Origin of the sequence: Vibrio albus (assembly GCF_003144035.1) — a bacterium.
GTDB classification, from domain to species: Bacteria; Pseudomonadota; Gammaproteobacteria; order Enterobacterales; family Vibrionaceae; genus Vibrio; species Vibrio albus.
In genome coordinates this window covers 461,374-804,205 of record NZ_QFWT01000001.1, presented here as the reverse complement: position 1 = coordinate 804,205, position 342,832 = coordinate 461,374, and the positions used below count along the sequence as shown (strand labels likewise).

General features: G+C 47.0%; 305 protein-coding genes, 19 tRNA genes, 2 pseudogenes and 1 other annotated feature (1 of these 327 cut by a window edge). Of the genes and pseudogenes, 224 read left to right on the top strand and 102 right to left on the bottom strand.

All coding sequences use genetic code 11. From position 1 onward, the window contains the following. The first annotated feature begins 443 nt into the window (after window positions 1-443). Window positions 444-3,146, top strand: a complete 2,703-nt coding sequence (locus DI392_RS03610; RefSeq protein ID WP_109318513.1) for a glycoside hydrolase family 2 protein — start codon at window positions 444-446, stop codon at window positions 3,144-3,146. A gap of 167 nt (window positions 3,147-3,313) precedes the next feature. On the opposite strand, the gene DI392_RS03605 is transcribed toward DI392_RS03610, so the two are convergent. Both DI392_RS03605 and DI392_RS03600 read right to left on the bottom strand, forming a co-directional pair. Next, the gene (locus tag DI392_RS03605) at window positions 3,314-4,642 is read right to left on the bottom strand and encodes a cation:proton antiporter (RefSeq protein ID WP_109318512.1); all 1,329 of its coding nucleotides are present in this window, start codon (window positions 4,640-4,642) and stop codon (window positions 3,314-3,316) included. Between the two features lie 231 nt (window positions 4,643-4,873). Next, entirely contained in the window at window positions 4,874-5,107 is a 234-nt protein-coding gene (locus DI392_RS03600) for a hypothetical protein (RefSeq protein ID WP_109318511.1), read from the bottom strand. A gap of 318 nt (window positions 5,108-5,425) precedes the next feature. Here DI392_RS03600 and trhP point away from each other — a divergent pair, with 318 nt between their 5' ends. Both trhP and DI392_RS03590 read left to right on the top strand, forming a co-directional pair. Continuing rightward, entirely contained in the window at window positions 5,426-6,808 is a 1,383-nt protein-coding gene (gene trhP / locus DI392_RS03595) for a prephenate-dependent tRNA uridine(34) hydroxylase TrhP (RefSeq protein ID WP_109318510.1), read from the top strand. A gap of 2 nt (window positions 6,809-6,810) precedes the next feature. Beyond that, window positions 6,811-7,065: a YfhL family 4Fe-4S dicluster ferredoxin gene (locus tag DI392_RS03590; protein ID WP_109318509.1), complete on the top strand. Its 255-nt coding sequence runs from the start codon at window positions 6,811-6,813 to the stop codon at window positions 7,063-7,065. Between the two features lie 62 nt (window positions 7,066-7,127). On the opposite strand, the gene rdgC is transcribed toward DI392_RS03590, so the two are convergent. Continuing rightward, window positions 7,128-8,036: a recombination-associated protein RdgC gene (gene rdgC, locus DI392_RS03585; protein WP_109318508.1), complete on the bottom strand. Its 909-nt coding sequence runs from the start codon at window positions 8,034-8,036 to the stop codon at window positions 7,128-7,130. A 238-nt stretch (window positions 8,037-8,274) separates the two neighbouring features. Here rdgC and phoB point away from each other — a divergent pair, with 238 nt between their 5' ends. From phoB to DI392_RS03520, 12 genes are all read left to right on the top strand, one after another. Next, a complete protein-coding gene (gene phoB / locus DI392_RS03575) occupies window positions 8,275-8,964 on the top strand; it encodes a phosphate regulon transcriptional regulator PhoB (protein WP_109318506.1) in 690 nt (229 codons plus the stop codon). Between the two features lie 23 nt (window positions 8,965-8,987). Continuing rightward, window positions 8,988-10,286: a phosphate regulon sensor histidine kinase PhoR gene (phoR, locus tag DI392_RS03570; protein WP_109318505.1), complete on the top strand. Its 1,299-nt coding sequence runs from the start codon at window positions 8,988-8,990 to the stop codon at window positions 10,284-10,286. A gap of 64 nt (window positions 10,287-10,350) precedes the next feature. Further along, entirely contained in the window at window positions 10,351-11,268 is a 918-nt protein-coding gene (locus DI392_RS03565; RefSeq protein ID WP_245883931.1) for a PstS family phosphate ABC transporter substrate-binding protein, read from the top strand. 105 nt (window positions 11,269-11,373) lie between these two features. After that, window positions 11,374-12,492: a dual-specificity RNA methyltransferase RlmN gene (gene rlmN, locus DI392_RS03560; RefSeq protein ID WP_109318503.1), complete on the top strand. Its 1,119-nt coding sequence runs from the start codon at window positions 11,374-11,376 to the stop codon at window positions 12,490-12,492. Window positions 12,493-12,555: 63 nt separating this feature from the next. After that, window positions 12,556-13,311 carry a type IV pilus biogenesis/stability protein PilW gene (gene pilW / locus DI392_RS03555; RefSeq protein WP_109318502.1) on the top strand — a complete coding sequence of 252 codons (756 nt, stop codon included), beginning with the start codon at window positions 12,556-12,558 and terminating at the stop codon, window positions 13,309-13,311. Then, window positions 13,301-14,260: a cytoskeleton protein RodZ gene (gene rodZ / locus DI392_RS03550; RefSeq protein ID WP_109318501.1), complete on the top strand. Its 960-nt coding sequence runs from the start codon at window positions 13,301-13,303 to the stop codon at window positions 14,258-14,260. The genes pilW and rodZ overlap by 11 nt, the downstream gene beginning before the upstream one ends. A gap of 9 nt (window positions 14,261-14,269) precedes the next feature. Continuing rightward, window positions 14,270-15,391, top strand: coding sequence for a flavodoxin-dependent (E)-4-hydroxy-3-methylbut-2-enyl-diphosphate synthase (gene ispG / locus DI392_RS03545; RefSeq protein ID WP_109318500.1), 1,122 nt, complete (start codon window positions 14,270-14,272; stop codon window positions 15,389-15,391). A gap of 48 nt (window positions 15,392-15,439) precedes the next feature. Further along, a complete protein-coding gene (hisS, locus tag DI392_RS03540) occupies window positions 15,440-16,708 on the top strand; it encodes a histidine--tRNA ligase (RefSeq protein WP_109318499.1) in 1,269 nt (422 codons plus the stop codon). Window positions 16,709-16,719: 11 nt separating this feature from the next. Further along, window positions 16,720-17,334, top strand: coding sequence for a YfgM family protein (locus DI392_RS03535; protein WP_109318498.1), 615 nt, complete (start codon window positions 16,720-16,722; stop codon window positions 17,332-17,334). Window positions 17,335-17,347: 13 nt separating this feature from the next. Beyond that, window positions 17,348-18,505 (top strand): outer membrane protein assembly factor BamB, encoded by a 1,158-nt coding sequence (gene bamB / locus DI392_RS03530; protein WP_109318555.1) that lies wholly within the window; start codon window positions 17,348-17,350, stop codon window positions 18,503-18,505. 215 nt (window positions 18,506-18,720) lie between these two features. Next, window positions 18,721-20,211 (top strand): ribosome biogenesis GTPase Der, encoded by a 1,491-nt coding sequence (der, locus tag DI392_RS03525; protein ID WP_109318497.1) that lies wholly within the window; start codon window positions 18,721-18,723, stop codon window positions 20,209-20,211. A gap of 469 nt (window positions 20,212-20,680) precedes the next feature. Next, window positions 20,681-20,908: a zinc ribbon domain-containing protein gene (locus DI392_RS03520; RefSeq protein ID WP_109318496.1), complete on the top strand. Its 228-nt coding sequence runs from the start codon at window positions 20,681-20,683 to the stop codon at window positions 20,906-20,908. A gap of 12 nt (window positions 20,909-20,920) precedes the next feature. Here DI392_RS03520 and btuF read toward each other — a convergent pair whose 3' ends face one another. From btuF to gltB, 5 genes are all read right to left on the bottom strand, one after another. Further along, window positions 20,921-21,739, bottom strand: a complete 819-nt coding sequence (gene btuF / locus DI392_RS03515; RefSeq protein WP_109318495.1) for a vitamin B12 ABC transporter substrate-binding protein BtuF — start codon at window positions 21,737-21,739, stop codon at window positions 20,921-20,923. Window position 21,740: 1 nt separating this feature from the next. After that, complete coding sequence (locus DI392_RS03510; RefSeq protein ID WP_109318494.1) at window positions 21,741-22,712, bottom strand: cobalamin biosynthesis family protein; 972 nt, start codon at window positions 22,710-22,712, stop codon at window positions 21,741-21,743. Window positions 22,713-22,721: 9 nt separating this feature from the next. Further along, window positions 22,722-23,417 (bottom strand): 5'-methylthioadenosine/S-adenosylhomocysteine nucleosidase, encoded by a 696-nt coding sequence (gene mtnN / locus DI392_RS03505; protein ID WP_109318493.1) that lies wholly within the window; start codon window positions 23,415-23,417, stop codon window positions 22,722-22,724. A 214-nt stretch (window positions 23,418-23,631) separates the two neighbouring features. Then, window positions 23,632-25,101, bottom strand: a complete 1,470-nt coding sequence (locus DI392_RS03500; protein ID WP_109318492.1) for a glutamate synthase subunit beta — start codon at window positions 25,099-25,101, stop codon at window positions 23,632-23,634. Beyond that, on the bottom strand, window positions 25,094-29,644 hold the full coding sequence (gene gltB, locus DI392_RS03495) for a glutamate synthase large subunit (RefSeq protein ID WP_109318491.1): 4,551 nt from the start codon (window positions 29,642-29,644) through the stop codon (window positions 25,094-25,096). Before gltB ends, DI392_RS03500 begins: the two co-directional genes overlap by 8 nt. 569 nt (window positions 29,645-30,213) lie before the next feature. On the opposite strand from gltB, the gene mnmL reads away from it, so the two are divergent. The 3 genes from mnmL (at window position 30,214) to arcB (ending at window position 35,370) form a co-directional block, all read left to right on the top strand. After that, window positions 30,214-31,170, top strand: a complete 957-nt coding sequence (gene mnmL, locus DI392_RS03490) for a tRNA modification radical SAM protein MnmL/YtqA (RefSeq protein ID WP_109318490.1) — start codon at window positions 30,214-30,216, stop codon at window positions 31,168-31,170. Between the two features lie 111 nt (window positions 31,171-31,281). Next, entirely contained in the window at window positions 31,282-33,018 is a 1,737-nt protein-coding gene (locus DI392_RS03485; protein WP_109318489.1) for a sensor domain-containing diguanylate cyclase, read from the top strand. Between the two features lie 3 nt (window positions 33,019-33,021). Further along, window positions 33,022-35,370: an aerobic respiration two-component sensor histidine kinase ArcB gene (arcB, locus tag DI392_RS03480; RefSeq protein ID WP_109318488.1), complete on the top strand. Its 2,349-nt coding sequence runs from the start codon at window positions 33,022-33,024 to the stop codon at window positions 35,368-35,370. 71 nt (window positions 35,371-35,441) lie between these two features. Here arcB and arcA read toward each other — a convergent pair whose 3' ends face one another. Beyond that, window positions 35,442-36,158 (bottom strand): two-component system response regulator ArcA, encoded by a 717-nt coding sequence (gene arcA / locus DI392_RS03475; protein WP_109318487.1) that lies wholly within the window; start codon window positions 36,156-36,158, stop codon window positions 35,442-35,444. Between the two features lie 288 nt (window positions 36,159-36,446). On the opposite strand from arcA, the gene DI392_RS03470 reads away from it, so the two are divergent. Both DI392_RS03470 and DI392_RS03465 read left to right on the top strand, forming a co-directional pair. Next, window positions 36,447-36,854, top strand: coding sequence for a DUF3293 domain-containing protein (locus DI392_RS03470; RefSeq protein ID WP_109318486.1), 408 nt, complete (start codon window positions 36,447-36,449; stop codon window positions 36,852-36,854). A gap of 103 nt (window positions 36,855-36,957) precedes the next feature. Further along, window positions 36,958-37,455, top strand: a complete 498-nt coding sequence (locus DI392_RS03465; protein WP_109318485.1) for a putative 4-hydroxy-4-methyl-2-oxoglutarate aldolase — start codon at window positions 36,958-36,960, stop codon at window positions 37,453-37,455. A gap of 14 nt (window positions 37,456-37,469) precedes the next feature. Here the strand turns inward: DI392_RS03465 and DI392_RS03460 are convergent, their stop codons facing one another. Then, a complete protein-coding gene (locus DI392_RS03460) occupies window positions 37,470-37,946 on the bottom strand; it encodes a ribonuclease regulator (protein ID WP_109318484.1) in 477 nt (158 codons plus the stop codon). 387 nt (window positions 37,947-38,333) lie between these two features. Next, window positions 38,334-38,450, top strand: a sequence feature (Thr leader region). Between the two features lie 27 nt (window positions 38,451-38,477). Here DI392_RS03460 and thrA point away from each other — a divergent pair. Genes thrA through thrC form a run of 3 tightly spaced genes read left to right on the top strand, consistent with a single transcriptional unit; the run spans window position 38,478 to window position 43,182 of the window. Then, entirely contained in the window at window positions 38,478-40,937 is a 2,460-nt protein-coding gene (gene thrA, locus DI392_RS03455) for a bifunctional aspartate kinase/homoserine dehydrogenase I (protein WP_109318483.1), read from the top strand. Between the two features lie 5 nt (window positions 40,938-40,942). Next, window positions 40,943-41,902, top strand: a complete 960-nt coding sequence (gene thrB, locus DI392_RS03450) for a homoserine kinase (protein ID WP_109318482.1) — start codon at window positions 40,943-40,945, stop codon at window positions 41,900-41,902. Continuing rightward, window positions 41,899-43,182 carry a threonine synthase gene (gene thrC, locus DI392_RS03445; protein ID WP_109318481.1) on the top strand — a complete coding sequence of 428 codons (1,284 nt, stop codon included), beginning with the start codon at window positions 41,899-41,901 and terminating at the stop codon, window positions 43,180-43,182. The genes thrB and thrC overlap by 4 nt, the downstream gene beginning before the upstream one ends. Window positions 43,183-43,494: 312 nt before the next feature. On the opposite strand, the gene nfo is transcribed toward thrC, so the two are convergent. Further along, window positions 43,495-44,364, bottom strand: a complete 870-nt coding sequence (gene nfo / locus DI392_RS03440) for a deoxyribonuclease IV (protein ID WP_109318480.1) — start codon at window positions 44,362-44,364, stop codon at window positions 43,495-43,497. A 277-nt stretch (window positions 44,365-44,641) separates the two neighbouring features. On the opposite strand from nfo, the gene grcA reads away from it, so the two are divergent. From grcA to DI392_RS03425, 3 genes are all read left to right on the top strand, one after another. After that, window positions 44,642-45,019: an autonomous glycyl radical cofactor GrcA gene (gene grcA, locus DI392_RS03435; protein WP_109318479.1), complete on the top strand. Its 378-nt coding sequence runs from the start codon at window positions 44,642-44,644 to the stop codon at window positions 45,017-45,019. Window positions 45,020-45,172: 153 nt separating this feature from the next. Then, complete coding sequence (gene ung, locus DI392_RS03430; RefSeq protein WP_109318478.1) at window positions 45,173-45,853, top strand: uracil-DNA glycosylase; 681 nt, start codon at window positions 45,173-45,175, stop codon at window positions 45,851-45,853. A 222-nt stretch (window positions 45,854-46,075) separates the two neighbouring features. Continuing rightward, window positions 46,076-46,630 carry a hemerythrin domain-containing protein gene (locus tag DI392_RS03425; protein WP_109318477.1) on the top strand — a complete coding sequence of 185 codons (555 nt, stop codon included), beginning with the start codon at window positions 46,076-46,078 and terminating at the stop codon, window positions 46,628-46,630. A 75-nt stretch (window positions 46,631-46,705) separates the two neighbouring features. Here the strand turns inward: DI392_RS03425 and DI392_RS03420 are convergent, their stop codons facing one another. Beyond that, on the bottom strand, window positions 46,706-46,891 hold the full coding sequence (locus DI392_RS03420; protein WP_109318476.1) for a DUF3545 family protein: 186 nt from the start codon (window positions 46,889-46,891) through the stop codon (window positions 46,706-46,708). A gap of 465 nt (window positions 46,892-47,356) precedes the next feature. On the opposite strand from DI392_RS03420, the gene DI392_RS03415 reads away from it, so the two are divergent. Next, a complete protein-coding gene (locus DI392_RS03415; protein WP_109318475.1) occupies window positions 47,357-48,784 on the top strand; it encodes an alanine/glycine:cation symporter family protein in 1,428 nt (475 codons plus the stop codon). Between the two features lie 114 nt (window positions 48,785-48,898). After that, window positions 48,899-49,672 (top strand): peroxide stress protein YaaA, encoded by a 774-nt coding sequence (gene yaaA / locus DI392_RS03410; protein WP_109318474.1) that lies wholly within the window; start codon window positions 48,899-48,901, stop codon window positions 49,670-49,672. A gap of 19 nt (window positions 49,673-49,691) precedes the next feature. Here yaaA and mutH read toward each other — a convergent pair whose 3' ends face one another. Continuing rightward, window positions 49,692-50,357, bottom strand: a complete 666-nt coding sequence (mutH, locus tag DI392_RS03405; RefSeq protein WP_109318473.1) for a DNA mismatch repair endonuclease MutH — start codon at window positions 50,355-50,357, stop codon at window positions 49,692-49,694. 4 nt (window positions 50,358-50,361) lie between these two features. Then, complete coding sequence (gene hemL, locus DI392_RS03400) at window positions 50,362-51,651, bottom strand: glutamate-1-semialdehyde 2,1-aminomutase (RefSeq protein WP_109318472.1); 1,290 nt, start codon at window positions 51,649-51,651, stop codon at window positions 50,362-50,364. 276 nt (window positions 51,652-51,927) lie between these two features. Between hemL and erpA the strand changes: the two genes are divergently transcribed. From erpA to ispH, 4 genes are all read left to right on the top strand, one after another. Next, window positions 51,928-52,269, top strand: coding sequence for an iron-sulfur cluster insertion protein ErpA (erpA, locus tag DI392_RS03395; RefSeq protein WP_109318471.1), 342 nt, complete (start codon window positions 51,928-51,930; stop codon window positions 52,267-52,269). A gap of 194 nt (window positions 52,270-52,463) precedes the next feature. Next, window positions 52,464-53,630, top strand: a complete 1,167-nt coding sequence (locus DI392_RS03390) for an efflux RND transporter periplasmic adaptor subunit (protein ID WP_109318470.1) — start codon at window positions 52,464-52,466, stop codon at window positions 53,628-53,630. A gap of 12 nt (window positions 53,631-53,642) precedes the next feature. Then, window positions 53,643-56,738: an efflux RND transporter permease subunit gene (locus DI392_RS03385; RefSeq protein ID WP_109318469.1), complete on the top strand. Its 3,096-nt coding sequence runs from the start codon at window positions 53,643-53,645 to the stop codon at window positions 56,736-56,738. Window positions 56,739-56,823: 85 nt separating this feature from the next. Beyond that, entirely contained in the window at window positions 56,824-57,765 is a 942-nt protein-coding gene (gene ispH, locus DI392_RS03380) for a 4-hydroxy-3-methylbut-2-enyl diphosphate reductase (protein WP_109318468.1), read from the top strand. Between the two features lie 79 nt (window positions 57,766-57,844). Here ispH and DI392_RS03375 read toward each other — a convergent pair whose 3' ends face one another. Next, a complete protein-coding gene (locus DI392_RS03375; RefSeq protein ID WP_109318554.1) occupies window positions 57,845-59,329 on the bottom strand; it encodes a carbon starvation CstA family protein in 1,485 nt (494 codons plus the stop codon). Between the two features lie 228 nt (window positions 59,330-59,557). On the opposite strand from DI392_RS03375, the gene DI392_RS03370 reads away from it, so the two are divergent. Further along, the gene (locus tag DI392_RS03370) at window positions 59,558-59,899 is read left to right on the top strand and encodes a DUF2799 domain-containing protein (protein ID WP_109318467.1); all 342 of its coding nucleotides are present in this window, start codon (window positions 59,558-59,560) and stop codon (window positions 59,897-59,899) included. Between the two features lie 18 nt (window positions 59,900-59,917). On the opposite strand, the gene murQ is transcribed toward DI392_RS03370, so the two are convergent. Further along, the gene (gene murQ / locus DI392_RS03365) at window positions 59,918-60,835 is read right to left on the bottom strand and encodes an N-acetylmuramic acid 6-phosphate etherase (RefSeq protein ID WP_109318466.1); all 918 of its coding nucleotides are present in this window, start codon (window positions 60,833-60,835) and stop codon (window positions 59,918-59,920) included. A gap of 10 nt (window positions 60,836-60,845) precedes the next feature. Beyond that, window positions 60,846-61,961, bottom strand: coding sequence for an anhydro-N-acetylmuramic acid kinase (locus tag DI392_RS03360; protein ID WP_109318465.1), 1,116 nt, complete (start codon window positions 61,959-61,961; stop codon window positions 60,846-60,848). 91 nt (window positions 61,962-62,052) lie between these two features. Here DI392_RS03360 and nagZ point away from each other — a divergent pair, with 91 nt between their 5' ends. The 4 genes and pseudogenes from nagZ (at window position 62,053) to DI392_RS03340 (ending at window position 67,204) form a co-directional block, all read left to right on the top strand. Continuing rightward, window positions 62,053-63,039: a beta-N-acetylhexosaminidase gene (gene nagZ, locus DI392_RS03355; protein ID WP_109318464.1), complete on the top strand. Its 987-nt coding sequence runs from the start codon at window positions 62,053-62,055 to the stop codon at window positions 63,037-63,039. Between the two features lie 565 nt (window positions 63,040-63,604). After that, on the top strand, window positions 63,605-65,473 hold the full coding sequence (locus tag DI392_RS03350; protein WP_109318463.1) for a sensor domain-containing protein: 1,869 nt from the start codon (window positions 63,605-63,607) through the stop codon (window positions 65,471-65,473). Between the two features lie 70 nt (window positions 65,474-65,543). Then, a pseudogene (locus DI392_RS03345) lies at window positions 65,544-66,139 on the top strand (IS5 family transposase). Window positions 66,140-66,349: 210 nt separating this feature from the next. Next, complete coding sequence (locus DI392_RS03340) at window positions 66,350-67,204, top strand: GGDEF domain-containing protein (RefSeq protein WP_109318462.1); 855 nt, start codon at window positions 66,350-66,352, stop codon at window positions 67,202-67,204. 83 nt (window positions 67,205-67,287) lie between these two features. On the opposite strand, the gene DI392_RS03335 is transcribed toward DI392_RS03340, so the two are convergent. The 6 genes and pseudogenes from DI392_RS03335 to DI392_RS03310 all read right to left on the bottom strand — a co-directional run bounded on the left by DI392_RS03335 (window position 67,288) and on the right by DI392_RS03310 (window position 72,174). Then, entirely contained in the window at window positions 67,288-67,494 is a 207-nt protein-coding gene (locus tag DI392_RS03335) for a cold-shock protein (protein ID WP_109318461.1), read from the bottom strand. Window positions 67,495-67,734: 240 nt separating this feature from the next. Next, window positions 67,735-67,875, bottom strand: coding sequence for a hypothetical protein (locus tag DI392_RS19555; protein WP_181388351.1), 141 nt, complete (start codon window positions 67,873-67,875; stop codon window positions 67,735-67,737). A 463-nt stretch (window positions 67,876-68,338) separates the two neighbouring features. Continuing rightward, window positions 68,339-68,542: pseudogene (locus tag DI392_RS03325) on the bottom strand (cold-shock protein); the annotation flags it as partial. Window positions 68,543-68,946: 404 nt separating this feature from the next. Further along, window positions 68,947-69,672: a two-component system response regulator BtsR gene (gene btsR, locus DI392_RS03320; RefSeq protein ID WP_109318459.1), complete on the bottom strand. Its 726-nt coding sequence runs from the start codon at window positions 69,670-69,672 to the stop codon at window positions 68,947-68,949. A 9-nt stretch (window positions 69,673-69,681) separates the two neighbouring features. Beyond that, window positions 69,682-71,370: a sensor histidine kinase gene (locus DI392_RS03315; RefSeq protein ID WP_109318458.1), complete on the bottom strand. Its 1,689-nt coding sequence runs from the start codon at window positions 71,368-71,370 to the stop codon at window positions 69,682-69,684. A 195-nt stretch (window positions 71,371-71,565) separates the two neighbouring features. After that, entirely contained in the window at window positions 71,566-72,174 is a 609-nt protein-coding gene (locus DI392_RS03310) for a peroxiredoxin C (protein WP_109318457.1), read from the bottom strand. 185 nt (window positions 72,175-72,359) lie between these two features. On the opposite strand from DI392_RS03310, the gene DI392_RS03305 reads away from it, so the two are divergent. Further along, complete coding sequence (locus DI392_RS03305; RefSeq protein ID WP_109318456.1) at window positions 72,360-73,265, top strand: hydrogen peroxide-inducible genes activator; 906 nt, start codon at window positions 72,360-72,362, stop codon at window positions 73,263-73,265. Between the two features lie 148 nt (window positions 73,266-73,413). Here the strand turns inward: DI392_RS03305 and DI392_RS03300 are convergent, their stop codons facing one another. Then, window positions 73,414-73,893: a CBS domain-containing protein gene (locus tag DI392_RS03300; RefSeq protein ID WP_109318455.1), complete on the bottom strand. Its 480-nt coding sequence runs from the start codon at window positions 73,891-73,893 to the stop codon at window positions 73,414-73,416. 192 nt (window positions 73,894-74,085) lie between these two features. Here DI392_RS03300 and queA point away from each other — a divergent pair, with 192 nt between their 5' ends. The 17 genes from queA (at window position 74,086) to ndk (ending at window position 89,522) form a co-directional block, all read left to right on the top strand. Then, entirely contained in the window at window positions 74,086-75,132 is a 1,047-nt protein-coding gene (gene queA / locus DI392_RS03295; RefSeq protein WP_109318454.1) for a tRNA preQ1(34) S-adenosylmethionine ribosyltransferase-isomerase QueA, read from the top strand. A 299-nt stretch (window positions 75,133-75,431) separates the two neighbouring features. Next, a complete protein-coding gene (gene tgt / locus DI392_RS03290; RefSeq protein WP_109318453.1) occupies window positions 75,432-76,562 on the top strand; it encodes a tRNA guanosine(34) transglycosylase Tgt in 1,131 nt (376 codons plus the stop codon). A gap of 109 nt (window positions 76,563-76,671) precedes the next feature. Continuing rightward, window positions 76,672-77,004 carry a preprotein translocase subunit YajC gene (yajC, locus tag DI392_RS03285; RefSeq protein WP_109318452.1) on the top strand — a complete coding sequence of 111 codons (333 nt, stop codon included), beginning with the start codon at window positions 76,672-76,674 and terminating at the stop codon, window positions 77,002-77,004. Between the two features lie 26 nt (window positions 77,005-77,030). Next, window positions 77,031-78,884, top strand: a complete 1,854-nt coding sequence (secD, locus tag DI392_RS03280; protein ID WP_109318451.1) for a protein translocase subunit SecD — start codon at window positions 77,031-77,033, stop codon at window positions 78,882-78,884. A gap of 9 nt (window positions 78,885-78,893) precedes the next feature. After that, window positions 78,894-79,841: a protein translocase subunit SecF gene (secF, locus tag DI392_RS03275; RefSeq protein ID WP_109318450.1), complete on the top strand. Its 948-nt coding sequence runs from the start codon at window positions 78,894-78,896 to the stop codon at window positions 79,839-79,841. A 369-nt stretch (window positions 79,842-80,210) separates the two neighbouring features. Then, window positions 80,211-81,014 carry an inositol-1-monophosphatase gene (gene suhB / locus DI392_RS03270; protein WP_109318449.1) on the top strand — a complete coding sequence of 268 codons (804 nt, stop codon included), beginning with the start codon at window positions 80,211-80,213 and terminating at the stop codon, window positions 81,012-81,014. 134 nt (window positions 81,015-81,148) lie between these two features. Beyond that, window positions 81,149-81,874 (top strand): tRNA (cytosine(32)/uridine(32)-2'-O)-methyltransferase TrmJ, encoded by a 726-nt coding sequence (gene trmJ / locus DI392_RS03265; RefSeq protein ID WP_109318448.1) that lies wholly within the window; start codon window positions 81,149-81,151, stop codon window positions 81,872-81,874. A gap of 101 nt (window positions 81,875-81,975) precedes the next feature. Continuing rightward, window positions 81,976-82,485 (top strand): Fe-S cluster assembly transcriptional regulator IscR, encoded by a 510-nt coding sequence (gene iscR, locus DI392_RS03260; RefSeq protein ID WP_109318447.1) that lies wholly within the window; start codon window positions 81,976-81,978, stop codon window positions 82,483-82,485. A 30-nt stretch (window positions 82,486-82,515) separates the two neighbouring features. Next, window positions 82,516-83,730, top strand: a complete 1,215-nt coding sequence (locus DI392_RS03255) for an IscS subfamily cysteine desulfurase (protein WP_109318446.1) — start codon at window positions 82,516-82,518, stop codon at window positions 83,728-83,730. Between the two features lie 33 nt (window positions 83,731-83,763). Next, window positions 83,764-84,147 (top strand): Fe-S cluster assembly scaffold IscU, encoded by a 384-nt coding sequence (gene iscU / locus DI392_RS03250; RefSeq protein WP_109318445.1) that lies wholly within the window; start codon window positions 83,764-83,766, stop codon window positions 84,145-84,147. A gap of 33 nt (window positions 84,148-84,180) precedes the next feature. Then, entirely contained in the window at window positions 84,181-84,504 is a 324-nt protein-coding gene (gene iscA / locus DI392_RS03245; protein ID WP_109318444.1) for an iron-sulfur cluster assembly protein IscA, read from the top strand. A gap of 3 nt (window positions 84,505-84,507) precedes the next feature. After that, entirely contained in the window at window positions 84,508-85,008 is a 501-nt protein-coding gene (gene hscB, locus DI392_RS03240) for a co-chaperone HscB (protein ID WP_109318443.1), read from the top strand. A gap of 75 nt (window positions 85,009-85,083) precedes the next feature. Further along, window positions 85,084-86,937: a Fe-S protein assembly chaperone HscA gene (hscA, locus tag DI392_RS03235; protein ID WP_109318442.1), complete on the top strand. Its 1,854-nt coding sequence runs from the start codon at window positions 85,084-85,086 to the stop codon at window positions 86,935-86,937. Between the two features lie 46 nt (window positions 86,938-86,983). Beyond that, on the top strand, window positions 86,984-87,322 hold the full coding sequence (gene fdx, locus DI392_RS03230; RefSeq protein WP_109318441.1) for an ISC system 2Fe-2S type ferredoxin: 339 nt from the start codon (window positions 86,984-86,986) through the stop codon (window positions 87,320-87,322). A gap of 21 nt (window positions 87,323-87,343) precedes the next feature. Further along, entirely contained in the window at window positions 87,344-87,544 is a 201-nt protein-coding gene (gene iscX, locus DI392_RS03225) for a Fe-S cluster assembly protein IscX (RefSeq protein WP_109318440.1), read from the top strand. 180 nt (window positions 87,545-87,724) lie between these two features. Beyond that, window positions 87,725-89,017: an aminopeptidase PepB gene (gene pepB, locus DI392_RS03220; RefSeq protein WP_109318439.1), complete on the top strand. Its 1,293-nt coding sequence runs from the start codon at window positions 87,725-87,727 to the stop codon at window positions 89,015-89,017. Between the two features lie 70 nt (window positions 89,018-89,087). Then, window positions 89,088-89,522 (top strand): nucleoside-diphosphate kinase, encoded by a 435-nt coding sequence (ndk, locus tag DI392_RS03215; protein WP_109318438.1) that lies wholly within the window; start codon window positions 89,088-89,090, stop codon window positions 89,520-89,522. Window positions 89,523-89,638: 116 nt separating this feature from the next. Here the strand turns inward: ndk and ppx are convergent, their stop codons facing one another. Together ppx and ppk1 are read right to left on the bottom strand one after the other, a co-directional pair. Further along, window positions 89,639-91,147: an exopolyphosphatase gene (ppx, locus tag DI392_RS03210; RefSeq protein WP_181388350.1), complete on the bottom strand. Its 1,509-nt coding sequence runs from the start codon at window positions 91,145-91,147 to the stop codon at window positions 89,639-89,641. Window positions 91,148-91,150: 3 nt separating this feature from the next. Continuing rightward, window positions 91,151-93,244: a polyphosphate kinase 1 gene (gene ppk1, locus DI392_RS03205; RefSeq protein WP_109318437.1), complete on the bottom strand. Its 2,094-nt coding sequence runs from the start codon at window positions 93,242-93,244 to the stop codon at window positions 91,151-91,153. A gap of 262 nt (window positions 93,245-93,506) precedes the next feature. Here ppk1 and DI392_RS03200 point away from each other — a divergent pair, with 262 nt between their 5' ends. From DI392_RS03200 to phoU, 4 genes are read left to right on the top strand one after another with little or no spacing between them, the layout of a single operon-like run. Continuing rightward, the gene (locus DI392_RS03200; protein ID WP_109318551.1) at window positions 93,507-95,711 is read left to right on the top strand and encodes an ABC transporter permease subunit; all 2,205 of its coding nucleotides are present in this window, start codon (window positions 93,507-93,509) and stop codon (window positions 95,709-95,711) included. Window positions 95,712-95,750: 39 nt separating this feature from the next. After that, window positions 95,751-97,397, top strand: coding sequence for a phosphate ABC transporter permease PstA (gene pstA, locus DI392_RS03195; protein WP_109318550.1), 1,647 nt, complete (start codon window positions 95,751-95,753; stop codon window positions 97,395-97,397). Between the two features lie 11 nt (window positions 97,398-97,408). Beyond that, window positions 97,409-98,227 carry a phosphate ABC transporter ATP-binding protein PstB gene (gene pstB / locus DI392_RS03190; RefSeq protein ID WP_109318436.1) on the top strand — a complete coding sequence of 273 codons (819 nt, stop codon included), beginning with the start codon at window positions 97,409-97,411 and terminating at the stop codon, window positions 98,225-98,227. Window positions 98,228-98,257: 30 nt separating this feature from the next. Further along, on the top strand, window positions 98,258-98,953 hold the full coding sequence (gene phoU / locus DI392_RS03185) for a phosphate signaling complex protein PhoU (protein ID WP_109318435.1): 696 nt from the start codon (window positions 98,258-98,260) through the stop codon (window positions 98,951-98,953). Window positions 98,954-98,979: 26 nt separating this feature from the next. Here the strand turns inward: phoU and ppk2 are convergent, their stop codons facing one another. Continuing rightward, window positions 98,980-99,756 carry a polyphosphate kinase 2 gene (ppk2, locus tag DI392_RS03180; RefSeq protein ID WP_109318434.1) on the bottom strand — a complete coding sequence of 259 codons (777 nt, stop codon included), beginning with the start codon at window positions 99,754-99,756 and terminating at the stop codon, window positions 98,980-98,982. A gap of 203 nt (window positions 99,757-99,959) precedes the next feature. On the opposite strand from ppk2, the gene DI392_RS03175 reads away from it, so the two are divergent. The 3 genes from DI392_RS03175 (at window position 99,960) to tyrS (ending at window position 103,741) form a co-directional block, all read left to right on the top strand. Continuing rightward, entirely contained in the window at window positions 99,960-101,030 is a 1,071-nt protein-coding gene (locus tag DI392_RS03175; RefSeq protein ID WP_109318433.1) for a 3-deoxy-7-phosphoheptulonate synthase, read from the top strand. 8 nt (window positions 101,031-101,038) lie between these two features. After that, window positions 101,039-102,166, top strand: a complete 1,128-nt coding sequence (gene tyrA, locus DI392_RS03170) for a bifunctional chorismate mutase/prephenate dehydrogenase (RefSeq protein ID WP_109318432.1) — start codon at window positions 101,039-101,041, stop codon at window positions 102,164-102,166. Window positions 102,167-102,553: 387 nt separating this feature from the next. Continuing rightward, window positions 102,554-103,741, top strand: coding sequence for a tyrosine--tRNA ligase (gene tyrS / locus DI392_RS03165; RefSeq protein WP_109318431.1), 1,188 nt, complete (start codon window positions 102,554-102,556; stop codon window positions 103,739-103,741). On the opposite strand, the gene dacB is transcribed toward tyrS, so the two are convergent. After that, on the bottom strand, window positions 103,742-105,166 hold the full coding sequence (dacB, locus tag DI392_RS03160; RefSeq protein ID WP_109318430.1) for a serine-type D-Ala-D-Ala carboxypeptidase: 1,425 nt from the start codon (window positions 105,164-105,166) through the stop codon (window positions 103,742-103,744). A 549-nt stretch (window positions 105,167-105,715) separates the two neighbouring features. Here dacB and DI392_RS03155 point away from each other — a divergent pair. Next, window positions 105,716-106,708: a porin gene (locus tag DI392_RS03155; protein ID WP_109318429.1), complete on the top strand. Its 993-nt coding sequence runs from the start codon at window positions 105,716-105,718 to the stop codon at window positions 106,706-106,708. A gap of 355 nt (window positions 106,709-107,063) precedes the next feature. Further along, a complete protein-coding gene (gene greA, locus DI392_RS03150; protein WP_109318428.1) occupies window positions 107,064-107,537 on the top strand; it encodes a transcription elongation factor GreA in 474 nt (157 codons plus the stop codon). Between the two features lie 87 nt (window positions 107,538-107,624). On the opposite strand, the gene yhbY is transcribed toward greA, so the two are convergent. Then, window positions 107,625-107,921, bottom strand: coding sequence for a ribosome assembly RNA-binding protein YhbY (yhbY, locus tag DI392_RS03145; RefSeq protein ID WP_109318427.1), 297 nt, complete (start codon window positions 107,919-107,921; stop codon window positions 107,625-107,627). A 109-nt stretch (window positions 107,922-108,030) separates the two neighbouring features. On the opposite strand from yhbY, the gene rlmE reads away from it, so the two are divergent. The 15 genes from rlmE (at window position 108,031) to nlpI (ending at window position 124,385) form a co-directional block, all read left to right on the top strand. After that, window positions 108,031-108,660, top strand: coding sequence for a 23S rRNA (uridine(2552)-2'-O)-methyltransferase RlmE (rlmE, locus tag DI392_RS03140; RefSeq protein ID WP_109318426.1), 630 nt, complete (start codon window positions 108,031-108,033; stop codon window positions 108,658-108,660). 136 nt (window positions 108,661-108,796) lie between these two features. Continuing rightward, on the top strand, window positions 108,797-110,740 hold the full coding sequence (gene ftsH, locus DI392_RS03135; protein WP_181388349.1) for an ATP-dependent zinc metalloprotease FtsH: 1,944 nt from the start codon (window positions 108,797-108,799) through the stop codon (window positions 110,738-110,740). A gap of 94 nt (window positions 110,741-110,834) precedes the next feature. Further along, on the top strand, window positions 110,835-111,665 hold the full coding sequence (folP, locus tag DI392_RS03130; protein WP_109318424.1) for a dihydropteroate synthase: 831 nt from the start codon (window positions 110,835-110,837) through the stop codon (window positions 111,663-111,665). 76 nt (window positions 111,666-111,741) lie between these two features. After that, on the top strand, window positions 111,742-113,082 hold the full coding sequence (gene glmM, locus DI392_RS03125) for a phosphoglucosamine mutase (RefSeq protein WP_109318549.1): 1,341 nt from the start codon (window positions 111,742-111,744) through the stop codon (window positions 113,080-113,082). 242 nt (window positions 113,083-113,324) lie between these two features. Next, the gene (secG, locus tag DI392_RS03120; RefSeq protein WP_109318423.1) at window positions 113,325-113,672 is read left to right on the top strand and encodes a preprotein translocase subunit SecG; all 348 of its coding nucleotides are present in this window, start codon (window positions 113,325-113,327) and stop codon (window positions 113,670-113,672) included. A gap of 49 nt (window positions 113,673-113,721) precedes the next feature. Further along, window positions 113,722-113,806 (top strand) — tRNA-Leu (locus DI392_RS03115). A 94-nt stretch (window positions 113,807-113,900) separates the two neighbouring features. Then, a tRNA-Met gene (locus DI392_RS03110) sits at window positions 113,901-113,977 on the top strand. Between the two features lie 279 nt (window positions 113,978-114,256). Further along, a complete protein-coding gene (rimP, locus tag DI392_RS03105; RefSeq protein ID WP_109318422.1) occupies window positions 114,257-114,712 on the top strand; it encodes a ribosome maturation factor RimP in 456 nt (151 codons plus the stop codon). Window positions 114,713-114,749: 37 nt separating this feature from the next. Beyond that, a complete protein-coding gene (gene nusA / locus DI392_RS03100) occupies window positions 114,750-116,237 on the top strand; it encodes a transcription termination factor NusA (protein WP_109318421.1) in 1,488 nt (495 codons plus the stop codon). Window positions 116,238-116,258: 21 nt separating this feature from the next. Further along, window positions 116,259-118,973, top strand: a complete 2,715-nt coding sequence (gene infB, locus DI392_RS03095; protein WP_109318420.1) for a translation initiation factor IF-2 — start codon at window positions 116,259-116,261, stop codon at window positions 118,971-118,973. 130 nt (window positions 118,974-119,103) lie between these two features. After that, window positions 119,104-119,508 (top strand): 30S ribosome-binding factor RbfA, encoded by a 405-nt coding sequence (gene rbfA / locus DI392_RS03090; protein WP_109318419.1) that lies wholly within the window; start codon window positions 119,104-119,106, stop codon window positions 119,506-119,508. Next, window positions 119,508-120,446: a tRNA pseudouridine(55) synthase TruB gene (gene truB / locus DI392_RS03085; protein WP_109318418.1), complete on the top strand. Its 939-nt coding sequence runs from the start codon at window positions 119,508-119,510 to the stop codon at window positions 120,444-120,446. The genes rbfA and truB overlap by 1 nt, the downstream gene beginning before the upstream one ends. Window positions 120,447-120,722: 276 nt before the next feature. Continuing rightward, complete coding sequence (gene rpsO, locus DI392_RS03080) at window positions 120,723-120,992, top strand: 30S ribosomal protein S15 (protein ID WP_109318417.1); 270 nt, start codon at window positions 120,723-120,725, stop codon at window positions 120,990-120,992. 274 nt (window positions 120,993-121,266) lie between these two features. Further along, complete coding sequence (gene pnp / locus DI392_RS03075) at window positions 121,267-123,393, top strand: polyribonucleotide nucleotidyltransferase (protein ID WP_109318416.1); 2,127 nt, start codon at window positions 121,267-121,269, stop codon at window positions 123,391-123,393. 95 nt (window positions 123,394-123,488) lie between these two features. Next, window positions 123,489-124,385 carry a lipoprotein NlpI gene (gene nlpI, locus DI392_RS03070; RefSeq protein WP_109318415.1) on the top strand — a complete coding sequence of 299 codons (897 nt, stop codon included), beginning with the start codon at window positions 123,489-123,491 and terminating at the stop codon, window positions 124,383-124,385. A 135-nt stretch (window positions 124,386-124,520) separates the two neighbouring features. Here nlpI and DI392_RS03065 read toward each other — a convergent pair whose 3' ends face one another. The 3 genes from DI392_RS03065 to DI392_RS03055 all read right to left on the bottom strand — a co-directional run bounded on the left by DI392_RS03065 (window position 124,521) and on the right by DI392_RS03055 (window position 128,570). Next, window positions 124,521-125,408, bottom strand: a complete 888-nt coding sequence (locus DI392_RS03065; protein ID WP_425445674.1) for a U32 family peptidase — start codon at window positions 125,406-125,408, stop codon at window positions 124,521-124,523. A gap of 22 nt (window positions 125,409-125,430) precedes the next feature. Beyond that, a complete protein-coding gene (gene ubiU, locus DI392_RS03060) occupies window positions 125,431-126,444 on the bottom strand; it encodes a ubiquinone anaerobic biosynthesis protein UbiU (protein WP_109318413.1) in 1,014 nt (337 codons plus the stop codon). A gap of 86 nt (window positions 126,445-126,530) precedes the next feature. Then, complete coding sequence (locus DI392_RS03055; protein WP_109318412.1) at window positions 126,531-128,570, bottom strand: sensor domain-containing protein; 2,040 nt, start codon at window positions 128,568-128,570, stop codon at window positions 126,531-126,533. Window positions 128,571-128,790: 220 nt separating this feature from the next. Here DI392_RS03055 and ubiT point away from each other — a divergent pair, with 220 nt between their 5' ends. The 5 genes from ubiT (at window position 128,791) to DI392_RS03030 (ending at window position 131,018) form a co-directional block, all read left to right on the top strand. Next, window positions 128,791-129,330 carry a ubiquinone anaerobic biosynthesis accessory factor UbiT gene (ubiT, locus tag DI392_RS03050; protein ID WP_109318411.1) on the top strand — a complete coding sequence of 180 codons (540 nt, stop codon included), beginning with the start codon at window positions 128,791-128,793 and terminating at the stop codon, window positions 129,328-129,330. Beyond that, window positions 129,314-129,814 carry a GNAT family N-acetyltransferase gene (locus DI392_RS03045; RefSeq protein ID WP_109318410.1) on the top strand — a complete coding sequence of 167 codons (501 nt, stop codon included), beginning with the start codon at window positions 129,314-129,316 and terminating at the stop codon, window positions 129,812-129,814. The genes ubiT and DI392_RS03045 overlap by 17 nt, the downstream gene beginning before the upstream one ends. A gap of 42 nt (window positions 129,815-129,856) precedes the next feature. Continuing rightward, on the top strand, window positions 129,857-130,288 hold the full coding sequence (locus DI392_RS03040; protein WP_109318409.1) for a DNA polymerase III subunit psi: 432 nt from the start codon (window positions 129,857-129,859) through the stop codon (window positions 130,286-130,288). After that, window positions 130,281-130,724, top strand: a complete 444-nt coding sequence (rimI, locus tag DI392_RS03035; protein WP_109318408.1) for a ribosomal protein S18-alanine N-acetyltransferase — start codon at window positions 130,281-130,283, stop codon at window positions 130,722-130,724. The genes DI392_RS03040 and rimI overlap by 8 nt, the downstream gene beginning before the upstream one ends. A gap of 102 nt (window positions 130,725-130,826) precedes the next feature. Further along, window positions 130,827-131,018, top strand: a complete 192-nt coding sequence (locus DI392_RS03030) for a ribbon-helix-helix domain-containing protein (protein WP_109318407.1) — start codon at window positions 130,827-130,829, stop codon at window positions 131,016-131,018. 139 nt (window positions 131,019-131,157) lie between these two features. Here DI392_RS03030 and DI392_RS03025 read toward each other — a convergent pair whose 3' ends face one another. Then, a complete protein-coding gene (locus DI392_RS03025; RefSeq protein ID WP_109318406.1) occupies window positions 131,158-132,789 on the bottom strand; it encodes a SulP family inorganic anion transporter in 1,632 nt (543 codons plus the stop codon). A gap of 215 nt (window positions 132,790-133,004) precedes the next feature. Here DI392_RS03025 and prfC point away from each other — a divergent pair, with 215 nt between their 5' ends. Next, a complete protein-coding gene (gene prfC / locus DI392_RS03020; RefSeq protein ID WP_109318405.1) occupies window positions 133,005-134,594 on the top strand; it encodes a peptide chain release factor 3 in 1,590 nt (529 codons plus the stop codon). Between the two features lie 83 nt (window positions 134,595-134,677). Here the strand turns inward: prfC and DI392_RS03015 are convergent, their stop codons facing one another. The 4 genes from DI392_RS03015 to DI392_RS03000 all read right to left on the bottom strand — a co-directional run bounded on the left by DI392_RS03015 (window position 134,678) and on the right by DI392_RS03000 (window position 139,421). Then, window positions 134,678-135,643 carry an ABC transporter permease gene (locus DI392_RS03015; protein WP_109318404.1) on the bottom strand — a complete coding sequence of 322 codons (966 nt, stop codon included), beginning with the start codon at window positions 135,641-135,643 and terminating at the stop codon, window positions 134,678-134,680. Window positions 135,644-135,645: 2 nt separating this feature from the next. Continuing rightward, on the bottom strand, window positions 135,646-136,758 hold the full coding sequence (locus tag DI392_RS03010; RefSeq protein ID WP_109318403.1) for an ABC transporter permease: 1,113 nt from the start codon (window positions 136,756-136,758) through the stop codon (window positions 135,646-135,648). Beyond that, entirely contained in the window at window positions 136,755-138,314 is a 1,560-nt protein-coding gene (locus tag DI392_RS03005) for an ABC transporter ATP-binding protein (protein WP_245883912.1), read from the bottom strand. The genes DI392_RS03010 and DI392_RS03005 overlap by 4 nt, the downstream gene beginning before the upstream one ends. Window positions 138,315-138,422: 108 nt before the next feature. Further along, window positions 138,423-139,421 (bottom strand): BMP family lipoprotein, encoded by a 999-nt coding sequence (locus DI392_RS03000; protein WP_245883910.1) that lies wholly within the window; start codon window positions 139,419-139,421, stop codon window positions 138,423-138,425. Window positions 139,422-139,672: 251 nt separating this feature from the next. On the opposite strand from DI392_RS03000, the gene DI392_RS02995 reads away from it, so the two are divergent. The 6 genes from DI392_RS02995 (at window position 139,673) to deoD (ending at window position 146,443) form a co-directional block, all read left to right on the top strand. Next, window positions 139,673-140,476, top strand: coding sequence for a TatD family hydrolase (locus DI392_RS02995; protein WP_245883908.1), 804 nt, complete (start codon window positions 139,673-139,675; stop codon window positions 140,474-140,476). A 193-nt stretch (window positions 140,477-140,669) separates the two neighbouring features. Then, complete coding sequence (locus tag DI392_RS02990) at window positions 140,670-141,956, top strand: NupC/NupG family nucleoside CNT transporter (RefSeq protein WP_109318401.1); 1,287 nt, start codon at window positions 140,670-140,672, stop codon at window positions 141,954-141,956. A gap of 357 nt (window positions 141,957-142,313) precedes the next feature. Continuing rightward, window positions 142,314-143,090 carry a deoxyribose-phosphate aldolase gene (gene deoC, locus DI392_RS02985; protein WP_109318400.1) on the top strand — a complete coding sequence of 259 codons (777 nt, stop codon included), beginning with the start codon at window positions 142,314-142,316 and terminating at the stop codon, window positions 143,088-143,090. A 24-nt stretch (window positions 143,091-143,114) separates the two neighbouring features. Beyond that, window positions 143,115-144,446, top strand: coding sequence for a thymidine phosphorylase (gene deoA / locus DI392_RS02980; protein WP_109318399.1), 1,332 nt, complete (start codon window positions 143,115-143,117; stop codon window positions 144,444-144,446). An 18-nt stretch (window positions 144,447-144,464) separates the two neighbouring features. Continuing rightward, the gene (deoB, locus tag DI392_RS02975) at window positions 144,465-145,688 is read left to right on the top strand and encodes a phosphopentomutase (protein WP_109318398.1); all 1,224 of its coding nucleotides are present in this window, start codon (window positions 144,465-144,467) and stop codon (window positions 145,686-145,688) included. A gap of 35 nt (window positions 145,689-145,723) precedes the next feature. Next, window positions 145,724-146,443 carry a purine-nucleoside phosphorylase gene (deoD, locus tag DI392_RS02970; RefSeq protein ID WP_109318397.1) on the top strand — a complete coding sequence of 240 codons (720 nt, stop codon included), beginning with the start codon at window positions 145,724-145,726 and terminating at the stop codon, window positions 146,441-146,443. An 89-nt stretch (window positions 146,444-146,532) separates the two neighbouring features. On the opposite strand, the gene serB is transcribed toward deoD, so the two are convergent. Further along, window positions 146,533-147,510 carry a phosphoserine phosphatase gene (gene serB, locus DI392_RS02965; RefSeq protein WP_181388348.1) on the bottom strand — a complete coding sequence of 326 codons (978 nt, stop codon included), beginning with the start codon at window positions 147,508-147,510 and terminating at the stop codon, window positions 146,533-146,535. 112 nt (window positions 147,511-147,622) lie between these two features. Here serB and DI392_RS02960 point away from each other — a divergent pair, with 112 nt between their 5' ends. Then, the gene (locus DI392_RS02960) at window positions 147,623-148,201 is read left to right on the top strand and encodes a YtjB family periplasmic protein (protein WP_109318546.1); all 579 of its coding nucleotides are present in this window, start codon (window positions 147,623-147,625) and stop codon (window positions 148,199-148,201) included. Here the strand turns inward: DI392_RS02960 and DI392_RS02955 are convergent. Then, window positions 148,194-150,554 carry a PilZ domain-containing protein gene (locus DI392_RS02955; protein ID WP_109318395.1) on the bottom strand — a complete coding sequence of 787 codons (2,361 nt, stop codon included), beginning with the start codon at window positions 150,552-150,554 and terminating at the stop codon, window positions 148,194-148,196. The two genes, DI392_RS02960 and DI392_RS02955, sit on opposite strands and share 8 nt — an antisense overlap. 173 nt (window positions 150,555-150,727) lie before the next feature. On the opposite strand from DI392_RS02955, the gene radA reads away from it, so the two are divergent. The 29 genes from radA (at window position 150,728) to DI392_RS02810 (ending at window position 179,105) form a co-directional block, all read left to right on the top strand. Beyond that, window positions 150,728-152,107 carry a DNA repair protein RadA gene (gene radA, locus DI392_RS02950; protein ID WP_109318394.1) on the top strand — a complete coding sequence of 460 codons (1,380 nt, stop codon included), beginning with the start codon at window positions 150,728-150,730 and terminating at the stop codon, window positions 152,105-152,107. Window positions 152,108-152,205: 98 nt separating this feature from the next. Then, window positions 152,206-154,293, top strand: coding sequence for an elongation factor G (gene fusA / locus DI392_RS02945; RefSeq protein ID WP_109318393.1), 2,088 nt, complete (start codon window positions 152,206-152,208; stop codon window positions 154,291-154,293). Between the two features lie 648 nt (window positions 154,294-154,941). Further along, window positions 154,942-155,148 carry a Flp family type IVb pilin gene (locus tag DI392_RS02940; protein ID WP_109318392.1) on the top strand — a complete coding sequence of 69 codons (207 nt, stop codon included), beginning with the start codon at window positions 154,942-154,944 and terminating at the stop codon, window positions 155,146-155,148. 221 nt (window positions 155,149-155,369) lie between these two features. After that, window positions 155,370-156,224: a Flp pilus assembly protein CpaB gene (cpaB, locus tag DI392_RS02935; RefSeq protein WP_109318391.1), complete on the top strand. Its 855-nt coding sequence runs from the start codon at window positions 155,370-155,372 to the stop codon at window positions 156,222-156,224. Between the two features lie 75 nt (window positions 156,225-156,299). After that, a complete protein-coding gene (locus DI392_RS02930) occupies window positions 156,300-157,646 on the top strand; it encodes a type II and III secretion system protein family protein (RefSeq protein ID WP_109318390.1) in 1,347 nt (448 codons plus the stop codon). Then, window positions 157,643-158,188, top strand: a complete 546-nt coding sequence (locus DI392_RS02925; RefSeq protein WP_109318389.1) for a hypothetical protein — start codon at window positions 157,643-157,645, stop codon at window positions 158,186-158,188. The genes DI392_RS02930 and DI392_RS02925 overlap by 4 nt, the downstream gene beginning before the upstream one ends. Window positions 158,189-158,206: 18 nt before the next feature. Beyond that, window positions 158,207-159,430, top strand: a complete 1,224-nt coding sequence (locus tag DI392_RS02920; RefSeq protein WP_109318388.1) for a CpaE/TadZ family protein — start codon at window positions 158,207-158,209, stop codon at window positions 159,428-159,430. Window positions 159,431-159,436: 6 nt separating this feature from the next. Continuing rightward, window positions 159,437-160,720, top strand: coding sequence for a TadA family conjugal transfer-associated ATPase (locus DI392_RS02915; protein ID WP_109318387.1), 1,284 nt, complete (start codon window positions 159,437-159,439; stop codon window positions 160,718-160,720). Then, window positions 160,717-161,634, top strand: coding sequence for a type II secretion system F family protein (locus DI392_RS02910; RefSeq protein ID WP_109318386.1), 918 nt, complete (start codon window positions 160,717-160,719; stop codon window positions 161,632-161,634). Before DI392_RS02915 ends, DI392_RS02910 begins: the two co-directional genes overlap by 4 nt. Beyond that, complete coding sequence (locus tag DI392_RS02905; protein ID WP_109318385.1) at window positions 161,634-162,539, top strand: type II secretion system F family protein; 906 nt, start codon at window positions 161,634-161,636, stop codon at window positions 162,537-162,539. Before DI392_RS02910 ends, DI392_RS02905 begins: the two co-directional genes overlap by 1 nt. 5 nt (window positions 162,540-162,544) lie before the next feature. Then, window positions 162,545-163,420, top strand: a complete 876-nt coding sequence (locus tag DI392_RS02900; protein ID WP_109318384.1) for a tetratricopeptide repeat protein — start codon at window positions 162,545-162,547, stop codon at window positions 163,418-163,420. Beyond that, the gene (locus DI392_RS02895; protein ID WP_109318383.1) at window positions 163,407-163,940 is read left to right on the top strand and encodes a TadE/TadG family type IV pilus assembly protein; all 534 of its coding nucleotides are present in this window, start codon (window positions 163,407-163,409) and stop codon (window positions 163,938-163,940) included. Before DI392_RS02900 ends, DI392_RS02895 begins: the two co-directional genes overlap by 14 nt. Next, a complete protein-coding gene (tadF, locus tag DI392_RS02890; protein ID WP_109318382.1) occupies window positions 163,915-164,508 on the top strand; it encodes a tight adherence pilus pseudopilin TadF in 594 nt (197 codons plus the stop codon). The genes DI392_RS02895 and tadF (DI392_RS02890) overlap by 26 nt, the downstream gene beginning before the upstream one ends. 2 nt (window positions 164,509-164,510) lie before the next feature. Next, window positions 164,511-165,977 (top strand): TadE/TadG family type IV pilus assembly protein, encoded by a 1,467-nt coding sequence (locus tag DI392_RS02885; RefSeq protein WP_109318381.1) that lies wholly within the window; start codon window positions 164,511-164,513, stop codon window positions 165,975-165,977. Next, the gene (locus DI392_RS02880; RefSeq protein ID WP_109318380.1) at window positions 165,977-166,636 is read left to right on the top strand and encodes an OmpA family protein; all 660 of its coding nucleotides are present in this window, start codon (window positions 165,977-165,979) and stop codon (window positions 166,634-166,636) included. The genes DI392_RS02885 and DI392_RS02880 overlap by 1 nt, the downstream gene beginning before the upstream one ends. 451 nt (window positions 166,637-167,087) lie before the next feature. Further along, window positions 167,088-167,300 (top strand): Flp family type IVb pilin, encoded by a 213-nt coding sequence (locus tag DI392_RS02875; protein ID WP_109318379.1) that lies wholly within the window; start codon window positions 167,088-167,090, stop codon window positions 167,298-167,300. 49 nt (window positions 167,301-167,349) lie between these two features. Then, window positions 167,350-167,772 carry an A24 family peptidase gene (locus DI392_RS02870; protein ID WP_342749700.1) on the top strand — a complete coding sequence of 141 codons (423 nt, stop codon included), beginning with the start codon at window positions 167,350-167,352 and terminating at the stop codon, window positions 167,770-167,772. 7 nt (window positions 167,773-167,779) lie between these two features. Continuing rightward, window positions 167,780-168,583 carry a Flp pilus assembly protein CpaB gene (gene cpaB, locus DI392_RS02865; RefSeq protein WP_109318377.1) on the top strand — a complete coding sequence of 268 codons (804 nt, stop codon included), beginning with the start codon at window positions 167,780-167,782 and terminating at the stop codon, window positions 168,581-168,583. Between the two features lie 19 nt (window positions 168,584-168,602). Then, window positions 168,603-169,973, top strand: coding sequence for a type II and III secretion system protein family protein (locus DI392_RS02860; protein WP_109318376.1), 1,371 nt, complete (start codon window positions 168,603-168,605; stop codon window positions 169,971-169,973). Continuing rightward, window positions 169,970-170,470, top strand: coding sequence for a hypothetical protein (locus DI392_RS02855; RefSeq protein ID WP_109318375.1), 501 nt, complete (start codon window positions 169,970-169,972; stop codon window positions 170,468-170,470). The genes DI392_RS02860 and DI392_RS02855 overlap by 4 nt, the downstream gene beginning before the upstream one ends. Beyond that, window positions 170,471-171,703, top strand: a complete 1,233-nt coding sequence (locus DI392_RS02850) for a CpaE/TadZ family protein (RefSeq protein ID WP_109318374.1) — start codon at window positions 170,471-170,473, stop codon at window positions 171,701-171,703. A gap of 93 nt (window positions 171,704-171,796) precedes the next feature. Beyond that, complete coding sequence (locus DI392_RS02845) at window positions 171,797-173,077, top strand: TadA family conjugal transfer-associated ATPase (RefSeq protein ID WP_109318373.1); 1,281 nt, start codon at window positions 171,797-171,799, stop codon at window positions 173,075-173,077. 13 nt (window positions 173,078-173,090) lie between these two features. Next, window positions 173,091-174,011 carry a type II secretion system F family protein gene (locus DI392_RS02840; RefSeq protein ID WP_109318372.1) on the top strand — a complete coding sequence of 307 codons (921 nt, stop codon included), beginning with the start codon at window positions 173,091-173,093 and terminating at the stop codon, window positions 174,009-174,011. Then, complete coding sequence (locus tag DI392_RS02835) at window positions 174,011-174,910, top strand: type II secretion system F family protein (protein WP_109318371.1); 900 nt, start codon at window positions 174,011-174,013, stop codon at window positions 174,908-174,910. The genes DI392_RS02840 and DI392_RS02835 overlap by 1 nt, the downstream gene beginning before the upstream one ends. Next, window positions 174,910-175,950: a tetratricopeptide repeat protein gene (locus DI392_RS02830; RefSeq protein WP_109318370.1), complete on the top strand. Its 1,041-nt coding sequence runs from the start codon at window positions 174,910-174,912 to the stop codon at window positions 175,948-175,950. The genes DI392_RS02835 and DI392_RS02830 overlap by 1 nt, the downstream gene beginning before the upstream one ends. Next, the gene (locus tag DI392_RS02825) at window positions 175,934-176,446 is read left to right on the top strand and encodes a TadE/TadG family type IV pilus assembly protein (RefSeq protein ID WP_109318369.1); all 513 of its coding nucleotides are present in this window, start codon (window positions 175,934-175,936) and stop codon (window positions 176,444-176,446) included. Before DI392_RS02830 ends, DI392_RS02825 begins: the two co-directional genes overlap by 17 nt. After that, complete coding sequence (gene tadF / locus DI392_RS02820) at window positions 176,415-176,969, top strand: tight adherence pilus pseudopilin TadF (RefSeq protein ID WP_109318368.1); 555 nt, start codon at window positions 176,415-176,417, stop codon at window positions 176,967-176,969. The genes DI392_RS02825 and tadF (DI392_RS02820) overlap by 32 nt, the downstream gene beginning before the upstream one ends. A 2-nt stretch (window positions 176,970-176,971) precedes the next feature. Next, window positions 176,972-178,402, top strand: coding sequence for a TadE/TadG family type IV pilus assembly protein (locus DI392_RS02815; RefSeq protein ID WP_109318367.1), 1,431 nt, complete (start codon window positions 176,972-176,974; stop codon window positions 178,400-178,402). 40 nt (window positions 178,403-178,442) lie between these two features. Continuing rightward, window positions 178,443-179,105 (top strand): OmpA family protein, encoded by a 663-nt coding sequence (locus DI392_RS02810; protein ID WP_109318366.1) that lies wholly within the window; start codon window positions 178,443-178,445, stop codon window positions 179,103-179,105. Between the two features lie 261 nt (window positions 179,106-179,366). On the opposite strand, the gene DI392_RS02805 is transcribed toward DI392_RS02810, so the two are convergent. Then, the gene (locus DI392_RS02805) at window positions 179,367-180,521 is read right to left on the bottom strand and encodes an HD-GYP domain-containing protein (RefSeq protein WP_245883906.1); all 1,155 of its coding nucleotides are present in this window, start codon (window positions 180,519-180,521) and stop codon (window positions 179,367-179,369) included. A 683-nt stretch (window positions 180,522-181,204) separates the two neighbouring features. Between DI392_RS02805 and galE the strand changes: the two genes are divergently transcribed. The 3 genes from galE to galM all read left to right on the top strand — a co-directional run bounded on the left by galE (window position 181,205) and on the right by galM (window position 184,606). Beyond that, entirely contained in the window at window positions 181,205-182,218 is a 1,014-nt protein-coding gene (gene galE / locus DI392_RS02800; protein ID WP_109318365.1) for a UDP-glucose 4-epimerase GalE, read from the top strand. Window positions 182,219-182,289: 71 nt separating this feature from the next. Further along, a complete protein-coding gene (locus DI392_RS02795) occupies window positions 182,290-183,348 on the top strand; it encodes a UDP-glucose--hexose-1-phosphate uridylyltransferase (RefSeq protein ID WP_109318364.1) in 1,059 nt (352 codons plus the stop codon). 202 nt (window positions 183,349-183,550) lie between these two features. After that, window positions 183,551-184,606 carry a galactose-1-epimerase gene (galM, locus tag DI392_RS02790; protein ID WP_109318363.1) on the top strand — a complete coding sequence of 352 codons (1,056 nt, stop codon included), beginning with the start codon at window positions 183,551-183,553 and terminating at the stop codon, window positions 184,604-184,606. A 43-nt stretch (window positions 184,607-184,649) separates the two neighbouring features. On the opposite strand, the gene DI392_RS02785 is transcribed toward galM, so the two are convergent. From DI392_RS02785 to DI392_RS02775, 3 genes are all read right to left on the bottom strand, one after another. Further along, complete coding sequence (locus DI392_RS02785; protein ID WP_109318362.1) at window positions 184,650-185,648, bottom strand: substrate-binding domain-containing protein; 999 nt, start codon at window positions 185,646-185,648, stop codon at window positions 184,650-184,652. Between the two features lie 236 nt (window positions 185,649-185,884). Then, a complete protein-coding gene (gene dapD, locus DI392_RS02780; RefSeq protein WP_109318361.1) occupies window positions 185,885-186,916 on the bottom strand; it encodes a 2,3,4,5-tetrahydropyridine-2,6-dicarboxylate N-succinyltransferase in 1,032 nt (343 codons plus the stop codon). 268 nt (window positions 186,917-187,184) lie between these two features. Beyond that, window positions 187,185-187,493: a YebG family protein gene (locus tag DI392_RS02775; protein WP_109318360.1), complete on the bottom strand. Its 309-nt coding sequence runs from the start codon at window positions 187,491-187,493 to the stop codon at window positions 187,185-187,187. A gap of 187 nt (window positions 187,494-187,680) precedes the next feature. Here DI392_RS02775 and recC point away from each other — a divergent pair, with 187 nt between their 5' ends. The 3 genes from recC (at window position 187,681) to recD (ending at window position 197,186) form a co-directional block, all read left to right on the top strand. After that, a complete protein-coding gene (recC, locus tag DI392_RS02770; protein ID WP_109318359.1) occupies window positions 187,681-191,133 on the top strand; it encodes an exodeoxyribonuclease V subunit gamma in 3,453 nt (1,150 codons plus the stop codon). Window positions 191,134-191,521: 388 nt separating this feature from the next. Then, a complete protein-coding gene (recB, locus tag DI392_RS02765) occupies window positions 191,522-195,139 on the top strand; it encodes an exodeoxyribonuclease V subunit beta (protein WP_245883905.1) in 3,618 nt (1,205 codons plus the stop codon). Further along, a complete protein-coding gene (gene recD / locus DI392_RS02760) occupies window positions 195,132-197,186 on the top strand; it encodes an exodeoxyribonuclease V subunit alpha (RefSeq protein WP_109318358.1) in 2,055 nt (684 codons plus the stop codon). Before recB ends, recD begins: the two co-directional genes overlap by 8 nt. Before the next feature lie 77 nt (window positions 197,187-197,263). On the opposite strand, the gene DI392_RS02755 is transcribed toward recD, so the two are convergent. Both DI392_RS02755 and argA read right to left on the bottom strand, forming a co-directional pair. Then, on the bottom strand, window positions 197,264-197,461 hold the full coding sequence (locus DI392_RS02755; RefSeq protein ID WP_109318357.1) for a hypothetical protein: 198 nt from the start codon (window positions 197,459-197,461) through the stop codon (window positions 197,264-197,266). 248 nt (window positions 197,462-197,709) lie between these two features. Next, the gene (argA, locus tag DI392_RS02750) at window positions 197,710-199,050 is read right to left on the bottom strand and encodes an amino-acid N-acetyltransferase (protein WP_109318356.1); all 1,341 of its coding nucleotides are present in this window, start codon (window positions 199,048-199,050) and stop codon (window positions 197,710-197,712) included. 162 nt (window positions 199,051-199,212) lie between these two features. Between argA and DI392_RS02745 the strand changes: the two genes are divergently transcribed. The 3 genes from DI392_RS02745 to tcdA all read left to right on the top strand — a co-directional run bounded on the left by DI392_RS02745 (window position 199,213) and on the right by tcdA (window position 201,849). Further along, window positions 199,213-199,644 (top strand): DUF2850 domain-containing protein, encoded by a 432-nt coding sequence (locus DI392_RS02745; protein ID WP_109318355.1) that lies wholly within the window; start codon window positions 199,213-199,215, stop codon window positions 199,642-199,644. A gap of 27 nt (window positions 199,645-199,671) precedes the next feature. Beyond that, window positions 199,672-200,829 (top strand): murein transglycosylase A, encoded by a 1,158-nt coding sequence (mltA, locus tag DI392_RS02740; protein ID WP_109318354.1) that lies wholly within the window; start codon window positions 199,672-199,674, stop codon window positions 200,827-200,829. A gap of 246 nt (window positions 200,830-201,075) precedes the next feature. Further along, complete coding sequence (gene tcdA, locus DI392_RS02735; protein ID WP_109318353.1) at window positions 201,076-201,849, top strand: tRNA cyclic N6-threonylcarbamoyladenosine(37) synthase TcdA; 774 nt, start codon at window positions 201,076-201,078, stop codon at window positions 201,847-201,849. Between the two features lie 88 nt (window positions 201,850-201,937). Here the strand turns inward: tcdA and DI392_RS02730 are convergent, their stop codons facing one another. From DI392_RS02730 to DI392_RS02705, 6 genes are all read right to left on the bottom strand, one after another. Continuing rightward, window positions 201,938-202,537 (bottom strand): DJ-1 family glyoxalase III, encoded by a 600-nt coding sequence (locus DI392_RS02730; RefSeq protein WP_109318352.1) that lies wholly within the window; start codon window positions 202,535-202,537, stop codon window positions 201,938-201,940. Continuing rightward, window positions 202,534-203,427: a 2-dehydropantoate 2-reductase gene (gene panE, locus DI392_RS02725; RefSeq protein WP_109318351.1), complete on the bottom strand. Its 894-nt coding sequence runs from the start codon at window positions 203,425-203,427 to the stop codon at window positions 202,534-202,536. The genes DI392_RS02730 and panE overlap by 4 nt, the downstream gene beginning before the upstream one ends. 1 nt (window position 203,428) lies before the next feature. After that, a complete protein-coding gene (locus tag DI392_RS02720) occupies window positions 203,429-204,778 on the bottom strand; it encodes an AmpG family muropeptide MFS transporter (RefSeq protein ID WP_109318350.1) in 1,350 nt (449 codons plus the stop codon). 35 nt (window positions 204,779-204,813) lie between these two features. Further along, entirely contained in the window at window positions 204,814-205,365 is a 552-nt protein-coding gene (locus DI392_RS02715) for a peptidylprolyl isomerase (protein WP_109318349.1), read from the bottom strand. Beyond that, window positions 205,365-205,940: a YajG family lipoprotein gene (locus tag DI392_RS02710; RefSeq protein ID WP_109318348.1), complete on the bottom strand. Its 576-nt coding sequence runs from the start codon at window positions 205,938-205,940 to the stop codon at window positions 205,365-205,367. Before DI392_RS02710 ends, DI392_RS02715 begins: the two co-directional genes overlap by 1 nt. 90 nt (window positions 205,941-206,030) lie before the next feature. Continuing rightward, window positions 206,031-207,170 carry a methyltransferase gene (locus DI392_RS02705; protein ID WP_109318347.1) on the bottom strand — a complete coding sequence of 380 codons (1,140 nt, stop codon included), beginning with the start codon at window positions 207,168-207,170 and terminating at the stop codon, window positions 206,031-206,033. Between the two features lie 347 nt (window positions 207,171-207,517). Here DI392_RS02705 and DI392_RS02700 point away from each other — a divergent pair, with 347 nt between their 5' ends. From DI392_RS02700 to DI392_RS02660, 9 genes are all read left to right on the top strand, one after another. Further along, entirely contained in the window at window positions 207,518-207,835 is a 318-nt protein-coding gene (locus DI392_RS02700) for a BolA family protein (protein ID WP_109318346.1), read from the top strand. A 401-nt stretch (window positions 207,836-208,236) separates the two neighbouring features. Beyond that, complete coding sequence (locus DI392_RS02695) at window positions 208,237-209,577, top strand: Na(+)-translocating NADH-quinone reductase subunit A (protein WP_109318345.1); 1,341 nt, start codon at window positions 208,237-208,239, stop codon at window positions 209,575-209,577. Window positions 209,578-209,580: 3 nt separating this feature from the next. After that, window positions 209,581-210,825, top strand: a complete 1,245-nt coding sequence (locus tag DI392_RS02690) for an NADH:ubiquinone reductase (Na(+)-transporting) subunit B (RefSeq protein ID WP_109318344.1) — start codon at window positions 209,581-209,583, stop codon at window positions 210,823-210,825. Then, window positions 210,812-211,579, top strand: a complete 768-nt coding sequence (locus DI392_RS02685; protein ID WP_109318343.1) for a Na(+)-translocating NADH-quinone reductase subunit C — start codon at window positions 210,812-210,814, stop codon at window positions 211,577-211,579. The genes DI392_RS02690 and DI392_RS02685 overlap by 14 nt, the downstream gene beginning before the upstream one ends. Beyond that, entirely contained in the window at window positions 211,579-212,211 is a 633-nt protein-coding gene (locus DI392_RS02680) for an NADH:ubiquinone reductase (Na(+)-transporting) subunit D (protein ID WP_109318342.1), read from the top strand. Before DI392_RS02685 ends, DI392_RS02680 begins: the two co-directional genes overlap by 1 nt. A gap of 6 nt (window positions 212,212-212,217) precedes the next feature. Next, window positions 212,218-212,814 (top strand): NADH:ubiquinone reductase (Na(+)-transporting) subunit E, encoded by a 597-nt coding sequence (nqrE, locus tag DI392_RS02675; RefSeq protein WP_109318341.1) that lies wholly within the window; start codon window positions 212,218-212,220, stop codon window positions 212,812-212,814. A gap of 35 nt (window positions 212,815-212,849) precedes the next feature. Continuing rightward, a complete protein-coding gene (nqrF, locus tag DI392_RS02670) occupies window positions 212,850-214,076 on the top strand; it encodes an NADH:ubiquinone reductase (Na(+)-transporting) subunit F (RefSeq protein WP_109318340.1) in 1,227 nt (408 codons plus the stop codon). A 168-nt stretch (window positions 214,077-214,244) separates the two neighbouring features. Next, window positions 214,245-215,225, top strand: coding sequence for an FAD:protein FMN transferase (locus DI392_RS02665; protein WP_245883925.1), 981 nt, complete (start codon window positions 214,245-214,247; stop codon window positions 215,223-215,225). A gap of 168 nt (window positions 215,226-215,393) precedes the next feature. Further along, complete coding sequence (locus DI392_RS02660; protein ID WP_109318338.1) at window positions 215,394-216,773, top strand: DNA repair protein; 1,380 nt, start codon at window positions 215,394-215,396, stop codon at window positions 216,771-216,773. A 79-nt stretch (window positions 216,774-216,852) separates the two neighbouring features. Here the strand turns inward: DI392_RS02660 and lipA are convergent, their stop codons facing one another. From lipA to leuS, 12 genes are all read right to left on the bottom strand, one after another. Next, complete coding sequence (lipA, locus tag DI392_RS02655) at window positions 216,853-217,818, bottom strand: lipoyl synthase (RefSeq protein WP_109318337.1); 966 nt, start codon at window positions 217,816-217,818, stop codon at window positions 216,853-216,855. Between the two features lie 76 nt (window positions 217,819-217,894). Beyond that, the gene (lipB, locus tag DI392_RS02650; protein ID WP_109318336.1) at window positions 217,895-218,536 is read right to left on the bottom strand and encodes a lipoyl(octanoyl) transferase LipB; all 642 of its coding nucleotides are present in this window, start codon (window positions 218,534-218,536) and stop codon (window positions 217,895-217,897) included. 165 nt (window positions 218,537-218,701) lie between these two features. Then, window positions 218,702-218,971, bottom strand: coding sequence for a DUF493 family protein YbeD (gene ybeD, locus DI392_RS02645; protein ID WP_109318335.1), 270 nt, complete (start codon window positions 218,969-218,971; stop codon window positions 218,702-218,704). Between the two features lie 202 nt (window positions 218,972-219,173). Beyond that, entirely contained in the window at window positions 219,174-220,346 is a 1,173-nt protein-coding gene (locus tag DI392_RS02640) for a serine hydrolase (protein WP_109318543.1), read from the bottom strand. A gap of 77 nt (window positions 220,347-220,423) precedes the next feature. Beyond that, window positions 220,424-221,227 (bottom strand): septal ring lytic transglycosylase RlpA family protein, encoded by an 804-nt coding sequence (locus DI392_RS02635; RefSeq protein ID WP_109318334.1) that lies wholly within the window; start codon window positions 221,225-221,227, stop codon window positions 220,424-220,426. Between the two features lie 37 nt (window positions 221,228-221,264). Further along, window positions 221,265-222,386 (bottom strand): rod shape-determining protein RodA, encoded by a 1,122-nt coding sequence (rodA, locus tag DI392_RS02630; protein WP_109318333.1) that lies wholly within the window; start codon window positions 222,384-222,386, stop codon window positions 221,265-221,267. Next, window positions 222,383-224,272 (bottom strand): penicillin-binding protein 2, encoded by a 1,890-nt coding sequence (mrdA, locus tag DI392_RS02625; protein ID WP_109318332.1) that lies wholly within the window; start codon window positions 224,270-224,272, stop codon window positions 222,383-222,385. Before mrdA ends, rodA begins: the two co-directional genes overlap by 4 nt. A 6-nt stretch (window positions 224,273-224,278) precedes the next feature. Then, window positions 224,279-224,749: a 23S rRNA (pseudouridine(1915)-N(3))-methyltransferase RlmH gene (gene rlmH, locus DI392_RS02620; RefSeq protein WP_109318331.1), complete on the bottom strand. Its 471-nt coding sequence runs from the start codon at window positions 224,747-224,749 to the stop codon at window positions 224,279-224,281. A 3-nt stretch (window positions 224,750-224,752) separates the two neighbouring features. Further along, a complete protein-coding gene (gene rsfS, locus DI392_RS02615) occupies window positions 224,753-225,070 on the bottom strand; it encodes a ribosome silencing factor (RefSeq protein WP_109318330.1) in 318 nt (105 codons plus the stop codon). A 139-nt stretch (window positions 225,071-225,209) separates the two neighbouring features. After that, window positions 225,210-226,241, bottom strand: coding sequence for a DNA polymerase III subunit delta (holA, locus tag DI392_RS02610; protein ID WP_109318329.1), 1,032 nt, complete (start codon window positions 226,239-226,241; stop codon window positions 225,210-225,212). A gap of 17 nt (window positions 226,242-226,258) precedes the next feature. After that, entirely contained in the window at window positions 226,259-226,810 is a 552-nt protein-coding gene (locus tag DI392_RS02605; RefSeq protein ID WP_109318328.1) for an LPS-assembly lipoprotein LptE, read from the bottom strand. Between the two features lie 156 nt (window positions 226,811-226,966). Continuing rightward, a complete protein-coding gene (gene leuS / locus DI392_RS02600) occupies window positions 226,967-229,540 on the bottom strand; it encodes a leucine--tRNA ligase (protein ID WP_109318327.1) in 2,574 nt (857 codons plus the stop codon). A gap of 121 nt (window positions 229,541-229,661) precedes the next feature. Between leuS and DI392_RS02595 the strand changes: the two genes are divergently transcribed. Further along, complete coding sequence (locus DI392_RS02595) at window positions 229,662-230,132, top strand: zinc ribbon-containing protein (RefSeq protein ID WP_109318326.1); 471 nt, start codon at window positions 229,662-229,664, stop codon at window positions 230,130-230,132. Window positions 230,133-230,436: 304 nt separating this feature from the next. Here DI392_RS02595 and lnt read toward each other — a convergent pair whose 3' ends face one another. Genes lnt through miaB form a run of 5 tightly spaced genes read right to left on the bottom strand, consistent with a single transcriptional unit; the run spans window position 230,437 to window position 236,009 of the window. Continuing rightward, window positions 230,437-231,939 carry an apolipoprotein N-acyltransferase gene (gene lnt, locus DI392_RS02590; protein WP_109318325.1) on the bottom strand — a complete coding sequence of 501 codons (1,503 nt, stop codon included), beginning with the start codon at window positions 231,937-231,939 and terminating at the stop codon, window positions 230,437-230,439. Between the two features lie 60 nt (window positions 231,940-231,999). After that, window positions 232,000-232,893 (bottom strand): CNNM family magnesium/cobalt transport protein CorC, encoded by an 894-nt coding sequence (corC, locus tag DI392_RS02585; protein ID WP_109318324.1) that lies wholly within the window; start codon window positions 232,891-232,893, stop codon window positions 232,000-232,002. A gap of 54 nt (window positions 232,894-232,947) precedes the next feature. Beyond that, window positions 232,948-233,436 (bottom strand): rRNA maturation RNase YbeY, encoded by a 489-nt coding sequence (ybeY, locus tag DI392_RS02580; RefSeq protein WP_109318323.1) that lies wholly within the window; start codon window positions 233,434-233,436, stop codon window positions 232,948-232,950. Next, window positions 233,436-234,527, bottom strand: coding sequence for a PhoH family protein (locus DI392_RS02575; RefSeq protein ID WP_109318322.1), 1,092 nt, complete (start codon window positions 234,525-234,527; stop codon window positions 233,436-233,438). The genes ybeY and DI392_RS02575 overlap by 1 nt, the downstream gene beginning before the upstream one ends. A 60-nt stretch (window positions 234,528-234,587) precedes the next feature. Continuing rightward, on the bottom strand, window positions 234,588-236,009 hold the full coding sequence (gene miaB / locus DI392_RS02570; protein WP_109318321.1) for a tRNA (N6-isopentenyl adenosine(37)-C2)-methylthiotransferase MiaB: 1,422 nt from the start codon (window positions 236,007-236,009) through the stop codon (window positions 234,588-234,590). Window positions 236,010-236,308: 299 nt separating this feature from the next. On the opposite strand from miaB, the gene DI392_RS02565 reads away from it, so the two are divergent. Further along, a complete protein-coding gene (locus tag DI392_RS02565) occupies window positions 236,309-237,466 on the top strand; it encodes a 2-octaprenyl-3-methyl-6-methoxy-1,4-benzoquinol hydroxylase (protein ID WP_109318320.1) in 1,158 nt (385 codons plus the stop codon). A gap of 157 nt (window positions 237,467-237,623) precedes the next feature. Here the strand turns inward: DI392_RS02565 and DI392_RS02560 are convergent. From DI392_RS02560 to lolB, 20 genes are all read right to left on the bottom strand, one after another. Next, window positions 237,624-237,708 (bottom strand) — tRNA-Leu (locus tag DI392_RS02560). A gap of 130 nt (window positions 237,709-237,838) precedes the next feature. After that, a tRNA-Gln gene (locus DI392_RS02555) sits at window positions 237,839-237,913 on the bottom strand. A gap of 30 nt (window positions 237,914-237,943) precedes the next feature. Beyond that, window positions 237,944-238,028: transfer RNA gene (locus DI392_RS02550), tRNA-Leu, on the bottom strand. A gap of 130 nt (window positions 238,029-238,158) precedes the next feature. Beyond that, window positions 238,159-238,233, bottom strand: a tRNA-Gln gene (locus DI392_RS02545). A 31-nt stretch (window positions 238,234-238,264) separates the two neighbouring features. Next, window positions 238,265-238,349, bottom strand: a tRNA-Leu gene (locus DI392_RS02540). Window positions 238,350-238,402: 53 nt separating this feature from the next. Continuing rightward, window positions 238,403-238,479: transfer RNA gene (locus tag DI392_RS02535), tRNA-Met, on the bottom strand. A 47-nt stretch (window positions 238,480-238,526) separates the two neighbouring features. Next, window positions 238,527-238,601, bottom strand: a tRNA-Gln gene (locus tag DI392_RS02530). A 30-nt stretch (window positions 238,602-238,631) separates the two neighbouring features. After that, window positions 238,632-238,718, bottom strand: a tRNA-Leu gene (locus DI392_RS02525). Between the two features lie 109 nt (window positions 238,719-238,827). Further along, window positions 238,828-238,902: transfer RNA gene (locus tag DI392_RS02520), tRNA-Gln, on the bottom strand. A 30-nt stretch (window positions 238,903-238,932) separates the two neighbouring features. Continuing rightward, window positions 238,933-239,017, bottom strand: a tRNA-Leu gene (locus tag DI392_RS02515). A gap of 33 nt (window positions 239,018-239,050) precedes the next feature. Next, window positions 239,051-239,135, bottom strand: a tRNA-Leu gene (locus tag DI392_RS02510). A gap of 58 nt (window positions 239,136-239,193) precedes the next feature. After that, window positions 239,194-239,270 (bottom strand) — tRNA-Met (locus DI392_RS02505). Between the two features lie 81 nt (window positions 239,271-239,351). Then, window positions 239,352-239,426 (bottom strand) — tRNA-Gln (locus tag DI392_RS02500). A gap of 31 nt (window positions 239,427-239,457) precedes the next feature. Further along, window positions 239,458-239,542 (bottom strand) — tRNA-Leu (locus tag DI392_RS02495). Window positions 239,543-239,591: 49 nt separating this feature from the next. Beyond that, window positions 239,592-239,668 (bottom strand) — tRNA-Met (locus tag DI392_RS02490). A 424-nt stretch (window positions 239,669-240,092) separates the two neighbouring features. After that, the gene (ychF, locus tag DI392_RS02485; RefSeq protein WP_109318319.1) at window positions 240,093-241,184 is read right to left on the bottom strand and encodes a redox-regulated ATPase YchF; all 1,092 of its coding nucleotides are present in this window, start codon (window positions 241,182-241,184) and stop codon (window positions 240,093-240,095) included. Window positions 241,185-241,195: 11 nt separating this feature from the next. Beyond that, window positions 241,196-241,786 carry an aminoacyl-tRNA hydrolase gene (pth, locus tag DI392_RS02480; RefSeq protein ID WP_109318318.1) on the bottom strand — a complete coding sequence of 197 codons (591 nt, stop codon included), beginning with the start codon at window positions 241,784-241,786 and terminating at the stop codon, window positions 241,196-241,198. A 266-nt stretch (window positions 241,787-242,052) separates the two neighbouring features. Next, window positions 242,053-243,000: a ribose-phosphate pyrophosphokinase gene (locus tag DI392_RS02475; RefSeq protein ID WP_109318317.1), complete on the bottom strand. Its 948-nt coding sequence runs from the start codon at window positions 242,998-243,000 to the stop codon at window positions 242,053-242,055. A 56-nt stretch (window positions 243,001-243,056) separates the two neighbouring features. Continuing rightward, on the bottom strand, window positions 243,057-243,929 hold the full coding sequence (gene ispE, locus DI392_RS02470; protein ID WP_109318316.1) for a 4-(cytidine 5'-diphospho)-2-C-methyl-D-erythritol kinase: 873 nt from the start codon (window positions 243,927-243,929) through the stop codon (window positions 243,057-243,059). Further along, on the bottom strand, window positions 243,926-244,564 hold the full coding sequence (gene lolB, locus DI392_RS02465) for a lipoprotein insertase outer membrane protein LolB (protein WP_109318315.1): 639 nt from the start codon (window positions 244,562-244,564) through the stop codon (window positions 243,926-243,928). The genes ispE and lolB overlap by 4 nt, the downstream gene beginning before the upstream one ends. A gap of 158 nt (window positions 244,565-244,722) precedes the next feature. On the opposite strand from lolB, the gene hemA reads away from it, so the two are divergent. From hemA to ybaK, 7 genes are all read left to right on the top strand, one after another. After that, complete coding sequence (gene hemA / locus DI392_RS02460) at window positions 244,723-245,979, top strand: glutamyl-tRNA reductase (protein ID WP_109318314.1); 1,257 nt, start codon at window positions 244,723-244,725, stop codon at window positions 245,977-245,979. Between the two features lie 18 nt (window positions 245,980-245,997). Then, window positions 245,998-247,086, top strand: coding sequence for a peptide chain release factor 1 (prfA, locus tag DI392_RS02455; protein WP_109318313.1), 1,089 nt, complete (start codon window positions 245,998-246,000; stop codon window positions 247,084-247,086). A 4-nt stretch (window positions 247,087-247,090) separates the two neighbouring features. Beyond that, on the top strand, window positions 247,091-247,951 hold the full coding sequence (gene prmC / locus DI392_RS02450; protein WP_245883903.1) for a peptide chain release factor N(5)-glutamine methyltransferase: 861 nt from the start codon (window positions 247,091-247,093) through the stop codon (window positions 247,949-247,951). 17 nt (window positions 247,952-247,968) lie between these two features. After that, window positions 247,969-248,781, top strand: coding sequence for a SirB1 family protein (locus DI392_RS02445; protein ID WP_109318312.1), 813 nt, complete (start codon window positions 247,969-247,971; stop codon window positions 248,779-248,781). Between the two features lie 17 nt (window positions 248,782-248,798). Then, on the top strand, window positions 248,799-249,650 hold the full coding sequence (gene kdsA, locus DI392_RS02440; RefSeq protein ID WP_109318311.1) for a 3-deoxy-8-phosphooctulonate synthase: 852 nt from the start codon (window positions 248,799-248,801) through the stop codon (window positions 249,648-249,650). Window positions 249,651-249,844: 194 nt separating this feature from the next. Beyond that, window positions 249,845-251,503, top strand: a complete 1,659-nt coding sequence (gene ushA / locus DI392_RS02435; protein WP_109318310.1) for a bifunctional UDP-sugar hydrolase/5'-nucleotidase UshA — start codon at window positions 249,845-249,847, stop codon at window positions 251,501-251,503. A gap of 87 nt (window positions 251,504-251,590) precedes the next feature. Beyond that, entirely contained in the window at window positions 251,591-252,064 is a 474-nt protein-coding gene (gene ybaK / locus DI392_RS02430; protein ID WP_109318309.1) for a Cys-tRNA(Pro) deacylase, read from the top strand. Here ybaK and rluF read toward each other — a convergent pair. Beyond that, window positions 252,061-253,062 carry a 23S rRNA pseudouridine(2604) synthase RluF gene (gene rluF / locus DI392_RS02425; protein ID WP_109318308.1) on the bottom strand — a complete coding sequence of 334 codons (1,002 nt, stop codon included), beginning with the start codon at window positions 253,060-253,062 and terminating at the stop codon, window positions 252,061-252,063. The genes ybaK and rluF overlap by 4 nt on opposite strands. 56 nt (window positions 253,063-253,118) lie before the next feature. Then, window positions 253,119-253,700 (bottom strand): DNA endonuclease SmrA, encoded by a 582-nt coding sequence (gene smrA / locus DI392_RS02420; protein WP_109318307.1) that lies wholly within the window; start codon window positions 253,698-253,700, stop codon window positions 253,119-253,121. Between the two features lie 509 nt (window positions 253,701-254,209). Between smrA and DI392_RS02415 the strand changes: the two genes are divergently transcribed. Then, window positions 254,210-254,286: transfer RNA gene (locus tag DI392_RS02415), tRNA-Pro, on the top strand. A gap of 176 nt (window positions 254,287-254,462) precedes the next feature. Here DI392_RS02415 and DI392_RS02410 read toward each other — a convergent pair. Then, a complete protein-coding gene (locus DI392_RS02410) occupies window positions 254,463-255,338 on the bottom strand; it encodes a TraB/GumN family protein (RefSeq protein ID WP_109318306.1) in 876 nt (291 codons plus the stop codon). A gap of 282 nt (window positions 255,339-255,620) precedes the next feature. On the opposite strand from DI392_RS02410, the gene gltX reads away from it, so the two are divergent. Continuing rightward, a complete protein-coding gene (gene gltX, locus DI392_RS02405; protein ID WP_109318305.1) occupies window positions 255,621-257,048 on the top strand; it encodes a glutamate--tRNA ligase in 1,428 nt (475 codons plus the stop codon). A gap of 64 nt (window positions 257,049-257,112) precedes the next feature. On the opposite strand, the gene DI392_RS02400 is transcribed toward gltX, so the two are convergent. Further along, a complete protein-coding gene (locus DI392_RS02400) occupies window positions 257,113-257,619 on the bottom strand; it encodes a Fe3+-citrate ABC transporter substrate-binding protein (RefSeq protein ID WP_109318304.1) in 507 nt (168 codons plus the stop codon). 224 nt (window positions 257,620-257,843) lie between these two features. Here DI392_RS02400 and DI392_RS02395 point away from each other — a divergent pair, with 224 nt between their 5' ends. Genes DI392_RS02395 through DI392_RS02365 form a run of 7 tightly spaced genes read left to right on the top strand, consistent with a single transcriptional unit; the run spans window position 257,844 to window position 264,202 of the window. After that, entirely contained in the window at window positions 257,844-258,464 is a 621-nt protein-coding gene (locus DI392_RS02395) for a thermostable hemolysin (RefSeq protein ID WP_109318303.1), read from the top strand. Next, window positions 258,461-259,957 carry an AMP-binding protein gene (locus DI392_RS02390; RefSeq protein WP_109318302.1) on the top strand — a complete coding sequence of 499 codons (1,497 nt, stop codon included), beginning with the start codon at window positions 258,461-258,463 and terminating at the stop codon, window positions 259,955-259,957. Before DI392_RS02395 ends, DI392_RS02390 begins: the two co-directional genes overlap by 4 nt. Window positions 259,958-259,967: 10 nt before the next feature. Then, on the top strand, window positions 259,968-260,651 hold the full coding sequence (locus tag DI392_RS02385; protein WP_109318301.1) for an iron-containing redox enzyme family protein: 684 nt from the start codon (window positions 259,968-259,970) through the stop codon (window positions 260,649-260,651). A 10-nt stretch (window positions 260,652-260,661) separates the two neighbouring features. Beyond that, entirely contained in the window at window positions 260,662-261,474 is an 813-nt protein-coding gene (locus DI392_RS02380; protein WP_109318300.1) for an SDR family oxidoreductase, read from the top strand. 18 nt (window positions 261,475-261,492) lie between these two features. Further along, window positions 261,493-262,128, top strand: coding sequence for a tetratricopeptide repeat protein (locus DI392_RS02375; protein WP_109318299.1), 636 nt, complete (start codon window positions 261,493-261,495; stop codon window positions 262,126-262,128). Between the two features lie 3 nt (window positions 262,129-262,131). Further along, window positions 262,132-262,788 carry a response regulator gene (locus DI392_RS02370; protein ID WP_109318298.1) on the top strand — a complete coding sequence of 219 codons (657 nt, stop codon included), beginning with the start codon at window positions 262,132-262,134 and terminating at the stop codon, window positions 262,786-262,788. Then, the gene (locus tag DI392_RS02365; RefSeq protein ID WP_483887668.1) at window positions 262,778-264,202 is read left to right on the top strand and encodes an ATP-binding protein; all 1,425 of its coding nucleotides are present in this window, start codon (window positions 262,778-262,780) and stop codon (window positions 264,200-264,202) included. The genes DI392_RS02370 and DI392_RS02365 overlap by 11 nt, the downstream gene beginning before the upstream one ends. 1 nt (window position 264,203) lies before the next feature. Here the strand turns inward: DI392_RS02365 and DI392_RS02360 are convergent, their stop codons facing one another. The 3 genes from DI392_RS02360 to DI392_RS02350 all read right to left on the bottom strand — a co-directional run bounded on the left by DI392_RS02360 (window position 264,204) and on the right by DI392_RS02350 (window position 266,193). Further along, window positions 264,204-265,088, bottom strand: a complete 885-nt coding sequence (locus DI392_RS02360) for a spermidine synthase (RefSeq protein ID WP_245883901.1) — start codon at window positions 265,086-265,088, stop codon at window positions 264,204-264,206. A 22-nt stretch (window positions 265,089-265,110) separates the two neighbouring features. Further along, window positions 265,111-265,737: a fused MFS/spermidine synthase gene (locus tag DI392_RS02355; protein WP_109318296.1), complete on the bottom strand. Its 627-nt coding sequence runs from the start codon at window positions 265,735-265,737 to the stop codon at window positions 265,111-265,113. A 120-nt stretch (window positions 265,738-265,857) separates the two neighbouring features. After that, on the bottom strand, window positions 265,858-266,193 hold the full coding sequence (locus DI392_RS02350; protein ID WP_109318295.1) for a hypothetical protein: 336 nt from the start codon (window positions 266,191-266,193) through the stop codon (window positions 265,858-265,860). Between the two features lie 477 nt (window positions 266,194-266,670). On the opposite strand from DI392_RS02350, the gene pckA reads away from it, so the two are divergent. Then, complete coding sequence (gene pckA / locus DI392_RS02345; RefSeq protein WP_109318294.1) at window positions 266,671-268,305, top strand: phosphoenolpyruvate carboxykinase (ATP); 1,635 nt, start codon at window positions 266,671-266,673, stop codon at window positions 268,303-268,305. A 69-nt stretch (window positions 268,306-268,374) separates the two neighbouring features. On the opposite strand, the gene DI392_RS02340 is transcribed toward pckA, so the two are convergent. Both DI392_RS02340 and DI392_RS02335 read right to left on the bottom strand, forming a co-directional pair. Further along, window positions 268,375-268,968 (bottom strand): hypothetical protein, encoded by a 594-nt coding sequence (locus DI392_RS02340; protein WP_109318293.1) that lies wholly within the window; start codon window positions 268,966-268,968, stop codon window positions 268,375-268,377. A 652-nt stretch (window positions 268,969-269,620) separates the two neighbouring features. Next, a tRNA-Arg gene (locus DI392_RS02335) sits at window positions 269,621-269,696 on the bottom strand. A gap of 253 nt (window positions 269,697-269,949) precedes the next feature. Between DI392_RS02335 and DI392_RS02330 the strand changes: the two genes are divergently transcribed. Continuing rightward, window positions 269,950-271,929 carry a methyl-accepting chemotaxis protein gene (locus DI392_RS02330; RefSeq protein WP_181388347.1) on the top strand — a complete coding sequence of 660 codons (1,980 nt, stop codon included), beginning with the start codon at window positions 269,950-269,952 and terminating at the stop codon, window positions 271,927-271,929. Window positions 271,930-272,044: 115 nt separating this feature from the next. Then, entirely contained in the window at window positions 272,045-273,334 is a 1,290-nt protein-coding gene (locus DI392_RS02325) for a methyl-accepting chemotaxis protein (protein ID WP_109318291.1), read from the top strand. Window positions 273,335-273,457: 123 nt separating this feature from the next. Here DI392_RS02325 and DI392_RS02320 read toward each other — a convergent pair whose 3' ends face one another. Beyond that, window positions 273,458-274,597: a flagellar assembly protein FlgT gene (locus DI392_RS02320; RefSeq protein ID WP_109318290.1), complete on the bottom strand. Its 1,140-nt coding sequence runs from the start codon at window positions 274,595-274,597 to the stop codon at window positions 273,458-273,460. Window positions 274,598-274,793: 196 nt separating this feature from the next. On the opposite strand from DI392_RS02320, the gene DI392_RS02315 reads away from it, so the two are divergent. Together DI392_RS02315 and DI392_RS02310 are read left to right on the top strand one after the other, a co-directional pair. Further along, the gene (locus DI392_RS02315; RefSeq protein WP_109318289.1) at window positions 274,794-275,429 is read left to right on the top strand and encodes a FlgO family outer membrane protein; all 636 of its coding nucleotides are present in this window, start codon (window positions 274,794-274,796) and stop codon (window positions 275,427-275,429) included. Between the two features lie 25 nt (window positions 275,430-275,454). Then, entirely contained in the window at window positions 275,455-275,889 is a 435-nt protein-coding gene (locus DI392_RS02310; protein ID WP_109318288.1) for an LPP20 family lipoprotein, read from the top strand. Window positions 275,890-275,987: 98 nt separating this feature from the next. On the opposite strand, the gene DI392_RS02305 is transcribed toward DI392_RS02310, so the two are convergent. From DI392_RS02305 to flgA, 3 genes are all read right to left on the bottom strand, one after another. Then, window positions 275,988-276,413 (bottom strand): flagella synthesis protein FlgN, encoded by a 426-nt coding sequence (locus DI392_RS02305; protein WP_109318287.1) that lies wholly within the window; start codon window positions 276,411-276,413, stop codon window positions 275,988-275,990. 64 nt (window positions 276,414-276,477) lie between these two features. Then, window positions 276,478-276,789: a flagellar biosynthesis anti-sigma factor FlgM gene (gene flgM / locus DI392_RS02300; RefSeq protein ID WP_109318286.1), complete on the bottom strand. Its 312-nt coding sequence runs from the start codon at window positions 276,787-276,789 to the stop codon at window positions 276,478-276,480. A gap of 119 nt (window positions 276,790-276,908) precedes the next feature. Beyond that, window positions 276,909-277,628: a flagellar basal body P-ring formation chaperone FlgA gene (flgA, locus tag DI392_RS02295; RefSeq protein ID WP_109318285.1), complete on the bottom strand. Its 720-nt coding sequence runs from the start codon at window positions 277,626-277,628 to the stop codon at window positions 276,909-276,911. Between the two features lie 103 nt (window positions 277,629-277,731). On the opposite strand from flgA, the gene DI392_RS02290 reads away from it, so the two are divergent. The 60 genes from DI392_RS02290 (at window position 277,732) to DI392_RS01995 (ending at window position 338,143) form a co-directional block, all read left to right on the top strand. Next, window positions 277,732-278,682 carry a chemotaxis protein CheV gene (locus DI392_RS02290; RefSeq protein ID WP_109318284.1) on the top strand — a complete coding sequence of 317 codons (951 nt, stop codon included), beginning with the start codon at window positions 277,732-277,734 and terminating at the stop codon, window positions 278,680-278,682. Further along, entirely contained in the window at window positions 278,679-279,506 is an 828-nt protein-coding gene (locus DI392_RS02285) for a protein-glutamate O-methyltransferase (RefSeq protein ID WP_109318283.1), read from the top strand. The genes DI392_RS02290 and DI392_RS02285 overlap by 4 nt, the downstream gene beginning before the upstream one ends. Before the next feature lie 356 nt (window positions 279,507-279,862). Next, the gene (flgB, locus tag DI392_RS02280) at window positions 279,863-280,258 is read left to right on the top strand and encodes a flagellar basal body rod protein FlgB (RefSeq protein ID WP_109318282.1); all 396 of its coding nucleotides are present in this window, start codon (window positions 279,863-279,865) and stop codon (window positions 280,256-280,258) included. Between the two features lie 4 nt (window positions 280,259-280,262). Continuing rightward, the gene (gene flgC, locus DI392_RS02275) at window positions 280,263-280,679 is read left to right on the top strand and encodes a flagellar basal body rod protein FlgC (protein WP_109318281.1); all 417 of its coding nucleotides are present in this window, start codon (window positions 280,263-280,265) and stop codon (window positions 280,677-280,679) included. Window positions 280,680-280,691: 12 nt separating this feature from the next. Further along, entirely contained in the window at window positions 280,692-281,399 is a 708-nt protein-coding gene (gene flgD / locus DI392_RS02270) for a flagellar hook assembly protein FlgD (RefSeq protein ID WP_109318280.1), read from the top strand. A 27-nt stretch (window positions 281,400-281,426) separates the two neighbouring features. Beyond that, window positions 281,427-282,731: a flagellar hook protein FlgE gene (gene flgE, locus DI392_RS02265; RefSeq protein ID WP_109318279.1), complete on the top strand. Its 1,305-nt coding sequence runs from the start codon at window positions 281,427-281,429 to the stop codon at window positions 282,729-282,731. Between the two features lie 263 nt (window positions 282,732-282,994). Further along, the gene (locus DI392_RS02260) at window positions 282,995-283,744 is read left to right on the top strand and encodes a flagellar basal body rod protein FlgF (RefSeq protein WP_109318278.1); all 750 of its coding nucleotides are present in this window, start codon (window positions 282,995-282,997) and stop codon (window positions 283,742-283,744) included. Between the two features lie 21 nt (window positions 283,745-283,765). Beyond that, complete coding sequence (gene flgG, locus DI392_RS02255; protein WP_109318277.1) at window positions 283,766-284,554, top strand: flagellar basal-body rod protein FlgG; 789 nt, start codon at window positions 283,766-283,768, stop codon at window positions 284,552-284,554. Window positions 284,555-284,595: 41 nt separating this feature from the next. Continuing rightward, the gene (gene flgH / locus DI392_RS02250; protein WP_109318276.1) at window positions 284,596-285,372 is read left to right on the top strand and encodes a flagellar basal body L-ring protein FlgH; all 777 of its coding nucleotides are present in this window, start codon (window positions 284,596-284,598) and stop codon (window positions 285,370-285,372) included. Window positions 285,373-285,419: 47 nt separating this feature from the next. Then, complete coding sequence (locus tag DI392_RS02245) at window positions 285,420-286,511, top strand: flagellar basal body P-ring protein FlgI (RefSeq protein ID WP_109318275.1); 1,092 nt, start codon at window positions 285,420-285,422, stop codon at window positions 286,509-286,511. Window positions 286,512-286,522: 11 nt separating this feature from the next. After that, window positions 286,523-287,461 (top strand): flagellar assembly peptidoglycan hydrolase FlgJ, encoded by a 939-nt coding sequence (gene flgJ, locus DI392_RS02240; RefSeq protein WP_109318274.1) that lies wholly within the window; start codon window positions 286,523-286,525, stop codon window positions 287,459-287,461. 400 nt (window positions 287,462-287,861) lie between these two features. After that, entirely contained in the window at window positions 287,862-289,787 is a 1,926-nt protein-coding gene (flgK, locus tag DI392_RS02235) for a flagellar hook-associated protein FlgK (RefSeq protein WP_109318273.1), read from the top strand. A gap of 11 nt (window positions 289,788-289,798) precedes the next feature. Next, window positions 289,799-291,019 carry a flagellar hook-associated protein FlgL gene (flgL, locus tag DI392_RS02230; RefSeq protein ID WP_109318272.1) on the top strand — a complete coding sequence of 407 codons (1,221 nt, stop codon included), beginning with the start codon at window positions 289,799-289,801 and terminating at the stop codon, window positions 291,017-291,019. Between the two features lie 433 nt (window positions 291,020-291,452). After that, a complete protein-coding gene (locus DI392_RS02225) occupies window positions 291,453-292,610 on the top strand; it encodes a flagellin (protein ID WP_109318271.1) in 1,158 nt (385 codons plus the stop codon). Window positions 292,611-293,208: 598 nt separating this feature from the next. Beyond that, the gene (locus DI392_RS02220; RefSeq protein WP_109318270.1) at window positions 293,209-294,342 is read left to right on the top strand and encodes a flagellin; all 1,134 of its coding nucleotides are present in this window, start codon (window positions 293,209-293,211) and stop codon (window positions 294,340-294,342) included. A 241-nt stretch (window positions 294,343-294,583) separates the two neighbouring features. Continuing rightward, entirely contained in the window at window positions 294,584-295,717 is a 1,134-nt protein-coding gene (locus tag DI392_RS02215) for a flagellin (protein ID WP_109318269.1), read from the top strand. Between the two features lie 107 nt (window positions 295,718-295,824). After that, complete coding sequence (gene flaG, locus DI392_RS02210; RefSeq protein ID WP_109318268.1) at window positions 295,825-296,271, top strand: flagellar protein FlaG; 447 nt, start codon at window positions 295,825-295,827, stop codon at window positions 296,269-296,271. An 18-nt stretch (window positions 296,272-296,289) separates the two neighbouring features. Next, window positions 296,290-298,302 (top strand): flagellar filament capping protein FliD, encoded by a 2,013-nt coding sequence (fliD, locus tag DI392_RS02205; RefSeq protein ID WP_109318267.1) that lies wholly within the window; start codon window positions 296,290-296,292, stop codon window positions 298,300-298,302. 3 nt (window positions 298,303-298,305) lie between these two features. Then, on the top strand, window positions 298,306-298,611 hold the full coding sequence (gene fliT, locus DI392_RS02200) for a flagellar protein FliT (protein ID WP_109318266.1): 306 nt from the start codon (window positions 298,306-298,308) through the stop codon (window positions 298,609-298,611). A 15-nt stretch (window positions 298,612-298,626) separates the two neighbouring features. Then, window positions 298,627-299,037, top strand: coding sequence for a flagellar export chaperone FliS (gene fliS / locus DI392_RS02195; protein WP_109318265.1), 411 nt, complete (start codon window positions 298,627-298,629; stop codon window positions 299,035-299,037). Window positions 299,038-299,265: 228 nt separating this feature from the next. Next, window positions 299,266-300,753: a sigma-54 dependent transcriptional regulator gene (locus DI392_RS02190; RefSeq protein ID WP_109318264.1), complete on the top strand. Its 1,488-nt coding sequence runs from the start codon at window positions 299,266-299,268 to the stop codon at window positions 300,751-300,753. Between the two features lie 127 nt (window positions 300,754-300,880). Next, window positions 300,881-301,921: a sensor histidine kinase gene (locus tag DI392_RS02185; protein ID WP_109318263.1), complete on the top strand. Its 1,041-nt coding sequence runs from the start codon at window positions 300,881-300,883 to the stop codon at window positions 301,919-301,921. Next, window positions 301,921-303,357, top strand: coding sequence for a sigma-54-dependent transcriptional regulator (locus tag DI392_RS02180; RefSeq protein WP_109318262.1), 1,437 nt, complete (start codon window positions 301,921-301,923; stop codon window positions 303,355-303,357). Before DI392_RS02185 ends, DI392_RS02180 begins: the two co-directional genes overlap by 1 nt. Window positions 303,358-303,443: 86 nt before the next feature. Continuing rightward, entirely contained in the window at window positions 303,444-303,755 is a 312-nt protein-coding gene (gene fliE / locus DI392_RS02175) for a flagellar hook-basal body complex protein FliE (protein WP_109318261.1), read from the top strand. A 15-nt stretch (window positions 303,756-303,770) separates the two neighbouring features. After that, window positions 303,771-305,516, top strand: a complete 1,746-nt coding sequence (fliF, locus tag DI392_RS02170; protein ID WP_109318260.1) for a flagellar basal-body MS-ring/collar protein FliF — start codon at window positions 303,771-303,773, stop codon at window positions 305,514-305,516. Beyond that, window positions 305,509-306,561: a flagellar motor switch protein FliG gene (gene fliG, locus DI392_RS02165; protein WP_109318259.1), complete on the top strand. Its 1,053-nt coding sequence runs from the start codon at window positions 305,509-305,511 to the stop codon at window positions 306,559-306,561. Before fliF ends, fliG begins: the two co-directional genes overlap by 8 nt. A gap of 37 nt (window positions 306,562-306,598) precedes the next feature. Beyond that, entirely contained in the window at window positions 306,599-307,399 is an 801-nt protein-coding gene (fliH, locus tag DI392_RS02160; protein WP_109318258.1) for a flagellar assembly protein FliH, read from the top strand. Next, window positions 307,399-308,730 (top strand): flagellar protein export ATPase FliI, encoded by a 1,332-nt coding sequence (fliI, locus tag DI392_RS02155; RefSeq protein WP_109318257.1) that lies wholly within the window; start codon window positions 307,399-307,401, stop codon window positions 308,728-308,730. The genes fliH and fliI overlap by 1 nt, the downstream gene beginning before the upstream one ends. Window positions 308,731-308,751: 21 nt before the next feature. Next, window positions 308,752-309,186 (top strand): flagellar export protein FliJ, encoded by a 435-nt coding sequence (gene fliJ, locus DI392_RS02150; protein ID WP_109318256.1) that lies wholly within the window; start codon window positions 308,752-308,754, stop codon window positions 309,184-309,186. Between the two features lie 122 nt (window positions 309,187-309,308). After that, a complete protein-coding gene (locus DI392_RS02145; protein WP_109318255.1) occupies window positions 309,309-311,300 on the top strand; it encodes a flagellar hook-length control protein FliK in 1,992 nt (663 codons plus the stop codon). A gap of 102 nt (window positions 311,301-311,402) precedes the next feature. Beyond that, the gene (gene fliL, locus DI392_RS02140; protein WP_109318254.1) at window positions 311,403-311,909 is read left to right on the top strand and encodes a flagellar basal body-associated protein FliL; all 507 of its coding nucleotides are present in this window, start codon (window positions 311,403-311,405) and stop codon (window positions 311,907-311,909) included. Window positions 311,910-311,916: 7 nt separating this feature from the next. After that, on the top strand, window positions 311,917-312,957 hold the full coding sequence (gene fliM / locus DI392_RS02135) for a flagellar motor switch protein FliM (protein ID WP_109318253.1): 1,041 nt from the start codon (window positions 311,917-311,919) through the stop codon (window positions 312,955-312,957). Window positions 312,958-312,990: 33 nt separating this feature from the next. Next, on the top strand, window positions 312,991-313,395 hold the full coding sequence (fliN, locus tag DI392_RS02130; protein ID WP_109318540.1) for a flagellar motor switch protein FliN: 405 nt from the start codon (window positions 312,991-312,993) through the stop codon (window positions 313,393-313,395). 4 nt (window positions 313,396-313,399) lie between these two features. Continuing rightward, the gene (gene fliO, locus DI392_RS02125) at window positions 313,400-313,765 is read left to right on the top strand and encodes a flagellar biosynthetic protein FliO (protein ID WP_109318252.1); all 366 of its coding nucleotides are present in this window, start codon (window positions 313,400-313,402) and stop codon (window positions 313,763-313,765) included. Then, window positions 313,752-314,627 (top strand): flagellar type III secretion system pore protein FliP, encoded by an 876-nt coding sequence (gene fliP / locus DI392_RS02120; RefSeq protein WP_109318251.1) that lies wholly within the window; start codon window positions 313,752-313,754, stop codon window positions 314,625-314,627. Before fliO ends, fliP begins: the two co-directional genes overlap by 14 nt. 56 nt (window positions 314,628-314,683) lie before the next feature. Further along, window positions 314,684-314,953, top strand: coding sequence for a flagellar biosynthesis protein FliQ (gene fliQ, locus DI392_RS02115; protein ID WP_109318250.1), 270 nt, complete (start codon window positions 314,684-314,686; stop codon window positions 314,951-314,953). 13 nt (window positions 314,954-314,966) lie between these two features. Beyond that, complete coding sequence (gene fliR / locus DI392_RS02110) at window positions 314,967-315,752, top strand: flagellar biosynthetic protein FliR (RefSeq protein WP_109318249.1); 786 nt, start codon at window positions 314,967-314,969, stop codon at window positions 315,750-315,752. A gap of 12 nt (window positions 315,753-315,764) precedes the next feature. Beyond that, entirely contained in the window at window positions 315,765-316,895 is a 1,131-nt protein-coding gene (flhB, locus tag DI392_RS02105) for a flagellar biosynthesis protein FlhB (RefSeq protein ID WP_109318248.1), read from the top strand. A 140-nt stretch (window positions 316,896-317,035) separates the two neighbouring features. Beyond that, on the top strand, window positions 317,036-319,129 hold the full coding sequence (gene flhA / locus DI392_RS02100) for a flagellar biosynthesis protein FlhA (protein WP_109318247.1): 2,094 nt from the start codon (window positions 317,036-317,038) through the stop codon (window positions 319,127-319,129). Between the two features lie 63 nt (window positions 319,130-319,192). Beyond that, entirely contained in the window at window positions 319,193-320,776 is a 1,584-nt protein-coding gene (gene flhF, locus DI392_RS02095) for a flagellar biosynthesis GTPase FlhF (RefSeq protein ID WP_109318246.1), read from the top strand. A gap of 13 nt (window positions 320,777-320,789) precedes the next feature. Next, window positions 320,790-321,677, top strand: a complete 888-nt coding sequence (locus DI392_RS02090; protein ID WP_181388345.1) for a MinD/ParA family protein — start codon at window positions 320,790-320,792, stop codon at window positions 321,675-321,677. After that, a complete protein-coding gene (locus DI392_RS02085; RefSeq protein WP_109318244.1) occupies window positions 321,670-322,404 on the top strand; it encodes an RNA polymerase sigma factor FliA in 735 nt (244 codons plus the stop codon). The genes DI392_RS02090 and DI392_RS02085 overlap by 8 nt, the downstream gene beginning before the upstream one ends. A 44-nt stretch (window positions 322,405-322,448) precedes the next feature. Then, on the top strand, window positions 322,449-322,817 hold the full coding sequence (gene cheY / locus DI392_RS02080; RefSeq protein ID WP_109318243.1) for a chemotaxis response regulator CheY: 369 nt from the start codon (window positions 322,449-322,451) through the stop codon (window positions 322,815-322,817). Window positions 322,818-322,870: 53 nt separating this feature from the next. Beyond that, window positions 322,871-323,590: a protein phosphatase CheZ gene (locus DI392_RS02075; RefSeq protein ID WP_109318242.1), complete on the top strand. Its 720-nt coding sequence runs from the start codon at window positions 322,871-322,873 to the stop codon at window positions 323,588-323,590. Window positions 323,591-323,599: 9 nt separating this feature from the next. Further along, complete coding sequence (locus DI392_RS02070; RefSeq protein ID WP_109318241.1) at window positions 323,600-325,864, top strand: chemotaxis protein CheA; 2,265 nt, start codon at window positions 323,600-323,602, stop codon at window positions 325,862-325,864. 10 nt (window positions 325,865-325,874) lie between these two features. Next, entirely contained in the window at window positions 325,875-326,978 is a 1,104-nt protein-coding gene (locus DI392_RS02065; RefSeq protein ID WP_109318240.1) for a protein-glutamate methylesterase/protein-glutamine glutaminase, read from the top strand. Between the two features lie 10 nt (window positions 326,979-326,988). Continuing rightward, window positions 326,989-327,765: a ParA family protein gene (locus tag DI392_RS02060; protein WP_109318239.1), complete on the top strand. Its 777-nt coding sequence runs from the start codon at window positions 326,989-326,991 to the stop codon at window positions 327,763-327,765. After that, entirely contained in the window at window positions 327,758-328,852 is a 1,095-nt protein-coding gene (locus DI392_RS02055) for a chemotaxis protein CheW (RefSeq protein WP_109318238.1), read from the top strand. The genes DI392_RS02060 and DI392_RS02055 overlap by 8 nt, the downstream gene beginning before the upstream one ends. A gap of 80 nt (window positions 328,853-328,932) precedes the next feature. Then, the gene (locus DI392_RS02050; protein WP_109318237.1) at window positions 328,933-329,427 is read left to right on the top strand and encodes a chemotaxis protein CheW; all 495 of its coding nucleotides are present in this window, start codon (window positions 328,933-328,935) and stop codon (window positions 329,425-329,427) included. An 8-nt stretch (window positions 329,428-329,435) separates the two neighbouring features. Beyond that, complete coding sequence (locus DI392_RS02045; protein ID WP_425445673.1) at window positions 329,436-329,945, top strand: DUF2802 domain-containing protein; 510 nt, start codon at window positions 329,436-329,438, stop codon at window positions 329,943-329,945. Between the two features lie 196 nt (window positions 329,946-330,141). Then, complete coding sequence (gene ccmA, locus DI392_RS02040; RefSeq protein WP_109318235.1) at window positions 330,142-330,762, top strand: cytochrome c biogenesis heme-transporting ATPase CcmA; 621 nt, start codon at window positions 330,142-330,144, stop codon at window positions 330,760-330,762. A gap of 1 nt (window position 330,763) precedes the next feature. Beyond that, window positions 330,764-331,432, top strand: a complete 669-nt coding sequence (ccmB, locus tag DI392_RS02035; protein WP_109318234.1) for a heme exporter protein CcmB — start codon at window positions 330,764-330,766, stop codon at window positions 331,430-331,432. Between the two features lie 119 nt (window positions 331,433-331,551). Beyond that, complete coding sequence (locus DI392_RS02030) at window positions 331,552-332,304, top strand: heme ABC transporter permease (protein ID WP_109318233.1); 753 nt, start codon at window positions 331,552-331,554, stop codon at window positions 332,302-332,304. A gap of 5 nt (window positions 332,305-332,309) precedes the next feature. Further along, a complete protein-coding gene (gene ccmD / locus DI392_RS02025; protein ID WP_109318232.1) occupies window positions 332,310-332,516 on the top strand; it encodes a heme exporter protein CcmD in 207 nt (68 codons plus the stop codon). Then, window positions 332,513-332,998, top strand: coding sequence for a cytochrome c maturation protein CcmE (gene ccmE / locus DI392_RS02020; RefSeq protein WP_109318231.1), 486 nt, complete (start codon window positions 332,513-332,515; stop codon window positions 332,996-332,998). The genes ccmD and ccmE overlap by 4 nt, the downstream gene beginning before the upstream one ends. Then, a complete protein-coding gene (locus tag DI392_RS02015) occupies window positions 332,995-334,980 on the top strand; it encodes a heme lyase CcmF/NrfE family subunit (RefSeq protein WP_109318230.1) in 1,986 nt (661 codons plus the stop codon). Before ccmE ends, DI392_RS02015 begins: the two co-directional genes overlap by 4 nt. After that, a complete protein-coding gene (locus tag DI392_RS02010) occupies window positions 334,973-335,545 on the top strand; it encodes a DsbE family thiol:disulfide interchange protein (RefSeq protein WP_109318229.1) in 573 nt (190 codons plus the stop codon). The genes DI392_RS02015 and DI392_RS02010 overlap by 8 nt, the downstream gene beginning before the upstream one ends. Beyond that, window positions 335,542-336,030: a cytochrome c-type biogenesis protein gene (locus DI392_RS02005; RefSeq protein ID WP_109318228.1), complete on the top strand. Its 489-nt coding sequence runs from the start codon at window positions 335,542-335,544 to the stop codon at window positions 336,028-336,030. The genes DI392_RS02010 and DI392_RS02005 overlap by 4 nt, the downstream gene beginning before the upstream one ends. After that, window positions 336,027-337,256, top strand: coding sequence for a c-type cytochrome biogenesis protein CcmI (ccmI, locus tag DI392_RS02000; protein ID WP_109318227.1), 1,230 nt, complete (start codon window positions 336,027-336,029; stop codon window positions 337,254-337,256). Before DI392_RS02005 ends, ccmI begins: the two co-directional genes overlap by 4 nt. A gap of 62 nt (window positions 337,257-337,318) precedes the next feature. Beyond that, entirely contained in the window at window positions 337,319-338,143 is an 825-nt protein-coding gene (locus tag DI392_RS01995; protein ID WP_109318226.1) for an MlaA family lipoprotein, read from the top strand. A gap of 37 nt (window positions 338,144-338,180) precedes the next feature. On the opposite strand, the gene mnmC is transcribed toward DI392_RS01995, so the two are convergent. Continuing rightward, window positions 338,181-340,223 (bottom strand): bifunctional tRNA (5-methylaminomethyl-2-thiouridine)(34)-methyltransferase MnmC2/FAD-dependent 5-carboxymethylaminomethyl-2-thiouridine(34) oxidoreductase MnmC1, encoded by a 2,043-nt coding sequence (mnmC, locus tag DI392_RS01990; protein ID WP_109318225.1) that lies wholly within the window; start codon window positions 340,221-340,223, stop codon window positions 338,181-338,183. A 158-nt stretch (window positions 340,224-340,381) separates the two neighbouring features. Here mnmC and fabB point away from each other — a divergent pair, with 158 nt between their 5' ends. Together fabB and DI392_RS01980 are read left to right on the top strand one after the other, a co-directional pair. After that, complete coding sequence (fabB, locus tag DI392_RS01985; protein WP_109318224.1) at window positions 340,382-341,593, top strand: beta-ketoacyl-ACP synthase I; 1,212 nt, start codon at window positions 340,382-340,384, stop codon at window positions 341,591-341,593. A 120-nt stretch (window positions 341,594-341,713) separates the two neighbouring features. Beyond that, window positions 341,714-342,832, top strand: the 5' portion of a protein-coding gene (locus DI392_RS01980; protein ID WP_109318223.1) for a 4-phosphoerythronate dehydrogenase. 12 nt of this gene lie beyond the right edge of the window; only the first 1,119 of its 1,131 coding nucleotides appear in the window; its start codon is at window positions 341,714-341,716; its stop codon lies off the right edge, out of view.

Genomic DNA, 342,832 nt, shown 5'->3' with positions numbered 1-342,832 from the left:
TGTTACGACAATATTGTCGACAAGCTGTGTAGTGCTTGGAATCGTTTTTGTGCAGACAAAAGCAGAGTCATTTCGCTCTGCTTTAGAGATTGGACTATATTGACCAGTTAATTAGTGTGATTGGTATAACATTTCATAGCTTAGCCGCACCACTTTTAGCTTAATAATGTTATTTCTATCAAAAATTGTAACAACTATCTAATGACCACAACGGTTGCTATATACATCAAACTTTTAGTCATCGAAACCATTAAAACAATTTTGATATTTTCATGATGCTCATCGAAAACTTTCAAAATAGACATAAATCGATTCACTTAAATTTATAAAATACCAGCGTTTCATCCTTTTCTTCAGCGCCTATCTAATAGTTATTTCTGTTACCACAAAATTACTTTATTAAAAGTACGTTGATTTTTAGTCTAATTCCAAGGACCCTACTAATGGCAAACTTAAATGCCCATGAACATCTAGCCTGTCAGTCTTATCTTTCTATCCCTAACAATACACAGTTAAAAGGGCACCAACCTCAGTTCTCCACCGCTGGTTTTTTCCATACAAAATCAAGCCCTAGAACACTATTCAATTTTAGTACAGGTTGGCGGTTTCAACGAGGTAAGCAGCCGCAAGGCCATAACGAATCAATAGACGACAGTGAGTGGGAAATTATAAACGCTCCACACAGTGTAGAAATACTTCCAGAAGATGCTAGCGGTTCAATCAATTACCAAGGTGAGGTTTGGTATCGTAAACATTTCGATTTGTCAGCAGAGTTTGCAAACAAACGAATCTTTCTCAACTTTGAAGCCATCCAAGGTAAATCTAAGGTCTGGATAAATGGCCAACTAATAAGAGAAAACTTTGAAGGTTTTCTTGGTATGGTTTTGGATATCACTGATTTTGTTAAAATCGGAACAACCAACGTTATATGCGTGTTGGCAGATAATAGTGATGACCCTAATTTCCCTGCTGGGAAAAATCAATCAGAGCTCGACTTCACCTATGTGGGAGGAATGTATCGCAATGTTTGGCTCTATACGACAGCAAACACTTACATTACTCATGCAAATCAAGTAAATGAAGTCTCTGGTGGAGGAGTTTTTGTTCACTTTGAAAATATCTCAGCTAATAGTGCAACAGTAAATATTCAATCTCATTTAGCGAATGCCGAAAACCAATCTAAAAACTTAACTCTCAACACCAGTCTAATTGATCATCTAGGGCAGAAAATATCTTCGACAGAAAAGAAAATGGCACTAGATGCGCGGAGCCATCAACACATTAACCAATCGTTAACCATTGAAGCACCAACACTTTGGCACCCCGACCAACCTTATCTTTACTGGTTAGAGTGTTCGCTGTTTGATCATCAAGAACAAAAAATAGATGAAGTGCGAATTAGAGTTGGTATCCGTTCTATCGAGGTACGTGGGGACCAAGGGCTATACATTAATGGGCGGGCATTTGAAGACAAACTCATCGGTGTTAATAGACACCAATACCATGCCTGTGTAGGAACAGCATTAAGTAACAATATGCATTGGCATGATGTGAAAAAGTTAAGAGATGCCGGTATGCGTGTAATACGCACGGCTCACTACCCTCAGTCTCCAGCCTTTATGGATGCCGCTGACGAACTTGGTATGCTGCTTCTAATACCATCTATAGGTTGGCAGTTCTGGAACGACTCTCCAGTATTTATATCCCAAGCAAAATTGAACATCAGACAGAAAATTCGTCGAGATCGAAATCACGCATCAGCAATGGCTTTCGAGCCAGCACTAAATGAAACACATCAACCAGAACACTTTCTGAAAGACATTTATCAAATAGTACATGAAGAATTTCCATACGGTGCTATCGTTCCACTCGACAGTTACCTCGGTGCAGAACAGTATTCAGATATGGTTTATGCTCACCCAAACCAAATGAGAAACGAGTCATTGAAATCGGACCAAATTGCTTTTGACTTATTCAAAGGTAAACCGAGTTTCACCCGCGAATGGGGAGATAATGTTGATGATTGGAACTCTCACAACTCCAGTAGTCGTGTCCATCGTAGTTGGGGAGAACAGGCGCAAATAGTTCAAGCTATGCATTATGCTTTAGGCTCTGGAGATGGAGCACACCAGTATGCTACCAGCATTAACACTTTATATAGAACACCTAGACAGCATGTGGGTGGCACACTTTGGCATGGATTCGATCATCAAAGAGGATACCATCCAGAACAGTTCTGGGGAGGGATTATGGATTCGTTTCGTCAACAGAAATATTCTTATGATATCTTCCGCTGCCAAAGGAACCCCCTAATTACTCACCCCATTGCAGAAAGTGGTTATCACATTGCAATCTTGCATGAACTGACACCAATATCTTCAGCTGATGTCATTGTTTGCTGTAATGCAGAGCAAGTACGCTTATCTTTCTGTGGCACTGAAATAGGAACAATAACGGTTAAAAACGATGAAACGGGCATCCCATATAAGCCAGCGGTGTTCAAGAATGTTTATGATTTTATGGCAATAAAAGACAAGCATAGAGCGGAACAGTTTGAACAAGCCTGCCTAATTGCAGAAGGCCTCGTCGATGGTCATGTCGTTTGCAGAGAAGTGAAATATCCCGCACGTAGACCAACTCGTATTCGCTTACGCCTGCTAGATGAAGATTCACCAATTGTTGCTGATGGTTCGCAACTCGTAACCGTAATTGCAGAGGTTACAGATGACAGTGGCAATATAAAACGCCTAGCGAGAAGCAAAGTCAAATTTGCAGTTTTCGGTGAAGCGGAACTCATTACTTCTGAAAGAGCGGATTCCAACCCAAGGACCGTTGAATGGGGAACAGCACCAGCATTAATCCGAACTTCTCTTAACGCTGGCGAGATCCGTATCCAGGCTCACCCTGCGGTAGAAGGATTAAACTCTTTAATACCTGATGAAGTCGTCATTTACTCGCAGCCTGCAACTCAGCCGCTGCTCGCCAATGAACAACGATGTTTTGAAGTAGACAAAGAAACTGTTAGTCATCTAGCGCAAAAATTTGCGGTAGAAAAACAGCATAAACTTGAAAGACACGAAGCACTCCTATTACGACTAAAAGGAGTTGAAGAACAACAAACAGAATGCGGTGAAACACCAAAGTAACGCCCATTTAATAGACATTAGCACTCGAATTAAAGCTGCAGTGATAAACATACTGCAGCTTTAATTTTATCACAGTATAAAGTGCGACAAATTAGAATTACCAAAATACAGATGTAAAAAAGCCCAGACTGTCGGGGCTTTAAGTGACTTTATGAGTTTGAGGTGGGTTACTGCTCTATGTGTTTTGACTCTGTCTGGTCTATTTCAGCTTCAGCTTCTTGCATCTTCTCTTCGGCTTGTTTAGCCCTGTTGATCATCGGAGTGATCGTAGAGCCCTGAATAAGTATAGAGAAAACGACAACAGCATAGGTCATAACCACAATGATTTCTTTTACATCAATGAGTTTGTCGGGAACCACTAAGATACCTGAAGGGATAGATAATGCCATTGCCAGTGCAAGGCCTCCCCTCAACCCTCCCCAGGTCAGAATTCTTACTGACCATGGATTATATTTCCGGTAGCGTCTGAATCCGGCATAGGCCAATAATACACTGAAATATCGACTGGCCAGGACCAGTGGGGTAGCTATCGCCATCATGATCCAGTCTTCTGAGTGGAACTCAAACAACAGCATAGACATACCAATCAGCAGGAACAGAACACCATTTAAAAATTCATCAACCAGTTCCCAGAAATGATCCAGGTGATCCTGACTTTCTTTTGAAAAGCCGACAAATCGAGTCCAGTTTCCGATCATGATTCCTGATACCACCATTGCCAGTGGTCCTGATACATGTATAACTTCTGCAAATACGTAACCCGCAGTAGGAACACCTATTGTAAGTAGGAGTTCCATTGAGTGGTCATTTGTTGCACTTATCAGGTAGTGGAACAGCAACCCCAGAGCTAGCCCATAGATGATCCCACCGATAGCCTCATGAATGAACAGCATAGTGACACTGCTGACAGTTGGGGCCTCTGTCCCGAAAGCTATCGTAAATAGAGTTACAAAAATAACCAGACCAAAGCCATCATTAAACAGCGACTCTCCTTCTATCTGAGTAGATATACGTCTGGGGGCGTTGAGCTTTTTCACTATAGCAAGTACCGCTATTGGGTCGGTTGGTGAAATAAGAGAACCGAAGAGTAAGCAGTATATAAACGAAAAGTTAATGCCTAATAACAAAGTAATGGCGTATAGCCCGATACCGATAAAAAAGGTAGAAAAGAGTGTTGCCCCTAGAGCCAGCACAGTAATCTCCCACTTTTGATCTCTCATATGCGGAAGCTTTATTCCCAACCCTCCGGCGAAGAGTAGGAAGCCTAAGATGCCTTTGAGCAGAAAATCTTCAAAGTTAATTGATGCAACTGTTTTAGTCGCGATCTCAGTGAGCTGAAACCAGTCGTTATGACCGGCAATAAGGATGAGTAGTGATAACACCATTGAACCGGCGGTAATGGCGATGGTGGTTTGCATTTTGCCAATTTTATGATTGACGAATGCAATCATCATTGCGGCTGCAGATAGGAAGCAAAGGGTATAGTAGACTGACATAAAGTTTATTAGATTGTAATAAAATGTGATAGTTTATTGTCAGTGTATCCTGATTAAATCGCAATCATTTTCATCTTGTTTCTTGAGCTATTGAGATGTAAGTAAGTAGTGCTGATAGGCAGGTGGGCCTAACCTCGCGGGTCTATAACAGCCTCTTCCTTCAATACGATTGATGATAAAGGAAGAAGCTGATGGAATGAGGGGGTATTGCTGATGGGCAGAGTAATGGCCTTAAGCTGCCGCTCTGGCAGATTTCATCCACACGTATATATCGTCTTCTGTCAGATCATCGGTGGTCCGGGATACCATAGGAAAGAGCGTCTTAGCTTCTTGTGCATTGAATACATGATCGGTAAGCACAGCCCAACCACGGATGATGCAGTTACCGCCGGATTTGTTAATACTGTCTGCTATGCGAGTTACATGAGACTCGCAGAAAGTTTCAATTTTGTAGATATTGCTCATAATATACTCACTAGCAACTCATTTTATACGATTCCCCGGAACAGGATTTAATTGGGGTGAGCTTGCCGATTTATCGACAAATATATCACTTAAATGATTTTCTGCATATACCGTACCACGGAAACCGGTTTCAAATTGAAGTTTTCACTTAAATCTGTGATATTGGTTATTCTTTGTACAGGGTGATTCTTATAGTAAAGAGAAACTGATCGCCTATAGTCTGTACACTATCCGCTATTTGACGTAAAATTCCCGCCCCTTCGATACCACCAGGTGGTATCGACCTGACTTGAAATCAGAACTACAGAGATATAAACCATGTTTAAACCCGAATTACTGTCCCCAGCCGGCAGCCTTAAGAATATGCGGTATGCTTTTGCCTATGGTGCAGATGCTGTGTATGCCGGTCAGCCTCGTTATAGCCTTCGTGTGCGTAACAATGAATTCAATCATGAAAACCTGAAAATAGGTATTGATGAAGCACATGCTCAGGGCAAGAAACTGTATGTGGTATGTAATATCCAGCCGCATAACTCTAAGCTGAAAACCTTTATCCGCGATTTAAAACCTGTTGTTGATATGGGACCTGACGCTTTGATTATGTCTGATCCCGGTCTGATCATGATGGTGCGGGAAAGTTTTCCGGATATGCCTATTCACCTGTCTGTACAGGCGAATGCGGTGAACTGGGCAACGGTAAAATTCTGGGAGTCTCAGGGCGTTGAACGGGTAATCCTTTCCCGTGAGCTGTCTCTGGAAGAGATCGAAGAAATCAGAGAAAAGTGTCCGGATACCGAGCTGGAAATTTTCGTCCACGGTGCGTTGTGCATGGCATATTCTGGCCGCTGCCTGCTTTCCGGATATATCAACAAGCGCGACCCGAATCAGGGGACCTGTACCAATGCTTGTCGCTGGGAATATAAAGTGGAAAAAGCCACGGAAGACGATGCGGGCCAGGTAGTGGAAATTCAGGAATCGGTAGAACGCCCGGAGAATACCATTGGGCTGGGTAAACCAACCGATGAAGTGGTACTGCTTTCTGAAGGACATCGTCCTGAAGATAAAATGGCGGCTTTCGAAGATGAGCATGGCACTTACATCATGAACTCTAAAGATCTGCGAGCGGTACAGCATGTTGAACGTCTGACGAAAATGGGCGTACATTCGTTGAAAATTGAAGGCCGGACTAAGTCTTTTTATTACTGTGCGCGCACAGCCCAGGTATACCGTAAGGCGATTGACGATGCTGTTGCCGGTAAGCCCTTTGATCCGAGTCTGATGAATACGCTGGAGAGCTTAGCGCACCGTGGTTATACGGAAGGGTTCCTGCGTCGTCATACTCATGATGCGTATCAGAACTATGATTACGGCTACTCAATTTCCGATACTCAGCAGTTTGTTGGTGAGTTTACCGGTAAACGTCGTGGTGAGCTGGCGGAAGTTGAAGTGAAGAATAAGTTTGTGGTTGGCGATAGTCTGGAACTAATGACCCCTCAGGGTAATATTGTCTTTACGCTTGAAGCGATGGAAAACCGCAAATCAGAATCGGTGGACGATGCCAAGGGTAATGGTCATTTTGTCTTTATTCCTGTGCCGGAAGAGCTGGATCTGGAATATGCGCTGCTGATGCGTAATTTGCAAAGCGGACAGAATACCCGTAACCCTCAGGGAACAAAGGCTGAAGCTCAGGGTAATGTCTGATTATGGCGTTGCTAATTACACAGAAATGTATTAACTGTGACATGTGTGAGCCGGAATGTCCTAATGGCGCGATTTCTATGGGTGAGAAAATCTATGAAATCGATCCGGATCTCTGTACTGAGTGTAAGGGGCACTATGATGTCCCTACCTGTCAGTCTGTCTGTCCGATCACCAACTGCGTGATTACTGATCCGCAGCGTATTGAGACAGAAGAAGAGTTGCTGGAAAAGTTTGTTATTATCCAGGGGCTGGCATAAGTGTGACTGTTACTGAAACGCGGAGCCTCAGGCTCCGCTTTTTGTTACCTGTACCTTGATTCTTAACTCTTTGGCAGTCCGCCGAGTGCCGTATATAAGTCAGGTAGTAAGGCGTTCAGTTCAGAAGACATAAGTGAAAAATCCGCATCAAAGCGTGCCGCCTGATCTTCTCGCGGGATATCTTCGTTCTGATCTTTTATATCGTCACTGAATTTTAAACGCTTAATACTGCCGTCTTCACCCAGCATAAAATCCATCCGGCCTTGCCAGTTAAGCATTAATTTCGTAACGACCTTGTCTGCTGCAATATGATTCAGGATCTCTTCGGCACCCAGTTCTTGCTTCTTACAGCGAATAATGCCGCCGTCTTCCTGTAAAGACTGAAGCTCAGCTTCATCCAGTAAGGTAAACCCGTGTGGGGCTTCACCTGTTTTTACCCACTCAGTCAGAGTGGCTTCAACGGCTTTCTCCGGGATTGCAGGTACGACCGGTAAACTGCCGATGCTTTTACGCAGTAGAGCCAATACGTCTTCTGCTTTTGTATAGCTGCTGGCATCAACCAGGATCAGGCCAGAGTCAGGCAAAATAAGCACATAGGTGTTCTGACTACGGCTAAATGCACGTGGAAGCAGATCAACAATAATGTCGTCTTTCAGAGTGTCTTTTTCCGTTTTTTTCAGAGGACGTCCTTCCTCTGCTTCCATTGCCTCAACCTTTTCATTCAGCGAGTCTTTGATTACTGTTGCAGGCAGAATTTTTTCTTCTTTTTTGGCACAAATGAGAATGCGGTTCTCCGAGACGTGAGTCAGCATATCGCCGAATTTACCCATCACATTACACCAGCCAAACTTACTTTTATCCTGACTCCCGCATGGGGTGAAGCGGAAATCATCTAACTGCTTTTCCAGCTTATCTGCATTGAATTCAATATCACGGTTAAAGCGATAAGCCAGACAGTTTTTAAACCACATAGTCATCTCTTCGTATCTTCAAATGGGAAGCGGTAATGATAGGGGATTGCAGGGGATTTGTAGAGTCCTTTGTCGGTTTCCCGGAAGTAGATAACACTTCACCAATACACCATGCGGGAAAAAGAGCAATGAATTTGTTAAGAAAGTTATATGAAAAATTGTTTGCAAAGGTCACAAAAGTGTCATACTTAGTGAAGATAATGCAGGGTGTTGATAAACAAACGAAGGTTGCTTATTTATGTCTAGAAGGATTCTGGTTGTTGAAGATGAAGCGCCGATCCGCGAAATGTTATGCTTTGTCCTTGAACAGAAAGGTTATCAGGCAGTAGAAGCAGAAGATTATGATGCTGCTTTGAATAAACTGTGCGAACCGTACCCGGATCTGATTCTGTTGGATTGGATGTTGCCAGGTGGGTCAGGTATCAACCTGATTAAACACCTGAAGCGTGAAGAGTTAACCCGTAATATTCCGGTAGTGATGTTGACTGCTCGTGGCGAAGAAGAAGACAAAGTTCGTGGTCTGGAGGTCGGGGCTGACGACTACATTACTAAGCCATTTTCTCCCAAAGAACTGGTTGCTCGCCTTAAAGCCGTGATTCGTCGTGTGACACCAACCGCTCTGGAAGATGTGATTGATGTGCAGGGGCTGAAGCTGGATCCGGTATCTCATCGAGTGACGGCGAATGATGAGCCATTGGATATGGGACCAACCGAGTTCAAAATGCTGCACTTTTTTATGACTCATCAGGAACGGGTTTATAGCCGCGAACAGCTGTTAAATAATGTTTGGGGAACGAACGTGTATGTAGAGGACAGGACTGTTGACGTGCATATCCGCCGTTTGCGTAAAGCGTTGGAGAATGCAGGGCATAATAAGCTTATTCAGACCGTCCGTGGTGCCGGCTACCGCTTTTCTACCCGTTCTTAGCGGTCAGCCTTGCGGAGAGTTTCATGATTGAAAGACTGACCTGGAAAAAGCTGGCCTGGTCGCTGGCTTTTTTTTATACCCCCTGGATTATCATCGGCTGGTTATTTGGTTATATGCCATGGCTGCTACTGGTCGCTACCTTATTGCAGTTAGGATGGCATTTGCATAATCAGATGCGTTTATCTGCCTGGCTGTGGGATGAAAAGCGACTGACACCACCTACCGGGACCGGAAACTGGGAAGGTCTGTTCAATGGTATTTACCGTCTTCAACAGCGGCAGAGAAAACGCCGCAAAGAGCTGACCAATCTTATTCGCCGTTTCCGTAATGGTGCGGAATCGCTGCCGGACGCCGTCGTCGTATTTCGCGGAGAAGGCAATATTGTCTGGTGCAACAAACTGGCTCAGTATCTCCTCGGCTTTCGCTGGCCGGATGATTCCGGACAGCCTATTACCAACCTTATACGTACGCCTGACTTTATTAAGTATCTGACCAAAAATGATTTCTCAGAGCCTTTGGAAATGCGTTCGCCCCTGAATGTAGAGCGTACACTGGAACTGCGTATTGTGCCTTATACCGAAGGTGAACACCTGATGGTGGTACGGGATGTCAGCCAGGTGAAGCAACTGGAAGGTATGAGGCGTAACTTTTTTGCCAATGTTTCTCATGAGTTGCGTACTCCAATGACGGTGCTGCAGGGCTATCTGGAAATGACAGAAGATCCGGATATGGTTATCGGGCCGATGTGGACGAAAGCGCATGGCGTGATGACCGAGCAGCTTAATCGAATGAATAGCCTGGTGAACCAGCTACTGACGCTCTCAAAAATTGAAGCCGCCCCGATGGAAGATCCGCATGAGATTGTGAATGTACCAGCGATGCTGGAGGTGCTGGAGAAAGAGGCCGCGACCTTGAGCGGGGATAAAAACCATCAGCTTTATTTCGATGTCGATCCAAAACTGAGGGTTCTGGGGGATGAAGATCAGCTAAGGAGTGCGATTTCTAATCTCGTTTATAATGCCGTTAAATATACGCCTGCTGGTGCGGAAGTTCATGTTCGGTGGTATGAAACGAAGAAAGGAGCACATCTCGACGTTGAAGACAGTGGCGAGGGGATTGAACCGCAGCACATACATAGGTTGACCGAGCGTTTCTACCGGGTGGATAAAGCTCGTTCAAGAGAAACAGGGGGAAGCGGACTTGGGCTGGCGATCGTGAAGCATGCCCTCACGCACCATGACTCGATGCTGGAGATCAGCAGTGAAGTAGGCGTCGGAAGTCAGTTCTCTTTTGTATTGCCTAAACGGTTAGTCGTAAAATAGCGGTAATTTATAACATAAAGGTCTTTATTTGTTTTCTTTCAGCAGAGCGCTTTTTCTTTCCGTTATCTTTTTGTTCAGCCCCCATTCGATTGGGCAGGTGCTGCCTGACTATCATAAAATTCCCGGACTGTCCGGTAACCTGACATCGGTCGGCTCTGATACGTTTGCCAGCTTAGTTTCTCTATGGGGGGAGGCGTTTAAGACCTACTACCCTAATGTCAATGTTCAGGTTCATGCTTCCGGATCATCAACGGCAGCCCCCGCTCTTATTGAAGGGACGGCACAATTCGGCCCTATGAGCCGTGAAATGCGGTTGAAAGAAGTGGAAGCTTTTGAGCGGGAACACGGATACCAGCCGACGGCTCTGAAAGTGGCGGTTGATGCTATTGGCATTTTTGTGCACGAAGATAATCCGGTTAAGGGGCTTAACTTCACGCAGATAGACAGTATATTTTCTGCCACTATGCGTTGTGGAGGGGATAAACCGATTCAAACCTGGGCTGAACTTGGCGTCCGGCATAAGTGGGCGAAGCGACGTATTCAGTTGTTTGGGCGTAATTCCGTCTCAGGTACTTATGGTTATTTTAAGCAGACGGCGCTATGTGGTGGTGATTTTCAGAAATACGTCAATGAACAACCGGGGTCAGCATCGGTTGTCCAGTCAGTGGCGTCATCGATCAATACCATCGGGTATTCCGGAATTGGTTACCGGATGGCCGGGGTAAAGCTGGTGCCTGTCGCGGAGACTGGTAACCGGTATGTCTGGCCGGATAAACAAAGTATTGCTGATGGCCGTTACCCATTGTCTCGCTATCTATACATCTACATTAATAAGCACCCGTCAAAACTGCTTTCCCCGATTGAAGCCGAGTTTATTCGCTTTATTTATTCAAAGCAGGGACAGGAAATTGTTGAAAAGGATGGCTATATCGGAATTTCACCGGATGTGGCAAAGCAAGAGCTACAGAAAGTAACGCTCTGACAGGCCTTGTGGGGAAAAGAGTGCAGGCCTTTTTCTCTTGTTGAGATTGCCTAAAGGCTGTACAATTCGCGCCCTTAATTATTGTTTCGTCATCGTGGGGGCATTATGACCACTAAAAAAGTTAATCTGCTTGATTTTGATCGGAAAGGACTGCGTAAATTTTTTACTGAGGAGTTGGGTGAAAAAGCGTTCCGTGCCGAACAAGTGATGAAGTGGATTTATCACTTCGGTTGTGATGACTTCGAACAGATGACCAACCTGAATAAAAAGTTACGTGAAAAGCTGCTCCGTGTTGCTGAAGTCCGTGCGCCAGAAGTGTCTGAAGCGCAGTACTCTTCTGACGGTGTTATCAAGTGGGCAATGAGAGTCGGCGATCAGGATGTTGAAACGGTCTATATACCGGAAGATGATCGTGCCACCTTATGCGTGTCTTCACAGGTAGGGTGTGCTCTGGAATGTAAATTCTGCTCTACTGCTCAGCAAGGCTTTAACCGAAACTTAAGAGTATCAGAAATCATTGGTCAGGTGTGGCGTGCCGCCAGGGAGATAGGTCTTGAAAAAGAGACCGGCCGTCGCCCTATTACGAATGTCGTCATGATGGGGATGGGGGAGCCGCTGCTGAATATGAAAAACCTGATCCCGGCACTGGAACTGATGCTGGATGATCTTGGCTTCGGTCTGTCAAAACGTCGTGTTACTGTCTCGACTTCTGGTGTGGTTTCCGGCCTGGATCAGATGACCGGGACGATTGATGTTGCGCTTGCGGTGTCTCTGCACGCACCATCGGACGAACTACGCCGCCAAATTATGCCGATCAATGACCGTTGGAACATTGAAAAACTGTTGGCATCGATTCACCGTTACATTGCCAGTTCAAATGCGAACCGCGGTAAAGTCACCATCGAGTATGTTTTGCTCGATCATGTGAATGATGATATGCAACATGCAAGACAGCTCGCAGAGTTACTCAAAGATACACCAGCAAAAATTAATTTAATTCCATTTAACCCATATCCTGGTTCACCATATAACAAGCCAAGTAATTCTCGTATCGATCGTTTTATGAAAACGCTGATGGAGTATGACCAGACGGTAACCGTACGTAAGACCCGTGGCGATGATATTGACGCCGCTTGTGGCCAGTTGGTCGGTGATGTGATTGACCGCACCAAACGTACAAAACAGAATCAGCAAGGGGAACCAATCCCGGTAGTATCTATCTGATAAATAGGGTTAGATAATTCCTGAATATATTGAGTATCCTCTGCTTTTTGAAGGATTTTCTTAATGTATAAATGGATAACCTCCGCTTTTCTTGTTAGTTTAGTCACTGCATGTGTTACAGTGGCGGAAGATAGCACGACAAGCCGTTTTGATAATATAGAAGCAGCAGAAGCACGTATACAGCTCGGATTAGGGTATCTTGATTCGGGCAATATGGCGAAAGCAAGGGAAAACCTTGAAGTTGCCGTTAAGTATGCGCCAGATTATTATCGTGCACTCAATTCCATTGCTTACTATTACCAGCAGGTTGGAGAAAACCAGCTGGCCGAGGAGGCATACAAAAAAGCGTTGGGGGAGTCTCCAAAGAACGGCGATGTTCTTAATAATTACGGGGTTTTCTTATGTGGTCTCGGTCAGTACAGCAAGGCCGATCAGTATTTTAACCGTGCTATTGAACAGCCATTTTACTATCAGATTTCAGGTAGTTATGAAAATGCAGGAATGTGTGCACTGAAAAGTGGCAATACAGATAAAGCTGCATTTTATTTTCAACGTTCTTTGGAACATGATCCAGGCCGTTTTCTCTCTTCAATGCAGCTGTCCGGGTTGGAGGTTGCAAAAGGTGAGTACAAAAAGGCCCGGGCCAGACTCCAGAAAATTCACAAAGAATACGGGTATAATGCAAACAGCCTTGATTTGGCTATTCAGCTTGAAATTAAAACGGATAATATCGGTGTAGTCGATAAGTATGTTCAGAAGCTGAAAGAACTTTACCCGAATTCAAAACAATATCAGAAATACAAAGCGGATGAGTACTGAAAAAGCAAATACAGAGCAAGAAGACGTATCAGTTCCACACATTCAGGCAGGGGACTTACTGCGTGAAGCGAGGGAAAAAGCAGGGTTTTCTCAACAGGAAGTTGCAGACAGGTTAAGACTGAAGTTATCTGTTATTCAAAACATTGATCAGAATGACTTTGAATTTGACCACGTCGCGACCTTTACCCGTGGATACTTACGCTCGTATGCGAAGCTGGTTTCTGTCGATGAACGCATTATTCTGAATGCTCTTGATGGCGTGGATGAGGCCCAGCATAAAGAACATTCCATGCAGAGCTTTTCCCGTAAAACCAAAAGAGAAAAGCATGACAGCAGAATTATGAAGCTGACTTGGGGTATTTTTGCGGTCATTATTGGTATCTCTTCTGTGTGGTGGTATCAAAATCAGCAGGATACGATAACTGAGTTTTCTGAGCAGGATGCAGCTGAAACCCAGTCAGTTGATGAAAGTCAGCCTGTGTCGGGTGACGCTCAGATAGAGTTTGAAACTGTGACCGATCAGGTTCAGGAGGCCGATCAGGCATCGTCCTCTGATGTCGTCACTGAAGAAGATTCCACTGCTTCTCAATCCACTCCGGACACGGCTGTCAATCAAGAGAGCGTGGAGGAGGATTCTGCTAATGCAGAAACGGATACAGTGGCTGACAACCAGTCAGAACTAACGGAAGAACAACCCGCAGCTGTTCGGGAAAACACCAGCCTGGTGATGAGTTTCTCTGCTGATTGCTGGATACAGGTAAAAGATGCGGCCGGAAAAACGTTAGCCGTTGGTGTAAAACAGGCGGGACAGAGCCTGACCCTTAATGGCGAAACCCCTTACAGTATTATTTTAGGTGCACCGGAAGGTGTCACCATGACATTTGCAAGTGAACCTGTCGACCTTTCTGGGTATACTTCAGGCAAAGTAGCAAGGTTTACTCTACCCTAGAAGTTAAGTATGCAACACGAATCTCCTATCAAACGTCGTCCCTCAACCAGAATTTATGTGGGGGATGTGCCTATCGGTGACGGCGCACCTATCAGTGTGCAGTCAATGACCAACACAAGAACCACCGACGTAGATGCTACCGTCGCTCAGATTCAGTCTCTGGAAAAAGTCGGGGCTGATATTGTACGGGTGTCGGTGCCAACGATGGATGCGGCCGAGGCCTTTAAGCAGATCAAACAGCAGGTCTCTGTACCTTTGGTTGCTGATATCCATTTTGACTACCGTATTGCCCTGAAAGTGGCCGAATACGGGGTCGACTGTTTACGTATAAACCCGGGTAATATCGGTAAAGAAGATCGTATCCGTGCTGTCGTGGACTGTGCCAGAGACAAAAATATCCCAATCCGTATCGGAGTGAATGGCGGATCGCTGGAAAAAGACATTCAGGAAAAGTACGGAGAACCGACAGCTGAAGCGCTGGTGGAATCGGCCATGCGGCACGTGGATATTCTGGATCGTCTGAACTTCGATCAGTTCAAGGTCAGTGTGAAAGCCTCGGATGCATTTCTGGCGATTGATTCTTACCGCTTATTGGCGAATAAAATTGATCAGCCCCTGCACTTAGGGATCACCGAAGCTGGTGGAGCCCGTGCAGGCTCTGTCAAATCGGCTATCGGACTGGGCATCCTGCTTTCAGAAGGTATCGGTGACACTTTGCGTGTCTCTCTGGCTGCCAATCCAGTGGAAGAGATTAAAGTCGGTTTCGACATACTGAAGTCTCTGCGGATCCGCTCCCGGGGCATCAACTTTATCGCCTGTCCGACCTGCTCTCGTCAGGAATTTGATGTTATTGCAACAGTGAATGCTCTGGAAGAGCGTCTGGAAGACGTACTGACACCAATGGATGTATCGCTGATCGGCTGTGTGGTGAACGGACCAGGTGAAGCTGAAGCGGCGCATCTTGGGCTTGCGGGCAGTAAAAATAAAAGCGCTTTGTATGAAGATGGTAAGCGTCTGAAAGAGCGTTTGGACAACAATGCACTGCTTGATCAGCTTGAAGCAAAGATCCGCGCTAAAGCATCGGTGATCGAGCAGTCCGGACGAATCAAGATAAATCAGATTGAAGAATAACGCTGTGGAAACAGGTTATGTACAGCATTTTGGAACGGTAAGATAACAGTGGCAAAAACAATTCAGGCAATTCGGGGCATGAACGACTGCCTCCCGACAAATACTCCCTTGTGGCAAAAACTGGAAAGTACGGTTAAACATGTGCTTAGTGCATACGGTTACAGTGAAATCCGTATGCCAATCGTGGAGATGACTCATCTGTTCAGCCGTGCTATCGGTGAAGTGACCGATGTGGTTGAGAAAGAAATGTACACCTTTGAGGATCGGAATGGTGACAGCCTGACCCTGCGTCCTGAAGGGACAGCGGGTTGTGTGCGTGCTGGTATCGAAAATGGCCTGCTGTACAACCAGGAGCAGCGTCTTTGGTACATGGGGCCGATGTTCCGCCACGAGCGTCCGCAGAAAGGGCGGTATCGTCAGTTCCATCAGGTTGGTGTCGAAGTTTTCGGCCTTAATGGTCCGGATGTTGATGCTGAGATGATCATGATGACAGCTCGCATGTGGCGTGAGTTAGGAATTGAGAAGCACGTACGCCTGGAGCTTAACTCTATTGGTTCTCTGGAAGCGCGCGCTAATTACCGGGATGCGCTGGTGGCGTATCTGGAGCAGCATGAAGACGTGCTGGACGAAGACTGCAAGCGCCGCATGTATACCAACCCGTTACGGGTACTGGATACCAAGAATCCGGAAATTCAGAAAATTCTGGTAGATGCGCCTAAACTGTCTGACTATTTGGATGAAGAATCTCAGCAACATTTTGCAGGTTTGTGTGAACTTCTTGACGCGGCAGGTATCGAATATCAGGTCAACGAACGTTTGGTTCGCGGACTGGATTACTACAACCGCACTGTATTTGAATGGATTACTGAAAGTCTGGGTGCTCAGGGGACGGTGTGTGGCGGTGGTCGCTACGATGGCCTGGTTGAGCAACTGGGTGGTAAGCCTGCGCCAGCAGTTGGTTTCGCCATGGGGCTGGAGCGTTTGGTTCTTCTGCTGGAAACGCTGAAACTGGACGAAGTACGTCGTACAGTCGATGTGTATATGGTGACAGCTGGCGAAGGCACTATGATGGCCGGAATGAAACTGGCGGAGCAATTGCGTGAAGACGTTCCGGGCCTGAGAGTAATGAGTCACTTTGGCGGCGGTAACTTTAAGAAACAGTTTAAACGTGCAGACAAAGTCGGTGCGGCGGTAGCATTAGTTCTGGGTGAAAATGAAGTGGCAGATAATACCGTGGTATTAAAAGATCTGACTGGCGGAGAGCAGACAACAATTGCTCAGTCTGAGGTCGCAGCCCAACTGAAAGAATTGATTTAAGAGGACAGAACGTGGAACTCTACGACAGCGAAGAACAACAAGTAGAAGCCATCAAAGAATGGTGGAAAGAAAACGGAAAAGCGGTCATTCTTGGTGGAGTTATTGGCCTGGGTGGTTTGTTTGGCTGGCAGTATTATCAGGACTCAGTCACTGCGGCAAAAGAAGAAGCGTCACAAGCTTATTCTCAGGCAATAGAAAAACTGACGGCTAACGGTGCTGAAGAGAGCGCCTACGTCGAAGGATTTATCTCTGAGCATAAAGATTCTGGATATGCGGTTCTGGCGGCTCTGCAACTCGCCAAAGCGCAGATCGACGCGGGACAGTTGGATGGGGCACTGAATCAGCTGAACTGGGCTAAAACGAATAGCGACGATGAGTCTTTGGCTCAACTTATCGCTTTTCGTACTGCTCGGGTTTTGGCTGAAAAGGGAGACCTGGACAGTGCTTTGTCTGAGCTTGCTGCTATTAAAGCAGAAAGCTGGGTTGGCCGTGTCGCTGAATTAAAAGGTGATCTATTGCTGCGCCAAGGGGATAAGGATGGGGCTTACAGCGCTTATTCCGAAGCTCAGCAAGCAAATGATGCCAGCAGAACGTTGCAAATGAAACTGGATGATCTGGCCAGATAAGAAGGGCGGTGGTATGAAAAAGTTACTCTGCCGGGCTTTAGCAGGTGCATTACTGATCAGTGGTATCGTTGGTTGTTCCAGTGAAGAAGACACCATAGTGATGGCTCCGTTACCGGAAGTCAAAAGTCAGTTTTCGGTTGATCGGGACTGGTCGGCATCTGTTGGTGACGGTGTTGGACACTATTTTTCCAAACTGAAGCCGGTAGCTGCCTACGACAAGGTGTTTGTTGCCAGTCGTGATGGTGAAGTAAAAGCACTTGATCCGGTGACCGGCAAGACACTTTGGTCACAAGATCTGGAAGACTCGGAATCAGCCCGTTTGTCCGGAGGTATTACTGCAGCCTATAAGAAGTTGTTTGTTGGCTCTGAAAATGGTGAAGTTATTGCGCTGGACGTTGACAGCGGAGAGCAGCTATGGCGCTCTGAAGTCGATGGCGAAGTGCTGGCTCGTCCCGTTGCTGATAACAATTTTGCTATTGTTCACACAGCCCGAGGCCGATTGATCGCGCTTAATGCGGATACCGGTGAACAGGAGTGGACAATCAGTTCCGAGGTTCCAAACCTTACTCTGCGAGGAGACAGCACACCCGTTGTCCTTTCCGGTGGTATCTTTTGGGGCACAGCAAGTGGGCGTCTTGCTGCCGCTGTCGTTAAGCAAGGTCAGTTGATCTGGCAGCAGGTCGTCGGTACCCCTAAAGGAGCGACAGAAATTGATCGTCTGGTTGATTCTGATGCGTCACCAGTGACATTGGGTGGAACCCTGTATGCGGTAGGGATCAATGGTCAACTGGTAGCCATTGATTTGCGTTCGGGCTCTCCCACCTGGAAGCGTAATTACTCATCCGCTTCTGATTTGGCAACGGACGGCACTCGGCTGTTTCTAGTTACCGATCAGGATCATTTAGCGGCTGTTGATGCACGATCCGGCACTGAGCTCTGGAGTAATGAGCAACTGGAATATCGGCTGCTTACTGCTCCGGTGATTGTCGGTGATTACTTAGTGGTTGGTGATAGCCTGGGGTATCTGCACTGGCTGGACAGAGCAACGGGTGAATTTGTTGCTCAGCAGTTTGTCAGTGACAGCGGTTTTGCTGTTGGTCCGGTCAGTCTGGACGATGGATACATCATCACGACCCGCAATGGCAGCGTAAGTAAACTGCATATAGAATAATCGCTGTTTGGCAAAGTAAAAAGTGTGATAGAATTCACGGTCGGCTCCTGACTTAGCGGTTAGGAGCCGTTTTATTGAATCTGAGTTCTGATTTTCAATTAAGCGTGTAGTTATAGGTAAATTTTAAAAATTTACCTATAACTACATAATATACCCAAGCCTCGAGAGGTCACTTGGGTATACAAATAACTATTGTAGAGATTATAGAGGTTATTATGGTTCCTGTTGTTGCTCTGGTCGGGCGTCCGAATGTTGGTAAATCCACACTATTTAATCGCCTGACACGTACCCGTGATGCTCTTGTTGCGGATTTTCCTGGTCTGACCCGGGACCGCAAATACGGTCAGGCTAAGCTGGGTGAGCATGAGTTCATCGTAATCGATACCGGTGGTATCGATGGCTCAGAAGAGGGCGTAGAAACCAGAATGGCTGAGCAGTCACTGGCAGCGATAGAAGAAGCCGATGTTGTTCTGTTCATGGTTGACGGTCGTGCCGGACTGACGGTTGCTGATGAAGCCATTGCACAGCACCTGAGAAAAATAGAAAAGCCGGCCATGCTGGTGGTCAACAAGGTTGATGGTATTGACGCGGATGCCGCCAGCGCCGAGTTCTGGCAATTGGGCATGGACAGCATGTATCAAATTGCAGCGGCACACGGTCGTGGCGTCAGCGCGCTTCTGGAACGGGCTCTGAATCCGTTTATGCAGGAACTGCTGGAACAGGAGAAAGGTGAGCTTGCCGATCTGACTGACCATGAAGATGAAGAAGAAGAGAAGCTGGATTATACCGAAGTAGAAGCGGAAGAAGAGTTTAAGCGTCTTCAGGACCAGCCTATCAAGCTGGCTATCATAGGCCGCCCTAACGTGGGTAAGTCCACGTTGACTAACCGTATTCTGGGTGAAGAAAGAGTCGTGGTTTACGATATGCCTGGTACTACCCGTGACTCTATTTATATTCCGATGGAGCGTGATGGCAGAGAATATGTTCTGATCGATACAGCCGGTGTACGTCGTCGTAAACGTATTAATGAAACGGTTGAGAAGTTTTCCGTGGTTAAAACACTGAAAGCGATTGAAGATGCGAACGTTATCTTGCTGGTGATTGATGCTCGGGAAAATATTTCTGATCAGGATCTCAGTCTGCTGGGCTTTGCCCTGAATGCCGGTCGCTCTGTTGTGCTGGCGATTAATAAATGGGATGGACTGGATTCAGAAGTAAAAGAGAATGTGAAGAAGGAGCTGGATCGTCGTCTGGGCTTTGTAGACTTTGCCCGAATCCACTTTATCTCTGCGCTGCATGGAACCGGTGTTGGTCACTTATTTGAATCGGTACAGGAAGCCTATAAATCTGCTACTACCCGTGTTGGGACATCTGTTTTGACCCGTATAATGAAAATGGCAACAGAAGATCACCAGCCACCACTGGTACGCGGACGCCGGGTAAAACTGAAGTACGCACATGCCGGTGGTTATAACCCGCCGATTGTCGTGATTCACGGTAACCTGGTGAACGAATTACCTGACTCGTATAAGCGTTATCTGATGAACTATTACCGACGTTCACTGGAAATTATGGGGACACCAATTCGTATTCAGTTCCAGAGCAGTGACAATCCATTTGAAGGGAAGAGCAGTAAGATGACTCTGTCTCAGGAGCGTAAACGTAAGCGTCTGATGAGTATGATGAAAGGGCGTAAAGGTAAGTAGCTTTCCCCTCACTGTACTGCGTAAAGGCCGGAACACTATTGTTCCGGCTTTTTTGTATTATATTAATAGCAATACTATCTCATCACTTTTTCTGCGCAATAATCTGACCATATAATTAGTAGTATTCGTATTACTTACGATGTACGGTTGTCGAATCAGCTCTTTTTCTTGCAGAACAAATACAGAAAATGCTAAAAGTGTTTGGGTTTTACAATATAAAAAGAATAATAGTCTGCTTTAAATTGAAATGCAGGATATGTAACTTATGCTTTCGGGGTGTGGTGATATAAATATTCTTAATGGGGTAGATCGCTGATCAAGTTTAAGAAAGCAGATGATCCTTAAAAGATCGCCATTGATATAAGTCGAGGTATGAATCAATCAGTTTAGAGCAGGTCTGATAGAGATCAAGGTGAAATCATAAGAAGATCGTGACAATGGCGACGTAGGATCACAACAGGAAATACTTATGGCGACACAAAACTTATGCCCTGAATGTCAGCAAGAGATGGAGTGGGAAGGCGGAGAATATATCTGTCAGTCCTGCCAGTTACATTTCAAAAAGTTCATGTACTGCCCGAAATGTAACAGTGAATTAGAAAAACTGGTTGCTTGCGGCGCTGCCAGCTATTTTTGTAACAGTTGTAATGAGCTGGTGTCCAGAAGTAAAGCCAGAGTGGAATTTCAGCGCCTGTAAGCCGGGTTCAGATTAAGGGGTCGAGTCAGAAGTTTGCAGAAAATGCTGGCATACCTCTTCAATGGCTTTTAGCGATCTGGGGGTAGGGCGGTTCAGCCAGTCTGGATTTAGTGACCAAATATACCCCTTCTTAACGGCGGGAATCATAGCTTTCCAGGGTTGCCACATGGCCTGCACGGATGTCTTGGCTACGGATGTGAAGATTACTTCTGGCTGGCGTACGATAACCTGCTCAGTGTTGATCTGAGGATAAGCTACCGGGCTGTTATGGAAAATATTTGTTCCTCCGCAGATTGAAAAAATCTCCGATGGCCAGTGGCCTTCAGTCACGGTATACATTGGCTTCTGCCCGAGTTGGTAGAAATAGGGAACAGAGCGGTTAGTGTGGTACTTCTGCTTCAGTTGCGCCAGTTGACGCCGGAAGCTAGCGGCATTGGTTTGCCCCGTCTTTTTATCAACAGCAAACTCACTCAGCTCTTCTATACGAACGGCGATCTCATCTAATGTACTGGCATCTGAATAGTAAAGGGTAAACCCCAGTTCTTTCAGCCGGTTCAGTGATTTCCCCTGCCCGCCAGATTTCCAGGCGACGATCAGGTCTGGATCAAGAGCAATAATACGTTCGATATTAATACTGTTGTAACTGCTTACACGTTCCAGCTCTCTTGCGGCCGGTGGATAATCACTGTAGTCACTGGCAGCTATCAGCTTATCACCTAAACCAGCTGCATAAAGTAGCTCTGTTGAACCGGGGGAGAGAGAGATAATTCGCTCTGCGGCCTGAGTGCCGAATGAGAAAAGAAGCAACAATAAGGGGGACCAGCTTTGCATGTTATATCCCCTGAAAGGCAAATAACATAATCACGTTCTGCAGGGCAAACCAGATAAGGATTCTGTTTTCAAGCAGCTTTTGCAGGGCCGACAGGTGCAGCGCTGAAGGCACAACCCTGCCACCTAGCTTGGCTCTGAGAGATTTATGTACGGTATCTGCTTGTTTATCCGGGTAAATCGCAGGGCCACCGATTGAAAGCTCAAGCTTGGCGGCTGAGGCTGTCAGAAGCCAGGCCGGTCCGGGAAGTGGCCAGCTTTTGGCTTGGGTATACATCTGTATAAAGTGGGCTTTCATTTGTCTGCCCGGTAATACCAACAGGCTAAACAGGCACAGTGGTACGATATCTAAAGTGGCTAAGGCTTTTACCGCAAAGTGGCCGAATGGCTTAAAATGGTGGCGGCTCGGAGACCATGCCCGGGCGAGCTCTTGAGCTAAGCGATAGATAAACGCACCAGCACCACCACCGATGGCATACCAGAATAATACACTGATAACATTCCGCCCGTAGCCCATAATGATGGTCTCTGCTCCGGCTTTCCCCAGGCCAACAACAGACAGTGTACTGGTCTGACGGTTTACCACTGGAGCAAGCAATTCTCGTGCTTGTTGTTTATTGTTATGTGCCAGGGCATGAGATAACTGAGAAGTGAGTTTTTCGTTCCCCCGCCAGTCAATGGCCAGCAGTAATAGGGCGAGTTCAAACAGTTCTGGTTGCCAGACAAGGGGTTCAAGAGCCCAGATTAAAATTAGGGCAGGTAGGATCATTAACATCCAGGCCAGAGAGCCTGAAAGGAGACTTTGTGAATAACTGGTATTGGTGTTGACTTTGTCTGCGAGAATTCGGGCAAACTCCCGCCAGAGTCTGGCTGGGTGAGCCGTAGCTGGGATCGGCAGAAGAAAGTGAAACAGCATGGCTCCCCACAGGATCAGCAGGGCACCGTTACTGTATATTTGTTCAAACAGACTGACCATCTTCTGTTTTTATTTCAGGAGATCAACCATTTTCAGCACCATCTCTGATGAGCTCTTCGCTGCCAGAGGTAAAAACTCGTCAAAGCTCATTGGTGATTCCTTATCTGCGACGTCGGAAATGGCCCGTACAACCACAAATGGAACACCAAACTGATGACAGGTCTGTGCAATTGCGGCCGCTTCCATATCTACTGCGATGACCGCAGGGAAATTGGTGCGAATGAAGGTCTTGCGCTCATCGGAGTTGATAAACTGATCGCCAGTACAGATAAGACCATGTACCGCATGCTTGCCTTCCATCTGTTCCAGTGCCTGCTCAGCTATCTGGATCAGTTTCGAATCGGCCTTAAACGTTGCGGGTTGTCCTGCCATCTGTCCAATCGCATAACCAAAGGCGGTTACATCAGCGTCGTGATGGCCCACTTCTGATGAAATGACAACATCACCCAGGTTCAGGGTGTGGTCAAAGCCACCGGCAGAACCTGTGTTAATAACTACGTCTGGCTGGAATATTTCCAGAAGCAGACTGGTACCGACAGCTGAAGAGACTTTACCGATACCTGATTTCAGCAATACAACATCAACGCCATTCAACTGCCCGGAATAAAAAGTGCACCCGCCCTTTACTTCTTCAATACAATTTGTGAGGGCTTTTCTTAGTATTGCTACTTCCAGTTCCATCGCCCCGATGATACCGATCTTCATAAACGTTTCTCTTCTGCACAATAAAATGAATAGCGCGGATTGTAGCATAAAGCACGCATAGTGCTGCTGATCTTTTTGTTAATGAAAATGGTTTAAGGTTAGTTGCGAAAGCTCTTTAATAAGGGGGAGTACGTCGGTTAATAGCTGGAGTCAGGTATAAAAAAGGCCGGCATAATCATATGCCGGCCAATATTTGGAAGGAAAATCCGGTATCTTATTTAGACAGCATCAGTGAATCGGCTATCGCTTCCAGGTTGCTGTTACCCATTAGGTAGTCATCAACTGCACGAGCACATTCGCGGCCTTCGTTGATACAACGAACAACCAGAGACTGACCGGTACGCATATCACCGGCTGCGAATACGCCAGCCTGGTTAGTCGCAAAGTTGTCAGTTGCAACATTACCACGGTCATCCAGCTTGATATCTAACTGAGCCAATACACCGGTTGGTTCCGGGTGCAGGAAGCCCATTGCCAGGAAGGCCATATCACAAGGGATAACGCGCTCACTGCCTTCAACTTCTTTGAAGCCAGGGCGTTCACCAGGCTTAGCATCTTCCCAAACGATATCAGCAATGCGCAGGCCTTCAACGTCACCTTTGTCGTTACCGATAAATTCTTTGGTTAGAATATTCCAGTGACGCTCACAGCCTTCCTCATGTGACGTAGAGGTACGCATGATCATCGGATATTGAGGCCAAGGCATATTTGCCGGGCGGTCTTTTGGCGGTACAGGCATGATCTCAACCTGAGTGATGCTTGCAGCGCCATGACGGTTAGAGGTACCCACACAGTCAGAACCGGTATCACCACCACCGATAACCACAACATGTTTGCCCTTGGCGTGGATCTCTTCTGTTTTCAGATCCATACCATTTGCGCGGCGGTTATTCTGAGCCAGGAACTGCATTGCGAAATACACGCCATTCAGCTCACGTCCTGGAACAGGAAGATCGCGAGGGACTGTAGAACCACCAGTCAGAACCACGACATCAAAATCCTGGCGCAGCTGCTGAGCGTTGATATCAACACCGATATGGGCATTCACTTCGAATTTAATGCCAGCTTCTGTCATTAAATTAACTTTGCGGTCAATTACATCCATACCCAGTTTGAAGTCTGGGATACCGAAACGCATCAGACCACCGACTTTTTCGTCACGCTCAAATACGGTGACACTATGGCCGGCACTGTTTAGCTGTTCAGCGGCAGACAGACCCGCCGGGCCTGAACCGATGACAGCAACCGTTTTACCAGTACGAACACGTGGCTTTTTCGGTTTCGCGTACCCTTCACGGTACGCGGTTTCAGCAATGGTTTTCTCAATGTTACAGATAGTGATTGGATCCTGATTGATACCCAACACACAGGCTGTTTCACATGGAGCAGGGCACACACGACCGGTCACTTCAGGGAAGTTATTGGTGCTGTTCAGGATGTTCCATGCTTCTTCCCAGCTGTCACGATACACAGCATCGTTAAACTCCGGGATAATGTTACCGATAGGGCAGCCGCTATGACAGAACGGCACACCACAGTCCATACAACGAGACGCCTGAGTATTGATTTTGTCACCAAACTCATCGTTCAGTACGAACTCTTTGTTATCTTGAATACGAACGCTCGGGTCGATCTTCTTCGGAAGCTCACGACCGTGCTCTAAAAATCCAGTAGGCTTACCCATTTACTGCCTCCAACTCTTCCGTGTTTTGTGCTTCCGCTTTACGTTTCTGCAGAACGGCTTTGTAATCGCGTGGCATGACTTTAACGATTTGGCCAAGGTTGGCTTCAAAGTCGTCCAGGAAGCTTTTCGCTACCGTACTACCGGTGTACTCAACATGTTTGTGTACCATGTCGCGAAGAAGATCTTTGTCTTCCTGCTCTAATGGATCCAGGTCGACGAGCTCAGGGTTCAGTCTCTTGTCTGCAAAGTCGCCTTCTTTATCCCAGACATAAGCGATACCACCACTCATACCGGCTGCAAAGTTACGGCCTGTCGTACCAAGGACAACAGCGATACCACCAGTCATGTATTCACAACCGTGATCACCAACGCCTTCCACGACCACTTTCGCACCAGAGTTACGAACACAGAAACGTTCGCCAGCCATACCACGAATGTAGGATTCACCAGAAGTTGCACCGTAGAAACATACGTTACCAACGACGATGTTGTTTTCAGCAACGATAGTAGATTTAGCATCCGGATACAGAATCAGAGTACCGCCTGACAGGCCTTTACCCCAGTAGTCGTTTGCATCGCCTTCTACTTCGAATTTTACGCCTTTCGTCAGGAATGCACCGAATGACTGGCCAGCAGAGCCGGTGAACGACACGTGCATTTCCTGAGGCAGGCCTTTGTCTTTATAAACCTTCGAGATTTCGTTAGACAGCATAGTACCGGCACTACGGTCGGTATTGATGATCGGCAGTTCAGCCGTAACCGCTTCGCCTTTTTCCAGAGCAGGCTGAGCGATCTTAATCAGTTTACGGTCAAGAACATCTTCCAGGCCGTGGTTCTGAGTAGTCTGGTTATACACACCATCTTCAGGACGGGCTTGTTCAATATTCAGAACCGGAGACAGATCCAGATTGCGGTATTTCCAGTGCTTAACATTTTCACGAGGTTTCAGTTTCTGTGACTGACCAACCATTTCTTCAATGGTACGGAAGCCCAGTTCAGCCATGATTTCACGCAGACCTTCCGCCATGTACTGGAAGAAAGTAACCACGTCTTCTACACGACCGTCGTAACGTCCACGCAGAGTTTTGTCTTGAGTCGCAATACCAACAGGACAGGTGTTTTTATGACACTTACGCATCATTACACAGCCTTCAACAACCAGAGCTGCGGTTGCGATACCCCATTCTTCGGCACCCAGAAGAGTGGCCACTGCCAGGTCTCGAGGTGTCTTCATCTGGCCGTCAGCCTGAACGACGATACGGTTACGCAGACCGTTTATCAGCAGTGTCTGGTGAGTTTCAGCCAGACCCAGTTCCCAAGGGAGACCGGTGTGACGAATCGATGAAATCGGAGATGCACCTGTACCACCGTCAAAACCAGCGATAAGGACAACGTCAGCTTTCGCTTTTGCTACACCAGAGGCGATAGTACCTACGCCTGCTTCGGATACCAGCTTCACGTTGACACGGCCTGCGCGGTTAGCGTTTTTCAGGTCGTAGATAAGCTGAGCCAAATCCTCGATAGAATAGATATCGTGGTGTGGCGGTGGTGAAATCAGACCAACACCCGGAGTGGAGTGACGAGTCGCACCAACGATCTCATCAACCTTGTGTCCCGGTAGCTGACCACCTTCACCTGGTTTCGCGCCCTGTGCCATCTTGATCTGAAGTTCATCAGCGTTGGTCAGGTAGTAAGAGGTTACACCGAAACGACCTGAGGCCACCTGTTTGATAGCTGAGCGTTCCCAGTCACCGTTCTCTTTCTTCTCGAAGCGAGCCGGGTTTTCACCACCTTCACCAGAGTTAGACTTCGCGCCGATACGGTTCATTGCTATCGCCAGCGTGGTATGCGCTTCGTGCGAAATGGAGCCGTAACTCATTGCGCCGGTAGCAAAGCGTTTCAGGATGTTTTCTGCTGATTCAACTTCTTCCAGAGGAATAGAACCGGCTGGGTTTTTCACAAACTCAAGCTGGCTACGTAGTGTTGCTGCGTAGTCGCCTTGTGTGTCAACCGCATTGGTGTACTTTTTGAACTGCTCGTAGTCTTTGTTACGGGTAGACTGTTGCAGCAGTGAAATGGTTTCAGGGTTAAACAGGTGTTTTTCACCACGTTGTTTCCACTGATAAACACCACCCACATCCAGCATTTGTAGCGGGATTTCACGGGTAGGGAAGCCGACACGGTGACGAATCAGCGCTTCTTTCGCAATATCGTCAATGGTCAGACCCTGAATACGGGAAACTGTACCGGTAAAGTACTTATCTACCACTGATTTGCTGATACCCAGAGCTTCAAAGATCTGTGCGCCGTGGTAAGACTGAAGCGTTGAGATACCCATTTTAGAGAAAATCTTCAGCAGGCCGCCGTTGACTGCCTTACGGTAGTTTTCGAACAGCTCCATTGAATCCGCTTCAGGATCCAGTTTTTTCTTCTTCTGCAGGTCAACAATCGTTTCAATAACCAGATATGGGTTAACCGCATTCGCACCGTAACCGACCAGTGTTGCAAAGTGATGAGTCTCACGAGCATCACCGGTTTCTACGATGATGTCACACTTAGCACGAAGACCTTTACGGATCAGGTGGTGATGTACCGCACCCACTGCCAGCATTGCTGGGATTGCAGCGTGGTTAGAGTTAACCGCGCGGTCTGTCAGAACAATGATTGAGTAACCGTCAACAACCGCATCTTCGGCATACTGGCAGACACGTTTAAGCGCACGTTGCAGCTTGCCTTCTTCTTCAGTCGCACGGAAAACGATGTCCAGTGTTTTCGCCTGCAGGTGCTCATTATCGATAGCACGCAGTTTTTCCAGCTCAGAGTTAGACAGAACCGGTGATTCCAGTTCCACTTTCTGACAGTGTTCCGGAGATTCGTTCAGCAGGTTCTGATCTTTACCCAGGTAAGTATTCAGGGACATAACCATACGCTCACGGATCGGGTCGATCGGTGGGTTGGTTACCTGTGCAAACAACTGCTTGAAGTAGTGTGACAGGTGCTGTGACTGATGAGACAGTACGGCCAGCGGCCAGTCGGCACCCATTGAACCCAGAGGTTCTTTGGCATCGTTAGCCATTGGTGCGATAATTTCATCGACTTCTTCAGAGCTGATACCGAAGGCTTGTTGACTATGCAGCAGACGTTCCGGAGTTGGCTGGTGGTGAATATTGCCAGCTTCAGGCAGTTTATTCAGGCATAGCAGGTTGTCTTTAACCCACTCTTCATATGGCTGTGCTGATGCAATACCGTCTTTGACTTCTTCATCAGAGATGATACGGCCTTCTTCCAGATCCGCAACAAAGATACGACCAGGCTGCAGACGACCACGGACTTCGATATTTTCCGGAGCAATTTCAACCACACCAGATTCTGATGCCATGACCAGGAAGTCATCTTTCGTCACTGTATAGCGAGAAGGACGCAGACCGTTACGGTCCAGAGTGGCACCTACCTGAACACCATCGGTGAAGCAGACAGAAGCCGGTCCATCCCAAGGTTCCATTACGTTTGCGTGGTACTGATAGAACGCACGACGCTTAGGATCCATGTTTTTATTTTCCTGCCATGCTTCAGGAATCATCATCATCAGCGCATGTGGCAGGCTACGGCCGGAAAGTACCAGCAGCTCCAGAGCCATATCAAAGTTTGCTGAATCAGACATGCCTTCCTGACAGATAGGCAGCAGCATATCGATTTCAGCCTGAGTAAACAGGTCTGATTCAAGAATCGCTTCACGGGCTTTCATCCAGTTCAGGTTACCGCGAACTGTATTGATTTCACCGTTGTGGGCGATATAGCGGAAAGGCTGAGCCAGACGCCATCTTGGGAATGTATTGGTAGAGAAACGAGAGTGTACCAGTGCCAGTGCAGTCACCATGGTTGGGTTCTGCAGGTCAAGGAAATACTGTGGTACCTGTTCTGTCGTCAGCTGGCCTTTATATACCAGAGTCTTGTACGACATAGAGTTGATATAAAACTCGTCTTTGATATTCGATACGCTTTCCAGGCAGACACGAACGGTATAGTTACGCAGAACGTACAGTTTACGTTCCAGTTCTTCTGGTGTGATACCTGGGCCACCAGAAATAAATACGTGTTCGAATTGCGGTTCCGTGCTAAGTGGGTCAGCACCGAGCATAGAATTATCGACTGGAAGTACACGGTAGCCAAGAACTTCTAGATCGAGGCGTTTAGCATTACGTTCCAGAATATCGCGACATTGCTGGCGTTTATATTCGTCTTTAGGGAACAGTACGACACCGACACCATACTTTTCAAAAGAAGGCAGCTTAATACCAAGCTTTACCGCCTCTTCAAGTAAAAATTCATGTGGTTTCTGCAGCAGGATACCTGCGCCGTCACCGCTACATGGGTCACAACCCTGACCACCACGGTGTTCCATGCGTGCCAGCATGTCGAGTGCCTGAGTTACAACTTCGTGAGATTTACGGTTTTTTAAGTGAGCAACAAAACCGATACCACAAGCGTCATGCTCCAGTTCTGGAGTATATAGACCTTGTGTTTTTTGCTCTCTATCTACCATAGATACATCCTTCCAATTAAACATTTGGCGTGATTTACTGAGGCGTGTAAAGTGCCTAAGGCATCACTGCCCTGTCCATTTGTAATTAGTGAATTCTAAGCGCATCTAGTGTGATGAGCCCGAGTCCATTCCGCGCTTCACAGGAACTGTGTTGCGAAGCAAGCCTATCCTTGGTGACATCCAACATTTTTTTATCACTTAATAGTGATTTATATAGGTGGGATTGGATTATCACAGATTATTCCGCGTTTAATACTGCTGACTTTTTCTTGAATTAGCAGAGCTGCGTTGAGACATCCTACATTTTTGTGCCTGTTAATGCTATTGAAACTTGACCCTGATCCTACTTTTTTAGCGATAAAGTGCATAAATAGCCGTTCAGGTCGAGGTTTAAGTGTTTGAGAATGAATATTTATTGCCTTTTTTTGCGGATTTATATGACTTTATTTTTTTATATAATTTTTCCTTCTGAGAAAAGGTTCTGTGACAGAGGTGGGTAATAGTCCTCCCTTTTTTCATTCTAATGCTAGAATAGGGCACTTTCGGTTACAGAGCAGTACGGAACGACAATGCAGTTACATGAATTAGTGAATACGCTGGGGCAGGACTTACAGAGGCGCTATGGGGAAAAGGTTCACAAACTTACCTTACATGGTGGGTTCAGTTGCCCTAACCGGGATGGTACGTTAGGCCGGGGTGGGTGCACTTTTTGCAATGTAGCCTCTTTTTCTGATGAGCAGAGCCAGACGAAAAGTATTCTGGAACAGTTGAACTCCCGGGCTGGAGAAGTGGATCGGGCGAAGAAATATCTGGCCTACTTCCAGGCTTACACCAGTACCTATGGTGAAGTTCAGTTGCTGAAGTCTATGTATGAAGAGGCTCTGACTGCGGCGGATATTGTTGGTTTATGTGTCGGAACCCGGCCAGACTGCGTTCCGCAGGCGGTGCTGGATTTATTGTCTGGTTATGTACAGCAGGGGTACGAAATCTGGCTGGAGCTTGGGCTACAAACGGCCAATGAAGACACGTTAAAGCGGATCAACCGTGGTCATGGTTTTGACGTCTATGCTGAGATCGCCCGTAAGGCTCGGGCGCTGGGTATAAAAGTATGTACTCACCTGATTTTGGGTTTACCGAAAGAGGGACGAGCAGATTACATTAATACCATGCAAAAAGTGCTAGAAGTCGGCACCGATGGAATAAAACTGCATCCTTTACATATAGTCGAGGGAAGTACTATGGCTAAAGCCTGGCGTGCCGGAAAGCTTAGTGAGCTTGAGTTTGATGAGTATGTTAGTGCTGCCAGTGAACTGATTCGAATGACCCCGCCAGAGGTGGTTTATCATCGAGTGTCTGCGGCTGCACGTAAGCCGACCTTACTAGCGCCGGAATGGTGCCAGAACCGTTGGCTGGCGATGACAGAAATAGGCAAAACGTTGGACAGAGACGGCGCACAGGGTTCCTTATATGGTCAGGCGTTCGAGTATGTGGCCCCACAGAAGCGATCTTGTGCCGTAAAAGGATAAAGAGTGATTAAGCTGTTATAGTAGCGTTCGGTTTCAGTCGTATTTAAGTGTATATGCTATAAAACTCACTCTGGCTTATATAGATAATATGGAGCAGTTAAAGATAACGGAATGGATCAGATACTAGCCTGGCTGAGTTACTTCAGAAATGAGCTCTTTGTTATTGTCGTGGCTGCGGCTGCGGTCACGTCTTGTTTTCTCTACATGAAAGGCCGGTTCCGGCACTATATCTATTACTCTCCGATACCCACTCTGGTCGTTGATTCCTCTGGCGAGCTATTGTTCGGTAATCAGTCTGCCTTACATATGCTCAGTATTCGTAAAGTCGGACTCAAGTACTTTTATCCTCATCCGTCTTGTCGGAAATATTTAGCGGAATCCCTGGCTGCCGAGCGGGGGCGGGGCATAAAAGATAAGGTGCTACGCTGGGAGTCCAGTGATACCGAGAGTATTGAGATAACCCTTTCGGGCAAGCCGTCTCCGGCGTTTAAAGTCGGAAGCTGGCTTCTCTATGTTTCGGTGCATATCGATCCGAATGATGAATATAAAAAGGAGCGTACTAAGTCGAAGATATCCAGTACGGCTTTTGATGCTTTGTCTGAACTTATTTATATAAAAGACGTAATGGGTGACATACAGGGGGCTAACCGGGCATTCAATAATTTCTGGAAAGGAAGAATTGAAGAAGGCAGTGTTGACATTGTAGGGCCGATGAAAGGGAAGGCCACTCAAAGGCGCTGGACAACCACGCCAGATGGCCACAGCTGTTTATTAGAAACGGTTCAGACCGTGTTATTGTCTGATTCCGGAGAAAGGCTGGGGGTGTTAGGAATCAGTCATGATGTCACCGACTGGTATAAAATGCAGCAGGATCTGCGTGAAGAGATGGAGAAGCGCCGGGGTACGGAAGTGGCCCTTTCTCAGAGAGACAGCATGTTACAGTCCATCATGGAATCCAGCCCTGACCCGATAGGTTTGTTTAATGAAGATTACATTTACGAAGCGTGTAATCAGCCATTTGTCGACTCACTGGGGATAGATAAAGTTGAGGATCTTGTTGGCAAAAGACTTGACGAAGTTTTGCCTGAAAATGTGACAAAGAGATTTGAAGAGACGGATCACAAGGTGCTGACGCAGGGGGAAACGCTCCGTTATATTGATAAGAAGCGCTTAAGTGACGGAAGTTACGAGTGGTATGATGTGGTTAAATCCCGCTATCGTGAGCCCAGATCGGGCACCTACGGGGTGTTGATTATGACCAGAGATGTAACAGAACGTTATTTGGTCGGGCAGAAACTGGAAGAAGCCAATCAAGAGTTAGAGCGTTTAAGTTTTCAGGATGGGCTGACTTCTCTGGCGAACCGCCGGTGTTTTGATGAACAATTGGGCACTTACTGGAAACTGCACATTCGTCTGCAGCAGCCGCTTACGATCATGCTGTGTGATATCGACTTTTTTAAAGAATTTAATGATAACTACGGGCACCAGAAAGGAGATGCGGCTCTGATCGATGTTGCCAGAGTCTTCTCTCAGGCATTGAATCGCTCTTCCGATTGTATTGCCCGGTATGGTGGTGAAGAGTTCGCATTTATTCTTCCGGATACAGACCAAAAGGGAGCTGAAGTGCTGTCACAGAAAGTACATAAAGTGATTGCAGAGTTAGCTATTCCTCACCAACATTCCCAGATAAGTAACCGGCTGACCGTGAGTATCGGCAGTGTGTCCTGTATTCCGGATAAAACCGGAACGACTGACAACATTTTAGAACAAGCTGATAAGGCTCTGTATATGGCAAAAAGGCAAGGCAGAAACCGGACATGCTTCTATGAAGAACCCCAAACGGAGTAGCGAATGAAACCCATAAAAAGCCTGGCGCAATACTACGTCGTATTACTGGTCAAACTGGGTATAGTCCGTTTTTCTATCCTGATCGCTTTAGCTTTGGTCGCGTTGGCTGTTTTTGTGCAGGTCGGGATTACCCTGGGTATCAGAGGAACGGTTGATAATATAGATATTGTCCGCTCGGTGTTTTTTGGACTTATTATCAGCCCCTGGGCGGTCTATTTTCTGTCTGTGGTGGTGGACCAATTGGAAGAGTCCCGTCAACGCTTATCTAAACTGGTATCCAAACTAAAAGACATGCGGGCCCGGGACCAGGAGCTGAACAACCAGTTACAGCAGAATATTATTAAGCTGAATCAGGAGATAGCGGAACGTCAGAGGGCAGAAGAAGCCCGTAAGACGATGATGCAGGATCTTGAAAATGAGGTTCATCAACGGGAGATGGCTCAGGTCGAGCTTGCGGAACGTACAGCCCTGTTACGTTCGTTTATTGATACTTCGCCCGACCTTATTTATTACCGCAATGCGGAGGGGCGATTTTCCGGTTGTAATACTGCCGTTGAAGCTTTGACCGGTAAACGGGAAAAGGAGCTGGTAGGGTTAACACCGTGGGATGTTTACAGCCACGAAGTCGCTAAGACGGTGGTGGAAACGGATCAGCAAGTGTTCCAACACAACGAGCCTGTTACCTATGAACAGTGGATGGAGTACCCCGACGGAAAAAAAGTCTACTTTGAGCTACGTAAGGTACCTTTTTACAGTAAAGAAGGGCGGCATTTGGGGCTGGTGGGTTTTGGCCGTGATATTACCGAACGAAAGAAATATCAGGATGCGCTGGAAAAAGCCAGCCGGGATAAAACCACGTTTATCTCCACGGTCAGTCATGAACTGAGAACCCCGTTAAACGGGATTGTCGGCTTGAGCCGAATGTTGCTGGACACACAGTTGACCGCTGAACAGCGTCAACAGTTGCAAACCATCAATGTCAGTGCAGTGACGCTGGGAAATATCTTTAACGATATTATCGATATGGATAAGTTTGACCGCCGGAAACTGGAACTGTACCCGGAAGTGGTCGATTTTGAAGACTTTATCTCTGAAATGGCCACTATCTCAGGCCTTATGATTGAACAAAAGGGGTTAGGCTTTGCTCTGGATAGGCTGACTGATTTTCCTGCTTATATTGAAGTCGATGCCACTCGTCTGCGCCAGGTGCTCTGGAACCTCATTGGTAATGCACGCAAATTTACCAAAGAAGGCAGTGTGGTGATGAGTGTTGCTGCCGAGTTCTCTGATGGCCTGGCGAATATCACATTTGAAGTGGAAGATACGGGGATAGGGATTCCTGAAGATGAACTGGACAATATTTTTTCGATGTATTATCAGGTGCAATCGGATAAAGATAACCTGCATGCTGTCGGAACCGGGATTGGCCTGTCGGTATCCAGCCAGATTGTCCATTTAATGGGCGGGGAGATCTCTGTATCCAGTGAGGAAGGTTTTGGAAGTATTTTCACTGTCAGTATTCAGGTGCCAGTGGTTCAGGCTCAGGAGGAAGAAAGTGAAGAGGCTGGCAGTCAACCAGCGTTACGAATCTTTATGGTGGAAGACATTGAACTGAATATCACTGTCGCTCAGTCGTTGCTGGAAAGCCTGGGACATAGCATAACCGTCGCCATGACCGGAGAAGAAGCGATTCAAAAGTTTGTTCCCGAACAGTATGATTTGGTGCTTCTGGATATCCAGCTTCCCGATATGACAGGCTTTGATATTGCCCGTCACTTCAGAGAAACATACAGCACATTACCTCCGCTGGTGGCATTGACAGCGAATGTGCTGAAAGAGAAAAAAGATTATACGGATAACGGAATGGATGACGTTTTAAGTAAGCCGTTATCTGTCAAAGATATTAAGCGTGTTTTTGAAAAGTGTCGTCTTATTACTCCTATTCAGAACTCCAATCAGGTTAAGTGTGAATATGAGGCCACTGAAGCGTTACCAGAAGCCTGTGCAAATTTATTGGATCTGGATATGTTGAGCTCTTACATTGAGATTGTCGGCGTTCAGCCGGTCATCGACAGTATTGATATGTTTGAGGAGATGATGCCTGATTATATCGAGATTCTCGATTCGAACCTGACAGCTCACGATCAAAAAGGGATCGTCTCTGAAGCTCATAAAATAAAAGGGGCGGCGGGGTCGATAGGTCTCAAACGAATTCAAAAGGTGGCGCAAAAGGCTCAGTCACCAGATTTGCCGGTATGGTGGGAGAATGTTGAAGACTGGGTCGAAGAGATAAAAAATGAATATGGGAAAGATATCGCTGTACTGAGAAATTGGCTTAACCAACAGAAATAAAGCCTTATTGTATATAAAAAACCATAACCTTCCCCCGAGAAAGGGGAAGGTTATGGTAGGTATTTTAGCTTTTACTCTTCAATATCACCGCAGAAACGGTAGCCTTCACCATGAATCGTAGCAATAATTTCTGGCGTATCACCAATAGACTCAAAATGCTTACGAATACGACGAATGGTCACATCGACCGTGCGGTCATGTGGTTTCAGCTCTCGGCCGGTCATTTTCTTCAGGAGTTCAGCCCGTGTCTGAATTTTTCCTGGATTCTCACAGAAGTGCAGCAGAGCACGAAACTCTGAGCGGGGAAGCTTATAGCTTTCACCCATAGGGTTAATGAGAGAACGGCTGTTGATATCCAGAATCCAGCCATTAAAACGGTATTGTTCTACGCTACGTTTTTCTTCCTGCTCAACATTCGTATTCATTGAACGGCTTAGCAGGTTCCGGGCGCGAATGGTCAGTTCCCTCGGGTTAAATGGCTTGGTGATGTAATCGTCGGCACCAATCTCAAGGCCAAGAATCTTATCCACTTCATTATCACGTCCGGTCAGGAACATTAACGCAATATTGGCCTGTTCGCGAAGTTCACGAGCCAGCAGCAACCCGTTTTTACCTGGTAGATTGATATCCATGATCACCAGGTTGATGGTATTATCAGTTAAAGCAGTATGCATTTCTTCACCATCACTGGCTTCGAAAACACGATAACCCTCTGCTTCAAAAATGCTTTTTAAAGTATTACGAGTGACTTGCTCGTCTTCTACGATAAGAATCTGCGGGGTTTGCATTGGTAGCACCTAAGTTGTAACGATAATATTAATATAATAAATTTTCGGGTAAAAATAACATACGAGTAAAATATTTACGATATTCTTCGTAACAAAAGTGAGCTACTCGCGTTGAACTCTGTATGCAGAGGTTTTCTAAGAATAATAGTAGCGCCGGATTCTATTACCTATGTGGCGTATGAACAATATACAATTGTTAATTCTTTTTTGTTTCTTGATTTATGTCAATAGCGAATGTTTCTCAATTACACCATTATTGTCACGACACCAGGGTTGTCACCGTTGCTTATGGAAATAGAACCGACATTGTGGAATGCTTATCAGGAAATCTTTTTTTTCGCTGATAAAAAGCCTAAATTCAACCAGTTCTGCATTATTACAGCCTGGAATCCACACAGTTACTTGTGTTCAGAAGAGCAAAATAAAAAGGCAAATAGTGCATTGAAAAGTGAATTACAGCCATATAAATATGAGCCTATTTTAGTTGGCGATCGCAATAAAATTTGGACAGAAGAGAGTTATGCCGTAGAGTTATCGCGGCTTGACTCGACAAAATTAGCAAAAAAATATCGACAAAACGCCATCTACTATGTTCAAAATGACCAGATATATCTAATTCCCTGTATTGATTGCGGTAGGGCTGAGACTTTAATAGGATGCTTTTCTCAGCGAGTGATTGATCTACCCCTTAAATGATAAATTAACCGAGGGAAAGCAAAGAATTATTCTGTAGTTGAAGTGAACCACATACATGTATGTGGTGAGGATTCGACTGCTGTAAAAAACTCAAGGAGGAAAAATGAACGATATACTTCCAACTATTTGTGATAAGTATGAGGACCAGGTAACACTTTTGGACTTGCCTCTACAGAACTTCGGACAGAGATTTTCATTCTTTGGTGAAGTGGTCACAGTACGCTGTTTTCAGGATACTTCTAAGGTTTTGGAAGTGTTGAAAACGCAGAATGGGAAAGGCAAAGTACTCTTTGTTGATGGTAACGGATCGTGTAAGAAAGCCCTGTTTGGTACTCAATTGGCTATCCTGGCAATAGAAAATGACTGGGAAGGCGTTATTGTTTTCGGTGCGGTCAGAGATGTTGCCGCGCTGTCAGAAATGGATCTGGGGATCAAAGCGTTGGCCCCATGTCCTTTTAGAACCGTAAGACATGATTCCGGGGAGGTTAATGTCAGCCTGACGATGAACCGTCAGACCGTGTTGCCTGGTGATTATGTATATGCGGACTGGAATGGCATTCTGATCAGTCACGAAGAGTTACAACTGTCACTAGGGGCCTAGAAACGAAAAGAGGCTTAGAAGCGAAATCCTAACCCTAATTCAATACCCTGCTGCCACTCTTCATAATCCAGAGTGGCATGCAGATGTAAGTGGTTGGATAGCTGAACCCGACTGGTTACTTCTGCCGATAGCACATTCTCTTTTTCTCCATTGTTCAGTTCTTCCCTACTTGAACGAAGCGTACTATCTACTGAAATCTTATCATTGAAGCGATAGCTGACCCCGCTTAAAAATCCTTTTTCGTTATTTTGGTAGGAATTATCCAGATGGGCACCCACATAGAGATCCACTGAATCGAACAAGGTATAGGAGTACCCGCCCTCAACCTTCCACAAGTCAAACGTTTCTGAGGTTTGATATGGGTGGGATGAAAGAAATAATTTGTGTGGAGAGGGTTTTTCAGTCGGTATAGGGAAGGCTGAAAGCTCGGCCGCAAAAGCTGTTGACAGAGAAGCACAGCAAAAAGCAAGACATGCGATAATGACTCTCATTTCTTACTCTCCTTATTGTGCCACTGAAAAGAGCGTTAAGCTCTATGATTCTTTTTGAGTTGTTACGTTGTGTTAACAATTTCTTATTGTCTCATTTAAACACATTTTTTTGCATGCGATCATGGGATCTTTACAATTGTTTAGATCAATTTGTTATTGAAGATTTCAGTTTTTTTGCGCTTTTATCTAAAAAAAACCTTATCTCTATATAAAACATAAGGTTATCGTTATAACCCTTAAAATTCAAGATGAGAACAGGTGACAAATTGAGATAATATTTTAAAAAAAAGTAAATTTTAATTGATTATGCGAGTAAAATCCGGTAATTGTAAAAGGACGCAAACACATTAATTTTTGAATGCTTTTTTAATATGACAACATCCAGCCATTTAATGATGATTACCACCATTATTATTACCGACATTACCAATGTTGGGGCAGGCTGGTAGACGAAAGAATTTTCAGAAAAAGGCCTGTATCCGAAACGATACAGGCCTTTTTTTATAAAGGTTATATGATACGGAGGAAGGGATGCGAGTTCTCAAGTTTGGTGGCTCATCGTTGGCCGATGCTGATCGCTTTTTAAGAGCGGCAGATATCATTGTCAACAATGCGCAGCAAGAAGAGGTAGCGGTTGTATTATCCGCGCCGGGAAAAACAACAAATAAACTGGTCGCGGTTATTGAAGGAGCACTAAAGAACGGGGAAGCGGAACATCAGATTCATGAACTGGAGAACTCTTTTTCTGAACTTTTTTCTGCAATCAAAGCCGTTCTGCCAAATCTGCAGAATGAAGAATTTGATCAGCAGGTCACCAGTTCTATGCATCAGTTGCGGGAATATGTTCAGGGAATGTCACTGCTTGAAATGTGCCCGGACAATGTGAATGCCCGTATCATCAGTAAAGGCGAACGTATTTCTATCCGCCTGATGAAGGCTGTCCTTGAGGCAAAGGGTCAGGCTGCTGCTCTTATTGACCCGGTTAAGTATTTAATTGCTTCCGGCGATCATCTGGAAGCCATGGTTGATGTTGAAACGTCAACAGAGAACTTCCGTACTACTCCTCTTCCGAAAGAACACGTGAATATCATGCCTGGCTTTACCGCCGGTAATAAAAAAGGTGAGCTTGTCACTCTGGGGCGTAACGGTTCCGATTACTCGGCTGCTGTACTGGCGGCATGTCTGCGGGCTGACTGCTGTGAAATCTGGACGGATGTTGATGGGGTTTATAATTGTGACCCGCGTTTGGTGAAAGATGCTCGCCTTCTTAAGTCCTTGAGCTACCAGGAAGCCATGGAATTGTCTTACTTTGGTGCTTCTGTACTGCATCCCAAAACTATCGCACCGATTGCCCGATTCCATATCCCATGCCTGATTAAAAATAGTTTTAACCCTCAGGGAGCCGGTACGCTTATCGGTCAGGATACCGGCGAAGATAAGCTGGCCGTGAAAGGTATCACCACACTGAATGACCTGACGATGGTGAATGTCTCCGGTCCGGGTATGAAGGGTATGGTTGGCATGGCAAGCCGCGTATTTGGTGCCATGTCTTCAGCCGGTGTCTCTATCGTTCTGATTACTCAGTCTTCTTCTGAATACAGTATTAGCTTCTGTATTGAACGAGCTGAATGCGCAGAAGCTGAGCGAGTGTTGAATGAAACGTTTGAGTTGGAAATGAAAGACGGGCTTCTGGAGCCAATCGAATTTATTAATGATGTTTCTATCATTACTCTGGTCGGCGATGGTATGCGTACCTCAAAAGGGGTCGCGTCGAAGTTTTTTGCCTCTCTGGCTGAAGTGAATGTGAATGTCGTCGCTATTGCTCAGGGCTCATCTGAGCGTGCGATTTCGGCGGTGATTCCAGAAGACAAAGTATCAGAAGCGATTAAAGCGTGCCATGAAACGCTGTTTAACTCTATCCATTACCTGGACCTTTTTGTTGTGGGTACCGGTGGTGTTGGTGGTGCTTTGGTTGACCAGGTGCAGAGACAACAGGATAAACTTGCAGAGAAAGGCATTATTCTGCGTATTTGCGGGTTGGCGAACAGTCAGGGTGTGCTTCTTGATGCGGAAGGTCTGCCTCTGAATAACTGGCGTGACCGAATGGCAAACGTATCGGAAGCATTCAGCCTTCCGGCTCTGCAGGCTCTGGTTCAGCGAAATCATATCATTAACCCTGTACTGGTAGATTGCACTTCCAGTCAGGCGATTGCGGATCAGTATGCCGACTTCCTGGGCGCTGGCTTCCATGTTATTACCCCGAACAAGAAAGCCAATACAGCCAGTATGGCGTATTATCATCAATTGCGAGAAGTGGCACAAAGTTCCCGTCGCCGCCTGATGTATGAAACAACAGTAGGCGCAGGCCTTCCGGTCATTGAAAACCTGCAAAACCTGATGGCAGCAGGGGATGAGCTGGAGAAATTTAACGGTATCCTTTCAGGTTCGTTGTCTTATATCTTTGGTAAGCTGGATGAGGGTATGACTCTGAGTCAGGCCACCAATATCGCTAAAGATAACGGCTTTACTGAGCCGGATCCGCGTGATGACCTGTCTGGTATGGATGTCGCCCGTAAGCTGCTGATCCTGGCGCGTGAATCAGGAATGGAGCTGGAACTGGATGATATTCAGGTAGAAAAAGCGTTGCCGCCAGGTTTCGATGATAGTGGTTCGGTGGATGACTTTATGGCCCGTCTTCCTGAAGCTGATGCATACTTCTCTGAGCTTTCAGCGAAAGCGGGTGATGAGGGCAAGGTACTGCGTTACGTGGGTGAAATTCAGGATGGTCAGTGTAAAGTTCGTATTCTGTCTGTCGATGAAAATGATCCTATGTTTAAAATTAAGGATGGTGAAAACGCACTGGCATTCTACAGCCGTTATTACCAACCTATTCCGCTGGTATTGCGTGGTTATGGTGCTGGTACTGAAGTCACCGCTGCTGGCGTATTTGCGGATGTGATGCGCGTTCTGGGCTGGAAATTAGGGGTATAACAAGAATGGATTCTGTAACTGTATATGCACCGGCTTCTATCGGTAATGTAAGCGTTGGATTTGATGTTCTTGGTGCCGCGGTTTCTCCGGTCGACGGCACTCTGCTTGGTGACCGTGTTACGGTTAAGCCGGGAAGTGAGGCTTTTTTACTGAACACCGCGGGCAGCTTTGTCTCTAAGCTACCGACCGACCCTAAAGAAAACATCGTTTACGATTGCTGGGTGGTGTTTGGGCGTGAACTGAAAAAGAAAGGTGTCGAGCTTAAGCCAGTCGAAATGACGCTGGAAAAGAACATGCCTATCGGTTCCGGCCTGGGTTCCAGTGCCTGCTCTATCGTTGCGGCTCTGGATGCGCTGAATCAGTTCCATGGTCAGCCGCTTGATGAAATGGAGCTTCTGGCCCTGATGGGGGAGATGGAAGGCAAAATTTCCGGCGGTGTGCATTATGATAATGTTGCGCCGTGCTATCTGGGCGGACTGCAACTGATGCTGGAAGAGTTGGGTATTATCAGCCAGGAAGTGCCTTGCTTTGATGACTGGTACTGGGTAATGGCTTACCCGGGCATCAAGGTGTCTACAGCGGAAGCCCGTGAGATCCTGCCGTCTCAGTATCGCCGTCAGGACATTATTGCTCATGGCCGTCACCTTGGTGGTTTTATCCATGCCTGTCACTCCGGTCAGCCTGAACTGGCAGCAAAAATGATCAAAGACGTGATCGCAGAACCATATCGTGAGAAACTACTGCCTGGGTTTGCCGATGCCCGCAGTTATGCTACATCAGCCGGAGCGCTGGCGACCGGTATCTCCGGTAGTGGTCCGACTCTGTTTAGCATTTGCAAAGAAAAAAATGTCGCTGAGCGTGTTGCTCGCTGGCTTGAACAAAATTACGTACAGAACGAAGAAGGATTCGTCCATGTTTGTCGTCTGAACAAGCAGGGTTCGAAGGTAACAGGAAGTGAGCTATGAAGCTTTACAACATAAAAGAAAACGATGAACAAGTCTCCTTTGGCCAAGCCGTTCGCCAAGGATTAGGCCGTAATCAGGGCCTGTTTTTCCCATCTGAACTGCCTAAGTTTGATGATGTGGATGCACTGCTTGCTGAGGATTTTGTGTCCCGCAGCAGTAAGATTTTATCTGCGCTGATTGGCGATGAGCTGAGTGCAGAAAAAGTGCAGGAACTGGTGGGTAACGCATTCCAGTTCCCTGCACCAATCAAACAAGTAAAAGATGGCGTTTACGCTCTGGAGCTGTTCCACGGTCCGACACTGGCGTTTAAAGACTTCGGTGGCCGCTTTATGGCTCAGTCACTGGCTGCAGTGTCTGACGGTGGCAAGATCACCATTCTGACAGCAACGTCTGGTGATACCGGTGCCGCTGTTGCTCATGCTTTCTACGGTATGGAAAACATTAACGTTGTGATCCTGTACCCAAAAGGAAAGATCAGTCCGCTACAGGAAAAATTGTTCTGTACGCTGGGTAAAAACATCCACACAGTGGCTATCAACAGTGACTTCGACGCCTGTCAGGCGTTGGTTAAGCAGTCATTCGATGATCAGGTGCTGCGTGATGAGGTTGGCCTGAACTCGGCTAACTCTATCAATATCGCCCGCCTGATGGCTCAGATCTGTTACTACTTCGAAGCAGCAGCACAGATGAGCAAAGAAGAGCGTGAGAATCTGGTCGTGTCAGTACCTAGCGGTAACTTCGGTAACCTGACGGCTGGTCTGCTGGCAAAAGCGCTTGGCCTGCCAATCAAACGCTTTATTGCTGCAACGAACGTGAATGACACGGTGCCTCGTTATCTGGAAACCGGTAAGTGGGATCCAAAACCGACTATCGCAACCACGTCTAACGCTATGGATGTGAGCCAGCCAAATAACTGGCCGCGTATCGAAGAGCTGTGCAAAATCAAAGGCTGGGGCTTAGATACTCTGGGCAAAGGCGCAGTGACTGATGAGCAGAGCGCAGAATCTGTACGTGAACTAAAAGCAGAGGGCTACCTGTGTGAACCACATGGTGCGATTGCTTACCGCGTACTGAATGAGCAGCTTCAGGAAGGTGAAACGGGTCTGTTCCTGTGTACAGCGCATCCGGCGAAATTTAAGGAAGTGGTAGACGAGATCCTGGATTCGGATATCGACATTCCTGCTCCGCTTGCAAAACATGCCGCCATGGAGCTGTTGTCTGAAGAGATGGACGCAGACTTCGAAGCTCTAAAAGCAGTATTACGCAAAGTACAGAAGTAATATAAACCTTACTATTTGTATATGAGAAGGGTGCCTGCGGGCGCTCTTTTACTTTTAGCCGGTTATATAATGCTTTTGGCTGGTTACAGCACTTACAAAGCCTTTCTGCGTTTACCCGAAGCGGGTTGGTGTCCGGAAGTGGCCTCTCCCTTGAACCTGGCGGTTTGGTACTGGTGTCCGTGGGCGGCTGGTGGCGGAATGAACAGGTCGTGGTTTCATAGTGGCATCCTCTCGAGCGTAACAAAAACAACATTTCTATTACGCTTATGGAAAAAAGATGCCAGCTATTGCTCTGAGTCGCTTTATTTCTGATTAATTATCTTCAGATAAGACTTGCTGCTCAAAATGGCGTAATGCCTGGATTTCATCAGCCCAGATTGACGGTTCGATGGTTTCTAAAATCAAAGGGATAGAATCGAACCGGCTATCCTGAGCGATATATTTGAAACAGTCCCAGCCAATTTCCCCTTGTCCCAGTGAGTGGTGCCGGTCAACCCGGCTGGCAAATTCGACCTTTGAGTCATTCAGGTGCATCGCTTTCAGGTAGTCCATACCGACAATAGTGTCAAACTCAGCGAACGTTTTGTCACATTCCAGACAAGTACGTAGATCATACCCGGCCGTGAAGGTATGGCAGGTATCTATGCATACGCCTACTCGCTCTTTATCATCGACCTGACTAATGATTTCGGCCAGATGTTCAAAGCGCCAGCCCAGATTACTGCCTTGACCCGAGGTGTTTTCAATCACAGCGACCACATCCGGAACCGCTTTATGCGCCAGATTAATAGATTCCGCAATTCGGGACAGGCACTCCTGCTCAGACATCTTTCTCAGGTGGCTGCCGGGGTGAAAGTTCAAAAGGTTGAGCCCTAATTGCTGGCAACGTTCCATTTCATCAACAAACGCTGCCCTCGATTTATCCAGCTTCTCTTGTTCCGGGGCTCCCAGGTTAATCAGATAGGAATCATGAGGAAGAATGTGTTCAGGTCCGAAGCCAAACTTGTCACAGTTGGATTTGAAGGCCCGGATACTGTCAGCCGTAAGTGGTTTTGCTGCCCACTGGCGCTGGTTTTTTGTAAACAAAGCAAAGGCATTTGCGCCTATTTCTGCAGCGCGAATGGGGGCGTTTTCTACTCCACCTGCCGCTGAGACATGTGCACCGATAAACTTGTTACTCATGAAGTTTTACTTCTCCTGTGGCACGTAAAATGTGTATTAAAATCAAAAAATTAGATTTTTTTTGAAAAAATAAAAAAAATTTTATAGTAGATAACTGTATCAAAAATCTAGGTATTTTGTTGTGCATTGATTTTGGTCAATAAAAATCCACTTTAAAAGAAAGGTTTTTAGTTGTCTTTTGACTTGTATCAATATTATTATACACACAAAGAGAAGGCCAAATGCTCAACAAACAGAATAAATAATTACCTCACACAGTGTGAATAAGGAGAAAGTTATGATTCAAGGTATTCAAATCACTAAAGCGGCAAATGATGATCTGCTGAACTCTATCTGGCTGCTGGATACTGATACAAACGAAGCTCGTTGTGTTGCTGCTGCTTCTGGCTATGAAGCAGAGCAAGTGATTCCTGCATCAGAGCTGGGTGACTATGAGTCTCGTGATGTTGCTATCGAGTCTGCACCTAAAATCGAAGGTGGTCAGCACCTGAATGTTAATGTACTGCGTCGTGAAACACTGGAAGATGCGGTAGAGCACCCAGAGAACTACCCTCAACTGACAATCCGTGTATCTGGTTACGCGGTACGCTTTAACTCACTGACTCCTGAACAGCAGCGTGATGTTATTGCCCGTACTTTTACTGATACTCTTTAATTTTCAGTCTATAAAGCTTGATGTAAAGCCTGCGGATATCGCAGGCTTTTTTGCGTCTGAAGCCAGGGTAATCTTAATGGTATCGAGCTCTCACTTTTCTCATTTTTTTAACTCAGCTAGAATAACGGCTGTTTTTACTAAGGAATAGCAATTATGAGTGAAACATTAACCTGGCATGATGTTATCGGTCAGGAAAAAGAGCAGGAATATTTTCAGCAGACGATGGCTTATGTACAGGCTGAACGTGATGCAGGAAAGACCATTTATCCGCCCGCTAAGGATGTGTTCAATGCTTTCCGTTATACGGAGCTGCAAGATGTCAGAGTCGTTATCATCGGACAAGATCCATATCATGGCCCGAATCAAGCGCACGGTTTGTGTTTTTCTGTGCTTCCAGGGGTAAAAACGCCACCTTCACTGGCCAATATGTATAAAGAGCTGGCTCAGGATATCCCAGGTTTTGACATTCCGTCTCATGGTTATCTGAAAAGCTGGGCAGAGCAGGGGGTATTGCTGCTTAATACGGTACTAACCGTGGAGCAGGGCAAGGCCCATTCTCACGCAAAAACAACAGGATGGGAGTTGTTTACGGACAGGGTTATTCAGGCGGTGAATGACCATTGCGAGGGGGTTGTTTTTCTGTTGTGGGGAGCACATGCGCAGAAAAAAGGCCGGGTCATTGACCGTAACCGCCATCATGTTTTGACGGCTCCGCATCCGTCGCCACTATCAGCACACCGTGGTTTTTTGGGCTGTAAACATTTCTCTCAGACGAATCAGCTCCTGCAACAAAAAGGCCTGCCACCGATAGACTGGCAGCCGGTGCTGGATTGATGCCAGAGTGACCCTTTTCACTCTCTGTTCGTTCTTTAGACTGCGGCGCGTTTCCTCCGTGTTTTTTAGAAGGGTATCAAGGTAATTTCAGGCGTAATTATCTATGCTTATGAGAATTACCTCGTATCAAAGTGCCTGTTAAGGCAGCACTGTAAAGTCAGTGAGTTGCACACAGTCAGTTAGGAGTATGTGCGAGATATTTATAACGGGAGAAAGGATGCGATGATAATTGAGCAGATACGACGTGAACACGGTTATATGGTTCGCTTACTGGCGATTCTGAAGAAAAAACTGACAGCGTTGCAGGACGAAAAACCAATTAATTATAGTCTGGTAAAAGAGATTGTTGATTACCTGTGTAGTTACTCAGAAAAGACTCACCACCCTAAAGAAGATATTTTATATCAGTACTACATTGAACATTATGGTGCAAAGAACCAGCTTCAGGGCAATACGATGCAAGATCTCGAAGCGGATCATGTCGCGCTGGCTAAAAGAAGTCATGAGTTTATGGATATCGTTGACATGATTCTTCAGGATGCAGTCGTCCCTCAGGATGTATTTATGGCTCAGTTAGAAAGCTTTATTAAAGCGCAGAAAACCCATCTGGATTTAGAAGAGAAAGAAATTTTACCAGTGATCAGTGACACCTTTACTACCCATGACTGGCAGGTGGTTGAAGCGAGGTGGGATCAACCGGGTGAAGACCCTGTATTTGGCGATACCATCGCAGATCAGTACAAACAGCTTGCCCAGCGTGTCCGGCAGGCCGACTGAGTAATTTACCATTCGGGTTCACCCAAACAGGCTCCGAAAGGAGCCTGTTTATGTCTGTGTGTTGGTAAAATTCACTTATAAATCAATCTCATCCAGGCTGTAATCACAGCAAATGTCTAGCTCCATCAGCTCTTTCTGTAGGCGTTGACGATCTTTGATAGCTTCAATTTCCCGCCATTTTCTTTTTACGGGTTTAGAGCGGGTAGCTCTTGCTGGTTGACTTTCCGTAGTCATGATGTCATCAAGTAGAAATCCATTCATTTTTGACCTCTCATTTTATGTTATGAACTCCTCGCGGAGCCTTTTAGTTACCATACAAAAACTGAGAATAGTTATGATCTGTTTCTCATTTGTTACTCTTAGATGAAGCTTTTATTGTGAATATTTACATCATTTCACAAAATCGCCTCACGGTTGTGTAATAAATAAACAACTCAAGCTGCCGGGCAACATCAGACATAACTTCATTCTGTGTGACTCAATATCCTTTTGTGTTCGTGTTATTAACTCGTTCATGTTATTAGCTAAGCACTTTTCGTGCCTTAATATGACGGCATTTTTCGTGCCAGGATAACAGTGACGTTAGACTGGAGCCTCCTGATGGGGTGAACACCCCTGTGTCTGGTTGATTTTTCTCCTGTACAGCTGCATTATGGCCCGTTACATATGGCTGGAATCGGTATGATACCCAGCATCAACGGGACGCTCCGAACTGGGTGAGAAAGTGTGACTGATATAATTAACTTAATGAACGACCTGCTCTGGGGATCGACACTGGTCTATCTTCTGGTCGGGGTAGGAATCTATTTTACGGTTAGCCTTAAGTTTATTCAGTTTCGCCATTTCAGGCATATCTTTACGGTGCTGAAAAATAGCCGTAAAGCCGATAAGGCCGGCGTTTCTTCTTTTCAGGCGCTGTGTACCAGCCTGGCGGCCCGTGTCGGTACCGGAAATATGGCCGGGGTTGCTGTCGCTCTGACTTCAGGAGGCCCGGGAGCCATTTTCTGGATGTGGTTGATAGCCATGCTGGGTATGGCAACGTCTTTTGCGGAAAGTACGCTCGCACAGTTATATAAAACCCGGGATGATAGCGGGAATTATCGTGGTGGACCGGCTTACTATATGGAGAAGGGGCTGGGCATGCGCTGGATGGGAGTGTTGTTTTCTGTCTCCCTGATCTGGGCTTTTGGATTGGTGTTTAACGCAGTACAAGCCAACTCCATTGCGAGTGCGATGGAAACGGCTCTCAGTATCGATCCTGTTTATACCGGGCTACTGATTATGATTCTGTCGGGGGCCGTTATTTTTGGTGGTATGCGCTCAATTGCCCGTACGGCAGAAATTATTGTGCCTTTTATGGCCGTAGCCTATCTGACGTTAGCCCTCTTCGTGGTGGCGATAAACCTGGAACAGGTACCGGCTGTGCTCTTACTGATTTTCCGTAGCGCGTTTGGTTTTCAGGAAGTGGCGGCCGGAGGTCTGGGATATGCGATTGCTCAGGCGATGCTTAATGGGGTCAGACGGGGGCTTTTTTCCAATGAAGCCGGGATGGGATCGGCTCCGAATGTTGCCGCGTCCGCCTCTCCTTACCCGCCTCATCCTGTTTCTCAAGGATATGTACAAATGCTTGGTGTGTTTACCGACACAATTGTCATATGTACGGCAACAGTCGCTATTATTTTGGTGTCTGGCGAGTATGTACCTAACAGTGATGTCACCGGTATTGAGTTGACCCAGCGTGCGCTAAGCTCTCAGGTAGGATCTTGGGGAGAGCTCTTCGTTGCTGTTGCCATCTTCTTCTTTGCCTTTACTTCCATTATTGCCAACTATTTCTATTCTGAAACGAACATGATTTTTCTTGAGCACAATCATAAAGTCGGGTTAAGTCTGTTTCGTCTGGCCTTTCTCGCTATGGTCATGTTTGGTTCGGTTACGTCTCTGCCAGTGGTTTGGTCTCTGGCTGATGTCTCTATGGGAGTCATGGCGATTGTGAATCTGATGGCGATTCTGTTGTTGTCTGGTGTTGTGGTTAAGTTGGCAAAAGATTATAACCGGCAACTGGATATGGGGAAGGTCCCGGAGTTTAATCCTGACGACTTTCCGGAGCTGAAAGCTCAGCTTGAAGAAGGTATCTGGGTTAAGGACAACGAATAACGAATAACGCTTATTATATTCTTAGGCTATTATATTAATTGGTAAAGCCATGCTGACGAGGCATGGCTTTTTCTATATGCTGGAAAAAAACAGAATCAGCTCGGGAAGAAAATTATGTTAATAGTCGTATCACCTGCGAAAACCCTGGATTATGAATCGCCTCTGGCTACGGAACAGTATTCTCAGCCTGAATTGATAGGGCATTCCGCAGAGCTGATCAAAGAGTGCCGGAAGCTGTCTCCGGCGAATATTGCGGCGCTGATGAAAGTCAGCGATAAAATTGCCGGGCTTAACGTGGCGCGTTTTGAGCAGTGGAGCGAAACGTTTACGCCGGACAACGCCCGCCAGGCTATCCTTGCCTTCAAAGGGGATGTGTATACCGGGTTGGCGGCTGACACCATGAGTGAGGATGACTTTGTGTTTTCTCAGTCTCATCTGCGTATGCTGTCTGGCCTGTATGGTTTGCTTAAACCCTTAGATCTGATGCAGCCTTATCGCCTGGAAATGGGCACTAAACTGGCCAATGGCCGGGGTGATAACCTGTATCAGTTTTGGGGAAGCATTATCACGGAGAAACTGAATCAGGCACTGGCGGATCAGGGCGATAACGTATTGATTAACCTAGCCTCAAATGAGTACTTTAAATCCGTTAAGAAGAAAGAGCTGGACGGCAGCATTATCACCCCCGTGTTTAAAGACTGCAAAAATGGTCAGTATAAAGTCATTAGTTTTTACGCCAAAAAGGCCCGCGGTATGATGGCCCGCTATATCATCGATAACCGTATCAGCAACGTGGATGAACTGACTAAATTTGATACCGCCGGGTACTATTTTGCTGAAGATGAATCGACACCGACCGAGTTGGTTTTTAAGCGGGAAGAGCAGTAGTCGGATTTGTCTAAGTAGGTCAGGCAAAATACCGTTCAAGAATCTTAGCCGTAAACTGAGTGCGCAGATAAAAGCCTCTGGGCAGGGTTTTGAACGGCTTACCTGTTGAACTGTAGGCTTCCGTCAGAGCCCGGCTGTTGGCCGCTTTGGGTCTGAGCTGAAGGGCTTCGCCATGCCGGGCAGTGATTTGTTCTACCTGCCCCAGCACAATCAGCTCCATCAATTCTTCCCAGTCGGCTCTCAGTTCAGCTTCCTCTTCTGGCGATGGTGTCCATAACAGTGGAGAGCCGACCTTTCGTTCTGCCAGCGGGATTTCTCTTTCTCCCTCAACCGGGATCCAGAGCACTTTAGACAGTTTTTGCCTGACATGACTCTGCTCCCAGGTCAGCCCATGCACACCCGTTAGCGGAGCGACACAGACAAACGTGGTTTCCAGAGGCTTACCGGTATAACTGATCGGGATGCTTTTTAGCTCGATTCCCAGCTCAACAAAATCTTGCTGAGGCTTACTGCCTGCTGTGGCTCCCAGGTGCCATTCAAGCAGTTGGCCAACCCAACCTTTGTCTCGTTTCAGGTCGGGAGGCACCGCCATCCCCGCTTCATCAGCCAGCTCCTGATAAGTCAGCCCGGCAATCTGCCAGGCTCTTTCTAACAATTTAGCTTCTGTTTTTGGGGTGGGTTTCACAGGGTTATTCCGCAGCTAAAACGGCAAAACAGCGATCGGCTGCTTCCAGCGTGGCGTCTATTTCTTTGCTGCCATGAGCCAGTGAGGTAAAGGCCGCTTCAAATGCGGAAGGAGCCAGATAGACGCCCTGTTCCAGCATCAGGTGGAAGAAGCGTTTAAAGCGTTCAGTGTCGCAGCGGGCGACCTCTTCATAGCAGGTAACCTGTTTCTGATCGGTAAAGAAGAAGCCGAACATGCCGCCAGCCTGATTCACTACCAGAGGGATACCATGTTTGTCTGCCAGGGATTTTAGTCCGTTTGCCAGTCTTTCTGTTTTTGATGCCAGGCGTTCTTCGTTACCTTCTTCAGACAGCACTTTCAGACAGGCATAACCCGCAGCCATGGCGATTGGGTTGCCGGAAAGCGTCCCTGCCTGATAAACCGGGCCGGTCGGAGCGATATATTGCATAACTTCTCTACGGCCACCAAAGGCACCAACCGGCATACCACCGCCAATGACTTTACCCAAGGTGGTCAGATCCGGTTTGACATTGTAGTAAGCCTGAGCTCCGCCAAGAGCGACTCGGAACCCCGTCATCACTTCATCCAGAATAAGCAAGGCACCTTCTTCATCACAGATGGCACGCAGCCCTTGCAGGAAACCATCCACTGGGGGAATACAGTTCATGTTTCCGGCTACCGGCTCAACGATGATGCAGGCTATTTCATCTTTATTAGCCGCAAACAGTTCACGTACAGAGTCGAGGTCATTATAGGTGGCCGTTAAGGTATATTTGGCGAAATCTTCAGGAACCCCAGGAGAGCTTGGCTGGCCGAGTGTTAATGCTCCCGAGCCGGCTTTAACCAGCAGGCTGTCGGCATGGCCGTGGTAGCAACCTTCAAACTTAATGATTTTGTCGCGTCCAGTGTAACCTCTGGCGAGACGGATGGCACTCATGGTGGCTTCCGTACCAGAGTTCACCATGCGCAGCTGTTCCATCGACGGTACTAGACTGGACACTAAATCGGCCATTTTGATTTCCATTTCTGTCGGCGCTCCGAAACTCAGCCCTTTACGTGCGGCTTCGATAACGGCATCTCGGATAACAGCGTGGTTGTGTCCCAGGATCATTGGGCCCCATGAACCAACATAATCAATGTATGCTTTGCCATCTGCATCAAAGATCAGAGCGCCGTCAGCCTGTTCAATAAAGATCGGGGAGCCGCCAACGCCATTGAAGGCGCGGACCGGAGAGTTCACTCCACCGGGAATAGTGTGCTGCGCTTGTTGATACAGTTCAGATGACTTACTCATCATAGTCTCCTTGGTTATGATCCGGATACAGGAAAGTTGCAGGCATTGTAGCGGCAGAATGGGTAAATTCACAGTCACTAACTGCCTGTTTTTCCGTGCTGGGATAAATCAAATGTCTCTTGACAGTCAATACTTGAATGAATTACTCAGGTATTAGATAATCAACTTGTCGTTAAAGTTAAATTACAGTCCGAAGCTATTCAACCTGATTAATAAGAAAGCTTAAAGCAATATATAAAGAAATAGTGGCAGACGATAATCCGGAGATGTGCCATCGTGAGTGAAGTAAACGTACCAATTGCCTTTTCAGATGCAGCTGCTAAAAGGGTAAAAACCCTGATCGCTGAAGAGGAAAACCCGAAACTGAAGCTGCGAGTCTATATTACTGGCGGAGGCTGTAGCGGCTTCCAGTATGGTTTTACCTTTGATGAAAAGGTGAATGAAGGTGATATGGTCGTGGAAAATGAAGGTGTTATCCTTGTGGTTGATCCTATGAGTCTGCAGTACCTGATTGGCGGAGTTGTGGACTATACAGAAGGCTTGGAAGGCTCCCGTTTTTTTGTGGATAATCCCAATGCGACTACAACCTGTGGTTGTGGTGCCTCTTTCAGCGTTTGATCCTCCTCCCGTTTCTGATGAAACGAAAAATATGAACTAGCTCCCTGTTTGTGATTCATATCAGTGAATAATTGAACAGCAACTGTTTATAATTGCCGCGAATTAATGATTTTTAGAGGTTTTACTCAATTTTTTGTGTAAAACTTCTTCTTGTACCTATTTCTTGCAGTTAATAACGGACAGGGATCCTTCACATGATGACCTTCAAAGGCTACTTTTCTCGACGCCCTTGGTTAATATCTCTATTACTTTTTATCGCGATTGGTTTCTGGCTCAGCCTGGGAAGTGGCGAAGCTGATGCTCCTCATCCTGGCAGCAAAGGTGCCTTTCAGGTTCCTCTTGCCAGAGTGGTTTATCAGACATTTCAGGCTCAGGAAACCGCGAAAACCGTTGAGTTGTATGGTCGCACAGCTCCGGATCGTCAGGCCCGTATAGGCGCTGAAATATCAGGAAGAGTCATTGCTCTGGACGCGGCAAAAGGCAGCAGAGTGAAAAAAGGACAGCCGATTATCAGTCTTGATCAATCAGACCTTGTTTCACAGTTGCAAAGGGCCAAAGCGTTACTTGATGTTCGGGAGAAGGAATTCAAAGCGGCGAAGTCTCTTAAGAGTAGAGGGTTGCAGGGAGAGGTGGCTTACAGTAATGCCCAGTCTAATCTGGTGGAAGCCAGAGCGGCCGTAAAACGAGCTCAACTGAATCTGAACAATACCACTATCCGGGCTCCATTCGACGGGATTCTGGATGATCAGATGGTTGAGGTCGGTAACTTTGTCGGTGTGGGCGATCCTGTCGCCAGTGTGCTTGACCTGGACAAAATTGTCATAGAAGCCGATGTCAGTGAACGACATGTTCAGAGATTGAAAGTCGGTGAGACGGCAAAGGTCCGGTTTATTGACGGGCAGTTGACCGAAGGTACGGTACGTTATGTTTCTAAGATATCTTCACCCGCTACGAATACATTCCCCATCGAAGTAGAAATTCCAAATCCGAATAATCAAATTCCTGCCGGTGTGAGTGCAGAGGTTAATCTGGAGCTTGATCTCCAACAAGCGGTTAAGATTACTCCCGCTATGCTAGCCCTTGATAAGGATGGGAATTTAGGGGTCAAGGCCTTATATCCTGTCGAACCTGCCTCAGAAAGCGATGAAGCTGACTCCCAAAGACGAGTTTATTTTATTCCTGTGCAGTTAGTTAAAGCCGAGCAGGATGGCGTCTGGTTGTCAGGACTGGGGGAGAATGCCGATATCATTACTATAGGGCAGGGGTTTGTCCGGGAAGGCGATCTGGTTCATGCAGTGAAAGCGGAGTCAGTTAAGGGACAACAGATTGGGTCAGCAAATTTATCAGCGACAGAGAAGTAAGGGGAAAAACGAATGTTTACCATTATTGATGCTGCGCTTTCCCGATCTCGGACAATGTTGACACTGTTGGTGCTTATTTTGATCGCCGGGGTAGTCACTTATGTCACTATTCCTAAAGAGTCGAGTCCGGATATTACCATTCCTATCATTTATGTCTCTGTCTCTCACCAGGGGATTTCACCGGAAGATGCGGAACGGTTGCTAGTTCGTCCGATAGAGCAGGAACTGCGTTCTATTGAAGGTGTGAAAGAGATGAGTGCTACGGCGGCGGAAGGGCATGCCTCTGTAACACTGGAGTTTAATGTTGGCGTGGATTTGGATCAAGCCATGGCCGATGTACGTGATGCTGTTGATCTGGCTGAGCCCAAATTACCGGAAAGCAGTGATGAGCCAACGGTCAATGAGGTGACACTGGCGTCTGCACAACCCGTTTTATCCGCTGTTCTGTACGGAACCGTACCTGAACGGACGATCGTACAAATTAGCCGTGAGCTGCGGGATAAGCTGGAAAGTTATAAACAGATCCTTGAGGTAGACATTGCCGGAGATCGGGAAGATATTGTTGAAATCGTGGTTGATCCTCTGCTGATGGAAAGCTACGGCCTGGATCAGGGCGATATCTATAACCTGATTGCGTTGAATAATCGGGTGGTGGCTGCCGGATTCGTTGATAACGGGCATGGCCGGTTTTCTGTCAAAGTTCCCGCGGTGTTTAATTCTCTGAAAGATGTGCTGGAATTGCCGGTCAAGATTGATGGAAAAGAAGTCGTGACTTTTGGTGATTTGGCGACGGTACGCCGCTCTTTTAGGGATCCGGAAAGTTATGCTCGTTTAGATGGTGAATCAGCGGTTGTACTGGATATTAAAAAGCGTGCTGGTGAAAATATCATCGAGACCGTCGATTTAGTCAAAGCGGTGTTTACTGAAGCTCAGAAGCGAGAAGACTGGCCGGCGAGCCTGATGGTGAAATACACCTGGGATGAGTCGGACGATGTGAAAATGATGCTCAGTGATCTGCAGAACAACATTCTGTCTGCGATTATTCTGGTGGTGATTGTGATCATTGCCATTTTAGGCGTCAGAACCGCTTTACTGGTAGGGATATCGATACCCGGCTCGTTTCTGACTGGCTTGCTGGTGCTATCGGTATTTGGTTTGACGGTCAATATCATTGTGCTGTTTTCTCTGATTATGGCCGTGGGTATGTTGGTCGATGGGGCTATTGTAGTGACAGAGTTTGCGGATCGGCGGATGCATGAAGGCATGGGGCGACGTGAAGCGTATCAGGATGCCGCCAAGCGTATGGCATGGCCCATTACCGCATCCACGGCGACGACGTTAGCTGCCTTTGCGCCGCTCTTATTCTGGCCGGGCATTACCGGTGAGTTTATGCGCTACCTGCCAATCACGCTTATCGCGACGCTGACCGCTTCTCTGGTGATGGCGTTACTGTTTGTGCCTGTGTTGGGCAGCATTATCGGCAAGCGACAATATGTCCGGCCAGAAGTCCGCCGCGAAATGGTGGAGCTGCATGACGGTGACTTTGAGAAAGCAACGGGGATGACCAAAGCTTATTATCGTACTCTGGCGGTGGCGGTGAAACATCCCTGGAAGATCCTGCTCAGTGCGATTTTACTGGCTGCTGGGGTGGGTATCGGTTACAGCAAAGCCGGGCTTGGGGCAGAGTTTTTCCCGAGTGTGGATCCGGCCTTTTTCACAATCAAAGTACGCTCCTACGGTGACCTTTCTATCCAGGAAAAAGACGCGATTATGCGGGATGTGGAGAGTGTGGTACTTGGTCATGATGAGTTTGAGAGTATCTATACCCGTACCGGAGGGGACGATGTTATCGGTCAAATTCAGATTGCCCCTGTCGACTGGCAGTACCGGCGTAAAGTGAAAGATATCATTGAAGAGCTGAAACAGACAACATCGACGTTTTCCGGGGTGGAGATTGAATATAAATTCCCTGAAGCCGGGCCTCCAAGCGATACGGATTTGGTCATAGAGCTTTCTTCGCGTAAGCCTGAACAGTTAGAAAGAGCAACAATGATGGTACGTCACTGGGCGGACCAATACGAAGCGTTTACCAATATCAGCGATTCTGCCAGTAAGCCAGGGATTGACTGGCAGATTGATATTCAACGAGATGATGCCGGGCGGTTCGGTGCTGATGCGACTCTGGTGGGGAATACGGTTCAGTTTGCGACTAATGGCCTAAAAATAGGTGATTATCTCCCGGACGATGCCACAGAAGAAGTGGATATTCTGGTGCGTTACCCTGAGGATAAACGGGATATTGGCCGCTTTGATGAACTGAGAGTCAAAACACCGGCTGGCATGGTTCCGGTCACCAATTTTGCTCAGATAAATCCGGCGAAAAAACAGCATACGATTAAGCGTATTGACGGGCACCGGGTGCTGAATGTTATGGCCGATATAAAAGAAGGGTATAATCTGGCCCTGGAGTTGCCGAAAGTCGCTCAGGCTTTACAACAGCTGGATTTGCCGGCTGGCGTTGAGTTTAAGTTGCGGGGGCAGAATGAGGATCAGGACGAGTCTTCTGCTTTCCTTGTGGTCGCTTTTGTGGTGGCTCTGGCTGTTATGGCTCTGATACTGATCACCCAGTTTAATAGCTTCTACCAGGCATTTCTGATTTTGAGTGCGGTGCTGTTTTCGACGGTAGGCGTGTTTGCCGGGCTGCTGATATTCCAGAGGCCGTTCGGTATTGTGATGTCCGGGATTGGCGTGATTGCTTTGGCGGGGATTGTCGTTAACAACAATATTGTCCTGATTGATACGTATAACCAGCTTCGTCAGAGAGGGTTGAGTAAAGAGCTCGCGATTCTGCGTACGGGTGTGCAGCGTTTGAGGCCGGTGATGCTGACAACAGTCACGACCATTCTGGGACTTTTGCCTATGGTTATGGAGATGAACATTGATCTGATTAACCGCAAGATTGAATTCGGAGCTCCGAGTACTCAGTGGTGGTCGCAGTTAGCGACAGCGGTGGCTGGCGGGCTGGCATTTGCTACCCTGCTAACACTGGTGCTTACGCCTTGTCTGCTGATGCTTGGACGGGAACCTAAACCATCGGCAGATTCTTAATATCGCCTTGCTTATTATTGAGACTATCAAGTTTGGGCAGGATGTGTAGAATAGCTCCGACATGAAGTAACAGTATGAGCAGAGCATGAAGATATTACTTGCAAACCCTCGCGGTTTTTGTGCCGGAGTTGACCGGGCGATCAGTATTGTTGAACGAGCGTTGGAGCTGTATCAGCCGCCTATCTATGTCCGGCATGAGGTAGTACATAACCGCTTTGTTGTGGAAGGCTTAAAGCGTCGTGGTGCCGTGTTTGTTGAGGAGCTTGCTGAAGTTCCGGACAATAATATTGTCATCTTCTCTGCTCACGGTGTTTCTCAGGCGGTGAGACAGGAAGCGAAAGAGCGGGATCTGACCGTGTTTGATGCGACCTGTCCGTTGGTGACTAAAGTTCATATGGAAGTTGCCAGAGCCAGCCGGAAAGATATGGAAGTGGTGCTGATAGGGCATGCCGGTCACCCGGAAGTCGAAGGAACCATGGGACAGTATGCCAGTGAAAATGGCGGAATGTATCTGGTTGAGACTCCTGAAGACGTGGAAAAACTACCGGTAAAAGACCCGTCGCATTTGCATCATGTCAGCCAGACAACGCTGTCTGTGGATGAAACCGCCGGTGTGATTGATAAGCTGCGTGAAGTCTTCCCCAAAATTCAGGGACCACGTAAAGACGATATCTGCTATGCCACGCAAAACCGGCAGGATGCAGTGCGTCAGTTGGCTCTGGAAGTGGATGTGATGATCGTGGTTGGTTCGAAGAATTCGTCGAACTCGACCCGGTTAAAAGAGTTGGCGGAGAAGCTGGGAACGCCTGCTTATCTGACGGATGCGGCTAAGGATATCGCTGCCTCATGGTTTGATAACGTGTCACTGGTGGGCGTTACGGCCGGAGCATCAGCACCGGAAGAGCTGGTGGATCAGATTATCGAGCGAATTAAATCACTTGGTGCGACTGAGGTTGAAGAGCGACAAGGGCGTGAAGAAAATATGTTCTTTGAAGTACCGAAAGAGTTGCAAATCAAAGAAGTATAAATCCCGGTTTATCGTAATATTGAAAAATCCCCGCTGGTTAACCGGCGGGGATTTTTTTTAGGTATAGAGCGGGTGTCGCTTATACAGTTTCTGGTGCAGACTTCGGTTTTTCTTCATCCGCAAGTTCAGTATCTCCTTTACCCTTGGATACTTTGACGACATAAGCGGTAATAGCCAACGCTGAGACGATGCCGATGGTGGTGGAAATCGTCATTGGCAGCCCAAAGCCAAGAGTGGCGTTGTTCATGATGAAAGCAATACAGACGGTGGTCATAAAGACAGCCGGCACAGTACAGATCCAGTGCAGCTTGTTGTGACGCAGCAGGTAAGCCGCCGCTGTCCACAGCATGATGGTGGCGGTTGACTGGTTTGCAAACCCAAAGTAACGCCAGATAATGCCAAAGTCGACCTGAGTCAGGATTGCGCCGATCACAAACAGTGGCACTGCCATCAGCAGACGCTTATTCAGCGATTTCTGTTCCATATTGAAGTACTCAGCCAGGATCAGACGGCTGGAACGAAATGCGGTGTCACCGGAGGTAATCGGCAGAATCACCACACCCAGGAATGCCAGGATACCACCGAAGGTGCCCAGAAGACCGAAAGAGGAGCTGTATACGACGTTACCCGGACCACCGTTATGTACCGCATCGGAAAGGGCGTCAACAGAGCCGAAGAAAGACAGAGCCAGTGTACACCAGATAATCGCGATAACACCTTCACCAATCATCGCACCATAGAAAACAAAGCGGCCGTTTTTCTCATTCTTCATGCAGCGAGCCATCAGAGGTGACTGAGTGGCATGGAAGCCAGAGATCGCACCACAGGCAATCGTGATAAACAGGGCCGGCCATAGCGGCATATCATTCGGGTTCAGGTTGGTGAACATATCGCTGATAGCATAGCCACCCATAATGGTGTGCTCGCTGGAAAAGCCGACAGCAGTAATAAGGCCGACAGACATAAAGATCAGCAGGGCCCCAAACAGCGGGTAAAAACGACCGATGATCTTATCGACCGGAACGATAGTCGCAATGATGTAATAGGCGAAGATAGCCACGACCATGGTTGTTTTAGATATCTCCAGACCACCCTGTTCATTGGCCAGATTCGTCAGCATGCCTGCCGGGGCTGATACAAACACCACCCCAACCAGTAGCAGCAGAATAATGGCAAAAATGTTCATAAAGTGTTTTGCACCATTACCCAGGTAACGGCCGGTAATCGTAGGCACTGAAGCCCCGTTATTACGGACAGATAGCATACCGGAGAAGTAGTCATGTACTGCACCGGCAAATACACAGCCAATAACAATCCAGAGTAGGGCGGCCGGGCCGTATAACGCCCCCATAATAGGGCCGAAGATAGGACCAACACCGGCAATGTTCAGTAGCTGAACCAGATAGACTTTCGGTGTCGACATAGGGACATAGTCCACGCCGTCGTTTTGGGCATGTGCCGGAGTCGCTAGTTTTTCGTTAATACCAAATACTTTTTCAACAAAAGTACCATAGATAAAGTATCCGCCAATTAGGGCTGCAATACTGATTAGGAACCAGGTCATAGTTATCGTCTCACGTTTATTCGTTATAGGGATTTTGTTTAGGTCAGGGTCAAGAATAAATGAGAGGATGAATAGCTTCATCAGCTTCTATAGTCAGCGGCAATATATCGGCCTGAGCGGTGAGATATTAGGATAAACGGTTTATTGTTTTTCTCCCGAACACAACGGCAGAATCAGACATTTGGTGTTAGACTCATCTTATAACTTAATGTTACTTAAGGCGTTCTTATGAAAAAGCTAGGTGCAGTATTGCTTGCTGCTATCGTGTTGAGTGGATGTAGTAAAGGGATTTCGGATCTGGCAGCAGAAAATGACTGGTATGGGATTGGTTATCAGGATGGTATTAAAGGCAGCCATGCCCGCTCGTACAGTCAGCTCAGGGAGTTGGGTCAGGCCAACCATGCAGAGTACGATCAGGGTTATATGCGAGGTGTGGCTGAGTACTGCGACCCTGACGTCGCTTATCAGATAGGATTATCCGGGCAATATTATGAAGGGGTTTGTGAAGGTACCGAGCATGCTCAAAAATTCCGTATGGAATGGCAGCGCGGCTGGAATGAATCGAGGTAGGTCACATCCCCTCTGCGCTTATTGTTCTTCGACGGCTTTGCGTAAAAAGCCCTGCTGCTTCTCTAATTGTTGCCTGGCGGTTGTCCGATCCATACCGCTCAGCAGCATTAAAATGGATAACTTGACGTTATTATTGGTCTCTTTTAGTACCTGCTCAGCCGTTTGCGCCTGACAGTCGGTTGCCTGCATAACGATACGAACGGCTCTTGCCAGCAGTTTTTTATTGGTGGCTTTTACATCCACCATCAGGTTCTGATAGCTTTTGCCTAAGCGGATCATACTGGCAGTACTTAACATGTTGAGTACCAGTTTCTGTGCGGTTCCGGATTTCAGACGAGTAGAGCCGGTCAAGGCCTCCGGGCCAACCACCGGGCTGATAGCAATACCGGCAATTTCAGCAATGGGTGAATCCGGGTTACACGAAACAGCGATTGTCGTGGCCCCGATGTCGTTCGCGTATTCCAGGCCGCCAATGACGTAAGGGGTTCTTCCGCTGGCAGCGATACCGACGACCACATCTTTGGCTGTTAAATTCAGTTTTTCCAGATCCGTTTGTCCCAGTTCCAGAGAATCCTCAGCACCCTCCTGAGCGGTAAACATCGCCTCTTTTCCCCCGGCAATCAGGCCGATGACCATTTGCTCTGAGACGCCAAAAGTCGGCGGGCACTCAGAAGCATCCAGAACCCCAAGGCGGCCACTGGTACCGGCTCCCATATAGATAAGGCGGGCATTGTTGCTGAAGGCTTCGGTTATTTTATCCACGGCTTGTGCTACTTGCGGCAGCACTTTTTCAACGGCAGCGGGCACCTGATAGTCCTGCTGGTTGAGTCTTTTTACAATCTCAAGAGAAGGGAGCAGGTCGATGTCCATCGTTTCCGGATTTCTGCCCTCAGAGATTAACTGTGAGATGGCGGATAACAGAGCATCATTGGTCATGCATTTTTCCTTATACCGGGTAGATGACACCAAGAGAAGTCGCTTTTAACGCTCCGGTTACCTCTGGAAGGTTACTGGGCAGGTTATGTATTCGTCTTTGTGCCAGCCAGGCAAAAGCGATAGCTTCCATGTAATCACCGTCTACCCCTCTTTCGGTTGTTGTAGTGACGGTCCAGTTTGGAAGGAGTTTTATTAATCTATTGATTAGTAAAGGGTTATGGATACCACCTCCACAAACGAGTAACTCAGAGTGCAGTCCTGAACGGAATTTGTCAACGTCGTCAGCAATACTCTGTGCGGAAAGTTCAGTTAGTGTCGCCTGCACATCATGAGGGAGTATGATACCGTTTTCATTATCAAGATACTGCTGCAGCCAGTGAAGGTTGAAGTACTCTCTTCCTGAGCTTTTTGGGGCCGGGCGGGAAAAGAAGGGATCCTGCAGTAAGGCATGAAGCAGCTGTGGTATGATGGTTCCTGACCGGGCAAACTGAGCATCGACGTCATAGGCTTTTCCCGTATGTTGTTCTACCCATGCATCCAGAAGGGTGTTCCCTGGTCCGGTGTCGAATCCCAGCGTTGGCTTTCCGGGCTGCATTACTGAGATATTTGCGATACCGCCGATATTTAATACCACAACAGTTGAATCCTGAGGCGGAAAAATGGTGCGGTGAAAAGCCGGTACCAGAGGTGCTCCCTGTCCGCCCAGTGCCATATCTTTACGGCGAAAATCGGCCACCGTGGTGATGCCGGTTTTAACCGCAATAATATTGGCGTCACCTAATTGCATGGTAAAAGGTATATCTCCTTCAGGTTGGTGAAACACGGTCTGACCGTGGTTACCAATAGCGGTGATATCACCGGCCTGATAGCCGGATTTATCCAGCAGTTGGTTTACCGCGTCTGCAAACAGGTGACCAAGCTGATGATCAAGCTCACCAATCGGTTTCAGACTGGTCTCCTGATTCTGGCAGATCCCTAGCAAAGTCTGCTTCAGCGCCAGCGGCATAGGATAGAAATCATGTGCCAGCATGGTGGTTGCGTGTTCATCAATGCTTACCAGTGCAGTATCAACACCATCCATACTGGTACCGGACATGACACCGATATACAGTTCCGCTTCAGCCATATTGCTTTCCCCCCAAGTTAGTCTTTCCATTGTAAAGCAAAAATAATCAGAATATCCTGCAGTTATTAAAAGGATAAGGCCGGAGAATGTAATGGGACCACTTTGGATCGATCTGGATGGGTATGAACTGACTGCGGAAGAAAAAGAGATTCTGCAACATCCTACCGTGGGGGGCGTGATTCATTTTTCCCGTAATTATTATGACAGCAAGCAGCTGATCGCTCTTAATCAGTCAATCCGAAAAGCTGCAAGAGGTCCAATACTGATCGGTGTGGATCAGGAAGGCGGCCGCGTGCAGCGTTTCCGTGAGGGCTTTTCCCGTTTGCCTTCCATGGATACCTTTGCGAGGGAACAACTGAGTGAAGAAACGGCTGAACAGACCGGCTGGCTGATGGCTGCCGAATTGGTTGCCCATGACGTTGATCTCAGCTTTGCCCCCGTTCTGGACCAAGGTTTTGACTGTAAGGCTATTGGGAACCGGGCATTTGGGGAAACGAAAGAGGATATCCTTCGATACAGCACCGCCTTTATGTGTGGCATGAAAAGCATCGGTATGGCGACAACAGGTAAGCATTTTCCGGGACATGGTGGGGTGATTGCTGATTCTCACCTTGAGACCCCTTATGATGAACGGAGCGATATTCTGGCGACCGATATGGCGGTGTTTAAGGCGCAGATTGAATCAGGCATGCTGGATGCCATGATGCCGGCTCATGTCATTTACCCTCATTATGATAAACGGCCTGCCAGTGGCTCGCCTTACTGGCTGAAAAATATATTACGTCAGAATCTTGGCTTTAGTGGGATCGTCTTTTCCGATGATCTCAACATGGAAGGTGCCACGATAATGGGCTCACCGGCAGAGCGGGCGCAACAGGCGCTGGATGCGGGCTGCGATATGTTGTTACTGTGCAATAACCGTAACGCCAGTATAGAGGTGCTGGATAACCTGCCAATCCAGGAGGTCCCTCAGGCGGCCAATTTGATGAAACAGCAGAACGTTACTTTGTCTGAGCTGAAAAATTCTCAGCTGTGGAAAAACTCACGAGAGGTGGTTGCCAGGCTGATGAACAGTTAGCACCCTCTCTTTTTTCTTTTTTCTTTTTTCTTTTTTCTTTTTTCTTTTTTCTATTTGATATGCTCTTCGCCTGGATGATCGGATGATAGTCCGGGAGGGAGTGAATTGTTCTGATTTATCGCTCAAAGAAAAGGAATGGGTGTTGGGGTATTCAACGGCTCTTGAATTATTACCAACACCAGACTGTGTTTTGGTTTTATATCTTGATCTTTATTTTTCCGTTAGTTTTTAATTTTGTTCTGCACCTAAAGGGGGCGATAGCGGATTATTTGCGTAAAGGTGGTGCGCTAATGGTGAGGGTTTAAATAAACCTTCTATTAAAAGCTTAAGAATCAAGCTGGTTAGCTTCATTCAGTGGCTGGCCTGTTTATTGCCTGTCTCCTCTCTGTTTTGTTTCTGCAATGCATTACATGCCTGAAGATTGGTCTGTTTGGATCGATATGTGTGGCATGGCCGTGTTCAGTGCTTTACCTATACCAAAAATAATTAGAACAATGATATTAGTGGCGTTATCGCCCAGATGCGGAAAGGACACGCATACTAACGAAAGAACAGAGAACACAATATGGAAATGTCGAATGATTCTAATGTCTCCTTTAAATCTAAACTCATGGACGTTGTTTGTGGAAACATAGAATTAATACCATCGCTGCAGTCATCCAGTATCCGTAACTGCACCATCACGGATATGGCATTGGATGAAAAATACTCACTCTTTTTCTCCATTGTTAATCAGAGTTCGAATGCTGTGGTTATCACTGATGATCGTAAGCGTATCGTATATGTGAATAAAAAATATGAGCAGTTAAGCGGCTATACCTATGACGAGGTGGTTGGAAAAATCCCCTGTATTCTGAAGTCGGATAAAATACCGAAAAAAAGCTATCGGGCTATGTTCCGTAAGTTGAAGGCGAAAGAGCAATGGAAAGGCGAGTTTATCAACGTTCACCGCAATGGCCGCGAATATATTGAAGAAGCCGTCATATCTCCCATCACGAATACCCGGGGTGAGATAGTCTGTTTTCTTACCGAGAAAAAAGATATCACTGCGCAAAAAGAGGCAGAAAAAAGCGTTCAGAAGTTGACACATTTCGATAGCCTTACCAGCGTACCTAACCGGGCTTATTTTTTAGAAGAAGTAGGCAGGCTGACGGATTTGCCTAGGGTGGAAGAAAATCATTTTTCTATTTTGTTCATCGATCTTAATCGATTTAAAGAACTTAACGACACCTACGGGCATCTCGCTGGCGATAAGGCATTGCAAATCATTGCTAAACGTATCGAAGAAATCATACCGCTGGGTGATTTTCTTGCGAGAATCGGTGGTGATGAATTTGTCGTTTTACATAAAAAAGCGAATAGTGAAAGTACGGCTCTATTGGCAAACAGACTCTCCCGCTTGTTCAAATTACCAATAGTGGTTGATGATAAAGAAAATTTTCTGGGGGCCAGTATCGGTTCCGCCACATGGCCTATTGACGGACTCTCTATCCGGAAGATACTTATTCGGGCTGATCTGGCTATGTATGACGGCAAATCTTTTGGTCGCAGCTATACGCCGTACACTAAGGTGTTGAGTACGAAATACAGCAGAGAATTTGAGCTGGCGAGAAAGCTTGACTTGGCTGTACAGGAAAACCAGTTGTTTCTGGTTTATCAGCCGAAAATAGACCTGAAAACGGGACAAATTAGGAGCATGGAAGCATTGATTCGGTGGGATGATCCGGAATTGGGATTAGTGAGCCCTGCTGAATTTATTCCTATCGCTGAAAAGCAAAAGAAGATGACATCTATCGGCAACTGGGTGCTAACCGAAGTCTGCCGGCAACTCAAAGTGTGGGAAGCGGAGCAAAAATCTTTTTTCGGCTGCATTGCCATTAATATTTCAGTGCAACAGATAGAGAATCAAGCCTTTTTTGAGAATATGCTTTTGATTCTTTATAAAGAAAACATCTGTCCCTCGATGATTGAGTTAGAGGTGACTGAATCACTGTTGATTAGCGACCCTGAACGCGTGATGGCGTTATTTTGTAAGCTTAGAAAGGCGGGGTTCACAATCTCTATTGATGATTTTGGTACAGGCTACTCGTCACTGGCTTATCTTAAACGGCTTAAAGCCAACACCTTAAAAATTGACAGGTCCTTTATAAACAACATAACGACGGATGTTCATGATAAAGCCATCGTCAAGTCGATTATCGAGCTGGGCCATAATTTAGGGCTGTCAGTTATCGCTGAAGGGGTTGAAACGAAAGCGCAGTTAAGCCAGCTTATGTCTCTGGGTTGTGATGTGGCACAAGGATATTATTTTTCTAAGCCATTACCTGTCGATAAAGTATTTCCTCCTGTTGATTATAAAAGCAACTTAGGCAATGACCTTCTAGAAATGGTTAATAATTTCTGCAGCCGGTCACTAGGGCGTGATCTTTCGTGATGGATTTTTGAGTGGCATGGTAAGGCGTTATAAATTTGTTTCGCCAAAAGTAAAAAAGTAACCCAGAACTATGCCGAGACTAATGCTAACTGATAAGCGGTGGGAAAAACTACTTCAAATAATGATGAGCACTGGCCGCATTTATAATAAACCTGAATATAGAATGACCGTTGAAGGTATTCTTTATCGATTGCGAACAGGTATTCCCTGGCGTGATCTACCCGTGAGTTTGGTGACTGGGGCACCGTTTATCGCCGATTCAATTTATGGTCGAAGAAAGGCTTATTAACTCATCTATTCAATAAGTTAGAAAAACTATCTGACTACGATTGGGTTTTTTCTGATGGTTCGATAGTCAAAGCTCACCAACATAGCGCAGGTGCGGCGACATCAGATAGTGAGTGCATTAGAAAGAGTCGCAGCGGTAATTCAACAAAATTCATTTGGTCGTTGATAGTGATGGTTTGCCAATCTACTTTGAATTATCCGAAGGCCAAAGAAAGTGTAGATTGGTGCCTATATAAATATCGACATTTGGTTGAAAATGCTTTTGCAAGGATAAAACACTTTCGTTCAATATCAACAAGATATGACAAGCTAGCGAGAAATTACGCCAGTATGGTATCACTGGTGCTTACTATAATGTGGCTGCCGATATATTGCTGACTGAAATATGTACAGCAAAGATCAACACACCCTAATGATTATTCTATTGTTTCTTGCTTGACTCAATTATCCTCATGTGTCTATGGTTAAGATAGACTGCTTTAATCTTTCAGATCTGTGAGAGCCGATATGCTGTGATAACGATTATGTATTTAAATATCAGGCTCCGGACAATGGGTAACCACAGCACAAGAGTATACATTATTAGTAATGAAAACTATTTTTGACATTCTTAATAAGAGGCAACCGACTTCGATTTGGTGGCTATCTATTATAGTTATTGCCATTATCTTCTGTGCGATATTCATAGTGAAGGAGTTCGCTGACCTTACACCTTTGCTTGTTATCCCTGTCTTACTCGCGAGTTGGTATGGAAGTAGCAAAACTGGCATAGGTTTAGCGATGCTAATAGCTCTTTCTATGTTAGCAATGAGCGCAGATATCGATTTTATAGGTTTCGAGTATTCTTCATCTGCTTATGATGTGGCAGTTATTTTGGTTGTGTATATATTTGTAGCGATCTTAGTCACTAACTTCAGGAAGGTACATGGAATTGAGGTTGAAGCAGCAGATTCAGATACTTTGACAGGTCTTCACAGCTCAAGGAGTTTTTACGCAGAAATAGCTAATGAGATACTCAGATCAAATAGATATGGGCATAAATTTTCACTAGCCTATATTGATGTTGATAATTTCAAGAAAATTAACGATACATTTGGGCATGATACCGGTGATAAGTTGTTGATTGAGCTATCCAAGAGTTTGGTTTCGTCTCTTCGTGCTACAGATACCATTGCAAGAATTGGTGGGGACGAGTTTGTGTGCCTATTTCCTGAAACAGAACAAGGTGAAGCAAAAAGTGCTATTTTAAAAGCAGAAAAATCTCTCAAGGAAAGAATGAACAGAAGAAAATGGGACGTAAGCTTTAGTATTGGTCTTGTCACATTTGAGTCACTACCTGAAGATGTTCGTGAAGCAGTAAAAATAGCAGATGAGCTAATGTATTCAGTGAAAAAAAATAAAAAGAATGATATTGCTTATAAAGTTTGGCATGGGAATGGTTAGAAAATAAAAATGGCAGCCCCTTATAGGCTGCCATTCTGGTAAATATTAATTAAGCTGTATCAAAGCTAAAACTTCATAGTAAATTAAATTGCTACAATATTTTCTGCGTTCGGGCCTTTTTTGCCTTGAGTTACAGTAAACTCTACTCTCTGGCCTTCGGCTAAGGTTCTGAAACCTTCACTAGCAATAGCACTAAAGTGAGCGAATACATCTGGACCAGATTCTTGCTCGATGAAGCCAAAACCTTTAGATTCGTTGAACCACTTAACGGTACCTTTAACTTTAGACATAATTATATCCTGTAATTACAATGTTAGATTGCCTTTATAGGCTTGAATAGCGTAAAACAGACTAAAACTTAAAAACTACAGAGCGAGGTGTTATGAATAAAACAACGAAATGGAGAATGTAAACAGAAGGCTTTTTCTTGCTGAGAGATACTTTATAGAATATAAAATTAAAGTCAAGTGTTGTTTGAAAAATAAACAAAACTTGTTAAGCATTAACGGCCGTATGTAAATTTAAAAACATTATATTTCAAACAGTTTTTCAAACGTTCTTTGCTCATGAATGTCTTCAATTTTCTTGCGAGTTTGGTGCTCAGTTAGTTGTTCTTTCACCTTTTGAGCAAAGTTTTTTGTTTCAGCTTTTTTCGTTATTTTTTTAGCCATGTTCATTACCATTTATATGGAAATCAATATTATTATTTGATTGATTGCGTATCAAAGACTGTTAGACTTCCAACTCTATGACCTAAGTTAGACAGAATAATTCCAGAGTTGGTTTTTTCGCAGTAATCAATGTCAATGGAATAAGAACCAGACCTGATTTTTGGTAGAATGTGTCGTCTTAAAATGTCACTGTTTAGTTGATGCATTTCTGCGAACCAACGTATATGTTCTTGTTCTAAGTTGAACTCAATTTTAATCATTCGTTACGGTTTCTCTTTAGTGACTTCTTATCACGTGCTAATTGATACCAGTGTATTTGTCGGGGTGTTCTTCTAGACATGAAGTTCCTTATGGGTAGTTGGATGTAGTTATCCTGTAATGTACTAAGTAAAGGTTAACTGAAATATAGGAAGATGTTTTTTAAAGGCACTATACATTAATAGCACCATCTCATGCTTTATAGTTACAGAGCAGAGACTTGTGTTGCTTGCGGGCCTTTCTGACCCAGTTCAACACTAAACCTCTCTCTCTGACCTTCAGCCAGCGTTTTAAATCCGTCAGAAACAATCGCGTTAAAGTGAACGAATACATCTTTACCACCATTGTCTTGAGTAATAAAACCAAAACCTTTAGTTTCGTTGAACCATTTTACTGAGTCAGTTACTTTAACCTCTAATTTTTAATAAATTTACAATAAGATTAATTTGGCTGATAACACAAGCTATTGAATGGTATATGAAGAAAAAATTTGACGCAGTTGCTTAAACGAAGGAAATCGAAAATTATCTGAGAAGAAACTTATACTAAATGTAACATTAACAACTCTTTCTTAAGAGCCAGGAGTGAGTATACGTAGTGTTTAAATAATAGCCAGATTTATTTTTAAACATTTGCTTGTGTGTATCCAAATCCGTAACGTTAAAAGGGATGCTCTAACTGAAAATGTTCAAAAACGAGCTACATGAAGCAATTATAGAACAGCTTAAGAGATAGGATAAGTTTCACCCTGGTATACATTCCCACGGGAACCGTGGGAACGAGCAGAGAGCAGACTGCGGTAAATATGTTTTATCACCCAATCCCCAGCGTCTCCTTCAGCTCCTTTAAATGCCGGCGGCTGACAGGAATGATGTGATGATTCAGGCTGATAATTTCAGCCAGGCCGTTTTCCAGCAGTTTTATCTCTTTGATTGTCTTGAGGTTCACCAGATACTGGCGATGGCAGCGGAGCAGGGCGGTTTTTTCTTCCAGCGTTTTTAGGGTTAGCTGTGTCGTCGCGGTTTGTTCTCCGGTGCGGATATGAACACCGCTGATGTCGCTGAAGGCGCATTCAACCTCCTCTGCAGGCACGAGCATGATGCGGTTATGCCCAGAGCAAGGGATTTGCTCCAGTTGGTTCGTGGTGAGGGCTGACATATCCTGCGGCTGTAACTCTTTTTTATGCTGCTTGATAAGGCGACAGACGGTTTTATTCAGTCGTTCCGGTTCGACGGGCTTGAGCAGGTAGTCAAACGCATTGTCTTCAAACGCCTGAATGGCGTATTGATCAAAAGCGGTGACAAAGACCACCATGGGCATAGTGTCGGGATCCATCATGGTCAGAAGGTCGATGCCACTTAACTGTGGCATTTGGATATCCAGAAATACCACATCAGGCTTAATAGCATTGATTTTTTTCAGCCCTTCAATGGCATTGCCTGCTTCACCGACTACCTGAATACTTCCTGTTTCATGTAATAATTCGATAAGCTCCTCGCGGGCGAGGAGTTCATCATCAATAACTAATGCTGTCAGCATAATAAGCCTTTATTGCGTTGCTTTTGTGGTGTTCTGGGATGGGATGATAAAGCTCATCCGGGTAAATTGATTCTTTTTATATTCTGTTTTTAGGGGTACGTCGTTGCCGAAATAGTTAGTCAGGCGCTTGCTCACAATCTGCATGCCCAGACCGGTATGATTGTCATCGGGTTCTTCATAGGTACCGGCATTGTCTTCAACAACAATTTCCGTTCCCCGACCAACGGCCCGACTGTAGATTTTAATGACACCACCGCTTAAGAGCTGTGAAATACCGTGTTTAATGGCATTTTCAACCAGAGGCTGGAGCGTGAAACTGGGCAGGTTTCTGTCCATTATGTTTTCATCTATGTCTACTTCGACCTCCAGCCGGTCAGCAAAGCGGGCGCGTTCTATTGTCAGGTAGGCATTCACATGTGCCAGCTCTTCTTTAAGGGGCACGGTGTCAATATTCTGCTTCAGGTTACTACGAAAGAAGTAAGACAGATGCTGGATAAGCTCCCGGGCTTTATCCGGGTCTCTGCGGATAACCGCGCTGATTGTGTTCAGGGCATTAAACAGAAAATGGGGATTTATCTGAGCGTGCAACAGCTTGATTTCCGCCTGAGACAGGAGCATTTGCTGTTGCTGATAGTTGCCATACAGTATCTGGCTGGAAAGAAGCTGGGCGATACCTTCGGCCATCGACATATTTATGGTCGAAAGCAGCTTTCTTCTGGGTTCATAGAGTTTGATACTACCCACGACCTGATCGCCGGCTCGTAGTGGAATAATGAGAACCGAGCCTAGTTTACAGCTGGATGAAATCGAGCATTGATACGGGTTTTCCTTACCATCCAGATAGATGATCCGATTGTTATTCATCGAATTCAGGGTGCACTGCGACGAAATAGGCGTGTCCGGTTTATGGTGGTCATCACCGATACCAATGAAAGCAAGGATCTTCTCCCGATCGGTAATGGCAACGGCACCTACATTAGTTTCTTCATACACAATTCGGGCTATTTTCTTCGCATTGACGGAATTAAAGCCATCACTGAGTATCCCTACAGAACGCTCCGCTATGGTCAGTGCCCGGCGGGAAAAAGTGGCGGAGTACTTTTCGAAGATGGTTTTTCTGTCCTGAAGGATGCTCATAAACAGGGTGGCTCCGACAGAATTAGAAATAATCATTGGTGCGGCAATCGCGGATACCAGCGTATAAGCCTGAGTAAACGGTTTGGCGACGACCAGTATGATCAGCATTTGTATTACTTCAGCGAACAGGGTAACGGAGAAAACGACTGCGGGGTTGAATAGTTTTTCTGTTTTATTCTGTTTGACCAGATAGCTGTGCAGCAGGCCGCCAATAATCCCCTCCGCGGTTGTTGATATCGCACAGGCTACGTCGGTGAAACCTCCGAGAGTATAGCGGTGGATGCCTCCGGTAAACCCGACGGCAAACCCTACTACAGGTCCGCCAAACAGGCCTCCCATTACTGCCCCAATGGCTCTGGTATTGGCGATGGCATCATTAATATTCAGGCCAAAGTAGGTCCCCATGATACAGAAGAGGGAGAACAGCACATAACAGGCCAGTTTATGATCTCTCCGGGAAGAGATACTGAGAAGAGGCAGGAAGACAGGGGTCTTGCTCAGCATATAAGCCAGTACTAAGTAAACACTCATTTGCTGAAGAAGAGAGAGGATAAGATCCATAGCATGTGCTCTTGTGAGTCGGTACAGTATTTATCTTATTATATGAAATACAAAAAGAAAGCCCGGATGCGAACATCCGGGCTTTGGTCTAGGGCTAACTAAATTACTTTACTAACTGATTGGCGTGCGTTTACCGCTTTATTTTTGTCCAACCATCACCTGTTGAGCGCAGGCGAGTTACTACTTGTGTCTTTATTACTTATTTAGATCGTCGGCATGTTCAGCCAGGAACGCTGCAACACCTTTTGGTGACGCGTCCATACCTGATTTACCTTCTTCCCATTGAGCAGGGCAAACTTCACCTTTTTCCTGGTGGAAGTTCAGCGCGTCAACCATACGCAGCATTTCATCGATGTTACGACCCAGAGGCAGATCGTTAACCACCTGGTGACGAACAACGCCGTCTTCATCGATAAGGAATGAACCGCGGAAAGCAACGCCTTCTTCCGGGTGCTCAACGCCATAAGCCTGGCATACAGCATGCTTAACGTCGGCAACCAGAGGATATTTAACAGGACCGATACCGCCATCATCGATAGCCGTGTTACGCCATGCGTTGTGAGTAAACTGAGAGTCGATAGACACACCGATTACTTCAACACCTTTTGCCTGAAAATCTTCAAAACGTTTATCAAAAGCAATAAGCTCAGAAGGGCATACGAATGTAAAATCTAGTGGGTAAAAGAATACAACTGCTTTTTTACCTTTTGTAAATTCCGCAAAGTTGAAACCATCTACGATTTCACCGTTACCCAGAACTGCTGGTGCAGTAAAGTCTGGGGCTTGACGACCAACCAATACCATTATTTTGCTCCTAATCGAGTTATTTATATGAGCCTTAGAAGTTTAACGCTCATCTCTGTGCTTCGTCAGAAACTATAGTACAGATACGAGGATGCAAAAAAGCGAATTAAATAGATTGCTATAATCGAAAAAAGCGATAAGGTTGAGGCATTCCGTTAAAAAGGGTGTTGATAAACCGATACGTTATGAATAAATGGCCTAGTTTAAAGCAGTTACACTATCTGATTACTCTACATGAAACCCGTCATTTTAATGAAGCAGCGAAACGTTGTTTTGTCAGTCAGTCAACACTGAGTAAAGGTATCCAAAACCTGGAAGACCTCATCGGTTGTTCGTTGTATGAGAAAAAAGACAAGCGCAGTTCGCTGGTATTTACCCCCGCCGGGGAAATGATTGTGGAGCATGGTCGGGAGTTACTGGCTAAAGGTCAGGATTTGGTTGAACTGGGCAGAGTGTGTCAGGGTGAGGTGATGGAAGGTCAGCTTAAACTGGGCTGCATTCCGACTATTGCGCCATTTTTGCTGGGCGATCTGGTGCAGGAAATCAACCAGCGTTTTCCGCAGCTCAACCTGCTGCTGAGGGAAGATACTACGGCGAACCTGTTACAGGCGTTAAAGCAGGGTGAAATGGATGTCCTTATTCTGGCTCTACCGATGGATATCGGCAGTATGCACAGTCAGATTGTGGGGCAGGATCCGTTTAAGATGATCATCAGCCGCAATCAGGCCAACAGAATTCAGGTGCCCATCAAATATGATGATTTACCGGATGAGTCTGTGTTCCTGCTGGAAAATGAACATTGTCTTACTGAGCATGCGGTTTCTGCTTGTCAACTGACCCGAACGGAAAAGATTAATCCTTTTACTGCTACCAGCCTGCATACATTGGTTCAGATGGTCGCGAACGGACTGGGTACAACGTTTATTCCTCAGATGGCAATTGATCATGGTCTGCTGGATAATCAGAACCTGATTATTGCCGATCCTCCGGGGCAGAAAGCTTACCGGGATATTGGTCTGGTATGGCGTCCGAGCTCCTCCCGCTACGAGACGTTTGAGAAGCTTTCTTCCATTGTGGCAGAGCTCTTATAGTGCCTGACTATCATTATCAGACAATGAGAAAGATTTTCCAGCTATCGCCAGAGTTTTTTCAGCTGTCGCCAAAAAAGCAGCGACGGCAGGTCGCACCGGTTTTCCGGCGCATTCCTGTATTAGTGTGGGTCAAAAATAGTCGTGTGGGTCAGAAATCGCTGAAGTCCTCATCCATCATATCTATCTCGTCTTCCATCTCATCTGGTTCTGTATTTTCTTGTAACTCGAGAAGATGGATGGCAATAGTGACAAAATCGCTGTCGGTAATGATTCCCACCAGTTTGTGATGGGCAACAACGGGTAAGCAGCCGACTTTGTGTTTCTGCATATAGTAGGCACTTTCTTTGAGCCCTGCCTGAGGTGCAACGGTCATCACATTCTTGCGCATAGCTTCATTCAGGGAAGTGGTCAGTGTATGGGAGTTTTCTTCTGATATGCCCTGCAGGCTGGATTCCTGAGCAGAAAGAACGTCCCTTTGGGTGACTACTCCTAAAAGCACTCCGTCCACATCAACAACCGGAATATGCCGGATGTCGTGTTCTTCCATCAGATGTTTTGCATCTGCCAGAGAGTTCGAGCGAAGCAGGGTGTGAGGGTTGCGAGTCATCATGTCTTCAACCTTGATCATCCTGACCTCCTTACGTGTCTGAATAACAGGGGGTATATCTAAACTATAGAATTATTCCCCCCGGATAACTGGGAGCTATACCATTTTTTTCGGCTTGAAAATTCTGATACTCGTGCTCGCATCATTGGGCTGCTTAGGTGTATACTCGCGCACTGCAAAAATTTTAGTCACAGAGTAGATAAGATCACCAGCATGCAAGTTTCCGATTTCCATTTTGAACTCCCGGACGAGCTTATTGCCCGTTATCCGAAAGCACAGCGTACCGCCAGCCGCATGTTGCAGCTGAATGGTCAGACAGGAGAAGTGACTGACCGAGTTTTTACTGATGTTCTGGATCTGGTTCAGGAAGGAGACCTGCTGGTATTCAATAACACCCGGGTAATTCCGGCGAGGATGTTTGGCAAAAAGGCGACCGGCGGGAAAATTGAAGTGCTGGTCGAGCGTATGCTGGATGATAAAACTGTGCTGGCTCACGTCAGAGCCTCAAAGGCTCCTAAACCTGGTACGGCTCTGCTTTTGGGTGAAAATGATGACTATGCCGCTGAAATGGTATCTCGTCAGGATGCACTGTTTGAGATCCGCTTTCAGGCAGACAAAACGGTTTTGGAAATTCTGGAAGAAATAGGCCATATGCCACTTCCTCCTTACATTGATCGCCCGGATGAAGATACCGATAAAGAGCGGTATCAGACTGTTTATAACGAAAAACCGGGAGCGGTAGCAGCTCCGACGGCCGGACTGCACTTTGATGATGAACTTTTGGAACAAATCCGTGCCAAAGGTGCAGAGTTTGCTTACGTCACACTGCATGTCGGAGCCGGAACCTTCCAGCCGGTTCGGGTAGACAATATCAACGATCACCATATGCACGCGGAATACGTTGAAGTATCACAAGACGTGGTTGATGCGATCAATGCAACCAAAGCACGCGGTGGCCGGGTAATTGCGGTAGGTACCACATCGGTTCGCTCCCTAGAGAGTGCCGCGCAGAGTGCCCTGAAAAATGGTACGGAACTGGTGCCTTTCTTTGATGACACCGAGATTTTTATCTATCCGGGTTATGAGTATCAGCTGATTGATTGTCTGATCACCAATTTCCACTTGCCGGAATCAACCCTGATCATGCTGGTCAGTGCATTCGCCGGATATGAGAATGTGATGGCGGCGTATGAGCACGCTGTAAAGAATGAATATCGCTTCTTTAGCTACGGCGATTCGATGTTTGTTACAAAAAAATAAAATACTAAAGAGACTAGAGACTAGAGACTAGAGACTAGAGACTAGAGACTAGAGACTAGAGAGAATACAGAACGCTTCGCTTTGAGAGTATAGAATACAGAAAACCCTCTGAATTTCTGTATTCTTAAGGGAGCTGGCGACCGTTCTGTACTCTTTTATAGTCTCTGGCATCTAGAAGCGCAGCGGTCTGGTTTCTAGTCTCTGATATATCCTGTCATCTAAACATAAACGGCGGTGAGGTAAACTCACTTGTCGGAAGATAAACCGCCAGACTGTTTCTCTGGCACACTGGAGGCTTCGTGAAATACGAACTATTTAAAAAACAAGGTAATGCCCGTCGTGGTCAGCTGACTTTCGATCGAGGTACGGTACAGACTCCTGCGTTTATGCCTGTGGGTACTTACGGTACCGTTAAAGGTATGACGCCGGAAGAAGTAAAAGACACAGGCGCGCAGATCCTGCTGGGCAATACGTTCCACCTGTGGCTGCGTCCTGGTCAGGAAATCATGAAACTGCACGGTGACCTGCACGATTTTATGAACTGGCAGGGGCCTATCCTGACTGATTCAGGTGGTTTTCAGGTATTCAGCCTGGGCGATATCCGTAAAATTACCGAAGAAGGGGTGCATTTCCGCAACCCGGTCAACGGCGACAAAATTTTTATGGATGCGGAAAAGTCGATGGAAATCCAGAACGACCTTGGTTCCGACATTGTCATGATTTTTGATGAGTGTACACCTTATCCGGCAACGCACGACGAAGCGAAGAAATCGATGGAAATGTCACTGCGCTGGGCACAACGCAGCCGTGATCACTTCAACAAGCTGGAAAACCCGAATGCACTGTTTGGTATTGTTCAGGGCGGGGTATACGAAGATCTGCGTGATGTGTCTGTGGAAGGTCTGACTAACATCGGCTTCGATGGTTATGCCGTGGGTGGCCTGGCTGTGGGCGAGCCGAAAGAAGATATGCACCGTATTCTGGAGCATACCTGCCCGCAACTTCCGGAAGATAAGCCTCGTTACCTGATGGGCGTGGGTAAACCGGAAGACCTTGTTGAGGGCGTGCGTCGTGGTATCGACATGTTTGACTGCGTGATGCCAACCCGAAATGCCCGGAACGGACACCTGTTTGTAACCGGTGGTGTGATCAAGATCCGTAATGCGAAACATAAAACGGATACAGGGCCTCTGGATCCGCACTGTGACTGTTACACTTGCAGAAATTACTCTAAGTCATACCTGCATCATCTGGATCGCTGTAATGAAATCTTAGGTGCCAGACTGAATACCATTCATAATTTGCGTTATTATCAGCGTCTGATGGAAAGTATTCGTAAGGCGATTGATGAAGATCGCTTTGACCAGTTTGTCGAAGAGTTTTATGCTCGTCGTGACCGTGAAGTACCGCCGTTAGGGAAAAGCGAATAACGATAATTGAATTTATGTGATGGGTTGCGGATTATTTCCCTTGAAAAGGAAAAAACGCAACCCATTTAGTAAGTAAGATATAACCTAATCTAATATAGAGGACTTTTTAATGGGTTTTTTCATTTCTCAAGCTCACGCCGCTGACGGTGCCACACAAGGTGGTGGTTTTGAAATGCTGATCATGCTGGCTATGTTTGCAGCCATTTTCTACTTCATGATTTACCGTCCGCAAAACAAGCGTGTAAAAGAGCACAAAGCACTGATGTCTGCCATGGCAAAAGGTGACGAAGTCCTGACCAGTGGTGGTCTGATTGGTAAGATTACTAAGATTGCCGATGACAATGATTACGTTGCAATTGCTCTTAATGACAACAACGAAGTCATCATCAAGAAAGACTATGTAACAGCTGTGCTGCCAAAAGGCACCCTGAAGTCTCTTTAATTTAAAACAGCTTAAGGATTCATGCTGTGCTAAACCGTTATCCGTTATGGAAGTACCTGATGGTGGTGTTCATCATTGCTATCAGTGCATTGTATGCGCTTCCTAATATTTACGGTGAGGATCCGGCGATTCAAATAACTGGGGCACGTGGTGCCTCAGTTGATCTGTCAACTCTGGATACCGTCACCGACGCTCTTGATAAAGAGAGTCTTTCCCGAAAATCCGTCACTCTTGAAGACGGTTCAATTCTGGTCCGATTTAATGATACCGACACACAGATAAGTGCCCGCGACATTATCAGCGAAGCGCTGGGCAGAGATGTTGTTGTTGCTCTGAACTTAGCGCCTTCAACGCCAGACTGGCTTGACTCTATTGGTGCTGCTCCTATGAAACTCGGTCTTGACCTGCGTGGTGGTGTGCACTTCCTGATGGAAGTGGATATGGACGCCGCGATGGAAAAACTGGTCGGGCAGCAGGAAGAGGCATTCCGCAGCGAATTGCGTGAAGAGAGAATCCGTTATCGTGCGATTCGTCAGAAAGATCAGGGTGTTGAAGTTCTTTTGCGTAATGCAGAACAACTGGCCGAGGCGAGAAAAGTACTGACAGCCAAACATCAGGATATGACATTTGTCGAGTCTGAGGCCGATGGCCGCTTCGCACTGGAAGCCACTTTCCTGGAAGCTCGCCTGAAAGAAATTCGCAACTATGCGGTAGAGCAGAACATCACTATCCTGCGTAACCGGGTAAACGAACTGGGTGTTGCCGAACCTCTGGTTCAGCGTCAGGGTGCCAGCCGTATCGTGGTTGAGCTTCCTGGTGTGCAGGATACCGCACGAGCGAAAGAGATTCTGGGCGCGACAGCCACACTGGAATTCCGTGAGGTTGATGATAAAGCCGATCTGGCTGCTGCTGCGAATGGACGGGTTCCTGCTGGTAGCGAACTGAAATCCGACCGTGATGGCCGCCCTGTGGTGCTGAAAAAACGCGTTATTCTTGGTGGTCAGAGCATTACTGATGCAAGCTCCAGTACGGATGAATATGGTCGCCCACAGGTGAACATTTCTCTGGACAGCGAAGGTGGCAGCAAAATGTCAGCGTTCTCGAAAAAGAACGTGGGCAAACTGATGGCAACGGTATTTGCTGAATACAAAGACAGTGGCCGCAAAACGCCGGAAGGTAAAGTTATTCTGTCTAAGCACGAAGAAGTGATTAATCAGGCGACCATTCAGACTGCATTGGGCCGTAACTTCCGGATTACTGGTATCGACTCAGTGGCTGAAGCCCATAACCTTGCTTTGCTTCTGCGTGCCGGTGCTCTGATTGCGCCGATTTCCATCGTGGAAGAGCGAACTATCGGTCCATCTATGGGGCAGCAGAATATCGATATGGGTATTCAGGCATGTATCTGGGGTATGGTTGCAGTCATGCTGTTTACGCTGGTGTACTACCGTAAGTTTGGCTTTATTGCCAATATGGCGCTGGTGGCTAACCTGGTTCTGATTATCGGTGTGATGTCGATGATTCCGGGCGCAACAATGACCTTGCCGGGTATCGCGGGTATCGTACTGACGGTCGGTATGGCCGTGGATGCGAACGTACTGATCTTCGAGCGTATCCGGGAAGAGCTTCGCGACGGACGTAATCCGCAGCAGGCGATTCATCAGGGCTATGCCAATGCATTCAGTACGATTGCCGATGCGAACATTACCACGCTGATTACAGCAATTATTCTGTTCGCTGTGGGTACCGGTGCAATCAAAGGCTTCGCCGTTACTCTGTCTATCGGTATTCTGACCTCTATGTTTACTGCTATTGTAGGTACCCGTTGTGTGGTTAACCTGCTGTACGGCGGAAAACGCGTTAACAAGCTGTCGATCTAAGGAAAAGTTATGTTTCAGATAATGAAAGCAGACAAAATGATCGACTTTATGCGTTGGTCGAAACTGGCATTTGTATTCTCGCTGGTGATGATTGCTGCCTCCATCTTTACCCTTTCAACCCAATGGCTGAACTGGGGACTGGATTTTACCGGCGGAACCCTGATTGAAGTTGGCTTTGAACAGCCGGCGAATCTGGATGATATTCGTACCTCGCTGGTAGCCAAAGGCTTTGGTGATGCGACGGTGCAGAACTTTGGGTCTGCTCGCGATGTGATGGTGCGTTTGCGCCCTCGCGAGGGGGCTTCCAGTGAGATGTTGGGTAACCAGATCCTGACCGCTCTGCAGGAAGGTACTGGTGACCATGTAGAAATGCACCGTATTGAGTTTGTGGGCCCTAATGTCGGCGATGAACTGACTGAGGCCGGTGGCCTGGCTATCCTGGCTTCGCTGATCTGTATCCTGCTGTACGTATCGGTTCGTTTCCAGTGGCGTCTTGCGGCGGGTGCGGTACTGGCACTGGCGCACGATGTGATTATCACCCTGGGCGTATTCTCTATCATGCAGATCGAAGTGGATCTGACCATCGTAGCCGCATTGCTGACCGTTGTCGGTTACTCGCTGAACGATACCATTGTGGTATTTGACCGTATCCGGGAAAACTTCCGCAAAATGCGTAAAGGAGAGCCGCCTGAGGTAATGAACAATTCCATTACCCAAACACTGAGCCGTACACTGATCACATCGGCAACGACGCTGTTTGTGGTGATCGCACTGTTCGCTCAGGGCGGGGCTATGATTCATGGTTTCGCTACGGCCTTGCTGCTGGGTATCACTGTGGGTACTTACTCTTCAATCTATGTGGCTTCGGCGCTGGCATTGAAACTGGGTATCACACGTGAACACCTGATGCCGCCACAGGTGGAAAAAGAAGGCGCTGAATTTGAGGATTATCCGTAACCTGAAAGAGGTTTATGGCTAACCTGAAATGAAACTTAAAGGGGGAAGTGCGAGCAGCACTTCTCCTTTTTGGTTTAAGGGGGATTAAACGGAAAAACCTCTTTGATCTGAATGAATATGGTTCCACAAACCGCTCAAGACATCCCTGTACGCTTAAACTTGGGCATCCATGCCCCAAGTATGTTTGTTCCACCACATCCATTCAGATGATCAAAAAGTTATGCGTGTCTGTGTTCGGTTTCTGTCTGGTTCGTTATTTGAAGAACTTTCAGAGATAAACTGAATAAAAATTACCCACTTCCATTTTCATAAAACTCTGATATACTCCGCACCGCTTTCTGTTCTTTAACATCCGTTGGGAAAAATTGTATGCATCCTATGCTTAATATTGCTATTCGCGCTGCGCGAAAAGCAGGCAATCATATTGCTAAATCACTGGAAAACGCTGAGAAAATCGAAACCTCTCAGAAAGGCTCAAACGACTTTGTTACAAACGTAGACAAAGAAGCTGAAACGCTGATTATTGATACAATCAAAAGCTCATACCCTGAGCACTGTATCGTTGCGGAAGAAAACGGCGTTATCGAAGGTAAAGATAAAGCAGTTCAATGGATCATCGACCCTCTGGATGGCACCACTAACTTTGTAAAAGGTTTCCCGCATTTTTCCGTGTCTATTGCTGTTCGCATGAACGGTAAGACAGAAGTTGCCTGTGTTTATGATCCAATGCTGAATGAACTGTTTACCGCTCAACGTGGTGGTGGTGCTCAACTGAACAATGCCCGTATCCGAGTTAATCAGGTGAAAGATCTGAGCGGCACTGTACTGGCGACAGGTTTCCCATTTAAACAAAAGCAGCATTCTGAATCTTATCTGAAGATCGTTTCTGCGCTATTCGTAGACTGTGCAGACTTCCGTCGTACCGGTTCTGCAGCTCTGGATCTGTGTTATCTGGCTGCTGGCCGTGTTGATGGCTACTTCGAGCTGGGTCTGAAGCCTTGGGACATGGCGGCTGGTGAGCTGATTGCTCGTGAAGCCGGTGCTATCCTGACTGACTTTTCCGGCGGTACCAGCTATATGGATTCCGGAAACATTGTGGGCTCAAGTGCCCGTGGTGTAAAAGCAATGCTTAAGCACATCCGTGAAAACGGTAATGATGCGATTCTGAAGTAATTGTTTTGATAAGGGGGGAAATCATTTCCCCCTTAATCCTTCCCCCTCGTTTTACTTTCACCTCTCTTATTACTTTCATCTCTCTTATTTAATGCTATCATTTCCCGGTTTTAACCAAGGGAACCCATCAGCTTATGCTTAACAATGTCAAAGTCGTTTTAGTCGGTACTTCTCACTCCGGAAATATAGGTTCAGCCGCACGGGCTATGAAAGTTATGGGGCTGACCAATCTGGTTCTGGTTGACCCTAAATGCGAAGTGGATGAGCAGACAATGGCTCTGGCTGCGGGAGCGACAGATATCGTTCAGAATGCGACGGTTGTTCATTCTCTGGAAGAGGCGGTTGCAGACTGTGGGCTGGTTGTTGGCTCCAGTGCCCGTTCTCGTACTCTGGACTGGCCTATGCTGGAATCGCGCGAGTGTGGTGTGCAGTTAGCCACTGAAAGCGAAAAGCACCCGGTAGCACTGGTCTTTGGTCGGGAGAGAACCGGTCTGACCAACGATGAATTGCAGACGTGCCAGTATCATGTCTGTATTCCTGCCAACCCTGAATATAGTTCCCTGAATCTGGCGATGGCGGTACAGACGCTGTCCTATGAGGTGCGGATGGCATTTCTTGAGCGCCAGAAGCAGGATTACAGTGAAAGTGATGAGGACTACCCTCGCCATAAAGAGCTGGAATTATTTTATCAACACCTTGAAAAAGTGATTACGGATACCCAGTTTATCTCCAGAGATAAGCCTAATTTAGTGATGAATAAGATGCGTCGACTTTTTAGTCGCGCCCGTCCGGAAAATCAGGAACTTAATATTCTTCGGGGAGTTCTCACGTCCATAGAAAAGTCAGTCAAATCAAAGTGACAAATACCTGAGTAATTTAGTCAAATAAATACTTGACTAAATTGGTCGGGTATAGATACACTTCTAGTAGGTCATTTATTTGAAGCGAAGCAGGTGTGATTATGAGACTGACATCGAAAGGAAGATATGCCGTAACCGCTATGTTGGACGTGGCACTCCATTCACAGGAGAGTCCGGTACCACTGGCTGATATTTCTGAGCGTCAGGGTATTTCCCTTTCTTACCTGGAGCAGCTTTTTTCCAAGCTTCGTAAATCAGGTTTGGTTGCGAGTGTCCGCGGGCCAGGTGGTGGATATCTGTTAGGAACAGAGGCTGACGCTATTTCCGTAGGGATGGTGATTGCCGCAGTCAATGAAACTGTCGACGCTACCCGATGTGCGGGTAAGAGTGACTGTTGTGACGGTGCCCGCTGCCTGACACATACGCTATGGCGTGATCTCAGCAGCCGTATTAGCGAGTTTCTGGATGGTATCACTCTGGGACAGCTTATGCGCGACAACGAAGTGCTGGAAATATCAGAACAACGAGAAATGGACCTTGCGATGAAGCAAGGGTTTTCCCCAAACAGCACAATCAGCACAACAACAATTAGTGCCAATGCGCGATCTTAATCGCGGTAAAGTCACACACTGGAGTAGAAGATGAAACTGCCTATTTATTTCGATTATTCAGCAACATGCCCGGTAGACAAAAGGGTTGCCGAGAAAATGGTCAACTATATGACCATGGACGGAACATTCGGTAATCCGGCATCACGCTCACACCGTTATGGCTGGCAGGCTGAGGAAGCAGTGGATACCGCTCGAGAACAGATTGCCGATTTGCTGAATGCAGATCCAAGAGAAATTATTTTTACTTCAGGCGCAACAGAATCTGATAACCTGGCGATTAAAGGTGCCGCACATTTCTACGGTAAAAAAGGTAAACATGTGATTACCTGTAAAACCGAGCACAAAGCGGTTCTGGATACCTGTCGTCAGCTTGAGCGAGAAGGTTTTGAGGTGACTTATATGGAGCCTGAAACCAATGGTCTGCTTGATCTGGAAAAATTAAAAGCCGCTATGCGTGATGACACTGTTCTGGTTTCTATCATGCATGTTAATAACGAAATCGGTGTCATTCAGGATATCAAAGCGATTGGCGAATTATGCCGTGAACGCAAGATTATCTTCCATGTCGATGCGGCTCAGTCAGCTGGTAAACTGCCGATTGATGTACAGGATATGAAAGTTGACCTGATTTCGTTGTCTGCGCATAAGATTTACGGCCCGAAAGGTATTGGTGCACTGTATGTTCGCCGTAAACCACGTATTCGTCTGGAAGCCCAGATGCACGGTGGTGGCCATGAGCGCGGATTCCGTTCAGGTACGCTGCCGACTCATCAGATTGTCGGTATGGGCGAGGCATGTCGTATTGCAAAAGAAGAGATGCAGAACGATTATGAGCATGCTTTGGCACTGCGTAACCGTATGCTGGAAGGATTAAAAGATATTGAAGCTGTGACGATCAATGGTGATCTGGAACAGCGTCTGCCACAAAACCTGAACATCAGTTTTGCGTTTGTGGAAGGTGAGTCACTGCTGATGTCTCTGAAAGATCTTGCGGTGTCTTCAGGTTCAGCCTGTACATCTGCAAGCCTTGAGCCATCGTATGTATTGCGTGCTCTTGGCCTGGATGATGAACTGGCACACAGCTCTATTCGTTTCTCTTTCGGTCGCTCAACAACGGAAGAAGAAGTGGACTATGCAGTAGAGCAAATTCACCTGGCGGTAAATAAATTACGAGAAATGTCTCCGCTTTGGGATATGTACAAAGAAGGGATTGATTTGAACACCGTTGAGTGGGCTCATCATTAATCTTCACGGAAGAGGTTTAACAGAGGTAAAGTTATGGCTTACAGTGATAAAGTAATCGATCATTATGAGAACCCACGTAACGTAGGCTCATTTGATAAAGAAGATCCAAATGTAGGCAGCGGTATGGTCGGTGCACCTGCATGTGGTGATGTAATGAAACTGCAGATTAAGGTAACACCGGAAGGTATTATCGAAGATGCTAAGTTTAAAACTTATGGTTGTGGTTCTGCGATTGCCTCTAGTTCACTGGTAACAGAGTGGGTAAAAGGTAAATCGATTGATGAAGCAGCTGCCATCAAAAATGCAGAAATTGCAGAAGAGCTTGAATTACCACCTGTGAAAATTCACTGCTCGATCCTGGCAGAAGATGCGATTAAGGCCGCTGTTTCTGACTACAAGAAAAAGCACGACCAGTAATCAAGTAAACAAAGGACAGTAGTAAGGTTAATTATGGCTATCACCATGACAGAAGCGGCATCGAGCCGGGTAAAAGCGTTTCTCGACAACAGAGGCAAAGGTATTGGTCTGCGTCTCGGAGTGAAAACCAACGGTTGTTCTGGTATGGCTTATGTCCTTGAGTTTGTTGATCAACTGAATGAAGAAGATCAGGTCTTTGAAACCAATGGTGTAAAAATAATTATTGATCCGAAAAGCCTGGTCTACCTTGACGGAACCGAACTCGACTACGCCCGTGAAGGTCTGAATGAAGGTTTCAAATTTAACAACCCTAACGTCAAAGACGAGTGTGGTTGTGGTGAAAGTTTTAACGTTTAATTCATGAACTATTTTGATATTTTCGGGCTACCAATTCAGTTTGAACTGGATGGTAGCCTTCTTGCTTCTCAATACCGAGAACTACAGCGCCGTTTCCATCCGGATAACTATGCCACATCTTCGGAGCGTGACCGTTTAATGGCGGTACAGAAAGCCGCTCAGATTAATGACGCCTACCAGATATTAAAATCTCCGCTGGACCGAGCAGAATATATGTTGAGTCTGAACGGTATCGAAATGCACGGCGAGAAACAGACTCTGCAGGATCCCATGTTTCTGATGGAGCAGATGGAACTTCGGGAAGAGCTGGAAGAGATCCGCGACGATCAGGCTCTGTTTGATTTTGAAGACAAGGTCAGCAGAATGTCCCGACAGCAGATGAATGAGCTTGAGCAGGAGCTAAACCAGTCTCAGTGGGAACTGGCTGCGGATCGGGTTCGGAAACTCAAATTTATCGAAAAATTAAAAACAGAAATTGAACAGGTAGAAGAACGGCTGTTGTAGCTTAAAGCTAAGTTCGGCAATATGCCTGAATGAAGCATTAGTATAATTGGCGAAGCTACTTGAAAAGGACGTGTAATGTTACTTCAAATCGCAGAACCGGGACAAAGTCCTGCCCCCCATCAGCAAAAACTGGCTGCAGGTATCGATTTAGGTACGACAAATTCACTGGTAGCCACAGTACGTAGCGGCGAAGCGACGCCTCTGCCGGATCATAGTGGTAAAGTGATTCTCCCTTCGGTTGTACGTTATCAGCAAGACAGAGAAAAAGTGGTGGGTGATGCAGCCCGTCAGCAGGCTCAGTTTGATCCGGCTAATACCATCATGTCGGTGAAACGCCTTATTGGCCGCTCTCTGGACGATATTCAGACGCGTTATCCTTCTTTACCTTATCAGTTTACTGCCAGCGATAATGGCCTGCCTCTGCTGAATACGAATGCCGGAGTAAAAAACCCGATTCAGGTCTCCGCTGATATTCTCACTGCTCTGAAAGAAAGAGCGGAAGAGAGCCTGGGCGGCGAACTGGAAGGTGTGGTTATCACTGTTCCGGCCTATTTTGATGATGCACAGCGTGCCGGTACCAAAGATGCGGCTAAGCTGGCCGGGCTGAAGGTACTGCGTTTGTTAAATGAACCGACAGCAGCGGCTATCGCTTATGGTCTGGATTCGGGTCAGGAAGGCATTATTGCCGTTTATGACCTTGGTGGCGGTACCTTCGATATTTCTATTCTGCGCCTGTCTAAAGGGGTCTTTGAGGTAATGGCGACCGGCGGTGACTCTGCGCTGGGCGGCGACGATTTTGATCACCTGATAGCGGATCACTTTATTGCCGAGGCCGGAATCGACACCCCTTTGACAGCCGAGCAGAATCGGGCCGTTCTTGATGCTGCGACAGCGGCCAAAATCGCATTAACGGATGCCGAGACGACAGAGGTGTCCCTTGATGGCTGGACTGGCACCTTTACCCGGGAGCAGATGGATGCGCTGATCCGTCCTCTGGTGAAGAAAACCCTGATGTCTTGCCGGCGTGCATTGAAAGACGCTCAGACGGATGCCGGTGACGTCATTGAAGTGGTGATGGTGGGGGGGTCAACCCGTACTCCACTGGTACGCGAAATGGTCGGAGAGTTCTTTGGCCGCACGCCGCTGACCCGCATTAACCCGGACGAAGTTGTTGCCATCGGTGCATCCATCCAGGCTGATATTCTGGCCGGAAACAAACCGGATTCAGATATGCTGCTGTTGGACGTCATTCCGCTGTCCCTTGGTATTGAAACCATGGGGGGACTGGTCGAGAAAATTATTCCGCGTAACACCACGATTCCGGTTGCCCGGGCTCAGGAATTTACTACCTTTAAAGATGGACAGACAGGCATGCTGGTGCATGTTCTGCAGGGTGAAAGGGAAATGGTTGACGACTGCCGCTCCCTGGCCCGCTTTTCTCTGAAAGGTATTCCGCCTATGGCCGCTGGTGCTGCTCATATTCGCGTGACTTATCAGGTGGACGCCGATGGCCTGCTTTCGGTGACAGCGATGGAAAAAAGTACCGGTGTTCAGGCGGAGATTCAGGTGAAGCCATCTTACGGGCTGAGTGATGATGAAATAGCCGGAATGCTGAAAGATTCCATGACCTATGCCCGCGAAGATATGCAGGCCAGAACGTTGGCAGAGCAGAAAGTAGAAGCTGATCGAGTTATCGAAGGTTTAATTGCTGCGCTTCAGGAAGATGGGGATAACCTGCTGAATGAACAGGAGCAGCAGGCGCTGGTCAAAGCGGTGGAAAGACTGATTGAGCTGCGCAATGGCGATGATGCCGATGCTATTGAGCAGGGAATAAAAGAAACAGACAAAGCCAGCCAGGAGTTTGCATCCCGGCGTATGGATGCATCAATCCGTACGGCCTTATCCGGCCACTCTGTCGATGAATTATAAGTCCTGCCGGATTTTTGTGTAGTCCGGGTAGGGGAGAAGTACATTTATGCCAAAGATTATTGTATTACCGAACGAAGAACTGTGTCCTGATGGGGCCGTGCTAGAGGCCAAAGAAGGTGAAACAGTTTTAGATGTAGCGCTGGCAAATGGTATTGCTATTGAGCATGCCTGTGAAAAGTCCTGCGCTTGTACTACATGTCACGTTATTGTCCGGGAAGGATTTGATTCTCTGGAAGAGAGTGATGAGCTGGAAGACGATATGCTGGATAAAGCATGGGGACTGGAGCCTGAGTCGCGTTTAAGCTGCCAGGCCAAAGTTGCGGATGAAGATCTGGTGGTCGAGATCCCTAAATACACAGTGAACCATGCTGCTGAAGAGCATTAATTGCTCAGGAGGAGTCGTGCTATGGGACTAAAATGGACAGATTCACAAGAGATTGCTATTGAACTGTGCGAGCAGTTTCCGGATACGGATCCAAAAACGGTGCGCTTTACCGACTTATACCAGTGGATTACAGAACTGGAAGAGTTTGATGATGATCCGAAACACTCTAATGAAAAAATATTAGAGGCGATAATCCTATGCTGGATGGATGAAGTGGATTAACGGGGATAGCGCTCGGAAATGAAGCGTTTCATTCTCTATAATTAGGGAGAGTTAACACTTTCCATGAAAACATAAGGGGCTTTTGCCCCTTATGTTTTGTTTGTAACACTTTCGCTCTAGTATCTTAGAATTATCACGAAAAACAAAGACAAGAACAAAAAAGTAAAACAAGGAGATATCATGTCTGAACAGATGTCAGTAATCATTTCTAATCAGCCTGCTGCACCGCAGTGGGGTGACAAAGCCATTATTTCTTTTACCGACAATGGTGCCACGATTCATGTTGAATCTGATCATGAGTTTGGGGCTATTCAGCGTGCCGCCCGCAAGCTTGATAATCAGGGAATTAAATCGGTTTCTTTGCAGGGAGAAGGCTGGAAGCTGGAAGATGTCTGGGCATTCTACCAAGGATTCCGTGGACCAAAGAATCACAATAACGTGGAATGGGCTCCTCTGGCTGAAGCCGAACAGGCTGAGCTGGAAGCCCGTATTAAAGTGTCTGACTGGGTTCGTGACATTATCAACAAACCAGCGGAAGAAGTGGCACCGCGCCAACTGGCCACCATGGCAGGTGAGTTTATTAAATCCCTGTCCCCGGATAATGTGACTTACCGTATCGTAAAAGACAAAGATCTGCTGACGGAAGGGTGGGAAGGTATTTTTGCGGTAGGCCGAGGCTCTGAGCGTACATCAGCGATGCTGCAACTGGATTATAACCCGACAGGCAACCCTGATGAGCCGGTGTATGCGTGTCTGGTCGGTAAAGGCATTACGTTTGACTCTGGTGGCTACAGCCTGAAGCCATCGAATTTTATGTCTTCCATGAAAGCCGATATGGGGGGATCCGGTACCATTACCGGTGGTTTGGGTTTGGCGATTTTACGTGGCCTGAACAAACGTGTGAAACTGATCCTATGCTGCGCTGAAAACATGGTCTCTGGGCGCGCTCTGAAGCTGGGTGATGTCATTAAGTATAAGAATGGCAAAACCGTTGAAATAATGAATACCGATGCGGAAGGGCGTCTGGTACTGGCAGACGGTCTGCTGTATGCCAGTGAGCAGGAACCTCAGTTGATCATCGACTGTGCCACACTGACTGGTGCCGCGAAGAATGCCTTGGGGAATGATTACCATGCTCTGCTGAGTTTTGATGATGCGCTCTCTCATTCTGCTTTAACGGCAGCTAATGAAGAGAAAGAAGGATTGTGGCCGCTTCCTCTGGCGGATTTCCATCGTGGCATGTTGCCTTCCAGCTTTGCTGATTTGTCTAACATCAGCAGTGGTGATTATGCTCCGGGGGCGAGCACGGCAGCGGCATTCCTGTCTTATTTTGTTAAGGATCACAAAAAAGGCTGGTTGCACTTTGACTGTTCAGGCACTTACCGTAAGACTGCTAATGATAAATGGTCAGCCGGTGCGACAGGCATGGGGATCCGTACTCTGGCTCGTCTTCTGGCTGAACAGGCCAAATAATCGCTATCCAATCCAAATAATAAATATCAGGCGGGTTGCCGCCTGATAAATCAGAACAAAAGGAAAACTTATGGCAGTAGAAAGAACGTTTTCGATCATTAAACCGGATGCGGTAAAACGTAATTTGATCGGTGAAATTTACCATCGCATAGAAAAAGCCGGATTAAGAATTGTTGCGGCAAAGATGCTGCACCTGACTGATGAACAAGCCGCCGGTTTTTATGCCGAGCACGCAGAAAAGTCGTTTTTCCCGGAACTGAAAGCCTTTATGACGTCTGGCCCGGTTATGGTTCAGGTACTTGAAGGGGAAAATGCCGTTGAACGTTATCGTGAGCTGATGGGGAAAACCAATCCGGAAGACGCTGCTTGCGGGACATTACGCGCTGATTATGCACTGAGCATGCGTTATAACTCAGTTCATGGTGCGGACAGCCCGGCATCGGCTGCTCGCGAAATTGCCTTTTTCTTCCCGGATGCAGAGATTTGTCCAAGACCGGAAGAGTAAGCTATTAATGGTTAAGCGGTATTATATTTATGATGCCTCCTCGTTCCCATGCTCCAGCATGGGAACGAGGAAATTCTAAAGGGGCGTCTAGCCCCGCTCTGTATTCTACTTATTTTTTAAAACTCCAGGCACCAGTCCGCGCGTTGCCAGAACTCCTGTTCAGTTGCCAAATCAGCCGCCAATAGTTTGTTTTCTTCCAGCCAGTCACTGTCTGCGCACTCCAACTGCCAGCAGTCTTTGTCACTAATAATCAGCGAAATCTCCGGAAGAGGCTCATCATTTCGCTGACCATTCAGTACAATCGCCAGCCTTAGTACTCTGATTAACTGAATAATATGTTTCTTTTTAAACAGGTTAAATTCCGGCATTTCCCCTAGTTTTAGCGCTTTACGCTGAAAACGGGCCAGAGTTGACACAACCAGCTGCTGTTCCTGGTTAAACCCGGGCATATTGGTGTAACGCAGAATATAAGCAGAGTGACGATGGAAGGCCTGATAGGCAATACTGAGTCCGACCTCGTGTAATAGGGCACTCCAGCCCAGCAGGTCGACTAACTCGCTGTTTTTTTCGATCTCAGACTTAGACAGTAATTGTTTAAGCAGTTTATTGGCCTGCTTGCGTACTTTATCGGCATGATTCATGTCTACACTGTGTTTTTTGGCCAGTGTTTCCGTTGTCCGCATGCGGATATCTGAGCGTTGAAAACGCTCTTCCATTTCATACAGAAGCCCCTCTCTAAGGGCTCCGTCGGAAAAGTGCAGGCTTTCAATTTTCAGTGTATTGATGATAGCGTTTAAGATAGCGACTCCAGCAGCAAAAACCGGCTTACGTTCATCTGTCAGTCCCTGCAGCTTAATGTCGTCGATATTGTCAAACTCACACAGTGTCTCAATAAGCTTATCCATTCGTTTAGCCGTAATGACTCCGTCTTCATAACCAAGACCGATAAGGACTTCCCGGATAGCTTTAATCGTGCCTGATGAACCTAAGGCCGCATCCCAGCCGCGTTTTTTATAGGCCGACGCGAGAGACTCGAGGCGTTGTTCTGCGGCGAAATTGGCGGCGGTAAAGTTTTTCTTTGATAGCTTGCCGTTAGCAAAAAAATGGTCTGTGTAACTGACACAACCCATTTGTTTACTGTTTACCAGTTCAGGCTCGAACTCCTGACCAATGATCATTTCGGTGCTTCCGCCGCCGATATCTATCACGAATTTTGTTTTTGATTCTGGTTGCGTATGAGCAACGCCAAGGTAGATAAGCCGGGCTTCTTCAATACCGGGTATCACCTCTATGGGGTAAGGGAGGATCTCGTGTGCCCGTAACATAAATTCGTGGGCATTCACCGCCTGTCGCAGGGTGTGGGTCGCCGCTATCCGGACATCTTCCACTTCGAATCCGTTTAACCGCTCAGCGAACATGGCGAGGCAGTCCAGCCCCCTCTGTATCGCTTCCTCATCCAGTATTTTCCGGTCATTAAGGCCAGATGCAAGCCGGACGCGCTGCTTGTGCCGGCTTACTATCTGCAGGTCTTCTCCGACAACTTTGGCTACCACCATATGAAAACTGTTGGAGCCCAGATCAATCGCTGCAATTTGTCGTCTTTGAAGTCCCATTTTTTCATTCATCGTCTAACTGTTTTCCTTATTTTTCTCGTTACGCTTTCTGGTCTGTTTTTCTACTTGTTTTATGTAGTCATAGATAGCGAGCTGAGAGCGAATTTTTTTCCGGTTACCCCTAGGCACATAGGAGTTTGACTGTTCTTTATCAATACGGCGAGCTTTGACGGTATCGGTAAAGTGAATCTCCATGATATCTCTGATCCGGGCTTTGAGCCTTTCACTACGGACTGGAGCGGCAACTTCAATACGATGGTCAATATTACGAGTCATCCAGTCAGCAGAGGATATATACACTTTATCATCGCCACCGTTTTCCGCAATAATTACACGCGGGTGCTCCAGGAAACGGTCCACAATACTGATAATTTCAATGTTGTCACTGACGCCTTTTATGCCGGGAACCAGAGCGCACATGCCACGAATAATCATGCGGATTTTAACACCGGCAGCACTGGCACCATAGAGCTTGCTCACCAGTCCTTTATCTACCAGGTTATTAATTTTTATGGTTAGCCCAGACTTTCTGCCTTCTTTGGCATGGCTTATTTCATTGTCGATCAGTTTATATAACTGAGTACGGGAGTTTCGTGGCGATACGATCAGGTGATTAAATTTCACCGGACGGTATGGGTTCTCGATATAGCCAAAAACATTACGCACTTCCGTGGTCAGGTCAGGGTCGGCGGTCAGCAGAGAAAAGTCAGTGTAGATACGTGCGGTTTTTTCATGGAAGTTACCGGTACCTATGTGCGCATAGCGGACAATTTCACCTTCTTCCCTGCGAGAAATCAACAGCAGTTTGGAGTGAATTTTTAAGCCCGGAGCACCAAACAGTACATGCACGCCCGCTTCAGTCAGAACCTTAGACCATTCGATATTCGCTTCTTCATCAAAGCGAGCCTGAAGTTCGACAATAACGGTCACTTCTTTACCGGCGTGAACCGCATCGATCAGCGAGTTCATTAACCGGGAGTTTTTTGCTACCCGATAGATATTGATCTTGATGCTTCTTACCTTTGGATCGAAAGAAGCCTGACGAACCAGTTCTGTAATGTGATCAAAGGTATGATATGGGTAGTTCAGCAGAATATCCTGCGCCCTGATAGCGTCAAATGCGTTGTCATAGTTGTCAAAATCAGCGCTGGTAACCGGTGGTAATGGTTTGTTTTCCAGATACTTGCGGCCTACATTCGGGAAACCGATAAAGTCTTTAAAGTTATGATAGCGTCCGCCCGGAAGCAGGCTGTCGTAGTTAGATATTTTCAGAGCGTCACACAAAAACTGCAGCATGGCTCTTGGCATCTCTTTTTCGTAGACAAAACGTACCGGCATCGCTGTCAGGCGCTGGCTTACCCCTTCTGACATTTGTTCCAACAGGCTGTGTTCAATCTCAAACCCTAAGTCATATTCTGCATCCCGGGTCATTTTCATTGCGTAGCAAGCCAGTTCGTCATACTGGAAGAAGCCGCGGAAAATATCGTCCAGACAGAAGCGGATGATATTATCCAGCAGGATGATGGTTTTTCTGCGTTTGCCTTTCTCTTCCGGCACCATAATAAAGCGGGGCAGGATATCTGTCGGTATCTCTAACAGTGCATATTTTGGGACACTATTGTTTTTCATTTCAACGGTGAGATAGGCATACTCATCTTTAAGGAATTGAAGAACATCGATTTTTTCTGTCATCAGCAAAGGCGTCAGGTGTGGCAGAACTTCTTTACGGAAGTATTTTTTGACCCAGGTCTGCTGGTGTTCTGTCAGTTGCGTTTCATTAACCAGAAAAATGCCACGTCTTGCCATTTCCAGCAGAATTTCGTTATATAGCTCATTAAACCGGGTATCCAGCCGGGCGGCTTCCGACTGCATGGCTGCCAGAAGCGTCTTCGCTTCTTCTGCTCTGCCTTGTTCTTCCTTGATCAATATACGGCGTTTTACGTCTGAGAAGCGAACTTTATAAAATTCATCCAGGTTGTTTGAGAATATCCCTAAAAAGCGGACCCGCTCTATAAGAGGAACGTTTTTATCGGCCGCCTCCTGCAACACTCGTTCATTGAAAGAAAGCCAGCTTAGTTCTTTATCAATATACAGCTTATCTGCGCTCATGTTACCTTCCGACATTGTTAAGCGATGAATACAAAATGAGAGGAACTACCAGATCTTGGCGCTAAAGGTTGAATTTAACCTTATTTTAGTAGTTTAAGTATAAGTTAGGAAAGGTAGGCTTTTATTGTTACAAAAATATTTCATTGCTCCTCCCGTAAGCTTATCTTAGTGTTATTTTCAGGATGTTAGCAAGTTGATGTAATATAAATGTCACGTAATCGACATATCATTTGTAAGTTTTGATCCGGAGACGATGGAATCTATGCCAAACACTGAGTTCTCACTAAAAGCGCGGGATAAATCTCGGTATATCAAAGACCGTATTGCGCGTTTGGCAGTGACAACTGGTGGCGTTGGTGTCCTGTTTGCTTTATTACTACTCTTTTTCTATCTCTCTTCGATTGCGTTACCCATTTTTTCGGGGGCGTCCATTCAGCCGGTGACAACTGTAGACTATTCTCACGACCAGAATACGCTTGCTTTGGGGGTGGACGATTATGGTGAAAATGGCTTTGTAATCAGCCAGTCAGGTGAGCTCTCCTATCTCAGTCTTGAACCTGATACGGCAAAAGTTTTAACCCAGACCCGCATTGTAAAGAATGCAGGTGTGTTTGCTCAGGGTAATGCGGCTCAGGGGTGGTTTGCCTTTGGTGACTCTCAAGGTGGGGTAGTCGTTGCCAGACCTCATTATACCGTGTCATATACTGACTCCGGACGGGTATCCTCGCCAGATATTGATTTCTTTAACAATGGAAACCCGGTGTTACTTGATGATAGAGCGAAGCCACTGCAGAAGCTTACGTTTGCTCTGGTTCAGGATAACCATCAAGGGGTATTTGTCGCACAAAATAGTGATGGGAAACTGACCGCTATTCTGGCCGATGAGCAGGGAAGTGGTATCCGCAAATTGTTTATGCCGGATATTTCAGAACCCGTTACCGCAATGCAGCTTTCTCCTGATGGCATGCAGCTATTTATATTATCGGGTCATTCTCTGATTGTGTCCGTCAGAAAGGATGACGGTTTTTTTGTCCGGGAAGTGGTGGATGTTTCCCGAGCCGGTAATGAAAGAAAGCCTCTCGCTTTAAACCTGCTGGCGGGGGCTCAGTCAGTGCTTATTACTCATGCCAATCATTCGGTATCCCAGTGGTTTGATGTGCTGAAAAACAGCGAACGAAAACTTACCTTTATCCGGGAGTTTGCTCTGGAACCCGGACTGAGGTTTATTCTGCCTGACATTTACCGTAAAGGATTCTACGCTTTTTACGCCGACGGAACGCTGGAAAATATCCATACAACGAATGAAAACCGGGTGTTATCTGAAAAGGTCTACCAGCATTTACCTGAACTGGCTGCAATATCAGGTAATGAGAACTACCTGATAGCGGATTACGGCACACAGCTGGCTATCCATAAAGTTGACAACCCATACCCGCAAATCTCTTTCTCGTCACTCTGGACTCAAGTGTGGTACGAAAACTATCCGGAGCCGGATTATGTCTGGCAGTCGACGTCTGCTGATAACAGCTTTGAAGCGAAATTCAGCCTGATCCCTCTGGCGTTCGGGACACTGAAAGCGGCGATGTTTGCTATGCTGATCTCTGTGCCGCTGGCCGTATGTGGTGCGATTTATACTGCCTATTTTATGTCGGCACCGATGCGAAGAGTGGTCAAACCGGTGATTGAGATAATGGAAGCGTTGCCAACCGTTATTATTGGTTTTCTGGCCGGGTTATGGCTGGCTCCGATTATTGAGCGTGCACTGCCTGGGGTGGTGGCGATGGCGGTGATTATGCCGTTGGGCTTTATTCTGGTTGCCGCGCTCTGGTCTGTCATTCCTCGCCCGCTTCTCAGGAGGCTGCCTAATGGCTGGCACAGCATTATCCTTATTCCCGTTGTGGTGGCGCTTGGGTATCTGTCGATACAAATGAGCAGTGATATAGAGCGCTGGCTATTTGGCGGAGATATCCGGCTGTTTATGGCTGAACAGGGGCTTCATTTTGATCAGCGTAATGCACTGGTCGTGGGGGTTGCAATGGGGTTTGCTGTGATACCGACTATTTTTACTATCGCAGAAGACGCTATTTTCTCGGTACCTAAACACTTAACTGATGGCTCTCTGGCCTTAGGGGCGACTCAGTGGCAAACACTGTTACATGTCGTACTGCTGACTGCCAGTCCCGGCATTTTTTCTGCCGTTATGATTGGTCTGGGACGAGCGGTGGGAGAAACCATGATTGTTCTGATGGCAACGGGTAATACACCGATACTGGACTGGAACATTTTTGAAGGGATGCGCAGTCTCTCAGCGACCATTGCGGTTGAATTGCCCGAGTCCGAAGTCGGTAATGCGCATTACCGCTTGTTGTTCCTGGCAGCACTGCTGTTGTTTATATTTACTTTTGCCGTTAACTCTCTGGCTGAGATGGTGAGGCAACGTCTGCGTGATAAGTACCGTTCTCTGTAGGGTGATTAAATTATGATGAGAGTCAGATAAGTTATGCTGATGACTGACTGGATAAAATCGGGCCGGCCATGGATATGGCTGACAGGGGGAGCGGTAAGTATCAGTCTTGTTGCTGTTCTTGGTCTGCTTTTACTTATCGGCTGGAAGGGTCTGGCTTACTTTTGGCCTGCGCCTTTATATGAATGGCAGAATATGAATGGGAAGCGTATCGTCGGGATTGTGTATCAGAAAGATGCAATCCCGGTTGAGCATCTCTTTGAGGCTGACAGTGATCTGCCGGATGAGGTTCAGGAGCAGGGAGAGGTTGATCGCCTGAATATAAAAATTGCCAACAGAGAACGGTATCCTCTTGATTTTATCACGGTACTTCAGTCTGAACTGAGTACACCTGTACAGCCGGAAGAATGGGCGGTGATAGAGCGCGTCAGAGGGGGGGACTTTTTCGGAAAACCTGTGGCCTATGAAACGGAAAGTGGCTTGTACCACTCTGATGTTGCTATGCATTTACGGCATGGAATCGATTTTGCTACTACGATACGCGATGAAATAGATCGTATTTCTGAGTCAGAGATACGTCAGCAGGGCTGGGAACTGAGTCAGCTTCTGATGGAAAAACAAAAACGTGAATACAATCACCAGTTGAATGATGCTTATCTGGATACTTTTTTCCGTAAGAAAACCGCGCTGAATGAGTTAATAGCGGAGTCAGAGGCCAAACTTGATGTTCTGCGTGAGAGACTGCAGACCGAAGCTGTGATTGTCGAAGATATGACCGGAGGGAAAACCCGACTCTCTCTCGGGGTTATTTTAGATGCCTGGTATCCGAATAATATGAGCTTTAGCCAGAAGCTTTTTCATTGGGCAGGAAAGGTAAAGCAGTTTTTAACGGACGACCCCAGAGAAGCAAACTCTGAAGGGGGCGTTTTTCCTGCCATATTCGGGACGGTATTTTTGGTCATGGTGATGTCAGTGATCGTCATGCCTTTGGGGGTAGTCGCGGCAGTCTATCTGCACGAATACGCAAAAAACGGTGCCTTTACCCGCCTGATCCGTATCGCTGTAATCAATCTAGCGGGGGTTCCATCAATCGTATATGGCGTTTTTGGGTTGGGCTTTTTTGTGTATACCCTTGGTGGCACCATCGATGAGTTGTTTTACTCGGAAAGGCTGCCTACACCAACGTTTGGGACACCTGGCTTGCTATGGTCTGCTCTGACACTGGCGCTGCTTACATTGCCTGTTGTGATCGTTGCCACTGAAGAGGGGTTAAGCCGGATCCCGAATTCTGTTCGTCATGGTTCCATGGCATTAGGGGCGACACAGTTTGAAACCTTGTGGCGAATTGTACTGCCGATGGCGAGTCCGGCGATTATTACCGGGATGATCCTGGCTGTTGCAAGGGCTGCCGGGGAAGTGGCTCCTCTGATGCTGGTGGGCGTAGCCAAACTGGCACCGAGTCTGCCGGTGGACGGGAATTACCCCTACGTTCACCTTGAGCGTAAATTTATGCATTTGGGTTATCATATTTATGATATTGGCTTTCAGTCCCCCAATATTGAAGCGGCACGGCCTTTAGTGTATGCCACGTCATTTTTGCTGGTTACCGTTATCGTCGGTTTGAATTTAACGGCGATTAAGATTCGTAATAACCTGCGTGAAAAATACCGTATTCTGGAACAGGAGTAGAGCCAAACTTTATGCTGTCTGTCAATCCGGCTCTGGGCTATGAGCCACCACTTGATGTTAATAACCTCAACGATAAAGATACTTCTATCTCAATCGAGAGGCTGAACCTGTACTATCAGCATAGCCGGGCGCTCAGCGATATTTCGATGAGAATACCTAAAGGCCAGGTGACGGCTTTTATCGGTCCGTCCGGGTGTGGTAAATCGACGTTACTACGCTGCATTAACCGGATGAATGATCTGGTGGATGGCTGTCGGATAGAAGGAGCAGTGAGGCTCCACGGTAAAGATATTTACCATCCTGATGTGGATGTGGCCACCTTGCGCCGCCGGGTAGGCATGGTGTTTCAGCGCCCAAATCCTTTTCCCAAGTCTATCTACGAAAATGTGGTTTACGGGCTGCGTTTGCAGGGGGTGAAGTCGGTAAGGGCATTAGATGATGCGGTGGAACGCTCACTCAGAGCGGCTGCTCTCTGGGATGAGGTAAAAGATCGGCTGCATGAAAATGCTTTCGGGCTTTCTGGAGGGCAGCAACAGAGGCTGGTAATTGCCCGTGCTATTGCGATAGAACCAGAGGTGTTACTTCTGGATGAGCCGACTTCGGCACTGGATCCTATTTCGACGCTGACGATTGAAGAACTGGTGAACGAATTGAAAACTAAGTACACAGTGGTGATTGTTACTCATAATATGCAACAGGCTGCCAGGGTGAGTGACCATACGGCGTTTATCCATCTGGGGCGGTTAATTGAATATAGTGATACAGATTCAATTTTTACGTCTCCACAGCAAAAACAGACAGAAGATTATATAACGGGCAGGTATGGTTAACTATCCGGCGTATAAAACAGAGGGAGAATAATGCACTTAGGCCGTCATATATCAGGACAGTTTAACGCTGAACTTGAGGCTATCCGGACCCACGTTCTTACCATGGGGGGATTGGTTGAGCAGCAGCTTTCATTTGCAATGCAGGCTCTTCACAAGCAGGATATCGAACTGGCAAAGAAAGTCGTTCGTGATGATCATAAGGTGAACGGAATGGAAGTCACCATTGATGAAGCCTGCACCCGGATTATCGCCAAACGTCAGCCTACCGCAAGAGACTTACGGCTGATTATGGCGATTATCAAGACAATCACTGATCTGGAAAGAATCGGTGATGTGGCCGCGAAAATCGCTTACATTGCGATAGAAACCCCTTCACCTAACGAGCAGAAATTTCAGGTCTCCCTTGAACCGCTATGCCGTAGGGCGATCGCTATGTTGCACCAGGTTCTGGATGCATTTGCCCGAATGGATACAGATGCGGCCGCTGAAGTCTATAAGCTGGATGATGATCTGGATGCAGAATATAAAGCAGTACTGCATCAGCTTATGCTTTATATGCAGGAAAATCCGCAGGACATCCCGAACATTCTGCAGGTCATGTGGTCGGCTCAGGCTATCGAAAGGGTCGGTGACCGTTGCCAGAATATCTGTGAGTACATTATCTATTTTGTTAAAGGGAAAGATGTTCGGCATCTGGAAAATGACGACATTGATAAATATATCTGATGACTTCTCACCAGAGACAACACGCCCTAGTATATTTCCGGAATATGTGACTGATCATCGATAGGTGAGCGAATGTAACCCTCTTTGTTGATTTCCGGAAGTTCCACTGGTGGATAGTCAATTTCTTCGTAAGGGATCAGAGACAGAAAATGGCTGATACAGTTGAGGCGAGCTTTTTTCTTGTCATCGGAGCGAACTACCCACCACGGTGATTGTTTGGTATCGGTATAGGCAAACATACGGTCTTTGGCTTCGGAATACTCCGCCCAGCGGTTACGGGATTCGAGATCCATCGGGCTGAACTTCCAGCGTTTGACGGGAGTATTAATCCGTTCAAGAAAGCGTTTTTCCTGCTCCTCATCTGACACTGAGAACCAGTATTTGATCAGAATAATGTCAGACCGGATCAGCATACGCTCAAATTCAGGGCAGGAGCGAAGGAATTCTTCGTATTCGTCATCGGAGCAGAACCCCATAACCTTTTCAACACCAGCACGGTTGTACCAGCTTCGATCGAACAGAACGATTTCGCCGGCGGAGGGAAGGTGGCAGACATAACGCTGGAAATACCACTGCGTTTTTTCTTTTTCGGTCGGGGCAGGAAGAGCCACTACCTGACATACCCTAGGATTAAGAGGTTCCGTAATACGTTTGATGGTTCCTCCCTTACCTGCTGCGTCACGCCCTTCAAAAATGACGGCGACTTTGAGTCCCTGTTTTTTTACCCATTCCTGCAGCTTTACCAGCTCGATCTGAAGTAGTTCCAGCTCTTTCTCGTAGGTGTCTTTTTTTAGTTTTCCCATCACAGGCTCCCACGTCAGTGTTCTGTTAAGTATAGAAAAGATAAAACGGGTATTGGTATTAATTGGTGTAAATATAAGTTTACATAAATGTTTTTTAATGTGTACACTTGAAACTTGAGCATATACTGGTATGGTGTGCTTAACAGTTTTTTAAAGAGTACGCTGAAGTTTTTGGGTGTAAAGAAAAATATACGGTGAGTGAGATGCATAAGAGTGAACTAAGTAACATCAATATTATTAATGAAGAAGTTTTAATTACTCCAGAGGAGCTGAAAGCCAAAATTCCTCTGAGTGAGAAAGCACGTGCATTTATCCAGAAATCTCGTCAGGAAATTGCGGATATCATCCACAAAAAAGATCACCGTATGCTGATTGTCTGTGGTCCTTGTTCCATTCACGATATTGAAGCCGCCAAAGAGTATGCCAAACGTCTGAAAGCACTGTCTGAGCAGCTTAGTGATCAACTGTACATCGTTATGCGGGTTTACTTTGAAAAGCCACGTACAACCGTTGGCTGGAAAGGGCTGATCAATGACCCGCATCTGGATGGTACTTTTGATATTGAGCATGGCCTGCATGTTGGACGTCAGTTACTGACGGAGCTGGCTGAGATGGAAATTCCTCTGGCAACCGAAGCACTTGATCCGATCAGCCCGCAGTACCTTGCTGATACATTCAGCTGGGCAGCTATCGGTGCGCGTACGACCGAATCTCAGACTCACCGTGAAATGGCCAGTGGCCTGTCTATGCCTATCGGCTTTAAAAACGGTACCGACGGCAGCCTGTCGACAGCAATCAATGCCATGCAGGCAGCTTCTGCAGGTCACCGCTTTATGGGGATCAGCCATGAAGGTAAAGTGGCGCTGCTGACGACAAAGGGTAACGAAAACGGCCATGTTATCCTGCGTGGCGGTAAGCAGACCAACTATGATTCAGTATCGGTTGCTGAATGTGAACAAGAGATGGCAAAATCGGGTCTGGACGCTGCACTGATGGTAGACTGTAGCCATGCAAACTCCCGCAAAGACTACTCTCGTCAGCCTCTTGTGGCAGAAGATGTGATTCATCAGATCCGTGAAGGTAATAAATCTATCATCGGTCTGATGATTGAAAGTCATCTGAATGAGGGCAACCAGCCATCTGATATTCCTCTGAATGAGATGAAGTATGGTGTGTCAATCACAGATGCTTGTATCAACTGGGATACCACTGAGACTCTGCTGCGTCATGCTCATAAAGAGCTGATTCCGTTTTTGCAGGATCGAATTAAGTAAGGAACCCTATGGCCGTTGAATTAAACGAATTACGTGATCAGATAGATGAAGTAGATAAGCAGATGGTGGCCTTGCTGGCTCGCCGTCTGGCTCTGGTGGAAAAAGTCGGAGAAGTAAAAAGTAAACACGGCCTGCCTATTTATGCCCCGGATCGCGAGGCGGCCATGCTCGCATCGCGCCGGGAAGAGGCGGAAAAGCAAGGTGTACCGGCTCAGCTGATAGAAGATATTCTTCGTCGCACCATGCGGGAATCTTATTCAAGTGAAAAAGATTCCGGCTTCAAATGTCTGAACCCTGAACTGCGTTCTGTTGTGATCGTTGGTGGTAAAGGGCAGTTAGGTGGTTTGTTTAAACGGATGTTTACCCTGTCAGGCTATCAGGTCAAAGTGCTCGGCAGCAAGGACTGGGACCGTGCGGATGAGATCCTCAAAGGTGCAGGCCTCGTGGTTGTCAGTGTGCCGATTCATCTGACGGAAGGTGTGATCAGAAAGCTGTCTGATTTGCCGGAAGACTGCATTCTGTGTGATCTGACGTCGATAAAGTCTAAGCCGCTACAGACGATGATGGAAACCCATGCCGGTCCGGTTGTTGGCCTGCACCCTATGTTTGGCCCGGATGTCCCTAGTCTGGCTAAACAGGTTATTGTGCATTGTGATGGTCGTGGCAGCGAGCACTATCAATGGCTGCTACAGCAGTTTGTTATCTGGGGAGCCAGTGTCTGTGCTATGGATGCCAAAGAGCATGACAAGGGGATGACGCTGATTCAGGCGCTGCGTCACTTTACCTCGTTTGCCTATGGCATGCATCTGAGCAAAGAGAACCCGGATCTGGATAAACTGTTGCAACTGAGTTCACCAATTTATCGCCTGGAACTGGCGATGATAGGGCGCTTGTTTGCTCAGGATCCGAATCTGTACGGCGATATTATCCTGTCTTCAGAGGAAAATATCGACATGATCAAGCGTTTCCATGCCCGGTTTGGTGAGGCTATTCAGATCCTGGAACAGCATAATAAAGCAGAGTTTGTGGAGAGCTTTAACAAAGTCAGTGAATGGTTTGGTGACTATTCCGCTCAGTTTATGCTGGAGAGCCAGAAGCTGCTGAAACAGGCAAATGATTCTATCCATCGAGGTTAGATCCCGGCCATTTACTCTCGTTCCCATGCTCCAGCGTGGGAATGCATATTTAATTTAGAGGTGCGATGCGTATACACGCCTCCTTGCTATTCTCGTTTCCTCGCACCTACATATCGCCCCAGTTTTTCTTATTTATTGACAAGTGCACAATCAACAATAAATACGTTGAATAAAAAGAGGCTAGTTTGCTCGAGCCAGTTATGATGACGTATGTTAGCTTTGAGTCAGGTATGCATTCCCACGCAGGAGCGAGGGAACGAGGGAATATTTTTTATATCCCAACCTTTTTCCCCTCCAAGTCTTTTACTCATTTCAAATTTCTCCCCCTTTTAGTAATATATCGCGATTATTAAAGATTTATGCCGAATTCGCGGGAGTAAACAAAGAATGGCGAGTATTGAAGCGGCACTGGCTGAAATTAAGCGCGGTGTAGAAGAGCTTATCCCTGAAGAAGAACTGATTGCAAAGCTGAAAGAGGGACGTCCTCTGCGTATTAAGCTGGGTGCGGATCCAACGGCTCCGGATATTCACCTGGGTCACACTGTTATTCTGAACAAGCTGCGTCAGTTTCAGGAACTGGGCCATGAGGTTACCTTCCTGATTGGTGACTTTACCGGTATGGTTGGTGATCCGACTGGTAAGAATACGACTCGTCCTCCTCTGACTCGCGAAGATGTACTGGCGAATGCGGAAACCTATAAACAGCAGGTTTTCAAAATCCTTGATCCGGAAAAGACCAAGATACAGTTTAACTCTGAATGGTTGTCGGAACTTGGTGCGGAAGGCATGCTGCGTCTGGCTGCGAACCAGACCGTTGCCCGAATGCTTGAACGTGACGACTTTAAGAAACGTTATGCTGGCGGTCAGCCAATCGCTATTCATGAATTTATGTATCCGTTGCTGCAGGGCTACGATTCTGTTGCAATGCATACTGACGTTGAACTGGGTGGTACGGATCAGAAGTTTAACCTGCTGATGGGCCGTGAGCTGCAAAAATCCAGTGGTCAGAAACAACAGTGTGTTCTGATGATGCCTCTTCTTGTTGGTCTGGACGGCGAGAAGAAAATGTCTAAATCAGCGAATAACTACATTGGTATCAGCGAAGCGCCGAGTGAAATGTTCGGTAAGATCATGTCTATTTCCGATGATCTGATGTGGAGCTACTACGAGTTGTTGTCTTTCCGTCCTCTGGAAGAAGTTGCCCAGTTTAAGGCGGATGTTCAGGCTGGAACAAACCCTCGTGATATTAAGATTCTGCTGGCAAAAGAAATCATCGCCCGTTTCCATTCCGAAGCGGATGCGGATGCAGCTGAACAGGAATTTATCAACCGCTTCCAGAAAGGCGCTATTCCTGATGTCATGCCCGAGTTTGAATTCGGTACCGGTATCGCTATCGGAAATCTGCTGAAAGATGCAGGTCTGGTGAACTCAACGTCTGATGCGATGCGTATGATTCGTCAGGGCGCAGCAAAGATCGACGGTGTTAAAATCGAAGATACCAAACTGATCCCTGAAGCGGGTACGGCAGTGTATCAGGTTGGTAAGCGTAAGTTTGCCCGAGTGACAGTGGCCTGATTATTTATAGCTGATAACATCGTTATAGAATGTCTGCTCAAATTGAAAAATCGGAGGGATGGTGCCAGAGGCATCATCCTTTTTTTCTGCGCCTTTTTTATCAGGGTAGTAATCAGTCACAAACTGTACAAACAAGGCCTTAGGCGTACCTGATGCATCCACACTATAACCGGCCATATTATAGCTGCCATATAAGGTACCGCTTTTGGCTGCAAGGTGTCCTTTGATAGGCGCTTTACGCATACTTCGACGGTATTTTAACGTACCGCTTTCTCCTGCTTTCGGTAGCATTGCCAATAAATGAAGTTGATTGTCATGTTTCCAGATATAGTCGAGCACGTGCATCATATCGGTTGCGGTAATCCGGTTGTTGCGTGAAAGACCGGAACCATCGGCTAATTGTGCATGGCTTAAATCAATGCCTGCTTTCGTTAACAGAATTTGTTTAATGGCTTCAGTGCCGGTGTTAAAGCTACCCGGTTGCAAATAGAAGTTAGCCCCCAAGGTTTTGGTCAGGTTATCGGCAATAAGGTTATCTGAGTGTTTTAACATCTCATCCAGTAGTGTTGGTAAAGCCTCTGAAGTGTGAGATGCGATAAGTTTTCCTTTACGTTGGTTGGTGAGCTCAATGTTGCCACTAAAACGAATGCCGTTTTTCCGTAGTAGGTTACGGATCACTGCAGCGGTATAGGCATGCGTTTCCTGAACGGCAAATTTAAGTGGCAGGGGATGCTCTCTTTTTACCAGACAGCCGGAAAGAAGGTACTCATTACTGTCAAAAGTAATCAGTTCCAGATCGCACTGTTTTGATTTTTGTCCCTGTTTTGTCACTGTTACCGCCTCGGTTTCAACCTTAATTGGCTGGTGTTCAGGGACGAAAACTCGGGTTGAGCCGTCATCTTGGGTATAGATGGAGGCCTGAACACAGTTTCTATCCAGCGTAATTGCACTGGCGGGCGCACTGTAACAGACGCCGAGAATATCCCATGGCCATCCTACCCCTCTTTCATAGCCGGTAAAGGCGCTGTTATTCAGCCAGATATCACCCTTGATTCGATTAATCCCTGCCGCTTTAATTTTTCGGACTAATGCATGTAAGTCGTCAGAAGTCAGGGTGGGGTCGCCGGAAAAATGCAGAATAAGGTCATCACCGGAAAGCTCTGCCCGGGTTGTAAAGCGGAAGCTATCGCCCAACTCCAATTTGGCGGCCAGAGCGGTCAGCAGTTTCAGGGTGCTGGCTGGCGGGAACATCTGTTCTGTGTTCAGTGAAAGTTTATTTTTACCATCTGGTGTGCGTATCGACACACTGGCGCGGCTGCCCTGAGGAAGATAGTCCAGCGCAGAATAATGGCCAGCACCCGTAGCGCAACTGGGAAGTGACACGGTGGCGATGCTGAAGGTGATAGCTAGTAAGATGATGCGCATAACGAACCCTATTATATACAGTTGCCCGGGAATTCATCACCAGCAGGCAGGCTGGTGGCAATGCGGCGCACCATAGATGATTTGTGCGAGCCAGCGAGGTGCCTTCCGGGATTAAACATAGTGTATACCCAACTCCTGGTGATAGGCGAGTTTCACCTGTGCTATTGAATAGTACGTAGTCAGTTGCCACTACCGCTTTATTATCTATGAATCCTGTTAAATATGAATGCAATATCATGGCGTGTGATGTGTGTCACGTTTTTATGGCAAAAAAAAGCAAATAAACGTAAAAAAACAATCTTAATGTAATCTTTTAATATTTTAGTTTTTAATAAAAAAATTTATATTTCAATATCTTGGTGTTTTATGTCTGATTGAAAAATATCAGTTCCGCGGATTTATTTCTTTTTACTAGGCCGCATTGTTGTCGCGCGGTTAAATCGTTGATGTGTGTACGTCAGCACGAACATCGCCTGAACGCGGTTTCGCGCTGATATCACTTATATAAGAAAGACTTAATACATAGGATTAGTAATAAGGATTAATCTGATGAACAAGAAATTTATCGCGCTGGCAGTGGCAGCACTAGTTTCAGGTGCAGCAAATGCTGCGACAGTTTACGAAAATGACACAACTACATTTGGCCTGTCAGGTGAAATGGATGCGTTTCTAAGTACTTATGATGTAGACAGTGACACTGCTGCAAATGATAAATCATATGACCCGGATATTGATCTGTGGGCTAAGGTTCAGGTCGATGCAGAACATCAACTGAATGAAGTCGTTAAAGTATTTGGTTCGTTTGAAGTAGAAAATGGCGTTGGTTTTGTTGCTGGTGATGGCGGCGATAAAAACGTGACTACGGATGATGAATATTTCGGTGCGATGTTTGGTGATAACTTTGGTATCGCTGTTGGTGAAATTGGTGATTTCGGTGACTCTCTGGACGCTATCACTATTGATAACACCAATGAAGGTAAAGGTTACATGGATGATTATGCAACCTCGTTTGAATCAGACGGTCATACTCTTGGTATGAAGTATGAGACAAATGGCCTGGTACTGATTGCTGATACCTACATGAATGAAGACGAAGATTTAGACCCGGCATACGGTGTGTCTGCTTCTTACACCGTGTCTGGCTTTAACGTTGGTGCTTCTTATCAGGATCACGGCAACCGTGATGGATTCGATAGCTCAAACACGGGTGATAATGACATTTATGGTGTAAAAGCTGGCTATGCAGCTGATAACTTTTCTATCGCAGCTCACTATGTAAATGAGCAAATTAATAGCGTAGACACTGACGTTATTGGTGTCGCTGCTGATTATACTATCGATGCTACACGCCTGTACGTATCGGGCTTTACAGCAGACCAAGATGGTGCTGATGAAGATCTGACGGCTTATACTCTGGGTGCGGACTACGCATTCTCTGATAACCTGAAAGGCTTTGTTGAATACACAGCTGAAGATAATGCAGGTTATGTCGACGGTGATGAAACCACTCTTGCTGTAGCAGGTGTGTACTTCACATTCTAAGATACTTTCTTAAGTATCCCTAAACGCCTGCACTCAATGCAGGCGTTTTCTCAGGAATTTTAAATCTGTCGTTGTCACGGGTAAGACTCCTTAAAGGATAAATATCTTGACGTAGGGCAGTATGATTCCACTCGACTATTTAAATCAAATAGTCAGCCTTTTCTTAAGCTTTCCAGGGTATAAAGTCAGTTTTGTGACAGTTAAACAGGTTTAGGGGTGACCTGAACCGGATCTTTGTTTACACTAGTCTAAATTCACTTATTTCCAATCTCCTACTCAGCCATTGTTGAGTGGGAGTTTTTTGTCCAAACAGAACTCTGAAATAAAGAGTATGTTGGCATGAGAGGTTTTAGTAATGGAAAAGATTCCAATGACTGTACGTGGCGAAAAGCAGCTACGTGAAGAGCTTGATGTACTGGTTAAACGTCGTCCACTGATCTCACAAGCGATTGCTGAAGCGCGTGAGCTTGGTGATCTTAAAGAAAACGCTGAGTACCATGCCGCTCGTGAAGAGCAGGGCATCTGTGAAGCACAGATCCGTGATATCGAATACAAGCTGTCGGTTGCTCAGGTAATTGATGTGGCGAAGATGGAAAACACCGGCAAAATTATTTTTGGTACCACCGTTACTCTGATTGACCTGGATACAGACGCAGAATCAACGTATCAGATTGTTGGTGACCATGAAGCGGATATCAAAGCCGGCCGAATTTCTGTAAGCTCTCCGATTGCCCGTGGCCTTATCGGTAAGATGGAAGGCGATGAGGTCGCTATCACTACACCTGGTGGTGAGAAAGACTACGAAGTCGATAAAGTTGAATACATCTGATCCGAAGTGTGAACAGACGGATATAAAAAAGGAGAAGGGTGACCTTCTCCTTTTCTTTTGCGGTTAATCCGAAATCTGTGCTTCCGATTATTTTCTTGGTAATTCGATTTTTCTGTCTTCAGACTGACGATAAAGAACCAACACTTTACCGATAGTCTGTACCTTTTCTGCTTCCGTTTCACGGACGATTGCATCAATAATCAGTTGCTTGGTTTCTCTGTCTTCAGAGGCAACTTTCACCTTGATTAACTCATGATGGTTAAGAGCAATCTCAATTTCCGCTAATACAGCCTCAGTCAATCCGTTTGCGCCCATCAGAACAACTGGTTTAAGGTTGTGTGCCAGGCCTTTGAGGTACTGCTTTTGTTTTGTGCTTAGGTTCATTATGCGGTCAATTTTCTTAAGTTGTGGGGTTGAAAAATGCTATTTTAACGCCATCTAATCACGAAGACTATACTTTACGTGATGAAGTGGCTTTCTAAATAGGAAGAGAATGAGTAAACAGAAACATTCAGCCAGCTCCGGGCGGTGGCTAAAAGAGCACTTTGATGATAAATACGTTAACGAAGCCAAGAAGAAAGGTTATCGTTCTCGTGCTATCTTCAAAATTGAGGAAATACAGGACAAAGATAAGCTACTGAAACCCGGTATGACGGTTGTTGACCTTGGCGCAGCGCCGGGTGGCTGGTCTCAGTACGCCGCGCAGATTGTGGGAGAGTCTGGTCAGGTAATTGCTTGTGACATTTTACCGATGGACTCAATTGCAGGGGTTAGCTTTCTGCAAGGAGACTTCCGCGAAGATGCCGTATTAGAAGCGTTACTTGAACGAATTCAACCAGATATGGTTGATGTGGTGATGTCTGATATGGCCCCTAATATGGCCGGTAATCTGGCGGTGGATCAGCCGAGAGCGATGTACCTGGTTGAACTGGCGTTAGATATGTGTCGACAGGTTCTGGCTCCTAATGGTAGTTTTGTGGTTAAAGTCTTCCAGGGCGAAGGCTTTGATCAATATATGAAAGACGTTCGAGACCTGTTTAAGGTTGTGAAAGTCAGGAAACCAGACTCCTCAAGAGCTCGATCAAGAGAGGTCTACATTGTAGCCAGTGGCTACAAAGGTTAATGCTTGCCGTGCCGGATACCTCATTTCGGACAGAATAAGTGAGCAAAGAAATTTTACACAGTGGCTACAGCTATGAAACTGTAGTACCCTACCTTTAATTACAATTAGTTATCGAGAGGCTGACACCTTGAGTGACATGGCAAAAAATTTAATTCTGTGGCTGGTAATCGCTGTCGTTCTGATGTCGGTATTCCAGAGCTTCGGGCCTGGAGAAAATAACGGCCGAACAGTTGATTACACAAGATTTGTTCAAGACGTTGGCCAGGGCCAGATAGAAGATGCGCGGTTTAATGACCGTGAGATAACCTTTACCCGTCGTGACGGTTCCCGTTATGTGACCTACATGCCGATCTACGATGAGAAGCTGCTTGACGATTTGCTGAACCAGAATGTACGCGTTCAGGGTACACCACCTGAAGAACAGAGCCTGCTGGGCACTATCTTCATCTCCTGGTTCCCGATGATCTTGCTGATTGGTGTCTGGATTTTCTTTATGCGCCAGATGCAGGGCGGGGGCGGCAAAGGCGCTATGTCCTTCGGTAAGAGTAAAGCTCGTATGATGAGCGAAGAGCAAATTAAGACGACTTTTGCGGACGTTGCCGGCTGTGATGAAGCAAAAGAAGATGTGAAAGAGCTGGTGGATTACCTGCGTGATCCGAGCCGCTTCCAGAAGCTGGGCGGTAAGATTCCGACCGGTGTGCTGATGGTCGGTCCTCCGGGTACAGGTAAGACATTGCTGGCAAAAGCGATTGCTGGTGAAGCTAAAGTGCCTTTCTTTACCATTTCCGGTTCCGACTTTGTCGAAATGTTTGTGGGTGTGGGTGCTTCCCGTGTCCGTGATATGTTTGAGCAGGCGAAGAAAGCGGCACCTTGTATCATCTTTATCGATGAAATCGATGCGGTAGGTCGCCAGCGTGGTGCTGGTGTTGGTGGTGGTCACGATGAACGTGAACAGACACTGAACCAGATGCTGGTAGAAATGGATGGCTTTGAAGGTAACGAAGGTATTATCGTTATCGCTGCAACCAACCGTCCGGATGTACTGGACCCAGCACTGTTGCGTCCTGGTCGTTTCGACCGTCAGGTTGTTGTTGGTCTGCCGGATGTGCGTGGTCGTGAACAAATCCTGAAAGTGCATATGCGTAAAGTGCCTCTGGCCGGAGATGTGGAGCCATCTCTGATTGCCCGTGGTACTCCAGGCTTCTCTGGTGCCGATCTGGCTAACCTGGTAAACGAAGCGGCACTTTTTGCTGCCCGTGGTAATAAACGCAACGTTTCCATGGTTGAGTTTGAGCTGGCGAAAGACAAAATCATGATGGGTGCGGAACGCCGCTCGATGGTGATGACGGATGACGTGAAGGCCTCGACGGCTTATCACGAAGCTGGCCACGCCATTGTTGGCCGACTGGTACCTGAGCATGATCCGGTTTATAAGGTATCTATCATTCCGCGCGGACGGGCACTAGGTGTGACTATGTACCTGCCGGAGCAAGATCGAATCAGCATGTCTCGCCAGCATCTGGAGTCTATGATTTCCAGCTTGTATGGTGGCCGTCTGGCGGAAGAGCTGATTTATGGCAGTGAAAAAGTATCTACCGGGGCATCTAATGATATCGAACGAGCGACAGATATTGCTCGTAAGATGGTGACTCAGTGGGGCTTCTCTGAAAAACTGGGCCCTCTGCTGTATGCTGAAGATGAAGGTGAAGTGTTCCTGGGTCGAAGTGTTACACAGACGAAGCATATGTCTGATGATACGGCCAAGCTTATCGATGATGAGGTTCGTCTGATCATTGACCGTAACTATGACCGCGCGAAGGAAATCCTTGAAGACAATATGGATATCATGCATGCGATGAAGGATGCACTGATGAAGTATGAAACCATCGATGCAGGTCAGATTGATGACCTTATGGAGCGCAAGGAAGAGATACGTGAACCACATGGCTGGGGCGATAATCATCAGCCACAGCCGAAAGAAGATGCTGAAAAAACAGAGAATGTTGAGAAACCAGCTCCTGCGGAAGCTAAAAAACCGGAGACTCAGGAATCCGACAAAACAGAAAAAGATCCAGAGTAATTGTCTGTTATCAGCTAAATAAAACTAACCCCCGGGTCTTGCCCCGGGGGTTTTCTCATTACATCTCTGTAGGGAAAAGAGGTGATTCAATCAAATGAAACTACAAGCCAATAATAAAGAACTCGTATTCGATCACGCTCATGTGATGGGGATACTCAATGTAACCCCCGACTCTTTCTCTGACGGGGGTAGCTATACCACAGTCGAACTGGCGGTTGCTCAGGCTAAAAAAATGATCGAAGTCGGAGTCAGTGTTATTGATATCGGTGGTGAATCAACCCGGCCTGGCGCAGCAGAAGTCACACTGGAAGAAGAATTACATCGGGTCATTCCGGCGATCAAAGCCATCCGAGAATTTTCTGATGTATGGATTTCTGTCGATACCAGTAAAGCGGAAGTGATTCGTCAGGCAGTAGAAGCCGGTGCCGATATTATCAATGATGTTCGCTCATTGACCGAACCTGGAGCTCTTGAAGCCGCGGCAGAAGCAAATGTCCCGGTTTGTCTGATGCATATGCAGGGCGAGCCTAAAACGATGCAGAACAATCCGAATTACCGGGATTTTTTGCCGGAAGTTGTTAAGTTTCTGCGTGACAGAATTGATCAGTGTGCTGCTGCGGGTATTTCGAAGAAGAATATTATCATTGATCCCGGTTTTGGATTCGGAAAGACTGTGGAACATAATTATCAGCTTCTGGCTCATATGGATTGGTTTCAGAGCTTAGGTTATCCGGTGCTGGCAGGGCTTTCCCGTAAATCAATGATTTTTAAGGTTCTTGAGAAAGAGCCAGCGGAGTGTGTCGCGGGGAGTGTGGCTTGTGCGACTATTGCCGCGATGAAAGGTGCGCAGATTATCCGGGTGCATGATTTCGCTGAGACGCTGGATGCCCTGTCCGTTGTAAGAATGCTGCAATTGAATAAATAAAAGATGCTTCGGCAAGGGTTACATTGCTTGCTGGCTCGGCTTATACCAATACAAATTAATAAAAAATTAGGAAATGATTATGTCGGAAAGACGTTATTTTGGTACTGATGGTGTCCGTGGAAAAGTAGGGCAGTTTCCAATTACCCCTGATTTCGTGCTTAAGCTTGGCTGGGCTGCTGGCCGGGTTCTGGCTCAGCAGGGAACCAAACAGGTTATTATCGGTAAAGATCCCCGAATTTCAGGGTATATGCTGGAATCCGCTCTGGAAGCCGGGCTTGCAGCCGCAGGGCTTAAAGCGACATTGACAGGGCCGATGCCGACCCCGGCGATTGCTTACCTGACTCAGACGTTTCGAGCCGAAGCCGGTATCGTGATTTCTGCATCCCACAACCCATTTTACGATAACGGTATTAAATTCTTCTCTTCGGAAGGGACTAAACTGCCGGATGAAGTCGAGTTGGCGATTGAAGCTGAGCTGGAAAAAGAACTGCAATGTGTGGATTCGGCTGAACTGGGTAAAGCGATGCGTCTTAATGATGCCGCCGGACGGTATATTGAATTCTGTAAAGGCACTTTCCCGAACAAGCTGCACCTGAGTGGTCTTAAAATTGTCGTAGATTGTGCGAATGGGGCGACTTATCACATTGCACCTGCCGTATTCAGTGAATTGGGCGCAGATGTTGTTGCTATGGGCGTTGAGCCAAACGGCATCAACATCAATGCGGAAGTTGGTGCTACCGATGTTCGTGCACTGCAAAAACGTGTTGTAGACGAACAGGCTGATCTTGGTCTGGCTTTTGACGGTGACGGCGACAGATTGATCATGGTAGACCACGAAGGGAACAAGGTAGACGGTGACCAGATTGCTTATATGATAGCGCGAGACGCATTACGTCGTGGTGAGCTTAAAGGTGGTGTCGTTGGTACCCTGATGAGTAACCTAGGTATGGAAAATGGCCTTAAAAATCTGGGGATTCCATTTGAGCGTGCTGCGGTTGGTGACCGTTATGTCATGGAAAAACTGCTGGAAAAAGGCTGGACTATTGGGGCTGAAAATTCTGGTCATATTATCTTGCTGGATAAAGTGACCACCGGAGATGCTATCGTTGCTGCTCTGCAGGTGCTTGCCTCAGTCGTTGGTTCTGGCTTATCCCTGAAAGAACTGTCTCAGGGGATGACTCTCTATCCACAGGTACTGGAGAATGTACGCTTTTCTGGTGATTCAAATCCTCTGGAAGCGGAAGAGGTGTTGTCTGCTGTTAAGGCAGTGGAAGCTAAGTTGGGCGATAAAGGCCGGGTACTGCTGCGTAAATCGGGAACGGAGCCATTGATTCGTGTTATGGTCGAAGGTGAAGACGCTGATTTAGTTAAAGTTTCTGCTTTAGAAATCGCTGAGGCGGTAAAAAGCAGCTGCTAGATAGAAAGATGCCTTCTCCTGTATTAAATCGATAAATGAGGGGGATGGTGTCTTATTTTGCCGTTTATTTGAGCATTTAAACGTCCAGCACCATTTTTTTGTAATTTTTACTTGTCAGCATTGAAGGCATTCGCTAGTATTTGCTCCGCCTCTGAAATGGGAGGTCGCTGGCTTTATCGTTGTATATCGAAGTGAATATCAACAGGTGGCGCTGGCTCGACACATTGAACATAGGTGGAAATATGACAACAGTTCTACTTGTGATTTACCTGTTGGCAGCTGCTGGTTTAATTGGCCTGGTGTTGATTCAGCAAGGTAAAGGCGCAGATATGGGAGCATCTTTTGGTGCTGGAGCTTCAAACACAGTGTTCGGTGCTTCAGGATCAGGTAACTTCCTGACAAAAATGACCGCATTATTTGCAACTGTATTTTTTATCGTTGCCCTGGTTTTTGGTAACATGGCGACGCATCAGACTGAGTCGCAGTGGGTTGACCCAAGTAAGGGTGATGTTGCTACTCAGCAAGTGACTGAGAGTGTAGACGAAGCTCCGGCTGTTGAAGAAAGCAGCAATGATGAGATTCCTCAGTAAAAGATATTAAATCTGTCTTTAAAGTGAATTTTCTAAGACAGAGAAAGATGCCGAGATGGTGAAATTGGTAGACACGCTAGCATGAGGTGCTAGTGCCGTAAGGTGTGAGGGTTCAAGTCCCTCTCTCGGCACCATTACTTGTACTCACTTGATAAAACCGTATTCACTTGTAAAAGCTGTATTCGGTTGTAAAAAATAATGTGGTCGGTATAATGCACCACAGTCGGACGCGGGGTGGAGCAGTTTGGTAGCTCGTCGGGCTCATAACCCGAAGGTCGTTGGTTCAAATCCGGCCCCCGCAACCAGTTTTTCAAGAAAGAGTTTTAGTGAGTCTGATTACAAGTATTCATAGTTAACTTGTTTATTAGTTATAAGTTGATTATGAGCTGAACTATTATTAGTAGTAACTAGTTATAGCTCAGTAGTATCAGGGTCCAGCAAGACAAAACCCCGACTTACGGGGTTTTTTGTTATCTGTACTTTAGAAAAGCAAGCTTAACTGTTTGTTTTTATTAAAGTATGGAGTGCTTGCTAGGTGTTTGAATTGGGCTTTAGGCCCTTTTTTTATTTCTGGAGTGGTTAAAATGACTGGTTTAGAAAGACAACTGACAGAATTGTTAGCATCTCCGGTTGAAGCGGCTGGTTATGAATTTGTTGGATTGGAGTTTATTCGTGCTGGTGAGCACTCTACGCTGCGTGTTTATATCGACAGCGAAAACGGTATTACTGTTGATGATTGTGCGGAAGTGAGCCATCAGGTAAGCGCGGTGCTTGACGTTGAAGATCCAATTTCGGTTGCTTATAACCTGGAAGTGTCTTCGCCAGGTCTTGAGCGACCACTGTTTAAATCTGAACATTATCAACAATTTATTGGTCACGAGGTCAGCGTTGTTCTGAAAATGGCTGTGGGTAACCGTCGTAAGTGGAAAGGAACTATCCAATCCGTTGACGGCGAAACGATCACTGTCACTGTAGACGGACAAGACGAAGAGTTTGCCCTGAGCAACATTTCCAAAGCTAACCTGATCCCTAAATTTTAGTTCTCCTAGTAGAGAAGAGCTTAAGAGGCTATATAAAATGAACAGAGAAATTTTAGCTGTTGTTGAAGCGGTTTCTAACGAGAAGGCTGTTCCTCGTGAGCGTATCTTTGAGGCGCTTGAAATTGCACTTGCGACTGCAACGAAAAAGAAACATGAGATGGAAATCGATGTTCGCGTGCAGATCGATCGCAAAACAGGTGATTTCGAGACTTTCCGTCGTTGGGAAGTTGTTGAAGAAGTAGAAAGTCCGACCAAAGAGATTTCTCTGGAAGCGGCTCAGTACGATGACGAAACGATGGAACTGGGTGGTTTCGTTGAAGATGAAATCGAATCAGTGACATTTGACCGCATCACGACTCAGACAGCTAAGCAAGTTATTGTACAAAAAGTACGTGAAGCTGAACGAGCACAAGTGGTTGAACAGTTTATCGATAACGAAGGTGAGCTGATTACTGGTGTCGTGAAGAAAGTAAATCGTGACACGATTGTACTGGATCTTGGTAACAACGCTGAAGGTGTTATTCTGCGTGATGATCAGCTTCCGCGGGAAAACTTCCGTCCGGGAGACCGTGTTCGTGGTCTGCTGTATGCGGTACGCCCTGAAGCGCGTGGTTTCCAGCTGTTTATCACCCGTTCTAAGCCAGAAATGCTGAGCGAACTGTTCCGTATTGAGGTTCCTGAAATCGGTGAAGACCTGATTGAACTGCGTGGTGCTGCTCGTGACCCGGGTTCGCGTGCGAAAATTGCAGTAAAAACCAACGATAAGCGTATCGACCCAGTGGGTGCTTGTGTGGGTATGCGCGGTGCTCGTGTTCAGGCTGTATCGGGCGAGCTTGGCGGTGAGCGTATTGATATCGTGCTGTGGGATGATAACCCGGCTCAGTTTGTTATTAACGCAATGGCTCCTGCGGACGTGGCGTCTATCATCGTTGATGAAGACACACACGCGATGGACATCGCCGTAGAAGCTGACAACCTGGCTCAGGCTATCGGTCGTAATGGTCAGAACGTTCGTCTTGCTTCTCAGCTGACAGGCTGGGAGCTGAATGTCATGACCGTTGAAGACCTGGAGAAAAAACACCAGGAAGAAAGTTCTGCGTCTATCGAGAACTTCATGAAGCATCTGGATATTGAGCAGGACTTTGCTGAGTTGTTGGTTGAAGAAGGCTTCTCAACACTTGAAGAAGTTGCTTATGTTCCTGTTAACGAATTGCTGGAAGTCGACGGCCTGAATGAAGAGATCGTTGAAGAGCTGCGTAGCCGTGCGAAAGAAGCGCTGACCACGCTGGCTCTGGCTCAGGAAGAGTCATTTGAAGGCCTGGAGCCAGCTGAAGATCTGCTGGCACTTGAAGGGCTGGAAAGAGAAATGGCATACAAGTTTGCTGCGAAAGGTGTAGTGACTTTAGAAGATTTGGCAGACCAGGGTATTGATGACTTAGAAGGTATTGATGGCCTAACAGAAGAGCGTGCGGGAGAGCTGATTATGGCTGCACGTAATATCTGTTGGTTTGGCGACGAAGAATAATTTCAGCAAGGAGGTAGCGGAATGACGCAACTTACAGTTAAAGCATTAAGTGAAGAAATTGGTACTCCGGTTGATCGCTTATTAGAACAACTTGCTGATGCAGGCATGAAAAAATCAAGTGATGACAGTGTTTCTCAAGACGAGAAACAGAAGCTTCTGACCCATCTCAAGAAAGAGCATGGTGACAATTCAGGAGAAGCATCACCAACACGTCTTACTCTGCAACGCAAAACTCGTAGCACATTAAGTGTTGCAGCGAGCGGCGGGAAAAGTAAGAATGTGCAGGTTGAAGTGCGCAAAAAACGTACATACGTAAAACGTAGCACGGTAGATGACGAAGCGAAACGTGAAGCTGAAGAAGCAGCGAAACGTGAGGCTGAAGAAGCAGTGAAACGCGAAGCTGAAGAAAAAGCTAAGCGTGAAGCTGAAGAGAAAGCTAAACGTGAGGCTGAAGAAGCAGCGAAACGTGAAGCTGAAGAAAAAGCAAAACGTGAAGCTGAAGATACAGCTAAGCGTGAGTCAAAAGAGAAGGCAAAACGCGAAAACAATGAGCGTTCTGCGGAAGATAAGACTATGCAAGAAGCAGCTAAGAAAGAGGCCGATGAGCTGAAACGTCGCCAGGAAGAAGCAGCCAAGCTGAAAGCAGAAGAAGCAGCGGCTAAATTGGCTGAAGAAGCTCGTAAGCTGGCAGAAGAGAATGAAGCTCGCTGGTCAGCGGAAGAGAAGAAAAAACCTGAAGAAGACGGTGACTATCACACGACGACCAATAAATATGCCCGTGAAGCGGAAGAAGAAGCTGATCGCCGTGCTGATACAGGTCGTCGTAAGAAGAAGAAAAAAGCGTCTTCTGATAAATCAGATAAAGAAGAAGCCGGCAACAATCGCCGTGGTGGTCGTAACCAGCGTGGTAAAGGCCGTAAAGGCAAACTGGCTAAGCCAACTTCTATGCAGCACGGTTTCGATAAAACAGCAACTGTTGCTAAACAAGATGTTGTGATTGGTGAAACAATCGTTGTCTCGGAACTTGCTAACAAAATGTCGGTGAAAGCAACCGAAGTTATCAAAGTGATGATGAAGATGGGCGCAATGGCGACCATTAACCAGGTTATTGATCAGGAAACGGCTCAGCTGGTAGCTGAAGAAATGGGCCACAAAGTGGTTCTGCGTAAAGAGAACGAGCTGGAAGAAGCGGTTCTGTCTGATCGTGACAGTGATTCTGAAGCAGTATCACGCGCTCCGGTTGTGACCATTATGGGCCACGTTGACCATGGTAAAACATCAACACTGGACTACATCCGTAAAGCGCACGTTGCTTCTGGCGAGGCCGGTGGTATTACCCAGCATATCGGTGCATACCATGTAGAAACTGACAACGGTATGATCACCTTCCTGGATACTCCGGGACACGCTGCATTTACTGCAATGCGTGCACGTGGTGCTCAGGCGACGGATATCGTGGTACTGGTTGTAGCCGCAGACGATGGCGTAATGCCACAGACTATCGAGGCGATTCAGCACGCGAAAGCGGCTGGTGTACCTCTGATTGTTGCGGTAAACAAGATCGATAAAGAAGACGCGAATCCGGATAACGTTAAGAATGAGCTGGCTCAGTACGATGTTATTCCTGAAGAGTGGGGTGGCGAGAACATGTTTGTTCACATCTCCGCAAAACAGGGTACAAACATTGATAGCCTTCTGGAAACAATCCTTCTTCAGGCTGAGGTTCTGGAATTGACTGCTGTTGCTGACGGTATGGCATCAGGTGTTGTTGTTGAATCTCGTCTGGATAAAGGTCGAGGTCCTGTCGCTACTGTATTGGTTCAGTCCGGTACACTTAACAAAGGCGATATCCTTCTTTGTGGTCAGGAATACGGTCGTGTTCGTGCGATGCGCGATGAAACTGGTAAAGAAATCACAGAAGCTGGTCCTTCTATTCCTGTTGAGATCATTGGTCTGTCCGGTGTTCCTGCATCTGGTGACGAAGCAACTGTGGTTCGTGATGAGCGTAAAGCTCGCGAAGTGGCAAACTATCGTCAGGGTAAATTCCGTGAAGTGAAACTGGCTCGTCAGCAGAAAGCAAAACTGGAGAACATGTTCTCTAACATGGCTGCTGGTGAAGTGGCTGAGCTGAACGTAGTACTGAAAGCTGACGTTCAGGGTTCTGTTGAAGCGATTACCGATTCACTTCTGAAACTGTCTACCGATGAAGTTAAAGTCAGCGTGGTTGGTTCTGGCGTTGGTGGTATCACTGAAACGGATGCGGTTCTGGCTGCGGCATCTAACGCTATCATTCTTGGCTTTAACGTACGTGCTGATGCTTCTGCACGTCGCACTATTGAAGCTGAGAACCTGGACCTGCGTTACTATTCAATCATCTATCAGCTGATTGATGAAGTAAAACAGGCTATGGGCGGTATGCTTGCTCCTGAGTTCAAGCAAGAAATCATTGGTCTGGCAGAAGTACGTGACGTGTTTAAGTCACCGAAACTGGGTGCAATCGCGGGTTGTATGGTGACTGAAGGTCTGATCAAACGTAATAATCCTATTCGTGTACTACGCGAAAACGTGGTTATCTACGAAGGTGAGCTTGAATCACTGCGTCGCTTTAAAGATGACGTTCAGGAAGTTAAGAATGGCTACGAGTGTGGTATCGGCGTTAAGAACTACAATGATGTTCGCGTGGGTGACCAGATCGAAGTCTTTGAAACGGTTGAAGTGAAACGTACACTGGACTAATCGTTCTCCCCTGCTGACTAAGGCAGGGGCACAATATTGACTAAGATTACTGTCAAGTAATTGGTCGTTAAATACGCCATGGGGGGCTGGTTTTGACCATCCCCCCATCTTTTCTAATAGAGAGAAAATAATGTCAAAAGAATTTAGCCGCACGCAACGTGTGTCTCAGCAGCTACAAAAAGAGTTGGCTGTTATCCTTCAGCGTGAAATACGTGACTCCCGAATCGGTATGGTGACCATTTCTGATGTCGAGGTTTCCCGCGACCTTGCTTACGCAAAAGTCTTTGTTACTTTCCTGTGTGTGGGTGAGCAGACGCCGGAATCCAGCCTGAATGCGCTGAAAGAGCATGAAGCGCACGTACGTATGATGCTTGGAAAACGTATCCGCCTGCGTCTGACTCCGGAAGTACGCTTTACTTACGACAACACATTAGTTGAAGGTATGCGTATGTCTAACCTGGTGAGCGAGGTTGTCAGTAATGATAAAAACCGCGCTCAGAAAGCGGGTCGTGATGTCGAAGGAGATGAAGAGTAATGGCTCGTCGTCGTAAAGGTCGTCCGGTAAATGGTATCATCCTTCTCGATAAACCTACCGGGCTCTCTTCTAATGATGCGTTGCAGAAAGTGAAACGCATCTATTTTGCAGAAAAAGCAGGTCATACCGGAGCTCTGGATCCTTTAGCGACAGGAATGCTGCCGATTTGTCTTGGTGAAGCTACCAAGTTCTCACAGTTTCTGCTCGATTCAGACAAACGTTATCGTGTTATTGCAAAGCTGGGTGAGCGTACCAACACGTCTGATTCCGATGGCGAAGTCGTCGAAGTTCGTGATGTGAAAGTAGACCGTGGACAACTGGAGCGCTGTATCGCTAAGTTCCGTGGTGAGACAGACCAGATCCCATCCATGTTTTCTGCGCTTAAGTATCAGGGTAAGCCACTGTACGAATATGCGCGCGAAGGCATTGAAGTCCCGCGTGAATCCCGGAAAATAACCGTATACAGCATTGAGCTTATCCGCTTTGAAGGTGGTGACGTTGAGATGGAAGTGCACTGCTCAAAAGGCACCTACATCCGGACTATCGTGGATGACCTTGGAGAAATGCTGGGTTGCGGAGCTCATGTGACCTATCTGCGCCGTACCGGAGTGTCTAATTACCCATATGATAAGATGGTAACTTTGGAGCAGCTGGAAGCCTTGTTGGAACAAGCTCGCGAACAGGATATCCAGCCTAAAGAACTGCTGGATCCGCTACTGCTGCCTATGGACAGTGCGGTTCAGGACCTGCCGGAAGTGAATCTGATCCCTGAACTGACGGATATGGTTCAGCATGGCCAGCCTGTACAGGTATTCGGCGCTCCTCTTGAGGGTACTGTGCGCATGACCAGTGGCGAAGAGAAACTCTTTATCGGTGTCGGTGAAATCGATGATGATGGACGGATTGCCCCGAAGCGGTTGGTCGTTTTTAGGGACTAGAGACTATACGCTGCGCTAACTAGAGACTACAGAGCGCTTAACTCTTGTTCCCATGCTGCTGCGTGGGAACACATACCTGACTTAGATCTGCATTCCCACGCTGGAGCATGGGAACGAGGGAAACGCAGCGAAGCGATCTCGTTTCTAGTGTTCCTATTATCTGTAAAGATAACTGTTGCTCTAACCTAAGCATTTACGTATAATTCGCGCTTCTCGTGTCGGCTGAATCAGAGATTGGCTGGCACAGTGTTTAACTTTATGTATTAGGAAAAGATTATGTCTCTGAATGCAGAAACTAAAGCAGCTATCGTTGCAGAATATGCACGTGGCGAAGGCGACACAGGTTCACCAGAAGTACAAGTAGCTCTACTGACTGCTTCTATCAACCACCTTCAGGGTCACTTTGCTGACCACAAACAAGACCACCACAGCCGTCGCGGTCTTCTACGTATGGTTTCACGCCGTCGTAAGCTTCTTGACTACCTGAAAGGTAAAGATCTTGGTCGTTACCAAGACCTAATCAAACGTCTGGGCCTACGTCGCTAAGATCAGTTTGTTCGAAAAAGGGGCTTTATGCCCCTTTTTTGTTATCTGAACCCGGTACTTGTTAGCAAAACAGGTACTAACTGGTTTATACTACCCATCGATTGCATTTACCTGCAGTCTTTTTTGTATGTCCTTAAGTTTTACAGTCACCGCAGTCGACCATAAAGGTCGCGGCTAATGAAAGGCACCTTTGAAAGACTCTTTTCATTAGTCGCGATTGGTAAAGCTAAGAACGTACATTCTTGTTAATCAAAAATAAAACTAAGGATATTACGTGAATCCAATCACTAAAACCTTTCAGTACGGTAACCACACCGTTACTATAGAAACCGGTGTTATGGCTCGTCAGGCAACCGCTGCTGTAATGGCGACTATGGATGACACATCCGTATTTGTTTCTGTTGTTGGTAAAAAAGAAGCCGTTGAAGGTCAGGATTTTTTCCCTCTGACGGTAAACTATCAGGAGCGTACCTACGCAGCTGGTAAAATCCCTGGCGGTTTCTTTAAGCGTGAAGGTCGTCCTTCTGAAGGCGAAACACTGACAGCTCGTCTTATCGACCGTCCAATCCGTCCTCTTTTCCCGGACGCATTTAAAAACGAAGTTCAGGTTATCGCGACAGTAGTATCTGTTAACCCAGATGTTCAGCCTGATATCGTGACTATGATCGGTACTTCTGCTGCTCTGGCTATTTCTGGTATTCCTTTCAACGGTCCTATCGGTGCGGCTCGTGTTGGTCACATCAATGGTGAGCTGGTACTGAACCCAAGCCAGACTGAACTTCAATCTTCTCGTCTTGATCTGGTTGTTGCCGGTACTGAAAGTGCGGTACTGATGGTTGAATCTGAAGCAGACAACCTGACTGAAGAAGAAATGCTGGCGGCGGTTGTGTTTGGTCACGACCAGCAGCAGACAGTTATCAGCGCCATCAACGAATTTGCAGCTGAAGTTGCGACTCCGGCATGGGACTGGGAAGCACCAGTTGAAAACTCTGCACTGAAAGCTCTGGTTGCTGAGCAGGCAGAAGCTCGCTTGACTGAAGCGTATCAGATCACTGAGAAAATGGCGCGTTACGATGCAGTCGGCACAATCAAAAACGAAGTAGTCGAAGCGATTCTTGCACAAGACGAAGAGCAGGACGAAGCGGAAATCCGTAAGGTTCTGGGTTCTCTTGAGAAGAACGTTGTTCGTGGTCGTATCATTGCGGGTAACCCTCGTATTGATGGTCGTGAAAAAGACATGGTTCGTGCTCTTGACGTACGTACTGGCGTATTGCCACGTACTCACGGTAGCGCACTGTTCACCCGTGGTGAAACTCAGGCTATGGTTACAGCGACTCTTGGTACACAACGTGACGCTCAGATCATCGATGAACTGACTGGTGAGCGTAAAGACCACTTCCTGCTGCACTACAACTTCCCTCCTTACTGTGTAGGTGAGACTGGCTTTGTTGGTTCTCCTAAGCGTCGTGAAATCGGCCACGGTAAACTGGCTAAGCGTGGTATTGCGGCAGTTATGCCTTCTGTTGAAGAGTTCCCGTACACGGTTCGTGTGGTATCTGAAATCACAGAATCTAACGGTTCATCTTCAATGGCTTCTGTATGTGGTACCTCTCTGGCTCTGATGGATGCCGGTGTACCAATCAAATCCTCTGTTGCGGGTATCGCAATGGGTCTGGTTAAAGAAGGCGATGACTTTGTTGTTCTTTCTGACATCCTTGGTGATGAAGACCACCTGGGTGATATGGACTTTAAAGTAGCGGGTACTGGTACTGGTGTTACTGCACTGCAGATGGATATCAAAATTGAAGGTATCACTAAAGAGATCATGCAGATTGCTCTGAACCAGGCAAAAGGTGCGCGTATGCATATCCTTTCTGTGATGGATGAAGCCATCTCTGGTGCTCGTGAAGAAATCTCTGAGTTTGCTCCACGTATCCACACAATGAAGATCAGCGCAGATAAGATCAAAGACGTTATCGGTAAAGGTGGTGCGGTTATCCGTCAGCTAACTGAGGAAACGGGTACCACTATCGAAATTGAAGACGATGGTACTATCAAGATTGCAGCGACTGACGGTGATCAGGCAAAAGATGCTATCAGCCGTATCGAACAAATCACAGCAGAAGTTGAAGTGGGTAAAATCTACACAGGTAAAGTAACCCGTATCGTTGATTTCGGTGCATTTGTTGCGGTACTTGGTGGTAAAGAAGGCCTGGTTCACATCTCGCAAATTGCTGATAAGCGTATCGAGAAAGTATCTGACTACCTGGAAATGGGTCAAGAAGTTCAGGTTAAGGTTCTGGAAATCGATCGTCAGAACCGTATCCGCCTGAGCATGAAAGAAGCGGTTGAAAAACCAGCGGAAGCAGAAGGTGAGACTCCAGCACCAGAAGCGGAATAAGTTATTGCTTAATCGGGCTGTTTTCTGGCCTGTCAGGTAATAAGCATGTTATAAAGGGAAGCTACGGCTTCCCTTTTTTATTAGAGATATTATTTGTGAATTGGTTTCGATTAGTAGGTTTAGGCGTACTGCTTATCCTTTCCGGATGTGCCGCGACAACTCAGGAACAGCAGAGCGGTTGGGTATATCCTCCTATGGCTGTGCCTCTTCAGCCCAGCATCCAGCATGAGGTTCAGATAGCCCGCTTGAATCAGCTGCTACTCAGAGATGATCTTCCAGATGATATCAGGGCCAAAATGTATTATGAGCGCGGAAGTTACTATGACAGCGTAGGTTTAAGGGATCTGGCCCGGCTGGATTTTAATCAGTCACTTAACCTGAACCCCGTTCAGCCCGATATTTTTAATCTGCTGGGAGTCTATTTTACGCAGGTTGGAGAGTTTGATGCTGCCTATGAGGCTTTTGATTCTACACTGGAATTAGAACCGGGTAACCAGTATGCGGAGCGTAATCGTGCTATTGCCCTTTATTATGGGGGCAGAGCCGATCTGGCTGTGGAAGAGATGACTAAACATTATCTGGATGACCCGGAGGATCCTTTCCGGGCTCTGTGGCTATATATCATAGAAAGTGAACAGGATCCTGAAGGAGCCCGAGAGCATTTGCTGGAGAGGTATCAGCAGAGAACCGAGCAGTGGGGTTGGGTACTTGTCGCTATTATGCTGAATGATGTATCGGAAGAAGTGGCATTTAAAGCCGTGTTGGATGGTACCAGAGATAACTCTGTGTTGGCTCAGCGTTTGACGGAAACGTACTTTTATCTGGCGAAGCGTTACCAGTTTGCTGGTGATTACGCGAATGCTATTGCTCTGTATAAACTGGCATTGTCGTTTAATGTTTATGACTATGTTGAACACAGATACTCATTTCTGGAGCTGGGAAGAATATTTACTGAAGTTAAGGCTCGTCGGAGTACTCAGGAGCAGGAGTAATCGCCATCTTTTTTGAACGTTATTAAATAAAAATACCAGGCTACGATTGCCTGGTATTTTTATTAATACATCAGTTTATATGAATTATCTCTTATTAATAATATGAATCAGGTGTTTTATATTGATATAAATCGGTTAGACGCCTTCTGTACTCACCTGATTCAGTCCCGGTAGCTGATGCCAGTAACCGTTACATTGATAACTCTCAAGCTGAACCGGATGCTCACCATGCTCATTTTCCCTGAATTGATCCAGAACGGTAAAGCTCTCTGTTCCTAACGGGCTAACGCGAACGACATCTACAATCCCTTTCATCGTATCGAGATCATTGATCAGGTTATAACAGTATCCGGACTGAGTCTGGATGCCATTCAGGTTGAAGACGGATTGTCCCTCCTGGCTGGCTACCTGGAGCCCTGTTGGGTAGCGGATACAGCATGTTTTACACTCATCTTTAGCTCGGTTTTCTGCTCGTGCGGTAAAGCAGCGGGCGGAGTAGGCCAGAGGAAGATAGCCATGGCTGAAGACCTCTGTCTCAAACTGACCCCGAATACCCAGTTCTTCACACTGAATAAGGACGTTGTTCAGCCAGTCTCTGGAGAGCTCTACCGGCATACACCATCGAATCATTCCCTGCTTTAAAAACAGTTTTAAGGTGTGGGCGTTATAGGCATTGATGGCAGGGCCTGCGACAAAAGGCAGCTTCTTTTCAGAAGCGAGCTGGATTGCTGACACATCATTGGCTTCAATGGCAAATTCACCGTTATCGATGTATTTTTTCATGACACTGATTTCGCTGGGTGCTTCCAGAAGTGCCATGGTGGAAAGGACAACCTGCTTGCCGCTTGACGCAAGCTCTCTGCCCAGATCAATCCAGTCTCCGGGTTTCATTTCCCGGCGCTTGGAGCAGACTGACTCGCCAAGGTAGATAATCTCGGCGTTAGCGTCTTTGGCTTGCTGATAGAAGGTTTCTACATCATTTTTTGGCCAGAAATAGAGCAGCGGGCCAAGGGCATATTTTATTTCATTACTCATAAGGGGTCTGTTACTGCCATTTTCTGTGGTAAGCACCCAGAGTGGTCTGAGTACCCTCGGAGACATTAGCCAGGGCTTGATTCCACATGTCATCAACGTGGTAGGTTTCCGGGCTGGCTTTATAGCGGTCAATAGCAGCACGCCAGGTACGTGTTACCTGCTCGACATAAGCCGGGCTTCTTTGCCTTCCCTCTATTTTTACTGATGCCACATTTGCCGCAAACAGCTCAGGCAACAGAGAGAGAGTGTTTAAACTGGTCGGTTCTTCCAGTGCATGGTAACACTTATCTTCACCATTAATTTGGGCATTAAACCGGCCTTTACATAACGTTGGATACCCAGCATTTTCACCCATACCATAGCGGTCGATAAGGATATTATTCAGGCGTGACTCCAGGCCTTGTTCGGTTTCCTGCCAGCGAACATACTTCGCCGGAGAACAGGCACCAACGGTATTGGGCGACTCTCCAGTCATATACGAAGATAGGTAGCAACGCCCTTCCGACATAATACAGAGGCTGCCGAAAGCAAACACTTCCAGCTCGACCCCTTGTGGGATATTGCGGGAAAGCTGTTTTACCTGGTGTACCGATAAGACTCTGGGTAAGACAACCCGCTTAATATTAAAGTGGTTCCGGTAATAGTCGATGGCTGCAGTATTCGTGGCAGAAGCCTGAACAGAGAGATGCAGTTCCATATCGGGATATTTTTCTGCAGCGTAGTGGAGCAGGGCGATATCCGCAATGATAAGCGCATCAACACCTAACGCTGCCGCATTATCGACAGCTTTAGTCCAGCGTTCAAACCCATCAGGATGGGCGAAAGTGTTTAGTGCAACGTGCAGTTTTCGGTTGTGGGTGTGGATATAGTCGACAGCTCGTTCAAGCTTTTTACCTGAGAAATTCAGACCGGCAAAATGGCGTGCATTGGTGTCATCCTTAAAACCAATATAGACAGCGTCAGCACCACATTCGACAGCGGTTTTTAAGGCAGGCAGGTTACCTGCCGGGCATAGCAGTTCCATGAACTAAACCTGAGTTTGTATTTTTTATGGGTAAGTGCTTAATCTTACCAGATTCTCCCCATTATTTTAGGGGAGAATTTGCTTAGCTAGTTTTTATGGCGACGGTTTTGTACCAGTAGTTCTTCTACTTCCTGTTTAGGCTGAGGCCGGTAAAAGTGGAAGCCCTGAATGGAATTACAATTCAGATTAGAAAGAAGAGTGGCCTGTTGACGGGTTTCGACCCCCTCAGCCACTACGGTCAGATCCAAGGATTTGCCAAGATTGATGATATTTTCAATGACCGTCACCTGTTTTGGCAGGGTATCGATATCCTGAATAAACGCCCGGTCAATTTTCAGCTCATCCAGAGGGAAGCGGGCTAAGTAGGAGAGGGAAGAGTACCCGGTACCAAAATCATCAATAGACAGAGCAAAACCTAATTTCTTAATACCCTGAAGCATTTGTAAGGTATGTTCACTGTCACTCATCACGGCACTTTCGGTCAGTTCGAAGGTAATACAACTGGGGTCAAGCTCGGTGGTTCGCAGCAGTTTCTCCATATAGTCGATCAGCATTGGATTCCCAAATTGCTGAGGGGAGAGGTTGATGGCTACTCGGCCAGGTAATATCCCCTGTTGTTTCCAGCGTTTTACCGTAGAAAATACTTCGCGCATCACCACTCGACCCAGATGTTCGATAAGTCCGGCTTTTTCAGCCACAGGAATAAACGCCGCCGGGCTGATATAACCCTCGATAGGGTGTTTCCATCGAACCAGCGCTTCCGCGCCATTGATGCTGAAATCTCTGGCATTGACCTTCGGCTGATACCAGACTTCCAGACCATTTTGCTGCAGTGCTTTCTGTAGCTCAATTTCCAGCCACAGACGCATGCGCGCTTCTTTATTCATCTGGTCATGGTATTTAATCAGGCGATTACGACCACGTTCTTTGGCTTCGTACATGGCGGTATCGGCATTTTGCAACAGCAGACGGGCATCGTTCCCGTCTCCCGGGTAGGCCACACTGCCAATTGAGCAGGCTAACCGCTTGCTGAAATGGTGCAGATCAAAGGGCTGATTAATGACCGAGATGATACGATCTGCCAGTGAGTCGACGGTACGCTGATGTTCTGGTTCTGGAAGAATAATACCGAACTCATCACCACCAAGATGGCCTAATATGGCATGAGCAGGCAGAAGTCTCTGCAGACGTGCCGACACATCTTTTATTACCTTATCACCAATGTGGTGTCCCAGTGAATCATTGATATTTTTAAAGTTATCAATGTCCAGATAGAGCATAATGAGTGGTGTTTCATTGCGGATGAAGTGCTCTAACCGGCGGGTAAAGCCGTAACGGTTATACAGTTTGGTCAGCGAGTCATAATGTGAGTCATGGCGAGGACTATCCGGGTCACTGCTGTATTGTTCTGCATCCTGAACGATGACTATCTGAGACTCAGCCCCGTAAATAGTTGCCGTATCCGCAGAGAGCCGGACCTTACGCTCAACGCCGCATCGGGCTCCGGTAAGACAGCTTAAAGGTGCCTCTCCCAACAAAGTTGACAGGCGGGTTTTAAACACGGTTTTGGTTTTTTCGTCAATAAACAGGCGGCTGAGCTCTTCCCCCAGTAGTTCTTCACCACTGTTAAAGCCTAGTAGACGTAAGGCGACTGGATTTGCCGAAATAATGGAGTCATTTTCAACCAGCAGTAAACCATCCGGCAGCAGTTCAGATAAGGTAGAAAACTTACCTTCAGATTCTTCCAGAGAACGGGCTAATACCTGTTTTTCTGAGGTATCCATGGCATGGAAAGCAATGAACTCGATACGCTCGCTACCGGAAGCAATAGGACTAACGCTAAAATGCAGGCTGGTATCATGCTCATACTCGTTTAGCGTGATCTCTGCTTCCAGGCTTTCCCCGTTGAAGGCTCTCTCATAGTAAGGCTTTAGACTATTGTAGAAGGTTTCTCCTAGCACCAAGGCATCATTCATGCCTTCCAGTTCGCCTTTGGAGAGACCGGCAATATCGCAATAGCGTCCATTCACGCTACAGTAGTTATGTTTGGTGTCTAGTATGGCGAAGAAAAACGGACTGTCGTCAGTCAGCTCTGAAAACCATTGTTGTAACTGTTTGCTTGGCATCAATAATCTACCGAATTTCTGCGGAGTATACGCACTGCTTCAGCATACCTCTTTACTTATGATGTTACTATAACGTTGATGCTTATCCTGATAAAGCTTCGGCTCGAGTTATTTCTATAGTTATGCCTGAATTAACATGCTTTTTTGATGCATAGCAGGAATTCTGTGGCGATATCCATTATCATGAAAAAATGATGAAATAACATAACGGATAATCAGTGTGTTAAACAAGATTCGCTCCCATCTGGTTCAGAATGCACCTCTGATTTTGAGACCTTCAGCCCAAGTTTTACCAAAATCAGTACAAACAAAGCTCTTACTGGAGGGGCTTAAACGAGTATTTCATGAGGCTCTGGATGACGGAGACTTTGAATTTCTTGAGAATAAGTGGCTAAAAGTATCGATTCGAGATTTGGATCTTTGTTGGTATATCAGTTATCAGAGTGGTGCCCTGATCACTTCCAATCACGTTGATCTCGAAGATGTCAGTTTTTCCGGAAACCTGAATGATCTGGTGCTTATTGCCGGACGCAAAGAGGATCCCGATACGTTATTTTTCCAGCGTCGCCTGAGTATTGAAGGGGACACGGAGCTTGGCCTGGAAGTGAAAAATCTGATGGACAGTATTGATCTGGATGAGTTGCCTAAGGCAATGCGCTTGCTTCTGGATTATCTGGCGGACTTTGTTTACAAAGGTATGGATACGGTTGAATCGTTCTCTGACAAAGAGAAAGGGGTGATGAATGCTTATCAGAACTGAGGCTCCGGCTGATATTCTGCCCGTGGATCGTTTATTAAAATCGACCTTTCCTACTGATGCGGAAGCCAATCTGGTTATGCGGCTAAGAGAAAACGGTCGGTTAACTCTGTCGCTGGTGGCATGCAGTGATGAAGGTGAAGTCATCGGTTATGTACTGTTTTCCCCGGTATTGATTGACGGAGAAGATATTGGCTGGCAGGGATTGGCTCCCGTCGCCGTGAAAGAGGAATGCCGTAATCAGGGAGTCGCCGCTGAATTGATCCGGGAAGGTTTTGAGTCATTGCGTGATTTTGGTTATCCGGCGTGCGTTGTGCTGGGTAATCCTGCTTATTATAGCCGTTTCGGTTTTGAGGATGCCGCTCAATACAAGATGCATTGTCGCTGGGATGTGCCAGCGGGTGCTTTTCAGGTTATCGAATTGGAAAAAGAAGTCTTTACCGGCAAGCAAGGATTAGTAGAATACTGTCCGGAGTTTTCCGCGTGATGCGGCGAAGTAAAGACAGAAGTAAATCGTTGTAAAAAATTTATGCCAAGAGAACGTGAATATTTAACAGAGATGCAGATAGACTGCTGGGAGCTTCTGCATCCGGAGCGTTTATCCGGGTATACTCAGGCTGAACCGGTAAAAACATTAGTCCTTCCGGGGGGGTGTGAGCTACTGCTGGTGAGTCCGGAACTTCCTGAAAATGAAGAAGCGGAATATTTAGTAAAGATTCTGGCCAGTATCCACTTGTCTGTGGAACAGGTGAAGCATGTTTATCCTCAGCAGCTTGATTCGGTTGATTTTACCGCCAAAACACCAAAATGGATTTGGTTTGCGGGCTGTGCCTCTATGATTGAGTCACCCTCCATTGAGCACAGTCAGCTTCAACAATTGCTCTCTCCCCCATTAACTGACATTCGCGGCAATAACCAGCATCGCCGCGCTTTATGGCAGCAAATTTGTTCCTATGCTTAATATTAACCCGTTACAAACCGAACACTTAGCCGATGTATGGCAGATTGAGCAGGCCGCTCATAGTCATCCCTGGGCTAAATCTATGATCGACAACCTCTCAAGCCGTGGCGCAATGCATTACGGTTTGTTCCGTGAAGGGCAGTTGCTTGGTTATTTTTATGCGCAGAATATTGTTGGTGAAGTCACGATCCTGAATATTGCTATTGGGCCTCAGTGGCAGGGACAGGGGTTCGGCCGTCAGTTACTGGAGCATTTAATTCAACTGACTGGGGATAATCAGGCAGACAGTATCTGGCTGGAAGTAAGGGAAAGTAATCGACGGGCTTTTAACCTTTATGAAGATTTAGGGTTTAATGAGGTGGATCGGCGTCGCGACTACTACCCGGCTAAAAACGGAAAAGAAGACGCCATTATTATGAGCTACTTGTTTTTCTGATCTTGCAAATTATAATCAGGTTATCATTCTATTATCATCGGTGAGTATTTTTCCTTGATACTTACCAGAGACGATGAGTTATAACATTTAACAGGCAGGAAAATGGAAACAAAAAGTGCACGTCTTACTGTATTGATTGATCCGAATAAGAAGCAGGCATTTGAACAGTTGTGCGCCTCTCAGGATATTACGCCATCACAGGTGGTTCGCCAGCTAATCCGGGATTATCTGGATAAACATGGTGTAGAGTACGGACAGGGTACACCAGTAAAAAACCCTCAGGTTAAGAGCTAAGAAGTAAGAAGGAAAGAATACAGAGCGCTTCGCTTCGAGAATACAGAGGCAGAAACCATTTGAATTTCTGTATTCTTCAGGACGTTTACGTCCACTCTGTAAGGGAGCTTGCGACCGTCCTGTATTCTTTCTTTGATTCTCAGCACGCATTCACCGCCGAGGCGACATTGGTAAAGTGGTTTTCAATGCCCACCATATCGATAATACCAGCCTTATACAGCTTCTTCGTTACCCGGCCATTCGCACTGGCTACCAGCACTCTAACCTGATGATTTTGCATCTCACCGATCACTTCCTCTAATGTCTGCAAGCCAGTTACATCAATAAAAGGAACAGATTTCAGATCCAGGATCAGCGTATTGGGATAATCATGAGTGCCGGCCAGTACCCGTTCAAAATTTTCTACGGCGGCAAAGAAGAAAGGTCCTTCAACGCTATAGATAAGCACATCCGAAGGAACCTCCCCAACACCTTGATTTCTCAAGTCCTGATGTAAATCTTCCCGGGATGATTTTCGGATCTCCACGCTGCTGGCCATTCTCCGAAGGAAGTGCAGGGTCGCAAGAATGACACCGATATTAACGGCCACCACCAGATCGGCAAAGACGGTCAGGAAGAAAGTGATCAGCAGAATCACAACGTCGGCCCTCGGGGCCCGTTGTACTATTTTAATAAAGTGTCTGGCTTCACTCATATTCCAGGCAACCACAAACAAAATAGCCGATAACGTCGCCAGAGGGATATGAACCGCAAGGGGGGCAAGTACCAGCAGAATCAAAATCAGAGTTAAAGAGTGAATAATCCCGGAGATAGGGCTGGTGCCGCCATTTCGGATATTGGTTGCCGTTCGGGCAATCGCACCGGTTGCGGCAAAGCCACCAAACAGAGGGGCGACGATGTTCGCCAGGCCTTGTCCAATCAATTCCTGATTGGAGTTATGCTTGGTTCCGGACATGCCGTCTGCCACGACGGCAGAGAGCAGAGATTCGATGGAGCCCAGCATCGCAATGGTAAAAGCCGGACCGATCAGTGTGATGATTTGATTCCAGTGGAATTCAGGAACACGGAATTCGGGCAGTCCTTGTGGAATGCCGCCAAACGCAGTACCAATGGTCTTTATACTCTCGAAGTGGAACAGATACTGGATAAAGGTTACCAGAACCAGAGCCACTAAAGGGCCGGGTATTTTCTTCAGGCCGGGAATCCGGTTACTGTATATAACGAGTGCCAGAGAGATGGCGGCCAGAATGGTCGTCGTCATATCCAGTTGCGGGAAAACCTGAAGCAGGTGGAAGAGCTTCTGGTGGAAGTGTTCACCGTTCACCGCGGGCAGTCCGAAAAAGTCCTTCCATTGCCCGACCCAGATGGTGACACCGATACCGGAAGTAAAGCCGATAATGACCGGATCGGGAATAAACTTGATAACCGCTCCCATCTTGGCCAGGCCAAGAAACAGCAGAATAAAACCAGCCATCAGAGTGGCGATTTGCAGGCCGACGAAACCATACTGAGCCGTAATACCGGACAGAACCACAATAAAGGCACCTGTCGGGCCCGCTATCTGTACCCGGCTGCCACCAAACAGAGAAACAAAGATGGCAGCGATAATCGAGGTGTAGATCCCTTGCTCCGGCTTTGCGCCCGATGCAATAGCAAAGGCCATGGCCAGTGGCAGTGCGACAACGCCGACAATAACACCTGAAACTAAGTTGCGTACCCAGTGCCGGGGACGCAACAACCCTGCCTGAGAGGCTTCGATTATCGCTAACATGATGATCTCGGAAGTAATATGAAATGATAATGGTATTATAATCCTGTGTTAATTGATGATCTAGGGGTAAATTGGATTGATCTTTAGGGTTATTCCCGGTTATCAGACTGCCCATAGAAATTTGAGCAAAAATTGATATAATCTCGCCTCTCAAAATTTCTCCTTGCCGCAGCATGTGTGCGTGCGGCTTTGTACAAAGTAGAAGATTTACGTTCATGTCAAATGCTCCTTTTTTAAGCGAAGTCTCCAAGCGCAGAACTTTCGCTATCATCTCTCACCCGGATGCGGGTAAGACCACTATTACTGAAAAAGTCCTTTTGTTCGGACGTGCGATTCAGACAGCCGGTACCGTAAAAGGCCGAGGCTCGGCTCAGCACGCCAAATCAGACTGGATGGAGATGGAAAAAGAGCGGGGGATTTCGGTAACGACGTCCGTTATGCAGTTCCCATACAATGACTGCCTGGTTAACCTGCTGGATACTCCGGGACACGAAGATTTCTCGGAAGATACTTACCGTACGCTGACGGCGGTGGACTCATGTTTGATGGTGATCGACGCAGCGAAAGGTGTCGAAGACCGAACCCGTAAGCTGATGGAAGTGACCCGTCTGCGTGATACGCCAATTATCACTTTCATGAACAAACTTGACCGTGACATCCGCGATCCGATGGAACTGCTGGACGAAGTAGAGAGCGAACTGAATATTGCCTGTGCGCCGGTTTCATGGCCGATTGGCTGCGGTAAAGAGTTTAAAGGTGTTTATCATATTCACCGTGACGAAGCGATTCTGTACTCTACGGGTCAGGGCCACACGATTCAGGAAGAGCGTATTGTTAAAGGACTGGACAACCCTGAACTGGATACCGCTGTTGGTGAAGAGCTGGCGGAACAACTGCGTGAAGAGCTGGAGCTGGTGCTTGGTGCCTCTCATGAGTTTGATCATGATCTGTTTATGAGTGGCGAACTGACGCCGGTTTTCTTTGGTACTGCTTTGGGTAACTTCGGTGTAGACCATATGTTGGATGGGCTGACGAAGTGGGCTCCAACACCGCTTGCCCGTAAGGCAAATGAGCGTGAAGTAGAAGCAACAGAAGAAAAATTCAGCGGTTTTGTGTTTAAGATCCAGGCGAACATGGATCCTAAGCACCGCGACCGTATCGCCTTTATGCGTATTGTATCCGGTACATACACTCAAGGCATGAAGATGAATCATGTCCGCATTGGTAAGCAGGTGAGCATTTCTGATGCGGTAACCTTTATGGCTGGTGACCGTTCACGCGCTGAAAATGCGTATGCCGGGGATATTATCGGTCTGCATAACCACGGTACTATCCAGATTGGTGATACTTTTACCCAAGGTGAAAGCCTGAAGTTTGCCGGTATTCCAAACTTTGCTCCGGAGCTGTTCCGTCGAATCCGTCTGAAAGATCCTCTGAAGCAGAAGCAACTGCTGAAAGGTCTGGTTCAGCTTTCTGAAGAAGGTGCGGTACAGGTGTTCCGTCCGCTACAGAATAATGACCTGATCGTTGGTGCGGTGGGTGTGCTGCAGTTTGATGTGGTGGTTGCCCGTCTGAAAGCCGAGTACAACGTTGAAGCGATTTATGAAAGTGTTAACGTCGCCACAGCCCGCTGGGTTGAGTGTGGCGATGATAAGAAGCTGGAAGAGTTTAAGCGTAAGAACCAGACTAACCTGGCCTTGGACGGCGGTGATAACCTGACCTATGTCGCCCCAACCATGGTTAACTTGAATCTGGCTCAGGAACGTTTCCCTGATGTGGATTTCCGCGCGACGCGTGAGCATTAATTCTGGCCTAACAACCGTAAATAAAAATGGAGCCATTCGGCTCCATTTTTTATGCTTGATAAATTTTCTTCATTATCAAAGGACTACTCACGCTCTTTGGTATACGGAACACCAATCGCTTTCGGGCCAACGGCTTTACCGATGAAACCAGCCAGCAGGAAGACGGTCAGAATATACGGTATCGCTTCGATTGCCTGAACCGGAATAGCAAAGTCCCCGATAGACACGCCTTGCAGGCGGATAGACAGCGCATCCAGGAAGCCGAACAGCAGACAGGCACCCATAGCGGTAAACGGACGCCATTTACCGAAGATCAAAGCCGCCAGAGCCATATAGCCTTTACCGGCACTCATATTCGGGATGAACTGAGCCGTCTGACCGACAGACAGGTAAACCCCGCCGATACCAACCAGTATGCCACAGATAAGCAGGCCACTATAGCGCATGCCGACAACTGAAATACCAGCAGTATCGACTGCAGACGGAGACTCGCCTACCGCACGTAAGCGCAGACCGAACCGGGTACGGAACATGATAAACCAGGCCAGTGGCACAATCATAAACGCGGCATATTCCAGGATGGAGTGACCACTGATCAGTTCTGAATAAAGCAGGCCGATGACCGGAGTATCTGCCAGAGCATCTGCGCCCGGAAGGTGGATCGGAGCAAAGCGGGCATCACCGGATAGCGCCGGAGTCTGGCCACCCTGATGGAACCAGTAACGGCCCAGAGTAATCGTCAGACCCGTTGCCAGAATATTGATCGCCATACCACTCACTACCTGATCGCCGCGGTGAGTAATTGAGGCAAAGCCATGAAGCAGTGAGAGCAGAACAGAAATCGCAATACCAGCCAGAAGACCCAGCCATGCAGAACCGGTTATGTGTGCCACCGCTGCGCCCGCAAATGCGGCAGCCAGCAGCTTTCCTTCCAGTGCAATGTTGACCACACCGGAACGTTCACTGAACATACCTGCCAACGAAGCCAGAATAAGGGGAGTCGCAACCCGGATGGTCGCATCCAGCATCAGAATAATAGTTTCAAACATGATTAAGCGGCTCCGTTATCAGGTTTCGCAAACAGTTTCAGGTAGGTACGTTCCAGAGACGGACGGAACATATGTTCCAGTGCACCAGAGAACAGGATAACCAGTCCCTGCAGTACCACGACGATATTTCGGTCAATACCATATTCAAAGCTAAGCTCAGCACCACCCTGATACAGGAAGCCGAACAACAGGCTGGCCAGTAGTACACCAACAGGGTGGTTACGACCCATCAGTGCGACAGCGATACCGGTGAAACCAAAACCCTCGACGAAGTTCAGTTTGATCTGGTGCAGCTCTCCCTGAAGTACGTTCAGGCCGAAGAAACCACTGAGCATACCGGAAACCAGCATCGTCAGAACGATAACTTTCAGATAGTTGATGCCTGCATAACCGGCCGCAGAGGCATTAGCCCCGATAGAACGGATTTCATAGCCCCAGCGAGAGTGCCAGATAAACAACCAGACAAACAGGCAGCAGAGCAGGGCAAAGAAGAAGCTCAGGTTGAGCGGACTCGAGGCCATCTCAATACCAACAGCGCCTAACATCTCATGCATTTTGGGTAGCCAGCTCTGAGCCGCAAATACCCGGCTTTCTGTTGCCATGGTTCCTTCTGGCTTCAGGATATCAACCAGCAGGTAGGCCATGAGCGATGCCGCGATAAAGTTAAACATAATGGTGGTAATTACGATGTGTGAGCCTCGTTTTGCCTGCAAATAAGCAGGAATAAACGCCCAGGCTGCACCAAACAGACCACCGGCAACGATGGCGACCGGGAATACTACATACCATGGTGCGACGTCACCCAGTGTCAGGCAGATAAGACCAACACCAAGACCACCGATGTAAGCCTGACCTTCACCACCGATATTAAAGAGTCCGGCATGGAAAGCGACAGCTACCGCAAGGCCGGTAAAAATAAAGCCGGTCGCATAATAAAGCGTATAGCCAAACCCTTCGGCATAACCAAAGGCTCCGGTCCACATCGTTTTTGCCGCCTCTACCGGACTGACGCCAATATAGACGAACAGCAGGGCTGAGACTAAAAAGGCAACCAGTACATTGATGGCAGGCAACAGAGCAACGGTTACCCAGGCAGGTACTTTTTTCTGACTCATGATACTTCTCCCTGAGTGGATTGCAGGTGTTCCGGAAGGATATTCGCCATCATCAGACCAAGCGTTTTCTCATCGGCTTGTTCTGCGCTGACTTCGCCAACGATAGCCCCGTCGAATACGACAATGATTCGGTCGGCAAGGCTCAGAATTTCATCCAGCTCTACAGAAACGAGAAGAACGGCTTTATCTTCATCGCGAGCAGTAATGATCTGTTTGTGAATATATTCGATAGCACCGATATCTATCCCACGGGTCGGCTGACCAACCAGCAGTATGTCGGGGTTTTCTTCCATTTCCCGTGCGATAACGAGCTTTTGCTGGTTACCACCGGAGAAGTTGGCCGTTTTCAGGTTGACATCGTTCGGACGTACGTCCCACTTGTCCATACTGATCTGGCACTGCTCTTCAATCGCCGCTTTATCCTGTAACAGTCCTTTGTTGTATTTCGGCAGATTGTGGTAGCCGAGGATATACGCTTCTTTCGCTTCGAACTTATTGATCAGGCCCTGCTTGTGGCGGTCTTCCGGAATATGACCTACGCCGATGTAGCGGATATGCTGAGGGTCAAGGTGCTGTTCTGCTGAAATAGTATGGCCGTTCAGTTCAATACTTCCTGAGTCAGGCTGTAGGATACCGGATAGCAAACCGAGTATCTCTGACTGACCATTACCGGATACCCCGGCGATGCCGACGATTTCTCCGGCACGCACAGAGAAGTTGATCCCTTTAACACGCTGGACACCAGCATCGTCAAAATAAGATAAGTCGTTAACCTTAACCAGTTCGCTTTTCGGTTTCGCTTTTTCTTTCTCGACTTTTAATCGGACCTTGCGCCCGACCATCAGTTCTGCCAGTTCTTCCTGATTGGTTTCAGCTGTTACAACGTGACCGACCATTTGTCCCTGACGCATCACTGATACGTTGTCGGTAATGGCCAGAACTTCCCGTAGTTTGTGGGTAATGATCATCACTGTTGTGCCCTGAGCACGCAGTTTATCCAGGATCTTAAACAGATGATCGGCTTCCTGAGGGGTCAGAACCCCGGTCGGCTCATCAAGGATAAGAATTTTCGCGTCACGATAGAGGGCTTTCAAAATCTCTACACGTTGCTGAAGGCCGACGGGAAGATCTCCGACAACCGCATCCAGCGGGACTTCCAGTCCATAATCTTTTTCGATTTGTTGCAGTTTTTTTCTGGCGGAACTCAGGCTTTCGTTGAGTTTCCAGCCACCTTCAGCACCCAGAATAATGTTTTCCAGAACGGTAAAGGTTTCAACCAACATAAAGTGCTGGTGGACCATACCGATTCCCGCTGCAATGGCTTCCTGGGAGTTGGATGGTTGGTAAGGTTGGTCATTAACCAGCATCGAGCCAACATCGGCATGGTAAAAGCCGTAAATGATGCTCATCAGCGTGGATTTTCCGGCACCATTTTCACCAATAATGCCATGAATTGTGCCAGCAGGAACTTGCAGGTCGATTGCACGGTTCGCATGCACGGCACCGAAACGTTTATCTATCTGTTTGAGTTCAATGGCAAAGTTATCTTGAGCCACGTGCATTTTTCCTGATTTTTTATGAATAGGTTTAGTGCTTTAAATATAGCAGTACGCCGCTGTAAGGATACAGCGGCGTGCGTTTAACAAGCGAAAACAGGCGTACGCTTAGTAAGTGCAGGTATTGTCTGACATATAGTCATGAACCATGATCTTACCAGCGATAATGTCAGCCTTCAGGCTTTCCACGTAAGCTTTCATTTCAGGAGTGATCAGGTCAGCGTTGTACTCATCCAGAGCCCACTCAACACCGCCTTCTTTCAGGCCAAGTACTTTGATGCCTGGTTTCCAGCTGCCTTCCATGCCTTCTTCCCAGGTTTTGTATGCTGCGACACCCACACGCTTAACCATAGAGGTCAGCATGGTACCCGGATGAAGGTGGTTTTGGTTAGCGTCAACGCCGATAGCAAATTTACCGGCATCTTTTGCTGCCTGGTAAACACCAAGGCCAGTACCGCCAGCGGCTGCGTAGATGACGTCTGCACCTTTAGAGAACTGAGATTTTGCCAGCTCAGAACCTTTTGCCGGGTCAGCAAAGGCTGCAGGAGTTGAGCCAGTCATGTTCTGTAGAACGGTTGCTTCAGAGTTTGCGTATTTTGCACCCTGCTCGTAACCACATTCAAACTTACGAATCAGCGGGATATCCATACCGCCAACGAAGCCGACAGTCCCTGTTTTAGATGCTTTAGAGGCAAGAGCACCCACCAGGAAAGAACCTTCATGTTCTTTGAATACAATAGACTGAACGTTTGGTTTATCAACCACCGAGTCAATGATGGCGAAATGGATATCAGGGAATTCAGTCGCTACTTTTTCAATGGCAGAAGCCATATTGAAACCGACCGCAACGATAGGGCTGAAACCTCGGCTTGCCAGACGACGTAACCCTTGCTCACGCTGAGCTTCATTCTGTGGTTCAAATTCACGAACCTTAACGCCTTTATCTGCTTCAAATACTTTCACACCGTTCTGAAAAACAGCTTCGTTGAACGATTTGTCGAATTTACCTGCCGTATCATAGATAACCGCTGGTTTTGGTGCTGAAAATGCAGCAAACGAAGACATGGCCATCGCCAGTGCAGTCAGTTTTAAAGTGGTTTTTTTCACGAGAGTGTCCCTATATTTGTCAAAATATACAGTTAGTGGGTATCTAACCCTGTACCTTTGTGTAATGCCGTTGTGTAAATATTATTTTAGATGTAAATCAAGTAACCTGACGATTTTATCGTTTGCTATTAAAAATGAAAAGCAGTCAGCTCACAAGCTTTAGGGCTATTTTTTGCTTTTTTAATGCTAATTGCCCTGAAATGAGCGATATTCTTACCAAATTGTAACAAATAGATAATAGGACAGATGCCTTGTTAAAAATACCGCCTCCTCTTTTTGACACTCACTGTCATCTGGATTTTGAACCATTTAAAAATGATCTCAGCGGAGAAATTGAGAAAGCCCGGACTGCCGGAGTGGAGAAAATATTTATCCCCTCTGTCGGGGAATGGAACTGGGATGAGGTCGCAAGGATCTCTGAAATTTATCCGGGTATATATTACGGGCTTGGTATGCATCCTTATTTTTTTGATCGGCACACCTATGAGCATGTTGCTTTACTGGATTCCCGGTTACAGCAACAGTGCCGTCATGGTGTGCAATCAGGCTGTGTTGCGGTAGGGGAATGCGGGCTGGATTTTGCGTTGACTGAGTATGACGAAGCAGCCCAACAGGCCCTGTTCGAACAGCATATCGGTTTAGCGAAAAAGTATTCTCTGCCTTTGGTTCTGCATTGCCGGAAGGCACATCAGCCTATGGTGAAAATGCTGAAAAAAGCTCAGTTATCCGGTGGCGGAGTGTTGCATGGTTTTTCAGGCAGTTATCAGCAGGCTAAATCTTTTATCGATCTCGGTTTTTATATTGGTGTCGGAGGAACGATCACTTATCCGAGAGCCAATAAAACCCGCAGTACGATTTCCGCTCTTCCGCTCGATTCTCTGGTTTTAGAAACGGATGCTCCGGATATGCCTCTGTATGGATATCAAGGAAGACCCAATCACCCCATGATGCTTAAAATGGTGCTAAATGAGTTAATTTTGTTGCGAAAAGAAGAGGAGCAAACGATTGCCTGTCAAATCTGGCAAAATGGGTGTAATTTGTTTGGTTTTAGTTGACTTTCTGTTAAAAAGATAATGTCTGTAAGTATTTTGTGTGATGTTTATCACTGTTTATAATGTATGTAGTATGTCGTTACTATGAAAGTGTGATGTCAGTGTTATCTAAAATATAGGCTCATGTATATAATCGCCACGCTTTTTAGCTCCAACTTCTAACACGCCAATTTTAACTTATAAGGATCCATAAACTATGAGCCTGTTTATGAGCCTAATCGGAATGCTGGTACTGCTGGGTATTGCCATTCTGCTTTCTGAAAATCGCAAAGCGATTAATTACCGCACCGTTGGTGGTGCTTTTATAATCCAATTCGTTCTCGGGGCATTTGTGTTGTATGTGCCATGGGGGAAAGATCTGTTAGGTGGTTTTTCGAACGGTGTTGCAAGCGTTATTAGTTTTGGTAACGACGGTGCGTCATTTTTGTTCGGTGGACTGATTTCTGACAAGATGTTTGAGGTCTTCGGTGGTGGTGGTTTTATCTTCGCCTTTCGTGTACTTCCAACCCTGATTTTCTTCTCTGCTTTGATTTCTGTGCTGTACTACCTGGGTGTGATGCAGTGGGTGATCAAAATTATCGGTGGTGGCCTTGAGAAAGCGCTGGGCACTTCCCGTGCTGAATCTATGTCTGCGGCGGCTAATATCTTTGTCGGTCAGACAGAAGCGCCGCTTGTTGTCCGTCCGTTCATCTCCCGTATGACACAATCAGAACTGTTTGCGGTTATGTGTGGTGGTCTGGCTTCTGTCGCTGGCGGTGTACTGGCTGGCTACGCATCGATGGGCGTTCCACTTGAATACCTGGTCGCTGCTTCTTTTATGGCTGCGCCGGGTGGCCTGCTGTTTGCCAAAATTATTATTCCGGAAGGCGATCGTTTTAAAGATGAGATTTCCGAAGAAGAAATCTCCAGGGCTGACGACAAACCTACGAACGTGATTGATGCGGCAGCAGGCGGTGCTTCTTCTGGTCTGCAACTGGCACTGAACGTTGGCGCAATGTTGATTGCATTTATCGGCCTGATAGCGCTGCTGAACGGTATTCTGGGCGGCATCGGTGGCTGGTTCGGTATGGAGAACCTGAGCCTTGAGCTGATCCTGGGCTGGCTATTTGCGCCTCTGGCTTACCTGATTGGTGTTCCATGGGAAGAAGCCACGCTGGCAGGTTCCTTTATCGGTCAGAAGACCATAGTGAATGAGTTTGTGGCTTATCTGAACTTTGTACCTTATGTCGGTGACAGCGCTCAGGTTGTGGCTGAAACCGGCCGGGTACTGTCTGAGAAGACCACGGCAATTATCTCATTTGCACTGTGTGGTTTTGCTAACCTGTCTTCTATCGCGATTCTGCTTGGTGGTCTTGGTGGTATTGCGCCTAAGCGTCGTCATGATATCGCCCGTATGGGTATTAAAGCGGTTGTCGCCGGTACGCTATCTAACCTGATGGCGGCAACTATCGCAGGTTTCTGTATTTCTCTTGCGGCTATGTAAGTTAAAAGAGAACGGTTAAGCCTGTTTAATAACACCGTAGCAACGCATTGTTACGGTGTTTTTTTAAGTTTATATTTTTCCCGGAAAATTTTTTTGAGATATAAAACGTTTGCGTTTGTCGGCGGCATTGTTGGGGACACAGGGAGTACCTATAATGCTTAGGTGTTTCGGGAAATGAAACACTTACCATAGACCAGACTGGTACTGTGCGGTGACAGGGATTGCAATTGATACATTCATTTTTCAGAGAGAATGATATCAAGTCTTCAGGGAACCAAGTCCGTTCATTTCGCCACCTAATAGCCTGGATTATTCAGGGGTAGGCAGGCTAATTGAATATATTGATCGGAGATAGAAATGAGCGATTTAAAAGCTGCAGCACTACGCGCACTTAAATTAATGGATTTAACCACGCTGAATGATGACGACACAGACAAAAAGGTAATCGCCCTTTGCCATGATGCGAAAACAGCCGCTGGCAATACGGCGGCCATCTGTATTTACCCACGCTTTATTCCTGTGGCAAAGAAAGCGCTGAAAGAACAAGGTACACCCGAGATTCGTATCGCAACGGTTACCAACTTTCCTCATGGTAATGACGATATTGATATCGCGGTTGCTGAGACGAAAGCGGCCGTGGCCTACGGCGCTGATGAAGTAGATGTGGTTTTCCCGTACCGCACTCTGATTGCCGGTGATGAGAAAACAGGTTTTGAACTGGTGAAGCAGTGTAAAGAAGCCTGTGGCGATGTTCTGCTGAAAGTGATTATCGAGACTGGTGAACTGAAAGAAGAAGCGCTGATCAAGCGTGCCTCTGAGATTTCAATTGAAGCGGGCGCTAACTTCATTAAGACCTCCACTGGTAAAGTGCCGGTGAACGCCACGCCAGAGGCCGCAAGAATCATGCTGACAGTGATCCGTGATATGGGTGTCGCTGAAAAAGTCGGCTTTAAACCAGCCGGTGGGGTACGCACGGCAGAAGATGCTGCAGAATATTTAGCGATGGCGGATGAGATTCTGGGCGCTGACTGGGCTGACAACATGCATTACCGCTTTGGCGCTTCCAGCCTGCTGACCAATCTACTGAATACATTAGAGGTAACTGACGAAACGGCCGATCCTGCCGCATACTAATTTTGCAAAGAGCAGGAGGGTCGAATGTATTTACCTCAGGAAATTATCCGCAAAAAGCGTGACGGAGAAATCCTCACCACGGATGAAGTTAACTTTTTTATCCGGGGCGTGACCGATAACAGCGTCTCTGAAGGTCAGATTGCCGCGTTTGCCATGGCGATTTTCTTTAATGAAATGACCATGCCCGAGCGGATTGCACTGACCTGTGCCATGCGCGATTCCGGAATGGTGCTTGACTGGAGCCATATGGACTTCGGCGGCCCTGTGGTGGATAAGCATTCAACCGGCGGCGTCGGGGATGTGACGTCTCTGATGCTTGGCCCGATGGTGGCGGCATGTGGTGGTTATGTACCGATGATCTCAGGGCGTGGCCTTGGGCATACCGGCGGCACGCTGGATAAACTGGAATCTATTCCCGGTTACAGTATTACCCCGGACAATAAGCGTTTTGGGCAGGTCGTTAAAGAAGCGGGTGTCGCCATTATCGGCCAGACCGGTAACCTGGCACCGGCAGACAAGCGTGTGTATGCCACCCGGGATATTACGGCAACCGTCGATAATATCTCGCTGATCACGGCCTCTATTCTGTCTAAGAAACTGGCGGCCGGGCTGGATTCTCTGGTGATGGATGTGAAAGTGGGCTCTGGCGCATTTATGCCGACCTATGCAGCGTCGGAAGAACTGGCTAGATCTATCGTTGCTGTGGCTAATGGTGCCGGTACGAAAACGACCGCTATTCTGACCGATATGAACCAGGTGCTGGCATCATCGGCCGGTAATGCGGTTGAGGTGCGGGAAGCCGTCCGTTTCCTGACGGGCGAATACCGTAATCCGCGGCTGCTGGAAGTCACCATGGCTTCCTGTGCTGAAATGCTGGTGTTGGGGCAATTGGCGAAAGACACTGACGAAGCCAGAAGCAAGCTGCAGGCGGTTCTGGATAACGGCGCGGCTGCTGAGCGGTTTGGCAAAATGGTTTCCGGGTTAGGTGGCCCGGCCGATTTTGTCGAGAACTATAATAGTTATTTAGATACCGCTGAAATCGTAAAACCAGTATATGCAACGACAAAGGGTGTTGTGTCAGCTATGGATACCAGAGCCATCGGCATGGCTGTGGTGGCAATGGGCGGCGGTCGCCGCGTAGCAACAGACAGTATCGATTATGCGGTAGGCTTTGACCGGTTTATCCGCCTTGGAGAAACAACTGACAGCAGTAAGCCGCTGGCGGTGATCCATGCGCGCAGTGAAGAGCAATGGCAGCTGGCAGCAGAGGCATTGCAGAATGCTATTCAGGTCGGAGAGCGACCGTATACAGTAACTCCGGATGTGTATTGCAGGATCAGAAGAGATGATGTGTAGCATCCGCAGGAGATAAAGATGAAAAGAGCGATTATTTTAGTGTTGGACTCGTTCGGTATCGGTGCAACCGCTGATGCCGAGAAGTTTGGTGATGTCGGTTCTGACACTCTGGGGCATATTGCTGAGCAGTGTGCAAAAGGTCTGGCTGATAACGAACAGCGTAAAGGTCCGCTTACGTTGCCAAACCTGTCTAAATTGGGTCTAGGTCTGGCGGCTGAAGAGTCAACGGGAAATTTCCCTGTCGGTCTGGATAAAGACGCTGAGATCATTGGTGCTTACGGACATGCAGCGGAACTGTCATCCGGTAAGGATACCCCGTCCGGTCACTGGGAAATTGCCGGTGTGCCGGTCCTGTTTGACTGGGGGTATTTCACCGATAAAGAAAACAGCTTCCCGCAGGAACTGTTGGATCGCATTGTCGCGCGTTCCGGTATCCCCGGTTATCTGGGTAACTGCCACTCTTCGGGCACCGTGGTGCTGGATGAACTGGGTGAAGAGCATATGAAGACCGGCAAGCCTATCTTCTATACCTCGGCTGACTCGGTATTCCAGATTGCCTGCCATGAAGAGACTTATGGCTTAGAGAACCTGATGGAGCTCTGTCAGATCGTTCGTGAAGAGCTGGAAGACTACAATATCGGCCGGGTGATAGCACGTCCGTTTGTTGGCCCGAAAGCGGGTGAGTTTGTCCGGACGGGTAACCGTCGAGATCTGTCGGTCGAGCCACCTGCTGCCACAGTGCTTCAGAAGCTGGTGGACGAAAAAGCCGGGCAGGTGGTATCTATCGGTAAAATCGCCGATATCTACGCGCACTGCGGCATCACCAAAAAGGTGAAGCAAACCGGTATTCCTGACCTGTTTGAAGCGACGATGCAGCAGATCAGCGAAGAAAAAGGTGATAACACTATCATCTTTACTAACTTTGTTGATTTTGATTCTGCCTATGGTCACCGCCGTGATGTGGCGGGTTACGCAGCTGCGCTTGAATATTTTGACCAGCGTCTGCCGGAAATTCTGGACGCGATGGAAGAGGATGATCTGCTGATTATTACGGCTGACCACGGGTGCGATCCGACTTGGCAGGGCACAGACCATACTCGTGAACACATTCCTGTGCTGGTCTATGGTCATAAGATAAAAGCGGGCTCTCTGGGACGCCGCGATACGTTCGCGGATATCGGCCAGAGTCTTGCTGAGTACTTCGGTACCTCCGATATGGAATACGGCAAAAGCTTTTTATAAAAGAAAAACTAACTGAAATGTTAAGGATTTAATCAATGGCGACTCCACATATTAATGCTGAAATGGGTGATTTTGCAGACGTTGTACTGATGCCGGGCGATCCGCTACGTGCTAAGTACATTGCTGAAACCTTTCTTGACGATGCGGTTCAGGTCTGTGATGTGCGCAGTATGTTAGGCTTCACTGGGTCTTACAAAGGCCGTAAAGTATCTGTGATGGGCCATGGTATGGGCATCCCGTCCTGTTCTATTTACACAACAGAGCTGATCAAAGACTTCGGTGTGAAGAAGATCATTCGTGTCGGCAGCTGTGGTGCAGTAAATGAAGATATCAAACTGCGTGATGTGGTGATCGGTATGGGGGCGTGTACTGACTCCAAAGTAAACCGTATCCGCTTTAAGGACCACGACTTTGCGGCTATCGCCGATTATAAGATGGTGAAAGCGGCAGAAGAAGCGGCGAAAGCGCGCGGTATTGATGTGAAAGTCGGTAACCTGTTCTCAGCTGAACTTTTCTACACGCCAGATCCGGACATGTTCGATGTCATGGATAAATACGGCATCGTGGGTGTGGAAATGGAAGCGGCCGGTATTTACGGTGTGGCAGCTGAATACGGTGCTAAGGCTCTGGCAATCTGCACCGTTTCTGACCATATCAAAACCGGTGAGCAAACCACTTCTGAAGAGCGCCAGAATACGTTCAACGAAATGATTGAAATCGCTCTGGATTCAGTGCTTCTGGGTGATAAAGAGTAAGGTACTCGTCATTCCTGTTCTCCTCGTTCCCACGCTCCTGCGTGGGAACGAGAGTAAAGACTAAAAATATTAAAGGGATAAGAAGTTGATTAAGGCTTCGCCTGCCAGCTAACTTTTCGCTGTTTTGCCAGTGCGCCGGAAAGAATACACAGTATTCCGCCCAGTCCGCTGTAACGGATAGCTGTCTGAGCCTGTTTTTCCACTTTTGGTTTGGCATGATAAGCAATACCAAGACCAGCTGTATTCATCATGACTAAGTCATTGGCACCGTCACCGACCGCAATGGTATTCGATGGTTTAACACCGAACTTCTCTGTCAGCTCCCCAAGGATCTGGGCTTTTTTCTCCGCACCGACAATTTCACCTAATACTTTCCCTGTCAGCTTGCCGTCGATAATTTCCAGCGTATTAGACTGAGCATGGTCAAGATCCAGCTCCTGTTTCAGCTTGTCAGAGAAATAAGTAAACCCGCCGGAAGCGATAGCGGTTTTCCAGCCAAACTGTTTCAGGGTATAAATCAGGGCTTCCAGATCCGGCATCATTGGCAGATTTTCCCGTACCTTGGCTATAATGCCTTCGTCCGCATCTTTCAGTGTACCGACACGCTCTCGAAGACTTTCTTCAAAATTCAGTTCACCCTGCATAGCACGTTCAGTGACAGCCGACACCTGCTCACCCACACCAGCAAGCTTGGCGATTTCATCGATGCATTCGATCTGGATAGCGGTAGAATCCATATCCATCACAATCAGTCCCGGTTGAGACAGATCAGGAATATTGTTCAGAGACGCATAATCCAGCTGAAGTGCCTGCAGAATTTTTTCATGTTCAGCTGTTAGTTCACCGGACATCAGCGCGACGTCGTACTGGCCGACTTTCCATGTGTCGACAATTGGGTTGTAGTCACCCGTAAAGAAATCGATATCATCAAAATGTGTTGGAGAAAGAGAAGTCGAGAATACGATCCAGTTTGCCTTGTTTTTATCCATTTGAGATGAAAAACGAGTTTCCGGAAGACGCTCGATAAGAGTGGTGTGTTTTTGGATATGTAGTGTTTGCTTAGTCACTGCTTCCTTGCCTGTTTGGTTAGTTAAATGTGCAATGCTGCAAAGTTACCCTATTGCAATTTGAAAAGGCAAGCATCAATATTAGCCCTAGTTTTAAAAAATGAACTTTTTTATGAAAAATTCCCCGTTTTCTTTACGTCTGTTTCTTAAAAGTATTGCCATTATCTTGCTGGTGCTGATGTTTATCTATATCGCTCAGAACAGCTACGTCATCAGTAAAGGTAATGAAAAGATCCAGTCACATCAGTTGGAGACACTGACCAAACTGCTTGCCTCTCAGGCGGCTCATTCTGCCAGTGAAATGATCATCAACGGTGATCAGGAACAGTTGCTCAGCCTGACAGACCAGTTGGCCAGTGAGCGACTGGTGTTTGATGCGACCATTTATGATTCAGAGGGAGTGAAGCTGGCGTCCAGTGAGAATGCTCAGTCTGCCCGAGAGATTCTGGGTCTGGACACCCCACTGGCGACGGCAAGCATAGGCCGTTTGCAACTGGTTGAACCGGTATTAAATGAGTCTAATCTGATTGGTTATGTGCGGATCACGTTTGAAAAAGGGATGGTCACAGCAATATCCGATCATCATTACCGTAAAAGTGACCGCTATATGTATATCATGATCGTTCTGAGCTTTATTAGTGGGGTCTTGCTGACGCTTGTCCTACGACGTCATCCCGGAAAGATCAGGTAAGTTCGAGGCGGATAAGCACTTCATCCGTGATATCTGTCAGTTCGCCGTAGCCCATAATGGCACTGAATTCTTTTTCCAGTGCTCTGGCTCTGTGAATAGCCGCAGCAGCCAGATTCTCCAGTTGTTCGCTCAGTATATGGGTAATGCCTGATGTCACCGGAACAGCCGATATCCTCAGGGCATAAAAATCCCCCATAAGCTTGGCTTTCTTGATAAACAAAATCCGCTCTTTTAGTGATTTGAAATCACTGAGTAGCCGGGTGTGGATGACATCGATCTCCTCTCCTTTTTTCACGACGGCAATATACATTTCGTGATAGGTGACTTTCGGGGTGGATATCGGCCGTAAGGGAATAGCCAGTAGTGTGTTAGTCCTGCCTTTAAACACTGGCTCAACGGACAAATTTCTCTCATGTCCGAGTTTATCCAGAACTTTCAGGTAGGACATCAGTGGGTAGTTGACTCCAACGGCGACGGGCCTCAGTAACCGGGATACCTTCGATACGTAGTATGGGGTTGATACCAGACGGTTAAGAATTGAGCCGTACATGGTGGTCAATAGTTCCACCGGAGGTAACTGCTCCTGAGATGCCTGCAGTTTTTCTTTATTGTGGGCAATCAGCCTTTTTATAAAGGAAACCGTCTGTCTGGTACTGTTATTGTCCTCAATGGCAAGTTGTATATTAAGGCCATTTGGACTGATACGGATAATGGTATAGGGAACATCGGTCAGGGGCGCTTCTTTATCGTAAAGCTGAAGCTCTTTAAAGCTGATTTTAGCGGGTGCATTGGCTTTATAAATAAGAGGAGCTTCCAGCTTTATAAATAGTCCCTTGGAAGAAAAATTGACAGTATGGCCCTGCAGAGTATTGTCACCTGCGGTGATTTCTACAGGAGACTTAAACATAAAGCGAGGTTCACTGCGACGTGATTTTGCATCGTAGTAAATGCCTCTAGGGGAACAGGTCACTTTCTTTGACTGGCGGAAACGGTTCAGAGTGCTGCTGTCGAGTGAGGGTTTTTCTGTCAGCAGATAATCCCGCCGGGATTCCGCATCCGCAATTTCCTGAAGAATACACACATGAGTCAGCATATTCTGATTGGGATCACCGATAGTGATGTCGTCCTGACTGGAAAATGCCTGCAAAAAATGTGAAATTTCCTCCGGAGATAGCTCATACACGGACAGACGAAACGCTTTCCAGCTCTCTCTCCTTGCTCCGGCATGCCAGAAAAGCTGACGTTCTTCCCGGCTTGCTTCTGGCATTAACATGGAATAATGCAGGAGTCGTTCTTTATGTTCGTGGATAAATGAGTAGAGGACATTACTGGTATTTTTTACACCAGGCTGGGCGAGCTCTGCCATTCTCTTTTCTGAAAACAGCCCCCCGAGCATGGGCTGATTTCGTTCATCATGCCAGTAATCCCAGACAGACTGATTATACTCATTAAGCAGAGCAAACTTCAGTTCGGTACCATTAAAAAACAGCGGCAGATTGGCAGTGTGTTTTATGCTGGTGTATTCAAATCCATGATTTCGGGCCTGCAGAATCAGATCCTGATTATCGTGGTAAGTTTTTTTGGCCGTTGAGGTGAGTAATGCTTCAATGGCTTTTTCAATGATATCGGTTTTCGTCAGGCGCAACACCCTGAGCCAGCGGATACTATTATTCTCATAACAGTCATCGACACCAATAATACGGTACTCTATGGGGTGGCTTAGTTCAGTCAGCTTGGTATGTTTAGCCAGTTGCACAAACTGAGCTTTCAGGGTACCGCCAAGGTTGTAATTAAAGGCTGTCGGAACCTTGAACTTTGCACCGGAACTCGATAAGTCGACACTGGTGGCATGAATGTTTTGTCCGGTTTGTAGCGTCACTTCAACCAGAGTCGCCATCTTCAGGCGCTTTTCCTGGCGTTTGAGTGTATAGCCCATCTTAATGGCTTCCACTAAAAACGGACTGTCCGCTTCCGAGTGGGTATTTCCGTTTTCCGTTTTTTCTTTTTTTCGCATTACCCGGAAGTTATTATGGGTATTAACCAGTGCTTCCCAAACCCCTTCGGTGTAACTGCCAAACTGCTTTATCTTTCTGTGATAGGAATTGATGGCAACATCATCCAGCCAGTGAGTAAACCCATCCAGATGATATTCACGACACTCTCCCTGCACCCGTCCCCGCAGATCAATCGATTTTGAACACGGAGCCATAATACGATTCAGCTCCATCTTCACCAGTACTTTTGCTGATGGGGGAGCCTCTTCCGTCAGTTGAGCCAGAACGAGTTCAAAGTCTTCTGCACCATAGACAGGAATGAGTTGTTCAACCAGAGAGAGAATGTCAGATTGCTGCATAAATTTCTGTTAAAGTGTGCACCTTAGTGTAAGTATCGGCAACAGTTGGAAAAAGTTAAGACTCAATTCTTACTGTTATTAACAAAAGTTACAATAGACCTATTTTGTATAAAGGTTTTTGAAGCCACTTAGGTATTCAGAAAATAAAACCGGTAAAAGGTGATTTAGAGCACATGGCAAAAGTAAAACGAGCATATGTTTGTAATGACTGTGGCGCAGATTTTCCCCGTTGGCAGGGGCAGTGCAATGCCTGTGGTAGCTGGAACACCATTACCGAGGTCAGGCTGGCCGCCTCTCCTCAGGCTGCACGTAATGAACGTCTGAGTGGTTATGCCGGCGCAGCGACGGAATCCGTTGTTCAGACACTGTCCGAGATTGATCTGCAGGAAGTGCCTCGTTTTACCAGTGGTTTTAAGGAGCTTGACCGGGTTCTGGGAGGGGGAGTTGTTCCGGGTGCTGCAATTCTTATCGGTGGTAGCCCTGGTGCCGGAAAATCTACTCTGCTGTTGCAAACCATGTGCTGGCTTTCATCACAGATACCGGCTCTCTATGTCACCGGGGAAGAGTCGCTTCAGCAGGTTGCACTGCGTGCCTCCCGTTTAGGGCTGCCGAAAGAGCATCTGAAAATGTTGTCAGAAACCAATGTTGATAAGATTTGTCAGGTGGCGGAAAAAGAGCAGCCCCGGATCATGGTTATTGACTCTATTCAGGTGATGCATGTAGCCGATGTGCAATCCTCTCCTGGCAGTGTCGCTCAGGTTAGGGAGTCAGCCACTGCGCTGACCCGTTATGCTAAACAGAATAATGTTGCCGTATTTATTGTCGGTCACGTAACGAAAGACGGCACACTGGCCGGGCCTAAAGTACTGGAGCATATTATTGACTGTTCGGTATTGCTGGACGGAGGCAACGACAGCCGTTTCCGGACTCTGCGTAGCAATAAAAACCGTTTCGGAGCGGTGAATGAATTAGGCGTTTTTGCGATGACAGGGCAGGGGTTGCGTGAAGTGAGTAATCCTTCTGCGATTTTCCTTTCTCGTGGGGAAGAAGAGACATCCGGCAGCTCGGTGATGGTACTCTGGGAAGGTACCCGGCCGCTGCTGGTTGAAATCCAGGCGCTGGTGGACTATTCCCAGTTGGCCAACCCGAGAAGAGTGGCTGTCGGGCTGGAACAAAACCGGCTTTCTTTGCTACTTGCGGTATTGCACAAACACGGAGGTCTGCAGATGGCAGATCAGGATGTGTTTGTTAATGTCGTCGGCGGGGTGAAGGTGACAGAAACCAGTGCGGATTTAGCATTAATTATGGCATTGCTGTCTAGCTTCAGAGACAGGGCATTACCTAAAGATGTCGTAATATTTGGCGAAGTGGGGTTGGCCGGTGAAATCCGTCCGGTCCCAAGCGGGCAGGAGCGATTAATGGAAGCCTTTAAGCACGGATTTAAAAAGGCGATTGTTCCTGCAGCCAATATGCCAAAAGGCGGCATTGACGGCATGCAGATTCACGGAGTGAAAAAGCTGTCAGAAGCGATAGAAGCGTTTGATGAGCTATAATTGTATTTTTTTATATTCACATGCACGCAAGGGTATCAGTATTTTTAGATTGTGATATACTCTGCGCGCAATTTATACCTTATTAACAGAGTAAGACAATGACTGACTTATCGAAATACAGAAACATTGGTATTTTTGCTCACGTAGACGCGGGTAAAACTACTTCTACAGAGCGTATCCTTAAGCTAACTGGTAAGATCCACCGTACTGGTGAGGTACACGACGGCGCTGCAACAACTGACTTTATGGAGCAGGAAGCAGAACGTGGTATCACCATCCAGTCAGCAGCAACCACTTGTTTCTGGAAAGATCACCGCCTAAACATCATCGATACTCCGGGACACGTTGACTTCACTGTTGAAGTTTACCGTTCTCTGAAAGTTCTTGATGGTGGTGTTGGTGTATTCTGTGGTTCTGGTGGTGTTGAACCTCAGTCAGAAACTAACTGGCGCTATGCGAACGAATCAGAAGTTGCTCGTCTGATCTTCGTAAACAAACTGGACCGTATGGGTGCAGATTTCTACCGCGTTGTAGAGCAAGTGAAAAACGTTCTGGGCGCAACTCCACTGGTTATGACTCTGCCTATCGGTATCGAAGATGAGTTCTGTGGTGTTATCGACGTACTGAGCCAGAAAGCAATGATCTGGGATGACTCAGGTCTGCCAGAAAACTACACAGTTGAAGAAATTCCTGCTGAGTATGCTGAGAAAGCGGCTGAATACCGTGAAATGCTGATCGAAACTGCTGTTGAGCAGGACGATGACCTGATGATGGCATACATGGACGGTGAAGAACCAACTATTGAACAGATCAAAGCTTGTATCCGTAAAGGTACTCGTGATCTGGCATTCTTCCCTACTTACTGTGGTTCTGCGTTTAAGAACAAAGGTATGCAGCCAATGCTTGACGCGGTTGTAGATTACCTGCCAGCACCAACAGAAGTTGATCCTCAGCCTCTGACAGACAGCGAAACTGGTGAACCAACTGGTGAAGTTGCAACTGTATCTGCAGATGAGCCACTACGTGCGCTTGCGTTTAAGATCATGGATGACCGTTTCGGTGCTCTAACCTTCATTCGTATCTACTCTGGTAAGATGAAGAAAGGTGACACCATTCTTAACTCTGCAACTGGTAAAACAGAGCGTATCGGCCGTATGGTTGAAATGCACGCGGACGAGCGTAACGAAATCGATTCAGCACAAGCGGGTGACATCATCGCTGTTGTTGGTATGAAGAACGTTCAGACTGGTCACACTCTGTGTGATCCTAAGAACGAATGTACTCTGGAACCAATGATCTTCCCAGAACCAGTAATCTCTATTGCGGTTAAGCCTAAAGATAAAGGCGGCTCTGAGAAAATGGGTATCGCGATCGGTAAAATGGTTGCAGAAGATCCATCATTCCAGGTTGAGACTGATGAAGATTCAGGTGAAACTATCCTGAAAGGTATGGGTGAACTTCACCTGGACATCAAAGTAGACATCCTGAAGCGTACTTACGGCGTTGAGCTGGAAGTAGGTCAACCTCAGGTTGCTTACCGTGAAACTATCACTCAGGCCGTTGAAGACAGCTACACGCACAAGAAGCAGTCTGGTGGTTCTGGTCAGTTCGGTAAGATCGACTACCGCATCAAGCCTGGTGAGCCTAACTCTGGCTTTACGTTCTCTTCAACGGTTGTTGGTGGTAACGTACCTAAAGAATTCTGGCCTGCAGTTGAAAAAGGCTTCGCAATGATGATGGACGAGGGTGTGCTTGCTGGCTTCCCTGTACTTGACGTTGAAGTTGAACTGTTTGACGGTGGCTTCCACGCAGTGGACTCCTCTGCAATCGCGTTCGAAATCGCAGCGAAAGGCGCATTCCGTCAGTCTATGCCTAAAGCCGGTGCGCAACTTCTTGAACCTATCATGAAGGTTGACGTATTCACTCCTGAAGATCACGTTGGTGACGTAATCGGTGACCTTAACCGTCGTCGCGGCATGATCAAAGATCAGGAAGCTGGCGTAACTGGTGTTCGCATTAAAGCAGACGTACCTCTGTCTGAAATGTTCGGCTACATCGGTCACCTGCGTACTATCACTTCTGGCCGTGGTCAGTTCTCTATGGAATTCAGCCACTACGCTGCATGTCCACAGAACGTTGCTGATGAAGTTATTGCTGAAGTGAAAGCACAGAAAGACGCTAAGTAATCACTCGCTGATTGTTACGCTTTACAAATTTTACAACAGAGCCCTACAGGTATACCTGTAGGGCTTTTTTTGTTTTTACCGCTTAATCACGACAGGATGACGATAACCCTGTCTTTCCTATATAAAAAAGGCTTAAGGCTTATCTGACTTCTTTAGTTTGTTTTTTAATTACAGCTACTTATAAAGAAAAATATTACTAGGCAAAATTGAGCTAAATGAGATATTTTTTTATATATTCTCATTTTTTGTAATAATGAAATTGTGTCTTATTTTTGAGAATTGTGTTTTTATCTTATTGATAAATAAAGGAACTTATTTATTTATTTGAGTATGATTCGAAACAAGTAAATTTAAAATTGATTATATTATAAAAACGAACTCTAATTAAATTGCTGTTTAAAAACAGCAATTCTTTATCTTTCTGTCTTCTGGTTTTTACTCATAGGTTAATAGTCTGATTTTTTAATAATAATTTTATTAATACAAACATTAACTTACGAATAGTACTAGGAATAAAGTTTGATATTGGGTTAAAAAACTTTGCTGTTAATAAAATTATAAACTAGCCTTTTGTTAAGGGCGGGTTTATTTGAATTTATTACTTAGCAAGTAAACTCATTTCCTAACTTAGATACACCGGAGTTTATTATGTCTATTTCTACTTATGTAAAGCTTCAACTTGCACTTCAGCACTTCAAACGCGACCAACGTGGTGTTACTTCTATTGAATACGCCATCATAGGTGTGGCTATCGCAGCTATTATGCTCTTGGTCTTTTCAGATACAGGTCCTTTGGCAACTGCTCTTAATGATGCTATGAACACAATATCGACTCAAATTCAGAGTGCTCAGTAGTTTCATTTTGTATGGGCATTTTTATGCCTGGGCATGCTGTTTTTTACACAAGAAAATAGAGTGGATACTCTTAAGTCGGTGGTGTTTTTTTTGTTAATTACATACTCACCGACTTATTAACTTTTACTGGTAAGTTTGAGTGTTCACCTGTTTAAAATAATATTGGTTAAAAATGTATGCTAACCAATTAATATATAAATATCTCATGGTGAGGTGAGTTTATGAACCTCAGAATATTGGTTCCGATAGCCCTTATCGCTGTAGGTGCGGGATTATATGGCTTATCCGGACGTATATTAACATCTAATACTTCCCAACCTGAAGAGCCGAAGCGTGAACTTTCTGGCCAAATTCAGGAGACTGAAGAGATGGCGACGGAGAATAGGGTTCGTATCTGGACTGCGAAACAAGATATTCTCCCCGGACAGTTTGTTACTGCCGATACCCTTCAGTCCCGGATGGTGTCTTACGATGAAGCCAGAATGCACGGGCTCGCAGAAAACGAAGAAGGGATGATCCCGGATATTAATATCAAGTTTGTGGCTGGTATGGTTGCCGGGGATAACCTGATAGCCGAACAATGGGTAACCAATGCCGATTTTGTGACGCCAAAGCAGGACCGCTATGTCGATCTGACTATTTCCGAAAACATGGTGCCTTACGGAATGAAGGTTAACCCTGACACCATTGTGGGCGGTGTCATTACCCATGGTAGCTATGTCGATATTATCGCGCTTTCTTCACAATCTCAGAACCTGGCGACAACCAATAAGATCAAAGATTTCCGAAATATCTCTATTTCACCGGTTCTGATGGCAGTCCGGGTGATCAAAGTACAGAAAACAGAGAAACCGGCGACGAAAGTCAACCCGGCGACGGTTGAAGTCAGCTTAATTCTGGAACTGACCCGTCAGCAGATCGCTAAGCTGGCGATTGCGAAGAGAATTTCCCAGCTAGAGTTCCATAAATCAATGGGGCCGAAACAGGCTGAGCTCATACAGGCCAATTCCGGGGATGTATTGCCAACGTATCGGGCGATTAAAGAGTACAGGGCGGGTAGCTCATCTGTCAGGTAGAGTGCAGGTAGTCCGGTCTGGCTGTACGGTTTTATTCTGCGAAAGACAACAGAAATACAATAAAGGTAAAGTGGTATGGATACACATGTTTCTATTCGTTCACTTCTTCTGTTACTCCGGGGACTGGTGATTGCTCTGTTGGTCTGCAGTTTCTCTGCGTCCGCAGCGCGTATTGTCAACCTCTCTGAAGGTGAAGCGAAGACCATTCAGGTTTCTACTGATATTGGTTCGGTGTTTATCTCTGAACCAGGAGTTGCGGACTATCAGGTTATTGAAAAGAACAAGGTGGTCTTCTTTGGTAAAAAGATTGGTACAACGTCTTTTCTTGTTTTCGATGAAGAAGGCAGAACGCTCATTTCAAGAACACTTATCGTGAACCGGAGTTTTGTGCAGATCCAGCAGCAAATCCAGTTACGTTTTCCCGATAGTGATGTGGAAATTTATAACCTGGGTGACCAGGCCGTACTGAGCGGGACAGTAGCAACCGAACAGATAAAAGACGATATCTACAAGCTGGTTGGTGAACTGCTGGGGAAAGAAGCGAAGATCACCACCGTGGAGTGGGACCTGGACAGCGGAAGCAGTGAAATGGACTTCATGCGAAAGTATGAGTACAAGGGGCTGGTTAACCATATTGAAGTGATCGCAACCAAGCAGGTTAACGTGAAGCTTTCTATTGCTGAAGTGACCCATTCATTTCTGGAAGAATTTGGGATTCAGCTCAGTAATGTTGGCTCGAACGGTATTTTTTCCTATCCACTGAACAATATTAATGCAGACGATATTATTTCTGTCATCACTGCGATTGGTGATGACAATGTAGGGCAGGTTCTAGCAGAACCTAACCTGTCGGTAATATCCGGTGAGACCGCGAGTTTCCTTGCCGGTGGGGAAATTCCGGTCGTCACCGTTACCAATAATGGGACAAATGTGCTGTATCGGGAATACGGTGTTCGTCTCGAAATGATGGCGAAAGTCTTGCGTGACGACAAGATTAAGCTGTCACTGATGCCGGAAGTGAGTGCGCTGGACAACACCTATACCAGTGCCAGTTTCAGTCTGCCGGCACTGAAAACCCGCCGGGCCAGAACAACAGTTGAGCTTGGTGATGGTCAGAGCTTTATTCTGGGTGGGTTATTGAATACGGAAGACAGAGAATCCCTGCAGAAGATTCCTTATATCGGTGATATTCCTATTCTTGGGGCTCTGTTCAGACACACTGAAACAGAAAGAACCAAAACAGAGCTGATTATCGTCGCGACCGTTAATCTGGTTCAGCCTATTCATCCGTCTGAAGTCCAGCTTCCAACCATGGAAAAAACACCGACACTGCGCCGTTTCTTCGCTCTGGATGGAACTTATGACAAAGCAGAAGGTATGTGGGCTCGTCAAATCCTGACCAGCGGAGGGTTTAAGCAATGAGACATTTATTTTCTTTATTGATTTTATCCGGAGTATCAGTGGTACTAAGCGGTTGCGCCGAGCATATTGCTGAACGGGAAGGGGCGGAAATCCAGGTGGTGCCGGTGACATATTCAATTGGTATTACCATCAAAAAAGATAAGCAGGACAAAGCGCGCCAGGAGCTGGATAACTATGTGCAGTCACACTGGCTGAAAGTCACGACTCAGAAAGTGAATCTGGTCTGGTATACCAAGCCGGGGAAAGCGTTAGCCGACCACTATTACCAGTACCTTCTGGAACAGGGGGTTAACAAAGATAAAGTTACCCTGAACAAAGCGATGGATACCACCGGTAAGGTGCCATTTGATATGAAGTTCCAGACCATGGTGTATCGTTCTGTGGTTGAGGTGTGTGACTACGAAAAAATCGGTAATTTCGGACAGACAAACATTGGCTGTTACACCGATAGTGCACGTTGGCAATCGATGGTTTATCCGGAAAACATGCTGAACACAGGGTATATGGGCGATTCGGAAAAGAACCAGCCGGATACTGAGTAGTCGGGGGGAGGTAAGTATATGTTTGATTTAGTCGATATCCTCAAAAAGGGTGAAAACCAGAAGGTTGAAAAGCAACAGGAAATTACTTCTGTGCTTTTTTATCAGACTGAAAAATGTCACTCCCTGGTTAAAGAGGCTTACCGTTTTGAAGGTTTGGTTCCTCCTGCTCTACTGGTGAACTCGGACGAAAATATCAGAGAACATGTCCGGAATGAACAGATTGAAATTGTCATTATCGAGCTGAACGAGAGTTCGGATATCAGCCGGGATGCAGAGCGGATCAGTCACCTGTTACCCAATGATGCTTCTGTGATTGTTATTGGTAGTGAAGATGCTATTTCTACCATTCGTAACCTGAAACAGATGGGTTTTTACTATCTGTTCTGGCCCATTACCAAGCATGAACTGATCGAATTTGTTCTGAGCGTGCATGATAACCGCCACAGTAACCGTGGACTGGGGAAAAAACGTAAAGCGAAGCAAATCAGTATTATCGGTTGTAAAGGTGGGGTCGGAACCACGTTTATCTGCTCTGAAGTGGCGTATTTGCTGTCCGAAAAGAAAAACTCGTCATGTGTGGTCGTGGATAACGATTATATGGGGGGAAACCTCGACATTATGCTGGGTATGGAGAAGTTCGAGAAGCGGCAGATAAGGGCTGGGGCATTTGCGACAACGCTGGATCCGACTTCTGCGCAAAGCATGCTGAATAAATCCAGCAAGTTGCTTTCGGTCTTGTCTCTGGCTCCCTCGGCGGGGATGGGGAATACCGATATCAAGGAATACACCAAAACGGTGGCCTCTCAGGTATCAGAAAACGTGAATTTCCTGATTGAGGATTTATCCTCGATTTCTCAGCAATGTTTTGACCACAAAGAGTTGGCGGAATTGTCTGACTGTATGATTCTGGTACTGACCCCGACGGTTTCAGCCCTCAGGGAAGCCGCCCGTATCAAGCAGCGGATGGTTGAGGATAAAGACAGCTTATCCTGCCGCCTATATATGGTGATGAACTGTATTGTTCCTGACGCTGCCGCGACAGTGACCCAGGAAGAGGTGGAGAAGTATCTGCATCAGCCTGTAGACGTTGTCATTCCTTATATCAAAAAGCTGGATGCAATGGTTCTGGATGGTAAAAGGATTTGCATGTCCGGGGGTAAGCCGGAAAAAGCGTTATACCGACTTGTTTCTCTGATTGTTGGTGAGGAAGAGAAGAAAGGCTTCCACTTATTTTCTAGGTAGGTCGTTATGAGTGAAACAAAAGAAGTCTATAAGGCGCTCAGAAGACAGATCTTTGATGCCCTTGATCCTGAGGCCATCCAGAGGCTGGATGATGACCAGCTGGGCGAACAGTTATCCAAAGCGGTCGCCATGCTGGTGGATAAAGAGTCCCTGACGGTACCGCTTGTGTTAAGGCATGAGTTTGTAAAAAGCCTGGTGGATGAACTGCATGGCCTTGGACCTATCCAGCCTTTGATGGAGGATGAGTCTGTCACCGATATCATGGTGAACGGGTGTGACAACGTATATATAGAGCGTGATGGACTGGTTGAAAAGTCAGACATTACCTTTGTGGATGAGGCCCAGGTTATCGAGATTGCCAAGCGGATAGCCGGCAGAATAGGTCGTCGGGTCGATGATTCAATGCCTCTGTGTGATGCCCGTCTGGAAGATGGTAGCCGGGTGAATATCGTTATCCCGCCGATTGCTATTGACGGTACATCCATTTCTATTCGTAAGTTTAAGAAGCAGGCAATCGATGTCCCTAAACTGATTGGCTACGGTACCATGAGTGATGAAATGGCGCAGCTATTGATGATCGCTTCCCGTTGTCGTCTGAATATTCTGATTTCCGGTGGTACAGGTTCTGGTAAAACCACCATGTTGAACGCGCTTTCTCAGTATATCTCCGAAAAAGAACGTATTGTGACTATCGAAGATGCGGCGGAACTAAGGCTGTTACAGCCCCATGTTGTTCGTCTGGAAACCCGTACAGCTGGTATTGAAAATACCGGTGCTATTAAGCAGCGTGATCTGGTGATTAACGCTCTGCGTATGCGTCCTGACCGGATTATTGTCGGGGAGTGTCGGGGTCCCGAAGCGTTTGAGATGTTACAGGCAATGAATACCGGGCACGATGGCTCTATGTCAACCCTTCACGCAAACACTCCTCGTGATGCGTTAGCGCGGGTGGAATCTATGGTGATGATGGCGACCAGTAATTTACCGCTGGAGGCGATCCGAAGGACAATTGTCAGCGCTATAGACCTCATTATTCAGGTGAGTCGCTTGCATGATGGTACTCGGAAAATCATGAGCATTACGGAAGTGGTTGGCCTGGAAGGATCCAGTGTTGTGATGGAAGAAATATTCCGGTTTAAACCCGGACAGGTCACTCCTGGAGCTGATCGTGTCGAAGGGAACTTTATTACCGCTGGTCTGATGAAACGCTCTGTTCTGGTAGAAAAAGCCCGCTTCTTTGGTCTGAGTGACCAACTTGATTCGTTGTTCCAGGCAAGGGGGTATATATGATTTATCTTCTATTGGTCGGTGTGGGTATCATTTTACTTCTGGTCGGCATTTTCAGCGGTAGGAAAAAGCATAACTATCTGGAAGCCTATAACAAGACGGTCAGAGTGTATTCTCTGGCCAATGATGATCAGGCCGTGGACTTTAGCACGCTGACAGAACGGACGTTCAGGCAGAGAGTGGAAATTAAGCTGCATAATCTCGGCAAACAGCTGGGCAAATTTCCATTGCTGAAAGCGGCTGGCTTTCTTGCGTTGTTGGTGTTTGCCGGAATGGAAATTAATGCTCGTTTTATTCGTGGTAATGAATATGTCGTCACCACGCTTATTGTTCTACTGGGTCTGCACCTGGGTCATAACTGGCTGCAAAAACGTGAACAGAAACAGTTTGAAGAAGCGTTTCCTGATGCTCTGAATATCCTGACCAGTGCGGTGTCGGCGGGTGAAAGTATTATGCACGCCATTATGTATGTCGGGAAAACACTCGATGGTGATGTAGGGGCTGAGTTTAAGGTAATGGGCGACCGACTGCAGATGGGGGATACGCCGGATGAGGTTTTTAAAAAATCCTGTTTGCGTTTCCCTTATCCCTCCTTCCATTTCTTTGTGATCACCTTGAGGGCAAATATGCACCGCGGCGGCCAGTTAAAAGAGGTGATGACACGTTTAAACCGCCTTATGTTTGATGCCAGAGCAATAGAAAAGAAAAAGTATGCACTGACGTCAGAAGCCCGGATGTCTGCAAAAATAGTGGCCTCTATTCCTTTTATCTTCTTGTTCATCATGCAGTATATCAGCGCAGAGAATTATGAGTATGTGATGTTCAACGATGCAGGCAGGCCGATCCTCTATTACATGCTGATCAGTGAATTCATTGGTATCAGTATCGTTTGGGGACTCATGAAGAGGGTACGCTGATGGACAAAATCATAGTTTGGCTTAGTCAGAGCCATATTCAACTGATACTGGCACTCTGGTTTGTTGTGGTGGGTTTGTCGAGTTTTGTCTATGTCGGTTTTGAACAGTTTCGTCGGAGCCGAAGGCTAAAACGTTTTGGTCTGAGTGAAAAGGGTCCTAAAAAAGAGTCTGATACCCAGACGACAGAAGAAGTCACAAAATACGTTACTAACTTGTTTGCCGCATCAAAACTCGACGTGTCTGATAAATTTATTGCGGCTGGCTTTTATAATCTGCGTTTTGCCCATTGGTTTTTACCCGCCAAGTATTTTCTGATGTTGCTGGGGGTCGGGGTTATCGTTGTCTTAGGGCTTAAGACAGGAATGACGACTTTATATATCGGTGCTTTAGCCCTGGTTTGGGTCGTGATTTCCATTATTTTCCCTGATGTTTATCTCGACATGCGGACTAAAGCTTTGCAGCGCCATATTTCTAACCAGTTGCCTTATTTGCTCGATTTGATGGGGGTTTGTGTTCAGACCGGGATGACCATTGAAGCGGCGATGAGTTACCTCTCTCAGGAGATGGCGGGCTTTGACCGTGACCTGGCTTATATGCTGAAGCGGACCAATGACCGGGCGCATATTGTTGGGCTGGAGCAAGCTTTGGAAGAACTGTACAAGCGTGTACCAACATCAGAAATTCGCAGTTTTGTGATGACATTGAATCAGAGCCTGCAGTATGGGTCGTCTATCTATACGGTGTTAACCACATTAGCGGTGGATATCAGGGAAGTACAGATGCTGAATCTGGAAGAACAGATCGGTTCTCTGTCAGCCAAAATGTCGGTGCCTTTGATTCTGTTTATTATGATCCCTATCGTGATTCTCATCACGGCTCCGGGGGTAATGAGAATGCTGGGGTAACGGTTATGTTCGGGAATGGGTTTTCTAACGGGTTTCGCTTGATAGGCAGGGCTGGAAGTATTCTGTTACTTGCTTTTCTGGTGGGGGCGTGTGCATCAGGTAATTCGACCATACAGGCACAAGCGGATCAGGTACGTAGTGAATCTAAAGAACAGATATTGTTAAACACGGCAAACAGAGAACAACTGATTACTTTTTATAAACAGCAGCTTAAAGAGAATTACTCGACAGAGACGAGAATTAAATTAATAGAAGCTTACCTGGAGTCAGGTGATACCGAGTCAGCCAGCTTTCACCTGACAGAAATAGAATCGGATGAGGAGCATGCGGCTAAGATTGTGTTTTTGAAAGCCCGTGTGGCTTATTTATCCGGTAACTATCTGGAGGCTTACCAATATGCACAGACCGCTTTATCTCTCAGCGCGTCTTACCCAGAAGCTGAAAACCTGATGGGGTTGATTCAGGCTGAGCGAGGTGAACTGGTTTCTGCCAGAGAGCATTTTCTGAGTGCCCGTCGTCATTATTACGATGATGCCATTATCAAGAACAACTTAGCAGTAATCGATCTAATTGAAGAGAACTATCGATCCGCAGTGCAAAGGCTTCAGCCGCTATACTTAAAGACAGGAGGCGACACACAGATTACGTCGAACCTGCTTATTGCTTATGCCAAATTGGGAGAATACAAAGCAGTAAGAGAGATTCTGAAGGAACAGGACTATAGCGAGGAGGACATCCAGCGTATTTTCCTGATACTCAGGGGGATGAGTAAAGTGAATGAGAAAGAAGAGGAGCCAAATCAGCTACCTATTAGTCAGGAAGGTTCAGCCGCCAGTATTCAGGTAAAAGTGGACAGAGGTCCGGATTATGAAGCGCATTAAATCGCATCTGGGAAAAGCATGGCAAAAAGGGGTGGCCTCTATTGAGTTTGCCCTGGGATTTTTTGCCTTTTGGTTGCTTATCGGAGCATGGGCAGAGATGAGTTATATCTCTTATATTACCGCTATTTGCGATCTGGCTATTACAGAAGCTTCCCGTTCAGCGAAGAAAACAGAGTTGGATCCTGATAATGTGGATAGTCATTACCAGAAGATATTCGAAAAAGTTATTAGTGAGGACGATTTCTGGAGTAAGTTTGTTGATGTTGACAGCCTGACAGCCAATATGACGGTGCGTTATGTCGACAACCTGAGCAGCTTAGCAGGAGTGACTGACGTATGTGTTCCACCGGGTGACAACGGTGATAACACTTGTGGTTCAGAATCAGGCAGTTCGTTAGCTATTTACCATGTCAGCTATGACTACAACAGTATATTCAGTTATTTTTCGGACAAAAATTCTGTGTTTTCTCGCGAAATCATTGTGGTACAGGAATATGAACGGTCTCAATTCGATATTTAGGCAAAAAGGTACGTTCGCGATCGAGTTCTCAATAGTGGGCTTGTTGCTTGGTGTCCTTCTGGCCTTTGCACAGGATGCGATCATTAAGATTTCAATGAAAGGAAAGCTGGATCGGTTATCTTACTCTGCTGTCAGTATTATAAAAGAACGAACTCAACTGTATTCTGGTGATACTCTCGCATCAGCCCCTGGTTCGGATGATAGTTTTGATCTGAATAACCCAATGAGTGGCGAGCATGTAACTAATATATATACCGTTGTGGAAAATTCGATGAAACGCATCACAGGGTCATTTGATGAAGCAAAATTTGGTATGCGTCTGGAGGAACAAACCTACACAGATAACACCCCTAATACTCTGGTTGTATATAATTCGGGGACATTAGTGTGCAGCGTTGGTCAGACGCTTGCCGATATAGAGGCTGACTTAAGAATTACCACTACTCTGGAAAGACATCCTCCTATTTACCGGATCACGCTTTGTTATGATACGGATAATTTGGTCGCTGATCTTCTAAGTAGTGGCTTTGAAAGAGTAAGTTCTACTTCAGTCGCGGTAGGGAGGTAGACATGAAAATAAGGACAGATTTGAAAATAGGTCGCTTCAGACAAAAAGGTCATGCCGCAATTATTTTTGTGCTAGTGGCTCCGATTATGTTTAGTCTGTTTAGTATCGCTATTGATGGTGCCAGAATGATGCAGAACGAAGCGCGTTTAGATGATGCACTGGAGATTGCGAGTTTGGCATTAGCCGCCGAAAATAATCCGAATGATTCTACTGCTGATGAATCCTCTGAAGCGTATAAGGGATGGGTGAGGAACAAGGAAATTGCGACGGCTTATATAACAGAATATATGCAGGGTATGCAAGGTACCGTCGATCCGGACATCACTAAATCTGAAGTTGCACCGGAGAATGACGACGATCCCAGATATTTTGAGTACACGGTTGAGGCGTCCACAACTCATGAAACCATCTTTAAAGACGATAATACCTTTGGTGATAGCTATGATGTGAAGTCAACAGGTGCGGCCAGAAAGTATCAGAACCAGGCGATTGATATTGTGTTTATTTCAGATTTTTCTGACACCATGAATGATGACTGGACTGGCGGCACACAGGCTAAATACTTGGATCTTAAGGATGTTATTGAAGATGTGACCGATTATGTTTCTCAGTACAACGGCCTGAAGAATCTGGATGACAGTACGGTGGGTTATGTCGGCTTTAATTCGGTGACGCAACAGTTAGCTGACCGAAGTTCAATAACTTCGGATCCTGCCGGAGGGTGTACGGATAATCCCTATATAACAGGAGATTGTACGGATAATCCATATACTGTCAGTGGGTATGATGCTGGCTGGTATGCGACTTATTACGTACCAGAACCTGGAGCCCAGGCAGATTTATGTCAATATAATCAATATATTAATAATAGTGCTTCAGATACGGTAGGCGCTATTTTTGATGTAAAAACAACCTGTGATGAGAAAACCATCTGGGCAGGAGACGGAGCATCTGGTTCGGATAAACTGTTTTTTGATGAAAATGGCGCTTATTTTTATGATATAGCGCTGACTGCTGGCGATGCGACGGCTCCTCCTGGAGACACCTCACGTTTTAATGCATTCAATAACCAGATAGCCGCGTTTTATCCAGACTGGGGGACGTCTTCTTATGAAGGGCTTATCCGGGGGGCGCAGATTGCAGCAGATGGGGATAACCCAAGACGGTTACTGATTATATTATCGGATGGAATGGATAATTATCCAGCAATAACCACCTCTCTGGTTAATGCCGGGATGTGTACCACTATAACCGATACACTGGATGCTCAGGTAACCAGTAAGAACTATCAGGTGAGTTCCAAGATTGTCTTGATTGGTTTTGATTATGATGTATCCACCAATGAGGCACTGGTTAATTGTGTTGGAACGGATAACACCTACCAGGCTCAAAATACAGGTGATATTTTAGCGATCATACTGAAGTTAATCACAGAAGAAGTCGGACACTTAATAGAGGCAGGAATATAATGAAAACAAGAAACTTACTATACGGAATTATGGTATTAGTGGCATCAACAGCCGGGTTATCTGTTTCTGCCACTGAAGAGAGTCGGGATGTTAACCGGGCACTGCAATATTATTGTGCCAATAAAGATGTTTCTTATGAAGAAAGCATTGTTATCGGTGATGCGACTCAGGTTAATCTGGCGAGCGGGCCTTTCTATCTCATCTCTTCACCAAGTGCTTATCAGGCGACGATTGATCTTGTTGCTAAGGATATTATTGGTGCTGGTGTCAGCACCGAATGTGCCGAATATCTGCTGTCTAAAGGTCAGATCCAGGGGTATAAACAGGGTGAGATTCTGGCCAGAGTCTTTTTTGATTTTGACCGCTTTAATCTGAAGCAGGATGCCAGATATATTCTTCAGTCTTTGATTGAAAAGCTGCAAACACGACCATCTAACTTAATCCTGGAAGGACATACCGATAGCATTGGTACGAAAAGTTATAATATGACTCTGGGGCTGAAGCGTTCTGAATCCGTTAAAGCGTATCTGATTGATAAAGGGATTGATCCGCAGACATTGACCACAGTGTCTAAAGGTGAAAATGAACCGGTTGCCAGTAATGCAAACAGAGAAGGACGGAGGAAAAACCGTCGGGTAGATATGGTATCAGTTGACTAAAATAAGGGGGCTTTGGCCCCTTATTTTTTGAATGACAAAAAATAACCAAAGGTCTTACAAGTAAGACTAATTTACTGCACAACAATGAGAATCATGAATAAAATCATATATTTCCTCTTTGCTAATTTTCTTTCTCCAAATCTGCACATAATAAATTTTTCTGGATTAGTGTAATAGCTCTTATTAATCAATATATTATGTGGCACGCAATTTATACTGTGATGTGGATCTCTTTTTAATTTTGTTAACCTATTTGTTAAGCATTTGTTTTGTTTTTGTTTTATTGGTGTTTGGTTTTGACCTGAAAACCGTCTAAGGCTCTGAGTCAACTTTTTTCATATGAAAAATTTATGCTAATCTCGCCATGCATTCTGACCGGTATATTTTTATCTTTGTCAGGAAAATTAAAAAATTAAATCATAATGTTAAATAATTAGATGGAGTGAACAAAATGCTTCTTTCAACTTACGTTAAGGCTAGGCTTGCACTGGAAGATTTTAAAAAGGATCAACGTGGTGTGACGGCAATTGAATACGCGATTATTGGTGTGGCGGTTGCGACGATTGTTGGTGCTGCTTTTGCCACCACTGGTGAGAATACTCTTGGTGGTGCCCTAAACAGTGCCATGGGTACAATTACTAGCAAAATTGCCAGTGCGGGTTAATTCATTTTCTGCTGTACTAGTATCATAACCTAATACAAATAAGTTTATTGTGGTGTGGCTAATTCTTTTTTCATTACTAATGCTGTTAGTTATCTATTCTGATTTACGTTACAGAATAATTTCTAACGCTTTAGTGATGGTTACATCACTGATGGTTCTGGTGTACTGCTATCAGGCGGATGTGTTAAGTCAGTGGCTGTATGCCATACCGGTATTCGGTATTGGGTTTCTTTTATGGTGGCTAGGCGTGTTTGGTGCCGGAGATGTCAAATTATTAGCAGTACTTGTTCCTGCTATCGACCCGGCCTACCACCTGTTTACTTTTCTTATGATTGCATTTAGCGGCGGTATTGTCGCAATCGCGACGCTGCTGTATGCAAAGCTGGTTACAAAAAATAACGATACAACAGTGCCTTACGGAATATCTATTGCGCTTGGTTGTTGGCTGGGGATTTTAGCCTCGCTTTCATGAGGTGGATATGAATTTAAAAGTGTTGCTGCCTGTCGCTGTCATCGCCATGGGCGCGGGTTTATATGGTCTGTCCGGAAATTTGGTTCAGAATACGGAAAAACCACAGGAAAAATTAGCAGAAGCACCTAAGCAACTGCGGATCTGGTTAACAAAAAACACATTACAGCCCGGGCAGGTAGTGACAAACCGGGATCTGGAAACCAGACTGGTATCAGAGTCTGAAGCCAATCAACATGGTTTGGTTAACGATACAAACATTGAGTTTGTGAAAGGAATGGTCGCCGGAGAAGAACTGGAACCAGGGCAATGGATCACCAACCGTGATTTTATTCATCCTGATGATCCGGCTTATGTTGAACTGACGGTTTCCCAGGGGATGGTACCTTATGCGGTTAAGGTCGAACCGGAAACCATCATCGGGGGGGTGATTACTCAGGGCAGTCTGGTGGATATTGTTGCGCTATCGTCGGTGAGCCAGAATATGGCCAGTGAAAATACGGTAAGGGGACTTCAGTCAGTGTCTCTTTCCCCTATCTTAATGGCTATAAAGGTATTACAGGTTCAGAGCTATATTCCAACAGAAGTTGAAAAAGTGACGTCAAAAGAAGTGGATACCGATGTCACCATGGTGCTGGAGTTGAGTCAGGAACAGTTAGCGAAGTTGATCATTGCTAAAAAAATTGCTCAGTTGGAAGTCCATAAGTCTCTTGGAGCAGTAGAGGCGAAGCGGCTTAGGGCAAATTCGGGGGATGTGATTCCTGGTTACCAGGCAATCAAAGAATTTCGTGCTGGTGCGACAAGTATAAAATAACAATAAACAGGGACATGGTATGGATGCACAACCTATACAAGGTCAAATACCTCAACGTGTTAGAACAACAGTGGCTCTACCTATTCTTCTTCTTTTTTCTTTGCTGTTGGCCAGTCCATGGGGATGGGCGGCAAAAATTGTCAATCTTTCCGAGGGAGACGCTCAGACCATCAGTGTCAGCGCTGATATAGGGTCTGTATTTATCTCTGATCCTTCAGTTGCGGATTATCAGGTAGTGGAAAAGCACAAAGTGGTGTTTTTCGGTAAAAAGCTGGGTAATACCTCACTGATGATTTTCGATGAAGACGGAAAGACGCTGATTTCCCGTAAGTTAATCGTCAATAAAAGTCTGGTACATATTCAACAGCAGATTCAGCTGCGTTTTCCCGATGTGGATGTGGAGATCTACAACCTTGGTGATCAGGCTGTTCTGAGTGGAACGGTGGCGACCGATCAGGAAAAAGAAGATATCTATAATCTGGTGGGTGAGCTGATGGGTAAAGACGCTGAGGTAAAGAGTGTTGAATGGGATATTGGTGAAGGCAGCCATGAAATGGACTTTATGCGTAAATATAAGTTCAAAGGTCTGGTCAACAATATCGAAGTGATCGCGACCAAACAGGTTAACGTGAAGCTTTCTATTGCTGAAGTGACTCATTCATTTATCGAAGAGCTGGGCATCGACCTTGGCAGTGCAGGCTATTCCAGCGGAATATTTGTTGATCAACTGACCCGTTTCAGTGCCGACGATATTATTTCTGTGATTACCGCTATCGGTAACGATAATGTTGGTCAGGTTCTTGCCGAACCAAATCTTTCCGTTATATCAGGCGAAACGGCCAGTTTCCTGGCGGGGGGAGAAATACCGGTTGTCACTGTGATGGATGGCGGCACCAATGTGGCTTATCGAGAGTATGGTGTGCGTCTTGAGCTGATGGCGAAAGTTTTGAGAGATGACAAGATAAAACTGTCTCTGATGCCGGAAGTGAGTGCTCTGGACAATACTTATACCAGTGGAAGCTATGATTTACCTGCCCTGAAAACCAGACGGGCAAGAACAACGGTAGAATTGGGAGATGGCCAGAGTTTCATTCTTGGGGGGCTGCTGAATACGGAAGACAGGGAATCATTACAACGTATTCCGTTTATTGGTGATGTGCCTATTCTTGGTTCGTTATTCCGCCATACCGAAACTAACCGCACAAAAACAGAACTGATTATTGTTGCCACGGTTAACTTAGTGCAGCCGGTTCATCCGTCTCAGGTTCAGTTACCAACCATGGAAAAAACGCACACATTGCAACGTTTCTTTGCTTTGGATAGCTCTTACGATAAAGCAAAAGGCATGTGGGCGAACAAGGTTCTGGCAAGCGGGGGCTTTAAACAATGAAAAAGATAATAACGGCTATTTTCATTGCTGGTCTGTTAAGTGGTTGTGCTGAGCATATTGCGGAAAGGGAAGGGGCTGAAATTCAGGTTGTACCGGTAACTTACTCTCTTGGTGTGAGTATTAAAAAAGGTAACCAGGAAAAAGCCCGTGAACAGCTAGACCAATACGCTCGAAGCCACTGGGATAAAGTGACGACTCAGATGGTTAGCCTGATCTGGTATAGCCGCGATGGTAAGAAGCTGGCGGACAATTATTACCAGTATCTGCTCGGGCAGGGGGTTGATAAATATAAACTCAGTGTGACGAAAGGCCGACACGTAACGGATGAGAAACCTTTTGACCTGAAGTTTGAAACGATGGTTAATCGTGCCGTGGTTAAGGTGTGTGATTACGAGAAAGTAGGTAATTACGGTCATAATGAAGTTGGCTGCTATTCCGACGGGGCTCGCTGGCAGTCGATGGTTAATCCGGAAAAGATGTTAAGGGGTGGTGATTAAGTGTTTGACTTAGTAGATATCCTAAAGAAAGGTGCCGATGACACTGAGGCAGAACAACAGCAGGAAATAACCTCAGTACTTTTTTTCCAGACAGAGCAGTGCCGGTCTTTGGTTAAAGAGGCGTATCGTTTCGAAGGTTTGGTGACGCCGGTTCTGTTACCAAATGGTGATGAGCAGATCAAAGAACACGTACGACATGAAAATATAGAGATTGTCATTATTGAGCTCAATGAGAGCCAGAATGTCACCGCAGATGCGGAGAGAATAGGGCACCTTTTACCAAATAATGCTTCTGTGATTGTGATCGGCAGTGAAGATGCCATTTCAACCATACGTAATCTGAAGCAGATGGGTTTTTACTATCTGTTCTGGCCTATTACCAAACATGACCTGATAGAGTTTGTTATCAGCGTACATGAAAACCGTCATCGTAATCGCGGCTTGGGCCAAAAGCGCAAAGCTAAGCAAGTGAGCATCCTGGGGTGTAAAGGCGGAACAGGCACAACATTTATCAGTGCGGAGATAGCATACCTGTTATCGGAAGATAAACGTTCCTCATGCGTACTTGTTGATCATGATTATCAGGGCGGGAACGTTGATATCATGATGGGCATGAAGCAATTTGAGAAACGGGATTTGCGTCCAGGCTCTTTCGCCTCGACTCTGGATAACACCTCCGCCCAAAGCTTGCTGACTAAGCATACTAAAATGTTATCGGTGCTTTCTCTGACCTCGGCAGGGATGGAAAACCGTGACATTAAAGAATATACCAAAGCAGTGATTGATCAGGTTGCCGTTGATGTAAACTTTATTGTTGACGATATCTCGTCGGTAGTGCGGCAGACCTTTTCTCAGGATGAAATAGTCGATATTTCCGACAGTGTCATTCTTGTCTTCCCCCCAACAGTTTCGGGGCTCAGGGAAGCGGCAAGAATAAAGCAGCAGTTAATGGAGGTAAAATCATCAGATTCACAACTACGTCTGTTGCTGGTGATGAATTACACCATGCCGCAAAGTGCAGCAACGGTCACTTTCGCCGAAGCTGAAAAGTATTTACATCAAAAAGTTGATGTAGTTATCCCTTATATAAAAAAACTAGATGCTATGATTCTGGACACTAAACGAATCAGCCAGCAAAAAGGCAAAGCATCTAAAGCGCTACATAGTTTGGCTTCCCTTATTGTTGGTGAAGATGAGCCGAAAAAAGGCTTTCGCCTTTTCTCCCGTAAATAAGTTTAGGCTTTTTTCGTGCAGATAGAGATTGCTATCTTGCGAAATAATTTACGGAAGTGAGTTGTCGTAAACCAAGCATAGGTAGCCGTAATTATGAGTGATGCAAAACAGACATACATCAAACTGAGACGTCAGATTTTTGATGCACTGGATCCTGAAGCGATTAACCGCCTGAGTTCTGAACAACTGGCACAACAGCTATCGAAAGCGGTTGATATGCTGGTAGAAAAAGAGTCTCTGCCCGTTCCCGTTCTGTTACGCAATGAGTATGTCAAAAGTCTGGTGGATGAGCTGCAGGGGCTGGGGCCTTTACAGCCATTAATGGAAGACGAGTCGATTACCGATATTATGATCAACGGGCATGAAAATGTGTTTGTTGAGCGGGGCGGCTTGGTGGAAAAGGTCAAAGTCAACTTTGTTGATGAAGCTCAGGTGCTGGAAATTGCCAAGCGTATTGCCAGTCGGGTCGGACGTAGGGTCGATGACTCCATGCCGTTGTGTGATGCGCGTCTTGCTGATGGTAGCCGCGTTAATATTGTTATTCCGCCCATTGCGATAGATGGCACTTCTATCTCAATCCGTAAATTTAAGAAGCAGTCGATTGATTTTACTAAATTAGTTGAGTTTGGTGCGATGAGTCCGGAAATGGCTCAGTTGTTAATGATCGCCTCACGCTGCCGTCTGAATATTCTGATTTCCGGTGGTACGGGCTCAGGTAAAACCACCATGCTCAATGCATTGTCGCAATTTATCTCTGATAAAGAACGTATTGTCACCATTGAGGATGCTGCGGAGCTAAGGCTGCTCCAGCCCCATGTTGTACGGCTGGAAACCCGGACTGCCGGGATTGAAAATACCGGGGCGATACACCAGCGGGAGTTGGTTATTAACTCCCTGCGTATGAGGCCTGACCGAATCATTGTTGGTGAGTGTCGGGGGAGTGAGGCATTTGAAATGCTACAGGCCATGAATACAGGTCACGATGGTTCAATGTCAACCCTGCACGCCAACACGCCCCGGGATGCACTATCCCGTGTTGAAGCTATGGTGATGATGGCGACCAGCAACCTGCCGTTGGAGGCCATTCGACGGACTATTGTCAGTGCAGTGGATCTTATCATCCAGATCAGCCGCTTACACGATGGTAGCCGTAAAGTGATGAGCATTACAGAAGTGGTGGGTCTGGAAGGATCCAGTGTGGTGATGGAAGAAATTTTCCGGTTTAAGCCGGAACTGGTACGGCCGGGGGCTGAAAAAGTAGAAGGTAACTTTATTACCGCCGGTCTGATGAAGCGTTCAGTTCTGGTGGAAAAAGCTCAGTTTTTCGGATTGGGTGACCAGCTTAATTCATTATTCCAGGCAAGAGGACAGTAACAAGGCATAGCGCATGATCATGTATATCTCTTTATTTGCAGGCGGTCTTTTATTAACCCTGATAGCTCTGTTGAGCAAAACCAAACAGCATGACTATCTGGAAGAATATAATAAAACCGTACAAGTTCACTCCATGACCGGTGATGATCAGGCGGTGAATTTCGGGACGCTAATAGAGCGTAGCCGCTGGCAAAGGTTAATGGACCGAAAAGATAATCTGGGTAAACAGATAGGCCGCTTTGCTGCGATTAAGGTTGTGCTGTTTATTGGGGTTCTTTTCTTTATCGGCCTGGAGGTTAACCAGAGATTCGTTCGTGGCAATATCTATATCGTTATGACTGTTGTGCTTCTGGCCGGATTTTACTTTGGTTATAGCTGGTTGCAGAAAAGAGAACGTAAGCGATTTGAAGAGGCCTTTCCTGATGCCCTGAATATACTGGCCAGCGCAGTGTCATCCGGTGAAAGTATCATGCATGCGATTATTTACGTTGGTAACACTCTGGATGGTGACGTTGGTGCTGAGTTTAAGTCGATGGGACAGCGTCTGCAAATGGGGGACACTGCGGATGAAGTTTTTAAACGGGCCTGTAAGCGTTTTCCTTATTCATCATTTTATTTCTTTGTCATTACCCTGAGAGCCAATATGAGCCGGGGGGGGCAGTTGAAAGATGTGATGACACGGCTTAATCGTTTGATGTTTGATGCCAGGGCTATCGATAAGAAAAAATACGCATTAACGGCTGAAGCGCGCATGTCGGCTAAAATAGTCGCCGCTATTCCATTTGTTTTTCTTATTCTGATGCAGTACATCACACCGGATAACTACGAGTTTGTGATGTTTGAGCCGGAAGGGCGACCGATTCTCTATTATGTACTGGGTAGTGAGTTTATCGGTATCAGCATTATCTGGGCTCTGATGAAAGGAGTCGAATAATGCAGAATATTCTGATGTTACTTCAGCAGGGGAATATACCGGTTCTGGTGTCTTTGTTTACCCTGCTAATCAGTTTTGCCATCTTTGTGTATGTGTTTGCAGAGCAGTATCGCCGAAAGAGGACCATAAAGCGATTTGTTGTCGGTGACGCAACGGGTGATGCTCAGACCAAACGGTTTGAAGTGGTTGGTAAGTATCTCACTGATTTATTTGCGGCTTCTGATATTGATGTGAGCGATAAACTGATCGCGGCCGGTTTATACGATACCCGTTTTGCCTACCTGCTGATGCCTGCAAAATATATTGTGATGATTGTGGGTTTAATTGTGATTGGCGTCGTCGGAATTAAGCTTGAACGCTCAATGTTGGATCTGCTGCCACTTCTGGCACTATGGCTGCTTGTGGTGATTTTATTGCCGGATATGTATCTGGCTGCCCGAAAGAAACGTCTGCAGAAGAAAATCTCTAACCATCTGCCATATTTACTGGATTTGATGGGAGTATGTGTACAGACCGGTATGACCATAGAAGCCGCGATGGGATATCTGACTCAAGAGATGGTCGGTTTTGACCGGGATTTGGCTTATATGCTTAAGCGTACTAATGAACGAGCACAAATTGTCGGGCTGGAGCGGGCGTTGGATGAGCTTTATAAGCGCGTTCCGACGACGGAAGTACGCAGTTTTGTGATGACACTGACTCAAAGTCTTCAGTATGGTTCTTCCATCTATACTGTACTGACTACTCTGGCTGTTGATATTCGTGAAGTGCAGATGCTGGGAGTGGAAGAGAAAATCGGTAAGTTATCAGCCAAGATGTCTATCCCGTTGATTCTGTTTATTATGATCCCGATAGTTATTCTGATCGCAGCACCGGGTGTGATGAGGATGATGAACTGATGCGGAAAATGGTTTTATTGTCACTGGCATTGTTAACGGGATGTGCAACGACGTCTTCAAGTCAGAAAGAACAGGTGAGTCAGTCTGCTTTTGAGTCTAAAGAAGAGATGCTGTTGAAGACCGGAAGCAGTACACAACTGATTCAGTTATATAAGAACAAGCTCAAAGAGGGGGACAGTCAGGAAATAAGGCTAAAGCTGATAGAAGCTTACCTGGCTGACAAGGATTATGAGTCGGCTGGCTTTCACTTGGATCTGCTGCAGAAGCAGCAACCAGACCCAGACAAGCCGGATGATACCTTACAGGCTAAAGTGAGTTTTTTGCAGGCAAAAGTACTGCTAGAACAGGGCCGGCCAGCCAACGCAGCCGATTTAGTCAAACAGGCCATGGCGCGTGAACAGGTGTATCCTGAGGCTGAAAACCTGATGGGGCTTATCCAGGCAGAGCTAGGCGATTTCGCCAGGGCCAGAGAGTATTTCAACCGGGCAAGGCAGCACTATTATGATGATGTGATTGTCAAAAACAACCTCGCCGTTCTCGACTTGATTGAAGAGAATTATCAGGCTGCGGTAGAAAAGTTACAGCCTTTATATCAGAAAGGGCTGGCAGATAATAAAATTACCGCTAATTTAGTTCTGGCTTATGCGAAACTGGGGAATTATTCGGCGGTAGAAGATATTCTGAAAAAACAGGATTACACCAGCGATGAAATACGGAGTGTATTTATTGGTCTTAAGGTCTCTGACAATATTATATCAGGCCGCCTTCACCAGAAAGAAAGTCCTGTCAGTCAGGTTACCGAACAGAAAACCGATCCGGTTGTATCCATTCCGGTTGTATCAATAGAGCCAAAGGACAGTTCAGAACCAGAGGAAGTACCGGAAGAAGAAAATCCGGTTTTAATCGACAGTGAAAACACACTCGCATTGATGCTGGAAGAGTATATTCAGCAAGAAGCCAGGAAAAATCCAGATCTATCGGAAAATATTGAAGAAAGTGAATTAAACGAAACCGGTGAAAGAGATGAAGCGGGCAACTAAATTTCGTCAGCGGGGTGTGGCTGCTATTGAGTTTGCTCTTGGTTTTTTTGCCTTCTGGTTAATGATGGCCGCCTGGATTGAGATGGGATATATGTCTTATGTTTCATCTGTTGGGGATTATGCAATAGCCAAAGCCTCAAGAATAGCAAAAAAGGATACCGATAATTATATATCCACCTTTAAAACAATAGTTGAAAGTAATGATTCACTATTAAGCGCTTTGGTTAATAAAAATAGCTTTAAGATCGGGGTTAGGTATCTGGACGATCTTTCTGAACTAAGAAATACAATTGATGTTTGTACAACAAACGAAGATGGGGAAATAGTTTGTGGCGCTGAAGGTGAAACCGGGGAAGATAAAGCCATAGCGATTTATCATATCGAATATGATTACAACAGTATGTTTTCCTATTTTCTAGATGATAAAACCGTCTTTTCCCGAGAAGTCATAGTGATTCAGGAATATGAAAGGAATGAATTCAATTTTAATGGCTAGGCAGAAAGGAACTTTCTCCATTGAGTTTTCATTTGTCGGACTATTTTTTGGTGTACTGCTGATGTTTAGTGCCGATCTTATTATTAAGATTTCGGTAAAAGGGAAATTAGATCGCCTTTCTTATTCTCTGGTTAATATTGCCAAAGAGCGAACCCAGTTGTACGCCAAAGAAGATTATACGCTGGAGTCTGATGATATCGATTTACTTTATGATGTGGGGAAAAATTCATTGAACAGAACCATGGGGCAGTTTGATGATAGTAAATTCTCGATGTTTGTTGAAGAGATGACCAACGACAGTGGGTATCAGCATTACGCAAGAGGGTCGGAATGTAATGTATCGAAGACTCTGAACGATTTGGAAAGTAATGATAATACAAAACTCAGTGTTGTCACCTCCTGGGGGCGTGATAGCTCTGTATACCGGGTCACCCTTTGCTATGAAACCGATAACCTGGTAGCCGGTTTACTGGGTAACGGTTTTACTACTGTCCAGTCCGGCTCGGTAATGATAGGGCGCTGATAATGGTTAATTTATTTAAAAGACAGCATGGGCATGCGGCCATTTTGTTCGTGATGATGATACCAGTACTGTTTGGGGTTTTTGTGCTGGGTACTGATGGTGCCAGAGCCATGCAGGACAGAGCCCGCTTGGATGATGCGCTGGAGGCCGCAAGTTTAGCCATTGCAGCTCATAATGATGAGAATAAGGAACCTGATGACTCTTCGGCCTCTGGAGGCGACAATGAGGAAAGCATTGTAGGGACGGGGAGTAATGTCAATAAGAGAATAGCCAAGGCATACATCGGTCAATATATGACAGATATGGACGATATCGCTGAGATCAATATAGAAAGAATGGAGTGTAATACTTCATCTGGTCCTGCGTGCTCGTACGATGGAGATAGTTCAGACCCACTGTTTTTTCAGTATACCGTAGATGCAAAAACAAAACATAGTAGCTGGTTTAGTGGTGACGTCTCTTTAGGTGACAGCTTTAATGTTGCATCTCAATCGACCGCTCGAAAGTATCAGAATGAAACGGTTGATGTGGTATTTGTTGCAGACTTTTCTGGGTCTATGAGGATTTCATGGACGATCAATACGAAGGATAAACCATGCTCATATTACTCTGACTTTGACTCTTATTTTGATGATGGTGAGTGTAAGGCTAAGAAATATAAAGGCGTACTTGGTGTGATAAAGTCAGTATTAGGAACTCTTGATAAATACAATAATAAACTATCATCTAATACTAATAATAGAAATACAGCTTCATTTGTGCCTTATAATAATTTTATGCAGAAGGAATATGATGTAGATTGTGATTATTTAAGGTATAAGTATGAAATAAGAAAAGAAAAATATTGTAGACGTCATTATTGTTCGGAAACTTCTATAGAATATACTTCAGTTGATTACCCTGAGACCATATCTGGTTTATGGGATTATACGGGAGAGTGTTATAATGAGCGTGAAGATTTTCATATGGTCATTCCTGAGGAAGAAAGTACTGATTCTTTAATAACAAGTGTATGGAATAACATATCTGATTTCTATCCTGGCGGGTATACCGCTTCCTTTCAGGGAGTAATTAAAGCTGCGCAAGTCATTAAAGCTAAACCAAATGATAAAAAATTGATAATTGTTTTATCTGATGGGGATGATTTCGGCCCAATATATGGTGGTGATGATGGAGAGTCGGAAAAAATAGCTGAGACATTATACAGTAGTCCCTATAACATGTGTGACAAAATAATAGATGGCTTAGAAGCAACTGATGAAATAGAAGCTAAAATAGCCGTAATCGGATTTGGGTATGACTATGATATCAATGATAATGTTGGGCTTACACTTTGTGCCGGAGCTGAAAATGTTTATCAGGCAGGAAGTTTCGAAGAAATCCGTACCCGTATCCTCCAATTAATAGTAGAAGAAATCGGCCATTTAAAATAAGTGCCGGTAAATTAAATAAAAACAAACAGGAATAAAATTGATGATATTAAATATAAAGGTTATTCCGGTACTTGCGTTCGTTGTTGCATCGTCACTGGCTGGGGCCGTTTATGCCGGGGAGCAGGAAAGCGGGCAAGTAAACCGTGCTCTTAATTATTACTGTGCGAAGAAAGAGGTATCGACAGAAGAGAGCGTGGTAATAGGACAGAGCACACAGGTAAACCTGAAAAGCGGTTCTTTTTATCTGGTGGAGTCTGACAGTACTTATCAGGCGACGCTGGATCTGGTGTCTCAGGAAGCCGTTCGAATGGGGGTAAGCCGTGATTGTTCGGAATATCTGCTTTCTAAAGGGCGGCTTCAGGGCTATGAACAAGGCAATGTGATTGCCAGAGTGTTTTTTGATTTTGATAAATATCACCTGAGCAAAGACTCTCGCTATATTCTGCAGTCCGTGGCCGATAAACTGAAACAAGATTCATCAGAACTGATTCTGGAAGGTCATACGGACAGCATCGGAACTAAGGCGTATAACTTTACTCTGGGGTTGAAACGCTCGGAAGCGGTGAAAGCCTACCTGGCAGAAAAAGGCGTAAGCACAGATGATATGGTGGCGGTTTCCCGTGGTGAGGGGCACCCTATCGCCAGTAATAAAACCGCTGAGGGACGCAGACAAAATCGCCGGGTCGATATGATTAGTGAGTAATACCAATACCTGTGATTAAATTATCAGAAAATTGCGCAGGAAAAATCGCTTAGAGCAAGGCAGAATTTGCAGTAACTAGTGGTTCTAATTACAAGAATTCTAACGCAGCTATGAAAGATTTTAACCAGCAAGAATGATTAGATGATTGCTGGTGTTGGTATAAGTCACTCTGCAAAGAAAAAGCTCACAAGCTGGTGTGCCAGCCAGTGAGCTTTTGTTTTCCCTAAGCCTTATTACTTGCTTTATGCCTAAGTCAGACGTTTAATGTACGTTACTGCATGGGTCATGTTCAGGGTATTTTCTAATTACCTCCCCAAGGTATTCCTGATGATTCCGCAATGCAGAGACGCAATTTTCGTCCAGTTTCCCGCTATAAACCATTTTTTCCAGCTCCAGCAGTGCAGCAGCAACCGAACAAGCTTGCTTGTAAGGCCTGTGGCTGGTTAGCGCATCAAATACGTTGGCAACGGTAATGATGCGTGCCGGAACAGGAATTTCTGAGTGAGAGAGGCCATTCGGATACCCGGAGCCATCAAGAAATTCCTGATGACAGGAAATAATACTTTTAAGCAGGTCTATACTCGGATGCTGAGGTGCACCCAGGTTTTCAATAATTCTGTCTACAATCGCCAACCCTTCTTTCACATGGCACTTCATTTTTTCTCTTTCATTTGCTTTTAGTGCATCGGGCTTCAGCAGCAGTTCATTCGGCATTGAGGCTTTACCGATATCGTGCAGTCGGGAGAATAAGTGAATGTTTTCAATCACCTCATCATCCAGTTGATAAAGCTCTGCCACTTCTTTTGAGATCAGTTTTGCATAACGGCTAATACGCTCCATATGTTCACAGGACTCTTTTTTATAGCCGGACGACAGCTCTTTAGTCAGATCCGCAGAAGCGATAATGGCGTGCAGCAGTGAATATTCGGCATTCACCAGAAAGCTGATTAAATCGCAAAATGGGATAAGTTCTTTCTGTACCAATTCTGTAAAAAGATTTTTTTTATGGGAATTGAAAAAGACAAACCCCATAAACTGTTGAAAGTTATAGATAGGCACAGTAAAAGATGATCGAAAATCATTCGCTATCAACCATCTGGAGTGCTTATTGGTAGGGGTTAATGTCGCAGGGATATTGTCAATAACCCGCGTTGTGCCTTTGTCTGCAATGTCAGACAATGTTGGACAGGATTTAAGCGGGTATTCATGATGACAAAATGACTCTACGCCGATATTACTTTCAGCATAAGTTTTTAAAAGTCCGTCATGTGGGTCATACTGAACATAAGCAATTCTGTCGACATGGGGAACTTTCGTTCTTACGCGCCGATGCAAATCTACCAATTCGTGGTGCAAAGAATCCAGCTGATTTGGATGAGAATGCATCGGGGTTGGGTTACGGGTGTATGTACGCATGCTGACCTTCCGTATCAAACTGGCACTGCGAGCCTTTTAAAACTACCAGCGCAAACTAATGCAAATATCACGAGATATACACGTCTACTCTTAAGTTTAGTACCGAAACGCTTTTTTTTACCAGTTTTCAACAATAAAAGATAAGCTGATTCAATAGGATACTAACTAGCGGAAAACATTCATAAAGTGCCGGTTTATGCTCTGTTTTAATAATAAAAAACCACCTTACCTGTATATTTTATGAACAATTATTATTAGAAGAGCCAGCCTGGTATCAAGTCAGTGACACAGGCTTGTCCATGATTAACGATTTTTCCCCTGATTTATCACCATGACTTTTTCAGTGAATAGCCATGATTTCTTTCTTTTTTGTAAACGTTATCATTATGGTGCGATGTTTTTCGATTCGAATTCGGTTGGGTATCGATAGCTTAATCCAAGATTAATCAATATAACGTACTGTGTAACAGGTTGATTTATTAGATCTCTGGAAGAGGTTTAGTTCTGTCCTGGCTTATCTTTCTTTAAATGTAATAGTTTGTGTAAACGTTACCACTATGAGAGTTTGATCACAGCATCGGCTGCCACTACACTGATAAACTTCAAATCAACATCTACAGAGAATAGTGTGAAGCTGTAGATTTATTCTTACCTGCGCAGGAAAGCGTAAAGAGAGGCAAATAGTGAAAGTGTTAGTAACTGGTGGAATGGGATATATCGGAAGTCATACTTGTGTTCAGATGATAAAAGCAAATATGGAGCCGATTATTATCGATAACCTATGCAACAGTAAGTTAATGGTGCTGGATCGTATTGAAGCTCTGACAGGGGTTCGTCCGACTTTTTATCAGGGAGATGTTCGTGACGAGGCCTTTCTGGATAAAGTGTTCAGTGAACATGATATTCAGGCCGTCATCCATTTTGCCGGATTAAAAGCCGTGGGTGAATCAGTGAGTAAGCCACTGGAATATTATGATAACAATGTGAATGGTTCTCTGGTGCTGGTTCGTGCCATGCGTAAAGCCGGAGTGAAAAGCATTGTCTTTAGTTCGTCTGCAACCGTTTATGGGGATCCGGAAGTGGTTCCTATTACCGAAAGTTCTCCGGTTGGTGCGACAACGAACCCATATGGGCGCAGTAAGTATATGGTGGAAGAGTGTTTCTCCGACTTCTACAAGGCTCAGCCTGACTGGAGTATCACTCTGCTGCGTTACTTTAACCCTGTTGGTGCTCATCCTTCAGGCACTATGGGGGAAGACCCTCAGGGCATTCCAAACAATCTGATGCCATTTATTGCTCAGGTCGCCGTTGGCCGTCGTGAAAAGTTGTCTGTGTTCGGTGACGATTATTCTACCCCTGACGGTACCGGTGTCCGTGACTATATCCACGTGATGGATCTGGCGGATGGTCATATTGCTGCATTAAATGCAGTAGGTCAGAAAGAGGGCCTGCATATCTATAACCTGGGTACAGGTAATGGTTCAAGTGTGTTGGAAATGGTTGAGGCATTTGGTGAAGCCTGCGGTAAACCCGTGTCTTACGAAATCTGCCCTCGTCGTCCTGGTGATATTGCCGAGTGTTGGGCCAGCACAGCGAAAGCTGAAAAAGATCTGGGCTGGAAGGCAACCCGGACTATTGCAGAAATGACAGCAGACACCTGGAACTGGCAGTCCAAAAACCCCGAAGGCTATAAATAACATAGATAGCAGTGACGGTTCATGAATCATTACTGCTGTTGATGTAAAGCCGTAAATATACAGAGAAGAGTATGTCAAAGATTGAATTTAACCCAGTGGATCATCCACATCGTCGTTATAACCCTCTGACTGGTCAGTGGATTCTTGTCTCTCCGCATCGGGCTAAGCGTCCGTGGAGCGGACAGGATGAAAAACCATCGGTTGCCGAGTTACCGGCTTATGATGACAAGTGTTTTCTATGTGCTGGCAATACCCGGGTGTCCGGTGATAAGAACCCAGACTATCAAGGCACTTACGTTTTTAATAATGATTTTGCTGCGTTAATGACAGACTCTCCTGATGCACCGGAATCAGATAATCCACTATTCAAAACTCAGGGTGTTCGTGGTCTGAGCCGGGTTATCTGTTTTTCTCCGGATCACAGCAAGACGCTTCCGGAGCTGCCGGTTGAGAAAATTCGCGGGGTTATTGATACCTGGAATGAGCAAATAGAAGAGCTGGGCAAAGACTATGTGTGGGTTCAGGCTTTTGAAAACAAGGGTGAGACAATGGGTTGCTCTCAGCCTCATCCACATGGCCAGATCTGGGCGAACAGTTTCCTTCCGAATGAAATTGAACGTAAAGAAAAGCACCTGAAGGAGTATTACGAACAATATGGTTCGAACCTTTTGGTGGACTACGTTGAAGCGGAACTGAAAGACGGCTCGCGTACCGTTGTGGAAACGGAACACTGGATAGCCGTTGTACCGTACTGGGCAGCCTGGCCATTTGAAACCATGTTGCTTCCAAAAGCCCATATCCGCCGTATGAATGAGCTCACTGATGCACAGCGTGATGATCTGGCGGTGGCGATCAAAAAGCTGACCAGTCGCTATGACAACCTGTTCAAGTGTTCCTTCCCATACTCCATGGGATGGCATTACGCACCTTTCTTTGAAGAAGGGACGGAAGTGGAACACTGGCAGCTACATGCTCTGTTTTATCCGCCACTATTACGCAGTGCAACCGTCCGTAAGTTTATGGTGGGGTACGAAATGTTAGCGGAGTCTCAGCGGGATCTGACCGCTGAGCAAGCCGCACAACGACTACGTGATTTAAGTGATGTTCATTATAAGGAACATACCCGGTAGATACATACCAGCATGATTTTGCGAAGAAAAAATTAAGCCTTTTTGCCCGTTTTGGCCTCCAGCCGCTGAGACGGGCATTTTTTATTGTGTATTTACTTCGAATAGATTTGAGTTGTCATAAATTCGGGATCACTGTCAAAGACTCCTGGCTCCGAATTGCTATTGTAAAAATTAATAAATCAGAATTTTTAAGGATGCAGTTATGTCGGAGACGCTTAGGGAAACAATGACGGCTGAGGATGCTTATGATGGCAGCCCGGCAAAACTCGTTACATTACATAATCTGGCCGGAATGTCCGTTACTTTTATGGATATTGGAGCAACCTGGCTGAGCTGTATTATTCCCTTAAAAGAGGAAAAGCGTGAGGTCATGCTAGGCATTTCGACCATGTCGGACTATCAAAAACTTGGTAGTTATATCGGTGCAACCATTGGCCGGTATGCCAATCGCATTCAGGCAGGAAAATTCGAAATAGAAGGGCAGGTATATCAGTTAAGCACCAATCAGGCCGGAAATACATTGCATGGTGGCGCTGAGGGATTTGATAAGCGGCGGTGGGACATAGAAGCGCAAGGTGACGATTTTGTCTGCTTCGGCTTGTTGTCTGAGGATGGCGATCAGGGTTTTCCGGGGGAAGTAAAAGCGTTCGTCACGTACCGGTTAACGGCGGATAATCGCATCGTGATCAGTTATCACGCGACGACGACGAAACCGACACCGGTCAACTTGACTAATCATGCCTATTTCAACCTGATAGCTCCAGAGTCCGGTATTTGCTGTAAAGGTCATACCCTGCAGATTAATGCAGACCAGTATCTGCCGATCACCGAAGTGGGAATTCCTCTTGGTGAGCTGGCGTCAGTAGAGGGTACGGGGTTTGATTTTCGACACCTTAAAACCATCGGGCAGGATTTGCTTAAAGATGAACAGCAGCAAAAAGTAAAAGGCTATGATCATGCTTATTTACTGAATGCGGAATGTAAAGAAGGGAAATGCGCTGCAACCGTCATCTCCCCGGACAACGAGATTACGATGAAAGTATTCACAGATAAACCGGCGCTTCAGTTATATACCGGGAACTGGTTGGGCGGCGAGACAAACCGTAGCGGGGGGAAATATATCGATTATGCGGGGGTCGCTCTGGAAACCCAGTTCCTGCCGGATTCACCCAATCACCCTGAGTGGTCACAGGAGAGCTGTATTCTGCAACCGGGTGATGAGTACCGGTTTGAGACCACGTATTTATTTGAGTATTAACGCCCTCTGACTCTGGCCTGGTGCTCCTTTCCTCAGGCCAATCTTATCGCTTTTCTACCGACATTCTTCTGACTATTGTCGGAGAAAAGCGGTTGGATTCGACTTCTGGTTTTTCCCCTTTCGCCAGCATAAGCGCCAGTGTGGTTGCTTTTTCAGCCATCAGTTCAATCGGGTAGCGAATGGTGGTGAGCTTCGGATGAACATATTTGGCCAGCATCCCGTCATCAAACCCCACCATAGACACTTGTTGCGGAACCTGAACTCCGTTTTCTTCAAATACAGAAAGGGCTCCCACTGCCATATAGTCGTTATAGGCAACCACTGCGGTAAAGTCGACAGACTTAGTCAGAAGGTTTCTTGTAGCCTGTTCACCCCCTTCGCTATCCGGTTCCCCATATTCTATGCAATTGCTGGAGGGCTCAAGACCGTTATCACGCATGGCAGCCCGGTAGCCTTCGATTCGTTCCTCTGCATCCTCAATATCGTGTGATGAAGCAATGTGGGCAATCTTCGTATGTCCGTGACGGATCAGGAATTCCGTTGCCAGATAAGAGCCCTTATGGTTATCAAGAGAAATGCAACGGTCTGCCAGTTCGGGTATATGACGGTTGATTAATACCATGCCTTTGACTTCATTGGCGTATTGGATCAGCTCCTGATCGGACAGGGCTTTTGAATGGATAATTAAGGACTCACAACGACTGTTAATCAACAGCTCGATAGCGGCTTTTTCCTGTTCTGCGTGATGGTAACCATTACACACTAACAGATGCTTACCATGAGTATGTGCGACTTTATCGGCGGCTTTCACCAGAGTACCAAAAAACGGGTCAGAAACATCACCGACCAATACGCCAACGGTCTGTGTACTTTGACTCACCAGAGCACGGGCATTGGCATTGGGACGATAGCCAAGTTTAGCCATTGCCTGCTTGACGGCCTCAATGGATACGGCACTTGCTTTCGGAGAGTTATTGATTACACGAGAAACGGTGGCCACCGACACGCCAGCTTCTTTTGCTACATCTTTTATAGTCGCCATAATGATTGGATTGTTGTTCGTCAGGCTGGCTATTATCGCTGTCTATTGTAAACAGAGCAACGAATAAGGTTTCAAAACGATAGTTATATCTATAATTTATTGTTTTTAATTAATTTGTATTAGTGTAAACGTTATACCTTTGAAGAAGGATGACTTTGATATAAAGGTTGTCGGATAAAAAAAGCCAGTGTCAGATGACACTGGCTTATAGTGTGACAAACCGTGTTAGCAACGGATTAGTTGTTGCTGTGCAGTTCGCTGTTCAGTTCTACTGCTGATTTGTTAGTCAGACATTCAATCTGACCAGTCATCGAGTTACGACGGAACAGAAGGTCTGGCTTACCAGCCAGATCACGCGCTTTTGCGTATTCTACTTCTTTACCTTCAGAGTCCAGCATGCGTACTTTTGAACCCGCAGTCACATACAGGCCAGATTCGATAGTACAACGGTCACCCAGAGGGAAGCCAAGACCAGCATTAGCACCCAGCAGGCTGTTTTCACCGATAGAGACAACAACTTTACCGCCGCCTGAAAGTGTACCCATGATAGAAGCGCCACCGCCGATATCAGAGCCGTCACCGACGACAACACCTGCAGAGATACGGCCTTCAACCATGCTCACACCAGTTGTACCCGCGTTGAAGTTGATGAAGCCTTCATGCATAACAGTCGTACCTTCACCAACGTGCGCGCCAAGACGTACACGAGAGGTATCAGCGATGCGAACTCCAGTCGGCACCACGTAATCCACCATTTTAGGGAATTTATCGACACAATCGACAGTCAGAGCGCGGCCAGCCAGACGGGCTTCGATCTGACGGTCCGCCAGTTCAGGCAGGTCGATAGGGCCTTCGTTAGTCCATGCAATGTTGTGCAGCAGACCGAAAATACCGTCCAGAACCGTACCGTGAGGTTTAACCAGGCGGTTAGAGATAAGTTGTAGTTTCAGGAAGCCTTCTGCCACTGACTGAGGTTGTTCATCGGTTTCCAGAATAACCAGTACCAGAGGTTGTTCTGAGTTAGCCGCTTTTTCAGCAAAAGAAGCGTTTGCTGCGTCTGCATTTGCAGCGAAAGCTGTTGCAAGTTCAGCACTTTGAGCCGGAGTGATCTCGATAAACTGGTTACCGCTTTCATAACCACTAACCTGAGCCAGAGCATTAACCAACGCGTCACTTGGATTCAGGACCGGGTTTGGAAAGAATGCTTCGATGATTTTGCCATCAAGGTTTTTTGTTGCGCTGCCGAATGCAAGAGAGAAGTATGCCATTGTCTGTGTATCTCCGTATTTAGTGAACAATCAGACTTATGTAGATGCCCCTGTTTCAGGAATCATACAAGATGATATCTGACTGATAGTTGTTCTCAAAAACTGTTAGGTGAATCATAAAGAGCTGCGGGAAAAGATGAAAGTGCTGAAAGTAAGAAAGTCCGCAAACCGATATGCCTTGTCTTTTTGGCGATACATTCCTTTAATAAGAAACTTTCTGATAATAAAAAACGCAACCCGTGGGCTGCGTTGTGCCAGACGGTGCCGATTAAGCGGCATCTTCCTGGCTGGATTCTTCTTCAGAGGCTTCAACCGCTTTTGGCTGTTTTGGTTTTTTCGGAGCCGGTTTACGTTTTGCTCCCAGTGCGACAAGGACATCTTCTTTATGCTGAGCAAGGTAGAGGGATAGTTCTTCCCGTTTTTCTTCTTCTTCGATCAGCTCACTGTTACTTAGCAGGGAAAACAGATCATCTGCCATATCCAGCATTTTGTCATAAGCGTCGGCTTCAGCCTTAGAGGTAAAAGTCATCTTTTCTTCTCCGTTGCGCTCTACCACGTACTTGACGATTACAGCCATGGTTATTCCTCAAACGTTATTGAAAATTACTGTGTGTTTATACAGGTTATGGCTTTTGAAGTCCAGCCTGGTTTTATAGAACTGAGAGGAGAGCAGACTCTGATACAGGTTCCGAATCTTTTCTCCATCAACAGCAGCCACTTATGCTAATCTGAGCCTTATTGCTGAACGTCTTTACAGGTGCATTTTGTTTACTGTTTACCACTCTAACCAGATCGATATTCTGAAAACCCTGCTGGTGGAGCTGATTCGCGCCCGGCCTCTGGATAACCCGTTCTGTAAAGAACAGATCCTGGTGCAAAGTCCGGGGATGTCTCAGTGGCTGAAGATGGAGCTGGCAAATGAATTGGGTGTGGCCGCCAATATAGAATTTCCGCTTCCGGCAACGTTTATCTGGAACATGTTTGTACACGTGCTGGATGAGGTACCGGAGCGAAGCGCATTTAATAAAGACGCCATGACCTGGAAGCTGGCTCAGTTGATTCCGGAACAGCTGGATAAAGTGGAATTCTCTCCGCTGAAACAGTATCTGGCTGAGGACAGGGATGGCAGTAAGCGGTATCAGTTGGCAGAAAAGATAGCCGATATCTTTGACGGCTATCTGGTCTATCGTCCGGAATGGATTGCCCGTTGGGAAGCCGGTGAGAGCGTACCTGAACTGGGGGATGAACAGCCGTGGCAGCCGATACTGTGGCAGGCACTTTACGAACATACCTTGGCTCTGGGGCAGTCTCCCTATCACCGGGCCAATTTGTATGAGCATTTTATTGATACGCTGGATCATTATGTCGGGCGTATCGCTGGTCTGCCTGACCGCCTCTTTGTGTTCGGTATTTCCTCCCTGCCACCACGTTATATGGATGCCCTGAAAGCCCTCGGGCAGCATATGGATGTTCACCTTATGTTCACCAACCCCTGCCGTTATTACTGGGGCGAAGTCAGGGATCGTAAATATCTGGCCGGGCTGTCATCCCGTTCCCGGCAGCATCTGGAATGGCAGGCGGATCATTATGAGCCGGATGGCGAAACCGGCCAACTGAAAGGGACGGTTGATGACAACCTGAGAGATGATCTGCATACCGATGTCGTTGGCAATAGTCTTCTGGCCTCAATGGGCAAACTGGGCAGGGATAATCTGTACCTGCTGTCTCAGTTGGACGCCAATGAGATTGAGGCGTTTGCCGATATAGACCGGGATAATCTGCTGCATCATATTCAGGCCGATATCCTGAATCTGGACGAGCGTCAGGACGATCAGCAACTTGAAAGCAGTACCCATAAAGCCGCTGTCGATATCGATCACTCTCTCAGCTTTCATGCCTGTCACAGTCCGATGCGGGAAGTAGAGGTATTGCACGATCAGTTACTGAGTATGTTTGATGCGGATCCTGAGCTGAAACCGCGCGATATTATTGTGATGGTGGCAGATATTAATGCCTACAGCCCGGCAATTCAGGCCGTGTTCGGTAATGCTCCGGGTGAGCGGTATATTCCTTATTCTATTTCTGACCGGACGGCTGCTCAGGAAAGCCCGGTGCTGAATGCCTTTATGAATCTGGTCAGCTTGCCTGACAGCCGTTGTGCAGCTTCAGAGTTGCTTGAGCTGCTGGAAACGCCAGAGGTAATGAGCCGGTTTGGTCTGGATGAAAGCGAGTTTGAACGTGCCGGGGTATGGATTGAAGAAGCCGGTATTCGCTGGGGGATTGACGCTCAGACTGCTCAGGATTTTGCTCTCCCTGACTATGAGCAGAATACCTGGCTGTTTGGTGTTCAGCGTATGTTGCTGGGCTATGCGATGGCCGAAACGGATGGTGAGGGAAGTGACTGTCTGTTTTCCGGTCCGGGTGGCGATATTGCACCTTATTCTGAAGTTCAGGGAATGGATGCCGAACTGGCTGGGAAACTGGCCCGTTTTGTTGAACGGATCGGTTACTACCGCCGGGTACTGGCTGTCCCTCTTTCTGCCGGAGAGTGGCGGGAGCAACTGTTTTCTATGCTGGAAGACTGTTTCAGTCCGGAGCTGGACAGTGAAGTGGTGCTGAAGTCTATCCGGGATGTGCTGAGTCAGTTACAGGACCAGTTGGAAGATGCTGCTTTTGCTGAACTTATTTCCCCTGCTGTGATGCAACAATACCTGGAGAACCGGTTGTCCGGCTCTCGGATCAGTCAGCGGTTTCTGGCCGGGCAGGTCAACTTCTGTACCCTGATGCCGATGCGTTCTATCCCGTTTAAAACCGTTTGTCTGCTGGGCATGAATGATGGTGCTTACCCACGCAGCATGCCACCTGAAGGGTTTGATCTGATCAATGGACGAACCCGTCCGGGAGACCGTTCCCGTCGGGATGACGACCGGTATCTGTTTCTGGAAGCCCTGCTGTCGGCGCAGCAGACACTGTATATTAGTTATATTGCCCGTTCGATACAGGATAACAGTGAAAAGGTGCCGTCTATTCTGGTGACCGAGTTGCTGGATTACTGCGGGCAGAACTTCTGTCTGCTGGGGGACGAAGCGCTGCCGGCCGATGATTCCGCTGACAGGCTGATCCGGGCGCTGACCAGTCAGCACCCCATGGTACCTTTCAGTCCGTCTGCGTTTTCCGGTAAACACCCCAGTTATGCTCAGGAGTGGCTGCCAGTGGTCAATAAACAGGGGCAGAAGCGCACCTCCTTTATTCAGCCGTTGGACGATATTCTGCTGGATGCGGTGTATCCGTTGGAACTGCCTCTGGCAGAGCTGCAACGATTCTGGCGCTTACCGGTGCAGTATTTCTTTAACCGGCGTCTGAAAGTCTTTTTCAGCGATATCAGCCGGGGTACCGATGACGATGAGCCCTTTGCACTGGATAATCTGCAGGGGTATCAGCTCCGGGAGCAACTGATCGCTGTGATGTTACAGGCCCGTTTAGCCGGTGAGAGTGAAGAAGACGTGACTCAGGGCTTTATCCGCCGGCAGAGAGCAAAAGGCCTCTTACCGGTCGGGGCGTTTGGTGAACTGGAGTTCGCGGAAAGCAAAGCTCAGTCATCTGCTATCGTGGACGAACTGGCTTTTATTTGCCAGTCACCTCTGCCTGATGCCGAAGTGAATATTCGTCTGGCACCATTCGGGGAAGGTAAGCCGGTTATCCTGAGTGGCTGGCTGACCAACCGTTATCAGGCTGGTTTGATCCGGTACAGAAGCGGGCGCATCCGGCCTCAGGATCTGCTTTCAGCCTGGATAGATCACCTTTGTCTGGCGGTTTCTGGTTATAACCAGAGGACCCATTTGGTGGGGTACGATAAGAAAGAAGGGGTTGAACACAGGGTATTTCCTCTGATTGATACCTCGTCGGCAGAGACCATCCTGACTGACCTGATTCGTACTTATTATGGTGGCCTGAACTCGCCTCTGGTCTTTTTCCCTCGCTCTCTGATGGCGGGTGCGGAGGCAGGCAGTAAAGGGAAAGCGTTGGATGATATCCATTTGGCCATGCAGAAACAGTTTGAAGACGGGTACAATTTCACCGGAGAAGGGGCGAACAGCTATATCGCGCGCGTCTGGCCGGAGTGGTCTGAATCACTGGCTCAGAAACTGTGGGAAAATGCCGGGTTTCTGCTCAGTGCGGTAGCGCATAGCGAAGATAATCTCGAAGCAGAAGGCTGACAGAAAGATTCTGGGAAGGCGTATGCGTTAAGTTAAACAGAAGAGAAAAAAGGTAGGGCGGCCGTCCGCAAATCGTTTTTATTTGTAGGGCGTTTGACGGTACGGCCATTTAGGGTCAGAGGGACCACTAATCTGTGGCAGCGATACTATCTGGCTCTGGTGGTGGGTTCCGTGATAAGGATCGCGAAAAAATTCTTCCATACGCTCAGCGCTTATTGATTATCTAAATATTTGTATTAGATCACATATGGAATGTCTTTAGCTTTTGTTGTTAAAACAGACGATTAGGTGGTTTTTTGTTCGATCTTGTTCAGGGTATCCACCTGAGAAGGTGACCGATAAACAAAGTCACATATAAAAAGGCTGAAGGTAATAAGGTAAAAGGTTAATGGCTGAACAACTAGACACAATGACATTCCCTCTGCATGGTGCACGGCTGATAGAGGCTTCGGCGGGAACAGGAAAGACTTTCACCATTGCCGGGCTGTACCTGCGCCTGTTGCTGGGGCACGGGAGCGAACAGAGCCGGCATCCACGGCCACTCACGGTGGATCAGATTCTGGTGGTGACCTTTACCGAAGCGGCGACGGCGGAGCTGCGTGACCGGATCCGGGCCAGAATTCATGATGCACGGGTTGCCTTTATGCGGGGACAGAGCCTTGATCCGGTTATCAAGCCCTTGCTGGAGCAGATACCAGACCATGAATGGGCGGCCCAGACTCTACTGTATGCCGAGCGTCAGATGGATGAAGCCGCGGTATATACCATTCACGGCTTTTGCCAGCGGATGCTGACCCAGAATGCCTTTGAGTCGGGTAGTCGGTTTAATCATGAATTCGTGACAGACGAAAGTAAGCTGAAAGCCCAGGTGGTAGCCGATTACTGGCGGAGAAATTTCTATCCGTTATCGGGTGAGCTGGCTGCCACCGTTCGCAGTATCTGGTCATCTCCAGGAGCTTTGCTGAAAAAAATATCCGGCTACCTGAATGGTCAGGCGGTGGCATTGACGACGGAACCTATGCACGGAACACTGGAAGAGCAGCACCAGAAAAATCTGAGCAGGATCGATAACGTTAAACAGCAATGGAATCAAAATAAAACAGATATCGCTCCGGTGATTACATCATCCGGTGTCAGTAAGCGCACGTTTACCAAGAAGAATCTGCCAAAATGGCTGGATGAGGTTTCTGCATGGGCGGAGAGCGACACACTGAATTATCAGTTGCCGGATAACCTTTACCGTTTCTCCAGCGAGTTCCTGGAAGAGAAGACCAAACCGGGAGATCAGGTACCCGAGCATGAACTGTTCGGGATCATCCAGTCATTTCTCAGTGATCCTCCGAGCCTTGAACATCCGTTGCAGGCACATGCGATTCAGTCCTGCAGGGTTATGCTGTCTGAGGCTAAGCAGCAAAAGCACTGGCTGTCTTTTGACGATCTTCTGAGCCAGCTGTCTGCGGCACTGGATTGTGATGGTGAACAGGTGCTGACTACCCGGATCCGCTCCTTATACCCTGTGGCTATGATTGATGAGTTTCAGGATACCGACCCGCTTCAGTACAGTATTTTCAGCCATATCTATCTGAACAAACCGGATACCGGGCTGTTTATGATCGGAGATCCTAAGCAGGCTATCTACGCTTTCCGTGGGGCCGATATTTTTACTTATATCCGGGCACGAAATGAGGTATCTGCTCACTATACGCTCGGAACTAACTGGCGGTCGACGGCAGATATGGTTAACAGCGTCAATACTGTTTTTGCTGCTGCCGACAGCCCGTTTATGTATGACCGTGATATTCCTTTCTTGCCGGTGTCTCCCCGACCGGGGGCACAGCAGCGTAGCTGGACGATAAAGGGACAGAAACAGAATGCCCTGACATTCTGGCTGCAGGAGGCGGAAAAGCCTCTGCCTAAAGGTGAGTATCAACATGCTATGGCGATGGCGACCGCCAACCAGATAGAGCTGATTTTGCAGGAGTCCGACGCGGATCAGGCTTGTCTGAATGATGGTAAAGACGTCCGGGTAATTCAGGCGGGAGATATTGCTGTGCTGGTCAGAACCGGTGCTGAGGGTAAGCTGGTCCGGCAGGCTCTGGCACAAAAAGGCATTGCCAGCGTTTACCTGTCCAACCGGGACAGTGTGTTTCTCAGTCCGGTGGCCACCGATATGCTCCGGATTCTGCATGCCGTACTGACGCCTGATGACGAACAGGCGATGCATGCTGCTCTGGCGACGGATCTGCTGGCGCTGAATAGCCATCAGCTGGATGAGCTGAACCGGGATGAAAACCGCTGGGATGCGGTCGTCAATGAATTTCGTGAGTATCGCCGGTTGTGGTTGCTGCGCGGGGTCATGCCGATGCTACGGGCGATAATGAGTAAACGTCATATCGCGGAAAGGCTGGCTGAAGAGGAATTTGGCGAACGTTTACTGACCGACTTGTTGCATCTGAGTGAATTGCTGCAGCAGATGAGTCTGGAAACGGATAGTGATCACGGTCTGTTGCGCTGGTTTGCCGAGACGATTCAGGAAACGGAAAGCGGGGAAAGTGGGGCGTCAGACGAACAGATACAGCGCCTGGAGTCAGAGCAGAACCTGGTTAAGATTGTCACTATTCATAAGTCTAAAGGTCTGGAGTACGATCTGGTGTTTCTGCCGTTTGCGTGCAGTTACCGGGAAGCTCAGCAAGGGCAATATTATGATGAGCAGCAGGCGAAAACGGTGTGTGATATTACCGCTCAGAAAGCCTCTCTGGCTCAGGCTGACAAAGAAAGACTGGCGGAAGATTTGCGCCTTCTTTACGTCGCTCTGACCCGGGCAGTCTATGGTTGTTTTGTCGGTTTAGCGCCGGTACGTAAGGGGCGGTCGGCAAAAGATCCGACCGGGTTACATCTGAGTGCGGTTGGTTATCTTCTGAATGATGGTGAGCCGGTGAATACCGCCTTAGTCGCGGAAAAGGCGGGACGCCTGGTTTCGGCTTCCGGTGAGGGAGAAATCGGTGTGTCGGGCCTGCCTGATTCGGTATCGGCGTATACACAGATAGCGCTTTTTGAACATGATGAGCAAAATGCCTCCCGTGATCTTAAAGCCAGACAGTTGCAAACGGATATTGACCGTAGCTGGCGGATAACCAGTTATTCCGGTCTGGTTAAGCAGGGCCATGGTCGGGCCGCAGATATCGAGCCCCAGGGCTTTGATATCGACTCCATCGGAGAGGCTGAAGCATTCGCACGGGAAGAAATGACTCTCGATGAACCTGAGCGTTCAATCTTTACCTTCCCGCGTGGGGCCCGGCCGGGTACGTTTCTGCATACCTTGTTTGAAGTGATCGATTTCACCCAGCCCGCGACAAAAGAAGAAAATGAGCAACGTATCGTCCGGCTGCTGGAAGCGGAGCAGTATGACGCAGAATGGCTGCCGGTGTTGCAGACACTGGCTGATACGGTTTTGTCTGTGCCACTGGACGGACACGCATTGCGGCTGAACCAGAAAGGCAATGACCAGCGGCTGACGGAAATGGAGTTTTTACTTCCTATCCGGGTACTGGCGGCACAGATGTTGAACGATATTGTCCGGCGCTATGATGCATTGTCGGCACAGGCCGGGGAGCTTGGGTTTCAGACGGTGAAAGGCATGCTGAAAGGGTTTATCGACCTGGTGTTTGAACATGAAGGCAAGTATTACGTGCTGGACTGGAAATCCAATTATCTGGGAGAAACAACCGCCGATTACGACGGTGAAGCACTGAAAGAGGCGATGCTGGAGCACCGGTACGATCTGCAATACCAGATTTATGCGCTGGCGCTGCACAGGTTTTTACGTAGCCGGATCTCAGATTATGATTATCACGTTCATTTTGGCGGTGTTTATTATCTATTCTTGAGAGGCATAGATAAGCAATCCAGCGGCAGTGGGGTGTTTTATGCCAGACCGGATTTTGCCATGATTGATGCGCTGGACCGGTTAATTGACGGACAACAGGTTGAGGAAGATTATGCTTAACACACTGGAACGCTTGTGCGAAAAAGGCAGTATTCGTCATCTTGATTATCAGTTCGCTCGTTTTATTGCTTCGCAGGAGCAGGGAAACTCCGAAGCGGTAGGCTTTGTCGCAGGTGTACTCAGCAGTGAACTGGCCAAAGGTCATATCTGTATAGAGCCGGAGGCCTCATCCATGATTTCTGCTCTGGGGCTGTTTGGCGATTCCGCCCGGCAGCTACACGGGCAGCTTAGTGATATCAACTGGAAGCAGGTTCTGGGAAGTTCAAACTGTGCCGGAGGCGTTAAGAGTGCAACGCCGCTTATTTATGATGGAGATCGGCTGTATCTGCACCGTTACTGGCATTATGAAAGTCAGCTGGCAGCGAAGCTGCTTTCTCTGGCGGAGCCGGTTGTATTTTCTGCAGAAGAAAAAGTGAAACTGGCCTCATTGCTTGACCACCTGTTCGCCCGTAACTATCACGGTTTATATCAGGCGCTGAAAAAGAACCCGCTGATGGCTATGGGACAGCGTCAGCAACTGGTGTGTGACTATCTGGATGTGACTGAGCCGGAATCACTGGAGTGGGAAGCGGTTGAGGACGTGGTGGCGCAGGCTGGCCGGGTCCAGGATTTGTCGGTGCTGGATACACTGATTCCGACGGAGACCTGCCTGAACTGGCAGAAGGTCGCGGCGGCAGTTGCTCTGAGCCGTAAATTTGCTGTGGTATCCGGGGGACCGGGAACAGGTAAAACCACGACTGTGGCTAAGTTGCTTGCAGCTCTGGTCGAGCAGGGCAGGCAGAAGCAGCAGGATCTTAGCATAAAGCTGGTGGCTCCCACGGGAAAGGCGGCGGCAAGGCTGACCGAATCTATCGGCAACGCTATTGATAGGTTACCGGTTGATGAGGCTGTGCGTCAGTCTATTCCCGCCGATGCCAGTACGATTCATCGTTTGCTTGGTGCGATTCCGGGTCGTTCTGAGTTCCAGCATAATGCGTCTAACCCCCTTCATCTGGATATTCTGATCGTCGATGAGGCCTCAATGGTCGATTTAACGCTGATGTATAAACTGGTGGCTGCTTTACCGGATCACGCAAGGCTTATCCTGTTGGGGGATAAGGATCAACTGGCGTCCGTCGAGTCCGGGGCGGTATTGGGCGATATCTGCTCATTTTCCCCGGAAGGGTATGGTCATAGTCAGAAACAGATCCTGCAGCAACTGACGGGGTACCGGAATTTTCCGGCTTCGGGTCAGCATCATCTGCTGGCGGATTGTCTGTGCACACTACAAAAAAGTTACCGTTTTCATGCCGGATCGGGAATTGGTCAGTTGGCAAAAGCGATCAACTCCGGGGAGCTGAGTCAGGTCAGTCGGGTATGGCAGCAGGGATTCCCTGATATTGAATATCATCCTCTGACCTCAGTGAACTACAGCCTGATGATCGGTAAGCTGGTGGATGAATATTCCGGCTATATCGGGCTGATGCATCAGAAGACGTTTTCTACCGTACATGAACAGGCTCTGGCTGCACTAAAAGCCTTTAGTCGTTGCAGGTTGCTGTGTGCCGTCAGAGAAGGTGATTTTGGTGTTCGTGGGGTGAATGACAAAGTGGAGAAAGCACTGTCGGCGAAACGGGTTATCCAGACCGGAGGGGAACAATGGTATGCCGGAAGGCCGGTGATGGTGACCCGTAATGACCACTCTCTGGGGTTGTATAACGGTGATATTGGATTATGTATGCCAGACTGGAGCGAAGCGGAGCCAAGACTGAAGGTCTTTTTTGAATTGCCGGATGGTTCGGTAAAAACGGTGTTGCCGGGGCGGGTTCCGGAGCATGAAACGGCTTTTGCGATGACGATACATAAATCTCAGGGAAGTGAGTTTGATCTGACATTTATTGTGTTGCCAACGAAGTATACGCCGGTTCTGACCAGAGAACTGATTTATACCGGGGTAACAAGAGCGAAGAAGCAGTTAATGCTGTTTTCTGAAAATACAGTGATAAATCAGGGGATTAAAAATAGAACACACAGAGCAAGCGGATTAAGGAAGAAGCTGATTCGGTGAGCTTTTTGATAAAATTGGTCTGATGCGAACATCAGACCCGGACCGGCAAAGCAAACACCGGTTCGGGCCTGGCGCTATTATAAAGCTGACACCACTTCCATCGTGGTTTCGGCGAATGAAACGTGCCCTATATTGTGCCGTTTCTGACAATGCATAATCATCTTTTTCACCGTGTCTGTTGTAGGAAATACACAGTGTACATCCATACCTTTCAGGAAATCATTTTCCGCCATATCCAGAAAACTCTGGGCTGAATTGCATATTACGGTTTTCATTTACTTCTCATCACACATCAATATTACGGACAGGCAGTTGTACATATGTGCTTTGCCTATTTACTGTTTTGTGCCAACGTGAGCGGGCGCTATTCTACCAATGTGAGCTGAAATAAAAAGACAAAATTGAGTAAAAATTACACATCATCAGAAGTGGATAAATATCTTATTGATCTCTATAAACATTTACATCAACTCCAGAAATTATTCAGGGCAAGCTCTTATTGCTGGAGTTGTTATTCGTTTTTTTACTCTACTGACAGTGCCAGAATTTTTGAGCGTCTCTGAAAGTTATACAGCCCCTGCTTTTCCATCGGCAGTTCAGCAACGGAAATCTCTTCAAAGCCTTGCTCCCGGAACCAGTGCAGGCTGTGGGTGGTCAGCACAAAGATTTGTTTAATACCCAGTTTTCTGGAGCGTTGTTTTACATGGTGTAACAGATCCAGACCCCGGCTATCGTCCCGGTAATCCGGGTGAATAGCCACACAGGCCATTTCTGCCATTTTATCGTCGATATAGGGGTATAGAGCGGCACAACCAATGACCAGGCCATCTTTATCAATGATGGTAAAATGCGAGATTTCCTGTTCCAGTTGTTCCCGGGAGCGACGAACCAGAATGCCCTTTTCCTCAAGGGGACGGATTAAATCCAGGATCCCACCAATATCATTGATTTCAGCGGTACGGATCTGTTCTGCACTCGCCATCACTACCTGAGTGCCGATACCGTCAAAGGAGAACAACTCCTGAATCAGGGCACCATCAATGTTATAGCTAATCAGGTGGCTGCGTGGTACACCGGCGCGACAGGCCGAAACTGCCCCCCTCAGGAACCGTAGAGTGCCAGTGCTTTCTGTTTCGTCCGGATCAAAGTTATTCTCCATGCCATGCAGAATAGACTCAGCTTCAGATGGCAGCAATTCTGCGATGACATCGCCTTTATCATCCAGGATCCCTTGTTCTGAACAGAAACCAATAAGCTTATCGGCATGAAGGCGAATGGCAACCTGAGTGGCTACCTCTTCAGATAGCAGGTTGAAACACTCACCGGTAACAGAACTGGCGACAGGACCGAGAAGTACAATAGAGCCTTGATCCAGAGTCCGGTTAATACCGTCCACATCTATACGGCGTACCCGGCCACTGTGGCAGTAATCAATACCATCATCAACGCCGAGTGGCTGAGCAATAATAAAGTTACCGCTGACCACGTTCAGCTGATTTCCGGCCATCGGGGTGTTATTCAGGCTCATGGAGAGTTGAGCGGTAATGCCCAACTGTAGTTGTCCTGCTGCCTGCATAACCAGGCCGAGAGATTTCGAGTCAGTAACTCTTATTCCTTTATGATACGGCGTTGCGCAGTTATTGGAGTTCAGCATCCGGTTTATCTGTGGCCTTGCCCCATGCACCAGTACGATTTTGACCCCCAAGCTGTGTAGCAGAGCAATATCGCTGATGATATTGGTAAAGTTGGGGGCGTCAAAGGCTTCGCCACCCAGCATGATCACCATGACCTTACCCCGGTGGGCGTTAACGTAAGGTGTTGATTGACGGAATCCTTTAACCAGTGCGGTACTTCTGAGTTTCATTCATGCAGCTCTCAATGAATTGTTATCTACATATTTTGAATTAAAATTCACTCATATTCAAACAGTTTTTGGCCTGTGGCGCAAGTTCATAGATTAGTGGTTTACCCTATACTGATAATATGTAATTAGTGTGATCTCTAATAGTTGAGCGATACCCTTTTTATGGTCATTAAGTCAAAAAGTAAGCAGCGTAAAGAAACCGGTCAGAAGCTACGTATGCACCGGGGGATACTGGCGGCAACAGTGGTTGTTGCCGCGATGATCTTTACGGCTGTTTCTGTCCTGCATGGGCGTTATCAGGAAGATCGTACTAATGCAAAACATATTTATGGCGAGTGGGTAGAGCAGGGTGTACCGGATTATGCCAGAGACAGTTTTACGGTTGCGGAAGAAGGTATCTATATTGAAGGAAGAATTATTGATACAAACTATCACTTTGACGGAAAAAGCCTGACATACACTTATCAGGGAAAGGAATATCAATATCTTGTAAAAGATTCAAAGACGACTGTTATGCGAAGGGTTGCTCCTTTACACTATCAGTCGCTTTTCCATCTGGCGGGAAAATACCAGCCGCCTGAAGAAGATCATTAACCATTTTCAGCTTACGGATATCATTCAGTGTTCAAACATATTATTCCTTTTCTTCTGGTCATGCTTATCGCGGGTTGTGCCCGACCAACTGACCGGGCTCAGCAGTATCTGGATCCGGAGTTTTCCGGCCCTCTGAATCAAGTTGAGGCGATTACCTCAAATACACCAAGGAACTTTAATTCTTTTATAGAGCAGGCAGAAATGGTGGTGACCAATTCTCCGTCAATGGCAGAAAAGTATCAGCCTTTGTATGCTCACCTGTCTGAATGGGTCATGCAAAGCGGTGAACTGTCTGAACTGACGGACTTTGGTATTCAGTTCGCTCAGTTATCTGGTGGAGATAACCGGGGTAATGTCTTATTTACCGGCTATTTTTCTCCAGTCATTGAACTTCGGCATCAGCCGGATGAGACGTTCCGGTATCCGGTCTATTCGGTTCCTGAGTTGTGTAGAGAGGAATGCCCTACCCGAGCGGCAATATATAATGGTGCACTGAACGATATGGGGCTGGAGCTGGGATATGCGTCTAACCTGATTGATCCTTTTATTATGGAAGTGCAGGGGAGCGGCTTTGTTCATTTTGGTGACGACGATACGCTGGAGTATTTTGCCTACGCCGGGAAAAACAATCACCCTTATGTGAGTATCGGCAGGGTGCTGATTGACAGAGACGAAGTGTCCAGGGAGAAGATGTCTCTTAAAGCGATTAAAGAGTGGGTACTCGCAAACGATGAGGCTACAGTAAAAGAGGTTCTGGAGCAAAACACCTCTTATGTTTTCTTTAAACCTATGGCAGCGGCCCCGGTTAAAGGTACGGCAGGCATTCCGTTATTACCGATGGCTTCGGTTGCGGGAGACCGTAACCTGCTGCCAATGGGCACGCCGATTCTGGCCGAAGTTCCATTAATTAATGCCGATGGTACCTGGAGTGGCGCTCATATTCTGAAGCTTCTGCTGGTACTGGATACCGGTGGTGCTGTCACGGAAAGTCACCTGGATTTGTATCATGGTATTGGCCCGAGAGCGGGAACCGAAGCGGGCCACTATAAGCATTTTGGCCGGGTCTGGAAACTGGGTTTATCAGACTCTCAGACTCAGGATCCATGGCTGACAGAGCTGGATAAAAAGTCTTTATTGCCGGAGCCTGCTCCTGAAGCCGGTACTGCTGAAGAGACTAGAGACTAGATCGAACACACAAATCACCGTCATTCCTGCCTTTTCAGGAATGACGAAGGGTTTGATTTTATAGTCTTTAGCTGTGGATCAATCTCGTTTCCAGCCCCTATCTATATATCCAAAACATCTTACTTAGAACCCGCACTCCTTGATTTCATTTTGGGAAGCCATTAAGCTCAGCGCCTCTTATGGCCAACTCACCTTGAGGTGTCAGGCTGTATTATTCAGGCACACATTTTATAGGTTTAAACAGACATGCGTGAGATAACTGAACCAGCTTCTGAAGGGCATCAGCAGCGTTTTCATAAAACCCGGCTTCTATTTGGTAACAGTGATGTTGAGATTCTGAGACGAGCGCATGTTTGTGTCGCTGGTATTGGTGGTGTGGGTTCCTGGGCTGTAGAATCACTGGCCCGTACCGGTATTGGTGAGCTGACCCTCATTGATATGGACTCTATCTGTATCACTAACTCCAACCGCCAGATCCATGCTAATGCGGAAACTGTTGGTCGACGTAAGGCTGAGGTGATGGCAGAGCGGGTAAAACTGATTAATCCGGAAATCAAAGTGAATGTGATTGATGATTTCCTGACACCGGAAAATATTAAAGATTACATCAGCAAAGACTTTGACTTTGTGCTGGATGCGATAGACAGAATTTACTCAAAAGCTGCGCTGATCGCTTACTGTAAAAGCAATAAGATAAAAATCATTACCTCTGGTGGAGCCGGTGGCCAACTTGACCCGACTCAGGTCAACGTAAAAGACTTGTCACGGACTATTCACGATCCTCTGGCGAAAAAAGTACGTGATATCCTGCGTCAGCAGTACAACTTCAGCAAGAATCCGGATCGTAAGTTCGGTGTCGATTGTGTGTTCTCCACCGAGCAGGTGAAATACGCACCGTTCGATAAGGAAACCGGTGAGCCACAAGGTTTTGGCACCGCTCTGGCAACGACGGGTACATTCGGTTTTACTGCCGCGTCGAGAATCATTAAGAAGATTCTGGATAAGCACCGGGTGAAATAACCGGCAAAGGATGGAGGCAAAGGGCCTTCATCCTTGTTTTTCTCAATTCTGAAATGTTCAGAGCGCAGCAGTCAGTGATTTTCTGCCTCTACTCCCCCTCAACATCCTGATAATGCAGGTTCGGCAGCGTGATCATCGGTTCTGCCACACTCCAGGCGTGCTTTTTCCCAGACAAACGGGTGATGATTTCCATCGCGAACTCCAGAGCTGATCCCGGACCCTGGCTGGTTATGAGCTTATGATTAATGTCGGTGGTTACCCGCTTTACCCGCCACTTGTCTTCGGGAATATGAGACTGAAAACTCGGGTAGCAGGTCATAATAGCATCCGGATAAATATCGTGGGTTTGTAAAACCAGTGCGGGTGCCGCACAGATAGCGGCCATCCAGCGGCCATCGTATTTTTGCTGCTTCACCATTTCTACCAGTAGTGTGCTGTCACGGAAGGTTTCACTGCCACCCACACCACCGGGCAGAACGATAGCATCAAATTCATTGTCAGCAACATCCACCAGTTTGCAGTCAGCGGTTAATACCGTACCGTGAGCGCCGGTAATCGTCAGTTCGCCGTCAAAATCAGCGCTGGCGACTGTCACCTGATATCCGGCACGGCGCAAAATATCAATACAAGTGACCGCTTCCAGTTCTTCTGTGCCATGGGCAACAGGAACAAGTATTTGTGTTGTCATTGTGTCCTCCAACTGTGTTCAATCCGTTTTATCTCATCATAAAGGGCCTGGTTGGCCGGAACGTTTATCTTATGCTCTTGGGCCTTCCGGCACAGATAACCGGTAATAAAGTCTATTTCTGTCGGGCGTTGATAACAGAGATCCTGCTGCATGGATGAGTAATTGTCTTTAGTTGCAGTGATAACCTTATATACCTTGCTATTCAGCTCTGAAAAGCTCACCGGAATACCTTCCTGGGCCATAACTTCAGACACCTCCTGAATAATATGTCGCAGTGGTTCCGAGTAGCGCGCTTCAGCCAGGTTGCCGTTGCGACACTGTTCCAGTGCGGTCAGGGGGTTAATGGCGCAGTTAATAGCGAGCTTCTGCCACAAAGCGGTCTGAATATCAGAGGTCCAGAATACGTCGGGCAGGGTATGATTGAATACTTCTGCCAGAAACTGGCACTGTGTGCCCTTGGCATTAAATGGGCCTAACTGAGTTTGTCCGGCTCCTGTATGGTTAACCTTATCTAGTGACGGTTTCATCGCAGCCTGAGTTGTTGTCGCCAGTACAACAGGGTAATGCCTGAGCTCATTTTCCACCTCTTCAACCGCACCCATACCATTATGCATAAATACCAGTATGGTATCCGTGTGCAGTTTGTCCAGCAGAGGGAGGAGCGCCTCTTTAACCTGCCAGGCTTTAACCGTGATCAGCAGCACATCACTTTGCTCCAGCCGGGTATCATCGTTGGTTGTGAAAGTAAGCGGGGTTTGGTCATCTAACTGCAAAGTGTGTGACGATATTTTGGGCGTGCGTAGCCAGAGAGAGACATTATGTCCGGCCTCCTTCAGATGACAGGCCCAGAGAGAGCCGATAGCACCGGCTCCCAGTATGGTAATGTTCAAATCAGTCTTCCTGTTGTTGTGCCTTGTCCAACAGTGCGTTGAAATAACCCCGTAGGGAATACAGCATAATCAGGCTTGGTATGACCATGACAGCAGTAAGGACAAAGAACAGTGGCCAGTTATTCAGGTAGTCAGCCAGTTCGCCACTGAATGATGCGAGGGTGGTTCTGCCGAAGTTTCCCAGAGAAGCAAGCAGGGCATACTGAGTGGCAGAAAATGCCTGGCCGGTGAGCACCGTCAGAAACGAAACAAAGGCAACGGTTGAAAAGGCGGTCGTGAAGTTATCGACAAAGATGGTGGCCAGAAACAGGTGTTCATTGGGGCCGGCACTGGCGATCCAGGCGAACATCAGGTTACTGGATGCCATCGCAATGCCGCCAATCATTAATCCCCGTACAATGCCGAACCTGACGTTGACCATGCTGCCAACAAAGGTAAACAGCATAGTGACCCCCCAGCCGATAAGCTTGGAATAATAACCAATTTGTTCATTGCTGAAGCCAACCTCTTTATAGAAAGCAATCGACATACGGCCGAGAAAAGCCTCACCAATTTTAAACAGAAAGACAAACAGCAGCAGAGTCAGTGCAACACGAACGCCATTCCGGCGGAAGAAATCCAGAAACGGCTCGATAGCGGTTACCGTGAGCCATGCCGCTACTTTGGAGCCCAGCAGATAAGAGTGCCGGTCTTCCGCCTGATGTTGAAGGTTTTCTCTTTGGGTTTGTGGCTCTCCGACCAGCAGAGTGAAGAGCATTAATACGCCGACGATCATCGCCATGCCATAATAAACGCCATTCCATCCGATGCTATCTGCATTGATAAAAGCCAGATAGCCGGGAACAGAATAGCCGGTCCACCACCCGATGACCGCCATGGCAGACGCCTGGGGCAGTTTACTGGACTGAGATTTGGGGAAGGTATCGATACGGAATGCATCGACGGCAATATCCTGGGTCGCAGAGGCGGTAGCAATGCCCAGCGCCAGCATAGAGGTAAACATCAGGTCATTAGCCGGGTTTACTCCTGCTATCAGCAGGGTGCCTGCTAGGATGATGCTTTGACACAGAAATATCCAGCTTCTTCTCTGGCCGAGCAAAGCGTTCAGAAGTGGCAGCTTTACCCGGTCAACCAGAGGGGCCCAGAGAAAGTTAATCGCGTACACGGCGAAAACGGAGCCGAAGTAACCAATGGCTGAGCGGGTAAGTCCGGCATCTTTCAGCCAGCCGGACATGTTGGAGCCGATGAGCACCCAGGGAAAGCCGCTTGAGCAACCCAGCATAAATACCCAGAGCAGCCTTTTATCCAGGTAACTGCGGATGGTGTCTGTCCATGACATCTGATTCGTCATTCGTTACTCCGTGCTTTATAGAGAAAGGCTGTTGGTTAGTCTTCCAGGTAAACTTTCTTGATCACAATGGGGGTGACCGGAACATCGCTATAGTGTCCGAGTCTTTTCGTTGGCTTAATCGCCATTTCTTTAATGACGTCAAAGCCGCGGATAACTTTACCAAAAACGGCATAACCGGCATTACTCGGAGTGTAGTCAAGGAAGCGGTTATCCTGATAGTTGATAAAGAACTGGCGTGTGGCCGAGTCCGGGTTACTGGTTCGAGCCATTGCGATGGTGGCTGTCTTATTTGATAAACCGTTGTTCGCTTCGTTAACGATAGGCGCGTAAGACGGGCGTCTTTGCATGTCAGCGTCAAATCCGCCTCCCTGAGCCATAAAGCCAGGAATTACCCGGTGGAAAATCGTTCCGGCATAGCTACCGTCTTCCACATACTTCAGGAAGTTGGCAACGGTGCCGGGGGCTTTCTCTGTATTCAGATTGATCGCGAACTCTCCAAGAGTCGTATCAAATACCGCTACGGGAGCAGCAGCCGCTGAAGCGGTAACGCATAACAGTGAAAGCAAGTACTTACTAATTAGTTTCATCAGAAGCGCTCCTTCATATAGCCCTGTAATTCCTGATCATTCGCCATTTCTTTCAGGATCAGGTTGGTTACATCGTTAAGCACCTCTTCGATAGATTCGTCTGAAGCGCTAAATGCACCAGTGCGATGAGCTTTGCCACGGTAGGTCTTAACCATCTTTCCGGCTGGTGTTTCTGCGGTGAGCTTTATGACGCCATGCGCAGTCATCTCATTTTGCATCACACTGTGCTGCACGTTGATCAGTAATTCCATTATTTCCAGAGACACTGTATTTTCACTGTTCACTGAGACCTGAAAGCCTTGTGAAGTCAGTTGGTCAAATACAGCCGATTCCAGAGAAATACGCACATTCTGCCGGGTATGAACAGGCTGAATGTTGTTATGGCCACTATCGATTAACGCGACATACTGAGCAGAGCGAACATCTTTACTTTCCAGAGCGAAACTGACGTTATCAACGATTTTTTGCGGGCTTAGCGTTGGGCTTGGAATAAAGTTGATCTGAGGTTGTTCTGGCTGCGGTGATGCACACGCAGCGAGTAATGTCAGTGAGGCAGCAATAAATAATTTTCTCATGGTGCTGATTTCCTTTTTTTGCGTAATCTGGCTTATCCTTTTGACTGGGTCAGATTACCATTTTCAATCGGTCAGGACGATAATAGTGAACTATTTAGTCGCTTGTAAAATAATAAATTTATTGTTTTTGGCCACTGTTTGCACCTGATCTTTACCAAATAATCGCGACAACTTTACATCGTAGCCGAGATGACGGTTACCAATAACCAATAGTTTTCCCCCGTAGTTTAAAACATGCTTAGCATCACAGAACATCTGCCATGCAATATGATCGGTGATGGTTTGCTGCTGGTGAAACGGAGGGTTGCACAACACCAGATCGGCGCTTTCCTTTTTGAATCCATCCAGACTGTTATTAGCAATACATTCAATATTTCTGTCTTTACCCAGGTTATTTTCCAGGTTTTGTCGCGCAGAGCCGACAGCCATAAAGCTTTCATCGACGCAAGTCAGTTTCGCCTGAGGGTTGAGTTGGCCAGCTTTAATAGTCAGAACGCCATTACCACAACCCAGGTCGATAATATGGCTTAATTCCGGATCCTGAGGAATATGCTTAAGCATAAAGCGAGCGCCGAGATCCAGGCTTTCTCCAGAGTATACGTTTGGGTAGTTGTTCAGGGTGATATTTTCACCCTCAACATCCCAGTGTATCACTGGATTAACATCAACAACCGGCATGGCGTTTGGCCTGGAAAAAACCAGACGGTGCTTTTTCCAGGCCAGTGAAGTTGTGGTTTCGCCAAGGTATTTCTCAAACAAGCTCAGCGTGGATGAATGAATTTCTCTGGCTTTATTGACGGCAACAACCGGGCAATGTTCAGGTAACTGCGTTCTGAGACGGTGAAGTTGCCAGGTTAACATGCGGTTATTTTTAGGCAGTTGCATCAGTACCAGGTCGATTCGTTCTGGCAGGGTATCCATACCGTTCAGAAATTCGATTTTATTGCACTGATTCCGCTGCAGGTTTTTCAAGGTTGCCCGATGCGCAATAAATGAATCACTCATCATGGTGACGTTATGCTGCTGCGAAAACCAGCAGGAAAGTGCGCCAAAATGGTCATTGAGGATCAGGATATTTTGTGATCCGGATAGTTTCAGCTCTTCGACATGCCGGATAATATACTCGTCACCGGCACTCCAGGCCTGCAGAGTTTCGTTGGCACGTTTTGGAAAACGAAGAAGGGTCAATGTATGGTCATTTATCGTCAGTTGCGTTTGTGCGTCGCTCATTCTTGTCAGTGCCTTGTTGTACCATCGACGGGATCAAAACCCATATGCGGGTGAGAGTTGCAGGGCATTGTCGCAGAAGCTGACGTATCAGGAAACCCAAAAGTACCTGTCATAGAAACTTTAAAAAGTATCTATAATAAAACAGTACGCAAGATATAGGGCCTAAAACGCAAATAATATGCTTTATCTTGTGCCGCTCTTTAAAAGTGGAGAGTGAGTACACATAAAGAGGTATATACTTATAATTAGGTATTAACAAAACCGGGGAGAGGCGAGTACTTTAGTGCCACAAAAATAGCCTGAAATACGAGTGTGTCCTATAAATTTTACGATCGGGAGTCGAGAAAATGCTGCAGGAAGTCATCGAAACAAAGCTACATGAAGCATTTAACCCGCTTTATTTATGGGTTGAAAATGAAAGTTATATGCATAATGTGCCGCCAGGCTCAGAAAGCCATTTTAAAGTGGTTATTGTCAGTGAAGAGTTTGAAGGGTTACGTTTGATCCAGCGACACAGAAAAGTAAACATGGCGTTGAGTGAAGAGCTTGCAGGGAAAGTTCACGCGCTGTCTATTCATACTTTAACTCAGAGTGAGTGGGCGCGGGAGCAGGGTAATGTACCCAAAACGCCAGGTTGCCTGGGTGGCGATAAGAACTGCGCATAGACTGTGTGGGGCTGAAAAGGCAACGGTAAAGGTTGCCTTTTTACTGCCTGTCGTTTTTGGGTCGCCAAAATGACGTTTTTTGATAGAAATCAATTAATATGACAATGCTTGGTTTTTGTTTTTAACAAGTGTGCGACAGCTCAAGATTATTGGTGTTTTTGCATATGCTTTCTGTTTTTGAGAGGAAATAAACGATGAATCAAGGTATTGGTCGTGGCAACAGGCTTGCAAAAAATGCTAAACTGCCTAACTGGATTGGCTTTCTCAATATAGTGATGTGAAAGACAAATTAATGGAATGTTGCGATTCTGATAAATGCTCATTGTCAGAATTGGACACTGATGTCGTGTCTATAGTTACGCAAATAGAATCTTTTTCCCTATAAATAAGTGCAAGTGCGTATGATTACAATAAAGAAGGGCTTAGATCTTCCTATTTCAGGAGCTCCTGCCCAGGTGATAAGTGATGGTAAATCCATCAAAAAAGTCGCCTTGCTTGGCGAAGAGTACGTTGGTATGCGTCCAACCATGCATGCCCGCGTTGGTGATGAAGTGAAAAAAGGCCAGATTCTTTTTGAAGATAAAAAGAATCCGGGTGTTGTCTTCACTTCTCCCGCGTCCGGTAAAGTTGTGGAAGTAAACCGTGGTGCAAAACGGGTATTTCAGTCTATGGTGATTGAAGTGTCCGGTGATAAGCAGGTTACTTTCGAACGATTTGAAAAAAGTCAGCTGACTTCTCTTGAGCCCGAAGTGGTCAGAAAACAGTTGATTGATTCCGGATTGTGGACTGCTCTACGTACTCGTCCGTTCAGCAAGGTTCCGGCAGTTGAAGCGACTACCAAAGCAATTTTCGTGACGGCAATGGATACTAACCCTCTTGCCGCCGATCCGGTAGTGGTTATTAACGAACAGTCTGAAGCCTTTACTGCTGGCCTTGATGTTCTTTCCCGGCTGACTGACGGCCTGGTTTATGTCTGCAAAAAGGGCCAGAGTCTGCCGCGTAGTCAGCAGTCAAATATTGAAGAACATGTGTTTGACGGACCTCATCCGGCTGGCCTTCCTGGCACTCACATGCATTACCTCTATCCGGTTGATGCGGACCACGTGGCATGGAGTATCAACTATCAGGATGTTATTGCCTTTGGTCAGTTGTTCCTCACCGGTGAACTGTATACGGATCGTGTTGTGTCTCTGGCTGGTCCGGCGGTCAATAGTCCGCGCCTGATCCGCACTCAGCTTGGAGCCTGTATTGATGAACTGATTGACGGAGAGATCATTCCGGGAGAAGTTCGTGCGATTTCTGGGTCAGTTCTTTCCGGCGTTAAAGCGTCAGGGGCTCATGCGTACCTTGGTCGTTACCATCTTCAGGTCTCTGTGCTTAGAGAAGGCCGGGAGAAAGAGCTGTTTGGCTGGGTAATGCCGGGTAAAAATAAATTCTCTGTTACCAAATCCTTCCTGAGCCATCTGTTTAAAGGTCAGCTATTTAATATGACCACGTCGATGAACGGTGGTGAGCGTGCCATGGTTCCGATTGGCACCTACGAAAAAGTGGTGCCTCTGGATATGGAACCAACACTTCTGCTCCGTGATTTGTGCGCGGGTGATTCAGACAGTGCTCAACGTTTGGGTGCGCTGGAGCTGGATGAAGAAGATTTGGCACTCTGTACCTATGTATGCCCGGGCAAGTATGAATACGGTTCATTACTTCGCAGCTGTCTGGATACGATTGAGAAGGAAGGGTAATCCATGCTTAAAAAGTTACTTGAGGATGTCGAGCATCATTTTGAGCCGGGTGGTAAGTATGAAAAGTGGTATCCGCTGTATGAAGCAACGGCCACGATCTTTTATACACCGGGCACAGTAACCAACCAGAGCTCGCATGTTCGTGATAGCGTTGATCTGAAACGTATCATGATCTTAGTTTGGTTCGCGGTATTTCCGGCAATGTTCTGGGGTATGTTTAATGCGGGTCATCAGGCCATTGTTGCGCTAAACCACCTTTATGCCGGTGAGCAGCTAACAAGTGTTATTTCCGGAAACTGGCATTACTGGATGACCGAGCTTCTCGGCGGCAGTTTATCGCCTGATGCCGGATGGGGAAGCAAAATGCTTCTGGGTGCAAGCTACTTCCTGCCTATCTACGCTGTGGTGTTTATTGTCGGTGGTATATGGGAAGTGCTGTTCTGTGTTGTGCGGAAACATGAAGTGAATGAAGGCTTTTTTGTTACCTCTATTCTGTTTGCTTTGATTGTTCCGCCAACATTGCCACTTTGGCAGGCTGCTCTGGGTATTACCTTTGGTGTGGTTGTCGCAAAAGAGTTGTTCGGTGGTACGGGACGTAACTTCCTGAACCCGGCACTGGCTGGCCGTGCGTTTCTGTTCTTTGCTTATCCGGCACAGATTTCCGGTGATGTGGTGTGGACTGCCGCTGATGGTTTCTCTGGTGCTACAGCACTAAGCCAGTGGGCTCATGGTGGTTCAGGTGCACTTATCCATAATGTCACCGGTGAAGCTATCACATGGTGGGATGCCTTTTTCGGGGTTATCCCAGGCTCTATTGGTGAGGTTTCGACACTGGCTCTGATGATTGGTGCAGCCATTATCGTTTATGCGGGTATCGCTTCCTGGCGCATTATTGCTGGTGTGATGATCGGTATGATTGCGACGTCTTTCCTGTTCAATATCATCGGTTCAGATACCAACCCTATGTTTAATATGCCCTGGCACTGGCACCTGGTTCTGGGTGGTTTTGCTTTCGGTATGTTCTTTATGGCGACGGATCCTGTATCGGCTTCTTTTACCAATCAAGGTAAATGGGCATACGGTATTTTGATTGGCCTTATGTGTGTACTGGTTCGGGTCGTGAACCCAGCCTATCCAGAAGGAATGATGCTGGCAATCCTGTTTGCCAACCTGTTCGCACCGCTATTTGACCATGTAGTGATTGAGAAGAACGTGAAACGGAGGCTGGCACGCTATGGCAAGCAATAACGATAGCATTTCAAAAACGCTGTTTGTTGTTATCGTATTGAGCTTAGTGTGCTCAATCATCGTATCAACAGCGGCGATTGGTCTGCGTGATAAGCAGATCGAAAACGCAAAGTTAGATAAACAGACGAAGATTCTTGAGGTTTCCGGTATCAAGGCAGAAGGTGATGTGAACAGCCTCTATGCTGAGTATATTGAGCCTCGTCTGGTTGATTTTAAATCTGGAGAATTTGTTGCAGGCAATGCGAGTGAGTATGATCAGCGTGTTGCAGCGAAAGATCCAGAACAGTCAGCGAAGTTGTCTGGTGACGACGATTTGGCCAAAATCATCCGTCGTGCTGATAAAGGTATCGTTTATCTGGTTAAAGAAAATGACACAGTCACACGGGTTATCCTGCCGATTCATGGTAATGGCCTTTGGTCTATGATGTATGCCTTTGTGGCGGTAGAAACCGATGGTAATACGGTTTCAGGCATTACTTACTACGAGCAGGGAGAAACTCCGGGGTTAGGCGGTGAGGTTGAAAACCCTCGCTGGCGTGCTCAGTTCGTTGGTAAGAAATTGTTTGATGAAGACTTTAACCCGGCACTTAAAATCGTGAAAGGCGGTGCACCTCAGGGGAGTCAGCACGGTGTTGATGCGCTTTCAGGAGCAACATTGACCAGTAACGGTGTGCAGCATACCTTCGATTTTTGGTTAGGCGATATGGGCTTCGGACCGTTCCTGGCTAAAGTGCGAGAAGGAGGATTGAACTAATGGCATCTATTAAAGAGATGAAAAGCCACCTGCTTGAGCCTGTCATGGACAATAACCCTATCGCACTTCAGGTACTGGGTGTTTGTTCTGCTCTTGCGGTAACAACAAAATTGGAAACTGCGTTTGTTATGACGCTGGCGGTTATGTTTGTAACGGCATTTTCCAACTTCTTTGTATCGCTGATCCGTCATCATATCCCAAACAGTGTGCGCATTATCGTCCAAATGGCGATTATTGCCTCTCTGGTAATTGTGGTCGACCAGATACTGAAAGCTTACTTGTATGATATTTCAAAACAGCTTTCTGTATTCGTAGGTCTGATCATTACCAACTGTATCGTAATGGGACGTGCTGAAGCATATGCGATGAAATCAGCGCCGCTACCATCTTTAATTGATGGTATCGGTAACGGCTTAGGTTATGGTTTTGTCCTGATTACTGTCGGCTTTTTCCGTGAGCTTCTTGGCTCAGGTAAGTTGTTCGGCATGGAAGTTCTGCCGCTGATTTCTGAGGGTGGCTGGTATCAGCCAAACGGTATAATGCTACTGGCACCATCGGCGTTTTTCCTGATTGGCTTTATGATTTGGGGTATCCGTACTCTGAAACCGGAACAAGTCGAAGCGAAGGAGTAAGAGAGAATGGAACATTATATTAGCTTGCTTGTTCGTTCGATCTTTATCGAGAACTTAGCGCTATCATTTTTCTTAGGTATGTGTACCTTTCTGGCGGTATCTAAGAAAGTTAAGACGGCATTTGGTCTGGGTGTCGCGGTAACGGTGGTACTGACGGTCGCCGTTCCCGTCAATAACCTGCTGTACAACCTGGTACTGAGAGACAGTGCATTGGTTGAGGGCGTGGATTTAAGCTTTCTGAACTTTATTACTTTTATCGGTGTAATCGCTGCACTGGTTCAGATTCTGGAAATGGTGCTAGACCGGTTCTTCCCGCCTTTGTATAACGCATTGGGGATTTTCCTGCCGCTTATCACCGTAAACTGTGCGATCTTCGGTGGCGTATCCTTCATGGTGCAGCGTGACTACAATTTCCCTGAATCGATTGTCTATGGCTTTGGTTCTGGTATTGGCTGGTTGCTGGCTATCGTGGCACTGGCTGGTATCCGTGAGAAGATGAAATACTCTGATGTACCTCCCGGGTTGCGTGGTCTGGGTATCACCTTTATCACAGCGGGTCTGATGGCGTTAGGCTTTATGTCTTTCTCTGGTGTTCAGTTGTAGTCGTCGGTAAACGAGACAAGAAATAAGGAATAGTTATGCAAAGTATTATTCTTGGCGTAGTGATGTTTACCGTGATCGTACTGGCACTGGTATTGATCATCCTATTAGCCAAGTCCAAGCTGGTACCGTCCGGTGACGTTACCATTACGGTAAACGGAGACCCGGAAAAAAGCTTTACCACTTCTCCGGGGGATAAACTCCTGGGGGCAATGGCTGGTAACGGAATTTTTGTATCATCAGCCTGTGGCGGTGGTGGCTCTTGTGGTCAGTGCCGGGTAAAAGTGAAATCGGGTGGTGGTGATATTCTGCCTACCGAGCTGGACCATATTACAAAAGGTGAAGCTCGTGAAGGTGAGCGCCTTTCCTGTCAGGTTGCAGTCAAGTCTGATATGGAAATTGAGCTGCCGGAAGAGATCTTCGGTGTGAAAAAATGGGAATGCGAAGTTATTTCTAATAATAACGAAGCGACCTTTATCAAGGAGCTGGTACTTAGGATCCCTGAAGGCGAAGAAGTTCCGTTCCGTGCCGGCGGTTATATCCAGATTGAAGCTGAACCACATCATGTGAAGTATGCCGATTATGATATTCCTGAGGAGTATCGTGAAGACTGGGATAAGTTCAACCTGTTCCGATATGAGTCTGTCGTGAAAGAGCACGCTATTCGTGCTTATTCAATGGCATCTTATCCGGAAGAGAAGGGCTTGATTAAGCTGAATGTGCGTATTGCTACTCCACCGCCAAATATGCCGGATGTACCACCAGGAGTGATGTCATCTTATATCTGGTCACTGAAACCGGGCGATAAATGTATTATCTCAGGTCCATTTGGTGAGTTCTTTGCGAAGGATACCGATAATGAGATGGTGTTTATCGGTGGTGGTGCTGGTATGGCACCAATGCGTTCTCATATCTTTGACCAGCTGTTACGCCTGAATTCCAAGCGTAAGATGTCTTTCTGGTATGGTGCTCGTTCTAAGCGTGAAATGTTCTATGTGGAAGATTTCGACAAGCTGGCGGAAGATAACGATAACTTCCAGTGGCATGTTGCTCTGTCGGATCCATTACCGGAAGATAACTGGGATGGTTACACCGGCTTTATCCACAACGTCATCTATGAGAACTATCTGAAAGATCATGAAGCTCCGGAAGACTGTGAATACTACATGTGCGGTCCGCCGATGATGAACGCTGCGGTTATCGGTATGCTGAAAGACCTTGGCGTAGAGGATGAAAACATCCTGCTGGATGACTTCGGCGGCTAATAGCCCTGACTATTAATCGGTCATTGAGAATGGCTAACTTCACTTGTTCTTACAAAACAAAGGAGGTTAGCCATTTGTTTTTTTAGGGAAAAAAAGACAGAATAAAGGATGACTATAAAACTCATTCAGGAGAGCCCTGTGAAATTTGTAAAACTCTGGTTCGTCAGCATTGTTGCTGTATTCTTCTTGACTGCTTGTAGCAAGGCTCCTGAGCAGGTTCATCTGAGTGGTGCGACCATGGGCACGACTTATAACATTAAGTATATCGAAGCGGATAATGTCCCTGAGCCAGAAGTATTGCAGCAGGAAATCGACAATCGCCTTGAGAAGGTGAATGATCAAATGTCGACCTACAGAAAACAGTCGGAGTTAAGTCAGTTTAATCAGTATAAAGGCTCTGAGCCTTTTGCCGTTTCACCCGAAATGATCACCGTAGTGAAAGAAGCTATCCGGTTGAGTAAGCTGACTTCTGGTGCTTTGGATGTAACGGTAGGCCCACTGGTTAATTTGTGGGGATTTGGCCCGGAGGCTCGCCCTGATGTGGTACCAACCGATGAAGAATTGGCTGAGCGAAGAAAAATCACTGGTATCGATAAGTTAAGCATTGACGGTAATGCACTGCGCAAATCCATTCCGGATCTCTATGTTGACCTTTCTACCATCGCTAAAGGCTGGGGAGTCGATGTAATCGCTGATTATATTGAATCACAGGGCATCCATAATTATATGGTCGAGATTGGCGGTGAAATTCGCATGAAAGGGAAAAATCATGAAAATACAGGTTGGCGTATTGCCATAGAAAAGCCCGACGCGAATGAACGAGCCATACAGGAAATTATTTCACCGGGAGATATGGCGATAGCGACGTCTGGTGATTACCGCAATTATTTCGAACGGGATGGTATTCGTTATTCTCATATCATTAACCCTCAGACAGGAAAGCCGATAAGCCATAAAGTCGTCTCTGTTACAGCTTTACACCCATCTTGTATGACTGCTGATGGCCTGGCGACTGGTCTGATGGTACTTGGGGAAGAAAAAGGAATAGAGCTGGCGAACGAAAAAGGATTTGCTGTATTTATGGTGGTCAAAACGGACGATGGTTTCAAAGAAGTGTCCTCTGAGGCTTTTAAACAGTATCTGAAGTAATTGACTCGGTTTTTCAACAAGTAAGGAAGGCCAGTATGTTCAGCGAACATACTGGCCTTTTTATTAGGGCGCGATAAAAGGTCAATACATGCCGGTCTTGATTGAGCCAAATAAAGAAGTTAGGGTAATACCTCATCTATCATATTTATAATTATTAAGAGACTTAGTATGAAAACTATTAAGACGGTATTAGCCGCGTCTGTATTACTGACAATTGTTGGCTGTCAGAGCACACCTGAACAACCACGGGAAATTGCTGCCACAAATCAGGAACAAAAAGATAATGCTTATGAGTTATACCAAAATTCTAAGGAGCAATATCAGAGCTGGTTGAGCAAGCTAAAAGAGGCCGAAAACCTGAGACTGTATTCAGTAACACAATATCGGGATTTACTGGATTCATGGAATGAAGCTGTTGATATCTATGAAGAGATTGCAGTGACTCCATCAAAAACAACCGAAAGCTATTCTCTGTTTTCTGATGGCACTTATTCGGATCATTTCAATACCAGACTGGCGGTTGTTGAGAAAAACTACAATTCGTTATTAGCATTAAAAGAAACGGCGGATGAAGTGCTGGCCGATGCTATTGCCCAGATGGCCTATCTGGACAAGATTGATGCGTCGTCAGTGTACGCGATGGATTATAAACAAGTGTATCGTACTTATCAGGGGCTGTTTAAAGTGGTTGAGGATAATGAACTTGATACGGCTCAGACTAAGCAGGTTGTTTTTCTGAGTAAGGCCCAGAAGCTTGAAATGAAAGTCGTCATAAAACGCTATGTGTACCCTCTTAAAAAGAAACTAAAGGATTTGCGCAAAGATGAATTTGATGAGGTAGCAGCGATCAGCTATGCCAAAGCAAAAGCCGAGATCGACACAACTGAGCAGACAATTCGCTCTAATCCACGCAATCTTGAGATCATTGAATCTGCCGTGAAGGATGCAGAGTTTGAGCTGACCCATGTGCGCAGTGTCGCGCTTGAAGTCAAGCGACTGGCAAACGTGGAAGATGAAGCATTTGAGCCGGTGGTTCTTGAGTTTGAAAATAAGCTACTGGCTATTTCTCAGGCACTGGAAGGTGCTGACTACCGGGACCAGTCTTTGCATGTGCAGGCTGAAAGTATCCTGAACAGTATTTCTTTGCTTAATGAAGAGCAGGATGAAGAAAATTCGGCTCACTCTCAAAAGGTGAAAAACCTGACACAGGAGCTAAGCAGATTGAAGCTTAAACTGGAGCTGGTTAACACAGAAAAAGAGAAAACAGAGCAAGAGAAGTTGGTGCTGAATAAGCAGATCAGCCAGCTTGAAGATCAAATTACCAGCCAGCAGACTTTGCTAGCCGCCTATCAGGAGCAGTTGGCAGCGAAGGCCAACGCTGATAAGGCTGTAGAACCGGAAAATAAAGCCGGCCTTGCTGAGACTGGTGTTGAAAATGAAGAGCCTGAAGCTGTTGAAGCTCCATCCGCATCACCGACAGAGTCAGAGCTTCAAACAGATGAAGCTGGTAAGGCAGATAAGGTGACGGGCGAAGATACTTCAGCATAACTTCGTCTTATAGGCATAAAAAAGGGGTTGGCAGCTTAGCTGCCAACCCCTTTTGTTTATATTCTGACAGCAAAGCGAGTTACTTTACTTCCATCCCCTGCGCCTGAAGATCCGCATGGTAAGACGAGCGGACAAACGGGCCGCACGCTGCGTGGGTAAAGCCCAGACCAAGCGCAATCTCTTTCAGTTCTTCGAATTCCGCTGGCGGTACATAACGTTCTACCGGCAGGTGGTGACGGCTTGGTGCCAGATACTGGCCGAGAGTAAGCATGGTGACGCCATGCTCCCGCAAATCTTTCAGTACCTCGACGATCTCTTCTTTGGTTTCACCCAGTCCCATCATCAGGCCTGATTTAGTCGGAACATCCGGATGCTCTTCTTTAAAGCGTTTTAACAGTTCCAATGAACGCTTATAGCTGGCACCAGGACGAACCTTACGGTAAAGGCGCGGCGCGGTTTCCAGGTTGTGGTTAAATACGTCAGGCGGATTATCTTTCAGTATGTCCAGCGCACTGTTAACCCGTCCACGGAAATCAGGCACCAGTGTTTCGATTCTGATATTTGGGTTTTGTTTGCGGATCTCGCGGTTACAGTCAGCGAAGTGCTGAGCACCGCCATCACGAAGATCATCACGATCAACCGAGGTGATGACCACATACTTGAGCTTCATGTCCTTAATTGTCTGCGCCAGGTGTGCTGGTTCCTGCGTATCGGGTGCCAGCGGGCGGCCGTGGGCCACATCACAGAAAGGGCAACGGCGAGTACAAATTGCCCCCAGAATCATAAAGGTCGCGGTGCCATGGTTAAAGCATTCGGCCAGGTTAGGGCAGGAGGCCTCTTCACATACCGAGTGAAGGTTATTTTTACGCATGGCAGACTTAATATCCTGAATGCGCTGGCTGTCTGCCGGCAGTTTGATCTTCATCCAGTCCGGCTTTCTTAGGGTTTCTTTTGGCTCATCCTGCATAAACTTCACTGGGATGGAGCCCATTTTATCAGCATCACGGTATTTAACGCCGACTTCCATTTGACTAAGTTTGCTCATATATAATTACTTTCTTCTGTGATTTTAATTGGCTTCTTTACTCTATCTCTCCAAAAGATTATCTCTCCAAAAGACGTCACGGTAAGGTGACCTGGGAGTAGTGAAGCTGCTCGACAAGTTTGTCTATCAGAATTCTTTTTACATCATTTAGCGTGATTTCCGGAGCAAGGTCTCTCACCTGGGTCATCGCCATTCCCTGATAGCCACAAGGGTTAATCCTTAAAAAAGGCGAAAGATCCATGTCCACATTCAGTGCTAACCCGTGAAAGCTACACCCTCTGCGGACTCGTAAACCGAGTGAGCAGATTTTTTGTCCCTCAACATAAACACCGGGTGCGTTTGGTCGGGAGGCAGATTCAATACCAACACTTTTTAGTGTATTGACCACTAAAGTCTCAATATACGTGACCAATTCTCGGACACCATACCCTTTTCTTCTAAGGTTAAGTAAGAAGTATACAACGATCTGCCCCGGGCCATGGTAGGTCACCTGACCTCCTCGGTCACTTTGTACAACGGGGATGTCTCCGGGATTGAGCAGGTGCTCTGCTTTTCCTGCCTGCCCTTGAGTGAAAACCGGGGGGTGTTCGACCAGCCAGATTTCATCGGGAGTAGTGTCGGTTCGGGTGTCGGTAAAAGCTTGCATTTCCTGCCAGACAGGCTGGTATTCTCTGTGGCCTAAATCTCTGACAATAATTTGATTTTCGACTCCGCTCAAACCGCACCTCAATCTAAATGAGTTTATAAAGTAAAAAGATTATAAACTTCTTTGAAGGAAGTCACTACCGATAATTACAAAAGTATGAAAATTGTTAATGGGCTTATTGGTTTTTATAAACAAAAACAGCGACTAATGTCGCTGTTTCTTTAGGGAAAAGGTAGGTTATAGCACCATGCGGACAATATCGATTTCACCCAACTCTTTGTACAGAGTTTCTACCTGCACGATAGACGTAGCGGTAATGGTAATGGATACAGAGTGATAAGTTCCTTTTCCGCTTGGCTTCACGGTTGGGCTGTAGTCTCCAGGAGCATGTTTCTGGATAACTTCCAGTACAAGCTCTGGCAGTTCAGGCTTGGCATAGCCCATGACTTTGTAGGTGAACTGACAGGGAAATTCCAGTAGATCTTTTAGCTTTGGTTGCTCTTGCATTATTCACTCCGAACCAGCGTTTTACGGAAGCGGAATGTTACTGGGAATGTGAGCGGATCTCAAGTGGTTTAACTTTGCGCAGCATGAATTCGGTTATCTGGTCGCCGAAAGATAGTGTTGATAATATTTCCGGTATAAATTGGAGGTATAGAAAAGGGTAGCGTGAAGCTACCCTTTCATTATTACTCTCGCGGGTATTGGGTTAGAACCAGCTTTTAAAGGTCAGAATAATATAGTCGATTAAGCGGCTGAACATGCTGCCTTTTTCTACATCTTCTAAAGCAAGAAGCGGGTATTCAGCGATGTCTTCACCATCAATCTGGTAGTACAGGGTACCAACAACATCACCCTGAGCAATCGGTGCTTTCAGATCTTTGTTCAGAGTGAAGCTGGCTTTCAGATCTTTAGCTTGTCCACGAGGCAGCGTCACGTAAGTGTCCTGGCTGACGCCCAGAGCAACGGTATCCTTATTACCCATCCAGATACGTTCACTGACAAAGGTTTCACCGGCTTTGTGTGGGGCAACGGTTTCAAAAAAGCGGAAACCATAGTTAAGCAGTTTTTTGCTTTCAGCTTTACGTGCGTTTTCGCTGCGGGTACCCATAACGGCAGCCACCAGACGCATTTTTCCTTCTGTGGCCGAACTCACCAGGTTATAGCCCGCCCCTTCTGTATGGCCAGTCTTAATACCGTCGACATTCATGCTCTTATCCCAAAGCAAACCATTGCGGTTATACTGGGTTATGCCGTTGTAGGTGAATTTCTTTTGTGAGTAAATTTCGTATTCATTCGGAACGTCACGGATAAGGGCACGTCCCAATAAAGCCATATCGTATGGGGTGGAATAAAGGTTTGGATTATCCAGACCATGCACGTTGGCAAAGTGGGTGTTTTCCATACCAATAGACTGTGCCCAGGCGTTCATCAGATCAACGAAAGCATCTTCCGAACCCGCAACGTGTTCGGCCATAGCGACACAAGCGTCATTACCTGACTGGATAATGATCCCCCGGTTAAGATCCTTTACTTTAACCGTGGTACCAACCTCAATAAACATTTTTGAAGAATCCGGGTAATTCTTTGCCCAGGCATTTTCACTAATCACAACATCATCTTCAGGAGATATATTACCTCTGGCTAACTCCTGACCGATAACATAGCTGGTCATCATTTTTGTCAGGCTTGCCGGAGAAAGCTTGGTGTGCATTTCTTTATCAGCAAGGACTTTGCCTGAATTGTAATCAATAAGAACGTAGCCTTTTGCCGCAATCTGAGGAGCGTCCGGCACAACAACTGGAGCGGAATGTGCGAAAGTCGCGGTCAATGAGGCAGCTGTCAGCAGTGTTGCTTGCAGAATGTGATTTGATTTGTTCATTTTATATGCAGTCATTGTTAATCTTAAAAGCGGTAATTAAATCTATCTTAGCAGAATCATTTTTCGAAGTCAGAGCCTTACTGTACCTTTCTTATAAATGCACCGGGATATCCTTGTGTTTTGACCTGCTCTAATATTTGCTGAGTATTCGTATAATTTTCAAAAGGGCCAAGAATGACCCGGAATTTCCCTTCCAGAGTTTCGACAAATGTCTCTACAGAGAAGGTTTGACTTAACTTTTGGGCCAAAGTTCGGGTGCTCTGTGCATTTTGCGAAGATGCTACCTGGATCATAAAGTTATGTTGAGTATTTGTGGATGATATTTTCTCTTTATTATCAATGAGTTTCGTACTTATCTGCTCGGGTTTAACCGGGATATATTCAAGCTCGACATTAGCGGTACCCGTTTTTATTACCCCAAGTTTATGGGCGGCGGCATAACTCAGGTCAATAATCCGTCCGTCATGAAATGGACCGCGATCATTGACCCGGACAATGGTGACTTTACCGTTGTCCAGATTCGTTACTTTCACATAACTGGGGATGGGGAGAGTTTTATGTGCGGCTGTCATAGAGTACATGTCATAGATTTCACCATTTGAAGTCTGATGGCCATGAAACTTCTTTCCATACCAGGATGCGGTACCTTTCTGTTTAAATCCTTCCGGAGAACGGATGATTTGATAAGACTCTCCTCTCAGCCTGTAATCTTTATTTCCGCCCAGACTATAGGGTTCGTACTTAGGGTGAGCATCTTCAATATGTTCCAGACGGATGGGGGCATCTGGTCCGGTGTCGTCAGAAAGGGTATACCGGCTGCCATTATTGTTTGAGCAGCCAGCTAATATCCCCAGGATCAGAAGAACTATTGGTTTTTTCATTAAGTCAGTTACCGTTCCGTAGGTGGTTATCCAGAGGCTAAGTGGCTCTGGAAAGGATCGTTCTATGGGTGTGAATTGACATTAAAATGCCAAATCCTGCCATCAGCGTCACCATAGAGGTACCACCGTAGCTGATCAGTGGCAGGGGCACTCCAACGACAGGCAGGATGCCACTTACCATGCCTATGTTTACGAAGATATAAACAAAAAAACTCAGTACAATACTGCCTGCCATCATCCGTCCAAACGCAGTTTGGGCGGAGCTAGCGAGGTAAAGGCCCCGTCCGATAACAAACAAGTATAACGAGACCAGAAACAGAAAGCCCAGCATTCCCCACTCTTCGGCAATCACGGCAAAAATAAAGTCGGTATGTCGTTCCGGCAGAAACTCCAGTTGCGACTGAGTACCGTGTAGCCAGCCTTTTCCGCTTAGTCCGCCTGAGCCGATAGCAATCTTACTCTGGATAATATGATAACCCGCACCCAGCGGATCGGATTCCGGATTAAACAGGGTACGCACCCTGACTTTCTGATATTCACGCATCAGAAAGAACCAGAGCACGGGAATAAACGCTCCGACAGCTACACAGGCCGCAAAGATGATCCGCCAACTGATACCTGCAAGGAAAATCACAAAAATACCAGAAGCCGCGATGAGGATAGAGGTTCCCAGATCGGGCTGTTTGGCGATGAGTATGGTTGGTACGATAACCAGAACTAGCGATATCGCCAGTGTTTTTAATGTCGGAGGAAGGGCTTGTTTGCCAATGTACCTGGCGACCATCAGAGGAACGGCCAGCTTTAACAGCTCTGAGGGCTGAAAACGGACTATACCCAGGTTAAGCCAGCGTTGTGCTCCCTTTGACGCTTCGCCAAACAGAAGCACCCCTAATAACAGGCCGACACCAGCCACAAACAGTACCGGAGCCATGGCCTGATAGGTACGCGGGGATATTTGTGCAAGTACTATCATGACAGTGATGGAGAGCAACATGCGCATCGCCTGGCGCTCCATCATCGCCATGCTTTGGCCACTGGCGCTGAACATAATGATCAAACCGAACCCCATCAGAGTCAGCAGCCCAATGAGCATTGGCAGATCGATGTGTAGCCTTTCAAAAAAGATCCGGCTTTTTCCTGTAGAAGGGTCAACTTTCATTTCTGCTCCGGTGTCTCTTTTTTGTCCAAAATAATTCTGTCCAGTATTTTCCGTACCACTGGTGCGCCGTTAGAAGAGCCGCCTCCGGCGTTCTCTAATACGATGGTGACAATCGCTTCCGGTTTGTCCAGAGGGGCGAAAGAGGTAAATAATGCATGGTCCCGCAGGTGCTCTGCCAGTTCATCCGCGTTGTATTCTTCATCTTCTTTCAGACCGAAGACCTGTGCCGTACCAGACTTGCCGGCGCTTTTATATTTTAGGTTATAAAAAGCCCGTCGTGCTGTTCCTCGTTTGCCGTGATTTACCCGGTACATACCTTGCCGGGCGATATCCCAATAGCGGTCAGAGACACCGGTGATTGGTGGATATTGCTCAGGAGGAACCGTGACAGGGGTTCTCTCTTCCTGAGTATTATCTATTGTCGCCTGAAGAAGGTGAGGAGCCAGAACCTTACCACGATGCACTAATACGGATGTTGCTTTGGCTATTTGCATCGGGGTGGCTGTCCAGTAACCTTGCCCGATACCAACAGGGATGGTATCACCCTGATACCATGGGGTGCGGTGTCTGGCTCTTTTCCATTCACGGCTGGGCATATTGGCTTTACTTTCTTCAAAGATATCAATGCCAGTGTAGTCACCAAAACCAAACATTCTCATCCAGCTGGAAATTCTGTCTATCCCCATATCGTAGGCAACCTGATAGAAGAAGGTATCTACCGACTCCTCCAGGGCTTTAAGTATATCAACCTTGCCGTGTCCCCAGCGCAACCAGTCACGGAATGGTTTGGTTTTTGAGTTAGGGATTTTCCAGTATCCCGGGTCATTACGCACCGTATAAGGTGTGATGACCTCCTCCTGCAATGCCGCCACAGAGATAAATGGTTTCACGGTCGACGCCGGCGGGTAAATACCCAGAGTGGTTCGGTTTACCAGAGGGCGATTTTTGTCTTCAAGTAATTCCCGATAGGCTTTACTGGATATACCGTGAACAAATTTATTCGGGTCATAACTCGGGCTGGATACCATAGCCAGCACTCCGTTATCTTTAGGATCCAGTACAACAACGGCACCGCGACGGTCATCGAGTAGCTTGTACACATATAGCTGAATATCAATATCGATATTTAGAATGATGTCTTCACCCGGAGTCGGGGGAACATATTTTAGGGTACGGATAATCCGGCCGCGGCTGTTAACCTCAACCTCCTGATAGCCTGGTTTACCGTGCAGAACATCTTCATAGTATCGTTCAACGCCCAGTTTACCGATATCGTGGGTCGCCTGGTAATCGGCCTCTTTATCCTCCCGGATAAGGCGTTGAATATCCCGGTCGTTAATACGGGACACATAACCTAACACATGAGTCAGAGCAGAACCGTATGGATAGTAGCGCTTTAGCTTGGCTGAAACCTCAACACCCGGAAATTTATACTGGTTAACTGAGAACTGAGCAACTTGCTTCTCCGTTAACTGAGTCAGCAGAGGGACGGACTTGAACCGGCGTGAACGTCGGCGTTCTTTATTAAAAGCAGCAACTTTTTCATCAGGAATGTCGAGAATTGTTCGTAGTCCTGCAATGGTTGCATCAATATCTTTTATTTTTTCCGGTGTCAGTTCAAGGCTGTATACCGGTCTGTTTTCTGCCAGAAGTTTGCCGTTTCTGTCATAAATTAGTCCCCGGTTCGGGGCGATGGGGACTATCTTAATCCGGTTGTCGTTAGAGCGGGTTTTATAATCCTGAAATTGATTAACCTGGATGTTATATAAGTTGACCGTGAGGATTCCGACCAGCATGATAATGCCGATAAAAGACACAATAGCCCGTCTTTTGAATAGCCGAGACTCTGCCTTGTGATCCCTTATCTGCGTACGCTTACGTCTCATACAACCTTATTCTCTGTGATATGGGTGATTTGCAGTAATACTCCAGGCGCGGTACAGGCTTTCTGCCATCACCACTCTCACCAGCGGATGCGGCAGAGTCAGAGGAGAAAGTGACCAGCTTTGATCCGCAGCGGCCTTACACGCGGGAGCCAGACCTTCCGGGCCTCCGATAAGAATGGATACATCTCTGCCATCAAGTTTCCAGCGTTCAAGTTGCTCTGCAAGCTGTTCGGTATCCCAACGCTTGCCGGGAATGTCCAGAGTAACAATTCGGTTGCCTTTTGGCACGGCAGCCAGCATGGCTTCGCCTTCTTTTTGCAGAATTCTTGCAATATCAGCGTTCTTTCCTCGTTTCCCCGCGGGTATTTCGATTAATTCCAGAGGCATATCATGAGGAAAGCGGCGTCGGTATTCCTGAAAACCTTCTCCTACCCATTTAGGCATTTTGTTGCCGACGGCAATAAGCTGTATTTTCAACGCTTAACTCCAGAGTTTTTCTAACTGATAAAGGTTACGGTGTTCTTCCTGCATAACATGGAGCATGACATCACCCATATCCAGAACAACCCATTCACCTTCCTGCTCTCCATCAATGCCATACGGGGTCAGGCCGATATTTTTAACTTCTGCTGCAACATTATCAGCGATAGAGGTGACGTGGCGTTTTGAGGTGCCGGTGCAGATGATCATATAGTCGGTAACACTCGACTTATCTGCCACATTAAGGGTAACAATATCTTCTGCTTTCATATCATCGGCTTTATCGGCAAGAAAGTCTTTTAGCTCATCGCGTAGCAAGGTAATACCTCTGTTTATCTCATTGATTTATTGCCGGCAGGATTTCTGCCGGCGAATTATATGGTGTGTACAGTCGCAAATTATATCACTGTTTCAGGGCGAAGCATCAATATGCTCCCGACAATCCAAGCCCCGATGGTTAAACAGATACTGGAATAACGTTTACCTGTTCCGGTATACAGAGCTCAAGGGTGATCTGCGCAATAACCGGCCACGGTGATTGATCGTACTGGGTTTTCGTCAGGATTTCCGCCTGAGTAAGCAGTTTAAATGCCCGGTTAAGTTGTTTAAGCGTTAAGCGTTGTAATATTGCGCTATACAGCGGTCTTTTACTCTGCCAGACCCGGTACTTATCAAACAGTTGAGCCAGAGGCATGGTCTGTAGCTCGTGCTTGTAGCGAACCACTAGAGTAAGCTCTTTTTGCAGTGTTCTGAGCAAAATAACCGGCTCGACACCTTCAGCTTCCAACTGGCGTAAAATTCTCTGTGAACGGCTGGCTTTTCCCGCTAATAAGGCATCGACCCAGTGAAAGGGGGTAAAGTGGTTGTGTCGGTTGAGCGCTTCCTCGAGCCTGACCAGGGTTAACTCGCCATCGGGGTAGAGAAGGACGAGCTTTTCCAGACTTTGCACCAGTGCCAGCAGGTTGCCTTCATGCCATTGCGCCAGCATTTGCAGGGCCTGAGCATCAGGATGCAGGTTGAGTTTCCGGCAGCGAGCCTGAACAAACTGCGGCAGCCGCTGAATATCCGGTGTCAGGCAACTGACCCACATACCGTGTTGGTGTAGGGCCTTAAACCATTTGGCATTTTCCTGTTGTCGGGTCAGCTTACTGCCGAAGACGATCAGAAGGACATCAGGGTTAAGCTGTTCTGCCAGCTCAACCAGCGATTTACCCGCGGCGGCGTTGATTCCGGATTCCGGAACTTCAAGTTCGATAATCTTTTTATCGGAAAACAGACTAAGGGCCTGACAACAGTCAAACACCTGATTCCAGTCCAGCTGAGCATCAAGGGTGAAATAATGTTTTTCTGAAAAGCCGGCTTCTTTCGCGGCTGTGATGACAGCATCTCGGCTTTCCGACAGCAACAGCGGCTCGTTACCGAAGATCAGATAGACATTTTTAAGTTCACGTTGCAGTTGAGCGGGTAACTTATCAGCAAAAATTCGCATGGTATAACCGGGAGAAATCAGTTTCTGGCGGTATCATCGGATACCGCGGGCTTGGTTTCCTGCAATTCGGCTCTCAGGCGAGCCATCTGGCGTATGATCTGGCTGGCGGCCTGAGCGCGCATTTCATCCTGAAGTAGCTCTTTTTCTGTAGACTTTGCCAGCGCGGTTTGGGGGTTATCCAGATAATTACGGTTTACGCTGGTAGAGAAGGTTTTTTCTCCTATTTCCGGAATAACCATCCGTGCCTTAGCGGTATATAGGATCTCTTTTTCTGCCGCGCTGCTGTTCTGGTAGAGGGACAGGGTACGTGTGCTGATATTTTCGCTGATAAGATGCAGGTTAACGATGTTTTCTGACGGTGCTGTAATACGGACGTCATTCATGCGCAACTGGCTTTCGACATCACGAGTCAATTTGGAGTAGGGGTCAAAACTGGTGACAGAAATTTCGGAAATTTCTTCCGGGACCAGATAAGCACTTCGCAGATGAAAACCACAAGCAGACAGAGTGCTGGTGATAAGCAGCGCGATCACGAGCTTAAATGACAAGGCTGGGAAAAGTGATTTCACAACATTTCTCTCTATATTTAGTTGATTGACTCGGAGTACTGATTTTTTGACTGCATGTTTGAATAAAATATGCAGTCAAAAAATCATTCGCGCTAATAGGATACAAATAAAAAGGGTGCGAAACACACCCTTTTTTATTGACCGTAGTATACCTGATTAGTTCGCAACGATGTTCAGCAGTTTGCCCGGAACATAGATGACTTTGCGAATGGTTTTATCTTCGGTGAATTTCTGTACGTGCTCGTCTGCCAGACCAAGTGCTTCAACCTGTTCTTTGGTAGCGTCAGCGGCAACAGTCAGTTTCGCCCGTAGCTTACCGTTTACCTGAACAACGATCAGTTTTTCATCTTCAACCAGTGCTTTTTCATCATAAGCAGGCCAGGATGTTGTATCGACGTTGCTTTCACCCAGCGCTTCCCACAGTTCGAAACAGATGTGCGGAGTGATAGGATACAACATGCGAACCACAGCTTTCAGCGCTTCATCCAGAATAGCGCGATCCTGTACTGACTCCTGAGGCGCTTTGCCCAGTTTGTTCATCAGTTCCATGATTGCAGCAATTGCCGTGTTGAATGTCTGACGGCGTTCTACATCATCACTCACTTTAGCGATGGTTTTATGTACGTCTCGACGAAGTGCTTTCTGATCAGCAGACAGTTCTGCGGCATTAACCACTTCAGCAGAACCTTGTTCAGTATGCTCTTTTACCAGTTTCCAGACACGTTTCAGGAAGCGGTTAGCGCCTTCTACACCAGATTCCTGCCACTCAAGGGTCATGTCAGCAGGGGAGGCAAACATCATGAACAGGCGCACAGTGTCGGCACCGTATTTGTCGACCATCTCTTGTGGGTCAATACCGTTGTTTTTTGACTTAGACATTTTGATCATGCCTGAGTGTTCAACGTCACGACCTAGAGAGTCAACGGCTTTCGCGATGCGGCCTTTACCATCACGCTCAATGGCAACGTCTGTTGGTGCGATCCACTCTTTTGTGCCTTTCTCGTTGGTGTGGTAGAAAGCGTCTGCCAGCACCATACCCTGACATAGCAGTTGCTTGAACGGTTCGTCAGACGTTACGTAGCCGGCATCACGCAGCAGCTTATGGAAGAAACGAGAGTACAGCAGGTGCATACAAGCGTGTTCAATACCACCAATGTACTGGTCTACCGGCAGCCAGTAGTTTGCTTTTTCTGGATCCAGGATGTCATCAGCCTGAGGTGAACAGTAACGTGCGTAATACCAGGAGGATTCCATAAAGGTATCGAACGTGTCGGTCTCACGCAGAGCATGCTCGCCGTTATAGGTTGTTTCTGCCCAGGCTTTATCTGCTTTAATTGGGCTGGTTACACCGTCCATTACCACGTCTTCCGGCAGGATTACCGGTAGCTGGTCAGCCGGTACTGGATGAACTTCGCCGTCATCAGTGGTGACCATAGGGATTGGTGCGCCCCAGTAACGTTGACGGGAGACACCCCAGTCACGCAGACGGAAGTTGACGGTTTTATGGCCGTGGCCTTCCGCTTCCAGTTTTTCGGCAATAGCATCAAATGCTGTCTGGAAGTCCATCCCGTCGAATTCACCTGAATCGAACAGAACGCCTTTTTCGGTGTACGCTTCTGCAGAGATATCCAGCTCACTGCCGTCTGCCGGTTTGATGACAGGTACGATATCCAGACCGTATTTGGTCGCGAATTCGTAGTCACGCTGATCGTGAGCAGGTACAGCCATAACTGCGCCTGTACCATAGTCCATCAGTACGAAGTTAGCGACGTAAACAGGCACTTCACGGCCGTTCAGCGGATGAATAGCGGTAAGGCCGGTCGCCATACCTTTTTTCTCCATGGTCGCCAGCTCAGCTTCTGCCACTTTATGGTTTTTGCACTCTTCAACAAAAGCAGCCAGCTCAGGGTTAGTTTCAGCGGCTTTTTCTGCCAGCGGGTGACCGGCAGCGATACCAACATAGGTCACGCCCATCAGGGTGTCCGGACGGGTGGTGTACACTTCCAGTGCGCCGTGATCTTGTACGTCAAACTTCAGTTCGACACCTTCAGAACGGCCAATCCAGTTACGCTGCATGGTCTTAACCATTTCAGGCCAGCCATCAAGATTGTCCAGATCATCCAGAAGTTCCTGAGCATAAGCCGTGATTTTAATAAACCACTGTGGAATTTCTTTTTGCTCTACAGGTGTGTCACAGCGCCAGCAGCAGCCGTCTTCAACCTGTTCGTTTGCCAGAACAGTCTGGTCATTCGGACACCAGTTAACAGAAGATGTTTTCTTATAAACCAGGCCTTTTTCGTACAGCTTGGTGAAGAACTCTTGTTCCCAGCGGTAGTATTCAGGGGTGCAGGTTGCAAACTCGCGGTTCCAGTCATAGCCAAAGCCCAGAAGCTTCAACTGGTTTTTCATGTACTCAATATTTTCATAGGTCCATGGTGCCGGCGCTGTCTTGTTTTTAACAGCGGCGTTTTCTGCCGGCAGACCGAACGCATCCCAGCCGATTGGCTGCATAACGTTTTTGCCTTTAAGGCGTTGGAAACGAGAAACAACATCACCGATAGTGTAGTTTCGCACGTGACCCATATGCAGTCGGCCACTCGGATATGGGAACATTGAGAGACAGTAAAATTTCTCTTTATCAGCGTCTTCAGTCACGACAAAAGTGTTATTGTCGTCCCAGTGTTTCTGAACTTTTTGTTCAATATCTTGCGGATTGTATTGCTCTTGCATCGATGATTTCCGGTTATCGTGGAATATGTGAGATCGGTTAGATCAGATAATGTCAGATCAGCATAGAATACCTAAAGGAAGCACGGGCAACAACTGAAATGTCGAAGCATGGAGGTATAAAATGCCAAAGCGTACATCTGGTTATGAAGAAAAATTTGCTGAAGTGGTCGAAACCCTTAAGCACAGCCCTGAAGAGTTAAATCATGTACTGGAGACCTCTGGTGAAGTCGCTCACGCTGCCAGTGACATGACGAAAGACGAACTGGCGCTGATTTCTGAGTACCTCAAGTCGGATCTGAAAGAGTTCGCTGAAGAGTACGAAGAAAGTAAGTCAGGGCCGTTTTATCTGATGATCGCCAATTCTATCTGGCAGGGGTTGCTGGATATCACTGATCGTACCCGGGTAGAGTGGATGGAACTGTTTCAGGATCTCGAACATCAGGGCATATACAAAGCCGGTGATGTGATTGGTTTGGGGAATCTGGTCTGTGAAAAATGCGGCCACAGGACGCAGTATAACCATCCGACCATTATTGAGCCGTGCAGTAAATGTGGTTGTGAGGAGTTTACCCGGGTGCCGCTGAAACCTTAGAAATAGCAGAATACAGATTGGGTGTTGATCTTATTCCCATGGTCTCCCGTGGGAATGAATGCTGAACTTAAAGTTACCACAGCTATATACAGGGCTTATATTTTCCTTAAGAATAACTAATGTTTAGCGGAAATTAAGGGATATTCTTAACTCAGGTCTGCATTCCCACGCAGAGCATGGGAACGAGGTCATTACAGACAAGTGCGGGGCTAGAGACTAGACCGCTCCGCTTCTCGAGACTATAAAAATACCTGTACTTTTTCTGTATTCTCAAAGCGGAGCGCTCTGTATTCTCTTCTGGTCTCTAGTTTTTCTTACGAAACCCCAACACTACCAAACCAATCACAACAAACCCTACTAGCGGCCAACTGCCAAACCGGGTATATGGTGTTAACCCAGTTGTCGAGCTTACTGTGGCTCTTAACACCTGAGTCTCAAACTGAGGCGCTTTGGCAATAATTTTACCTTTATAGTCCGTGATTGCGGTGACACCATTGTTGGTAGAACGGATCACCGGCTTCCCGGTTTCCAGCGCGCGCATGCGGGCAATTTCCATATGCTGTAGCGGACCAATGGAATGGCCAAACCAAGCGTCGTTTGAGAGGGTCAGAATATAATCAGTGTCTTCGGTGATATTCTGTCTGACCTGATCGCCGAAGATAATTTCATAGCAGAGTGCCGATGCGAACTTCCGGCCTTTGGCGAGAATATTGTCCTGAATGAAGCCGCCACGACTGAACGATGACATGGGTAAATTAAACAAGGGAGCCAGAGGACGGAGTATATCTTCAAAAGGGACAAACTCGCCGAATAGCAGCAAATGATGTTTGCTGTACCTGGGCTGGGTACGGTAGTCGTACTCGCCACTCTGCACATCACCAAGGGGAAGGACACTGTTAAAATATTTGCCGTCCTTAACGTTAATAATGCCTGTTAACAGGGCAGACTCATTCATTCTGGCGGCCGCATCGACGTTGCTTAAAAAGCTGGTCACATTACGCTCGATAGCCGGAACAGCGGCTTCCGGCCAGATAATGATATCGGCATCCCAGTTAGCCCGACTCAGACCCATATACTTCATGATGGTTGGCCAGCGCTCAGATGGTAACCACTTTCTTTCTTGTGCGATATTGCCCTGAATAAGCGCAAAAGAGGTGGCGCTGTCTGGATTTGGCTTAACCCAGTCGATTAAACTAAGGCCCGAAGCCAGTATAAAAGGTACCGCCGATATCAGGATCCACTGCCATTTTCGGGATAGCACGAACAGGGTCAGCATGGAGGCAATAAAAATCGTAACGAAACTTACCATCCCGACACCGCCTAACGGCGCATAAGCAGACAAAGGGCTGTCAATCTGGCTGTAACCTATCCAGAGCCATGGGAAACCAGTGAATACCCATCCTCGGGCAAAATCACACAGTAGCCATAGAGAGGGAATAGCAAGCAGGTAACGAGTCTTCCCGGCGGGGAAAAAACGGTTAAGCAGACCGGCAAACAGAGCAGGGTATAAAGCAAGATAGCTTACAAGCAGAACCATCAGCCCCAGGCTGGCGACCTTTGGCAACCCGCCAAAGTTATCGATACTGACATGTACCCAACTGATACCAGTGGCAAATTGTCCCAGTCCCCAGAAAAAACCGGTCAGTATGGCCGCCTTGACGGGAATATGGTGTAAAAGTAAAAACAGAATAGCCGGACTGAGTATTGCCAAAGGCCAGTATTGAAAGGGAGTAAAGGCGAGGGTGGTAAGAGCGCCAACAAAAGCGGCCGTTAACGGCCGCATTACAGGATGATTCAGTATGAGCATCGCTTTATCTTAGTTTTCCCAGTTAATACTGAGGGTTAGCATTACCTTGCAGTATAGCGGTTACTCTTCCATCGACGGAAGGTTATGTTCGTCCGGTACGGTAACCTGTAGCTGAACGACGCGCCGGCTGTCGGCAGCAGTGACTTTAAAACTGTACCCTTCAATTTCGACCATTTCCCCTCTTGACGGGAGGTGACCAAAGCTGGTCATGACAATACCACCAATAGTATCCACTTCTTCATCACTAAAGCTGGTGCCGAAAGTCGAATTAAAATCTTCAATCGTTGTCAGCGCTTTTACCGAATAAGTATGCTTGCTGAGTTTACGAACGTCGATTTCGTCTTCATCGTCGAACTCGTCTTCGATTTCACCGACGATTTCTTCGAGAATATCCTCGATGGTGATCAGGCCTGATACACCACCAAACTCGTCTACCACGATTGCCATGTGGTAACGTTCTTCACGGAACTCTTTCAGCAAGCGGTCAACCCGTTTACTTTCCGGAACAACAACCGCAGGGCGAATTACCTGTTCGATGTGGAACGGTTCACTATCGGAGCCCAGATATTTCAGCAGATCTTTTGCCAGCAGAATACCTTCAACATGATCTTTATCTTCACTGATAACCGGGTAGCGGGAGTGCTGAGCATCCGTGATCAGCGCAACCAGAGCATCAAGGTCGTGTGCTTTGTCCGCAGTCACCATTTGCGCCCGGGGAATCATAATATCCCGAACCCGCATTTCAGAAATTTCCATCACTCCTTCGAGCATGTCCCGGGTATCATGATCAATCAGATCATTAATCTCGGAGTCGCGGATAACATCCACCAGTTCCTGACGGTCTTTTGGTTCTCCCTGAAAAAGGTTTGTCAGGCGCTCAAAGAAGGACTTTCTACTCGGACCTTCCGACTTATCCCTCGAATCTTCCTTTGAGGGCGAATTCTCTTCGTTCATGTGTTCTCATTCATTAACGCTATCAGATGTGTGATAGCTCACATCGAGCCGTCGCTACTGTTCTTTTTCCACGAAATATGGCTCTTTTTCAGCGGCGTACGGGTCATTAAAGCCCATTGACTGCATGATGTCGGTTTCCAGAGACTCCATCTCTTCGGCTTCATCATCTTCAATATGGTCATAACCTAGCAGATGAAGCGCACCATGTACAACCATATGCGCCCAATGTGCCTGTAAAGGCTTGTTTTGCTCTTCCGCTTCTTTTTCAACTACTTGCTTACAGATGATTAAATCACCCAGCAGGTCCAGTTCCATACCTGGTGGGGCTTCGAACGGAAAAGAGAGTACGTTGGTTGGTTTATCTTTACCCCGGTACTCAAAGTTCAGATCGTGGCTCTCTTGTTCATCAACGAGACGGATAGTGACTTCAGCATCCGGCTGGAACTGATTTACCGTTGAGGTCAGCCAGTGCTGAAAGTCTTTCTCTGCCGGCAGGTTGTTCTCATCGGCGACAGCCAGTTGTAGATCCAGAAGAATGGCCATTATTCATCACCTGATTTGTTCTGAGGCTCTGCTCTTTGTGCTTCCAGAAGCCGGGCTTCGCGCTCTTCACGGCGACGCTGTTCTGCTTCTTTGCGATCTTTCTGATCCTGCACTTCCCATTTTTCGTAGGCATTGACGATTTGAGCAACAACAGGGTGTCTTACTACATCATCGGCCTGGAAAAAGTTAAAGCTGATTTCTTCAACCTCTGAAAGCACTTCGATGGCATGACGAAGACCGGAGCGAGCGCCGCGTGGCAGGTCGATCTGGGTAACGTCACCGGTGATAACCGCACGTGAGTTAAAACCGATACGGGTCAGAAACATTTTCATCTGTTCGACAGTTGTGTTCTGACTTTCATCCAGGATGATAAACGCATCGTTCAGAGTACGGCCACGCATGTAAGCCAGCGGAGCCACCTCAATAACGTTCCGCTCGATCAGTTTCTCTACGCGCTCAAAGCCAAGCATTTCAAACAGGGCGTCATACAGGGGGCGCAGGTAAGGGTCGACTTTCTGGCTCAGGTCACCGGGCAGAAAGCCCAGTTTTTCGCCTGCTTCTACTGCCGGACGGGTCAGAAGAATACGGCGGATTTCCTGACGCTCCAGTGCGTCAACCGCAGCAGCAACGGCAAGATAGGTTTTACCTGTACCCGCTGGGCCAATACCGTAGGAAATGTCATGGGTAACCATGTTCATCAGGTATTGCGCCTGGTTAGGTGTACGTGGTTTGATCACGCCTTTTTTGGTCTTAATAACGACTTCTTTACCATGCTGAATATTGGATTCGGTGTTCTGTTCCAGGACACCGGATTCCTTGATGGCCAGATGGATTTGCTCCGGCTCAATATCCGGTATATTTCCCCGAACAGGTGCCGTATCCACATAGACAGTTTTCAGGATATCCATGGCTGCAGCCGCTGTATGAGGCTTACCCACGATAGAGAATGCGTTACCGCGATAGTTAATTTCTACGCCAAGGCGGCGTTCGAGGTGTTTGATGTTGTCGTCGAAAGGACCGCAAAGACTGGCTAGTCGACGGTTATCAGAAGGCTCCAGCTCAATGTCCAGAGTTACAATTTTATTACTCAATTTTGCCTCTCATTCTGCCTTTGGAGCCCGATTGTGACCGGGCCCCGGCTTAATTATAGATTACGGTGTAAAAGTCGCTACACCCAGCTCGTCTTCGCGACGGGTTTTCTCCATCATTTCGGCCGGAGAAGTCATACTACGAAGACCCATTTCCTGTTCGGTACGTAGAAGTTCACCACGCAGTGAGTTCGGGAATACGTCGGTGATTTTCACATCAACGAATTGTCCGATCAGGTCAGCTGAGCCTACAAAGTTAACCACACGGTTATTCTCAGTACGGCCTCGTAGCTCCATCAAATCTTTTTTCGATGGCCCTTCTACCAGAATACGTTGTTCTGTGCCGAGCATCTGGCGAGAATAGCGCATTGCCTGAGTATTTATCTGTTGCTGCAGCTCGTATAAGCGCTGTTTCTTGGTCTCTTCCGACAGATCGCAAGGGTAGTCAGCTGCTGGCGTACCCGGGCGAGGGGAGAAGATAAAGCTAAAGCTCATATCAAAATCGACATCGCGGATAAGCTTCATGGTGGCCTGAAAGTCTTCGTCAGTTTCTCCCGGGAAGCCGACGATAAAGTCAGAGCTGATTTGAATATCAGGACGCGCCTTGCGCAGCTTACGGATAATCGATTTATACTCGATAGCCGTCTGAGGGCGCTTCATGCGAGTCAGAACCCGGTCAGAGCCGCTTTGTACCGGCAGGTGCAGGAAGCTGACCAGTTCCGGCGTGTCTTCGTATACAGCGATGATATCGTCAGTGAATTCCAGCGGATGGCTGGTGGTGAAACGGATACGGTCAATGCCATCAATGGTTGCTACCATGCGCAGCAGTTCCGCGAAAGAGCAGATTTCACCTTCGTGGGTAGGACCACGATAGGCATTCACATTCTGACCCAAAAGGTTTACTTCACGGACGCCTTGCTCGGCAAGCTGTGCGATTTCAAACAATACATCATCCAGCGGACGGCTGATTTCTTCGCCACGGGTATATGGAACCACACAGTAAGTACAGTACTTAGAGCAACCTTCCATAATCGCCACAAATGCCGTTGCACCATCGGCGCTTGGTTCCGGCAGACGGTCAAATTTTTCAATTTCCGGGAAAGATATATCAACAACCGGAGCATGCTCGCTTTGTGATGCTTTGATCATATGAGGCAGGCGGTGCAGCGTCTGCGGGCCAAAGATGACATCGACAAACGGTGCACGTTCACGGATATGGTCGCCTTCCTGGCTCGCAACACAGCCGCCAACGCCGATAACGACATTCTCGTTTTTGTCTTTCAGGTTTTTCCAGCGGCCTAGCTGGTGGAAGACTTTTTCCTGAGCTTTTTCACGAATCGAGCAAGTGTTAAGTAATAAGACATCTGCTTCCTCAGGAATGTCTGTCAGCTCATAGCCATCAGTACTCAGAAGATCGACCATTCTGGATGAATCGTATTCATTCATCTGACAGCCCCAGGTTTTGATTAGAAGTTTCTTACTCATTTGACATTCGCTCGTAACTATTTTTTCAAGGCCTTGTTTTTAATAACTTTACTTTTAAAGCGTTCGGCTTTTAAAAACACTGCTTCTGTTGTATTCGGTATTTGCTCAAAGAGGTGTTTTAAAGTCAACACACTCTGGCAAGCCGCGTATTGTACTGCTTTAAAAACCACCTGACCAGAGGTGTGGTAAAACTATCGGTAATTCGTTTGAAGACCTCATTTTATAAGGGGTTATGAGAAAATTTTTTACAGATTCGGGTACAATAAAAAGCAAATAAATTCAGCAGGTAATAGTGAGCCATGACAGAAGTATTTGATGTCACCATCATTGGTGGCGGAATGGTAGGAGCAGCGACTGCGCTGGGGTTGGCAAAGCAAGGAAAAAAAGTCGCGGTAGTTGAAGGGGCTGAGCCGGCTGCTTTTGCTTCGGATCAATCGATGGACATCCGTGTTTCAGCCATTTCACATACTTCAGTGACACTGCTTGAAGAGCTTGGCGCATGGCACGCAATTCGGGATATGCGGGTGTGTCCGTATCGCAGGCTGGAAACCTGGGAGCTTGAGGAGTGCCGGGTTCATTTTAATGCGGATTCTCTGGGTATCGATGAGCTTGGTTTTATTGTCGAGAACCGTCTGATCCAACTGGGGTTGTGGCAGCAGTTTTCTGCTTATCCGGAATTACATCTGCTTTGCCCGGAGCGGCTGGAAAAAGTCATTCCCGGGAAAGAGAAAAATACGGTGGTACTAGAGTCCGGCAAGGAAATTCAGTCATTGCTGGTGATTGGTGCCGATGGGGCCAACTCAAAAGTACGTCAGCAATGTGGGATCGGGATTACGGCCTGGGATTATCGCCAGCACTGTATGTTAATAAATGTTGAGACAGAGCTGCCCCAGCAGGATATTACCTGGCAGTGGTTTACTCCAACCGGGCCGAGGGCGTTTCTTCCTCTTCCCGGCCATCAGGGCTCTCTGGTCTGGTATGACTCGCCGCAGCGTATCCGGCAGTTATCCCAAATGACTTCGGAAAAATTAGCTAAAGAAATAGAAGAGCAGTTTCCTGAAGAGCTACAAGGTGTAACGGTTTTGCAGAAAGGATCTTTCCCTCTAACCCGTCGACACGCCCAGGCATATCACAAGGCGCGTTGTGTACTGGTGGGGGATGCAGCCCACACCATTAACCCTTTAGCCGGGCAGGGAGTGAACTTGGGCTTTAAGGATGTAAAAGTGCTACTGGATGTTCTGGATTGTGAGCAGTGGGACAGTGACGATGCGCTGAACCGTTATGAAAGAAAGCGTCGGGCAGACAACTTACTGATGCAGAGCGGTATGGATCTGTTTTACAAAGGTTTCAGTAATGATCACTTGCCTTTGAAGCTGTTAAGAAACGCGGTATTAAAAGCGACTGACAATGCCGGAATACTAAAAAAGCAGATCCTTAAGTATGCAGTGGGGCTATAGCGTCAAGATACTCGATCAGCAGACCCTCTTTGCCATGGATGGCAAAGCGGAGCCCCAGGGATGGGTTCATGCGTGTCTGCGTTCGATTTCTGTCTACTATCTATATTTCGAGACAAAAAGAAAACCCGATGATAAAAATCACCGGGTTTCTTAATGATGGTGCGGAAGGAGAGACTTGAACTCTCACACCTTGCGGCGCCAGAACCTAAATCTGGTGCGTCTACCAATTCCGCCACTTCCGCATCAATTCTGTATTCTTATTGGCTGAATTGGATTCCAATAAGAAGTTGTAATGGTTGGGCAACTTGATTTCGAACCAGGGAGGTAGCCCGGGGCATCAAAAATCATGCTTTATCAACCAATTATAAATAATGGCAGGGCTACCTGGATTCGAACCAGGGAATGGCGGCATCAAAAGCCGCTGCCTTACCGCTTGGCGATAGCCCTGCAGATAGTTCAACGAACTAACATTGAATATGGTGCGGAAGGAGAGACTTGAACTCTCACACCTTGCGGCGCCAGAACCTAAATCTGGTGCGTCTACCAATTCCGCCACTTCCGCATCAATTCTGTATTCTTACCGGATGAATTGGATTCCAATAAGAAGTTGTAATGGTTGGACAATTTGATTTTGAACCAGGGAGGTAGCCCGGGGCATCAAAAATCATGCTTTATCAACCAATTGTAAATAATGGCAGGGCTACCTGGATTCGAACCAGGGAATGGCGGCATCAAAAGCCGCTGCCTTACCGCTTGGCGATAGCCCTACGAAAATGTTCAATGAACATTTCTGAATAATGGTGCGGAAGGAGAGACTTGAACTCTCACACCTTGCGGCGCCAGAACCTAAATCTGGTGCGTCTACCAATTCCGCCACTTCCGCAACTTAATTTTTAGTCTATCAACTAATTGGTAAAAGCTGATAAACGAAATAAATGGTGGCTACGACGGGATTCGAACCTGTGACCCCATCATTATGAGTGATGTGCTCTAACCAACTGAGCTACGTAGCCACTCTGATGTTTCTAAGAAAATAAACATTTCTTAAGAAACTGAATAATGGCAGGGCTACCTGGATTCGAACCAGGGAATGGCGGCATCAAAAGCCGCTGCCTTACCGCTTGGCGATAGCCCTACTGAAAACAACCTGATTCAAGTATAAACTTGGTGCGGAGGGAGGGACTTGAACCCTCACGTCCTTGCGGACACTAGCACCTGAAGCTAGCGCGTCTACCAATTCCGCCACCACCGCATTGTGGTTGTTTTTTCAAATTGTAAATAATGAAAGGCTGAGCTGACTCCGAATCAGGGAGATAAGCTGTGGCATCAAAAGCCGCTGCCTGTACCATTATTATAAATAATGGCAGGGCTACCTGGATTCGAACCAGGGAATGGCGGCATCAAAAGCCGCTGCCTTACCGCTTGGCGATAGCCCTGCAGATAGTTCAACGAACTAACATTGAATATGGTGCGGAAGGAGAGACTTGAACTCTCACACCTTGCGGCGCCAGAACCTAAATCTGGTGCGTCTACCAATTCCGCCACTTCCGCATATTCGGTCTAACTTTTGTAGAATCATTGAGATGGTGCGGAAGGAGAGACTTGAACTCTCACACCTTGCGGCGCCAGAACCTAAATCTGGTGCGTCTACCAATTCCGCCACTTCCGCGTCTCAAGTTTTCTACAGGTTTATCAGCTAATTGGTAAAAGCTAACAAACAAAATAAATGGTGGCTACGACGGGATTCGAACCTGTGACCCCATCATTATGAGTGATGTGCTCTAACCAACTGAGCTACGTAGCCATCAAAATGAGCGAGACAATATAATATAATCTCAACTCGAATAATAGTGATAATTTCAAAAAAATTTCACCATTTAAATAATGGCAGGGCTACCTGGATTCGAACCAGGGAATGGCGGCATCAAAAGCCGCTGCCTTACCGCTTGGCGATAGCCCTACGGAAATATTCAGCGAATATTTCTAAATTATGGTGCGGAAGGAGAGACTTGAACTCTCACACCTTGCGGCGCCAGAACCTAAATCTGGTGCGTCTACCAATTCCGCCACTTCCGCATAATTTCCTGAAAACTCTTTTTCATAAGAAAGAAAAGTACTCAGGAAATGGTGGCTACGACGGGATTCGAACCTGTGACCCCATCATTATGAGTGATGTGCTCTAACCAACTGAGCTACGTAGCCATTTCCTAATTTTCTGTCCTGACGCTAAGTTGTCTCAGTGCCGAGGACGGAGCGCATTATGCGTATATGCAGGAAAAGCGTCAACTGTTTTTTTGAATAAATTGGGTTTTTAAGGTTGTTCGCTTCAATTTTAAACAAAGAGGGCTTTTTGTGATCGAAAAGTGGTAAAAATATGGCTGTGGGGGATTGGGTTGTTTTTGTTTCTTTCTCGTGACGAGTGAGTGAAAAGAATAGAAAGTGGGTATCGGAAGCTGCATGAATACAAGTTTCAAGAGGCTAGAACGCTTCGCTCCTAGAAGTTAGAGACTATAAAAACAAAAAAGCTTACCAATCCAGAAGGGATTGATAAGCTTTTACAGTTTCTAGTTTCTAGTTTCTAGTTTCTAGTTTCTAGTTTCTAGTTTCTAGTTTCTAGTTTGTGTTATTAAACATTAAAGCGGAAGTGAACGACATCACCATCTTTAACGATGTAATCTTTTCCTTCCAGACGCCATTTACCGGCTTCTTTTGCACCGCTTTCACCGCGATACTGAATAAAGTCGTTATAACCGACAACTTCAGCACGGATAAAGCCTTTTTCAAAGTCAGTGTGGATCTTACCGGCAGCCTGAGGTGCTGTTGCTCCGACAGGAATAGTCCAGGCGCGAACTTCTTTTACACCAGCGGTAAAGTAAGTTTGCAGTGCCAGCAGTTCATAACCAGAGCGAATAACCCGGTTCAGGCCTGGTTCTTCGATGCCCATGTCAGCAAGAAATTCTTCACGATCTTCATCGTCCAGTTCAGACAGTTCAGATTCAATCGCAGCACAAACCGGAACTACGACAGCGTTTTCATGTGAGGCGTGTTCACGAACCATGTCCAGGTATGGGTTATCTTCAAAGCCGTCTTCATTTACGTTGGCAATGTACATGGTCGGTTTTAGCGTCAGGAAGTTCAGGTAGCCAACTGCTGCCAGTTCTTCTTTTGCCAGTTCGACACTACGAGCCATTCCGCCTTCAGTCAGTACCGGAAGCAGTTTTTCCAGTACCGTGATTTCGAACTTAGCGTCTTTGTCACCGCCTTTGGCACGTTTTGCCTGACGCTGAATAGCGCGCTCACAGGTATCCAGATCGGCCAGAGCCAGTTCCAGGTTGATGATTTCGATATCTTCCAGAGGGTGAATTTTACCTGCAACGTGAACGATGTTTTCATTCTCAAAACAGCGAACAACGTGACCAATCGCGTCAGTTTCGCGGATGTTTGCCAGGAATTTGTTACCTAAACCTTCACCTTTAGAAGCACCGGCAACCAGACCTGCGATATCAACAAACTCCATAGTGGTTGGCAGTACACGCTGTGGGTTTACGATTTCAGCCAGTGCATCCATGCGAGGATCAGGAACCGGAACCACACCTGTATTTGGCTCGATAGTACAGAAAGGGAAGTTGGCTGCTTCGATGCCAGCTTTTGTTAGTGCGTTGAACAGAGTTGATTTACCAACGTTTGGCAGACCAACGATGCCACATTTAAAACCCATGATTATAAACCTTATTCTGCTTTGAACGTATGTAAGCGATTTTGTGCTTTTGTCAGGCCATCTTTAAGAAGAATGTCGATGCTGCGAACGGACTCGTCCACGACGGCATCCAGACACTCCTGCTCTTTGGCCGGTGCTTTACCCAGCACATAGCCAGAAACCCTGTCTTTATGTCCCGGGTGGCCGATGCCAATCCGAAGACGGTAGAAATCTTTATTGTTTCCAAGTTTGCTGATGGTGTCTTTCAGACCATTATGCCCGCCGTGACCTCCACCTTTTTTGAACTTGCCAACACCGGGAGGAAGATCCAGCTCATCATGAGCGACCATAATCTCTTCCGGTTCGAACTGGTAAAACTTAGCCATAGCGGCAATGGCCTTACCTGACAGGTTCATAAACGTGGTCGGGATCAACAGGCGGAGATCGTGTCCGTTCACCATGAGGCGGCCGGTTAGCCCGAAGAACTTTGCTTCATTTTTCAGTGTGACATTATGCACACGGGCCAGTTCCTGAACGACCCATGCCCCCGCGTTATGGCGAGTTCTGGTGTACTCAGGTCCAGGATTAGCCAGACCAACAAGAAGTTTAATTTGCTGACTCAAGGTTGGAATCTCTCTTGGAATATCAAAAAGCGCCGTATAGTAGCACAAAAATGTGATGAAGAGTACAGATTACAGAGTGGGTGCGAACACCATGAAGGGGACCAACGTCCAGATGATTTCCTGTATTCTGGAAGCGAAGCGCTCTGTACTCTTTTCATTAAAAAATAAAAAAGCTTTCATTAAAAAACAAAAAAGCTCACCACCCTTATAAGGGGTAGCAAGCTTTTTTCGTCTTAATCTGGTCTCTGTTAGTGGTTAAACACTTATTAGTGATTAAACATCGCAGAAACAGACTCTTCGTTGCTGATACGGCGGATAGCTTCAGCCAGCATAGTAGACAGAGTTAGCTGTGTTACTTTTCCTGTTGCTGCCATTTCTTTAGACAGAGGGATAGAGTCAGTTACGATAACCTGATCCAGCACAGAGTTCTTGATGTTCTTCGCTGCATTACCAGAGAATACCGGGTGAGTCGCGTAAGCAAATACACGCTTCGCACCACGTTCTTTCAGAGCTTCAGCGGCTTTACACAGAGTACCGCCGGTGTCGATCATGTCGTCAACAATCAGGCAGTCTCGACCTTCAACTTCACCGATAAGGTTCATCACTTCTGATACGTTGGCACGAGGGCGACGTTTGTCAACGATAGCGATATCAATGTTGTTAAGTGCTTTGGCTGTTGCACGGGCACGAACAACACCGCCAAGGTCAGGAGAAACAACGACCGGAGACTCAAGGTCACGGTTCATCATATCTTCAAGCAGTACCGGAGTACCGAAGATGTTGTCTACAGGAACATCGAAGAAGCCCTGAATTTGTTCTGCATGCAGATCAATAGTCAGTACTCGGTCTACGCCAACGTTAGACAGGAAGTCGGCAACGACTTTTGCTGTAATTGGCACACGGGCAGAGCGTACGCGACGATCTTGACGTGCATAACCGAAATATGGGATTACAGCTGTAATACGGCCTGCTGAAGCACGGCGCATTGCATCAATCATCACTACCAGCTCCATCAGGTTATCGTTAGTTGGGGCACAGGTTGATTGGATGATGAATACATCGCTACCACGAACATTTTCGTTAATTTGTACTGCAATTTCTCCATCAGAGAAACGGTCAACAGTAGCATCACCAAGAGAAATGTATAGACGATCAGCAATACGTTGGGCTAGTTCAGGTGTTGCGTTACCAGCAAATAGCTTCATATCAGGCACGGTGGAAACCTCAGGTTTGCGTCCAGTTTTTAAAAAGAGTGGCTAAGGGACTAAGTTTAGCAGCGAACTTTGTATTGCGCTGCGTATTCAGTCAGTGTCTCATACAGGGGGGAAATATTCTTGCCCTGTGCGATAAAAGCAGAGACATTGTCAGAGAGCATTGCACGGGTGTCTTGTGCGTCTTTTTGCGTATTAAACACTGAAAAAACGCAGGATCCGGTGCCCGTCAATCTTGACGGCGCGTATTGTAGCAGCCATGAAAGTTGCTTATCAACCTCTGGATAGAGCATTCTCACGATTTTTTCGCAATCGTTTTCCTGTGATCCAGATAACAGCTCCTGGAGAGGGCGTTTTGGCGAGTTTCTGGTCAGATCCGGGTGAGTAAAAATATCGGCAGTAGAAATGCTGACATCGGGACGAACCACCAGGTACCATTTCTCTTCCGGCTCAGATTTTACCAGTTTTTCCCCTACACCTTCAGCAAAAGCGGCAAAACCTCTGACAAATACAGGGACATCTGCGCCCAGTTTGAGACCTATTTCGGCTAAATCATCATCACTCAGGCCGGTTTGCCATAAAAAGTTGAGAGCGACGAGTGTGGTCGCTGCATTGGAAGAGCCACCACCAATGCCTCCCCCCATAGGAAGTATCTTGTCCAGTTCAATATGTGCGCCATAGTGACAGCCTGATTTTTCCTGTAGTGCATTCGCCGCTTTCCAGATCAGGTTGTCTTTCAGCGGTACCCCTTTAATCTCAGGAGTCAGGGTTATGCTCCCACTGTTATTCGCGGTAATAGCAAGCTTGTCGCCGTAATCGAGAAACTGAAACAGGGTTTGCAGATCGTGGTAACCGTTATCTCTTCGTCCGGTAATATAGAGGAACAGGTTCAGTTTTGCCGGTGAAGGCCAGTAGGTGGTATCCGTTATCATCCGTTAAGAGTCCATTTTGAGATCACAATTTTCAGGGTGAAGTCGCTTTGGGTAAGCTGCATTTTATAAGGTAATGGAATCGCACCAAACTCCGCGCTACTCACGGTTTGATAGCTGAGGTACTGCATTTCCCAACGCTGTAATCCGGTTAGTTTATTGAGAGTGGCAACCGTATTGGTATCATTCAGGGTAAAATTGTCCGCAGCAGTCGGCAGGCCTTTTATCCAGTCCTGCATATAGGTGATGGGTAGCACCAGTCCCGTTAACTGATAAACCAAAGCGTTCGGACTAGGGTGGCGATAGACTTCTCCGTCACTGGTGACCGCTTTCGCACCTTCCGGTGTTATTGTCAGGTTGAGTACGGTCTGCCCCAGAAAAGACGTCAGACGAAGCTGGCTTGCTTCCGGAGTGCGGTTCCAGGTGAAATTCAGACTTTGACGCTGATCCGGAGAAAGGTAGCCCAGTTTGCCTCTGAGCTGATAATTCTGGATACTCTCCAGCCGCTGGCGGTGTGGTTCAAACTGAACGTTTAACTGAGATTCTTCAGGAACTGACTCACATCCAGCGAGGTAAAGCGTTGTGAAAATGAGCAGAAGAAGCTGGTTGAATGTTTGTGACAGACTGGGCTTAAGCATTGTTGGTCGTTCTTTGTTCATCTGAGGGGTTTATAGAGCAAACTATACCATTTTAGTCCTTAACACTATAAAACAAATCCCTTCCGCTCTTTTATTACTCATGACCATCAAGTAAAATTTAGGGCTTATTAATATTCCAGATTGAGAACTCCGAGTTAATGTCCTTGCTTGCCATCGGTATCAATCACAATACTGCATCGGTTGAGTTGCGTGAGAAAGTCGCTTTTTCCCCTGAAAAACAAACAGAGGCTCTTAAGCAACTGAAAGCCAACCCAGATATCAGCGGTAGCGTGATTGTATCTACCTGCAACAGAACAGAGATTTACTGCGATGCAAACATTGCGGATAAAAAGCAGGTCGTAGAGTGGCTGGCTTCCTTTCATCAGGTTCCTATTGATGAATTGGCATCAAGTTTGTATTTGCATGAAGACCAGAAAGCCGTCCGCCATCTGATGAGGGTGGCTTGTGGGCTCGATTCTCTGATCCTGGGAGAGCCGCAGATCCTCGGGCAGGTGAAGCAGGCTTACTTTTCCGGCCGGGCTCACCAGACCGTGGATGGTCTGACGGAGAAATTGTTTCAGAAAATATTTTCGGTAGCCAAAAGGGTAAGAACGGAAACAGAAATTGGCGGTAATGCGGTATCTGTCGCCTATGCGGCCTGTACGCTTGCCCGGCAGATTTTTGAGACTCTGGAAAACTCAACCGTTTTGCTGGTTGGGGCCGGAGAAACTATCGAGCTGGTAGCCAGACACTTATCGGACAGTGGCTGCCATAAAATGATTGTTGCAAACCGGACTCGTGAGAGGGCGCTCGAACTGGCCTCTGAGTTTGGTGCTGATGTCATCAGTTTGCCTGAAATTCCGGAACATATGCACAAAGCAGATATCGTCATCAGTTCCACAGCCAGCCCTTTGCCGATCATCGGGAAAGGGATGGTGGAAAGCGCATTAAAAGCACGCAGACATCAGCCTATTCTGTTAATCGACATTGCGGTTCCACGGGATGTGGAGACTCAGGTCGGGGAACTGAATGATGCTTACCTGTATACAGTGGATGATTTGCAATCTATCGTTCAGCAGAACCTGGAACAACGGAAAGTCGAAGCAGTACAGGCAGAAGCCATCATCGATGAAGAAAGTGACGCCTTTATGAACTGGCTGCGTTCTCTTCGGGCTGTCGACAGTATTCGCGAGTACCGAAGTTCAGCGAACCATATCCGTGAAGAGTTAATCGAAAAAAGTCTGCAGGCGTTATCTTCAGGCAGCGATCCGGAACGTGTGTTACTGGAGCTGAGCAACAAACTGACGAATAAACTGATCCATGCTCCGACCAGAGCATTGCAAAGTGCTGCGGAACAGGGAGATTCAGAAAAATTATCTGTCATCAGACAGAGCCTTGGTCTGGACGACCTCTAACCTAATTTAAGAAGACGTATGAAAGCATCTATTTTAACTAAGCTGGAAACCCTTGTAGAGCGATACGAGGAAGTTCAGCACCTCCTTGGTGATCCCGATGTGATTGGTGATCAGGAAAAATTCCGTGCATTATCGAAAGAGTATTCGCAACTGGAAGAAGTGACCAAATGCTTCCAGGCTTATCAGCAGGCACAGGAAGACCTGGCAGCCGCCCAGGAGATGGCGAACGAAGATGATGAAGAAATGCGTGAAATGGCGCAGGAAGAAATCAGCGAAGCTCAGGCGTTAATTGAAAAACTGACGGACGAGCTGCAAATCCTGTTGCTGCCGAAAGATCCAAACGATGAGCGCAACTGCTTCCTTGAAATCCGTGCCGGTGCTGGCGGTGATGAAGCGGGTATCTTTGCGGGCGATCTGTTCCGTATGTACAGCCGCTATGCAGAAAAGCAGGGCTGGCGCATTGAAGTCATGAGCGCGAATGAATCTGAGCAGGGCGGTTATAAAGAGATGATCGCGAAAGTGGTTGGTGATGGTGCGTACGGCATTCTGAAATTTGAATCAGGTGGTCACCGTGTGCAGCGCGTTCCTGCCACGGAATCTCAGGGGCGTGTACATACCTCTGCCTGTACCGTGGCGGTAATGCCGGAGATCCCGGAGGCTGACCTGCCGGAAATTAAAGCTGGCGATCTGAAAATTGATACCTTCCGCGCGTCAGGTGCCGGTGGTCAGCACGTTAACACCACGGATTCGGCTATCCGGATCACCCACTTACCGACAGGCACCGTGGTTGAGTGTCAGGATGAGCGTTCCCAGCATAAGAACAAAGCCAAAGCGATGTCCGTTCTGGCGGCTCGTATTATTCAGGCAGAAGAAGCCCGCCGTGCCGCTGAAGTGTCAGATACCCGTCGTAATCTGTTAGGTTCCGGTGACCGAAGCGACCGAATTCGTACTTATAACTATCCGCAGGGACGGGTTTCTGACCATCGGATTAACCTGACGCTTTACCGTCTGTCGGAAGTGATGGAAGGTGATCTGCAGTCTCTGGTGGATCCGGTGCTTCAGGAGCATCAGGCTGATCAACTGGCAGCATTAGCTGAACAGAACTAACCGAATGGCTGATAACCAGACTATGCCGTGCATCGAAGATGCTCTGAAAGCCGCTATCACAGAGTTGCAAAGTAGTGGCAGTGAATCACCGTCTCTGGATGCTGCGGTATTGCTTTGCCATGTATTGGATAAGCCGCGCAGCTACCTTCTGACCTGGCCTGACAGACTTCTCACTGCCGAGCAGTATCAGGCGTTTCAGGCTGTTTTAGCCCGCAGAACGGCTGGTGAACCCGTTGCTTATATTACCGGAGAACGGGAATTCTGGTCACTGCCGTTAAAGGTTTCGCCTTCTACGTTAATCCCCCGTCCAGACACAGAAAGGCTGGTGGAATTAGCTCTGGACAAAGCGCCGTCGGTACCGGCATCTATTCTGGATCTTGGAACCGGAACGGGAGCCATTGCATTGGCGTTGGCATCAGAGCTTCCGGATTGTCAGGTGGTTGGCGTGGATATCCGTACGGAAGCCCGGCAACTGGCAACGGAAAATGCACAAAACCTTCATTTGACTAATACCCGTTTCCTGAATGGCAGTTGGTTTGACCCTATAGAAGGTGGAACGAAGTTTGCTTTAATAGTGTCGAACCCGCCATATATTGACAAACATGATCCACACCTGAGTCAGGGTGATGTTCGCTTTGAGCCTGTCAGTGCACTGGTTGCCGAAGAAAAAGGTCTGGCAGATATTCGCCATATTGCGACTCTGGCCAGAGGATATCTTCAACAGTCAGGCTGGCTGCTGTTTGAACATGGATATGAGCAGGGGGAAGCCGTGCGTGAGCTGATGAAAGAGCTTGGCTATCAGCATGTAACCACTGAGCAGGACTACGCCGGTAACGATCGAGTGACCCTTGGTCAGTTAAAGTGATAGACGGATTAAGATGTATGTTTGAATTGTTTGATGAAGATTTAGACAATATGGAACTGGTGGAAGGGGCACTGGCACTGAACCGTGCGATTGACTTCGACACCAATGTACACTGGGCAGAACAGGAACTTGCCCGGTTGCTGAAAGAAGCAGAGCTGTATCTGGCGCATGAAGCCGATCAGGAACAGAAGTTTGAATCCTTTTTGCGCCTTTTTTATCAGGAGTGGCAGTTTACCGGAGATAATGACGCCTACTTTTCCTCAGACAATGTTTTTATTGATAAGGTTCTGGAACGGAAAAAAGGTATTCCTGTCAGTTTGGGCTCTTTACTGTTGTACCTTGGCCGAAAACTGGGATTTCCTGTTGAAGGTGTCGCTTTTCCTACTCAATTTTTGATTAAAGTATGCTGGCAACATAAAAATCGGCCAAGTTATATCAACCCATTTGATGGCGAGTATGTTGCAGAACACATTCTGCACGCCTGGCTGATCGGTCAGGAAGGACCGTTGGCAAAACTGGAGCCGAAGCACCTGAAATCGGCTGATCATCCGACGTTGATCGGACGCTGGCTGGCGATTATGAAAAGTGCCTTGTTGCGAGAAGAGCGTTATACGCTGGCTCTGAAATGTACTGATCTGGCGCTGACGTTTGTACCGGATGACCCGTATGAAATACGTGACCGTGGTTTTATCTACCAGCAACTGGATTGCCTGCAGGTCGCAAAATCAGATTATCAGTTTTTTATTGACCAGTGTCCGGATGATCCGGGAGCTAAACTGTTAAAGCTTCAGGTGAATGCGCTGAATGAAACTTCAATAACGATCCACTAATAAATAGAGAGAACAACATGGAACAGAAAACCGTGCATATCGGTGATATTCCGGTAGCAAACGACAAACCTTTCACCCTGTTTGCCGGAATGAATGTACTGGAGTCACGTGATCTGGCAATGCAGATTTGCGAATACTACGTAAAAGTGACCGATAAGCTGGGCATTCCCTATGTATTTAAGGCTTCTTTTGACAAAGCTAACCGCAGTTCTGTTCACTCTTATCGTGGTCCGGGTCTTGAAGAAGGGATGAAAATCTTTCAGGAGCTGAAAGACACCTTTGGTGTAAAAATTATTACTGATATCCACACCGAAGCCCAGGCTCAGCCTGTTGCTGATGTGGTTGATGTGATTCAGCTGCCGGCATTTCTGGCTCGTCAGACTGATCTGGTTGAAGCGATGGCGAAAACCGGTGCGGTGATTAATGTGAAAAAACCACAGTTTATGAGCCCGGGTCAGGTTGGCAATATCGTCGAAAAATTCGCTGAATGTGGTAACGAGCAGGTGATTCTTTGTGAGCGCGGCTCTTGCCATGGTTACGATAACCTGGTCGTGGATATGCTGGGCTTTGGTGTGATGAAAAAGGTCTCTAACGGCAGCCCTATTATCTTTGATGTAACCCATTCACTGCAGATGCGTGATCCAACCGGCGCGGCATCGGGTGGTCGTCGGGAGCAGACGGTTGAACTGGCAAAAGCCGGTCTGGCAACGGGTATCGCTGGTCTGTTTATTGAAGCGCATCCGGATCCGGATAATGCGCGTTGTGATGGCCCATCAGCATTGCCTCTGGACAAGCTGGAGCCATTCCTGACGCAGATGAAAGCGCTGGATGACCTGATTAAAGGCTTTGCTCACATCGATATCAAGTAACACATTTAAGTTAATAAAATCTGACAATATAGCCGGCCCAACAGGGTCGGCTTTTTTGTGCTTTGCGATTGACATAACATATTAATGCAATGGCAATGAATCAGGTGGAATGCTACCTTACACTAGCTCAACACAAAGTAGAGGATCACCTGAAAAGGGGATCGTAACCATAACAATAAAGATAGGTAAATAGAATGAAGGGACACTTAATTCTGAAAACAGCTCTGAGTGCAGCCGTTATCGCTGTGCTTTCCGGTTGCGCGTCACAGGCTCCGGCATGGGAACAAGATCAAACGTACATACTCACGGTTCTGCACACGAACGACCATCATGGCCGTTTCTGGAACAATAAATACGGTGAGTATGGCATGGCAGCACGTAAGACTCTGGTTGATCAGTTGCGTGAAGAGGTTCGTGCCGAAGGCGGCAGTGTGCTGCTGCTATCGGGTGGGGATATCAATACCGGGGTACCGGAATCAGACCTTCAGGATGCTGAGCCTGACTTCAAGGGTATGAACAGACTGGGTTATGATGCCATGGCGCTGGGTAACCATGAGTTTGACAATTCTCTGGCTGTACTGGAGAAGCAGATGCAGTGGGCTAACTTCCCGATGTTATCCGCAAATATCTATGATAAGGCAACAGGCAAGCGCAAGTATCAGGCTTATCAGATGTTTGAAAAACAGGGTATCAAAATTGCTCTGATTGGTCTGACAACCGAAGACACGATGAAAATCGGTAACCCGGAATATATCAGTACACTGGACTTCCGTGATCCGAAAGAAGAAGCGAAAAAACTGATTGCTGAAATCAAGGAAACAGAAAATCCAGATCTTATTTTTGCTGTGACACATATGGGTCACTATGCCAATGCAAATAGCGGAGTAAACGCACCCGGTGATGTCGCACTTGCCCGTTATCTTGACGAAGGCGATCTGGATATGATTGTTGGCGGTCACTCTCAGGAGCCTGTCTGTATGGAAGGCCCGAATATGTACGACAAAAATTTCAAACCGGGAGACGATTGTAAACCTGACAGTCAGAACGGTACCTGGATTGTACAGGCTCACGAATGGGGTAAGTATGTTGGCCGCGCTGATTTTGAATTCAGAAACGGCGAGCTTAACATGGTCAGCTATGACCTGATCCCGGTTAACCTGAAGAAAAAGATCAAAGTGAACGGCGAGAAGAAAAGGGTCTTCATAGAGAAAGAAATTCCACAGGATCCGGAAATGAAGGCTTTCTTGCAGCCGTATCAGGAACGTGGTCAGGACCAGCTGAATGTTAAAATTGCTTCTATCAATGACCGGCTGGAAGGTGAGCGCAATATTGTTCGTTTCCAGCAGACAAATCTGGGACGCCTGATTGCTACTGCACATATGGAGCGGGCCAAAGCTGACTTTGCTGTGATGAACTCTGGTGGTGTCAGGGCGTCTATCGATGCCGGTGACGTGACTTATAAAGATGTACTCACGGTTCAGCCATTTGCGAATGCACTGACCTATACCGATATGAAGGGCAGTGAAGTTCTGGATTACCTGAATGTTGTGGCAACCAAACCGGTTGACTCCGGCGCTTATGCCCAGTTTGCCGGTATCTCCATGACGGTGCAGGGTGACAAGGTGAGTGATGTGATGATCGGTGGCAAGGCGCTGGATAAAGACGTGATGTATCGCTTTACCGTACCAAGCTTTAATGCCGCAGGCGGGGATGGTTACCCTAAACTGACCTCCCATCCAGGCTATGTGAATACTGGTTTTGTGGATGCAGAGGTATTGAAAGCTTACCTTGAAGCACACTCACCTCTGGATGTGAGCCTGTATCAACCTGCTGGTGAAGTCGTCTATAAATAGACTTGCCTGTATAAAACAAAAGGCATAGATTAGGGCGGTACTTAGGTTTTACTTAAGTATCGCCTTGTAGTTTTGGAAAGAAAAAAGATGACACCTGCAATTAATCTCGCGAAAAAGAAAAAAATTCCCCATACCGTGCATCAGTATCAGCATGATCCGAACTGTAAGAGTTATGGTCTGGAAGCGGCGGAAGTGCTGGGGCAGGACCCGACCCGTGTGTATAAGACTCTGCTGTTTTGTGTTAACGGCGAACCGAAAAATCTGGCAGTAGCGATTATTCCGGTGGCGGAAAAGCTAAACCTGAAAGCTGCTGCAAAAGCGTTTAAAGCGAAAAAGGCCGAGATGGCGGATCCAGACATTGCCCAGAAAACGACCGGTTATGTCGTGGGGGGCATCAGCCCGTTGGGACAGAAAAAATCACTGCCGACTTATATTGATATAACGGCTGAACCTCAGCAAACCATTTGTGTTTCTGCCGGGAAAAGAGGACTGGAAATCGAACTCGCGCCAAAGGATTTAGCTGCTCTGACACGAGCTCAGTTTGTACCTTTGACGGCTTAACCTTTTTTCAGGCTAAGTGTTCCGCCAACCCGTGGTTTATTCGCCGGTTTATTTGAATTCGGTTTTCTGTCAGTTTTGCGTACGTCATTGTTGGCCTGCGCCCGGCCTTTCGAAGGAGCACGACGAAACTCGTCACCACCTCTACCTTTAAAGGTTTTGTGTTTCTGATTACGTCTGGCTTTTGAATCTTTGTTTTCTTCGCGACTGTCGAACAGCTTCGCATCGGTTGCTTTTCTGATCTGGCGGCCTTTACTGTCTACCTTAGAGGCTTCTTCCGTTCCGCTGGAGCCTTCGCTCATGCGTAAAATCTCAGCCACTTCGTCATCAGTCAGGTAGCGCCATTTACCATTAGGGATCCCATCGATGGTGATGTTCATGATACGTACCCGGCGCAGTTTAAATACCTCATAGCCCAGGGCTTCACACATACGGCGGATCTGACGGTTAAGGCCTTGTGTCAGTACAATGCGGAAAGAAAACTTAGTCTCTTTAGTGACCTTGCACGGCAGAGTTGTGGTATCCAGAATCTTAACGCCGGAGGCCATCTGCTTGAGAAATTCAGGAGTAACCGGTTTATCGACCCGTACTACGTATTCTTTCTCGTGATTGTTACCTGCCCGGAGGATTTTATTAACGATATCACCATCATTAGTCAGAAAGATCAGACCGTCAGAAGGCTTATCCAGGCGACCTATCGGGAAAATACGTTTCTTATGGCCGATATAATCAACGATATTACCCGGGACGTCTCTTTCGGTCGTACAGGTAATACCCGTCGGCTTATTTAAGGCGATATAAATGGGCTTTTCTTTCTTCCGGAGAGGCTGTCCGTCGACCAGGACTTCGTCTCCGGGCTGAACTTTAGTTCCCATTTCCGGAACAGAACCATTAATAGTCACCCGGTTTTGTTCAATGAGTCTGTCCGCTTCACGGCGGGAACAAAAACCCGTTTCACTGATAAATTTATTAAGGCGGGTGGTTTTTGGTGTTTGTGTCATGTTGTTCTCTCTAACGTTTCACAACGGCTGGTGATGATTAAAATTTGAGTATGGTGCTAGGCCATACGTTTCTGGTGTTTTTCCCGGTTTTCTAATTTCTTTTCGGCACTCTTTCTCAGTAATACATAAACGGCTCCGGTACCGCCATGGTAGCGTTGAGCACTGTGAAAACACATCACATCTTTGATCTGTTTTAACCAGGCTGAAGTATAACTTTTCATCAATGCCGGTGGGTTAGAGCGCTCACCCTTACCGTGTACGATAATCACCGTGCGGATATCCATGCGCAGACACTGGCGGAGAAAGTTAACGATTTCATCACGGGCTTCTTCCAGGCTCTTTCTGTGCAGATCTAACCTGGCCTGCACCGGGTACTTGCCCAACCGGAGCTTCCGGTATACCCCATCCTGAACTCCGTCCCGTTTGAACTCGATGAAGTCTTCAGGCTTGACCATTGGGGCATTATCTAAGGAAAGGTATTCCGGGTCTTCTTCTGACAGCCAGATGGCTGCTTCCTGTCGGGCAAGCTGGGCATCGGTAACCTGATGGACCTTGTCGTGCTGAGCGGTATCCTGCTTGATGGGTTTTACGTCTCCCATCATTTGCTGAAACAGCTGTAGATCGTCATCGTGAGACATAACTTCATCTCATGTTAGTGCTGAATAAACTAATTATACCCGTATTTATAAGTCTCAGAAACAACGAAAATACACAGTGTAATGAAGGATTGGCTGATCCGGGCAAAGAAAACCGGAGCAAACAATCTGTCCACTCCGGAGCAATAGGTTGGGGTTGTACTACATTGTTCGTTAAAAGTTCACAACCCTGACTATTACTTAAGCGATCTAGTGAGGAGATTTGTCACACGTCGCCTTAACAACCTGAGCTGGTAAAGCGAAGAAGACAGGGACACAATATTACGTAGTAACTCATCGGATGTTGATCTGGGTCAATTTTTACAAATTGGTTAAAAACGGGTGTTCATTGTTGTGTTTTTTATCACATTTCAGCTGATTTTGAACGCAAAGTGAGCATTTGAACTTTAATCATAAAAAAGTGCAGAAAATCCCTTGCGTCTTTGTCCATAATCCGTAATATACGCATCCGTTCCCGGTGAGTAGCAAAGCTCTCAACCTTGGAATCTTCTCGGTGAATAGCGCAGCTTGGTAGCGCATCTGGTTTGGGACCAGAGGGTCGGGGGTTCGAATCCCTCTTCACCGACCATTTTCAGAAAGCCTGTCCTTGTGACAGGCTTTTTTGCGTTTGTAGTTTTGTATATTGGATTTGTTACCAGAGGGTCGGGGGTTCGGCCATTCCTTGAAACACGCTCTTCACCGACCACCTTAAAGAAACCCGTCCATAGTGACGGGTTTTTTGCGTTTGTAGCTGAAATCTCTCTTCTATAATTCACAATCAACAGGTTCGGATTTGGATAGCCGGTTTATGCTAAACCCTTTCTTTCGCAGCAGGTCGATCAGGTTTTGTGGGCCGACCAGGTGCATTGCGCCGACGGCAACGGTGTATTTGCCCGGCTTAGTGAGAAAGGCCGGATCATCCAGTTTCTCTGCCCAGTTCTGATTTCTTGTATAGATAAAGCGTTCTGTCAGTTCTGTCTCTATTTCGCTTTCATCTGCCAGTTGCAGTAGCTGGTGGGAATTTCCAGCCTTCCATGTTTCGAGCAGACAGCGGTTGATTTTCTTATTTCTTTCCCAGTGATTAAGAGTATCAATCAGAAGCACGCGGCCGGTACGGTTATCTTGTGAAAACAGTTGCAGCTGATATCCTGCTGTTTCCAGGCCAAGAATAGAAATATCCTTGCCTAAGGCCAGGTTGGTCAGGTGTTGGTCGATACCATAGTCGGGGCTGAAGCCGAGCTGGACAAATTGAGTGATCTGCAGTGCCAGAGCACTTTGCCAGGACGGGCGATCCAACAACATCGGAACAGGAAGAGATAATTCATCGGCAATGTCAGAGAGCCGTTTTTTCTGCTGTTCGTTCAGAATATCTCTGGTCATTTCTGTTGTTGTATAAAACTGAGGGTCGGCAACATCAGAAAGGTTGATTTCAGTGATCAGTGCCTGACTGTGATGTAAGTGATCAATGATAGTTTCCGGGAGTGGGTACATATCTGGGGTACCCATATGAATAGAGCCGAAGATAAGAAGTTCGTGCGCGCCCTTTTCGGCCTTCCAGTATAAAGGCTCGGCCAGAGCATTCTGAATAAAAAATAACGAACATAAAAAAAGAGAAGCGGTGATTTTTTTACACATAACCATCAAGAATTCTGTTATTAGATTGAGAGCGTGCGGGCTCTTGCAGTTTTGCCCAAAACAGGAGGTGAAAGATAAACACGTTGTATTCACTCTACCAGATTTCTGGCTGACTTCCTGTTTTAAACTTTGTAGTGCATCGAATAATGTTACTTAGTTTTCACTGGTTACTACTCTTAATGAGAGGCGATACGCTGGTTGTAGAATTGCTATAGGGTGGTAAAATACCGCCACTTTTGCCCGTATCTGTGCGGTTTCTCTGCAAAATAAAAATTTAAGGTAATTCAAATGACGGTTAAAACTCGTTTTGCTCCTAGCCCGACTGGCTATCTGCACGTTGGTGGTGCGCGTACCGCACTGTACTCATGGCTTTATGCAAAAAATCAGGGTGGTGAATTTGTTCTGCGTATCGAAGACACTGACCTGGAGCGCTCAACTCAGGAAGCGGTAGATGCCATTCTTGAAGGCATGGCGTGGATGGGACTGGAATGGGATGAAGGCCCATATTACCAGACAAAACGTTTTGATCGTTACAACGAAGTCGTTGATCAGCTTCTGGCAGAAGACAAGGCTTACAAATGTTATGCCTCGAAAGAGCTGTTGGATGAGATCCGTGGTGAGCAGGAAGCGAATAAAGAGACACCTCGCTATGATGCGAATCATCCTAAAATCAAAGCGGTAAACGAAGCGGCGAAAGACGGCGACCCTTGTGTTATCCGTTTCCGTAACCCGAAAGAAGGCACTGTCGTTTTTGATGACCAGATCCGTGGCCGTATTGAGATTTCGAATGAACAGCTGGATGATCTGATTATCCGTCGTACCGATGGGTCACCTACTTATAACTTCTGTGTTGTGGTGGACGACTGGGATATGGGCATCACTCATGTTGTTCGTGGTGAAGACCATATCAATAACACCGTTCGTCAGATCAACATTTATGAAGCGCTGGGTGCACCTATTCCGACGTTTGCTCACTGTGCAATGATTCTGGGTGATGATGGTGCCAAGCTGTCTAAGCGCCACGGTGCGGTTTCTGTAATGCAGTATCGTGATGAAGGTTACCTGCCTAATGCACTGAATAACTATCTGGTTCGTCTGGGCTGGTCTCATGGTGATCAGGAAATCTTCTCTCGTGAAGAAATGATTAACCTGTTCAGTCTGGATGCGATTTCTAAATCAGCCTCGGCATTCAACACTGATAAGCTGCTATGGTTGAACAACCACTATATCAAGACGTCTGATCCTGAATACGTGGCGGAGCACCTTCAGTGGCACCTGGATGAACAAGGCATTAACAAAGACAATGGCCCAGCCATTACAGAAGTGATTAAACTGGTTGGTGAACGTTGTAACACTCTGGTTGAACTGGCACAGCAGTCTCGTTATTTCTACGAAGATTTTGACGCGTTCGATCCTGCTGCAGCGAAGAAGCATCTGCGCGGCGTGGCAAAAGGTCCTCTGGATCTGGCGCTGAGCAAAGTGGAAGCTCTGAGTGACTGGACAACAGAAAACCTTCACAACGTCATCAAAGAAGTGTGTGAAGAGCTGGAAATCGGCATGGGTAAAATCGGCATGCCTCTGCGTGTTGCAGTGACGGGTGGCGGTCAGTCACCTTCAGTTGATGCTGTTATGCAATTGGTAGGCAAAGAGCGCGTGATTGCCCGCATCAAGATGGCTCTTGAGTTTATTGCTGAGCGTGAAGCGAATGCACAATAAATTTTTATTTTATTAACATTTATATAAAAATCCCGCTGGCATCAGCGGGATTTTTATAACATTTTTACTTGAGGTCAATGCTGTTTATCCGTCCCATAAACATCAGAATTTCAAGGTTATCTTTATGAACTTCCAGTAATTTTTTCTTGGTTTTCAAATAAGCAGCCAGTTTTCCATACTTCTTAATTGAGCATAGAACGCTTCTGTGTTTACAGGCTCCGTTTTCCAGGTATTCCCGCCACTTCGCAATATAATATTGCTCCTTATGGTCCGGATTTTCTTTAGTTGCGTGAGCTTTATATATAATTTTCGGTTCCAGATCATGAGGCAGTCTTGTCATCAGGTACGGGTCCTGAAGAATCCGCTTCCAGAACCTACCCCACATATCGTAACCCAGTTCATTTCTTAGCAAAATGGCCTTCTTTAGCGCTTTGTCTTCGCCAATTCTTACAAATCCGACAGAGCGATGTAACACCTTATCATCCGGGGTGTGAATATGAACTTTAAACGCAGTTTTTCCTTTGGAAATAAATCTATGCCCGGTATTCGTCACTAAATTGCTTTTACTCATAAGCTAAATCAAAAATTATTCTATTTATTATGTGGATATTATTAGATTCCACCGATATATGAAAGAACATATATGAGAAAAACCTATTAATGAAATGTTGTTGTTGAGTTAATAATCAATTTGAGTGGATGCTCTACTATATCTTGTTGATATTTTATTTCTTAAGTGTCTCTTAAGTTTGGTGAGGTACTTTGTCATTATCAGATCAGCAAGAGTATGACGAGATGAAAGCCAGTATTGATACAAATGAGTTACAACTGCAGGTAATTGACAGACATCATCCATTTTGGGATCGGGCTGTTTGTCAAATCCGGGAGCGTTATCAGCAAGCCTTCGAAGCTCAGCTCTACAGTTTTATGCCTGTGTATACGGCATTGACTCAGTCTGAACAGATTATATCGCTGTGCGGTTATCGCATAGCCGGTTCAGAGTCACTGTTTCTTGAACAGTATCTCGGGAAGCAGGCCGAAATTATCTTATCTGAAACTTTTTCTGCCACAGTGCTCCGGGAAAGTCTGGTCGAATTCGGACATCTGGGCTCCTTTGCGAAAGGTATTTCTTACTTCCACTTTCTGAAAATGACAGAAATCCTGGTAGAGCAGGGGATGGAATGGTGCATTTTTACCGCCACTGATCCCCTGTATGCCCTGATGAAAAGACTTGGTCTGAACCCTGTGGTGATTGCTGATGCTGATCCAGAGAAAATTCCGGATGCATCCAGTACATGGGGCTCCTATTACCAGTATCAGCCGAGAGTCTTTGCCGGCAATCTCAGGCATGGCCTTGAATTGCTGAGATCGCGCTCGCAGAGCACGGAAAATTCATTTAGCAGGAAGAAGGTATGAGTACGATTTTACAGGCAATACGTAAGTATGCGAATGAAAGGTCAGAGCTGGTGGCATTTCGGGGTGAGAACTTTACCGGCGAGGAGCAGACGCTGACGTATGCGGAACTGCTTGATCGTATTGAAGATGCGGCAGAGGTATTACAACGACAGAATGCACGTTGCATCGCGCTGAAAGCGGAAAATAGCCTTGACTGGATAGTGGCTGACCTGTCGGCAATGCTGGCTGGTATTGCCATTGTACCGATACCGACGTTTTTTTCTGATCAGCAGGTACAGCATGTGCTGACAGAGTCGGGAGCTGATGTGCTGATCGGCGACTGGCAGGGCTACGGAGAAGTGGTTGCCCATCTTGAATCTTTACCTGTGTATAAAAGAGCCGTCAGCGGGACGGATAAGATCTTACCCGGCACCGGTAAGATCACCTTTACCTCTGGCTCAACCGGCACGCCCAAAGGGGTTTGCCTGAGCGTAATGAACCTTGAACGTATCAGTACGACACTGGCGGCCGAAATCAAGGGACAAAGTCATCGCCACCTGATTCTGCTGCCGCTGTCTACCTTGCTGGAAAACGTGACGGGAATTTATGTTCCGTTACTGCTGGGGGTGACAGCGGTGGTGTTCCGGGGAAGCCGTCTGGGACTGAGCGGATCCAGTCAGTTTGATGCCAGGGCGTTCACCGGGGCGCTTGTAGCGCAGCGTCCCGATAGTCTGGTATTAACCCCCGCCCTGTTAATGGCTCTGATCCAAATCGTTCAGGCTCATCCGGAGCTGGCGGAATCACTCAACTTTGTCGCCGTCGGCGGAGCCCGGGTCGCGGCTGAACTGATTACCAGAGCGCATCAACTGGGTATACCCGCTTATGAAGGGTATGGACTGTCTGAATGTGCCTCTGTAGTCAGCCTGAATACGCCATTTGCCAGCAAAGCAGGCAGTTGCGGAAAAGTTCTGCCCCATATGAACGTGGCGTTGTCGGCGGACAATGAGCTGTTAGTCCGGGGGAATGTGGCGCTTGGTTATCTGGGAGAACCGTTTTCCGGAGAGTGGTATGCCACCGGCGATATAGCGTCTCTGGATGATGACGGGTTTATAACTCTGCAGGGCCGTAAAAAGAACCAGATCATCACCAGCTTTGGCCGCAATATTTCACCGGAATGGATTGAATCACAGGCTCAGGTCTTTGCGCCGGGCTGTACCCTGGTTGTCACCGGTGAGGCTGAGAGCCGTCTCAGTGCCGTCATTAGCCCACAGGAAAATATTGCCGATAAGATTCAAAAATTCAATGACACATTACCGGATTATGCCCGTATCCATCGGTTACTGGTGGTTCCGGAGTTAAGAACAAAACAACACTGGTTTACGGCGAACGGGCGTCCGGTTCGCGAGGTGATCGAACACTGGGTGAGGCAGACGCTGGCAGAGCAGCCGTACTTCTGTTCCCAAACGGACTGTCAGTTAATAAACATTCAGTCGTCAGTGATGGCGACCCTATAAGGTGAATACGATGAGTGATTTTTTCCAGACGTTACAGCAACACACATTACAGGCACAACAACATATGTTACAGGCTCCGGTATTCGAAGCCTGCGCGCGTGGCGATATCAGCCGGGAGATGTATATCGCCTTTCTGACTCAGGCGTTTCATCACGTAAAACATACCGTTCCTCTGTTGATGGCGTGTGGAGGCCGACTGACGGCGGATGATGAGTGGCTGCGAGAAGCGATCGCGGAGTATATCGAAGAGGAACAGGGTCATCATGAATGGATTCTTAACGATATTCGTGAGTGTGGCGGTAATGCCCGGGATGTACGCTTGAATCAGCAGGAAGGCAAAGTCGGACAAGCCATCGAACTGATGGTCGCTTTCCTTTATCACCAGATTGACCGCCATAACCCAATGGCTCTGTTCGGCATGGTGTGGGTACTGGAAGGAACCAGTGTGGGGGTTGGTGGCCAGATGGCCCAACTGGTGAAAACCTCTTTGGATCTTCCTGATACGGCAATGAGTTATCTGACGTCTCACAGTGTGCTGGATCAGGAACATATTAAGTTCTTCGAGAACCTGATGAATAAAGTGGATAACCCGGATGACCAGCAGGCGATTATTGATTCCGCCAATATGGTGTTTTCGCTTTACGGGCAGATGCTACGTGAGCTGCCGCTGGTTTCAGTTTCACAGGCCGCATAAGGAGGAGCGTATGGATTTAAAAGGGAAGTACGTTCTGCTCACCGGCGCTTCTGGCGGAATTGGCGGCGCAATAGCCACTGAGCTGGAATCTCAGGGGGCTCACCTTATTCTGGTGGCGCGGAATAAGGAAAAACTGGAGAAATTACGCCAGTCTCTGATTCACCCCAGAAGGCATGAGAGCCTGAGTGCGGATATCACCACGCCTGAAGGGATGGAGGCATTGCAACAGCAAATTTGCCGGTATGTGGAAGACGATAAAAAAATCAGCGTGTTGATCAATAACGCAGGCAGTAACCAGTTCAGCCCTCTGGCCCGGCGTAGTGCGGCATCGCTTGAAAGAGAAATTCAACTGAACCTGACGACCCCCATTCTGCTGACTCAGATGGTACTGAAGCAGATAGCGCGTCCGGGTATTGTGCTGAATATCGGCTCAACGTTCGGTTCGATTGGGTATCCAGGGTATTCCGCCTATTGCGCGGCGAAGGCCGGCGTTCATCGTTTCAGTGAAGCCATGGACCGTGAGCTGAGTGGTTCGGGGGTCCGGGTGCTTTATCTTGCTCCCCGGGCAACAGAGACCGAGCTGAACAATGATGCGGTCTGTCAGATGAATAAACAGTTGGGGAATGCTTGTGACCAGCCGGAAACGGTTGCCCGGTATGTCAGCCATATGTTGATACATGAACCCGGTGCGACCTGGATCGGCTGGCCGGAAAAACTGTTTGCCCGTATGAATCAGATCCTTCCTGATATGGTTTCCCGCTCTATCAATAAACAGAAGGACACCATCTACCAGTATATGGATCACGCCACCGATAAATCCTGAGAGAGGAGAGAAATAGCTATGAAACGTTTACTAATGATATCGTTACCCTTGGCTCTGACCAGTTTTACGGCGGCCTCTGCAGGAATGGAAGCCGGTGCATTAGCCTCTATTCAGCAGGAATGGGCAGGTTGTCAGTACCAGTCTGAGAGTCAGGATAATCAGGAGTTCTGTTTTAACCATCTGATTGAACGTAATCAGAAGGCATTAACAGAACAACCGAAAAACAATGCGCTTAAAATATGGCTGGCGATTAATAAGGCTTCTCTGGCAGGGGCGAAAGGTGGATTAGGTGCCTTGTCTTTGGCTAAAGAGGCGAAAGCCCTGCTGGAAGATGTCATTGATAAAGCACCGGAAACGTTAAATGGATCCGCTTATACCAGTTTAGGTTCGTTATACTACAAAGTGCCCGGATGGCCGATTGGCTTTGGTGATGATGATACGGCTGAAAAGATGCTGCGTCAGGCTCTGGCAATGAACCCGGAAGGGATTGACCCTAATTATTTTTACGGGGATTTTCTTGCCGAAGACGGCAGAAAGCAGGAGGCGGTGAAGTACCTGACCAAGGCTCTTAACGCGGCTCCAAGGGCTGGACGGCCACTGGCTGATCAGGGGCGGAGACAGGAAATTAAAATGCGACTGGAGAGCTTAAAATAACCGATGCGTCTGTTACTTGTTGAAGATGATACATTGCTTGGTCAGTCCATGACGACATCACTAAGTCGTCATGGATATACGGTTGACTGGGTTGAAAGAGGTGGCGGAGTGTCTTCTGTTCTGAAGGCAGAGCAGTTTATGGCCATCATTCTCGATCTCACCCTTCCTGATATGGACGGCCTTCAGGTTCTGCGCCAGATCCGTGAAGCAGGCTACGATTTGCCGGTACTTATTCTTACCGCCCGTGATGATATTGAAGATCGGGTAAAAGGACTGGATAGCGGGGCTGATGATTACCTTGGTAAACCTTTCGCGCTGGAAGAGTTACTTGCGCGTTTAAGGGTATTAATTCGGCGTCGTTCCGGCAGCTCAGAACAGCTTATAGAGGTAGGGGAATTATCCCTGTCTTTGTCTGAGCAGGTTATTCGTTTTCAACAACAGGCACTGAACCTGACCCGTAATGAGTTTAAGATCCTGGCTAGCTTAATGACGAATGCCGGGCGGGTCATGAGTAAAGAGCAGCTGATACAGTCTTTACATGGCTGGGATGACACCAGTAGTGATAATGCTATCGAGGTGCATATCCATAATGTACGTAAAAAGGTGCCGGGTAAGCTGATAAAAAACATTCGTGGTGTAGGTTATATCATTGAAAAGTAATGAAGTATTCTCGATTAAGCGCCGGCTGACTATTTCAGTAGTCTTGATGGCGTTGTTGCTGTTTGTCGTGTCTATGTATTTTAGCTTCTTAAATGCACGGCATGAGATAGAAGAAGTGTATGATGCCCGCCTCGGTCAGTCCGCAAAGTTGTTGCTGGCGGTGACCTCGACTCCCCGTGATGAGCTCAGTAAGGTTGAATTAAAGCGTAATTTTGAGCAGTGGATGCTCTATACCCAGAGACAGGCAGAATTGCATAAGGAGCAAGGCAATGTTTATGGGCACCCTTATGAACAGAACCTGATGTTCCAGTTTTATCAGGATGGCGGATTGCTGTGGAGTTCAAATCAGGCAATCGGAGCTCTTGCTCAAAACAGGACTCACTCCGGGTTTGACAGCATTACCATCAATGGTGAGGAATGGCGTTACTTTCAGTTAGCTCCTCAGGAAGAAAATGAGAAAGATGAATATATTGTGGTGGCGGAGAAGCAAAGCATCCGGAATGAAATGATTAATGAGATTATTCAGTCGAATGTGCTGCCGCAATTTGTGTTTATTTTCGCTCTGATCACTGTGCTTGTTCTTCTGATCAGTAAAAACTTCCGGCCAATAGCAGAACTGCAAAGTGCCATACGAAGCCGCAGTGTGCTGAAGTTTGATCAGATCTATGTCGCTAATCAAACCACAGAGCTGTCGCCTTTGGTTGAAGCCCTGAATGATCTTCTGGCTCAGTTGGACTCTGCCTGGCAGAGAGAAAAGCGCTTTACCCGGATGGCGGCTCATGAGCTGAAAACCCCGCTGACCATATTACGGTTGAATGCCGAGAATGCGCTGAACAGCCGCAGTCCGGAGCAGTTAGCAGAAGACATGGGCAATATTCTGAAAGGCATCGATCGTACTGACCGCTTGTTGCATCAGTTGCTTACGCTCGCCAAAGTAGAGAGCCTGACGGATATTGAAAAGCAACGTGTTGATTTGTCTGACATCGTCAGACAAGTTACCGCAGACCTTGCCCCTCTGGCGCTGCGTAATGATCAGGAATTGAGTGTTGATATGGATTCCTGTTCACTGGAAGGAGACGTGACGCTGCTTGGGCTGCTGTTTCGCAACCTGATAGAAAATGCGATCCGTTATTCCGGAGAGAAAAGTACGATAGAGATAACGTCTGAAAGAGCCCCGGACAAGGTAGATATTTGTGTCTCTGATACCGGAGAGGCCATTACTGATGAAACCCGCGACAAGTTATTTGATAATTTTTACCGGGGTAATACGGAACGGGGGGACGGTGCCGGGCTGGGTATGTCTATCACCCGTTATATCGCGTCATTACATCGTGCTGAGATCATGCTCTTGCCCCGGAAACAGGGTAAAAATACGTTTCGGGTCCGGTTCTGGCTTTCGCCAGAGACAGAATAGGTCATCGCTCTCTTAGCAGATTTACCGGGGAAAACTGATCGGTGAGTACCCGGGCGGACGTATCCCAGTCAGCTTCTGATGACATACGTTCCGGAAACTTTTCAATGGATACACCGTAATGAGCAAGGCGCTTTGCCATCCTGTCGGCCTGATCCTTTAATTCCTGCATGTTCGGTAGCTCTGCTTTACCGGCAATAATGACGCGGTTCCCGGTCTCTTCGGGGTTTTTAAAATTCAGAAAGGGACCAAACACTTTCCGGTAAGTGACCGATTCATGAGCGTATAGCTGACTGCGCGAGAAGGTATTAGCAATTAATACCCCGTTATCCGTCAGGATCTGTCTGGTTTCTTCCAGAAACTCCTGAGTCATCAGGTGTTCGGGAATATAGTCCCCGTTAAACGCATCCAGCAGAATATAATCGTAATGGTGACCTTGTATGCCGGCCCGTTTAATAAAGACGCGAGCATCAGCAATGGTAACCGTCATAGTGTCTGTTTCCTTAAAATGGAAATAATCATACGCGACTTTTGCCACGGCGGGATCCAGTTCAACGATATCTATCTGAGCACCCGGATACAGTTCACTGAGTACCTGAGGAATCGATCCTCCCCCCAGGCCAACTACCAGAATTTTTTCCGGATCCGGATTGATCAATAACCCGGAGAGCGACATCCGGGTATAGGGGAAAACCAGACGTGAGTCCCCTTGTTTCTGGTACTGACAAGACTGGGTTCTCCGACCTTGAGTGGAAGAAAACGTCAGGCAGCGGCGTCCGTCTTCTTCCACGACGACGATATTCTGATACAGAGATTTTTGCTGGTGAATCACCTTGCTTTGCGCCGGAGCGCTGGACAAAAAAGACAACAGAGTTGCTAACATTCCCATACTGACTAACCTTATCACCATACTATTCCACCTCCGCAACGGCACGGGGGGCCGGTATATAAAAAGCACAGAGCCCACCGGCAAGCAATAACCCTATCAAACTGAATAAAATGGTTTCAATCTCGAACCACAATACCAGATAAAAGGAAGTAATCAGGGTGCCCAGAGCGCTCCCCAGCGTAGAAATAAAATACAGCATACCGGCTATTTGTCCGCTGTGGTGCGTATTCCGGACCAGTAATCGGACCGAATACGGCGCTATCATGCCTAAAATGGTGGTCGGAATAAAAAATAAGAAAGTTGCTGCCACCAGTGAGCCGTACCGGGGATCATTGATATGAAGAAACACCTGCTTCATGATCTCTTCTCCCGTGACGACCAGAGGTAGCAGAGCAAGGGCACCGAAAAAATAGAGCAGGCTGAACTTACGCAGTGACGGCTGATAAACAGACCAGCGCCCCCCAAGCAGATAACCGGCAGATAAAGCCACCATAAAAATTGTGATGAGGCTTCCCCATACATAGATACTGCTGCCGAAGTAGGGGGCTAGAACTCGTCCACCCAGCAGCTCAACCGCCATGATGCTAAAGCCACTGACAAAGGCTAACAGGAGTACCAGCCGGTTGATAAGGTAGTCGGAATTGAGCATAAACGCTGTCCATGGCACATGTCATTGTATTAGTTAAGTATCTGCACTGATGGGGGGCTTAGCAAGAAAGTTAGTGCAGAAAAAACCATCAACCACTTCTAACTGGTAAGATATCACGTATTAAAATATGTTCTTATCACCGATGGTTAGGTGAGTGATGGTGTTGTTATCAGCAATATCACAGCTGGCTGTTACTTTTGTCCAGGTACCGACGGCATCTTCCAGTTCAAAGGGAAAGGTCACACGGTATGGATTCTGTTCCGACTGATTAAAAGAATCAGAGAACCTGGTGCCACCTACGACAGAGTTTTTTATCAATATCTGACACTCGGTAAAAAGGGTGACCTCATCTGACGGATCATGAGTATATTTCCCTATGAATATTAGGTATAAAATAAATAAAGCTAAAGCGCTAAACAAGACAATACCTTTTGATTGTTTCTTTATGCTTTTCATAATTTTTATCCTGTAGCCAACGACAAAGCCATTATGTGCTCACATGCATAGTTTGTATTGGGGCTGAACTCGATTAATCGGTATTTTTAAAGGATGAAAAAGATTAAAAGAAAAGTAATAACTCTGTCGTTTATTGTCTCTTCTGAACCAGCATAAACGTCGGCTTACACTCTTAATTATACTGTAACCAATTGTATTAGATTGGATTTTTGTCTGTTATGGCTGAGTTTATCTCCCATTTCAGATCCGCATTTTATTTTTCATAACCATTAAGAAGGCGTAATTAATATGATTTAAATAATATATATGACCCATATAACGATGTGCTATAGCGAGTCTGCCAATCTATTTATAGAATGACTTACAGTTTTCATGACTGATATATCCAAATAATAATGTTATGAAAATCGTACAAAAATAACCATAACTTTTACGTGATTAAAATAAGCTGATTCAATCCCTGAAAAAGGAATACCGATGAATGTAATGGAACATGCTAAGGCTGAAAAACAACTCGATCTTACTCAGTATGGACTGACCGGAGTCACAGAGATAATCCGGAACCCAAGCTATGAACAGTTATTTACAGAAGAAACTCGTAGTGATCTCGAAGGATTTGAAAAAGGTATAGTGACCAATTTGGGGGCTGTAGCGGTCGATACTGGGGTATTTACAGGTCGTTCTCCTAAAGATAAATTCATTGTAAAGGACGCCACAACCGAAGAAAATTTGTGGTGGACTTCTGAGCATGCAAACAATGACAACAAGCCAATTTCCCTCGAAACATGGGATGAACTAAAAGAGGTCACTATTGCTCAGTTGTCTGATAAACGCCTGTTTGTTGTGGATTGTTACTGTGGTACCAATAGCGATTCACGTCAGGCTGTCCGGTTCATTACTGAAGTCGCATGGCAAGCTCACTTTGTAAAGATCCTGTTTATTCGCCCGTCGGAAAAAGAGCTGGAGACATTTAAACCTGACTTTGTCGTCATGAACGCGGCGAAAGCCGTTAACCCGAACTGGGAGCGTCAGGGACTGAATTCTGAAAACTATGTGGCGTTTAACCTGACGGAAAAAATGCAGTTGATTGGTGGGACCTGGTACGGTGGTGAAATGAAGAAAGGTATGTTCGCCATGATGAATTACTTTTTACCGCTCAAAGGCATCGCATCTATGCACTGCTCTGCAAATGTTGGTATAAACGGTGATACCGCAGTCTTTTTTGGCTTATCCGGAACCGGGAAAACAACCTTGTCTACCGATCCAAAACGTAAACTTATCGGAGATGACGAGCACGGATGGGACGATGACGGTGTGTTTAATTTTGAAGGCGGTTGCTACGCGAAAACCATTCACCTTTCCAAAGGCGCGGAGCCAGAGACCTACCATGCTATCCGCCGTGATGCTCTGTTGGAAAATGTTGTGGTTCGGGATGATGCCTCAATCGATTTTGACGATGCCTCCAAAACCGAAAATACCCGGGTTTCATACCCTATCAACCATATCGAGAATATTGTTAAGCCAGTTTCTAAAGCTGGACATGCCAGAAAAGTTATCTTTCTGACGGCAGATGCGTTTGGGGTATTACCACCCGTTGCTAAGCTGACTCCGGAGCAGACGAAATACCATTTTCTGTCTGGATTTACGGCGAAATTAGCCGGAACAGAACGAGGCATCACGGAACCCGTGCCGACCTTTTCGGCGTGTTTTGGTGCGGCATTTCTGACCCTGCACCCAACCCGATATGCCGAGGTGTTGGTTAAACGGATGGAAGCGGCGGGTGCAGAAGCGTATCTGGTGAACACGGGCTGGAATGGTTCAGGAAAGCGTATTTCTATTAAAGATACCCGGGCCATCATTGATGCGATTCTGGATGGCTCAATTGAAAACGCAGACATGAAGAATGTACCCATCTTCAACCTTGCCATCCCCACATCACTACCCGGTGTTGATTCCACCATTCTGGACCCTCGAGATACCTATGCAGAACCAGTGCTGTGGGAAACCAAGGCTAACGATCTCGCTCAACGTTTTATCAGGAACTTCGAAAGTTATACTGATAACGATGAAGGTAAAGCCCTTGTTGCCGCCGGGCCTCAGCTTGAGAGTTAGTCCCTTAACGGTTTTGAGGTAGTAAGTAATACAACTGAGCACCAGAAAGAGGTGCTCAGTTAAACAGAGTCACAACTGTATTTTATGACCAAAAGATACGGCAATGGTTTCTTCGGTAGAATCATAATCTAAGTCGGCTTTACTATAGCGTAGGCCTACAATCCAGCTGGAAAAGTCAGCATTGATCGCTGCTCCCCACTTAAAGCCATCAATAGTTTCATTTGCACTAGCCCTTAAACTCTCAACAGTAGCGGTTGCTTCTAACCGAATGGCTGAGTAACCAGCAAAAGCATATATATTCACTTGAGAGTTTTCTGAGGCATCAAATTGTATACCTACTGGAATAAAATATGCCCCATATCCATATGTTTCTTCAATTTTTCCTGAAACATCAAGGCCGTCGACAGTTCCACTGACGCTTATATCATTATCATATAGAGAGGCCTCTACCTCGCCACCATAGAAGTACCCATTTGCGCTAACGTTTCTTGCACCAAATATAACTCCAAACTGATTACCACTCACATCTTCTAGTTCATGGCTACCAAGCTCACCAAGTAGATACACATCTTGTGTACCAACCTCCTCGTTATTGTTTGCAAACACACCAGTAGAAATAGCAAGCAAGCCGAGAGTACTAACAACCTTTGCCACTGTTTTCATGTTTCTTTCCTTATTTTCCTATGGAATGAACGCCGATATAAATATGCATTTGTTTGTTATGCACCTTTAATGCTAGCTTAATCAATTAATAACCATGCAGTTTGTGTGTTTTAAAAATAAGAAAATTTATATTGAATTGATATTCAATATAAAATTTTAACAAAGCGCATTTATTTAACAAATGATATTGTTATCAAAAGGTCGTGGTTTATCTTTCGAAAAGATAATGTAAATCAGTTTTAATTGTTATACGGGAAAACAAGCAGAGCGAATAAGATTCTCTACTCTTTTCTATTGTTTCTGAGTAAATAAAAATTATTCCTCAGTCTTTGTGGCTAATTTTTCTAAAGTAGTTATTTTTATTAGGTTTTTAATTAAATCATTATAAATCAATATGATAGGTTTTCACAAAAGAGGTCTTTTATTAACCGACTATTAATTTTTATTATAAACTCGATGGTAACTATTGCTGTTCATTAATCAGAAAGCTAATCACATACCAGCCATAAGTAACTTATTGATAATCAAATTCTTTATAATTAACTTAATACATTGGTGATAAATTAAAACACCATGCTCTACTATCGGCTAAGCCGTGGTATGAAAAGACACTAAGTGAGCTATTCACTGGAGGTACTGAATGTGAGTGAAATGGCGTCCCCTACAGGATTCGAACCTGTGTCTAAGGCTTAGGAGGCCCTTGTTCTATCCGGCTGAACTAAGGGGACGCGGCAAGAAGGCTTATTATATACAAATTTACCTTGGGTAAACAAACGGTTAAACCGGTCATATCGTACATTAATTCAGCAGTCAGTGACGGTTAACACGATGATTATAAAATTAAAACTTTGTTTCAAAAAACACAAACTCTTATGTTGAGGTTGGAAACGCAGTAGGGAATAGTTGGTGGTATACAGGCACGCACTATGTATGCAGTGTCATTTTACATGGACCAACCAAGTGAAACCTACGGAACCCTACATGTTACTGACTGTTAAGCGCAAACTCCTTATCGTTACTGTCCCTATTATTCTCGCGTTGCTGTACTTTTCTGGTGTTCAGATCCACCAGGCTTATACTTCCCGCAGCTCTGCCAATACTATTGCTACCTTTGTGGAATTGTCCACTCATAACAGCCGTCTGGTGTATGAGTTGCAGGCTGAGCGGGAGGTCGTGGCGGGGCTTCTTGGCTCAGAAAGGGATAATTTTACCGGCCAACTGGCAGAGCAGCGTCAGAAAACAGATAAACATATTCAGACGCTGATAAGCTACATGCAGCATCACCGTGATGTACTTCAGGCATACCCTGATCTCTGGCGAGTGATGGACTTGGCCACTAAGCAGTTTCAAAACATCGACACCTTACGATCAGAAGTACTTAATCAAAGCATTCCCTTCAGTAAGGCTCTGAATTATTACTCCAAACTCAATGAATATTTACTGGCGGCACCCGCGCTGGCGGTGAAAGTGTCGAGGGAGGCAGAGGTTAGCCGTGCGCTGATGGCTTATGATCTGTTTTTACAAGGGCTGGAGAGAGCCGGTATTGAACGGACATTGTTGCACCATGCTTTTGAGCAGGGGCGGTTTGGTGCCGGTGAATATCGAAAATTTTCTTCTCTGGTGAGTGAGCAGGAAAGCTATTTTTCCACTTTTATTCTCTATTCTGATAATAAGGTCGTCAGCCACTATCAAGACAGGATGGCATCGCTGGCCATAAAAGAAGTCGAAAATTACCGGAAAAAAACATTTACCGGTTTTATGCGCCAGGATGCTCATGAATGGTTAACTGTCTCGTCAAAGCGTATTGATCTCCTGTACCTGACAGAAGCTGAGTTGAGAGAAGATATTCTGGCACTCGAACACGCTATTGCTGCTGAGCATAACCGCAGCTTCTGGGGAAGCCTGGTGCTGTCTGTACTGGTGATCAGCCTGTCGGTGTATGTGTGTTACCGGTTGCTCAGCGGTATTAACCGCCAGGTCAGCTATCTTAACCGTACCATGGGCAATGCGGCAGACAAGAATCTTCAGGTACGTTGTCAGGCAATTGCTCAGGATGAGCTTGGTAGTATTTCAGTGAATCTGAATACGATGCTGGATGAACTGACCGATGCAGTCAGCATTATTGCGGATGCCAGCGAGCAGTTATTTTCTGCTGCAGAGCAATCTACGAAGACTGTGGAGCAGAATGCCAACAACCTGCACCGGCAACAGGGGGATGTCGATCAGATAGTGACAGCGGTGAAGCAGATGAATGCGTCGGTTAAAGAGGTGACACGAAGTATACGGAACACCTCAGAGCAAGCCGATTCAGCAAACCAGCAGGTGTTAGGGAGTGAGCGGTTGGTACAAACGTCGATGGATTCCATCGAGGAAGTGCAAAACAGAATCGAATCGGTCAGCCATACGATTTACTCATTGCATCAAAGTACCGATAACATTTCCGGGGTGGTAGATGTCATACAAGATATCGCTGAGCAGACTAATCTGTTGGCTCTGAACGCAGCTATTGAATCGGCAAGAGCGGGGCAGCATGGCAGAGGGTTTGCTGTGGTGGCGAGTGAGGTGCGTTCTCTGGCTCAGCGAACCTACGAATCCACCCGTGAAATTGAAAGTATGGTGGCTAAACTGCAGAAAGATAGCAACAGTACTTTCGAGCAGATCAATGGTGCCAGGGAGCATGTGGCGATAAGCGTAGAGAAAGCGGTAAACGTAAAAGAAGCACTGAGCACCATGACTGAGTCAATCAATACGATACGGGACAACGCGACACAGATAGCCTCTGCGGCAGAGCAGCAGGTTCAGGTGAGTGAAGATATCGCGTCCCGGGCTCAGACGATAGGGGCTGGTGTTAGGCACGCAGCCAGAAGTGGTGAGCAAATGGCAGAAGCCGCCAGAGCGCAGGCGCGTCTGTCTGAGAAGCTGAAGTATTTAGTGAGTCAGTTTAAAATCATTTCTGACTGAATCAGCAACTTATTTCATGTAGTCTATAATTTAACCACATTATAAGTGTACACAGCAGCTTCTGTTAGTACACGTCATTCTAAATAGGTTAGTTCAGTCAGGCTGAGGAGAAGTTATGCAGTTAAGTGTCAGACAAAAGTTACTCACGGTTATTGTTCCTATACTTTTGGCTTTAATTTATTTTTCCGGGGCTCATATCTTACAGACTAAAGAAGCGGAATCAAAAGCAGAAGCGATTTCCCACTTTGTCGCGTTATCCACTTATAACAGCCGGTTGGTGCATGAACTGCAGAAAGAGAGGGGGATGTCAGCCGGCTTTCTTGGGTCTGGAGGAAAGAAGTTTGTACAGAAGCTGGAGGCGCAGCGTCGGGAGACGGATAGACGCCTTCAGGAGTTGCAAGGCTACCTCAGTGCCGAAGAAGAGCAGATAAAACATTACCCGCAACTGTGGAATGTGATGGAAACGGCGAATACCATGCTGAGCAGAATCCGCCCGATGCGATCCGGGATCAGTGCCTTGACGACGCCGCTGGGAGAGGCTCTGAGTTATTACACCACGCTCAATGGCCATCTGCTCTCTGTTCCGGGCCTTGCCGTCAAAATATCGGATGTAGCCGAAATCAGCCAGTTTCTGGTGGCATACTACGAGTTTTTGCAGGGTAAAGAGCGTGCGGGTATCGAACGGGCAGTGCTAAGTAATACGTTTGGTCAGGGTCAGTTCGGGCCAGGGATGTATCGTAAATTTATTACTCTGGTCAGTGAACAGAACAGTTATCTGTCTTCTTTTCAGGTTTATGCCGGGGATAAATATGTGCAGAGTTATAAAACCCTGTTAAACAGCCCGGCGGTTCAGGAAGTGGAACGTTACCGTCAGAGTGCTATCTCCGGGGAATTTAATCGGGATCCGGAAGCCTGGTTTGCCGCGTCTACAAAACGGATCGAGTTTCTGAAGAAAGAAGAAGATCGCCTGACGGAAGATATTCTGTCCCTGTCTGGGCGTATTGTTGAAACTAAGGCCAGAGCCTTCTGGTTTTATCTGGTGGTATCGCTGGCTTTGGTGGTTTTGGCTGGCTATGTCAGCTATATACTCTTGAATGGAATCACCCTGCAGGTACGTTGCCTTAACCGCACCATGAAGCTTGCGGCTGAGAAAGATCTGAGTGTCCGTTGTGAAGTGATTGGCAAGGATGAATTAGGTAATATTTCCGTTAACTTGAATGCGATGCTGACTGAGCTAACCGAGGCTATGCATATTATCTCCGCCTCAGGCATTCAGTTGGCTTCTGCGGCCGAAGAATCAACCGCTACGGTTCATCAAAACGCGGATCACCTGGAGCAGCAGCAGGCCGATCTGGCCGACAAATTACAGCGCCTGATGGGGGAGTTTAAAACGGAGAAGGTGTAATACTAACGCGGCTAGCTATCTAATACTCTTAACGGTAAGACACAAAAAAGCCGGTGTATATAGGTTTTAATATAACCAATATACACCGGCCTTTTATTTATCTGAGCTTATTCAAACAGTCGATTAAGGCATTTCCTTATGCATGACATCTCCTATCTGGATACTTTGAGCCAGCTCAGGCTGATCAATACTGGCCTCTGATTCCTGATCGTAGGTACGGGTAACCGTCAGAGTAATGGCACTCTGAGACACTTTATTTCTTGGCAACCCGTATTGATCAATAAAGGAGCCGGTATGCCACAGATGCAGTTTGTCGCCGACTCTGACACCATGAATACGGCCCAAATCGATGGTGACCAGACGTTTATTATGCTTGGCAATCACTTGTGGCAGGGTGATCTTACATGACAGTTCGGCCTCCAGATCCAGCATGATTTTCCGGCTGACACGCAGCAACATTTCACCATAACTGGATTCCCAGAACCGGGCGCTTCGGGTATCCACCTGACTGGTTTTCGGGAATGGCCAGTTGGCAATTTCACGATAGCTTTTGTTATAGATCTCGTGGCCGGTTTTACCGTCATAAACCTGCATTTCCAGAGCAAACTGACGGTTGATAATATCATCGCTGAGTGTTTTCTGGACAATAGTGGCACTCAGGTCGGTGATGGTTCCGCCAATGATATACTGGGCATTATTGTCCTCGGCAATCATCTTTAGCATCTCCGGCTGATTTTTATCTATTTTATAATCGGTGGTCCCGACAGAGAGGAAACTGACGGATTCCGCATCTAACTGGCGATTGACCACGTGGCTGAAGTCATCACCGATTTTGTAAACCTGCCCCATTACCGCCTGACGTGGGTGAGCCAGATCGATGTTGCCGACTAAAAACGTTTTTTTGTACTGACCAACCTGGCAACCTGTTGCCGATGGGTAAATATCCGCCCGGACGGTGACGCGCATCTTGTTGCCGGAGATCACTTTCTCGACTACCCGAACATAGCGAACCTCGTGGTTTGTGAACTGGTATTCTTCCCGGTCTTCTTCCAGAAACGGCATCAGGCCACTTAGTGAGCCAATATCGGCTCCGGCATATTTCATAGCCTGATACAAAGCGTCTTCTAGTGCGTGAATTCTGGCTTTATTCGCAGAGGCAACAATGGTTGCCGTGCCGGTAACCTCATACCAGGCGGCTTGAGTTATGTTGCTGAACAGAAGAACAATCAACAGAGGCAGATAAGTAAGAAATCGTTTTTTCATTAGCGTTTTACCAAATGGGTATAATTATTGCTTCATTTTAAGGGTAATGTTTCAGGTGTTGGTTTTCTGTCTAAGGCAAATACAGAAAAGCAAGGATTGTTCCAGTTACCTGAATAATAGGTTTATAAGGGACAGTCCGCCAGATAACCAAAGGTGTAATGGTGACACCTGGTCAGTATATCCGGAGAATAAGATAATGAAGAAATGGTTTATTGTAGCAATGACGGTGCTTCTGGCATCCTGCTCGTATTCGCCCATTTATAATGGTAAGGAGCCCTACCCGGGTAGCCGCTTCTTGCTGATGGAAAATCCACGACATACGATGGATTTCTTTGTTGACAGTATGACGGAACAGCTGGTCGAATCGAATACCAGCATTTCTGCCAGAACGCCGATCGCGGTTACCTCGTTTGTTGATTTGCAATACATGGACACAACGAACTGGCTGGGTAATTCCGTATCGGAAGGATTTATTTTCCAGTTGCAGAGACGCGGGTTCAAGGTGGTTGATTTTAAAACAACGGGATCAATCCGGGTTACTTCACAAGGTGATTTTGCGTTGAGCCGAGACTGGAAAGATTTGGCTCAGGAACAGGAAGTACAGTATGTACTGACAGGCACCATGCTTCGTCAGGAGGGTGGTGTTCTGGTGAATGCCCGCGTAGTTGCCATGCGCAGCCGGATTGTCGTAGCAACGGCACAGGCATTCCTGCCAGCGGATAGAATTGGCCGCGATCTGGATACGATGAATACTATCCGGACTCAGGATGGGCTGATTATTCGCTCGGATCCAACCCGTACGTCACCGAATACGATCGTTCTACGTCCGTAGTAATATTGCTTTACAGGAGCTTATGATGAGAAAAGTGTTAGCCATAATTGCTTTAGTAATATTTGCAGCGGGCTGCCAGCCATTACAGACCATGCGGGAAGACAATATTCTGGTTGCTGTGGGTTATGCCAGCATTAGCGAGCAGAAGGGTCGGAATGATGAAGAGAAACGGGTGCGTGCTATGCGGGCCTCTAAAATTGATGCTTATCGTGAACTGGCCGAACAAATCTACGGTATGCGTGTCAGTGGCCGGGCCGATCTGGAAGACCAGCGTTTAGGGGTAGAAAGAACGTCTGGTGCGGTTGATGGTGTGATCCGGGGGGCGGAAGTGATCCGCAGCTATCCGGTCGGCGACAGTTATGTGACCGAACTGCAGTTGGACATTGATAAAATGGATCGACTGAGAGATTACGGTGAAGTACAGCAGGTGCCGAAGAAAAGACAGCAGACTTTATTCTGACAACGTAATTAACGTTTATTCTCCGTACATAAAAAAACAGCAGGCTAATCCTGCTGTTTTTTTATGTTATGCAAAGCGGTAATAAAAGAGGGGGGCTTCTAAGCCTTGATATTGGTACCTAGCGTGGTAAATGTTTTCGTCTGACCACCGGCGTTATACGTCATACCAATTTTGCCGCGGCTTTCCTGCATCATATTGTTCAGCTTATTAAAGCTCAGTTGTGCTCGCTGCAACGCCTGTCCGTTAACGTCATTTGCCTGTTGGCAGTCGTGCATGATGGACTGAATAAGTGCGATTTTCTCTTTGAGTGGCCCTTCTTCTGAGAGAAGATTTACATCCGGGTGGACAGCAATACGCTGGTCAGTTTGCTGAAGCTGATTAAGCAGAGTCAGCTTATCTTTTGCCAGTTGCTCAATATCTTTGGATATGCGCTTAGCGATCGCCACTTTTTCATTACTTAGTAACTCAGAAAGTGAACGTGCATTTTCTATCTGGAAATCAATTAAGTCCGTCAGCTTTGCCATAATACGTGCTTTGCTGTAATCATGCTAATTAGAGTCAGTTAGCTTTTCGTGAACGGGGCGGCGATTACAGGCCGCCTAGTTCTTTTTCATATTTGATCATGTTATCGGCCAGCTTTTCAGGATCAACCTGATAAGAACCATTGGCGATAGCTTCTTTGATAGCCGCCACTTTTGCACTATCGAAACTTGGCTCTGAAGCCATTGACTGATGCAACTGACCCATAGCTTTACCCTGCTGACTTAATGACACGGAATCGCGGCTGTTTTTCGCCTCGGATGCCGAGTCAGAGCGTTCAGCTGTCTTTGACTCTGTCCGGGAAGGACTACGACCTGTGGTCATAGTTTGCCCCGTACGAATGTTATCTATGCCTGCCATAATTTAAGCCTTTCCGCTTGCCTATTAAATGCCTGTATACAGAGTATCGACAATAAAAGTCTAAACTTTAGACTTTTTGATCATAAAATTTCGTCCCTATTAGTTTGCGCTATATTTCATCAGAAATATACAGTTATTTCAGCAATGCCGGTCACAACGCCATCGACGATACGGTTAGATTTATCATTTTTTGCTTTAACCTGCTCACCCATCGCCCCATCACTCAGCGCCGTACCTTTGGTTGTGATCGACAGTTCACCTTTTACTGCTCTTATGATGACTTTTTCATTTCTGCAAACGACACAGACATCATTGCGCTCAAGTACATCCCCGGCCCTGATGTTTTTTTTCAGTTTTGCGCCTACAATTTGATCAACCTCGGTAAAGCCTTGCCGGCGATAGGCAGTCAGTTCGATCATGCTCAGAGTGACATCGCTATCAAGCACTAGTTCTCCTCTGGTTAAAGCATGGGTGGCCGTTACCAGAGGCATGGATATAGTGGTTCTTACGGGGACGTAGATGCGCCAGTTATCTTCTGGACATTCAACCAACACGGTAATATTACTGGTGGTATGGCTGGTAGTTTTTGACGATGTCCGAAGAGGTGAAGGGCAGTCTGTCGCTTTAATTCGAGAGTCCAGTTCGGCCGCCTTGGCAATTAAATTCCCATTCACAGGCAGTTGTACGGTATCATTTACGTGAGCTTCCGCAGCTTTTTGGATTTTCTCAATCTGTTCGGTGGTGGCGGCGTGGCAAAATAGACTAAAGAAAAAGAGAAAAAAGCCGATAGATTTATTAAGAGATTTATATAAAGCTTTAGTATTAGAAGTCGAGTACATAGCGGATATACCTTATTGGACGACAGCCTGTTTGTGTGCTTTCTTTACAAGAGCTTAGTTAGATTATCATTTTTACCCATATGTTTGAATTGGAGTTGAGTTTATGACCGGCATTCTGGATACAGTGAACCAGCGTACGCAGCTAGTAGGTCAAAACAGACTGGAGCTGCTTTTATTTCGTCTGATGGGCCGTCAGCGTTATGGTATCAACGTATTTAAAGTAAAAGAAGTACTTCAGTGTCCTAAGTTGACGGCGATGCCAAATCTGCATCCAATGGTCATTGGTGTCGCCCATATTCGGGGACAGACGATTTCTGTTATCGACCTGAGTATGGCTATTGGCGGGCGTCCGACCCCGGATCCCGCAAACTGTTTTGTGGTGATTTCTGAATTTAACCGTACTACGCAAGGGTTCCTGGTTGCTTCCGTAGAACGGATTGTCAATATGCACTGGGAATCTATTCTTCCGCCACCTGAAGGGGCGGGTAAAGGGAACTATCTGACGGCCGTCACTAACATTGATAACGAGCTGGTTGAAATTATTGATGTGGAAAAAATTCTCGCCGAAATTGCACCGGTGGATGAGGCGATGAGCGATAAGCTGGCAGAAGAGATTGCTGAAGCAGAAAAAGAGTCGGAACAGGAAATTGTTCGCCGCATTCTGATTGCTGATGACTCTACTGTGGCACGTAAGCAGGTACAGAGAGCAATTGAATCTGTGGGCTTTGAAGCGGTGGCCGTAAAAGACGGTAAAGAAGCTTATAATAAGCTATTGGAAATGGCGGCCGATGGAGGTGTATTCAAACATATCTCTTTGGTAATATCCGATATCGAAATGCCGGAAATGGACGGGTATACTCTTACCGCAGAGATCCGCCGTCATCCAGATTTAAAAGATCTGCACGTTATCTTACACACCTCCTTGAGCGGTGTATTTAACCAGGCAATGGTCGAGCGCGTTGGTGCGAATGAGTTTATTGCTAAATTCAATCCTGACGAGCTGGGTGCAGCCGTTAAAGCTGCTGTAAGTAAGAATAAAAAGAGTAATAAATGACAGCTATTACAATAAGCGATCAGGAATATAAAGATTTTAGTCGCTTTTTAGAGTCGCAATGCGGGATAGTTCTGGGAAATAGTAAGCAGTATCTGGTGCGTAGCCGCCTGAGCCCGCTTGTGACTAAATTTAAGTCAGGTTCTTTGTCCGAGTTACTGCGTGATGTAGTCACAGGACGAAACCGTGAACTTAGGGTTGCCGCTGTTGATGCAATGACGACCAATGAAACACTCTGGTTTCGTGATAGCTACCCATTTTCTGTTCTTTCTGAAAAATTATTGCCGGAAGTCGCCGAAAAAAAACGGCCTATCAAAATTTGGTCTGCCGCCAGTTCTTCCGGGCAGGAGCCATATTCCATCGCGATGACGGTTCTGGAAACCCAGCAGAAAAGACCCGGCCTTCTTCCAAGTCTATCAATCACCGCTACGGATATATCTGCCAGCATGCTGGATATGTGTCGTGCAGGTGTATACGACAACCTTGCTCTGGGAAGAGGCTTGTCACCGGAACGTCGCCGCATCTTTTTTGAAGATGCTGGTGGCGGCAAAATGAAGGTAAAAGATAACGTGAAGCGGATGGTGAACTTCCGTCCACAGAACCTGATGGAAAGTTATGCCTTGCTGGGTAAATTTGACATCGTTTTCTGCCGCAATGTGCTGATTTACTTTTCTCCTGAAATGAAGTCTCAGGTGTTAAATTCTATCGCTAATACTCTTAACCCGGGCGGCTATCTGCTGCTGGGTGCATCTGAATCCCTGACCGGCCTGACCGATAAGTTTGAGATGGTTCGGTGTAATCCGGGGATTATTTACAAGCTGAAATAGACTACAGAGCAGGCGCAGATGCCCTGAAGAATACAGAAGATCGCAGGGTTTTCTGTAATCTGTACTCTTAAAGCGAAGCGCTCTGTATTCTTTCTAGTCTCTAGTCTCTAGTCTCTAGTCTCTAGTCTCTAGTCTCTAGTCTCTAGTCTCTAGTCTCTAGTCTCGTGCAAATCCTTTCTCTCTCATTTACACTAACGATGACATTTCAATCTTTCCTGTCAGTAACTCAGATGGTTTATTGGTCTGATAATTGCTGACATCAGGAGAAATAAAAAGAGATTACGTGGTTTTCAATTCTGGCACGATGATTGCTTTTTATTTCAGTAGTAAGTCATTTTTAAGCGTAGAGGCAAAATATGGCCATTTCTTTTAACAACGCACTGGGAATCCACCAATACACGGTGGGCGTTCGTGAGCGTAATGCTGAGGTTATCTCAAGCAATATCGCACAAGCGAATACTCCAGGCTATAAAGCGAAAGGAATGGACTTTGATAAAGCACTTCAGGCGGCAACGTCGGGGGCAAGCTTTGGTCTTAACCGGACTAATGATCGGCATATTGCTGCCACTACCACAGTGACTGGGGAAACGATGTACCGTTTGCCGACTCAGCCGGATACCGGTGACGGCAACACGGTGGATGTGGATCTGGAGCGTAACTTGTTTATGCAGAACCAGATTCGCCATCAGGCATCTCTGGATTTCTTAGGAAGTAAATTTAAAAACTTAACTAAGGCCATTAAAGGGGAATAATTAGATGAGCTTATTTAACGTCTTCAACGTGACTGGTTCTGCGATGAGTGCTGAATCTGTTCGTCTAAATACAACCTCAAGTAACCTGGCGAACGCCGACAGTGTGAGTGGGTCAGCTAAAGAAACCTACAAAGCGCGTCATGCGGTGTTTGGTGCCGAGTTAAGTAAAGCAAAATACAACCGAGACCATAATGTACCAGTAAAGGTATTGGGTATTGTTGAAAGCGATAAACCTCTACAGGCTGAGTACAACCCGGATCACCCATTGGCGAACGACGAAGGCTATATCTACAAGCCCAACGTTAACGTAATGGAAGAAATGGCGAATATGATTTCTGCCTCAAGGGCATATCAGACTAATGTGCAGTTGGCTGACGCAAGTAAACAGATGTTGCTGCGTACACTGCAGATGGGTCAATAAGGAGATAGCGTAATGGCAATCAACAACAATGTTGGTCAAAGCGGTTTGTCCTATGTTGATCAGCTTAAAAGTCTACAAGAGCAGAATAAGCCAAATGAGACAACAGGTAAGCAGGATCTTAAACAAGAAGATTTCTTATCTCTGCTCACGAAGCAACTTGCTCAACAAGACCCTTTTAAGCCGGTCAGCAATGATCAAATGATTGCGCAAATGGCCTCATTTGCGACCGTCGATGGTATTAACAAGATGAATGGTCAGTTTGAAAGCTTAAATTCATCAATGACCTCTAATCAGGCACTGCAGGCATCATCACTGGTAGGGCGTGATGTTCTGGTTCCTGGTGCGGCAGGTGTTAAACAAGATAATGCTGGTATGGCGGCAATGGTGAAGCTTCCTCAGGCGGTAGATAACCTGTTTGTTCGTGTAGAAGATCAGCTTGGTCAGTTAGTTCGTACCATTGATATGGGCGCAACCCCGTCCGGTGAGAACCGGATCGAATGGGACGGAAAAGATGAAAACGGTAATCCATTGCCGGCCGGTAAGTACAACGTGAAAGCTTCAGGTTTGCTTGATGGGAAAAACACAGAGTTTGATGTGTCGACCTATGCAAACGTGAACAGTGTACTTCTGGGTAAAGGTGACGGAAATGTACTGCTCAATCTGGCTGGTTTTGATTCGCCAGTTCGACTTGCTGAAGTACTCGAAGTTGGCAAAGCGTAATAACGCTGGCTAGATAGGAGATTTGAAATGTCATATGTTGCTTTAAGTGGTTTGGCTGCAGCTCAGTTAGACCTGAATACGACCAGTAATAACATCGCTAACGCCAACACATACGGCTTTAAAGAGTCGCGAGCTGAGTTTGGTGATGTTTATTCTAAATCTATTTTTACCAACGCGAAAACCACTCCCGGTGGTGGTGTTCAGGCTGCAAAAGTTGCTCAGCAATTTCACGAAGGTTCCAGTGTTTATACAAATAATCCAATGGATTTGCGTGTTAGCGGTACTGGCTTTTTCGCGGTATCCAAAGATCGTATGAACCCTGCTCAAAGTGAATTGACTCGTAACGGTGCTTTTCACCTGAACAAAGATAACTATATGGTGACTTCAAATGAAGAGTACTTGCTTGGTTATCAGGTGAATCCGGATACCGGAGATGTACTTTCTTACGAGCCTTCACCGCTGAATGTTCCGGCAGAGTTTGGTAAACCAAAGCAGACTTCTAATATTGAAGTAGGGGTTAACCTGCCGGCAAACGGCAAGTTGCATGACCCGGCATTGTTTGATTTTACTGATAAAGAAACATATAACCGTTCAACATCGTCAACCATTTATGATTCTATGGGTCAGTCTTATAAGTTAACCACTTATTATCTGAAAGATATGACTCAGCCAAACACCTGGCAGACTTATTACACGGTTACTGACCGGGAAGGTGAGAAGCCACTTAACATTACTGGTGGTGATGCGACGAATGCAACGGGGCATGTTGGTCATACCATGAAGTTTAACAACGATGGTACCCTGGCAAGTCTGAACAACGGTCAGCCGATTGTCTCCGATCCGCTGGGCGCTGGTACGCCACCGGTTAACCTGAATGGTGGTGATCCCACTCAGATTCTGAACTTTGGCCTGGATGCGGCCACCCAGTTTGCTGCTCCGTTTGAGCTGACTAAGTTTGATGAAGATGGTGCGACCACCGGTTTCCTGACTAAGCTGGATTTCGATGAAAACGGTAGTGTATTGGGTACCTACTCAAATGGTGAGAGTGTGACGCTGGGCCGTGTTGCTCTGGCTCGGGTAGCCAATGAAGCCGGGCTGGATAAGAAAGGTGGCACGCAGTGGGATTCCACTCAGATGTCCGGTGATAAGATCTGGGGTGAATCAAATAAAGGTTCTTTCGGTACAGTGAGTAACGGTGCGCTGGAACAGTCAAACATTGATATGACTCAGGAGCTGGTGGATCTGATTTCTGCACAGCGCAACTTCCAGGCGAACTCCCGTTCTCTTGAAGTGCATAACCAGACACAACAGACTATCCTGCAAATCCGTTAATCTTGATGCCAATTTACCTGGCTGAGGTATTGAGTATTGGCAGAGCATCTTCGCTCTGCTGATCTCTTATCTCAACTGGCGGATACTTAGAGCCTTGCCGGTGGCAGTATTGCCGTAAAGAGCGGCAAAAAACGGTATCCGAACTTGCCTTTTAAGACGATTTTTCGTTCTCTTCTTTTATATCTACTTGTTTAATAACTAAAAAATTTATTGGCACACCTATTGCTTTATGAAGATCAGACAGTAATTTTCGGAGCAATATTATGGATCGTGCCCTGTTTCTTGCCATGAGTGGTGCTAAGCAAAATATGCAGGAGATGCAGCTCAGAGCAAATAACCTTGCGAACGTGAGTACCACGGGTTTTCGCGCGGATTTAGCTCAGGCCCGTTCAATGCAGGCCTATGGTGAAGGCCTGCCTTCCCGTGTATTTAGCATGACAGAGCGTCCGGGAAATAATTTTGCTCAGGGCGGTGTGATTACCACTGGTCGTGATCTGGATGTGACTATTGAGGGTGATGGCTGGATTTCTGTACTGGATAAAACCGGGAAAGAAGGCTTAACCCGTAACGGCAATCTGCATATTGATGAAACAGGTTTACTGTCTAATGGAAACGGTCATCTGGTCATTGGAGATAATGGTGCACCGATTACATTGCCGATTCCATTGGCCAAGGTTGAAATTGGTCGTGACGGAACGATTTCTGTTCTGCCTCAGGGGGCCCCGGCGAATGCGATGGAAGAAGTCGACAGAATTAAGCTGGTGCGTCTTGATAATAGTACTTTGTTCAAAGATGCCAATGGCTTGTTTCGCTCTAAGGATCCTGCAGGGCAGTATATTGCCGATGCGGGAGTGAAGCTGATGACAGGTGCGATTGAAGGCAGTAATGTCAACGCCGTTGGTGAAATGACGAATTTAATTGATTTACAGCGTCAGTTTGAAATGCAAGTCAAACTGATGAGCAATGCAGAAGATATGGACAAAGCATCCGATTCTCTGCTGCGTATGGGCTAACAGGTAGATAAGGGGTAAGTTATGAATCCTGCATTATGGGTAAGTAAAACTGGTCTGGACGCGCAGCAGACAAACATCGCAACGATTTCGAATAACCTGGCTAACGCCTCCACCATTGGCTACAAGAAAGGCAGAGCAGTATTTGAGGATCTTTTTTATCAGAATATTAATCAACCGGGTGGTCAGTCTTCTCAGAATACCAAGCTGCCAAGTGGCCTGATGCTGGGTGCGGGTTCAAAGGTGGTTGCCACGCAGAAGATTCATACTAATGGTAATGCCCAGACAACCAATAACAGTCTGGATATGATGATTGAAGGGGATGGTTTTTTCCAGGTCCTGATGCCGGACGGCAATATCGGTTATTCCCGTAACGGTCAGTTTACCCTGAACGACGAAGGTGCCATTGTGACTTCCGGTGCCGGCTATCCGCTTCAGCCTGAGATTGTGATTCCGGATGATGCGATTTCCATTACCGTGGGTAATGACGGTGAAGTATCCGTTCGTGTTCGTGGTCAGCAGGATAACCAGGTGGTTGGTCAGATCACGACAGTTGACTTTATTAACCCGGGTGGTCTGGAGCCTGTAGGGCAGAACTTATACCTGCCGACCGGTGCCAGTGGTGAACCTCAGGAAGGCGTTCCTGGCCTGGAAGGTCTGGGGGATATTCGCCAGTCAATGCTGGAAACTTCTAACGTTAACGTGACAGAAGAGCTGGTGAATATGATTGAAGCTCAACGTGTCTATGAAATGAACTCTAAAGTGATTTCTGCGGTGGATAAAATGCAGAGCTTTGTGAACCAGCAACTGTAATCTGGTTTGTTGCTTATATTGGTAATAGAGAGAGTGCCGCTATGAAACGATTACTTGGATATGTGTTTATTCTGATGCTATCGGGTTGTTCTATGATTCCGCAACAAACCAGTGAGGCCAATCAGCAGGCGACAACGGTTGTGGACGCGATAGAAGGGGATAAGTCAGAAGAACCATCCACCGGGATAGTCGATACGCTTCGCGGCCGAACCGATCCGGTTGCCGGCGACCCTGCCTGGGCTCCGGTTCATCCAACAGAGAAAGCGTCTCATTATGCAGCGGCAACGGGCTCGCTATTCAGTTCCGCCCATGCAAGCAGTTTGTACGATGATTCAAAACCTCACGGAATCGGTGATATCGTCACTGTGAACCTGGAAGAGAAAACGAAAGCGGCGAAAAGTGCCGACGCCGGGTTGACGAAAAGCAATGATGCGTCGATGGATCCGCTTTCTGTTGGTGGTAATGAGCTGAAAGTCGGCGATTATAATTTCTCGTATGCACTTTCTAATAATAACAACTTTACCGGCAACGCCTCTGCGAACCAGAGCAACAGCATCAGCGGATCTATTTCTGTCGAGGTTATTGATGTTCTGGCCAACGGTAATCTGGTTATCCGGGGTGAAAAGTGGCTGACGCTGAATACCGGGGATGAATATATACGCCTGAGCGGCACGATTCGTCCGGATGACATTGACTATGACAATACTATCGCTTCTACCCGCATTTCTAACGCCCGTATTCAATATTCTGGTACCGGAGATCAACAAGATATGCAGGAACCCGGATTCCTGGCACGATTCTTTAATGTATCGCTGTAACTGAACGAACAGTCATATTTTTGGCAACAGGCGAAAGGTTTGCGGTAATGAAGAAGTTAACGGTACTTATTCTTAGCTTATTGATGATGGCGACATCGGCTTATGCAGCAAGAATCAAAGATGTAGCAAAGGTTGCTGGAGTGAGAAGTAACCAGTTGGTTGGCTACGGACTGGTAACCGGCTTGCCGGGAACCGGAGAATCTTCGCCTTTTACCGATCAAAGTTTTAAGGCCATGTTGCAGAACTTTGGTATTCAGTTGCCACCCGGTACCAAGCCAAATGCGAAAAATGTTGCCGCTGTGATTGTGACGGCAGAGATGCCCGCGTTTACCAAACAAGGCCAGCAGATTGATGTGACGGTTTCTTCTATCGGTTCAGCCAAGAGCTTACGTGGCGGCACCCTGCTGCAGACGTTTCTGAAAGGTCTGGATGGCGAAGTGTATGCTGTAGCTCAGGGCAATCTGGTTGTGAGCGGATTCAGTGCTTCGGGGGCTGACGGGTCTAAGCTGGTCGGGAACAACCCGGTTGTCGGTATGATTTCCGGTGGCGGTATGGTGGAACGAGAAATCCCGAACCCATTTGGCCGTGGTGACTATATTACTTTTAACCTGCTTGAATCTGATTTTACGACCGCTCAGCGTATGGCTGACGCCGTTAATAATTTTCTTGGCCCTCAAATGGCTTCTCCTGTTGATGCGACTTCGGTAAAAATTCGTGCTCCACGCGATATCAGTCAGCGGGTGGCTTTCCTTTCGGCAGTTGAAAATCTGGAATTTAATCCGGCAGAAAGTGCGGCAAAAATTATTGTTAATTCCCGTACCGGTACTATTGTGGTTGGTCAGCATGTACGGCTGAAACCTGCCGCGGTCACACACGGCGGCATGACCGTAGCCATTAAAGAAAACCTGAGCGTCAGCCAGCCAAATGCGCTGTCACAGGGACAGACTACCGTTGTACCCGATTCAAATATTCAGGTGACGGAAGGATCAGGCAAGATGTTTAAGTTCGAGCCGGGGCTGACACTCGATGATCTGGTTCGTGCGGTAAACGAAGTGGGCGCAGCGCCATCCGATCTTATGGCTATCCTTCAGGCTCTGAAACAGGCGGGAGCGATTGAAGGCCAGTTGATCATTATTTAAGGGGGCGTGTTGTGGTAAAGAATGCAAATGATATCGGCTTTATTCATGATATTGCCAGCCTGGATAAACTGCGTCGGAACGCCATTAATGGTGATAAGGGTGATGAGAAAGCAGCACTGAAAGCGGCGGCTAAACAGTTTGAATCTATTTTCACCAACATGTTGTTTAAGTCGATGCGCGACGCCAATGCGACGTTTGAGTCTGATCTGATGAAGAGTCCGAATCAGGATTTTTATCGCCAGATGCGGGATGAGCAGATGGCCAGCGAACTGAGTGCCTCTGGCTCTCTTGGGCTGGCGGATATGATTGTTGCTCAGTTGGGTGCCGGTATGGAAAGTGACGATTCAGAAGTTGCCATGCGTGAAGCGGCTCTGAGCAGTATTAAGCGTATGCCGGTTTCTCGTCAACGAGCGGAAAAAGCGGCTGATGACACTTTGCAGATAATGCGCAGTGCTCAAACTGAGAAAGCTTCCCAGCCACAACCGAGTGTCTTTGAATCTCCAGAACATTTTGTTCAGTCAATGAAACCTTACGCGGAAAAAGCAGCAAAATCGCTGGGTGTTGATCCTTCTCTGTTACTGGCTCAGGCGGCTCTGGAAACAGGCTGGGGTCAGAAGGTGGTCAAAAACTCTCAGGGTAGCAGCAATAACCTGTTTAACATTAAAGCAGATCGTAGCTGGAAGGGTGACAAAGTCGCCACGCAGACTCTGGAATTTCATGACAATGTTCCGGTTCAGGAACGTGCCGCATTCCGTTCTTACCCGACGTATCAGGAAAGTTTTAACGACTTCGTCCGTTTCCTTAATCAGAACCCGAGGTATGAGACGGCGCTCGCTCAAAACGGTAATTCTGAGTCTTTTATCCGCGGCATTCACAAAGCCGGTTATGCCACTGATCCGAATTATGCCGATAAGGTGTTAAACGTGAAGGCAAGAATTGACCGGATGTAAGAGTTTAGATTTCAGAGCGCTTCGCTTTGAGATTACAGAGACTAGATCGCTGCGCTGCTAGAGACTATAAAACCAGACTCGTTAAAGGTCGCTACGCTTCTAGGGCTAAGGCGTTAACCCGTGTTGTTGCTTGGTCCGATAACAGTCAGCAGTACTATGACACTCAGTTTAACCCCTTAATCCTTTTCCTTCATGCCTTTTGGTAACGGGGGAACCAATGCTGTTCTGTAATCTTAAAGCGAAGCGCTCTGTATTCTCTTTATAACCAATGAATTATTGGGTTTTATAGCCTCTAGTTTCTCGTCTCTAGCCTCTTGTTTTGCCCTTGGCACACATATTGCAAATTAATTACATAGATAAACTATCTTAACGTATTTAATCTCGTTGTGTTGGGGGCTTTATGGCATCGGATTTGTTGAATGTTGGTACTCAGAGCGTTATGACCGCTCAGAGACAACTCAACACCACAGGTCATAACATTTCAAATGCCAATACCGAAGGCTATAGTCGCCAGTCGGTCATTCAGGGCACCAATATGCCGAGACAGTTTGGTGGCCAGAACTACGGTATGGGCGTGCATGTGGAAAATGTTCGCCGCTCCTGGGATCAGTTTGCCGTCAACGAGCTAAATTCATCCACAACCGAATTTAATAAGCGCAGTGATACCGAACTGAATCTGGAAGAACTGACCAGCCTCCTGTCTTCGGAGGCCTCAACAAAGATCCCGGAAAACCTGAACGAATGGTTTGATGCCGTTAAGACTCTGACTCAGAACCCGAATGACCTTGGCGCACGTAAAGTGGTGCTGGAAAAGGCCGATCTTATCACCCGTAGTATGAACAATTTCTATGAGGTGGTGCGGCAACAAGCGGCAAATACCAACAAAAAATTAGATGTTGCCGTCGAGAGGATGAATCAAATTGCCGTCGAGATCCGGGATATTCACCGCCTGATGATGCGTACCCCCGGGCCCCATAATGACCTGATGGACACGCACGAAAAACTGGTTAAAGAACTGTCCGAATACACCAAAGTGACGGTCACAAAACGGGAAAATAACGAAGGGTTCAACGTTCATATCGGTAATGGTCACACTCTGGTCTCCGGTACAGAAGCCAGCAAGCTGACTATGGTGCACGGCTCTCCGGACGCCAACCAGCGGCAGCTGGCTCTGGTGGAAGGCAAAGGGGTTAAAGTCATCACCGATAAAGGTATCAATGGCCGTCTGTCTTCACTATTTAAGATGCGTGATGAACTTGTACCGTTTGTACAGGATGAGCTTGGCCGTGTCTCCACCTCTATGGCCTATGAAGTTAACAATCTTCAGGCTCACGGTCTGGACATGCGGGGTGATGTGGGTGCGCTAATGTTCACTGACGTTAACTCTGATGCGATGCAGAAATCCCGCGTGATTCAGGATAAACATTCTGACGCGGATCTTCGGGTAGAAATAGAAGACATCAGCTTGCTGCAAGGCGGAGATTACTCTCTTCGTTACGATGGCAGTGACTACACACTCATTAAGCCGAATGGCGACACAATGATCCTGGAGCCCCGGTCTTACGACGACAAACTGGTATTTGATGGCCTGGCAATTGATGTGAGAGAGCCACCGCGTGCCGGAGAAAAGCTGATAATTCGCCCGGTTCGCAATGGGGCGGAACAGTTACAGCTGATGATTAACGACCCTGAGCAGATAGCGGCACAAAGTTATGAAAGTTCCGCCACATTTGAACGTGGTGAAGCCAGCTTTAAAGTTGTGAATGCCGGTGATCTGAAAGAGTTTCAGGTTTTGGTTTCGCCTAAGGGTGACCAGTTTGCCGTACTGGATATGAAAGGTAACGTGATACTTAAGCCTCAGGCTTATCCGCCGGAGGGGGCCGTTACGGTTTATCCTCCCGAGGGGATGCTAAAAGAAAACGGAGAGCCAGCGACAGAAGCGACCTCCTTTATTCTTACTGCGGGCGCGGTTGCCGATGACCGTTTTGCGGCAAATTTAGTCCGCTCTGAAGGGGATAACGGTAACCTTCTGAAGATGCAGGATATTGGTACGGATAAAAAACTGAATGCCGGCAGTTCTACTCTGATCGATGTTTATCATGATTTGAATACTGAAATGGGGTTGAAAAAATCGACCTCTGAACGGCTGACAGACGTTGCACGCCTGGAAAAAGAATCCGCCGAGGAACGCATTGCTTCTATATCCGGGGTTAACCTGGATGAAGAGGCGGCGAATATGATGCGTTTCCAGCAAGCCTATATGGCCTCTTCCCGGGTGATGCAGGCGGCGAATGATACCTTTAACACGATTCTGCAGTTGAGATAGGAGGCAAGTAGATGGTTGGTCGAATTGCAAGCTTCCACAGTTATCAGGCTGTACAGAATGACCTGAGAAAGCAGGAAGTTAAAATCCAGCATAATCAGGAGCAACTGGCTTCTGGTAAAAAATTGCTGAACTCCAGCGATGATCCTCTGGCAACCCATTACCTGCAGAATATCGGTCAGCAGGAAGAGCAGTTACGTCAGTATATGGATGCCATTGTACTGGTGCGTAACCGTCTCGAATATAACGAAGTGCTGATAGCCAATTCGGAAGAGCAGGTCGATACCGCGAAGCGTACCGTGATGGAAATGATCAACGGTGCGCATTCAGAAGAAGACCGGATAGCGAAAGCTCGTGAGCTGCAAGAAATTTTCACTAACTTATTGAGTACGGCAAACAGTCAGGACGAGTTAGGCAACTATATCTTTGCCGGTACTAAGTCCAAGACTCAGCCTTTTTTCCGTAACAGTGCAAATGAAGTGACCTATGCGGGTGACCCTTATCACCGGAATATGAAGATTTCCAATCAGATTGAAATGAAGATTAATGACCCCGGTAATGCGGTTTTTACTGAGGTAGATAATCCTTTTGGTGATTATTCTCCGGAATATCAACTGCAGGAAGGATCTGAACTTCTGCTGGAACATGCGACGAATGATTTTTCACTGGTCTCTGATAACGTGCCTGCTGATGAAAAGCCGGAATACACCGTCACTTTTGTAGACTGGGGAGATGGTGGTTACGGCTACCAACTGGAAGAAGACGGCAGTGTGGTTGCCGCAGATAAGCTGGACCTAAAGGAAGGTATTCAGTACGAAAATCTGAAAATTAAACTGAAAGGGCAGATTAGTGCCGGTGACAGCATCACTTTAAAGGCAAAGCAGAAAGTGAGTGTGTTCGATTCCCTGAAAGGGGCGATTGATATGCAGGATGCCTCAGTTTCTGATGCGTCAGCTACCGCTGACTTACACCGAATAACCGAAGAGCTGAACGCCGGTTTTGTTCATTTGACCAAAGTCGAGACAGATTTGGGTTCACGGATGAAAACGCTCGATATCCAGGAAGATCAGCATGAAGACTTTAAGCTGGCTCTGGCAAAATCAAGAAGCAGCTTTGAAGACCTGGACTATGCCCAGGCGGTCGTTGATTTTAATGAAAACTCACTGGCACTGGAAGCTTCACAGAAAGCGTTCGGCAAGGTGAAAGGTCTGACACTGTTTAACTATTTGAATTAATTTTTCTGAATGAACCCCTGACTACAGCCTTATGTGCTTATGCCATATGTGCGGTCAGAAATAATGTCAGCAGGAGAAAGGACACAAATAGGTAAAGCAGGGTGTTGCCGGGCGGCACAGCAAAATGCGGCAAAGCTTGCCGGTTAAAAAATTGCCGCTTTTTTAGGTTAGAGCAGACAGAAAAAATTCAGAGGGTAGCTATCAGTTGTGTTAACTCCTTGTATATTAATAAGTTAAACTTGATTCTAAATTTTTTCAAAAGAGTTTTTAAAAATGGCACGCTACTTGTATATATGTAAGTAAGTTTATGAAGACATATTGAATCGGGTCGTGTTACCGGATTCAGCAAGTAAATACTCGGTCAGTGCTTATCCAAATGAGACTATAGCTGGCCGCTTCGCAGAAAGCTTGCGAACTCAAAAGGAGAGCAAAAATGGCTGTTACAGTAAGTACTAACGTTGCGGCAATGACATCCCAGCGCTATCTGAACAAAGCGACAGATAACCTGAATACCTCTATGGAGCGGTTATCTTCCGGGCATAAGATCAATAGCGCAAAAGATGATGCTGCTGGCTTGCAAATTTCTAACCGATTAAAAGCACAGTCCCGAGGCCTGGACGTGGCAATGAGAAACGCGAACGACGGTATCTCTATTGCTCAGACAGCAGAAGGTGCGATGAATGAATCTACCGCTATCCTTCAGCGTATGCGTGATCTGTCGCTACAATCTGCTAACGGCTCTAACTCAATGTCCGAGCGTCAGGCGATTAACGAAGAAGTGAATGCGCTTCAGGATGAGCTGAACCGTATCGCGGAAACAACCTCATTTGGTGGTCGTCGTTTGCTGAATGGCTCCTTTGGTGAGGCGGCCTTCCAGATTGGTTCTAACTCTGGTGAAGCGATGATCATGGGGTTAACCAGTATTCGTGCTGATGATTACCGCATGGGGGGCGCATCATTCTTTGCTTCACTTCCGGAAGGTGAAACCATCAGTAAAGACTGGGGTGTTCCGGCTGAAGCCAATGATCTTACCTTTACCTTGGCCGGTGCTGGTGAAGGTGGTGAAGACCTCGTTATCGATATTCAGGCTAAAGCGGGTGATGATATCGAAGAACTGGCAACCTATATCAACGGCCAGACCGATAAGCTAAAAGCATCGGTTGGTGAAAACGGTATGTTACAGGTTTTCGTTGCTACGCCGGACTTGGCTGACGGCCTGAATATTTCTGGCGGGCTTGCCAGTGAAATTGGCCTGGCGGGAGCGGAAGCGGTGACGACGACCACACAGGACATTGACGTAACCTCTGTAAAAGGTGCTCAGAATGCGGTCGGTATTCTGGACTCGGCTCTGAAATATGTGGACAGCCAGCGAGCTGATCTGGGTGCGAAGCAGAACCGTCTGAGCCACAGTATTAATAACCTGGCAAACATCCAGGAAAACGTGGAAGCGTCGAAGAGCCGAATCAAAGACACGGATTTTGCGAAAGAAACAACAGAATTAACGAAAAACCAGATTTTGCAACAGGCAGGTACTTCCATACTTGCTCAAGCAAAACAGTTGCCGAACTCTGCAATGTCACTACTTCAGTAATGATCATTACAGAACTAGCCAACGTTTACATTAACAGAGGGTACAGACGTGGACCCTCTCGTAAAAAGAGGCTATTTGGCAACCGCATTATTAATAGGATAGTTGGAGGCTCTCTCACTCTCACTTGCTGATAATTTGAATATTACTAATGCACCCGCATAGCCGGTTATGTGACATTTCTCTCGATCTCCACATAGGCACCTGGCTTGCAACCAGCCCCAGTTCTCTCAAAGGATGGGGCTTTTCTCTTTTCTGCGCCCCCTGCTTGCTTAAACCTGAGTATTCTGTTTACCGTTGGCTGCGCTATCTAAGCAAGACTTGAATCGGCTTCTGGAAATATTTGGTGTCATTTCAGCGGCGATTCGATCACTAAATATGTGAAATGGATCGCATCATATCGACAGCCTCTTTCCAATCTTTAGTCTTTTTTTCTCATTCTGCGTCTTTTTTCAAAAAAAACTGCCTTTTGAAAAAAAATCGGAAAATTTTCTAAAGGATCGATTCTTCGCGCCGTTAATGAAAGTAACTTTGAGAGAACTACTTGGTTTTCCGAGACGTCGGAAACCGAAATACCGGAAAATCAATTGGAGAAATCACCATGGCAGTTAATGTAAATACCAACGTATCAGCAATGACAGCACAACGTCACCTGAACAGTGCAGCAAGCGACCTGAACAAATCTATGGAGCGTTTGTCTTCAGGCTTCAAAATCAACAGTGCAAAAGACGATGCAGCAGGTCTGCAAATCTCGAACCGTTTGAATGTACAAAGCCGTGGCCTGGATGTTGCCGTACGTAACGCGAACGACGGCGTGTCAATCGCCCAAACTGCTGAAGGTGCGATGAAAGAAACCACCAGTATTCTGCATCGTATGCGTGACCTGTCACTGCAGTCAGCGAACGGCGCGAATACAAAAGCAGACCGGGTTGCGATTCAGGAAGAAGTGGTAGCACTGAATGATGAGCTGAACCGTATTGCAGAAACCACATCTTTCGGTGGTAACAAACTGTTGAATGGTACTCACGGCACAAAATCTTTCCAGATTGGCGCAGATAACGGCGAAGCAGTTATGCTGACGTTGAGAGATATGCGTTCTGATAATCAGATGATGGGTGGTTCCAGCTACGTAGCGGAAAGCGGAAAAGATGAAAACTGGACAGTACAGTCTGATGCATCAGACCTGACCATGACTCTGACAGACTCATTTGGTGAACAGCAGGAAATCACTGTTAACGCTAAAGCAGGTGATGATATTGAAGAGCTGGCGACCTACATCAATGGTCAGCAGGATCTGGTAAAAGCCTCTATCAATGAAGATGGTCAGCTACAGGTATTTGCCGGCAATAACAATGTTCAGGGCGATGTTTCCTTCTCTGGTGGCCTGGCTGGTGAACTGGGTATGAGCGGTGCTCAGGCCGTCACGGTTGATGATATCGATGTCACTTCAGTAGGTGGGGCTCAGGAATCCGTTGCTATCGTTGATGCGGCACTGAAATACGTGGACAGCCACCGTTCAGAGCTGGGTGCATTCCAGAACCGCTTCGAACATGCGATGAACAACCTGGATAACATCAACGAGAACGTGAACGCTTCGAAGAGCCGGATCAAAGACACAGACTTTGCCAAAGAAACGACCTCGATGACCAAGTCTCAGATCCTGCAGCAGGCTTCAACGTCAATTCTTGCTCAGGCGAAGCAGGCACCAAACTCAGCACTGAGTCTGCTGGGCTAATAAAGTCAATACAGCAAGTGATATCAAACCCGGCCATTGGTCGGGTTTTTGTTTTTTTGCTAAAAACGTGACTCTGATCGGGTAATTTACCCCTTAGTCAAAAAAATGAGAAAAAAGCTAAATTTCTCCTAAAGGATTCATTTTGACCGCCGTTAACGGGAATGAGAGAAATGAAAAACGATGTGCTGGAGCGAGGTGAGAGACGCAAAGGCCATCATCCCAATGCCTAAGGAGATCTATTATGGCAATATCTGTAAACACAAACGTGTCTGCAATGACCGCTCAACGGCATCTCGACAGTGCTGCAAATGGTCTGAATAAATCGATGGAACGCCTGTCTTCAGGTTATAAAATCAACAGTGCCAAAGATGACGCTGCTGGTCTACAAATTACCAATCGACTCACTTCCCAAAGCCGTGGCTTAGACATGGCAGTTCGTAACGCAAATGACGGTATCTCTATTGCACAGACTGCAGAAGGTGCAATGAAAGAGACGACTAACATTCTTCAGCGTATGCGAGACTTGTCACTACAGTCTTCAAACGGTTCTAACAGCCGCTCAGAGCGTGTCGCGATTCAGGAAGAAGTATCGGCTCTTAATGATGAACTGAACCGCATTGCCGAAACCACCTCTTTTGGTGGTAACAAACTACTTAACGGTAGCTTTGGTTCTCAATCATTCCAGATCGGCGCAAGCTCTGGTGAAGCGGTACAGCTAAAAATGAACAATATGCGTACTGATACCATGGATATGGGTGGCCAGAACTACATGGCCGGTGAAGCAAAAGACGCAAGCTGGACGGTGGGTGCGGGCTCTGATCTGACGCTGGCTTATACCACTAAGCAGGGTGAAGAGAAAGAAGTTACGATCAACGCTGTTGAGGGCGATAACATCGAAGAACTGGCGACGTATATTAATGGTCAGCAGAGCGATGTAAAAGCGTCAGTGAGTGAAGATGGCAACCTACAGGTATTTGCATCAACACAAACCATTCAGGATGGTTCTGTTGCACTTGGCGGTTCACTTGCCGGTGAACTGGATATGGGTGAAGGTCAGCAGATGACAGTCAATGATATCGATGTGACAACCGTTGCTGGTTCTCAGCAGGCGATGTCTATCATTGATGGCGCACTGAAGAGTGTGGACAGTGAGCGGGCATCTCTGGGTGCATTCCAGAACCGTTTTGGCCATGCGATCAACAACCTGGAAAACATTAACGAAAACGTTAATGCATCCAGAAGCCGAATTCTGGATACAGATTTTGCTAAAGAAACAACCCAGATGACAAAATCGCAGATCCTGCAGAATGCGAGTACATCGGTTCTTGCTCAGGCAAAACAAAGTCCGACGGCAGCTCTGAGCTTATTGGGATAATAAGTAGGTTGGGGTAGGGTTATCTGACCCTAAACTTACTATTAGATGATAAACTTACTGTATAGGGTAAGAGGATCATCTACCCAGAAGGTGGAAGGGAGATCGGTATGGAAATAGCATCATACACATCGAACATCCAGCCTTATGGCTATTCTGGTGGCACAGAAGTTGCTTCAGATAGTAAGGGCGCAAAAAATACGGTAACGAATCAGACTGTATCTGCGGATGCCCAAACCAAGGTGGCACAGGTTCAGAATCAGAAAGAGACGCCTGTTAAAATTCAGGATAATCCGACGGTTGATGAGATTGTTGAAAAACGCATTCAAATCAACAAAATGGAACTTGAAAAAATGGTAGAGCAAATGAATGAATTCGTTAACTCTGTCAATAAAGGACTCTCTTTCCGTATTGATGAAGAACTGGGACGTAATGTGGTAACCATTTACGAGGCCAGCAGCGGTGAGGTCATCAGGCAGATTCCCGATGAGGATATGCTGGTTATATTAAAGCGTCTTGCGGACAGATCCTCAGGTTTTGTTGAGGAAACGGTTTAACTATCTGAGGTGAGTTGAATGAGTTTAGGCCCATTGGGTATGTCATCTGGCATGGATATCAATTCTATGGTCAGCAAAATTGTCGATGCAGAGCGTGTTCCAAAACAGCAACGTATCGACAATGAGCGGACTAATATTGATGCCAGTATCAGTGCTTATGGGCGACTCAGAGAATCACTGGATACAATGAAAAACCTGATGGCGAGCTTTCGTCAGGATAAAGCTTTTGCAGTAAGAAAAGTTGAATCCAGCGATGAAAGTGCAGTCTCAGCAACTGCAACAACAGAAGCTATTGCTGGTAAATATGCTGTCGATGTGCTGCAGCTTGCTCAGAGCCACAAGATTGCTTCACAGCCATTGGCTGATGACGCAGAATTTGGCCCGGGTAAGCTGCATATCCAGCTTGGCGATGATAAGTTTACTGTTGATGTCAAAGGAAAATCTGATTTAAAAGATGTACTACGAAGCATAAATGGATCCAGTGATAACCCTGGCGTCCGTGCTTCTGTCATCAATGATAAAGACGGAAAGAGGCTAATTGTTGCCTCTGAACGTTCTGGTGCCGAACATCAGATCAAGATCAGCGTTGATTCCGACGCAACCAACCCCCTGAAAAAATTCGAATATAAAACCCTGGAAGAGCGAGTCGAGGCTCTGGAAAAAGCTCGTATTGCTGCTCAGCAGGCATTGGCCGCGCCCCTTCCGGGCGAAGAAACCTCTGAAACGACAGAAGCTGGTGCTGATCAGGCTCTTAAAGGGCAAGAGGGTGATACGCTCCCCGGAGAAGAAGCTAACTCAGATAAGCAACTCAAGCCAGATGGGACTGAGACCGATGCGTCTGCCGGAACCGAAGATGCTGCTGCGCTTGCACAGGCTGCTGCTGAGGCAAATAAATACCTGCCCCCTGAGGAAAGAATTCCAGGCTGGTCAGAAACAGCATCAGGTACCCTGCTTGACTCCTATCAAGAACCGGAACCCGAGCTGGATCAGAAAGCGACGGATAAGATGGGGGATGTTCCGGGCTGGAGTAATACGGCATCAGGCACCCTGACAGACTCTTATGTCACGCCTGCTGAAGCAAAAGCGGCAGAACAGACGAAGCTGGCTGAAAAACGTGCCGAGGTGGAAGCTGAGAAAGTTGGTATTGAGCAAGCACTTGCCAGTGGCGAACTCAGCAAAGAAGAAGCTGAAAAACTACTGCGTGATCAACTGTCTCCTGAAGAGCGGGTACGGCAGGACAATATCAAAGATACTCAGGCGGCTCTTCAGGCGGCGCAGGAGTCAATGGTTGCATACTCAGGAATGACTGAGGTTCAGGAAGGTCAGGATTCTCTGGTCATGCTGGATGGTGTGGCTCAGTTAAGCAGTGAAAACAATGTAATTGAAGATGCGGTAGAAGGCATTGACCTGACCGTAAAAGGGGTGACTGATCCTAAACAGAGGTCGGCGGAGATTGGCGTCGAATATGACCGAGGTGGCGTTCGCGAAGATATTGAACAGTTTGTTGCGGCTTATAATAATTTTTACCAGACAAGCCGGCAGCTTGCCCTGGCCGATCCTGCAACGGGTCAGAAAGGTCCGCTTGCCGGTGACAGCATCGTTCGCTCTGCGGAGTCTCGTCTTCAATCCGTATTCAACAGCACCATCAATAAAGCGCCGGAAGATTTAAAGACTCTGAAATCATTTGGAATCACCAGTACCCGACAGGGAACGCTGGAGATTAATTATGATCTGCTTAATGAGCAGTTAAATAAGAACTTCAATAAACTGGAAGATTTTTTTGGTGGTCGAGACGGGTTTGCGAAGAAAGTCGAAGACACCATTCAGAGCCTGACGGGGGCAACCGGAACCCTCAGAACCCGCGAAGATACCCTGAGGGAAAGAAATTACCGCCTGGATGACAATCAGGCAGCGTTAGACCGGCGAATGGAAAGCCTGGAACAGAGAACGCATGATAAATTTGTGGCAATGCAGGATGCGACAGCCAAGATGCAAAGCCAGCTTGCCGGTATGCAGAGTGCTCTGGGGTAAGAGATGTTGGAGTATTTAGCACAGTTGCGTGATATAGATCACGCTATCATGTCTCTTTTTACAGAAACCGAACTGAATACTGAAGAAATCACCAGACTGGTCGATAAGAGGGAACAGTTATTGCAGGTTCTGAAGGCGGAGCGGCAAAAAGCGCCAGAAATTGAACGCTCTCCGGAATGGCAAGACGCAATAGCGAGAACACAACAAATCGTTGAACACATGCAGGCCCAAACCGGCCGGCTTGGTGAAGAACTGAGAAAATATCGTCACGGTAATAAATCTGTTCAGCGGTACAAACAGTTTTTATAAGTGAAGAGGAATACCATGCGAGGTTCATTACAGGCATATAAAAAGGTATCAGTGGACAGTCAACTGAGTGCGGCATCACCGCATAAAGTTATCCAGATGCTGATGGCGGGTGCAATTGAACGCTTAGTGCAGGGTAAAGCTGCGATGCAGCAGGGTAATATCGCTGTAAAAGGTGAGCGCTTAGGTAAAGCTCTGGATATTATTATCAGCTTGCGCGGATGCTTATCTATGGACGATGGCGGTGACGTTGCATCTAATTTGGATCAGCTCTATGAATTTATGATTACACAGGTATCAATGGCCAATGCAGAAAATAATCCGCAGCCTATTGATGATGTGATCGATATCATACGGGAGATTAAATCCGCATGGGATCAAATCCCCGCAGAGTACCATAATCTGACATCGGCAGAGCTTGGTCAGTAAGGCTATGAATTCTTTTTTAATTTAGTCCCGAACTGGCAACGTGCCGGTTGCCTTATTTAATTTATCAAATAAAATAGACGCCATTAGTTAAAGTCCATTTAACTGATGGACGTTTTGTTGCTGTTCTCCAGAGATTGTCTATCGTATGATAATAGGTTGTCATAAGAACTCAAAATGACGAAGACATAGCCACAATGGAAAGAAATATAAAGGCGCTATTTTATTTGTATGCAAGGTTTAGCAAAACTGCTAATAATTGAAGATGATACACAGATGCAGTCTCAATTGGAGACCATCTTCGAATTTATTGGAGAACATGCTGAAGTTCTGGGTTCCGATCTAATCGACAGAGTCGATTTTTCCAAAACCTGGGCTGGCTGTGTTCTTGGCAGTATAAATGATCCCTCAATAGTGACTGCACTGAGCAAAAAGCTCGGGAGTGCGGTACATATCCCCCTGCTGACTCTGAGTACGTCTACTGTGGAGCTGGACAATTTACCTCAGTATGTTGGAGAGCTGGAATTACCTCTGAATTATCCTCAGGTCAGTGATGCACTCAGGCATTGTGCCGGTTTTCTCGGAAAAAACGGGTTGCACCTCTCTTCATCACGGAAAAATACGTTGTTTCGTAGTTTAGTTGGTAACAGTGTCGGTATTAAAGAAGTACGCCACCTGATCGAGCAGGTGGCAGGTACAGAAGCCAATGTGATTATTCTGGGTGAGTCCGGAACCGGTAAAGAGGTGGTGGCTCGCAATGTTCATTACCACTCAAGCCGAAGAGGCGGGCCTTTTGTTCCGATTAACTGCGGCGCTATTCCGGCTGATTTACTGGAAAGCGAGCTGTTTGGACATGAGAAAGGGGCGTTTACCGGTGCAATAACCGCACGTAAGGGGCGCTTCGAGCTGGCTGAAGGCGGTACCCTTTTCCTGGACGAAATTGGCGATATGCCTATGCCCATGCAGGTAAAACTGTTACGGGTATTGCAGGAACGCACATTTGAGCGAGTAGGTGGCAACACCACCATAAAAGTTGATGTCCGCATTGTTGCGGCAACACATAGGCACCTTGAAAGCATGATAGAGGAAGGCAGCTTTCGTGAGGATCTTTTCTATCGTCTGAATGTTTTTCCGATAGAAATGCCGTCATTACGCGAGAGAAAAGATGATATTCCTCTGCTGCTTCAGGAGCTCATGTCGAGACTGGAAGCAGAAGGCAGTCAGCCTATTTGTTTCACTCCAAGAGCGGTCAATTCACTGATGGAGCACGCCTGGCCGGGGAATGTGCGGGAACTGGCTAATCTTGTAGAGCGTATGGTCATCCTTTATCCCAATACCTTGATAGACGTCAATCACCTGCCTACGAAATATCGCTTTGGTGATATCCCTGAGTTTCAGGCCGATTATAGCGGGATGAATGGTACAACCGAATCATCGGTATCTGTTGAAGAGCAGGAAAAAGATTTGCTGAATGGCATCTTTTCTGAAGACTTTGTATTTGAAGAGCCTTCCTGTGCGTCGGCTCCGGAAGGCGTGGGTATGCATGAGCTACCGGCAGAAGGCGTGAATCTGAAAGAGTTACTGGCTGATGTTGAAGTGAATATGATTAGCCAGGCGCTGGAGGCACAGGATGGAGTGGTTGCCAGAGCTGCAGATATGCTTGGAATGCGCCGGACCACACTCGTAGAAAAGATGAAAAAGTATCACCTTAACCGATAGGGTAACGTCCTTGTTGTCAATAAATTGACTGAAGGTGTGTTTATTCAATTAATTGATTTTCATATAAAAATAGCCTGGAATGTAAATTGCATCTCAGGCTATTGTTTTATGTAGACGAGAACCCGACATGTCACTAGCAGAACAACAAGATAATTCGGTTTATCTGGCCTCTCTTGAAGAGCAGGTAGGGCGGTATCAGCAGGTTTTAGATGTGATGCCAGCCGGAGTGATTTTGCTGGACACGCATGGTGAAGTAAAAGAAGCCAATCCGGAAGCGCACCGGCTACTTGAGATCCCTCTGGTCGGGGAGAAATGGTTTTCAGTCATCCAGAATGCATTCGCGCCGCAGGAAGATGATGGTCATGAGGTCTCACTAAAAAATGGTCGTAAGGTGCGTTTGGCTATTTCTGCTTCTTCAACCGGTCAGCTGATTCTTATCACCGATCTGACAGAAACTCGTCTGTTACAATCTCGCATCAGTGATCTGCAGCGGCTTTCTTCGATTGGCCGAATGGTCGCGTCCCTTGCTCATCAGGTCAGAACACCTTTGTCCAGTGCGATGCTTTATGCGTCCAACCTTGGCGCACCAAACTTACCCACACCGACACGGGAAAGGTTCCAGACTAAGCTGATGGACCGTCTGCATGATTTGGAAAAGCAGGTTAATGACATGCTGCTGTTTGCCAAAGGTGGCGACAATAAAGTGGTAAAACCCTTCGATGTCAGGGGGTTGGTGGCTGAATTCCAGCCAATGGTCGAAGCCGCCGTTAAAAATAATCAGACGGACTATTATCTGGAAGTTGAGGGGGATGACTCTCAACTTTTAGGGAATGTAAATGCCATCGCTTCAGCGCTCAGTAATCTGGTGATTAATGCTATCCAGATTTGTGGCAGTGGAGCTCAGGTCGATGTATTTTTCCGGCCTGTCGGTAATGAACTGAAGATATCTGTTCAGGATAACGGACCGGGGGTCCCCCCTGATCTGCAAAGTAAAATCATGGAGCCTTTTTTTACTACCCGCTCTCAGGGTACAGGGCTTGGGCTGGCCGTTGTTCAAATGGTCTGCCGTGCGCATAAAGGACGCCTTGAACTGCTATCAGAACCCGGAGATGGTGCTTGTTTTACCATGTGCCTGCCACTTAAAAACGACAACTCAGGAGACGAATAATGGCTCAAAGTAAAGTGTTAATCGTAGAGGATGATGAAGGCCTGCGTGAAGCATTAGTCGATACATTAGCCCTTGCCGGCTATGAATGGGTGGAAGCGGATTGCGCTGAAGATGCTCTGGTTAAGCTGAAAGCTGAAGAAGTGGATATTGTGGTGTCTGACGTGCAGATGGCAGGCATGGGCGGGTTAGCGTTGCTACGGAATATCAAACAGCACTGGCCGAATTTACCGGTACTGTTAATGACGGCGTACGCCAATATTGAAGATGCAGTGGCGGCGATGAAAGAAGGGGCCATCGACTACATGGCTAAGCCTTTTGCACCGGAAGTATTACTGAATATGGTCAGTCGTTATGCACCCGTGAAATCGGATGATGACGGCGATGCCGTGGTTGCTGACGAAAAAAGTCTCAAGTTGATGGCGCTGGCAGAAAAAGTCGCTAAAACGGATGCGAACGTTATGGTTCTCGGTCCGAGTGGTTCTGGTAAAGAGGTGATGTCCCGCCATATCCATAACATGTCCAATCGCTGTGACGGCCCTTTTGTGGCGATCAACTGTGCAGCAATCCCGGATAATATGCTGGAAGCGACATTGTTTGGTTATGAGAAAGGTGCGTTTACCGGTGCGGTACAGGCCTGCCCCGGTAAGTTTGAACAGGCTCAGGGTGGAACGATTCTTCTGGATGAAATCAGTGAAATGGATCTCAACCTCCAGGCCAAATTGCTGCGGGTACTCCAGGAAAGGGAAGTTGAGCGTTTGGGCAGCCGGAAAAGCATCAAACTGGATGTTCGAGTATTAGCAACCAGTAACCGGGATCTGAAGCAGTATGTTAATGAAGGTAACTTCCGGGAAGATTTATATTATCGTCTGAATGTGTTTCCAATTGCCTGGCCTCCTCTGTGTGAACGTAAAGGTGATATCGCGCCATTAACCAGACACCTGACCGAGCGTCACTGTCAGAAACTGGGCCTTCCTGTACCAGAGGTCTCTCAGGCTGCCGTTGATAAACTGCTGAGTTACCCTTGGCCGGGAAATGTCAGGGAGTTGGATAATGTTGTTCAGCGTGCACTGATCCTGAGTGAGCAGAGCCTGATACAGCCTGATCATATCCTTCTTGAAGGGGTAGACTGGCAGGATGCCAACAGCCTGCAGATTGCAGTACAATCTGAACAACTGGCTCCGGACGTCAAACCTGTGGCAGAAGCCGGGTCAGTGTATACGGAGAGTACTTCACCTGTGGAGTCAGTAAAAAGTCTGGCTGGTGGAGAAGGGCTGGGAAGTGAACTGCGTGATCAGGAATACGCAATTATTCTGGAAACGCTGATCGAATGTAATGGCCGTCGCAAGGAAATAGCAGAAAAACTGGGCATTAGTCCAAGAACTTTACGCTATAAGTTGGCAAAAATGCGTGATGCAGGTATTGAGATACCCTGCTAATTAGGGTGCCTCTGAATGGCATACTAATTGCAGCGTCAAAATAAGAACGGGATAGCGAGTCAAATAATTGGCTTAGTGAGGTAAGAATGAATATTGGTGGCATACAGGGCGAAATGCAGGCGATGAAGCTGGAAGCGTCAAACACGACTTCCCCAGCAACAGGTCAGCGCGTGGGAGCAGACTTTGGTGATATGCTGAATAATGCCATTAATAATGTGAATTCTTTACAGAAAACATCCGGTGACCTGCAAATGCGTTTTGATCGCGGTGATGAAGATGTTTCCCTGTCGGATGTTATGATTGCGCGTAATAAATCCAGTGTTGCTTTTGAAGCTACCATTCAGGTAAGAAATAAGCTGGTAGAGGCTTATAAAGAATTGATGAATATGCCAGTTTAATTTGGGTGACTGACAGTGGCTGAAGAAAACAAATCAACAGATGTAGCGGTAACAGATTCGGGTTCCAATGGGGCACTGGCAACCACGAATGGTATGGGTACTGATACTCAGGATACCGATCTGAATGAGAAAAGCGCTTCTAAGCTTGATTTAGCGATGGGTGACCTGGATTTACTCCGTCAGGTAGTATTGGTTCTGTCTATTTCAATCTGTGTTGCGCTGATCGTGATGCTGTTTTTCTGGATGAAAGAGCCGGAATTACGGCCTTTAGGCACTTACGAAACCGATGAGCTGATCACGGTGCTTGATTACCTTGATCAACAGAAACATGAATATAAACTGGATGGTAATACCATTCAGGTGCCTGTCGATGAATACAATAGCCTGAAACTGGATTTAGCCCGGGCAGGTCTGAACAAAAGTAATCAGGCTGGTGATGACATCCTGTTGAACGATATGGGATTCGGTGTATCACAGCGCCTTGAAGCCGAGCGACTGAAACTCAGTCGAGAACGGCAACTGGCCAAAGCCATCGAACAAATGAGCCAGGTGCGTAAAGCGCAAGTGCTTCTTGCTCTGCCCAAACAGAGCGTCTTTGTCCGTCATAATCAGGAGGCGTCAGCAACGGTATTTGTCACTCTTCGGATGGGAAATACTCTGGATCAGGAAGAAGTTGATTCTGTTGTTGATATGGTCGCCAGTGCGGTTCCGGGCATGAAACCGACCCGAGTGACCGTTACTGACCAGCATGGCCGCCTGTTAAGCTCCGGTTCTCAGGACCCGATTGCGACCGCACGTCGCAAAGAGCAGGATCTGGAGCGCAAGCAGGAACAGGCTCTTCGGGAGAAAATAGACTCCGTACTGATTCCTATTCTGGGCATCGGCAACTATACCGCTCAGGTCGATATTCAGCTTGATTTCAGTGCCATTGAGCAGACCCGTAAACGCTTCGATCCAAGTACGCCTTCTACCCGCAGTGAATACACTCTGGAAGACTATAATAATGGTAACGTAGTCGCCGGCGTTCCGGGTGCACTGAGTAATCAGCCACCGGCAGATGCATCCATCCCTGAGGATGTGGCGCAGATGAAAGACGGTTCGTTGATGGGACAGGGTTCTGTCCATAAAGAAGCGACCCGTAACTTTGAACTTGATACCACTATCAGCCATGAGCGGCGTCAGACCGGGGTGGTTGACCGCCAGACCGTTTCCGTTGCGATTAAAGATAAGCCTGTCACCAATCCGGAAACCGAGGAAGTAACGTATGAATCACTTTCTGCCGGCGAAGTGGATGCGATTCGGCAGGTACTGATTGGTGCGGTTGGATTTAATCAGGCCCGTGGGGATTTGCTGAATGTACTGAGCGTTAAATTTGCCGAACCACAGATAGAGCAAATTACGGATGTGCCAATCTGGGAACACCCGAATTTCAACAATTGGGTGCGCTGGGTGGCAAGTGCACTGGTCGTCATTATTGTTGTATTGGTACTGATTCGTCCGGCAATGAAAAAACTGCTTAACCCGAATGCAGAAGAAGAAGGTGCAGTGGCTCTGGATGAAAACGGTATGCCTATCAGCGCCGATGATACCATGCTCATCGGAAGCGATATTGAGGGCGGAGAAGTATTCGAATTTGGTTCCGGGGTTGACTTACCGAACCTGCATAAAGATGAAGATGTGCTCAAGGCAGTAAGGGCACTGGTGGCTAACGAGCCAGAATTAGCGGCTCAGGTAGTGAAGAACTGGGTAGAAAATGGCTGAAGATATTGTAAAGCGTGAAGATGGCACCGAGGTATCAACAGAAGTCGATATCGCTTCGATTCCGGGTGATGAAAGAGCAGCCATCCTGTTATTAAGCCTGAGCGAAGAAGATGCCGCAGGTATTATCCGTCACCTTGAGCCAAAACAGGTACAGCGTGTCGGTAGTGCCATGGCAAGGGCGGCTGATCTGAACCACGATAAGGTTGGTGCGGTTCACCGGGCCTTTCTGGAAGATATTCAGAAATACACCAATATCGGTATGGGCAGTGAAGACTTTATGCGTAAGGCTCTGGTGTCTGCTCTGGGTGAGGACAAAGCCAACAACCTGGTTGATCAAATTCTTTTGGGCACCGGCTCGAAAGGTCTTGATTCATTGAAATGGATGGATCCACGTCAGGTAGCCAGTATTATTATCAATGAACACCCACAGATCCAGACTATTGTTCTGTCCTATCTTGAGTCTGATCAGTCCGCTGAAATTCTGTCTCAGTTCCCTGAGCGGGTTCGTCTGGACCTGATGATGCGAATCGCCAACCTGGAAGAAGTTCAGCCTTCAGCACTGGCAGAGCTGAACGAAATCATGGAGAAACAGTTTGCTGGTCAGGCTGGTGCTCAGGCAGCGAAAATTGGCGGCCTGAAAGCGGCTGCTGAAATCATGAACTATATGGATAACAGTGTCGAAGGTATCCTTATGGATCAAATCCGGGATCAGGACGAAGACATGGCGACCCAGATTCAGGATCTGATGTTTGTCTTTGATAACCTGATTGATGTGGATGACCAGGGTGTACAGAAACTGCTGCGTGATGTGCCTCAGGATGTTCTGCAGAAAGCGCTGAAAGGTGCTGATGAAGCACTTCGCGATAAGATCTTCAAGAACATGTCTAAGCGTGCCGCTGAGATGATGCGTGATGATATCGAAGCCATGCCGCCGGTACGTGTTGCTGATGTTGAAGCGGCTCAAAAAGAGATTCTGGCCGTGGCGCGGCGTCTTGCTGATAATGGCGAGATAATGCTGGGCGGCGGTGCCGACGAGTTCTTATAATCGTTATTCTGACAGCTTAAGCAAAAATAGGTGAATTATGTCTCTTGAGCGTAAACGTGGTTTCCTTCGTCCTGATGAAGACGGGGCAAGTGTTAAGCCCGAAAAATGGGGCTTGCCAGATTACACAACCGACGTTAATAAAGAAGCAAAAGACACCGCATTCAACTATGATCCTGGCTGGGTTCCTGACTTCAGCGAACCTAAGGAAGAAGCGCCGGTCGAGCTGACCGAAGAAGATATCGAAGCCATAAAGAAATCGGCTTATGACGAAGGGTTCCATAAAGGGCAGGAAGCCGGGTTCACGGCAGGTTACGATAAGGGTAAAGAACAGGGGCTTGAAGCCGGTCATGCTGAAGGCCTTGAACAGGGAAAGCTGGAGGGGGTTACAGCCGGTCAGGAATACATTCAGCAGCAGGTTGAAATATTCATGAACCTTGCAAACCAGTTTGCTCAGCCGCTGGAGCTGATGAATGCTCAGGTCGAAAAACAGTTGGTGGATATGGTCCTTGCCCTGGCGAAAGAAGTTGTCCACGTTGAAGTACAAACGAACCCTCAGATCATTCTTGATACGGTGCGCGAGTCCGTTGAGGCTTTGCCGATCTCCGGTCATGCGATAACCCTTAAATTACACCCTGACGATGTCGGCATTATTCAGTCTGCTTACGGTGAAGGAGAGCTGGATTGCCGCAACTGGACCCTGGTGACGGAACCTTCCCTTAATCGCGGAGATATTCATATTGAAGCGGGTGAGTCCAGTGTCAGTTATAAAATGGAAGAGCGGGTGCGTTCCGTTCTTAAATCCTTCTGTGGTGTCAACCGGCACCAGGGGAACGAGTGATGCTTCCTCTAGCAGAACGCCTTGCCCAATATAAAACACATGGTTTGACGACCCGTGCCATCGCCTCGGGAAAACTGGTCCGGGTGGTCGGCCTGACCCTGGAAGCCACCGGATGTAAGGCTCCTATCGGGAGTTTATGCACAGTCGAAACAGTCTCCGGTGAGATGGAGGCTGAGGTGGTGGGGTTTGCCGGGGACAATCTTTTCCTCATGCCCAGTGAACAGATTACCGGTGTATTACCCGGGGCTAAGGTTACGCCTATGACCGGTGAAACCGGCCTCCCGGTTGGTATGGAGCTGCTGGGTCGGGTCATTGATGGGGTTGGTAATCCTCTGGATGGACTCGGGGAAATTTATACCGAGCATAGAGCCTCTTTTAGTGCTGACCCAATGAACCCCTTGCTGCGTAAACCGATTTCAGAACCATTAGATGTTGGTTTGAAAGCGATTAACGGGCTTCTGACAGTAGGCAAAGGCCAGCGTATCGGTTTGTTTGCCGGTTCCGGTGTTGGTAAGTCGGTGACTCTGGGCATGATGACCCGGGGGACAACCGCACAGGTTGTTGTGGTCGGACTGATTGGTGAACGGGGCCGTGAGGTAAAAGAGTTTATCGAAGAAATTCTTGGTGAAGATGGCCGCAGGCGCTCGGTTGTGGTCGCCGCACCGGCTGACTCATCACCACTGATGCGTCTGAAAGGTTGCCAGACTGCGCTGACAATAGCGGAATATTTTCGCGATCAGGGACTGGATGTCCTGCTTTTGATGGATTCTCTGACCCGTTTTGCTCAGGCTCAGCGTGAAATCGCGTTGTCCGTTGGTGAACCACCGGCAACCAAAGGCTATCCGCCATCAGTGTTTGCTAAATTACCGGCGTTGGTGGAAAGAGCCGGTAATGGCAGTCCGGAGCAGGGTTCTATTACGGCATTTTTTACCGTATTGACGGAAGGGGATGATCTGCAGGATCCGATCGCCGATGCTTCCCGGGCTATTCTTGATGGTCATATCGTGCTCTCCCGGGAAATGGCGGATGCCGGACATTATCCGGCAATCGATGTGGAAAAATCGGTCAGTCGTGTTATGCCACAGATTACTTCTGACGAGCATGTGCTGATGTCGAAAGCGGTACGGCAGATTTTATCTATCTGCCGTAAAAATCAGGATCTGGTGTCTATCGGTGCCTATAAACCGGGAACCGATCCGGCTATTGATGGTGCCTTTACACTTAAGCCACGCCTGGATCAGTATCTGCAGCAAGGCATGACCGAATCCGTTCCATATGAAATGTGTATCAACATGCTGCGTAATGTATTGCAGCCAAGTGGTAACGACTGATAGTCGGTCTGGGGGGATTGCGTGGATAATGCACTTGACTTCCTGCTTGAGCAGGTAAAAGAACAAGAGAGCCAGGCCGTTCTTGCGTTAACTCAGGCGCGTGGAGAGCTGGAGGGCTACTACCGGCAGGTTGAGCAAATAGAGCAATACCGGCTTGATTACTGTAAGCAACTGGTTGAAAGAGGACAGAGTGGGCTGAGCGCCAGTGCTTACGGACACCTGAACCGTTTTCTTACCCAACTGGATGAAACACTGGCGAAGCAGAAAGAAGCAGAAGGGCACTTTACGTCACAGGTCACTAATTGTGAAGAACACTGGATGGAGGTTCGTAAGCAACGTCGCTCTTATGAATGGATGATCGAGAAGAAAAAGAAAGAAAAGCAAAAGCTGGACGATCAGAGGGAGCAAAGGCAGATGGACGAATTTTCCACCCTACAGTACGCACGCCGCAAGTAAACTTTCAGTTTATGGTCTGATTTTTGCAAATCTATTAGCATGATAGCCAGTGATAAACTGGAATATGAGTCCGGAAGGTAATCAGTCCGGATGGGCTTCTCCACTTGCAAAGAGATTTTTCTATGAATCATAGTTCCCTGTCAGTGACCGATAATAGCCAATCTTCTGCTTTGTTAAAAACAGCAGGCAGTACGGCGAAACAGAAGGCTGATGATGTCGCTGAGTCTTCAGAAAGCTTTCTTAGCAAGCTGGGAAAGCTATTCAGTTCGGATGGCAAGGTGAGCTCAGGTGATAAGGCTGTAAAGTCTTCCGAGGTCGCAGAACCGGATGCTGGTGAGATAAAAAAACTGGCAGTTGAAGGCGAAGGTATCGATGCCGTTTCCGAGCTGGACACTGCCTCGGCAGACAAAAAACCGCAGGCGGAAGATGGAGAGGCTATGGACGGTGAAATAACCGATGCCGGGCCTGCACCTGACTCTCAGTCCGTTCAATCTGCCGCCGGTCAGCAAGCGATGAAGAATGGAAATGAATTGCTGGAAAGGCTGGATGAGGCGAATCAGGCATTGCAGACAGACTCCGGCAAAGAATTGCCCCTTCAGGCAGTGAAGCAAGTAGCCGACCCCGATGCCGTGGCTGACGAAGGTGCTGTCAGAGGGGAGACCTCCAAAACGGGGTCAGCCGTAGCGGAAAATAGTCTGATGTCGGAGGAAGCCGCTGGTACGCAGGCTGTACAAAAAGGCGCAGAAGCAGGCAACATCAGACTGACTGGTGCAGGACAGGCAGCATCAGAACATACGACGGACACACAGATACCCAAAGCGTTAAGGCGATGGCTGAACGTTGGAACTGATGCGGAGATAAAATCGCAGCAGGGGGCAGAAGACGTCCTGGTACGACAGACCGGCGCTCTTGACGGAACAATACAGCCAGAGGGCAATAATTCCGATACCACCTGGCAGGCTCAGACAGAGTCTATGAGCCAGGGGGAACAGCTGAACAGTGTGATGATTCAGGGGAAAGAAGTGGATCCCCGCCTTGAAGGAAAAGAGCAAGCTCCTGCTGTGACATCCTTAGTATGGGGTGAACAACAGGCTACCGGGGAAGCAGAGGTTGGTTTGGTACCAGCAGGGCAACAAAGTGAGTTGCCGGATAATATATCCCCTGAACAACTGGCAGCGTTGCAGGCCGAGGCTGAGGCTAAATCCGGTGATACCGACTGGAGCCAGTTTACGCAGGCTTCGATAGCGGCAGACGCTGGAAAGGGAGCGGTGGAGTTAAACAAGCTTCAGCTTGAGCAGACAGCAGTCCAGCAGCATCAGCGGGCTCATCTGGCGCAACAGCTTCCACAGCATCAACATGCTATGTTACAAGAGCAGCAGGCCGCGGCAGAAAAGGCAGCGCAATTGCAGTCTGCTTCGCCAACTCAGGGACAGACAGAATGGATGGCCGCGAATATGTCTTCATTACAGTCTGAGGTGTCTGCAAATAAAGCCGGCAACATTCAGGGTATGGCGGCATCCATTGGTATTAATGGCTCGAAAGGCTTGTCGGCAGACAAGGCCGGGGACAGAAAAGAGGCGGATTTGGCTCATCAACTAGCGTCAATGGCTGGTCAGCAGGGGCCGGGGCAGATGCAGCGCAGCGAAGCACAACAAGTGGCAGCAACTCAGACTCAGTCAGCACTGCAGTTAAACCGTGATATGGCCGGAGACCAGCTGGCAGAGCGTGTGCAGATGATGATGTCTAAGAACCTGAAAAACATAGATATACGTCTGGATCCACCCGAGCTGGGCAGAATGCACATCCGGATGACCATGCATGGTGATGGCGCTTCGGTACAGTTTACCGTGGCGAATCATCAGGCAAGGGATATGGTTGAGCAGGCAATGCCAAGATTACGGGAGATGCTCTCGCAGCAAGGGGTTCAGCTTGCCGATACCTCTGTCCAACAGCAGAACTCCGGACAGCAGAGACAGTTCATGGCCGGTAATGGTTCTGGCGGAGGTTCCGGCATGTCAGGCCAGTCTGGCGAAGAGCCGGGTAACCTTGATGAAAGCATCAATCTGAACGTGAATATTGCAGCAAAAGATGATGGAATCAGTTATTACGCTTAATATCTGGATAGAGACTGATATGATTAGAGTTGATAACTGGAGTAACCCGGATTTTGGCAGACTCTGATTTCTATAAATAAACCGTGATAACTAGGCAGGACTATGGCAGAAGAGCAACAACCTGGTGAAGAGGCCCCGAAAGGCAAAAAGAAACTGTTGATCATTATCATTGCGGTAGTGGTACTGCTGGCCGGTGGTGGTGGTGCTGCATTTTTTCTGATGGGATCGGACGACTCGGATATGAGTGCAGAAGCGAAAGCGGCAGCAGAACAGCAAGCGACACTGCCTGAACCTGCAGCCTATGTGAATATTGCACAGCCTTTCTTATTTAATGCGGCAGGAAAGAAAAGAAGCCGGATGGTTCAGATTAAAGTTCAGCTGATGGTACGCGGAACGGAAAATGAAGATCTTGCGCGCCATCATTCGCCATTGGTGGAAAGTACGTTGTTATCGACATTCGGGACAGCCACAGTTGATCAGCTACGTACCCCAGGGGGAAGAACCCAGTTGCGGGAGCAGGCAACAAAAGATATTCAGGCAACATTACAGGAAGTCGTAGGTAAGCCTGTAGTGGAAAGAGTGTTATTTACTGACTTTGTAATCCAGTAGGTTTTCAGTGACAGATCTATTATCACAAGACGAAATTGATGCCCTTTTACATGGGGTCGATGATGTTGATGAAGAAGAAGATGAGCTGGACTCAGACGTTGGCGATGCCGTCTCGTTTGATTTTTCCTCTCAGGATCGGATTGTCCGTGGTCGGATGCCGACCCTGGAGCTTATTAATGAGCGCTTTGCCCGCCATATGCGTATCAGCCTGTTTAATATGCTGAGAAAAACGGCAGAAGTCTCCATTAATGGCGTACAGATGATGAAATTTGGTGAATACCAGAATACGCTGTACGTGCCAACCAGTCTGAATATGGTGCGCTTCCGTCCTCTTAAAGGGACAGCTCTGGTTACAATGGAAGCACGGCTGGTGTTCATCCTGGTGGAAAACTTTTTTGGCGGCGATGGACGGTTCCACGCTAAGATCGAAGGACGTGAATTTACACCAACCGAACGTCGTATTATCCAGCTGCTTCTGAAAGTGGTGTTTGAAGACTATAAGGAAGCCTGGTCTCCGGTCATGGGGGTTGAGTTTGAGTATCTGGACTCTGAAGTAAACCCGAGTATGGCGAATATCGTTAGCCCGACAGAAGTCATTGTGGTCAGCTCTTTCCACATAGAAGTCGATGGCGGTGGTGGTGATTTCCACGTGGTGATGCCTTATTCTATGGTTGAGCCTATTCGTGAACTTCTCGATGCCGGTGTTCAGTCGGATAAAATGGAAACGGATGTCCGCTGGAGTTCCGCATTGCGGGAAGAGATCATGGATGTTCCGGTTAACTTCCGGGTTAATTTACTCGACAGGGACATTTCCCTCCGGGACCTGATGGAGTTACGCCCGGGCGATGTCATACCGATTGAAATGCCGGAACATGCGACCATGTTTGTTGAGGAGCTGCCAACCTATCGGGTAAAAATGGGGCGTTCCAGTGATAAACTGGCGGTACAGGTTTCAGAGAAGATCAAACGTCCTGAAGTAGTTAAAACGGATATTGCGATGCTAGGCACTGATTTAATGTCCGCAATCGACAATGAATCTGATGAATAAGATTGTGTAAGAGATGGTGACAGATAGATGACTATGGATCCGAGTGAAGACCAAAAACTGGCGGATGAGTGGGCGGCAGCACTGAGTGAAGACCCGGCTGCACAGGGCTCTGACGATGCTGAGGTGGCACCATTAGAAGAGCTGTCCGATCAATCTTCTCCGATTTCGGAGGATGAGCGTCGCAAGCTGGATACCATTATGGATATCCCGGTGACGATTTCAATGGAAGTGGGACGCTCGCAAATCAGTATTCGCAACCTGCTGCAACTGAACCAGGGGTCCGTTGTTGAGCTGGATCGTCTGGCGGGTGAATCATTGGATGTGATGGTTAACGGTACGTTGATCGCGCATGGTGAAGTGGTCGTGGTAAACGATAAGTTTGGTATCCGTCTGACGGATGTTATCAGCCAGACTGAACGAATTAAGAAGCTCAGATAAGCCTATGAACGGAGCAAGTGGAGGTGCCCCTGAACTGGATCTGATGACCACGTTTGGTTCGCTGGTTTTTGTTGTCGCAGTGATCCTGGGGCTGGCATGGTTACTGAAACGAATGCGCCTGCCTGCGATGGGAAATCAGAAAGGGCTGGCTGTTATCCGCCAGATACCTATCGGCACAAAAGAACGGATTGCCGTGGTTAAAGCAGGAGAAGAACAGTTTCTCGTTGGTATTACTTCTCAGTCTATTAACTTAATCAGTAAGCTGGATCAGCCGCTCGACTCCGGAGAAAAGAAGGAGGAGAGGAATCCACAGACGGCATCGTTTGCCGGCCAGTTCAGCCAGCTTTTGAGAAAACATGATAAAGAATAATCTTATCGCTGCCTTGCTGGCAGCGTTTGCATTTCTGCTATTCAGTCCGGCCTATGCGGCAGAAGACAGTGCTCTGGATACTCCGGTTCCCGCTTCTGCGGCTGGTGGTGACGGTGTGACGGTCACGGCAATGGAAAGAGACCGTGGCGCATCCCGGACGGTGGCAAGTGGGTTTAGTTCCGGAGGGCCTGGTATACCCGCGTTTACAATGACCACGAACCCGGACGGCAGTGAAGACTATTCTGTAAACCTACAGATCCTGGCCCTGATGACGATGCTGGGCTTTTTGCCTGCCATGGTTATTCTGATGACGGCGTTCACTCGAATCGTGGTTGTCATGTCGATTCTGCGTCAGGCAATGGGACTGCAGCAAACGCCTTCAAATCAGGTGATAGTCGGTATTGCAATATTTATGACGTTCTTTGTTATGTCACCGGTACTGAATGAGGTGAATGAAACGGCGCTTCAGCCTTATCTGAGTGAAGAAATCTCGGCCAGAGAAGCTTTTGATTTAGCGCAGGAGCCAATGAAGACTTTCATGCTGAAGCAGACAAGAGTGAAAGATCTGGAAACGTTCGTTAATATTTCTGGCTCGGATGCTCAGAATCCGGAAGACGTGGCCATGAGTGTTTTGATCCCTGCGTTTATTACCTCTGAACTGAAAACCGCGTTTCAGATCGGATTCATGCTGTTTCTTCCATTTCTTATTATCGACCTGGTCGTGGCATCTATATTGATGGCAATGGGGATGATGATGCTGTCACCAATGATTGTATCCCTGCCGTTTAAGCTGATGCTGTTTGTGCTGGTGGATGGCTGGAACCTGATCCTGTCCACTCTTGCCGGTAGTTTTGCTTTATAGCCTGATGAATGCGGAAAAGAGACGGAGGCATACTGTGCTGACAAAAGGAATAGCATATGGAACCTGAGCTATTTGTTGAAATATTCCGCGATGCTTTGTGGGTCGTACTGGTGCTCGTTTGTGCCATTATTATACCTAGCTTATTGATCGGGTTAGTCGTGGCGGTTTTCCAGGCAGCAACATCCATCAACGAACAGACATTAAGTTTTCTGCCCCGGTTGATAGTGACACTTGTCGCCCTGATGTTTGGTGCTCACTGGATGGCCCAGACCCTGATGGAGTTTTTCTTCGAAATGGTGCAACGGATACCGTCCGTCATCTATTAGATGCAGGTACAAGATGGAATACCCGACTAACGTTGTTCTGGACTGGATTGCTAACTATTTTTGGCCTTACGTGCGAATCTCATCCATGTTTATGGTGATGACGGTGACGGGAGCCAAGTTTGTGTCGGCCAGAATCCGCTTGTATCTCGGGCTCGCAGTGACGTTTGCGGTAATGCCTGTTATCCCTGCCGTTCCTGACAATATTCCTCTGCTCTCTCTGCCCGGCTATATGACGACACTTGAACAGTTGGTGATAGGTGTGGCGATGGGGATGGTGACCCAATTTATGCTGCAAACCTTTGTTATGCTCGGGCAGATATTGGGTATGCAGTCGAGTCTTGGTTTTGCTTCGATGGTTGACCCTGCAAACGGGCAGAATACTCCTTTGGTTGGCCAGCTGTTTATGTTTCTTGCCACTATGTTTTTTCTTGCCAGTGATGGTCACCTGAAAATGATCCAACTGGTGGTGATGAGCTTTAAGACATTGCCGATAGGGGCCGGAAAACTCACCGGTGTGGATTTTCGGGAAATGGCGCTCTGGATGTCGCTGATATTTAAAACAGCACTGGCGATGGCTCTGTCCGGTATTATTGCACTGCTGACCATTAACCTCTCTTTTGGCGTGATGACTCGGGCAGCGCCTCAGTTGAATATCTTTTCTCTCGGTTTTGCTTTTGCGCTTATCATTGGCTTGTTACTAAGCTGGTATATTATGGCGGGGCTGTATAACCACTATGAGCTGTACTGGAACAATGAAGGTCTGCCGCAGATCTGTGATCTTATCCGGTTAGCGTGTTAAGGGGAGGCTGATATGGCAGAATCAGACGGACAAGAACGCACCGAAGACGCCACGCCCAGGCGATTACAACAGGCGCGTGAAAAAGGACAGGTCGCCCGCTCTAAAGAGCTGGCTTCGGTATCGGTCTTAGTTGTCGGAGCGGTCTCTCTGATGATGTTTGGTCAGACACTGGCCGATGGGCTTCTGACGGTGATGGGGAGGCTGTTCAGTCTCAGCCGAAATGAAATTTTTGACTTTACTAAGTTGCTGGATATCGCTTCTGGCGCATTAGTGCACCTGTTACTTCCTCTTGGGATGATTCTGATCACTTTGTTTGTGGCCGCTCTTGTCGGTGCGGCCGGGCTGGGGGGGATCAGCTTCTCTGTAGAAGCCGCGATGCCCAAGTTTTCCAAGATGAATCCGCTGAGTGGCATCAAAAGGATGTTTGGCCTGCAAAGCTGGGTCGAACTTGTAAAATCGATACTGAAAGTGGCGCTGGTTGCCGGTGTGGCGTTTTATTTGATTAATAAGACCAAGCAGGATCTGTTTCAGTTAAGTATGGATGTGTTTCCGCAAAATATTTTCCATGCGCTGGATATTCTGCTCAATTTTGTATTGCTTATCAGTTGCTCACTGCTGATCGTTGTTGCTATCGATATCCCGTTCCAAATCTGGCAACACGCCAATCAGCTGAAGATGACCAAGCAGGAAGTGAAAGACGAATATAAAGAAACAGAAGGTAAGCCGGAAGTGAAAGGGCGTATCCGTATGTTGCAGCGGGAGGCGGCACAGCGGCGCATGATGGCTGAAGTCCCCAGCGCGGACGTAGTCGTTACCAACCCGGAGCATTTTTCTGTTGCTTTACGGTATAACTCATCGACCGACAGAGCCCCGGTGGTCGTTGCCAAGGGTACCGATCATATTGCGATGAAAATTCGTGAAGTGGCGCGTGAACATAATATCTACATTGTACCAGCTCCCCCTCTTGCCCGTGCTCTGTATCATTCAACCGAGCTTGAGCAGCAGATCCCGGACGGTCTGTTTACTGCGGTGGCTCAGGTTCTGGCTTATGTATTCCAGCTAAAACAATACCGTAAACGTGGTGGTCAGCGTCCGGTACTGAAAGATGAGAATATGCCTATTCCTCCGGATTTCAGGCACTAAGGCTCGCTCCTGTTTGCATCCGTTCCTGCTCCGTTTCGTTGAGTCAAAATAATGACATTTTCGCTGGACTGAAACTTGCATTACCCTAGCAAAGTATTGATTTCAAAGTTTTTCATCTGATTGAAAAGTCTGGCGCTATTATGAAATTTAACCTGCCATTTGCAGACAAAATGCCTTCCATTCCGAACCGGGCTTTACCGGCTATCGGTGCACCGGTGCTGGTTTTGGCCACCTTGGGCATGATTGTTCTGCCCATGCCTCCGTTTTTACTCGACCTGTTTTTTACCTTCAATATCGCTTTAGCCATGGTTGTTTTGCTGGTCACCGTTTACACCAGACGACCTCTCGACTTTGCTGCGTTTCCAACGGTGCTTCTGATTGCGACCTTGCTGCGTCTGGCTCTGAACGTGGCATCAACCCGAGTGGTATTGCTGTATGGTCATGAAGGCGGGGATGCTGCCGGTAACGTCATCGAAGCGTTTGGTAATGTGGTGATTGGTGGTAACTACGCCGTCGGTCTGGTGGTCTTTCTTATCCTGATGATCATTAACTTTATGGTGGTCACCAAAGGTGCCGGACGTATTTCAGAAGTAAGTGCTCGCTTTACATTGGATGCCTTGCCCGGTAAGCAAATGGCGATTGACGCAGATTTAAACGCTGGATTGATTGATTCTGAACAGGCCCGTACCCGACGGTTTGAAGTAACCAAGGAAGCGGACTTTTACGGTTCTATGGACGGTGCCTCTAAGTTTGTAAAAGGGGATGCGATTGCCGGTATTCTTATTCTGTTTATTAACATCATTGGTGGCCTCAGCATTGGTATGGGGCAGTTTGATCTTCAGTTCAGTAACGCTATTCAGATATATACCCTGTTAACCATTGGTGATGGTCTGGTTGCACAGATCCCGTCGCTATTGTTGTCTATCGCTGCAGCCATTATGGTGACCCGTCAAAATACTGATGAAGATATGGGGCAACAGGTCATCTTTCAGATGTTTGACAACCCTAAGGCATTGATGATCACCGCCGGTATTCTGGGAGTGATGGGGGTGGTTCCCGGGATGCCTCATGTCGCCTTCCTATTCCTTGCCATTCTTGCGGGGGCCGGTGCCTATTTTATTGACAAAAAACAGAAAGCCGAAGCGGCGAAGCCTAAAGTTCCGGAAATTAAAGAAGGTGAGGCACCGGCACAAAAAGAACTGTCCTGGGACGATGTTCAGCCAGTCGATATTATTGGCCTGGAGGTAGGTTATCGCTTGATACCAATGGTTGACCGTGAACAGGGGGGGGAGCTGCTGGAGCGGGTGAAAGGTGTGCGTAAAAAGCTATCTCAGGATTTTGGTTTTCTGGTGCCAGCCGTTCATATACGGGATAACCTCGAGCTCACCCCCAATAGTTACCGAATTACCCTTATGGGCGTAGCCGTTGGTGAAGCCGAAATCAGACCGGATCAGGAACTGGCCATCAATCCGGGACAAGTCTACGGCATGGTTGATGGTGAGCCTACTGTTGACCCGGCCTTTGGTCTGGAAGCGGTATGGATAAAAGAAGATCAGCGTGAACACGCACAAGCACTGGGGTATACCGTTGTGGATTCAGCTACGGTACTTGCCACACACCTTAGCCAATTACTGACTAATAATGCGGCTCAGCTGATTGGTTATGAAGAAGTTCAGAATCTGCTGGAAATGCTAGGACGTTCCGCGCCCAAGCTGGTGGAGAATTTTGTGCCGGATCAGCTTTCATTGGGGGTTGTGGTTAAAGTGCTGCAGAACCTGCTTAATGAAGCGATTCCTATCCGGGATATTCGTACTATCGTGCAAACGCTTTCTGAGTACGCCAGTAAGAGTCAAGAACCTGACATCTTAACGGCGGCCGTTCGTATCTCACTTAAACGTCTGATTGTTCAGGAAATCAATGGGATAGAGCCAGAGCTGCCAGTGATTACCCTGATACCTGAGCTGGAACAAATTTTGCATCAGACCATGCAGGCTTCTGGTGGTGAATCAACAGGTATTGAGCCGGGTCTGGCTGAACGACTACAGTCTTCCCTGACGCAGGCAACTCAGGAGCAAGAGCTGAAAGGGGAACCTGCTGTGCTGTTAACCTCCGGAGTATTGCGGACTACCTTAGCTAAGTTTGTTAAAAATACGATTCCGAATTTGCGGGTGCTTTCCTATCAGGAAATTCCGGATGAAAAGCAAATTCGTATTGTACAGGCCGTTGGAAACTAACGTGACGCAGCGAGGTAAGCGATGGCTCACGACTCCCTGAATCATTAATTTTGGACTACGACTTTGAAGATAAAAAGATTTTTCGCCAAAGACATGAGAACAGCGCTGCTTCAGGTTAAAGAAGAGCTTGGTGCTGAAGCCGTTATTATGTCCAATAAAAAGGTGACTGGCGGAGTCGAAATTGTCGCGGCTGTGGATGGAGAGTCTGCGGCTGCCCCTGCGTCTTCACACAACACCCGTTCACGCTATTCTTCAGGTATGGACAATGCCGGCGGACGTCAGCCTGCACGTCAGTTGCAGGACGATCGGGTCAGCCTACGTGGTGATACGAGTTCGCGAGGTGATGAGCGGGGGCTTAGAGATTACGGCCACGCCCATACCAATGAACCTGACCGCAGAAGCAACAGTGGCGGCTCTATGACGAAGCGTTTTGCCAGCATGCTACAGCAATATAGTAACGGCAATGCAGAGACTATGGCGGAGCAGGATAATCCTAACCGCCCGGAAGCCGACTCTCTGACCGCGTTACTGAAACGTCAGCAGGAAACAAGACAGTCACAATATGAGCCCCGGCAGTCATCAGGGGCGATTTCATCATCCCTTTCACAAGATTCAGGACTGGCTAAACTGATCGCAGAAGATCGCAGAGTGAAGCGACCTGAACCTAAGCTTGATCCAACCCGCTATGACCGGTACTTCAATGAGCAGCAAGATGACACGGAAGCGGCGCATGAGCTGGAATCCATGCGTGAAGAGATGAAGTCGATTCGTCGGTTACTGGAACATCAGGTTTCTGGTCTTATGTGGCAGGAAGTAGAGCGGAGAGAACCCCTAAGAGCCATGTTAATTAAGCGGCTCGAGCGAATGGGTCTTTCTTCAGAACTCGCGGATCAACTGGCGTGCTATATACCTGAAGAAACAAAACCGGCTCAGGCCTGGAAGGCTCTGCTGGGGCTGGTGTCGGATCAGATATCGATTACTAAGACCGATATCCTGAAAAAAGGCGGGGTCGTTGCCCTGCTTGGTCCTACCGGAGTCGGAAAAACGACGACCATTGCTAAGCTCGCAGCACGGGCAGCGATGGAATACGGTGCGGATAATGTTGCATTGGTTACGACTGACACATTCCGTATTGGTGCGCATGAACAGCTGGCTGTTTATGGAAGAATTATGGGCTGCCCGGTAAGAATTGCTAAAGATTCCGGGGAGTTGGCCGAAATAATATATCAGCTAAGAAATCGTCGTCTGATTCTGGTTGATACCGCGGGTATGGGACAGAGGGACGTTCGGCTTTCCGAACAGCTTGACACCCTGATGCAGGACAGTGGAGAGGTGATTAGCAGTTATCTTGTACTACCTGCGACCGCTCAGAGAAAAGTGTTACAAGAAACAATAGAGCATTTTAAACGGGTTCCGTTATCCGGATGCATTCTGACTAAACTTGATGAGTCATTAAGTCTTGGAGAGTTTATCAGCGTCATTGTACATAATGCATTACCACTTGCTTACGTCGCGAACGGACAGCGGGTGCCGGAGGATATTGTCATTGCTCAACCTAAATATGTAGTGGCAAAAGCGAACGAACTGCTGGAGAAGTCGACAGAGGATGAACCTCGTTACTGGAACAGTGATAACGAAGGTATCTAGGCGGCGGACGATTATGACAGATAATATGATACATGACCAAGCAAGCGGCCTGCGCCGTTTAACAAGACCAACTCTGACCAAGGTTATTTCTGTAACCGGTGGTAAAGGCGGTGTGGGTAAAACGAATGTCACTCTGGGGGTCGCCATGGCAATGGCCCGACAGGGTAAAAAGGTGACGGTACTTGATGCTGACCTGGGTTTGGCGAATGTCGATGTAATGCTTGGAATCAGGCCGACCAGAAATTTAAGTCATGTGCTGTCTGGCGAATGTGAGTTAAAAGATGCTATGGTCGAAGGGCCATATGGCATAAAAATTATTCCGGCAACGTCTGGTACTCAGAGTATGACCGAATTAAGCCATGCACAACATGCGGGATTAATTCGCGCATTTGGTACTCTTGAAGAAGAGATAGATGTATTATTAATTGATACAGCAGCCGGTATTTCTGACATGGTTGTCAGTTTTTCCCGAGCAGCGCAAGATGTTATGGTCGTTGTGTGCGATGAGCCAACGTCTATTACGGATGCCTATGCTTTAATTAAGCTACTTAGCCGGGAACATCAGGTGCAGCGGTTTAAAATTGTTGCAAATATGGTCAGAAGCTACCGGGAAGGCCGGGAATTGTTCGCAAAGTTGACCTTGGTCACAGAGCGCTTCTTGAATGTCACTCTTGAACTCGTAGCATGTATACCTCTGGATGATAAGGTAAGACAGGCTGTTAAAAAACAGAAGATTGTAGTGGATGCCTTTCCGCGCTCTCCCGCTGCAATGGCTATCAGTTCGCTGGCTAATAAGGCGTTAACCTGGCCTATACCAAGTACACCAAGTGGTCACTTGGAATTCTTTGTAGAAAGGCTGCTTAAAAGAAAAGAACCTGTAGGAGAGCCATTTGGTGAATAAGGTGCTGACATATGACCAACGTGCAAACGTCAAGGGTCAGCAATCATTTCTGGAGCAGTATTCAGATTTAGTTAAGCGCATCGCTCACCATCTGCTTGGTCGTTTGCCACCTAATGTATTGCTGGAAGACCTGATACAGGCCGGTATGATTGGGTTAATGGAAGCTCAGCAGAACTATGATGGCTCCAAGGGAGCCAGTTTTGAAACGTACGCCGGGATCCGAATCCGGGGTGCAATGCTCGACGAAATACGTAAAGGTGACTGGGTCCCACGTTCCGTTCACCGTAATAGTCGTGCGGTCAGCCAGGCTATCAATGAGCTGGAAATGAAACTAAAGCGGGATCCGACCGATATTGAAGTCGCTCAGCATATGGAAATGTCTCTGGACGAGTACCATTCTGTGCTTTCTGATATTAATTGTTCGCGATTGGTTGGGATAGATGACCTGGGTGTGTCAGAAGATGTGATTGCACCGGCAGAGGAATCAGGAGAGAATAACCCTTTTCAAGGGGTTGCGGATGAAAATTTCCGCCAGGCTTTAGTCGATTCGATCAAAAGTTTACCTGAAAGAGAAGCATTAGTTCTTTCACTTTATTATGATGAAGAGCTAAATTTAAAAGAAATTGGAGAAGTGCTGGGTGTTAGCGAATCTCGTGTCAGCCAGATACATAGCCAATCAATGCAACGTCTGCGTACCAAGCTCAGTGCGTGGACTCAACATAATTAATTACACTGAATTGAACCTCAGTGGAGGTAATTTTGAATAAAAACATGAAGATTCTCATTGTTGATGACTTTTCAACAATGCGCCGAATTGTAAAAAACCTGCTGCGAGATCTGGGTTTCAACAACACTCAGGAAGCAGATGACGGCTTGACTGCGCTACCAATGTTGAAAAATGGTGAGTTTGATTTTGTTGTGACGGACTGGAATATGCCAGGTATGCAGGGCATTGATCTACTCAGAAATATCCGTGCTGATGATGAGCTGAAGCATCTGCCTGTTCTTATGATAACAGCAGAAGCAAAACGCGAGCAGATAATCGAAGCCGCTCAGGCTGGGGTGAACGGATATATTGTTAAGCCATTCACAGCGGCAACGCTGAAAGAGAAGCTTGATAAGATCTTCGAACGTTTGTAATACATTGATAATAATTGAAAATATCAAATACTGCGTTGGAAGGGTCTTTCAGGATGATTTCATTAGAACAAGCTAAACAGATGGTGGAACTGCTGGAAAATGGTCAGCAGGATGAAGCCAACGAAATTGTTCAGTCGCTGCTTCTGGGCAAAGATAATCCTATGCTTCAGGAAGTCGGTCATCTGACAAGGCACTTGCACGATGCGCTCGACCAGTTCAAAAACGATCCTCGGATGAGTGAAATTGCCAGGGAAGAAATTCCTGATGCAAGGGACCGGTTAGAGTATGTCATCATGAAAACAGAGACCGCGGCTAACCGGACTATGGACGCCGTAGAAAGCTCTCTCCCGATTGCAGATAACCTTCATGAGTGCCTGCTGCAAGTCAGGCCCGCCTGGAATGAGCTGATGAGAGGGCGTCTTGCCCTTGCTGAATTCAAAGCTCTGTGCCACGAAATCGAAAGGTTACTGGTTCAGGTAGAAGGAGACAGTACAGAACTACGTACTCAACTGACCGATATACTGATGGCTCAGGACTTTCAAGATCTGACCGGCCAGATTATAAGTAGAGTCATTAAGTTGGTACGTGAAGTTGAAGAGCGACTGGTTGATATAGTAACCGCGTTCGGTGTTGAACAGCCAGATATACCATCTGAGGAAGCTCGAAAGGCTTCCACGGAAGCTGAGGGTCCGATAATGAATCCTCATGAACGAGAAGATGCTGTTTCATCTCAGGACGATGTCGATGACTTGTTATCGAGTCTTGGATTCTAAGGGTAATTTATGAGCTATGAACTGGATGAAGATATCCTTCAGGACTTTTTAGTCGAAGCCGGGGAAATACTGGAGCTGCTGTCTGAACAGCTGATTGATCTGGAAAACAACCCGGAAGATAGAGAGCTGTTAAACGCAATTTTCCGCGGTTTCCACACCGTAAAAGGTGGAGCCGGATTCCTTTCTTTAACAGAGTTGGTTGATGCTTGTCACGGGGCTGAGAACGTATTTGACACCCTGAGAAACGGACAGCGTCAGGTCACTTCAGATCTTATGGATACAATTCTTCAGGCTCTGGACACTATCAACGTGATGTTTTCAGCGGTTCAGGACAGAGAGCCTCTGGAACCCGCTGAGCCTGCATTACTGGAAGAATTACATCGTTTGAGTAAGCCAGCCGGAGCAGAAGAGCAAACGCCTGAACCACCTGTGGCAGAAGCCCCTCCGGTACCTGAGCAGCCTCAGGAGCCCGAGCCCGTTCAGGTTTCGAGCGCAGGGTCTGAACCCATCACTTCGGGTGAGTCTATCGATGAGATCACGGAAGACGAGTTTGAAAAGCTACTGGATGAATTACATGGTAAAGGAGGTGCGCCTGGTTCGAAAGCAGAAGCTCCTGAAACCATAGCGTCAGTGGCAGATATCGGTACTTCTGTAAGCGGCTCTGGTGATGATATTACCGATGATGAGTTTGAAAAGTTGCTGGACGAATTACACGGTAAGGGCGGTGCTCCCGGTATTTCAGGCAATTCGCAAGCAGGAGCATCTCCATCGCCTGCTCCATCTTCACCTTCATCTTCTGTCAGCGCATCCGAAGCTGATGATGACCTGATGACGGACGACGAGTTCGAGAAACTACTTGATCAGTTACATGGTGCAGGTAAAGGCCCGTCAGCAGAAGAGCTGGATATGGCAACCAGGCCCGCATCAGCGAATATAACAGACAGTAAACCTACAGAGCCGGAGCAACCTCAGCCTACGGTTCATGTGGCAGAACCAACGCCGGAGCTTAACACGACGCCTGCTCCTAAGGCATCGCAGCCGGTCGCGAAGCCTGAGAAAGAAAAGAAAGCACCTGCAACGATAAAACCTCAGGCTGAAGCCACGGTTCGTGTGGATACATCGACACTGGATACCATCATGAATATGGTGGGAGAGCTGGTGCTGGTGCGTAACCGTCTTGTCAGCCTTGGCCTGAACAGAAATGATGAAGAGATGTCTAAGGCGGTATCCAACCTGGATATCGTGACAGCGGATCTTCAGGGTGCGGTAATGAAAACCCGCATGCAGCCGATTAAAAAGGTCTTTGGTCGTTTCCCTCGCGTTGTTCGTGACCTGGCCCGAAACCTGAAGAAAGACATCGTTCTGGAAATGCGTGGTGAAGATACAGATCTCGATAAAAACCTTGTTGAGGCTCTGGCTGATCCACTGATTCACTTGGTTCGTAACTCTGTTGACCATGGTATTGAGCTACCGGACGTGCGGGTTAAAGCGGGTAAATCCCGTACCGGTAAAGTGACATTGTCTGCTTCTCAGGAAGGTGACCATATCGAACTGTCCATCGTAGATGATGGTGCAGGTATGGATCCGGATAAACTGCGAAACATTGCAGTAAAACGCGGCCTGATGGATGCGGAAGCGGCGTCACGCCTGACGAATAAAGAATGTTTCAATTTGATCTTCGCACCAGGCTTCTCCAGTAAGGAACAAATTTCAGACATCTCCGGGCGTGGTGTAGGGATGGACGTAGTGAAGACGGCTATCAATACACTGAATGGTTCCGTTGATGTCGATTCGGAGCTGGGCAAAGGCTCAAAAATTACTATCAAAGTTCCTCTGACACTGGCCATCTTGCCGACTCTGATGGTGGGCGTATGTACACAACCATTTGCGTTACCTCTGTCCAATGTAAATGAAATCTTTAACCTGGATTTGAGTAAGACCAACGTTGTCGATGGGCAACTGACCATCATCGTGCGGGACAAATCCATTCCACTCTTTTATCTGCAGAATTGGTTGGTACCACAAGCGGGTATTCGTGATCACCGTGAAGGTGGCCATGGGCATGTGGTTATTGTACAGCTTGGTAGTCAGCGGGTTGGTTTCGTTGTCGATACCCTGATTGGACAGGAAGAAGTCGTCATTAAGCCCCTGGATGAGCTACTGCAGGGTACGCCTGGAATGGCGGGTGCAACAATTACCAGTGATGGTCATATTGCGCTGATTCTGGATGTGCCTAATTTATTAAAAGAATACGCGACCCGATCTCGTATGTAAGAAGGAAACTATGGCAGTAAAAGTACTAGTTGTTGATGATTCGAGCTTTTTCCGTCGCAGAGTGAGCGAAATAATTAATTCTGATGCTCGCCTGGAAGTCATTGATGTTGCTGTTAATGGCAAAGAGGCAGTACAGAAAGTTACTCAGTTGAAGCCTGATGTGGTGACTATGGATGTTGAGATGCCGGTTATGGACGGCATCTCTGCTGTGCGTGAAATAATGAAAGCGCAGCCAACGCCCATCCTCATGTTCTCTTCTTTGACTCACGACGGTGCCAGAGCAACCCTTGACGCTCTGGATGCGGGAGCTTTAGATTTTTTACCGAAAAAATTTGAAGATATCGCCCGTAACCGGGATGAGGCGACTCAATTGTTGCAGCAGCGAGTTCTTGAAATTGCACGTAAGCGCGCTTTTATGCGTCGCAGAGCACCGGTAACGCCGACAGCACCTTCTGTATCGCGTTCTCCATCTCTCAATCAGAAAAGTACGGTGACAGCGGCGGCTAAGCCAGCTGCCAGATTCAGAGCAACGGGGAAAAAGTATCAGTTGACCGCTATCGGAACCTCGACAGGCGGCCCGGTAGCGTTGCAGAAAATATTGACAAAACTGCCATCGAACTATCCTCACCCTGTTGTCTTGATCCAACACATGCCGGCGACGTTTACTTCAGCATTTGCGGCTCGTTTGAACTCTTTATGCAAAATTCAGGTGAAAGAAGCGCAGGACGGTGATGTATTGAAACCTGGTGTGGCTTATCTGGCTCCGGGTGGCATGCAAATGATGATAGAAGGACGCCCTGGCTCCGCAAGACTGCGGATTGTCGATGGTGGCGAAAGAATGAATTATAAGCCGTGTGTGGATGTCACCTTCGGTTCGGCAGCCAAAGTCTATCAGGACAAAGTGTTGTCCATGGTGCTTACCGGTATGGGAGCGGATGGCCGGGAAGGCGCACGTATGCTGAAATCTGCAGGCTCTACTATCTGGGCTCAGGATGAAGAAAGTTGTGTAGTATATGGCATGCCGCAGGCTGTAGCAAAGGCGGGGATTTCGTCAGAAGATCTACCATTAGAACGTATCTCTGAGCGGATACTTGTTGAAGTTGGTCTTGCTTAGGGGGCTCTGAATGATTGTCTGGAGTGTGGCAAACCAGAAAGGCGGGGTAGGAAAAACCACCACTACGGTAACGCTTGCTGGTTTGCTGAGCAAGAAGGGAAACCGGGTTCTGTTGGTTGACACCGATCCGCACGCTTCGCTGACGACCTATCTGGGGTTTGATTCTGACGCGGTCGAAAAAAGCTTATTTGACCTGTTTCAGCTACCGGACATTTCCAGAGAGTCCGTTTCGTCAATGGTGTTGAGCACTGAAATCGAGGGGATTGATCTCATACCTGCTCATATGTCGTTGGCGACTCTGGATCGCGTAATGGGTAACCGGAACGGTATGGGGCTTATTCTCAAGCGAGCGTTAATGGCGGTGCATGAGGATTACGATTATGTCCTGATTGACTGTCCTCCTATTCTCGGGGTGATGATGGTTAATGCACTTGCTGCCAGTGATCGTATTCTGATCCCGGTTCAGACTGAGTTTCTGGCAATGAAAGGGTTGGAGAGAATGATACGCACGCTGACTATCATGCAAAAATCGAGACAGCGTGGCTTCAAAACAACCATTGTGCCCACCATGTATGACAAACGCACAAAGGCCTCTTTGCAAACCCTGACACAATTAAAACAGGATTACCCTGAACAGGTCTGGAGTTCAGCGATCCCTATCGATACGAAATTCAGAGATGCGAGTTTGCGTAATCTGCCCGCGTCCCATTTTGCAGAAGGGAGCCGAGGGGTATTTGCTTATAAGCAGCTGCTTATTTATCTTGAGAGGTTGGTGATAAATGAGTGATAAAGCTCCACATATTTTGTCAGGCGAAGAAGCCCTGGATGATTACTTCACTGCGCTTTTAGACGAGGAATGGAATGAGCAGCCAGAGGGAGTAGCTTCTGGTACATCAGAGCAAGCTGCTACCGGGGCTCAGGAGCAAGCGGAAAAGCAGGCCGTTCAGGAAGAAGGCGTATCTGAATCCAAAGACGGTAAAGCGAAAGAAAGCGCGGTAAAAGTACCAGAACTGCAAACGCAGTTACATGCTGGGTATAATGCTTCCTATAATGAAGTGGAGTATGCCGATCTTGACGCGCCGGATCTGGACGATATCCAGAAGCTTCTGGATAAGCTTGAGTCGCTGAATAACTCAACAGACGCGGATATTGAGACGATTCTGGATACAGAATCTGAAATAGCGGTTGTTGCAGATGAACAGGCAGAGGTTACACCTGTTGAAGAAATTCAGGAATGGGATGTTTCAGCCTTGCCGGACGAGGCTGTTGAAGAAGCGACAGTCGTTGAGCCGGATGCTGCTATCACGACAGAGCTGGCTTCTGACGAGGTAATGGAATCGGAAGAGCTAGTCTCTGAAGACACCCAGACAGAACCGGTGACAGCACCAGGAGCCTCTTTAAGCGAGAACTGGGAAAGTACGCAGCGCGGAGAAGATTTTCAGGTACTGTACTTTGACGTGAACGGTGTGACCTTTGCGGTACCTCTGGATGAACTTGGGGGAATCCACCGCATTGGTGAAATGAGTCACCTTATTGGACGTCCGGCCTGGTATCTTGGTCTGCAGACGAATAAAGAAGAACAACTGGATGTCGTGGACACCGCAAAATGGGTGATGTCTGACAGATTGATCGATGATTCTTACAAAGAGGCATATCAGTACGTTGTTATGCTGGGCGAAAGCAAGTGGGGATTAGCCTCAACTCAGTTAAAGGGAACTGAGTTGCTGAATACAGAAAAAGTTCGCTGGCGTGAACAGGCCGGTAAACGCCCATGGCTCGCCGGTATGGTCAAAGAAAAAATGTGTGCCTTAATTCATGTTGAAGCCATGATCTCAATGTTGAATGCTGGCTTGGATGTTAAAGCGCTGAATTAATCATCCTGGCGTCTAGAACTGTAGTAGCATGCCGGAATAGTTAAGAAAGGTTGTCGATAGTGACACAAAGAGGATAAAACATGTCTCAGGTTAATGAAGTAGAAGTTAAAAAAGATCAGGTAAATGACGAGGTACTTCAGTGGGTAACTTTCCAACTGGAAGAAGAGACTTACGGCATTAACGTAATGCAGGTTCGCGAGGTACTCCGTTATACCGAAATAGCACCGGTACCGGGCGCTCCAGATTACGTTCTGGGTATTATCAATCTGCGCGGTAATGTTGTTACTGTTATCGACACCCGCTCTCGTTTTGGTTTGATGCAGGGTGAAATCACCGATAATACTCGTATTATTGTTATTGAATCTGAACGTCAGGTTATCGGTATCCTGGTCGATAGCGTGGCTGAAGTGGTTTATCTGCGCACGTCTGAAATCGATACGACACCAAGTGTCGGTACAGATGAGAGTGCTAAGTTTATCCAGGGTGTGAGTAACCGGGATGGTAAGTTGTTGATTCTTGTTGACCTGAATAAACTTCTGACCGATGAAGAGTGGGACGAAATGGCTCACCTGTAATGCTGGAACTGTTTCAATCTAACGTTCTCGGACTTCCGCTCATTGCTGGCGGAAGTGTGTTCGTGGTTTGTATTCTGCTACTTTTGTGGCGGCGTAACCGGAAAGGGTTACAGAGCACCATTGACAGACAGAGACAGGACATTCGACATTTCGAGAAAGAAGTTCAGAAAGCCAATAATCAGTTACTTGAAGTACGTTCAGTTGTTGTTGGTTTAGGACAAAAAGTGTCTGAGCAGCAGGATATTATTCAGCACCTGCATGAGAGGGTGACTGAACTCGAACATACTGATTCAGACAGCCGCTTGTATTCTCGTGCCAGTAAAATGGTACAGCTTGGGGCCGATCTTAATGAACTGATTGAAGAGTGCGAACTGCCGAAAGCGGAAGCTGAACTGATGATGTCTCTGCAGAATAAATTAGCCGGTAAAGAAAAAGTGCCACCACTCAGCGGAGCGGCAAATACGGCTAAGGCTAAGCCCGGGGAACAACGCAAACGGAGAGCCAACCTGAAGCGTTAATCCAACTGAGTTGTTGGAAAGACGGTGTATTCTGCATGGTACACACAGTGAACAATCATAGTTTTCAATAGGTCTCCCAGGAGGCCTATTTTTTTATAAATTTTCTCTGTTTTTGTGTCGTGAGTACATGTGATGTCACCTTTCTCATTAAAGCGTATGCTAATATATAAATTCAATCAGTAACTTGTGATGGTCTATGTTAGAAGTTTCCGAATTATCGTCAGTCAGGGGTGAACGGGTGTTGTTCGATGCCTTGTCTTTTTCTGTTCACCCGGGAGAACTGGTACAGATTGAAGGGAGAAATGGCAGCGGAAAAACAACTTTACTGAGAATCATCGCGGGACTGGGTGAAAGTGATGGTGGAAAAGTATTGTGGAACGGAAATGAGGTTCAGGCTATCCGGGATCAGTATCATCAGGATCTGCTTTTTCTTGGGCATTTGGCCGGAGTAAAGAGAGAGCTGACCGGGTACGAAAACCTGGCATTTTATCAGTCAATGTCATCGGCAGGTCACGCGGATCAGGATGAGATATGGTCGGTATTAGCTCAGGTAGGATTAGCAGGGCGGGAAGATATTCCGGTGGCGCAATTATCCGCCGGTCAGCAGCGACGTGTTGCTCTGGCCCGTTTATGGATGAGTAAGCAGCCACTCTGGATTCTCGACGAGCCCCTGACGGCAATCGATAAGCAGGGTGTGCGGGTTTTGGAGCAGTTGTTTCTCAGTCACACAAATAATGGAGGCATGGTGGTGCTGACCACCCATCAGGATATGTTTACTCATTCTGAGCAGTTGCGAAGGATTAGACTGGGGGAATAATATGCTGAGTTGTATGTTCGCTATTATCCGCAGAGAGTTACTGATTGCCTTTCGAAGGCAGGCCGATATTCTGAACCCGCTTTGGTTTTTTATTATCGTTATTACACTGTTCCCCCTCAGTATCGGACCTGAGCCTAATTTACTTGCCCGCATTGCCGCCGGCATTGTTTGGGTTGCTGCATTGCTCGCTGCGCTTCTGTCTCTGGAAAGGCTGTTCAGAGATGATTTTCACGACGGTACACTTGAGCAGATGATGCTTTTACCCCTGCCTCTGCCTTTAGTGGTTATCGCAAAGGTGATTTCTCACTGGCTTCTCACCGGGTTACCTTTGATTCTGATTAGCCCGCTTCTGGCGGTATTATTGTCGTTGGATTTTTCTACCTGGCTGGCCGTGGTGCTGACTTTACTGGTGGGCACACCAACATTAAGTTTTATTGGAGCTATCGGAGTCGCGCTGACTGTCGGATTAAGAAAAGGGGGGGTATTGTTAAGTTTGTTGATCCTGCCGCTGTACGTTCCCGTTTTGATTTTTGCGACAGCAGCAATTGATGCTGCCGGTCTGGGTATGCCATATAGCGGGCAACTGGCGATACTGGGTGCAATGCTGGCAGGGGCCATCACTTTTACCCCTTTTGCAATCAGTGCAGCCTTAAGGGTAAGTGTGACCTAAACTAAGTTTGAGATAAAACAACACTTTATGGGTATTGTGTTTGCTGCGACGAAGAATAGGATTCCCATAAAGATGGTAAGGTTAATTAAGATGAAAGCGTTAAAAAGCGAGTAACAACTATGTGGAAATGGCTTCATCCCTATTCAAAGCCTGAAGTGACTTATCAGTTGTGCGGAAAGTTGCTCCCCTGGTTTTCAGTGATAGCGATTGCATTATTAATGACGGGGACGGTCTGGGGGCTGTTGTTCGCCCCGGCTGATTATCAGCAGGGAAACAGCTTTCGGATCATTTATATTCACGTTCCGGCTGCAATCTGGTCTATGGGCGTGTATTTTTCTATGGCGGTTGCGGCGTTTGTCGGGCTGGTATGGCAGGTACGTCTTGCTGGTATGGCAGCATCGGCGATGGCTCCTGTCGGTGCTGCATTCACTCTGATTGCATTAGTGACCGGGGCCATATGGGGTAAGCCTATGTGGGGAGCCTGGTGGGTATGGGATGCCCGCCTGACCTCGGAGCTTATTCTCCTGTTTTTATATCTTGGCGTCATTGCCCTTTATCATTCATTTGATGATCATAAAAAAGCCGCTAAGGCTGCCGGTATACTGGCTATTGTAGGTGTTATCAATCTGCCTATTATTCATTTTTCTGTTGAATGGTGGAATACCCTGCATCAGGGAGCCACCATTACCAAGTTTGAGAAACCTTCTATGTCAGGCAACATGCTCTGGCCCCTGATCATCAATATTTTTGGTTTTCTGTTTTTCTACATGGTCGTTACTCTGATTCGTTTCCGGAATGAAATTTTAGCCAGGGAAAGCCATCGGCCGTGGGTTCAGGAAATGGTGTCTGCTGTCAGTCAGTCCGGGAGGTAATTGCCATGTTTTTTCAGTCTTTCAGTGATTTGCTTAGCATGGGTGGGTATGGAAGTTATGTCTGGAGTGCTTTTGGGTTTACGGCGTCGGCAATGCTGATTTTACTGGTGAAAAGTTTACGGGACGGCAGGTGTATTATCCGGGCTGTCCGGGATAAGCAGAGTCGTCAGGCGCGTATTGCGGCGGCGAAGAAGTTGGAGAATACACTATGAATCCGAGACGTAAGAAAAGATTCGGCCTGTATCTGATTCTGGTGCTTGGGTTCGGTGCGACAGTGGGACTGGTGTTGTATGCTCTGAATCAGAATATGGATTTGTTCTATACGCCGACAGAAATTGTTTATGGTAAACCCGACGGCAGTAAGCCGGAGGTAGGGCAGCGGTTACGGATTGGTGGCATGGTGGTCAACGGCACCGTCGAAAGAGAAAGTTCATCGTTGAAAGTGCGCTTTAAACTGGCTGATGTCGGCCCCGCAGTGACCATTGAATATGATGGCATTCTTCCTGATCTTTTCCGCGAAGGACAAGGTATTGTCGCTCAGGGCGTACTGAAAAGCGCCAGAGTGATAGAAGCCTTTGAAGTGCTGGCCAAGCATGATGAGGACTATATGCCGCCGGACGTTGCTGAAGCGATGGAAAAAGTGCATGAACCGCTGAAGTATTCGGATGAACAGATGGCAGGGAGCGGCCAATGATAGCTGAACTGGGTCACTTTGCTCTTATCGTCTCATTAGCGATGGCGATATTGTTGAGCGTACTACCTTTACTTGGCGCAATTTACCATTCTCAGGCGATGATGGCGACAGCCAGGCCACTGTCATGGGGAATGTTTGGTTTGTTGCTGTTCTCTTTTTGTGTCCTCTTATGGGCGTTCTATACCAATGATTTTACGCTTACATATGTCGCGAGTAACTCCAACAGTGAACTGCCGTGGTTTTACCGGCTGACTGCGTTATGGGGAGCCCATGAAGGCTCTTTACTACTCTGGGTGCTGATTCAGGCTTCCTGGACCGTGGCGGTATCCGTGTTCAGCCGTAATATGCCTCAGGAGTCGGTTGCACGTGTTCTGTCTGTGATGGGGATGATTAATGTCGGTTTTCTCCTGTTTATTATTCTGACGTCTAACCCTTTTCTGCGTACACTGCCGTTTTTCCCGGTCGATGGTCGTGATCTGAATCCGCTGCTTCAGGATCCCGGCCTGATTATCCATCCTCCTATGCTGTATATGGGTTATGTCGGCTTCTCTGTGGCTTTTTCGTTTGCCATCGCTTCACTGATGACAGGGCGGCTGGATACGGCCTGGGCCCGCTGGTCACGTCCGTGGACCACGGCAGCCTGGCTGTTTCTGACACTGGGTATCGCTTTGGGATCATGGTGGTCTTATTACGAGCTTGGATGGGGTGGCTGGTGGTTCTGGGACCCGGTGGAAAACGCCTCTTTTATGCCGTGGCTGGCCGGAACCGCGTTGATGCATTCTCTGGCCGTAACGGAAAAGCGCGGCACGTTTAAAGCCTGGACGGTGTTACTGGCCATATCCGCTTTTTCTCTCAGTCTGCTGGGCACTTTTCTGGTGCGCTCGGGTATTCTGGTGTCGGTACACGCATTTGCATCGGACCCTGCCCGGGGGATGTTTATTCTTGGCTTTCTTATCGTTGTGATCGGTGGCTCTCTGTTGCTGTTTGCGCTGAAAGGTGGGGCCGTACGGGCAAACCGTCATTATGCTCTGTTTTCGCGCGAAAATGCGCTTCTGGCTAATAATGTCCTGCTGATTGCAGCACTGGTGGTGGTGTTTATCGGCACATTGTTACCGCTGGTGCACAAGCAGTTGGGGATGGGCTCGGTTTCCGTCGGTGAACCATTTTTCAATACCCTGTTTACCTGGCTTATCGTTCCTTTCGCTTTCCTGCTTGGTATCGGGCCACTGATACGCTGGAAACGTGACAGATTAACCACGCTGGCCAAACCGATGCTTATTTCCGGAATAGTATCACTGGGGCTGGGCGGTGTGTGCATATGGTTATTGGCTGAACGCTTTTTTGCTCTGGCTTACCTTGGCTGGGTGATGGCCTGGTGGATTATCGTTTTGCATGGCTACGAGCTTTATCAGCGAGCCACGCACCGGTACACGCTAATTCAGGGTATCCGTCGCTTGCAGCGCAGTCACTGGGCGATGGTTCTGGGGCATGTTGGCCTTGCGGTGTCGATTATTGGTATTGCTATGGTGCAGAATTACAGCGAGGAAAGGGATGTGCGTCTGGCTCCGGGGGAAAGTTACCAGATCAATGATTATCGCTTTTATTTTGCAGGGTTACGCCAGAAAGACGGCCCTAATTATGATGGCTTTATCGCTGATTTCGAGATCACCCGTGATAACCGATATGTCACCATGCTGCATGCAGAAAAACGGTTTTACCGTACCGCAAGGTCTATGATGACCGAAGCGGCGATAGACTGGGGGTTAACCCGCGACCTGTATATTGCGATGGGTGAAAGGCTGGACGACGGTCAGTCCTGGGCGGTGCGTCTGCATTATAAGCCGTTTGTCCGCTGGATCTGGCTTGGAAGTCTGTTGATGGCTCTGGGTGGTGTGGTTGCTATCAGTGATAAGCGTTATCGATTTCGGCACCGGTCAGAAAACGCCAGTATTCCGATGAAACCGGAGACAAATAATGAATAAAAAAATCCTGTTTTTACCGTTGGCGCTGTTTCTGATTCTGGTGGTGGTCTTTGTCGTACAACTAAGCCGGAATGCTGAGGGTGACGATCCGACGAAGCTCGAGTCGGTGCTGGTGGGCAAACCTGTTCCCGCATTTCGCCTGGAAGATTTAGTGGAGCCAGGCAAGCTGTATGACCAGTCTGTGTTTACCGGTAAGCCTTTGCTTATCAATGTGTGGGCAACCTGGTGTCCAACCTGCTATGCCGAGCATCAGTTCCTGAATCAGCTGGCCGAACAAGGGGTTAAGATCATCGGTCTTAACTACAAAGACGACAGACAGAAGGCCGTTGACTGGTTGAATGAACTGGGTAATCCATATTTAATCAGCCTGTATGACGGTGATGGTATGCTTGGGCTGGATCTGGGGGTGTACGGTGCTCCGGAAACTTATCTGGTCGATTCTGACGGTGTAATCCGCTACCGTCATGTTGGAGATGTTAATGCCAAAAACTGGCAGGCGGTACTGGCACCAATGTATACAGAGTTACTTCAGGGGACAAAGGATCATCAGGAGGCCGGGCTATGAGGCCAGTGAAATGTGTGTTGCTGATGGTCAGTAGCTGGCTGATATTCTCTGCCTTCGCTCAGGCAGCGATTGATGTCTATGATTTCAAAACAAAACATCAGGAAGAACAATTTAAAGAGCTTACCAGCACACTGCGTTGCCCGAAATGCCAGAATAATACAATCGGTGATTCTAATTCAGAGATAGCTCAGGATCTCAGGCAAAAGGTGTATGAAATGACCCGCGAGGGGCAGAGCTCTGAAGAGATTGTGCAATACATGACTGATCGCTATGGAAATTTCGTTACCTATGATCCTCCGTTTACGCTGGCGACTGCCGTGTTGTGGTTTGGCCCTTTGCTGGTTGTGATACTGGGCTTTACCATCATGGTGATGAACAGTCGTAAAAAAACGCTATCAGATCAGCCGCAGCGCCAGTGGGATTCTGAAAAAGAAGCCCGCTTACAGGATCTCCTGAAGGATCGTCAGAATGGAGGTAAGCGATGACGGTATTTTGGTTATTGACCGGTATGGTACTTTTCTTTGCCTGCCTGATGCTGGCTGTCCCTTTGTTCAGCCAGAGCCGGTATGACGCCAAGGCTGAGCGGGATCAACTCAACAAAGCGTTTTACACGGATAGGATTGATGAGCTGAATGAGGAAATTGAAAGCGGCATAGCGTCAGAACAGGACGATCTGATTTCGGACCTTAAACAGTCGCTGCTGGATGATATTCCTCCTGAAGAGGCTGATCGCCATAAAAAAGAAGAAGCGGTCACGACTTCTCCAATACGTCTCTTTTTGCCATCGGTGTTGGTCTTGTTTGCTCTGTCTTATGGTATCTACACTACCGTTGGTGCATTACCTGAAGTGGAAAGGTGGCAGAAAGCTCGCGGCAACCTGAATCCATTGCTGGAAAAACTGATGTCCGGCAGAGGGGACGAACTGTCAGAAACGGAGATGCAGAATGTCATACTTGGTCTGCGAACCCGGCTGTACGACATGCCCGAAGATGCTGAAGGCTGGTTGCTTCTTGGGCGTGTCGCCTTATCCGGACAGGATCTGCAAACCGGTGGTGATGCGATGAAAAAGGCGTATAAGCTGAAACCCGAGGATCCGGATATCCGGCTTGGGTTTGCTCAGGCGCTGATGATGTCCCGAAACGAGGTCGATCAGAATGAAGGTCGCAGCATTCTGATGGATTTAGTCCGGGAAAATTATGCGGACCTGAGAGTGTATTCGATGCTGGCATTCGATGCTTACCAGCAACAGGAATTTGAGATGGCGATTCAGTACTGGCACATCATGCAACAACTGGTTGGGCCGGAAGACAGCCGTTATACGATGCTGGAGCGCAGTATTGAGAGTGCGAAAAGTAAACTGGGAGCGGCGAGCCAGTCCGGCATCCAAATTCCGGTGACGATATCGCTGGCTCCGGATGTACACTATCCGGCAGAAGCCGCATTGATTGTATCGGTAACTGATGGCAAAGGCAGTCCTGTGCCCGTTGCAGCAGCTCGCTATCCGGTAGGGCAGTTTCCGCGCACAGTAATACTGGACGACTCTTCCGCGATGATGCAGGGACAGAGCTTATCGGAACTGGAAACGATTCAGGTCAAAGCGCGCATTGATATCGACGGTAATGTCGCCACTCAGGAAGGGGACTGGTTTGGTACCAGTGCCATTATGAAGTTGGGTGAACAGGTTGCAATCACCATCAAGAACAAGTATTAATACTCCCTATTATAAAATTCTGTCTGGTTTATCCAGTTTTTTATTCAGGGATAAGTTGGTTTATGGCTGTTTTGAGATGTCGGGCAATGTTTGTGCTGCTCGTGGGATTGTTGGTGACGGGGTGCTCTGCTGCTCCGGACTCGACGAGTACTGGTTTGGTGGCAGATGATTCAGAAACGGTAACGAATACGGAATCTGAGACACAGGATTCTGCAGATTCAGAGTCTCACCCGCATGATCCTATCGAAGGCTTTAACCGTAGTATGTGGGACATCAACTACCATTACCTCGACCCTTATATTATCCGGCCGGTATCGTTGGCTTACGTCAATTACACTCCCTCTTTTATTCGTTCCGGGATTGGCAATTTTTTCTCCAACCTGGATGAACCTGCCAGCGTGGTGAATAATCTGGTGATGGGAAACGGACAAGAAGCCGTCAATCATTTCAACCGTTTCTGGATGAATACCACTTTCGGCGTGTTTGGTTTGTTTGACTTTGCCGGCGCTGTCGGGATCCCTAATGAGGATAACCGCAGTTTCAGTGATGCTATTGGTCACTACGGTGTTGGTCACGGTGCTTACGTGATGCTGCCAGGATACGGGCCGACGACTGTGCGCAATACCACGGATTTTGTTGATGGGATGTATTTCCCGCTCTCTTATCTGAATTTCTGGGGCTCGGTGAGCAAATTTGTCTTCCAGGCAATGGAGTCGAGAGCGTCAGTCGTGTCACAAGAGCCGATGTTGAATGCTTCTCCGGATCCTTATGCCTTTACCAGAGACGCTTATCTGCAGCGACAGGATTATAAAGCGGATTTAGAACCGGAAGCCGTGGATTTGGAAGAAGAAGCGTTTCTGGATGACTATCTGGATGAAGAGTTTTAAACCTTCATCCAGATAAGATCAGATTATACAGGCCGGGCTATTTCACGATAGGCCGGCCTTTTAACAACCTTCTGACCCACATTCTTGCCGGGTGAAGGTTTTCCAGCTCTGCTGTTGATAGCGGCAGTGGGTCTCCACAGATTTGTGATGCTAATGTTTCTGCCATCAACGGAGCGGAACACAACCCTCGTGAGCCGAGTCCGATAATACAGTACAGGTTAGGATAATCGGCGACCGGTGCCGCACTATCCTGCTGTTGTTGCAGGTTGGCATAGTCTTGCAGTACTCGTTCCAGGTTGCAGACATTGCCCACATAAGGGAGGTGATCCCGCGTGGCACAGCGGATGCCTTGCCTGGATTCATTACCGCTGACATTGACGTCATCCGGCCAGCTTTGATCCGTCACACTGCGTTGTAACTTGGCCTTGTTGTCTGCCTGAGCCTGAGCATCAAAATCCTGATCAATCTGTTCCCGGTCAAAACTGGCTCCGATACAGTGAAGCTGATCATCCGGATTGTGTGGTGTCATATATCCGTCGTAACAGAGTACCGTCTTCAACTGTTGCAGAGTCGGTGTGGTCGGTATATGGCTCACCTGACCTTTTACCGGTGACGCGGGAATGGAGACCGTCTGGTCAAACTGGCTGAACTGATGTCCGTTCGCCACGACTACGGCCTGATGCCGGAACGTTTCGCCTTCGGACGTCAGCATCCACTGTTTGGTCCCCATATCGAATTTAAGCTGTTCAATATGAGTATTGAAGTGCGCCGAGAATGGTCCTTCCTTTTGACGTTCGGTGAATATCGCCTGCGTCAGCTCTTTCGGGCAGAGCCAGCCACCAAGCGGATAGCTGACACTCTCCACCGACACTGGAAGCCCGATGGCTTCTGTCGTTTGTTCCGCTGACAGTTTGGTCACTACCTCTGAAGGGAAATTACCTTCCAGCATTTTATCCAGCTTATCGGCTGCTTTTTCACTCCATGCCAACTGAGTGACACCACACCACTGATGGGCGAAATCCAGATGCTCTGCCGCCTGCTGAATATACTGGCGGGCAAACAGAAACGCCGGAGCAAACACTCTGGATAACCCGGAATGATCACCGTTAAGCAGCGGATAGATGGCTCCCTGGCGGTTACCGGAGGCATTCTCTGCTGGCTGGTCATCAGCACAATACAGGGTGACGGATACACCACGCCTGCATAACGTGTCGGCCAGAGTCGCACTGGCGATACCACCGCCGATAATCGCCACATCATGGATGGTGTTATTCTGTGGACGGGCAACCCATGGGGAGATATTGGTGTAGGGCTTTTTATCCGTTAGCGTACCAATAATCATATCCCGTTTAGTACCGAAGCCTTTGGTCTTCTTCATATCGAAGCCTGCTTCTATCAGTCCCCGGCGTACGAAACCTGCTGCGGTAAAGGTAGCACAGGTACAGTCTTGTTTGGCCAGTTTGGCCATTCCATTAAACAGGTTCTGATTCCACATTTCCGGATTCTTGCTAGGGGCAAAACCATCCAAAAACCAGGCATCAATACAGCCAGACGGATTAACCGGTACCTGAGGCATACAATCTTTGATATCACCAAACCAGAGATCCAGCGTAACGGCACCTCCGGCCAGGACAAGGCGGTGGCAGCCCGGAAGAGCCAGCGGATAGTAGGTTTGCAACTGCTGTGCGTACTTTGAAAGCTCTGGCCAGGAACTATGTGCTTTAATTAAGTCATCCTTACTTAGCGGAAACTTCTCAAAGCTGATAAAATGCAGTTCTTGCAATGTGGAGTCAGGATTTTCGGCCCTGAATTGCTCAAACCATTGCCATACGGCAAGGAAGTTGAGCCCGGTACCGAATCCGGTTTCTCCGATCACAAAGCGACGCTGGTCAAAATTATGCCACCGTTCCGGGAGATGATTCTGCCGGAGAAAGACGTAACGAGTTTCTTCCAGTCCGTTGACGTTGGAGAAATAGACGTCATCAAACTGATCGGAAACGGGAGTGCCGGCATCGTTCCAGTCCAGCTTCGCATTGCGTATAGGTGCACGATTGGACGATGCATCGTTAGTTGAAGTCATAATGATTCTGTAATTGCTTGTAGCCTAAGGGCCGATTTAATTTTACGGGATTGTACTTCTTTGTTCAGGAATGTGCTAATGATTGGGGAAAGCTGACCACTTGTCGTCAGTATCTTCGTTATTATTTAGCAGTTTTAACAGATTGATAGGAAAGTAACATGAAACGAGCCGTTATCACAGGCATGGGAATTGTCTCCAGCATCGGTAACAACGTAGAGGAAGTGTTAGCATCTCTGCAGGCGGGTAAATCTGGCATCACAGCATCAGAGCAGTTTAAAGAGATGGGTCTTCGTTCTCAGGTTTGGGGTGATGTTAAACTCAACCCTGCTGATCACATCGATCGTAAGAAGATGCGTTTTATGGGTGATGCGGCTGCTTATGCTTACCTTTCTATGGAGCAGGCTATCGCTGATGCAGGCCTGACCGAAGATCAGGTTTCTAACCCTCGTACAGGTATCGTGGCTGGCTCTGGTGGTGCATCTGCCCACAACCAGCTTATCGCAACCGATACGATGCGTGAAAAAGGTGTACGTCGTGTGGGGCCATATATGGTACCGCGTACTATGTCATCAACAGTGTCTGCTTGTCTGGCGACACCGTTTAAAATACTGGGTATTAACTACTCAATGAGTTCGGCTTGTGCAACATCTGCACACTGTATCGGCCACGCGGTTGAGCAAATCCAACTGGGCAAACAAGACGTTGTATTCGCGGGCGGCGGTGAAGAGCTGCACTGGAGCCAGACCATGATGTTTGACGCGATGGGCGCACTGTCTACTAAATACAACGATACACCGGAAACCGCATCGCGTACTTACGATGCGACCCGTGATGGTTTTGTTATCGCTGGCGGCGGCGGTATGGTTGTAGTTGAAGAGCTGGAACACGCTCTGGCACGTGGTGCGAAGATCTACGGTGAAATCGTAGGTTACGGTGCAACGTCTGACGGTTATGACATGACAGTACCTTCTGGTGAAGGTGCGGTACGTTGTATGCGTAATGCGATGGAAAATGTTGATAAGATCGATTACGTGAACACTCACGGTACGTCAACACCGGTTGGTGACGGTAAAGAGCTGCAGGCGATTCAGGAAATCTTCGGCGGCGATTGCCCGGCTATTTCTGCAACTAAGGCAATGACTGGCCACTCTCTGGGTGCAGCCGGCGTGCAGGAAGCGATTTACTCAACGCTGATGCTTGAGCACAGCTTTATTGCGCCAAGTATCAACATCACCGAGCTGGACGAAGCGGCGAAAGGTCTGGATATCGTGACTGAGCGTCGTGATCAGGAGCTGACAACCGTAATGTCTAACAGCTTTGGTTTCGGTGGCACTAACGCAACACTGGTAATCAAAAAATATCAGGCATAACTGATAATATTTGCTTTGCTAAGCCCTGGCCTATTTGAGCCGGGGCTTTTTTATTCCCTCCTTACATCTTTCCGGTAAAAAAACTACAATGCTTGCAAATAAAAAACATCAGCTAACAAAATGAAAATAGTAATTGACGAGAATATGCCTTATGCCGAAGGTTTGTTCAGCCAGCTTGGAGAAGTCATCCTCAAGCAGGGCCGAACCCTGACGGCAGATGACCTGGTCGGTGTGGATGCACTAATGATCCGCTCCGTGACAAAAGTAAACGCAGCACTGCTGGAAAAAGCGGATAAGCTTAAATTTGTTGGTACCGCAACCGCTGGTATGGACCATGTTGATCAGACTCTGCTGCGGGAAAAAGGCATCTTTTTTACTGCGGCTCCGGGCTGTAATAAAGTGGGCGTGGCTGAATACGTATTCAGTGTGTTAATGGTGCTGGCACAGCAGCACGGCTTTTCCGTGTTTGAAAAGACGGTGGGTATTATTGGTGCCGGGCAGGTGGGTTCTTATCTGGAACGATGCCTGAAAGGGATAGGAATCAAGGTACTGCTGAATGATCCGCCAAAAGAGCAAGCTGGTGATCCGCGTCAGTTTACTCCACTGGACAGTCTGCTAAAACAGTCCGATGTGATTACCCTGCATACGCCAATCACTTGCGAGAGTGACTTTCCTACTCATCATTTGCTCGATGAATCGCGACTGAATGCATTAAGAGCTGATCAAATCCTGATTAATGCAGCCCGCGGTCCGGTGGTTGACAATCAGGCACTTAAGGCTCGTCTGCAGCAGAACGATGGTTTCTGCGCTGCACTTGATGTGTTTGAGGAAGAACCGGTCGTGGATATGGAGCTGCTGCCTTTACTGAGCTTTGCCACTCCGCATATTGCCGGGTATGGTCTAGAAGGTAAAGCACGGGGTACAACCATGATTTTTAATGCTTTTTGTGCGTTTCTGGGCAGAGAGCAGAGAGCAGAAGCCAGCGAGTTGCTTCCCGTTGCACCCGTTCCTCAGGTCAGACTAGAACGGGCATGGGACGAAGCAACACTGCACAATCTTATCCAGTTGATTTATGATGTGCGCAAAGACGACGCCCAGTTCCGTCGGCTGATAGGCCCGGCAGGGGCGTTTGACAAAATGCGTAAAGATTACTGGGACAGACGCGAATATAGCGCGGTCTGTCTGACAGGTAATTCAGAATGCAATTTACAGCCACTGGCTGAATTAGGTTTTCAGATT

Coding starts and splice junctions, on each gene's coding strand:
- DI392_RS02860 (WP_109318376.1), top strand. CDS start 168,603: ATGGATGCACAACCTATACAAGGTCAAATACCTCAACGTGTTAGAACA.
- fliT (WP_109318266.1), top strand. CDS start 298,306: ATGTTGGAGTATTTAGCACAGTTGCGTGATATAGATCACGCTATCATG.
- nusA (WP_109318421.1), top strand. CDS start 114,750: ATGAACAGAGAAATTTTAGCTGTTGTTGAAGCGGTTTCTAACGAGAAG.
- DI392_RS03335 (WP_109318461.1), bottom strand. CDS start 67,494: ATGTCTAAAGTTAAAGGTACCGTTAAGTGGTTCAACGAATCTAAAGGT.
- DI392_RS02915 (WP_109318387.1), top strand. CDS start 159,437: ATGAGTGAAACAAAAGAAGTCTATAAGGCGCTCAGAAGACAGATCTTT.
- DI392_RS02685 (WP_109318343.1), top strand. CDS start 210,812: ATGGCAAGCAATAACGATAGCATTTCAAAAACGCTGTTTGTTGTTATC.
- fliG (WP_109318259.1), top strand. CDS start 305,509: ATGGCTGAAGATATTGTAAAGCGTGAAGATGGCACCGAGGTATCAACA.
- fusA (WP_109318393.1), top strand. CDS start 152,206: ATGACTGACTTATCGAAATACAGAAACATTGGTATTTTTGCTCACGTA.
- DI392_RS02690 (WP_109318344.1), top strand. CDS start 209,581: ATGCTTAAAAAGTTACTTGAGGATGTCGAGCATCATTTTGAGCCGGGT.
- hscB (WP_109318443.1), top strand. CDS start 84,508: ATGAACTATTTTGATATTTTCGGGCTACCAATTCAGTTTGAACTGGAT.
- ybaK (WP_109318309.1), top strand. CDS start 251,591: ATGACACCTGCAATTAATCTCGCGAAAAAGAAAAAAATTCCCCATACC.
- mnmL (WP_109318490.1), top strand. CDS start 30,214: ATGCAGTTACATGAATTAGTGAATACGCTGGGGCAGGACTTACAGAGG.
- der (WP_109318497.1), top strand. CDS start 18,721: ATGGTTCCTGTTGTTGCTCTGGTCGGGCGTCCGAATGTTGGTAAATCC.
- ppx (WP_181388350.1), bottom strand. CDS start 91,147: ATGAATGAAAAAATGGGACTTCAAAGACGACAAATTGCAGCGATTGAT.
- gltB (WP_109318491.1), bottom strand. CDS start 29,644: ATGGTAGATAGAGAGCAAAAAACACAAGGTCTATATACTCCAGAACTG.
- DI392_RS02835 (WP_109318371.1), top strand. CDS start 174,011: ATGCAGAATATTCTGATGTTACTTCAGCAGGGGAATATACCGGTTCTG.
- DI392_RS02895 (WP_109318383.1), top strand. CDS start 163,407: ATGAAGCGCATTAAATCGCATCTGGGAAAAGCATGGCAAAAAGGGGTG.
- DI392_RS03460 (WP_109318484.1), bottom strand. CDS start 37,946: ATGAGAGTCATTATCGCATGTCTTGCTTTTTGCTGTGCTTCTCTGTCA.
- DI392_RS02705 (WP_109318347.1), bottom strand. CDS start 207,170: ATGAGCGACGCACAAACGCAACTGACGATAAATGACCATACATTGACC.
- DI392_RS02900 (WP_109318384.1), top strand. CDS start 162,545: ATGTTCGGGAATGGGTTTTCTAACGGGTTTCGCTTGATAGGCAGGGCT.
- DI392_RS03370 (WP_109318467.1), top strand. CDS start 59,558: ATGAAAAAGCTAGGTGCAGTATTGCTTGCTGCTATCGTGTTGAGTGGA.
- DI392_RS03425 (WP_109318477.1), top strand. CDS start 46,076: ATGATAATTGAGCAGATACGACGTGAACACGGTTATATGGTTCGCTTA.
- DI392_RS02710 (WP_109318348.1), bottom strand. CDS start 205,940: ATGAGAAAATTATTTATTGCTGCCTCACTGACATTACTCGCTGCGTGT.
- DI392_RS03520 (WP_109318496.1), top strand. CDS start 20,681: ATGGCGACACAAAACTTATGCCCTGAATGTCAGCAAGAGATGGAGTGG.
- ccmB (WP_109318234.1), top strand. CDS start 330,764: ATGCTGAGTTGTATGTTCGCTATTATCCGCAGAGAGTTACTGATTGCC.
- DI392_RS02855 (WP_109318375.1), top strand. CDS start 169,970: ATGAAAAAGATAATAACGGCTATTTTCATTGCTGGTCTGTTAAGTGGT.
- DI392_RS02090 (WP_181388345.1), top strand. CDS start 320,790: ATGACAGATAATATGATACATGACCAAGCAAGCGGCCTGCGCCGTTTA.
- DI392_RS02640 (WP_109318543.1), bottom strand. CDS start 220,346: ATGAACAAATCAAATCACATTCTGCAAGCAACACTGCTGACAGCTGCC.
- DI392_RS02920 (WP_109318388.1), top strand. CDS start 158,207: ATGTTTGATTTAGTCGATATCCTCAAAAAGGGTGAAAACCAGAAGGTT.
- DI392_RS03500 (WP_109318492.1), bottom strand. CDS start 25,101: ATGGGTAAGCCTACTGGATTTTTAGAGCACGGTCGTGAGCTTCCGAAG.
- ndk (WP_109318438.1), top strand. CDS start 89,088: ATGGCAGTAGAAAGAACGTTTTCGATCATTAAACCGGATGCGGTAAAA.
- DI392_RS02050 (WP_109318237.1), top strand. CDS start 328,933: ATGTCTCAGGTTAATGAAGTAGAAGTTAAAAAAGATCAGGTAAATGAC.
- recD (WP_109318358.1), top strand. CDS start 195,132: ATGCTTAACACACTGGAACGCTTGTGCGAAAAAGGCAGTATTCGTCAT.
- DI392_RS02955 (WP_109318395.1), bottom strand. CDS start 150,554: ATGCAGCAATCTGACATTCTCTCTCTGGTTGAACAACTCATTCCTGTC.
- flaG (WP_109318268.1), top strand. CDS start 295,825: ATGGAAATAGCATCATACACATCGAACATCCAGCCTTATGGCTATTCT.
- DI392_RS03305 (WP_109318456.1), top strand. CDS start 72,360: ATGAATAAATGGCCTAGTTTAAAGCAGTTACACTATCTGATTACTCTA.
- deoA (WP_109318399.1), top strand. CDS start 143,115: ATGTATTTACCTCAGGAAATTATCCGCAAAAAGCGTGACGGAGAAATC.
- DI392_RS03310 (WP_109318457.1), bottom strand. CDS start 72,174: ATGGTATTGGTTGGTCGTCAAGCCCCAGACTTTACTGCACCAGCAGTT.
- tadF (WP_109318382.1), top strand. CDS start 163,915: ATGAACGGTCTCAATTCGATATTTAGGCAAAAAGGTACGTTCGCGATC.
- DI392_RS02880 (WP_109318380.1), top strand. CDS start 165,977: ATGAAAACAAGAAACTTACTATACGGAATTATGGTATTAGTGGCATCA.
- grcA (WP_109318479.1), top strand. CDS start 44,642: ATGATTCAAGGTATTCAAATCACTAAAGCGGCAAATGATGATCTGCTG.
- DI392_RS03485 (WP_109318489.1), top strand. CDS start 31,282: ATGGATCAGATACTAGCCTGGCTGAGTTACTTCAGAAATGAGCTCTTT.
- DI392_RS02785 (WP_109318362.1), bottom strand. CDS start 185,648: ATGGCGACTATAAAAGATGTAGCAAAAGAAGCTGGCGTGTCGGTGGCC.
- iscA (WP_109318444.1), top strand. CDS start 84,181: ATGGCTATCACCATGACAGAAGCGGCATCGAGCCGGGTAAAAGCGTTT.
- ccmE (WP_109318231.1), top strand. CDS start 332,513: ATGAATCCGAGACGTAAGAAAAGATTCGGCCTGTATCTGATTCTGGTG.
- phoB (WP_109318506.1), top strand. CDS start 8,275: ATGTCTAGAAGGATTCTGGTTGTTGAAGATGAAGCGCCGATCCGCGAA.
- kdsA (WP_109318311.1), top strand. CDS start 248,799: ATGGAACAGAAAACCGTGCATATCGGTGATATTCCGGTAGCAAACGAC.
- flgM (WP_109318286.1), bottom strand. CDS start 276,789: ATGGCAGGCATAGATAACATTCGTACGGGGCAAACTATGACCACAGGT.
- DI392_RS01995 (WP_109318226.1), top strand. CDS start 337,319: ATGGCTGTTTTGAGATGTCGGGCAATGTTTGTGCTGCTCGTGGGATTG.
- DI392_RS02680 (WP_109318342.1), top strand. CDS start 211,579: ATGGCATCTATTAAAGAGATGAAAAGCCACCTGCTTGAGCCTGTCATG.
- ung (WP_109318478.1), top strand. CDS start 45,173: ATGAGTGAAACATTAACCTGGCATGATGTTATCGGTCAGGAAAAAGAG.
- DI392_RS02840 (WP_109318372.1), top strand. CDS start 173,091: ATGATCATGTATATCTCTTTATTTGCAGGCGGTCTTTTATTAACCCTG.
- DI392_RS03375 (WP_109318554.1), bottom strand. CDS start 59,329: ATGACCTGGTTCCTAATCAGTATTGCAGCCCTAATTGGCGGATACTTT.
- bamB (WP_109318555.1), top strand. CDS start 17,348: ATGAAAAAGTTACTCTGCCGGGCTTTAGCAGGTGCATTACTGATCAGT.
- ccmI (WP_109318227.1), top strand. CDS start 336,027: ATGACGGTATTTTGGTTATTGACCGGTATGGTACTTTTCTTTGCCTGC.
- DI392_RS03465 (WP_109318485.1), top strand. CDS start 36,958: ATGAACGATATACTTCCAACTATTTGTGATAAGTATGAGGACCAGGTA.
- tcdA (WP_109318353.1), top strand. CDS start 201,076: ATGCGTGAGATAACTGAACCAGCTTCTGAAGGGCATCAGCAGCGTTTT.
- murQ (WP_109318466.1), bottom strand. CDS start 60,835: ATGACCAATGATGCTCTGTTATCCGCCATCTCACAGTTAATCTCTGAG.
- DI392_RS02290 (WP_109318284.1), top strand. CDS start 277,732: ATGACCGGCATTCTGGATACAGTGAACCAGCGTACGCAGCTAGTAGGT.
- btuF (WP_109318495.1), bottom strand. CDS start 21,739: ATGCAAAGCTGGTCCCCCTTATTGTTGCTTCTTTTCTCATTCGGCACT.
- trhP (WP_109318510.1), top strand. CDS start 5,426: ATGTTTAAACCCGAATTACTGTCCCCAGCCGGCAGCCTTAAGAATATG.
- miaB (WP_109318321.1), bottom strand. CDS start 236,009: ATGAGTAAGAAACTTCTAATCAAAACCTGGGGCTGTCAGATGAATGAA.
- leuS (WP_109318327.1), bottom strand. CDS start 229,540: ATGCAAGAGCAATACAATCCGCAAGATATTGAACAAAAAGTTCAGAAA.
- rodZ (WP_109318501.1), top strand. CDS start 13,301: ATGAGTACTGAAAAAGCAAATACAGAGCAAGAAGACGTATCAGTTCCA.
- DI392_RS02745 (WP_109318355.1), top strand. CDS start 199,213: ATGGTCATTAAGTCAAAAAGTAAGCAGCGTAAAGAAACCGGTCAGAAG.
- DI392_RS02930 (WP_109318390.1), top strand. CDS start 156,300: ATGGATACACATGTTTCTATTCGTTCACTTCTTCTGTTACTCCGGGGA.
- DI392_RS03255 (WP_109318446.1), top strand. CDS start 82,516: ATGAAACTGCCTATTTATTTCGATTATTCAGCAACATGCCCGGTAGAC.
- cpaB (WP_109318391.1), top strand. CDS start 155,370: ATGAACCTCAGAATATTGGTTCCGATAGCCCTTATCGCTGTAGGTGCG.
- yajC (WP_109318452.1), top strand. CDS start 76,672: ATGGGTTTTTTCATTTCTCAAGCTCACGCCGCTGACGGTGCCACACAA.
- fabB (WP_109318224.1), top strand. CDS start 340,382: ATGAAACGAGCCGTTATCACAGGCATGGGAATTGTCTCCAGCATCGGT.
- thrA (WP_109318483.1), top strand. CDS start 38,478: ATGCGAGTTCTCAAGTTTGGTGGCTCATCGTTGGCCGATGCTGATCGC.
- rodA (WP_109318333.1), bottom strand. CDS start 222,386: ATGAAAGTTGACCCTTCTACAGGAAAAAGCCGGATCTTTTTTGAAAGG.
- suhB (WP_109318449.1), top strand. CDS start 80,211: ATGCATCCTATGCTTAATATTGCTATTCGCGCTGCGCGAAAAGCAGGC.
- DI392_RS02730 (WP_109318352.1), bottom strand. CDS start 202,537: ATGACAACACAAATACTTGTTCCTGTTGCCCATGGCACAGAAGAACTG.
- radA (WP_109318394.1), top strand. CDS start 150,728: ATGGCAAAAGTAAAACGAGCATATGTTTGTAATGACTGTGGCGCAGAT.
- flgE (WP_109318279.1), top strand. CDS start 281,427: ATGTCATATGTTGCTTTAAGTGGTTTGGCTGCAGCTCAGTTAGACCTG.
- flgG (WP_109318277.1), top strand. CDS start 283,766: ATGAATCCTGCATTATGGGTAAGTAAAACTGGTCTGGACGCGCAGCAG.
- DI392_RS02700 (WP_109318346.1), top strand. CDS start 207,518: ATGCTGCAGGAAGTCATCGAAACAAAGCTACATGAAGCATTTAACCCG.
- arcB (WP_109318488.1), top strand. CDS start 33,022: ATGAAACCCATAAAAAGCCTGGCGCAATACTACGTCGTATTACTGGTC.
- DI392_RS02375 (WP_109318299.1), top strand. CDS start 261,493: ATGAAACGTTTACTAATGATATCGTTACCCTTGGCTCTGACCAGTTTT.
- ushA (WP_109318310.1), top strand. CDS start 249,845: ATGAAGGGACACTTAATTCTGAAAACAGCTCTGAGTGCAGCCGTTATC.
- DI392_RS02385 (WP_109318301.1), top strand. CDS start 259,968: ATGAGTGATTTTTTCCAGACGTTACAGCAACACACATTACAGGCACAA.
- DI392_RS02180 (WP_109318262.1), top strand. CDS start 301,921: ATGGCTCAAAGTAAAGTGTTAATCGTAGAGGATGATGAAGGCCTGCGT.
- DI392_RS02715 (WP_109318349.1), bottom strand. CDS start 205,365: ATGAAACTAATTAGTAAGTACTTGCTTTCACTGTTATGCGTTACCGCT.
- DI392_RS02720 (WP_109318350.1), bottom strand. CDS start 204,778: ATGACGAATCAGATGTCATGGACAGACACCATCCGCAGTTACCTGGAT.
- DI392_RS02260 (WP_109318278.1), top strand. CDS start 282,995: ATGGATCGTGCCCTGTTTCTTGCCATGAGTGGTGCTAAGCAAAATATG.
- DI392_RS02875 (WP_109318379.1), top strand. CDS start 167,088: ATGCTTCTTTCAACTTACGTTAAGGCTAGGCTTGCACTGGAAGATTTT.
- flgH (WP_109318276.1), top strand. CDS start 284,596: ATGAAACGATTACTTGGATATGTGTTTATTCTGATGCTATCGGGTTGT.
- mrdA (WP_109318332.1), bottom strand. CDS start 224,272: ATGAGACGTAAGCGTACGCAGATAAGGGATCACAAGGCAGAGTCTCGG.
- DI392_RS02360 (WP_245883901.1), bottom strand. CDS start 265,088: ATGGGAATGTTAGCAACTCTGTTGTCTTTTTTGTCCAGCGCTCCGGCG.
- DI392_RS02320 (WP_109318290.1), bottom strand. CDS start 274,597: ATGAAAAAACGATTTCTTACTTATCTGCCTCTGTTGATTGTTCTTCTG.
- DI392_RS03385 (WP_109318469.1), top strand. CDS start 53,643: ATGTTTACCATTATTGATGCTGCGCTTTCCCGATCTCGGACAATGTTG.
- DI392_RS02305 (WP_109318287.1), bottom strand. CDS start 276,413: ATGGCAAAGCTGACGGACTTAATTGATTTCCAGATAGAAAATGCACGT.
- secF (WP_109318450.1), top strand. CDS start 78,894: ATGTTTCAGATAATGAAAGCAGACAAAATGATCGACTTTATGCGTTGG.
- DI392_RS03350 (WP_109318463.1), top strand. CDS start 63,605: ATGGAAATGTCGAATGATTCTAATGTCTCCTTTAAATCTAAACTCATG.
- DI392_RS02400 (WP_109318304.1), bottom strand. CDS start 257,619: ATGAGTAAAAGCAATTTAGTGACGAATACCGGGCATAGATTTATTTCC.
- DI392_RS03055 (WP_109318412.1), bottom strand. CDS start 128,570: ATGCCAAGCAAACAGTTACAACAATGGTTTTCAGAGCTGACTGACGAC.
- prfC (WP_109318405.1), top strand. CDS start 133,005: ATGTCAAATGCTCCTTTTTTAAGCGAAGTCTCCAAGCGCAGAACTTTC.
- DI392_RS02595 (WP_109318326.1), top strand. CDS start 229,662: ATGCCAAAGCGTACATCTGGTTATGAAGAAAAATTTGCTGAAGTGGTC.
- DI392_RS02350 (WP_109318295.1), bottom strand. CDS start 266,193: ATGAAAAGCATAAAGAAACAATCAAAAGGTATTGTCTTGTTTAGCGCT.
- DI392_RS03300 (WP_109318455.1), bottom strand. CDS start 73,893: ATGATCAAGGTTGAAGACATGATGACTCGCAACCCTCACACCCTGCTT.
- DI392_RS02340 (WP_109318293.1), bottom strand. CDS start 268,968: ATGAAAACAGTGGCAAAGGTTGTTAGTACTCTCGGCTTGCTTGCTATT.
- DI392_RS02190 (WP_109318264.1), top strand. CDS start 299,266: ATGCAAGGTTTAGCAAAACTGCTAATAATTGAAGATGATACACAGATG.
- DI392_RS02885 (WP_109318381.1), top strand. CDS start 164,511: ATGAAAATAAGGACAGATTTGAAAATAGGTCGCTTCAGACAAAAAGGT.
- DI392_RS02845 (WP_109318373.1), top strand. CDS start 171,797: ATGAGTGATGCAAAACAGACATACATCAAACTGAGACGTCAGATTTTT.
- infB (WP_109318420.1), top strand. CDS start 116,259: ATGACGCAACTTACAGTTAAAGCATTAAGTGAAGAAATTGGTACTCCG.
- DI392_RS02565 (WP_109318320.1), top strand. CDS start 236,309: ATGACAGAAGTATTTGATGTCACCATCATTGGTGGCGGAATGGTAGGA.
- folP (WP_109318424.1), top strand. CDS start 110,835: ATGAAACTACAAGCCAATAATAAAGAACTCGTATTCGATCACGCTCAT.
- ispE (WP_109318316.1), bottom strand. CDS start 243,929: ATGATAACGGATACCACCTACTGGCCTTCACCGGCAAAACTGAACCTG.
- rluF (WP_109318308.1), bottom strand. CDS start 253,062: ATGACACAAACACCAAAAACCACCCGCCTTAATAAATTTATCAGTGAA.
- DI392_RS03610 (WP_109318513.1), top strand. CDS start 444: ATGGCAAACTTAAATGCCCATGAACATCTAGCCTGTCAGTCTTATCTT.
- yaaA (WP_109318474.1), top strand. CDS start 48,899: ATGTTAATAGTCGTATCACCTGCGAAAACCCTGGATTATGAATCGCCT.
- mnmC (WP_109318225.1), bottom strand. CDS start 340,223: ATGACTTCAACTAACGATGCATCGTCCAATCGTGCACCTATACGCAAT.
- DI392_RS02315 (WP_109318289.1), top strand. CDS start 274,794: ATGAAGAAATGGTTTATTGTAGCAATGACGGTGCTTCTGGCATCCTGC.
- tyrS (WP_109318431.1), top strand. CDS start 102,554: ATGGCGAGTATTGAAGCGGCACTGGCTGAAATTAAGCGCGGTGTAGAA.
- DI392_RS02185 (WP_109318263.1), top strand. CDS start 300,881: ATGTCACTAGCAGAACAACAAGATAATTCGGTTTATCTGGCCTCTCTT.
- btsR (WP_109318459.1), bottom strand. CDS start 69,672: ATGCTGACAGCATTAGTTATTGATGATGAACTCCTCGCCCGCGAGGAG.
- DI392_RS03390 (WP_109318470.1), top strand. CDS start 52,464: ATGATGACCTTCAAAGGCTACTTTTCTCGACGCCCTTGGTTAATATCT.
- pstB (WP_109318436.1), top strand. CDS start 97,409: ATGCTGTCTGTCAATCCGGCTCTGGGCTATGAGCCACCACTTGATGTT.
- fliN (WP_109318540.1), top strand. CDS start 312,991: ATGGATCCGAGTGAAGACCAAAAACTGGCGGATGAGTGGGCGGCAGCA.
- DI392_RS02075 (WP_109318242.1), top strand. CDS start 322,871: ATGATTTCATTAGAACAAGCTAAACAGATGGTGGAACTGCTGGAAAAT.
- DI392_RS03025 (WP_109318406.1), bottom strand. CDS start 132,789: ATGTTAGCGATAATCGAAGCCTCTCAGGCAGGGTTGTTGCGTCCCCGG.
- DI392_RS03510 (WP_109318494.1), bottom strand. CDS start 22,712: ATGGTCAGTCTGTTTGAACAAATATACAGTAACGGTGCCCTGCTGATC.
- cpaB (WP_109318377.1), top strand. CDS start 167,780: ATGAATTTAAAAGTGTTGCTGCCTGTCGCTGTCATCGCCATGGGCGCG.
- trmJ (WP_109318448.1), top strand. CDS start 81,149: ATGCTTAACAATGTCAAAGTCGTTTTAGTCGGTACTTCTCACTCCGGA.
- ccmA (WP_109318235.1), top strand. CDS start 330,142: ATGTTAGAAGTTTCCGAATTATCGTCAGTCAGGGGTGAACGGGTGTTG.
- greA (WP_109318428.1), top strand. CDS start 107,064: ATGGAAAAGATTCCAATGACTGTACGTGGCGAAAAGCAGCTACGTGAA.
- fliQ (WP_109318250.1), top strand. CDS start 314,684: ATGGAACCTGAGCTATTTGTTGAAATATTCCGCGATGCTTTGTGGGTC.
- DI392_RS02695 (WP_109318345.1), top strand. CDS start 208,237: ATGATTACAATAAAGAAGGGCTTAGATCTTCCTATTTCAGGAGCTCCT.
- DI392_RS03360 (WP_109318465.1), bottom strand. CDS start 61,961: ATGGCTGAAGCGGAACTGTATATCGGTGTCATGTCCGGTACCAGTATG.
- DI392_RS02005 (WP_109318228.1), top strand. CDS start 335,542: ATGAGGCCAGTGAAATGTGTGTTGCTGATGGTCAGTAGCTGGCTGATA.
- flgD (WP_109318280.1), top strand. CDS start 280,692: ATGGCAATCAACAACAATGTTGGTCAAAGCGGTTTGTCCTATGTTGAT.
- rlmE (WP_109318426.1), top strand. CDS start 108,031: ATGAGTAAACAGAAACATTCAGCCAGCTCCGGGCGGTGGCTAAAAGAG.
- DI392_RS02245 (WP_109318275.1), top strand. CDS start 285,420: ATGAAGAAGTTAACGGTACTTATTCTTAGCTTATTGATGATGGCGACA.
- DI392_RS03590 (WP_109318509.1), top strand. CDS start 6,811: ATGGCGTTGCTAATTACACAGAAATGTATTAACTGTGACATGTGTGAG.
- flgC (WP_109318281.1), top strand. CDS start 280,263: ATGAGCTTATTTAACGTCTTCAACGTGACTGGTTCTGCGATGAGTGCT.
- DI392_RS02635 (WP_109318334.1), bottom strand. CDS start 221,227: ATGAAAAAACCAATAGTTCTTCTGATCCTGGGGATATTAGCTGGCTGC.
- DI392_RS02815 (WP_109318367.1), top strand. CDS start 176,972: ATGGTTAATTTATTTAAAAGACAGCATGGGCATGCGGCCATTTTGTTC.
- pepB (WP_109318439.1), top strand. CDS start 87,725: ATGTCTGAACAGATGTCAGTAATCATTTCTAATCAGCCTGCTGCACCG.
- pckA (WP_109318294.1), top strand. CDS start 266,671: ATGAATGTAATGGAACATGCTAAGGCTGAAAAACAACTCGATCTTACT.
- DI392_RS02660 (WP_109318338.1), top strand. CDS start 215,394: ATGAAAACTATTAAGACGGTATTAGCCGCGTCTGTATTACTGACAATT.
- ppk2 (WP_109318434.1), bottom strand. CDS start 99,756: ATGGGAAAACTAAAAAAAGACACCTACGAGAAAGAGCTGGAACTACTT.
- galM (WP_109318363.1), top strand. CDS start 183,551: ATGTCGGAGACGCTTAGGGAAACAATGACGGCTGAGGATGCTTATGAT.
- fliI (WP_109318257.1), top strand. CDS start 307,399: ATGCTTCCTCTAGCAGAACGCCTTGCCCAATATAAAACACATGGTTTG.
- nfo (WP_109318480.1), bottom strand. CDS start 44,364: ATGAGTAACAAGTTTATCGGTGCACATGTCTCAGCGGCAGGTGGAGTA.
- truB (WP_109318418.1), top strand. CDS start 119,508: ATGGCTCGTCGTCGTAAAGGTCGTCCGGTAAATGGTATCATCCTTCTC.
- fliP (WP_109318251.1), top strand. CDS start 313,752: ATGATAAAGAATAATCTTATCGCTGCCTTGCTGGCAGCGTTTGCATTT.
- flhB (WP_109318248.1), top strand. CDS start 315,765: ATGGCAGAATCAGACGGACAAGAACGCACCGAAGACGCCACGCCCAGG.
- pilW (WP_109318502.1), top strand. CDS start 12,556: ATGTATAAATGGATAACCTCCGCTTTTCTTGTTAGTTTAGTCACTGCA.
- thrB (WP_109318482.1), top strand. CDS start 40,943: ATGGATTCTGTAACTGTATATGCACCGGCTTCTATCGGTAATGTAAGC.
- hemA (WP_109318314.1), top strand. CDS start 244,723: ATGTCCTTGCTTGCCATCGGTATCAATCACAATACTGCATCGGTTGAG.
- queA (WP_109318454.1), top strand. CDS start 74,086: ATGCAAGTTTCCGATTTCCATTTTGAACTCCCGGACGAGCTTATTGCC.
- DI392_RS02905 (WP_109318385.1), top strand. CDS start 161,634: ATGGACAAAATCATAGTTTGGCTTAGTCAGAGCCATATTCAACTGATA.
- deoB (WP_109318398.1), top strand. CDS start 144,465: ATGAAAAGAGCGATTATTTTAGTGTTGGACTCGTTCGGTATCGGTGCA.
- DI392_RS02060 (WP_109318239.1), top strand. CDS start 326,989: ATGATTGTCTGGAGTGTGGCAAACCAGAAAGGCGGGGTAGGAAAAACC.
- rdgC (WP_109318508.1), bottom strand. CDS start 8,036: ATGTGGTTTAAAAACTGTCTGGCTTATCGCTTTAACCGTGATATTGAA.
- DI392_RS02285 (WP_109318283.1), top strand. CDS start 278,679: ATGACAGCTATTACAATAAGCGATCAGGAATATAAAGATTTTAGTCGC.
- DI392_RS03010 (WP_109318403.1), bottom strand. CDS start 136,758: ATGAGTCAGAAAAAAGTACCTGCCTGGGTAACCGTTGCTCTGTTGCCT.
- DI392_RS02395 (WP_109318303.1), top strand. CDS start 257,844: ATGAAAGCCAGTATTGATACAAATGAGTTACAACTGCAGGTAATTGAC.
- DI392_RS02755 (WP_109318357.1), bottom strand. CDS start 197,461: ATGAAAACCGTAATATGCAATTCAGCCCAGAGTTTTCTGGATATGGCG.
- pstA (WP_109318550.1), top strand. CDS start 95,751: ATGACTGACTGGATAAAATCGGGCCGGCCATGGATATGGCTGACAGGG.
- prfA (WP_109318313.1), top strand. CDS start 245,998: ATGAAAGCATCTATTTTAACTAAGCTGGAAACCCTTGTAGAGCGATAC.
- DI392_RS03340 (WP_109318462.1), top strand. CDS start 66,350: ATGAAAACTATTTTTGACATTCTTAATAAGAGGCAACCGACTTCGATT.
- thrC (WP_109318481.1), top strand. CDS start 41,899: ATGAAGCTTTACAACATAAAAGAAAACGATGAACAAGTCTCCTTTGGC.
- fdx (WP_109318441.1), top strand. CDS start 86,984: ATGCCAAAGATTATTGTATTACCGAACGAAGAACTGTGTCCTGATGGG.
- DI392_RS02830 (WP_109318370.1), top strand. CDS start 174,910: ATGCGGAAAATGGTTTTATTGTCACTGGCATTGTTAACGGGATGTGCA.
- ispH (WP_109318468.1), top strand. CDS start 56,824: ATGAAGATATTACTTGCAAACCCTCGCGGTTTTTGTGCCGGAGTTGAC.
- hemL (WP_109318472.1), bottom strand. CDS start 51,651: ATGAGTAAGTCATCTGAACTGTATCAACAAGCGCAGCACACTATTCCC.
- DI392_RS02990 (WP_109318401.1), top strand. CDS start 140,670: ATGAGCCTGTTTATGAGCCTAATCGGAATGCTGGTACTGCTGGGTATT.
- DI392_RS02925 (WP_109318389.1), top strand. CDS start 157,643: ATGAGACATTTATTTTCTTTATTGATTTTATCCGGAGTATCAGTGGTA.
- DI392_RS02380 (WP_109318300.1), top strand. CDS start 260,662: ATGGATTTAAAAGGGAAGTACGTTCTGCTCACCGGCGCTTCTGGCGGA.
- lnt (WP_109318325.1), bottom strand. CDS start 231,939: ATGCTCATACTGAATCATCCTGTAATGCGGCCGTTAACGGCCGCTTTT.
- rpsO (WP_109318417.1), top strand. CDS start 120,723: ATGTCTCTGAATGCAGAAACTAAAGCAGCTATCGTTGCAGAATATGCA.
- dapD (WP_109318361.1), bottom strand. CDS start 186,916: ATGGCATACTTCTCTCTTGCATTCGGCAGCGCAACAAAAAACCTTGAT.
- flhA (WP_109318247.1), top strand. CDS start 317,036: ATGAAATTTAACCTGCCATTTGCAGACAAAATGCCTTCCATTCCGAAC.
- DI392_RS19555 (WP_181388351.1), bottom strand. CDS start 67,875: ATGGCTAAAAAAATAACGAAAAAAGCTGAAACAAAAAACTTTGCTCAA.
- iscX (WP_109318440.1), top strand. CDS start 87,344: ATGGGACTAAAATGGACAGATTCACAAGAGATTGCTATTGAACTGTGC.
- DI392_RS02065 (WP_109318240.1), top strand. CDS start 325,875: ATGGCAGTAAAAGTACTAGTTGTTGATGATTCGAGCTTTTTCCGTCGC.
- flgB (WP_109318282.1), top strand. CDS start 279,863: ATGGCCATTTCTTTTAACAACGCACTGGGAATCCACCAATACACGGTG.
- DI392_RS03030 (WP_109318407.1), top strand. CDS start 130,827: ATGGAAACAAAAAGTGCACGTCTTACTGTATTGATTGATCCGAATAAG.
- tyrA (WP_109318432.1), top strand. CDS start 101,039: ATGGCCGTTGAATTAAACGAATTACGTGATCAGATAGATGAAGTAGAT.
- DI392_RS03045 (WP_109318410.1), top strand. CDS start 129,314: ATGCTTATCAGAACTGAGGCTCCGGCTGATATTCTGCCCGTGGATCGT.
- mtnN (WP_109318493.1), bottom strand. CDS start 23,417: ATGAAGATCGGTATCATCGGGGCGATGGAACTGGAAGTAGCAATACTA.
- fliO (WP_109318252.1), top strand. CDS start 313,400: ATGAACGGAGCAAGTGGAGGTGCCCCTGAACTGGATCTGATGACCACG.
- cheY (WP_109318243.1), top strand. CDS start 322,449: ATGAAGATTCTCATTGTTGATGACTTTTCAACAATGCGCCGAATTGTA.
- ychF (WP_109318319.1), bottom strand. CDS start 241,184: ATGGGTTTTAAATGTGGCATCGTTGGTCTGCCAAACGTTGGTAAATCA.
- fliE (WP_109318261.1), top strand. CDS start 303,444: ATGAATATTGGTGGCATACAGGGCGAAATGCAGGCGATGAAGCTGGAA.
- ybeD (WP_109318335.1), bottom strand. CDS start 218,971: ATGCAAGAGCAACCAAAGCTAAAAGATCTACTGGAATTTCCCTGTCAG.
- flgK (WP_109318273.1), top strand. CDS start 287,862: ATGGCATCGGATTTGTTGAATGTTGGTACTCAGAGCGTTATGACCGCT.
- DI392_RS03155 (WP_109318429.1), top strand. CDS start 105,716: ATGAACAAGAAATTTATCGCGCTGGCAGTGGCAGCACTAGTTTCAGGT.
- fliH (WP_109318258.1), top strand. CDS start 306,599: ATGTCTCTTGAGCGTAAACGTGGTTTCCTTCGTCCTGATGAAGACGGG.
- tadF (WP_109318368.1), top strand. CDS start 176,415: ATGAAAGGAATGAATTCAATTTTAATGGCTAGGCAGAAAGGAACTTTC.
- DI392_RS02220 (WP_109318270.1), top strand. CDS start 293,209: ATGGCAGTTAATGTAAATACCAACGTATCAGCAATGACAGCACAACGT.
- ubiU (WP_109318413.1), bottom strand. CDS start 126,444: ATGGAACTGCTATGCCCGGCAGGTAACCTGCCTGCCTTAAAAACCGCT.
- ispG (WP_109318500.1), top strand. CDS start 14,270: ATGCAACACGAATCTCCTATCAAACGTCGTCCCTCAACCAGAATTTAT.
- DI392_RS02775 (WP_109318360.1), bottom strand. CDS start 187,493: ATGGCTGTAATCGTCAAGTACGTGGTAGAGCGCAACGGAGAAGAAAAG.
- ybeY (WP_109318323.1), bottom strand. CDS start 233,436: ATGGCCATTCTTCTGGATCTACAACTGGCTGTCGCCGATGAGAACAAC.
- iscU (WP_109318445.1), top strand. CDS start 83,764: ATGGCTTACAGTGATAAAGTAATCGATCATTATGAGAACCCACGTAAC.
- arcA (WP_109318487.1), bottom strand. CDS start 36,158: ATGCAAACCCCGCAGATTCTTATCGTAGAAGACGAGCAAGTCACTCGT.
- DI392_RS02940 (WP_109318392.1), top strand. CDS start 154,942: ATGTCTATTTCTACTTATGTAAAGCTTCAACTTGCACTTCAGCACTTC.
- deoC (WP_109318400.1), top strand. CDS start 142,314: ATGAGCGATTTAAAAGCTGCAGCACTACGCGCACTTAAATTAATGGAT.
- DI392_RS02310 (WP_109318288.1), top strand. CDS start 275,455: ATGAGAAAAGTGTTAGCCATAATTGCTTTAGTAATATTTGCAGCGGGC.
- DI392_RS02825 (WP_109318369.1), top strand. CDS start 175,934: ATGAAGCGGGCAACTAAATTTCGTCAGCGGGGTGTGGCTGCTATTGAG.
- DI392_RS03200 (WP_109318551.1), top strand. CDS start 93,507: ATGCCAAACACTGAGTTCTCACTAAAAGCGCGGGATAAATCTCGGTAT.
- phoR (WP_109318505.1), top strand. CDS start 8,988: ATGATTGAAAGACTGACCTGGAAAAAGCTGGCCTGGTCGCTGGCTTTT.
- yhbY (WP_109318427.1), bottom strand. CDS start 107,921: ATGAACCTAAGCACAAAACAAAAGCAGTACCTCAAAGGCCTGGCACAC.
- rbfA (WP_109318419.1), top strand. CDS start 119,104: ATGTCAAAAGAATTTAGCCGCACGCAACGTGTGTCTCAGCAGCTACAA.
- DI392_RS02015 (WP_109318230.1), top strand. CDS start 332,995: ATGATAGCTGAACTGGGTCACTTTGCTCTTATCGTCTCATTAGCGATG.
- DI392_RS03420 (WP_109318476.1), bottom strand. CDS start 46,891: ATGAATGGATTTCTACTTGATGACATCATGACTACGGAAAGTCAACCA.
- ppk1 (WP_109318437.1), bottom strand. CDS start 93,244: ATGAGCGCAGATAAGCTGTATATTGATAAAGAACTAAGCTGGCTTTCT.
- rlmN (WP_109318503.1), top strand. CDS start 11,374: ATGACCACTAAAAAAGTTAATCTGCTTGATTTTGATCGGAAAGGACTG.
- nqrE (WP_109318341.1), top strand. CDS start 212,218: ATGGAACATTATATTAGCTTGCTTGTTCGTTCGATCTTTATCGAGAAC.
- hscA (WP_109318442.1), top strand. CDS start 85,084: ATGTTACTTCAAATCGCAGAACCGGGACAAAGTCCTGCCCCCCATCAG.
- DI392_RS03315 (WP_109318458.1), bottom strand. CDS start 71,370: ATGGATCTTATCCTCTCTCTTCTTCAGCAAATGAGTGTTTACTTAGTA.
- DI392_RS02445 (WP_109318312.1), top strand. CDS start 247,969: ATGTTTGAATTGTTTGATGAAGATTTAGACAATATGGAACTGGTGGAA.
- ccmD (WP_109318232.1), top strand. CDS start 332,310: ATGTTTTTTCAGTCTTTCAGTGATTTGCTTAGCATGGGTGGGTATGGA.
- smrA (WP_109318307.1), bottom strand. CDS start 253,700: ATGTCTCACGATGACGATCTACAGCTGTTTCAGCAAATGATGGGAGAC.
- DI392_RS03015 (WP_109318404.1), bottom strand. CDS start 135,643: ATGTTTGAAACTATTATTCTGATGCTGGATGCGACCATCCGGGTTGCG.
- gltX (WP_109318305.1), top strand. CDS start 255,621: ATGACGGTTAAAACTCGTTTTGCTCCTAGCCCGACTGGCTATCTGCAC.
- argA (WP_109318356.1), bottom strand. CDS start 199,050: ATGAAACTCAGAAGTACCGCACTGGTTAAAGGATTCCGTCAATCAACA.
- DI392_RS03605 (WP_109318512.1), bottom strand. CDS start 4,642: ATGTCAGTCTACTATACCCTTTGCTTCCTATCTGCAGCCGCAATGATG.
- DI392_RS02795 (WP_109318364.1), top strand. CDS start 182,290: ATGTCAAAGATTGAATTTAACCCAGTGGATCATCCACATCGTCGTTAT.
- flgA (WP_109318285.1), bottom strand. CDS start 277,628: ATGTACTCGACTTCTAATACTAAAGCTTTATATAAATCTCTTAATAAA.
- fliR (WP_109318249.1), top strand. CDS start 314,967: ATGGAATACCCGACTAACGTTGTTCTGGACTGGATTGCTAACTATTTT.
- dacB (WP_109318430.1), bottom strand. CDS start 105,166: ATGCGCATCATCTTACTAGCTATCACCTTCAGCATCGCCACCGTGTCA.
- DI392_RS02010 (WP_109318229.1), top strand. CDS start 334,973: ATGAATAAAAAAATCCTGTTTTTACCGTTGGCGCTGTTTCTGATTCTG.
- DI392_RS03175 (WP_109318433.1), top strand. CDS start 99,960: ATGCATAAGAGTGAACTAAGTAACATCAATATTATTAATGAAGAAGTT.
- DI392_RS02330 (WP_181388347.1), top strand. CDS start 269,950: ATGTTACTGACTGTTAAGCGCAAACTCCTTATCGTTACTGTCCCTATT.
- nagZ (WP_109318464.1), top strand. CDS start 62,053: ATGGGACCACTTTGGATCGATCTGGATGGGTATGAACTGACTGCGGAA.
- iscR (WP_109318447.1), top strand. CDS start 81,976: ATGAGACTGACATCGAAAGGAAGATATGCCGTAACCGCTATGTTGGAC.
- DI392_RS02145 (WP_109318255.1), top strand. CDS start 309,309: ATGAATCATAGTTCCCTGTCAGTGACCGATAATAGCCAATCTTCTGCT.
- DI392_RS02055 (WP_109318238.1), top strand. CDS start 327,758: ATGAGTGATAAAGCTCCACATATTTTGTCAGGCGAAGAAGCCCTGGAT.
- rimI (WP_109318408.1), top strand. CDS start 130,281: ATGCTTAATATTAACCCGTTACAAACCGAACACTTAGCCGATGTATGG.
- DI392_RS02960 (WP_109318546.1), top strand. CDS start 147,623: ATGAAAAATTCCCCGTTTTCTTTACGTCTGTTTCTTAAAAGTATTGCC.
- phoU (WP_109318435.1), top strand. CDS start 98,258: ATGCACTTAGGCCGTCATATATCAGGACAGTTTAACGCTGAACTTGAG.
- fliD (WP_109318267.1), top strand. CDS start 296,290: ATGAGTTTAGGCCCATTGGGTATGTCATCTGGCATGGATATCAATTCT.
- DI392_RS03040 (WP_109318409.1), top strand. CDS start 129,857: ATGCCAAGAGAACGTGAATATTTAACAGAGATGCAGATAGACTGCTGG.
- secG (WP_109318423.1), top strand. CDS start 113,325: ATGACAACAGTTCTACTTGTGATTTACCTGTTGGCAGCTGCTGGTTTA.
- DI392_RS02215 (WP_109318269.1), top strand. CDS start 294,584: ATGGCAATATCTGTAAACACAAACGTGTCTGCAATGACCGCTCAACGG.
- nqrF (WP_109318340.1), top strand. CDS start 212,850: ATGCAAAGTATTATTCTTGGCGTAGTGATGTTTACCGTGATCGTACTG.
- corC (WP_109318324.1), bottom strand. CDS start 232,893: ATGAACGAAGAGAATTCGCCCTCAAAGGAAGATTCGAGGGATAAGTCG.
- fliL (WP_109318254.1), top strand. CDS start 311,403: ATGGCAGAAGAGCAACAACCTGGTGAAGAGGCCCCGAAAGGCAAAAAG.
- lolB (WP_109318315.1), bottom strand. CDS start 244,564: ATGCTTAAGCCCAGTCTGTCACAAACATTCAACCAGCTTCTTCTGCTC.
- lipA (WP_109318337.1), bottom strand. CDS start 217,818: ATGAGCAAACTTAGTCAAATGGAAGTCGGCGTTAAATACCGTGATGCT.
- DI392_RS02355 (WP_109318296.1), bottom strand. CDS start 265,737: ATGCTCAATTCCGACTACCTTATCAACCGGCTGGTACTCCTGTTAGCC.
- DI392_RS02910 (WP_109318386.1), top strand. CDS start 160,717: ATGATTTATCTTCTATTGGTCGGTGTGGGTATCATTTTACTTCTGGTC.
- DI392_RS03470 (WP_109318486.1), top strand. CDS start 36,447: ATGGAAATAGAACCGACATTGTGGAATGCTTATCAGGAAATCTTTTTT.
- ftsH (WP_181388349.1), top strand. CDS start 108,797: ATGGCAAAAAATTTAATTCTGTGGCTGGTAATCGCTGTCGTTCTGATG.
- DI392_RS02325 (WP_109318291.1), top strand. CDS start 272,045: ATGCAGTTAAGTGTCAGACAAAAGTTACTCACGGTTATTGTTCCTATA.
- DI392_RS02370 (WP_109318298.1), top strand. CDS start 262,132: ATGCGTCTGTTACTTGTTGAAGATGATACATTGCTTGGTCAGTCCATG.
- holA (WP_109318329.1), bottom strand. CDS start 226,241: ATGCGAATTTTTGCTGATAAGTTACCCGCTCAACTGCAACGTGAACTT.
- DI392_RS02805 (WP_245883906.1), bottom strand. CDS start 180,521: ATGCGTACATACACCCGTAACCCAACCCCGATGCATTCTCATCCAAAT.
- DI392_RS02030 (WP_109318233.1), top strand. CDS start 331,552: ATGTGGAAATGGCTTCATCCCTATTCAAAGCCTGAAGTGACTTATCAG.
- DI392_RS02070 (WP_109318241.1), top strand. CDS start 323,600: ATGAGCTATGAACTGGATGAAGATATCCTTCAGGACTTTTTAGTCGAA.
- DI392_RS02410 (WP_109318306.1), bottom strand. CDS start 255,338: ATGGTTATGTGTAAAAAAATCACCGCTTCTCTTTTTTTATGTTCGTTA.
- DI392_RS02225 (WP_109318271.1), top strand. CDS start 291,453: ATGGCTGTTACAGTAAGTACTAACGTTGCGGCAATGACATCCCAGCGC.
- DI392_RS02810 (WP_109318366.1), top strand. CDS start 178,443: ATGATATTAAATATAAAGGTTATTCCGGTACTTGCGTTCGTTGTTGCA.
- recB (WP_245883905.1), top strand. CDS start 191,522: ATGGCTGAACAACTAGACACAATGACATTCCCTCTGCATGGTGCACGG.
- deoD (WP_109318397.1), top strand. CDS start 145,724: ATGGCGACTCCACATATTAATGCTGAAATGGGTGATTTTGCAGACGTT.
- flgL (WP_109318272.1), top strand. CDS start 289,799: ATGGTTGGTCGAATTGCAAGCTTCCACAGTTATCAGGCTGTACAGAAT.
- DI392_RS02390 (WP_109318302.1), top strand. CDS start 258,461: ATGAGTACGATTTTACAGGCAATACGTAAGTATGCGAATGAAAGGTCA.
- DI392_RS03600 (WP_109318511.1), bottom strand. CDS start 5,107: ATGAGCAATATCTACAAAATTGAAACTTTCTGCGAGTCTCATGTAACT.
- prmC (WP_245883903.1), top strand. CDS start 247,091: ATGGCTGATAACCAGACTATGCCGTGCATCGAAGATGCTCTGAAAGCC.
- fliS (WP_109318265.1), top strand. CDS start 298,627: ATGCGAGGTTCATTACAGGCATATAAAAAGGTATCAGTGGACAGTCAA.
- rimP (WP_109318422.1), top strand. CDS start 114,257: ATGACTGGTTTAGAAAGACAACTGACAGAATTGTTAGCATCTCCGGTT.